General features: G+C 63.0%; 428 protein-coding genes, 5 tRNA genes and 1 pseudogene (2 of these 434 running past the window's edge). 231 read left to right on the top strand and 203 right to left on the bottom strand.

Going from position 1 to position 452,140, the window contains the following annotated elements:
* Together glyS and FHR70_RS09480 are read left to right on the top strand one after the other, a co-directional pair.
* A protein-coding gene (glyS, locus tag FHR70_RS09485; protein ID WP_183449450.1) for a glycine--tRNA ligase subunit beta crosses the window boundary here: on the top strand, window positions 1–1,471 show its 3' portion. 785 nt of this gene lie to the left of the window's left edge; the window shows 1,471 of its 2,256 coding nt (coding positions 786–2,256); its start codon lies beyond the left edge, outside the window; its stop codon occupies window positions 1,469–1,471.
* A 149-nt stretch (window positions 1,472–1,620) separates the two neighbouring features.
* A complete protein-coding gene (locus FHR70_RS09480; RefSeq protein WP_183449448.1) occupies window positions 1,621–2,256 on the top strand; it encodes a L,D-transpeptidase in 636 nt (211 codons plus the stop codon).
* A 65-nt stretch (window positions 2,257–2,321) separates the two neighbouring features.
* On the opposite strand, the gene FHR70_RS24495 is transcribed toward FHR70_RS09480, so the two are convergent.
* Window positions 2,322–3,425 (bottom strand): calcium-binding protein, encoded by a 1,104-nt coding sequence (locus tag FHR70_RS24495; protein ID WP_183449446.1) that lies wholly within the window; start codon window positions 3,423–3,425, stop codon window positions 2,322–2,324.
* A 358-nt stretch (window positions 3,426–3,783) separates the two neighbouring features.
* On the opposite strand from FHR70_RS24495, the gene ppdK reads away from it, so the two are divergent.
* The 3 genes from ppdK to FHR70_RS09460 are packed head-to-tail and all read left to right on the top strand — an operon-like array spanning window position 3,784 to window position 7,113.
* Window positions 3,784–6,462: a pyruvate, phosphate dikinase gene (gene ppdK / locus FHR70_RS09470; RefSeq protein ID WP_183449444.1), complete on the top strand. Its 2,679-nt coding sequence runs from the start codon at window positions 3,784–3,786 to the stop codon at window positions 6,460–6,462.
* Window positions 6,459–6,737 carry a hypothetical protein gene (locus tag FHR70_RS09465; protein WP_183449442.1) on the top strand — a complete coding sequence of 93 codons (279 nt, stop codon included), beginning with the start codon at window positions 6,459–6,461 and terminating at the stop codon, window positions 6,735–6,737. Before ppdK ends, FHR70_RS09465 begins: the two co-directional genes overlap by 4 nt.
* Before the next feature lie 19 nt (window positions 6,738–6,756).
* Complete coding sequence (locus FHR70_RS09460; RefSeq protein WP_183449440.1) at window positions 6,757–7,113, top strand: GFA family protein; 357 nt, start codon at window positions 6,757–6,759, stop codon at window positions 7,111–7,113.
* Window positions 7,114–7,173: 60 nt separating this feature from the next.
* On the opposite strand, the gene FHR70_RS09455 is transcribed toward FHR70_RS09460, so the two are convergent.
* Window positions 7,174–7,575 (bottom strand): hypothetical protein, encoded by a 402-nt coding sequence (locus FHR70_RS09455; protein WP_183449439.1) that lies wholly within the window; start codon window positions 7,573–7,575, stop codon window positions 7,174–7,176.
* 125 nt (window positions 7,576–7,700) lie between these two features.
* On the opposite strand from FHR70_RS09455, the gene FHR70_RS09450 reads away from it, so the two are divergent.
* The 5 genes from FHR70_RS09450 to acuI all read left to right on the top strand — a co-directional run bounded on the left by FHR70_RS09450 (window position 7,701) and on the right by acuI (window position 13,958).
* The gene (locus tag FHR70_RS09450; protein ID WP_246408051.1) at window positions 7,701–8,549 is read left to right on the top strand and encodes a helix-turn-helix domain-containing protein; all 849 of its coding nucleotides are present in this window, start codon (window positions 7,701–7,703) and stop codon (window positions 8,547–8,549) included.
* Between the two features lie 80 nt (window positions 8,550–8,629).
* Window positions 8,630–9,883: a cell wall hydrolase gene (locus tag FHR70_RS09445; RefSeq protein ID WP_183449437.1), complete on the top strand. Its 1,254-nt coding sequence runs from the start codon at window positions 8,630–8,632 to the stop codon at window positions 9,881–9,883.
* A 220-nt stretch (window positions 9,884–10,103) separates the two neighbouring features.
* Entirely contained in the window at window positions 10,104–11,516 is a 1,413-nt protein-coding gene (locus FHR70_RS09440) for a M10 family metallopeptidase (RefSeq protein ID WP_183449436.1), read from the top strand.
* Between the two features lie 129 nt (window positions 11,517–11,645).
* Window positions 11,646–12,887 (top strand): MFS transporter, encoded by a 1,242-nt coding sequence (locus tag FHR70_RS09435; RefSeq protein ID WP_183449435.1) that lies wholly within the window; start codon window positions 11,646–11,648, stop codon window positions 12,885–12,887.
* Between the two features lie 84 nt (window positions 12,888–12,971).
* Window positions 12,972–13,958 carry an acrylyl-CoA reductase (NADPH) gene (acuI, locus tag FHR70_RS09430; protein WP_183449434.1) on the top strand — a complete coding sequence of 329 codons (987 nt, stop codon included), beginning with the start codon at window positions 12,972–12,974 and terminating at the stop codon, window positions 13,956–13,958.
* Here acuI and FHR70_RS09425 read toward each other — a convergent pair.
* On the bottom strand, window positions 13,955–14,902 hold the full coding sequence (locus FHR70_RS09425; RefSeq protein ID WP_183449433.1) for a LysR family transcriptional regulator: 948 nt from the start codon (window positions 14,900–14,902) through the stop codon (window positions 13,955–13,957). The two genes, acuI and FHR70_RS09425, sit on opposite strands and share 4 nt — an antisense overlap.
* Window positions 14,903–15,073: 171 nt before the next feature.
* Between FHR70_RS09425 and wrbA the strand changes: the two genes are divergently transcribed.
* On the top strand, window positions 15,074–15,676 hold the full coding sequence (gene wrbA, locus FHR70_RS09420) for an NAD(P)H:quinone oxidoreductase (RefSeq protein WP_183449432.1): 603 nt from the start codon (window positions 15,074–15,076) through the stop codon (window positions 15,674–15,676).
* A gap of 25 nt (window positions 15,677–15,701) precedes the next feature.
* On the opposite strand, the gene FHR70_RS09415 is transcribed toward wrbA, so the two are convergent.
* Complete coding sequence (locus FHR70_RS09415) at window positions 15,702–16,691, bottom strand: L-threonylcarbamoyladenylate synthase (RefSeq protein WP_425487854.1); 990 nt, start codon at window positions 16,689–16,691, stop codon at window positions 15,702–15,704.
* 106 nt (window positions 16,692–16,797) lie between these two features.
* Here FHR70_RS09415 and FHR70_RS09410 point away from each other — a divergent pair, with 106 nt between their 5' ends.
* The 4 genes from FHR70_RS09410 (at window position 16,798) to FHR70_RS09395 (ending at window position 21,385) form a co-directional block, all read left to right on the top strand.
* Window positions 16,798–18,576, top strand: coding sequence for an acyl-CoA dehydrogenase family protein (locus FHR70_RS09410; RefSeq protein ID WP_183449430.1), 1,779 nt, complete (start codon window positions 16,798–16,800; stop codon window positions 18,574–18,576).
* Between the two features lie 4 nt (window positions 18,577–18,580).
* Window positions 18,581–19,432, top strand: a complete 852-nt coding sequence (locus tag FHR70_RS09405; RefSeq protein ID WP_183449428.1) for an SDR family oxidoreductase — start codon at window positions 18,581–18,583, stop codon at window positions 19,430–19,432.
* An 84-nt stretch (window positions 19,433–19,516) separates the two neighbouring features.
* Entirely contained in the window at window positions 19,517–20,512 is a 996-nt protein-coding gene (locus tag FHR70_RS09400) for a magnesium transporter CorA family protein (protein ID WP_183449425.1), read from the top strand.
* Window positions 20,513–20,635: 123 nt separating this feature from the next.
* Window positions 20,636–21,385 (top strand): SOS response-associated peptidase, encoded by a 750-nt coding sequence (locus FHR70_RS09395; protein ID WP_183449423.1) that lies wholly within the window; start codon window positions 20,636–20,638, stop codon window positions 21,383–21,385.
* Between the two features lie 122 nt (window positions 21,386–21,507).
* Here the strand turns inward: FHR70_RS09395 and FHR70_RS09390 are convergent, their stop codons facing one another.
* Entirely contained in the window at window positions 21,508–22,758 is a 1,251-nt protein-coding gene (locus tag FHR70_RS09390) for a class I SAM-dependent RNA methyltransferase (RefSeq protein ID WP_343058768.1), read from the bottom strand.
* Entirely contained in the window at window positions 22,751–23,479 is a 729-nt protein-coding gene (locus FHR70_RS09385; protein WP_183449419.1) for a TlyA family RNA methyltransferase, read from the bottom strand. Before FHR70_RS09385 ends, FHR70_RS09390 begins: the two co-directional genes overlap by 8 nt.
* A gap of 107 nt (window positions 23,480–23,586) precedes the next feature.
* On the opposite strand from FHR70_RS09385, the gene FHR70_RS09380 reads away from it, so the two are divergent.
* Window positions 23,587–24,306, top strand: coding sequence for a superoxide dismutase (locus tag FHR70_RS09380; RefSeq protein ID WP_183449417.1), 720 nt, complete (start codon window positions 23,587–23,589; stop codon window positions 24,304–24,306).
* Between the two features lie 141 nt (window positions 24,307–24,447).
* Here FHR70_RS09380 and dxs read toward each other — a convergent pair whose 3' ends face one another.
* Entirely contained in the window at window positions 24,448–26,355 is a 1,908-nt protein-coding gene (gene dxs, locus FHR70_RS09375) for a 1-deoxy-D-xylulose-5-phosphate synthase (protein WP_183449415.1), read from the bottom strand.
* Between the two features lie 360 nt (window positions 26,356–26,715).
* Here dxs and FHR70_RS09370 point away from each other — a divergent pair, with 360 nt between their 5' ends.
* Both FHR70_RS09370 and FHR70_RS09365 read left to right on the top strand, forming a co-directional pair.
* Window positions 26,716–27,930: an O-antigen ligase family protein gene (locus tag FHR70_RS09370; protein ID WP_183449413.1), complete on the top strand. Its 1,215-nt coding sequence runs from the start codon at window positions 26,716–26,718 to the stop codon at window positions 27,928–27,930.
* A 9-nt stretch (window positions 27,931–27,939) separates the two neighbouring features.
* The gene (locus FHR70_RS09365) at window positions 27,940–29,142 is read left to right on the top strand and encodes a glycosyltransferase family 61 protein (protein WP_183449411.1); all 1,203 of its coding nucleotides are present in this window, start codon (window positions 27,940–27,942) and stop codon (window positions 29,140–29,142) included.
* A gap of 12 nt (window positions 29,143–29,154) precedes the next feature.
* On the opposite strand, the gene FHR70_RS09360 is transcribed toward FHR70_RS09365, so the two are convergent.
* From FHR70_RS09360 to ygfZ, 9 genes are all read right to left on the bottom strand, one after another.
* Window positions 29,155–29,406 carry an exodeoxyribonuclease VII small subunit gene (locus FHR70_RS09360; protein WP_246407988.1) on the bottom strand — a complete coding sequence of 84 codons (252 nt, stop codon included), beginning with the start codon at window positions 29,404–29,406 and terminating at the stop codon, window positions 29,155–29,157.
* A gap of 33 nt (window positions 29,407–29,439) precedes the next feature.
* The gene (locus FHR70_RS09355) at window positions 29,440–32,145 is read right to left on the bottom strand and encodes a DUF2339 domain-containing protein (protein WP_183449407.1); all 2,706 of its coding nucleotides are present in this window, start codon (window positions 32,143–32,145) and stop codon (window positions 29,440–29,442) included.
* A gap of 49 nt (window positions 32,146–32,194) precedes the next feature.
* Window positions 32,195–32,704: a tyrosine phosphatase family protein gene (locus FHR70_RS09350; protein WP_183449405.1), complete on the bottom strand. Its 510-nt coding sequence runs from the start codon at window positions 32,702–32,704 to the stop codon at window positions 32,195–32,197.
* A 109-nt stretch (window positions 32,705–32,813) separates the two neighbouring features.
* On the bottom strand, window positions 32,814–33,407 hold the full coding sequence (locus FHR70_RS09345) for a YfbR-like 5'-deoxynucleotidase (protein ID WP_183449403.1): 594 nt from the start codon (window positions 33,405–33,407) through the stop codon (window positions 32,814–32,816).
* Window positions 33,407–34,015, bottom strand: coding sequence for a DNA-3-methyladenine glycosylase I (locus FHR70_RS09340; protein ID WP_183449401.1), 609 nt, complete (start codon window positions 34,013–34,015; stop codon window positions 33,407–33,409). The genes FHR70_RS09345 and FHR70_RS09340 overlap by 1 nt, the downstream gene beginning before the upstream one ends.
* Before the next feature lie 57 nt (window positions 34,016–34,072).
* Window positions 34,073–34,543, bottom strand: coding sequence for an aminoglycoside 6'-N-acetyltransferase (gene aac(6'), locus FHR70_RS09335; RefSeq protein ID WP_425487853.1), 471 nt, complete (start codon window positions 34,541–34,543; stop codon window positions 34,073–34,075).
* The gene (locus FHR70_RS09330; protein ID WP_183449398.1) at window positions 34,527–35,183 is read right to left on the bottom strand and encodes an FMN-binding negative transcriptional regulator; all 657 of its coding nucleotides are present in this window, start codon (window positions 35,181–35,183) and stop codon (window positions 34,527–34,529) included. The genes aac(6') and FHR70_RS09330 overlap by 17 nt, the downstream gene beginning before the upstream one ends.
* Before the next feature lie 103 nt (window positions 35,184–35,286).
* Window positions 35,287–37,227, bottom strand: coding sequence for a hybrid sensor histidine kinase/response regulator (locus tag FHR70_RS09325; protein WP_183449396.1), 1,941 nt, complete (start codon window positions 37,225–37,227; stop codon window positions 35,287–35,289).
* A gap of 113 nt (window positions 37,228–37,340) precedes the next feature.
* Window positions 37,341–38,219 (bottom strand): CAF17-like 4Fe-4S cluster assembly/insertion protein YgfZ, encoded by an 879-nt coding sequence (gene ygfZ, locus FHR70_RS09320; protein ID WP_246407986.1) that lies wholly within the window; start codon window positions 38,217–38,219, stop codon window positions 37,341–37,343.
* 76 nt (window positions 38,220–38,295) lie between these two features.
* Between ygfZ and FHR70_RS09315 the strand changes: the two genes are divergently transcribed.
* Complete coding sequence (locus FHR70_RS09315) at window positions 38,296–39,630, top strand: dihydroorotase (protein ID WP_183449392.1); 1,335 nt, start codon at window positions 38,296–38,298, stop codon at window positions 39,628–39,630.
* A gap of 393 nt (window positions 39,631–40,023) precedes the next feature.
* Here FHR70_RS09315 and FHR70_RS09310 read toward each other — a convergent pair whose 3' ends face one another.
* The 5 genes from FHR70_RS09310 to FHR70_RS09290 form a co-directional block, all read right to left on the bottom strand.
* Window positions 40,024–40,350, bottom strand: a complete 327-nt coding sequence (locus tag FHR70_RS09310) for a GIY-YIG nuclease family protein (RefSeq protein ID WP_183449390.1) — start codon at window positions 40,348–40,350, stop codon at window positions 40,024–40,026.
* A 93-nt stretch (window positions 40,351–40,443) separates the two neighbouring features.
* Complete coding sequence (locus FHR70_RS09305; RefSeq protein WP_183449388.1) at window positions 40,444–40,707, bottom strand: hypothetical protein; 264 nt, start codon at window positions 40,705–40,707, stop codon at window positions 40,444–40,446.
* Window positions 40,708–40,880: 173 nt separating this feature from the next.
* The gene (locus tag FHR70_RS09300; RefSeq protein ID WP_343058766.1) at window positions 40,881–41,471 is read right to left on the bottom strand and encodes a TIGR02301 family protein; all 591 of its coding nucleotides are present in this window, start codon (window positions 41,469–41,471) and stop codon (window positions 40,881–40,883) included.
* On the bottom strand, window positions 41,468–41,917 hold the full coding sequence (locus tag FHR70_RS09295) for an NUDIX hydrolase (protein ID WP_183449386.1): 450 nt from the start codon (window positions 41,915–41,917) through the stop codon (window positions 41,468–41,470). The genes FHR70_RS09300 and FHR70_RS09295 overlap by 4 nt, the downstream gene beginning before the upstream one ends.
* Window positions 41,914–43,032: a citrate synthase family protein gene (locus tag FHR70_RS09290; RefSeq protein ID WP_183449384.1), complete on the bottom strand. Its 1,119-nt coding sequence runs from the start codon at window positions 43,030–43,032 to the stop codon at window positions 41,914–41,916. Before FHR70_RS09290 ends, FHR70_RS09295 begins: the two co-directional genes overlap by 4 nt.
* A gap of 75 nt (window positions 43,033–43,107) precedes the next feature.
* On the opposite strand from FHR70_RS09290, the gene FHR70_RS09285 reads away from it, so the two are divergent.
* Complete coding sequence (locus tag FHR70_RS09285; protein WP_183449382.1) at window positions 43,108–44,178, top strand: citrate synthase/methylcitrate synthase; 1,071 nt, start codon at window positions 43,108–43,110, stop codon at window positions 44,176–44,178.
* 21 nt (window positions 44,179–44,199) lie between these two features.
* Here the strand turns inward: FHR70_RS09285 and FHR70_RS09280 are convergent, their stop codons facing one another.
* From FHR70_RS09280 to FHR70_RS09265, 4 genes are all read right to left on the bottom strand, one after another.
* Complete coding sequence (locus FHR70_RS09280; RefSeq protein ID WP_210277554.1) at window positions 44,200–44,670, bottom strand: cupin domain-containing protein; 471 nt, start codon at window positions 44,668–44,670, stop codon at window positions 44,200–44,202.
* A 137-nt stretch (window positions 44,671–44,807) separates the two neighbouring features.
* Window positions 44,808–45,293: a hypothetical protein gene (locus FHR70_RS09275; RefSeq protein WP_183449379.1), complete on the bottom strand. Its 486-nt coding sequence runs from the start codon at window positions 45,291–45,293 to the stop codon at window positions 44,808–44,810.
* A gap of 122 nt (window positions 45,294–45,415) precedes the next feature.
* Window positions 45,416–45,829 carry a response regulator gene (locus tag FHR70_RS09270; protein ID WP_183449377.1) on the bottom strand — a complete coding sequence of 138 codons (414 nt, stop codon included), beginning with the start codon at window positions 45,827–45,829 and terminating at the stop codon, window positions 45,416–45,418.
* Window positions 45,830–45,991: 162 nt separating this feature from the next.
* The gene (locus FHR70_RS09265) at window positions 45,992–46,210 is read right to left on the bottom strand and encodes a hypothetical protein (RefSeq protein WP_183449375.1); all 219 of its coding nucleotides are present in this window, start codon (window positions 46,208–46,210) and stop codon (window positions 45,992–45,994) included.
* Window positions 46,211–46,771: 561 nt separating this feature from the next.
* Between FHR70_RS09265 and FHR70_RS09260 the strand changes: the two genes are divergently transcribed.
* Window positions 46,772–47,074 (top strand): hypothetical protein, encoded by a 303-nt coding sequence (locus FHR70_RS09260; RefSeq protein ID WP_183449374.1) that lies wholly within the window; start codon window positions 46,772–46,774, stop codon window positions 47,072–47,074.
* A 115-nt stretch (window positions 47,075–47,189) separates the two neighbouring features.
* Here the strand turns inward: FHR70_RS09260 and FHR70_RS09255 are convergent, their stop codons facing one another.
* The 3 genes from FHR70_RS09255 to pdxH all read right to left on the bottom strand — a co-directional run bounded on the left by FHR70_RS09255 (window position 47,190) and on the right by pdxH (window position 49,183).
* Entirely contained in the window at window positions 47,190–47,618 is a 429-nt protein-coding gene (locus FHR70_RS09255; protein ID WP_183449372.1) for a hypothetical protein, read from the bottom strand.
* A gap of 123 nt (window positions 47,619–47,741) precedes the next feature.
* Window positions 47,742–48,464, bottom strand: a complete 723-nt coding sequence (locus FHR70_RS09250) for an SDR family NAD(P)-dependent oxidoreductase (RefSeq protein WP_183450198.1) — start codon at window positions 48,462–48,464, stop codon at window positions 47,742–47,744.
* Window positions 48,465–48,574: 110 nt separating this feature from the next.
* Window positions 48,575–49,183 (bottom strand): pyridoxamine 5'-phosphate oxidase, encoded by a 609-nt coding sequence (gene pdxH, locus FHR70_RS09245; protein WP_183449370.1) that lies wholly within the window; start codon window positions 49,181–49,183, stop codon window positions 48,575–48,577.
* Between the two features lie 96 nt (window positions 49,184–49,279).
* Here pdxH and FHR70_RS09240 point away from each other — a divergent pair, with 96 nt between their 5' ends.
* The 9 genes from FHR70_RS09240 (at window position 49,280) to ribB (ending at window position 57,171) form a co-directional block, all read left to right on the top strand.
* A complete protein-coding gene (locus FHR70_RS09240) occupies window positions 49,280–49,708 on the top strand; it encodes an RT0821/Lpp0805 family surface protein (RefSeq protein WP_343058765.1) in 429 nt (142 codons plus the stop codon).
* Between the two features lie 102 nt (window positions 49,709–49,810).
* Complete coding sequence (locus FHR70_RS09235; RefSeq protein ID WP_183449368.1) at window positions 49,811–50,758, top strand: DnaJ C-terminal domain-containing protein; 948 nt, start codon at window positions 49,811–49,813, stop codon at window positions 50,756–50,758.
* Window positions 50,759–50,940: 182 nt separating this feature from the next.
* Window positions 50,941–51,765: an enoyl-ACP reductase FabI gene (gene fabI / locus FHR70_RS09230; RefSeq protein WP_183449366.1), complete on the top strand. Its 825-nt coding sequence runs from the start codon at window positions 50,941–50,943 to the stop codon at window positions 51,763–51,765.
* Between the two features lie 27 nt (window positions 51,766–51,792).
* Complete coding sequence (locus FHR70_RS09225) at window positions 51,793–52,386, top strand: histidine phosphatase family protein (protein WP_183449364.1); 594 nt, start codon at window positions 51,793–51,795, stop codon at window positions 52,384–52,386.
* 185 nt (window positions 52,387–52,571) lie between these two features.
* Window positions 52,572–52,841, top strand: a complete 270-nt coding sequence (locus tag FHR70_RS23955; protein ID WP_246407982.1) for a hypothetical protein — start codon at window positions 52,572–52,574, stop codon at window positions 52,839–52,841.
* A 329-nt stretch (window positions 52,842–53,170) separates the two neighbouring features.
* A complete protein-coding gene (locus tag FHR70_RS09215; RefSeq protein ID WP_183449360.1) occupies window positions 53,171–53,563 on the top strand; it encodes a hypothetical protein in 393 nt (130 codons plus the stop codon).
* A 54-nt stretch (window positions 53,564–53,617) separates the two neighbouring features.
* Window positions 53,618–54,022, top strand: a complete 405-nt coding sequence (locus FHR70_RS09210; protein WP_183449357.1) for a VOC family protein — start codon at window positions 53,618–53,620, stop codon at window positions 54,020–54,022.
* A 648-nt stretch (window positions 54,023–54,670) separates the two neighbouring features.
* Complete coding sequence (gene aroC / locus FHR70_RS09205) at window positions 54,671–55,786, top strand: chorismate synthase (RefSeq protein WP_183449356.1); 1,116 nt, start codon at window positions 54,671–54,673, stop codon at window positions 55,784–55,786.
* 95 nt (window positions 55,787–55,881) lie between these two features.
* On the top strand, window positions 55,882–57,171 hold the full coding sequence (gene ribB / locus FHR70_RS09200) for a 3,4-dihydroxy-2-butanone-4-phosphate synthase (protein WP_183449351.1): 1,290 nt from the start codon (window positions 55,882–55,884) through the stop codon (window positions 57,169–57,171).
* 159 nt (window positions 57,172–57,330) lie between these two features.
* Here ribB and FHR70_RS09195 read toward each other — a convergent pair whose 3' ends face one another.
* A complete protein-coding gene (locus tag FHR70_RS09195; protein ID WP_183449350.1) occupies window positions 57,331–58,272 on the bottom strand; it encodes a histone deacetylase family protein in 942 nt (313 codons plus the stop codon).
* 193 nt (window positions 58,273–58,465) lie between these two features.
* Between FHR70_RS09195 and FHR70_RS09190 the strand changes: the two genes are divergently transcribed.
* Window positions 58,466–59,053, top strand: a complete 588-nt coding sequence (locus tag FHR70_RS09190) for a L,D-transpeptidase (protein ID WP_183449349.1) — start codon at window positions 58,466–58,468, stop codon at window positions 59,051–59,053.
* 64 nt (window positions 59,054–59,117) lie between these two features.
* Here FHR70_RS09190 and FHR70_RS09185 read toward each other — a convergent pair whose 3' ends face one another.
* From FHR70_RS09185 to FHR70_RS09170, 4 genes are all read right to left on the bottom strand, one after another.
* Window positions 59,118–59,309: a hypothetical protein gene (locus FHR70_RS09185; protein WP_183449347.1), complete on the bottom strand. Its 192-nt coding sequence runs from the start codon at window positions 59,307–59,309 to the stop codon at window positions 59,118–59,120.
* Window positions 59,310–59,442: 133 nt separating this feature from the next.
* Window positions 59,443–59,907, bottom strand: coding sequence for a DoxX family protein (locus tag FHR70_RS09180; RefSeq protein WP_183449345.1), 465 nt, complete (start codon window positions 59,905–59,907; stop codon window positions 59,443–59,445).
* 57 nt (window positions 59,908–59,964) lie between these two features.
* Window positions 59,965–60,810 carry a patatin-like phospholipase family protein gene (locus tag FHR70_RS09175; protein ID WP_183449343.1) on the bottom strand — a complete coding sequence of 282 codons (846 nt, stop codon included), beginning with the start codon at window positions 60,808–60,810 and terminating at the stop codon, window positions 59,965–59,967.
* Window positions 60,811–60,817: 7 nt separating this feature from the next.
* On the bottom strand, window positions 60,818–61,306 hold the full coding sequence (locus FHR70_RS09170) for a MarR family winged helix-turn-helix transcriptional regulator (protein WP_246407980.1): 489 nt from the start codon (window positions 61,304–61,306) through the stop codon (window positions 60,818–60,820).
* An 83-nt stretch (window positions 61,307–61,389) separates the two neighbouring features.
* On the opposite strand from FHR70_RS09170, the gene FHR70_RS09165 reads away from it, so the two are divergent.
* Window positions 61,390–61,569, top strand: a complete 180-nt coding sequence (locus tag FHR70_RS09165) for a hypothetical protein (RefSeq protein ID WP_183449341.1) — start codon at window positions 61,390–61,392, stop codon at window positions 61,567–61,569.
* Window positions 61,569–62,348 (top strand): DUF1499 domain-containing protein, encoded by a 780-nt coding sequence (locus FHR70_RS09160; protein ID WP_183449339.1) that lies wholly within the window; start codon window positions 61,569–61,571, stop codon window positions 62,346–62,348. The genes FHR70_RS09165 and FHR70_RS09160 overlap by 1 nt, the downstream gene beginning before the upstream one ends.
* A gap of 9 nt (window positions 62,349–62,357) precedes the next feature.
* On the opposite strand, the gene FHR70_RS09155 is transcribed toward FHR70_RS09160, so the two are convergent.
* Entirely contained in the window at window positions 62,358–63,269 is a 912-nt protein-coding gene (locus tag FHR70_RS09155) for an MBL fold metallo-hydrolase (protein ID WP_183449337.1), read from the bottom strand.
* A 234-nt stretch (window positions 63,270–63,503) separates the two neighbouring features.
* Here FHR70_RS09155 and FHR70_RS09150 point away from each other — a divergent pair, with 234 nt between their 5' ends.
* On the top strand, window positions 63,504–64,112 hold the full coding sequence (locus tag FHR70_RS09150; RefSeq protein WP_183449334.1) for a biotin transporter BioY: 609 nt from the start codon (window positions 63,504–63,506) through the stop codon (window positions 64,110–64,112).
* A gap of 87 nt (window positions 64,113–64,199) precedes the next feature.
* Here the strand turns inward: FHR70_RS09150 and FHR70_RS09145 are convergent, their stop codons facing one another.
* Complete coding sequence (locus FHR70_RS09145) at window positions 64,200–64,490, bottom strand: hypothetical protein (protein WP_183449332.1); 291 nt, start codon at window positions 64,488–64,490, stop codon at window positions 64,200–64,202.
* Window positions 64,491–64,639: 149 nt separating this feature from the next.
* Here FHR70_RS09145 and FHR70_RS09140 point away from each other — a divergent pair, with 149 nt between their 5' ends.
* Window positions 64,640–65,335, top strand: a complete 696-nt coding sequence (locus FHR70_RS09140) for a hypothetical protein (protein WP_183449330.1) — start codon at window positions 64,640–64,642, stop codon at window positions 65,333–65,335.
* Window positions 65,336–65,369: 34 nt separating this feature from the next.
* Here the strand turns inward: FHR70_RS09140 and FHR70_RS09135 are convergent, their stop codons facing one another.
* Window positions 65,370–65,768, bottom strand: a complete 399-nt coding sequence (locus FHR70_RS09135; protein ID WP_183449328.1) for a DoxX family protein — start codon at window positions 65,766–65,768, stop codon at window positions 65,370–65,372.
* 608 nt (window positions 65,769–66,376) lie between these two features.
* Between FHR70_RS09135 and FHR70_RS09130 the strand changes: the two genes are divergently transcribed.
* The 3 genes from FHR70_RS09130 (at window position 66,377) to FHR70_RS09120 (ending at window position 68,178) form a co-directional block, all read left to right on the top strand.
* Entirely contained in the window at window positions 66,377–66,700 is a 324-nt protein-coding gene (locus tag FHR70_RS09130; protein WP_183449327.1) for a hypothetical protein, read from the top strand.
* A gap of 668 nt (window positions 66,701–67,368) precedes the next feature.
* Window positions 67,369–67,599, top strand: coding sequence for a hypothetical protein (locus FHR70_RS09125; protein ID WP_183449325.1), 231 nt, complete (start codon window positions 67,369–67,371; stop codon window positions 67,597–67,599).
* Window positions 67,600–67,734: 135 nt separating this feature from the next.
* The gene (locus FHR70_RS09120; protein WP_246407978.1) at window positions 67,735–68,178 is read left to right on the top strand and encodes a lipid-binding SYLF domain-containing protein; all 444 of its coding nucleotides are present in this window, start codon (window positions 67,735–67,737) and stop codon (window positions 68,176–68,178) included.
* Window positions 68,179–68,274: 96 nt separating this feature from the next.
* Here the strand turns inward: FHR70_RS09120 and FHR70_RS09115 are convergent, their stop codons facing one another.
* Window positions 68,275–68,943 (bottom strand): transglutaminase-like cysteine peptidase, encoded by a 669-nt coding sequence (locus FHR70_RS09115; RefSeq protein ID WP_183449323.1) that lies wholly within the window; start codon window positions 68,941–68,943, stop codon window positions 68,275–68,277.
* 429 nt (window positions 68,944–69,372) lie between these two features.
* On the opposite strand from FHR70_RS09115, the gene FHR70_RS09110 reads away from it, so the two are divergent.
* Both FHR70_RS09110 and FHR70_RS09105 read left to right on the top strand, forming a co-directional pair.
* On the top strand, window positions 69,373–70,068 hold the full coding sequence (locus FHR70_RS09110) for a hypothetical protein (RefSeq protein WP_183449321.1): 696 nt from the start codon (window positions 69,373–69,375) through the stop codon (window positions 70,066–70,068).
* Between the two features lie 125 nt (window positions 70,069–70,193).
* The gene (locus FHR70_RS09105; protein ID WP_183449319.1) at window positions 70,194–73,058 is read left to right on the top strand and encodes an SH3 domain-containing protein; all 2,865 of its coding nucleotides are present in this window, start codon (window positions 70,194–70,196) and stop codon (window positions 73,056–73,058) included.
* A 168-nt stretch (window positions 73,059–73,226) separates the two neighbouring features.
* On the opposite strand, the gene FHR70_RS09100 is transcribed toward FHR70_RS09105, so the two are convergent.
* The 4 genes from FHR70_RS09100 to ppk2 all read right to left on the bottom strand — a co-directional run bounded on the left by FHR70_RS09100 (window position 73,227) and on the right by ppk2 (window position 76,852).
* Window positions 73,227–73,535: a hypothetical protein gene (locus FHR70_RS09100; protein WP_183449317.1), complete on the bottom strand. Its 309-nt coding sequence runs from the start codon at window positions 73,533–73,535 to the stop codon at window positions 73,227–73,229.
* Window positions 73,536–73,561: 26 nt separating this feature from the next.
* Window positions 73,562–74,203: a CYTH domain-containing protein gene (locus FHR70_RS09095; protein ID WP_210277552.1), complete on the bottom strand. Its 642-nt coding sequence runs from the start codon at window positions 74,201–74,203 to the stop codon at window positions 73,562–73,564.
* A gap of 12 nt (window positions 74,204–74,215) precedes the next feature.
* Window positions 74,216–75,925, bottom strand: a complete 1,710-nt coding sequence (locus tag FHR70_RS09090; RefSeq protein ID WP_246407973.1) for a SulP family inorganic anion transporter — start codon at window positions 75,923–75,925, stop codon at window positions 74,216–74,218.
* A 156-nt stretch (window positions 75,926–76,081) separates the two neighbouring features.
* Window positions 76,082–76,852: a polyphosphate kinase 2 gene (ppk2, locus tag FHR70_RS09085; protein ID WP_246407971.1), complete on the bottom strand. Its 771-nt coding sequence runs from the start codon at window positions 76,850–76,852 to the stop codon at window positions 76,082–76,084.
* 611 nt (window positions 76,853–77,463) lie between these two features.
* Here ppk2 and FHR70_RS09080 point away from each other — a divergent pair.
* A complete protein-coding gene (locus FHR70_RS09080; protein ID WP_183449315.1) occupies window positions 77,464–78,570 on the top strand; it encodes an AraC family transcriptional regulator in 1,107 nt (368 codons plus the stop codon).
* A 185-nt stretch (window positions 78,571–78,755) separates the two neighbouring features.
* On the opposite strand, the gene FHR70_RS09075 is transcribed toward FHR70_RS09080, so the two are convergent.
* The 5 genes from FHR70_RS09075 to FHR70_RS09055 form a co-directional block, all read right to left on the bottom strand.
* Window positions 78,756–80,192, bottom strand: coding sequence for a porin (locus FHR70_RS09075; protein WP_183449313.1), 1,437 nt, complete (start codon window positions 80,190–80,192; stop codon window positions 78,756–78,758).
* 154 nt (window positions 80,193–80,346) lie between these two features.
* Complete coding sequence (locus FHR70_RS09070; protein WP_210277550.1) at window positions 80,347–81,918, bottom strand: aspartate:alanine exchanger family transporter; 1,572 nt, start codon at window positions 81,916–81,918, stop codon at window positions 80,347–80,349.
* A 6-nt stretch (window positions 81,919–81,924) separates the two neighbouring features.
* Window positions 81,925–82,746 carry a pyruvate formate-lyase-activating protein gene (pflA, locus tag FHR70_RS09065; RefSeq protein ID WP_183449311.1) on the bottom strand — a complete coding sequence of 274 codons (822 nt, stop codon included), beginning with the start codon at window positions 82,744–82,746 and terminating at the stop codon, window positions 81,925–81,927.
* 11 nt (window positions 82,747–82,757) lie between these two features.
* On the bottom strand, window positions 82,758–85,100 hold the full coding sequence (gene pflB / locus FHR70_RS09060; RefSeq protein ID WP_425487852.1) for a formate C-acetyltransferase: 2,343 nt from the start codon (window positions 85,098–85,100) through the stop codon (window positions 82,758–82,760).
* A gap of 74 nt (window positions 85,101–85,174) precedes the next feature.
* Window positions 85,175–86,821, bottom strand: a complete 1,647-nt coding sequence (locus FHR70_RS09055; protein ID WP_183449309.1) for an L-serine ammonia-lyase — start codon at window positions 86,819–86,821, stop codon at window positions 85,175–85,177.
* 587 nt (window positions 86,822–87,408) lie between these two features.
* On the opposite strand from FHR70_RS09055, the gene FHR70_RS09050 reads away from it, so the two are divergent.
* The 14 genes from FHR70_RS09050 (at window position 87,409) to FHR70_RS08985 (ending at window position 101,326) form a co-directional block, all read left to right on the top strand.
* Complete coding sequence (locus FHR70_RS09050) at window positions 87,409–88,221, top strand: DUF2092 domain-containing protein (protein ID WP_183449307.1); 813 nt, start codon at window positions 87,409–87,411, stop codon at window positions 88,219–88,221.
* On the top strand, window positions 88,218–88,520 hold the full coding sequence (locus FHR70_RS09045; RefSeq protein WP_183449305.1) for a hypothetical protein: 303 nt from the start codon (window positions 88,218–88,220) through the stop codon (window positions 88,518–88,520). The genes FHR70_RS09050 and FHR70_RS09045 overlap by 4 nt, the downstream gene beginning before the upstream one ends.
* A 258-nt stretch (window positions 88,521–88,778) precedes the next feature.
* On the top strand, window positions 88,779–90,716 hold the full coding sequence (locus tag FHR70_RS09040) for a mechanosensitive ion channel family protein (RefSeq protein ID WP_246407969.1): 1,938 nt from the start codon (window positions 88,779–88,781) through the stop codon (window positions 90,714–90,716).
* A 126-nt stretch (window positions 90,717–90,842) separates the two neighbouring features.
* A complete protein-coding gene (locus tag FHR70_RS09035) occupies window positions 90,843–91,256 on the top strand; it encodes a helix-turn-helix domain-containing protein (RefSeq protein ID WP_246407968.1) in 414 nt (137 codons plus the stop codon).
* 316 nt (window positions 91,257–91,572) lie between these two features.
* On the top strand, window positions 91,573–92,553 hold the full coding sequence (locus FHR70_RS09030; RefSeq protein WP_183449299.1) for a phosphate acetyltransferase: 981 nt from the start codon (window positions 91,573–91,575) through the stop codon (window positions 92,551–92,553).
* Between the two features lie 3 nt (window positions 92,554–92,556).
* Window positions 92,557–93,765 carry an acetate/propionate family kinase gene (locus tag FHR70_RS09025; protein ID WP_183449297.1) on the top strand — a complete coding sequence of 403 codons (1,209 nt, stop codon included), beginning with the start codon at window positions 92,557–92,559 and terminating at the stop codon, window positions 93,763–93,765.
* Window positions 93,766–93,782: 17 nt separating this feature from the next.
* Entirely contained in the window at window positions 93,783–94,295 is a 513-nt protein-coding gene (locus FHR70_RS09020) for a hypothetical protein (RefSeq protein WP_183449295.1), read from the top strand.
* A gap of 36 nt (window positions 94,296–94,331) precedes the next feature.
* Window positions 94,332–96,770 carry a DUF3141 domain-containing protein gene (locus FHR70_RS09015; RefSeq protein WP_183449293.1) on the top strand — a complete coding sequence of 813 codons (2,439 nt, stop codon included), beginning with the start codon at window positions 94,332–94,334 and terminating at the stop codon, window positions 96,768–96,770.
* On the top strand, window positions 96,767–97,573 hold the full coding sequence (gene fabI / locus FHR70_RS09010; RefSeq protein WP_183449291.1) for an enoyl-ACP reductase FabI: 807 nt from the start codon (window positions 96,767–96,769) through the stop codon (window positions 97,571–97,573). Before FHR70_RS09015 ends, fabI (FHR70_RS09010) begins: the two co-directional genes overlap by 4 nt.
* Window positions 97,574–97,897: 324 nt before the next feature.
* Window positions 97,898–99,007: an AI-2E family transporter gene (locus FHR70_RS09005; RefSeq protein ID WP_183449289.1), complete on the top strand. Its 1,110-nt coding sequence runs from the start codon at window positions 97,898–97,900 to the stop codon at window positions 99,005–99,007.
* A gap of 24 nt (window positions 99,008–99,031) precedes the next feature.
* Entirely contained in the window at window positions 99,032–99,190 is a 159-nt protein-coding gene (locus FHR70_RS09000) for a hypothetical protein (protein ID WP_183449280.1), read from the top strand.
* Window positions 99,187–99,669, top strand: a complete 483-nt coding sequence (locus FHR70_RS08995; RefSeq protein WP_183449278.1) for a hypothetical protein — start codon at window positions 99,187–99,189, stop codon at window positions 99,667–99,669. The genes FHR70_RS09000 and FHR70_RS08995 overlap by 4 nt, the downstream gene beginning before the upstream one ends.
* Window positions 99,662–100,897, top strand: a complete 1,236-nt coding sequence (locus FHR70_RS08990) for an HlyD family secretion protein (RefSeq protein ID WP_183449275.1) — start codon at window positions 99,662–99,664, stop codon at window positions 100,895–100,897. The genes FHR70_RS08995 and FHR70_RS08990 overlap by 8 nt, the downstream gene beginning before the upstream one ends.
* An 87-nt stretch (window positions 100,898–100,984) precedes the next feature.
* Window positions 100,985–101,326: a phasin family protein gene (locus tag FHR70_RS08985; protein WP_183449273.1), complete on the top strand. Its 342-nt coding sequence runs from the start codon at window positions 100,985–100,987 to the stop codon at window positions 101,324–101,326.
* A gap of 88 nt (window positions 101,327–101,414) precedes the next feature.
* Here the strand turns inward: FHR70_RS08985 and FHR70_RS08980 are convergent, their stop codons facing one another.
* Window positions 101,415–102,692 carry an MFS transporter gene (locus tag FHR70_RS08980; protein ID WP_210277549.1) on the bottom strand — a complete coding sequence of 426 codons (1,278 nt, stop codon included), beginning with the start codon at window positions 102,690–102,692 and terminating at the stop codon, window positions 101,415–101,417.
* A gap of 497 nt (window positions 102,693–103,189) precedes the next feature.
* Between FHR70_RS08980 and FHR70_RS08975 the strand changes: the two genes are divergently transcribed.
* Entirely contained in the window at window positions 103,190–104,413 is a 1,224-nt protein-coding gene (locus FHR70_RS08975; protein WP_183449271.1) for an alpha/beta hydrolase, read from the top strand.
* Window positions 104,414–104,515: 102 nt separating this feature from the next.
* Here the strand turns inward: FHR70_RS08975 and FHR70_RS08970 are convergent, their stop codons facing one another.
* The 4 genes from FHR70_RS08970 to FHR70_RS08955 form a co-directional block, all read right to left on the bottom strand.
* The gene (locus FHR70_RS08970; RefSeq protein WP_183449269.1) at window positions 104,516–105,037 is read right to left on the bottom strand and encodes a GNAT family N-acetyltransferase; all 522 of its coding nucleotides are present in this window, start codon (window positions 105,035–105,037) and stop codon (window positions 104,516–104,518) included.
* An 84-nt stretch (window positions 105,038–105,121) separates the two neighbouring features.
* Window positions 105,122–105,571: a hypothetical protein gene (locus tag FHR70_RS08965; RefSeq protein WP_183449267.1), complete on the bottom strand. Its 450-nt coding sequence runs from the start codon at window positions 105,569–105,571 to the stop codon at window positions 105,122–105,124.
* A gap of 68 nt (window positions 105,572–105,639) precedes the next feature.
* Window positions 105,640–105,927, bottom strand: a complete 288-nt coding sequence (locus tag FHR70_RS08960) for a hypothetical protein (protein ID WP_183449265.1) — start codon at window positions 105,925–105,927, stop codon at window positions 105,640–105,642.
* Between the two features lie 368 nt (window positions 105,928–106,295).
* Window positions 106,296–106,745, bottom strand: coding sequence for a hypothetical protein (locus FHR70_RS08955; RefSeq protein ID WP_246407966.1), 450 nt, complete (start codon window positions 106,743–106,745; stop codon window positions 106,296–106,298).
* A 570-nt stretch (window positions 106,746–107,315) separates the two neighbouring features.
* Between FHR70_RS08955 and aqpZ the strand changes: the two genes are divergently transcribed.
* The 7 genes from aqpZ (at window position 107,316) to FHR70_RS08920 (ending at window position 113,338) form a co-directional block, all read left to right on the top strand.
* On the top strand, window positions 107,316–108,068 hold the full coding sequence (gene aqpZ, locus FHR70_RS08950) for an aquaporin Z (RefSeq protein ID WP_183449263.1): 753 nt from the start codon (window positions 107,316–107,318) through the stop codon (window positions 108,066–108,068).
* Between the two features lie 110 nt (window positions 108,069–108,178).
* Window positions 108,179–108,505, top strand: coding sequence for an ATPase inhibitor subunit zeta (locus FHR70_RS08945; protein ID WP_183449261.1), 327 nt, complete (start codon window positions 108,179–108,181; stop codon window positions 108,503–108,505).
* Between the two features lie 517 nt (window positions 108,506–109,022).
* Window positions 109,023–109,484, top strand: a complete 462-nt coding sequence (locus tag FHR70_RS08940; protein ID WP_183449253.1) for a hypothetical protein — start codon at window positions 109,023–109,025, stop codon at window positions 109,482–109,484.
* 29 nt (window positions 109,485–109,513) lie between these two features.
* A complete protein-coding gene (locus FHR70_RS08935) occupies window positions 109,514–110,158 on the top strand; it encodes a L,D-transpeptidase (RefSeq protein ID WP_246407964.1) in 645 nt (214 codons plus the stop codon).
* 45 nt (window positions 110,159–110,203) lie between these two features.
* Window positions 110,204–111,232, top strand: coding sequence for an amino acid ABC transporter substrate-binding protein (locus tag FHR70_RS08930; RefSeq protein WP_183449251.1), 1,029 nt, complete (start codon window positions 110,204–110,206; stop codon window positions 111,230–111,232).
* 507 nt (window positions 111,233–111,739) lie between these two features.
* Window positions 111,740–112,048 carry a hypothetical protein gene (locus FHR70_RS24595; protein WP_425487851.1) on the top strand — a complete coding sequence of 103 codons (309 nt, stop codon included), beginning with the start codon at window positions 111,740–111,742 and terminating at the stop codon, window positions 112,046–112,048.
* Window positions 112,049–112,315: 267 nt separating this feature from the next.
* Window positions 112,316–113,338 (top strand): AraC family transcriptional regulator, encoded by a 1,023-nt coding sequence (locus FHR70_RS08920; protein ID WP_246407962.1) that lies wholly within the window; start codon window positions 112,316–112,318, stop codon window positions 113,336–113,338.
* 932 nt (window positions 113,339–114,270) lie between these two features.
* On the opposite strand, the gene FHR70_RS08915 is transcribed toward FHR70_RS08920, so the two are convergent.
* Both FHR70_RS08915 and FHR70_RS08910 read right to left on the bottom strand, forming a co-directional pair.
* Window positions 114,271–114,801: a Spy/CpxP family protein refolding chaperone gene (locus FHR70_RS08915; protein WP_183449245.1), complete on the bottom strand. Its 531-nt coding sequence runs from the start codon at window positions 114,799–114,801 to the stop codon at window positions 114,271–114,273.
* 910 nt (window positions 114,802–115,711) lie between these two features.
* Window positions 115,712–115,788, bottom strand: a tRNA-Pro gene (locus FHR70_RS08910).
* A gap of 148 nt (window positions 115,789–115,936) precedes the next feature.
* Between FHR70_RS08910 and FHR70_RS08905 the strand changes: the two genes are divergently transcribed.
* The 5 genes from FHR70_RS08905 (at window position 115,937) to FHR70_RS08885 (ending at window position 120,858) form a co-directional block, all read left to right on the top strand.
* Window positions 115,937–116,011 (top strand) — tRNA-Gln (locus FHR70_RS08905).
* A gap of 476 nt (window positions 116,012–116,487) precedes the next feature.
* Window positions 116,488–117,492 (top strand): taurine ABC transporter substrate-binding protein, encoded by a 1,005-nt coding sequence (gene tauA, locus FHR70_RS08900; RefSeq protein ID WP_183449243.1) that lies wholly within the window; start codon window positions 116,488–116,490, stop codon window positions 117,490–117,492.
* 68 nt (window positions 117,493–117,560) lie between these two features.
* Window positions 117,561–118,349 carry a taurine ABC transporter ATP-binding subunit gene (gene tauB, locus FHR70_RS08895; RefSeq protein ID WP_183450176.1) on the top strand — a complete coding sequence of 263 codons (789 nt, stop codon included), beginning with the start codon at window positions 117,561–117,563 and terminating at the stop codon, window positions 118,347–118,349.
* Between the two features lies 1 nt (window position 118,350).
* The gene (locus FHR70_RS08890; RefSeq protein WP_183449242.1) at window positions 118,351–119,232 is read left to right on the top strand and encodes an ABC transporter permease subunit; all 882 of its coding nucleotides are present in this window, start codon (window positions 118,351–118,353) and stop codon (window positions 119,230–119,232) included.
* 189 nt (window positions 119,233–119,421) lie between these two features.
* The gene (locus tag FHR70_RS08885; RefSeq protein ID WP_183449240.1) at window positions 119,422–120,858 is read left to right on the top strand and encodes a pyridoxal phosphate-dependent decarboxylase family protein; all 1,437 of its coding nucleotides are present in this window, start codon (window positions 119,422–119,424) and stop codon (window positions 120,856–120,858) included.
* A gap of 137 nt (window positions 120,859–120,995) precedes the next feature.
* Here the strand turns inward: FHR70_RS08885 and FHR70_RS08880 are convergent, their stop codons facing one another.
* From FHR70_RS08880 to FHR70_RS08850, 7 genes are all read right to left on the bottom strand, one after another.
* The gene (locus FHR70_RS08880) at window positions 120,996–121,640 is read right to left on the bottom strand and encodes a ThuA domain-containing protein (RefSeq protein ID WP_183449238.1); all 645 of its coding nucleotides are present in this window, start codon (window positions 121,638–121,640) and stop codon (window positions 120,996–120,998) included.
* A 31-nt stretch (window positions 121,641–121,671) separates the two neighbouring features.
* On the bottom strand, window positions 121,672–122,847 hold the full coding sequence (locus FHR70_RS08875; RefSeq protein ID WP_183449236.1) for a Gfo/Idh/MocA family protein: 1,176 nt from the start codon (window positions 122,845–122,847) through the stop codon (window positions 121,672–121,674).
* Between the two features lie 5 nt (window positions 122,848–122,852).
* Window positions 122,853–123,620 carry a sugar phosphate isomerase/epimerase family protein gene (locus FHR70_RS08870; protein WP_183449234.1) on the bottom strand — a complete coding sequence of 256 codons (768 nt, stop codon included), beginning with the start codon at window positions 123,618–123,620 and terminating at the stop codon, window positions 122,853–122,855.
* Between the two features lie 65 nt (window positions 123,621–123,685).
* Window positions 123,686–124,765 carry an ABC transporter ATP-binding protein gene (locus FHR70_RS08865; protein WP_183449232.1) on the bottom strand — a complete coding sequence of 360 codons (1,080 nt, stop codon included), beginning with the start codon at window positions 124,763–124,765 and terminating at the stop codon, window positions 123,686–123,688.
* A gap of 3 nt (window positions 124,766–124,768) precedes the next feature.
* Complete coding sequence (locus tag FHR70_RS08860; RefSeq protein WP_183449230.1) at window positions 124,769–125,656, bottom strand: carbohydrate ABC transporter permease; 888 nt, start codon at window positions 125,654–125,656, stop codon at window positions 124,769–124,771.
* The gene (locus FHR70_RS08855) at window positions 125,653–126,558 is read right to left on the bottom strand and encodes a carbohydrate ABC transporter permease (RefSeq protein WP_246408043.1); all 906 of its coding nucleotides are present in this window, start codon (window positions 126,556–126,558) and stop codon (window positions 125,653–125,655) included. Before FHR70_RS08855 ends, FHR70_RS08860 begins: the two co-directional genes overlap by 4 nt.
* A gap of 109 nt (window positions 126,559–126,667) precedes the next feature.
* Window positions 126,668–127,903 (bottom strand): ABC transporter substrate-binding protein, encoded by a 1,236-nt coding sequence (locus tag FHR70_RS08850; protein WP_183449226.1) that lies wholly within the window; start codon window positions 127,901–127,903, stop codon window positions 126,668–126,670.
* 182 nt (window positions 127,904–128,085) lie between these two features.
* Between FHR70_RS08850 and FHR70_RS08845 the strand changes: the two genes are divergently transcribed.
* From FHR70_RS08845 to FHR70_RS08835, 3 genes are all read left to right on the top strand, one after another.
* Window positions 128,086–129,132, top strand: coding sequence for a substrate-binding domain-containing protein (locus FHR70_RS08845; protein ID WP_183449224.1), 1,047 nt, complete (start codon window positions 128,086–128,088; stop codon window positions 129,130–129,132).
* A 44-nt stretch (window positions 129,133–129,176) separates the two neighbouring features.
* Window positions 129,177–130,184, top strand: coding sequence for a Gfo/Idh/MocA family protein (locus tag FHR70_RS08840; RefSeq protein ID WP_183449222.1), 1,008 nt, complete (start codon window positions 129,177–129,179; stop codon window positions 130,182–130,184).
* A 218-nt stretch (window positions 130,185–130,402) separates the two neighbouring features.
* On the top strand, window positions 130,403–131,842 hold the full coding sequence (locus FHR70_RS08835; protein ID WP_183450174.1) for a phosphomannomutase: 1,440 nt from the start codon (window positions 130,403–130,405) through the stop codon (window positions 131,840–131,842).
* An 11-nt stretch (window positions 131,843–131,853) separates the two neighbouring features.
* On the opposite strand, the gene FHR70_RS08830 is transcribed toward FHR70_RS08835, so the two are convergent.
* Window positions 131,854–132,747 carry a glycosyltransferase family 2 protein gene (locus tag FHR70_RS08830; protein WP_183449220.1) on the bottom strand — a complete coding sequence of 298 codons (894 nt, stop codon included), beginning with the start codon at window positions 132,745–132,747 and terminating at the stop codon, window positions 131,854–131,856.
* Between the two features lie 325 nt (window positions 132,748–133,072).
* Here FHR70_RS08830 and FHR70_RS08825 point away from each other — a divergent pair, with 325 nt between their 5' ends.
* From FHR70_RS08825 to FHR70_RS08810, 4 genes are all read left to right on the top strand, one after another.
* Window positions 133,073–134,380 carry a nucleotide sugar dehydrogenase gene (locus FHR70_RS08825; RefSeq protein WP_183449218.1) on the top strand — a complete coding sequence of 436 codons (1,308 nt, stop codon included), beginning with the start codon at window positions 133,073–133,075 and terminating at the stop codon, window positions 134,378–134,380.
* A 129-nt stretch (window positions 134,381–134,509) separates the two neighbouring features.
* Window positions 134,510–135,313: an ABC transporter permease gene (locus FHR70_RS08820; protein ID WP_183449216.1), complete on the top strand. Its 804-nt coding sequence runs from the start codon at window positions 134,510–134,512 to the stop codon at window positions 135,311–135,313.
* A 9-nt stretch (window positions 135,314–135,322) separates the two neighbouring features.
* Window positions 135,323–136,084 (top strand): ATP-binding cassette domain-containing protein, encoded by a 762-nt coding sequence (locus tag FHR70_RS08815; protein WP_183449215.1) that lies wholly within the window; start codon window positions 135,323–135,325, stop codon window positions 136,082–136,084.
* Window positions 136,085–136,215: 131 nt separating this feature from the next.
* Window positions 136,216–138,231: a glycosyltransferase gene (locus FHR70_RS08810; RefSeq protein ID WP_183449213.1), complete on the top strand. Its 2,016-nt coding sequence runs from the start codon at window positions 136,216–136,218 to the stop codon at window positions 138,229–138,231.
* A 43-nt stretch (window positions 138,232–138,274) separates the two neighbouring features.
* On the opposite strand, the gene FHR70_RS08805 is transcribed toward FHR70_RS08810, so the two are convergent.
* Complete coding sequence (locus tag FHR70_RS08805; RefSeq protein ID WP_183449211.1) at window positions 138,275–139,342, bottom strand: ATP-grasp fold amidoligase family protein; 1,068 nt, start codon at window positions 139,340–139,342, stop codon at window positions 138,275–138,277.
* Between the two features lie 773 nt (window positions 139,343–140,115).
* Here FHR70_RS08805 and rfbB point away from each other — a divergent pair.
* From rfbB to FHR70_RS08780, 5 genes are all read left to right on the top strand, one after another.
* On the top strand, window positions 140,116–141,177 hold the full coding sequence (gene rfbB, locus FHR70_RS08800; protein ID WP_183450172.1) for a dTDP-glucose 4,6-dehydratase: 1,062 nt from the start codon (window positions 140,116–140,118) through the stop codon (window positions 141,175–141,177).
* A gap of 86 nt (window positions 141,178–141,263) precedes the next feature.
* Complete coding sequence (rfbC, locus tag FHR70_RS08795; protein WP_183449209.1) at window positions 141,264–141,821, top strand: dTDP-4-dehydrorhamnose 3,5-epimerase; 558 nt, start codon at window positions 141,264–141,266, stop codon at window positions 141,819–141,821.
* A 58-nt stretch (window positions 141,822–141,879) separates the two neighbouring features.
* Window positions 141,880–142,749: a glucose-1-phosphate thymidylyltransferase RfbA gene (rfbA, locus tag FHR70_RS08790; RefSeq protein WP_183449207.1), complete on the top strand. Its 870-nt coding sequence runs from the start codon at window positions 141,880–141,882 to the stop codon at window positions 142,747–142,749.
* A 123-nt stretch (window positions 142,750–142,872) separates the two neighbouring features.
* The gene (locus FHR70_RS08785; protein ID WP_183449205.1) at window positions 142,873–146,643 is read left to right on the top strand and encodes a methyltransferase domain-containing protein; all 3,771 of its coding nucleotides are present in this window, start codon (window positions 142,873–142,875) and stop codon (window positions 146,641–146,643) included.
* Window positions 146,644–146,651: 8 nt separating this feature from the next.
* Complete coding sequence (locus FHR70_RS08780) at window positions 146,652–147,401, top strand: glycosyltransferase family 2 protein (RefSeq protein ID WP_183449203.1); 750 nt, start codon at window positions 146,652–146,654, stop codon at window positions 147,399–147,401.
* Window positions 147,402–147,744: 343 nt separating this feature from the next.
* Here the strand turns inward: FHR70_RS08780 and FHR70_RS08775 are convergent, their stop codons facing one another.
* A complete protein-coding gene (locus tag FHR70_RS08775) occupies window positions 147,745–149,010 on the bottom strand; it encodes a class I SAM-dependent methyltransferase (protein ID WP_183449201.1) in 1,266 nt (421 codons plus the stop codon).
* A gap of 147 nt (window positions 149,011–149,157) precedes the next feature.
* Here FHR70_RS08775 and FHR70_RS08770 point away from each other — a divergent pair, with 147 nt between their 5' ends.
* A complete protein-coding gene (locus tag FHR70_RS08770) occupies window positions 149,158–150,303 on the top strand; it encodes an acyltransferase family protein (protein WP_183449199.1) in 1,146 nt (381 codons plus the stop codon).
* A gap of 452 nt (window positions 150,304–150,755) precedes the next feature.
* Here FHR70_RS08770 and FHR70_RS23710 read toward each other — a convergent pair whose 3' ends face one another.
* Entirely contained in the window at window positions 150,756–151,625 is an 870-nt protein-coding gene (locus FHR70_RS23710; RefSeq protein WP_210277546.1) for a methyltransferase domain-containing protein, read from the bottom strand.
* 800 nt (window positions 151,626–152,425) lie between these two features.
* Between FHR70_RS23710 and FHR70_RS08760 the strand changes: the two genes are divergently transcribed.
* Complete coding sequence (locus FHR70_RS08760) at window positions 152,426–153,877, top strand: glucosyltransferase domain-containing protein (protein ID WP_183449197.1); 1,452 nt, start codon at window positions 152,426–152,428, stop codon at window positions 153,875–153,877.
* Between the two features lie 43 nt (window positions 153,878–153,920).
* Here FHR70_RS08760 and FHR70_RS24590 read toward each other — a convergent pair whose 3' ends face one another.
* From FHR70_RS24590 to FHR70_RS08730, 6 genes are all read right to left on the bottom strand, one after another.
* Entirely contained in the window at window positions 153,921–154,337 is a 417-nt protein-coding gene (locus FHR70_RS24590) for a GtrA family protein (RefSeq protein WP_183449195.1), read from the bottom strand.
* A gap of 190 nt (window positions 154,338–154,527) precedes the next feature.
* Window positions 154,528–155,502 (bottom strand): NAD-dependent epimerase/dehydratase family protein, encoded by a 975-nt coding sequence (locus FHR70_RS08750; RefSeq protein ID WP_183449193.1) that lies wholly within the window; start codon window positions 155,500–155,502, stop codon window positions 154,528–154,530.
* Window positions 155,499–156,521: a glycosyltransferase family 2 protein gene (locus tag FHR70_RS08745; protein WP_183449191.1), complete on the bottom strand. Its 1,023-nt coding sequence runs from the start codon at window positions 156,519–156,521 to the stop codon at window positions 155,499–155,501. Before FHR70_RS08745 ends, FHR70_RS08750 begins: the two co-directional genes overlap by 4 nt.
* A 260-nt stretch (window positions 156,522–156,781) precedes the next feature.
* Window positions 156,782–158,857, bottom strand: coding sequence for a glycosyltransferase (locus FHR70_RS08740; RefSeq protein WP_183449189.1), 2,076 nt, complete (start codon window positions 158,855–158,857; stop codon window positions 156,782–156,784).
* Window positions 158,858–158,936: 79 nt separating this feature from the next.
* Window positions 158,937–160,229 (bottom strand): glycosyltransferase family 4 protein, encoded by a 1,293-nt coding sequence (locus FHR70_RS08735; RefSeq protein ID WP_183449187.1) that lies wholly within the window; start codon window positions 160,227–160,229, stop codon window positions 158,937–158,939.
* Between the two features lie 310 nt (window positions 160,230–160,539).
* Window positions 160,540–162,723: a glycosyltransferase family 2 protein gene (locus FHR70_RS08730; RefSeq protein ID WP_183449185.1), complete on the bottom strand. Its 2,184-nt coding sequence runs from the start codon at window positions 162,721–162,723 to the stop codon at window positions 160,540–160,542.
* Between the two features lie 346 nt (window positions 162,724–163,069).
* Here FHR70_RS08730 and FHR70_RS08725 point away from each other — a divergent pair, with 346 nt between their 5' ends.
* Window positions 163,070–165,076, top strand: a complete 2,007-nt coding sequence (locus tag FHR70_RS08725) for an acyltransferase family protein (RefSeq protein WP_183449183.1) — start codon at window positions 163,070–163,072, stop codon at window positions 165,074–165,076.
* Between the two features lie 248 nt (window positions 165,077–165,324).
* On the top strand, window positions 165,325–166,272 hold the full coding sequence (locus FHR70_RS08720; RefSeq protein ID WP_183449181.1) for an NAD(P)/FAD-dependent oxidoreductase: 948 nt from the start codon (window positions 165,325–165,327) through the stop codon (window positions 166,270–166,272).
* Window positions 166,273–166,281: 9 nt separating this feature from the next.
* On the opposite strand, the gene FHR70_RS08715 is transcribed toward FHR70_RS08720, so the two are convergent.
* A complete protein-coding gene (locus FHR70_RS08715; RefSeq protein ID WP_183449179.1) occupies window positions 166,282–167,301 on the bottom strand; it encodes an alpha/beta hydrolase in 1,020 nt (339 codons plus the stop codon).
* A gap of 176 nt (window positions 167,302–167,477) precedes the next feature.
* Here FHR70_RS08715 and FHR70_RS08710 point away from each other — a divergent pair, with 176 nt between their 5' ends.
* Window positions 167,478–168,809, top strand: coding sequence for a solute carrier family 23 protein (locus FHR70_RS08710; RefSeq protein WP_183449177.1), 1,332 nt, complete (start codon window positions 167,478–167,480; stop codon window positions 168,807–168,809).
* Between the two features lie 128 nt (window positions 168,810–168,937).
* A complete protein-coding gene (locus FHR70_RS08705) occupies window positions 168,938–169,798 on the top strand; it encodes an SDR family oxidoreductase (protein ID WP_183449175.1) in 861 nt (286 codons plus the stop codon).
* A gap of 56 nt (window positions 169,799–169,854) precedes the next feature.
* Here FHR70_RS08705 and FHR70_RS08700 read toward each other — a convergent pair whose 3' ends face one another.
* The gene (locus tag FHR70_RS08700) at window positions 169,855–170,058 is read right to left on the bottom strand and encodes a hypothetical protein (protein WP_183449173.1); all 204 of its coding nucleotides are present in this window, start codon (window positions 170,056–170,058) and stop codon (window positions 169,855–169,857) included.
* A gap of 197 nt (window positions 170,059–170,255) precedes the next feature.
* Between FHR70_RS08700 and FHR70_RS08695 the strand changes: the two genes are divergently transcribed.
* Window positions 170,256–170,429 carry a DUF1328 domain-containing protein gene (locus FHR70_RS08695; protein WP_009494036.1) on the top strand — a complete coding sequence of 58 codons (174 nt, stop codon included), beginning with the start codon at window positions 170,256–170,258 and terminating at the stop codon, window positions 170,427–170,429.
* Between the two features lie 84 nt (window positions 170,430–170,513).
* On the opposite strand, the gene FHR70_RS08690 is transcribed toward FHR70_RS08695, so the two are convergent.
* Both FHR70_RS08690 and FHR70_RS08685 read right to left on the bottom strand, forming a co-directional pair.
* A complete protein-coding gene (locus tag FHR70_RS08690; protein ID WP_183449171.1) occupies window positions 170,514–171,059 on the bottom strand; it encodes a sigma-70 family RNA polymerase sigma factor in 546 nt (181 codons plus the stop codon).
* Entirely contained in the window at window positions 171,056–171,277 is a 222-nt protein-coding gene (locus FHR70_RS08685; RefSeq protein WP_183449169.1) for a NepR family anti-sigma factor, read from the bottom strand. The genes FHR70_RS08690 and FHR70_RS08685 overlap by 4 nt, the downstream gene beginning before the upstream one ends.
* Window positions 171,278–171,459: 182 nt before the next feature.
* Here FHR70_RS08685 and FHR70_RS08680 point away from each other — a divergent pair, with 182 nt between their 5' ends.
* The 5 genes from FHR70_RS08680 (at window position 171,460) to FHR70_RS08660 (ending at window position 175,332) form a co-directional block, all read left to right on the top strand.
* Window positions 171,460–172,266 carry a response regulator gene (locus FHR70_RS08680; protein ID WP_036347878.1) on the top strand — a complete coding sequence of 269 codons (807 nt, stop codon included), beginning with the start codon at window positions 171,460–171,462 and terminating at the stop codon, window positions 172,264–172,266.
* Window positions 172,267–172,569: 303 nt separating this feature from the next.
* The gene (locus FHR70_RS08675; RefSeq protein ID WP_183449167.1) at window positions 172,570–173,100 is read left to right on the top strand and encodes a hypothetical protein; all 531 of its coding nucleotides are present in this window, start codon (window positions 172,570–172,572) and stop codon (window positions 173,098–173,100) included.
* Between the two features lie 361 nt (window positions 173,101–173,461).
* A complete protein-coding gene (locus tag FHR70_RS08670; RefSeq protein WP_183449165.1) occupies window positions 173,462–174,208 on the top strand; it encodes a PRC-barrel domain-containing protein in 747 nt (248 codons plus the stop codon).
* 307 nt (window positions 174,209–174,515) lie between these two features.
* Window positions 174,516–174,752, top strand: coding sequence for a hypothetical protein (locus FHR70_RS08665; RefSeq protein WP_183449163.1), 237 nt, complete (start codon window positions 174,516–174,518; stop codon window positions 174,750–174,752).
* A gap of 28 nt (window positions 174,753–174,780) precedes the next feature.
* Window positions 174,781–175,332 carry a hypothetical protein gene (locus FHR70_RS08660; protein WP_183449161.1) on the top strand — a complete coding sequence of 184 codons (552 nt, stop codon included), beginning with the start codon at window positions 174,781–174,783 and terminating at the stop codon, window positions 175,330–175,332.
* A gap of 79 nt (window positions 175,333–175,411) precedes the next feature.
* Here the strand turns inward: FHR70_RS08660 and FHR70_RS08655 are convergent, their stop codons facing one another.
* Window positions 175,412–175,603: a con-10 family general stress protein gene (locus FHR70_RS08655; RefSeq protein ID WP_009494027.1), complete on the bottom strand. Its 192-nt coding sequence runs from the start codon at window positions 175,601–175,603 to the stop codon at window positions 175,412–175,414.
* Between the two features lie 423 nt (window positions 175,604–176,026).
* On the opposite strand from FHR70_RS08655, the gene FHR70_RS08650 reads away from it, so the two are divergent.
* Window positions 176,027–176,452, top strand: a complete 426-nt coding sequence (locus tag FHR70_RS08650) for an HIT family protein (protein WP_183449159.1) — start codon at window positions 176,027–176,029, stop codon at window positions 176,450–176,452.
* A 45-nt stretch (window positions 176,453–176,497) separates the two neighbouring features.
* On the opposite strand, the gene glpK is transcribed toward FHR70_RS08650, so the two are convergent.
* The 3 genes from glpK to FHR70_RS08635 all read right to left on the bottom strand — a co-directional run bounded on the left by glpK (window position 176,498) and on the right by FHR70_RS08635 (window position 180,837).
* Window positions 176,498–177,994 (bottom strand): glycerol kinase GlpK, encoded by a 1,497-nt coding sequence (gene glpK, locus FHR70_RS08645; protein WP_183449157.1) that lies wholly within the window; start codon window positions 177,992–177,994, stop codon window positions 176,498–176,500.
* A gap of 30 nt (window positions 177,995–178,024) precedes the next feature.
* Window positions 178,025–179,545, bottom strand: coding sequence for a glycerol-3-phosphate dehydrogenase (locus tag FHR70_RS08640; RefSeq protein WP_183449155.1), 1,521 nt, complete (start codon window positions 179,543–179,545; stop codon window positions 178,025–178,027).
* A gap of 89 nt (window positions 179,546–179,634) precedes the next feature.
* Entirely contained in the window at window positions 179,635–180,837 is a 1,203-nt protein-coding gene (locus FHR70_RS08635; RefSeq protein ID WP_183449153.1) for an MFS transporter, read from the bottom strand.
* A 269-nt stretch (window positions 180,838–181,106) separates the two neighbouring features.
* Between FHR70_RS08635 and FHR70_RS08630 the strand changes: the two genes are divergently transcribed.
* Together FHR70_RS08630 and FHR70_RS08625 are read left to right on the top strand one after the other, a co-directional pair.
* A complete protein-coding gene (locus FHR70_RS08630; protein ID WP_183449151.1) occupies window positions 181,107–182,624 on the top strand; it encodes a DEAD/DEAH box helicase in 1,518 nt (505 codons plus the stop codon).
* A 115-nt stretch (window positions 182,625–182,739) separates the two neighbouring features.
* Window positions 182,740–183,984 carry a DUF763 domain-containing protein gene (locus FHR70_RS08625; RefSeq protein WP_183449149.1) on the top strand — a complete coding sequence of 415 codons (1,245 nt, stop codon included), beginning with the start codon at window positions 182,740–182,742 and terminating at the stop codon, window positions 183,982–183,984.
* On the opposite strand, the gene FHR70_RS08620 is transcribed toward FHR70_RS08625, so the two are convergent.
* The 9 genes from FHR70_RS08620 to FHR70_RS08580 all read right to left on the bottom strand — a co-directional run bounded on the left by FHR70_RS08620 (window position 183,985) and on the right by FHR70_RS08580 (window position 196,588).
* Window positions 183,985–184,932 carry an acetamidase/formamidase family protein gene (locus FHR70_RS08620; protein ID WP_183449147.1) on the bottom strand — a complete coding sequence of 316 codons (948 nt, stop codon included), beginning with the start codon at window positions 184,930–184,932 and terminating at the stop codon, window positions 183,985–183,987.
* Between the two features lie 73 nt (window positions 184,933–185,005).
* Complete coding sequence (locus FHR70_RS08615) at window positions 185,006–186,169, bottom strand: ABC transporter permease (protein WP_183449145.1); 1,164 nt, start codon at window positions 186,167–186,169, stop codon at window positions 185,006–185,008.
* Window positions 186,166–187,185 (bottom strand): ABC transporter permease, encoded by a 1,020-nt coding sequence (locus FHR70_RS08610; RefSeq protein ID WP_183449143.1) that lies wholly within the window; start codon window positions 187,183–187,185, stop codon window positions 186,166–186,168. Before FHR70_RS08610 ends, FHR70_RS08615 begins: the two co-directional genes overlap by 4 nt.
* The gene (locus tag FHR70_RS08605) at window positions 187,182–189,095 is read right to left on the bottom strand and encodes an ABC transporter substrate-binding protein (protein WP_183449141.1); all 1,914 of its coding nucleotides are present in this window, start codon (window positions 189,093–189,095) and stop codon (window positions 187,182–187,184) included. The genes FHR70_RS08610 and FHR70_RS08605 overlap by 4 nt, the downstream gene beginning before the upstream one ends.
* Window positions 189,092–190,957, bottom strand: coding sequence for an ABC transporter ATP-binding protein (locus tag FHR70_RS08600; RefSeq protein ID WP_183449139.1), 1,866 nt, complete (start codon window positions 190,955–190,957; stop codon window positions 189,092–189,094). Before FHR70_RS08600 ends, FHR70_RS08605 begins: the two co-directional genes overlap by 4 nt.
* A 30-nt stretch (window positions 190,958–190,987) precedes the next feature.
* Entirely contained in the window at window positions 190,988–192,928 is a 1,941-nt protein-coding gene (locus tag FHR70_RS08595) for a glycosyltransferase (protein WP_183449137.1), read from the bottom strand.
* Complete coding sequence (locus tag FHR70_RS08590) at window positions 192,925–194,055, bottom strand: glycosyltransferase family 4 protein (RefSeq protein WP_343058762.1); 1,131 nt, start codon at window positions 194,053–194,055, stop codon at window positions 192,925–192,927. Before FHR70_RS08590 ends, FHR70_RS08595 begins: the two co-directional genes overlap by 4 nt.
* Window positions 194,052–195,323, bottom strand: coding sequence for a glycosyltransferase family 4 protein (locus FHR70_RS08585; RefSeq protein ID WP_183449135.1), 1,272 nt, complete (start codon window positions 195,321–195,323; stop codon window positions 194,052–194,054). The genes FHR70_RS08590 and FHR70_RS08585 overlap by 4 nt, the downstream gene beginning before the upstream one ends.
* An 8-nt stretch (window positions 195,324–195,331) precedes the next feature.
* Window positions 195,332–196,588, bottom strand: a complete 1,257-nt coding sequence (locus FHR70_RS08580; protein ID WP_183450166.1) for a glycosyltransferase family protein — start codon at window positions 196,586–196,588, stop codon at window positions 195,332–195,334.
* 176 nt (window positions 196,589–196,764) lie between these two features.
* On the opposite strand from FHR70_RS08580, the gene FHR70_RS08575 reads away from it, so the two are divergent.
* The 3 genes from FHR70_RS08575 (at window position 196,765) to FHR70_RS08565 (ending at window position 201,185) form a co-directional block, all read left to right on the top strand.
* Window positions 196,765–199,485: an ABC transporter transmembrane domain-containing protein gene (locus tag FHR70_RS08575; RefSeq protein WP_183449133.1), complete on the top strand. Its 2,721-nt coding sequence runs from the start codon at window positions 196,765–196,767 to the stop codon at window positions 199,483–199,485.
* Window positions 199,482–199,928, top strand: a complete 447-nt coding sequence (locus FHR70_RS08570) for a Crp/Fnr family transcriptional regulator (protein WP_183449131.1) — start codon at window positions 199,482–199,484, stop codon at window positions 199,926–199,928. Before FHR70_RS08575 ends, FHR70_RS08570 begins: the two co-directional genes overlap by 4 nt.
* Before the next feature lie 174 nt (window positions 199,929–200,102).
* Window positions 200,103–201,185 carry a transglycosylase SLT domain-containing protein gene (locus FHR70_RS08565; protein ID WP_183449129.1) on the top strand — a complete coding sequence of 361 codons (1,083 nt, stop codon included), beginning with the start codon at window positions 200,103–200,105 and terminating at the stop codon, window positions 201,183–201,185.
* Between the two features lie 27 nt (window positions 201,186–201,212).
* On the opposite strand, the gene FHR70_RS08560 is transcribed toward FHR70_RS08565, so the two are convergent.
* From FHR70_RS08560 to FHR70_RS08550, 3 genes are all read right to left on the bottom strand, one after another.
* Complete coding sequence (locus tag FHR70_RS08560) at window positions 201,213–201,878, bottom strand: DUF924 family protein (RefSeq protein WP_183449127.1); 666 nt, start codon at window positions 201,876–201,878, stop codon at window positions 201,213–201,215.
* 169 nt (window positions 201,879–202,047) lie between these two features.
* Window positions 202,048–202,284 (bottom strand): Lrp/AsnC ligand binding domain-containing protein, encoded by a 237-nt coding sequence (locus tag FHR70_RS08555; RefSeq protein ID WP_047189580.1) that lies wholly within the window; start codon window positions 202,282–202,284, stop codon window positions 202,048–202,050.
* Window positions 202,285–202,369: 85 nt separating this feature from the next.
* The gene (locus FHR70_RS08550; protein ID WP_183449125.1) at window positions 202,370–203,674 is read right to left on the bottom strand and encodes a UDP-glucose dehydrogenase family protein; all 1,305 of its coding nucleotides are present in this window, start codon (window positions 203,672–203,674) and stop codon (window positions 202,370–202,372) included.
* Window positions 203,675–203,843: 169 nt separating this feature from the next.
* Between FHR70_RS08550 and FHR70_RS08545 the strand changes: the two genes are divergently transcribed.
* Window positions 203,844–204,857: an asparaginase gene (locus FHR70_RS08545; protein ID WP_183449123.1), complete on the top strand. Its 1,014-nt coding sequence runs from the start codon at window positions 203,844–203,846 to the stop codon at window positions 204,855–204,857.
* A gap of 5 nt (window positions 204,858–204,862) precedes the next feature.
* On the opposite strand, the gene FHR70_RS08540 is transcribed toward FHR70_RS08545, so the two are convergent.
* From FHR70_RS08540 to FHR70_RS08530, 3 genes are all read right to left on the bottom strand, one after another.
* Window positions 204,863–205,654, bottom strand: coding sequence for a bestrophin-like domain (locus FHR70_RS08540; RefSeq protein ID WP_183449121.1), 792 nt, complete (start codon window positions 205,652–205,654; stop codon window positions 204,863–204,865).
* Window positions 205,655–205,815: 161 nt separating this feature from the next.
* On the bottom strand, window positions 205,816–206,799 hold the full coding sequence (gene meaB, locus FHR70_RS08535; RefSeq protein ID WP_183449119.1) for a methylmalonyl Co-A mutase-associated GTPase MeaB: 984 nt from the start codon (window positions 206,797–206,799) through the stop codon (window positions 205,816–205,818).
* Between the two features lie 31 nt (window positions 206,800–206,830).
* On the bottom strand, window positions 206,831–207,505 hold the full coding sequence (locus tag FHR70_RS08530) for a DUF3750 domain-containing protein (RefSeq protein WP_343058761.1): 675 nt from the start codon (window positions 207,503–207,505) through the stop codon (window positions 206,831–206,833).
* A 263-nt stretch (window positions 207,506–207,768) separates the two neighbouring features.
* On the opposite strand from FHR70_RS08530, the gene FHR70_RS08525 reads away from it, so the two are divergent.
* The gene (locus tag FHR70_RS08525; protein WP_183449115.1) at window positions 207,769–208,740 is read left to right on the top strand and encodes an alpha/beta hydrolase; all 972 of its coding nucleotides are present in this window, start codon (window positions 207,769–207,771) and stop codon (window positions 208,738–208,740) included.
* A 126-nt stretch (window positions 208,741–208,866) separates the two neighbouring features.
* Here the strand turns inward: FHR70_RS08525 and FHR70_RS08520 are convergent, their stop codons facing one another.
* From FHR70_RS08520 to FHR70_RS08490, 7 genes are all read right to left on the bottom strand, one after another.
* Window positions 208,867–210,051 (bottom strand): family 16 glycosylhydrolase, encoded by a 1,185-nt coding sequence (locus tag FHR70_RS08520; protein WP_183449113.1) that lies wholly within the window; start codon window positions 210,049–210,051, stop codon window positions 208,867–208,869.
* Window positions 210,052–210,164: 113 nt separating this feature from the next.
* A complete protein-coding gene (locus tag FHR70_RS08515) occupies window positions 210,165–210,941 on the bottom strand; it encodes a glucose 1-dehydrogenase (RefSeq protein WP_183449111.1) in 777 nt (258 codons plus the stop codon).
* A gap of 79 nt (window positions 210,942–211,020) precedes the next feature.
* A complete protein-coding gene (gene scpA / locus FHR70_RS08510; protein WP_183449109.1) occupies window positions 211,021–213,183 on the bottom strand; it encodes a methylmalonyl-CoA mutase in 2,163 nt (720 codons plus the stop codon).
* A gap of 206 nt (window positions 213,184–213,389) precedes the next feature.
* The gene (locus tag FHR70_RS08505) at window positions 213,390–213,758 is read right to left on the bottom strand and encodes a hypothetical protein (RefSeq protein WP_183449107.1); all 369 of its coding nucleotides are present in this window, start codon (window positions 213,756–213,758) and stop codon (window positions 213,390–213,392) included.
* Between the two features lie 87 nt (window positions 213,759–213,845).
* Window positions 213,846–214,286, bottom strand: coding sequence for a hypothetical protein (locus tag FHR70_RS08500; protein WP_183449105.1), 441 nt, complete (start codon window positions 214,284–214,286; stop codon window positions 213,846–213,848).
* A gap of 38 nt (window positions 214,287–214,324) precedes the next feature.
* Window positions 214,325–216,295, bottom strand: coding sequence for a methylmalonyl-CoA mutase family protein (locus FHR70_RS08495; protein WP_183449103.1), 1,971 nt, complete (start codon window positions 216,293–216,295; stop codon window positions 214,325–214,327).
* Window positions 216,296–216,500: 205 nt separating this feature from the next.
* Window positions 216,501–216,881, bottom strand: a complete 381-nt coding sequence (locus FHR70_RS08490; protein ID WP_183449101.1) for a DUF2267 domain-containing protein — start codon at window positions 216,879–216,881, stop codon at window positions 216,501–216,503.
* 123 nt (window positions 216,882–217,004) lie between these two features.
* Between FHR70_RS08490 and FHR70_RS08485 the strand changes: the two genes are divergently transcribed.
* From FHR70_RS08485 to FHR70_RS08475, 3 genes are all read left to right on the top strand, one after another.
* On the top strand, window positions 217,005–218,543 hold the full coding sequence (locus tag FHR70_RS08485) for a helicase HerA-like domain-containing protein (protein WP_183449099.1): 1,539 nt from the start codon (window positions 217,005–217,007) through the stop codon (window positions 218,541–218,543).
* A gap of 20 nt (window positions 218,544–218,563) precedes the next feature.
* Window positions 218,564–219,019 (top strand): GNAT family N-acetyltransferase, encoded by a 456-nt coding sequence (locus FHR70_RS08480; protein ID WP_183449097.1) that lies wholly within the window; start codon window positions 218,564–218,566, stop codon window positions 219,017–219,019.
* A gap of 81 nt (window positions 219,020–219,100) precedes the next feature.
* A complete protein-coding gene (locus FHR70_RS08475) occupies window positions 219,101–220,483 on the top strand; it encodes a M20/M25/M40 family metallo-hydrolase (protein ID WP_183449095.1) in 1,383 nt (460 codons plus the stop codon).
* A gap of 103 nt (window positions 220,484–220,586) precedes the next feature.
* On the opposite strand, the gene FHR70_RS08470 is transcribed toward FHR70_RS08475, so the two are convergent.
* Window positions 220,587–221,264 carry a haloacid dehalogenase type II gene (locus tag FHR70_RS08470; RefSeq protein ID WP_183449093.1) on the bottom strand — a complete coding sequence of 226 codons (678 nt, stop codon included), beginning with the start codon at window positions 221,262–221,264 and terminating at the stop codon, window positions 220,587–220,589.
* A gap of 157 nt (window positions 221,265–221,421) precedes the next feature.
* Between FHR70_RS08470 and FHR70_RS08465 the strand changes: the two genes are divergently transcribed.
* The 3 genes from FHR70_RS08465 to FHR70_RS08455 all read left to right on the top strand — a co-directional run bounded on the left by FHR70_RS08465 (window position 221,422) and on the right by FHR70_RS08455 (window position 224,333).
* Window positions 221,422–222,306 (top strand): branched-chain amino acid aminotransferase, encoded by an 885-nt coding sequence (locus tag FHR70_RS08465; protein WP_183449091.1) that lies wholly within the window; start codon window positions 221,422–221,424, stop codon window positions 222,304–222,306.
* 95 nt (window positions 222,307–222,401) lie between these two features.
* Window positions 222,402–223,121 (top strand): DUF1194 domain-containing protein, encoded by a 720-nt coding sequence (locus FHR70_RS08460; RefSeq protein ID WP_183449089.1) that lies wholly within the window; start codon window positions 222,402–222,404, stop codon window positions 223,119–223,121.
* A gap of 54 nt (window positions 223,122–223,175) precedes the next feature.
* A complete protein-coding gene (locus tag FHR70_RS08455; RefSeq protein WP_183449087.1) occupies window positions 223,176–224,333 on the top strand; it encodes an adenylate/guanylate cyclase domain-containing protein in 1,158 nt (385 codons plus the stop codon).
* 22 nt (window positions 224,334–224,355) lie between these two features.
* Here the strand turns inward: FHR70_RS08455 and FHR70_RS08450 are convergent, their stop codons facing one another.
* From FHR70_RS08450 to FHR70_RS08430, 5 genes are all read right to left on the bottom strand, one after another.
* On the bottom strand, window positions 224,356–225,060 hold the full coding sequence (locus tag FHR70_RS08450; RefSeq protein ID WP_183449085.1) for an RNA polymerase sigma factor: 705 nt from the start codon (window positions 225,058–225,060) through the stop codon (window positions 224,356–224,358).
* Between the two features lie 70 nt (window positions 225,061–225,130).
* Window positions 225,131–225,643 (bottom strand): plastocyanin/azurin family copper-binding protein, encoded by a 513-nt coding sequence (locus FHR70_RS08445; RefSeq protein ID WP_183449083.1) that lies wholly within the window; start codon window positions 225,641–225,643, stop codon window positions 225,131–225,133.
* An 11-nt stretch (window positions 225,644–225,654) separates the two neighbouring features.
* The gene (locus FHR70_RS08440) at window positions 225,655–226,074 is read right to left on the bottom strand and encodes a DUF5602 domain-containing protein (protein ID WP_183449081.1); all 420 of its coding nucleotides are present in this window, start codon (window positions 226,072–226,074) and stop codon (window positions 225,655–225,657) included.
* Window positions 226,075–226,172: 98 nt separating this feature from the next.
* A complete protein-coding gene (murJ, locus tag FHR70_RS08435; RefSeq protein WP_183449078.1) occupies window positions 226,173–227,699 on the bottom strand; it encodes a murein biosynthesis integral membrane protein MurJ in 1,527 nt (508 codons plus the stop codon).
* Between the two features lie 3 nt (window positions 227,700–227,702).
* Window positions 227,703–228,689: a glycosyltransferase gene (locus tag FHR70_RS08430; RefSeq protein WP_183449076.1), complete on the bottom strand. Its 987-nt coding sequence runs from the start codon at window positions 228,687–228,689 to the stop codon at window positions 227,703–227,705.
* 96 nt (window positions 228,690–228,785) lie between these two features.
* On the opposite strand from FHR70_RS08430, the gene FHR70_RS08425 reads away from it, so the two are divergent.
* On the top strand, window positions 228,786–229,628 hold the full coding sequence (locus FHR70_RS08425; protein ID WP_183449074.1) for a ChbG/HpnK family deacetylase: 843 nt from the start codon (window positions 228,786–228,788) through the stop codon (window positions 229,626–229,628).
* 198 nt (window positions 229,629–229,826) lie between these two features.
* Here FHR70_RS08425 and FHR70_RS08420 read toward each other — a convergent pair whose 3' ends face one another.
* On the bottom strand, window positions 229,827–230,426 hold the full coding sequence (locus tag FHR70_RS08420; protein ID WP_183449073.1) for a superoxide dismutase: 600 nt from the start codon (window positions 230,424–230,426) through the stop codon (window positions 229,827–229,829).
* Between the two features lie 255 nt (window positions 230,427–230,681).
* Here FHR70_RS08420 and FHR70_RS08415 point away from each other — a divergent pair, with 255 nt between their 5' ends.
* Window positions 230,682–231,650 (top strand): hypothetical protein, encoded by a 969-nt coding sequence (locus FHR70_RS08415; protein WP_183449071.1) that lies wholly within the window; start codon window positions 230,682–230,684, stop codon window positions 231,648–231,650.
* Window positions 231,651–231,653: 3 nt separating this feature from the next.
* Here FHR70_RS08415 and FHR70_RS08410 read toward each other — a convergent pair whose 3' ends face one another.
* The 4 genes from FHR70_RS08410 to FHR70_RS08395 form a co-directional block, all read right to left on the bottom strand.
* Window positions 231,654–232,202 carry a hydrolase gene (locus tag FHR70_RS08410; RefSeq protein ID WP_246407956.1) on the bottom strand — a complete coding sequence of 183 codons (549 nt, stop codon included), beginning with the start codon at window positions 232,200–232,202 and terminating at the stop codon, window positions 231,654–231,656.
* Between the two features lie 10 nt (window positions 232,203–232,212).
* Window positions 232,213–234,594, bottom strand: coding sequence for a PAS domain-containing protein (locus FHR70_RS08405; protein WP_183449067.1), 2,382 nt, complete (start codon window positions 234,592–234,594; stop codon window positions 232,213–232,215).
* A gap of 127 nt (window positions 234,595–234,721) precedes the next feature.
* The gene (locus FHR70_RS08400) at window positions 234,722–237,112 is read right to left on the bottom strand and encodes a PAS domain-containing protein (protein ID WP_183449065.1); all 2,391 of its coding nucleotides are present in this window, start codon (window positions 237,110–237,112) and stop codon (window positions 234,722–234,724) included.
* Window positions 237,113–237,198: 86 nt separating this feature from the next.
* Window positions 237,199–239,310 carry a S9 family peptidase gene (locus FHR70_RS08395; protein ID WP_183449063.1) on the bottom strand — a complete coding sequence of 704 codons (2,112 nt, stop codon included), beginning with the start codon at window positions 239,308–239,310 and terminating at the stop codon, window positions 237,199–237,201.
* 423 nt (window positions 239,311–239,733) lie between these two features.
* Here FHR70_RS08395 and FHR70_RS08390 point away from each other — a divergent pair, with 423 nt between their 5' ends.
* Window positions 239,734–240,168 carry a Ros/MucR family transcriptional regulator gene (locus FHR70_RS08390; RefSeq protein WP_183449060.1) on the top strand — a complete coding sequence of 145 codons (435 nt, stop codon included), beginning with the start codon at window positions 239,734–239,736 and terminating at the stop codon, window positions 240,166–240,168.
* A gap of 47 nt (window positions 240,169–240,215) precedes the next feature.
* On the opposite strand, the gene ftrA is transcribed toward FHR70_RS08390, so the two are convergent.
* Window positions 240,216–241,211: a transcriptional regulator FtrA gene (gene ftrA / locus FHR70_RS08385; RefSeq protein ID WP_425487858.1), complete on the bottom strand. Its 996-nt coding sequence runs from the start codon at window positions 241,209–241,211 to the stop codon at window positions 240,216–240,218.
* Window positions 241,212–241,278: 67 nt separating this feature from the next.
* Between ftrA and FHR70_RS08380 the strand changes: the two genes are divergently transcribed.
* Together FHR70_RS08380 and FHR70_RS08375 are read left to right on the top strand one after the other, a co-directional pair.
* The gene (locus tag FHR70_RS08380) at window positions 241,279–241,713 is read left to right on the top strand and encodes a rhodanese-like domain-containing protein (RefSeq protein ID WP_183449056.1); all 435 of its coding nucleotides are present in this window, start codon (window positions 241,279–241,281) and stop codon (window positions 241,711–241,713) included.
* A 186-nt stretch (window positions 241,714–241,899) separates the two neighbouring features.
* A complete protein-coding gene (locus tag FHR70_RS08375) occupies window positions 241,900–242,868 on the top strand; it encodes a DUF6456 domain-containing protein (RefSeq protein WP_246407954.1) in 969 nt (322 codons plus the stop codon).
* Here FHR70_RS08375 and FHR70_RS08370 read toward each other — a convergent pair.
* Window positions 242,865–243,320, bottom strand: a complete 456-nt coding sequence (locus FHR70_RS08370) for a SufE family protein (RefSeq protein WP_246407952.1) — start codon at window positions 243,318–243,320, stop codon at window positions 242,865–242,867. The genes FHR70_RS08375 and FHR70_RS08370 overlap by 4 nt on opposite strands.
* A gap of 41 nt (window positions 243,321–243,361) precedes the next feature.
* The gene (locus FHR70_RS08365) at window positions 243,362–243,685 is read right to left on the bottom strand and encodes a hypothetical protein (RefSeq protein WP_183449054.1); all 324 of its coding nucleotides are present in this window, start codon (window positions 243,683–243,685) and stop codon (window positions 243,362–243,364) included.
* A gap of 366 nt (window positions 243,686–244,051) precedes the next feature.
* Between FHR70_RS08365 and FHR70_RS08360 the strand changes: the two genes are divergently transcribed.
* The gene (locus FHR70_RS08360; protein ID WP_183449052.1) at window positions 244,052–244,888 is read left to right on the top strand and encodes a peptidoglycan-binding domain-containing protein; all 837 of its coding nucleotides are present in this window, start codon (window positions 244,052–244,054) and stop codon (window positions 244,886–244,888) included.
* Window positions 244,888–245,229 (top strand): DUF1491 family protein, encoded by a 342-nt coding sequence (locus FHR70_RS08355; RefSeq protein WP_183449050.1) that lies wholly within the window; start codon window positions 244,888–244,890, stop codon window positions 245,227–245,229. The genes FHR70_RS08360 and FHR70_RS08355 overlap by 1 nt, the downstream gene beginning before the upstream one ends.
* 20 nt (window positions 245,230–245,249) lie before the next feature.
* On the opposite strand, the gene FHR70_RS08350 is transcribed toward FHR70_RS08355, so the two are convergent.
* Window positions 245,250–245,834 (bottom strand): carboxymuconolactone decarboxylase family protein, encoded by a 585-nt coding sequence (locus FHR70_RS08350; RefSeq protein WP_183449048.1) that lies wholly within the window; start codon window positions 245,832–245,834, stop codon window positions 245,250–245,252.
* A 108-nt stretch (window positions 245,835–245,942) separates the two neighbouring features.
* Window positions 245,943–246,962: a DUF2336 domain-containing protein gene (locus FHR70_RS08345; RefSeq protein WP_183449046.1), complete on the bottom strand. Its 1,020-nt coding sequence runs from the start codon at window positions 246,960–246,962 to the stop codon at window positions 245,943–245,945.
* Window positions 246,963–247,213: 251 nt separating this feature from the next.
* On the opposite strand from FHR70_RS08345, the gene FHR70_RS08340 reads away from it, so the two are divergent.
* Window positions 247,214–247,417 carry a hypothetical protein gene (locus tag FHR70_RS08340; RefSeq protein WP_183449044.1) on the top strand — a complete coding sequence of 68 codons (204 nt, stop codon included), beginning with the start codon at window positions 247,214–247,216 and terminating at the stop codon, window positions 247,415–247,417.
* A 41-nt stretch (window positions 247,418–247,458) separates the two neighbouring features.
* Here the strand turns inward: FHR70_RS08340 and FHR70_RS08335 are convergent, their stop codons facing one another.
* From FHR70_RS08335 to FHR70_RS08320, 4 genes are read right to left on the bottom strand one after another with little or no spacing between them, the layout of a single operon-like run.
* Complete coding sequence (locus FHR70_RS08335; RefSeq protein ID WP_183449042.1) at window positions 247,459–247,956, bottom strand: GNAT family N-acetyltransferase; 498 nt, start codon at window positions 247,954–247,956, stop codon at window positions 247,459–247,461.
* Between the two features lie 5 nt (window positions 247,957–247,961).
* Window positions 247,962–248,525, bottom strand: coding sequence for a DUF1254 domain-containing protein (locus FHR70_RS08330; RefSeq protein WP_183449040.1), 564 nt, complete (start codon window positions 248,523–248,525; stop codon window positions 247,962–247,964).
* On the bottom strand, window positions 248,522–249,172 hold the full coding sequence (locus FHR70_RS08325) for a DUF1214 domain-containing protein (protein ID WP_183449038.1): 651 nt from the start codon (window positions 249,170–249,172) through the stop codon (window positions 248,522–248,524). Before FHR70_RS08325 ends, FHR70_RS08330 begins: the two co-directional genes overlap by 4 nt.
* Before the next feature lie 20 nt (window positions 249,173–249,192).
* The gene (locus tag FHR70_RS08320; RefSeq protein WP_183449036.1) at window positions 249,193–251,403 is read right to left on the bottom strand and encodes a PBP1A family penicillin-binding protein; all 2,211 of its coding nucleotides are present in this window, start codon (window positions 251,401–251,403) and stop codon (window positions 249,193–249,195) included.
* Between the two features lie 217 nt (window positions 251,404–251,620).
* Here FHR70_RS08320 and FHR70_RS08315 point away from each other — a divergent pair, with 217 nt between their 5' ends.
* Window positions 251,621–252,115, top strand: coding sequence for a YcgN family cysteine cluster protein (locus FHR70_RS08315; protein WP_183449034.1), 495 nt, complete (start codon window positions 251,621–251,623; stop codon window positions 252,113–252,115).
* 436 nt (window positions 252,116–252,551) lie between these two features.
* On the opposite strand, the pseudogene FHR70_RS08310 reads toward FHR70_RS08315, so the two are convergent.
* A pseudogene (locus FHR70_RS08310) lies at window positions 252,552–254,531 on the bottom strand (PAS domain S-box protein); the annotation flags it as partial.
* A gap of 59 nt (window positions 254,532–254,590) precedes the next feature.
* Entirely contained in the window at window positions 254,591–255,346 is a 756-nt protein-coding gene (locus tag FHR70_RS08305; protein WP_183449030.1) for a Crp/Fnr family transcriptional regulator, read from the bottom strand.
* Window positions 255,347–255,480: 134 nt separating this feature from the next.
* On the opposite strand from FHR70_RS08305, the gene FHR70_RS08300 reads away from it, so the two are divergent.
* Window positions 255,481–255,864, top strand: a complete 384-nt coding sequence (locus tag FHR70_RS08300) for a response regulator (protein WP_183449028.1) — start codon at window positions 255,481–255,483, stop codon at window positions 255,862–255,864.
* Window positions 255,865–255,930: 66 nt separating this feature from the next.
* Here the strand turns inward: FHR70_RS08300 and FHR70_RS08295 are convergent, their stop codons facing one another.
* The 5 genes from FHR70_RS08295 to FHR70_RS08275 all read right to left on the bottom strand — a co-directional run bounded on the left by FHR70_RS08295 (window position 255,931) and on the right by FHR70_RS08275 (window position 261,228).
* On the bottom strand, window positions 255,931–257,019 hold the full coding sequence (locus FHR70_RS08295) for an AI-2E family transporter (RefSeq protein WP_183449026.1): 1,089 nt from the start codon (window positions 257,017–257,019) through the stop codon (window positions 255,931–255,933).
* A 394-nt stretch (window positions 257,020–257,413) separates the two neighbouring features.
* Window positions 257,414–257,995, bottom strand: coding sequence for a DUF2939 domain-containing protein (locus FHR70_RS08290; RefSeq protein WP_183449024.1), 582 nt, complete (start codon window positions 257,993–257,995; stop codon window positions 257,414–257,416).
* Between the two features lie 138 nt (window positions 257,996–258,133).
* Window positions 258,134–259,222 (bottom strand): TRAP transporter substrate-binding protein, encoded by a 1,089-nt coding sequence (locus FHR70_RS08285; protein ID WP_183449022.1) that lies wholly within the window; start codon window positions 259,220–259,222, stop codon window positions 258,134–258,136.
* Window positions 259,223–259,426: 204 nt separating this feature from the next.
* Complete coding sequence (locus FHR70_RS08280; protein ID WP_183449020.1) at window positions 259,427–260,935, bottom strand: sensor histidine kinase; 1,509 nt, start codon at window positions 260,933–260,935, stop codon at window positions 259,427–259,429.
* 98 nt (window positions 260,936–261,033) lie between these two features.
* Window positions 261,034–261,228, bottom strand: coding sequence for a hypothetical protein (locus FHR70_RS08275; RefSeq protein ID WP_183449018.1), 195 nt, complete (start codon window positions 261,226–261,228; stop codon window positions 261,034–261,036).
* Window positions 261,229–261,386: 158 nt separating this feature from the next.
* Between FHR70_RS08275 and FHR70_RS08270 the strand changes: the two genes are divergently transcribed.
* The gene (locus tag FHR70_RS08270; protein WP_183449016.1) at window positions 261,387–262,418 is read left to right on the top strand and encodes an endonuclease/exonuclease/phosphatase family protein; all 1,032 of its coding nucleotides are present in this window, start codon (window positions 261,387–261,389) and stop codon (window positions 262,416–262,418) included.
* A 5-nt stretch (window positions 262,419–262,423) separates the two neighbouring features.
* Here the strand turns inward: FHR70_RS08270 and FHR70_RS24315 are convergent, their stop codons facing one another.
* A complete protein-coding gene (locus tag FHR70_RS24315; protein ID WP_281381303.1) occupies window positions 262,424–264,844 on the bottom strand; it encodes a calcium-binding protein in 2,421 nt (806 codons plus the stop codon).
* A gap of 556 nt (window positions 264,845–265,400) precedes the next feature.
* Between FHR70_RS24315 and FHR70_RS08260 the strand changes: the two genes are divergently transcribed.
* From FHR70_RS08260 to FHR70_RS08250, 3 genes are all read left to right on the top strand, one after another.
* Entirely contained in the window at window positions 265,401–266,042 is a 642-nt protein-coding gene (locus FHR70_RS08260; RefSeq protein ID WP_183449014.1) for a hypothetical protein, read from the top strand.
* Window positions 265,957–267,303, top strand: coding sequence for a DNA-packaging protein (locus tag FHR70_RS08255; protein WP_484502672.1), 1,347 nt, complete (start codon window positions 265,957–265,959; stop codon window positions 267,301–267,303). The genes FHR70_RS08260 and FHR70_RS08255 overlap by 86 nt, the downstream gene beginning before the upstream one ends.
* Before the next feature lie 753 nt (window positions 267,304–268,056).
* The gene (locus FHR70_RS08250; protein WP_183449012.1) at window positions 268,057–269,274 is read left to right on the top strand and encodes a phage portal protein; all 1,218 of its coding nucleotides are present in this window, start codon (window positions 268,057–268,059) and stop codon (window positions 269,272–269,274) included.
* On the opposite strand, the gene FHR70_RS08245 is transcribed toward FHR70_RS08250, so the two are convergent.
* A complete protein-coding gene (locus FHR70_RS08245; protein WP_183449010.1) occupies window positions 269,159–270,862 on the bottom strand; it encodes a recombinase family protein in 1,704 nt (567 codons plus the stop codon). The genes FHR70_RS08250 and FHR70_RS08245 overlap by 116 nt on opposite strands.
* A gap of 670 nt (window positions 270,863–271,532) precedes the next feature.
* On the opposite strand from FHR70_RS08245, the gene FHR70_RS08240 reads away from it, so the two are divergent.
* From FHR70_RS08240 to FHR70_RS08215, 7 genes are all read left to right on the top strand, one after another.
* Window positions 271,533–271,838: a hypothetical protein gene (locus FHR70_RS08240; RefSeq protein WP_183449008.1), complete on the top strand. Its 306-nt coding sequence runs from the start codon at window positions 271,533–271,535 to the stop codon at window positions 271,836–271,838.
* 250 nt (window positions 271,839–272,088) lie between these two features.
* A complete protein-coding gene (locus tag FHR70_RS23945; protein ID WP_246407950.1) occupies window positions 272,089–272,901 on the top strand; it encodes a hypothetical protein in 813 nt (270 codons plus the stop codon).
* Window positions 272,816–274,006, top strand: a complete 1,191-nt coding sequence (locus FHR70_RS08235; protein ID WP_246408037.1) for a phage major capsid protein — start codon at window positions 272,816–272,818, stop codon at window positions 274,004–274,006. Before FHR70_RS23945 ends, FHR70_RS08235 begins: the two co-directional genes overlap by 86 nt.
* A 2-nt stretch (window positions 274,007–274,008) precedes the next feature.
* Window positions 274,009–274,542, top strand: a complete 534-nt coding sequence (locus tag FHR70_RS08230; protein ID WP_183449004.1) for an HK97 family phage prohead protease — start codon at window positions 274,009–274,011, stop codon at window positions 274,540–274,542.
* Window positions 274,539–274,901 carry a hypothetical protein gene (locus tag FHR70_RS08225; protein WP_183449002.1) on the top strand — a complete coding sequence of 121 codons (363 nt, stop codon included), beginning with the start codon at window positions 274,539–274,541 and terminating at the stop codon, window positions 274,899–274,901. The genes FHR70_RS08230 and FHR70_RS08225 overlap by 4 nt, the downstream gene beginning before the upstream one ends.
* Window positions 274,902–274,905: 4 nt before the next feature.
* Window positions 274,906–276,141 (top strand): phage portal protein, encoded by a 1,236-nt coding sequence (locus tag FHR70_RS08220; protein ID WP_183449000.1) that lies wholly within the window; start codon window positions 274,906–274,908, stop codon window positions 276,139–276,141.
* A 479-nt stretch (window positions 276,142–276,620) separates the two neighbouring features.
* On the top strand, window positions 276,621–276,941 hold the full coding sequence (locus tag FHR70_RS08215; protein ID WP_183448998.1) for a hypothetical protein: 321 nt from the start codon (window positions 276,621–276,623) through the stop codon (window positions 276,939–276,941).
* Here the strand turns inward: FHR70_RS08215 and FHR70_RS08210 are convergent.
* The 5 genes from FHR70_RS08210 to FHR70_RS08190 all read right to left on the bottom strand — a co-directional run bounded on the left by FHR70_RS08210 (window position 276,938) and on the right by FHR70_RS08190 (window position 279,790).
* The gene (locus FHR70_RS08210; RefSeq protein WP_183448997.1) at window positions 276,938–277,453 is read right to left on the bottom strand and encodes a thermonuclease family protein; all 516 of its coding nucleotides are present in this window, start codon (window positions 277,451–277,453) and stop codon (window positions 276,938–276,940) included. The genes FHR70_RS08215 and FHR70_RS08210 overlap by 4 nt on opposite strands.
* A 78-nt stretch (window positions 277,454–277,531) precedes the next feature.
* A complete protein-coding gene (locus FHR70_RS08205; protein ID WP_183448995.1) occupies window positions 277,532–277,969 on the bottom strand; it encodes a hypothetical protein in 438 nt (145 codons plus the stop codon).
* Between the two features lie 313 nt (window positions 277,970–278,282).
* On the bottom strand, window positions 278,283–278,525 hold the full coding sequence (locus FHR70_RS08200) for a hypothetical protein (protein WP_183448993.1): 243 nt from the start codon (window positions 278,523–278,525) through the stop codon (window positions 278,283–278,285).
* 90 nt (window positions 278,526–278,615) lie between these two features.
* On the bottom strand, window positions 278,616–278,801 hold the full coding sequence (locus FHR70_RS08195) for a hypothetical protein (protein ID WP_183448991.1): 186 nt from the start codon (window positions 278,799–278,801) through the stop codon (window positions 278,616–278,618).
* A gap of 134 nt (window positions 278,802–278,935) precedes the next feature.
* Window positions 278,936–279,790: a hypothetical protein gene (locus tag FHR70_RS08190; RefSeq protein WP_183448989.1), complete on the bottom strand. Its 855-nt coding sequence runs from the start codon at window positions 279,788–279,790 to the stop codon at window positions 278,936–278,938.
* A 329-nt stretch (window positions 279,791–280,119) separates the two neighbouring features.
* Here FHR70_RS08190 and FHR70_RS08185 point away from each other — a divergent pair, with 329 nt between their 5' ends.
* From FHR70_RS08185 to FHR70_RS08155, 8 genes are all read left to right on the top strand, one after another.
* Window positions 280,120–280,350 (top strand): hypothetical protein, encoded by a 231-nt coding sequence (locus tag FHR70_RS08185; RefSeq protein WP_183448987.1) that lies wholly within the window; start codon window positions 280,120–280,122, stop codon window positions 280,348–280,350.
* A gap of 132 nt (window positions 280,351–280,482) precedes the next feature.
* Window positions 280,483–280,617 (top strand): hypothetical protein, encoded by a 135-nt coding sequence (locus FHR70_RS24310; protein WP_281381302.1) that lies wholly within the window; start codon window positions 280,483–280,485, stop codon window positions 280,615–280,617.
* 465 nt (window positions 280,618–281,082) lie between these two features.
* Window positions 281,083–281,373, top strand: a complete 291-nt coding sequence (locus FHR70_RS08180) for a GIY-YIG nuclease family protein (RefSeq protein WP_183448985.1) — start codon at window positions 281,083–281,085, stop codon at window positions 281,371–281,373.
* A gap of 155 nt (window positions 281,374–281,528) precedes the next feature.
* Window positions 281,529–281,729, top strand: coding sequence for a hypothetical protein (locus tag FHR70_RS08175; protein WP_183448983.1), 201 nt, complete (start codon window positions 281,529–281,531; stop codon window positions 281,727–281,729).
* Window positions 281,726–281,875 (top strand): hypothetical protein, encoded by a 150-nt coding sequence (locus FHR70_RS08170; protein WP_183448981.1) that lies wholly within the window; start codon window positions 281,726–281,728, stop codon window positions 281,873–281,875. The genes FHR70_RS08175 and FHR70_RS08170 overlap by 4 nt, the downstream gene beginning before the upstream one ends.
* A complete protein-coding gene (locus tag FHR70_RS08165) occupies window positions 281,872–282,408 on the top strand; it encodes an HK97 family phage prohead protease (protein WP_183448979.1) in 537 nt (178 codons plus the stop codon). Before FHR70_RS08170 ends, FHR70_RS08165 begins: the two co-directional genes overlap by 4 nt.
* A gap of 108 nt (window positions 282,409–282,516) precedes the next feature.
* Window positions 282,517–282,720, top strand: coding sequence for a hypothetical protein (locus FHR70_RS08160; RefSeq protein ID WP_183448977.1), 204 nt, complete (start codon window positions 282,517–282,519; stop codon window positions 282,718–282,720).
* 143 nt (window positions 282,721–282,863) lie between these two features.
* On the top strand, window positions 282,864–284,102 hold the full coding sequence (locus FHR70_RS08155; protein ID WP_183448975.1) for a phage major capsid protein: 1,239 nt from the start codon (window positions 282,864–282,866) through the stop codon (window positions 284,100–284,102).
* Between the two features lie 117 nt (window positions 284,103–284,219).
* Here FHR70_RS08155 and FHR70_RS08150 read toward each other — a convergent pair whose 3' ends face one another.
* Complete coding sequence (locus FHR70_RS08150) at window positions 284,220–285,008, bottom strand: S1 family peptidase (RefSeq protein ID WP_183448973.1); 789 nt, start codon at window positions 285,006–285,008, stop codon at window positions 284,220–284,222.
* 84 nt (window positions 285,009–285,092) lie between these two features.
* Window positions 285,093–285,839 carry a S1 family peptidase gene (locus FHR70_RS08145; RefSeq protein WP_183448971.1) on the bottom strand — a complete coding sequence of 249 codons (747 nt, stop codon included), beginning with the start codon at window positions 285,837–285,839 and terminating at the stop codon, window positions 285,093–285,095.
* Between the two features lie 25 nt (window positions 285,840–285,864).
* On the opposite strand from FHR70_RS08145, the gene FHR70_RS08140 reads away from it, so the two are divergent.
* The 6 genes from FHR70_RS08140 to FHR70_RS08115 all read left to right on the top strand — a co-directional run bounded on the left by FHR70_RS08140 (window position 285,865) and on the right by FHR70_RS08115 (window position 288,484).
* Window positions 285,865–286,431 carry a head-tail connector protein gene (locus FHR70_RS08140; protein ID WP_183448969.1) on the top strand — a complete coding sequence of 189 codons (567 nt, stop codon included), beginning with the start codon at window positions 285,865–285,867 and terminating at the stop codon, window positions 286,429–286,431.
* A 15-nt stretch (window positions 286,432–286,446) separates the two neighbouring features.
* Window positions 286,447–286,782 (top strand): phage head closure protein, encoded by a 336-nt coding sequence (locus tag FHR70_RS08135; RefSeq protein ID WP_183448967.1) that lies wholly within the window; start codon window positions 286,447–286,449, stop codon window positions 286,780–286,782.
* Window positions 286,779–287,189, top strand: a complete 411-nt coding sequence (locus FHR70_RS08130; RefSeq protein WP_183448965.1) for a DUF3168 domain-containing protein — start codon at window positions 286,779–286,781, stop codon at window positions 287,187–287,189. The genes FHR70_RS08135 and FHR70_RS08130 overlap by 4 nt, the downstream gene beginning before the upstream one ends.
* Window positions 287,190–287,284: 95 nt before the next feature.
* A complete protein-coding gene (locus FHR70_RS08125) occupies window positions 287,285–287,695 on the top strand; it encodes a phage major tail protein, TP901-1 family (RefSeq protein ID WP_183448963.1) in 411 nt (136 codons plus the stop codon).
* Between the two features lie 244 nt (window positions 287,696–287,939).
* Entirely contained in the window at window positions 287,940–288,323 is a 384-nt protein-coding gene (locus FHR70_RS08120; RefSeq protein ID WP_183448961.1) for a gene transfer agent family protein, read from the top strand.
* Window positions 288,323–288,484, top strand: a complete 162-nt coding sequence (locus tag FHR70_RS08115) for a phage tail assembly chaperone (protein WP_183448959.1) — start codon at window positions 288,323–288,325, stop codon at window positions 288,482–288,484. Before FHR70_RS08120 ends, FHR70_RS08115 begins: the two co-directional genes overlap by 1 nt.
* A gap of 43 nt (window positions 288,485–288,527) precedes the next feature.
* Here FHR70_RS08115 and FHR70_RS08110 read toward each other — a convergent pair whose 3' ends face one another.
* Complete coding sequence (locus FHR70_RS08110; protein WP_183450272.1) at window positions 288,528–289,046, bottom strand: hypothetical protein; 519 nt, start codon at window positions 289,044–289,046, stop codon at window positions 288,528–288,530.
* Window positions 289,047–289,176: 130 nt separating this feature from the next.
* Here FHR70_RS08110 and FHR70_RS08105 point away from each other — a divergent pair, with 130 nt between their 5' ends.
* Window positions 289,177–289,650: a phage tail tape measure protein gene (locus tag FHR70_RS08105; RefSeq protein ID WP_425487850.1), complete on the top strand. Its 474-nt coding sequence runs from the start codon at window positions 289,177–289,179 to the stop codon at window positions 289,648–289,650.
* 155 nt (window positions 289,651–289,805) lie between these two features.
* Here the strand turns inward: FHR70_RS08105 and FHR70_RS08100 are convergent, their stop codons facing one another.
* Window positions 289,806–290,051, bottom strand: a complete 246-nt coding sequence (locus FHR70_RS08100; protein ID WP_183448955.1) for an HP1242/YdcH family protein — start codon at window positions 290,049–290,051, stop codon at window positions 289,806–289,808.
* Between the two features lie 81 nt (window positions 290,052–290,132).
* On the opposite strand from FHR70_RS08100, the gene FHR70_RS08095 reads away from it, so the two are divergent.
* From FHR70_RS08095 to FHR70_RS24300, 20 genes are all read left to right on the top strand, one after another.
* Window positions 290,133–290,771: a DUF2460 domain-containing protein gene (locus FHR70_RS08095; protein ID WP_183448954.1), complete on the top strand. Its 639-nt coding sequence runs from the start codon at window positions 290,133–290,135 to the stop codon at window positions 290,769–290,771.
* A 403-nt stretch (window positions 290,772–291,174) separates the two neighbouring features.
* Window positions 291,175–292,065 carry a DUF2163 domain-containing protein gene (locus FHR70_RS08090; RefSeq protein WP_183448952.1) on the top strand — a complete coding sequence of 297 codons (891 nt, stop codon included), beginning with the start codon at window positions 291,175–291,177 and terminating at the stop codon, window positions 292,063–292,065.
* Between the two features lie 185 nt (window positions 292,066–292,250).
* A complete protein-coding gene (locus FHR70_RS08085; protein ID WP_183448950.1) occupies window positions 292,251–292,679 on the top strand; it encodes an NlpC/P60 family protein in 429 nt (142 codons plus the stop codon).
* Window positions 292,679–296,536: a baseplate multidomain protein megatron gene (locus tag FHR70_RS08080; protein WP_183448948.1), complete on the top strand. Its 3,858-nt coding sequence runs from the start codon at window positions 292,679–292,681 to the stop codon at window positions 296,534–296,536. The genes FHR70_RS08085 and FHR70_RS08080 overlap by 1 nt, the downstream gene beginning before the upstream one ends.
* Window positions 296,537–296,570: 34 nt before the next feature.
* Complete coding sequence (locus FHR70_RS08075; protein ID WP_183448946.1) at window positions 296,571–298,109, top strand: DUF2793 domain-containing protein; 1,539 nt, start codon at window positions 296,571–296,573, stop codon at window positions 298,107–298,109.
* Between the two features lie 8 nt (window positions 298,110–298,117).
* On the top strand, window positions 298,118–298,660 hold the full coding sequence (locus FHR70_RS08070) for a glycoside hydrolase family 108 protein (protein ID WP_183448944.1): 543 nt from the start codon (window positions 298,118–298,120) through the stop codon (window positions 298,658–298,660).
* A gap of 1 nt (window position 298,661) precedes the next feature.
* Window positions 298,662–298,871 (top strand): hypothetical protein, encoded by a 210-nt coding sequence (locus tag FHR70_RS08065; protein ID WP_183448943.1) that lies wholly within the window; start codon window positions 298,662–298,664, stop codon window positions 298,869–298,871.
* Window positions 298,872–299,078: 207 nt separating this feature from the next.
* A complete protein-coding gene (locus FHR70_RS08060; protein WP_183448941.1) occupies window positions 299,079–299,279 on the top strand; it encodes a PepSY domain-containing protein in 201 nt (66 codons plus the stop codon).
* Between the two features lie 127 nt (window positions 299,280–299,406).
* Window positions 299,407–300,099 carry a response regulator gene (locus FHR70_RS08055; RefSeq protein ID WP_183448939.1) on the top strand — a complete coding sequence of 231 codons (693 nt, stop codon included), beginning with the start codon at window positions 299,407–299,409 and terminating at the stop codon, window positions 300,097–300,099.
* A complete protein-coding gene (locus tag FHR70_RS08050) occupies window positions 300,096–301,493 on the top strand; it encodes a sensor histidine kinase (RefSeq protein WP_343058758.1) in 1,398 nt (465 codons plus the stop codon). The genes FHR70_RS08055 and FHR70_RS08050 overlap by 4 nt, the downstream gene beginning before the upstream one ends.
* A 65-nt stretch (window positions 301,494–301,558) precedes the next feature.
* Window positions 301,559–302,665 carry a c-type cytochrome biogenesis protein CcmI gene (gene ccmI, locus FHR70_RS08045; protein WP_183448937.1) on the top strand — a complete coding sequence of 369 codons (1,107 nt, stop codon included), beginning with the start codon at window positions 301,559–301,561 and terminating at the stop codon, window positions 302,663–302,665.
* A complete protein-coding gene (gene ccmE / locus FHR70_RS08040) occupies window positions 302,662–303,120 on the top strand; it encodes a cytochrome c maturation protein CcmE (protein ID WP_183448935.1) in 459 nt (152 codons plus the stop codon). The genes ccmI and ccmE overlap by 4 nt, the downstream gene beginning before the upstream one ends.
* Before the next feature lie 15 nt (window positions 303,121–303,135).
* Entirely contained in the window at window positions 303,136–305,118 is a 1,983-nt protein-coding gene (locus FHR70_RS08035) for a heme lyase CcmF/NrfE family subunit (protein ID WP_183448933.1), read from the top strand.
* Window positions 305,119–305,121: 3 nt separating this feature from the next.
* Window positions 305,122–305,583 (top strand): cytochrome c-type biogenesis protein, encoded by a 462-nt coding sequence (locus FHR70_RS08030; RefSeq protein ID WP_183448931.1) that lies wholly within the window; start codon window positions 305,122–305,124, stop codon window positions 305,581–305,583.
* Window positions 305,584–306,352: 769 nt separating this feature from the next.
* A complete protein-coding gene (locus FHR70_RS08025; RefSeq protein WP_183448929.1) occupies window positions 306,353–307,567 on the top strand; it encodes a S1C family serine protease in 1,215 nt (404 codons plus the stop codon).
* Window positions 307,568–307,707: 140 nt separating this feature from the next.
* On the top strand, window positions 307,708–308,406 hold the full coding sequence (locus FHR70_RS08020) for a winged helix-turn-helix domain-containing protein (protein ID WP_183448927.1): 699 nt from the start codon (window positions 307,708–307,710) through the stop codon (window positions 308,404–308,406).
* Between the two features lie 22 nt (window positions 308,407–308,428).
* On the top strand, window positions 308,429–309,850 hold the full coding sequence (locus FHR70_RS08015) for a sensor histidine kinase (RefSeq protein WP_246407947.1): 1,422 nt from the start codon (window positions 308,429–308,431) through the stop codon (window positions 309,848–309,850).
* Window positions 309,851–309,946: 96 nt separating this feature from the next.
* A complete protein-coding gene (locus FHR70_RS08010) occupies window positions 309,947–312,898 on the top strand; it encodes a bifunctional [glutamine synthetase] adenylyltransferase/[glutamine synthetase]-adenylyl-L-tyrosine phosphorylase (protein ID WP_183448923.1) in 2,952 nt (983 codons plus the stop codon).
* 969 nt (window positions 312,899–313,867) lie between these two features.
* Window positions 313,868–315,844, top strand: coding sequence for a calcium-binding protein (locus FHR70_RS24305; RefSeq protein WP_343058756.1), 1,977 nt, complete (start codon window positions 313,868–313,870; stop codon window positions 315,842–315,844).
* 844 nt (window positions 315,845–316,688) lie between these two features.
* Complete coding sequence (locus FHR70_RS24300) at window positions 316,689–318,311, top strand: calcium-binding protein (protein WP_281381300.1); 1,623 nt, start codon at window positions 316,689–316,691, stop codon at window positions 318,309–318,311.
* Window positions 318,312–318,434: 123 nt separating this feature from the next.
* Here the strand turns inward: FHR70_RS24300 and FHR70_RS07960 are convergent, their stop codons facing one another.
* Together FHR70_RS07960 and pepN are read right to left on the bottom strand one after the other, a co-directional pair.
* Window positions 318,435–320,762, bottom strand: a complete 2,328-nt coding sequence (locus FHR70_RS07960; protein WP_183448921.1) for an ATP-binding protein — start codon at window positions 320,760–320,762, stop codon at window positions 318,435–318,437.
* Between the two features lie 191 nt (window positions 320,763–320,953).
* Entirely contained in the window at window positions 320,954–323,605 is a 2,652-nt protein-coding gene (gene pepN, locus FHR70_RS07955) for an aminopeptidase N (protein ID WP_183448919.1), read from the bottom strand.
* Between the two features lie 194 nt (window positions 323,606–323,799).
* Between pepN and FHR70_RS07950 the strand changes: the two genes are divergently transcribed.
* The 7 genes from FHR70_RS07950 (at window position 323,800) to ybaK (ending at window position 330,808) form a co-directional block, all read left to right on the top strand.
* Window positions 323,800–324,240 (top strand): VOC family protein, encoded by a 441-nt coding sequence (locus FHR70_RS07950; protein ID WP_183448917.1) that lies wholly within the window; start codon window positions 323,800–323,802, stop codon window positions 324,238–324,240.
* Between the two features lie 109 nt (window positions 324,241–324,349).
* The gene (gene xdhA / locus FHR70_RS07945) at window positions 324,350–325,831 is read left to right on the top strand and encodes a xanthine dehydrogenase small subunit (protein WP_183448915.1); all 1,482 of its coding nucleotides are present in this window, start codon (window positions 324,350–324,352) and stop codon (window positions 325,829–325,831) included.
* 4 nt (window positions 325,832–325,835) lie between these two features.
* Window positions 325,836–328,166, top strand: a complete 2,331-nt coding sequence (gene xdhB / locus FHR70_RS07940) for a xanthine dehydrogenase molybdopterin binding subunit (RefSeq protein ID WP_183448913.1) — start codon at window positions 325,836–325,838, stop codon at window positions 328,164–328,166.
* On the top strand, window positions 328,163–329,128 hold the full coding sequence (gene xdhC, locus FHR70_RS07935) for a xanthine dehydrogenase accessory protein XdhC (RefSeq protein WP_183448911.1): 966 nt from the start codon (window positions 328,163–328,165) through the stop codon (window positions 329,126–329,128). The genes xdhB and xdhC overlap by 4 nt, the downstream gene beginning before the upstream one ends.
* A 5-nt stretch (window positions 329,129–329,133) precedes the next feature.
* Complete coding sequence (locus tag FHR70_RS07930) at window positions 329,134–329,619, top strand: nucleoside deaminase (protein ID WP_183448909.1); 486 nt, start codon at window positions 329,134–329,136, stop codon at window positions 329,617–329,619.
* A 55-nt stretch (window positions 329,620–329,674) separates the two neighbouring features.
* Window positions 329,675–330,307 carry an urease accessory protein UreE gene (locus FHR70_RS07925; RefSeq protein WP_183448907.1) on the top strand — a complete coding sequence of 211 codons (633 nt, stop codon included), beginning with the start codon at window positions 329,675–329,677 and terminating at the stop codon, window positions 330,305–330,307.
* Between the two features lie 30 nt (window positions 330,308–330,337).
* Window positions 330,338–330,808 carry a Cys-tRNA(Pro) deacylase gene (gene ybaK / locus FHR70_RS07920; RefSeq protein WP_183448905.1) on the top strand — a complete coding sequence of 157 codons (471 nt, stop codon included), beginning with the start codon at window positions 330,338–330,340 and terminating at the stop codon, window positions 330,806–330,808.
* 51 nt (window positions 330,809–330,859) lie between these two features.
* Here the strand turns inward: ybaK and FHR70_RS07915 are convergent, their stop codons facing one another.
* Entirely contained in the window at window positions 330,860–331,162 is a 303-nt protein-coding gene (locus FHR70_RS07915) for a hypothetical protein (RefSeq protein WP_343058755.1), read from the bottom strand.
* Window positions 331,163–331,411: 249 nt separating this feature from the next.
* Here FHR70_RS07915 and dusA point away from each other — a divergent pair, with 249 nt between their 5' ends.
* Entirely contained in the window at window positions 331,412–332,416 is a 1,005-nt protein-coding gene (gene dusA / locus FHR70_RS07910) for a tRNA dihydrouridine(20/20a) synthase DusA (RefSeq protein WP_183448903.1), read from the top strand.
* Between the two features lie 74 nt (window positions 332,417–332,490).
* Here dusA and FHR70_RS07905 read toward each other — a convergent pair whose 3' ends face one another.
* From FHR70_RS07905 to cobS, 3 genes are read right to left on the bottom strand one after another with little or no spacing between them, the layout of a single operon-like run.
* Window positions 332,491–333,195 (bottom strand): retropepsin-like aspartic protease family protein, encoded by a 705-nt coding sequence (locus FHR70_RS07905; protein ID WP_183448901.1) that lies wholly within the window; start codon window positions 333,193–333,195, stop codon window positions 332,491–332,493.
* Window positions 333,195–333,410, bottom strand: coding sequence for a DUF1289 domain-containing protein (locus tag FHR70_RS07900; RefSeq protein WP_183448899.1), 216 nt, complete (start codon window positions 333,408–333,410; stop codon window positions 333,195–333,197). The genes FHR70_RS07905 and FHR70_RS07900 overlap by 1 nt, the downstream gene beginning before the upstream one ends.
* 15 nt (window positions 333,411–333,425) lie before the next feature.
* On the bottom strand, window positions 333,426–334,262 hold the full coding sequence (gene cobS, locus FHR70_RS07895; protein WP_246407943.1) for an adenosylcobinamide-GDP ribazoletransferase: 837 nt from the start codon (window positions 334,260–334,262) through the stop codon (window positions 333,426–333,428).
* A 78-nt stretch (window positions 334,263–334,340) separates the two neighbouring features.
* Between cobS and cobT the strand changes: the two genes are divergently transcribed.
* Both cobT and FHR70_RS23925 read left to right on the top strand, forming a co-directional pair.
* Complete coding sequence (gene cobT, locus FHR70_RS07890; protein WP_183448897.1) at window positions 334,341–335,366, top strand: nicotinate-nucleotide--dimethylbenzimidazole phosphoribosyltransferase; 1,026 nt, start codon at window positions 334,341–334,343, stop codon at window positions 335,364–335,366.
* A complete protein-coding gene (locus tag FHR70_RS23925; protein ID WP_183448895.1) occupies window positions 335,363–335,872 on the top strand; it encodes a thermonuclease family protein in 510 nt (169 codons plus the stop codon). Before cobT ends, FHR70_RS23925 begins: the two co-directional genes overlap by 4 nt.
* Window positions 335,873–335,874: 2 nt before the next feature.
* Here the strand turns inward: FHR70_RS23925 and FHR70_RS07880 are convergent, their stop codons facing one another.
* Window positions 335,875–336,456 (bottom strand): LysE family translocator, encoded by a 582-nt coding sequence (locus FHR70_RS07880; RefSeq protein ID WP_183448893.1) that lies wholly within the window; start codon window positions 336,454–336,456, stop codon window positions 335,875–335,877.
* A gap of 86 nt (window positions 336,457–336,542) precedes the next feature.
* On the opposite strand from FHR70_RS07880, the gene FHR70_RS07875 reads away from it, so the two are divergent.
* The 4 genes from FHR70_RS07875 (at window position 336,543) to FHR70_RS07860 (ending at window position 340,903) form a co-directional block, all read left to right on the top strand.
* Window positions 336,543–337,196 carry a uracil-DNA glycosylase family protein gene (locus FHR70_RS07875; protein ID WP_425487857.1) on the top strand — a complete coding sequence of 218 codons (654 nt, stop codon included), beginning with the start codon at window positions 336,543–336,545 and terminating at the stop codon, window positions 337,194–337,196.
* Window positions 337,197–337,988, top strand: a complete 792-nt coding sequence (locus FHR70_RS07870; RefSeq protein ID WP_183448890.1) for an enoyl-CoA hydratase-related protein — start codon at window positions 337,197–337,199, stop codon at window positions 337,986–337,988.
* Window positions 337,989–338,001: 13 nt separating this feature from the next.
* Window positions 338,002–338,208, top strand: a complete 207-nt coding sequence (locus FHR70_RS07865) for a hypothetical protein (RefSeq protein ID WP_183448888.1) — start codon at window positions 338,002–338,004, stop codon at window positions 338,206–338,208.
* A 283-nt stretch (window positions 338,209–338,491) separates the two neighbouring features.
* Entirely contained in the window at window positions 338,492–340,903 is a 2,412-nt protein-coding gene (locus tag FHR70_RS07860) for a caspase family protein (protein WP_183448886.1), read from the top strand.
* Between the two features lie 64 nt (window positions 340,904–340,967).
* Here FHR70_RS07860 and FHR70_RS07855 read toward each other — a convergent pair whose 3' ends face one another.
* The 3 genes from FHR70_RS07855 to moaA all read right to left on the bottom strand — a co-directional run bounded on the left by FHR70_RS07855 (window position 340,968) and on the right by moaA (window position 343,836).
* The gene (locus tag FHR70_RS07855; RefSeq protein ID WP_183448884.1) at window positions 340,968–341,834 is read right to left on the bottom strand and encodes an NAD(P)-dependent oxidoreductase; all 867 of its coding nucleotides are present in this window, start codon (window positions 341,832–341,834) and stop codon (window positions 340,968–340,970) included.
* Window positions 341,835–341,894: 60 nt separating this feature from the next.
* A complete protein-coding gene (locus FHR70_RS07850; protein WP_183448882.1) occupies window positions 341,895–342,695 on the bottom strand; it encodes a transporter substrate-binding domain-containing protein in 801 nt (266 codons plus the stop codon).
* 103 nt (window positions 342,696–342,798) lie between these two features.
* Entirely contained in the window at window positions 342,799–343,836 is a 1,038-nt protein-coding gene (gene moaA, locus FHR70_RS07845; protein ID WP_183450146.1) for a GTP 3',8-cyclase MoaA, read from the bottom strand.
* Window positions 343,837–343,925: 89 nt separating this feature from the next.
* On the opposite strand from moaA, the gene FHR70_RS07840 reads away from it, so the two are divergent.
* A complete protein-coding gene (locus tag FHR70_RS07840; RefSeq protein WP_183448880.1) occupies window positions 343,926–344,294 on the top strand; it encodes a gamma-butyrobetaine hydroxylase family protein in 369 nt (122 codons plus the stop codon).
* 135 nt (window positions 344,295–344,429) lie between these two features.
* Here the strand turns inward: FHR70_RS07840 and FHR70_RS07835 are convergent, their stop codons facing one another.
* Complete coding sequence (locus FHR70_RS07835) at window positions 344,430–345,014, bottom strand: L,D-transpeptidase (RefSeq protein WP_183448878.1); 585 nt, start codon at window positions 345,012–345,014, stop codon at window positions 344,430–344,432.
* Between the two features lie 244 nt (window positions 345,015–345,258).
* On the opposite strand from FHR70_RS07835, the gene FHR70_RS07830 reads away from it, so the two are divergent.
* Window positions 345,259–345,333: transfer RNA gene (locus FHR70_RS07830), tRNA-Val, on the top strand.
* 67 nt (window positions 345,334–345,400) lie between these two features.
* Here the strand turns inward: FHR70_RS07830 and FHR70_RS07825 are convergent.
* Window positions 345,401–346,102, bottom strand: coding sequence for an HAD family hydrolase (locus FHR70_RS07825; protein ID WP_183448876.1), 702 nt, complete (start codon window positions 346,100–346,102; stop codon window positions 345,401–345,403).
* A 90-nt stretch (window positions 346,103–346,192) separates the two neighbouring features.
* Between FHR70_RS07825 and FHR70_RS07820 the strand changes: the two genes are divergently transcribed.
* The 5 genes from FHR70_RS07820 (at window position 346,193) to FHR70_RS07800 (ending at window position 350,695) form a co-directional block, all read left to right on the top strand.
* The gene (locus FHR70_RS07820; protein ID WP_183448874.1) at window positions 346,193–346,648 is read left to right on the top strand and encodes a hypothetical protein; all 456 of its coding nucleotides are present in this window, start codon (window positions 346,193–346,195) and stop codon (window positions 346,646–346,648) included.
* A gap of 124 nt (window positions 346,649–346,772) precedes the next feature.
* Entirely contained in the window at window positions 346,773–347,468 is a 696-nt protein-coding gene (gene rpiA / locus FHR70_RS07815; RefSeq protein ID WP_183448872.1) for a ribose-5-phosphate isomerase RpiA, read from the top strand.
* Window positions 347,469–347,497: 29 nt separating this feature from the next.
* Complete coding sequence (locus FHR70_RS07810; RefSeq protein ID WP_183448870.1) at window positions 347,498–347,998, top strand: DUF2059 domain-containing protein; 501 nt, start codon at window positions 347,498–347,500, stop codon at window positions 347,996–347,998.
* A gap of 209 nt (window positions 347,999–348,207) precedes the next feature.
* Window positions 348,208–349,014, top strand: coding sequence for a GAF domain-containing protein (locus tag FHR70_RS07805; protein WP_183448868.1), 807 nt, complete (start codon window positions 348,208–348,210; stop codon window positions 349,012–349,014).
* A gap of 199 nt (window positions 349,015–349,213) precedes the next feature.
* Window positions 349,214–350,695 (top strand): methyl-accepting chemotaxis protein, encoded by a 1,482-nt coding sequence (locus FHR70_RS07800; RefSeq protein WP_183448866.1) that lies wholly within the window; start codon window positions 349,214–349,216, stop codon window positions 350,693–350,695.
* A 103-nt stretch (window positions 350,696–350,798) separates the two neighbouring features.
* Here FHR70_RS07800 and FHR70_RS07795 read toward each other — a convergent pair whose 3' ends face one another.
* The 3 genes from FHR70_RS07795 to FHR70_RS07785 form a co-directional block, all read right to left on the bottom strand.
* A complete protein-coding gene (locus FHR70_RS07795) occupies window positions 350,799–352,298 on the bottom strand; it encodes a tripartite tricarboxylate transporter permease (RefSeq protein WP_183448864.1) in 1,500 nt (499 codons plus the stop codon).
* An 11-nt stretch (window positions 352,299–352,309) separates the two neighbouring features.
* The gene (locus FHR70_RS07790) at window positions 352,310–352,783 is read right to left on the bottom strand and encodes a tripartite tricarboxylate transporter TctB family protein (protein WP_183448862.1); all 474 of its coding nucleotides are present in this window, start codon (window positions 352,781–352,783) and stop codon (window positions 352,310–352,312) included.
* Window positions 352,784–352,849: 66 nt separating this feature from the next.
* Window positions 352,850–353,821, bottom strand: coding sequence for a Bug family tripartite tricarboxylate transporter substrate binding protein (locus FHR70_RS07785; RefSeq protein ID WP_183448860.1), 972 nt, complete (start codon window positions 353,819–353,821; stop codon window positions 352,850–352,852).
* Window positions 353,822–354,050: 229 nt separating this feature from the next.
* Here FHR70_RS07785 and gor point away from each other — a divergent pair, with 229 nt between their 5' ends.
* The 3 genes from gor (at window position 354,051) to FHR70_RS07770 (ending at window position 357,369) form a co-directional block, all read left to right on the top strand.
* Window positions 354,051–355,436 (top strand): glutathione-disulfide reductase, encoded by a 1,386-nt coding sequence (gene gor / locus FHR70_RS07780; RefSeq protein WP_183448858.1) that lies wholly within the window; start codon window positions 354,051–354,053, stop codon window positions 355,434–355,436.
* Window positions 355,437–355,459: 23 nt separating this feature from the next.
* Window positions 355,460–355,687, top strand: coding sequence for a hypothetical protein (locus FHR70_RS07775; RefSeq protein WP_183448856.1), 228 nt, complete (start codon window positions 355,460–355,462; stop codon window positions 355,685–355,687).
* Window positions 355,688–355,983: 296 nt separating this feature from the next.
* Window positions 355,984–357,369, top strand: a complete 1,386-nt coding sequence (locus FHR70_RS07770) for a class II 3-deoxy-7-phosphoheptulonate synthase (RefSeq protein WP_183448854.1) — start codon at window positions 355,984–355,986, stop codon at window positions 357,367–357,369.
* A gap of 82 nt (window positions 357,370–357,451) precedes the next feature.
* On the opposite strand, the gene FHR70_RS07765 is transcribed toward FHR70_RS07770, so the two are convergent.
* Window positions 357,452–357,721 carry a hypothetical protein gene (locus FHR70_RS07765; protein WP_183448852.1) on the bottom strand — a complete coding sequence of 90 codons (270 nt, stop codon included), beginning with the start codon at window positions 357,719–357,721 and terminating at the stop codon, window positions 357,452–357,454.
* Between FHR70_RS07765 and FHR70_RS07760 the strand changes: the two genes are divergently transcribed.
* The 3 genes from FHR70_RS07760 (at window position 357,720) to gltX (ending at window position 361,827) form a co-directional block, all read left to right on the top strand.
* Window positions 357,720–358,376: a calcium-binding protein gene (locus FHR70_RS07760; RefSeq protein ID WP_183448850.1), complete on the top strand. Its 657-nt coding sequence runs from the start codon at window positions 357,720–357,722 to the stop codon at window positions 358,374–358,376. The two genes, FHR70_RS07765 and FHR70_RS07760, sit on opposite strands and share 2 nt — an antisense overlap.
* A gap of 167 nt (window positions 358,377–358,543) precedes the next feature.
* The gene (locus FHR70_RS07755) at window positions 358,544–360,277 is read left to right on the top strand and encodes an NAD+ synthase (RefSeq protein ID WP_183448848.1); all 1,734 of its coding nucleotides are present in this window, start codon (window positions 358,544–358,546) and stop codon (window positions 360,275–360,277) included.
* A gap of 209 nt (window positions 360,278–360,486) precedes the next feature.
* Entirely contained in the window at window positions 360,487–361,827 is a 1,341-nt protein-coding gene (gltX, locus tag FHR70_RS07750; protein ID WP_183448846.1) for a glutamate--tRNA ligase, read from the top strand.
* Between the two features lie 121 nt (window positions 361,828–361,948).
* On the opposite strand, the gene FHR70_RS07745 is transcribed toward gltX, so the two are convergent.
* The 3 genes from FHR70_RS07745 to FHR70_RS07735 form a co-directional block, all read right to left on the bottom strand.
* Entirely contained in the window at window positions 361,949–362,710 is a 762-nt protein-coding gene (locus FHR70_RS07745) for an ABC transporter permease (RefSeq protein ID WP_183448844.1), read from the bottom strand.
* Entirely contained in the window at window positions 362,707–363,654 is a 948-nt protein-coding gene (locus FHR70_RS07740) for an ABC transporter ATP-binding protein (protein WP_183448842.1), read from the bottom strand. The genes FHR70_RS07745 and FHR70_RS07740 overlap by 4 nt, the downstream gene beginning before the upstream one ends.
* 184 nt (window positions 363,655–363,838) lie before the next feature.
* Window positions 363,839–364,960: a DUF2865 domain-containing protein gene (locus tag FHR70_RS07735; RefSeq protein ID WP_183448840.1), complete on the bottom strand. Its 1,122-nt coding sequence runs from the start codon at window positions 364,958–364,960 to the stop codon at window positions 363,839–363,841.
* A gap of 152 nt (window positions 364,961–365,112) precedes the next feature.
* Here FHR70_RS07735 and FHR70_RS07730 point away from each other — a divergent pair, with 152 nt between their 5' ends.
* Together FHR70_RS07730 and FHR70_RS07725 are read left to right on the top strand one after the other, a co-directional pair.
* Window positions 365,113–365,496, top strand: a complete 384-nt coding sequence (locus tag FHR70_RS07730) for a VOC family protein (protein ID WP_183448838.1) — start codon at window positions 365,113–365,115, stop codon at window positions 365,494–365,496.
* Between the two features lie 62 nt (window positions 365,497–365,558).
* Window positions 365,559–366,065 (top strand): CreA family protein, encoded by a 507-nt coding sequence (locus FHR70_RS07725; RefSeq protein WP_183448836.1) that lies wholly within the window; start codon window positions 365,559–365,561, stop codon window positions 366,063–366,065.
* Window positions 366,066–366,071: 6 nt separating this feature from the next.
* Here FHR70_RS07725 and FHR70_RS07720 read toward each other — a convergent pair whose 3' ends face one another.
* On the bottom strand, window positions 366,072–366,683 hold the full coding sequence (locus FHR70_RS07720) for a LysE/ArgO family amino acid transporter (protein ID WP_183448834.1): 612 nt from the start codon (window positions 366,681–366,683) through the stop codon (window positions 366,072–366,074).
* Window positions 366,684–366,777: 94 nt separating this feature from the next.
* On the opposite strand from FHR70_RS07720, the gene FHR70_RS07715 reads away from it, so the two are divergent.
* Window positions 366,778–367,674, top strand: a complete 897-nt coding sequence (locus FHR70_RS07715; protein WP_183448832.1) for a LysR family transcriptional regulator ArgP — start codon at window positions 366,778–366,780, stop codon at window positions 367,672–367,674.
* A gap of 6 nt (window positions 367,675–367,680) precedes the next feature.
* On the opposite strand, the gene FHR70_RS07710 is transcribed toward FHR70_RS07715, so the two are convergent.
* Window positions 367,681–368,175 carry a hypothetical protein gene (locus tag FHR70_RS07710; protein ID WP_183448830.1) on the bottom strand — a complete coding sequence of 165 codons (495 nt, stop codon included), beginning with the start codon at window positions 368,173–368,175 and terminating at the stop codon, window positions 367,681–367,683.
* Window positions 368,176–368,296: 121 nt separating this feature from the next.
* On the opposite strand from FHR70_RS07710, the gene cysS reads away from it, so the two are divergent.
* The 4 genes from cysS to FHR70_RS07690 all read left to right on the top strand — a co-directional run bounded on the left by cysS (window position 368,297) and on the right by FHR70_RS07690 (window position 372,529).
* Window positions 368,297–369,766 carry a cysteine--tRNA ligase gene (gene cysS / locus FHR70_RS07705; protein WP_183448828.1) on the top strand — a complete coding sequence of 490 codons (1,470 nt, stop codon included), beginning with the start codon at window positions 368,297–368,299 and terminating at the stop codon, window positions 369,764–369,766.
* A gap of 175 nt (window positions 369,767–369,941) precedes the next feature.
* On the top strand, window positions 369,942–370,451 hold the full coding sequence (locus tag FHR70_RS07700) for a GNAT family N-acetyltransferase (RefSeq protein ID WP_183448826.1): 510 nt from the start codon (window positions 369,942–369,944) through the stop codon (window positions 370,449–370,451).
* Window positions 370,448–372,043 (top strand): citramalate synthase, encoded by a 1,596-nt coding sequence (gene cimA, locus FHR70_RS07695; protein ID WP_183448824.1) that lies wholly within the window; start codon window positions 370,448–370,450, stop codon window positions 372,041–372,043. Before FHR70_RS07700 ends, cimA begins: the two co-directional genes overlap by 4 nt.
* A 36-nt stretch (window positions 372,044–372,079) precedes the next feature.
* Window positions 372,080–372,529 carry a DMT family transporter gene (locus FHR70_RS07690; protein ID WP_183448822.1) on the top strand — a complete coding sequence of 150 codons (450 nt, stop codon included), beginning with the start codon at window positions 372,080–372,082 and terminating at the stop codon, window positions 372,527–372,529.
* A gap of 110 nt (window positions 372,530–372,639) precedes the next feature.
* Here the strand turns inward: FHR70_RS07690 and FHR70_RS07685 are convergent, their stop codons facing one another.
* Entirely contained in the window at window positions 372,640–373,248 is a 609-nt protein-coding gene (locus tag FHR70_RS07685) for an LOG family protein (protein ID WP_183448820.1), read from the bottom strand.
* Between the two features lie 128 nt (window positions 373,249–373,376).
* On the opposite strand from FHR70_RS07685, the gene FHR70_RS07680 reads away from it, so the two are divergent.
* The 7 genes from FHR70_RS07680 to FHR70_RS07650 all read left to right on the top strand — a co-directional run bounded on the left by FHR70_RS07680 (window position 373,377) and on the right by FHR70_RS07650 (window position 379,729).
* Window positions 373,377–374,681 (top strand): LysM peptidoglycan-binding domain-containing protein, encoded by a 1,305-nt coding sequence (locus tag FHR70_RS07680; protein ID WP_183448818.1) that lies wholly within the window; start codon window positions 373,377–373,379, stop codon window positions 374,679–374,681.
* Between the two features lie 117 nt (window positions 374,682–374,798).
* The gene (locus FHR70_RS07675) at window positions 374,799–376,715 is read left to right on the top strand and encodes an ABCB family ABC transporter ATP-binding protein/permease (protein WP_183448816.1); all 1,917 of its coding nucleotides are present in this window, start codon (window positions 374,799–374,801) and stop codon (window positions 376,713–376,715) included.
* Window positions 376,716–376,769: 54 nt separating this feature from the next.
* Window positions 376,770–377,471: a phosphatidylserine decarboxylase gene (locus tag FHR70_RS07670; RefSeq protein WP_183448814.1), complete on the top strand. Its 702-nt coding sequence runs from the start codon at window positions 376,770–376,772 to the stop codon at window positions 377,469–377,471.
* 109 nt (window positions 377,472–377,580) lie between these two features.
* Window positions 377,581–378,429 carry a CDP-diacylglycerol--serine O-phosphatidyltransferase gene (pssA, locus tag FHR70_RS07665; protein ID WP_183448812.1) on the top strand — a complete coding sequence of 283 codons (849 nt, stop codon included), beginning with the start codon at window positions 377,581–377,583 and terminating at the stop codon, window positions 378,427–378,429.
* A gap of 185 nt (window positions 378,430–378,614) precedes the next feature.
* The gene (locus tag FHR70_RS07660; protein WP_343058754.1) at window positions 378,615–379,265 is read left to right on the top strand and encodes a Maf-like protein; all 651 of its coding nucleotides are present in this window, start codon (window positions 378,615–378,617) and stop codon (window positions 379,263–379,265) included.
* An 82-nt stretch (window positions 379,266–379,347) separates the two neighbouring features.
* On the top strand, window positions 379,348–379,551 hold the full coding sequence (yacG, locus tag FHR70_RS07655; protein WP_183448808.1) for a DNA gyrase inhibitor YacG: 204 nt from the start codon (window positions 379,348–379,350) through the stop codon (window positions 379,549–379,551).
* 102 nt (window positions 379,552–379,653) lie between these two features.
* A tRNA-Phe gene (locus FHR70_RS07650) sits at window positions 379,654–379,729 on the top strand.
* Between the two features lie 104 nt (window positions 379,730–379,833).
* Here FHR70_RS07650 and FHR70_RS07645 read toward each other — a convergent pair.
* Window positions 379,834–379,989 (bottom strand): hypothetical protein, encoded by a 156-nt coding sequence (locus tag FHR70_RS07645; protein WP_183448806.1) that lies wholly within the window; start codon window positions 379,987–379,989, stop codon window positions 379,834–379,836.
* A gap of 276 nt (window positions 379,990–380,265) precedes the next feature.
* Here FHR70_RS07645 and FHR70_RS07640 point away from each other — a divergent pair, with 276 nt between their 5' ends.
* Window positions 380,266–380,685 (top strand): hypothetical protein, encoded by a 420-nt coding sequence (locus tag FHR70_RS07640; protein WP_183448804.1) that lies wholly within the window; start codon window positions 380,266–380,268, stop codon window positions 380,683–380,685.
* A 1-nt stretch (window position 380,686) separates the two neighbouring features.
* On the opposite strand, the gene FHR70_RS07635 is transcribed toward FHR70_RS07640, so the two are convergent.
* From FHR70_RS07635 to hutI, 9 genes are all read right to left on the bottom strand, one after another.
* Complete coding sequence (locus FHR70_RS07635; protein WP_210277542.1) at window positions 380,687–381,856, bottom strand: hypothetical protein; 1,170 nt, start codon at window positions 381,854–381,856, stop codon at window positions 380,687–380,689.
* Window positions 381,857–381,936: 80 nt separating this feature from the next.
* Entirely contained in the window at window positions 381,937–382,728 is a 792-nt protein-coding gene (locus FHR70_RS07630; RefSeq protein WP_183448802.1) for an ABC transporter ATP-binding protein, read from the bottom strand.
* Window positions 382,725–383,501, bottom strand: coding sequence for an ABC transporter permease (locus tag FHR70_RS07625; protein WP_183448800.1), 777 nt, complete (start codon window positions 383,499–383,501; stop codon window positions 382,725–382,727). The genes FHR70_RS07630 and FHR70_RS07625 overlap by 4 nt, the downstream gene beginning before the upstream one ends.
* A 100-nt stretch (window positions 383,502–383,601) precedes the next feature.
* Window positions 383,602–384,543, bottom strand: coding sequence for an ABC transporter substrate-binding protein (locus FHR70_RS07620; protein ID WP_183448798.1), 942 nt, complete (start codon window positions 384,541–384,543; stop codon window positions 383,602–383,604).
* Window positions 384,544–384,725: 182 nt separating this feature from the next.
* Window positions 384,726–385,307, bottom strand: a complete 582-nt coding sequence (locus FHR70_RS07615) for a HutD/Ves family protein (protein WP_246407941.1) — start codon at window positions 385,305–385,307, stop codon at window positions 384,726–384,728.
* On the bottom strand, window positions 385,307–386,971 hold the full coding sequence (gene hutU / locus FHR70_RS07610; protein WP_183448796.1) for a urocanate hydratase: 1,665 nt from the start codon (window positions 386,969–386,971) through the stop codon (window positions 385,307–385,309). Before hutU ends, FHR70_RS07615 begins: the two co-directional genes overlap by 1 nt.
* 10 nt (window positions 386,972–386,981) lie before the next feature.
* Window positions 386,982–387,815: an N-formylglutamate deformylase gene (gene hutG / locus FHR70_RS07605; protein ID WP_183448794.1), complete on the bottom strand. Its 834-nt coding sequence runs from the start codon at window positions 387,813–387,815 to the stop codon at window positions 386,982–386,984.
* Window positions 387,812–389,347 carry a histidine ammonia-lyase gene (gene hutH / locus FHR70_RS07600; RefSeq protein WP_183450140.1) on the bottom strand — a complete coding sequence of 512 codons (1,536 nt, stop codon included), beginning with the start codon at window positions 389,345–389,347 and terminating at the stop codon, window positions 387,812–387,814. Before hutH ends, hutG begins: the two co-directional genes overlap by 4 nt.
* 11 nt (window positions 389,348–389,358) lie before the next feature.
* The gene (gene hutI / locus FHR70_RS07595; RefSeq protein WP_183448792.1) at window positions 389,359–390,561 is read right to left on the bottom strand and encodes an imidazolonepropionase; all 1,203 of its coding nucleotides are present in this window, start codon (window positions 390,559–390,561) and stop codon (window positions 389,359–389,361) included.
* A gap of 152 nt (window positions 390,562–390,713) precedes the next feature.
* Here hutI and FHR70_RS07590 point away from each other — a divergent pair, with 152 nt between their 5' ends.
* Together FHR70_RS07590 and hutC are read left to right on the top strand one after the other, a co-directional pair.
* Window positions 390,714–392,072 carry a formimidoylglutamate deiminase gene (locus FHR70_RS07590; RefSeq protein WP_183448790.1) on the top strand — a complete coding sequence of 453 codons (1,359 nt, stop codon included), beginning with the start codon at window positions 390,714–390,716 and terminating at the stop codon, window positions 392,070–392,072.
* 17 nt (window positions 392,073–392,089) lie between these two features.
* Entirely contained in the window at window positions 392,090–392,794 is a 705-nt protein-coding gene (gene hutC / locus FHR70_RS07585) for a histidine utilization transcriptional repressor HutC (protein ID WP_183448788.1), read from the top strand.
* Between the two features lie 625 nt (window positions 392,795–393,419).
* On the opposite strand, the gene FHR70_RS07580 is transcribed toward hutC, so the two are convergent.
* The 4 genes from FHR70_RS07580 to FHR70_RS07565 all read right to left on the bottom strand — a co-directional run bounded on the left by FHR70_RS07580 (window position 393,420) and on the right by FHR70_RS07565 (window position 400,052).
* Entirely contained in the window at window positions 393,420–394,580 is a 1,161-nt protein-coding gene (locus FHR70_RS07580) for a cystathionine gamma-synthase (protein WP_183448786.1), read from the bottom strand.
* Window positions 394,580–395,953, bottom strand: coding sequence for a pyridoxal-phosphate dependent enzyme (locus tag FHR70_RS07575; protein ID WP_183448784.1), 1,374 nt, complete (start codon window positions 395,951–395,953; stop codon window positions 394,580–394,582). The genes FHR70_RS07580 and FHR70_RS07575 overlap by 1 nt, the downstream gene beginning before the upstream one ends.
* A 184-nt stretch (window positions 395,954–396,137) precedes the next feature.
* Window positions 396,138–399,284 (bottom strand): right-handed parallel beta-helix repeat-containing protein, encoded by a 3,147-nt coding sequence (locus tag FHR70_RS07570; protein ID WP_183448781.1) that lies wholly within the window; start codon window positions 399,282–399,284, stop codon window positions 396,138–396,140.
* 456 nt (window positions 399,285–399,740) lie between these two features.
* Complete coding sequence (locus FHR70_RS07565) at window positions 399,741–400,052, bottom strand: hypothetical protein (RefSeq protein ID WP_183448780.1); 312 nt, start codon at window positions 400,050–400,052, stop codon at window positions 399,741–399,743.
* A gap of 121 nt (window positions 400,053–400,173) precedes the next feature.
* On the opposite strand from FHR70_RS07565, the gene galE reads away from it, so the two are divergent.
* The 5 genes from galE to tyrS all read left to right on the top strand — a co-directional run bounded on the left by galE (window position 400,174) and on the right by tyrS (window position 405,584).
* Window positions 400,174–401,166, top strand: coding sequence for a UDP-glucose 4-epimerase GalE (gene galE, locus FHR70_RS07560; protein ID WP_183448778.1), 993 nt, complete (start codon window positions 400,174–400,176; stop codon window positions 401,164–401,166).
* Window positions 401,167–401,273: 107 nt separating this feature from the next.
* On the top strand, window positions 401,274–401,810 hold the full coding sequence (locus FHR70_RS07555; RefSeq protein WP_183448777.1) for a DoxX family protein: 537 nt from the start codon (window positions 401,274–401,276) through the stop codon (window positions 401,808–401,810).
* A 134-nt stretch (window positions 401,811–401,944) separates the two neighbouring features.
* Complete coding sequence (locus FHR70_RS07550) at window positions 401,945–403,030, top strand: LolA family protein (protein ID WP_183448765.1); 1,086 nt, start codon at window positions 401,945–401,947, stop codon at window positions 403,028–403,030.
* A gap of 120 nt (window positions 403,031–403,150) precedes the next feature.
* Entirely contained in the window at window positions 403,151–404,125 is a 975-nt protein-coding gene (locus tag FHR70_RS07545; RefSeq protein WP_183448763.1) for a phosphoribosylaminoimidazolesuccinocarboxamide synthase, read from the top strand.
* A gap of 205 nt (window positions 404,126–404,330) precedes the next feature.
* The gene (tyrS, locus tag FHR70_RS07540) at window positions 404,331–405,584 is read left to right on the top strand and encodes a tyrosine--tRNA ligase (protein WP_183448761.1); all 1,254 of its coding nucleotides are present in this window, start codon (window positions 404,331–404,333) and stop codon (window positions 405,582–405,584) included.
* A 3-nt stretch (window positions 405,585–405,587) separates the two neighbouring features.
* Here tyrS and FHR70_RS07535 read toward each other — a convergent pair whose 3' ends face one another.
* From FHR70_RS07535 to FHR70_RS07515, 5 genes are all read right to left on the bottom strand, one after another.
* Window positions 405,588–406,451 (bottom strand): alpha/beta fold hydrolase, encoded by an 864-nt coding sequence (locus FHR70_RS07535; protein ID WP_183448759.1) that lies wholly within the window; start codon window positions 406,449–406,451, stop codon window positions 405,588–405,590.
* A 259-nt stretch (window positions 406,452–406,710) separates the two neighbouring features.
* Window positions 406,711–407,403, bottom strand: coding sequence for an EAL domain-containing protein (locus FHR70_RS07530; protein WP_484502671.1), 693 nt, complete (start codon window positions 407,401–407,403; stop codon window positions 406,711–406,713).
* Between the two features lie 172 nt (window positions 407,404–407,575).
* Window positions 407,576–407,959: a DUF1622 domain-containing protein gene (locus FHR70_RS07525; RefSeq protein WP_246407939.1), complete on the bottom strand. Its 384-nt coding sequence runs from the start codon at window positions 407,957–407,959 to the stop codon at window positions 407,576–407,578.
* Between the two features lie 74 nt (window positions 407,960–408,033).
* A complete protein-coding gene (locus FHR70_RS07520) occupies window positions 408,034–408,237 on the bottom strand; it encodes a YgaP family membrane protein (protein ID WP_183448755.1) in 204 nt (67 codons plus the stop codon).
* A gap of 117 nt (window positions 408,238–408,354) precedes the next feature.
* A complete protein-coding gene (locus tag FHR70_RS07515; protein ID WP_183448753.1) occupies window positions 408,355–409,086 on the bottom strand; it encodes a L,D-transpeptidase in 732 nt (243 codons plus the stop codon).
* A 255-nt stretch (window positions 409,087–409,341) separates the two neighbouring features.
* Here FHR70_RS07515 and FHR70_RS07510 point away from each other — a divergent pair, with 255 nt between their 5' ends.
* A complete protein-coding gene (locus FHR70_RS07510; RefSeq protein ID WP_183448751.1) occupies window positions 409,342–409,920 on the top strand; it encodes a tyrosine phosphatase family protein in 579 nt (192 codons plus the stop codon).
* A gap of 21 nt (window positions 409,921–409,941) precedes the next feature.
* Here the strand turns inward: FHR70_RS07510 and cueR are convergent, their stop codons facing one another.
* Both cueR and FHR70_RS07500 read right to left on the bottom strand, forming a co-directional pair.
* Entirely contained in the window at window positions 409,942–410,397 is a 456-nt protein-coding gene (gene cueR / locus FHR70_RS07505) for a Cu(I)-responsive transcriptional regulator (protein ID WP_183448749.1), read from the bottom strand.
* Window positions 410,394–412,922, bottom strand: coding sequence for a heavy metal translocating P-type ATPase (locus FHR70_RS07500; protein WP_183448747.1), 2,529 nt, complete (start codon window positions 412,920–412,922; stop codon window positions 410,394–410,396). The genes cueR and FHR70_RS07500 overlap by 4 nt, the downstream gene beginning before the upstream one ends.
* A 264-nt stretch (window positions 412,923–413,186) precedes the next feature.
* On the opposite strand from FHR70_RS07500, the gene FHR70_RS07495 reads away from it, so the two are divergent.
* The 3 genes from FHR70_RS07495 (at window position 413,187) to FHR70_RS07485 (ending at window position 415,632) form a co-directional block, all read left to right on the top strand.
* Window positions 413,187–413,996 (top strand): endonuclease/exonuclease/phosphatase family protein, encoded by an 810-nt coding sequence (locus FHR70_RS07495; RefSeq protein WP_183448745.1) that lies wholly within the window; start codon window positions 413,187–413,189, stop codon window positions 413,994–413,996.
* Window positions 413,997–414,137: 141 nt separating this feature from the next.
* Window positions 414,138–414,752, top strand: a complete 615-nt coding sequence (gene gstA / locus FHR70_RS07490) for a glutathione transferase GstA (RefSeq protein ID WP_183448743.1) — start codon at window positions 414,138–414,140, stop codon at window positions 414,750–414,752.
* Between the two features lie 76 nt (window positions 414,753–414,828).
* Window positions 414,829–415,632, top strand: coding sequence for a glycosyltransferase family 2 protein (locus FHR70_RS07485; protein WP_183448741.1), 804 nt, complete (start codon window positions 414,829–414,831; stop codon window positions 415,630–415,632).
* 6 nt (window positions 415,633–415,638) lie between these two features.
* Here the strand turns inward: FHR70_RS07485 and FHR70_RS07480 are convergent, their stop codons facing one another.
* The 9 genes from FHR70_RS07480 to FHR70_RS07440 all read right to left on the bottom strand — a co-directional run bounded on the left by FHR70_RS07480 (window position 415,639) and on the right by FHR70_RS07440 (window position 420,107).
* Window positions 415,639–415,992, bottom strand: a complete 354-nt coding sequence (locus FHR70_RS07480; protein ID WP_183448739.1) for a Rid family hydrolase — start codon at window positions 415,990–415,992, stop codon at window positions 415,639–415,641.
* Between the two features lie 1,111 nt (window positions 415,993–417,103).
* A complete protein-coding gene (locus FHR70_RS07475) occupies window positions 417,104–417,328 on the bottom strand; it encodes a hypothetical protein (protein WP_183448738.1) in 225 nt (74 codons plus the stop codon).
* A gap of 33 nt (window positions 417,329–417,361) precedes the next feature.
* A complete protein-coding gene (locus FHR70_RS07470) occupies window positions 417,362–417,703 on the bottom strand; it encodes a hypothetical protein (protein ID WP_183448736.1) in 342 nt (113 codons plus the stop codon).
* Window positions 417,700–417,879: a hypothetical protein gene (locus FHR70_RS07465; RefSeq protein WP_183448733.1), complete on the bottom strand. Its 180-nt coding sequence runs from the start codon at window positions 417,877–417,879 to the stop codon at window positions 417,700–417,702. The genes FHR70_RS07470 and FHR70_RS07465 overlap by 4 nt, the downstream gene beginning before the upstream one ends.
* Window positions 417,876–418,148 carry a hypothetical protein gene (locus FHR70_RS07460; RefSeq protein WP_183448731.1) on the bottom strand — a complete coding sequence of 91 codons (273 nt, stop codon included), beginning with the start codon at window positions 418,146–418,148 and terminating at the stop codon, window positions 417,876–417,878. Before FHR70_RS07460 ends, FHR70_RS07465 begins: the two co-directional genes overlap by 4 nt.
* A gap of 329 nt (window positions 418,149–418,477) precedes the next feature.
* Window positions 418,478–418,568 (bottom strand) — tRNA-Ser (locus FHR70_RS07455).
* A gap of 112 nt (window positions 418,569–418,680) precedes the next feature.
* Window positions 418,681–418,944: a hypothetical protein gene (locus FHR70_RS07450; protein WP_343058753.1), complete on the bottom strand. Its 264-nt coding sequence runs from the start codon at window positions 418,942–418,944 to the stop codon at window positions 418,681–418,683.
* A gap of 157 nt (window positions 418,945–419,101) precedes the next feature.
* Window positions 419,102–419,332, bottom strand: a complete 231-nt coding sequence (locus FHR70_RS07445) for a hypothetical protein (RefSeq protein WP_183448727.1) — start codon at window positions 419,330–419,332, stop codon at window positions 419,102–419,104.
* Window positions 419,333–419,603: 271 nt separating this feature from the next.
* Window positions 419,604–420,107 (bottom strand): YidB family protein, encoded by a 504-nt coding sequence (locus FHR70_RS07440; RefSeq protein ID WP_183448725.1) that lies wholly within the window; start codon window positions 420,105–420,107, stop codon window positions 419,604–419,606.
* A gap of 385 nt (window positions 420,108–420,492) precedes the next feature.
* Between FHR70_RS07440 and FHR70_RS07435 the strand changes: the two genes are divergently transcribed.
* From FHR70_RS07435 to FHR70_RS07425, 3 genes are all read left to right on the top strand, one after another.
* The gene (locus FHR70_RS07435; protein ID WP_183448723.1) at window positions 420,493–421,728 is read left to right on the top strand and encodes a calcium-binding protein; all 1,236 of its coding nucleotides are present in this window, start codon (window positions 420,493–420,495) and stop codon (window positions 421,726–421,728) included.
* A gap of 201 nt (window positions 421,729–421,929) precedes the next feature.
* Window positions 421,930–423,069, top strand: a complete 1,140-nt coding sequence (gene solA / locus FHR70_RS07430) for an N-methyl-L-tryptophan oxidase (RefSeq protein ID WP_183448722.1) — start codon at window positions 421,930–421,932, stop codon at window positions 423,067–423,069.
* A gap of 33 nt (window positions 423,070–423,102) precedes the next feature.
* Window positions 423,103–424,221, top strand: coding sequence for a branched-chain amino acid ABC transporter substrate-binding protein (locus tag FHR70_RS07425; protein WP_183448719.1), 1,119 nt, complete (start codon window positions 423,103–423,105; stop codon window positions 424,219–424,221).
* A 53-nt stretch (window positions 424,222–424,274) separates the two neighbouring features.
* Here FHR70_RS07425 and FHR70_RS07420 read toward each other — a convergent pair whose 3' ends face one another.
* From FHR70_RS07420 to FHR70_RS07410, 3 genes are all read right to left on the bottom strand, one after another.
* A complete protein-coding gene (locus FHR70_RS07420; RefSeq protein ID WP_183448717.1) occupies window positions 424,275–424,706 on the bottom strand; it encodes a hypothetical protein in 432 nt (143 codons plus the stop codon).
* Window positions 424,707–424,867: 161 nt separating this feature from the next.
* Window positions 424,868–425,152 carry a hypothetical protein gene (locus tag FHR70_RS07415; RefSeq protein WP_183448715.1) on the bottom strand — a complete coding sequence of 95 codons (285 nt, stop codon included), beginning with the start codon at window positions 425,150–425,152 and terminating at the stop codon, window positions 424,868–424,870.
* A gap of 154 nt (window positions 425,153–425,306) precedes the next feature.
* Window positions 425,307–425,819 (bottom strand): Crp/Fnr family transcriptional regulator, encoded by a 513-nt coding sequence (locus FHR70_RS07410; protein ID WP_246407937.1) that lies wholly within the window; start codon window positions 425,817–425,819, stop codon window positions 425,307–425,309.
* Window positions 425,820–426,436: 617 nt separating this feature from the next.
* On the opposite strand from FHR70_RS07410, the gene FHR70_RS07405 reads away from it, so the two are divergent.
* The 3 genes from FHR70_RS07405 to FHR70_RS07395 all read left to right on the top strand — a co-directional run bounded on the left by FHR70_RS07405 (window position 426,437) and on the right by FHR70_RS07395 (window position 428,982).
* Window positions 426,437–427,855 (top strand): amidase, encoded by a 1,419-nt coding sequence (locus FHR70_RS07405; RefSeq protein WP_183448711.1) that lies wholly within the window; start codon window positions 426,437–426,439, stop codon window positions 427,853–427,855.
* Window positions 427,856–428,036: 181 nt separating this feature from the next.
* Entirely contained in the window at window positions 428,037–428,780 is a 744-nt protein-coding gene (gene trhO, locus FHR70_RS07400) for an oxygen-dependent tRNA uridine(34) hydroxylase TrhO (protein WP_183448709.1), read from the top strand.
* Window positions 428,773–428,982, top strand: a complete 210-nt coding sequence (locus FHR70_RS07395; RefSeq protein ID WP_183448707.1) for a SlyX family protein — start codon at window positions 428,773–428,775, stop codon at window positions 428,980–428,982. The genes trhO and FHR70_RS07395 overlap by 8 nt, the downstream gene beginning before the upstream one ends.
* Before the next feature lie 24 nt (window positions 428,983–429,006).
* Here the strand turns inward: FHR70_RS07395 and FHR70_RS07390 are convergent, their stop codons facing one another.
* Entirely contained in the window at window positions 429,007–429,219 is a 213-nt protein-coding gene (locus FHR70_RS07390) for an alkylphosphonate utilization protein (protein ID WP_183448705.1), read from the bottom strand.
* 233 nt (window positions 429,220–429,452) lie between these two features.
* Here FHR70_RS07390 and groES point away from each other — a divergent pair, with 233 nt between their 5' ends.
* The 3 genes from groES to FHR70_RS07375 all read left to right on the top strand — a co-directional run bounded on the left by groES (window position 429,453) and on the right by FHR70_RS07375 (window position 433,150).
* On the top strand, window positions 429,453–429,767 hold the full coding sequence (groES, locus tag FHR70_RS07385; RefSeq protein WP_183448703.1) for a co-chaperone GroES: 315 nt from the start codon (window positions 429,453–429,455) through the stop codon (window positions 429,765–429,767).
* 56 nt (window positions 429,768–429,823) lie between these two features.
* Window positions 429,824–431,449 (top strand): chaperonin GroEL, encoded by a 1,626-nt coding sequence (groL, locus tag FHR70_RS07380; RefSeq protein WP_183448701.1) that lies wholly within the window; start codon window positions 429,824–429,826, stop codon window positions 431,447–431,449.
* A 624-nt stretch (window positions 431,450–432,073) separates the two neighbouring features.
* The gene (locus FHR70_RS07375; RefSeq protein WP_183448699.1) at window positions 432,074–433,150 is read left to right on the top strand and encodes a S66 family peptidase; all 1,077 of its coding nucleotides are present in this window, start codon (window positions 432,074–432,076) and stop codon (window positions 433,148–433,150) included.
* A gap of 3 nt (window positions 433,151–433,153) precedes the next feature.
* On the opposite strand, the gene FHR70_RS07370 is transcribed toward FHR70_RS07375, so the two are convergent.
* Window positions 433,154–433,915 (bottom strand): hypothetical protein, encoded by a 762-nt coding sequence (locus FHR70_RS07370; RefSeq protein WP_183448697.1) that lies wholly within the window; start codon window positions 433,913–433,915, stop codon window positions 433,154–433,156.
* Window positions 433,916–434,452: 537 nt separating this feature from the next.
* Here FHR70_RS07370 and FHR70_RS07365 point away from each other — a divergent pair.
* Complete coding sequence (locus tag FHR70_RS07365) at window positions 434,453–435,541, top strand: TRAP transporter substrate-binding protein (protein WP_183448695.1); 1,089 nt, start codon at window positions 434,453–434,455, stop codon at window positions 435,539–435,541.
* A 168-nt stretch (window positions 435,542–435,709) separates the two neighbouring features.
* The gene (locus FHR70_RS07360) at window positions 435,710–436,708 is read left to right on the top strand and encodes an LLM class flavin-dependent oxidoreductase (protein WP_183448693.1); all 999 of its coding nucleotides are present in this window, start codon (window positions 435,710–435,712) and stop codon (window positions 436,706–436,708) included.
* A gap of 148 nt (window positions 436,709–436,856) precedes the next feature.
* On the opposite strand, the gene FHR70_RS07355 is transcribed toward FHR70_RS07360, so the two are convergent.
* The 4 genes from FHR70_RS07355 to FHR70_RS07340 form a co-directional block, all read right to left on the bottom strand.
* Entirely contained in the window at window positions 436,857–437,699 is an 843-nt protein-coding gene (locus FHR70_RS07355; protein WP_183448691.1) for an ABC transporter permease, read from the bottom strand.
* Window positions 437,696–438,643 (bottom strand): ABC transporter permease, encoded by a 948-nt coding sequence (locus tag FHR70_RS07350; protein ID WP_183448689.1) that lies wholly within the window; start codon window positions 438,641–438,643, stop codon window positions 437,696–437,698. Before FHR70_RS07350 ends, FHR70_RS07355 begins: the two co-directional genes overlap by 4 nt.
* Before the next feature lie 150 nt (window positions 438,644–438,793).
* Entirely contained in the window at window positions 438,794–439,204 is a 411-nt protein-coding gene (locus FHR70_RS07345; RefSeq protein ID WP_183448687.1) for an endonuclease domain-containing protein, read from the bottom strand.
* Between the two features lie 21 nt (window positions 439,205–439,225).
* Window positions 439,226–440,707: an ABC transporter substrate-binding protein gene (locus FHR70_RS07340; protein WP_183448684.1), complete on the bottom strand. Its 1,482-nt coding sequence runs from the start codon at window positions 440,705–440,707 to the stop codon at window positions 439,226–439,228.
* 197 nt (window positions 440,708–440,904) lie between these two features.
* Here FHR70_RS07340 and FHR70_RS07335 point away from each other — a divergent pair, with 197 nt between their 5' ends.
* Window positions 440,905–441,192 carry a DUF2218 domain-containing protein gene (locus tag FHR70_RS07335; RefSeq protein WP_183448682.1) on the top strand — a complete coding sequence of 96 codons (288 nt, stop codon included), beginning with the start codon at window positions 440,905–440,907 and terminating at the stop codon, window positions 441,190–441,192.
* Between the two features lie 65 nt (window positions 441,193–441,257).
* On the opposite strand, the gene FHR70_RS07330 is transcribed toward FHR70_RS07335, so the two are convergent.
* From FHR70_RS07330 to FHR70_RS07320, 3 genes are all read right to left on the bottom strand, one after another.
* Window positions 441,258–442,007 carry an SDR family oxidoreductase gene (locus FHR70_RS07330; RefSeq protein WP_183448680.1) on the bottom strand — a complete coding sequence of 250 codons (750 nt, stop codon included), beginning with the start codon at window positions 442,005–442,007 and terminating at the stop codon, window positions 441,258–441,260.
* 161 nt (window positions 442,008–442,168) lie between these two features.
* Window positions 442,169–443,641 (bottom strand): aldehyde dehydrogenase family protein, encoded by a 1,473-nt coding sequence (locus FHR70_RS07325; RefSeq protein ID WP_425487849.1) that lies wholly within the window; start codon window positions 443,639–443,641, stop codon window positions 442,169–442,171.
* 13 nt (window positions 443,642–443,654) lie between these two features.
* Window positions 443,655–445,268 (bottom strand): ABC transporter ATP-binding protein, encoded by a 1,614-nt coding sequence (locus FHR70_RS07320; RefSeq protein WP_183448678.1) that lies wholly within the window; start codon window positions 445,266–445,268, stop codon window positions 443,655–443,657.
* A gap of 137 nt (window positions 445,269–445,405) precedes the next feature.
* Here FHR70_RS07320 and FHR70_RS07315 point away from each other — a divergent pair, with 137 nt between their 5' ends.
* Window positions 445,406–446,833, top strand: coding sequence for an aldehyde dehydrogenase family protein (locus FHR70_RS07315; RefSeq protein ID WP_183448676.1), 1,428 nt, complete (start codon window positions 445,406–445,408; stop codon window positions 446,831–446,833).
* Here FHR70_RS07315 and FHR70_RS07310 read toward each other — a convergent pair.
* Window positions 446,817–448,880, bottom strand: coding sequence for a sensor histidine kinase (locus tag FHR70_RS07310; RefSeq protein ID WP_183448674.1), 2,064 nt, complete (start codon window positions 448,878–448,880; stop codon window positions 446,817–446,819). The genes FHR70_RS07315 and FHR70_RS07310 overlap by 17 nt on opposite strands.
* Before the next feature lie 112 nt (window positions 448,881–448,992).
* Here FHR70_RS07310 and FHR70_RS07305 point away from each other — a divergent pair, with 112 nt between their 5' ends.
* From FHR70_RS07305 to FHR70_RS07295, 3 genes are all read left to right on the top strand, one after another.
* Window positions 448,993–450,801 (top strand): ABC-F family ATP-binding cassette domain-containing protein, encoded by a 1,809-nt coding sequence (locus tag FHR70_RS07305; protein ID WP_183448671.1) that lies wholly within the window; start codon window positions 448,993–448,995, stop codon window positions 450,799–450,801.
* Between the two features lie 219 nt (window positions 450,802–451,020).
* Entirely contained in the window at window positions 451,021–451,290 is a 270-nt protein-coding gene (locus tag FHR70_RS07300) for a GIY-YIG nuclease family protein (protein ID WP_343058787.1), read from the top strand.
* 148 nt (window positions 451,291–451,438) lie between these two features.
* Window positions 451,439–452,140, top strand: partial view of a DUF6454 family protein gene (locus tag FHR70_RS07295; RefSeq protein WP_183448669.1) — the 5' portion only. It continues 264 nt past the right edge of the window; 702 of the gene's 966 nt are visible here — the first part of the coding sequence; its start codon is at window positions 451,439–451,441; its stop codon lies beyond the right edge, outside the window.

Raw genomic sequence — 452,140 nt, 5'->3', positions numbered from 1 at the left:
GCTCATGGGTTCGTTCGATGAGGCGTTCCTCGACATTCCCCCGGAGGTGATCCGCACCACCATCCGGGCAAACCAGAAATGCTTCGTGCTGCGCGATTCCGCGACCGGCAAGCTCGCCAACAAGTTTCTTCTCACCTCCAACCTCATCGCATCCGATGGCGGCAAGACGATTGTCGGCGGCAACGAGCGCGTGGTGCGCGCGCGTCTCTCCGACGCCAACTTCTTCTGGAAGACGGACCAGCAGGTGAAGCTGGAAGACCGGCTGGAGAAACTGAAATCAATCGTGTTCCACGAGAAGCTCGGCACGCAATACGAGCGGGTGGAGCGTATCGCGGCGCTCAGCAAAGAACTGGCTCCCATCGTCGGCGCCGATCCTGAACTAGCGGAGCGCGCTGCGCGCCTCGCCAAGGCCGATCTCGTGACCGAGATGGTGGGCGAATTCCCCGAGCTGCAGGGCCTCATGGGCCGCTACTACGCGACCCTGCAGGGTGAGCACGCGTCCGTGGCCGCCGCCATCGAGGAGCACTACAAGCCGCTCGGCCCCTCCGACCGCGTGCCGACCGATCCAGTCTCGGTCGCCGTGGCGCTTGCCGACAAGATCGACACACTCGTCGGCTTCTGGGCCATCGACGAGAAGCCGACGGGATCGAAGGATCCTTACGCGCTAAGACGTGCGGCGTTAGGTGTGATCAGGCTGGCGCTGGAGAACAATCTCAAGCTGCCGCTGATCTCGCTGCTCGCAAAGCCCTTCGCCCGCGATGCGAAGGACGTTCTCTTCGAGGAGTTCATGCAGGCCAAGAAGCTCGTCGAAGCCATCGATGACAGTGCCATCGCCGGCCTCGTCAATCATCCGACGCTTCCGGATCTCGAATCCATTTTCCGACAGCGTCAGCTGGGGAATTCTGAAAGCCTCGCACGCATCATGTATGTGCGTGCGCTCGACCTCCTCTCCTTCTTCGCCGACCGCCTGAAGGTCTATCTCCGCGATCAAGGCGCGCGTCACGATCTGATCGACGCCGTGTTCTCGCTGGAAGGGCAGGACGACCTGCTCATGATCGTCCGCCGCGTGGAGGCGCTTGGCCGCTTCCTAGACACGGAGGACGGCAAGAACCTGCTCGCCGGCTATCGCCGCGCGGCCAACATTCTGCGCATCGAGGAGAAGAAGGACGGGCGGGCCTATAACGAGGCGCCCGATCTTCAGATCGTCAACGACCAGGGGCAGATCGAGGAGAAGGCGCTGGCCGTGGTTCTCGACGGCGCCAAGCGCGAGGCCGCTGCTGCCGTCGAGGCTGAGGATTTCGAGGGGGCCATGCGCGCCCTGTCCCGCCTGCGGCAGCCTGTGGATGCGTTCTTCGACAAGGTGACGGTGAATGCGGAAGACCCGGCGCTTCGGGCGAACCGCCTGCGGCTCCTCAACAGCATCCGCGAGGCGACCCGCACGGTGGCGGATTTCTCCCGGATCGAGGGGTAACCAAGGCCCAGCCAACAGCGAGGGTTGCACCACGCGCATGGGGCAGCCCTCACAGGTTAATTCAGGTTAAGGTGTTGCCTGAGGGGCACAGCCAAGGCGGCCCTCAGGCCCTAGGTAGGCGGCAACCGATTCAATTCAGAAGACCGACCATGATTCGACGCCTCCTGATCGCCGCTCTCCTGAGCGCGCCCTTGGCTGCCTGCCAAACCGCCCAGCAGCCCGTTGCCACGGTGGACGACGACAACTGGTATGTGGGCTCGATTCCGGATCAGCCGCACAACATCCCGCTGGTCGACCGCCGCAAGATGGACCCGAAATACGCCCGCCAGACGGTGGAGTACAAGGGTCCCGAAAAGCCCGGCTCCATCGTGGTCGATATCGACGAGCGCATGCTCTACCTCGTCCAGCCCGAAGGCAAGGCGATCCGCTACGGCGTCGGCGTCGGCAAGCAGGGCTTCTCCTGGAAGGGCATCGCCTCGGTCGGCCGCAAGGGCGTGTGGCCGAACTGGTCGCCCACCAAGACCATGGTCGGCATCAAGCCGGACCTGCCGCGATACGTCGAGGCCGGCCTCGACAATCCGCTCGGCGCCCGCGCCCTCTATCTGCATCAGAATGGCGCCGATACCCTGTTCCGCATCCACGGCACCAACGAGCCCTGGTCCATCGGCGAGCAGGTCTCGTCGGGCTGCGTGCGCATGCTCAACGAGGACGTGGCCGACCTCTACGAGCGCGTCCCCGTGGGCACCACGGTCTATGTGAAGCGCAACGGGCGGTATCGGGTCTGAGCCCGAGTTGATGAGAGATTACGAAAGGCCGGGCATGTCCCGGCCTTTTTCCATGTGTGAGACCGTCAGACAATGAAGAAGTCGGAAGCCTTGACATTCAGCCCCTTCTCGAGCTGAGCGAACTTGATCTGAGCCGCCTTGCCGGTGCCGTCCGCATCGTAATAGAGCGAGCCCGTGGTCTTGGTGTAGATGATGCGGTCCTCTTTGTCCTGGGCACGAGAGCCTGTGATGAACGCATCTCCGTTGAGCTTGGCGGGCTTGGTCAGGGAGCCGACCTTGCCGAGGCCTTTGAAGATGCTGTTCTCGAGCCAGATGCTGTCGTCGACGACCCTGAAATCCAGGATCTGATCGACATTGCCTGTTTTGCTGAGCTTGGTCGAGAAGAGGAATACGTCCCGGCCCAGGCCGCCGGTGAGGGCGTCGTTTCCCGCCCCTCCGTCCAGCCGATTCGCGCTCTCGTTTCCGAAGATCTGGTTGGAAAAGGAATTGCCGGTCAGACCGACACGGCCGGAACTGGGAAAGGCCCGCAGGATTTCGACCGAAGTTCCTTCCGCAAGCCGGTAGGTCACTGTCGAAACGACGGTGTCGAGACCCTCTCCGCCGTTTTCCCTGACCGCATCGCCTTGGTTGTCCACGTAGTAGAGATCATCTCCCCCCATGCCTTCGAGCCAGTCGACGCCCCGCCCGCCATCGAGAATGTCGCTCCATTGACTGCCCGGCAGCTTGTCATTGCCGTCAGCGCCCTTGAGGACCAGCGTTGCTCTGTTGGAATCGAGCCGGTCGGCGAAGCGCATCAAGGCAGCGGGAGTCAGGTCTAAGATGGAGGGGATCGGCACCCCACCATAAGTCGTCGTATACGAACCAAGATCGATGGAAAGGGTGGCCAGCTGGGCCTTGGTTCCTCCCATTGGCGTCACGGACAGGGTTGCCGATGTGATCGTTCCGCCCACGGCTGCATCGCCATGTGAAAAAGAATAATCCTTTCCACTCGTCTCTATGCTGTAGGATCTCGTCTCGTCGACAACGCCATTGCTGATGATGCGGTAATTGGAATTGCCGCTGGTTGGGGTGTAACCGGCTGAACTCCATCGCGTCCCGAGCAAACCGGGAAAGAACAGCGAGAGATCGACACCTGCAGGATTGGTCACGGTAAGGGTGAATACGGCCACGGTGGCCTCCCCATAGAGACAAAGTTTTCACACCTGATCAAGGCCGAGTGTGCTCCAAGCTTGCGGAGTTCACGAGGCCTGCAGGGAGCTATTTGGAAATCCTCATCCGGATATTTGTGGTTACATGCGGCCGACCGGATTGTTCAGGGCCGATCCTGCAATGGTGCCGGTAAGCCCTGCCGGCTCTCATCTTATGATATGGTCGGACAGCCGCAGCGCCGGTAATGCCAAAGGCGGCACTTCGTCCACCCTTGATTGACGAGGGAACCTTGGCTGTTCAGCTTGCGTTTGGGCTCCACATGTTTCAAGCCAACACCTGCGCTATAGCAGGGTGTTTCTTAAGCCAAGGGATCGAGTGATGACGCAGTGGGTCTACACTTTCGGGGATGGCAAGGCTGAGGGTCAGGCGGGGATGAAGAACCTGCTGGGCGGCAAGGGCGCCAATCTGGCCGAAATGTCCAATCTGGGCCTGCCGGTGCCGCCGGGCTTCACCATCACGACGGAAGTCTGCACCTATTACTACGACCATGACCGCTCCTATCCGCAGGAGTTGAAAGATCAGGTCGAGAAGGCTCTGGACTATGTCGGCCGGCTCACCGGCCGCACCTTCGGCGATGCCGAGAACCCGCTTCTGGTCTCTGTCCGTTCCGGCGCCCGGGCCTCCATGCCGGGCATGATGGACACGGTGCTGAACCTCGGCCTCAACGACGTGACCGTCGAGGCGCTGGCCAAGGGCGCCGGCGACGAGCGCTTCGCCTACGACTCGTATCGTCGCTTCATCACCATGTATTCCAACGTGGTGCTGGGCCTGGAGCACCACCATTTCGAGGAGATCCTCGACGAGTACAAGGACCGCAAGGGCTACTCGCTCGACACCGACATGACCGCCCAGGACTGGAAGGCCATTCTCCCGCGCTACAAGGCGCTGGTCGAGAAGGAGCTGGGAAAGCCCTTCCCGCAGGAGCCGCAGGAGCAGCTCTGGGGCGCCATCGGGGCCGTGTTCGGCTCCTGGATGAACAACCGCGCCATCAAGTACCGCGAGTTGCACGCCATCCCGGCAAGCTGGGGCACGGCGGTGAACGTGCAGGCTATGGTGTTCGGCAACATGGGCGAGACCTCGGCCACCGGCGTGGCCTTCACCCGCAATCCCTCCACGGGCGAGAGCGAGCTCTATGGCGAGTTCCTCATCAACGCCCAGGGCGAGGACGTGGTGGCGGGCATCCGCACGCCGCAGGATATCACCGAAAAGGCGCGCATTGCCTCGGGCTCCGACAAGCCCTCCATGGAGCGGGCGATGCCGGATGCCTACAAGGAGCTGTGCCGCATCTACGGCATCCTCGAGAAGCACTACCGTGACATGCAGGACATGGAATTCACGGTGGAGACCGGCAAGCTCTGGATGCTCCAGACCCGTAACGGCAAGCGCACGGCGAAAGCGGCACTGCGCATCGCCGTGGAGCTGGCGAGCGAGGGCCTCATCACGCAGGAAGAGGCGGTCACCCGCGTGGAGCCGGCAGCCCTCGACCAGCTGCTGCATCCTACCATTGATCCCAAGGCCGAGCGCAAGATCCTGGCCACCGGTCTGCCGGCCTCGCCGGGCGCGGCCTCGGGCGAGATCGTGTTCAACTCGGATGACGCGGAAGCGGCCAAGAAGGCCGGCCACAAGGTCATCCTCGTGCGTGTCGAGACCTCGCCGGAGGACATCCACGGCATGCATGCGGCGGAAGGCATTCTCACCACCCGCGGCGGCATGACCTCGCACGCGGCGGTGGTCGCCCGCGGCATGGGCAAGCCCTGCGTGTCGGGTGCCGGCTCGATCCGCGTGGATTACGCCGCACAGACGCTGACGGTCGCCGGCCAGACCCTGAAGAAGGGCGATGTGCTGACCATCGACGGCTCCAACGGCCAGGTGCTGCTGGGCCAGGTGAAGATGCTGGAGCCGGAGCTGTCGGGCGAGTTCGCGACCCTCATGGGCTGGGCCGACAAGGTGCGCCGCATGAAGGTGCGGGCCAATGCGGAGACACCCCTCGACGCCAAGACCGCGCGCTCGTTTGGCGCGGAGGGCATCGGCCTGTGCCGCACGGAGCACATGTTCTTCGAGGGCGACCGCATCGTGGCGGTGCGCGAGATGATCCTCTCCGACGACGAGGCGGGACGCCGCGCGGCGCTCTCCAAGCTGCTGCCGATGCAGCGCAAGGACTTTGCCGAGCTGTTTTCGATCATGAGCGGCTTGCCTGTCACGATCCGCCTGCTCGATCCGCCGCTGCACGAGTTCCTGCCGCATTCGGAAGAGGAGATGCAGGAGGTGGCGAAGGCCATGAATGCATCCGTCGACAAGCTCAGGCACCGCGCCCGCGAGCTGCATGAGTTCAACCCGATGCTCGGCTTCCGCGGATGCCGCCTGGCGGTGGCCTACCCCGAGATCGCCGAGATGCAGGCTCGCGCCATCTTCGAGGCGGCGGTGGAGGCAGGCCGCACGACCGGTCAGCCCGTCGTGCCCGAGATCATGGTCCCGCTCGTGATGACGAAGCCGGAGCTCGATCTGGTGAAGGACCGCATCGTCGCCATGGCGGAAGCCGTGAAGGCGGAAAGTGGCGTCGCCATCGAGTATCAGGTGGGCACCATGATCGAGCTGCCCCGCGCGGCCCTGCGCGCCGGCGAGATTGCGGAATCGGCGGAGTTCTTCTCCTTCGGCACCAACGATCTGACGCAGACCACGCTCGGCATCTCGCGCGACGACGCTGCCTCGTTCCTCGGGCCCTACACCCAGAAGGGCCTGCTGCCCGCCGACCCGTTCGTGACCATCGACCAGGAAGGCGTGGGCGAACTGGTAAAGCTCGCCGTGGAGCGCGGCAAGCAGACGAGACAGACCATCAAGCTTGGAATCTGCGGTGAGCATGGTGGCGATCCGGCGTCGATCCACTTCTGCGAGACGACGGGGCTCGATTACGTATCCTGCTCGCCCTACCGCGTGCCGATCGCGCGTCTGGCCGCCGCGCAGGCGGCGCTCGGGGCCAAAGCCGCGAGCCAGGCGTGAAACCAATGGCTCTGTCGCGCGGGCGCTTGCTTTACATCGTCGCGGTGCTGGTCTCCGGCATCGTGATCGGCCTCATCACGGCACGGCAGCCGCATCTGCAGGAACTGGCCGTGCCGCCGGCCGCCTGGCCGTTCGCCGTGTCGCTGGCGCTCGACCTGATCATCGGCCAGATGGCCGCGCAGGGCAGGGCGGAGCCGCTCACCATGGGCGACCGCTTCGTGGCCGTGCTCGGTGCGGGCCTGATCGTCACCGCAATGGTCGCTATGGCACAATAAAGAAATACGGGGGGGAAGAATGGCGCTTCACAAGGGCTCATGCCATTGCGGCAAGGTCGCGTACGAGGTCGAGACGGATCTTGCGCAGGTGATCGAGTGCAACTGCTCCATCTGCCGGCGCAAGGGCTATCTGTTGACCTTCGTGCCGCGCAGCGCACTGAACGTGATCCGTGGCGAGGAGGATCTCGCCACCTACACCTTCAACACCCACACGATCCAGCACCGCTTCTGCTCCACCTGCGGTACGTCGACCTTCGGCGAAGGCAAGCAGCCGACCGGCGAGGCGACGGCCGCGATCAACGTGCGCTGCCTGGAGAATGTGGAACTGTCGGACATCAAGCCGATCCCGTTCAACGGGCGGGATGCGAGGGGTTAGCTCACGCTGTCATCCCGGATCGCCTGCGGCGTCCGGAATGACAGGTCAGGCGATTAGTCGTTAAGCCACCGCTTCCTGCGAGCGCCGCAGTCCGACATACTGGAATTCCGCATACATCAGCACCACCAGCGCCTGGCCGACCACAAAGGCATAGCCCGCGCTTGTCGGCGCAACCCACCCGCTTGCGAGGAGCAGGATGCTGTCGGCGACCCAGAGCGCGTTGCCCAGCACCACCGCCCAGGCGATGGGCTTGCTGATCGTCTCACGTATGCCGAGCCAGCCGATGAAGCCCGCATAGGGCAGGAGAGCCAAGCCTGCGATGCGCAGCAGCATCTCCGGCAGGCCGAGCACGCCGCTCAACGGTCCGGCGCCGATCAGCATCAGCAGGCCGAAGGCGGCGCTGGTGGTGGCATCGGCCACGAGAGCCTGGCGAAGAAGCGGGGAGGAGTGGATGTTCATCATGGCTGTCTCCTGTGGTTCGTCGGCTGAACGTCTCAACCGTGATTGCAGGATTGCGGAAGCCGGGAACGCGGTCGATTACCTCGGAGGTCATGGAAGATCCGCCAGTGCCGGGTTATGGTCCGCTCATGACAACCGCGAGCACCCAATCCGTGAACAGCATCCTCCCTGTTGGCGATTATCTTCGTGAATGGCGCCAGCGCCGGCGCATGAGCCAGATGGATCTCGCGCTCGAAGCCGAGATCTCCACGCGGCATCTGAGCTTCCTCGAGACGGGGCGCTCGCAGCCGAGCCGCGAGATGGTGCTGCTGCTGGCGGAGAAACTCGACATGCCCTTGCGGGAGCGCAATATCATGCTGGTCTCGGCAGGCTTCGCACCCGTTTACTCTCAGCGTTCGCTCGATGATCCGGCGCTGGCGAGCATGCGTCAGGCTGTCGATCTCGTCCTGAGAGGGCACGATCCTTATCCGGCGCTCGCCGTCGACCGGCACTGGTCGCTCATTTCGGCCAACGATGCGCTTGTCTCGCTCATCGGCGATGTGGATCCGGTCCTCATGAGGCCACTGGTGAACGTGCTGCGCCTGAGCGTCCATCCGGCGGGGCTCGCGCGCCGCATCGTGAACTTCACCGAGTGGCGCAATCATCTGGTCCATCGTCTGCACCGGCAGGTGGACGCGACCGGCGATGCAACGCTCGCCGCCCTGATCGAGGAACTGCGCGCCTATCCTACGCCCGATGCGGCGGCACGTGCGCCCAGGGCGGCGCATGACTATGCCGGCATTGTCGTGCCCCTGCAGCTCGCCACGGAGGAGGGCGTGCTGACCCTCTTCAGCACCACCACGATCTTCGGCACGCCGGTGGACGTGACCCTGTCGGAACTCGCCATCGAAGCTTTTTTCCCGGCCGATCCGGAAACCACGAATGCCTTGCGGCGCCTAGCCGAGAGGCGGCAGCCTGCCGCAGGTGCCGCGCAGTAGGACTCTTGCTCCCTTAACCACCCATCAACCTTAACCCGCGATAACTTTAACCACCGGAGCTCTCCTGCTGGATGCTCCGGATGTTCAAGAGTTTTTGCAGGGTGTTGCGCGTGCGTCTTCCGTATCGTCGATCTCGGGTGAAATGGATCTGCGCCACCACGGCTCCCTGGGCGCTGGCGACCGGTCTGCTGATCTCGTTCACGGCATCGGCCAGCAACGACCTCCATTCCGGCGTGAGCTTTGCCCCGCGCAGCACGACCGCCCGCCTCGTCGATACCGCCCTCGTGCCGCCGACCGGCGCCTCCATCGCCGGGGGCAGGCTCGGGGTCGAGCGCGATATCCTCCGCACTCTACCGCGCTACGATCTGCCGGACGACATGGCCGATTCCGAGCCCCTCAAGGCGGAGCGCAAGGCCGATGCAGGTCCCGATGCAGTCATCGACCGCTCCCTGAAGAGCAACCCGTTGATTCCTCCGCACGCGACGCTCTCCAGGCGGGCCAAGCAGCTGCGCCCGGTTCTCAATCAGGTCGGCAGCGCCCGTCTGCTCTACAGCCGGGACGAGAATCTCCTGCCGCCCACCGTCCTCATGGAAGGGCAGCTCGAAGAGTTCGACATGGAACAGGCGTTCGAGCCCTGGCAGGCGCCGGAATACACCACGACCCGGCAGGCCACCTCGGTGCAGTCGCCGGCTGCCGCAGCGGCAGGCTCGACCGGCGCCTCGGCAAGCCCGACCACCCCGATGGTGAAGCGCGCCGTCACCTTGTCGTCGGCAACGCCGGCGCCGGTGGATTCGACACCGATCGAGATCGCCGCCGCCCCCGTGTCCCTTCAATCGCCGCGTCTCGACCGGGGCGAAATGACCATCCTGCCGAAGAGCGATGACCCCGACCGCCCGCGCTATGCCGACCTGATCGATCCCGACAACACGAGCAAGGAGCAGCGCTGCCTGGCCGAGGCCGTGTATTTCGAGGCCCGCAGCGAGCCCGTCGAAGGACAAGCCGCCGTCGCTCAGGTGGTGCTGAATCGGGTGAAGAGCGGGCTTTATCCCTCATCCATCTGCGGTGTGGTCTACCAGAACCGCCACCGCCATCTTGCCTGCCAGTTCACCTTCGCCTGCGAAGGCAAATCCCTGCGCATCCGCGATTCCGAATCCTGGGAGCGCGCCAAGCAGGTTGCGAGCGCCGTGCTCGAAGGCAAGACCTACCTGGCCGATGTGGGCGGCGCCACCCATTACCATGCGGACTACGTCCGTCCCTCCTGGTCGCGCCGCCTGAAGAAGATGGACGTGATCGGCCGGCACATCTTCTACAAGCTCAAGCCCGGTCAGACCTGATAAAATTCCTCGTCCGTGCGTTTCGGCACTGGGAGAAACGTCAGAGAGAGGTAAAAGCTTGAGGAGCAAGCATCGGACCCAAAAGGGGACTTGCACTTTTGGGACCCATCTGATGCCTCTGCTTTAAGCTGCGCATCGTGCGGAAGAAACGGATCCGGTTCTCGCTGGCTCGACCCGCTGGGTCCGCACGATGCGCTCGCGGTCTCAAGACGGAGGAACGATGGCGACGATCCGAAATGCTGTGCCGGGCGCCGGTTATGGGAATGTGTTTGTTGATTCCCTGATCTGGGGCGGAAAAGCTTGGGACACGACCTCCGAGCCGATCAAGGTCTATTTCGGCCAGAGCGGCGACTTCAATGCAGCCAGCGCTCGACATGGCGCAAGCGAGATCCTGACAAGTGGGTTTCAGGCAGAAAACTGGACCCTCGCGGAAAAGGACGTCTTCGATTACGCCGCCGCTGTTTTCGGGAGCGTCTGCGGCCTCAGGTTCGAACTCGTCGATTCAGTGGGCAAGGCGGATATCGTCTGGTGGAAGACCGCCCTTGGCTTTGACGCCCTTGGAGTCCACGAACTTCCGAATAGCAACCAGGTGTGGGGATACTTCGATCCTTCCACCCCGTCTTGGAGCAACATGCATTTCGGGGGCGACGGCCTCAACACCGTGCTGCATGAGCTCGGGCATGGCTTAGGGTTGGCGCACCCCCACGATGGCGGAGCTGACGATGGAACGACTTTTCCGGGGGTTACCCATGCGTCCTCAACCGGAAGCTACGGCCTGAACCAGGGCATCTGGACGGTCATGTCCTACAACACCGGCTGGGATAAGGCCGGCTATGACGTGAGCCATGGCAATCAGGCAGGGCTCGGGGCTTTCGACATCGCGGCCCTTCAGGCCCTCTACGGAAAGAACATGGCGACCGGTGCAGGCAGGAACGTCTACACCCTGCCGACATGGAACCTGTTCTCCGATGAGCAGGGGTGGTTCTGCATCTGGGATGCGGGCGGGACGGACACGATCACGGCCGCGAATGCATTGGCTGGCGTGCAGATCGATCTGCGGGCCGCCACCTTGAGGGCAGGGGATCGCAACGCAGGTGGGTTCATCTCTCGCGAGTCCGGTGTTGCCGGCGGCTATACGATCGCGAACGGCGTGGTGATCGAGAACGCCATGGGTGGACGCTTCAATGACAAGCTCTACGGCAATGCCGCAGCCAACACGCTGAAGGGCAATGGCGGCAAGGACAGCCTGCAGGGAAATTATGGAAACGACATCCTCATGGGCGGGACTGGAAGCGACAGCTTAAGCGGCGGTTCCGGAAGCGATGCGTTCGTATTCAATACCAAACCCAGCAAGACCAACAATCTGGATCGGATTTCCGACTTCAAGGTCCGGTACGACGCCATCCATCTGGAGAATTCCATCTTCAAGAAGATCGGCAAGCCCGGGGTGCTGAGCAGCAAGTATTTTGAAGTCGGCAGCAAGGCCGGTGACGGGAACGACTACCTTGTCTACAACAGGTCCAAGGGCATTCTTTACTACGACGCCGACGGCTCCGGCAAAGGTAAAGCTGTCGAGATCGCCAGCCTGTCGAAGAACCTAAAGATGACGGCTGCCGACATCATCGTCATCTGAAGCCGGGCTGATGGCTAGGGGCCTATATCCATCACAAAGCATCATACCAAAGGCGACAAACTTTCAATTCTGCTGATGGGGGACTTGAGGTAGGGTGCCGTCCCTGTTTCGCGACTTAAGGCCATGGCCATGCCTGCATCGACCGTCCGCTCCCGCGTTTCCCCGGAAATCATTGTCGTCTGTGGCTGCCTCATCGCCCTGATCACCTTCGGGCCTCGGGCCTCATCGGGGCTGTTCCAGCTGCCGATGATCACGGAATACGGCTGGGGCCGGGATACCTTCGGCTTCGCCATCGCGATTCAGAACCTTCTCTGGGGCGTCGGGCAGCCCTTCGCCGGCGCTGTGGCGGACCGGTTCGGGGCGCTTCGCGTGCTCTGCGTCGGCGCTTTGCTTTATGCGCTCGGCCTCGTCGTGATGGCTTATGCGACCACCCCCGGCGTCCTGCATCTCGGCGCCGGCGTGCTCATCGGCTTCGGCCTCTCGGGCTGCTCGTTCAACCTCGTGCTTGGCGCATTCGGCAAGATCCTGCCGGAGAAGTGGCGCCCCATGGCCTTCGGGGCGGGGACCGCAGCGGGCTCCTTCGGCCAATTCCTGTTCCCACCTATCGGCAACGTGCTGATCGACTCCTTCGGCTGGCATCAGGCACTTCTGGTTTTCGCCGCCAGCGTCCTCCTTGTGATGCCACTGGCGCTGGCCCTCGCGACCCGGCCGACGGGCGACTCCGCGCAGGCCGGGGCGGCGGCTGTCCCGAACCAGTCGATCAAGCAGGCGCTGACCGAGGCCTTCCAGCACCGCTCCTATGTGCTGCTGGTGCTCGGCTTCTTCACCTGCGGTTTCCAGCTTGCCTTCATCACCGTGCACCTTCCGGCCTACCTGAAGGATGCCGGCCTCTCGGCGGCCGTCGGCGGCTGGACGCTGGCCGTGATCGGTCTCGCCAATGCCGTTGGTTCCCTGGGCTCGGGCTGGCTCTCCACCCGCATGTCGAAGCGCTGGCTGCTGGCCTGGATCTATCTCGGCCGCTCGGTGGCCATCGCGGCCTTCATCCTGGTTCCGGCCTCGCCCGTGACGTCGATCCTGTTCGGCATCTCCATCGGGCTGCTCTGGCTCTCCACCGTGCCGCCCACGTCCTCACTCGTGATGCTGATGTTCGGCACCCGCTACATGGCCATGCTCTACGGCTTCGCGTTCTTCTCGCACCAGGTCGGCGGCTTCCTCGGCGTGTGGCTCGGTGGTCTGCTCTACGAGATCAACGGCAATTACAGCATGGTCTGGTGGCTCTCCGTCCTGCTCGGCCTCGCCTCGGCCCTGATCAACCTGCCGATCAAGGAGCAGCCGGTCGACCGTGCGCCGGCGTTGCAGCCTGCGGAGTAGAGTCGCCTCCCTGCGAAGGGATGAGTCTACAACGCTTGCCCTGATCCTCCGCCGCGCCACAAATGGGCCAGGGGAGGAATCGGCATGAGCGCATTCAAAGCCATCGTCATCGACAAGTCTGACGCCGGTCAGAACGTCGGGATTCGGGAGTTCGACGAGGCGGATCTCATGGGCGGCGACGTCACAATCCGCGTGTCGCATTCGACGCTGAACTACAAGGACGGGCTGGCGCTGACCGGTAAGGCCCCGGTGGTGCGGCGCTTCCCGATGATCCCCGGCGTTGATTTCGCCGGCATTGTGGAAGCCTCCTCGAACCCTGAGTTCAAGCCCGGCGACGCGGTCGTCCTCAACGGCTGGGGACTGGGCGAGACGCATCTCGGCGCCTACGCGGAAAAGGCGCGCGTCAAGGGCGACTGGCTCATCCCGCTGCCTCAAGGTCTCACGGCACAGCAGGCCATGGCCGTCGGTACGGCCGGCTATACGGCGATGCTCTGCCTGATGGCGCTCGAACGTCATGGGCTGCGCCCGGATCGCGGCCCCGCCATCGTCACGGGCGCCGTCGGCGGCGTGGGGTCTGTCGCGGTGGCGCTGCTCGCCCAGGCCGGTTGGCACGTGATCGCCTCGACCGGACGGCCCGAGGAGGCGGACTATCTCAAGGGCTTGGGAGCGGCGGAAATCCTCGACCGCGCCGAACTCGCCAGCCCTGGACGGCCGCTCGGCAAGGAACGCTGGGCGGCTGGTGTCGATACGGTCGGCTCCACGACGCTCGCCAATGTCCTGTCCATGACGAAGTATGGCGGCGCCATCGCGGCCTGCGGGCTTGCCGGCGGCATGGACCTGCCCACCACCGTCGCGCCCTTCATCCTGCGCAACGTGGCCCTGCTCGGCGTCGATTCGGTGATGGCCCCCAAGACGCTGCGGCTGGAGGCCTGGAACCGGATCGCCCGCGAGCTCGACCACGACAAACTCGCCGCCATGACCTCGACCATCCCGCTCGATGGGGTGCTGGAGGCGGGCCGGGAGATTGTCGCCGGGCGTATCAAGGGGCGGGTGGTGGTGGAGATCGGCTAGCCGGTTTCGCTGAGAACAGCGGTTCGCGCTCCGCCACCCTCGATCCGCTTCTTTAGCTTGGCGATCTCGGTGGCCATGAAATCCATGAAGGCGCGCACCCGGGCGGATTGGCGCAGGTCCGGGTGGGTGAGAAGCCACAGGCCTGCGGCGAAATCCGCGTTGATGTCGGAGAGCCGCACGAGATTGGGGCTCGCATCGGCGATGAAGCAGGGCAGGGGGCCGATGCCGGTCCCCGTCTCCACGGCCTCGGAAAGGCCGAGCACCGTGTTGACCTTGTAGACGATGTTGTCCGGCGCCACGTGTTCGCGCACGAAGCGGGCCACCTTCAGGGTCGCCAGGTTGTCCCCCAGCGCGACCCAATGCCGGTCGAAAAGGTCGGCCAGGGTGACATCCTCCGGTCCCCGGATATCGGGAAAGTCCACCTTCCGGCCATAGATCGCCCAGGCGATGGTGGCGACGCGCCGTCCGACCAGCGTCTCGGGCGGGTCGTCCGTGGCGCGGATCGCCACATCCGCATCCCGCTTCGACAGGTTGAGCGCCTGATTGGCGAGAACCACGTCGAGCCGCATCTCCGGGCAGGCTGTAATGAAGCGGGCGAAGATCGGCGTCAGCAGATGAACGAGCAGCGTGTCGTTGGTGGTCACGCGCAGCTCACCGGCGGGCGCCACGGCTTGGCCGGCGAGCTTGCGGGTGAACGCCGTGACGTTCTCCTCCATCTGCTCGGCGAGAGCCGTCATCTCCTCGCCGGCCGTGGTGAGCACGTAGCCGGTGCGGTGCCGTTCGAAGAGCTTGACCCCGAGGTTTTCTTCCATCTGGCCGAGCCGCCGGAAGACCGTGGAGTGGTTGACACCCAGTTTCTCGGCCGCGCCGGCCAATCCATTGGCTTCGGCGATGATCTTCACGAGCCGGAAATCGTCCCATTCGAGATGCTGCTGCTTGGTCATCGTTTGCATTCGCGCAAGAGAGGCCCTGCATATCTAACACTGGTTTTGCAGCGGAGAAAGCTTATCCTCTTGGATGTCCAACACCCGCAGGGCGGTGCAACTCAGTCCTCTCGTGAAGAGCGGCCGGGAGAAGGCCGGTCTGCGTCTTAAATCCAACTCATCGAGGTTCACATGACCAAGGTTCTGGTTCTGTATTATTCGTCCTGGGGTCACATCGAGCAGATGGCCTATGCCGCCGCCGAGGGCGCTCGCGAGGCTGGCGCCGAGGTCGTGGTGAAGCGCGTGCCCGAACTCGTCCCGGCCGAGATCGCCCAGGCGGCTCACTACAAGACCGACCAGAAGGCTCCCATCGCCACGGTCGAGGAACTGCCGGAATATGACGCCATCATCTTCGGCACGCCGACCCGCTACGGCACCATGACGGCCCAGATGAAGAACTTCCTCGACCAGACCGGCGGCCTCTGGGCGCAGGGCAAGCTCATCGGCAAGGTCGGCTCGGTCTTCACCTCCACGGCCACCCAGCACGGTGGCCAGGAAGCCACCATCCTCACCACGATTCCGGTGCTCCTGCACCATGGTATGGTAGTCGTCGGCCTGCCTTACTCGTTCCAGGGCCAGATGGGCGTCGACCAGATCCGTGGCGGTTCGCCCTACGGCGCATCGACGGTGGCCGGCGGCGACGGCTCGCGCCAGCCGACCGAGATCGACCTCGACGGCGCCCGCTTCCAGGGCCGTCACGTGGCGCAGATCGCCGCGAAGCTCGCGGCGAAGTAAGAAAGCTGAGTTGAGCGGAGCGGGTTTACCGCTCTGCTGCAGCGCGCCTCAGGCGGTCGTTGATGGCCTCGCCCAAGCCGCTCTCCAGGATGGGGCTCACGGCAATGGTCGCGGCTCCCGAGGCGTCGAGCTGCCTCAGATAGGAAAACAGATGAGCGGCGGCCTCCACGAGGTCGCCGTTTTTGCTGAGATTCAGGGTGACGCACGCTGCATCCGCGCCCTTTGGAATCTCCTGACCGAACAGCAGAACCGCTTCATCGGCCTCGACGCTCGTCGCGTTCAGGCGCACCCGTGCGCGGGGTGCGTAATGAGAGGCGAGCATGCCCGGCGCGAGCGGGTTCTTGCCGCCCTCCGATCCGGCCTCAAGTCTCATCCCGATCAGTGCCTCGATGGACTCCCGCGGCACGCCACCGGGGCGCAGCAACCGGGGCGTGCCGCCAAGGCAGGCAATGATCGTCGACTCCACACCCACCTGCGATGACCCGCCGTCGAGCACCGCATCGATGCGGCCGTCGAGATCACCCAGGACATGGTCGGCATCGGTCGGGCTCACCCGCCCCGAGCGGTTGGCGGAAGGCGCAGCGACGGGGCGGCCCGTCTTTTGCAGCAGCGCATGGGCGAGGGGATGGGCCGGCACGCGCAGGCCGACGCTGTCGAGGCCGGCACGGGCGAGGTCGGAGATGGTGCAGGTGGGCGCCACCGGGACGACCAGGGTCAGCGGGCCGGGCCAGAAAGCCTCCGCGAGACGCCGGGCCATCTCGTCGAACACGCCCTGCCTTTGAGCGGATTCGAAGCTGTCCAGGTGCGAGATCAGCGGGTTGAAGCTCGGGCGCTCCTTGGCGGCGTAGATGCCAGCGACGGCTTGCGCATCCGTGGCATCGGCCCCAAGGCCGTAGACGGTTTCGGTCGGGAAGGCCACGAGGCCGCCACGGCGCAGGATGTCTGCCGCGCGGGCAAGACCGGCCTCGTCGGACGTCAGACGCTCCGTTTGGCGCATTGACCCAAGATCGTTCACGTCTAAACTATCCCTTGCCCGTTGGGAAAATCCCTTGCCGGGCGGGTTTAACGGCGCGAGAACACGCGTCAATATGAAAAGCCCCCACCTGTGAGAGGAACCGTCCATGACCTACCGCGCGCCTGTCCCCGACATCCTGTTTACCATGCGGCATGTAGCGGGCCTCGACCGTGCCGTGGCGGATGGCGTCTATGGTGACCTCACCCCGGACTTGGCTGAGACCATCCTGGAGGAGGCGGGGCGCTTCGCCAACGACGTCATCGCGCCCCTCAACCGAGAGGGCGACAAGCACGGCGTGACGCTCAAGGATGGCACCGTCACCACCGCTCCCGGATGGAAGGAGGCCTACAAGGGCTGGACCGAAGCCGGATGGAACGCGTTGCCCGGCCCGGTGGAATATGGCGGCCAGGGCCTGCCGACCCTGCTGAATTCCGCCTGCGTCGAGATGTGGAATGCCGCCTCCATGGCTTTCGGCATCGGCCCCGTACTGACCATGGGAGCCATCGAGGCGCTGGTTCAGCATGGCTCGGACGATCTCAGGAGCCGCTATCTCGAAAAGCTCGTCTCCGGCGAATGGACCGCCACCATGAACCTCACGGAGCCTCACGCAGGCTCCGATCTCGCGGCCCTGCGCTCCCGCGCGGAACCGGCAGGTGACGGCACCTACAGGGTCACGGGCCAGAAGATCTTCATCACCTATGGCGAGCACGATCTCACCGACAACATCATTCATCTGGTGCTCGCGCGCTTGCCGGATGCGCCGGCCGGCACGCGCGGCATCTCGCTGTTCCTCGTGCCGAAGTTCCTCCCCGACGGCACGCGCAACGACGTGCGTTGTCATTCCATCGAGCACAAGCTCGGCATCCATGCCTCGCCCACCTGCACCATGATCTTCGGCGACAATGGCGGCGCCGTCGGCTGGCTCGTCGGCGAGGAGAATCGCGGCCTCAACTGCATGTTCACGATGATGAACAACGCCCGCCTTGCGGTGGGCCTGCAGGGTGTGGCCATTGCCGAGCGCGCCTACCAGCAGGCACTTGGCTATGCCAACGAGCGCAGGCAGGGCCGCGCCATCGGGGCGGCAGAAGGCATGAGCCCGATTGCCGTTCACCCGGACGTGCAGCGCAACCTGCTCACCATGAAGGCGCTCACCGCTGCCGCGCGGGCGATTTGCTACATGACGGCCGAGGCCATCGACCGCGCACATCTTGAGGAGGATCCTGCGCGACGGAAGAAGGCGAACGAGCGCGCCTCGCTGCTGACCCCGGTGGCGAAAGCTTTCTCGACCGATATCGGCGTCGAGGTGGCCTCCATCGGCGTGCAGGTCCACGGCGGCATGGGCTTCATCGAAGAGACCGGCGCGGCGCAGCACTTCCGCGATGCGCGCATTGCGCCGATCTACGAGGGCACCAACGGAATCCAGGCCATCGACCTCGTCACCCGCAAGCTGCTGCTCTCCGGCGGCGAGACCGTGCGGGCGCAGATTGCCGCCATGCGGGCGACCGTCGCGCGTCTGCTGAAGGAGAACACGCCTGCCTTCGGTGCCACCGCGCCGCGCCTGCGCGATGCCATCGAGAGCCTCGACCGGGCGACGAGCCATCTGCTGCAATCCCTGTCCTCCAATGCGCAGGGCGAAGCGCTCGCCGGAGCGACGCCGTATCTTCGGCTCTTCGCTCTTGCGCAGGGCGGTGCTGCGCTTGCCGAGATGGCGCTTGCGGCGAACGCGCAGGCTGCGGGCGGCGACACGGATCCAGCCCATGCCGGCCGCATTGTGCTCTGCCGCTTCTTTGCCGAGAACATCGCAGTCGGCGCGAAAGGACTTGAGGAAACGGTGATGAGCGGTGCAGGCTTCCTGCAGGACGCAACCCTGGCACTCGCGAGCTGATCCCATGAGCCTCAACGGAAAAACCCTCTTCATCACCGGCGCCTCGCGCGGCATTGGCCTTGCCATCGGCCTGCGCGCGGCGAAGGACGGCGCGAACGTGGTTATCGCGGCCAAGACCGCCGAACCGCACCCCAAGCTTCCCGGCACGATCTACTCGGCGGCAGAAGAGATCGAGAAGGCGGGCGGCAGGGCGCTGCCGCTCGTGGTCGACGTGCGCGACGAGGAGGCGGTGAAGGGCGCGATCGCAAAGACGGTCGAGACCTTCGGAGGCCTCGACATCGTGGTCAACAATGCGAGCGCCATCAGCCTCACGCCGACGCCGCAGACCGACATGAAGCGCTTCGATCTGATGCACCAGATCAACACGCGCGGCACCTACATGGTGTCGAAATACGCCATTCCGCATCTGGAGAAGGCAGAGAACCCGCACATCCTCATGCTCTCGCCGCCGCTGGACATGAGCGAGAAGTGGTTCGCTCCGCATCTCGCCTACAGCATGGCGAAATACGGCATGAGCATCTGCGTGCTAGGGCTTGCAGGCGAGTTGCGTGGTAGGGGAATTGCCGTCAACGCGCTTTGGCCGCGCACCACCATCGCCACGGCGGCGGTCAAGAACCTGCTGGGCGGCGATGCGCTCGTACAGGCCAGCCGCACGCCGGAGATCCTGGCCGATGCGGCTTATGCAATCTTCCAGAAGCCCTCGAAAAGCTTCTCGGGCCACTTCCTCATCGACGATGTCTTCCTGCACGGAGAGGGTGTCACGGATTTCGAGAAGTACCGGGTCGATCCGACGCAGCCGCTTGCGCCTGACTTCTTTGTGCCTGATGACACGCCGCCTCTGTCATCCTTGCGTTAAGTCCACTAACCATTGTTGTTCTAACGCCACTTAACTTCCTCTCCCCAAGGGGAAGGGCGTTGTCGTGAAGGGGCAAGCGGGCGCATGATTTTGATCCACAGGCCAGCGCAGGCGACAGGACCGGCCGGTCAATCCCTCGACCGTTACGTCCTGCCGCCCGGTACGCCCATTCCCGACGATGCCCTGTGGATCGACCTCGTCGAGCCGACTCGCGAGGAGGACAAGCTCGTCGAGGTGCATCTCAACATCGAGATCCCGACCCGCGAGGAAATGGCCGATATAGAGCCGTCCGAGATCCTCTATCACGAGAACAACGCGCGCTACATGACGGCGCGGGTCCTCTGCAGCTCCGAGACGGATACGCCGAAGCTCATCGACGTCTCGTTCATCCTCACAGAGCGGGCGCTCGTGACCGTTCGCTACGGCGAGCCGCGCTCCTTCAGCATGTTCATGTCCCGCGCGGGCAAGCCCGGCGGGTGCCGGCATCAGCCGGAAGCCGTGCTCGACGGTCTGATCGAGACCATCATCGATCGGGCGGCCGAGATCCTCGGCACGGTCGGCTCGCGCATCGACCGCCTGTCGCAGGCGATCTTCGAGAACGAGCGGCGGGGCGCCAAGCGTGCCGCATCCTATCGGGCGGCGCTCAAATCCATCGGACGCAAGGGCGATATCATCTCCAACGTGCGCGAGAGCATGGTGTCGGTGGAGCGCATGCTGCTCTTCCTGTCCGCCAGCATGCCGAGGCCGCAGAAGACCGCCGGCTATCAGGCCGAATGGCGCACGGCGTTACGCGACGTGCAATCCATCGAGGAGCATGCGACGTTTCTGTCCAACAAGATCCAGTTCCTGCTCGATGCGACGCTCGGCCTCGTCACCATCGAGCAGAACGACATCATCAAGATCTTCTCGGTCATGTCGGTGATCTTCCTGCCGCCGACCCTCGTTTCATCGCTCTACGGCATGAACTTCAAGCTCATGCCGGAGCTCGAATGGGAGTTCGGCTATCTCTGGGCGATCACCCTGATGATCCTCGCTGCCGCGTTGCCTTATCTCTTCTTCCGCTGGAAGCGGTGGCTCTAACGTCGTCAGAACAGATATTCTGCGTGATAGCCGGACTTGTCCCGGCCATCCACGTCTTTACCCTGCTAAAACGTGGATGCCCGGAACGAGGCCGGGCATGACGGTGGTGCTGGAGAAAACATTATGTGCGGGCGCTACACCATCAGCTTAGACCCGGGAGTTTATCGAGAGTTCTACGGCTATGCGGAGCAGCCGAACTTTCCTCCGCGCTACAACGTGGCTCCCACCCAGCCCGTGCCCATCGTGCTGGAGGATCGGGGCGAGCGGCATTTCATGCTGGTGCGCTGGGGCTTTCTGCCGTCCTGGGTGAAGGACCCGAAGGATTTTCCGTTGGTCATCAACGCTCGTGGTGAGACCCTGCAGACGAAGCCGACCTTCAGGAACGCCTTGAAGCGCCGCCGCTGCATCTTCCTCGCGGACGGCTTCTACGAATGGCGGCGGGAGGGCAAGGAGAAGACGCCGTTCCTGATCCGCCCGCGCAACCGCAAGCCCATGCCGATGGCCGGGTTGTGGGAGACCTACAGCAGCCCTGACGGCGGCGAGATCGACACTGCCGCCATTGTCACCACGGACGCCAACGGCACGCTGTCCGCCGTGCACGACCGCATGCCGGTGATCCTGTCGCTCGATGACATCGGAGCCTGGCTCGATGTGCGCGACGAGCGCGCCGACGTGATGCGTCTCGTGCGGCCCTGCCCGGACGATTGGCTCGACCTGGTGCCGGTCTCAAGCCGCGTGAACAAGGTCGAGAACGACGATTCCAGCCTGCTGGAGCCATTGTCCAAGCCGGAGCCTGCGCCTGTGGTGGAAAGGAAGCCCAAGGCGAGAAAGCCGCTCTCCAGCGACGAGGATGAGCAGGGGAGCTTGTTTTAAGGTCCTTCAGCAAACCTCTGTCGTCATGGCCGGACTTGTTCCGGCCATCCACGTCCTCTACCGCTGCACAAACGTGGATCCCCGGGACGAGCCCGGGGATGACGTGGAGGGTATGATGAGGCTTACCGCCGCTTCTTTGCCACATCCCGGCGCAGGATGCCGACGACTTCCAGATGCGGCGAGTGCTTGAACTGGTCGACGGGGATCACGCGCTCCAGGCGGTAGCCGGCGCTCATCAAGATCGCTGCATCGCGGGCGAAGGTGGCGGGATCGCAGGAGACGCTCACCACGAGCGGCACTTTCGACACGGCGATCTGCTTCACCTGCGCCTCCGCGCCCGCACGAGGCGGATCGAGCACCACTGCGTCGAAAGCGTTCAGCTCCGGCGTGAGCAGCGGACGGCGGAAGAGATCGCGTGCTTCCGCCGTGATGCGGCGCAGGCCCGGAGTGGCGCGGAACGCCTTGTCCAGGGCCATTGTCGATCCCTTGTCGAACTCAGCCGCATGAACCTCCGCCTTCTCCGCAAGGCGCAGGGAGAACGGTCCCGATCCGGCAAAGAGGTCGGCCACACGCTTGGCCTTCGCGCAGGTCTCCGTCACCAATCCGGCGAGCACCTCCTCACCAAGACGCGTCGCCTGCAGGAACGAGCCCGCAGGCGGCACCACGGAGGCGCGGCCCATGAGGATCGCGGGCGGGCGGCGCTCCACGATCACGTCGCCGTGGATCGACAGGCGCGAGAGATCGAGGGAACTTGCAAGGTCGATGAGCTTCAGGCGTTCCGCATCCTTCATCGGGCCGTGCCCGCGCACGTCCACGTCGAAGCCGGTCTGCGTCTGCGTGATCTGGATATCGAGCGGCTTGCGCGGCCCTTTCAGGTGCTCGCCGATGGCGCGGGCGATCCCCGGCGCCTGATCCTTCAGGCCGGGCTCCGCGATGGGGCAGAACGCGATCTCGACGATCTGGTGGCTGCGCGGAGCCATGTAGCCCACATGCATGGCGCGGTCGGGAAAGCGCACGTGGAGCGTCACGCGGCGGCGTCCTTCGCCATGCGCATCGATGAGTGGATCGACGGGCGCCTCGATCCGCGCCTGGCGCAAGGTATGCGCGAGGATGTCCTGCTTCCAGCTCTGATAGAAGCCGTGCTGCATGTGCTGCGTGGCGCAGCCGCCGCAGGCGTCGAAATAGGGGCAGAACGGCGTCTCGCGCTCGGGTGAGGGGACATCGACGCTGACAAGCCGCGCATGCGATCCGTCGCACTCGACCGTCACGGTCTCGCCCGGCAGCACCTTCGGCACGAAGACGGAGCCTGAGGCGCTCTCGGCAATACCGTCGGCTTTCGCGCCGAGGCGCCTGATGATGACCTGTTCAGCCACGATGGGCTCCCAACAAAAACTCGCGGTTTCCATCGCCGCCCTCGATGGGCGATGGCATGATCCCCATGACCTCGAAGCCGAGCGACGTCACGAAGTCTCTCATATCCTCGCACACGGCGCGATGCACGGCTCCATCGCGCACGATGCCCTTCTTCACGTGATCGCGCCCGGCCTCGAATTGCGGCTTCACGAGAATGGCGAGTTCCGCCTGCGGTTTCAGCAGCGCGACAGCCGCCGGCAGAACCAGCTTGAGCGAAATGAAGCTCACATCCGAGACGAGAAGATCCGCCTGCCGCGGGATGAGATCCGCATTGAGCGAGCGGGCATCCGTGCCTTCGAGATTGGTCACGCGCGCATTGCCGACGATGGTGGGGTGCAGCTGGCTGTGGCCCACGTCCACCGCATAGACATGGGCCGCGCCCCGCTTGAGCAGCACCTCGGTGAAGCCGCCCGTGGAGGCACCGATATCGAGGCAGATCTTGTCCTTCGGGTCGATCTGGAACACGTCGAGAGCAGCTGCGAGCTTCACGCCCCCGCGGGACACGTAAGGGTGCGGCTGCTCGGCTGTGATCACGGCCTCCTCGGGCACCGTGTCGGACGCTTTGCGGATCACGGCGCCGTTCACGGTGACGAGACCGGCGGCAATTGCCTCCTGGGCCCGGGCGCGGCTTACGAAGAAGCCGCGCTCGACGAGGACCACGTCAGCGCGTTTGCGGGTCATAACGAAAATGTGCGCTTTGTCACGGCGCAACCCTCTCTATCTGCTTAGGCGTGTCCCTGGGGAAACAGCTCAGCTTGACCCCTAAATCGAATGATCTCGGAGGAAACATGCCAGTCATCAATCGCCGCAACCTCATCGTCGGAGCGGCTGCTCTGGGCGTCAGCTCTGTCGCGTCCCGCGCCTGGGCGCAAGCCCCTTCCGGCCCCTTCAAGCTCGATCCCTTGCCCTATGCACCGTCCAAGAACGAGCCGCATATCGACGCCCAGACCATGGAACTCCACCATGGCAAGCACCACGCGGCCTATGTCAACAACCTGAACGCAACCCTGAGCCAGAACGCCGAGGCGGCCAAGATGCCGCTGCACGAGATGCTGGCGAAGATCGGCGAGCTGCCCGAAACGATCCGCACGGCGGTGCGCAACAACGGCGGCGGCCACGCCAACCACACCATGTTCTGGCAGATCATGGGCGGCTCGGGCGGCGAGCCCTCGGGCGAGCTCAAGAGCGCAATCGATCGCGACCTCGGCGGCTTGGCGAAGTTCCAGGAGGACTTCAACGCCGCCGGCACGCGGCAGTTCGGGTCCGGCTGGGTCTTCGTGACCGTCGCTCGCGATGGCAAGCTCTCGATTGTGACCAAGCCCAATCAGGACACGCCGCTCATGGACGGGCAGCGGGTGCTGATGGGCAACGACGTGTGGGAGCACGCCTACTACCTCAAATACCAGAACCGCCGGCCGGACTACCTGAAGGCATGGTGGAACGTGCTCGACTGGAACCGGATCGGCGAACGCTACGCCGCCGCGAAGGCCGGGACGCTGACGATTTAGCCTCGCGTAGACACGCGACCTTTCATTCCCTCGTCGACGTCATGCCCGGCCTAGTGCCGGGTATCCGCGTCTTCTCTTCCCCGGAGGCAAAGACGTGGATGGCCGGGACGAGCCCGGCCATGACGATAGAAGACGATTCCCTTAAGCTCTGACCTTCCGGGTCTCTTCCTGCCCAAGCGCTTCGAACACCTTAGTCACGATGCCGGTGGCATCGAGCCCGGCCTTGGCATACATGCGCTCCGGCTTGTCCTGGTCGAGATAGACATCGGGCAGCACCATGGAGCGCACCTTGAGCGTTCCTCGGTCGAGAGCGCCCTTGTCTGCGAGAAGCTGCAGCACATAGGAGCCGAAGCCGCCGACCGAGCCTTCCTCGATGGTGATCAGCACCTCGTGGTCACGGGCAAGGCGCAGGATCAGCTCCTCGTCGAGGGGCTTGGCGAAGCGGGCATCGGCCACACTGGTGGACAGCCCACGCGCTTCAAGCTCTTCTGCTGCCTTCAGGGCTTCGCCGAGCCGGGTGCCAAGCGACAGGATGGCGATGCGGCTGCCTTCCTTCACCACACGGCCCTTGCCGATGGGAAGCGGCACGCCCTGCTCGGGCATGTCGACGCCCACACCTTCGCCGCGCGGATAGCGGAACGCGATGGGGCCGGAATCATGGGTTGCGGCGGTCGCCACCATGTGGACGAGCTCCGCCTCGTCGGCGGCCGCCATCACCACCATGTTCGGCAGGCACCCGAGATAGGCGACGTCGAACGAGCCCGCATGGGTGGGGCCGTCCGCGCCCACGAGGCCGGCCCGGTCGAGGGCGAAGCGCACGGGCAGGTTCTGGATCGCCACGTCGTGCACCACCTGGTCGTAGGCCCGCTGCAGGAAGGTGGAGTAGATGGCGCAGAACGGCTTGTAGCCCTCCGTAGCCATGCCGGCGGCAAAGGTCACCGCATGCTGCTCGGCGATGCCCACATCGAAGGTCCGGGTGGGGAATTCCTTGTTGAAGAGATCGACGCCCGTGCCGGACGGCATGGCGGCCGTGACGGCGACGATCTTGTCGTCCCGCCGCGCTTCCTTGATCAGGCTCTCGCCGAAGACCTTGGTGTAGGCAGGGGCATTGGCCTTCGCCTTGGTCTGGGCGCCCGTGACCACGTCGAAGGTGACGACGCCATGATATTTGTCGGCTGCTTCCTCCGCCGGAGCGTAGCCCTTGCCCTTCTTCGTCACCACATGGACGAGGATCGGGCCGGTCTCGGAATCGCGGACGTTCTTCAGGATCGGCAGCAGGTGGTCGAGGTTGTGCCCGTCGATGGGGCCCACATAGTAGAAGCCCAGCTCCTCGAACATGGTGCCGCCGGTCCAGAATCCGCGGGCGAATTCCTCGGCTCTGGCAGCCTTCTCATAGATGAACTTCGGCAGCTTCTTGGCCAATTGCTTGGCGGTCTCACGCAGGCCCCGATAGGCGCCGCCGGAGACGAGACGGGCGAGATAGGACGACATGGCGCCGGTGGGCGGGGCAATCGACATGTCGTTGTCATTGAGGATGACGATGAGGCGCGAGTGCATGGCGCCGGCATTGTTCATCGCCTCATAGGCCATGCCGGCCGACATGGCGCCGTCGCCGATCACGGCGATCACGTTGTTCTTTCCGCCCTCCAGATCCCGCGCCACGGCCATGCCGAGGCCCGCCGAGATCGAGGTCGAGGAATGGGCGGCCCCGAACGGATCGTACTCGCTCTCCTGGCGCTTGGTGAAGCCCGACAGCCCGTCCGCCTGACGCAGGGTCCGGATCCGGTCGCGGCGGCCGGTGAGGATCTTGTGAGGGTAGGCCTGGTGCCCCACGTCCCAGATCAGCCGGTCGCGGGGAGTGTCGAACACGTAGTGCAGCGCCACCGTGAGCTCGACCACACCCAGGCCCGCTCCGAGGTGCCCGCCCGTGACGGAGACCGCGCTGATCGTCTCCGTCCGTAGCTCGTCTGCCACCTGGCGGAGCTGGCTCTCGGGCAACTGACGCAGATCGTCAGGCGTCTTGAGGGTGTCGAGAAGAGGTGTGGACAACGTTTTACTCGCCAAGCTTCGACCGGAGGCCAGACAAAGGAGATAGGGGCTTAACCGAGGAGGGTCAAATCAGAAACCTTATCCCTTTGGCTCAGTCGGAGCAGGCGGTCTCTGCCCAGATGGAGGCAACCTGTCGCACCAGCTTCGTATGAAGCCGCAGCATGGGCTTCGAGCACTGCCTTTCCAATGTTCTGGGCTCCTCGCAATTTATACGCCCTTGAAGATCAGGGTTGGTTGAAAACATGGAACTGAAGTGTTAGACGGCGAGCATTCTCGAAATATTGTTCCAAGCCTTTCAGGGGTTAAAGTCTCCCGGTTCTGATGACGCTCGATAGTTCCCGATTGACCGCCCCTGCCGCCATGATTCGTAGGCATTTTGCCGATCATGGGCGGGTTCATGTGCTGAGCGCAGCGGCATTCGTTCTCTTTGTCGTCGCCATCTTTTTCGCCCGGGGAGGCAAGGCTCCGGGTCTGTCCGTCTCGCCGATTTTCGCCGGGGCGCTTCTGGCCTTCGCCAGCGGGACGGCCGTGGAGACGCTTCGGAATAACCTATGGTTCTGGCTCTCGCTCGGCTTCCTCCTAGCATGGCTGGCAGTCGGCGCCCTGTTGGGAGATATGCCGCGGCCGGCCTCCGACTTTTCCAAAATCGGATTGCTGGCCACGTTCTTTCTTTTCGCCGCGCAGACGTCCCGAGTTTTGACCACCCGGCAAATCCTCTGGATCATTGCCGGCATCGGAGCGGCCAGTGCCCTGCTGTCGATCATCATTCATGTTCTGACGGCTGACGATCTCATGGACCGCATGATTCCCCTCGGGCGGGGCGGCAATCCCATTCCCGGCGCCGGCGCGCTCGCCGGCGCCCTGATCGCCACGGTGGCTCTGTGCAGGGACGAAACGGGCAGGAACCGGAAGACGATGGCGATCCTCATGGTGCTGGCAGTGCCGTTGGTGGCCGGTCTCGTCCTGACCCAGAGCCGGGGACCGCTCGTTGCCCTCTGCCTGGCCTTGCCGCTTGCCTTCCTGCTCGAGCGGCGCGGCATGCTCATCGTGCTCATTGCCTGCCTGGCGAGCTGGCTTGTGGTGACAGGCCTCATCATCTTCGAACCGACCGTCAAGGCCATCATCTGCGGCGACAATACTGACTGGTGCCGCCCCTCAAACCGCAATCATGTATGGGAACTCGTTCGCGATCAGATCGCGCTTCATCCGGTTCTGGGCAGCGGGCCGGAATTCCGGTTTCCCTATGAGTGGTTGAGCCACGCCCATAACGGTCTTTTCGGAATCACCTTGTATTTCGGTTTCGGCGGCCTTGCGGCGGCCGGTCTCATGGCTGCAGGCTATGCCCGATGCCTGACCCGCGTAACGGACGACACCCTGCGCTTCTTCGGCCTTGCGTCGCTCATCTTCTCCTTCGGCTATATGGGGGCCGACCTGCCGAACCCGTTCGCGTTCTTCAACACGCATTACCTTTTTCTGTGGTTTCCTGTCCTGCTCGTTCTGGCGCGTGATAGGTCTTCGTCAAACGTCATGGCGACGTCTGCGGCTCCTGTGCCGAGCGTCGCCCAACGCATGTAACGGATCGCGATGGCTCGTCATCATTCCGCCCTTCACCGAGCCTTCGATCTCAAGCCCATCGCGTTTCGTTTGATGAAGAGCCTCACAGGCTCCAGTCCGGCGCTGCGGAAGGCCGTGTCGTTCTTTCCCGATTTCGGATGGCCGAAGGATGGAAAGGTGCGGCTTGTCGAGGACAGCGTTCATCCCTTTCGTCTGATGCAGAGCCGGTACGATCGGCAGCGCGACTTCGTCAGCCAGCACAATGTCGACGTGATGAAGCCGAGCTGCCGGTTCACGGACCAGAATTCAGCTCACAGAGTGGTGGCACTGCTGTCGGGCATCCTGGTTCCCGGCCACACCCTGACCCCTGTGGATGCCGCCACGGGACGACAGCTTTCCTTTGACACGAATGCGGACAGCAACTGGCACTTCGCATATCCGGCGCCCGCAGCCTTCCACACGCACCGTGTGGGCGGGATCGTTGCCGCAATCCCCCCATACTCCCATTACGGCCATCTGCTCACCGATGTCCTGATGCCCCTGTGCCATGCGCTCGACCAGGGTGTGGTGCCCTTAGGCGAAACCCTCACTGTTGCCACGGCACGCTCACCCAATTCGCTGGTCTCAAGTTTCATCGATGGCCTGCGCCGCAAGGGCCTTTCAGTCGATCATCGGGAACTCGCGCCCTGGGAGCGGATCCAGGCGGATGCCTACCTCTACGCGCGGACCCATTGCTGCAATGTCGAGAGGCTCTTCGCGACGCCCGAGGCGATCGGTTTCGCCCGCTCCGTGTTCCAGGCGGCGTATCAGGATCGACGACTTCCCGAGCCTGCGTCACGGATCTACCTGACCAGGGGCGACGCGCGTCTGCGCCGTGTGGACGGGGAGGCTGCCCTCATGGAGGGGCTGCGCAAGCGCGGTTTCCAGATCGTCCAGGCATCCTGGTCGAACCACCACGAGCAGATGCAGTGGTTCGGCGAAGCCCAGATCGTCATGGGCGTGCATGGAGCAGGCCTTGCCAATATCCTCTGGGCGCAGCGCCAGCCTCTGCTCATCGAGCTGATGTCGCAGAACGGGCGCAAGAGCACGGGCCTGCATTGGGCCGCCGAAGCCGGCGCCGATTACGAACCGGTGACCGGCGGGGCCGAGGGACAGAAACAGGCCTTCGCCATCGATCCCGATGCCGTGCTCCGGGAGGTCGACACGGCCATCGAGCGCAGCCGCGCCGTCTGAGATCTTGTCGCCTTAGTTATCAACGTCCAGCGGGGCCGTGCCTGAGGCGGCGCCGTCAGGGCCGATGGTGATCTTCTCGATGCGGGCCTCGGCCTTCTTCAGCAATTGCTCGCAATGCTTCTTCAGGGCCTCGCCACGCTCGTAGATCGCGATCGAGTCTTCGAGAGGCACGTCGCCGCGCTCGAGGCGCCGCACGATCTCCTCGAGTTCCGCGAGAGCCTTCTCGAAGGGGAGGGTCTTGATGGAGGCGGTGTCGGTTGTCATGCGGCTGTCCATAAATTGTCCAGTCTAGCAATGTCACGATGGGATTGCGGCATTGCTGGGTCGATGGGCGAGGAGTCTCTGATAGACGAGACCGATGCCGATGAGAACAAGCCCGAGGCCAATAAATGACAGGGCGCGCATGACGCCCTCCAGATTGGCGAGATCCACGATGAACACCTTCAGCACCGCCAGCACCAGATAAGCCGCCGAAGCCAGCCGTGCAAAGCGGTTGTTGCGGGCAAGGCCTAAGCCCAGGAGCAGGATGCCCGTGACCAGCAGGGCCACCGAGTAGCTCCAATGCTCACCCTGGGTGAAGCCGCGCCATAAGCCAATCTTGGGCAGGAGGAACACTCGCCGGATCTCCAGCCCGACATAGGCGGAGAACAGGAGCAGGCTCAGGATCGCCGAGGACAGGCTGTAGAAGCGGGGGCGGGTGCCACGTTCGACCAAGGCCAGACCAGCAGCCAGAATGGATGGGAGCAGATAGGCCAGGATCAAAGCGTTAAGGATGAGTCCACCCAGGATCCAATCGTCCGTTCTCAGCGGGTTCTCGATGAGAAGAAGGCCTCCGGCGCAGAGCGCCAGAGAGGCGATCTTGAAGATCAGGGAGCCCCAGCGGTAGACCGGATCCCCGCGCCTGATGTCCAGGCGCGTCAGGAGAATCGCGAAGACGAGGCTCTCGGTTGCAACCAGTCCGACCTCGAGGAGATCGGTCGTGAGCGCCAGCGGATCTCCCGCCCGGAGGGCGTGGCGGATCTCGAAGAAGACCAGGAAGGTGGCAAAGACAATTCCCAGGCTCTCGGTCAGTTGCACGATCCTGTCGCGGCCGGATCGCTCCAACAAACGGCTCGCTGCCAGGAAGGCCACGGCCGGGACGCCGTAGCCCCAAAGCAGCCAGTTGAACAGGATCGGTCCGGGATCGCCGTCCACGATGGTCGGGTTGGCGATCAGTCGCCCCAGAACGATCAACCCGATTGCGCCGACGGCATAGCGCAGGGCCGTCAGAGCGGTTCGCTCGGAAACCCAGGCCGTGCCTAAGGCCGTCAGTGCGAAGGCGACCGTCAGCATCCCCTTGTCGAGGGCGAAGGTCAGGCCGAGGGCAAGCGCTGCCAGGGCTGCCGAGGCAGCGGCCCCGAGGCCAAGCCGGATCGGAGTGCTATCCGCGCCGTCCTGGCGGCTGAGCCAGCGGGTGGCGGCGATGAAGGCGAGGGCCAGTCCCCCGGCGATGAGAGCGAAGGACAGGCTCCGCTCCAGGGATGCCACCCGCCAATAGGCTGCCACGAGAGTCAGGAGTGGGCCGATGGTGGCGGCTCCCGCGTACCAAGCGGCGGTGGACAGGCGCAGGTCCGGCGAGCGCACCAGCCGGAGGAGGGCGGCGGCGGCGATGGCCGCGGGAGCGAGAAGTGCGAGGCCGAGATAGATTTCGAGCGCGTGCGGCCGCACCGCGAAGACATCGCCGCTCTGGTAGAGAAGATTTTCAGGCGCGCCGCCGAGATCGGCCCGGATGGGCCAAACCAGAAGGGCGCCGACGATGATCAGGGCCGCCCAGGCGGCAGCCGGGGCCGCCGGGGCGAAGCGGATGCCTGTTGCCAGCAGGAGGAACGCGATGGCGGCAACGAAGATCGCGCGCCCGTCGCCGGCCGCGACCGTGCCCGACACTGCGACAGCGGCAATCGTGAGGGCCAGAAGCACGACGCTGGCCGCCCGATCAATGGCGCTCTCGGCGTCGGCGATATGGCGATAGGGAAGGGCCGCCAGGAAGAGGGCAGCCAAGCCGGTCTGGATCACCAGATGCGCCATGGCCGGCAGGGCGTCCTGTGCGTCCAGGATGAAGATCAGGAGCGTCCAGATCAGCACGCCGGTTGCGGCCGCGAGCGCCAGCCAGCGCCACAGGCGCAGACGCGCGACTCCATAGGCGGGCAGCACCACGAAGGCGAGATAGATCACGAGCGCCCAGGGCTGCGGCTCGTCGGACGAGACGAGAAGCGGGCTGCCCATGGCGCCGAGCAGGCCGAGGGCGGCCAGGATGGGCCCGTGCAGGGTCGATGCGACCATGGTGAGAACCGCGATCAGGCCGAGGATCACGAAGGCGGCCGCCGGGCCGATCAGGCCGTAGAGCGCGTAGGCCGCATAGGCGGCCGCAAAGGCCCCGCAGGTTCCGGCCGCTGTCAGGATGCTGGGCACGTTCGCGCTGGGAACGCCCGGCAGGGCGATGCCGCTCTCCCGGCGCCGCAGCCATTCACCGGCTCCGATGAGGGCCAGGGCGAAGAGGCCGCCGAGGGCGATGCGGGTGGCGGGGCTCAGCAGGTTCTGTTCGATGGAATAGCGGACGAGAAAGATGCCCCCGAGGGCGAGCGCCACGCCGCCGACCCACACGGCCCAGCGGGAGCCGAGCGTCTCCTCGAGGCCGCGATCCGGAGGTGCCGGCTGCTGCGGCGTGACCGGGATGGTCGGGACGGAGCCCGCCGGTCGGGTCGTCTCGGCCTCAGGCTCCAGGGAGGCATCCGGTGCGGGAGCCTGTTCGGCAGGAGCCTCCGGGGTGGGGGCTGGAACCTGCCGGTCTGCCGTGGAGGCGGGTGGTTCCGCCTGCGGCCGGAGCAGTTGCAGTTCACTCTCCAGGGCCGCAATCCGTCCCTGCAGGAGCGTCAGCCTGCTGCGGGCCGAGAGTCCGAGAACCAGGCCCGCGATGGCGCAGACCGGAATACTGAGGGCCAGCAGGACGAGGAAAGGGATTTCCAAGGGGCGATCTCGGCTTCTGTGTCGGGCTGACCGTCCGACCCGGAATCGGCTAGCTGCCGCCAAGCTGTAACATGAAGGGCGTGCCCTCCATAGCCTCGGCCCCGCGCCCGATGCTCCGGATCGCATCCACCATCCTGCCGCGCCGGCCGAGAATGTCGTCGGCGAGCGCAACGAACCGCGCGTTCGGGGTTGCGCTGGGGGAGGCTTCGCGCAGGGCCGCCGCGATGGATGCCTCGTCCCGCTCCGGTGCCAGGGCGCAGGCCGCGATATAGGCCGCGGCCGTCGAGCGGCTGATCCCGGCCCAGCAATGGAGCACGAGGGGGCTTTCCCGTCCCCAGGCCCGGACGAAGGCGAGCAGTTTCTCCATGTGCTCGGCGCCCGCGAGCACATGGCCTTCGAGCGGCTCCACGATGTCGCTGACGCCGATGAAGAGATGATGCTCGGCCACGACGCGTGGCACCTCGGCGGTGACTCCCATGAGGCTCACCACGTGGCTGGCGCGGGTTTCCGCCACGGTGTCGTGCAGGCGGGAGAGGGGGCAGACGTGGAGGGTCGGCATGGATCTGGTTCCGGACGGGCGGGAAGCCTTACACGATTCGGTTTGCTATTGCCGTTGATACTAACCCTGGCCTCCTCACGATGAGGGCAGAGAGTTCGAGGGGCGAGGATCACTTCGCCAGCGCCGCCGTGACCTTCTCATGATAGCGCTCTTCGGCGGCCGCCACCGGCCAGGGCTCAAGAAGCGTCAGAACCGTGCGGGGCAGGGGCTCGGGCCGGCCGAAGATCTTGATCGCCTCCTCGCGGCCGAATCCTGCGAGATGCGTCGCCTCCAGGAAGGCGGCCTGTCGATCAGCCTGCTTGATGAAGCGCTTGAGAACGGCAGCCGGCTGGGCGGGCAGTCCGAAATGAAGATGGATCGCCCCGAGCAGGCCCGCCTCGATGGTCTTGTACGCGTCGCCGATCACTGCCTTGAAGGGCGAGATGATGTCCCCGATCACGTATTCCGGCGCATCGTGCAGCAGCACCGCAAGCCGCCACTCGCGTGACATGTCCGGATCGATGTGGCTCGCAATGGCCTCGACGAGCAGCGAATGCTGCGCGACGGAGAAAATGTGCCCGCCCACCGTCTGCCCGTTCCATCGTGCGACGCGGGCGAGCCCGTGGGCGATGTCGTCGAGCTCCACATCGAGCGGTGACGGATCGAGCAGGTTGAGGCGGCGGCCGGAGAGCATCCGCTGCCAGACGCGCGGTTCCTTGGCCATCAGAGATCCTTGGCCAGCGCCGCACATTCCGCATGGCGGTAGCAGCCGGTGAGGTGATCGTTCGTCATGCCCACCGCCTGCATGAACGCATAAACGATGGTGGGACCGACGAAGTTGAAGCCTTCCTTCTTCAGCGCCTTCGAGATCTTGCGCGAGACCTCGGTTTCGGTGGGCACGTCCTTGCGGGTTTTGAGCTTCGGCTGAACCGGCCGTCCGTCGACGAAATCCCAGAGAAATTTCGAAAAGCCGCCGCGCTCCTGGATGTCGAGCCACGCGCGGGCGCCGGCAACGGTTGCCTCGATCTTGGCGCGGTTGCGCACGATGCCCGTATCGAGCATCAGCGCCTCCACCTGCGCCTGATCGAACCGGGCGATCACGGCCGGGTCGAAGCCCGCAAAGGCGCGGCGGAAATTCTCGCGCTTGCGCAGGATCGTGATCCAGGACAGGCCTGCCTGGAATCCATCGAGAATGAGCTTCTCGAAGAGCGCCCGGTCTTCGAACTCAGGCACGCCCCATTCGGTGTCGTGGTACTCGACATAGAAGGGATCAGTGCCGGGCCACCAGCAGCGGGTCTTGTTGTCGGGATGCAGGATCAGTCCGTCGCTCATGCAGCCTGTGTAGCGGGAGTGCAGGGAAACGGGAAGATCCACACCTGACCAAACCTGTCAGGATGACGACAGCGGCTTCCGGAAATACACCACCCGCTCCGTCTCCTCGAAGCCCAGGGCCTTGTGCATGCTCTGTGACGCGGTGTTGTCGATGAGAACGTCGGAGGCGAATTCGCTGCAGCCGAGGTGTCTCGCCCAGCGCTCGACCGCCCGGCAAAGCAGCCGGGCGAGGCCCTTGCCGCGATGCTCCGGCTGCACGTAGATGCCTTCGAGAAAGGCCACCGGAGAGGTGGCGCAGCCATTCACGTAGTCGTGGCGCAAAGCCGCTTCCGCAAAGCCCGCCGGCGTGCCGTCCGGGAGGCGGACGAGAAGCGCGATGGCTTCCTTCTGCTCCCAGAGCATGGCCTGTGCCTCGGAGCGATGCTCTTCCTTTGGCCCCTCGGGCCAGAGTGCATGCCGCAGGGCCACCCATTCCTCGAGCGTCTGCAGGATGCAGGGCTCGACGCGCGGTTCAAGATTGTCGGCCACCTGGCAAGGCTCCCCGCGCATCGACCAGATCCGCCATGTGCCGCGAGGCATCGTCCTGCGCGAGCCGCAGGCCCTCGGCCACACCCAGACGGTCGGCTTCCGACCGGTTCTGGCTCACCTTCCACTTGCCCTCGATCCGGGTGATCTCGATCTCGATGCCGACGATTCCCTTGAGCTGCGCCGCCACGAAGGGAGCTGGCGCGTCGCCCACATTCCAGGGCTCGGGCCGGGCAGCTTCCTGCACGTCCGTCATGGCCGTGATCTGCCGGAGAAGCCAATCCGGATCGTCGATGACGCGCATGCGGCCATGGGCCTGCACGATGGCGTAGTTCCAGGTCGGCACGACCTTGCCGTGCTCGCGCTTGGCCGCATACCAGGACGGGGTGATGTAGGTCTCCGGTCCCTGGAAGACGACGAGGGCCTCCAGGTCGGGCTTGAAATCCTGCCATTGGCCGTTCGCCCGCGACAGATGGGCCTTGAGGGTTCCGAGCGGCGAGGCGGAGGCGTCGAGCACGAAGGGAATGGGATTGGCCACGAGCCCCGCGCCGCCCAGGGTCACCAGAAGCCCAAGCGGATGGGCCCTGATCAGGGCATGCTGAACCTCAAGATTGTCCTCGCGAAAGTGGGGTGGCTGATACATGGCATTCCCGGGTCGATTCTGCCGGGATGCTAGCGGGAAGCCTTAAGGCGCACCAATCAAAATTGCCGATGCCGTCCATCACGTAGGGCGATGGCCATCACGCTCAGGAGCGGAGCGCCCGCAGCTTGTCGGCAAGCTCCGTCCAGCGATAGGGCTTGCTGATGAAGGAGACACCCACGCCGAGGCCCTCGGTCGGCAGGGCCGACATGGGATAGCCCGAGGCCAGCAGGATCTTGAGGTGAGGGCGCATCTCGTGCGCCTTGCGGGAGAGTTCGACGCCGTTCATGCCGTTGGGCATGATCACGTCGCTGAACATCACGTCGATCGCGGCATCGCTTCCCAGAACCGCAATCGCTTCCCTGGCATCGGTGGCGGTCAGCACGTCGTAACCGAGACTGTCGAAGATGTCGCTCGCCACTTCCAGCACGGCGGGCTCGTCCTCGACGATCAGCACGGTGCCGGCGCTGTCCTGGATCGGACGCTCCGTCCCATCCTCGTCTTCCACGGCCTCTTCTCCGTTATCCTGGGCTGGCAGCAGCATGGTGATTGTGGTGCCCTGTCCCGGGGTGCTGTCGACCTTGATGTGACCGCCCGACTGCGTCACGAAGCCATAGACTTGGCTTAAGCCTAAGCCCGTTCCCTTGCCGATCTCCTTGGTGGTGAAGAAGGGCTCGAAGACGCGGTCGAGAATCTCGGGCGCCATGCCTGAGCCCGTATCTGCCACCGTCACAGAGACATAGGGGCCGGGCTTCAGCTCAGCGATGGTCTGCCCGTTCTCGCCCAAGGTCACGTTGCCGGTCGTGATCCTCAGCGATCCGCCCTCCGGCATGGCATCGCGGGCATTGACGATGAGGTTGAGGAGGGCCGCCTCGAATTGCGGCCCGTCCACCGAGATCGACCGAACCCGTGGGGCGAGCGCCAGCTGCAGCTTGACCAGTTCACCGCAGGCCCGGCGCAGGATGGCCTCGAAGCCCCCGATCAGGGTGTTCGGATTGTGCAGGGCCGGCTGAAGCGGCTGACGGCGGGAAAAGGCCAGCAATTGCTGCGTCAGCTTCGCGCCCCGTTCGGCGGCGCGCTGGGCGCTCTCGATCAGCCGCATGTCGCGGGCATCGCGGGTGTTGCGGGTGAGAAGATCCAGGCTGTTGACGATGATCGTCAGCAGGTTGTTGAAGTCATGCGCGACGCCGCCCGTGAGCTGCCCCACGGCCTCCATCTTCTGCGCCTGGAAGAGGGCGGCCTGCGCCTGGGCCAGGGCTTCCTGGGCCTGCCGGCGCTCGGTGATGTCGCGGGTGATCTTGGCAAAGCCGATGATCTCGCCGAGGTCGTTGCGAATGGAATCGATGACCACGCTCGCCCAGAAGCGCGTGCCATCCTTGCGCAGGCGCCAGCCCTCGGCCTCGAACTTGCCCTCGCGGGCCGCCGTCTCCAGCGCGCGCCGGGGAAGCTCCGTGGCCTTGTCCTCAGGGGTGTAGAACTCTGAGAAATGTTTGCCGACGATCTCGTCCTGGGAATAGCCCTTGATGCGCTCGGCGCCTGCATTCCAGTTGGTTACATGGCCCTGCCGGTCGAGCATGTAGATCGCATAATCGGTAACGCCATGAACCAGCAGGCGGAAGCGCTCCTCGCTCTCCTTCAGGGCTTCCTGCGCCCGTTTCCGCTCGGTCAGGTCGCGGGTAATCTTGGCAAAGCCGATCAGGTCGCCGCGGGAGTCGCGGATCGGGTCGATGACCACATGAGCCCAGAAGCGCGTGCCATCCTTGCGCAGGCGCCAGCCCTCGGCCTCGAACTTGCCCTCGCGGGCCGCCGTCTCCAGTGCCCGCCGGGGCAGCTCCGTGGCCTTGTCCTCGTCCGTGTAAAATCGCGAAAAATGTTCGCCGAGAATTTCGTCCTGCGTATATCCCTTGAAGCGCTGCGCGCCTGCATTCCAGCTGGAGACGATGCCCGTGGGGTCGAGCATGTAGATCGCATAGTCGGTGACCGCATCGACGAGAAGCTGAAAGCGCCCTTCGTGTGGCGCCGGCCCGACACTTTGCAATACATTCATCAAGTTTCCCCAGCACACCCAGGCCGGCTCTTGGGTCAGGCCGTTCCCAGGTCGATTAGTCGTAACGTTTCCGTGAGGATTTCGTTCCGCCGCAAGCTTGGCTTTTTGCCGGTTCAGGACGCAGGGCCTTGCTCGCCGGGGAACGCAAACCTGATCCAGAAGGGCTTTTCAAGCTGCACCGGAATGCCGCCGGCCCGGATCGTCTCCCCGGCTTTGAGGGCATCTTCCGTGCGGTCGAGGCGGATCATCACGAGCCCACGCCCCTCGGCGCCTGTGCCGGTCTTGCCGAGCGCCTTGTCGCCCGCCGTCACCTCGACGCCCGTCTCGGCCGCAAAACCGCCCTCGTAAACGGCCGGCACGATGCGGGTGCGGGCCGTGCCGCGATGCTGCATGCGGGAGACCACCTCCTGGCCGACGTAGCAGCCCTTATCGAAGTCGACCCCCTGGAGCTGATCCATCAGGGCCTCGTGCGGGAAGGCGTCCCCGAACAGGAAATCGCGCCCGCCCTCCGGCACGCCGAGCGCAATGCGGTGCGCGTGATAGGTCTCGGCCGGGTCGTTGGCGAATTCCGCCACGTCCTGCGCCGCGACGATGCCGCGCCAGCCCAAAGCAGGCACCCGCGGATCCTCAACGACGAGCCCCGCCTCGTCATCGGGCCGTGGCGCATCCCAGCCGGCGATGACGGAGAGCGAATCGGACAGGTCCTCGACCGCCACCTTCGCCCGCAGCTTGTAAAAGCCGAGGCGCTTGGCGAGGTCGGGTGCGTAGACCTTGAGCACGTCGAGATAATAGGCGCCGCCGATCTCCTCCGGCGCCTGGAAAACCAGGAAGTCGAACAGGATCTTGCCCTGCGGCGTCAGCAGGGCGCCGAAGCGCGCGGCCTCGGGCGAGACCCGGTCCAGGTCGCAGGTGATGAGGTTGTCGAGAAAAGTCTTGGCGTCCTCGCCCGAAACCCTTACCACGCCCCGGTCGGCCAGATGGACTGACGGCATGTGCCCCGCTCCAGTTGTTCCTGATCGAGCTTTGACATATGCCCCTTCCGCAGCGGCCTCAAGGGATGAGATTGCCATGCCCCAGACCTTCGACCTGATCCTCAAAGGCGGCATCGTGGTGAACCACGACGGACGCGTGGAACGCGACATCGGCGTGCGCGGCGGAAAGATCGCGGCCATCGGCGACCTGTCGCAAGCCTCCGCCGCGCGGGAGATCGAGTGCCGGGGCCTGCACATCCTGCCGGGCGTGATCGACACCCAGGTGCATTTCCGCGAGCCGGGCCTCGACCACAAGGAAGATCTCGAATCGGGCTCCTGCGCGGCCGTGATGGGCGGCGTCACGGCGGTGTTCGAGATGCCCAACACCGATCCGCAGACCACGACGCGGGACGCTCTCGCGGACAAGGTGCGGCGCGGCCATCACCGCATGCATTGCGACTTCGCCTTCTGGGTCGGCGGCACGCACGAGAACGCGGCCGATGTGCCGGAGTTGGAGCGCCTGCCGGGCGCCGCCGGCATCAAGGTGTTCATGGGCTCGTCCACCGGCTCGCTCCTCGTCGAGGATGACGCGGGCATCGCCAATATCCTGCGCCGCACGCGTCGCCGCGCCGCCTTCCATTCCGAGGACGAGGCGATGCTGCGAGAACGCAAGAATCTGCGCGTCGAGGGGGACCCGCGCTCGCATCCCGTGTGGCGCTCGGCCGAAGTGGCTCTCGCCTGCACGCAGCGCCTCGTGCGCATTTCGCGCGAGACCGGCGCGCGCATCCACGTGCTCCACATCACCACGGCGGAAGAGATGGCGCTCCTCAAGGAGCACAAGGATCTCGTGTCGGTGGAGGTCACGCCGCATCACCTGACGCTGGTGGGGCCGGAGGATTACGAGCGCCTCGGCACCTATATCCAGATGAATCCGCCCGTGCGCGACGAACTCCACCGCGCCGCGCTGTGGCAGGGACTGGACGAGGGCGTCGCCGACATCCTCGGCTCCGACCATGCGCCGCATACGCGCGAGGAGAAGGACAAGACCTATCCCAACACGCCCTCCGGCATGACCGGCGTGCAGACGCTGGTGCCGATCATGCTCGACCACGTGAATGCGAGCCGCCTCACGCTCGAGCGCTTCGTCGACATGACGAGCGCCGGCCCCAAGCGCCTGTTCGGCATCGCCGGCAAGGGTCGCATCGCCGTCGGGTACGATGCGGATTTCACTGTGGTCGATTTGAAGCGCACCGAGACGATCACCAACGACTGGATTGCATCCAAATCGCAGTGGACGCCCTACGACGGCAAGAAGGTCACGGGCTGGCCCGTAGGCACCGTGGTGCGCGGCTATGTGGTGATGTGGGACGGCGCGCTTGAGACGCCTTCGCAGGGCGAGGTGGTGCGGTTCGAGGAGACGTTGGCGAGATGAGAGCTGTAGAGTTTCGAGGGCGTCGTTATAGCCTCTGGGTTTGCAGCGATGTCATTGAAGATGGCGTGTACCTGAAGTTCAGGATATAATTGAAGAACCGCACGTAGCTGTAACCGACGTTTTCTATTCAGATCAAAGTCACGATATGGTCTTCAGCGCCTATCGAAGAAATCTTCCGATTGAGCTTGTGGAGTGGCTGATTCAAGAGGCGAAAGAAGATCTTCCATCGAGAGGCTGGAAAGATCGAGGCGCCACCACAGCCTCATCCTGAGGAGGATTGCGGCGCAATCCGTCTCGAAGGACGAGGCGTCTCAAGAGACCACTGGACCATCCTTCGAGACGCCTGCTCCGCATGCTCCTCAGGATGAGGTTGAGTTTGTAATGTTTGGATGTCTAAGTCTGGTCCGCTTCACCTGTCGCCTTGAGATCTGAGCGACGGCTTTTCGACAGGCTATGAAGAGCGTCGAAATCGCCTCTGATCAACGCTTCTTTCTTGGCTCTCGACCATCCTTTGACCCGTCTCTCGTAGGCAATCGCATCGGTGATGCTGCCGAACTGGATTGAGTAGACGAGAGCAACGGGCCGTCGCTTCGCCGTATAGCCGCCAAAGATGCCTTGGTTGTGCTGACTGACGCGCGTTTCCAGATCCTCCGACCGGCTCGTGCCGGTGTAGTAGCTGCCGTCGGCACAGCGCAGGATATAGAACCAGCAGCCATTCATTGCAGCACCTAGGCGATATACAATGTAGCCTCATCCTGAGGAGCAGACGTAGTCTGCGTCTCGAAGGGTGAGGTTAGGGGAGTAGCAGATCCCTCAATGCTTCAGCGACATCGCCATCGAGAACGCGCCCGTGCGGATCTTGTCCGGCAGGGTGGCGGCATATTCCGCAACGGCCTCCTCGCCATAGGTGGCGACCAGCTCGGTGAAGGCTGCGAAGAGGGCAGCCTGGGCCATGCAGTCGCCGTCGAGCCCGTCGAGCTCGGCCTCGGCGAAGGCCTCGGTCACATAGCTCAGGGCCGCCTGCTTGAGGGCGCTGAGGTCGTGCGATTCGTCGAGAAGGACGTCGTTATCGTTCATGATCCAGGCCCCTTGAGGGGCAGCGCGCGAGTTCGGTTGAATCATTTCTAGACGTCGCGCCGACCCGCCGCCAGCATCACCTTGCAAGGAGGTTAACGCGAGGGGCAATCGGCCGAAAAATGTGGATAAGAGGCGCTAATGCAACACCTCCGGTCGGACAGCATGCCTCCCGGTCACCCGCCGTAGCGTCCGGTGATGTTGCGGGCGAGCAGCTCGCCCTCGGCCAGGAAGCGCACCGAGGCTTCCTGCGCGGAAGGGGTGCAGGCCCGATAGGTGAGGGCATAGGCCTGATAGCCCTTGTTGTAGGCGCCCGCGAGCCGCTCCTTGCGGCCCGGCGTGGTGCCTTCCGCCTCGAGCAGAATCTGCATGCGCCGGCTCCATTCGGAGGCGTCGGGTGCGCTGCAGAGGGGGCGCAGCATGGCCAGCGACCCCATGATCTCGGCGAGCCGCAGCAATTCCTTCTCGTAGGGCGCGGGCGGCGGCTCGACCGCAGGCGCGGGCTCCGCCTGCTGCTGCGGCGGCTGCTGTTGCTGTTGCGGTTGGGCGGCCGGACGCTGCGGCTGCGGTCGCCGTGGCTGCGGCGCAGGCTGCGGCCGGAACTGCTGCTGAGGGAGCGGCTGCGGCAGGGGGCGATAGCCCGGCTGCTGCGGCTGCTGGCCTGCCGGAGGTCCGAACAGGCGCTCGAAGAAGCCCTGAGCCGAAGCCGGAGCGGGCAAAGCCAGCAGTATCGCGGGAACGGCGAGGATCAGGCCCAGGCGTTTCACGCCCCGCGATCCTCGCGTGCGATCCGGAACACCTGCTCCAGAATCCCGGCCAGTCCTGCCGTCAGCGGCAGATCGACGATGTCCCGTTCCGTGACCCAACGGATTTCCTTTGCTTCCGGACCTGTCTGGGGTTCGCCCGAAGCCCAGCGGGCCGCATGGGCGGCGATGACGACATGATGCCTTATATGGCCTTTCTCGTCCCTTTCAATGAATTCCACCGGGGCGATCAGGCCGATAAGCTTGGCCTCAACCCCCACTTCCTCGCGAAGTTCCCGCAAGGCCGCCTCGGCGAGCGTCTCGCCCACCTCCACCATGCCTCCGGGCAAGGAGAACAACCCCTCGCTCGGCGGCTTGCCCCTGGCGGCGAGCAGGATGCGCCTGTCGCGGATCACCGCCACCGAGGCGGCGAGAACGGGGCGGGCGGGGTAGAAGCGGTCGCTGGTCATGAAGGCCTGTCCTCGGCCGCGACATAGCGGGCCCGCGGGCGGATGAGGGTCGCCTGGCCGCGCTGCTCGATGGCGTGAGCGAGCCACCCGGCCGTGCGCCCGATGGCAAAGAGCGTAAAGGCAGCGCCCAGAGGCAGTCCATAGGCTCGCTCCACCATGACAAGCGCCACGTCCAGGCTGGGCGACCCGCCTGAGGAATCCGCGATGACCCGCAGGGTCGTGGCATCGGAGGCGAGCAGCGGCACGTTTTCCAAAAGGACCCGGCCCCGGGGATCGCCCTCGGGATAGAGGCGATGGCGGAAGCCGGGCGAGGGTGCCGTGCCGGGGGCATCCAGAAAGGCGCGGACCCGCTCGGTCATGCCCCCGTGATAGGGGCCGCTCAGGGCCGCGAGACCCGCGATGACCGCATGGCGCAGGGATGCGCCGGTGGAAGCGGTCACCCGCACGGCGAAGGCCGAGGAGCTGAGTTCGTGATCGGCGCAGAGAACCAGCGCGCGCCGGATCGCCTCGGCAGCCTGCGGCGGGGCTTTCCAGGCCAAGGCCAGGTGCCGGTGGATCGGCTCAACGCCAGGATCGGCACCGCTTGCGGCAGCCGCCGTCAGACGCAGGATCGCGGCCACCTCCGCCGCACGGGTCTCCTTGGGAGAGGGTTCGGACAGAAGGCGGATCGCCTGCCCCACGAAGGCATGCGGCCCGAAGGCAGGGCCGGGCAGGGAAAGCGGCATGCGGGAGGGGCGGGTGAACGTCTCCCGGTCGAGGGCTCCGATCAGGAGATGTGCCACGTCCTCGAGGGTGGCGGTCTGCGAGAGGGCGACGGCATCCTGTCCGCGATAGAAGAGGCGCCCGTCCCTGATCTGGGTGATGCTCGTCTCCAGCACCGGCAGGCCCCAGTCGAGGGCGGTTGCGGCCGCGACGGTTGGCCGGCGAAAGCGGGCCTTGCGCTCCACCAGGGCCTCCACGTCGTCCAGGGCGTAGAGGCGCTGGCGCGGATCGTGCGGCGAGGCGTAGGAGCGGATCAGGCCGCGGCTCACATAGGCGTAGAGGCTCGCCCGGCTGACGCCGAGGCGGGACGAGGCCTCTGCGGCGGAAGTCAGATCAAGTGATGGCGCATCCATATGTTGATATGTTGATTCAAGATTGACCCTTCCGCAAGATCGGCGCGAAGCTCTCCTCAACACAGGAGAACATTCATGACCATCGGACTGGACGACGTGGTGGCGGCCGAGACGGCGTTGAGCCATGTGGACGGCGAAGCGGGCCGCCTGATCATCGCCGGGCACGACCTGGAGGAGCTCGCCGGTCGGGTGAGCTTCGAGGACGTGACGGCGATGCTCTGGGAGGGCCTTGTCCCGCACGCCGCTTCCGACCCGAAGGCTCTCCTGAGCGAAGCCCGGCAGAGGGCTTACAGGTATCTCGCTCCGCTCAGCCCCCGGCTTGCCGGCCTCACGCCGGTGGAGGGCATGCGGCTGCTGCTGGCGAGCCTGCCCGATGCGGACGAGGATCACCCCTCTCTCGCCGTCGGGGCGGCGGGCATTGCGGCCGCCATGGCCGTGCGGGGCGCGCAAGGCCTCGCGCCGGTCGCGCCCGATTCCCTACTGGGTCACGCCGAGGACACCTTACGCATGATGCGCGATGCGCCGGTCTCAGGCGACGAGGCGAAGGGCCTCGACACCTACCTCGTGACGGTGATCGACCACGGACTCAACGCCTCCACCTTCACGGCCCGCGTGGTCGCCTCGACCCAGGCCGGCATCCTGTCCTCAGTCGTGGCGGGGCTCTGTGCTCTCAAGGGGCCGCTCCATGGCGGGGCGCCGGGACCCGTGCTCGACATGCTGGATGACATCGGCACGGTCGACAATGCGGAGGCCTGGCTCGACGATGCCATCGCCCGGGGCGAACGCCTCATGGGCTTCGGCCACCGCATCTATAAGGTGCGCGACCCACGGGCGGATGTGCTGAAGACCGCAGTCGGACGCCTGAAAGGCAAGAGCAACCGCATCGCCTTCGCCGAGGCCGTCGAGGCCACGGCCCTGAAGGTTCTGGAGCGCCGCAAGCCGGGGCGCCGCCTCGACACCAATGTGGAGTTCTACACCGCCGTCCTGCTCGATGCGCTGGGCGTTCCCCGCGATGGCTTCACGCCGCTCTTTGCCGCCGGCCGCGCGGCGGGCTGGGTGGCCCACGCTATCGAGCAGACCCGCACGGGCCGCATCATCCGGCCGCAATCGCGCTATGTGGGGGCCTGGCCCGCGCAGGCGGCGTAATGCCTTCGTCCTGTCCCTGTCTCACGCGGGAGGCGGTCCGACGAACTCAAGACCGTAGCGGCCTGCAATCTCCACGATCTGAGGCATATCCCGCGACGGGTGGAGACCGAGCCGCTCGACCTCGATGAAGAAGCCGTCGCCATCGCCAGGGGTCAAGGTGATCAGCAGTTGCCCCTCGCTGGAGCCGATATTCTTGAAGGTGTGCGGAGCGCCTTTGGGGATCAGGACGGTGTCGCCGTCCGTCAGGTCCTGAGCCTCTCCCGCGCACCAGAAGCGGAATTGACCGGCGAGAACGCGGAACAGCTCCTGCTCCCTGTGATGCACATGCATCGGCGGACCGGCCCCGGCCGGGACCTTTTCGATCCAATGGGAAAAGGCGCCGTTCACCTCATCGGAGCGAACCAGGAAGGTGCGGGGCAGATCGAAGGCCTGATTGCCGGTGCCTTCGCCAGCCCGCCGGACGAGTGCCCTGTCTCGCGAATCCTGATCCATCATCCCGCCTTTTGATTCTCATGGCGTCTGAAACCGACTACGCGACGCTAACACGCGGGCTTGGCGATTTGAGAGGGCAATTCCGGGCGATGGCAGGCCGGTGGGCTCGGAGATGGCAGTACTGACGCGGGAGGAGGTTATGCTCGGCTCACTGCATTCGCGACGATCCTGTCACCCGCAGCTCTACGTTGTTCCTTGGTGAGCCCTGCTAGTTTTCCTGTAAATTCAAGGCGCGCATGCAGGGCGGCGGCTGGAGGAATCAGATTCAGATTCACCCAGTTTGTAAGCAGGAGGTCCAGGTTGATATATTTAAAAGTCACAAACTCTGGATGACTTGTCGGCATGCTACGCGTTGTCGAAAAGTGATTGATCTCTTTGATGATAACTTTGCGCGTTTCATCATCGAGATCGGCGAACAACAGGTTTGGATATACATCTGCCACAAGCATTGTTGCACAGTGTTCCGGACTCAAGCCTTCTTTTCGCCACTCAGTAAAAAGCGTTTCGAGCTTCGGAATTGCCGCTGCGACTTTCAAGGCAAAACCCCGTTCGGCTGTGAGTTGATCGATCGCAGAGTTGGCTTTCTTCAGAAAATTTTTGTTTCGAAACCGATCGAATATCACTTCGTCACCTACCCCTTTGGGTTTCAGGGCAATACGCCCGCGCCCGGCCTATAGCAAAGGATTGCCACTGGAAAGAGACGATCCCTCCGAGGTTTCAGGAGAGGCAGTGTCGCGGGAGGAGGTCATGCTGCCTTTGTGATCGGGAAGGCGAGTACCTGCGCGGGTTCGGGACTCTTCAGAGCCTGCAGCACCTCAAGAACCCTCATAGGCGCCAGTGGTGGGATGAAAACCGCGTTGGCAGACGGCTTCTCTGCCGGATCGAGATCCGAGAGCAGAAGCACAGGCCGGTTGGGGTGATGCTCGTGGTACTCGTCAGCGAGGATCCATCCGCAAACCAGGCCTGGAAGGCTGACCTTGCTCACGAGCCAATCGATCTCTTCGCCGAGGTGGCAGAGGATCAGCAAAGCCCGATCTCCTGCCGGGACAGCGATGACATCAAAGCCACCGGCACAAAGCAGTTGAGTCAGTAGTTCGCGGGTGAGCGCATCATCTTCGACAACAAGGACACTGACCTTGGACCGGGAAGCGGAGACCATTCTGGTTTCCTCCAGATGATGCCCGATTCTCCGCCTGATTGGATTAACGGCGGCTTAATCGAGGGGGGCCTTTTCGAGGGATCGTCCCGAAGGGTTGTTGTGTCTCGGGAGCAGGTCATGGGGAAGGTAATCCATGACCGCGTGAAGAACCTCTTGCTGCACTCAGGAGGCCGTCAGTCGCCGTTCGATCTCCCGTGCGACGTCATCGAGAAGAGGAGACAGGGGCTGCTGAAGCAGCTCGCCATACATCGTTCGGAGATTGGCCCCGATGCTGCCTTGAGTGGTCGCCTGGATTTCGGACCAGAGCCCGTCATTCCTCCACGCGAGAGGGACCACGACAAGCTCACCGTCCTGCCAATCCTCGATAGCTGAGTCCTGCATGCACTTCCTCCGACCTGCCCTTTGGAGAGCTTGGCAAGCAAACTGGACAGGTCGGCGCTCGTTCCAGCCCCGCAATCAAAAATAGTAACTTATGTTAACAATGCTGCTGAAACTCTCGTTCGCCGATGGTGATAACGGGGAGTAAGTCATGGGAGGACATAGCGGGGCGAGGTGAAGAGAGAGCTTTAATTCTTACGCTTAAATACTAACGGCGATCCCGTATATTAATTCCCAATTCGCTCGGTGCCCACGGGTACTTTCCTTATTATGAGGTTTTTCCTTGGGGAAGTACTTGGTCAGACTAGATATCGTCGACAGGTCCCGTCCTCCTCTCACACCATGGCGGTTAGGTTCATTCCGTAAACGTGCCTTTCGGTGCGAAGGTCGTCAGACCTAAGTCTGAACCAATCAGTCCATGAATCATGGGAGTGCCGACCATCCCTCTTTTGGCGTATGCATCGGGAAACTTGTCTTATGCGTTTCCTGAACGAAGCAACCTGACGCCGTTGGGAAAAACCTGACGTCCCGGCTCCCGCGTCAGTCACAGGAAAGGTACCAAATATGAAAGGCCTTGTTCTCGTTCTGGCACTTGCAGCCACTCCCGCATTCGCACAGGCCGAGCGCGTTACGTTGCGTAGCCTTCACGTCCTTTGCTCGACAGCGGACACGGCAAACCGCCTGAACGAGCTGCGCGGCAACAACGGCGCTTGGATCGCACAGGTCAAATCGGAAACCGCCCAGAAACGCTGCATCATCCTGCCATCAGCCACGAACGTATGGGTCGAGAGCCGCTCCGGGGCGCTGGCATGTGCCAAAGGCGATGACATGCCTAACTGCGGATGGACCGTGCTTAATGCGACCTGACAGCTCGGCAAATGGAGAAGGCGTCTCCATCAGACGCCCCTCTGTCCAGGAGGGCGGTGCGGCCTGCCGTTGTGATGCAGTCATCATCCGGTCCGTGCAGTCGGCGTGACGCTTCCTACTGCGCCAGCTCCTCCGGCCGCTGAGCCAGGCAAGGATCGAGGACGATGAAATCCGGGTTCGGGCGGCTGTAGCCGCCGGCCACCGTCACCAGATCGCCGACCTTCATGTCGTTGGTCTGGTAGGTGACGCAGAGCACCTTCGGGTCGGGCTCCGTGCCGCACAGGCCGAGATAGGCCAGCGTGCCGTCGAAATGCACGAGGGCGAGGGGACCCGTGACGCTGAAATCCACACGAGTCGCGCCTGTCTCCCGGTCCTTGGTCAGCGCCCGCACCTCGTGGCAGCGCGCCTGATAGGAGGGCTGCATGTCCGGATCGGCGAAGGGGTTTTTCTCATCGCCGTCCTGGCCTGAGGCCGTCGCCGAACCGAGCATCAGCAGCGCGGTCAGGGCGCTTCGCGTTCGGTGCCGGGACAGCCGCAGGGGCATGGATCACCTCTAGAGCATCGTGCGGAAAAGTGTATCCGGTTTTCCGCCCGAACGATGCTCTCTTCTAAGGAGAAAGCATCGGATTGATCCCAAAAGTGCAAGTCCACTTTTGGGTCCGATGCTTCAGACGTGCTGGCCGCCGTTGATGTGGAGCTCCGCGCCGTTCACGTAGGAGCTCGCGTCCGTGCAGAGGAAGTAGATGGCTTTCGCCACCTCGTCCGGCGTGCCGAGCCGCCGCATGGGGATCTGCTCGACGATCTTCTCCGTGCCGGGGGAGAGGATCGAGGTATCGATCTCGCCCGGCGAGATGGCGTTCACGCGCACGCCCAGCGGGCCGAAATCGCCCGCCATCTCGCGGGTCAGCGACGCGAGCGCTGCCTTGGAGGTGGCATAGGCCGCGCCCGCGAAGGGATGGACGCGCGAGCCCGCGATCGAGGTCACGTTCACCACCGAGCCCTTGGCCTTGGTGAGCTCGTCCTGCAGGCCGCGGGCCAGCATGATCGAGGCGAAGAAGTTGACCTGGAACACCCGCAGCCAATCCTCGTAGCGGGTGTCGAGGGTGCCGAGCCGCGAGCCGCCTTCCCCTTTCGGCGAGATGCCCGCATTGTTGACGAGCGCGTGCAGGCAGCCGCCCTCGGCGGCGAGACGCTCCTTCACCTCGGCGATGGCGCGGCGGGTATCTTCAGCATCGGCGAGGTCGACCTGCAGGTGATCCTCCGGCCCCATCTCCCACGGGCAGTTCTCAGGGAAGCCGTGCCGCGAGCAGGTGATCACCCGCCAGCCGGCCGCGGAGAAGCGCTTCACCGTGGCATGCCCGATGCCGCGGCTGGCGCCGGTGAGCAGCATGATGCGGCGGGAATTGCTGGGCGAAGAGGACATCGGGCGATCTCTCGTAAGCGGAGCAGACCTCTATCTCAGTTCAGGATCGCGGTCCATGGGATCAGGGATAAAGGGGATCAGGGATAAAGCCGCACCTTCCGCCAGCCGTCGCCCTCGCGGCTGAACACCACCCGGTCGTGCAGGCGGAACGGCTTGTCCTGCCAGAACTCGATGGAAACCGGCGCGATGCGAAAGCCCGTCCAGTGCGGCGGGCGCGGAATTTCGCCCACGGCGTATCTGGCGGTGTTGAGGGCCACGGCCTTTTCCAGGGCGAAGCGGCTCTCGAGCGGGCGCGATTGCTGGCTCGCCCAGGCACCGATGCGGCTGTCGCGGGGGCGGCTCTGGAAATAGGCGTCGGCCTCGGCATCGCTCACCAGCGTCACGGGGCCGCGGGCGCGCACCTGCCGGCGCAGGCTCTTCCAGTGCAGTACGAGGGCGGCCTTCTGCTGGCCGAGCAGTTCGCGCCCCTTGTTGGATTCCGTGTTGGTGTAGAACACGAAGCCGTTCTCATCGAAGCCCTTGAGCAGCACCATGCGCACGTTCGGCAGCCCGGTCTCGTCCACGGTGGCGAGCGCCATCGCGTTGGGATCGTTCGGCTCGGAGGCTTCCGCCTCCTTCATCCAGGCCTGGAAGAGGGCGAAGGGCTCTTCGGACTCCGTGAAGTCACCAGTTGTTAACGCGTTCACTGTCTTATCTCGTTCTGTGACTTTTGGTTCTGGGGGACCCAACGCGTGACGTGGATCAATCCGCGCCGTTATAGATCAGATGCTGGGATCAGCGAAGTGCTGAAAGTGCTCGCGGCTGGGCTGCTCGCCCTGTCGACGAGCGCCTGCGGCATGTCCCTTGGATTGTCGGCCCTGGACGAGGACGGGCCGAAGGCGACAGGCTCCATCGCTCCTAAGAGCGACATTACCCTCTCGGCCGATCTGGACGAGGAGGATTGGCGCCGGGCCAAGGCGGCGCTCGCCGTCGCCCTCGATCCGCAGGGCCCCGGCACCCAGGTGTCCTGGGATAACCCGGCGACGAGCCGCAAGGGCACCTTCACCCCGGTGGGTGCGCCGTTCGTGAAGAACGACGAGATCTGCCGCACCTTCTCGGCCCACCTGAGCGGCCCATCCACGAGCGCCCTGCAGGGCACGGCCTGCCGGCCTTCCGGCGGCGAATGGACCCTCAAGGAGGTCAAGCCGCTGAAGGCCACGGCCAAAGTCTAGCCCCTGTCGGCTCGGGCGTTGCAAACGGGCAACACTTCGCCCATATGACCGTCAAACCCGTTGAGCCTCCAAGCTCTCATTCAGACGGTTCAGGATTCCACCATGCGCAACCCCTACGACGTTCTCGGCGTGTCCCGCTCTGCGAGCGAAGCGGACATCAAGAAGGCGTTCCGCAAGCTCGCCAAGACTTACCATCCGGACAGCAACAAGGACGACCCCAAGGCGAAGGACAAGTTCGCGGAGGCGAATTCGGCCTACGAAATCCTCGGCGATGCGACCAAACGCGCCCAGTTCGACCGGGGAGAGATCGACGCCGAGGGCAAGCCGCGCTTCCAGGGCTTCGAGGGTTTCGGCGGCGGCGGCCGGGGCGGGGCCGGAGCCGAGGGTTTCTCCGGGTTCGGCGGCGGCAATCCCTTCGGCGGACGGCGCAGCCGGAGCGGCTTCGGGGCCGATCCGGGCGAGGACTTCTTTTCCCAGATCTTCGAGAACGCCTTCCGGCAGGGCGGCGAGGCCCCCCGCCAGGCCCGCGGCCGTCCCCGGCAGCAGAAGGGCGAGGATGTCGAGGCCACGCTCACGGTCACCCTGGAGGAGATCGCCGCCGAGGCGAAGAAGCGGGTCAGGCTCCCCACGGGCCGGGACGTGGATGTGGTCATTCCCAAGGGGGTTGCCGACGGCCAGGTGATCCGCCTGCGCGGCTTAGGGCAGGGTGCTCCCGGGATCGATCCGGGCGATGCGTTGCTCACCATCGCGTTTGCGCCCCATGAGCGCTTCACGGTCGAGGGTTCCGATCTGCGTCTGCGGCTGCCGGTCGAGATCGAGGAGGCCATCCTCGGCGGTGCGGTGCGGGTGCCCACTCTGACTGGCTCGGTGGAGATGAAGATCCCGCCCCTGACCAATTCCGGCCGCACCTTCCGCCTGCGCGGCAAGGGCCTGCCCACCAAGACGGGCCACGGCGACCTCTTCGTCACCACTGAGATCAGGCTGCCCGAGGTCGTGGACGAGGACCTGATGGACTATGCCCGCAGGCGCCTTTCGGCCAAGGCGAAGTAGCGGCAGAATCCGCGCTGGTTCTGCGTGGCGTGTGTTCACCTCTCCCCGCCGGGGAGAGGTGTTGGTTGCGGCAGCGTCGCTGTATTCCTTTCAAGTCGTACCAAGAGGGCTTCCCCGTGGTCGCCGGGTCGGTTAAAGAGGCCGTTCGTATTTGAACTATCCAGCGACGATCTAGGTGAAACATGGCGGAGACAAAGGCCACCGGCATTCTGGCCGGCAAGCGTGGCTTGGTGATGGGCGTGGCGAACAATCGTTCCATCGCCTGGGGCATTGCCCAGGCCGCCCGCCAGCACGGCGCTGAACTCGCCTTCACCTATCAGGGCGACGCCCTGAAGAAGCGTGTCGAGCCTCTGGCGAAGGAACTCGACGCCCATGTGGTCGGCCATTGCGACGTGACGGACGGCGCCACCATCGACGCGGTGTTCGACGAGGTGAAGCGTCTCTGGGGCTCCATCGACTTCGTCATCCACTGCATCGCCTTCTCGGACAAGGACGAGCTGACGGGCCGCTATGTGGAAACCTCCGAGGGCAACTTCACCAAGTCGCTGCTGATCTCCTGCTATTCCTTCACGGCTATCGCCCAGCGGGCCGAGAAGCTGATGAACGAGGGCGGCTCGCTGCTCACGCTCACCTATTACGGCGCCGAGAAGTGGATGCCGCACTACAACGTCATGGGCGTGGCGAAAGCCGCCCTCGAGGCGTCGGTGCGCTATCTCGCGGCCGATCTCGGCCCCAAGAACATCCGCGTCAACGCCATCTCGGCCGGCCCGATCAAGACGCTCGCCGCCTCGGGCATCGGCGACTTCCGCTATATTCTCAAGTGGAACGAGTACAACTCGCCTCTGCGGCGCACGGTCACCATCGAGGAGGTCGGCGAGACGGCCGCCTATCTCGTGTCCGACATGTCCCGCGGCATGACCGGCGAGATCCTGCATGTGGATGCGGGCTACCACGTGGTCGGCATGAAGAACCCGGAAGCGCCGGATCTCTCTCTCGACAAAGACTAAGCCTCGTAACGCGTAACCGGACCTGCCGTGACCCCGCCTCGACCGACGATCTACTTCATTCGCCATGGCGAGACGGACTGGAACCTGGAGGGTCGTCTCCAGGGGCAGAAGGACATTCCGCTCAACGATGTCGGACGCGTCCAGGCCGAGGAGGCGGGCCGCAAGCTCCGTGACCTCGCGCCTCACGTGGAGGACCTCGCCTATATCGCGAGCCCCATGACCCGCACCCGCGAGACCATGGAAATCCTGCGCCGGACCCTGGGGCTGCATCCTGAGTCCTACAAGCTCGACGAGCGCCTCGTGGAGCTGACCTTCGGCTCCTGGGAGGGCATGACCTGGAAGGAAGTGCGCAAGGCCGAGCCGTCCCTGGCGGCCCTGCGCGAGCAGGACAAGTGGCACTACGCCCCGCCCGGCGGTGGCGAGAGTTATGCCATGCTGGTCAACCGCATCCGCCCCTTCCTCGACGGCCTCACCCGCGACACGGTGGTGGTTGCCCACGGCGGCGTCGCCCGCGCGTTCCTCGCCATAGCCTGCGGGGTCAATCACCGGCAGGCCGCAAGCCTGGACATCTGGCAAGGCCGGGTGCTGATGATCGAGGGGCGCAGCTACCGCTGGGTGTGACCGACAACCATCCACGCGTTCCCGCGTTGATGGATATGCAATACATCTGCGACGCTCCGGGATCGATGACTTGGTTTCGTATCGAAACCGAGGGGGAGGCCGCGCTTGAATCCGATGCCATGCAGCATGCCGTTGAAAAGCACTTCAGGCATGCCTGGGAAGCCGCCGCACGGAGCCACCGGTCGATGTCGAGTTCCTATGTCGAGCAGGATATCGGTCTGAAGGACCACATCCGGCGCGTCATGCCGCTGTTCCTGACCCTGCGCGATGCCGAGGGGCAGGCGCTCGTCACGGCCATGCTGCCGCCGGGCGGGCGCCCTGAGCCGGCGTTCAGGATCATCATCGTCGGTCCGGAGAACCGCGATCCCTATCCCGACCATGAAGAGGCCATCGAGGCCCTGGGCGACTATTTCGGCCTCACCCTCGATCGCACCCATTGCTATCCCTACCGGTGAGCCCCCGGCCGTCATCACCTCCCTTGCGCCAGTCATGACGGATGGTGTCATCCCCGGCGGCCGTTAGGCCGGGAAGGGGATCCATGGTCGGGAGCGTGCGAGTGGCTTCCCGCCCCCTCCGCTGACGCTCCGGCCGGGAATGACACTCTCCCACGTCGTTACTTGCCCCGTGCCGATGATCCCGACGCCGAGAAGCACGGTGCTTCTTGATCGGAATGACCGGTAGGAGCCCGAGTGTGACATGGCGCACATGCCGTCGCTCCCTGTGATTGAGCCTCTCTCAAGAATATGATCTTATATGTTACTTAATTTCGATACAGAGGGTCGTCATGTCTCGCCTCATCGTCTTCGCGGCAGGCCTTGCCTTGCTCGCGGGTTCCGCATCCGCCGAAACCGTCGAGCGCACCGTCAAGGCCAACACGGTTTCGGCCATTGGCGGGTTTCTCGGCTACGAGGTGGATACCTGCTATCCGTCGAACATTCCCGACGTGAAGGTGCGTCAGCAGCCGGCCAACGGCACCATCCAGATCCGACCCTACGAGCAGGCGCTCGGCAAGGACTCGCGCTGCCCAGGCACGAAGGTTCGCGGCCTCGCCTATGTCTACACGCCCAAAAAGGGCTTCAAAGGGACCGACGAGGTCGTTCTCGATGTTCCCTGGAGCTGGAATGAGTCCGCTCCCCTGACGCTCATGACCTATACGTATCGGATCCGGGTGGAGTAAGTCGGGTCGTCAGCGCCAGGAGAACAGCCTCCTCCAACCGCGCAGGAGGTTGCCGTGAACCAAGTGATTGCGCATATCGCCCTTGTGGTCCGGGACTACGATGAAGCGATCGACTTCTATGTGAACAAGCTCGGATTCGAATTGGTCGAGGACAGCTACCAACCCGAGCAGGACAAGCGCTGGGTCATCGTCAGGCCGCGAGGCAGCCGCGGCACATCGCTGCTGCTGGCCCGCGCGTCCAATGCTCATCAGGAAGCCTTCATCGGCGACCAAGCCGGCGGCCGCGTCTTCCTGTTCCTGCGGACCGACGATTTCTGGCGCGACCATGCCGCGATGGTCGACGCCGGCATCGCATTCGTCCGAGAACCCAAGCAGACGGATTACGGCATCGTTGCCGTGTTCAAGGATCTCTACGGCAATCTATGGGACCTCGTTCAGTTCACGGACGGACGTCCTTAATTGCTCTCCAGATCGTCCTCAGGCCTGGTCGGGATCCGCGTCCCTGCTGTCCACCGCTCCAGCCTCATCCTGAGGAGCAGCGAAGCTGCGTCTCGAAGGATCGTCCACCGCCCTCTGGAGCCTCCTTCGAGACGGTCGCCCAGGCGACCTCCTGAGGATGAGGGCTGCGGGTGTGAGGCTACGTCTTGTTCTCACTTTGTTCTTGACGATCCTCCTAACCTCGGCTATAAGGTTGCTTAGATCTGCTCCTATCGAGGGGCGCGCTCGCGAGGCGTCGCAGTGTGGGAGCGGACACGGTCCTGTGGTGCGGCTTCGCAAGCTGCATCGACAGGAGGCCCAGGCTGCGTGCCGGTGGTCGGAATCGGTTCAAGGCCCCCGTTGAGCAGACGGGTAACGCCTTGAGCGGTCACCGGGCTGGCACCGCCTGAACGCCTAAAAAAGCCGTGCGCGACGAGGCATTCCGGCTCTTCACTTCTCACCACACAATCGAGCCGGGCTGCCCTACGCGCCACCCTCGATCACCGCACAGGCTCGCAGCACAACGCTGCGGGCCCGAAGGCGCTGGTTCTTTGATATCGATCCATCTCATGGCCAGCGTGACACCGCGGCGCTTTGGTTTTAAGACGCGGTGAACCCTGAAGAAGCGCCATGTCCCACAACACCTTCGGTCACCTGTTCCGCGTCACCACCTTCGGCGAAAGCCACGGGCCGGCCCTTGGCTGCGTGGTCGATGGCTGCCCGCCCATGATCCCGCTCGAGGCCGCCGAGATCCAGGCGGAACTCGACCGGCGCCGGCCGGGGCAATCGCGTTTCACCACGCAGCGCCAGGAGCCGGATCAGGTCAAGATCCTCTCAGGCGTCTTCACGGACGAGCGCACGGGGCGGCAGGTGACCACCGGCACGCCCATCGCGCTGCTGATCGAGAACGTGGACCAGCGCTCCAAGGATTATTCGGAGATCAAGAACTCCTACCGTCCGGGTCACGCCGATTTCACCTATGACGTGAAGTACGGCATCCGCGACTATCGCGGCGGCGGCCGCTCCTCTGCCCGCGAGACGGCGGCCCGCGTGGCCGCAGGTGCCGTGGCCCGCAAGGTGCTCGGCGGAATCACCATCCGCGGTGCCCTCGTGCAGATGGGACCGCATGCCATCGACCGCGGCAACTGGGACTGGGACGAGGTGTCCCGCAACCCGTTCTTCTGCCCCGACGCGAAGGCCGCTTCTTTCTACGAGGAGTATCTCGACGGCTTGCGTAAGGCCGGCTCCTCCATCGGGGCCGTCCTCGAGATCGTGGCCGAGGGCGTGCCGCCGGGCCTCGGCGCTCCCATCTACGGCAAGCTCGATTCCGACCTCGCCTCCGCGCTCATGTCGATCAATGCAGTCAAGGGCGTGGAGATCGGCGACGGCTTTGCCGCAGCAAGCCTGCGCGGCGAGGAGAATGCCGACGAGATGCGTCCCGGCAATAGCGGCGTGCCAACCTTCCTGTCGAACCATGCCGGCGGCGTGCTGGGCGGCATCTCGACCGGCCAGCCGGTTGTCTGCCGCTTCGCCGTAAAGCCGACCTCCTCAATTCTCACGCCCCGCGCCAGCGTCACCCGCTCCGGCGCGGAGGCCGAGGTGATGACCAAGGGCCGCCACGACCCCTGCGTGGGCATCCGGGCCGTGCCCGTGGGCGAGGCCATGGTCGCCTGCGTGCTCGCCGATCACGTCCTCCGGCACCGGGGGCAGGTGGGGCAGAGCGCGGCTTGGCCATTCCAGGGCTGAGCGCTTTTTCCAAGGTCGTTCAGCCTGCAGTTTTGCATGGGCAGGTATGCGGATTTTAGTTTTACTAAAATCTCGCCTTCAGCTAAGCCTCCGGCATGAAACTGGCTGAATGGCTGTCCCGCAATGGCGTCTCGCGTGTGGAATTCGCGCGCCGGATCGGCGTGACTCCCGGCGCCATCACCCAGATGTGCAACTCCGAACAGGCCTGGCTGTCCCGGGACACGGCGGAACTGATCGCCCGTGAGACCCGTGGCGCCGTCACGCCCAACGACTTCCTGCCCCCATCTGCCAAGGAGGCCCTGATGCCCCATTCCGTCACCGACGCCATCGAGGCGTTCGCCCGCGGCGAGATCGTCATCGTGACCGACGATGACGACCGCGAGAACGAGGGCGACCTCATCGTCGCCGCCTCCCTCTGTACCCCGGAGAAGATGGCCTTCATCATCCGCAACACCTGCGGGATCGTCTGCGCGCCGCTCACCGCCGCGGAAGCGCGCCGCCTGCGCCTCGACCCGATGGTGGCCTCGAACGACGCGCCGCTCGGCACGGCGTTCACGGTCACGGTCGACGTGAAGCATGGGCTCACCACCGGCATCTCGGCCGAGCAGCGCTCGAACACGGTGCGGGCGCTCGCCAACAACAACATGGGAGCGGCCGATTTCGTGCGCCCTGGCCACGTCTTCCCGCTCATTGCCAAAGATGGCGGCGTGCTCATGCGCTCAGGCCATACCGAAGCCGCCGTCGATCTGTGCAAGCTCGCCAATCTGCCGCCGGTGGGCGTGATCTGCGAGCTCGCCAACGATGACGGCACGGTGATGAAGGGCCGGCAGATCGATGCCTTCGCCGAGACCCACAACCTCAAGCGCATCTCGGTCGCGGATCTGATCGCCTATCGTCAGGCGCGGGAGAAGCTCGTCGAGCGCATCGCCACCTTCCCGGTGGAGACGCAATGGGGCTCGTTCACGGGCTATGCCTATTCGACACCCTTCGACACCGTGCAGCACATCGCCCTCGTGCATGGCCGCATCGGCGACGGCACCAACATCCCCGTGCGCCTGCACCGGGCCAATGCCCTCACTGACGTGTTCGAAGGCGGCAAGGCGGTGAATGCCTCCCTGCAGCGCTTCGTCAAGGAGGGCAGGGGCGTTCTCGTCTATCTGCGCGACGGCACGGCGGGCGTGCCGACCACGTCCTTCACGGAGATCGAAGAGACGGAATCGGAGGCCATGCGTTCAAGCCAGTGGCGCGAGATCGGCCTCGGCGCGCAGATCCTGAAGGACCTCGGCGTGGCCTCCATCCGCAATCTCGCCACCTCGAGCCGCTCCTATGTAGGCCTCTCCGGCTTCGGCATCGAGCTCCTGGGGCAGGAGCCGATCGAGGGGTGAACGGCCTTCAGCGTTTTCTAACAAACCCAACCTCATCCTGAGGAGTAGCCGTAGGCTGCGTCTCGAAGGAGCCTCCAGAGTGCACTGAAACCTCCTTCGAGAGGGATTGCTCACGCAATCCTCCTCAGGATGAGGGCAGTGATTGAGTATCTGTAGTGGTCAGGTCCCCGTCTCGCGTCCCATGAGCGCATCGAGGTGGAAGGCCGTCGACTTCGCCAAGCCTTCCAAGTCGTAGCCGCCTTCGAGCACCGACACGATGCGCTGGCCGCAATGGCGGTCGGCGAGATCCATGAGCTTCTGCGTCGCCCAGGCGAAATCGGACTCGGTGAGGTTCAGGCTGGCGAGCGGATCGCGCCAATGGGCGTCGAAGCCCGCCGAGATAATGATGAGGTCGGGCGCGAAGTCGTGGATGCGCGGCGCGATGACGGTGTCCACGGCCTCGCGGAAGGCCTCGCTTCCGTCGCCCGCGCTGAGAGGCGCATTGACGATGGTGCCATAATCGCCCGTCTCCGAGAGTGCTCCGGTGCCGGGATAGAGCGGCGCTTCATGGGTCGAGCAATAGAGCACGGTCTTATCCGACCAGAAGATGTCCTGCGTGCCGTTGCCGTGGTGCACGTCCCAGTCGAAGATCGCCACGCGCTCGGCGCCATGCTTCTTCTGCGCATGGCGGGCGGCGATCGCCGCGTTGTTGAAGAAGCAGAAACCCATGGCCCTGACGCGCTCGGCATGGTGGCCCGGCGGGCGCATGGCCACGAAGGCGTTCCTCACCTTGCCGGTCATCACCTCGTCGACGGCGAGCACGGCACCGCCGGCACCCCGCAAAGCCGCCTCGTAGGTGCCGGGCGACATCACGGTGTCCTCATCAATCCGGACTAGCCCTTCCCGAGGGCTGATGTCGCGAAGACGGAGGATGTAATCTTCCGGGTGGGCAAGGGCGAGACTCTCCATTTCGGCCATCGGCGCCTGTTCGCGGATGAGCGACGTGAACCGCTCCTTCTCAAGGGCGCGCTCGATGGCACGGATGCGGTCCGGGCGTTCGGGATGGCCGAAGGGCGTCTGATGGTCAAGGCAGGCCGCGTGGGTGATGTAGAGCGTGGACATGGATCTTCTGACGTAGGGATCACTGCCAATGTCGCAGCGTCACATGGGGCTGTCTATGTTGTTGCGATGCAACACCTTCCGGAGCGGAGCCGTGCCATGGTGTGTTTCGATTCGACTTGTCGACCTTCCGGTCTATAAGCCAGCCCGAAACCCCACTCATCTCAGTTCCGCTGAGTCTTCAGAGCTTCGCACGATGCGCCTTTTTAGTCTGCCCCTCCTTTTGGCAATGATGACGGCTCTGGCCGGCTGCAACTTCAAGGGCGTTCCCGATCCGCAGGTTTCGTCCCGGGATGCCGAATGGATGGCGCAGATCCCGAAGGCGGAAGAGGATCCGCGCTTCGGCCGCTACCTCATCGACGATCCGACGGGCGAGGCGCCCGGGACCATCGTGGTCGATACGAAGGAGCGCCAGCTCTATCTCGTTCAGCCCAACAGGAAGGCGATCCGCTACGGCGTCGCAGTGGGTGACGAAGCCTATGGCTGGACCGGCACCTCCACCATTGCCCGCAAGGCCGAGTGGCCGGACTGGAATCCGCCGGCCGAGATGAAGGCGCGCTGGCCGCATGTCCAATATACCAAGGGCGGACCGGGCAACCCGCTCGGCGCGCGGGCCCTCTACCTCTATGAGGGCAACAAGGACACCCTCTACCGCATCCACGGCACCAACGAGCCGGAAAAGATCGGCTTCGCCGTGTCGTCGGGCTGCATCCGGATGCGCAACATCGACGTGATCGACCTTTACAACCGTGTGCCGGTGAACACGAAGGTCATCGTGCGCTGAGACTTCACGGCAGCCAGCAATCAACATGAAAAGAGCGCCCCTGGGGCGCTCTTTGTGTTTCGGGCTACTGGCCCAGCATGGCTTCCTTGCGCAGGAAGACGGGAAGCTCGGAGACCTTCGGCCGGTTCTGCTGCAGCTTGGCGGCCTGAACGGCGGCCGCGAGAGCCGGCAGGGCGACGTCCTTGAAGGCCGGAATGGACTGGGCGGCATTCTGCTGGCCTGAACGGATGTCTCGGCTTGAAGCGTGCTGGGTCATGGATCCTCTCTGGTCATTTCTGGCTGTCTCGACAACCTGTCTTTATGATCTGCAGGGCTGTGACCGCTTTGGGGCAGACCCGTGATCATGTGCTGGCTTGGCTGCAGATGGACCATTCAAGGTGAATCAGGCCTTAACAGTGCAACATTCCTGCAGATGGGGCGGAAAGTCCCTGTCCCTCGGCCAAGCGAATGGAGCTTGGTCGCAGGGCCAGGATCGAGACCAGGATCAGGGCGCCGATCATTCCGACATGCTCGCCAGCCGTGTGGAAAGCCGTGATGGCACGCTCCCCTTCAAGCCGCCAGAAGGCATGGACGATCGGAATGGTCAGGGCGGTGAACACGCCGAGGGCTCCGGCACCGAGCCATGTCCAGCGCTTCGTGATGATAAGCGCGGATCCGGTCAGCTGAACGAAAACGGTGAGGGCGTTGAAGAACCAGGCAGGCTCGAGCCCGAACTGGCGCATCTCCGCCATGCCACCGGTAAAATCCAGCAATTTGGCAAGCCCGCTTCCCCAGAAGGGAAAGGTGAGCAGAACGCGGGCAGCGAACTCGGTGATGCTGCTCGATAGGATGGCGTTGATCCAGCGTGGTGTCATGAAAACTCCTTTGGGCTGACGTTTGGTCAGGTGAGGAGCTTCTAAGGTCAAGCTTGCCTACAGGCTGTGCGCAGCCACACCTTTGGCAAAGCTCTCGCCGTCCCTCAGACCCATCTCATAAGCTTTGCGGATCCCGGCCGGGTTGGTGATGTCGAACTGGCCGATGGGGACCGGTTGCGAGGGCTGGATGTAGGTGCGGCCCTTCACTGTGGGGTAGGCCCGATAGAGCCGGGAGAGAATCACGAGGGTCCTGCCGCCCTGCTCCTCGACGGGGAGCAGGGGCTCTGTCGGCACGTTGTCGACGAGACCGCCGTCGAGAGCTGCCATGCCGCCGATGCGGCCGACCGGCATGAAGGGCGGCACGCTGGCACTCGCCATCAGGGCAGCCGAAAGCTCCGCCGGGGACGCAAGGTCCTGCACCCGCACGAATTCCGGACGAAAGCCCAAGGCGCGGCCACCTTTCGGGTGGACCGGAGAGCGCCATTTCTTCTCGATCTGGTACGTGGCGATGCCGAGCGGGACGGCGATCGACAGAGGCAGGCGACGGGGCTTGCGGGCGAGGCCGATCAGGATGTTAGGGCCTTGCTTGAGGCGCCCCAGGGAGTTCTCATCGATGATTGCCTCGATCAGGCTGCGATACATGAGCGAGACCGGCCAGGGCGAGCCCTCGCTGCGCCAGGCGCGCCATTCGAAGTTGCGGCGTCCGAGGCTGCAGCCTTCGGCCACCATCTCATTGACCTTCCGGCCCAGGCCCAGGAGGCTGTAGCATGCCGACCAGGCGCCGGCGCTCACGCCCACAACCATCTCGGGCTTCAATCCAAGCAGCGGCGCTGCGGCCTCCCAGAAGCCCCCTTGCCAGTAGCAGCGGTTGCCGCCGCCCGCGAATGCCACGGCATCGAACATCGGTATCCTACCGCTGTTTGGCGGACGAAGCGTCCTCGTCTGCCCGCGCCCGGTCGCGCCAGGCCAGAACGATCCGCTCGAACTCCACGAGATCCTGGGCCGGAAGCGTTCCGAGGGTCCGCATCACATAGGCCCGCTGAGCCGCAATTCCCTGATCGGCAAGGTCGCGCCCCTTGGGAGTGAGGTAGAGGGCGTTGGAACGCCGGTCGCCCGGGATCGCGCGCCGCTCCACGAGGCCGGCCTCGACCATACGGTCGAGCAGGCCCGAGACATTGCCCTTGGTCACATAGAGGCGCTCCGCTAGCTCCTGCTGGCTCAAACCTTCGCGCTCGGTGAGGGTGGACAGCAGGTCGAACTGCGGAATCGATAGCCCAAGCGCCTTCAGTTCCGCCGCCACGGCATTCGTTGCCCTCCGGTTCAGGCGGATGATCCGGAACCAGATGCGCAGGGGATCGGCAGCGTCGAACTCGGCCGCGGCGGAGGAGGGAGACGTCAAGGGTTCGGACTCCAAGTACAGACGGGATAGTTTACAGTGAAACCATTGCGGCCGTCATCTCCTTTGGGAATGAGGAAGGCGGAATGCGCATCTTTTCAGACGATCTTTGGAACCCAAGGCCAAGCTTCGCTTTTCTCTCTACCTACCTGGTCACCGGTCAACGGCTGAAAGCTTTGGAAAAACAGGTGCCGTCCCGTCCCGGCGAGCCGCTTCTCGAACAAGAGCAGTGGCGCGCGCTCAAAGAGATTTGTAAGACCACCTGATGCGCCGCCTCATCATCGAAGAACCTTACTCGCGGCCGGCGAAGTGGTCGCCCACGCTGGCCTGGTTCGCGCTCGCCGTAACCATCCTGGCAGTGCTGCTGATCCGCTTCGGCCGGATCGATTATCAATCCGGTTTCGTCGTCCTCGGCGCAGGCATCGCGATAGCTCTCGTGGCCGTCCTCTTCGCGCTCGCGGGGTTTGTCCGCATCTGGCAGGAGGGGCGACGGGGACTGGGAAGCGCGATCAAGGGTTTGGTCGTGGCACTGCTCGTTCTCGCCTATCCCGGCTTCATGGCGCTCAAGGCCATCACCCTGCCGCCGATCACCGATGTGACCACCGATACGGACGACCCGCCGGGCTTCTCCCGCTCCCGGGCTGCGCTCGAAGCCCGCGATGGGCGCGTTCCTCCGGATGTGCCGCCGGAGACGCGGGAGATGCAGCGTGCTTCCTATGTTCAGATCGCGCCGCTCACCCTCGACATCGGCCCGGACGAGGCTTTCACCCTCATACGCAAGGCGGCGGAGAACCTGGGATGGCGCGTGATCGAGGCGGTGCCGCCGGGAGGGCGTGCAGGCCTCGGACGCCTGGAGGCGGTCGACCGATCGCTGATTCTGAAAGTTCCCTACGACATCACGGTTCGGGTGCGCCCCCGCGTCGACGGCACGCGCATCGACATCCGCTCGGCCTCGCGTATCGGCAATCACGATCTGGGGGCCAACGCGGATCACATTCGCGATTTTCTCGAAGAGGCCTCGAATCTCGCAATCGCTGTGCGCTGATCGCGCCGCTCACGCCGGGTGATACTCACTGTCGAGCGCAGGAAGGCCATCGACGGCGGCCTGCCCCTTCGCGACCAGATCCTCCAGGTGGGCGAAGACCGACAGGCCGGCTGCGCCGACCAGGACCGGGTTTAGGCCCTGATAGATGGCCGCGACGATCTCGGGGATCGTCCGGTCGCCGGCTCTCAGCCGGTTGAGGATCGAGGCCTCGCGCTGGCGACGGTGATGGATCAGGGCACGCACGAAGCGCTGCGGCTCCTGCACAGGCCCGCCATGGCCCGGCCAGTAGACAGTTTCCTCACGGCCCCTGAGCTTGTCGAGAGAGGCCATGAACGCGCTCATCGAACCATCGGGCGGAGCCACCACCGTGGTGGACCAGGCCATCACGTGATCGCCGGAGAACAAAGCCTTCTCCTCGGGCAATGCGAAGGCGAGGTGGTTGGCCATATGGCCCGGTGTGGCGAGAGCCTGAAGTGTCCAGCCGGGGCCCTCGACGGCGTCGCCTTCGTGCAGTTCCTGATCGGGCTCGTAATCCTTGTCGGAACTTGCTTCGAGCGTGTTGACCTCGCCGGAGAAGAGGGGGCGGGCGCTGCGATGGGGAGCGCAGCCGACAATGGTGGCCCCCGTGGCGGCCTTGATGGCCGCTGCTGCCGGCGAATGGTCCTTATGGGTATGGGTGACGAGGATGTGGGTGACCGTCTCGCCCCGCACGGCGTGGAGCAGCGCATCGACATGATCCGGCAGGTCGGGTCCTGGATCGATGATGGCAATATTGCCGGTGCCGACGATGTAGGTGCAGGTGCCCGTGAAGGTGATGGGTCCCGCATTGCCCGCGACGATTCGGCGGACGAGCGGGCTCACGCGCACGCATTCCTCCGCTTGCGCCGGAGGGCGGGTGTCGAAGGTGAGATCGTCTGCCATCAGAAAATCCTTGCCGCTACAGTTCTGGCGATCCGCCGCTTCCTAGCACATCGTCGCATCCGAAGGGCCGCGTCAGCGGGAAGCGGACCCCTCTTGAAGAGTTCCGCTTTGAACTAAAGGGTGTTCACAGCCCGGGCCAATGCGCAATTCGGCCGCTTGAGGCAGGGGCCGGACCCCCCTATAAGGCTTCGTGAGCCGCCGCGCGCATGGCGGAATGATCTGGAGATTGCCCGTATGACGACCAGCGCCCCTTCGCTGTCTTCTCCCTCGACCCTCGTCGGCCTCCTCTGGCCGTCCCGGGACGATGCCCGCTTCGCTGCGCTTCGCGCCATCGTGTTGATGGTCGTCGGCACGGCGCTTCTCACCGTCTCGGCCAAGGTCCAGGTGCCGCTGCCCTTCGTCCCGATGACCTTGCAGACCCTGGTCGTGCTGATGATCGGCGCGTCCTATGGCTGGCGCCTGGGCGGCGCGACCGTCGCTCTCTACCTCGCCGAAGGCGCCATGGGCATGCCCGTCTTCGCCGGTCCGACCGCCGGCATCGGCTACCTGATGGGCCCCACCGGCGGCTTCCTGTTCGGCTTCGTGGCCGCGGCTCTCGTGATGGGCTTCATGGCCGAGCGCGGCTGGGACCGTTCGCTCCTGCGCGTCATCGTGATGATGAGCATCGGCCATGCGGTGATCTTCGCCTTTGGCCTCGCTCAGCTGTCCCTGGTGATGCCGTTCGCGAAGGCCTGGACGGTCGGCGCCGCTCCGTTCGTTGCCGCCACCCTCGTCAAGACCGCCCTGGCCGTGGCGCTCATGCAGGCCGCCTGGTCCGTGACCCGTCGCGGCGGCAAGGCCTGATCCGGCCGCATCACAAGAATCTTCCGAAGCCGCCTCCGGGCGGCTTCTTCTTTTTCCGGAATGGAAGAGCGGGATTGCTCGCGACCGTCAGCCGACCGAGTGTACCAGCTTGAGCTTCGGCTTGGCCTTGACGGTGCCATGGAGGAAGGTGACGTCCACCCATTCCTCGTCGCCGTTGCCTTCCTCGATGCGATAGCCCATCTGTTTGGCAATCGCCTGAACCTGGCTGAGGTTGGAGCGGGCGATCCACCGTGAGAATTCAGGAAAACCCTGGTCCATCAGAACGGCAATCATGCCGATCTCGACGCCCTGGTCGAAATCCTCGCTCCGGCCGGGAAAGCGCAGCCGCAAGCCATCGTCGAGGTGGATATGTCTCATGACGGGAAGCCCCCAAATCACCCTTTTCGGGCACCTTTTGCTTGAACTTACCAGGGACTTCGGGCGACCGAAAGGTGGCATGGCCGCACAGGGAACCGCTTCTCAGACCGCTCATTAGCCTCCCACAGGCACAAGACTGGAGAGCTTCCATGGCCGAGCGCAGGATTTCCGCCTTCTTCGACACCTATGAGGAGGCCGCACGGGCGGTGCAGCGGCTCGAGGCAGCCCATATGCCGGATTTCGAGATCAGCCTCGTGTCCAACAACTTCAACGATGCATATACACATCACGCATCTCAGTCATTCGAGCCTGATGGATCCTCGCATCTCTTCGCCGGCGCCACGGCGGCGGCTGGAACGGTTGCGGGAGTCGGGGCGGGCCTTCTGGCCGGGCTTGGCACGGTTGCCATTCCGGGTTTCGGGCCGGTTGTTGCTGCCGGGTGGATTGTTTCGACCCTGGTCGGCGCTGGCACCGGCGCTGCAGTGGGCGGTCTTGCAGGAGCGCTGGCCGATGCCGGCCTCTCCAATGAGGAGGCGCAAGCCTATGCGGATGGCGTGCGCCGTGGCGGGGCGCTCGTGACGGTGAAGGTCGATGAGACTCGGATGGACAAGGTCGTAAGGATTCTCGACGACGAGGGCGAGGTTGAGGCGGGTGAGGACATGAAGCCCCGGGACGAGGCGCCGGCGCCGCCGATCGGTGCCGCAGCTTCGACGACGACCGGCCTCATGACGGATCTTATGCCGATCCCACTCGACGACAGCAGTGACGACGAGAGCGATCACACGCTCCATGTCGAGCTCGAGGACGAGCGCCTGCGTCGCCCCACTGGTACGAAGACCGAGTAGGTGAGAGGCCGCAGCCTCTCACCGCATGGCGGTATCAAGCCTTGCGCACAGCGCGATCGAGGCTCCATGCACCGCCGCCGGCGGCAGCGAGGAACAGGAACACGAAGCAGTAGAGAATCGCAGCATCGCCGCCGTTCAGGACAGGGTAGGGGCTGCGCGGCGCATGGGCGATCCAGTAGGCGAAGGCCATCAATCCGGAAAGGACGAAAGCCACCGGCCGCACGAAGAGGCCAGGGATCAGAAGAGCTCCACCGACCAGCTCAAGCACGCCAGCGATCCAGGGCAGGCTGAAGGCCGCCGGGGCAGGACCAGGAGAAACAGGAAAGCCAAGAAGCTTCTGCGTGCCATGCGCCATGAAGATGAGCGCCGCGACGATGCGCAGTATGCTGAGAAGGCGCGGTGCCCATACGGTTTCGAGATGAGCTGTGTTCATCGGTCAGTCTCCGGATTGTAAGGGAAGGCGATCGGAGCAGCCGATCAGCCGAGGAGGGAGCTCCCCGATACAAGCTGAGGCGATATGTTCCCAGCCTCTAAAGCGCAGTGTGCAGTAACGAATTGCTTACCACATTCCGAAGACGGTTTGATCCGGCCGGGTTTTGCGGCGTTTCTCCTACGCCAACAGAACAGGAGGCCTTCATGACCATCCTCGATCCCAAGACCGGGCAGCTCGTCACAATCGATCTTACGTCCAAACCGCGCCGGGGCTGAGATCCATCGGAAAGCATTCCGATTGCGCGGGATCTTTTCCAATCAACAATTGCTGCTCCTCTCCCAAATTTTTGATCTTTCCATCTCCTGAATTCTTGCGCGGCTCGCCTAATTACTTTCTGAAGGAGCCGTTCGTGCCCTGACGCACATCGTGGATGCGACATTGATGGCTGATAGGTAGCAGGGTCGGAACCCTTGGTTCACAAAGGCATTGGCTAAAGGAATGGATTCAACCGAGCGCCGGAGCCGCGGATTGTCGGGCTTGTAAGCTTAAGCCGCCGCAGCTTTGGCGTTCAGATTTTTGAAGTGATCGAAAGAGTTGAGGAGCGGGACATGGCTCTGACAGGACGTTTTAACATGCGCAAGACTTGGACTGGGCGCATTGTATTGCAGGTCGAGGAGGAGGCCCCAGGGTTCTGGAGCCGGATGACGGGCAAGGCGAAGCTGCACCGTCGCTGGCGGGATGCCAATGTGCTAGACCTCGCGGCGCCCGAATTGCGAAGCCTCGTCGATCTTCGCTTCCGTCCGCGCTACATGCCCCAGACCAACGAAGTTCCGCAGGATTGGCCGAGGGCGCCGCGTCAACTCGAGGCCATTCCGGCCCAGACCCTGCACTACGAGACCTATCAGGAAGACGGGCGCTTCTCGACGCACTGAAGAAGCATGGAAGGCACGCCATGAGCCCGAAGGCTCCGCTCGACCCTCGGGCTCATGGCGTGCCTGATCAATCAGGCGCGAGTGAAGTGTCGATCGATTGAGAAGAATCGTCGGAGTGGCAGGATTTGAACCTGCGCCCGCCCACGTTCCGAACGTAGTGCGCTACCAAACCCTCTTCCCCTTCGGATCGCCGGAACCTTTTGCACCGCATGGGTTTCCGGTGATGCTCGTCATGGCTCGTGACTCCTGATCAGCGTTCGTTCGCAGCCAATGTTTGGTCAGTGCCCCTAAAAAAGCGAGGGGCCGGAATCGCTCCGAGTCCCTCGACCAGTCGCCATGGGCGCTCGTCTGCAGCTTACAGCTCGTTTCTGATTGGGTCGCTGATCCACCCCAGGCTGACCCTTGAGACGACCATTCCGGTTTTGCGCAGCTGATAGCTACCAACCGCCTGGTGGGTCTCTTGGTCGTATCATCTAACGACTCCGCCAAGCAGTGCAGAGGTCTGTTCTAAAGCCAAATGGTGGCTGGCCTCCAATTCCGCGTTTGCGAACTGACAGCGAAGATTGCGTGGTCGCGGTCCCAAACTGGCAAGTCCCTGTCCCAAGCCATCAAGCGCACTGCCGGTGCGAGCCGTAGGATGGTGGTTACCAAGCAGACGGGAGTCTGAAATGCCTAGTACGATTCACCCTCATGATTTGTGTCGAGGACACGTTCAGCTTGACCGGAATATCGTCGAGACCGATCTGCTCATATCGAGGCAGATCGCCCACATCGAACGGATGGCCGAGCTGGGCGACGATACGACAAGGGCCAAGGCCGTGCTCTTGGGACTGGGGATGGTCCTCGAATACTGGTACGCTCACCGAGAGTTTCTCGTCGATATCTACGAGCAGGAGTGATGGCGCTTTGGGTTTGCCTGGGACTCTGAAGCGCGAAAGAACCTGCTTGATCGCCCGAGACAAGCCTTGGGCGTTTCGGGACAATCTACAGCTTTCCTGGTTTTCACCTGTGCCCGTCAGAAGAGGGAGAGTTCCATGCTCACGTTTCGACGTGCTTTTCATTGTGGAGTGACTGCACTTGCCGTGACGTTTGCGCCTATGCTGGCGGCGCCGGGCTGGGCCGCGACTGGCACAGTTCACGTCGAGATCGTCAAAGCCGGATTCATCGTCGGCGTCGGTGGCGGTAGTGGCACGCTGGTCTTTCAGGGGCGCCGCTACCCACTCAGTGTTGGCGGCTTGAGCGTCGGCGCGACGATTGGCGCGTCGAAGGCCGACCTGGTCGGACGTGCCTACAACCTGCGACGGCCCTCCGACATCGCCGGCACGTATACGGCCGTTGGCGGGGGCGTTGCCGTAGGCGGCGGCGCTTCGGGCATTCGCCTGCAGAACGCGAGGGGCGTTGTTCTGGAATTGCGCGGGCGCAACGTCGGGTTGGAGTTGAACGCGAACGTAAGCGGAGTGGAGATCGGCCTGCGCTGAGGCCGAGCGACACTTCGGATATTTCCGTCCCGAGCGTCGGGAGGCCGGCAAGGAGCCCTGCTGCGAAGTGGATGATTGGCAGGGGCGTTGCTTGTGTCAGCGACCCGCCGTGGCGACGGGGGCTGCGAAGGCTTCGCCAAGCGAGACCCAGGTCGATCCAGTGTCGCCTTCACGCTGCAAGTAGATATAGCCGGTCTTGCGCCACGGCAGGATGGCATTGCGCTTGTTGTCGAGAATGAAGTCACCACGGTCGGTTCGCACCATCATGACCGCATGGGGTGCGCCATCCTCATCAATCACCGCCGTCATGCGCAATGCACGCCGGGGAAAGCCGGCTGAGACGAGGCGCTGGCGCTTGACGAGCTGATAGTCCTCACAATCCCCGTAGCCGTCCTCGGCGAAGTCCCAGCGATCCGGTCCGCCCCAATGCTCCTCGTCGGTCATCGGCCTGATCATGGCATTCACCTGGTGATTGACGCGTGCCAGCGTTCGCCAAGCCTGCGGCGTGAGCGCAATCGTTGACGGTTCGGACGGATCGACCGCGCACTCCTCAGGCCGATGCCGGCAGAAATAGGTCCAGCCTGGAACCGGCGTCACCGCATCGCTTCTTGGCGTGACAGCACTGGACCGGGAGGGCATGACGGCGGCTGTTTGGGCTTCAGATCTGCCGCTGACCAATATCAGTGTCAGGGCAAGCGTGGTTAAACCCAGCCCGTTTTTGTAGACAGGCCGCGCGCTCAGACGCCTGAGGAAAGGCTGCTGCATGAATCCCCGCCGCTGTGCTGTTAAGGTTTATCCGCACACCTGACACAGAGAGTCGGGCGATCTCAAGGCAGGTATTCAGCTTTGGCCGAACACGAATGGCGAACTCCGTGGACGTATGTTCGTTCGTCGCGATCTACCGCAGGTCGATCCGGATTTTGGCACCTCTTGGATAGTTTCGAATGGATGTCCGAGCGGCGGTAGATGCGTAGCGCTTGTCTTCCAAGGTTCATCCGGCTGCTGTGGAGCGCGACGGAGATCTGCTCCAGGAAGTGCAACACGAAGTCTTGTGCCGCTTCCTGCAATGTCTTGGCTCCAAATGCCAAGCGCCTGTCCCAAACAATCAAGCAGGTTCTGCCAAAGAGAGCATTCTGTGCTCTGCTCGCAACGGCTGTCCGTGCTGTGCGCCGGACGGCGAAAGGGAGGATACCGATGAACAGGACTCTCTTGGCTCTGTGCGCTCTTGCAGTGAGCGCTCTTTTGATCCCGGATATAGCCGAGGCGCAGCGCCGCGGTGGTGGCGGCTTTGGCGGCGGCGCCCGCATGGGCGGCGGGTTCGGTGGCGGTGGAGGAGCCTTCCGTGGCGGCGGCAGTTTCCGTAGCGGCAGTTTTGGTGGTGGTCCCAGAATGTACATTCCTGGGGGCGGCGGTGGCTTCCGCGGCGGGGCGATAGCTGCCCGACCCGGCGCCCCCGGCCGAGTGGCCGGCATCGGTCCCGGCCCGGGAGGTTTGCGTCAGGCGGCGATCAACAACCCTGGCCGCTTCGACAACCGTTCCGGCAATCGTGGTGATTGGCGCGGTCGCTATCCGAATTATGGCGGACGCTATCCCTACTACGGCGGGCGGTATCCCTATTACGGGCGCTACCCGTACTACGGGAACTACTATGGCGGCTGGGGCTGGGGGCTGGCCACGGGAGCGGTCATCGGAGCGGCGGCCACCTACCCGTACTACAACTATCCCTACTACAATTATCCCTACTCCACGTACCAGACGCCTGTGGCATCGGCTGAGGGTGGATACTGCGCGACCCCGGCTCGAACCTGCGCCTTGACCAATTCGGCGCCGATAGGGACCGGTTGCTCCTGCCGCGTTCCCGGAGGCCGGGCTCGCGGCACCGTGCAGTGATCCCCCGGTGACGGACTGCGTCGGACCGGGGCCCGTCCGACGCGTCCAGTCCAGAAAGTTCGAACCGTAGAGACTTCCCGGTGCCGGGAATGTCCCAATGTTGAATGTTGCGGGAGTCATTTCTGATGCGCCAGGTCATCGCGTTCGCACTCGTTCCCATCATCGCCGCATGGCCGGCGCTCTCGGCTCCGGGCGTGACCACCTCCAGTGTCAACTTCAGATCCGGGCCAGGCACGAATTTCGCATCCATCCGGACGCTTCCGGAAGGCACCGCGGTCGACATGGGCGAGTGCGAGGCCTCCGGCAGCTGGTGCGCCGTCACGGTGAAGGGACAGCGCGGCTTTGTCAGCGGGCGTTATCTGCAGGAGACGAAGGATCCGGAGGGATGGCCACGGGCCTACGAGGTCGGCCAAGGCCGCATGGTGCTGTTCCAGCCGCAGTTTACCGAATGGACCGACTTCAAGACCATCGAGGCGCTGGTGGCGGCTCAATATCTGAGGACGCCTGACGGCAACCCGGTCTTCGGCATGATCGGGCTCAAAGGCAAGACCTCGTACGACGAGGATGCGGGCGAGGTCGTCATCACTGAAATCACTGTCACTGATCTGAACTTCTCCGGTCTCGGCCGCGACGACCTGAAGGCGCTTGCAGTGGAGACTGGCAAGCTCCTCCCGACCGGCCCGATCACCGTGGCCGAAGCGCGCGTGACGGCGAGCCTTGCCGAGCAGAAGCGCATGACCGATGTGAGCGGGCTCAAGGCGGATCCGCCGCGGATCCTCGTCTCGACCACACCGGCGATCCTGCTCCAGACCAATGGCGAGGCCGCGTTTGCGCCCGTCAAGGGCAAGACAGGTCTGTCCTTCGTGGTCAACACGAACTGGGATCTCTTTCGCATTGATGAGGGCGGCACCCTCTATCTGCGCGACGACACGCACTGGCTCACGGCACCCGCCATCAATGGATCGTGGAAGGCTGTCACCGAGGTGCCGGCGCTGCTGCGCGACCTGCCGGACGACAGCAACTGGGCCGATGCCCGCGGCGCCATTCCTGCGGAACCGTACCCAGACGGCAAGGCGCCCGCGGTGATCACCACCGATGTCCCCGCCGAGATGCTCCTGTTCACCGGGCAGCCCGCACTCCAGGACGTGCCGAAGACCTCGCTCCAATGGGCCTCCAACACCGAGTCGGACGTGTTCTTCGACAAGGCCGGCAGGCAATGGTACGTGCTCCTGTCGGGGCGGTGGTTCCGCGCAGCCTCACTGGAGGGGCCATGGACGTTCGCCACGCCTGATCTGCCCGCCGACTTCCAGAACCTTCCCGAGGACGCTCCGTATTACGCCGTGCGCGCGTCCGTGCCCGGCACGTCGGAGGCCGCCGAGGCGCGGCTCAAGGCCAGCATACCGACGACCGCACGGGTCGAGGCGGGTTCGATCAAGCCGTCGGTGGCTTATGCGGGCGATGCCCAGTTCGCTCCTATCGAGACGACCGATCTCTCCTACGCCACCAACACGACCGACACAGTGATCAAGGTCGGTGAGCAGTACTTCCTGCTCCAGGACGGCGTCTGGTTCGTGGCTGACAGCCCGAACGGCCCCTGGCAACTCGCCCGCGCTGTGCCGGACGCCATATACACGATCCCACCGTCCTCGCCGGTTTACAACGTCACCTATGTCCGCGTGTACGACACTGAGCCAAGTGCGGTCTGGTACGGCTACACCATGGGCTATCTTTCCGGCTACCTGGCCTGGGGCACCTACGTCTACGGCACCGGCTGGTATTACCCGCCGTACTGGTACAGCTGGCCGGGCTATGGCTATCCGATCTACTACCCGCGCCCGGTCACTTGGGGCCTCGCGGCCTACTACAATCCGATCCGGGGCATGTACGGCCGCTACGGCTATGGATACGGCCCCTACAGGGGCATTGCGGGAGTGCGGGCCTGGAGCCCGGTCACCGGCACGTATGGGCGTGCAGGGGCTGCCTGGGGGCCGCGGGGATCGGCCGGTTTCGTTGGTGCCTACAATCCACGAACGGACGCAGGCGGTTTCGTCGCCGGCGGCCGCAACGTCTACGGCGCGTGGAAGTCGGCCGGGGTCCGGCGTGGATCCGAGTGGGCTCGGGCGACGGCGCGGGATACTGCCATTGGAGGCTCGTCGCTGCGCTGGAACACGTCGAATGGACAGGGCTTCGTCCGCGAGGGCCGGCGCGGTGACATCTATGCGGGCCGGGACGGCAACGTCTACCGCAACTCTGGTGATGGATGGCAACGCTGGGATGGCGGCTGGCAGGATGTGCAGCGGCCGGAGCGCGGAGATCTGCTCCAGCGCGGCGAAGGACGGGAAGGCCTCTCGCCGGAGGGGCGGGAGCGGCTGCAGGAGCGGGGTGCAGGGGAGCGCCTGGGGCAGCTCGCGGGAGCAGGCGCGGCCGGTGCAGCGGGCGCGGCTCTTGGCCAGCGTCTGACTGCCGACGGCGAGCAGACACGCCGTGACCGCGTCGAAGGCGGTCCCAGCCGCGAGCGTGCGCAGGAGCGGGCGGCGCAACGCCCGGCCGGCGAGCGTCAGGCGCAGCAGCGCCCCCCAGCCCAGCAGCGACCATCAGCATCGTCCCGCTCGCCAGGGCAGGAGCGGACAGCAGCCCAAGAACGGCCAGCTGCGCAGCAACGCCCTGCTCAACAACGTTCAACGACAGGGGAGCGCCAGGCGGCGCAGCAGCGCCCTGCGGCAAAACCCCGTCCTGTCGCGCAGAAACCCGCGCAGCGTCCGGCGGTCAGCCAGCAGCTGCCCTCGAACCTGATGCGGGACGCCCAGGCGCGAAACCTTGGGAATCAGCGCCAGATCGCCAGCCGGCAGGCCTTCCAGTCACCGTCGGCGCAGTTCTCCCGGTCGCCAGCATCCTTTGCGCCCCAACGCAGCTTCGCGCCGCGAGGCGGATTCGGCGGCGGCGGCGGCGGTGGCTTCCGAGGCGGAGGCCGTGGCGGCGGTCGTCGCTGAGTGATCATGAGCAAGCAGGCGATCCGCGTAGTGCAGACGCTCTAATGCGCGTTGCCACCCCGGCATAGGGTCTCATAGATGAGTTCGCCGCTCGGGAGCAGGATAGTCTTGTGAAGAACCCAGAGCGTCAGTGAACACAGGGCAGAAGCCCAGGGCTCATACCCGCCGCTATTCCGCACCCGCCAGGGCGGAGGCTGGCTGCCGCTTGACCTTCCCACTCCTCGATTTCGACGCAGCCGCGTGCTCATGCCCGGCCTTCGCAGAAACCTTTTGAATACGCCTTTCCCCTTGGCCGGTCGAAAGGTGTTCCTGCTGGTCCGCGAGCCGGTGCAGCCGCGGCAACGCCTTTTCCAGTTCCTTCAGGAGAGGTTTGATGGAAGCATCGTTCGGATCGCTCTTGGCCACCAGCTTGCGCAACGTGTTCGCCAACTTATCGCCGCGGCGAAGGGCCTTGGCCGTCAGTTCCTGAAGCTTCATCTCGTTCTTTGAGTCTGTCTTCCGCTTCATGGGGTACTGTCCTCCTTTTGGGCGTCCTGCCACTGTCCCGGAGCAGGAGCTCCGCCCGCCTCATCCTGTTCGGTCGATCTCGTCATGGTCCGAGCAATATCCTCCGACGTCCGCATTGAAGCGGCGGCGCACCCGGCCTGCTCATTCCAGGCAGGACCTTGCTCCGGCGGCTGTCTGCTCAAGCGGCTCCCTTGCGGCGCATCGGCGAGGCGCGAGTTGCGGTAACGCTCATCCGACGTCACTTCCGCGCCGACCCACTCAGGTAGCATCACCGCTTCGTCAGGATGACGGAGCTCAACCTCGGCGAGGACGAGGCCCGCATTCTCGCCGGCGAACTCATCCACCTGCCAGACATTGCCGGCGTGCAAAACTTCGTGGCGCACCTTCTCGATCAGCGGGCGGCCGCAGAGCTTGAGCATTTCCTCCGCTTCGTCCAGGGGGATCTCGTAATTGAATTCGGGCCGGACTCCGCCGGTGCCACCTCCCTTGATGGTGAGGAAGCCACGAGCCGCGCCGCACCGAACCCGAACAGTGACCTCACCCTTGCAGAGGTATCCCTGGAGGTAGCGCTGGCCAGGTTCCGGCTTGCGCCATTCATCGCTCGTGACCAGGAATTTGCGCTCGATCTCGACAGGCATGGTCAAGCCTCTTCATGTCTTTTCCTGGTAGCGCGATACGGCCGTTTCGAGCGTGGGGAAGAACCGCGTCTCGCCAAACCGATCGAACAGCCCAAACCGCCGCAGCTTGTCCTTCACGGGGTCCTTCAGCTCGGCAAACCGGAGCTCAATGCCTTGCGCCAGCAAGGCCTCATCGAGCTCGGCCAAGGCATCGGCGGCTGTCACGTCGACGCTCGTGACGGGAGCCGCCGCGACCACCACGCACCGCACCGGGGTCGGCGATTCCGCTACGGCGGCGAGAACGCGCTCACGGAAAAGTTCCACGTTGGCGAAGAACAGGGGAGCATCCCAGCGAAAAAGGACAAGGCCGGGAAGGCGACGGGCCTCCGGATAGCGCGTGACGTCGTGATAGCCCTCGACGCCGGCCGGTCGTCCCAGGACGGCGGAATAGGGACGCCATCCGTCCCACAGAAACTCGATCACTGCGATGACGATTGCAATGCCGATTCCCGGGATTGCGCCGAATGTCGCCACGCCGGCGAAGCAGGCGACCGACAGCCAGAACTCCCAACGCTGGATGCGGTAAATCCGCCTGAGGTCGGCAATCTCGAACAATCCAATGGCCGATGCGATGACGACGGCAGCCAGGGCGGAGGTCGGCAGGTTGCGGAGGAGCTCGGGCGCTAGAAGCAGGAGCAGGGCAATGGCGAGTGCGCCGACGATGCCGGTCAGTTGCGTGCGGGCTCCGGCCGCTTCGGCCACGGGCGTGCGCGAGCTGCTGCTGCTGATCGGAAAGCCTTGAAAGAAACCGGTGGCGAGGTTGGCGGCTCCGAGCCCCACCATCTCCTGGTTCGGGTCGACCGCTGTGCGCGTCCGTGCGGCATAGGCGCGGGAGAGCACGCTGGTATCGGCGAACGACACCATGGCTACGGCACAACCCCCGATCAATACGGAAGCGATATCGCCGACCCCGATCCAAGGGATCGCAAAACCGGGCAGACCCTGGGGCAGCGATCCGAGGATCGAGACGTCGCGGCGCTCAGCGAGGTCGAGCATGCCGACAATGACGGTGGCGCCGACGACAGCGACCAGGATGCCCGGCACGCGCCGGCTGCCCCGCAGCAGCAGAATGGTCACTAGCGTTCCCAAACCAATCGCAAGAGCCACCCAGTTCGTCCTGCCAGTGAGGATCGCCCCGCCGATGGTCCACAGGTCCCGCAACGGTCCCGTGCTCTCGACGGAAAAACCGAACAGCTTGGGGAGCTGGCTGATCAGGACGGTAAGGGCGATGCCGTTCATGTAGCCGTATCGGATCGGCTTGGACAGGAGCTCGGTGACGAAGCCCAGACGCCCCAACCCGGCCAGGATAAGGACCGTTCCCGACACGAGCGCCATCATGCCGCCCAAGGTGACGGCCCGCCCTGGGTCGCCGGCGGACAGCGGGAGCACGACGCCGAGAATGACGGCGGCAAGGGCCGAGTCCGGGCCGAGGACAAGGATGCGGCTTGGCCCGAATACAGCATAAACCAATAGCGGGATGATCGTGGCGTAGAGACCGCAGATGCCCGGCAGGCCGGATGCCACGGCATAGGCGATCCCGACCGGGACGAGCATGGTCGCGAGCACCAGGCCGGCCACGACATCATGGCCCAGCCATGCCGGCTCGTAGTGGAGAAGGGTGCGCAGGCCCGGCATCCAGCGCAACCATCCGGACTCATGGCTCATCCCATGGGCAACTGACATCCCGTCCTGTTGGCTTTGGCTCCCGACCTCATGTCCATCTGTCAGGTTGCTCCTGTCTGCAAACGGCACTGTCGCAGCTTCCACCCGGCTGGGGGGAAGCGGATCGACTGGGTGCGTGCCGGCCATGACCGAGCTCCGGGCTATGACCCCATGTTCTCAGTACCGTGCTGGCACGACGTGCCCCGCATGCAGGCCTTCCTTGACCCTCTTGGGCTTGGGTTCCGCCTTCGGCACCTTCGGCAGCTCGATCTTGACCTTCTTGTATGGGATCTGGCTGAGCATGTGCGCGATCAGGTTCAGCCGTGCCCGGCGCTTGTCGTCGGACGGGACGATATGCCAGGGACATGCCGGCGTGTCGGTGGCCCGCAGCATGTCCTGGTAGGCTATCGTGTAATCCCACCAGCGCCGCACCGACTCGGTATCCATCGGGCTGAGCTTCCAATGCTTGATGGGATCCTCGATCCGGTCGGCGAAGCGACGGCGCTGCTCGTCCTGGCTGACGTCGAGAAAGTACTTGAGCAGGATGATGCCGTTGTCGACGATCTCATTTTCGAACGGCGGCACGAGGCGCATGAAGCGCTCGTACTCGTCTTCGGTGCAGAAGCCCATCACGCGCTCGACCCCGGCCCGGTTGTACCAGGAGCGGTCGAACAGCACGATCTCGCCGGCGGCTGGGAACTGGGCGATGTAGCGCTGGATGTAGAGCTGGCTCTTCTCGCGCTCGGTCGGGGCCGGCAGGGCGACATGCCGGAACACCCGGGGACTGACACGTTGCGTGATCCGGCTGATCACGCCACCTTTGCCGGCGGTGTCACGCCCCTCGAAGACCACGATGATCCTGGCGCCTGTCGCCTTGGCCCAGGTTTGCAGGCGGACGAGTTCGACCTGGAGCTTCCTCAGCTCGCTCTCAAACTCCTTCCGTTTCATCGTCTCTCGACTATCGAAGTCAACCGTCGCGCCGGCATCGGCTCTCTGTTTGTTTAGAAGCTCTTCACGCATCATGGCACGCACCGCGACCCTGGTATGATATACTGGTGGGCCTGCAGGATCGGGAACGAAGGGCGCATGATCCCGAGTTCGCTGCGGGGACCGATTGCCGATCAGAATACAGAAATGCCCTACCGTCGCTTGACCGGACGTGACGATGGCTTGGCATTTTGGGACAGCTCTCGCTTTCGGCCTTGGGACCGTGCATGCGGTGGGCATCCGGTGATCCGGGTCCTGAATGCCCCCCACTTGTCACCAGGATGGCACCAGGCAGGCTGAGCGGCTCCACATGCAGGTTCGCTCCTCCGATCGTGAGGGGTAGAAGGAAGAAGAGAAGCAGGGACGCCAGAATGACGCTGATCGGACCGGCCGGCTTGATGCCTCGAGACAGGTCTTTGACCCTGCAGGACCGTGGCAGAGACAAACGTAGGCAAAATTCAGGATTTCGCCCCAATCGTTGATTAACATAGGTTAGATTGATCCTGGTCAAGGCGTCGGCGCTCGCGGATTGTCAGAGTCTGAGCCAGGTTCCAGAACTCTGTGAGAAGGCGATGACCAACGACATCGGGCCTGTATCCACGATTCAGAGCTATGTTTCCGGGCGGAAGATTCTGGTCTCGCCAACCGTTCTGGCAGAGTCAGGGCGCACGCTTCCGGCGGGCTACATTCACCTCGGGGTCGCCAAGGAAATCGCCCCGATCCTGCGCGATTTCGGCATCGATCCCGATCCGGTCATCCGCGAGGCAGGCCTCGATCCGCGCCTGTTCGACGATGCCGCCAACGTGATCCCGCACGCGGCCTTGGGTCGGCTGCTTACCTTGTGCCTGGCCCGCACCCACTGCCCGCATTTCGGGTTGCTGGTCGGTCGGCGTGCCACCATCCTGTCGCTCGGGCTGGTGGGGCGCCTGATGCAGCACTCGGAAACGGTAGGTGATGCCATGCGGGCGCTTGTCTCGAACCTGAGCATCCAGAACCGGGGCTCCGTGCCATCGCTGACCATCAGCGGTGATATCGCCCTGTTCACCTTCTCGGTCTACCAGCCCGAGGTCGAGAGCGCGGATCAGATCTCGGACGGATCCCTCGCAGTGGCGGTCAACGCCCTGCGCGCCCTGTGCGGGGCGGACTGGAGCCCGAGCGAGGTGCTGCTGCCCCGGGCCGCCCCTGTAGATCAGGAGCCCTACCGCCGTCACTTCCGTACGCCCGTGCGGTTCAACCAGGAGAGTGCCACCATCGTCTTCCCGGTCGGTGACCTGGAGATCCGGATCGCCGGGGCCGATCCGGTAATGCGGGCCATGCTGGAGGAGCGGATTCAGCAGATCAAGGGCAGCCAGGGCTCCGAGTTCTCAGATGACATCCGGCGGCTGCTGCGCACGCGGCTCACGAGCACCCACTGTTCGGCCGAGGACATCGCCGAGTTGCTGACCATGCACCGCCGCACCCTGAGCCGCCGCCTGCAGGGCAGCGGCATGGGCTACCGGGCGATCACGAACGAGATCCGCTTCGAGATTGCCCGTCAGTTACTGCAGGATACCGAGGTGCCGCTGGGCCAGATCGCGGCAGCCCTCGGTTATTCCGAGGCGAGCGCCTTCACCCGCGCCTTCCGGCGCTGGTCGGGCCGGACGCCCACCGCCTGGCGCGATGAAACCCACCAAGGATGACGCGCCACTGACTTTCGATCTGAGACTTTCAAGTTGCCGATACCGTCTGGATATGTTCGTCGGAGTGATGTCTGCGACAAGACAACGTTTGAGATAACAGCCAGTTTGCTGGGGCATCCGGGATCTGGCGCTTGGGGCCGCGGGACGGGTGGGAGGCGGAGCTAAAGGTCGGGAGAGTTATCAGCTTAAAAGTCGCGCTGGATGCGAAGGCGGCCTTCCCAAGTATCTTCCGATCCGGTTGCAGTGAAGGCGCCCGTCGGCGTACCGGCGGCATCCGTAACCGGAATGGCGGCGCGCCCGCGTGGATCGACCCTGATATAGAGCGCCTCAACGCCGATGAGGAAACCTTCCACCGGTGTCCATATCGCGTTGGCGCCGACACGGTACTCGTTGAAGTCAACGAGCCCGGTGTTTGCTCCTGCTATGCCAGCCGCAGTTGTCGCAGGCGTCGTCGGGATTGCATATTGGGCAATGCCTGGAGCATCGAAGCGCATCCAAGATCCGAAGATGTTCGTCTGGATGGTTGGCGTCCAGTTATGGTTGATGCCGCCGGCGATACCATAAGCCTTGTTGGTGTCGAACTCACCCGTGATGGGGTTTACGAAGGCGTCTGCGAAGGGCATTTGCAGCGGGCCGGCGCCGATGAATGCATTGCTGATCGAGCCCGCCTGACCGGCATTGATGTAGCCGACCGCGCCGTCCGTATAGGTCGCCGAGATCCAGCCCGTATCACCAGTTCCGAGGAACGGTAGATTGGCATAGGCATGCGCGGCAATCGCGAAGCCGTAATCCGTGTCGGCATATGCCGGATAAGGTAAGCCTGTGACCGGGTTGATCACAGGGACGACCACGCCGCCTTCGCTGGTAAGGCCAAATGCGACATCGCGGATCTGATGCAGGGCGCCAGACAACTGAGCCCCGCCCCAGGTGCCCGTGTAGCGGATATTGGCCACGACATCCGGCATACGCTCACCGCCGTAGGCATACGCCAGCGGAGCAAGCACAGGAGGGGGGGCGCCAACACCGAACAGGGGGAAGTCCAGCTCGTTGTTGACCCGCCGCCCTTCCTCAAGCGACAGGGTGGCGGAAAAGCCGTTGCCGAACGAGAAGGTATAGGCCAGCAGGTTCACTTCGGCGTTCGATGGGTCGTCAAAACGCAGGTCGCCGAAGTTTGGAACCGGCAGATTCGGATCGGTGAAGAATGAAACCGCTCGACCTGCGGTCAGGCCGCCGAACTGGATGTAGGCCTGAGCGATGTTGGGGCTGGTCGACGCGTCGCCATAGGCCCCGGTGTTTCGAGTCATCTCCATGCGGATGTAGGTGCGCAGGAGGCCATAAGCGGTAGCTGTCCGGCTATCGAGGTTCACCCGGCCCCGGGCACGAAAACCGATTGCGTTGTCAGCCCGGTTATCCGGCTCAAGATAGAGATACTCGGCGCGAACCCGGCCGCCGACGCGCAGGCATGTTTCCGTACCAGGAATGTAGAAGAAGCCGGTGCCATAGGTGGAGCAGATCCGGACGTAATCGACAGAAGCAGCTGATTTGGCCGGCAGATCGGCGGCCTGTGCTCCGCCGGTCATGATCGCCGCGCATCCGAGCAACACAGTTCTGACTGACGCCATGGGACGAACTCCAAGACAAAGCCTAGTCATATTGATCGATGATTGTGCAAACGGGTGAAAAACCGTCAATCAAGCTCTAAGAAACAAAGGACTGACAGCGCGCGAATGTTGTTCAGTGTTGCGAAATGGCACCAAACCAGCAGGCTGTGAGCCTTCAGCTCAAGAGAACCTGAACCGCAATGATCTTGACCACGGTCATGCTCGGGAAACAGATCGCATAACCAATGTCCGTCCGCTCGGTGGGGGCTAAGCGATTGGCCGCAACGACAATGGCGGGATTGCCCGTCGAGCCGGCGCAGACGCCGAGCAGATCGTCGAACGGAATACGCAGCAGATATCCGACAACCAGTACGATCAGCACGAGAGTGAGCAGCACGGCTGCGCCTCCAAGGAGGATCTGAATCCCATTGGCGGCGACAGTCTGGACGAAGGGGCTGCCTGCCCCGATGGCCACCGCACCGATGAACACCGACAGGCCGAGGTTGCGCAGGACCAGATTGGCGACCACGGGTATTCTCCAGCCGAGCGGACCGGTGCGTCCGAGCCAGCCCAGGATGAGCGCCATGACGAGCGGTCCGCCGGCAACGCCCAGGCTGAAGGTGCCGCCTCCCGGCAGAGGCACAGGGATCATGCCGAGGAGAAGCCCCAGCGCGATCCCAACCCCGATCGAAACGAAGGACAGCTCGGCGTTGCCCTTGATGCTGTCGCCGAAATGGCGCTGCACTTCGATCTTCCGGTCTGAGGGCACCGCAGCCACGAGCAGATCACCGAACTCGAGCGTCATGTCGGGGGACGCGACGATGTCGACGTCACCGCGACGGATGTGCGAGATGACGACGGGAAAGTCCGGAAGGGGGATCTCACCCACGCTTCTGCCGACAAAGGCCGCTTTTGAAACATAAACGCGCACGACGTCGTAATGGGAACGGTCGCGGCTGATACGCCCCGGTTCCTCGTGCCCCATGGCTGCCTTCGCCTGCTCAATGCCTGTCGGGCTGCCGACCAGGAGCAATCCGTCGCCCTCGTGCAATCTTGCACCGGCGACGGGCGGCGCATTCACGTGATGCTGGCGTACCGCGATGATCTTGACGTCGGATGGCAGGATCGATGAAATCTCCTCCACCGTATGGTCCTCGCCTGGAGTCTCAAGAGTGAGCTCCGCGATTCGAACGTTCTGCGACGGGGCCTTGAATGTAGGTTTGACCCAAGCCGCCATGATGGTCATCACAACAATTGGCCCGATGACGCCGAAGGGATAGGAGACGGAATATCCGATCGCAGGATCCTGGTTGCCCGCCGCCGCCAGGGCCGCCTGCAAGGTCGGCGTGCTCGTGCCGGATCCGGCGAACAATCCGGCCGCGGTCGCCATCGAGATGCCGAGCGGCTCGGCAAGGGTCATCGCGACGAGGAGCGAGGCGATGACGGCCGCGGCCGCGAGGGCGATATACTTGAGTCCGGGTCCTTTCAGGCTTGCAAAGAATTGCGGGCCGTATTGTATGCCGACGCCGTAGACAAACATCACAAGGCCAAGCGTGCCAACCAATCCGGGAGGGGCTGCCTTCGGGGCAATGGCGCCGATGATCAGGCCGGTGAACAATACGGCGCCCGCGCCGAACGAGACTCCGGCAATCGAGATCTGACCGATTGCATAACCAGCCGCGATGGCAAGAAACAGCGCCAGCAGGGGAGAGGCTTCAAGCAGCGTACGGACGATATCGAGCACCATCTTCCCTCATCTTGCGCGACAGCCGGCCTCTCGGAATTGACCAATCACCCGCGCCACCAAATCAGGGGAGGGTGACGGTGTGTCGGACAGTTCGTAGTTGAGGCCCATCGCCTTCCATTTGAAGGCGCCCATCTGATGAAAGGGGAGGACCTCAACCCACTCCACGTTCTTCATCGGGGCGACGAAGCGGGCGATGCCCTCGACATTGGCAGGATCGTCGGTCAGGCCCGGAACCAGCACGAACCGGACCCAGACCGGTTTGCCGAGAGCAGCCAGACGTTCAGCGAATTGAATGGTCGGGCGGATCTCCTGCCCCACAGCCCGGCGGTAGGTCTCCGGATCCCAGGACTTGATGTCGAGCAGCACGAGATCGACCTGCCGCAGGTACTCGTCATCGGCCCGCGCCCCGAGAAACCCAGATGTGTCCAAGGCCGTGTGGAGGCCCATTTCCTTGGCGGCCGCGAAAAGCCGCTTGGTGAAGTGCAGTTGGACCAGCGGCTCTCCGCCGGAGATCGTCAGTCCCCCATCCATGGCGCGCAACGGTGCGGCATAAGCCTCGAGCGCGGTTCTGGCACGTTCGAACGGGACCTGAGTGCCGTCCTTGAGATGCCAGGTATCGGGGTTGTGGCAGTACAGGCAGCGTAACAGACAGCCGCTCATGAACACCACGACCCGGATCCCAGGTCCGTCGAGGGTGGACCCGGTCTCGTAGGAATGGATCCATCCGACATCGCCCCGGGGATCATTGAAGGAGGCTGTTTCCGGGGCGTCCGGAGAGCGCGCCTGTTGCAGATCGTATCGGCTGTGGGCCCAGGGCTCGTCGGCCATGATGTCAGGTCTCACTCACCGTGGAACGTCCGGCTGATCACGTCCATCTGCTGTTCGCGGGTCAGGCGCACGAAATTGACCGCATAGCCCGAGACGCGGATCGTCAGCTGCGGGTACTTGTCCGGATGCTCCATCGCGTCGAGCAAGGTGTCGCGGTTGAGGACATTGAGGTTCATGTGGAACCCACCCTGGCCGCAGTACGTATCCATGACTTTCACTGCCTGTTTGATCTTCTCACCCTGATCAAGCCGATTGAGGCTCGGTGTGATCGACACGGTATAGCTGATCCCGTCCTGCGCATCCGCATACGGCAGCTTGGCGACCGACAAGCATGAGGCGAGCCATCCATGACTGTCGCGGCCGTGCATCGGATTGGCCCCAGGCGCGAAAGGCTCGCCGGCCTTGCGTCCGTCCGGTGTATCCCCGGTGTTCCTGCCATAGACGACATTGCTGGTGATAGTCAGGACTGACTGCGTGTGAACTGCGTTGCGATAGGTCGGATGCTTGCGGATCTTTTTCATGAAGGTGGAGACCAGATCGGCCGCAATGCTGTCGACGCGATCGTCATTGTTGCCGTATTGCGGGTAGTCGCCTGTGATCTCGTACGAGACGATCAGACCGTCGTCACGCCGGATGGACCTGACCTTCGCATGTTTGATCGCCGAGAGGCTATCGGCCACGACAGACAGACCGGCAATGCCGAACGCCATCGTGCGCAGGATCTGCTGGTCATGGAGCGCCATCTCCAGACGCTCGTAGTAGTACTTGTCGTGCATGTAGTGGATGCAGTTCATGGCATGCACGTAGGTTCGTGCCAACCACTCCATCATGGCGTCGAATTTCGTCATGACGTCGTCATAGTCGAGGACGTCACCCAGTACGGGTGATGCCGCCGGGCCGACCTGCTCGCCACTGATCTCGTCCCGGCCGCCATTGATGGCATAGAGCAGGCACTTGCCGAGGTTCACCCGTGCGCCGAAGAATTGCATCTGGTTGCCGATGCGCATAGCCGAGACACAGCAAGCGATGCCGTAATCGTCGCCCCAATACGGACGCATGAGATCGTCGTTCTCGTACTGGATCGATGACGTCTCGGCCGAAACCTTGATGCAATAGCGCTTGAAGCCATCTGGCAACTGCCGTGACCAGAGAACCGTCATGTTGGGTTCCGGTGCCGGACCTAGATTTGTCAGGGTGTGCAGCATGCGGAAGCTTGTCCGCGTTACCAGGGGACGGCCGTTGAGGTCCATGCCGCCGACGCACTCGGTGGCCCAATAGGGATCGCCCGAGAACAGGGCATCGTAGTCAGGCGTGCGAAGGAAGCGGACGATGCGCAGCTTCTGGACGAGCTGGTCGATAAGCTCCTGGGCGCCTGCTTCATCGAGGGCGCCGCTCTTCAGGTCGCGTTCGATGTAGATGTCGAGGAAGGTCGAGATGCGGCCGATGGACATGGCCGCGCCGTTGGCTTCCTTAATGGCGCCGAGGTAGCCGAAGTAGGTCCACTGGACGGCTTCGCGCGCGTCAGCCGCCGGACGCTTGATATCGAAACCATAGTTCTTGGCCATCCCAGCCAAGTCGACCAGAGCCCGCATCTGCTCGGCCAGTTCCTCCCGCTCTCGGATGACGTCGTCGGTCGGCCACTTGGCGTCGAGGAGCGCCCGCTCGGCGCGTTTGGCCGCCAGGAGTTTGTCGGTGCCGTACAAGGCCACCCGACGGTAATCGCCGATGATCCGGCCGCGGCCGTAGGAGTCGGGCAGTCCGGTGATGATGTGGCTGCGCCGGCATGCCATGATCTCGGGCGTATAGGCGTCGAAGACCCCGTCATTGTGGGTCTTGCGGTACTTCGTAAAGGTCTCGTGCACGATAGGGTCCGGCTCGAACCCTGCCGCCTTCAGTCCGGCCTCGACCATGCGCAAGCCGCCATATGGCATGATGGCGCGCCGGAAGGGCGCATCGGTCTGCAACCCGACGATGACCTCGTTGTCACGATCGATGTAGCCGGGGGCGTGCGAGGTCATGGAGGAGGGCGTCTTGGCATCGACATCGAGGACGCCCTTACGGATTTCCTCCTGGAAGTACGGTTGCAGCTTCGCCCAGACGGCCTTCGTCCGTTCGGTGGGACTGGACAGAAACGCCTCGTCTCCTTCGTAAGACGTAACGTTGCGCTGGATGAAGTCGCGCACATCGACGGTGGTCTGCCAGCGTCCGGGCGCGAAGCCTGCCCATTCGTTCACCGAAGCCATGGCTTCGGGCGTGTGGGATGCTTCAGCCCGACGGTCTTTCATCTCCTGCTTTCCAGCCTGTTGCTTGGGCTTCTCCGCAGACCTCTCAGCAGCGATGGCGTTATCCGGCATGCCAACCTCCTCCCACGACGCTTATGGGATTTCCATCCGACGTATTTCCGGTTGCTCCCGCGCGGCAGGGAAGCTCAGCAGAGCACCAGGTTCTGGGCGAGGCCCGCCTCGCTTGTTTCCTTGTATTTCGGGTTCATGTCCTTCGCAGTGTCGGACAGGGTCTTGATTGTCGTGTCGAGATCAACCCGGTGCCGGCTCGCGATTTCGTTGGTGGCGATCATGGCGGCTGCCCAGGCTTTCACCGCCCCGAACGCGCAGCGCTCAATGCAGGGAACCTGCACGTAGCCCGCGACGGGGTCGCAGGTCATGCCGAGATGGTGCTCGAGGGCGGATTCAGCCGCATTCTCGATCACCTGCGGCGGCTGGTTCAGCACCTGAGTGATCAGCGCGGCGGCCATCGCGGACGCGACACCGATCTCGGCTTGGCATCCGCCTTCGGCGGCTGCGAGGGTCGCGTTGTGCTTACATAGATAGCCAACGGCCAATCCAGCCAGCAGGCCCTCCCGAATCTTGTCCATCGGCACAGCCCGGGGGCTTTGGGTCAGGGCGTAGACGACGGCCGGCATCACACCTGCCGACCCGCCGGTAGGCGCGGTGATCACCAGATGACCGCGGGCATTCTCCTCGGACGCCGCCAAGGCAAAGGCCGACACCAGTCCGATGGCCCGGTCGCTCATGTAGGTGTCGTCGTTGGCCCGCTCATAGACCGTGGCCGCCTTGGAATGCAGCTTGATCGGCCCAGGCAAGACGTCATCCTTGTAGGACAGGCCGGTCTTCACCGTAGCGATCATCGCGTTGGCGATCTTGTCCAGGAAGGCGTTGATCTGCTCCTCGTTTTTGCCGGAGACGGCGATCTCGTTCGCCATGACGACGTCGGCCACCGAGAGATTGTTGTTCTCCGCGTGCTGGCGCAGCTCCTTCATCGTCGCATAGGGATATTTCGGCTGTCCTTTCTTGGGCGGCTCATAGCCCTTCCACTCGATGAAGCCGCCGCCGACGGAATAGTACTCCTGCTCATAGAGGACCTTGTCGCCGGCCATAAGGCGAGCCGTCATGGTGTTCGGGTGCGGGAAGTCGCCCTTCGGCGCGTCATAGACGATGTCAGCGAGGGATAGGTTGAACGTCTTGCTACCGAGCTGCACCGGATAGGTCTGCTGCGGCTTGGCAATCATCTCGTCGAGGAACCGCGGATCCACGGTGGCCGGCTCCTTGCCCACCAAGCCCGCCAAGGCGGCACGCTCGGTGCCATGACCCTTGCCGGTCGCGCTCAGGCTGCCGAAGAGATGGACCTTGAGGCCGGTGGCTTGCGCCAGTTGATCGGCCGGCAGTTTCGCACAACGCTGGTAGAAATCGTATGTGATGCGCATGGGCCCGATGGTGTGCGAGCTGGATGGGCCCGGACCGACCTTGTAGAACTCGTCGGCCACGGTCATGACCGGTCCCTTCGACGTCTTGACGACGTCGAGGTCGGGGGACAGGGCCGAACTCATCCTGAGGCCGGCATCGCCTCCTACGGCTTCCTTCTTGGCTTGCTGTGCGGCGGCCTCCGTCGCGGCCTGCTGCGCCCGGGTTTCCGGAGCCCATGTCGTTCCGGTCATCACGGCCGCGGCACCGATGGCGGCGTTGCGCATGAGGAACGTCCGGCGGTTGACACCCGGCGGAAGGTTGATCGGTTCGGGCAATGCCGGAAACAGCTCGTCGTCCTTGCTGGAGCAGGTCATGCGCGCGTCCTCCGGCTCGGGATCCGGAGTCGCGACATGGCTTCGGCGGCTCCGCCCTTGTTGTGATGTGAGGCAGAATATCTTTTGCCTCTAACATCATCTTAGGTTGGTCCGGGACATGTGCTTGATCGAAAGAGACAATCCCTTGACAGTTTGAGCCGCTCCCCCCTGCGATGTGGGGCAGACAGGCAATGGCCAGATGCGAGGTGATGCAGGGAGGAGGCTCGTGAATGCTCTCTGGTCAATATGACGTCCCAAGACCGGATCGTGTTTGGAATGATTGCCTTAGGAGCTGCGCTGATGATTGCCGCCGCTTCTGATCGGCAGAAAGGTGCTCTACGCGGATCAAAGCCGGCCCCGGGATATTGTCCATGCCCATGCAATCGCCTCGGTGCGATGAGCCTGTTGGGCGGGGCGCACCGGAATCACAGGTAAAGTAAAGGCCCAAACTGTCAGGAGATTGTCCGCACCGGTCAAGCACGAAGCCCTGAGATGGCCTATGGTGATTTCCGAGGACTGTTGATCCCGCGGGGCGGGCGCGGGTGGTCCCGCTGCTCCATTCCCGGGAAGGCCAGGAGGATCGCACCATGAACCGAGGGATCTGTTCGCGTCCGGTCACCGCACTTACGAAACCCACGCTGGGCCTGCTTGCCGCCCTGGCGATTATGCTCATTCCAACGCCGGCCGCGTGGGCGGAGGACAGCAAGGCCAAAAGCATTCTGAAGGCCATGTCGGACTATGTCAGCCGCCAGGAGAACCTGTCGCTCAAGTATGATGCCGATGTCGAGGTGGTGACTCCGGCCGTCGAGAAGATCCAGTTCAGCGCCTCCGGCGACATCACCATGACCCGCCCGAATAAATTCCGCGTCAGCCGGACCGGTGGATACGCTGAGGTCGAGTTGGTTTCGGATGGATCTAACCTGACGGTCTACGATCGTGGCGGCAACAGGTTTGCCCAGGTTCCCGCAGTGGGAACGTTTGATGAGGTTGTCGACAGGCTCCGGACCGAGGCGACGCTCGAACTGCCGGGGGCCGATCTTCTGCTGTCTAAGCCCTACGAAGAGCTGATCGACGGAGTGCTGGAGGCCAAGCACATTGGTCGCGGCGTCGTCGAAGGTGTTGAGTGCGAGCATCTCGCCTTTCGCAACCTCGACACCGATTGGCAGATTTGGGTCGAGGTTGGCGAGCGACCGGTGCCACGCAAGTACGTCATTACCAGCAAGGCGGTTGGGGCCGCACCGCAGTACACCCTGCGTCTCAGGGACTGGAAGACCGACGTCAGTCCGGCTTCGGACGCCTTCACCTTCAATCCGCCGACCGGAGCAAGCGGCGTCGCAATCACTCTTCTCAAGGACATCGATGACATCCCGGCCGGCATTATCCCCGGAGGTGGCAAATGATCACTCTCAAGCACATGCGTCTTGCTGGGCTCGCGCTTGCGGCTGGCGGTGCGGCCCTGTTCTGGAGCGGCTACGGTCCTATTTCATCCGGCTCGTTCATCAGCCACGCTGAAGCCAGGGTTGGACGCCCTGCGACCCCGATGAGCTATGCCGGTGTGGCCCGCCGAACCACCCGGCGGGCAGTGGCCTATGGAACGGCGGCCGGAGCCGCAGCCACAGCGGGCGCCTACTACTATGCCGCTCCCGGCTGCCAGCAGGTCGTGAATTCCTACGGTCAGATTGTTTACCGCTGCCCATAAGCAGCCTGAGCGGAGTGGATCATGAGTGCGAGGCGTCTCCAGACCTTCACCCGTGCCCTGTATGGGCTGGCGATTTTAATCCTCGTTCAAGTTGGTGCTGGTCCTGCCTGCGCTCAGACCACTTCGACGCCAGCGGCCCCGCCGCCCCAGGTCCAAGATCTCCTTAAACTTCTGGACGATCCGGCCACCCGAGCATGGATTGACCAACAGAAGCAGGTGACGGCGCCAGAGGAGGCACTGCCACAGCAGCCTCAGGACATGAACTCCGAGATCCTGGCGATGCGAGTCGAGGCGCTGCGGACGCATCTCGCCTCCCTGGTTGCGGCGGTGCCCCGTCTCCCCCAGGAGGTCAGGCATGCCGGCGATCTGCTGTCGCAGGAGCTCCAGAGCCGATCCCTCCTCGAAGTTGTTCTCCTCGTGCTCGGCTTCCTCGGCTTCGGAGCCGGGGTCGAGTGGATCTTCCGGAAGGCCACGGCATCCGCACGGGGACAGGTCGTCTCCCGCACGGTCAAGACGGCGAACGAGCGTGTTCGGATGACCGGCATGCGTTTGGCGTTCGGTCTGGCCCATGTGGCGATCTTCGGGATCGGGAGCATCGGCGCATTTCTCATCTTCGACTGGCCGCCCCTGCTCAGGCGGATTGTCCTCGCCTATCTGCTTGCGGCGTTGCTGCTGCGGTTCGCCCTTCTTTGCAGTCGGATCCTGCTCTCTCCCCGGTCGGTGGGGCATCACGATCCTGAAGCCATCCGGATCATTCCGATGACCAATGAGGCGGCTTCGTTCTGGCACCGCCGCCTGGTTCTGTTCGTCGGCTGGTTCGCGTTCGGCTGGGCGACCGTCGAACTCGTGCGTACCCTCGGGTTCTCGCCCGATGGACGCAGGATCGTTGCCTATGCTCTTGGGCTTGGACTTCTGGCCATCGCAGTCGAGGCCGTGTGGCGATGGCCTGCTTCAACCGCAGTTGGGCTGGAGGCATCGGATCGTCCACCTCGCCACCACGTCCTCGGGACGTGGCTGCTGTCGCTTTACCTGGTGCTGCTGTGGGCCTTGTGGGTGGCGGGCCTGACGGGACTGTTCTGGCTCCTGGTCGTGGCTGCCGTGTTGCCTCAGGCGGTGAGGATCACCAAGGCCTCCGCCCGCCACCTGCTGCGGCCTCTGGAGGCTGCAGACGGCGCCCACGGTCACGAACTTGGGGCCGTTTATCTGGATCGGGGAATCCGGGCTCTCCTGATCGTCGGAGCCGCTCTGTTCCTTGCCTGGGTTTGGGGGATCGACTGGGGCGAGATGACGAGCCGCGACACGGTCGTCACGCGGCTGGTGAGGGGCGTTCTCAGCAGCGTCGTGATCTTGCTGGTAGCTGATCTTCTCTGGCAGGTGGTGAAGACACAGATCGACCGCAGGTTGACGCGCCTGCAGGCCGAAGCGGCTCCTGGCAGTGAGGAGGCGTTGCGCCAGGCACGGATCCGAACGCTGCTGCCGATGTTCCGGATGGCTGCCTTCATCATTCTGGCCACGGTAGCCGTGCTGATGGCGCTCTCGTCGCTCGGGGTTGAGATCGGGCCACTGATTGCAGGCGCGGGCATCTTCGGTGTTGCCATCGGGTTCGGATCGCAGACGCTCGTCAAGGATGTTATCAGCGGGATCTTTTATCTGCTCGACGACGCCTTCCGGGTCGGCGAGTACATCCAGAGCGGCAGCTACAAGGGCACCGTGGAGAAGCTCGGCTTCCGCTCGGTGAAGCTGAGGCACCATCGCGGTCCCGTCTTCACGATCCCATACGGGCAGCTTGGGGCCGTGGAGAACATGAGCCGCGACTGGGTTATCGACAAGATGACCATCAACGTCACCTACGACACCGACCTCGACAAGGCGAAGAAGATCATCAAGCAGGTCGGCAAGGAGCTGGCGGCAGATCCGGAGTTGGCGCCCAACATCATAGAGCCGCTCAAGATGCAGGGCGTCGAGCAGTTCGGCGACTTCGCCATTCAGCTGCGCATGAAGATGATGACGCGGCCCGGCGAGCAGTTCGTGATCCGGCGCAAGGCCTACGGCATGCTCAAGACAGCTTTTGACGAGAACGGGATCAGGTTCGCGTTTCCGACCGTGCAGGTGGCTGGCCGTGATGAGGTCGAGCCCGCTGCCGCCCGACAGGTTCTTACCCTCGTCAAGGGTAAGCCGCCCGAGGAAGGGAGCTAGCCGGAAACATCCGCACAGGGTCTCACTCGTCAAGAGGAAGATACGAGCAATCAAGCGGGCCATCGGGGCCTATGATCGGAGGTCCGGCAGCGCCAAGGCTGCCAGAAAGGGGGAAGAGCCATGGAGATGCCATCCACCCACATTGCCGATGGGCCGCATTCGACCCATGGCGCCAGCTCCCTCACCGACGATCTGCGCCGTGTGCTGCGGATCGAGCTGCTCAGGGATACCTGTTCCGCCGCCACGGTCGCTCGTCTGTTTTCGATGCACCGCCGCACCTTGAATCGGCACCTGCGCACGGAAGGACATGCGTTCCGGCAGGTGGCCAATGAAGTTCGCTTCGAGATCGCATGCCAGTTGCTGCAGAACACTGACATGGGCCTCAGCCAAATTGCGGCGGTCATGCGATACTCGGAGCTGAGTGCCTTCACGCGCGCCTTTCGGCGCTGGTCCGGTCAGACCCCGTCCGCTTGGCGCGCAAGACATCCCCGTGTTCAGAAAGTGCGCGGCCCCCGCAAACTCCACAGAATGCCCCCCTGACCTGAACATCCGGAGCGGGAGCCCTGGCAGGACTTGTCTCCATAGTCACGACACGAGGAGATTTTCCTGCCAGAGGCAGGCAAGTCTTACCCGGCGCGCGCCATGCAGCGCATCGCACATTCCGCGAAGTGCAGTTCCCAAACGGCAGTCCAAAACTGTCAATTCAATGGCCCAACAGGTCAAGCAGCACCGCTGGAAGGGACCATACTCGCTTCTGCAAACAAGCCGGGCCATCGCGGATCGGGCGCAAGCCTGTTCCGGCAGGTCGCGTTGCTCACCCGGCGGCAGCCCAACGCGTGCGCAAGGGGAGACAATCATGACGGCTGCGGTTCCAGCCCCAACTGCATCTCAGCAGGGCCAGCGGCGGCACGATAAATACGACCGGCTCGTGGCGGCCGCCCAATCTCTGTCAAAACTGGAGGTCGCTGTGGTGCATCCGTGCGATGCGGCCTCCCTCAGCGCGGTGTTCGAGGCGGCTGAGCTCGGCCTGATCAAGCCCATCCTCGTCGGTCCACAGGCCCGGATCAGGGCTGCGGCGGCGGCGCTCGGCAAGGATGTCTCCACCATGCGCATCGTCGATGCGCCGCACAGCCATGCGGCGGCCGACAAGGCGGTCGAGCTCGTCAAGGCCGGCGAAGCCGAGGCGCTGATGAAGGGCAGCCTGCACACGGACGAGCTCATGGGCGCCGTGGTCCGCCGCGAGGGCGGCCTGCGCACGGCGCGGCGGATCAGCCACTGCTTCGTCATGGACGTTCCCGGCCATGACACCGCTCTCATCATCACCGACGCGGCGGTGAACATCGCGCCGACGCTGGAGGACAAGGTCCACATCGTCCAGAATGCCATCGATCTCGCACGGGCGCTGCGGGTCGATCCGGTGCGCGTTGCAATTCTGTCGGCGATGGAAACCGTCAATCCGAAGGTGCCCTCGACCATTGAGGCCGCGGCCTTGTGCAAGATGGCTGACCGCGGGCAGATCACGGGTGGGATCCTGGATGGCCCGCTGGCACTGGACAATGCCATCGACCTTGGCGCCGCGACGATCAAGAAGATCCAGTCGCCTGTGGCCGGGCAGGCGAATGTGCTCGTGGTCCCGGATCTGGAGGCCGGCAACATGCTGGCCAAGAGCCTGACGTTTCTGGCTGACGCGGATGCCGCGGGCATCGTGCTCGGCGCCCGTGTGCCGGTCATCCTCACCAGCCGGGCTGACTCGACGATCACGCGGCTGGCTTCCTGCGCCGTCGCCTCGCTCGTCGCCGATGCGCAGCGCAGACAGCTCGCCATCCCGGAGGTCTGAGCCATGATCCCCGTCCTCATCGTTCTCAATGCAGGATCGTCCAGCCTCAAATTCCAGGTCTACGACACACCCGACAGCGCGGAGCCGCGGCTGGTCTGGAAAGGTCTCTATGAAGGTCTGGGCGGCGCCGCTCATTTCGTTGTCAGGCACGCCGGAGGCGCGGACCTCGATGAGAGGTTGTGGACTTCCGGAGAGGAGTTCGGACACGAGGAGGCGCTGATCCACCTGATCTCCTGGTTGCGTGAGCATCAGGAGGGACGCAAGCTTGCCGCTATCGGACACCGGGTCGTTCACGGTGGCCAGTCATTCTCCGGTCCGGTACTCGTCGATGATTCCGTCGTCCAGGCGCTTGAGGCGCTGGTGCCGCTCGCGCCGCTGCATCAGCCGCACAACCTGGAGCCTATCCGGATCGTCCGTCGCCGTCTGCCCGGGATGCCGCAGGTCGCATGCTTCGACACCGCTTTCCATCAGACGCAGTCCGACATCGCGACCCTGTTCGCGCTGCCACGTGAGATGCGCGACCGCGGCGTGCGGCGCTACGGCTTCCACGGTTTGTCCTACGACTACATTTCGTCGGTTCTGAAGGACTACGGGCCGCGCCTCGCTAAGGGCAGGGTGATCGTCGCGCATCTCGGCAACGGCGCAAGCCTGTGTGCGCTCAACAATGGGGCGAGCGTCGCCACGACCATGGGTTTCTCCGCGCTTGATGGCCTGCCGATGGGAACCCGCTGCGGCGCCGTCGATGCGGGAGTTATCTTCTTCATGCTGCGGGAGATGAGGCTCAGCCCGGAGGAGGCCGAGAGCGTGTTGTACAAGAAGTCCGGCCTCCTGGGGGTATCCGGCATCTCGAACGACATGCGGGTTCTGCGGTCGAAGGCGGCGACTGATGTCAATGCACGGCGTGCCATCGATCTCTTTGTCTACCGCATCACGCGTGAGATCGGCTCGCTCGTGGCGGCGCTGGGTGGCCTCGACGGGCTCGTGTTCACGGCTGGGATCGGCGAGAACGATGCGGCAACACGCGCCGAGGTCATCAAGGGGCTCGGCTGGGCGGGGCTCACTCTCGATGAGGCTGCCAACCATAACGCCGGTCCGCGGATTTCCTTGGGATCCGGACCCACAGCGTGGGTCATTCCCACGAATGAGGAACTCGTGATTGCCCGGCAGACCCGCGGCGTGCTCGGCGACATGCGGTCCAAACTTGCATCCTGAACAGGGAGGTTGATGCTATGGAAACCCTTAAGACCAAGCCGGACGTGTCCAAGGCCCAGCAGGAGCTCGGTGACGAGACGTTCATGTCGGCCGATGATCTGCGGACCTACATGACCGAGATGCAGATGGCGAAGGCATCCAAGTCACTGGAGGGCATGGACCGCGCCGAGAAGGCTCGACACGAACTCATCAAGCGCATGGCCGAACCCATCGATCTGACTCCTGAGCGCCTGAAGGAGATCCTGCAGCCGCTGCGGGCAAAGCTGCGGCTGGCTGCGGAGCGGGGAGAGACCGAGCTGATGGTGATGCGGTTCCCCAACGCGCTGTGCACGGATCATGGCCGCGCGATCAACAACTCGGATCCGACTTGGCCCGACACTCTCACCGGCCGCCCCCGCCAAGCCTACGAGCTGTGGCGCGACCAGCTCAGGTCTGCGGGTTTCAGGCTGAGCGCTTTGATCATTGAGTGGCCGGGTGGTCTGCCGGGCGATGTCGGCTTCTTCCTCAAGTGGGGCGATACCAAGCAGTGAGCGTCTCTGGACGCAGCCACCGACAGGACAAGAGCGATGCAAAAAGTCGAATCCAGGACCGAAGAACGCGACAAAGGCGGGCAAGCCCGGCTGACGGAGCTTTCCCGTGCACAGGCGAAGGTCACTGAGGTCTATCAAGAGCGGTGCAGCAAGGCGATGCAGCGTTACTTTGACGCGGTGAAGGTAGCGGGTGAGCCGTTGAGGGATGGGGCGATCCGCTCGGCGTCGCCCCTCGACCTCTGGCGCGACGTCAGCGCCTACTGGCTCGATTATACGCAGCGCTCCATCCTGTTCTGGGACACGCTGCGCCAGCGCGGCAACAACTGGGTCGAGCACGAGAAGGCCGGCAAGCCGCCGCTGCTGGACTTCGACTGGGAGATGGTCACGGATGCCCGCACGCTCGAGCGGCCAGTGAACTACGCTCTCGTGCGTATCATTCCGCTCGTCGGCATCAAAACGGATCCCGAGCTCCGGCCCTTCGTCATCATCGACCCGCGGGCCGGCCATGGGCCCGGCATTGGTGGATTCAAGCAAGACTCGCAGGTGGGCGTCGCGCTCAAGGCAGGGCATCCGGTCTACTGTGTAATCTTCTTTCCCGATCCGGAGCCTGGGCAGACCCTCGCAGATGTCTCGCGCGCCGAGGCCGAGTTCCTGCGCATCGTTGGCGAGCGCCACCCGAAGACCCGCAAGCCAGTCCTCTTCGGCAATTGCCAGGGTGGCTGGGCCTCTATGCTGGTCGGAGCGATGGAGCCTGACTTGGTGGGCCCCATCGTCATCAACGGGGCTCCAATGTCCTATTGGGCTGGCAATGACGGCGAGAACCCGATGCGCTATGCCGGTGGCATGCTGGGCGGCACTTGGCCAGCGCTCCTGGCGAGCGATCTTGGCGCCGGCACGTTCGATGGGGCCTATCTCGTCGAGAACTTCGAGTATCTCAACCCGGCCAACACGTACTTCGACAAGTACTACACACTCTTCTCGAAGATCGACACCGAGCCGGAGCGCTTCCTGGAGTTTGAGCGCTGGTGGGGCGGCTTCTTCCTGATGAACCGAGAGGAGATCAAATGGATCGTCGAGAACCTGTTCGTCGGCAACAACCTCGCCGATGGCGATGCTGAATGGTCCGAAGGACGTGCCTTCGATCTGCGGGCGATCAAATCGCCGATCATCTTGTTCGCGTCGCTCGGTGACAACATCACCCCGCCGCAGCAGGCGTTCAACTGGGTGGCCGACCTTTATCCGACCACGGAGGCGCTCAAGACGAACGGGCAGGTGATCGTCGGTCTGATGCACGAAAGCGTTGGCCATCTCGGGATCTTCGTGTCTGGCCAGGTCGCCAAGCGCGAATATACACAGATCACCGATCTGATCGGGTACATCGAGCACCTGCCGCCTGGCCTCTATGGCATGCAGGTCGAGGAGCAGAAGGCGGACGGGAGTGTGCGGTATGACGTGCTGCTGACCGAGCGCCGGGTGGAAGACCTACAGGTTCTGCAGAAATACAGCCGCAAGGACGAAATGCCGTTCGCGGCGGTCGAGAAGACGTCCGAGGCGCTTGCCTCTGCCTACGAGACCTTCGTGCATCCGTTCGTGGCCCCGCTGGTCACCCCGGCCGCGGCGGGGCTCATCCGGGCGTTCAATCCCCAGCGGGCGCAGCGCTGGGCCGTGTCGGACCTCAACCCGTTCCTGTGGCCGCTCAAAGGCATGGCGGACATGGCCAAGGCCAATCGGGCGCCGCGGGACAATGACGGCCCGGCAACCACGATGGAGTGCTGGGCGGCTGCCGTGACCTCCGCCTCGTGGGACCTCTACCGCGACCTGCGCGACGCGGCCGTGGAGAACACCTTCTTCCGCACCTATGGCCCTGCCGGCATCGGCATGGCCGCAGGGGAGGAGAAGGCCGTCGCGGAAGAGCCCATCGATGTGCGCAATGCTCTGCTGGTCAAGGAGGCGCTGGCGCACATTGAGGATGGCGACACAACGGAAGCTATGGTTCGCGCCGTGCTGCTCTTGATGAAGGCCGGCACCGGTCGGCGCCGGCTCTCGACCATGAAACGAGCCCGCGAGCTCATCAGCCGGGACCTTGGCCTGCTCGACATGACGATGGAGGCTGCGCGCGAGATCATCCGCGAACAATCGTTCATTGTCGACTTCGAACCGGTGAAGGCTCTCACCGCGTTGCCGAAGCTCCTGCGGACCTCCGCTGACCGACACCGGCTGCTCAACATGCTCGACAACTTGGAGAGCCGGATCGAGGCCAATGAGAAACAGGTCACCCTGATAGGCGAGGTCCGACGTCTCCTGTCCGAAGAGGAGATGGGAGACGAGAAAGGCGGGAGTGCGAAAGCCGAGCTGATCACCGTGACACTGGCGGAGCATCATGCGGAGGGCCGTCCCGTGGCGGCCGCCAAGACCGCCAAGCATGGCTCCACCCGTCGCTCCAGTGACACCCGACGTACGAGGGCCAGCTCATGAACGACCAGCCGACAGACCTGATCAAAACTGCCATTCAGTCGAAGATCCTTCACGGCAAGCGGGCTCTCGTCGTCGGCATCGCCAACGAGCATTCGATTGCCTATGGCTGCGCCCGGATCTTCCGCCAGCTTGGGGCCGATCTCGCGGTGACCTACCTCAACGAGAAGGCGAAGCCCTATATCGAGCCGCTCGCCAAGGAGCTCGGCGCCTCCGTCTTCGCGCCGTGTGACGTGGCTCAGAGCGGCCAGCTTGAGTCTGTCTTCGAACAGATTCGTGAGACGTGGGGCAGCCTTGACATCGCGCTCCATTCCATCGCGTTCGCGCCGAGGGAGGATCTGCAGGGGCGGCTCGTCGACAGTTCCAGTGAAGGGTTCAAGGTGGCGATGGATATCTCCTGCCACTCTTTCGTCCGCATGGCGCGGCTCGCAGAGCCTCTGATGCCCGAAGGCGGGACTCTCATGGCGATGAGCTACCATGGTGCCAACAAGGTCGTGCCGAATTACAACCTGATGGGGCCTGTGAAAGCGGCATTGGAGAGCGTTGTGCGCTATCTCGCCTACGAGTTGGGCGACAAGCACATCCGGGTGCACGCCGTCTCGCCCGGCCCGCTGAAGACGCGGGCGGCCTCGGGCCTGAAGGACTTCGATGTCCTTCTCACCGAGGCCATCGAGCGGGCACCCATCGGCGAGCTGGTCGACATCGACGACGTGGGCCTCACCGCTGCATATCTGACGACGCCGTTCGCCCGGCGGCTCACCGGGACGACAACCTACGTCGACGGCGGGCTCAGCATCATGGCGTGAGGCTAGTCTCAACCGTGGGCCGATGAAACAAGGGGAGGTCGCAATGACTTCCAATCTCTTGTCCTTGAGCGGGGTAGCCCCCCTTGTGGCGGCTCTTCTTTGGGCGGGGGGCGTCTTGGCCCAGGTGCCTGATCAGGCACCTGACCGGGCAAAGCATCGCCAGTCCACGCCGCAGTCTGTTGAGCGGAAGGAAAATGAGCAGACGAACGTTGATGCAGTCCAGGCAGCTGCAGATCGAAAGTTCCGTGAGATGGACCGCCGCCTGAACCGCACCCTCCGCAGCGTCTGTGTCGGCTGCTGAGGCTGTTACACCTGGAGGAAGCAGTGCGTTCAGTGGATCCTCACGATGCGATGAACAGACGGGAATGGGCTGATTCTTCCGAGGCGTCCTACGTCGAGAAGGCTCTGGGCCTCGTGCTGCTCCTGGTTCTGGCCGTCGGATGCATCCTGGTGCTCTGGCCGTTCCTGACGGCTATCCTCCTTGCGGTCATCCTCTGCGTGTCGACATGGCGGCTGTTCCGGAGGATGGAGCATCTGATAGGCGGGCGACAGACGCCGGCGGCCCTGCTCATGACCGTGATGATCGCCGGCCTGCTCGTGCTTCCCCTGTTGGCCTTGGGCGCGAATCTGGCGGACGATGTCACCCGGCTCGCTGCGGCCGTCCGTGCCACCATCGACCAGGGGTTGCCGCCGCCCGGTTGGCTCGGGCGCCTGCCTCTGGTTGGGCAGGAGGCAGAACGGGTCTGGATTCAGGTGACGCAGCAGGGCGCCGCACTTGGGCCGACGCTCGCGCCCTACGTGCGGCCTCTGCGCGAGTGGGCGCTGCACCAGGGAGCCTCTCTTGTCTCGGGCACACTCCAGGTTGTCTTCGGCATCGTCCTGGCGTTCTTCCTTTATCGCGACGGCGCCTATGTCGAGACGCGCCTCGACTGGGCCATGTCTCGGCTGGGCGGCTGGCGGGCGCAGCATGTGCTGCGAACCGCAGGGATGACCATCGTCAGCGTGGTCAACGGCGTCCTCGGCACGGCTTTCATCCAGGGCACCCTGCTGGGCGTCAGCTTCTGGCTGGCCGGGGTTCCGGGCGCCATCGTGCTCGGGGCCGTGGGCGTGGTCCTTACCCTCCTGCCGATGGGTCTCGTGCTGCTCTGGCTGCCCGCCGCCCTGTGGCTGATGTCCTCAGGCCACACCGGATGGGCCGTGTTCGTGATGATCTGGAACGGCCTCTTCGTCGGGACACTCGACAACCTCCTGCGTCCGTACCTGATCAGCCGCGGCGTCAGGATGCCGATGGTGCTGATCTTTCTTGGCGTACTCGGCGGTCTGCTGGCGTTCGGCATTGTCGGGGTCTTCCTCGGTCCGGTCCTGCTCGCCGTCGCCCACACCCTGTTCCAGGACTGGGGACGCGCCAGTGACACCGCGCCCGGACCAGCCTGATCAACCGCAAAGGAGAGGGAGCTCATGGATGATCTCACTTCGAAAATGGATGGCATCACAGTCGATGAGTGGACCGCCGCGACTGAAGCCAATCTCGCACTTGCGTCTGAGTTGACCTGGGCCCGTGCGGTGAAGGTTGTCCTGGTGAGTGCCTCAAATGCCGCAGTAGGAGCAATAGCATGACCGCGTCACTCAATCCGGCCGCACCTCACCACCTGCCGATCTTCATCCCCGCGCCCGGCGGAACCGATGTCCTGATGGTGGTCGTGGCCGTGTTTCTGGTGCTCGCCGTGCTGGCGATCGGCCTGCTCTTCCTGCGCCTGCACACCCTGCCGGAACGGATCGCTCACAAGGGCAATAAGCTGCAGTTCGAGATTGTCGCCATTCTCGGCCTGCTGGCGCTGTTCACCCACGTGCACCTGTTCTGGGTGGCCGGACTGCTGCTCGCCCTGATCGATATTCCCGACTTCGGCAACCCGCTGCGTCGCATCGCCGGGTCGTTGGAAAAGATTGCCGGCATCCCGCCAGGCGAAGGCGCGGGCGAGGCTCCCGATGAACGTGGCGCCGCCGGGCAGCACACCGAAGAATTGGCTGATGGCACTGTCGAAGTGCCGAAAACCATCACTTTGCCCCGCATGCCAAAGGAGCGGACCCATGCTTGAGCTGCTTCTCTGCTCTCTGCTGACGATCCTGCCGGACTATCTCTACCGCCGCTATGGGCAGGGCAAGCGGATCGGCAAGGAGATCACCCTCTATTCGGTCTGGTTCGAATTGCGCTGGGGCATCGTGTCCTGCCTGATGCTCACTATCGGGCTGATCACGGTGGTCTTCTACAACCATCCATCAACCACGAACGCCACGGCGTACTTCCGCACCATTCCGGTCCTGCCCGAAACCAATGGGCGTGTTGCCGAGGTGTATGTCGATGGCGTGAGCGGGGAGGTCAAACAAGGTGCGCCGCTCTTCCGGCTCGACAGCTCCAAGCAGGAAGCCGCCGCGGAGACAGCCCGGCGCAAGATCGCCGAATCTGACGCCGCCATGGTGGTCGCGCGGACCGACATCCAGGCGGCCGAAGGTAGGCTTCAGGAGGCGAGAAGCGCTTATCAGCAGGCGGTGGACGAACTGGAAACCAAGCAGGAGATCTACCGTCGCAATCCGGGTGCCGTGGCCACGCGGGACATCGAGAAGCTGCAGGTCGCCGTGCAAGGGCGTCAGGGCACCATCGACGCCGCTACCGCCGCCAGACAGCAGGCCGAGGCACAGCTCTCCACGCTGCTCCCTGCCCAAAAGGCCAGTGCCGAGGCCGAGCTGGCTCAAGCCGAGGTGGACCTGTCGAAGACGGTCATCCGGGCGGGCGTCGATGGGCGGGTCGAGCAGTTCACGCTACGGGTGGGTGACATCGTCAACCCCCTGATGCGCCCAGCCGGGGTCCTAATCCCGGAGGGCGCCGGGCGGGGCCGCCTGCAGGCTGGCTTCGGGCAGGTCGAGTCCCAGGCGCTGACGGTCGGGATGGTGGCCGAGGCGACCTGCGCGTCGCGGCCCTGGACGATCATCCCGATGGTGGTCACCGGAGTGCAGGACTATATCGCCGCCGGCCAGGTTCGTAGCGGTGAGCAGTTGCTCGATGCGCAGCAGCTGACGCGGCCGGGAACCGTACTGGCTTTCCTCGAGCCGCTCTACGAGGGAGGGTTCGACGGCGTCACCCCTGGCAGCAGCTGCATCGTCAATGCCTACACGAGCCATCATGAGGAGATTATCGCGCCCGAGACGGGTACGATTCGAGGATTGGTTCTTCACGCCGTGGATGCCGTCGGACTTGTGCATGCCATGATCCTGCGCATCCAAGCGCTGCTGTACCCCATCCAGACCCTCGTGTTCGGTGGGCACTGACATCAGGATGAGCGGCGGGCTTCCCCCGCCTGTGCCAGACGAGAGCGCCTCTTCCAATCGGAGGAGGTTTGTCGAGGAGGACGAGCTATGACCACCATGTCGAAAAGTTCAGGAACATCGGACACACTGCGAAGCGGTGCCCTATTTGCTGTGTCAGGCGACAGCGGCCGCGCCATCGCGAACGCTGCAGAAACCTGGTTCGCCGCGGCCGCCGAATGCCAGCGCGACATGATGAGCTTCGTGTCCATGCGCCTGGAGAAGGACGCGGAGACCTCCCGTGAGATGATGGGCTGCAGGAGCGTCGCGGACGTGACGGCCATTCAGTCCCGCTGGATGGAGGAAACCCTCCGCGACTACAACTCAGAGATGACCAAGCTGATGACCATCTGCAGCAGGTCCGTGAGCGGCGGAGCAGGCCCGAAGGGTTGATAGTTCCCTTGCGCCGTTTGCCTGCCTGACGGCTCCCATCCACGCCGGGCGTAGGCGCCTGGCGTCAGGGCTCTTCACTCTCTGCTTGTCAGGCGAGGGGCAACGCCGGCTGGACTTCACCCCGGGAGTCCGGCTGATTGCGGGCCCGGTCGGCCTCTGGGTCGATTATGAGAAATCCCGCCAGCGCCCCCAGGATGGCTAGCCCTCCCGCGATCAGGAGAGCCGTGCGGATCCCTTCCGCCGGGTGGGCGCCGATGTCGACCACCACTCCCGTGACCACCGGAGCAAGGGGGCCGGCCAGCGTCGTGATCGCGTTGGTGACGCCGAGGGCCGCCCCGCGCTGCTCAGCCGGAGTGACCTCTGCGATCAGGACAGGCCCAAGCACGAACATCACATTGCAGAGGGAGAAGGCGATCATGGTGCATGCGATGATCGGCACGGATCCCTCGGATCGCGCTAACAGAATGACGATCAGACCCGCGGTGAGGGTACTGGCGCACGCCACCGATCCGCACGCCAGCCGGCTCGTAATGCCGCGCCGCTTCAGGCCGTCGGACAGAATCGAGACGCCAGGCAGGAGCACGATCTGACCGAGTGAGACCAGCATCATGATCCAGCCGGTCTGGACCGGCGTATAGCCGAAGGCCTGGGTCAGGAAGACTGGCAACCAGACGACCGCCAGGGTCAGCAGCCAGTAGGCACAGAAGCCGACCACCTGGACGCCGATGGCCGTCCGGTATCGGAACAGCTGGCGGTAAGACAGACGCGCCGCAGGGTCACCAGCATTCACATTGTTGGGCACGAGAGGGCCCTCGCGGGCCATCAGCAGCCATACGATGCACCAGATCAAGCCGAACAATCCGAGAAGCCCGAAGGCGGCGTGCCAGGACCACGCCGCGACGATGGCGACGATCACGGGAGCTGCGATCCCGTTCCCCGCGAGCGCGCCGATGGCGATGAGGCTGGTCGGGACGGCGCGGCGCTCGCTCGGGAACCACTTGTAGGCGGCATGCAGCGCGACCGGATAGGCCGGGCCCTCACCGAAGCCGAGGGCAACCCGGTTGGCGACCAGGGCGGCGACCGAAATCGACAGCATCATCGGCAATTGGCACAGGGACCAGATCACCGCCAGGGCGGCCAGCACCCACTTTGTGGCAACACGGTTGACAAGGAAACCACCGATCACACCACCCACTGAGAAGAGGGTGAAGAAGCTCGTCGCGATCAAGCCAAATTCGGTGTGGCTCAGACCCAGATCTTGCATGATCGGAACGGCGGCAAGGCCGAGCACCGCCCGGTCGGCGAAGTTGATCAGCATGAACAGGAACAGCAGGGCCACCATGATCCAGGCGTGTGTTCGATCCACTGTTTCATCCGCGAGCGTGGTTCGCGGGTGCACGTCCTCCATGGCATTGCCCCTTCCTCAACGAAAGACGAAACCGTCGCGCGGCAGCGCAAAGGTTTTGTGACAATGATCTCCGGGCCCTTCTGGCCACCAAGCGCTGCCATCCCGTCAGGCCGTGATCACGGCGGGGATATTCCGAGACTGGGCCCTTTCAATGTCTTAAACTGTCAAGCGAGCGTCCCCGACGGTCAAGCATGACCATCTTGGCAAACTAGAGTGACCCCAAAGGCAGGGGAAGCCAAGGTGCTTTGCAATCCTGGTTGCGATCAACTCGCGGCGAGATCCGATCCGGACATGGCGTGTGGTTGGCCAGTGCCATCCCCTGAGTTGCCTGAGGGTACTTGAGGAGGCACGGATGCAGAGCTACGAGGGAGTGGTGCTGCGGCTGCATATAAAGCGCGAGGGCCTGATGCTGGCCGCCGGGGCCTATTCCATCCGCATCCAACTCCGGTGAGCCGATGCTCGCACTTCGCAGCCTGCTGGTCCTTGCCCTCTTCCTGCCACTTGGCGCCTGTGCCAGCGTCAAAGGTGTACTGGTGCCTGTGAGCGCATCGGTTCCAGGGGCGAGCAAGGTCGACATGCTGGTCGCCACCACCCGCAAGCGGACAGATCCGGCGGAGCTGTTCTCGGGTGACCGCGGACCGGCGGCGACGTTCGCCAACATCACGGTCTCGATCCCGCCCGAGAGCGCCCGGCAAGTCGGCGAGGTGCAGTGGCCGCGGCAGGTGCCCGGCAACCCGGCCGCGGACTTCGTCACGCTCAAGGCCGATGTGATCAGCCAGGATCAAGCACTCGCCTGGTTCCACCGGAACCTCCGGACCGTGCCCAGGCGGCAGGTGCTGGTGTTCATTCACGGCTTCAACAACCGCTTCGAGGACGCAGTCTTCCGCTTCGCCCAGATCGTGCACGATTCCGGTGCCCCGGTCGTACCAATCCTGTTCACCTGGCCTTCGCGCGGCAGCGTGCTGGCCTATGGCTACGACCGTGAGAGTACGGCCTATTCCCGCAATGCCTTGGAGAACCTGCTGAAGGCGATCTCTCGTGATCCATCGGTCAGCGAGATCTCGATCCTGGCGCATTCCATGGGTAATTCGCTGGCGCTCGAGACCTTGCGCCAGATGGCGATCCGGGACGGACGGGTTACGCCAAAAATCCGCAATGTCCTGCTGGCGGCGCCGGACGTGGATGTGGATCTCGCGCGGGAGGCGATCATCGATATGGGGCCGAGAGCCAACCGGCCTGCCTTCACCCTGTTCGTGTCTCAGGATGACAGGGCGCTGGCGGTCTCCCGGCGGGTGTGGGGCAGCGAGGCGCGACTAGGCGCGATCAACCCCGATCAGGAGCCGTATCGGACCCAGCTCGAACAGGCGAACGTCACCGTGCTGGACCTCACGAAGCTCAAGGCGGGCGATGCCCTCAATCACGGCAAGTTCGCGGAAAGCCCCGAGGTCGTCCAACTCATCGGCAAGCGGCTCGCCGAGGGCCAGACGGTGTCGGATTCCCGTGTCGGGCTTGGCGACCGGATCATCCAGGTGACCGCAGGTGCGGCCACTGCGGTGGGCACAGCGGCGGGTCTGGCCGTATCGGCTCCCGTGGCGGTCATCGATCCACAAACCCGGCAAAACCTTGGGGCTCATGTCGAGGAGCTAGGGCAGTCCGCGTCCGATGTCGTGGCGCCATAGAGCATTTTTCGGCGACGTGGATCCGGTTCGCCGTCAAGAAATGCGGCAAATCCAGAAGGAGAGATGATTCCACGCAAGTGGAACCAGCTCTCGTCATCAGGCTCATGAGAGCTGAAGCACGATATGGGTCGCATCCGGCTCCCGCCGCGTCGTAATCCCGAGCCCACTGGTCCCGAACACCTTCAGCATCGCCGTGTTGTTCGGCAGAACATCGGCAGTCAAAGCGCTGAGACCGGCATTGCGAGCCAAGCTCACAAGATGCCGCAGCAGGACCGCGCCGATGCCCTTGCCTTGGTGCCCATCGTCCACCGCGAAGGCGACCTCAGCCTGTCCGGGCGGGCCCACAATGTAGCGTGCCCCGCCGACGATCACCGGCTGTCCGTCCTCCTCCAGCACGGCGACCAGAGCAACGTGGCTCACGAAATCAACATTGACATAGAAGTCGACCTCTTGATCGGTGAAGCCATGCTTGAAGGTGAAGAAGCGCCGGTAGAGGGATTGGTCGCTCGTCCGGCCGATGGCAGCGAGCAGACCCGCCCGGTCCGCCGTCCTGATGGCGCGAATTTTAACCGTACGTCCGTCGCGCAGGATCTCGCTGGCCAGGTAGTTTCCCGCTTGCACCATCGTGCTCAACTCCCTCAGGCCACGTTGGAGACGGCGCTGTTCACTATTCCGCGGGTTATCCTAGTGGCTCCTGCGCGAAGGATCTCAGTAGTGCCGGCGATAGGCCACCCGCGGCCCGAGGTAGCGTGGGCCATAGTAGCCCCGGTACGCGCCATAATAGCGAGGTCCGTAGTAACGTGGGCCATAGTAGACGCGCCGGGGATAATAGCGCGGACCGTAATAGACCGGTCGCGGATAGTAGTAGCGCGGAGCGTAGTAGCCGGGCCAGGGACCATAGCTATAGGCCGGATACCCATATCCATACCCGTAGGCTGGATACCCGTATCCGTATCCATACCCATAGGCGGGGGCAGTGGCCGCTGCAGTGATCAGGCCTCCCAGGATTGCGCCGCCGACCAGCCCCGCTGCGACGGCACCACCACCGCCCCAGCCATTGTGGTGATAGTACCTGCCGCGCCAGTACTGAGCATCCGCCGTTCCGGCACTGCCGGTCACGATCAGGGCGGCAGCGGCGAGAGTTGCTAGTTTCCTCATGTCAGCCTCCACAGGCTTGGTATCCGCCCCCTTCTGTCGTTTCATATCGTGCATCAAGACCATCGCGGCTAGCGTCTCAGCTTCGATTGTTGCATAGGGCCTCTGTCGCCTTCGCTTCCACCGGAAACAGTGTTGAGGCACAGCCGGATTTGGTTGTCGTCGTTGTCACGCATGGTCAGGCAGACCTCGGCTTCCTCCAGGCAATCACTTGGATTGCCGTAGCGCGCGCACAACTCCTCGCTCTGGGCCCGGATGGTGTTAATGAGCCCGTAGACGAAGTTGCCAGCTCCGTCGCGCGTTCCCGAAGGCTTCCGTGCCGGCGCCTCGCCGGGCGTAGACCGCTTGGAAGAGGCCACTACCGATCTCCTGCGTGTGATCGCGAGCTGGGTTGTCGGCCAGAGCCGAACGAGTCAGAGGGAACGGGCCCAGGAGGCTGACCATCATCATCATCGATACGGCCCAACCTGTTCGCGCCGTTTCCGTGCCGATCCCCATTGCTGTCCTCCCTGGTTGCCCAACGACGCCTGTGAGTCCAGCTTTGTCCTGCCCGAACCGGGTCAGACACCGAGAGGGTTACCATCACGGACAGCATGGCTGCCCGCCAGCCGCACCGGATCAGGCTATGCCAACGGAATTCCGATGCTTGACGGCTTGGGACAAGATCTTGACACTTTTGGACAGACCTCCGGAACCAGGGCAGGGCACCCGGCAGCAGCCGTTATCGTTATTGCGAGCACCGCCTGTATTCGGTGCCGGTCGTGTCCTGCTCGTTGAAATAGCGCTTGAGCGAGCCATCCGTCTCTAGTGCCATGAGAACCCGCACCTCGTTGCCCGCCACAGCGTTGGCGCAGTCGAGAACGAGACGTTGCCGATCGCCATTCGGCCGGACCGATTTGATGCGGCACGAGGCCTGGGGTGTCCTCAGGCGGTTGCCCGAGACGATGAAGGCAGGCGCGAAGATGTCGACCGGCTTCTTAAACGACGCTCCTTTTCCGCCGGATGAGTAAACCTCTGCGCATTCCGCGGTTCCGGACAGCCAGGCACCCTGGTATCCGGCAAGGCTGCTCTGCGCCATCGCGCCCGACGCGGCCGCCGAGAGGCCCAAACCGAGCCCCGCAGCGATCGTAAATCCCGCAACTCCCATCTTGATCTCCTCCAACATTGAAAACGACATCGATCCCTGGTCGGCGCAGGTGGCCAACCGCCTCTCCGTCGGGACACCGGCAAACAGGCCCATATGGACAAGACCCCCTTAGCCATAGGGGCGCGGTCGCCCATGAAATCACCCTAGTCCAGCCTCGGCGAGGTGCTTGATCGATCCGGACAATTGCTTGACAGTTTGGGCCGGTGATCCGGCCGGACACTGTGAAGCGTTCGGACAGCCTGACAGCCGGCAGGCATGCTTCCTTGCCGGCGATGCGCGCCGGGTGGCTGCGGGTCGAGCGGGCTAGGGCCACCGATGCGATCTGATTGCCAAGGCAATCAGCTTGTGGGCCGATGATCAGGCGTGAACGCCTTGGCGGCCAAAACTGTCAAGCGATTGTCCCTCTCGGTCAAGCGCCATGTCGTGGCTGGCCTACAGTGGGGCTGCGGGGAGTTGATGCTGCCGCACGCTGAGGCGAGGGGATCCATGTCGAAACGATCCCCGCGTTGCACTTAGGCTCCCGACGGGCCTGCCTTCTTCAGCACCGCTGCCGACATCACTCCTGAACAGCCAGCCGTTCGGCGCCCCAAGGAGTTTGCCATGGACCTGCACAACACCCAGAATATTCATCGGTGCGTTGCCGAGGGCATTGGCACCTTCTGGCTCACGTTTGCCGGCTGCGGCAGCGCCGTCATCGCCGCGGCGTTTCCCGACGTGGGCATCGGCCTGCTCGGCGTTTCGCTCGCCTTTGGCTTGAGCGTGCTGACCATGGCCTACGCCATCGGCCACATCTCCGGCTGCCATCTCAACCCGGCAGTGACCGTCGGCCTCGCGGCGGGCGGGCGCTTTCCCAAGCAGGATATCCTGCCCTACGTGGTCTCGCAGGTCCTCGGCGCGATCATTGCTGCGGCGGCCCTCTATGCCATCGCCACTGGCTCGCCCGCGTTCGATCTCGCCAAGGGCTTCGCGGCCAACGGCTACGGGGCGCACTCGCCCGGACAGTACAGCATGATGTCGGGCTTCATCGCCGAGGTGGTTCTGACCATGATGTTCCTGTTCATCATCATGGGCGCCACCCACGGCAAGGCGCCGTTCGGCTTCGCGCCAATCGCCATTGGGTTGGGGCTCACGCTGATCCACCTCGTCGGCATCCCGATCACCAACACGTCTGTCAACCCGGCCCGCAGCACCGGCCCGGCCTTGTTCGCCGGCGGCTGGGCGCTGGCGCAGCTCTGGATGTTCTGGGTCGCGCCGTTGGTCGGCGGGGCTTTGGGCGGTATCCTCTACCGCTGGCTCAGCGAGGAGCCCTCTGCGCAGGTCACAGGGGTCACTCCGCCAGCACCAGCCGAGTAGCGGACAACGCCTGGCATGAGGCATGGCCTTTTCCCTAGGCATCGACGGCGTGTTTGAATGCTGATGCGCTCGGACGGGGCAACCCAGGATGGCCAATTGGAGAACTTCGCATGACCAGCTCCAAGGATGTGGAAAGGACGATGCTCCGCAACAAGCTCCTCGGCCGGTGGGCTGCCGGGAAGCTGGGACTCACGGGCCGCGATGCGGAGGCCTATTCGGACGCCCTCGCCAGGGGCGCGGTCGATCCCGAGCGCAGCGACGTGTTCAGCAAAATCCGTAAGGACTTCGATGCCGCAGGCGTGCCCGAATCCGACGAGCGCATCCTCCACGTCATGACTGAGCTCATGCTCAAGGCTGGCAACCTGATGCCGACAGCGCGGGGGGATGCCCTTGATGGTGCGGCGGTGGCGCTCGCGCGCAATCTCATGTCGCGGTGAGGCCTACCATGACTTGTCCGTGGTCGTTTCGGTGACCACTACGCGCCGGCTAACTCGTCTGGCGTCGATCTGCTGCTGAATTCCCAGGGTGCTTGTCCTTGGGCCTACCCGCACGGAGGAGCCCGTTCGTGTAAAGCGCAGGTCACCTTGACGTCCGGTCTTTGACCGCGGAACGGGCCAGCCGCTGTCCCAAACGGCCTAGGAAACGTCTTGAACTGTCAAGCATAACGGAGTGAGCCCACATAGGGTCCTTGCACACAGGCGGAACAAGCACTGGGCGTGACAAGGGATACGCAGCCTTTCGAAAGCGTACTTTCAGCGGTGCATGCTGAGCAGGTGCACGGGCGGTGAAGGCGCTTGTCGACCAAGACCGTCGCTGTTGCTGAACCAAGGAATCAGACCACGATTACAGGAGCGAGACGTGCCGCGTGTGTCACTGATCACTGATATGGATGCAAGAGCGACTAAGAGCCGGAAACGGACCCTAGCCCTCTCCGGAGCCGCGCAGCCTCATCGGATGTTCCTTACCCGTCCTGCCATTGCAGGGATCGCGTCGCTCTTCGTAGCAGGCTGTACCCTCACGTCGGACGAGGCTCCTTCCTCTGCCACTGTCGAGGCTCCCGCCTCTTTCACGCGCGAGCGCCTGATCGGGCGGTGGGGCATTGCATCGTTCCATGTCGACAAGGACCGCCCGAGGACGGAACGCGAGGCAAGGGCGCAGTGTGGTCAGCCCTACACCATCGCGAAAGGCCCGACCGATGGCGTGATGATGCATGTCGCCGACGATCCGAAGCTCTATGAACTGCGTCTCAAGGGCGATAGCGCCGGTCGGACTTATGTCGGCTTCGAAGCGCCGCCGGGCGATCCGCAGGATCGCGAGATCCTCTCGTCAACCAATGATTTGATGACCATGCGCTTCGTCGATCCGGATGCAAACCGGCGTTACGGCACCTTCGTTTACGTGCGCTGTCGTGCCTGACAGTTGAAGGCTAATCCCCGGAGGAGAAGATGCGGACATGCGATGACCGGATGGCCTCGGCGAGTGCGACACTTGCACTGGTAATCGGACTTGCTCTGGCGATTTGTCTCCCCGATGCAGCGGATGCGCAGGCCGCACTGAAGCCTGTCATCCAAGAGACGCTTCAGATCGGTGATGAACCGGGGCGCATTTCGACGGAGGAGGTTGTCATCACCGATGGCCCTTATGCCCGGCAGGTGGTGTTCTTCCGCTCCAATGAGGCGCCTGGAACCCTGATCATTCATACCTCGGAGCGGTTTGCCTATCTGATCCAGGGCAACAACCGTGCCCTGCGCTACGGAATCGGAGTCGGGCGCGAAGGGTTTCAGTGGTCCGGCCTCGTGCGCGTCAGCCGCAAGGCCGAATGGCCGGACTGGCGCCCGCCACCGGAGATGATCGCGCGCCAGCCCTATCTTCCACGCTTCATGGCTGGTGGACCCGGGAATCCGATGGGGGCCCGCGCCCTCTACCTCGGCTCAACAATCTTCCGCATCCACGGCACCAACCAACCGGAGACGATTGGCCATGCCATCTCCTCCGGCTGCTTCCGATTGGCCAACGGCGACGTCATCGACTTGTACGAGCGGGTACCGGTCGGCACGAAGGTTGTGGTCCGCCAAGGCGCCAGCCTGTGACGGCCCAGAAGAGCGAAGTGCATCATGCGACGGAGACAAAGGATCATGTTGAAAGCGGCCAAACTCTGCGCCCTAGCCTGCGCTAGTCTCACACTGGCCTGTGCTTTCGCGGCCCCTGGTGCCGCCGGAACGCTTGAATCCGTGAAGCAACGTGGCGTCCTGCAATGTGGTGTCAGTGAAGGGCTGTTCGGGTTCTCGGAACGGGACGCGAAGGGCGGCTGGTCCGGATTCGATGTTGATTTTTGCCGTTCTGTGGCGGGAGCCATCTTCGACGACGGGTCGAAGGTTGCCTTCGTGCCGCTGTCCGCCAGCGAGCGGTTCGAGGCGCTGCGCGCAGGGCGAGTCGATCTGCTGTCGCGGACCTCGACCTGGACCCTGGAGCGGGAGGCCGGCCTCGGCCTTGCCTTTGCGGGTATCACCTATCATGACGGCCAGGGCTTCATGGTCATGCGAGATCTCAACGTTTCCTCAGCGCTGGAGCTCGACCGCGCCACGGTGTGCGTCGAGAGCGGCACGACGAGCCAGCTCAACCTTGCCGACTTTTTCCGAGCCAACTCCATGACCTACGAGGAGCGTAAGTTTCCAAGTGCCGCAGAGTCTCTCGCGGCCTTCCAGGCCGGTCAATGCAAGGTCCTGACGCGAGATCAGTCGGCGCTCTATGCCGAGCGCCTCAAGCTGCCCCAGCCGGCCGCTGCCGCGATCCTTCCGGACGTGATTTCGAAGGAGCCGCTCGGGCCTGTGACGCGCGCTGACGACTTCGCCTGGTTCACGCTGGTAAAGTGGGTGAACTTTGCTCTCGTGAATGCGGAGGAACTCGGGATCTCATCCCGGAATGTGGCCGAGGCGACAGCCTCTCACAAGCCGGATGTGCGCCGCTTTGCGGGCCAGGAGCGAGGCCTCGGCAGGATGCTGGGATTGGAAGATGCTTGGGCGCTGCGCGCCGTCCGGGCGGCAGGCAACTACGCTGAGATCTACGAGCGTAACCTCGGCGTCGAGTCGCGGCTCGGCATCCCGCGCGGCCTGAATCAACTCTGGAACATGGGAGGAGTGCTCTATGCGCCTCCCATCCGGTGACGGAGATCGTGCTACCATCATCGACTGTGGCTCAATCGGTCGGTCACCTGGTACACATAAAAGGGTGGTGGGGTTGACCATCGACTGACCAGGGTTCTCTTCACGGCGTGTCCCAAACTGCACAGCGCCTGTCCTGAAGTGTCAAGCACGGCTTGCAGGCCGATAGGATGCTGGTCCCAGACCGACCATGGATGACATCATCCATAAATCCTTGTTCCGCCTGCGACGGGACCGCTCCTTGGTGCTCGTGGGCATTCATGGGAGAAGCGCATGCACAACAGGTGCTCAAGCCGATTCCTCCTCAGAATAACCGGATCCGCTTGCATAATGGCCTTGCTGGCCGTCGCCGGGACATCGGCAAAGGCAACTCCCCTGTCGTTGAGCACCTCACAGATAGAGGTCCCATTCACGCTACTCGGAATCGTTCAGGAACGAGATCTGGACTATGCACGGGCAGCCGCACGCGGCCCGCGGGGCGGGGCCGTCGCGCGCGGGCCGCGCGGAACAGTGGCCCGTGGTCCTCAGGGTGGAGTAGCCGCGCGCGGAGCTTACTGCGGAGCCGTGGCCCGTGGCCCGGCGGGCAATGTCGCGGCTCGTCCGGGGTACCGGCCACCCGTGCCGGCGGGCGGCTGGTATCGGCCGCCGTCCTACTGGTGGCGCCCCGGGGCCGCAGTGGCGGCCGGCGCGGCACTTGGCTTCGTCACGGCTGCGGCCGCGACCACCTACGCCACTTCGCCGGCGCCTGCCGCTGGCTATTGCTGGTACTACACCAATGCGCAACGCACCCAGGGCTTCTGGGACGTCTGTCCCCGGTGAGAGTGCTGTGCATGCTGCCAGCGGCCTTTCATTATACAATCATGGATACGGCAGGAATCGTCTGTTGGACCCTCGCGGCAAGGGAGCACGCGATCCTTTCCCGGTCCAATCACGTCCACAGTGTTCGGCGAAACCGGTTGTGAGGCGTGCGACATGTGTTCGGAACTCAACGAGGGCATGACGATGAGAGGTGACAGCAAGCGAGAATCTCTGGTTCCTGGCCATGACCCGAGGTACTCGATACTGGTTCCAGCCACCGCTTTCGGGATGTCCCGGCGAACCATTCCTCCGGGTTATATCCACCTCGGGGTCAGCAAGGAGATTGCTCCGACCCTGCGCGACTTCGGCATCGCGCCCGATCCGCTGATCCGCGAGGCCGGACTTGATCCAAAACTGTTCAACGATGGTACGAGCGTCGTCGCGCTCATCACTCTGGCTCGACTTTACGCTCTATGCGTCGCCCGAACGCACTGTTCGCATTTCGGGCTGCTGGTTGGTCAGCGCGCTACGATCCTGTCCATGGATCTGATCGGGAGATTGATGCAGCACTCGACGACCATAGGCGAGGCCTTGGAAGGGCTCGTGTCCAACCTGAGTGTCCAGGATCGGGCCGTGGTTGTCTCGTTGACGGTCAACGATGGCATGGTCCTGCTCACGCATGCGGTCTATCGGTCCCAAATGGAGAGTGCGGAGCAGATCACCGACGCATCTCTGGCCATCGCGGTCAATGTGCTGCGCACCCTGTGCGGCGGCGATTGGAGGCCGACCGAGGTGCTTGTGCCCCGCATGGCCCCTGCTGAGACCGAACCCTATCGGCGTCATTTTCGAGCTCCTGTTCGATTCAATCAGGAGGTCGCCACCCTCGTGTTCCCGGCCGAGGACTTGAAGCGCAAGGTGGCGGGAGCCGACCCTCTGCTGCACGCTATGCTGGAGGAGCGCCTCCGGCAGATGAGGGCCAACGCGGGATCCGAGTTCTCGGATGACATCCGCCGCCTGCTGCGCACGCGACTGACGAGCACCCGCTGCTCGGCGGAGGACATTGCCGACCTGCTGGCGATGCACCGTCGTACCCTGAGCCGGCGCCTCAAGGATGGCGGTTCGGGCTATCGAACCATCATCAACGAGATCCGCTTCGAGATCGCCCGGCAACTGCTGCATGAGACCGATGTGTCGCTTGCGCAGATCGCGGCAGCGCTGGGCTATTCCGAGGCCAGTGCCTTCACCCGCGCCTTCCGGCGCTGGTCAGGCCAGACGCCAACAGCCTGGCGGAGTGACGGCCATCCCAGATGACAGACCAACGGGCACAAACAGTCCCGGGACTGCCTGCACCAGTTCAGATCGATCAATGCAGAGCGAATTAACGGGCGTCAGTAAGGCAAGCCTCGCATCGGCATTGCGGCTCCCCCAAAGGTGTCGTTGCGAAAGCCCGGTGATTGGGTAGCCTGGGACGAGACGTAATTCGGCGGCTGCGAGTTCGGACCAGAGCTTGAGACACAACCCGTCAATAAGGCGCTTGCCGCAAGCGCGGCGATGATCGTTCGCATGAGATCCCTATGCTCCGCGACCAGTGGCCAGGGTCTCGTCGACGTTTCATCCCCTTCGTATCGAAACATTCTCTTCTCCATCCTCTGAAAGCTGTCTGGTTCGGCACGAACGATCATCGAATAGGGATGGGCATTCGGTGTGAAAGCCGGAGCGGATAGCCTTTAGGATTTGGAGCATTCCTTATCCGAGGGAGGTTAGCTTGACTGTTCGAGACAGGCGCTGAACCTTTTGGGACACCACCCGGCTGTGGCAGAACGACTGGGTTGTCGGTCCGCCTGTGGTGACGGTTGACGAAGCTCATCATTACGCGCCCCGTGCCGCGTTGCGCAGGCTCCAGACAGGGCAAATGCATGACCCGGTCAGCGCCGGCCAACACGATTAACCGGACCGCCGCGGTTCATCGGAGTGCCAGGGCGGATGCCAACGCCCGGAGCACCGACGCCAGGGGGCATCGCGGCACGTCGGGCCGTGGGCGCAGCCGGTCGCGCGACACAGCCCTTCGGCACGCCAGCTGTCTTGCAGTAGACAACTGCATTCGTGGCTTCCGGAATTATGGACAGAGCGATGAACGCGGCCAGTGCCAAAACGGCACGGTACGTGAATCTCACGGCCAGCATGACCAACCTCCATCCTTGTGGACTCGGCGCTTGCCATCAGGCGCGCTGTCCTGGATCGGCTTAATTGGGTAACAACCAAAGCTCGATGTCCTCCTCGTCATCCATATCCATACGTCGGTTCTCCATTGCGGTCCGGAATCCGCCAATCGCATGCACGGTGACGAGGCGCAGCCGTGTCTTCTGGTCGGGAGTGAGGCTTTGGTAAAGCGGTTGCCAAGCATCGGCGAGCTTCCTCAGGCCCGCCGCACGGTCCGTCAGGACATCGGCGCGTTGCCGGTAGAGCTGCACCGGATCGACGTCGCGCGACTGGCCCAGGCGCTCCCCCAGCGCCGCTAATCGGCGATAACGTGTTTCAGCCCTGGCACGGATCGCTTCCTCCACGGCGGGCCAGAGCTTCTCCTGATCCGGGGTGAGCTGCAGTGCAGCCTTGATCACCCCAACCCGAATGTCGGTCAGCATCTTGAAATCTGCCTGGCTTGGCCGTCCACTCTCAGGTGAGTTAGTGGCGCCAGAGGTGGCTTGCTGTCCATGGGCTACGGGCGCGCCAACGATGAACAGGGCTGACATCACGCCGATCATTCCCTTTCGCATTTCGGTCTCCTGCTGATTCCCACACCCACCAGCTTAAAGACTGGAGCACTGCCTGCTTGACGGCTTGGGACACTTCCTTGGCAATTCGGGACGCTAAGCGTTCGCCTCGGCGCCCTTTGCCACCTGTTTCTGATCAATCCGAAACATGCTCTTTGCTGTCGTTTGACCGGACACGCATTTGCGTCGGGGTGACCCCGGTCCATCGCTTGAAGGAATTCGTGAAGGCGCTGGTCTCCTGATAGCCGAGCAGCCAAGGCAATCCGCGAGACAGGGAGGTCAGGATCCTTGAGGTAGTGTTGCGCCAGATCGAGCCAGACACCTTCCAGAATGGCCGCGAAGGTCAACCTCTCGTCCGCCAGGCGCCGAGCCAGCGTCCGCCGACTCATGCCGAGAGAGTGTGCGACCTCGTCTGAGCCGGCGCCGAAGCCAATGGGACAATCAAGGAACTCTTCGACGAGACAATCAAGGAACTCTTCGACGACAGATGACTTGGCGCAGCGAGGATAGGTGACGCTCATGCGGATACCCCGCGGTCCGGCTGACTGCCTATCTCTGGCGCTAGCCCCGCGTCCTCAAGAAGGTATGTGGTCGAGTGGCGGGGCAAGCCCATGGCGCGACGTGGTCCGCCATACATGCACCACACTGCAGCGATCCGGGGCATGCAGCAGGACGTCGACCCCAGGGAGCTCGACGGGTACCCCGGCGACCACGGACGTGATCGAGCGCCGCTAAGGCCACGACTCACCCACCCAGGAGGGTGCGCGCAACGCCATGGGCGGGCAGGGCAGGAAGAAAAGGGTGGGGTGGCCGATCCCTCGAAATCGGAAGGAGTACCTGGTCGAATGTTTGGATGGGGAATATCTAGACAGATTCTGTGGGGATTAAAACCCTTGTATTTTAAGGGTTTAAATGGTCGGAGTGGCAGGATTTGAACCTGCGACCCCCACGTCCCGAACGTGGTGCGCTACCAGACTGCGCTACACTCCGACACCGAGAAATTCCCGGGAGGCCGGTCTTATAGCGGCGAGGGGGGAGCGCCGCAAGGGGAGATTTGAGCCTTTCTGGCAGTGTTCAGCCATTTACAAAACGGTGTTGCCAGCCGCGTTTGGGCCGATTATGTACACGCCACATCTGTTGGGGCGTCGCCAAGCGGTAAGGCAGCGGTTTTTGGTACCGCCATTCCCAGGTTCGAATCCTGGCGCCCCAGCCATCCCAGCCCCCTGCATTATGCGCTGCACTTTTGGGAAATCCGGCGAAACAGGTCGGGTCCTATACCTTTCATGGTGCAAGCTTCTATAAGTCCAGGCTGGAACTTTATTTTCGTGCACTGCCCCAGATTGCCGTTTTTGTCTGACCGATGGAGGTCTTGAGGGCAGATCCATAGGCCGAGCGGCACTAAACCATGAATGATTGTTCTGAGCGACCTGGATGGGCTGAATGACGATCGGGTGACAACCTCCGCCATGGGCCCATGCATGTGCTCAAGGTCTAGTCAGTAGCTTAGAATAGCGGCATTCGTGGAATATAGACGAGTGTAGTAATCTCGGCGGAAAGGGCTGGAAGATATGTTGTAACTAAATTGTTGCAGGCGCACTTTACTGATTCTAGCTTGTGCTTCGACCAGAATCGGCTGTGATCCAAGCAGCCGCCTCGGTAATCCAGAGCTGCCATAATGAGATTGGGAACATGAAACAACCAATGATCTTCAAGGCCTTAAGCTTGAGCGTTTTAACGGCATTCAGTCTGCTGGCCGGCGGTGCCGTTGCTGCCGATAAGGAAGTCACCTTTGCTCATCAGGACATGGTGACCCCGTTGCGAGTGCTCATGGATGAAGGGACCATTGAGAAGGAAACTGGCTACAAGATCAATTGGCGCAAGTTCGGCGGTGGTGGTGATGTGGTCCGAGCAATGGCCTCTGGCGATGTGCAGATCGGCGAAGCTGGTTCAAGCCCCATTGCAACGGCCGCCTCCCAAGGCATGGACATCCAGCTCTTCTGGATCCTAGACGACATCGCCAATGCCGAGCAGCTTGTGGCGCGTAATGGCACCAACATCAATTCCGTTGCGGACCTAAAGGGTAAGACCGTCGCGACGCCTTTTGTGTCGACGGCTCATTACCAGCTCATCTTCGCATTAACGGATGCAGGAGTTAACCCAAAGGATGTGAAGATCCTCAATATGCGGCCGCCGGAAGTTGCCGCCGCATGGGAGCGGGGAGACATAGACGCCACATTCATCTGGGATCCCGTTCTCGGTAAAGCCAAGCAGAATGGAAAGGTGATCGTATCGGCAGGCGAACTTTCCCAAAAGGGCAGGGCGACCTTCGATGGCATCATGGTTGATCGCAAATGGGCAGAAGCCAACAAACCTTTCCTGATCAAGCTCGTAAGGTTGATCGCCCAGAAGGATGCGGAATATAAGGCCAAGGCAGAAGTTTGGAGCGCTGATTCCCCACAGGCAAAGGCCATCGCGAAGCTCACCGGAGCGGCGCCTGCGGATGTTCCAGGCTCCCTGGCAGCCTATCGTTTTCTGTCCCTGGACGAGCAGGCATCCCCAGCTTGGCTGGGTGGGGGGGCCGTCAAAGCCCTGGCTGATACTGCCCAGTTCCTGAAGGAGCAGGGTCGTATCCAGGCACTTGCCCCTGATTATGCCAAATTTGTCACGGATGAGTACGTTAAAGCCGCGAAGTAGAAGTTTGAGAACGAAAAGTGGAAGGTCGCGCCTCATGAGGCGCGACCTCTTTGCGTAAGGAGGGTGGCATACTCGAGATCAGCAACCTCAGTGTCCATTACGGAGAAGGGCCGTCGAGGACCGTCGCTCTGTCGCACCTTGATCTAACAATCGAATCTGGCGAGTTTGCCGTTGCGCTCGGCGCATCGGGCTGCGGCAAGACTACGCTGCTGTCCGTGATTGCAGGATTCGTGAGGCCAACGGCAGGCAGGGTTCTTCTGGATGGCGCCGAAATCCGGACGCCAGGTGCGGATCGCGGTGTCGTGTTCCAGCAGCACGCACTCATGCCCTGGCTAGACGTGGGTGACAACGTAGCCTTCGGCCTTAGGATGCGTGGCATGTCCAAGCCCGAACGGCGGCGCATTGCTGCCGAGATGCTCAATCTTGTTGGATTGTCCGATTTCGTCAATCACAAGATCTATCACCTGTCAGGGGGCATGCAGCAGCGCGTTGGACTTGCGCGTGCCTTGGCAAACAATCCACGCGTGCTGCTGATGGATGAGCCTTTCGGCGCCTTGGACGCGTTCACACGCGAACAGGCCCAGGAATTGGTCGTCGATCTTTGGCACCGTACCGGGAAGACGGCTTTCTTCATCACGCATGACGTGGAGGAGGCGGTCTTTATGGCCACGAAGCTTGTGATTATGAGTCCGCGTCCTGGCCGGATTGTCGAAACCATCGATCTTGATTTTTCCCGACGCTACATCGAAACCCGCGATGCGCGCGCCGTGAAGTCGTCACCTGAATTCATTGCCGTTCGTGAGCGCGTGTTGAACACCATCCATCGCCGCGACCATTTCGCTAAGACTGAGGCCTGACATGGATACCTTGTCTGTTTCTGAATCCATCGACAAGACCTCTTCAGGGTCCAGCATCGTCGACCTTCCCCCAAAGCAGGACGCCAAGGAAAGGTCGACGCGTCAGTTCCGGCTGCTGGCTAAATCCAAGCATGCCATCAGCATCGTCACTGTGTTTCTTCTGCTGGCGCTTTGGGCTGCCACGACCCATCAGGGTTGGATCAAGCCACTCTTCCTGCCCGCACCAGAGTCCATCGGTGCTGCCCTAGGACAGGCCATCAATGGTGAACTCGATGGCGAGCCACTCTGGGTTCACCTTATCACCAGCCTGCTTCGCATTATGGGAGCATTTACCCTGGCTGTCGTTGTAGGCGTGCCTCTCGGGCTAGCCATGGGCATGAACCGAGTGGCCAGGGGCATCTTCGATCCGTTGATCGAGTTCTACCGTCCCCTGCCACCCCTGGCTTATTTGCCCCTGATGATCATCTGGTTCGGCATCGGAGAAACCTCGAAGGTTCTGCTCATCTTCCTTGCATGTTTCGCACCTGTTGTGCTCGCTGCGCGCTCTGGTGTCTTGTCTGCCTCTCAGGAACAGATCAATGCGGCGCGCTCCATGGGCGCTAACCGGGTGCAGGTTTTGCTTTATGTCGTTCTGCCTGCCGCTCTGCCCGAGACCTTGGTCGGGCTGCGCATCGGGATGGGCGTTGGATGGACGACTTTGGTGGCCGCGGAGATGATTGCAGCGAACGCAGGCATTGGCCAGATGGTTCTCAACGCATCGAATTTTCTGCGCACGGATGTCGTGATGATGGGTATTTTGCTCATCGGTATCTTCGCTGGCATGTTCGAGTTCGGTATCCGCCAGCTCGAGCGCGTGCTGGTGCCCTGGAAGGGCAAGGTTTGACCCTAGAGTAAGACCAAGTTGATAACGTCTGCTCCGTGGCGCGGTTGGTTCGGTTGCACCGCCACACTTGAATGTTTCTCCGAGGTAAGCTCCAAACGAGGAAGGCGTAATTGACGCCACCATCACCAAGGCTTTCCGAATTCTTCAGATGGCGGCATAACTTCAGATTCTGCCGTAGGAGTAAAATACATGCGCGACAAGACCACACTCGATCCTGTGGACTGGGATGATTTGCGCGCAAACGGGCATAGAATGCTCGACGATATCCTGAACTACATTCAGAACATCAGGGAGCGTCCGGTCTGGCAGCCGATTCCTGGCGAGGTCCGTGACCACTTCAAGAGCCCGGTTCCCGTCGCCGAGAACGATTTGGCTGTGGTTTATGATGAGTTTCTCAAGAACATCCTCCCATTCTCCACGGGCAATGTACATCCTGGCTTCATGGGCTGGGTACACGGCGGAGGGAACCCGGCAGGAATGCTGGGTGAAATGCTCGCTGCGGGCCTGAATGCAAACCTGGGAGGTCGGGATCACACGCCGATCGAGGTCGAGAGGCAGATCACACAATGGGTACGAGACATCTTCGGGTTCCCTGAAGAGGCTACCGGCCTGTTCGTCACCGGCACGTCTACGGCTAACCTGATTGGAGTGTTGGTCGCCAGAACCGCTACACTTGGCACTGAGGTCCGCCGCTCCGGCCTCGCTGCGTCTCGAAGGCAGCTCGTGGCTTATGCATCTGCTGCGGCACATGGGTGCGTCGCGCGGGCGTTAGAGATTTCCGGGATCGGCAGCGACGCGTTGCGACTGATAGAGACCGACGAACTGCATCGCTTGGATACTGGCGCGCTGGAGCGTGCGATCATATCCGACCGCCACGAGGGTCTGCTTCCTTTCCTGATTGTCGGAACGGCTGGTTCGGTCGATGTCGGTGCGATCGATGACCTTGCTGCCATTGCAGAGATTGCTCAGCGTGAGAAGCTCTGGTTCCATGTCGATGGCGCTTTCGGAGCTCTCGGCATTCTCGCGCCAGAAATTCAGCCCCGATTGAAAGGGATCGAGAGTGCCGACTCAATCGCCTTCGATTTTCATAAATGGGGCCAAGTTCCTTACGATGCAGGGTTTATCCTTGTGCGTGACGGCTCTCTCCATCATGACACTTTCGCATCTCGCCCGGGCTATTTGACCCGCGATACCCGAGGGCTCGCCGGTGGATCGCCTTGGCCTTGCGACTTTGGCCTAGATCTCTCGCGTGGCTTTCGCGCTTTGAAAACTTGGTTCACGCTCAAGGTCCACGGCACCGAGAAGATCGGTGCCGTCATTGCGAAGACATGCACTCTAGCACGGGATCTCGAGAGCAAAGTTGTCGCTGAACCCGAACTTGAATTACTTGCGCCAGCACAATTGAACATTGTTTGCTTCCGGTACCGGAGCGAGGATCCAGATCGCATCAACTCTGAAATCGTGGCCTCCCTCCATGAATCAGGGATTGTCGCACCGTCCGTAACTGTGCTTTCCGGACGAGTCGCCATTCGCGCAGCACTCGTCAATCATCGCACCGAAGCTTGCGACGTCGATGCCCTGGTGCAATCAGTACTTGAGCTTGGTAGGAGTTTGGCGAGAAGCTAATCCGCTCCACATGTATAGCCTGATGAATCTCTCGAGGTTTGCATGTGTTTGTAGGAAAAGGTGCATCATGTCATGGTCGATGAGCAAAATTATACTTTCGCGTTCCATTCCGCGAAGGAGGTGAACGACCGTATCACTCAGATGCGCGCCGCCCAGACCATGCCGCGCTTCAGGATCATGCGCATCTCCGGCACCTCGAATTCCTTCGCCACGTGACCAAGGGAACTGTAGAACACGCGCCCCTGGCCGTGCCGGCGCTTCCAGACGACTGGCATCACCACGCCTTCGATCCAGAGTGCATGATCGCCGGAAAAGGTGGTGGTCGCGAGGACCTCGTTCGAAGGATCCACATGCATGTAGTACTGCTCGGACCGGTAGTCGAAGTCGCGGATGCCCTCCATGACCGGGTCGTCAGTCCGGGTGATGTTGACCCGGTAGTCGATGATGTTGCCCGGATGGGCCACCCATTGGCCACCGCACATGAACTGGTACTCGACGGTATCCCGGAATGCATCGCCCATTCCACCATGGAAGCCAGCGAGACCAACGCCCTCGCGGACAGCCTGCGAGAGATTGGCGACCTCTTCCTTCTCGATCTTCGACATGGTGAAGATCGGCACGACAAGGCTCATCGTGGAGAACCGAGGACTGGCGAAGGCGCGGGTTGAGTTCTCCAGGTGCACCCTGAAGCCCTCGTGCTGCAGCATTCCGGCGACGATTCCCGCGCATTGCTCTGGCTCGTGGCCATGCCAGCCGCCCCATACGATGAGTGCTTCCCGCATCTCTCGTTCTTTCTCCCAAGAATTCGAAAGCTCAGGCGGCGGATGCCGTCTGAGGAGGGCCCTTCCAGAGAATGGAGGCGTCCGCGTCTTCCAGGGTGGCGGGGCGTTCGAGACTGGTGGTGATCGCCCGAGGCTGGCCGGTGGCCGCGCCCTCGAGGATGCTGTGCATGACCTCGAGAACATGCAGGCCAAGACGTCCGCTGGAGCGATGCGGAGTACCGTTCAGAACGGCGCTCGCGAGATCGGCCAAGCCGAGCGCCCGGTAATTGGCCTTGTTCGGCACGTCGGGTGCCCAGTTAGGCGAGCGCCAGTTGGGAACGCCAAGCGGCATTTCGCCCGAGTCGACCGCGCGCCAGTCTCCGCCGCGCTCGGTGACCTCCACATGGCCGCCGAAGAAGTTCGGATCCGGCACGCGCAGGGATCCTTCCGAGCCGTAGATCTCGATAGCCGGATGGCTGTGCTTCCACACGTCCCAACTCATGCAGAAGGTCACTTGCGCGCCTGAGGCGAATTCGAGCAGCGCCGTCACATGGGTGGGCGTCTCGACCGTGATGCGGTGGCCCTTGCGGGGCGACTCCGCCGTCACGATCCGCTCAGGGTAGCCGATGCTCGACATGGCGAAGACGCGCTGCACCGGGCCGATCAGGTTGACGAGGGTGCTCAGATAATAGGGCGCCATGTCGAGAATCGGGCCGCCGCCCGGCTTGAAGAAGAATTCCGGATCCGGGTGCCAGTGCTCCATACCGTGGGACATGAGGAATGCCGTCCCCGACAGGATGCGGCCGATGGCGCCATCGTCGACAAGCTTGCGGGCAAGCCGCCCGCCGGCGCCAAGGAAGGTGTCCGGGGCGCAGCCGAGATGCAGGCCGCGGGCCTCCGCCTCGTCAACGAGTTTGCGGCCCTGCTCGAAATCGACCGCCAGCGGCTTTTCGGAGAACACGTGCTTGCCTGCGCTCAGCGCTGCCAGCGAGACGCCGAAATGAGCGGCCGGCACAGTGAGGTTGACCACCAGATCGATGTCGTCGCGGGCTAGGAGCTCATCGACAGCCATGGCTTCGATGCCGTGGCGGCTTGCCTGGGCCTGAGCGACTTCCGGTCGCATATCCGCGCAGGCGCGCAGGGTAAGACCGCGATAGGCGGGAATGTTCTGGAGATAGATGCCCGAGATGTTGCCGCATCCGATGATGCCGACATTCAGCGAATTCATGATCATCAATCCTCGATGGAGCGCAGGAAGTCGAAGCTGGCGCGGGCGGTCTTGGCCGGGTCGGCCGGCTTGTCGTGCTCGACCACCATCCACTCGGCTCCGGCCTCGCGGCATACGCGCCAGAGATCGCGCCAGTTCAGCACGCCGGAGCCCACATCGGCCCATCCGTCCTGGTCCTCGTTCTGGCCGGCTGGCGCGATGTCCTTCACATGCGCGGCGGTGATCCTGTTGCGATAGCGGTTGATCCACTCCTTGGGATCAGCGTCGCCGCGCACGAGCCAGGCCACGTCGACCTGCCAGGTGAGGGGGCTCGAGCCAGCCGCCTCGAAGATCAGCTCAAGCGCCGTCTTCGCACCGTCCTTCGGCTTCAGCTCCCAATGATGGTTGTGGTAGCCGAGGCGGATGCCTTGAGCCTGGAACCGCTCCGCCATCTGCCCCAGCTCCTTGCCGAGCTCACGCCAGCCGTCAGCGGCCATGTCGCGCTCCTCCGGCGGAACGGCCGGCATGTAGAGGTGCGTGAGGCCAAGGGTGCGGCAGGCGTCAACAATGGCATCTGGCTTCTCGCGCAGAGCCGCCATGCTGACATGGCTGGAGGAGGCCTTCAGGCCGCGTGCATCGAGCTTCGTGCGGACCTCGGCAGCCTTGTCGAGGTGCGATCCGACCGTCTCCACATGGCGATAGCCGGCATCGGCCACCGTATCCAGGATCAGGTCCAGAGCTTCCAGGGATCGCAAGGTGTAGAGTTGAATGGACAGTCTGTCTGTGACGCTCATGAGGTCCTCAGGTTTCAATGGAGGCGCGACAGGTCTGCGCGTGACCTGCCGCGATGCTGGTGTTGTCAAAGGCGCTCGCCGGAATCCGCAGCGAACAGCGAGACTTGGCTTGGATCGACGTGGAGCGTCAGGCTTTCACCCGGCGTCGGGCGGCGTGAGCCGGAGGTGCGAACCTGGGCCGAGCCGAGGGCATCGCTGCACCAGATCACCGTATCGGCGCCCATAGGCTCCACGATATCGACGGTAAATCCAGGCCAGATCCCGGTGCTTGAAATCTCAAGGTGCTCCGGGCGAACGCCGAGCACCACGTCCTGACCGGACGAGGGAGCCGTGACGAACGGATAGCCTGAGAGCGACAGGCGGCGATTGCCGGATAAGAAGCTCAGACCCTCGCCGGTGTTCTCGATGCGGCCCTTGACGAAATTCATCTGCGGCGAGCCGACGAAGCCGGCAACGAACAGATTGGCCGGACGGTGATAAATCTCGTCGGGCGTGCCGATCTGTTGAATCTTCTGCTCCTTCATGACCACGATGCGATCGGCCAGAGTCATGGCTTCGATCTGGTCGTGCGTGACGTAGACCATCGTGGTCTTGCCAAGGCGCGCGTGCAGCCGCTTGATCTCGACGCGCAATTCGTTGCGCAGCTTCGCGTCCAGGTTGGAGAGAGGCTCGTCGAACAGGAACACGGCGGCATCGCGCACGAGCGCACGGCCGATGGCGACACGCTGGCGCTGACCGCCGGAAAGCTGGTCCGGGCGGCGGTCGAGGAGAGGGGTGATCTGCAGGAGTTCGGCCGCCTTGGCGACGCGCTTCTCGATCTCAGGTCTAGGTGTCTTCGCCATTTTCAGGCCGAAGGACATGTTCTCGCGCACGTTCATGCGCGGGTAGAGGGCATAGGATTGGAACACCATGGCGATGCCGCGGTCTTTCGGCTCCTCCCAGGTGACGTTCTTCCCATTGATCCAGATCTGCCCTTCCGCCACGTCCAACAGTCCCGCAATGGCGTTGAGCAGGGTGGATTTGCCGCAGCCCGAGGGGCCGAGCAGGACGATGAACTCGCCTTCCTGGATGTCGAGGGAGAGGCCATCGAAGACCTGGACGGCTTCAAAGGCGACGGTCACATCACGAACGGAAACGGTCGACATTTCTTACCCCTTCACAGCGCCGGCGGCGATGCCGCGGACGAACCAGCGGCCGGAGACGAAGTAGACGACGAGCGGAACGAGCGCGGCGAGCATGGTCGCCGCCATATCCACGTTGTAGGCGCGCTCGCCTTGCGTTGAGTTGACGATGTTGTTGAGTTGCACGGTCATGGGCAGGTTCTCGCGGCCCGCGAAAGTCAGGCCGAAGATGAAGTCGTTCCAGATGCCGGTAACCTGCAGGATTGTTGCGACCACCAGGATGGGGGTCGACATGGGCAGAATGACCCGGAAGAAGATCGACCAGAACCCGCCGCCGTCGATGCGCGCCGCCTTGAACAGCTCGATCGGCAGCCCCGCATAGTAGTTGCGGAACAGGAGCGTCATGGTCGGCAGGCCGAAGATCACATGCACGAGCACGATGCAGGTGAGCGAGTTGTAGATTCCAGTCAGCGAGAAGATGCGCACCAGCGGATAGAGGAAGACCTGATAGGGGATGAAGGCGCCGAGCAGCAGCACGCCGAACATGACGTTGGCTCCTTTGACCCGCCAGAATGACAGGGCATAGCCGTTGATGGCGCCGGCAATGATCGAGAGGATCACCGACGGGATCAGGATGCGTACCGAGTTCCAGAACCCGACGCTGATGCCATTGCATTCAAGGCCGGTGCAGGCGGAGGACCATGCCTTGGTCCAGGCCTCGAATGTCATAGCGGCGGGTAGGGCCAGAATGTTGCCGAGCCGGATCTCCTCCATGGGTTTGAGCGATGTCACAACCATGATCCAGAGCGGCAGCAGGAAGAACAGGGCTGCGGTCGCCAGGAAGGCATAGACACCGATGCGGCCGATGGTGAGGTGGCGGGGGCGGCGGCCTTGCGGCATGACGGCGGCGCTCATGCATGCCTCCCTTGCGGACGGACGTAGCGGACATAGACCCAGGGTGCCAGGATCGAAATGACGGTAATCAGCATGATCGTCGCGGCGGCTGTGCCGAGAGCGATGTTGTTGCGCTCGAACAGATGGTCCATGACGAACTTCGCCGGCACTTCAGTGGCGATGCCAGGGCCACCCAAGGTCATCGCGACGACGAGGTCATAGAGCTTCACGACGCCGGTCGTAAGCAGCACGACAGCCGTGACCACCATGGGGCGGAGGAGGGGCAGAACGACGGAGGTGTAGACGCGCCAAGTGGGTATCCCATCGACCTTGGCGGCCTTCCAGAGATCCTTGTCGACGCCGCGAAGGCCCGCGAGCAGGATTGCCATGGTCAGGCCGGCCCCATGCCAGAGACCTGCGATGACGATCGTGTAGATCGCCATCCGCTGATTCACGAGCCAATCGAAGGTGAAGCTTTCAAAACCCATGTCCCGGACGAGCTTCTGCAGGCCGAGGCCCGGATTGAGAAACCATTGCCAAGCCACGCCCGTGACCACGAAGGACATGGAATAGGGATAAAGAAAGATGGTGCGGAAGAGGCCCTCGCCACGGATGTTCTGATCGATGAAGACGGCGAGCAGGAAGCCGATGATGAGGCAGCCCGAGATGAACAGGGCGCCAAAGATGACGATGTTGGAGGCTGAGGTCAGGAAGCGGTCATTGGCGAAGAGGCGGCTGTACTGCGCAAAGCCAACCCAATCGAGCTTCGGCAGAAGGGTCGAACTCGTGAACGAGAGCCGCACAGTCCAGAGCATGCAGCCGATATAGACGATAAGAACAATAAGGGCGGTCGGCAGGAGGGCGATGGCCGCTGGCAGGCGCGTTTTCACGCGACGTTGGGCTTTGGTGCCACCTGAAGGCATGCTGGGGGCGCGGATCGAAATGGTATCCATGCGGAAGATCCCGTCGAGAGAGGTCAAGCTTCAACGATGAACGGCTCGCCCCAGCCCCTTAGGGGCGAGCCGTATGGTCTTAGCCCGCGTCGCGCATGGCGCTGGTGATCTTCTCGATAAAGGCATCCGCCGGCATGTTGGGGTTGTTCCAATACTGGGTCACAGCATCCTGCATGGCGCCCGAGAAGTTCGGCGGGCTCAGGATCTCCATGCTCTCCACCTGATTGGCCGGATCCTTCAGGATGGCGTGGGACTTCTGGGCGCAGACATCCATGGAGGACACGTCGACATCCATGCGGACCGGGATCGAGCCCTTCTTCTTGTTGAATTCGAGCTGGCTCGTCGGATCGAGGAGAACCTCGACAAGCTTGTCCTGAGTGGCGAGCGCAGTCTTGTCCTTCGTCGCAGGGAGCACGAAGACGTCGCCGCCGATCACGAGCTTTGGCTCCTGGCCGACGACCGTGCAGCCATACTCCTTGCCGGCGGTCTGACCCGCGGCGATGAACTCACCCTTGGCCCAGTCGCCGTTGAAGTGCATGGCCGCCTTGTTGGTGATCACGAGAGCCGTCGCATCGTTCCAGTTCCGTCCCGGGCTGCCCGGGTCGACGAGGCCGCGCATCTTGCCGAAGAGTTCCACCGTTTCCTTGAACTTGGGGCTCTTCACAACGTCCGGCTTGCGGGTGCCGTAGAGCTGGCGGAACATATCGGCTCCGCCATGGCCGACGACCACGGCCCGGAACAGGTTATGCTCCCAGTTGGGCTGCCCGCCGAGGGCAATCGGGATAATGCCCTTGGCTTTCAGCTTCTCTCCGCTTTCGATCAATTCAGGGAAGGTCTTCGGGGCCTCAAGGCCAGCATCGGCAAAAACCTTCGTATTGTAGAACATCCAGTTCTGGCCATGAATATTGACCGGCACAGCGAAAAACTTGCCGTCACGAACCGTCGCGTCGACGATCGGCTTCGGCATGATATCCCGCCACTTGCCCGCTTTAGCCTGTGCTTCGACATCGCGCACCAGATCGTTGCTGACGAGCTCGTCAAACTGTTTGCCGGTGTTGAACTGCATCATGGTCGGGGGATTGCCGCCCACCATGCGGTTGATGCCGGCCGTACGGGCATTGGCGCCGCCGGCAATGGCATTGTCGACCCAGGTGCCACCCGCCTTGGTGAACTGATCGGCGAACACCTTCACGGAAGCGGACTCACCGGCGGATGTCCACCAATGGAGGACCTCTGCCTTCTGGGCGAGCGCTCCGGAACTCCAGATCAAGGCAACAGAAAGGGTATACGCGGAAACGCGTGTCTTCATGTTCATGGCTTCCTCCCAGAAGCGTTTTATCGATTTTTGTAATCGATTACATCTTGTGTTATAGGTTGTAGGCGCTTTTAAGATTAGTCAAGACACAAGTTGAGGCAAGTTATCGTCCCTGATAGATGGTAACATATATTGCCTGAAGCCGGGGGGTAACCTGCATGAGTCGGAAAAGATGGCGGGCCGTGAAGGAGATACGCATTGCCGACGTTGCTCGACTTGCAGGGGTGTCCACGGCAACCGTCAGCCGGGTCCTGTCCGATCCGGAAAAGGTGCGGAAAAAAACTCACGATCTCGTGATGGAGGCGGTGCGGCGCAGCGGCTACATTCCCAACAGCACTGCACAGAAGCTGCGCATGCGCCGCACCATGAACGTGCTGGTGATCGCCCCAAGGTTGACCAACCCGGTCTTTGCCGAGATCCTCCGCGGGGTCGACGACGAGCTGACGCAATCGGGCTATGGCATCATCATCGGCAATCTCGACAACCGGCGGGAGCGCGAGGCCCGCTATGTCGATCTGGCCCTGTCCCGCCAAGTGGACGGGGTTCTCCTGCTGACCGGGTACATCCCGGAGAATGATACGCGCAACATGCGGGAATCGGGCCTTCCCATCGTTGCCCTGTGCGCTGCCATTCATGAGGACGGCATCCCCAATGTTGTCGTTCAGGATCGTGAGGCCACCCGGCAGGCTGTGGAATATCTTGCTCGCCTGGGGCACCGCAGGTTCGGCTATATCTCAGGGACCCTCAGTTCCATCATCGAGGTGGAGCGCTTCGCCGGATTTCAGGAGGGGATCGCCGCGGCCGGTTTCACCCAGGGCGATTTCGTACGTTGGGAAGGGCCTTTCGTTTTCTCGACCGGTGTAGCGGCGGCTGAGGCCTTCCTACAGATGAAGGATCGCCCCACAGCCATCTTTGCAGCCTGCGACGAAAGTGCGATCGGGTTCATCAAGCGTGTTCGCGCAGAACGCGTCCGTGTTCCGCAGGATGTCTCCGTCATCGGCTTCGACGGAATCGAGTTTGCCGATTACACGGAGCCCACCCTCACCACATTCCGGCAGCCGCTGCATGAGCTAGGACGCGTCGGGGCCGATGTTCTTCTGAGGCTGATCCACCGCGAGATGAGGCCTGAGGACTGGAATATTCGGCTGCCTCTGACCCTCCTGGAGCGCGAGACGACCGGGCCTGTTCTGCACAAAGATTACAAGTCTCTGCGCCGGTCGGCGCTCTAGAAATCCCGATGCAAACATGAATCATCAAACCTGAGGAGAGAACCATGCAGCCGGTCCGTTGGGGCATCTTGAGCACGGCCAGGATCGGCCGGACGAAAGTCGTTCCCGGCATGATGAAGAGCCCTCTCTGCCAGGTGGTCGCCGTTGCCTCAAGAAGCGAAAACACTGCCCGTGAGATGGCTTCGGAACTCGGAATCGGGAAAGCATACGGCTCATACGAGGCGCTGCTTGCCGATCCTGACATCGAAGCCATCTACAATCCGCTGCCCAACCACCTGCATGTTCCGATGACGTTAGCCGCCGCCGCTGCCGGCAAGCACGTGCTGTGCGAGAAACCGATTGCCATTACGGCTGACGAAGCGGAGGCGTTGAAACAGGTTCCATCACAGGTACTGGTCGCTGAGGCCTTCATGGTCCGCCACCATCCGCAATGGCAGCGTGCCCGTGAGATCATTCGAGCCGGAGACATCGGAGAGCTGCGCTCCATCCAGGTTATCTTCTCTTACTTCAACGTGGAACCGGACAACATCCGCAACAAAGCGGATATCGGCGGGGGAGGGCTTCTAGACATCGGCTGCTATGCGGTTGTGGCCGGGCGGTATTTCTTCGACGCCGAGCCAATCCGAACGATTGCGCTCGTCGATCGTGATCCGACCTACCGGGTGGATCGCACCACGAGCGCTCTCCTGGACTTTGGCAAGGGCCGACAGCTGACATTCACGGTCTCGACGCAATCGGTGCCGTTCCAGCGGATTCAAATGCTTGGCACCAAAGGGCGGATCGAAATCGAAGTTCCTTTCAATGCCCCTCCGGACAGGCCGACCCGGATCTCTGTCGATGACGGAAGCGCTCATGGCGGGCTGTCTGAGAAAGCCGTCGAGTTTCCGGTCGTAGACCAGTACGAGCAGCAGGGTGCTGCTTTCAGCCGTGCAATCCGAGGGGAGGCGTCTCTGGAGTACGGTTTGGAGGATGCGCTCATGAACATGCGGATCCTGGATGCCATCCGGCAATCAGCGGAATCTGCCGCATGGGAGTCGATTGCTGCGCGTTAGAGGGGATGGGCCTGAACGCCGCTCGGTGCTGCCTTTTGTGGTAATCCGAATTGGAGGCCACCCCAAGAGGAGGACGGGTGCGCGCCGAGTGGATGCGTTGACTTCAGCCTAGGCAAGCCGAAACTCAATCAAATCCTGTCCTCCCGCGAAAGCCGGCCTCGAAACGGCTGGACACGCAAGAGAACGCAAAGGCATTTGGCATGGACTTCATTCCGACAGTGGCCTCTTCTTCCCTGAAGTTTGGGACGAGCGGCCTGCGAGGGCTTGTTGTGGAACTGAACGGCGTGCCCGCCTTCGCTTACACCCGGGCTTTCGCCGAGATGCTGAAGGAGGATGGCTCGGCAGCCGCCTCCGGAAACCGGGTCCTGGTCGGACGGGACCTGCGGGAAAGCAGCCCCGGCATCGCCAGGCTCTGCTGCGCTGCCCTGAAGGACGCCGGACTCACGCCGCTCGATTGCGGGGCTCTTCCAACACCGGCGCTTGCCTACCACGGCATGCGCTTCGGCATCCCGGCGATCATGGTGACCGGAAGCCACATCCCGGAGGATCGCAACGGACTGAAGTTCTACCGGGCAGAGGGCGAGATCGACAAAAAGGATGAAGCCGCCATTCTGGACTGGCATCGCAGTCTGAACATCATCTCGGTGCCGGAGAGCGCCCGCACATTCCAGGCGAAGACATCCGAAATCGACCTGATCGCAGCCTATCAGGAGCGCTACCGCGACTTTTTCGGAGCAGGCGCTCTCTCAGGGCTGACGGTGGGCGTGTATCAGCATTCCTCCGTCGCCCGGGACGTCATCGTCCAGATGCTCGGGAGCCTCGGTGCCCAGGCCGTGCCGCTCGGACGGGCTACGAACTTCATCCCGGTCGACACCGAGGCTCTGCGGGAGGAGGATGAGGTCCTGGCCCGGCAATGGGCCGGGGAGCAGCGGCTCGATGCCATCGTGTCCACCGATGGGGATGCGGACCGGCCTCTGATCTCCGATGCCACCGGCTCCTTTTTGCGGGGCGATCTGGTGGGCGCCATCACAGCCAAGTATCTGGGATCGGACGTGATCGTCACCCCGGTGACCTCCAACTCCGCATTGGAGGCCTCCGGTGCCTTCAGGCAGGTGATTCGCACCAGGGTCGGCTCACCCTACGTCATCGCTGGCATGACCGAGGCGACGAGCGCCGGGGCCAGGGCGGTCGTGGGGTTCGAGGCCAATGGCGGCGTGCTCCTCGGCTCCGATATCATCCGGGAGGGGCGCCGGCTTGCAGCCCTTCCCACCCGGGACGCGATGCTGCCGATCCTGTGCGTGCTTGGCGCGGCCAAGGCGGAACGTGGATCTGTGGCCGAGATGGGAGCCGCTTTCTCCTTCAAGGCCGCGGCAAGCAACCGCCTCAAGAACGTTCCGAGTGAGAGGAGCGCTGGGTTTCTAAAGCGGCTTGAGCAGGACGAGGCTTTTCGCGAGGATCTGATGAAGCCGCTGGGCGGCGTTGCGGCAATCGACGGGCAGGACGGCGTGCGCCTGTCTGCCAAAAACGGGGAGGTCGTCCATTTCCGCGCCTCAGGCAACGCCCCGGAACTCCGGGTTTATGTCGAGGCGCGGACGCACGAGCGTGCCGACACTCTGCTGGAATGGGGGCTGGCTCAGGCGGGGCGACAAGTGAGCTGAGGCTTAAGGTCTTATGGATCCAAAGGGCCGAGCCGACTTGCCAAGCCGTCGCGAATTCCGCGGGTCATCAAACGCAACCTTTGGGCCTTTCTGTCGGCAAAGGTCGTGTAGGTTCCCAAAAAGCCCAAGCATCGGCTGAGGAAATAAAGCCGCCAAGCGAGTGGTGTATAAGGCTGGCGCGCGAGCCAGAGGGCGTTCCTGACCCAGTAGTAGTTCCGTACTGGAACATGGACCGCCACTCGGCGTGGGCCAAGCCTGACGGTTCCACTGCCGAGACGGTGGTCGACCACGGCTGTAGGGGACAGAAAGCTCCGGTATCCAGCAGCACGCGCCCGGAAGCACCATTCTACATCGACAAGGTCGATAAATAGATCCTCCCTGAATCCGCCCACCTTCTCCAAAACCGTCAATGGGATCAGAGAGGCAGAGGCGATGATGAAGTCGCTGGCTACGGGATGCTTTTCTCCCTCTAGGGAGATCCGGTACAGCCGGAGACCATTGGTCTGATAAGCCCTGGTCTGCTGCTGGCTGTTGAGCTCGTAATAGGCCGGCCCAATGGCAGCCACTCCGCCTTGCTCGGCTTCCAGGGCCTTAAGGTTCTCGGCTAAGTCACTGACTGTCTTAGGTGCGAGAATTGTGTCCTGGTCAAGCAGCAGAATGTGGCCGAAGCCACGCTCCTTTGCTAAAGCAAGACCCCGGTTTTGTGCTGCGGCTATTCCTGAATTGTGTTGAATATCAATGAACTGCGCAGATGACGCTAACGTCAGGCGCCGCACGTCCTCTGCATTCGCTGAGCCATTGTCGACCACGACAAGCCCCTGAACCTGGGGGGCGACGGATTCCAGAACCCGGGCCAGCAGGTCGATGTCTGGATTGTACGTGACCGCAACGGCTAAGACATGCATCCATGATCTCCGGAGTCTGATCCGCTTTAGTAAAGAGATCCCCGAGGCGCGGCAAGGATGGCTAACCCCTGGGCGCCCTCACAGATAGGGTGGCAGCTTTCAACCGGGGGTTTAGGAAAGACTGTCCTGGGTTTTGGGTTAGGGTTGCTGGGGAAAGTCCAAAGAGGTATAGCGGCGCCGAAGGACTCCGGTCAGGCTTGGGGGCTGGCTGCGCTTTCCCTAGCGGCAGGCGCGGCACTATGGCGCTTTCCGGAGGTATGCGGTCTGGATCAATGCCCTTATAGAAGGACCGCTCCACCCTACGAGCTTGAAGCCGGGATTTTCGATGCACAAAGACACGTTGCTGAAAAAACTGAACGATAAGACCGCTGTGATTGGCATCGTCGGGTTGGGCTATGTCGGGTTGCCGCTGTCCCTCCGGTACTCCGAGGTCGGTTATAAGGTCGTCGGCTTCGATATCGACCAGGAGAAGGTCGACGCCCTCATGCGGGGTGAAACTTACATCGAACATATCGGCTCCGAGGGCATTGCGAAGGCCATCACGAGCGGGTTCGAGCCGACAGCCGATCTCGCCCGCGCCCGTGACGTGGACGCCTTGATCCTGTGTGTTCCGACCCCCCTGAACAAATACCGCGAGCCAGATCTCAGCTTCGTTCTGAACACGGTGGATGCCCTCGTGCCGCACATGCGAGGCGGCCAAGTCATGTCCCTGGAGAGCACAACCTATCCTGGCACGACCGAAGAGGAGTTGCGCCCAAGGCTTGAGAAGGCCGGCTTCACGATTGGCGAGGATGCTTTCCTTGTCTTCTCGCCGGAACGTGAAGACCCCGGCAATGCGAAGTTCACCACTCATACGATTCCGAAGGTCTGTGGCGGCAGCACGCCATCATGCCTTGAGGTCGGTCTTGCCCTTTATGGTCAGGTGATCAACACCGTCGTGCCTGTCAGCTCGACCCAAGCCGCGGAGTTGACGAAGCTCCTCGAGAACATCCACCGCGCCGTCAATATCGGTCTCGTCAACGAGATGAAGATCATCGCCGACCGTATGGGCATCGATATCCACGAAGTGATCCGTGCAGCGGCAACCAAGCCGTTCGGCTTCGTGCCCTACTATCCGGGTCCCGGCCTCGGTGGACACTGTATTCCCATCGACCCGTTCTACCTGACCTGGAAGGCGCGTGAGTATGGCCTCCATACGCGCTTTATCGAGCTGGCGGGTGAGATCAACAGCACGATGCCCGAATGGGTCATTGAGAAGGTGACTGACGCTCTAAACGAGCGTGAGAAGCCGATTCGAGGCAGCAAGATCCTTGTGCTCGGCATCGCTTATAAGAAGAACGTCGACGACATGCGAGAGTCTCCGTCCGTCGAGTTGATGACTCTGCTTCAGGCAAAGGGAGCGGAAATCGCCTACAGCGATCCGCATGTCCCGAGCTTTCCGAAAATGCGCCGCTACTCGTTCGATCTTGAGAGTGTGGAACTGACGCCAGAGACGCTGGCCGGCTATGATTTGGTGCTTCTGGCGACAGATCATGACAGGTTCGATTACGACGCCATCGAGCAGCACGCGAAGCTTATCGTCGATACGCGTGGGCGGTATCTCGGAGCACGTAAAAACGTGGTGAAGGCTTAACTACGAATGTGACTTCATCTCAGAGGCTGGATGGTCTCTCCTCATCTGCAAGGGAGCCGCTTGCATGAGGGGCACTTGATGTCCTGAACTGACATTGCAAGCACCACTCATTGGATCAAGGAAGAGAAGTTGAGAACCGACGGTTCGAAATTGTTAGAGGTGCTTGGTGAGGTTCGCGATGGCTGGCGCTGGCGTGAACTGTGGATGACGCTGGGATGGCGCGATGTGCGAACCCGCCATCGCCGCTCAAATATTGGGCCCTTCTGGAATACGTTGAGCCTAGCCTTTGTCGCCACTTGCATCGGCACCCTGTACGGCGGGATCATGTCGCGGCCAGCACATGAGTATATCCCGCATCTGGTTACAGGCTATATGATATGGATTTTCCTCCAGTCGCTTGTGCTCGAGGGCAAGGATGCCTTTGTGGGCAATGCGTCCGCAATCCGAGAAATTGCTGTTCCAAAGACAGTCTATATCTACAAGCTTCTCTGGAAGAACCTTACCATTCTTGGGTTTAACTCCCTTGTCTACATTGGGGTTCTTGCCATCTTCGGACTTTCACCATTCCCGAATATTTTTCTGATTTTGCCGGGCTTGGTGATCGTGTTGTTGAATGGGATCTGGGCCGCCCTTCTGATGGGTCTTATCAATGTGCGCTACAGGGATTTAGGGCAGTTGGTGCCGAACGCCATGCGGTTGGCATTCTTCATAACACCGATTCTGTGGTTTCCCGAGGATGCCACGGGAATCCGCAGGATCTTCGTCGACTTCAATCCCTTCTATTACTTCATTGAGCTTTTGCGTGCTCCCCTTCTAGGGAGGGCGCCGAGTGCTTTGATCTGGGCCGTTACCTTGGGAATTACAGTTGTTGGTTGGAGTATTGCCGTGCCGGTCTATGCCCATTGGCGCCGGCGGATCGCGTTCTGGGTCTGAGGTCAGACAATGGCTCTGATAAAGCTCGAAAATATAACGCTGGAATTTCCGGTTCAAGCCTCAGTGTCTGAGAGAAGACGGTCATCGTCTTCTGAGAAACCTATTGGTGGACAACTGTCTGCCGGGCCATCCGGCAACATGGTGGTGCGAGCCCTTGATCAGCTGTCACTAACCCTTGGGCCGGGTGATCGCCTAGCTCTCTTAGGGCACAATGGAGCAGGCAAGAGCACATTGTTGCGTGTCATGGCGAAACTCTATGCTCCTACACATGGGCGCGTGACTGTTCAGGGAAGGGTTGCGCCGTTGCTGAATCTCAGCTTCGGCATGGACATGGATTCGACCGGCTACGACAACATCTTTATCCGCGGCCTCTTTCTAGGCATGAGCAAAGCCGAGTTGAAGAAGAAGGCAGACGCTATCGCTGAGTTTAGCGAGCTTGGAGATTTTCTCGATCTGCCTATGCGTACTTATTCGTCCGGCATGCGAGCACGCCTCGCTTTCGCAATATCCACTCACGTTGAGACGGATATTCTGCTGTTGGACGAGGTCGTTGCAACAGGTGACGCCCGTTTCTTCAAGAAGGCCAACGAAAAACTGGAAAGCTTTGCAAGGGATTCCAAACTCCTCGTCTTGGCTTCCCATTCCAACAAGGTGTTGCGGGACCTCTGCAACAAGGCCCTTTTGCTGGAGCATGGCCGAGCGAAGGCATTCGGGCCTATCGACGAGGTCATTGACACCTATGCGGCTTCCACCGGAACCGACGGCAAGTAGCGGGAGAAACGTTCTTCCTGAGAGAGGCGAGGCGAATATGAAAGCGAAGCAGGCATTCCGCCACTTACAGACGCATCGGTCTCGTTCCCTTCGGAACCTAGTCAGCAGATCCTGAGCGGGGACATGAACCTATGACTCGGGATGCTCCGCTTCGCCATACCTCACAGGCCAGTCCAAATATCGATGCCGATGCTGTTTCTCTGAAGGAGCAAATTCAAGAGCAACAGGAGGAAATTGCGAAGCTGCAGGTCACAGTTCGGGCGTTACAAACCGAGATCAACAATCTCCAAGGCTCTTTGTCCTGGGTCCTGACTCGCCCCCTGCGCGCCTCGGCACGGAGCTTTCCAGACCTCGCTGCGGGCATACAGCGGACCATTGATCGAGCAAAAGACTTCCTGATGACAGCTCTGCCGAAGAGGACGACCCAGGCGCTGTTTGACAACCGATGGCCGATCAGGCCCGATCTCGATGAGCAGATTGCCGCCTATCTCTCTCATGCGTCTTTGAAGAGAAAGATCGTCTTATACACGGCCATCTTTGGTGAGTATGACAACCTGCTTCTCCCGGATTTGATCGATCCGGAGGTCGATTACGTATGCTTCACGGACCGCCCGCGAAACGATTACGGCATCTGGCAGATGCGATCAGTGCCCTATTATCATCCTGATCCGACGAGGATTGCACGCTGGGTCAAGACGCACCCACACGAGCTGTTCCAAGACCATGAAGTCGCTGTTTGGTTGGACGCCAACATCATCCTGAAGGGTGATATCCATCGCTATATTCAAATGGTCGAACAGCAGGAGGCCAATCTCGGTCTAATCTCGCACCCGCACCGATCCTGCTTCTATGATGAGGCTGAGGCTTGCATGCGTCTGAGGAAAGATGCTGCGAAGCTGATTGACAAACAGGTCGACGCGTACCGGAGGGCCGGTCTACCGCTGAAGCAGCCACTGTTCGAGACTGGCTTCATGGTTGTTCCTCTCAAGAGGCAGGAGACTGCGGACGCTCTTCATCTCTGGTGGCAGCAGATCGAGCGGTTCAGCCGTCGGGACCAACTTGGCTTGGCTTGGGTCACTTACCAAATCCCCAATCTTCACATTGCTCCGCTACTCCCAAAAGGGGTTTCGGTTCGGGATCATGAAGATTTTCTATATTTCCGTCACAGCTTCGCACGGGCCTTGACGATACCTGATGAGCTGTTGAAGCACGGCAGCTTCACCAATCCGTCTGCAGGACCAAGCTTCGCAGAGGTTAAGGACGAGAGGCTTGCCCTGTTGTCGGATGTCCCAATCGACATCGTGATCTGTGTTCACAATGCGCTGGAAGATGTTCGTCTCTGTCTAGAGGCGGCATGGACAAGTTTGATGCCCAGCCACAGGATTATTCTTGTCAATGATCGCTCTAACGAGGAGACAACCTTCTATCTGCGTGAATTTGCAGAGAGCCGAGAGCAAGTTTCTATCCTCGAGAACGATGAGAACCTAGGATACACGCGCTCAGCCAACCGAGGCCTAGCCGCTGGAACCGCAGACTTCCGCATCCTTCTGAATAGCGACACGATTGTGAGCCCGACTTGGGCGCTCAAACTTCTTGACCTAGCCAGGCGGAGCGAGCGAGTAGGGGTCGTGGGGCCGCTCTCGAACGCTGCCGGTGCCCAATCGATCCCTGATACTAAGAGCACCGGAAAGAATACTGCCGTCAACGCTTTGCCGGACGGTGCAACACCGCTGGATCTCGACTCTGCCTGTGAGACCTGGAGTGCCGCCGATCTTATGCCTCGCGTGCCCTTGGTTCATGGCTTCTGCTTCGGGGTGAAAAAAGCTGTCATCGATAGCATCGGTTTTTTCGATGAGGAGAACTTCAAGCTCTTTTATGGCGAAGAGAACGATTACTGTTTCCGGGCTGCAGCCGCAGGATTCGAGTTGGCCATTGCGACTAACACCTTCGTCTATCATCGTAAGTCCAGAAGTATCGACGAGGAAAAGCGCGCAGTTCACATGGCTGAAGCCTGGAAACGCCTGCGGGAACTCTATGGTGCCGATGTGATCCTTGCTGCCTACCGTCAGGTTGAGGAGCATCCTCTGCTGAAGCGGATGCGCACCGAGGCTAGGCGCTACTTCCAATCAGCAAAAGCTAACCGATGACAATCCGCTGATACAGCCATCGGGGTCCAATCGACTAAATAGCCTAGGTATTGCCCAGCGATTTTAGAAGCTCCTTGTAGGCGCGGAACTCTTTCCCGGCCATAAGGTCATCATACAACCGGCCTGCAGCATGGGCCCATTCGCGGCCAAGAAAACTGTCGGACTCTTTGTAGAAGCCGCCGTAGGCACCAGGATTGAATGTAAACTCACCGAAGATCATCCCTCTGGATGAGGTCAGGAAGTCGATCCGTGCTCCAGGCCAAGGGATTTCAAGGCTCACCTGTTCAGCGACTTTGATGTCCGCTGGTGTAAACGCTGGAAGAACATCCGTATCAGGTCGTGGGTAGAACTTGCTGGCATTGACGGCCTTACCGTCACGGTCGAATATGACCCTCTGGACGCCTTCATCTCGCCAGCGTGCCACTTGAAGAACGTAGGCCACTCGTCCGTAGAACGTGAAAAACTTCAGATCAAATGATCCCGCGGGGTTACCACTGTCCGGCACGATCATCTCTTCGACGATCCAGGCATCTTGGCGAACACGCTTGATGTCCAGGTGTTCTTTTAGATGGAGCCTGACATCATCAATGCTGCTGTAGGATTTATTATTGAACAGGTCGGAAAAGCCACTTCCTGTTCTTCTAAACCCATGAACAGCGCGCCCGCCATCCTCTCGGAGCGGCTTGACGACTGCGGCTTCTGGTATCTCGATCAGATTATGAGGAGCGCCCTCCTGGTACATGCGGGGCAACTGAAGTCCGATCGCTTGGCTAAACTGCCGTCCGATATCCTTCTGTGGCAAATACCGGACGGGACTCAAGCGAGCCGCTTGAGAAATGGCCCATGCTGCCATGCGTTGCGTCCGGTAAGAATAGCCGAACGTGGGCCGCATAACATTTGCCAAGCTCTCGCTCATCCGAGGATTCACGTCGAGTTCCGCCAAGATTGCCTTTGCATGCTCTGCACGTTGCAGGTCTGTGCGGCTTGTGGTGTGACCAGCCAACTGCCCAGAAAGGGTGCTCATCGTTGCTTGTAAGGAATTGTATTCCTGTACAATCGCACTTAGGCCTTCAACACTGTTGTCGAAGTCTCTATCGGCAAACTTCGTCATGTATGCTCGCCAGCGGCTTTGCAGAGCTTTGCTGTACTGGCGCCCGGTTGGCGTGCCGGGGCTCTTCTCCAGAGGAGTATGAGCTTTCCCGACTCGTATCGCTTTGGCCATAAACTTGGCCAGATACGCTCTCCAGTGGCCCTTTGAACCTTTGCTGTACTCGCTCCCACTCGGCACTGTGCGTTTCTCCTCAAGAACGGATATGAGCTTTTCCGCGCGGTCTGGCTCTCGCTGCAAATAAGGGCAGTATCGCGAGAGGCGGTCTTGGGGAAGTAGCTCTCCTGCAAATTCCTGCCAATCGCATCTCTGGCAGGGGCTAGCGCTAGGGGCAGGCATAAGTCAGGTGATGATGAATCCAACGGATATTATAACGACTTAGACATCCTTAGAGTCTATGTGTGGTGTCAAAATACCACGCTTCGGGCTCTGAATCCCTCAATTACTGGAAGCGCCAGCTCCAGAATTGCTTTCCTGAGAATGCGGATTGATGCCTCTACATATTCTTGGCTGTGGAGGGCGCCTACTGTAGGAGTGTCCACAATCTATGTTCTCTGACACGTAAAATCCCGCGCTTAATATGATAGTAAATTCTACTTAAAATTGAAGAATATCTCTCAATGTGACTTATTGACTACTCAGGCCCGGCTAACGGCTCGAAGCCGTGGACGATATTACCATTATGGGCTAGTACCCTGCCCGAGATGTGGGAACCAAGGCGCCGCAACCGGGCGGTGATGCTTGGTCCCGGTTGGGACCGAAAAAGAGTAGGGGTCATGGCGAAGAAATTTTTGGTCACCGGTGGCGCCGGCTTCATCGGATCAGCGGTTGTACGCAAGCTGATTTCGAGCTCGCCACATCAGGTTCTCGTCATTGACAAGCTTACCTATGCCGGCAATCTCGATTCTCTTATCTCTGTAGCAGGAAGCGATCGCTACCGTTTCGTAAAGGCGGATATCACAGATGCTCAGCAGATGCAGACGGTGATCGGTGAGTACCAGCCGGACGTAATGATGCATCTCGCTGCCGAAAGCCATGTTGATCGTTCGATCGATGGTCCAGGAGAGTTTGTCCAGACGAACGTGGTCGGTACCTTCACGTTGTTACAGGCGGCTCTGGCTTACTGGCAAAAGCTGGATACACCGCGCCGGGAGAGCTTTCGTTTCCACCATATCTCGACCGACGAGGTCTTCGGCTCCTTAGGGGAGGAAGGCTTCTTCCACGAGGAATACCCTTACCAGCCCAACTCGCCTTACTCGGCCTCCAAGGCCGCCTCGGACCATTTCGTGCGTGCTTGGCATCATACCTACGGCCTGCCGACGCTGATCACCAACTGCTCGAATAACTACGGTCCTTATCATTTCCCCGAGAAGCTCATTCCGCTCATGATCTTGAACGCGCTCGAGGGAAAGCCCCTGCCAGTTTACGGCAAGGGCGAAAATGTACGCGATTGGCTCTATGTAGATGACCATGCCGACGCGCTGATCCTCGTGGCCGAAAAGGGCAGGGTTGGCGAGAACTACAATATCGGCGGCTGCAACGAGCGCACGAACATCGATGTGGTTCGCTCTATCTGTCGGCTCGTTGACGAGATGGCGCCGAGCAATGCGATCGGGCCGCGGGAAAAGCTGATCTCCTACGTAGCCGACCGCCCCGGTCATGACCTGCGCTATGCTATCGATGCAAGCAAGATCGAGCGAGAACTCGGGTGGCGTCCTGCCGAGACCTTTGAGACTGGCTTGCGGAAGACAGTATCCTGGTACCTCGACAACCGGGAATGGTGGGAGCGCGTCCGCTCAGGTGTCTATCAGGGCGAGCGGCTCGGGATTGCCATTTAGGGTCGACATGACACCGTATCTCGGCTGAGTGCCGATAATGTTAGGGTAATATGAGCAGTGCCTTACGAGCAGGGTGAGGATCTAGTGTGCTGACTGTCGAGCCGACAGCTATAAGTGAAGTTAAAGTTGTCACTCCAAAGCGTTTTGGTGACAATCGCGGGTTCTTTGTCGAGACCTATCACAAACAGCGCTTCGTCGAAGCGGGGATTGATATGGAATTCGTGCAGGACAACCATTCACTCTCTGCACTCGCCGGAACAGTCAGAGGCCTGCATTTCCAGAGCGACCCATTTGCCCAGGCGAAGCTCATCCGGGTTGTCCGTGGACGGGTTCTTGATGTCGCGGTCGACCTTCGCAGGTCATCGCCGACATTCGGGAGGCATGTTGCCGTGGAGCTGTCCGCCGAGAATGGACGGCAGCTTCTCGTGCCGGTCGGATTCGCTCACGGATTCTGCACGCTCGAGCCTGACACGGAGATTGTCTACAAGGTTTCTGCCTATTTCTCCGCTGCGCATGATCACGGGTTGCGCTGGAACGACCCATCGCTGGGTATAGATTGGCCTGTTGCACCGGCCGATGCGATCTTGTCAGACAAAGACAGGAAGCAGCCCATGCTCGCCGAATTGCCAATCTACTTTGCATAATACAACGATTGGACATAGGGCTCTTCGTCTGGCCCCTCGGATCCAAGGAGATGAAACGATGAAGGGCATCATTCTTGCCGGTGGTAGCGGAACACGTCTGCATCCAATGACGTATGTGACGTCTAAGCAGTTGCTTCCCATCTACGATAAGCCGATGATCTACTATCCGCTGACCACGCTCATGTTAGCCGGTATCCGCGATATTCTCATCATCTCGACTCCAGACGATCTACCGCGCTTCCGGCAGCTTTTGGGCACAGGCGAGCAGTGGGGGCTTCGATTGTCGTACGCGGAGCAGCCCAAGCCAGAGGGCCTAGCCCAAGCTTACATTATCGGAGCAGATTTTGTCGCAGGCGGCCCTTCTGTCTTGATCCTTGGCGACAACGTCTACTATGGACATGGGTTAACGGAGCTCCTCAGGTCTGCAGCAAGCCGGACCGCTGGTGCTTCGGTCTTTGCATACCATGTCACCGATCCCGAGCGTTACGGCGTCGTCGAGTTCGACAGCAACGGCCGAGCGGTCTCTATCGAGGAAAAGCCCAAGGAACCCCGCTCGAACTGGGCGGTGACGGGTTTATATTTTTACGATCATCATGTTGTTGATATCGCTGCGAATCTGAAACCGTCTGTTCGTGGCGAGCTTGAGATTACCGATGTCAATCGCGCTTACCTGGAAAGGGGGCAGCTCCAGGTTGAATTGATGGGGCGCGGTTTCGCTTGGCTGGATACTGGAACCCCTGACAGCCTCGTTGAGGCCTCGGAGTTTGTGCGTGCACTTGAGAAACGGCAAGGTTTCCGTATCGCTTGCCCGGAAGAAATCGCTTATACCTCAGGGTGGATTGAGCGGGATCAACTGGTGGCGCTTGGGACAAAGCTCTCGAAGAGCACGTACGGTCAATACTTGCTCCGAGTCGCTGCCGGAATGTAGAAGTCGATCAATTGACTCTCACAAGTATGCCGAGTGTAGGGCTAATGAGACCTGAGCTTAGGACAATTTGGTTTCGCACTCAGATCTACCCCGAACTGCTAGCGTGCAGATCGGTATTTACAGATGGGGCGCCAGAAAATGTATAGCCGAAATGTGGAGAAATCGGTCTATCTAGACTCTAGCTCGCGTCAGGCGGCCGATAAGTTAGCTGGCGAGATCCTCAAGGTTTGCGGATGGGGAAATGCGCTCGATGTTGGTTGCGGAATGGGCGACCTTGTTGCAGCACTGTCTGCCCAAGGCATCGCGGCTTCCGGCGTTGATGTAGCAGAAGTTGCTGTCACTGTTGCCGATCGCAAGTGCCCCGGCCGGATACGTCAGGAATCCATGCTCTCATTGAGCAATCCTGATTGTTCAATAGACATCGTGACTGCAATTCATAGCCTCGAGTCCATCGCTCCGGAGAACTTAACGGCCGCTCTTCGCGAGCTGTTCCGTGTAGCGAAGCGATCTGTCTACATTCGCGTCACGACGGAAATAGATTCTGCCCAATCGCCACAGACGATCAGTCGGGATAGAGCTTGGTGGGAAAAGCAGCTTCTCCAAGTCGGCTTCCGCAAGCATCCTCGCTACTACGTTGCTGTCCCGTACGAGAGCCTGGAGAATGAGCCGGACGATATCACTATCGTGATGGAAAAGCCGCCTGCAGCCGTTCTCGAGCGCTATCCGTTGAGTGCGCTGGCTGCCGAGCGAGATCTCCATATGGATATGGCTCGGGAGCAAGGTCGCCGCTCTGACGCACATATGATCCGCTACTTCGAAGCTGCACGATACATTCGGCCGGGTGATCGTGTCGTGGATGCAGCCTGTGGTCTTGGATACGGAACACACATCTTAGCTCATAATTCACTTGCGTCCGAGGTTGCCGGTATCGATGCCAGTGATTACGCGGTGGAGTATGCGTCCCTTGCGTATGGGGCACCACATCGCGGTATCACCTTTCGTAAGGGATATTTGCCAGAGGCTCTGAACGAACTTCCAGAGGGCTCAGTAGATTTCATTGCCAGCTTTGAAACTCTCGAGCATTTGGAACATGCAGACCCATTTTTGCAGGCATGTGCCCGTGTTTTAGCTCCAGGCGGGCGGCTGATGGTCAGCGTCCCACATGATTGGAGTGATGAAACTGGCGTCGACCCTAACCCTCACCATTTCAGGCTCTATGATTGGGATGCTCTGATTCGCGAGGTTGGAGCGGAGTTTCTGCTTGAGCGAGCCTTCGTTCAAAGTGCAAGTAGAAAGAAGATTGATAAAGCGTGGAGCGTGGCGCCTCGGGAATGGCGATCGCTCGCAGTTGAGGATGCGCCGAGGCAAACCAGCGAATGGTGCCTGCTGCTCGCGATGCGTGACCCACTGGCCAAAGCAGACCAGCACTACCAGGAGCGAATGTTCCCCCCAGCTTCGGTGGCGGCCAAGCCTGCATTGCTGGACTTTCCAAGCCAATATAAGAATCCATGGCTCGTAAGAAGCATGATTTCCATTGGGCCACGCATGACTGACCCAATCGAGCTGGAGAAAATTGCGGATCGCGTCCTGAAATCGGCTGTGGGAGGTTTCGACGAAGCTGCAGCACTATGTGTGATCGCTTACCGGATGCTGGAAAATGGACGTCCAAAAGCCGAGTTCTCACATCTCATCGAGCGCTTTACACCATACACCTTGCTGGAGCATCCAGAGACGAGTTCCCCCATTGCAATCCGCTGGGCAATCTCGCTTCTGTATGTGCAAGGTATGCTCGAGATGGGAGCAGGCGACCACCAGGCTGCTAAGTTGAGCCTTTCGCGTTGCGCTGCTCTGCCATTTTGGATCTATTCGCCTTTGCTTGGAACCAAGACGGTTGACGCAGCCTTCCGACTAGGCGTCCTTTATCAGGCTGGGGGGGATCGGGAGAGCGCCAAGCGATGGTGGCGATCTGCCCTCGATATGGCTCAAAGAGCTGCCCAAACTGACTGGAGTCTGCAATTCGGCAGCCTGGATGCTCCTCCTGATTTTGTGTTCAGAGAGATGACGCAGTTGTTTGATCTGGCAACGCGATGTGCGAGTGCCCTGTCGGCATTTGATCAGATCTCGGAAAACCCGGCTGCCGTGGAGCGCGTGCTTTATAACAGGGCGAAGCAAGCATACGACCTGCAGGAGACCGCATCGACCGAGCGGATGCGCCTCGAGTCAAACGCAGCCACGGAGAGGCAGCATTACCTAGATGTCATTGATCGCCTGAAGGCCGAAGCAGAGCAAGTGAATGCCCATGCTGAGGGCTTGCATAATGAAATTGCGCGTTTGAAGACCGATCTGCAGGGTGCACGGGCTGTCGGGAGAAAAGTCTCCGAACTCGAGGCAAGCCTTGCTAGAGAACGTCGCCAGACCGCTCCCTACAGGGGACAAGTGCCAACATATCGTTGGCTGCTGGGGCATCTTCGTCGAAAGATCCTGCGAAGAGGTACTCCGATTCTTCCGCCTATTCCGGAAGCCAAAAAGCAATCTCGTAAGGCTCGACTGGATACCGCGCCGAGCAGGCATGAGACGAGCAAAGATAATCCAAAGCGTGAACCGGTACTCACTCCGAGCCAGAAGCAGGCTGCTGAGCAAACAGTTCTGGACGTCGTCAGATTTGAGCCGGATATCGCGGGTGCTGGCTGCTTTAATGATATCGATCAGTTACTTGTTAATCGAAGCATCCCACGGGGTTCACATGTCGCCGCGTGGAAGAAACTCTTTGAGACCCTTGAACGGCCGTATGATTATCTGATTTTCGTCCCATGGTTGACCCGTGGGGGAGCGGACCTCGCTGCGGTGAACGCGGTTCGAGCAGCAATTCAGGTAAAAGGAGCCGACAACACTCTGCTTGTTGTTACTGATCATGATCGTATTGAGGCGCGTGACTGGCTACCGGAAGCGACCAACGTTCGGGTCTTGTCGGATCTTGTGCCTGATCTGTCGCCAACTGATCGTACGCGCCTTGTCCAAATGCTGATCACGGCACTGAAGCCACGGGCCATACTGAATGTTAACAGTCTCGCCTGTTGGGACGTAATAAGGAAAGCGGGATCTCCGTTATCAACGATGACGGACATCTATGCCTCGCTCTTTTGCCGGGACTATACCGCTGACGGCCGTGCCGCGGGCTATGCCGATACACATTTCAGGACCTGCCTCCCATTCACGAAAAAGATCTATTTCGACAACGAGACATTCGCACGGGAGTTAATCGAGGATTACGGTGTTCCGCCCTCACTTCAGGATCGGATCGAGGTTTTACGGCAACCTGCATTGAGTTCTGCGCAGCCACGTGGGTTCGCCCTCAAGGAAGGTAGCGAGAGCCTCCCCGTTTTCTGGGCTGGTCGGTTCGCAAGACAGAAGAATGTCGATCTCCTGATAGAAATTATCTCAGCTGCTCCGGAATTTCACTTCGATATCTACGGAGATGGAGACGAGAAATATAAGAAAAATCTCAATTCAGCTGGAATAATTGCTGGAAACTCATCAATGAAGGGATCCTTTCCATCATTCGAGGCGATCCCTACGCAAGAGTATGGAGCATTTCTCTACACCTCACTCTGGGATGGCATTCCGACAGTCTTGATCAATGCCGCTTCGCTGGGTGTGCCTATCGTTGCGTCACACGTTGGTGGGATCGCTGAACTTGTTGACGATGACACTGGGTGGCTCATTAAAGATTACAAGGATCCCAGCGCTTACATCAGAGCACTTGTAGAAATCCGGTCGAATCCGCAGGAGGCAAGGCGCCGGGTCCAATGCATGCTTGAGCGCGTCAAGCGCCTCCACTCATGGGATGCCTATGCAACCAAGCTTTCCGAAACATCGTCTTTTCTGGCTCCATGAGAACCGTGATGGATTCATTTGATATCACCGCAATCGTGAACGGGCATCGCGAGGGCCTGCTCGCTCAGCCGACGCTCCTGAGCCTACGGCAGGCGATTGAGCACAGCGAGCGCAACGGAATTCAAGTGGAGACGGTCATCGTCCTCGACAGACCTGATAGGGTTACAGAGGAACTGGTGCAGAGCTTCTGTCATAGGACCAAGAATACACGCGTGGTTACGGTCGATCACGGTGATCTTGGCTTGTCACGTAATAGTGGAGTCGCCGCCGCTCAAGGGAAGTGGATTGCGTTCCTCGACGCAGACGATCTATGGGGCAGTACTTGGCTGTCTGCCGCTTTCAAGGCCGGGGAGGGGGATCCGCGACCAATTATATGGCATCCTGAACTGAGTGTCTTGTTTGGGAGCAATCCTCATCTTTACCTGCATATCGATATGGAAGACCCTGAGTTTGAGCCTGCAGCCCTCGCAGTGACAAATTACTGGACTGCGCTGTGCTTTGCTCCGCGCTCTCTTTTGAAGCGGATTCCATATCGGTATACTCGAATGAGCAGCCAGATCGGATTCGAAGACTGGAGTTGGAACATGGAAACCATCGCCCAGGGATGGTTGCACAAGATAGTACCTGGAAGTGGTCATGCAGTCCGTAGGAAAGAGACCTCTCTTTTACAGCAGACTAAGTCTGCAAGCTGTCTTCCACATGCCTCTAATATGTTTCGGCAACTTCTCGAGAAGCGTGCCAAGAATCGTACGGCGTAATTATTGGGTGGTTAGAAAATTCGCCTGCCTTGCGCGTTATTGAAAGTGCATCTGCGGTTGCTTGGTGGAGAGCTTTCATGCTCGGTAGGCTCGTAAGATCTAACTCGGGTAATTCACCGTAAGGGCATTGCAGTAGAGTTCCCAAACAGTACATTCTTCTGTAATCTTCCAAGCAGGTCGAACCTAGTACAATCTGCTGTCCACCTATATCGTCCGGGTGGCCAGAAGCTTCGTTCTGACTGCCTCTCATCGCAAGGCATAAGCTCTCGTTCAGCATCATAATGATGCAGTTCCATTCCCGGTGGCGGCCGTCGGGATCTCCTCCGATCTATTATCTGTGCTTTTATGCAGCCTCGAACGTGAGGAACGTGATGCGGCTGTCACGACCAACATTCCATGGCTCCTGATCGTAGCGCTCATAAGCATGCTTTTGCACGGCAACAAAGCGAAAGCCGAGATCCTGCATCATCAAGATATAATCCTCGGGGTTGCGGTTGAATACTGGAGGGTTGCCTTCGCGCCGCCAGCGTGTGTCCATCACCTCGGCAATGATGAAGCGTTGCCGGCCTTTGACGGCCTGCTCTAACAAAGGGGGTAAGGCGTCGTCGGACACATGAAGCAAAACCGTATAGATCATCGCAGTCGGGGCTGGCGGGTACTCAAACCCATCGTCAAAGATGCGAAAACTGTGCTGGGGTAAGGAGGCCCGGGCCTGACGGAGAGCATTGGGATTAACATCGACACCAACATATTGCTCAGGAGTAAAGCAGGAGGCCACGCGACCGACACCGCAGCCAACTTCCAAGACTGGATACTGTCCAGCGATTGCTTGGTGCAGAGCCTCACCAACGTCAAAACCCTCGGGAAAGTCGAACCCAAGCTCAGGTTTGATATGGGCTGTGCCCTGACTGATCCAGAAAGCCTCTTCAGGTGTGCGCCACAAGCGATTGTTGCGACGGTCCTCGATACCCTTCAGCGTGTGTGACAGTTGCGGCAGTCCGGTGGTGCGGCCTTCCGCCTTTGGTTTGCGCGAGGCCTGCCAGTGCTTGATGACGGCTGGCTCATCAGCCTTTGCGTCGAAGATTTGAAGGTATGATCGCGGTAGCCAGTAGGTACGCAACTCCTGTTGGGCGCTGATGTCGCACCAAGCCGACTGCAGATGCGTCTGATCCCATGTGGCGGGGTCGGCCTCGCACCTGACGAGCCACTGGTCCAGCAGGGCTTTCGCCGCCTCGGTCTTTCCAAAGTACAGAGTGCCCGATCCAAACTGCCACCCGTCCCATTTATGGACGGCAAAATCGCTATCGATGGTGTTGAACAGCGTCGGTGGAGCCTCAACTGTCGCATCGGCATCGATCCAGACAATCGGAACTTCTGAGGCTTCCCATTGTTCGCGAAGGAAGCGGGATTTCCAGGCGCAAGTGTGTTCCCAAGGCCCAGCGCTCTCGATCGAAACGAGGTTATGCGGGACTGCAAAGCGCTCTAAGGTTTCCCGCAGACGCGCGGAGTGCGCAGCATATTCGTTGTCCGCCGTGAAGAAGCTGACCACTTTGTAGGGTCGAGCCGGTAGCTTGGGCTTGAGCCAGTTCATCAGGCGCGCGGGAGCCATCATTACCTCTTTGGTCGTCGGTTTTGCCTAAGCGATCCCCATCAATCGAGCAAGGGTCAACAATATTCCCATCTAGCCGATCCCATATGCTCTAGACATGATCCTTGTCCGCGCATAAGGGAAATTTTTGGTATAGGGCAAAATGCTATGGCCGAAGCGGGGCATATTCGTTCTCTCACGTCTCTCAGGTTCTTTGCCGCTTCTGCGATTGTACTAGGTCATGGGGCATCGCCATCTTTCTCGCCCGTCCGCTCCTTGATTGTAGATGTGCGCCCCGCAGTGTCGTTCTTCTTTGTCCTGTCGGGGTTTATTCTATCGTACACCTATGATGGCCGGATGAAAGAGCTGGGCTATCGCAACTTCTTCGTTGCTCGATGTGCGAGGTTGTGGCCGATCCATGCTGTTACCGCTAGCCTCGCTATTGTATTCCTCGTCTGGCCGACAACATCGCAAGGAGGGACAGCCGCACTAGCACGGCTCATGGGGAATCTGCTCCTCATCCAATCCTTCACGCCTTGGCGGGATTGGTATTTCTCGTTCAATGCGGTCTCGTGGAGCATATCGACGGAGATGGCCTTCTATGCCGCCTTTCCCCTCCTGATTGGCGTCATCCAGCGGAGATGGGCAGTCGTTGCAGCCGGAGCGGCGGCCTGGCTGGCTGCAGTACTCGCATTCGCGGTGATGTGGGATTTGCCGACACAGGAGGTCGCTCCTGGCCTATCTGCTTGGTCACTCCTGTATATCTCGCCGGTTACAAGGATCATTGAGTTCATCGCGGGAATGCTGGCCTTCGTCGCGTTCAAGAGCCTACGAGTAGCAGTCCCGCGTGTTGCCTATGGATCCGCGACGATGCTTGAGATTTGTGCTGTTCTTGCGTGTCTGGGAGCGATGCTGGTGTGTACCGGAATTGGGCGGTACGGGACGGCCTTACCGCCGCAGACCCGTATCTGGGTCCTGACTTGTGGGCCATTCATCGTCTTTGCTGGCGCTCTGGTGGTATTTGCTCGACAGGAAGGAGGATTATCTCACCTGCTACAGACAACTCCACTTGTATATCTTGGGGAGATCAGCTTCGCTCTCTACATGCTGCACCAGATCGTAGTGCGGTATATTGCGGGCAACTTCTGGCAACAGGCATCGGTACATCCGTGGGCATTTTATGCCACATATTGGATCCTTAGCCTTGTCGGCGCGGCTTTGTTGTTCGAACTGGTGGAGAAGCCTGGACGCTCGTTGATCCGACGTAAGTTCTCTGCCCCTCGTGGGACCGCAGTTCCTGTCTCAGCCGCCTGAGGCTGCAGCCTTTTGCGGAAATGCTATCGTCTAGCGTCTGATCTGGTTCAGCGCAGCGTCGGCAGAGGCTCGCTTGGCCGTGTGCTTATCCAGTGCTGCTTTGGAACGGAAGGCCTCAGCATCACTTAGGTCGTGCAAGCACGTTGGAAGACCCTCCGGCGTTGAGATACCTGCATCCAATACTCTGGCTGCGACTCTCCACGCCTCAACCTCTGCTGCAAGACGGGTGATCTTATTGTACTTCGTCTCGCCAGAGGAAGCATGAAGGTCGACGATATTCGAGGTCATCCTGGCAATCCTTCACATACTCCCTCCTTTGTAACGTATCTATTCTGTTGATCTAGGTTCAACTCTGTCTGTTTCACCCACTACGAGCCCTCATGAAAATCGATATGGGGGTTACCTCTGATGCAGGGAGACCGCACCCAACCGAAAGTACAGGCTACGCGATCCTAAAAGGCTGCTCGAACATAATTCCGGAAGTCACAATGACCATCCGTGACAGCTTCGGTGCGGTCAATAAGGAAGCTTTTTGCGCCTAAGATCTTGAGGACCATTCGTAGTTGCTGTGGACTGAATACCTGCGTGTGCCCCTCCATAGGGACTCCTCGCGAGTCGGTAACAAGCAGCAACTCACCGCCCGGTTCCAATAAAGCGCAGCAATCGCGAAGGAACTCAATCCAATCTGCCGTATGATCGAGGACGTTGCTGCAAACGACGTATTTAAAACGCTCCTGAAGCTGTGGAACGGGCGTCCCCGTATAGGTCGCCGACCCTCTCTTGCCGATTGTTGAATATGGTAGATGCTCAGCGTAAAGGTCCATGAGGGTGTCCTGAGCCGTCACGTCGACGTTATCGATAAGCTCAAAGAAACCGATAGGGCCAGACCCGGCTTCCAGAACTTTCCCTTGGAACCCGTCGAAACTCATCTCGGACGTTTGGGCAAAACCCATCTGCTTGAGAAACCAGACAGCATCACCGTGCCGCATGGTCTGAAGCTCCGTCAGTGGGAGGTCTCGATAGGGCCAGTGTTCACGCCAGAACACCAGTTCATAGCTCTGGCTCGCGTCCCAACCGTCTGGGTTCGCGGTTACGGGTTGTGCGGAAGCAGGCACCGACACAGAGGCCGAAGTAGCCTCTATTCTCTCGATGACGGAAGCGATCTTACTCTCGAATTCATCCCTCAGTTTATTAACCGCCACAATTTTGCGGTCAACCTCTTGCTTGAGCAATCTCATATCAGCGGCGTGACTTTTTGCTTGGGCCTGTAGCGCAGATGACAGTTTTGCATTCTGCTCGCTGATCATGTCGAGCCGCCGCATGAGTGCAGAAGTTCCCGGAATATTCCGCGCGAGAGTTCCGAGTGCTGATCTTTCCACGGTTCTGCGTTCCTTGAACTGGTTGGGGTGACGTTACGAGAGGGTAGGGGACTACCATCAGTGTGTCCATCCCAAGAGCAGTGCTGCATTTGCAGATATGCTCTTGGCTTGCTGTAAGGCGGTGTGCTCCTGTCCCTACCACGAGGTATAGACGGCCGAGATGTTCGGGCTGCCATGAAGTTTGCTTAGATATATGCCTCTGCTGAATTCGCGGATTTGCAAATGTGGTGTGAGAAAGTGGTCATCCAGAAACAGCCCACAACAAGACAGATGAGGCGACTTTCGCTCTGATGCGGCTGACGCGGTGCAATAAATACTGAGTTTAGAACAGCTTTGTCTCAGGCGCAACAGATCGGCTCTGCAAGAAGCAGGTTATCCGTGATGCTACCGATAAAGTCAGATCTGTTGCCTCACTAATGAGGAACTGCAGAGAGTCGAGGTACGATAGTCCCATGCCTGAGCTGAAACCGATAGATCTTGCTTAGACCGGGGTGGAAGAGTGACTCGACGCGAAAGCAGTTCGCATTCTCGGGACCTAGAAGGCGGAACTTAAACCGACCTTCGACAGAAGCGTTCCAGAAGCTGCCCAAGACCGGGCGTATCGCTGGCTATGTCCTTGAAGCGGCTGCAAATGGAATAGACAGCGCGTTGACCTGTCGAAGAAGGGCGGATAGATCAAAGCAAACAAAGGATTTCTACTAATGATTGGCTGGTTAAGGACTCTGTCTCCAAGCACTATAATCATGAGTCACTACAAAGCGCTTTTGGTTGTATTTGGGTGCCTGCTGCTGGCGAAGGGGCAAGCCTTTATCCATCCGCTCTACTCTGTAGATGCATGGAACGAGGCGACTCTTTGGGACGAAGGTGCCACCCATTACGGGCACTTCCTATCGCAGTACCGATTTGGCCTTGCAGCATTGTTGGCACTATTCCGTCAGTTTGAATATAGCGGCGTCCAAGTCGCCTTCAGTTCCGTTCTCTTGGCGTGCGGCTTATCCGCAGTTGCAAGTCTGTTTGCATATCTTACCATCGACCCGACTGGCCGTCGCATACCTTACCTAATCTTCGCTGTAATTTTTTGCCTGCATCCTTTTACGACAGAGATCTTCACTTTTGTCGATGTGACGCTGTTCGTCTGTCTGGCGCTCGCGATAGGGCTCCTCGGAACTCTGCTCGTTGTGAGAGCACATAATGTAAATGTTTGGATGGTCGGAGTTGCTCTGATAGTAGCGGCTCTGTCCATCTATCAAGTTACTCTCCACTATATTCTTATCACCCTTTTGCTTTCGATTGTGGCGAGCCTTGTGCGAGGCGAGTCTATTGCACCCGTGGTCCGGGCCTTAGTGATAACTCTTTTCAGTACGGCGCTTTGCTTCGCGATTGCTAAAGGGATAAATGCTGTCCTGCACATCCCAACAGAAGTCCGCGGAAGCCTCATAAGTTTGGCAAAGCTGCCCTCAAGAATCTCTGTGGTCTGGGACGCCTTAACTCTGGCGTTCTGGCCGCCACAACGACTTATCCCGCCGGTGGCTACGTGGGTCTCTATCGGGGCTCTGAGCCTTGCGGTGCTGACGATTCTGTACGCTATCGCCCGGAATCGGGGCATCGCAATGGCTGCCCTTAGCTCTGCCGCTATCATAGGAGCAGTACTCTGGATCGCTGGTTTATCCATCATAGGAAGTGTCGTTTGGCTCGTGCCTAGAGTTCTGAGCGCCGTTGCCGTTCTCCTAGGCGGCCTTTTAGCGCTCGGCTGGATGGCCGGGTCTGTCGCTGTTCGCCGTATCCTTACCGTCTGCTCGATTGTTCTCGCCTTTGCTTACATCGCCTCTGATAATCGCATTCTATTTGACCAGTGGCGTGTTAATCAGTGGGACAGTCGCCAAGCCTTACGTATCTTCGGACGATTTGAAGAGTTGCCCGAGTTTTCTAAGCTTCAGACAATCATTCTGTTAGGTGGAAGGTACGGACATACGGCGCCGCTCCCTTCGGCATACAAAGATCTGAACCTTTCTTCGCTCGCCCCTGGCCTTGCATACTCAGCTACTTTCCAGCAGGCGATCGGCTACGATCTGCGTCACCCAACCGCTTCTGAGACTGCTGCGGGAAATAACTATTGCAAATCTGCTCCAAAATGGCCGGCACCGCAATCTGTGACAATTATCGGTGCCGTTGGCATTGTTTGTTTGGGTGGTTAGCCTCGTCTTCTAATTAGATGAATCTGATCATCTTTGGAAGAATTCACTTTTTGGTGAATACCCAGACTGAGAGAACTAAAAAATTCACAACCGGTATGGCTCCAGCAACTACCGCTGCGCCAGCCCAGTACGGGAGGCCCTGTTTCTCTACGGCCCACTTCATAACAGCAGCTGAGACGAGAAGACCACTAACGGACACGATAGTAAATTTGGTGACTTGGGCCCTTGTGTCCTGCTTTGCGCGGAATGTGAACCGGCTTTGAAGAAGATAAGAGATAGGCACGCAAGTAAGGTATGCGCCGCTTGAGGAAAGAACGGGATCGAGTCGGAAGCCCGCAACTGCCACGTTTGTAAGAAAAAAATGTAGAAGCGTGCAAATGCCGCCAGCTATTGCAAAGCGAAACAATCTTAAAAGTACATTACTGTCGGAAGCGCATTTGCCAATTGGTAGTTGTTTCATTGATGTATATCTGAACTCCTCACGTCAGTTTATTGCGGAGTTTCGCATTGTCACGATAACGGCAGAAAACGCATTCGGAAGCGCATTTCGTCGCAAATTAGTGTATTTCAACCGATCTTCGCTTCTATAACATGCTCGGTTCAAACGCTGCTCCAAGACCCGATGCCAGAACTTCGTTCGTGTGCCTGTCTTAGCCATTTCTGACGAAAGCTCCTCTTAGTTGGAGAGCTGTTTGCCGAATTCCTGTATCCAAATCGCTTGGGCTCCAGTCATCAGGCAATGCACTCTTGGAAAAGCTGATATGGCTTGCATTGGATGGTTGAGAGTCAAATTGGCAATATAACTTTCGTCCGACCGCCTGCTCGGTTTTTCGCAACATTTCAAACATTGTGCTTGGCCTTCCGCTGGCAAGCAAGAAGGTCTCCGACTTACGTGGTCGCGCCATAAGTCGATTTCCCACGAAGGATCCTATATCTGAGGCCAGGACGTAGTCCCGGATTGTATGGGGCTCGCCGAAGATTTGGGAGACGCGATGGCGGATTGCATTCTGCACCAAGGCGCTGACCAAGCCAATGCGCAGCCCAGTTCCGGAATAGCCATATACGGAACTCGGTCGGTAGATGAGTTTTGAGACGTGCTGGGTTGCTGCTGCGAGGTGCCTCTCTTGTTCAAGCTTCAATGCTCCGTAGGGCCGTTTGGGTTCAGGCATACTGTCTCTATGGACTTGGCGCTGCCCTTCGAACAATCCGCCGGCTGAACTGAATAAATGGAAGGCATGCGATGCCATTGGGATCTTCTGGCAAAGATGTTCGGCTATTTCCAGGACATCGCAGAATGCATCGAACTCCTGCTCAACATCGGCTTGTGACGATCCGAAGCCAGCCCGACCTGCAACCCAAACTATATCGAGCTGTCCTATTCCATGTACCTTGTCATCGATGGGAAGGTCCGCAGGGCGGATGATGAACTGTTCTATGATTGACTTATCTACAAGGCGCTGACTCGGATCGACCCAAGAGAATGCGAGTTCCTGCGATGCCCACTCTGACAGGCGCAATAGCGAGGCAGCTATGGCCCGCCCGACAAGTCCCATGCCAAATAGAGCAATTACATGGAGTGATGTTCGTCGCCCGCATTCCGTAATAGGACGCTGAAAAATGATCATGGTTCTTCTGGCGCGTAGTATTTTACCAAGACTTCGTCCATCTTCCGGTCAACGATAAAGAAGATAGGCCTTCCATGAGCGTTGGTGACGAGGAAAGAAAGGTACTCGAGGGCTACCCCTATCAGAAAGGTGATGATGCCCCCAAAGAACACCACGGCAAGAATTAGCGATGTCCAGCCGCCGACGAGGATGGTCTCTGGAAAGAAAATCTTCCTCAATAGTAAGATGAGGCCGAACACCAAACTTGCTCCGAGAATGAGCAATCCAGAGGCGCCTCCGATACGACTTACTTTTGCCCCGCTCGACATCAGCATGCGCCTTGCGTGGGAGAGCAGCTTTGAGAGTTTGTACCCGCTCTTCCCTTCCTGAATGAAGCGGTGATCCTTCAGGCGCATCGGCACTATGCCAACCCGTTGGGTAAACCAAGAGAGCGCTACATCGAAGTACGTGTCGTGGCTACATACACTGCCTGCGGCCCGTCCCACAGATCCTCGGATCAGGCGGAAGCTGTTGAAGGATCGAATGTTTGGTATTCCGCTGAGCTTTTCAATGAGGCGCTTGTACAATGAGGAACCGAGATCCCGGGTATAGTTCTCGTGAACCTTGCTTTCGGCTTTCGCGTAGACCACGTCATAGCTCGAGCCTGCGACTTCACGGAAAAGCTCATCGATATAAGCAGGGGGATGCTGAAGATCCTCATCAAGGGTTACGATCCAATCGCCGGACGTGTGCAGAATTCCTGCAATGGTTGCAGGATGCTGGCCAAAATTGCGCGCTAAATGAATTGCCGTGACCCAGGAGTGCTGCTGCGAGAGTTGGTCAATAATTTCAGGTGAAGTGTCGACTGCTGCGTCATCAACGAAAATAACTTCTACAAGACTCATGGGTGCTTTTTCATTCACCCAGCGGTCTCTCAAAGCTTGAATTTCTTCGAATAATGCGTGTAAGTACTTACTCCCGGAATAAACCGGAACCACAACCGATACTGTTATTTGCTTGTCAACTAAATCGCTGGTCATAGTTCTGGATCCGGCTGTTCTTTTATACTTTGCTTTATATCGTGCTTCGTTTTTAGGCGCCAAAGACTGGTTTGGCTGCTAATATTTGGTAGAACTCGGCCTCCATCGGGCCAAGTATGTATCGGCACACATTTTCCGATATAGACCGTCATAGCTCGACTTTTCTCAACAACCAGATTGAAAATCAACCCATGATCCGTCCGAGTTGTTATTCATACTCGGAGCAACCATTTTGTAAGCTCATCGATGATGTTGGAGAGTTATCCGCGCCTTCTCTTAATCCATCTGAGGGCTTTCAACGCGCGCCAAGGAAGCACCCGTTCGGCCAGCAAAATCTTGAAAGCCAACACCCTTTCCCTGATGCGATAACGCTGCGTCAAGAAGGTTGAGACCGGCTGCATCGTCAAGGCCTCGACGGCCCTGAGCTTGGGAAACGCCCTGACCCTGTTTTTGCCCTCGAAGGCGAGGGCGGTGTCGGCCGCGATGGTCTCCAGGGAGGCGAGGTACTGCTCCATCGAGTAGTCGTGGTGGCGGGCAAAGGCCGCCCGCGACAGCTTGGCCCGCTTCTCCGGCGTCAGACTCTCCAGCAGAGCCACCACGGCTTCCGCCGAGAACTCGTCAAGCAGGAACCCGTCCTCGCCATGGCGGATCACCTCCGCCGGGCCCGGCGCATAGCTGGTGGCCATCACCGGCACGCCGAACGAGAACGCCTCCAGGATGACGTTGCCGAACGACTCCTTCTTCGACGGCAGCAGCACCACCGAGGCCTCGCTGTAGAGCGCCGGCTTGTCCGTGACGTTGTAGATGATCTCCACCCCGTCGCTCACCCCCGCCTCGTCGAGCAGGGCGAGAAAGGCCGGCAGATCCGGCGAGTTGGGCCCGTCGGTGGTGAAGATGCGCAGCCGCCCTAAGCCCCGCTCCTGCATCAGCCGGGCCACCGGCACCAGGCGCTCGGCGCCCTTGGCATGAAAGTCGATGCGCCCGACATAGGTGACGAAGCGGTTCGTGGCCGGGCTGTAGCCGTTGGTGGCCCGGGTGGCCACCGGCCGGCGGATCTGGGTGAGGTCGTGGATGCCCATCTGGCGGTGGAAGCTCATGTCCATGTCCGACAGGCACAGGATGCGCGAGACCTTGTAGGTGTCGACGAAGTCGAGATGGGCCAGGACGTCGGAATCCTGCAGGATGAAGGCGAGCTGGCCCGAGGCCATGTGGAGGAGGGGCAGGCGGGTGAGCTGCTCGCGCACGGCGGGCGAGAAGGCGCGGATGACGGAGTTGGGGGTGATGACCACCGTGTCTGTGGCATGGCAGGTGGCGAGAAAGGCGAGGGTCTCGGCCTCGTCAGGCTCGGCATAGAGGGTGTTGGCCAGGGGCGGGGCGGCGGGGTCGCGCCGGGCTGAGAGGCAGATGTGCTGGATGGGGCGGCCCTGGGCTGACGCGATGGTGTTGCGCACGCGGCCCGGGATGCCGCCGATCTTGGCCACATCCTGAACCAAGTGAACAATCGTCCGTAACTTGAAGGGCATGATGTCATTCAGCGCTTTACGAAGCGTCAGTCTCTGAGCTTCCGTCAGCGAAGGATCGTCCCGTACAACCTTAAGCAGATTGCGGTGCAGGTTTTTGAGGTAGGTGTCGTCAACCCCGTGCCGCTCCTTGAGAGCCTGGTAATTTTCAACCCTTGCTGCAATCTCTGGCAGGAGGATGTTCTTGGAGAGAGTGGATTTGCGTGAGGCTGCAATCAGGTAAAACGGACTGACATCGATGAGCTGGACACGGTCAAAGCCTCCGAGGAGAATGCGCATATTCAGGCGCACATCCTCGCTGCGGCCCTTGACACTATCTTGGGTGTGCAGTCTCAGCGCGTCACGGTTGTAGATTTTTCCTCCGATGCCGGAGAGGATGCGGGTGATCGTGTGGCTGGTGATCGCCCGGTTCGGATCGATCACTCTCGGGAATTCTCGCCTTCTGCCATTCATAAAGGGGGTGACGATGATATCGAACCCTGGCGTTAAGCGACTGGCCAATGCGGTCAGCGCTTCTGGTTGAACGAGATCGTCTCCGTCGACGAAAGTGACATAAGGCGCTTGAGCGTGATCAGCGATGTACTGCCGCCCAACCGAGGGTGACCCGAAATTCGTTTCAGCGAGATGGGATTGGAAGTGGGCTCTCTTCGAAACAGGGTGCTGCGTGATGAGGGTATTGGTGCCATCGGTGCTGGCATCATCAAACAGAATGATCTCGAAGCGCCGATCATCCAGGAGAGCAAGCCCATCAAGGAGCTTTTGAATATTGCCCCGCTCATTGTGTGTGGTGACGCCGATCGTCAGAATAGGCTTCATAGGCTGGACTCGGATTGCATTTTGGAGGGCGTCATTCCGCTCTCTCGTTAGAGGCAAGGACTTCGGCGGCATGCATCGCCTATCCCTGCGGATTGCGGCTCAGCTTACTCTTGATGAGGCGGAGAGGTTCCGTGATGCGCCAGGAGTACGACTCTTTCAAAGACTTCATGCCCTTTTCAAGCAGTCTGATCTGCCTGCGGGCATCCTTGATCTGAGCTCTCAAGTTCTCTGTGGCGCGAACATGTGGAAACGCCCTGACCCTGTTTTTGCCCTCGAAGGCGAGGGCGGTGTCGGCCGCGATGGTCTCCAGGGAGGCGAGGTACTGCTCCATCGAGTAGTCGTGGTGGCGGGCAAAGGCCGCCCGCGACAGCTTGGCCCGCTTCTCCGGCGTCAGACTCTCCAGCAGAGCCACCACGGCTTCCGCCGAGAACTCGTCAAGCAGGAACCCGTCCTCGCCATGGCGGATCACCTCCGCCGGGCCCGGCGCATAGCTGGTGGCCATCACCGGCACGCCGAACGAGAACGCCTCCAGGATGACGTTGCCGAACGACTCCTTCTTCGACGGCAGCAGCACCACCGAGGCCTCGCTGTAGAGCGCCGGCTTGTCCGTGACGTTGTAGATGATCTCCACCCCGTCGCTCACCCCCGCCTCGTCGAGCAGGGCGAGAAAGGCCGGCAGATCCGGCGAGTTGGGCCCGTCGGTGGTGAAGATGCGCAGCCGCCCTAAGCCCCGCTCCTGCATCAGCCGGGCCACCGGCACCAGGCGCTCGGCGCCCTTGGCATGAAAGTCGATGCGCCCGACATAGGTGACGAAGCGGTTCGTGGCCGGGCTGTAGCCGTTTGTGGCCCGGGTGGCCACCGGCAGGCGGATCTTGGTGAGGTCGTGGATGCCCATCTGGCGGTGGAAGCTCATGTCCATGTCCGACAGGCACAGGATGCGCGAGACCTTGTAGGTGTCGACGAAGTCGAGATGGGCCAGGACGTCGGAATCCTGCAGGATGAAGGCGAGCTGGCCCGAGGCCATGTGGAGGAGGGGCAGGCGGGTGAGCTGCTCGCGCACGGCGGGCGAGAAGGCGCGGATGACGGAGTTGGGGGTGATGACCACCGTGTCTGTGGCATGGCAGGTGGCGAGAAAGGCGAGGGTCTCGGCCTCGTCAGGCTCGGCATAGAGGGTGTTGGCCAGGGGCGGGGCGGCGGGGTCGCGCCGGGCTGAGAGGCAGATGTGCTGGATGGGGCGGCCCTGGGCTGACGCGATGGTGTTGCGCACGCGGCCCGGGATGCCGCCGATCTTGGCCACATCCTGAACCAAGTGAACAATCGTCCGTAACTTGAAGGGCACAGGCGGGAGTGAATCCGTTGCAACACCTGTCATCGTACTTTCTCACTCCAAGCTATCTCACGAGGGCGGTTTTCCCTCGCATGAGGGTCTGTCGCATACCTTTAAGCTGAACGGCAGGCCGTGCCCTTAGCGTAGTTTGTTGAATTCATCAATCAAAAATATTTACCTCGTTAAGCCATACTCTTGAGGTTTGCTGTGGTGCCATGAGGGCGCTGACTGCGCATTTTATCGCAAGTATGCATATTAAGCGTTGAATACTGTTGTGTACTTATCTCTCTGGAAAAAGCAGCCAACTGTCGTCGCAGAGGTATTCCCCGTGAGGCTGTCGATGACGCAGCGTCGTCTATGAAGCCTGTGGCCTCGCCGAACGTTGACTTAGAAAGCCATCGCCCGAAGATTTCCTCTTGCGCGTTGCGACACCCTGCAGGTGATAGATCTTGCTGTGAGGAGTATAGATGATCCTCTGCCCGAGCAGGCGTCGGATGCCATCACAAAGAACCCAATCCGAACGGTAATGGGCGCCATTCCCGCTATCGAGACCTCCCAGGGCTTCGAGCGTCTCAGGCCGGAACAGGCCGCAGAAGAGGGGAGCGTAGCTGAGTTCGACTAACCCGTCCTCCACATCGAAGTCCAGATTGAGGATGTTGTTGTGGTGCGCCGAGAGATTGATGTCGCACTCAAAGCGGATCGATGCTCCCGGCATCTGGTATCTTGAGGCTTTGCTGTTTGCGGGCAGGACCTGACGCGGAACGGCCATGCCGGCATCATTGTGTTTGAACAAGACATAACGCAGCTCATCGAGCCAGTCGGGCGTGACGAGGGTGTCGTTGTTGAGGATCAGAACCTTCTCGTGCTTACTCAGAACCTCGTTGAGCCCGCGATTGACGGCGAAGCTGAATCCAGAGTTGGCTTCCTCCCTGATAACGCGCACGTTGTCGAACGAGAGCGGCAGCTTCAGCAGATCCGTGTAGGTTTCCTCAGACGAGCCATTGTCCACGATCAGGATCTCGTAAGGGGGGGGCGTGTGCTCCGCAATGGAGCGCAGGCACATCTCAAGCTCATCGCGAGATTCATAGTTCGGGATCACAATCTGAATGGATTCGGTAGGAAGCACCGACAGTCTTTCCCTGCGGACCTTCCGCGCCCGCCTGCCCAGAGAGGTCGCCAGGTGCTCGGCACCGTCGGCAGTTGCAAACGGCTGTGACCAGTCTGACCGTTCTGCCATTTTCGATCTGAAGTCTACGAGGTAGCGCTCCTCGTCAGTGCAGTCCGAAACTCCTCCTGTGGCTCTGCCTTGAAAGGAGTGGCCCAGAATGCATGGTACAGCGATTGGCCTCGTAACCTCGGCCATCCTGAGAAAGAGGTCCCAATCCACATGACGGGTCAGGGAGGGGTCAAATCGCCCAACCTCTGCCAATAGTTCACGTTCGTGCATGAACGCCACCAACGAGATGTAATTGGTGTTCTCGAGGAAGCTTCGATTGAAGGGCGCAAAACGGATCGCCTTGAATCCAGCCCCCAACCGGGATTCGGGATCGAACCTATCCCAAACCGCATAGGCGCTATAAGCAGCGCGAGCCCCATGGGAGCGCAATTGATTGAACAGGATAAGAAGATGGTCAGGGTCCCACTGATCATCGTCGTCGAGATAGGCAAGAACTCGACCGGATGAATGCTCTATCCCCGCATTTCGAGCGGCGCTGATCCCCGCTCGCTGATCGAGGCGAACATACTTGATCCGCTTGTCATCAAACTGCCGGACGATGGCTTCCGTTGCGGGCTCTTCGCTTGCATCATCAACAATAACCAGTTCCCATTCCTGGTAGGACTGCATGATGACTGAGACGATCGCATCGCCAATCACGTCAGGGCGATTGCGGGTCGGCATGATGATTGAGATTAATGTGTCTGGCGACTTTGCAGAATATTCTGCGGCGAGCCTCCTCTTCGCACTGTCCATGCAGGCAATGATGCGAAGATCGTTCTCCCAGAGGTCTGATCCGAGCAGATCGGGTGTGACCACGGCAAGATGGAAATACTGATCGAATGTATCGAAGCGCCTGTGAAGGATATTCTTGATCTGGTACGGCGCGAGGTATCGCGTCACGGGCACTCGGCAAAGAATAGGAGATGCGGTAACGCGATAGGCATGCTCCTGGGGAATGCGCGCACGTGCCGGAAACTTAACATTTTCATACCATGGGCTAGGAAAGCGACCGCTCTTCATGCCTGCAGCGAGATAATCGCGATAGGCTTCCTCATGATCTGCTGGCGCATCGGGATAGCGGGTGAGATACCAAGCTGCATCGAAAAGCTGCTTTGCAGTAGCCTCCCGAGGAGGTTCCGGCGGCTTCTGCGCCTTGGGCGGCTTGCTGACCGCAGGTTTGCTCACCTGGATGGGGGGAGAGGAGGGCGCCAGTCCTCTAGCGATGTTATGGTGAATTCCATTGGGCACGAAGGCCCTCATCCACTGCCTGACAGGCTGAGGAATGAAGAAGAATGCCGATCGCAAAATGGTCCGCATCATGTCCTTCGAGTGCTCTTTTGATTTAGCGGGCGTAGTCCCGAACCCTTAGAAATGCAACCTCATGTGATAAAATAGCTCACATGGGGGTCGGGGGGCTGAGCCTGCTGTTGGCCCTCTATTATGTGATGCCTTGAGGCTGTTGGCGCTTCCACAGAGCCATCTCCCATCTTCCGCTGCATCAGGGCCGGAGACCAGGAAGCAATTAATCTTGACCTGTTAATACTTGCAAAGAATAAGACGCGCAAAGGTCTTTGATTCTAGGAAGTATGGTTCGGCACTTGCCGGATTTTGAAATCGAATTGCATCAAAGTCTGTACAGAAGACAGTAAAGTTATAAAATTACACTATGCTTAAGCCTCAGCATGAGCTTGTTCCAGAGATTCAAGGCTTGCGTGCAGTCGCGGTTCTCGCTGTACTATTCTATCATATCTGGCCGTGGATCTTGCCAGGCGGGTATGTCGGGGTCGATGTCTTCTTCGTCATTTCCGGCTACCTGATTACCGGCTCCCTGCTGAAGGAGGCGGAAGGGTCAGGCCGGATCAATATCGGCGCATTCTATGCTCGCAGGATCCGTCGCCTCTTGCCGGCTGCAACCGTTGTCTCTCTTGCGGTAGCTTTGGCAATCCCGCTGTTTCCAAAGGGGCAGTGGGCTGATCTCGCAAACAGCATCGTCGCGAGCGCCCTGTACGTCCAGAACTGGTTCCTGGCAGCCGAAGCGGTCAATTACCTGGCCGACGACGCTAAAGGACCAATGAACCATTTCTGGTCCCTCTCGGTCGAGGAGCAGTACTATATCCTCTGGCCTTTGATCCTCATGCCGGTTCTTCACTTCGCGCGATGGAGCGCTTTGAGTCCCCGCGCATCCTTCGGCTGGTTCGTGGGACTGATTGGACTTGGATCGCTGGCTTACTCGGTTTGGTTGACACCTGTCACTCCGGGCGTGGCTTACTTCGTCACCACCACGCGCGCGTGGGAACTGGCGCTCGGGGGGGCTTTGGCCGTCATCCCGGTTCGCCACTTCATCGCCTCTTCCATGCGCGCGGTCTTGGGAGGAGTCGGCCTCTTGGCGATCGTGCTGGCGTGTGTTGTCTACAGCGATCAGACGAGCTTTCCCGGTTATGCGGCGACGCTGCCCACCTTGGGCGCCGCCGCCGTGATCCTGGCCAGCGGCGCGCACGTGCCTCTGTCAGCTGGGCGGATCCTGAATACGCGAGCGTTTCAGTATCTGGGTGATATTTCATACTCGCTCTATCTCTGGCATTGGCCAGTGATCGTCATCTATGAGACTGTCGTCGGGCGAGCAGTCGGCCTGCGCTCCGGGGTGGCTGTCTTTGCTGCATCTTTGGCGCTAGCTCACCTCAGCAAGGTGTTCGTCGAAGATCCATTCCGAAGCGCACGCTTGAGTCTGGGGCGCACCTTCCTGGTCGGTGCGGCCAGCATTGCGATCACGGTTATTGCAGGGGCTTCGTATCTGGTGCGGGATGCTCTCGAGCCGACGCCGATCGCTTCGAGCGACAAGCCGCGTGGGGCATTGGCGATGAAGGACGCCGGCTATGATTGGAGGAAAGAGGATCCTCTGAGGATTGTGCCCCGACCTGAGAAGGTCAATGCAGATGTGCCATTTGCCTATAGGGACAGGTGTCAGCAGACCGTTGAAGGAACTGAAGTTTTGGTCTGCCACTATGGGAATCCGGATAGTGGCACCAAGGTCGTCATGATCGGCAATTCCCATGCAACGCATTGGTTTCCTGCCTTCGAGGACATCGTGCGCACCCAACCGATCTATTTTCGTGGGATCGCGAAGTCCGCGTGCATATTCTCGTTAGAGCCAGTCTACGATACAGGTCTCAAGCGTCCTTATACCGAATGCGCTGAATGGTCGAAGAACGTCATCGAGTGGCTCTCGCGGGAGCGTCCGGACGTTGTTCTCATCTCTCATTCTTCGGGATCTAACAAGGTCACGCAAGAAAAGCTGATCGCTACATGGAGGCCGTTGCTTGAAATGGGTCTGGATGTCCGTCACGTCCGGAACATACCATGGCTACCCTCTCATCCGGGCAAATGCCTCGAAGGCAGCAAGAATTGGATGACGGATTGCCTACCCTCACGCAAGAAGGTGTTGCGTGAAGATAATCTTTTTATGGTGGCAAAAACACTGAATGTTAAAATTTTGGATTTCTCTGAATACTTCTGTGACAATACCCATTGTCCTGTGATGATCGGGGGAGTTCTTGTTTACAGGGACAGTCACCACATGACCGCGACCTATTCGAGAACCCTGAGCGGGCCACTGCAAGAAAAGCTTGCGCTTACAGCGCCTTCCAGGGCGACTGAAGTGCGACAGAACCAGTGAATCTGGGTCAGACGGGGCGAGTGAGCGCCGTGAGAGCAAGCCAACCAAATGCCAACAGCGGAGTTAAACGGCTGACAGCAAATGCCGCGATGTTACTCCCCAGTACTTTAATAGCATGGCGATCCGGCGTACCCCTTTCTGGAGGCGGCACAAGGGATGTTGCCATTCCAGAGCATCTTCCAGTGTTTCTGATCTTTTCCCGCTCTCGCGTGTTGTGACTCCTGCATTCATGGAAGGATGGGAGAGGGATGGCGGCTAACGGGGATATTCTGGACTGCCTGATCGTCGGCGGGGGGCCGGCAGGGCTGACGACGGCTTTGTATCTGGCCCGCTTCAAGCGCCAGTTTGCCGTGGTGGACAGCGGGACGCCTCGGGCGGCCTGGATCCCGACGAGCCATAACATCCCCATGTTCGCGGAAGGGATTGCGGGCAAGGACATCCTGGCGCGGGCCCGCACCAATCTGGAGCAGTATGGGGCGAGGATTCAGGCTGGCCGGGTCACGGGCCTGCGCAAGCAGCCCGACCGCTTCATCGCCGTGGTGGAGGGCAATGACGGTTCAACGGGCCAAGTCGCGGCCCGGAGGGTCGTCATCGCCACGGGAGCCGTGGATATCGAGCCCGATCTGCCGGACGTTCCCAATGCCGTCCAGCGCGGCCTCGTCCGCTACTGCCCGATCTGCGACGGCTATGAGTCCCGCGACCGGAAGATCGCCGTCATTGCCTATGGGGCCCATGGCATCGGAGAGGCGGTCTTCATCGCCCGCACCTATTCCAGGGATGTGACGTTGCTGACCTTGGGGCAGCATCTGGAGCTCGACCCGGAGCAGCAGGGGAGGCTCGACGAGCACGGGATCAAGGTGGTCGAGGCCCCGGTGGAGTCGCTAGCCATGGAGAATGACCGGATCTCCGCCGTGAACGTGGCCGGCAAGGAGTATCGCTTCGACGTGCTCTATTCGGCGCTCGGCCTCAAATACCGCTCGGATCTGGCCATCTCCCTCGGGGCCGAGCACGACCCCTCGGGCAGCCTGATCGTTGACAGCCACTGCCAGACAAGCGTCAAAGGCCTTTATGCCGCCGGCGACATCGTCCGGGGCATTGACCAGATCGTGGTGGGCATGAGCCATGCGGCCGTAGCGGCCACCCATATCCACAACCATTGCGAGCTGCCGACCGAGGACGAGCCCGGCGGCGCGTAAGCGCCGACCTTAAGCGAGGGCCTTCGCCAGGAGCGGCAGGCTGATGTCCATCCGGTAATCGACGGAGGAGTGGTCGTCGTGAAATTCCTCGTACGTGTGAGGAATGCCCGCGGCCTTGAGCTTCCGGCGCATGATCCGAGAGCCGTAGACCATGTTGTATTGGTCGATGTCGCCGCAATCGATGTAGAAGGCCTTGAGCCCGCGAAGGTTTGCCTGGTGCTCCGCGTCATCCACCATCCTCAGCGGATCCCAGCGCAGCCAGTTCGCCCAGCGCTCCTCGATGATCTCGCAGGTCTCGAGATCCACCGGCAGGCGGACCCCGTAAAACTGGCTCGGATCGGGATCGAAGCTTGCCGCCTGGGCGAGCAGCATCAGGGTGTGCCAGTCCTTGTCCTTCGCCTTGGGGCCCGCCTCAAACTTGCGCAGGAAGGCCTCGATGGACGTGCCGTGATCGACCAGATGGCGCAATGCTCCGGCGAACTCCCCTAGATGATAGAGGTACTCGAAACCCACATCGCCCGAATGGGAGGCGGCGGCCGACCACACGGAGCCGCCGTGGCGCAACGCATGCACCATGGCGCCATAGCCGCCCGAGCTCTTGCCGAACACGCCCCGGCGTCCGTCTCCGCCGCAACCGAAGCGCTCTTCGACGAAGGGCAGCATCTCGCGGATCAGGAAGGTTTCCCAGAGACCCATGGCGGCGCTGTCCACATATTGGTTGCCGCCGAGCCGGGTGAAGCAGTCGGGGAAGGCCACCACGACCGGCGGCATGGCGCCGGTGCCGATCAGCCGGTCCAGGCGCTCGGGCACGTTCTCGCCGTAGTTCTTCCAGTTGGTGTGGGCGGGCCCGCCGGCCGTGTAGCCGACGAGGTCGACGAGGAGGGGAAGGCCGCGGCCGTCATGGCCGGCCGGCACATAGACGTCGATCCGGCGCCGAGAGGGATCGTCGAGCAGGTTGTCCTTCAAGCAATCGCTCTCGATCCAGAGGCTGTGCACCACACCTGCCGAAACATCATGGTTCTTGCGCATCGCTGTCCCTCGCCAGATCAACCGCCCGAGATGTGACTGTCAAAACGGCACTTGTCCAGAATTTGGGTCTTCGCGCCGGTTAATAAGTCCTTATCCCACCTAGCCATTCCACAGGACCCGAGTCTACGGTGCGGCCCCAGGTATCCAACAATGGTGTCGTACTTGGGGGTGTAGTCATGAGCGATGGTTTCCTGCCGCGATGGAGCTTGAAGACCGAAGGGGTCGTCATGCCGGACGAGCGGCTGCCGACCGGCCAGATGGTGGTCGTCGGCCTGCAGCACGTGGTGGCCATGTTCGGCGCGACCGTGCTGGCGCCGATCCTGATGGGCTTCGATCCGAACGTCTCGATCCTGTTCTCCGGCATCGCAACCCTGATCTTCTTCCTGGTGGTCGGCGGCCGGGTGCCGAGCTATCTGGGTTCCAGCTTCGCCTTCATCGGCCCCGTTCTCGTTGCCACTGGGGCGAGCGTGGGCAGCCCCAACCCCAACATTCCCCTGGCGCTCGGCGGCATCATCGCGGCCGGTGCGCTCTACTTCCTCATCGGCCTTGTGGTGCAGATGGCGGGGCACCGCTGGATCGAGCGCCTGATGCCGCCGGTGGTGACCGGTGCCATCGTGGCCGCCATCGGTCTGGTGCTCGCGCCGATTGCGATCAACAGCGCCTCGGGCATCACCCCCGACAACCAGAACGGCACCGACTTCGCGCGCTGGATCGCCCTCGCCACCGTCGTGGCGGTTGGCCTCGTGGCCGTCTATGCTCCGGGAATGTGGCGCCGCCTGCCAGTGCTGATCGGTGGCGCTGCTGGCTACCTGATCTACTTCATCTGTGCGAATGTGCTGGGCCTTGGCCAGCCCATCGACTTCGCGAAGATCGGTGCGGCGGCCTGGTTCGGGCTTCCTACCTTCCAGAGCCCGGTTTTCGACATGCGGGCGATCAGCCTGATCGCGCCGGTGGCCGTGATCCTGGTGGCCGAGAACCTCGGGCACATCAAGGCCATCGGGGCCATGACGGGCCGCAACCTCGATCCCTACCTCGGTCGCGCCTTCATGGGCGACGGCATTGCCACCATGCTGTCGGGGGCTTCCGGCGGCACGGGCATGACCACCTATGCCGAAAACATGGGCGTGATGGCCGTGACCCGCATCTATTCGACGCTGGTCTTCCTCATCGCCGCGGCCTTCGCGCTGCTGCTCGGCCTGTCCCCGAAGTTCGGCGCCTTCATCGGCACGATCCCCGGGCCTGTGCTCGGCGGCCTCTCCATCGTGGTCTTCGGCCTTATCGCCGCGACCGCCGGTCGGATCTGGGTGGAAAACCGGGTCGATTTCTCGAATCCGCGCAATCTCATCACGGTGGCGGTGGCGCTGGTTCTGGGCGCCGGCAACTTCAAGCTGAACGTGGCCGGCTTCACCCTGGACGGCATCGGGACGGCGACCTTCGGGGCCATCATCCTCTACCATCTTCTGCGAATGGCGCCCAGCACGGTGGATCGCACCGAGACCGCGCACTAAGCCTGTAGCCTTCAGGAACACGCTTTTGAAGCCCGCGTTGAGCCTCAACGCGGGCTTTCTCGTATGGCTCGGCCTGTTCCTCATGGCCGGCAGGAAGCTCGCATCCTTTCCGCACAAGGGATGTCAGCATGAGCTCCGACCAGAACCAGACCTTGCCGCCTCAGGTGCAGGATCAGCAGCCCGGCTACGAAACCGAGATGAACCCGCGGCCCGACTACGAACCGCGCTATCCGGGCAGCAACCGGCTGCAGGGCAAGGTTGCCCTCATCACCGGCGGCGACAGCGGCATCGGCCGCGCGACAGCCGTTCTGTTTGCCCGTGAGGGTGCCGATCTTGCGATCCTTTACCTGAACGAGAGCGAGGACGCTCAAGAGACGAAGCGCCTTGTGGAGAGGGAAGGGCGCTCCTGCCTGACCCTTGCGGGCGATGTGGGCGACCCAGGCTTCTGCCGCTCGGCAGTCGATCAGGTGATCCAGCGCTTCGGCAAGCTCGACGTGCTGGTCAACAATGCGGCGGAGCAGCACCCGAAGAAGGAGATCGAGGAGATTACGCCCGAGCAGATCGACCGCACCTTCCGTACCAACATCTTCGGCTATTTCTACATGGTTCAGGCCGCCATGCCCCATCTCAAGAAGGGCGCCGCCATCATCAACACCACGTCGGTCACCGCCTATCGCGGCAGCGGCGATCTGCTCGACTACAGCGCCACCAAGGGCGCGATCGTGGCCTTCACCCGGTCATTGGCGCAGAAGCTCGCTGGCGAGGGCATCCGCGTGAACGGCGTGGCGCCGGGACCGATCTGGACGCCGCTGATCCCCTCGACCTTCCCGGCCGAGAAGGTGAAGCAGTTCGGCGCCAACACGCCCATGAAACGCCCTGGGCAGCCGAACGAGGTGGCGCCGTCCTACCTGTTCCTGGCGTCGGAGGATTCCTCCTACATCACCGGTTCGGTCCTGCATCCGAACGGCGGCGATCCCACGGAGGCCTGAAACAAGAAGGGCGGCTCAAAAGAGCCGCCCGATTCATTCTGGTGCCGCGGGAGATGTCAGCGTCTGCGACGCACGCGCACCGGAACCGGATTGTGCGAGGGAGTCATCAGCACGAAAAGCAGCATGACGGCCGAGAGGGAGCCGCCGATCAGAAAGAGGATTTCCGCGATCTCGACCTGAGAGGCCGCGCCGGTAATCGCTGCAAAGACGGTAGCAACCGCAAAGATGAAAAGCGCACGAAGGGCAACCGAACGATTCATTGGCCATCTCTCCCAAGTGTTCTTGAAAACGTGTGGCGGGATGTCGAGTTCCATATGAACAAAAGCCTGGAGGATTACTTTTGAACGACTGATGAACAGGTTCAATGAATAACGAAAGGTGGAACCTTACAGTCGCGCTTGGCGTTGTTTGAACATCGTCGGCTTTCAGTCGATTGTAAAGTTAGCGAGGTAACACCATGCTCGGTTGGGCAGTCACTTTTCTCATCATCGCTCTCGTTGCAGCTCTGTTCGGCTTCGGGGGTATCGCCGGCACCGCCGTTGAAATCGCGAAGCTGATTTTCTTCGTTGCGATCGTGCTGTTCGCAATCTCCGCCGTCATAGGCCTGCTGCGCGGACGCAGCCCTATGTGATGCCGCTGCGGCATACCTGACATCGAACGCCGCCCGTCAGAAGGCGGCGTTTGTCTTTTGGGGGGAGGCTGGTGGTCTGTTGCGTCAACCCTGAAGGGCTGCCCGGGTCATGCTGTCGGGGCCCAGATCGTCGATGTCGTCAACATTCAGCAGCGAGGCGAGGCGGATGCGCGCCCGGTTGACCCGACTCTTGATGGTGCCGACGGCACAGCCGCAGATATTGGCGGCTTCCTCATAGGAAAAGCCCGATGCTCCTACCAGGAGAAGGGCCTCACGCTGATCGGATGGGAGCTGGGAGAGAGCGCTGCGAAAATCCTCGAAATCCAGATGGGCTCCCTGCTCGGGCTGAACCTTCAGCCGCCCGGCATAAGAGCCGTCAGGATCCTCGATCTCGCGGCGCCGCTTCCTGTACTCGGAGTGGAAGAGGTTGCGCAGGATGGTGAAGAGCCATGCATTCAGGTTCGTGCCGGGTTCGAACCGATGCAGATTGGAAAGTGCTCGCAGGAGCGTGTCCTGGACAAGGTCATCTGCCCTGTCGACCTGGCCTGAGAGTGAGATCGCGAAGGCGCGGAGGCTGGGGACCGCCGCGAGAAGAGCCTCCCGTAATTCGGGCTCAGGCTCTGATGTCATTGAGACCCGTCCTTTTGCCCGTTCTTGTCCAGCTGCTCGAGCAGGTCCCTGAAGCGATCCGGAACTGGCTGCTGCATGAGCTCGTCATACATGGCGCGGAGCTGGTCGCCGATGCGTTTCTGGCTGCCGCTGTCGAGCTTAGGATCGGTTGCAAGCTTTTCGCCGGAGCCGTTATCGAGACTGACCCGGGCGAGCTTGTTCCCCTTATCAACCGTCATATTCTTCCCCTCGCCACCCCATGTTTATCCGGGGTAGCCAACCTTGGCAGTATCCATATATTCGTTTTCGAGCAATAACGCTCATTGCTGCGCCCGGTTCCATTCGACGGAACTTTTGCAGCTTTGCCGCGTTGAACGAACCATCGGTACAACGAGTCAAAAGCACAGTTAAGGGGAAGCGAATGTCGACAGCCCAGCTTGTCGTCCAGCACTTACCATACCTTCGTCGTTATGCGCGCGCGCTCACAGGCAGCCAGATGGCTGGGGACGCTTATGTCGCTGCGACCCTCGAGACGCTTGTGAGTGAGCCTGAGACCATCGGCCCCTCCGGAAACGTGAAGGTCGAGCTCTTTCAGGTTTTCACCCGGATCTGGAATTCCCTGTCGGTCAACGGCCGAAGCGAGCAGATCCAGCGGGATCTGCCGGCCGAGGTTCGGCTCGGGCAGATTACACCTCTTCCCCGTCAGGCGTTCCTTCTCTCCTGCCTCGAAGGCTTCGGAGAAGAGGAGGTCGGCCAGATTCTCGATGTCGACACGCGGACCGTGCGCGACCTCGTGGACGAAGCCGGCCGCGAGCTTGCGGCCGATATGGCAACCGACATCCTCATCATCGAGGACGAGCCGCTGATTGCCATGGACCTCGAGGCCCTCGTCGAAGGCCTGGGCCACAACGTCACCGGCGTCGCCCGCACGCGGACGGAAGCCGTCAAGCTGGCCGCGGCCAAGCAGCCCGGCCTGATCCTGGCGGATATCCAGCTGGCGGACGGAAGCTCCGGCCTCGATGCGGTGAACGACCTCCTCAAGTCCTTCGAGGTGCCGGTTATCTTCATCACGGCTTATCCGGAGCGCTTCCTCACAGGCGAGCGCCCTGAGCCGGCCTTCCTGATCGCCAAGCCGTTCCAGCCGGCAAACGTATCCGCCGTCATCAGCCAAGCCCTGTTCTTCCAGCAGAGCGCACGTCGGCGCGAAGCGCGAGCTGCAACAGCTTAAATCCAAACGGATACCAGCCTGAATAGTAATAGCCCGGCTTAATGGCCGGGCTATTCTTTTGTGCGGATGTATTGAGCGCAAAAAAAGACGGGCTCGAAAGCCCGTCTAAGGTGCCGGCCAATGCACAAGGGGAATGCGGGGAGGACCAGGAGGCCGGTGCTTAAAGAACGTCCTATCGAAAACAAAAGTTCCAGGCTTTTTCTCCCTCTTTTTATTCTCTTCTCCTACGTAAGAATGCAGGAACATCAAAGAAACGGTCGCGTTAAATTTCCAAATGCTGAGGTTGAAGAGCAGGAGAGAGGGATGTTCCGTATCCCTGTGGCACTGGTGGGACTGGCTGGAATTTTCTTCGTCGCGGGCAGCTTCGTACCCGCTTCCTTCAACATGTCTCACCAGGCGCAATCCGAGGTCCTGTCCAATGCTGCGCTTCCCCTGCGCATGAGCGCCACGACTAAGGGGGATCGCATGATGGCTCCTGTCCCGAGCGAGAATCCGGCAACCGTGTCGATCGTTGAGCTCGTTGGCGTTGCCCAGGCGACGGTGATCCTTCGCGATCGCGACGGGAAGGTGCTCTACAAGTCCGATCCTCACTCCGGGACCACGATCTACGCCCGAGACACGGATCTGCCTGTGGTCACTCTCAAGGAAGACATTCAGGCTCCTGCGGCCCAGCACCCCGTCACTCAACGGGAGGGCAGTGACGTTCCCCGTGAGCAGAAGCAGAAGGCGCCCAAGCCGGTCGGTTGTCTCGGCGATGTCAGTCCCTTGGTCAAGTCCAGTGCCGACAGGATGCCGAGCCTCTGTCTGGTATCTCTCCTCCGGTCGCTTTCCTGATGGCTGTGAAACCAGACAAGCCTGCTGATAGGTCATGTGCTTCTGCTGCCTCAGAGGACCATCGGTCCCTGAGGGCTGAATGATTCTCCATTGGCGCATGGCCAAGGCTCGGGAACCAATTCCCGTGACAGAAGTTCCCGTTGTTGGACCTGAGATTTCTGCTCTCTTGTAAGAAGCGGTAGAGCTATTCTGCTGTCTCGATAAATATTAATAAGTATTCATACTTTATCGGAATGTCGATTGAGCTGTTCACATTGTCTTGAATAGGTCAATGTTCGGAACGGTTGCTCATGCCGGGCGTTTAGCCCCCGCGCACTTCGGCGCATAACGCGATTTAATGTACTCTCAGGAGAAATAAGCAATGCTGAAGAAGCATATGGCAGCTTGCCTTGTAGTGACGGCTTTCGCGGCTGCGCCCGCCCTTGCACAGACCTCGACCACCAGCCCCTCGGCTCCGACTGACCGTCCAGCAGCGTCCGGAACCGGCACCACCTCGTCCGGTTCGCCGGCCATGCAGCCCGGCGCGTCCGGCTCTTCGTCGACGATGAGCCAGTCCTCGTCGACCATGAGTCAGAGCGGCGGCATGCAGGGTCAGTTCATGACCAAGATGGAAACTAACCAGATGATGGCCTCCGATCTGATTGGCACCCGGGTCGTCGGCGCCAACAACGAGTCGATCGGCGACATCAATGACGTCATCATGGACCGCAATGGTCAGATCATGGCGGCTGTGGTCGGTGTCGGCGGCTTCCTGGGCATTGGCGAGAAGGATGTGGCGGTTCCGTTCAATGCTCTTGAGTTCATGAATGCCCAGCAGGCCCAGGCCATGAACAACAATGCTAGCAGCGGCAACAGTAATGTCGCGACGACGGGCTCGACGACCACGACGGGCAACACCGCTACGACTGGCTCGGGTACGGCTGGAGCGTCCAACACGACGGCCAGCAACACCTCGAGCAACCAGAATCAGCCTGAACGCGTGGTCCTGCGCATGACGAAGGACCAGCTTCAGGCCGCTCCTGCGTTCGATGAGGATGGCGACAACGCCAATCGCTCGACCACCGGCTCCGCCGGTCAGTCCGGCACCTCGACTGCTCCCAAGCAGTAATCCTTCGCCGGATTGGAAGGTTGTGCGGTGTCTGGGGAGCCCAGGCACCGCATTTTTTATATCTGTGGCGGGTGGAGCGGCCAAAATAAAAGGCGCAGCCATGAAGCTGCGCCTTAAAGGTGCCAGTCCAAGGGGGCATTCGGGCCGGTTATCGGTACAACGGTGGCCATCCACTCCGGTTCCAGGGCACTTTCAAATATTTCTCCACCTGTCTGCTGCTGTCTTGCGACCGTCTGGACTTGTTGACGCACAAGGAACCGCGGTTCGGGGCATACGTTGCCGTTTCAAGCGCGATGCGGAGGAAACGATGACTGCAGCAAATGAGCTGGATGCCATTCTGTGTCAGGAGGAACTGCCGGACGAGTTTTCCCGGCTGACCTCAAGCTCCCCATCCAGGGACAAGCCGTCGGTGGCCTCCATGCTCAGCGGCATGATTCCCGTCTGTTACCAGGATGAGGTGACCTGCCCCCTGATGTTGAGGCGTCATCTCGTCGTTCCGGCATGGCCGCATGTGCTGCCGGCCGGGCTGGGTTCAGTGGTCTGAGTGAAGAGAGGTTGAGGATTTTTGTTGCATGATTGAAGGATCGTCGTTCCCGTCGGCAGTCAATCCCGTGGCGGTCCTGCTCCACCCGAGTGCCGTCCCGGTCATTGATGTTTTCCGCTCCCTGAACCGGCTTGAAGACCAGTATGATCTGGCTTTGCTCGATGGGCCTGAGCAAGGGCTGGCAGCCTATACCCGGCCTGATACGGCCAAAGGGATCGTGTCAGACGCGCTGCTTCTCGCATTTGCCCTGACCCGACAGCGCGGGCGTCCGTTCGTCCATAAGCCGGTCGGGTCCAGGCATGGAAGCTTGGACGAGTATTCTCTTCTGACGCTGATCGGTGCCTCGCGCCATGCGTCCTCGGAGGTGGCCCTCGAGGCAGCCCGTCATCTCGAGATCGTTTCGCTCGACTTCATGTCGGCCTTGGCAGGGGAGCTGGTGCGGCAGATCGATCTCGGCACCGTGGCGTTCGATGTTCCGAGCCTGTCCGATTTCCGAGCCGTCATGGGCGTTGGAGCCTCCGAGGAGGTTCACGTGGAAGCCGTTCTGACGCGTGCCGAATTCAACTTCAGGCACCAGTAGATCTTCATTTTGATATGTCGAGATAAAGTAAAAGGGGCCGCTGAGCGGCCCCTTTTGATATTATAAACAGGTAAAAGCGCTATTCCTGATTGCCGCGGGTATTCCCCGAGGCCTGACCGCCCTTGCGGCCGGCTTCCGAGGCGAGTTCACGGTCCTGCGAGAAGGAACGCTTCTCGGCGGGAACGCTCTTGCCGCCCTTGCTGGCGATTTCACGCTGCCGGTCGGAATCCATCGACGCGAAGCCACGCTTCGAGGTCGAACCACCTGCCATTTATGCCTCCTAATCGAGTGGTGATCGTGCTTCATCAACCGCTCGCGGAATCGATGGTTCCGGTTCAGGTGGGCCAACCTTTGCAAAAAATTTTGCGAAATTATTCAGACCCCACGAATTGGCACACTTGCGGCAAATGTTTGGCTGAAGGAAACAAGGCAACATCTTGTCGATAGGATTAAGAGCCAAGAAGGTACTTGCCTCGATACAGGTGGGGAATGCCATCTATACTTGCCAATAGATGTCTTATCGAGGGTAAGTCATAGAAGATGGATTCTGAGGCTAAAACCATGGCCTGAAATTGAGGTGTCTTGGTGTCAGGACGGTGCGGGAAGGGAGTGGCGATCCAGTCGCTTGCGCCGGTATAAGGGATTGGCGATGCTCCGAGCGCTCCTGCAGACATGGTGGAGGATAGAGGACGGGATGACCTACGACGACAACAACGTATTCGCAAAAATCCTTCGCGGTGAGCTGCCGTGCCACAAGGTCTACGAGACCGACCGGATCCTGGCGTTCATGGATGTCATGCCCCGGGGTGATGGTCACGTGCTGGTCATACCCAAGGCGAAAGCCCGCAACCTCCTCGACGTCGCGCCGGACGATCTCGCGGAACTCGCGAAGGCCGTGCAAGTCGTGGGTAAGGCGGCCAAGGCGGCGCTCTCGGCCGATGGCCTGACGGTCCAGCAGTTCAATGAGAGCGCAGGCGGGCAGGTGGTCTTCCACATCCATTTTCACGTCATCCCCCGCTTCGAGGGCGTGGCGCTGAAGCCCCATACGGGCCAGATGGAAAAGCCGGACGTTCTGACGGGAATGGCCGAGAAGATCCGTGCGGCCGTGGCTCGAACCTGATGATATGAGCGGCAGGGTTGACCTGCCGCCTTCCTTTTCGAAACCTCAGTCCGCCCAGTCGAGGGAACGCGACACGGCCTTGTTCCAAAGGGCGTTCAAGCACTCGCGGCGGGAAGCCTCCATGGCGGGCATCCAGCGTTTGTCCACGGCCCAGTTGCGCACCAGCTCGTCGGTCCCGCTCCAGAAGCCCGTCGCCAGACCGGCCGCGTAGGCGGCGCCGAGAGCCGTGGTCTCGATCACCTTCGGGCGCACCACCGGCACATCGAGAATGTCCGCCTGGAACTGCATCAGCAGCTCGTTGACCACCATGCCGCCATCGGTGCGCAGCTCCCTCGCGGTAATGCCCGTGTCCTTGGTCATGGCGTCCAGCACCTCGCGGGTCTGGAAGGCCGTGGCCTCGAGCGCCGCACGGGCGATATGCGCCTTGGTGGCGTAGCGCGTCAGGCCGCCGATGAGCCCGCGGGCATGGGAGTTCCAGTGCGGCGCATAGAGCCCGGAGAAGGCCGGCACGATGGTCACGCCGCCATTGTCCTCGACGCTTCGGGCGAGGGTCTCGATATCGGGGCTCTTCTCGATCATGCCGAGATTGTCGCGAAGCCACTGCACTAGGGCGCCGGCAATCGCGATCGAACCTTCCAGGGCATAGACGGTCTTCCCCTGGCCGAAACGGTAGCCAACCGTGGTGAGGAGACCGCATTTCGACGGGTAGGGGGTCTCGCCGGTGTTCATGAGCATGAAGCAGCCGGTGCCGTAGGTGTTCTTGGCCTCGCCGGGCTGGAAGCAGGCCTGTCCCACGAGGGCCGCCTGCTGGTCGCCGAGAATGCCGGCGATCGGGACGCCGGCCAGATTGTCGGTTGCCTCACCATAGACCTCGCTCGATGAGCGGATCTGCGGCAGGCAGGCGCGCGGGATGTGGAAGAGGCTCAGGATCTCCTCGTCCCAGTCCAGGCTGGCCAGGTTCATGAGCTGGGTGCGGCTGGCATTGGTCACATCGGTGATGTGGCAGCCGCCGTCAACGCCGCCGGTCAGGTTCCAGACCAGCCAAGTGTCGATATTGCCGAACAGCACGTCGCCGGCCTGCGCCTTCTCACTGGCGCCCGGCACGTTGTCGAGGAGCCAGCGCAGCTTGAGGCCCGAGAAGTAGCTTGCCAGCGGCAGGCCGGTCTTGTCGCGCAGGCGATCGTAACCGCCATCACGGGCGAACTCCTCGACGATCGGGTCGACGCGGGTATCCTGCCACACAAGGGCGTTGTGGAGCGGCTTGCCGGTGCGCTTGTCCCAGATCAGCGTGGTCTCGCGCTGGTTGGTGATGCCGATGGCGGCGAGATCGCGGGGCGATAGCCCTTTCTTTGTCAGGGCCTCCTGGATTACGGCTTGCGTGTTGTGCCAGATCTCGAGTGGATCGTGCTCCACATCGCCGGGCCTGGGGTAGATCTGCTCGTGCTCTTTCTGCCCCACCGAGACGATGCTCCCGGCCTTGTCGAACACGATGAAACGCGAGCTGGTCGTGCCCTGATCGATGGCACCGACGTATTGAGCCATGTCCTTCCCCAAACCTTATTGTCCCAAAGCTTATTGAGCCGCGACAGATGCCGCCTTTGTCTTAGCCAAATAGGCATCGATCCTGGCGGGAGCGTCAACCGGCACATGCAGCCCAAGCTTGGAACGGCGCCAGAGGATATCCTCTGGCGTGCGCGCCCATTCGCGGCGTACCAGATAATCGACCTCGGCCGCCGTGAGCCCGGCGCCGAAATCATCGCCGAGATCGGCCATGGACTTGGCCGAGCCCAGAAGCTCCTCGATCCGCGTTCCGTAGGCGCGAGCAAGGCGATGGGCGAGATGCTCGGGCAGGAAGGGCCAGCGCTGTCGCACATCGGCGAAGAAGCGGTCGAAATCCGCATCCGGCATGTCGCCGCCCGGCATCTTGGCCTTCTCGGTCCAGGACGGCTTCATGTTGGGGAAGTAGGATTTCAGCTCATCGAGGGCATGCTCCGAGAGCTTGCGGAAGGTGGTGATCTTGCCACCGAAGATCGACAGTACCGGTGCCTGACCCTGCGGCGCGTCCATGTCGAACACGTAGTCGCGGGTGACCGCCGAGGCGTTGCTCGATCCGTCGTCGAAGAGCGGACGCACGCCGGAATAGGTCCACACCACTTCGGCCGGGGTGACCTCGCGCTTGAAGAAGTGGTTCACCACGTTGCAGAGATACTGGATCTCGTCCTGGGTGATCTCCACCTTCTTGTCCGGCACGGACTCGACCGGGATATCGGTGGTGCCGATCAGGGTGAACTTCTCCTGGTACGGAATGGCGAATACGATCCGCTTGTCCGTGTTCTGGAGAATGAACGCTTCCTTGGTGTCGAAGAGCTTTGGCACCACGATGTGGCTGCCCTTTACGAGGCGTACGTTCTTGGTGGTGTTGAGGCCTAGCTTGGCGTTTAGCACGTCGGCCACGAAGGGCCCGCCGGCATTCACGATCACCTTGGCGCGCAGCTCTTCCGTGGCGCCCGTCTCAACGTTCTGGAGCGTGGCGACCCAGGTCTGGCCGTCGCGGCGGGCGGAGGTGAGCTTGGTGCGCACCCGGATGTCAGCGCCCTTCTCGAAGGCGTCGAGGGCATTGAGGGCTACCATGCGGCTGTCCTCGACCCAGCAGTCGGAATAGACGAAGGCGGTGTCGAAGCCGGGCTTCAGGGCCTTCCCGGCAGGATGCCGGGTGAGCTTGATGCCTTCCGTGCCGGGCAGCTTCTTGCGCGGGGCCAGGTGGTCGTACATGAACAGGCCCAGGCGCACGAACCAGGCGGGGCGGATTCCCTTCTCATGCGGCAGGATAAAGCGCAGGGGCCAGATGATGTGGGGCGCGGATTCCAGCAGCCGCTCGCGCTCGAACAAGGCTTCGCGGACCAGCCGGAACTCGTAATACTCAAGATAGCGCAGGCCGCCGTGGATCAGCTTGGTGGAGGCAGACGAGGTGTAGCCGGCGAGGTCGCCCTGCTCGCAGAGCACCACCGAGAGGCCCCGGCCCACGGCATCGCGCGCGATGCCGGCGCCATTGATGCCGCCGCCTACAATCAGAAGATCAGTCACTGTCGTCACGGAATGCGTCTTTCCTTCAATCCGGGCTGTCCCGGTGCCCTGCACATGGTTTCTTTAGCCGTCTAAGGCAAGACAATTCTTGAACTTGTTCAAGGCTCCTTCGCCAGGGCGAGGTTTAGCATGAAAGCGATGAGCGAGCACACGGCCATGCCGAGGCACAGGACGATCACGGCATCGTAGCTGCCCCACCAGGCCCAGAGAGCGCCGAAGGCAAAGGGCGCAACCGCCATGGTGATCCGCACCGGCATGGCGATCATGCCCTGGATGGCCCCGTAATCCTCGCGCCCGAACAGCTCGGGCGGGAGCAGGGCCCGCACGATGGTGAGCATTCCGTTGGAGGCGCCGTAAAGCCCCGCGAACACGAAGATCAGCCAGGATCCGGCCGAAATGAAGGGCAGGAGCAGGAAGCCGAGGGCGCTCATGGCCATGGTGAGCACTCCGATGCCTCTCAGGCTCATGGCCCGCTCACCGAACCCGGTAAGGAACCGCGCCGCCACCTGGGCCGGCCCGATCACCGTGTAGGCCGCCACAGCGGCCTCGATGGAGAAACCGCGCTCGAGGAGAATGGGGATCAGGTGAACGGGAATTCCAATCGAGATGATCCCCTGGAGGACGCTGGTGATCACGAAGAGCCAGAAGGCTGGCTTCGCGAGAACCCGGCGCGGGTTCGATGTGGAGGGGGCGACGGAGCGGCTTTCTCCGGTGTGCTTCGGCCTTGCAGGGGCGGCCGGGATGCCGGTGGCATGCAGCACGGCGCAGATCCCGATGTTCAGGGCCGCCATGGCCAGGAGCGTGTCGCGCCAGCCGTAACGGTCGATGAGCACGTGCAGGAGCGGGATGAACACCGTGCTGGCGAAGCCCGCCACGAGGGTGATGATGGTAATGCCCCGGCGGGCCAGCAGGCCGAGGTTCAAGGCCAGGACCGCAAAACCCGCTTCGTAGAAGAGGGCGCTCGTGGCGGCTCCCAAGCCGAGCCAGATCAGCACGAAAACCGGATAGCTGTCGGTATACGCCCACACGACGAGGAGGAGGGCGGCCAACACCGAGCCGCCTGTCATTACGGCCCGCCCATAGCCCTGGTCGATCAGCCGGCCGACTGGCATGGCGAAGAAGGCGGAGGAGATGAGGGCGAGCGAGTAGGCGGCGGTCAGGGCCGTCTTCGACCATCCGAGGTCCCGCTCCATGGGGTCGATGAGGAGCGCGAAGGCATAGAACAGCGTCCCGTAGGAGATCAGATGGGTGATCGAAAGGGTTGAGACGATGCGCCAGGGCATGGAGCCTGAGGGGGACATCTCTGCTTTATGTCAGGCCTTGCGGTTGACGGACAGGCTTTAATCCCCCATATGCACAGCAGGCGACGGCGACCGGCATACCGGGCCGCTTGAGCGGGACTGCGTGACGGATATTCGCATGAGCGAAGACCCCGGTCCCCTTCTTCAATCGCTCCATCATAAGGCGGCCCCATCACGCGGGCTGTTTCCCAAAAGAGCCCTGAAGCGCCTTTGCTTTTTCCAAGCCGAACCTGCTTTGCGGCTCACCGCATCCGTTCGAAAGATACACTTTGACACTCTTCACCGATTTCGGATTGGCCCAGCCGATCCTGAAGGCCCTGTCGGCCGAGGGCTATGAGAAGCCCACCCCGATCCAGGCCCAGACCATTCCCTACGCCATGGAAGGCCGCGACGTGTGCGGCATCGCCCAGACCGGCACCGGCAAGACGGCCGCCTTCGCGCTGCCGATCCTGCATCGCCTGTCCGAGACCCCGAAGCCGCGCAAGCATAAGAGCGCCCGCGTGCTCGTGCTCAGCCCGACCCGAGAACTGGCGAGCCAGATCGCCGACAGCTTCAAGGCCTATGGCCGCAACCTGCGTCTCACCACCGAGGTGGTGTTCGGCGGCGTCACCATCTCCCGCCAGGAGAAGGCGCTGATGAACGGCGTCGACGTGCTCGTCGCCACCCCTGGCCGCCTGATCGACCTCGTGGACCGCCGGGCCCTGTCCCTGCGCGACATCGAGATTCTCGTCCTCGACGAGGCCGACCAGATGCTCGACCTCGGCTTCATCCATGCCTTGAAGCGCATCGTGACCCTGCTGCCGAAGGAGCGTCAGAGCCTGTTCTTCTCGGCCACCATGCCGAAGACGATCTCGACGCTCGCCGAGTCCTTCCTGCGCAACCCGGCCCATGTGGCGGTAACCCCGGTGGCGACCACTGCCGAGCGCGTGGAGCAGAGCGTGATCTTCGTGCAGACCGGCCGCAAGCAGGTGCTGCTCGAGACGCTCCTGCGCGACCCAAGCATCGACCGCGTGCTCGTCTTCACCCGCACCAAGCACGGTGCGGACAAGGTGGTGCGCGGCCTCGACAAGGCCGGCATCGTGGGCGCCGCCATCCACGGCAACAAGTCCCAGCCGCAGCGCGAGCGTGCGCTGGCCGGCTTCCGCGATGGCACCTGCCGCGTGTTGGTAGCGACCGACATCGCGGCTCGCGGCATCGACGTCGAGGGCGTGTCCCACGTCATCAACTACGACCTGCCGAACGTGCCGGAATCTTATGTCCACCGCATCGGCCGCACGGCCCGCGCGGGTGCCACGGGTCTCGCCATCTCTTTCTGCAACGACGAGGAGAAGGCATACCTGAAGGACATCGAGAAGCTGACCCGCCTGAAGGTACCGGTCATGCCGCTTCCCGAGGGCCTGCCTGCCGCTCCCGCCGCGTCGGAATCGTCCGACCCGCGCCGCGAGCAGTCCGGGCGCAACGGGCAGCAGCAGCGGGGCCGTCCGGCTCCTCATGCCCGCGGGCATCAGGGCCATGGCCAGGCGCGCAGCGCCGATCCGAATGCCGACCGGGGGCCGAAGCGCCGTCGCGGGCGCGGAGGAAAGCCTGCAGGAAACGGTCAGCCGCAGGGCGGCCAGCCTGCTGGCAACCAGCAGCGCCCCGCTCAGGCGCAGCGTCCGGCGCAAGGTCAGCGGCCTGCACAGGGTCAGCGTCCCGCACAAGCAAAGCCCGCCGGGCAGCGCTCAGAAGGGCGCCGCGGTGATGGCGCACAAGTGGCTTGGCTCGAAAAGAGCCCCCGCCGCCGCTAAGACAGTTCAAGGCGCCTTCGGGCGCCTTTTTCTTCTCATGAGGGCTCAGGCTCACCTCTCCCCATGGGGAGAGGTGAGCCTGCCGCCGTATTCGATTTTCAGGAGACCCCGCACGATGGCCAAGCGCGCCGGTAGCGCCGATCTGCCGCTCCATTCCGGCCATGTGCCGAAATGGCTGGCGGATCGCATGACGCGCCTCGGCGGCGTGGTGTCTGAGGCCATCGTGCACCATTACGGGCGCGACGAGCTGCTGCGCCGGCTCGCGCATCCGTTCTGGTTTCAATCCTTCGGCGCCGTGATGGGCATGGACTGGCACTCTTCCGGCATCACCACCAGCGTCATCGGCGCCTTGAAGCGCGGGCTCACGCCGCTCTCGAAGGAACTCGGCATTCATGTCTGCGGCGGGCGCGGAAAGCACTCGCGCCAAACGCCGCATGAACTCGTCGCCATCGGCGAGCGCGTCGGCTTCGACGGCGCGGCGCTCGCGAATGCGAGTCGGTTGGTTGCGAAGGTCGACAGCGCTGCGATCCAGGACGGGTTCGATCTGTATCTCCACGGCTTCATCGTCACGGATGACGGCAAGTGGGCGGTGGTTCAGCAGGGGATGAACGATACGTCCCGGCTGGCGCGCCGTTACCACTGGCTGTCCGAGGATCTGAAGAGCTTCGTCGACGAGCCGCATACGGCTATCGACGGCAAAGGGCAGGGCACCATCGTCAATCTCACCGATCGCCGGGCAGAGGCTTCGCGCAAGGCGCAGATCGACATTCTAGACACGTTGGGGCCTGACACCATCGCCCGCAAATTCCTGACGCTCGAAGAGCGTGAAGTTGCTCCGGCTGCGAGCCCGCAGCCCCTGCTGCCGCATCTGGTCATGCCCGAGCATCACGATGTTCGGGCAAAGGACGTTGTGCTGCGGCGGCTCCACGGAACACTCGCGGCAGCGGCGGATCGTGGGCCGACAGATTTTCCCGATCTGCTGATGACGCCCGGCGTCGGTCCGCGCACCGTCGAGGCGCTCGCCATGGTGGCCGAGGTCGTGCACGGCACGCCGTGCCGCTTCAGCGATCCCGCGCGCTTCTCCTTCGCCCATGGCGGCAAGGACAGGCACCCGTATCCCGTGCCGGTGCGGGTCTATGACGAGACGATCCGCGTGCTGAAATCCGCCGTGCAGAAGGCGAAGCTCGGTCAGCAGGAGGAATTGTTCGCCCTCAAGCGGCTCGACGATCAGGCCCGTCAACTCGAACGCCATGCCACGGGTCGGGATGTTGAAGAACACATCCGGCAGGAGCGAGCAAAGTCGCATGGTTACGGCGGCCGCTCGATCTTCGGCGAGGAGCCGCCGCCGCAAGATGCCTGATCAGCGCTGGGCTTTCTGCAGCAGGCTCTTGTCGAGCATCACGTGGACGCCCTTGTTGCCATTGACCACCTGAGTGATCCGCAGATCCGCCGCGAGGCTGCACAGGGCGTAGGCCTCCGCCTTGGTGATGCCGGTACGCGCGACGATCAGGTCGATCATGGAGCGGAGCGCGATGACCACGCAATCGTCCAGGTCTGGGTCGAACGCCATGGTCATGACATGCGTCGGCGTCTCGGCCATGGGCCAGATGAGGCTCATGTCGTCGCGCAGGTGCAGTTCGAAGGTGCCGATCAGCCCGGTCTCGATGGCCGTCACGCAGACCTCGCCGTCACCCTGGACACCATGGCCGTCGCCGACGGAGAACAGGGCGCCGTCCACATGGATCGGCAGGTAGAGGGTCGTGCCGGCCACCAGCTCCTTGTTGTCGAGATTGCCGCCGTTGCGGCGCGGCGGCAGGGTGCTGAGTGCTCCCCAGGAGGCAGGCGGCGCCACGGCCATCACGCCGAAGAAGGGTTTCAAGGGCAGCTCCAGGCCCCAGGGCAGCTTGCCCGTCATCCGCTCGCGATCGAGCGGGATCGTCATGGCGTGGATCTCGTCGAAATCGTCCGGCAGGGCACCCTTCTGCGGAGCCGAATAGGTAAAGCCCCAGTCGTAGTGCAGTTCAATGTCCTTGATGCGCACTTCCAGAACCTGACCGGCCTTGGCGCCGCTCACGGCAACCGGACCCGTGCAGATATGGCCCGGCAGCTTCGGCTTGTGGGTCGCGTGAACATCGGTCAACGCCTGCGGGATGACAAAAGGCGCGGGAGGCATCGCCTCCGGGCCGCCGGAGACGGTCGACATCGTGACCGTGTCGCCTGAATTCACCGTAAGAAGCGGAGGAATGCCCGCGTCGAAATAACCCCAGTGAACGCTCTTGGGCGATGCATCAATCCGGTACTCGGCCACGAAACACCTCTGCTGTCTTTCTCACGGCAGGATGTGTCGCATTCCCTTGAGCCGAGGACAACCGGTTATGCGCCTAATGATAAGGATCCGCCGCGTCGCGCAAGCCATCGCCCATGAAGTTGAAGGCGAGAACCACGAGGACCACCGGCACCATCGGGAAGAGAAGCCAGGGGTGCAACTGCACGGCCGCGAGGTTCTGCGCCTCGTTGAGCAGCACGCCCCAGCTCGTCACCGGCGGCCGCAATCCCAAGCCTAAGAAGGATAGGGCGGTCTCGCCGAGAATCATGGACGGGATCGAGAGCGTCGCCGAGGCGATGAGGTGGCTCATGAAGTTCGGGATAAGGTGACGCGCGATCACGCGCTGCTTGGACGCTCCCATCAGCTCCGCGGCCTTCACGAAGTCCTCCTCGCGCAGGGACAGCAGCTTTGAGCGCACCGCACGGGCAAGGCCCGGCCAGTCGAGCAGGCCGAGAATGATCGTGATGCCGAAGAACACGAGGATAGGGCTCCAGTTCGGCGGCAGGGCAGCCGAGAGGGCAAGCCACAGGGGCAGCTCCGGAAGGGAGCGCAGGATCTCGATCGTGCGCTGGATCACGTGATCGACCCAGCCGCCGAGATAGCCGGCAAGGCCGCCGAAGAAGAGGCCGAGCGTGAATGAGACCGCAATGCCCACGATGCCGATGGTGAGCGAGATGCGCGCGCCATAGATGATGCGCGACAGCAGGTCTCGCCCGAGCCGGTCGGTGCCGAGCAGGAACATCGTTCCGTTCTCAGGCGGGCAGACCAGGTGGACATTCGCCTGCCACATCCCCCAGAATTCGTAATCGTCACCCCGGCAGAAGAAGCGGATCGGCTGCGGCTTCGAGGCGTCGACCGTGTAGACCCGGCGGAAGTTCTCCAGGTCGAAGCTGTAGGTATAGGGATAGACGAAGGGACGCATGAGCTGCCCCTCGTGCATCAGGTGTATCCCTTGCGGTGGCGCATAGAGGAAGTCGCCGTGCCGCTTGGTCTGGTTGTAGGGAGCGATCACCTCGACGAAAGGCACGAGCGCATAGAAGGCGAGCAGCACGAAGGCTGCGGCGAGCGCCACCTTGTGCCGCCGGAACTTCCACCACATCAGCTGCCAGGACGAGGCGCGGTAGAAGCTTTCGCTTTCCGCGCCCACGGGCTCCGTGGCGCCCGGGTCGAAGGGTGCGGGATCGACGTAATGGCGCTTCGACGTGATGGCCGTGTTCATCGTGCGCCTCCCATGCGGATGCGTGGGTCGAGCCACGCCAGCAGCAGGTCGGAGACGAGCATGCCCACGACGGTGAGCACGGCGACGAACATGAGGATGAAGCCCGCCAGGAACTGATCCTGGCTCTTCAGCGCACTGAGCAGGATCGGCCCGACCGTCGGCAGGCTCAGGACCAGCGACACCAGCACCGAACCGGAGACGAGCTGCGGCAGCAGATTGCCGATATCGGCAATGAACGGGTTGAGCGACATGCGGAACGGATATTTCAGCAGGGCTTTGGTGGGGCCGAGGCCCTTCGCCTTCGCGGTCACGTAATATTGCTTGCCCAGCTCGTCGAGCAGGTTCGCGCGCATGCGCCGGATCATGGCGGCGGTCCCGCCGAGCCCGATCACCACCGTGGGAACGACCAGATGAGAGAGAAGGGACTGGATCTTGGGCCAGCTCCAGGGCTCGCCCGCATATTGCGCATCGTAAAGGCCGCCGATGGAGATCCCGAACCAGCGGTTCATGTAATAGAGCAGGATGAGCGCCAGCAGAAAGCTGGGAGTCGCAAGCCCGATATAGCCGATGAAGGTGGCGATATAGTCACCCACCGAGTACTGCCGCGTCGCCGAATAGATCGCAATCGGGATCGCCACGAGATGGATGAAGATCACCACTGCGAGATTCACGAGAAGCGTCAGCCACAGGGCATCGCCCACCACGTCCACGACGGGCTTGTCGTATTCGAACGACCAGCCCCAATCGCCCTGCAGAAGGCCGGAAAAGCCGTTCGGGCCCGGCATGACGCCGAGCCAGACCAGGTATTGCTCCCAGGCCGGCTTGTCGAGGCCGTATTGCCGGATCAGGAACTCGGCCTTGGCGATGGAGGCGGATTCGCCCTGTGCCCGCAGCTCTGCGATCTGGTTGGTCAGGAAGTCGCCCGGCGGCAGCTTGATGATGAAGAACACCAGGGCCGAAATGATCAGCAGGGTCACCGCCATGGTGACGGTGCGACGCAACAGGAAGCGGATCATCGACGGGCCTCTTTGCCGGCGGCTTTGTTCCAGTAGACCTCATCGAGCCGGTAGATCCCGAGCATCGCGGTCGGCTCCCAGCTGTAGAGGGCCTTGGCGGGAAGACCCTGGAGGCCGTTTCGCACGACGATGGGCTGCAGGGCGCCCGCGATGGTGCCGATGATCCACTGGTTCTCGACGTGGTTCTTCAGCATCTCGTGCCAGGCTGCTCTCTGGACCACCCGGTCTCCGGTGTTCATCCAGGTCTCATAGGATTTGAGCAGGCGTTCCGCTTCCGGAATGTCGACCGGCTCGCCGTTCTTGCCCTTGGTCTCGATGTACTGTCCCCATTTCGGCCACGCATAGTTGTCCTGCCGCATGGGAGCGAGCTCGGTTGGGGGCATGAGGGCCGTGGGAATCGCGTTGTCGAGGCCGGGGGCTGCCACCATCACGGTGAGGCCCGCATAGGAGCGGTTGCGCAGCACCGTCCGGTCCTGCGGCTTCACGAAGAGCCGCACGCCGATCTCGCGCCAGAACTCGCCGATGAGGGTGAGCCCGTCCACCACGAGGCTGCTCTCGCCATCGGTTTCGACGATGATCTCCAGTTCGCGCCCGTCCGGCAGCAGACGGATGCCCGCGCCATTGCGCTTGGTCAGGCCGATCTCGTCGAGAAGGCGCGAGGCCTGATTGGGATCGTAAGTCGCGTGCTGCGTCCGCAGCTCCGGCATGAAGAGGGGACTTTCTGCCACGATGGTGTTGTTGCCCTCGACGCCGAGCCCGAAGAGCAGCGCGTTGTTGAGGGTCTTGCGGTCGATCCCGAGCGACAGGGCACGCCGGAAGCGGATGTCTCGATTGAGCTGGCGCCAGACCGGATCCACCGTGTTGAGATTGGGATAGAGCGCAAGCTCCGTGCCGCGGGCATAGGGCCAGAGGAGGGTCGTGTAGCCCTTCGCCTTCTCGCCTTGCTTCAGAACGGGGATGTCGCCCATGGACAGGCCGCGGAACAGCAGATCCTCCTCGCCCGCATTGGCTTTCGCGGCAAAGAGCCCGCTGGCCGATACATCCATCAGGATCCTATCGACGTAAGGAAGTTGCCGGCCCTCGGCATCGACGCGGTGGTAATAGGGATTGCGCTCGAAGATAAAGCGGTTCGCCGGCGCCGCATTCATGACGCGCCACGGCATGAGGGTCGGCAGCGCGGGATTCGTCTGCTCCTTCATGTCGTCCATGCGGTTGTGGAGTGCGGCCCAGGACTTCAGCTTCTGCTGCTTGGCCTTGTCCTCGAGAGCGGCCTTGTCGGCATATTTGGCGTGGAACTGCTTGAGATAGGCGGAAGCCCGATAGATGCCGGGATCGAGCGGGCCTGCCAGCTGCGGAAGGAAACGTGGATTCGGCTTATCCCAGCTGTAGCGCACGGTGCGCTCGTCCAGGACCTCGAAGCGAGGGGGCTTCCCGTCCACCAGCATGAACTCGGGCGGGCCGGCGGGCGAGAGATCCAGGTTGTGCGCCACGTCCTCCCAGTAGTAGCGGAAGTCCTCCGCCGTGAAGGGCGAACCGTCGGACCAGCGATGGCCCTCGCGCAGGGTAAAGGTGAAGACCCGGTCGCCGTCGTTCTCAAGCTTTTCCAGGAGGTCGGGCTGGAGGTCCAGGTTCCGGTCGTAGCCGACGAGGCGCGTATAGGTGAAGGTCGAGATATAGCGGATGTCGCGCGGGCGGGGCACGAGGGTGATCATGTCGCCGCCATACTGCCCGGACGAGCCGACCACGATGGGGGTCTTGGGGAGCCGCTCGGCCATCGGCGGCAGCTTCTTGTCCTGCGGCAGGTCGGCGAAGAAGGGCGGCTCCTGGTAGTTCTGGGCCCAAGCGGGCAGCGCCAGCCATCCGAGCGTCAGGCCTAAGGCGAGCGTGGTCTTGCGGATGTTGAGCATCATGCAGCCTCCCGGGCTGACAGGCGCCCCATGCGGACCTTATGGCCGGGCTCGATTTCCTTCATCACCCCGAATTCGCCAGGCTGGATGCGGAAGGGCTCCGGCCATTCGGAGGGCTGCGAGAAGCGGCCCGTCCGCAGCTTGGTGAAATCGAGGGGCCGGTCGATATCCGGATCCGGCACGGCTGCGAGCAGCGCCTGAGTATAGGGGTGAACCGGATTGCGGAACAGCGAGGATTTCGGAGCTTCCTCGACGATGTAGCCCCGGCACATGACCGCGATCGTGTCGGCGATGTAATCCACGACCGCGAGGTTGTGCGACACGAAGAGGTAGGAGAGGCCGAGTGCGGCCTGCAGGTCCTTGAGCAGGTTCAGCACCTGTGCCTGAACGGAGACGTCGAGGGCGGAGACCGGCTCGTCGCAGAGCAGAACGCGCGGCTCAAGGGCCAGCGCCCGGGCGATTCCGAGGCGCTGGCGCTGGCCGCCGGAGAAGGAATGCGGGTAGCGCCGAAGCGCCCGCTGGTCGAGCCCCACCATCTCGAGCAGATGCTTCACGCGCTCATAGCGCTCGTCCGACGTTCCAATGTCATGAATCCGCAACGGTTCGGTCAGAAGCTCGTAGACCGTCATGCGCGGATTGAGGGACGAGAACGGGTCCTGGAAGATGAACTGCACCGAACGCCGGTAGGTGGTCAGCGCCTCGCCTTCGAGCTTGTGCACGTCCTTGGGGCCGGTGCCGTCATCGAACAGAACCTTCCCGGCATCGGGCGTGATCGCCCGCATGATCATCTTGGACACCGTGGTCTTGCCGCAGCCGGATTCGCCGACGAGACCCAGGGTCTTGCCTGCCGGAAGGGCCAGGTCCACCTCGCTCACAGCGCGGATCTCCCGCGTCTTGCCGGAGAACCAGCCGGACCGGAGCGTGAAGGATTTCGTGAGGCGCTCCACCTTCAGGATCGGGCCAGCCTGCTGAACGAGCTTCGGCGCATCGGCACTGGCGAGTCTCGCGCTTTTCACCTCGCGGATCGGCGTCAGACGCTCGTGCTCCGCCATGGCGAAGCGCGGCACCGCACGCATGAGCGCCTGGAGATAGGGATGCTGAGCATTGCGGAAGATGTTTTCCCGCGAGCCGGCCTCCATGATCCGCCCGCGGTACATGACCACCACCTCGTCGGCCACGTTGGCCACCACGCCGAGATCGTGGGTGATGAGGAGCACCGACATGCCTGTCTCGACCTGCAGCTCCTTGATGAGGTCGAGGATCTGCGCCTGTGTCGTGACGTCGAGCGCCGTCGTCGGCTCGTCGGCGATCAGCAGGGCCGGGCGCGTGATGAGCGCCATAGCGATCATGGCGCGCTGGCGAAGGCCGCCGGAGAGTTCGAACGGGTAGGTTCTGAGCGCCCGCTTCGGATCGGGGAAGCCCACCCGGTTCAGCACGTCCATGGTGCGCTGGTTCGCCGTCGCCTGATCGACGTCGGCGTGGATCATCAGCGCCTCGGAGATCTGGTCGCCGATAGTGTGGAGCGGCGACAGGGATGTCATCGGCTCCTGGAAGATCATGGCAATGCGCCCGCCACGCAGGGCGTGCATGGCGTCGCTTTCAGCCGGCAGCGCCGCGATATCGATGCTTCCGCCGTTCGACGGGTCGTTGAAGAGAAGGGATCCGTTCGTGATCCTGGCCTTCTTCGACAGGATCTGGAGGATGGCCTGCGCGGTGACCGATTTGCCGGACCCGGACTCGCCGACAAGCGCCACCGTCTTGCCTTTCGGAATGTCGAAGGTCAGGCCGTCGACTGCCCGGAAATTTCCGGCATCGGTGCTGAAGTCGACCGTCAGCTGGCGAACCGACAGGATAGGCGCTTCCATATGCTCCTCCAGACTTACGAGCATAACGCATCAAATCCCATTAGATCGCAAATGTGACCCTGTTTCCATTCCGAAACACGCATCAGGCCGCAGGAAGTAGATGTCGCGCGCTGCAAGGTACGCGATAAGCCTTTCGGATAACGTCCAGATGACCTCGTCGTGGACGCGATGATGAGTCAGGAACCCTATGGGTTCATTTCGGTCGGCCTCGCCGGCCACCCGTCGGTCAATGGCCGCCACAAGGCCGGCAATCATCTGTTCAGGCTTGACCGCACTGCGGCTGCCACGCCAGTCGATGGGATCCACATGGGTGTTGATCTGGAGCAGGGCTTCCGCAGGAGAGGCGACATTCCGGTCCGTGAATGTGGACAGGCCTGTAAAGCCAAGGCGTGGAAGGTGCGGGATCAATTCAGGAGAGATCCGGTTCCAGGGCGGCACGAACACAGGCAGCAGCTTCGCTCCGAGATGGGCACGCGCGACTTGAAGTGCGCGCCGTGCTTCCGCCACCATGGTCTCCGCAGGGCGATGCGCGCCAAATTCCGCCTTCTTGGTCTCTGGAGGAGCATGATTGTCGTGGCTCCAGCCATGCACGAGAGCAAAGGCCGAGCATTCATCCGCAAGCCGTGGCGCCAGGGAACCTTGAAGGCTGCTTGGAATGACAGCTAGGCCAATCCCGGCATTGTAGCGCCAGGCCAGTGAGAGAAGTCGGTCGAGGGCAGGGCTGTCGGCCACCGCATCGTCATCCCGCCACCAGAAGCGAAGGGCGCAGCCCTGATCTTTGGCCCGCTTCAACGCGGTGTTCAGAGGCGCCCAATCTATGGCTGAGTGAAGGGCGGGTCTGGACAGGATCAGGTTTTCTGCGATGGCAACGCTTTGCCGTGCCCCGTCGATAATGATGGGTGGAGGAGTTGATAAGCGCCGCGAAAGCCCCTGGCGGATCGCCTTCGCCAAGAGCGTTCCCGACAGCTCGTCTTCGGAGACGATCTCGGCGAGACCCAAGCCTTTGAGGCGCTCGGCCCGCAGGCGCTGCTCGGTCTCGTGGCCGGCCTCGAAGGGAACGAGAACCGACCGCACGCCACAGCGCAGAAGGTCCACCACTGTGTTATAACCGGCTTGGCTGATGGAGATCTGAGCGCTAGCGAGCAACGTCCGGAAATCGGGCCTCGCCCGCTCGACAACGGCATGGGCTGGGGCGTTGTCCTGGAGTGTCTGAAAGTCCTCTTCTGATACACCTCGCCCGACGAGGATGCGCCAGGGGCGCTCGGGTACCAGATGGGCTGCTTCCAGCACGGCCCGGTAGAGCGGCAGGCTCGCGGCGCTCGATCCGCCCGAGACCACAATGCCATGCCGGTGGCCCTCGGGAACGGGACCCTCGTTCTCGTCCACATATCCGGTATAGCGGATATGTGGCCTGATCCTCTTATCCACCGGCCATGAAGCCTCCAGGGGAACGAGGCTTGGGTCGCCGTGGACGAGGATGGCGTCGTAGCGGTGACGGATGCGCTCATGCGCCTGCTCGATGCGCTCGGCCTTCGTCGGCGCCACCAGAATGTCGCGGATCGAGCACAACACGAGCGGGCGTGGCTTCAAGGCCCGTGCAGACTCGATCAGCGCCAGGAACTCATCCGCCAGCACCCGGCGCCCGAACGGAAAGAGCTCGGTGATGAGGATGTCGGGGCGGGTGCGGTGGAGCGTGTCGAGCAGGAGCGCGCGGCGCTGATCGAGATAGGACTGGTCGACCGGTTGGAGGTTCTCGTCGAGCAGCGTTTTGAAATCGGTCCCGACGGTGCGCAACGGGGGCAGCTGAACCAGCTCCGCTCCGCCGAGATCGGCCAGACGGGCAGGGGTTCCGCCCGAGACGAGGGTGGTCTCATGCTCCTTTGCCGCGAATGCACGCGCCAGGGCGGCAGCCCTGGTCAGATGGCCCGCGCCCAGCAAATGTGTGACGGCGATGAGAACGCGCAATGTCATGCTCCCACTCTAGCCGTGAGCGGTTCGAGCGCATTGCGCAAGCGCAAAGCGGCATGATCGAGATCGCGCTCCTCCCGTATGAAGCGCAGGGCATGGATGCCTAAGCTCCGGAGCCGGTTGCGATCCTGCAGGAGAGCGCTCAAGGCATCGGCAAAGGCCGCGATGTCGCCGGGTGTTGTCAGCACGCCGGTTTCCCCATGCTTCACCACGCTGGCGACGCCGCCATAGGCACCGGCCAGCACCGGGCAGCCCATGGCCTGAGCTTCCAGCAGCACCATGCCATAGGCCTCGTTGACGGCAGGCCATACGAAGAGATCGGCCCTTTCATACAGCGCTCTCAGATCGGCCCTGTTCTCGATCTGGCCGTGGTAGCGCACGCGGTCGGCAAGCGATGCGAAAAGCTGCACAATCTCCTCCCGCGCGTCGCCGTCGCCCACGATGTCGAGCGACCAGGGCAGATGCCGCAGGCGTTCGAGGGCAGCGGCAAGAATGCCATAGGAGGCGAGCTTGTCGCCCTTGCGCATCATGGCGACGGTGAGCAGGCGCGGTTCGCTGGCGGGCAAGGGAGGAGTGCTCGGTGCGGGCCAGTCCTGGGTGTCAAGGAACGGCGGAAGATCGACCAGCACTTGGCGCTGTGGCCGTGCCGCTTCCAAGGCCTGCCGGTCATGGGCTGTCATGACGAAGATCGCATCAGCGCAGTCGAGAGCGGTCTCCGCTCCCTCATGTCCCAGGGACCAGGGACCATGCGCACGCTTTGCGGCCCGCGATCCTTCCGCAACGACATAGGGAATGGTCAGGGCCTGGGCGACCTGCGGACCGATCCAGTCTGGGGCCTTGTAGTAGACGTGGTAGGTGAACCAAAGGCAGGGACGGCTTTTCTCCGGCAAGGCGCGGTAGTGCGCGATGAGGTGTGAGGCCTCTTCACGCGACTGCTGCCTGATGATGGCCTGACGCTGCGGGTCGCCAGCTTTGTCGAGGGTGCGCAGCTCGCTGGCGAGCGTCGGTGCATAACCCGCCCGGTCGAGAGCCTTCACCAGCAGGCGCGCCATGGTGCGGTCCCCCGATGGAAGCGGATGGTTCGGGCTCTTCAGTGGGGCGTAGAACGCCACAGGCCGTGCGTCGGTCACACCCGCTCCGGCTCTCTCTGCGGGTTGTCGGTCACGGCACGCAGGCGCGCCTCCAGAACATCGATCCCGCCTTCCATGGAAAAGTCGCGGCGCAGGCGCGCGAAGGCTGCGGAGCCGAGAAGCCTGCGCCGTTCAGGGGCGCGGGCGAGCAGGTTGACGGCGTTGGACAAGGCCTCCCAATCTCCCGGCGGAACCAGTTCGCCCTCTGAGCCGCTGCGGATGAATTCCGGAATCCCGGCGAAATCCGTCGCCACGATAGCGAGCCCCTGGCTTGCCGCTTCCATGATCACGTTCGGCAGGCCGTCACGGTCGCCCGACTTCGCCTCCTTGGACGGCAGCACGAACAGATCCGCCTCCCGGAGGAGGGCGATGATGTCGGGCTGCGCCTTGGAACCGAGAAACGCCACCTTGCTGGCGATGCCGGCCCGTTCCGCCTGTTTCTTGAGGCTGCCCAGCAGTTCGCCGCCGCCCACATGGGCGAAGCGCCAGTGCAGATCCGGCGGCAGCGCGGCAAGGGCTTGGATCAGATCGCCATAGCCCTTCTTGGCCACAGCCCGTCCGACGGATACGATGCGCAAAGGATCGAGCGGGTCCGAGCCGTCGCGGGCGGGGCGGCTCTCGGGCGGTGACGGAAAGCGCGAGAGATCGAGCCCGTGATAGACGAGCGACACCCGTTCCGGCCGCGACAGCGACTGAAGGTTCGCGGCTCCCTGGGCCGTGCAGGTCACGCCCCAGTGCGCCTCGTCCATCTTTTCCCGCTTCTCCCAATCCGGCGTGGTCCAGATGTCCTTGGCATGGGCCGAGAAGGTCCAGGTCCGTCCGGTCAGGAGCGCCGCATAGCGGACGACGGAAGCCGGCGTGTGCAGATAATGCACATGCAGGTGCCGCACATCCGCGGGCAATTCCCGGGCCATCGCAAAGGCCTGGCCGAGGCGGCGCACCCGGTTGGCTGTGAGGTCGCGTTTCAGGTCGCGCCAGAACGCCTTGATCGTCGTCCCGAAGCCTTTCTGGCCCATGCTCCAGAAGGCGCCGCGCAGCACGCGCAACGGCTCCTCGTAAAGGTATTCCGGCAGATAGCTGACCTTCGCCCTGATGGCCTTGTGCATCGGATGGACGACCCGTTCCGTCGGGTGGCGCAGAGACCAGATCTCAAGATCGAGACCGCGCTGCTCGAGGGCCTGGATCTCCTGGGCGATGAAGGTCTCAGAAAGACGTGGATAACCTTTCACCACGATGGCGATGCGTCGGGCTGTGATTGAGGGAAGCATTCTTCACGCTACTCGGCCGCTTGATGATAGGCAGGGGCAAACCGGTTCCGGGATTCGGCCAGCACTTTGAGCCGTTCGCACACTTGGTCAAGCCCGTCGAGCAGACCCGGGATCACCACCTCCGACGGGCGGGGCTGGGAGGAGAGGGCGCGCAGGGCGGCGGCCATGCGCTCGGGCGTGCGCGGCTCGTTGTAGTCGCTCAGCATGCATACGAGGCCGAGACGCTCGGCCTCCACCGCCCGGATATACTGCTCCAGCCGGGGCCGCGTGCGCGGGACGATAAGGGTGCGCTTGTCGAAGGACAGGGCTTCGCAGAAGGTGTTGTAGCCGCCCATGGCCACCACCGCGTCGGCTTTCTTCATGAGCCATTCTATCTTGTTGTCGAAGGACATCACATCGAGCTTCGGCTGCCGGGCGATGCGGTCGACGAAGGAGCGGCGCTTGTCTCGGTCGATGAACGGGCCGAAGAGAATCAGGGCCGGCTGTTCAAGGTTTGCATCGGCCTCATAGGCCGAGATCACCCAGTCGATCAGGTCGTCCCCGTCGCCGCCGCCGCCGGTGGTCACCAGGATGAAGGGCTGCTTGGTGATCTTGGGGTATTTGGTCAGGGATGGGGTCGGCGGCACATCCCGGCGCAGGTAGCCGGTATAGGTGATCCGGCTTTCCACCTCCGGGGGCAGGTCGAGCGCCTTGAGCGGCTGATAGACGTCCTTGAGGCCGTAGACCCAGATCTCGTTGTAGTAGCGGATCAGAGCCGTTTTTGCGCCCTTGCGCTCCCATTCCGGGACAAGGAGGGCCGGCTCGTCCATGACGTCGCGGATGCCGAGCACGAGACGGCAGCCGGTCGCCTGCAGATAGTCGAGGGCCGGCACGACCTCGCCACGGAACCCCGTGGGCTCCTTGTCGACGATGAACACGTCCGGCTGGAAGGCCTTGGCTGCCTGGAGAATGAGCGCCTGGCGCAGGCCCACCGCCTCGTCCAGGGTCACGTTGAGATTGAGGCTGCGGTAATCACCGTCCGGCAGCTTGGTCACCCCCGGAATGCGGATGTAGTCGACCCCGCTCTCGAACTCGAAGTTGCCGATCACGGGCGATCCCGAGATGATAATCACCGAGGTGCCCGGCTGCGCCTCCACGATGGCATTGGCAAGCGCCCGCGACCGGCGCAGATGGCCGAGCCCGAACGTGTCGTGGCTGTAGATGAGAACTCTTGCTCCCGGGCGGGACTTGACCAGGGGCAGGCCTGTCTCTGTTCTCGGCTCCATGACCGCATTTGCCATGCAGGCTTCCCTTGGTGGGCAAGAAATGGAAATTGGTGTATCGTTTATTGACGTTAGGCCAGCTATCTCTACCCTTGCAATAGCCCCCCTCGTCAAACTATGGCGATGCCACAGAACGGAAAGAGGGATCACAGGCACATGAAGATGGCATCACCCGGCTGATGGAAAAGAGCCTTTTCCGCTATATCTGGACACATTCCAAGCGCGATCAGATGATCATCTGCGCCGTCGTGCTGGCGTCCCTGCCGTTTTATTTCATGTCGCTCGATCTGCCTCGCCAGATCGTGAACAAGGCTATCCAGGGTGAGGCCTTCCGCGACGGGAACCCGACCGCGCCTCTCCTCCATCTGGCCTTCGACTGGCCGAGTTGGCTGGGTGGCGGCACATGGGAGATCTTCGAGGGGTTTCAGGTCAGCCGCGTCGGCCTGCTCATGGGCCTGTCCTTCGTGTTCCTGTTCTTCGTGATCGTGAACGGGGCCTTCAAGTACTGGATCAACGTCTCCAAGGGCGTTCTGGGCGAGCGTATGCTCCGGCGCATGCGCTTCGACCTGTTCGCCATGGTGCTGCGCTTCACGCCGGACGCGGTCAGAACCGTCAAGTCCTCCGAGACCGCCACCATCATCAAGGACGAGGTCGAGCCGATCGGCGGCTTCATCGGCGATGCCTTCATCACCCCCGTGTTCCTGGGCACACAGGCCATCACGGCCCTCGTGTTCATTATGGTGCAGAACGTCTGGCTCGGCATGATCGCGCTCGCGGTCATCGCGGTGCAGTTCACGATCATCCCGCGGCTGCGGCGCGAATTGCTGCGTCTCGGCAAGCAGCGCCAGCTCGCGTCCCGTCAGCTGGCCGGGCGCATCGCCGAGGTCCTCGACGGGATCGAGGTGGTGCATGTTCACAATGCCTATGGCTGGGAAAGGGCCGAGATCGGGCACCGCCTCTTCAATCTCTTCACCATCCGCTTGAAGATCTATAATCGGAAGTTCTTCGTCAAAACCCTCAATAACTTCCTGGCCCAGCTGACGCCGTTCTTCTTCTATTCCATCGGCGGCTATTTCGCCCTGCGCGGCACCCTCGATATCGGCCAGCTCGTCGCCGTCATCGCGGCTTACAGAGAATTGCCGCCGCCCCTGAAGGAACTGATCGATTGGGACCAGCAGCGTCTCGACGTCCAGGTGAAATACGATCAGGTCACCCAGCACTTCGCCGAGGACAGGCTTGGCCCGCTGCTCGAAACGCGTGAGCCTGAGGAGGCGGATAAGCCCCTGGTCGGTCCACTTGTGGGCGAAGACATCCGGGTCGCGGGACCGCATGGAGACCTGATCATCGAAGGAGGGCGCTTCGCGGTCGAATTGCCAACAAGCATCGCGCTGATCTCGAATGGCGGTGCGGCCGCCAGCCTCCTGGCGCGCATCCTGGCCCGCCGAAGCCTGGAGTTCAGCGGCCGGATCCGCATCGGCGAGCGCGACCTGACCCAGCTCCCCATTCCCGTCACCGGACGCAGGATCGCCTACGCGGGCGTGGATCCGATCCTGTTTCCCGGCAGCATTCGCGACAATCTCGTCTACGGCCTGCGCTCCAAGCCCCTGGGCCGGCTGAAGGAAGACAGGCAGGAGATGGACCGCCGGATCGCGGAGGCGCTCAGAACCGGCAATCCGATCGAAAGCATCTCCGATCAGTGGGTGGATTACGAGCGTCTCGGTGTGAGGGACGAGAACGAACTGGATCGCATCCTCCTCGATCTCCTCGACAGGGTCGGCATGGGCGATACGATCTACCTGTTCGGCCTTGCCGGCCGGATCGATCCCGAGCGCCATACGAGCCTTGCGGAGCGCCTCGTCGAAGCGCGCCACCGCCTCCGGGACACATTCCAGTCCAACGGCATGGCCGATCTGGTCGAGCCCTTCGATCCGGCGCGCTACAACAGTCAGGCGACGATCGCGGAAAACCTTCTCTTCGGCGTGCCGATCTCCGACGAGTTCAGGGGGCGCAACCTTGCCGACAACGCTCTCTTCCGCAGCGCCATCGACAGGGCGGACATGACGGACGACCTCGTCCAGATGGGCCTGCAGATTGCCGAGACCATGACCGAGATCTTCGAAGGCCTGCCGCCAGGGCATTCCCTATTCGAGCAGTTCTCCTTCATCGGTGCGGACGAGTTGACCGAGTTCGAGGCCATCCTGCGCCGGCGCGGTCGGGGGGAGGGCACCCTGAAGCGTGAGGACCGCACACGGCTCCTGTCGCTGCCCCTGGCCTATATCGAAGCCCGGCATCGCCTGGGCCTTCTCGACGAGGCCATGACGGGCCGGATCGTCGAGGCACGGGGGCTCATCCGCGAGGTTCTCGAAAAAGCCGGGTCGGCTGGGGTCGAATTCTACGATCCGGAATGGATCTGCGCGGCCGCTCCCTTGCGGGACAACCTCCTGTTCGGGCGTGTCAGCTATCAGGTGGCCAACGCCCGCGCCCGCGTCGCGGAGGCTGTGGCGGCGGTCGTTCGCGAACTCGATCTTCAGGAAGAAGTCGAAAGGATCGGCCTGGATTATCAGGTCGGCACGGCGGGACGACTCCTGTCGCCGCAGGAGCGAGCGAGCGTCAACCTTGTCCGCTGCTTGGTGAAGCGTCCCGACATTCTCGTGATCGACGGCGCGCTCGCGCCGTTCGACGAAGCGCGCAGCCAGCAGCTCATACAGCTGCTTCTCGACCTTTTCGACCAACAAAGCCTGTTCATGGTGCTCCCGAATGATCGACAGGCTGACGCCTTCGATGTTCAGATGCGCTTCCGCGACGGACAGATCATCACCAACGAGACGGCCGCTTCGGCTCCAAGGCCCTCCAGGCCTGAGCCGAAGGCCCCCCAGAGGATAGCAGGAGAGGTGGCATGACCCTTGAGACGGAAGTTCAGTCCTTGCGGCAGGTCCCGATGTTCCGGGACGTGGACCCCGCTCGTCTGAAACTTCTCGCCTTCACCAGCGAGCGGGTGCAGTTCGCCGACGGGCAGCGGTTCTTCTCCCAGGGAGACCCGTCCGACGCCGCCTATGTCATTCTCGACGGACGGGCCAGCGTGCTGCTCAACACCCCTGGCGGGGACATTCAGGTGGCGGAACTGGGGAGCAACGCCCTGGTGGGCGAGATGGGCATCCTGTCCGATACCCCACGCTCGGCCACGATCATGGCGGCCGAGCCGACCACGGCGCTTCGAATCGACAAGAGGGTGTTCCTGGAGCTCTTGGCCCAGTTTCCCCAGATGTCCTTGGCTATCATGCGGGAACTGGCCAAGCGCCTCGAGCGGACCAATGCACAGCTTGTCGCACAATCCTCATCCTGAATTTTTTGGAAGAAACCTGAAGATTTCCCGGGGAAAAGCCGGACAAGGTTAGCGAAAGCCTACTTTTTATGGCCAAGCTGACCGATTCTCGACACATCTACCCGTCAACTCTTGTCCCACAACGACACAAGGGAAGGCCTGATCATCCGATCGGGTCATGCGGGATAAGTGATGATGAGTAACGCGAGAACGCTGCTATGCGCAGTTCCGCAGCCTGTTGCGGACGTGCGCAAAACCGGAAGTCGCCGCTCAATCCATCTTGCCCTGGTCGCAGGCCTCATCATGGGCTTCCAGGGCCTCACGGCAGGACCGGCCGCCGTCGCCACCATCCCCACCGCCCTTCTGGCGCGGCCTGCCGCAGCCCCGCAGGTGCAGGCCGATATCACCGGCTCGGTGGTGACGGCGTCGGCGTCTTTCACCCCCAAGCTTGCCAAGGATCCGGGTCTCTTCAACGCGATCCTCGATGGCGCCTTCTCCATCGTGAAGCCGCGGCCCGAGAGGCCGGCATCCCCCACGATCTCTGAGACCGAAATGGGGGATCCCGATGAGCTGATCCCGTTCAACGGCCGTAAAGTGCCGCGCTGGCTGGTGCATTCCATCCTGAAGGCAGCCCATGCAACGGGCGCCGATCCGGTCTACATGATGACCTTGGCGGATGTGGAATCGAGCCTCTCGCCGGAAGCAAAGGCCCGCACCTCCTCGGCCCAGGGCCTGTTCCAGTTCATCGACAGCACCTGGATCGAGACCGTCTACCAGCACGCTGCCGATTACGGCTTCAAGGCAGCCGCGGATGCCATCCGCTATGTGAACGGCGAACTCGCCGTCGAGGCTAAGGACCGCGACTGGATCATGAGCCTGCGCACGGATCCCTATTTCTCGGCGCTCATGGCCGGCGAGCTTATCAAGGACGTGGAGCGCGCTCTGCAGGCGCAGGGTGAGCGGGAGCTGGCTGAGGCCGAGCTCTACCTTGCCCATTTCCTCGGGGCTTCCAGCGCAGTCCGGTTCCTCGAAGTGCTGGATCAGGACCCGAACATGAAGGCCTCCGCGCTCTTCCCGAAGGCGGCTCGCGCCAATGCCGGGCTCTTCATGGAAGGCAAGGGCCGCAAGCGCCGCGCTGTGAGCGTCGCCGAACTCTACAACAAGATCGACTCGAAGATCGTCCGCCGCCTGGACGGGTATGAGGGCATCGGCCCGTATCTCGCCGAGATCACCCGTCAGGCCGAGCGGACCGCCGAGGCAACGGCCGTCATCCAGTAAAGAGGGCGGCCACACGCGTGGGGTCTCTTACCCGACTGCGCTGATCGCCGATGAGGCCGAGGCCGGCAGCGTGCGCATATGCACGAAGTCGCCTTTCGCCAGATAGGTCAACTCCTCCGGCGTGGAGCTGCGGCCCAGAACCGGGTTGCGATGCGGGAACCGGCCGAAGCGGGTAATGACCTCGAGATTGGCCAGGGCCTGGCTCAGCGAGAACTGCCAGACGGGCTTGAGGTGCTCGGGAGCCTCCTCGATCGCCCGCTCCGAGATCGCCGCGATGCGCCTCATCCGCTCCAGATGATCCGGCCCCTCCGTGTGGGCGAGGGGGAGCAGGTGGAAGAACCGCTCATAGGGGCTCCGCAGGGCATCGTAATGCCCGTTCCGCAGGCCGTCCTCGGCGATCTTCAACGCATCCTGGTCCGACGAATAGGCCTCGGCCGCTCCGGCGAAGATGCCGCGAGGGAACTGGTCCAGAACGATGATGAGCGACAGGCGCCCAAGTGGCGTTTCCTGCCAGTGGTTCAATTGCCCGGATCGTGCCGCCTGCACCACAGGCGCGAAACGTATCAGCTCCGCATTGGCACCCCCGCGCATCCACCAGGCGAGCATCTGCCAATGGGCGGCGATGTCGGCAGTCGAGAGATCGACCGGGAACCAGAACCGGTAGACCTGTTGCCAGTCCATGCGAGGTGACATCGGCCTCTCCTTGAAGAATGCCCGATGTTATCCCGGCTAGCGGTCACGTGCTGTGCTTGGAAACACCTGAAACCTGGCCAAACATTCGGCCATTCTCGTCACCATGGGACGCGGCCGCGAATGAGATGGTTTATCGTTCCCGACCGGACCCTGACGTCAGGCCAAATCTTCAGAACGCCTTGAAGGTGATGATGGTGTGGGTGTCGGCGATTTCGGGAATGCTCTGGACGTTCTCGGCGATGAAGTGGCCGATATCGACGCCGTCATCCACATGGAACTTGGCGAGAATGTCGTAGTTGCCGGCGGTCGAATAGATCTCGGACGCGATCTCCCGGTCCGCCAAGGCGTTCGCGACGGCGTAAGTCTTGCCGAGCTTGCACTTGATCTCGACGAAGAAGGTCTGCATGGGCCGCTCCCGGTAGCGCTGTCTCTAAGATGCCTCTCTCATGGCATCGGCGGGACCGGCGCGCAAGCCGATCCCCGATCCCGGCTCAGGGGCGTCCGATGCTCACATAGGTGAAGCCGTGGCGGCGCATCTCGTCGGGGCGGTAGACGTTGCGCAGATCGACCACCACCGGGGAGGCGAGAGCCGCCTTCAGGCGGCGCAGGTCGAGCGCCCGGAACATGTCCCACTCGGTGACGAGCACCAGGGCATCGGCATCGCGGGCGCAGTCATAGGCATCCCGGGCATAGGTCACGTCCGTCAGCATGGAGCTGGCCGCCTGCATGCCTTCCGGATCGTACGCCTTCACCCGGGCGCCCGCATCCTGCAGGGCCGTGATCACGTCGAGGGAGGGGGCGTCGCGCATGTCGTCGGTGTTCGGCTTGAAGGTCAGGCCCAGCACCGCCACGGTCTTGCCCCGCACGGAGCCGCCGCAGGCCGCGATCACCTTGCGGCCCATGGCGCGCTTGCGCTGGCTGTTGACCGCCGCCACCGTCTCGACGAGACGGATCGGCGCCTCGTGGTCCTGGGCCGTCTTGATCAGGGCGAGAGTGTCCTTCGGGAAGCACGAGCCGCCATAGCCAGGGCCCGCATGCAGGAACTTGGCGCCGATGCGGTTGTCGAGCCCGATGCCGCGGGCCACGTCCTGTACGTTGGCGCCTACATGCTCGCACAGATCCGCGATCTCGTTGATGAAGGTGATCTTGGTGGCGAGGAACGCGTTGGCGGCGTATTTCGTCAGCTCCGCCGTGCGCCGGGACATGGCGAGCACGGGCGACTGGTTGAGATAGAGCGGCCGGTAGATGTCGTTCATGACGCTCAGGGCGCGCTCGTCATCGGTGCCGATGACGATGCGGTCCGGGCGCTTGAAATCGGCGATCGCCGCGCCTTCGCGCAGGAATTCCGGGTTGGACACCACGGCGAAATCCGCCTCCGGCCGGGTCTCGCGGATGATGCGCTCAACATCGTCGCCGGTGCCGACCGGCACGGTGGATTTGGTCACCACCACCGTGTAGCCATCGATTGCCGCGGCGATGTCGCGGGCGGCCTGATAGACATAAGACAGATCCGCATGGCCGTCGCCGCGCCGGGACGGGGTGCCGACAGCGATGAACACGGCCTCGGCGGCCCTGACCGCCTGGGACAGGTCGGTGGTGAAGGTGAGGCGGCCCTCGCGCACGTTCTTGGCGACGAGCTCGGCCAGGCCCGGTTCGAAGATCGGTATCTCGCCCCGGTTGAGGGCCTCGATCTTGGCCGGATCCTTGTCCACGCAGCAGACCTCGTGACCGAAATCCGCAAAACAGGCGCCGGAGACCAGGCCCACATAGCCTGCTCCGATCATCGCGACATGCATCAGGGGCTCCCCGCTTGTTGGAACCTCCGGTTTAGGGTGGCCAGGGCTCAGCCGCAAGCCGTCGTCTGCTGCGATTTCGAGGCAGTTTTTCGCTCTTTTGCAACAACGTCCCCTTTGACTTCTGCCATGAGTGCCTCCACAACACCGCCGCTTTTCAAACGGGGCATTGATGGACAATCCATTTCTTGTCGAGGTCACCCGCGGCCATCTGGTCGAGTCGCGCCACAGGGGCAGCATCTCGGTGGTGGACGCAGAAGGGGCCACGGTTTTTTCGATCGGCGATGTGGACCGGCGCGTTTTTCCGCGCTCGGCCATCAAGGCGCTTCAGGCCATGCCGCTGGTCGAGAGCGGAATCGCAGATAAATACGGCTTGGTTGACGAGGAAATCGCTCTGGCCTGCGCGTCCCATTCGGGCGAGCCGGAGCATGTGAGGGTGGCCGCATCCATGCTTGCCAAGGCGGGCCAGGACGCCGGTTGCCTCGAATGCGGCACCCACTGGCCCATGGGCGAGGCCGCGAACCGCGCCCTGGCGGCCTCTGGGGGAAGCCCCAGCGCCCTGCACAACAATTGCTCGGGCAAGCATGCGGGCTTCATCTGCCTCGCCTGCGGCCAGGGGGACAACCCCACGGGCTATGTGCTGGCGGATCACCCGGTCCAGCGCAAAGTGCGCGAGACCCTGGAGGACATCACGGGCGCCTGCCACTCGATCGAGAAGAGCGGCATCGACGGCTGCTCGATCCCCACCTATGCGATCCGGCTTCCGTCGCTCGCCTTCGGCTTTGCCCGCTTCGGCACCGGTATCGGCCTGCCGGGCGAAGGCAAGGCGGCGGCCGCCCGCATCCGCAAGGCCGTGGCCCGGCATCCCTTCATGGTGGCCGGCACCGGCCGCTTCGACACCAGGCTGATGGAGCTGTTGGGCGAGCGCGCCTTCGTGAAGGTCGGCGCGGAAGGCGTCTATTGCGCCTCGTTCCCGGAACTCGGCTACGGGATCGCCCTGAAGGCCGATGACGGCAATGCCCGTGCGGCAGAGGCCATGATGGCCGGCCTCGTTCTTCGGTTCCTCGAGTTGGGCCATGACGAGCGCAAGGCCGTCGAAGCCCTGGCGCAGCCTGTGCTCAGGAACTGGAATGGCATCGAACTCGGCCAGATCCGGGTTTCGTCGGAGATCACGGGCGCGGCTTGATCGCTTCAGGGCCGCGGCTGCATCTGCTGGCGGGCGTGGATCAGGTCGTCCGGCTGCAGACCATGCGCGCCATGGAACGGCCGGTCGAGCACGCCGACCATATAGACGACCAACCCGACGAAGATCATCAGCACGCCGCCGAGAATGAAGTGAGTCGTCCGCTTCAGGTCGAACAGCCACAGGATAAAGACGTTCAGGCAGGCGCCGACGATGACGACCGACCAGATCACCTTTGGAATGCTGGTTCCGGCTGCCTGGATGCGCAGGCGGCGCTGTTCGATGAAATCCTCGAAGATCCGCAGGGCCGCCTGATGGACCATGTCCTCGCCCGAAGCCCGATTGGGATTGAAGCTGAGGAGCTGGCGGCTCAATTGATCGACCAGCAGCGTTCCGCGCGTTGAGGCCTGGTTGCTGCGCTGGGACACCCACCCTGGTCCCGTCTCCTCGTCCGCATATTGGCGCAGGGTATCCGACATGGCAGTGCGGAGCGGCTCCGGATAACCGCTGAAGGTGCGGTAAAGCGCAATGATGCTGGAGGCTTCTCGCGCCACCGCGTCCTGCGCCTTGCCGTAATTATCGAACACCGCGATGGAGAGCAGCGCGAGGAGAACGCCGTAGTAGAGTGTGAAGGAGTTCAGGAGCAGGCCGACAATCGTGTTCGGATCCCGCTCGCCCCGAAGCAGACGTCCGACGGCAGGCTGCAGCAGCGCCGAGCCGATCAGGGTCGGCACCAGGAAGAAGAGGCAGACGATCACGGCGCCCAGAAAAATGGGCAGCTGATGCAGCCTGTCGATCACGACGCGGTTCGCTCTCTTCGTGGCTGACGATCTTGTCCGGTTCATAGAAGCGGATTTCCAGCCCGAGATCAGGTGCGATTCCGGATAGGGCAACCCTGGACCATGGCCAAAGCATCGGACGCGGAAAGTGGATCTGCACCTTTGGGGTCAATCCGATGCTTCTAAATCCCCAAGAGCCTCACGATCTCACTGGCTCCGGCATCCGGCGACAGGGTGCCGTCGGCAATGGCGCGCTCGATCTCCGGCACGCGCTGGCGCAGGGCCGGATCGTGGTAAAGGCGCTCGTAGAGGCGCTCATGGACGAGCGCCCACATCCATTTGGTGTCCTGCGCTCGCCTTTTCGACGCCAGTTCGCCGGTCGCCTCCAGGCGCTTGCGATGGTCGAGCACCTTGGTCCAGAGCTCGTCGAGGCCTTGGCCGGTCAGTCCCGACACCGTCAGCACGGGAGGCGTCCAGGTCGGCGAGGCGGGGGCCAGGATGTGCAGAGCGGCCTTGTACTCGGCGGCGGCGGCCTTCGCCTTGACGCCCGCATCGTCCGCCTTGTTGACGGCGATCAGGTCGGCCAGCTCCAGGATGCCCTTCTTGATGCCCTGCAACTCGTCGCCGGCGCCCGGCAGCATGAGCACGAGGAAGAAGTCGGTGAGGTCGGCCACCGCCGTCTCCGACTGCCCGACGCCCACGGTCTCAACGAGGATCACATCGAACCCGGCAGCCTCGCAGAGCAGCATCGTCTCCCGGGTCTTGGCCGCGACGCCGCCCAACGTCCCGGAGGAGGGCGAGGGGCGGATGAAGGCGTTCGGGTCCGTCGCGAGCCGCGCCATCCGGGTCTTGTCGCCGAGGATCGCCCCGCCCGTGCGCGTGGAGGAGGGATCGACGGCAAGCACCGCCACCTTGTGCCCCTTCTCGGTCAGCATGGAACCGAGCGTATCGATGGTGGTCGACTTGCCGACGCCCGGAACGCCCGTGATGCCGATGCGCACGGCTTGGCCAGTCCGGGGCATCAACTCCTGGAGCAGAGAGCGGGCGGCCTCCCGGTGATCGGGACGGCGCGATTCCATCAGCGTAATGGCGCGCGCGAGCGCCGCGCGGTCGCCGTTGGCGACCATCTCCGCCGTCACTGCTGTCTTCTGAGAGCCCCCGGTCATGGGGAAGCTTTAGCGCATCCGGCGTCGAGTTTCACCACGTGATCGGGTCCATGCCGAAACGTCCCCAGGCGGGAACCTTGATCGCGGGGCGCCGCAGGTCGAGGCCGGCCACGAGGCCCATGAAGTCGATCTCCACACCCTCGATCCACCCGACCGCGATGCCGGCATAGCCGCCAAGCGAGAGCTGGACCCCGGTGCGGCTCGGTGTCAGGCCCACGATGTCGCGCCAGGGCTGCCAGTCCTTGCCGAGTGCCGTCGGCGGCAGCGGTGCGGCGAGTTCGGGGACGGAGCGCATCACATGGGCCACGAAGGTGTTGGAGTTCGGTCCGGGCCAGGCGTTGTAGGCGCCGAAGGTCTGATACGGGTAGCTGGCCACGGCCTGCCGAACCTGCGGAATCACCCGCTCGGCCTCGGGGCCTTCGATCACCACCACGGGATGGGGCGCGTTGCCGAACCAGCGCCCGTCCGGAGCCCAGCCGTTGGTGCGCACCGGGCTGCCCCAGCCGACCTTATCGTAGCGGGTATAGGTGCGAGCGCCGGCCTCCTTCACCACCACCCAGGTATGGTGGGCGAAGATGCCGCGCCAGCGCCCGACCCGCGCGGCATAGACCGCCACGATGGCTTGGGGTGCTTCCGCAGCTGCGGGGAGGAGCTTCGCGCTCGACCAGTCGGCGGCGCGCCAGCTCGGCGCGACATCGTCGCGCATGGCCCACCAGGCGGCGTGAGCCCCTAGGGGAATAAGAAAAAGGGCAACGATGACAAGGAAGATACGGGCAATGACGGCGAGCATGGAGCCAAGGTACGGTCGAGGCCTGCTTGCATCAAGGCAAGAGACCCTGGCTCACGTTCACCAATGCTTTACCGCGATCCGGCACGAGTGGGAGTGCCGCAGGGGTTTCGCCTTGCGCATGCCATGATCGAGGGCAAAACAGCATGACCTTCCTTGTCTCCTGTCGAATCCCGGTCCTCATGCGTTTCTCACTCACCCGCCTCGCCATCGTGTGCCTTGCCGGCGTTGCCCTGTCCGGCTGCGTCGGGGACGACTCGGCTCTCGTCAGCCCTGCGGCTTTCAAGATCGGCCTTGAGAAGGATCCCAAGCTGCTGGTCGCGACCACGCGTCTGCCGGTGGGCGATCCGCCCAAGAAGCCCTGGTTCAGCAGCGAACGCTCGGCCGACATGATCTTCGCGGAGGCGCGCCTGACGCCTCCATCGGACTCGCTTCTCGGCAGCGGCAGCTGGAACATCGCCAAAGTGGAGAACGTGGATCACAGCAACGCCGCGCAGGCCTTCGCGCAGGCTGCCTTCGGCCGCGACCTGCTGCTCTACATCCATGGCTACAAGGAAAGCTTCGAGACCGCCGCGACCTCGACGGTCGATCTCTCCGAGGGCATCAAGTTCGCGGGTGTGACCGGCCTGTTCACCTGGCCCTCCGCCGCCTCGACCTTCAGCTACGTGGCCGACCGCGAGAGCGCCATGTGGTCCCGCGACTCGCTGGAGGACCTGCTGACCGCCATCGCCAAGACCCCGAGCGGTGGGCGCATCCACATCGTGGCTCACAGCATGGGCACGCTGCTGACGCTGGAAACCCTGCGCATGCTGCGCGCATCCGGCGGCGAGAGCGCCATGGAGCGCATCGGCGCGGTGGTGCTGGCGGCCCCGGATATCGATATCGACCTGTTCGCCCGCGGCCTGGAACGCCTGGGGGCTGACGCGAAGAAGATCACCGTCATCAGCTCCACCAACGACCGGGCGCTCGCCGTCTCGAGCCGCCTCGCCGGCGGCATCGTGCGGGCAGGGGCGGCCGACCGCGAGCGGCTGGAGGCTCTGGGCGTGCGCGTGGCCGACGCCTCCGAATTCGGAGGCGGCATCATCAACCACGACCTGTTCCTGTCGAACAAGGAAGTGCAGCAGGTGGTGAAGCGGGCGATCGAGCGGTCCTAGAGCATCGAACGCAAAAGTGGACACCGGTTTTGCGTAAAAAGATGCGTCAAACCAAAAACTCAAAGCATCGGACGTGAGTTCGAATTTGCGTCCGATGCTTTAGAGAGACCGCCCGATCAAGCCTTGTCACATGATGAAGAAGTCGTCGTAACCGAGCTGAGCCTTCCTCACGCCATCGAAGGTGATGGAGCCCCCGTCGGCCAGTTTCAGAACCGCATCTCCGGCGGCACTATCCTTGATCTGCTTGTAGAGACCGGAAAAGTTCTTCTGGCCGGCAATGGCCTTTGTGATGCGCACCACGTCTCCGCCAAGGGTATCAAAGTCGAGGATCACGTCGTAGCCGCTCGGCCCGGTCCGGTAGAGGAACGTATCCGCGCCGCTGCCGCCGATCAGGGTATCGTTCCCTTTCAGCCCTTCGAGCGTGTCGTTGCCGTCATAGGCGTAGATCGTGTCATCGACGATGCCGGCATGGATGTCGCCCTTGAGGATGTCGGCACCTGACCCGCCTGAAATCGTCGGAGTGACCACCACCTCGGGCGTCTCATTGAGCGCCCAGGCGCGGATGTAGTCAATCTGGAATTCGGCCGGAAACTGCGTCGTCGCGTCCGGCGCACCTGGCCAGTTGCCGCCAACCGCAAGGCCCGCAAGCAGATACATCGGCTCGTCCATGCCGGCGGGCGTCGCCATGGAGTAAACCTCCATGCCATCGAGGTAGTAGGTGATCGAATCCGCCGTCCAGAGCGTGCCGTAGCTGTGAAACCCGAGGGAGAGGTCGATCCCTGTCGAAACGCCCTGCGTGTCGAAGGCGTGGCTCCCTGTCGCGTCCGTCCAATGCGAGCCGACATAGTAGGTCGAGGGATCGTGGCCGAGCATTTCCAGCACGTCGATCTCCGGCGGCCAGTTGCCGCTCTGCGGCAGCAGCCAGAAGGCCGGCCACAGGCCTTGCCCGGATGGAACCTGCGCCGAGATTTCGAAATAGCCGTAGGTCTGCGAGAAGGTGCCGTAGGTGTTGATGAGCCCCGACACGTAAGGCAGGCCGTCCGTCAGGCTCTTGTCGGGGGAGGGCTGGGCCGTAATCGTCAGAATGCCGTCGCCGGCCTCGAGGGGATCGGCCGAAATGCTGAACGGGTCGAGATGCGGGTTCCGCTGGATGACAGCCGTCGAGCGGTCGGCAAAGTACTGCATCTCGCCATTGCTCGCGAGGCTGCGCCCGCCCCACCAGTATTTCGTGCCCCAGATCGAAGTGTCGAGATAAGTGCCGGTGAATTCGTCAGAAAAGGTGAGCGTGTAGCCGTCGAGATCAAGTGCCATAGGTGCCCCACAAATTCATGAATGAAATCGTGGGAATGCTTTCATGTGGAGAGGGCAGCGATCAATAAGTAGAAACGCGTATTTCACGCGGATGATCAAAGCATGCTTAAAGATTATTGAACAGTATAGCCTCCGTCGATAACGAGTTCGGCGCCCGTCATGAACTTGGACTCGTCAGACGCGAGATAGAGCACGCCATAGGCGATGTCGTCAGGCTCGCCCATATGCCCGACGGGATGGAGGCTGTCCGCGGCCTTGCGCCCTTCCAGGATGTCGCCATGCTGCGCCAGATAATGCTCGACCATCGGGGTCCAGATATAGCCGGGATGGATGGAATTGACCCGGATGTTCAGCCCGTTCTTGGCGCAGTAGAGCGCAACGGATTTCGTGTAGAGGCGCACGCCTCCCTTGGAGGTGCAGTAGGCGCCGAGGTCGGGGACGCCGACCATGCCGGCGATCGACGACAGATTGATGATCGATCCGCCTGCCGGCTGCTTCCCCTTCATGGCCCGGATGGCATGCTTTGTACCGAGGAAGACCCCTTCGACGTTGATGCTCATGAGCCAGCGCCAATGTTCGAGCGTCTCCTCCTCGGGCGGGCAGGCATCGGCGACCCCGGCATTGTTGACCAGCACGTCGAGGCGGCCGAAGCGGGACAGGGTCTCCCGGACGACCGTTTCCCAGTCTGCTTCCTGTGCCACATCATGACGAAGGTAGAACGCCTCTCCGCCTGCATCCCGGATGCGCTGAGCCACGGCTTCGCCTTCCCGATCCTTGATGTCGGTCAGAACGACCCTGGCGCCTTCCTGAGCCAGAAGATCCGCCGTGGCCTCGCCGATGCCGAGCGCGGCTCCGGTGATGATGGCGACCTTATCCTGCACCCGGCCCATGGTGAACCTCCCTTGAGGCCCCCACGAAGGCTTGCTGTTCAGCCACTGCTTCTCGATGGCAGGACTTGGGCGGCGGTATCTACTCCGCCGCCTGCTTTGGGCCGTAGCCGAGCCTGCGATTGAGATCGTCGATCAGGTTCACGGCGGCGTCCGCAATCACCGTGCCGGGCGGGAAGATCGCCGAGGCGCCGGCCTGATACAGCGCATCGAAATCCTGCGGCGGGATCACGCCGCCAACCACGATCATGATATCGTCGCGGCCGAACTTCGCGAGCTCTCCCTTCAGCTCAGGCACCAGGGTCAGGTGGCCCGCCGCGAGCGACGACACGCCGATGATGTGCACGTCGTTCTCGATGGCCTGACGGGCTGCTTCCGCAGGGGTTGCGAAGAGCGGGCCGATATCCACGTCGAAGCCGAGATCGGCGAAGGCCGAGGCGATCACCTTCTGGCCGCGGTCGTGCCCGTCCTGGCCCATCTTGGCGACCAGAATGCGCGGCCGACGCCCGTCGTCGTGCTCGAACTGCTCGACCAGATTGCGGATCTTCTCCACGGCTGGCGACGCCATGCCGACCTCCCGTTTGTACACACCCGAAATCGCCTTGATCTCGGCCCGGTGGCGGCCCCAGACCTTCTCCAGCGCATCGGAAATCTCGCCCACCGTGGCCTTGGCACGGGCGGCCTTCACGGCGAGATCGAGCAGGTTGCCGTTGCCCGCAGCACCCTGCGACAGGGCGGCGAGTGCCGCATCCACATCGGCCTGGTTGCGGTCGGCTTTCAGGCGCTTGAGCTTCTCGATCTGGCTTGCGCGCACGGCGGCGTTGTCGACCTTCAGGATGTCGATGGAGGCCTCGTCCGTCGACTTGAAGCTGTTCACGCCGATGATCTTCTGGTGGCCGGAATCGATGCGTGCCTGGGTGCGGGCGGCGGCCTCCTCGATCTTCAGCTTCGGGATGCCGGCCTCGATGGCTTTCGCCATGCCGCCTAGGCTCTCTACTTCCTCGATATGCGCCCAGGCCTTCTGCGCGAGCTCGTAGGTGAGGCGCTCGACATAATACGAGCCACCCCACGGATCGATGATGCGGGTGGTGCCGCTTTCCTGCTGCAGGAAGAGCTGCGTGTTGCGGGCGATGCGGGCCGAGAAGTCGGTGGGCAGGGCCAGCGCCTCGTCCAGCGCGTTGGTGTGCAGCGATTGCGTGTGGCCTTGCGTGGCGGCCATGGCCTCGATGCAGGTGCGCGTCACGTTGTTGAACACGTCCTGCGCAGTGAGCGACCAGCCGGATGTCTGCGAATGGGTGCGAAGCGGCAGAGACTTCTCGCTCTGCGGATTGAAGCCCTTCACGAGCTTGGCCCAGAGAAGGCGCGCGGCGCGCATCTTGGCCACTTCCATGAAGAAGTTCATGCCCACCGCCCAGAAGAACGACAGGCGCGGGGCGAACTGGTCGATGGTGAGGCCCGCCGCAATGCCCGCGCGGATGTACTCGACGCCGTCGGCAAGCGTATAGGCGAGCTCCAGGTCCTGCGTCGCGCCCGCTTCCTGCATGTGGTAGCCGGAGATCGAAATCGAGTTGAATTTCGGCATGTTCGCGGACGTATAAGCGAAGATGTCGGAGATGATGCGCATCGACCCTTTCGGCGGGTAGATATAGGTGTTGCGCACCATGAACTCTTTGAGGATGTCGTTCTGGATCGTGCCCGACAGCTTGGAGGCGGGAACGCCCTGTTCCTCGGCCGCCACGATATAGAGCGCCAGGATCGGCAGCACGGCGCCGTTCATGGTCATCGACACGCTCATCTGGTCGAGCGGGATGTCGGCGAACAGGGTGCGCATGTCGTAGATGGAGTCGATGGCGACCCCCGCCATGCCCACATCGCCCGACACGCGCGGATGGTCGGAATCGTAGCCGCGATGGGTGGCGAGGTCGAAGGCCACCGACAAACCCTTCTGGCCGGCTGCCAGGTTGCGGCGGTAGAAGGCGTTGGAATCCTCGGCCGTGGAGAAGCCGGCGTATTGGCGCACGGTCCAGGGCTGGTTCACGTACATGGTCGGGTAGGGGCCGCGCAGGAACGGTGCGACGCCCGGATAGGTGTCGAGGAAGTCGAGCCCGGCGCGATCCTCCGGCCCGTAGGATCCCTTCACCGCAATGCCCTCCGGCGTCAGCCAGGGCTCGGCCTTCTGCACTGCGGAGAATGCCAAAGGAGCGTCCGTGAAAGCGACGCTCGTGAAATCCGGGATGCTGGTCATGGGATGAAGCGGATGCCCTTGCCGGTGGAAACGGATCGAATGAGGTTCATTCTAGGGCATCCGTCCATGTGATGCTATCGGCGCATGGTTGGAGAGCTCAATGTCATCCCCGGCGACCGTAGGCCGGGAAGGGGACCCATAGCGCTGAGCGTGCGGGTGGATTCCCTTCCCCTCCGCTGCGCTCCGGCCGGGAATGACAAGGCGCGTTACCCCCGCTTCTCTGCATTCCAGTAGCCGGAGCAGATCCGTCCGCCTGAGGTTGTCCAGGAGCCGCGGCCCGTGTTGCCGGAGAGGCGGCCCGAGACGTTGGCGCGGTCCTGGCCCCGCGAGATGCTGGCCGAGACTGAGCCGTTCTGCTGCACGCGGCCGTTTACGTTGAAATTCTCCGGTCCGCCATAGCGGGCCTGGCCGTTCTGGACGACGACCGCATAGCGGTAGGCCCGGTCGCAGGCCCCCTTCTCGGTGACGACCTCCACGCTCCAGTTACCGTCGAACCGGTTCGTCTGGGCTTGGGCCTGTGGAGCGATCACGAGGGCTGCTAAGGCGGCTGCTCCAAGCCAGGAAAGGACACGCATCGAACACTCCTGAACAACCATGGATTGGCTGAACCAACGTGGGTGTTTCAGACAGGGTTCCTCTCGAGACTCGTGCAGTCGCATGCGCTAAAAAGCCTCCGCACCGGGCGATGCGGAGGCTTGAGAAAAGTGCGGTCGGTCAGCTCTGCGCCACGCTGGAGCGCTCTGGGCATTCCAGCGGCCGGAGCAACCATAAGAGTCGACCTTCCAGACGCCGGAGCCTGACTGGCCCGCCAAGCTGCCCGAGGCCTGGGCCTTGGCGGAGCTGCGGCGGATGTCGAGGCTGACAGAACCGTTGGTGGCGATCTGCCCGCTGATCTGGGCCGGGGTCTCGCCGGGATCGCCGTGGTAACGGACATTCCCCTGTTCGACCGTGATCGCATAGGTGTTGGTGCCGCAGATGCCGGAATCGGTCACCATCTGCACCTGCCAGGTTCCGTCGTGCTTGCTTTTGGGGGCTGCCAGGGCCGCGCCGGTGCACATCATGCCGAGGCTGAGGGCCGCAGCCGTCATCTTCGTGAAAGTCATAACCGTGATCCTCCCGGTTGGTGGCCGGGAAGAAAACCTCAACCCTCAGCGCAGGCCCTATCGAGGGCCTCGCCGAGTACCTTGAGGGTGTCGCACCCGGTGAATATGAAGGTTGTGATACCGGCCTCGGTCAGCTCTTCTTGATCTTCCCCGGGGCGGCCAGCCAGGAAGATAAGTTTTGATCCTGCCTTGTGCAAGGTCCTTGCGGTCGCAGGGGCATGCAATTTGTAAATCTCGTCAGTAGAGCATATGCAGCTAATCTTGGCTTTACTCTCCGTGAACGCCTTCTCGATGCTCTGTTGATCCGTTAGTCCCTCGTTTATGATGGCTTCTATTCCACCTGCTTCGAAGAAATTCTTGGCGAAGGTTGCCCGGGCGGTAAAATCCGCGACGGATCCGAGATTGGCGAGGAAGACCTGCGGCCTTGCCCCCGTTATGGCCCGATAAGCGTCGGAGATGTCGCGCAGGCGTTCGAAGGGTTCAGCAGTGCGGATGGAGGGCAGGGGGGCAACCGCCACGGCGCTTGAGCTCGCGGCCGTTGCGGCCAGCTGCGGGAGCGTTGCTCCAGCGGCGGCCATCTGCACGAGGGAGGGGAATGAGGTTTCTCCCGAGGGCGCAGCAGCCTGCTCGGCCGCTCCCTCATGATCTGTCATGGCGGGCATAGGCATCAGAACTGTTACATCCGCCTCGCCGATGTTTGGGAACTCGCTCGTGCCGGTGATCGGTTCCTTGCGGGTCGCGACGGCTTTTTCCCGCTGAGCCCGCACGGCAGCAAGCCGGCCCTGGAGCGTCTCGCCCTTCAGGCTCTCAAGGATGCCGCCCTCGCGCTCGATCTCCTGGAACAGCTCCCAAGCCTTTTCGCACAAAGCGTCGGTGAGCGCCTCGAACCCGCCGGCGCCGGCTGCAGGATCGGCCACGCGGGCGAGGTTGGATTCATCGAGAAGCACCAGCTGCGTGTTGCGCGCCACCCGGCGAGCGAAAGCATCGGGCAGGCCGAGCGCGGCCGTGAACGGCAGCACCGTGATCGCATCCGCTCCGCCGATGCCGGCCGAGAACGCCGCCACCGTGGTGCGCAGCATGTTCACCCACGGGTCGCGCCGTGTGCTCATGCGCCAGGCGGTCTCCGCATGGAGGCGAATGGGCCTCGGCTCCAGGCCGCAAGCCTGCTCGACCCGCGCCCAGAGACGGCGCAGGGCCCTGAGCTTCGCCACGGTGAGGAACTCGTCCGCATCGGCCACAAGCAGGAAGGAGAGCGCCCGCCGGGCGGCATCGAGGGTATGGCCTTGGGCTTCCAAGCCGCGCAGATAGCTCAGGCCTGTGTCCAGCACGGCGGCGAGCTCCTGCGCCTCGCTGGCGCCGGCCTCGTGATAGACCCGCCCATCGGCCAGGAAGGCCCGGCCGGCGAAGCCTTGTGTTGTCAGGTGCGCCAGCGTATCGCCCATGCGCTGCGCCATCGCATCCCAGGAGGCCGACATCCGGCCCATGGCCGTCATGGCACTGAGCGGGTCGAGACCGAGGTCGAGAGAGAGGTCGGAGAGCTTGTGGCCGCGCCGCTCGGCGAGCGCGAGCACCAGTGCGGCCATCTGGCGACCATGCCCGCCCGCATCGACGCGCAGGTGGATGAGGTCGAGCATCACCCCGGTGAGGGTCCGGTCGAGATCGTCGATGGTGTCGATGCTCACGCCGAACCCATGGCCTGCGGGAGCCTTGCGGGTGACGAGGGTCAGCGCATCGGCGCCGCCTTCGAGGTCGATGAGGGCCAGCTCGTTGGCCTTTGCCGGATCGGGATGATCGACCCGCTGCGACACGCGCCAGCGACCGGCCTGCTCGCGCGTCACCGGCGCGGAACCCTCAGCTTTCGGATAAAGCGGCTGAATGGCGATGCCGTCGTGGGTGCGGGCGACGAGCTTCTTCTGGAAATCCGCGCCCTTCAGTACGCCTTCGACCAGCTTGAGCCATTGCTCGCGGGTCGCTTGCGGAAAGTCGGCGGCGAGAGAGAGATCGTCCATAGGGGCCTCGTCCGGAACAGGGCTGCGCGAATGGCGCGGACAATACCGGCAGGCGGCGGCGGTGGGAATGACCTAAAGGGTGGGTAGAGCAGTCATCCCGGACATCGCGCAGCGGAGATCCGGGATCGCTGACAGAATATGACACTCGATCCTGCCCGCGATCCCGGGTTCTGCGGCGCAGCCCCGGGATGACGAGCTTGAGGGCTCAAACGAACTGCGACAGACCCGGAATCGAGCCCACGATTGGGCCCATCACGTCCTCGCCGGCCTTCTCGCGGCCATAGGCGAAGAGCTCCTTGCCGAGCGGCTGCATCTGACCCATGGATACGCCGATGCCCATGAGCTGGCCGCCGAGCGCCATTACGCCGCCGCCCATGGAGCCCATCATGCCCATGAGGCCGCCGCTGCCGCCGGTCTTGCCTTCTTCGATGGCATCCTGCGCGCCGGGCAGGGCGGCGATGAGCTGGTTAACCTCCGCCTGCGGCCCTTCCTTCTGGAGGTAGCCGAGAATAATGCCGATCGCCTTGCGGGCGGTCGCTGCGTCGAGACCGGTCTTCTGCGTCACGCGGGCGATGAGCTCTTCCATTTGATTCTCCTGAGATTGGAATGAGGCAGATAGTTCACATCTGAACTGTTTAATCAAGAAATCCGAGAGTGGAAACTCGCGGCAAGGCTTCTAAGATCCAATAGGAGACGCTGGAGGGATTCGATGCTGCAGGACGGGAAGATCTTCATCGGAAAAAGCACGAAGCCTGAATATCTCGATCTCAGGCTCGCCAACCGGCATGGCCTCGTGACCGGAGCCACGGGCACGGGCAAGACCGTCTCCCTTCAGGTGCTCGCGGAAGGGTTTTCCAATGCGGGCGTTCCGGTCTTTGCCGCCGACATCAAAGGCGATCTCTCCGGCATGGCCGCTCCCGGTAACGGCAAGGAGCCTCTGGTCAAGCGCGCCAAGGACATTGGTGTCGACTACGTGCCCGACAAGTTCCCGGTGGTGTTCTGGGACCTGTTCGGCGAGCAGGGGCACCGGGTGCGGGCGACGGTCTCCGAGATGGGCCCGCTGCTGCTCTCGCGCCTGCTCGATCTCAACGACACGCAGGAGGGCGTGCTCAACATTGCGTTCCGCATCGCCGACGAGCAGGGGCTGCTGCTTCTTGATCTCAAGGATCTGCGCGCCCTGCTGCAGCTCATCTCCGACAATGCCAGCGAGCTCACCACCACCTACGGCAATGTGTCGAAGGCAACCATCGGCACCATTCAGCGACAGCTCCTCGTGCTGGAGAACCAGCAGGGCGACGAGTTTCTTGGCGAGCCGGCGCTGGACATCAAGGACCTGATGCGCGTGGACCGCGACGGGCGCGGCATCGTCAACATCCTGGCGGCGGACAAGCTCATGAGCAATCCGCGCCTCTACGCCACCTTCCTGCTGTGGCTCATGTCGGAGCTGTTCGAGGAACTGCCGGAGGTAGGCGACCTCGACCAGCCCAAAATGGTGTTCTTCTTCGACGAGGCGCATCTGCTCTTCAACGATGCCCCGAAGGCTCTCGTGGAAACTGTCGAGCGCGTGGTGCGTCTCATCCGCTCCAAGGGCATCGGCGTCTATTTCATCACCCAGAACCCGATCGACATTCCCGAGAGCGTGCTGGCGCAGCTCGGCAATCGCGTTCAGCATGCGCTTCGTGCCTATACTCCCCGCGAGCAGAAGGCCGTGCGGGCGGCGGCCCAGTCCTTCAGGGAGAATCCGGCCTTCGACACGGAGAAGGCCATTACCGAACTCGGAGTCGGCGAGGCGCTCGTCTCCACCCTCGAGGGCAAGGGCGCACCGTCCATGGTGGAGCGCACGCTGATTGCGCCGCCCATGGCGCAGGTCGGGCCCATCGAGCTGACCGAGCGCCAGCAGATCATCGCGTCGAGCCCCATGAAGGGAAAATACGACCAGCCGGTCGATCCGGAATCCGCCTACGAGATGCTCGCCAAACGCGCCGAGCAGGCGGCGGCCGAGGCCAAGGCGGCGGAAGGGGGAGGCGGCATCCTCGACATGATCGGTGGCCTCTTCGGAACGACAAATCAGCGCAAGGGCTCGATGACAGTAACGCAGCGCGTCACCCGTGAGGTGACCCGAACCATCGTCAACCAGACGGTCGGCAACCTCGCGGCCGAGATCGGCAAGTCCATCGGCGGACGCCAGGGCAGCTCCATTGGCCGCGCGATCGTTCGGGGAACCCTAGGCGGGTTGCTGAGGCGGTAAACGCGTGCTTTCTATCGACGATGTTCGATATTCGCCTCGCATGCTCTGAAGATTTGGCCGCCGTCGAGGCGCTCGTCGCCGTTGCCTACGTTCAGTACATCCCTCTCATCGGTCAGAAGCCCGGACCGATGAGCGACGACTATTCCGCTCTCATCGAGAAGCGGTGCGTCTATGTGCTGTCCGATGAGAATACGCCTGCTGGAATGCTTGTTCTTCTTCCAGAGGACGAAGCCATGCTTCTCGACAATGTGGCCGTGCATCCGGATAGCCAGGGACGCGGCTATGGGCGTGCGCTGATCGCCTTTGCGGAGAGGCTCTCCATCGAACGCGGGTTCAAGGCCATTCGGCTCTACACGAACGAGGTCATGACTGAGAATATCCGGCTCTATGAGCGCCTGGGTTTCGCAGAGACCCATCGCGCGGAGGAGAAGGGCTTCCGGCGGGTTTATATGACGAAGCCCTTGGCTCCATCCTGAGCCGCAATCTCGTACTTGCGATCACCCGGGTGATGAGAGTACCTCTTGGGGTGACCTCGTCCACAAGGCAGATGTTTCCCCATGTCCCAGCTCGACCAAGTTCTGCAGCGTATCGATTCCGATCTCGATTCCTCCCTGGAGCGGTTGTTTCAGTGGCTCAAGGTTCCCTCCATCTCCACGGATCCCGCCTACAAGGACCATTGCCGCACGGCAGGCCAGTGGCTCGTGGATGAGCTGAAGAGCATCGGGGTCGAGGCGTCCTTGCGCGAGACTGGCGGGCACCCAGCCGTGGTGGGGCATGCCAAGAGCGATGCTAAGCTGCATGTGCTCTTCTACGGCCACTACGATGTGCAGCCCGTCGATCCGCTGGAGCTGTGGGAGACGCCGCCTTTCGAGCCGCGCATGATCACGCTGCCTGACGGCCGCAAGGCGATCAGCGCCCGCGGTTCCTCCGACGACAAGGGCCAGGTGATGACCTTCGTCGAGGCCTGCCGCGCCTGGAAGTCCGAGACGGGCTCGCTGCCGATCAACATCACCTTCCTGGTCGAGGGCGCGGAGGAGGACGGCTCCAAGTTTCTCCCTGAATTCATCGAGGCCAACAAGGCCGAGCTCAAGGCCGACGTGGCCCTCGTCTGCGACACGGGGATGTGGGATCAGAATACGCCCGGCATCACCTCGTCCCTGCGGGGCATGGTCTATGAGGAGATTATCGTCCGCTGCGCCGATCGCGACCTGCATTCCGGCGCTTTCGGGGGCGCGGCGCGCAACCCGATCCATGTGCTCTCGAAGATCATCGCGGCGTTTCACGATGACAACGGCCGCATCACCATTCCGGGCTTCTACGACGGTGTGCACGAAACACCCACGCAGGTGCTGGAGCAGTGGAAGGGCCTGAATCTCACGGAGGAGGAGTTCCTCGGGCAGGTCGGCCTGAAGAACTCGGCCGGCGAGAAGGGACGCATGCTGATCGAGCAGATCCAGTCGCGGCCCACCTGCGATGTGAACGGTATCATCGGCGGCTATACGGGTGAGGGCACCAAGACGGTGATTGCCGCGGAGGCGCGCTGCAAAGTCTCTTTCCGCCTCGTGGGCGATCAGGATCCTGTGGCTATCTCCAAGAACTTCGAGGCTTTCGTGCGCGAGCGCATCCCGGCCGATTGCTCGGTGGAGTTCATCCATCACAAGGGCTCGCGGGCGCTGGCGCTGCCGCACGACTTCCCGGCCATCACGGCGGCAAAGTCCGCGCTGCACGACGAGTGGCAGAAGGATCCCATCGTCATCGGCATGGGCGGTTCGATCCCGGTGGGCGGCGACTTCAAGCGCACGCTGGGTATGGACACGCTCTTCGTCGGCTTCGGCCTCGACGACGACCGCATCCATTCGCCGAACGAGAAATACGACCTCAAGAGCTTCCACAAGGGTACCCGCTCCTGGGCGCGCATCCTCGCCGCGATGGCGAAGTAAGACCTTTCCAGTCTCAGCGTCATGCCCGCACCCGTTGCGGGCATCCACGTTTTAGGACAGCAAAGACGTGGATGGCCGGGACAAGCCCGGCCATGACGATTGTTTAAATTAGCCCGTCGAGCGATGCGATCACCGCGCCGGGCGCAAGCTCGATGTACTCGTCCGGCAAGCCGAGCCGGTTCACCCACACAGTCGTGAAACCGAAAGCGGCTGCTCCTGCAATGTCCCAGCGGTTGGACGACACGAACACCACCTCGTCTGCGGGGATGGACAGAGCCTGCAGCACGAGATCGTAGGTCCGCGGGCTCGTCTTGAAGACCTGTACGGCATCGACGGACAGAACCACATCCAGATCACCGGCAAGACCGGCCGAATCCACGGCTGCGTTCAGCATGCCAGGATCGCCGTTGGACAGGATGCCCGTGCGAAGGCCTCGTGTGCGCAAGGCCTGTAGCGTCGGCCGAACCTCCGGATAGGCGTCGAGACGGCGATAGGCTTCCAGCAGAAGCGGCCGGATCGAGCGGTCGACGTCCGGAAAGCAGGCGAACGCGTAGTCCAGCGCCTGCTCGGTCAACGTCCAGAACGGCTCGTAGCGGCCCGCCAACGACAACACCCAGGAATATTCGAGCTGCTTGGTGCGCCACACGTCCGAGAAGCGCGCCGCGTCAGGACCGACCTGGGCCATGTGGCGGCCGACGGCCGAATGCACGTCGAACAATGTTCCATAGGCGTCGAAGATCACGGCCTTCGCATGGACGGGGATGAGACTGGGACTGGTCATGGGGTGAGAGTTTCACCGGGTGCGAGCGATAGCAAGCCACCCAATGATCAGCCCTCCTCATGAAACCCATCACAAGTCTTTATGTCCCACGCGAGGCCCGGCGATTGACGGTTGCGGGCGCAGGCGTTTCGATAGGGCAGAACTTCTGACCCAAAGGATGAGACACGTGGCTTGGTATTCGCAGACCTGGAACTGGTTCAATGGCACCTGGCAGGAGGGCAATCCGCCCCTGATCGGGCCGCGCTCCCACGTGTCCTGGCTCGGCTCCTCCGTCTTCGACGGGGCTCGCGTGTTCGAGGGCGTGGCGCCCGATCTCGACCGGCATTGCGAGCGCGTGAACCGCTCGGCCCTCACCATCGGTCTCAAGCCGACCATGGAGGCGAAGGCGATCATGGATCTCGTCAGCGAAGGCGTGAAGAAGTTCGCGCCCGGCACGGCGCTTTACGTGAAGCCCATGTACTGGGGCGAGGCCGAGGGCCTGGCCACCATCGCGCCGGATCCGGAATCGACCCAGTTCTGCCTGTCGCTGTTCGAGGCGCCGATGCCGGTGCCGGGCGGCACATCGCTGACGAAGTCGAGCTTCCGCCGTCCGACGCTCGAATCCATGCCCACAGATGCGAAGGCCGGCGCGCTCTACCCCAACAATGCCCGCGTCATCCGCGAGGCGAAGGAGAAGGGCTTCGACAACGCCCTTGTCCTCGATGCGCTCGGCAACGTGGCCGAGACCGCCACCTCCAACGTGTTCATGGCCAAAGACGGCGTGGTCTTCACACCGTATGCGAACGGCACGTTCCTCAATGGCATCACCCGCCAGCGCGTGATCCAGCTCCTGCGCGACGACGGCGTGCAGGTGGTCGAGAGCACCCTGCGCTACGAGGATTTCGCCGGCGCCGACGAGATCTTCATCTCGGGCAACTATTCCAAGGTGATGCCGGTGCTGCGCATCGACAGCCGCGATCTCCAGCCCGGGCCGTTCTATCGCCGCGCCCGCGAGCTCTACTGGGCCTTCTCCCATGACAAGGGGATCCTCAAGGCGGCTTAAACGCCTTCAACGAAGTTGTGAACGATGCGCAAGGCGGTGGTGATCGCCTTGTGCCCTAAATGGCTCCAGCATTGTGCCCCAAGCTGGAGCCCTCGATGCGGTTTGTTTTGAAAAGCCTCTTGGCCTTGAGCCTCCTGACGGCAACGGCTCATGCTGAATCGGTCGATCTGGAGCTGGTCTTCGCCGCCGATGGCTCAGGCTCCATCGACAATGACGAGTTGCGCCTCCAGCGGCAGGGCTGGGCCGATGCGCTCACGAGCCCAGACGTGCTCAACGGCATCAAGGATGGGCCTATAGGGGCCATTGCGGTGGCATTCATGGAATGGGGCGGCCCAAGTTCTCAGGTGCTGATCGTCGACTGGCACGTGATCCGCGATGAGGCCAGCGCCAGGGTGTTCGCCGACAAGCTCCTGAGCGCGCCACGGGGAGCGACCGGCTACAACTCCATCTCCAACGCCATCGACTTCTCCATGCGCCTTGTCGAGGGCAATACCCATGAGGGCACGCGCAAGGTCATCGATGTCTCCGGCGACGGTCCGAACATGAACGGTCGGTCACTGGAGCAGGTGAGGGCGGAGGCTCTGGCCAAGGGCTACACCATCAACGCCCTCGCCATCCGCCGGCCCGGCAGCGGCCGGCCGGGCGGTCCCGGCGGCATGTCGCTGGAGGATTATTACGCGAAAGATGTCATCGGCGGCCCCGGCTCCTTCGTGGAGATCGCCGACGAGACGCAGCCCTTCGCCCTGGCCGCCCGTCGCAAGCTGCTGACGGAGATCGCCGGCACGGTCGGGCCCACGCGCCACGCGAAGCGCTGACCTTGAGACCGGCTGCATGAGGACATTCCTGACCGGAATGCTAGAGTGAGCGCCATGACGAATCTCGAAGACTGGATCATCGACCAGGGTCTCCACGGGTCCGACATGTCCTCCCTGCTCTCGGGCTTTGCCGAGCGCCTGGACGCGGAGGGCATTCCCCTGGTCCGGGCCTATATCGCCCTTCCGACCGTCAACCCGACGATCCGGGTCTACACCCATGTGTGGACCCGCTCCGCCGGCACCGTCGTGGAAGGGGTCTCGCACGAGCGCAACTCGGAAGCCTTCGAGGTGAGCCCCTTCGCCTACATGATGCGCACCGAGCAGGAGAACTGCCATTGGCATGTCCACGGGCCGGATGGGGACAGGTTCAGCATATTCGAGGACATCAGGCGTCTCGGCGGGACCGACTACCTGGCGCGTCTCATCAGCTTCGGCAACACGAGCGCCCCGGACCTGCGAGGCTTCGGAGCCTCCTTCTCATCGAGCCGCCCCGAGGGCCTGCGACCGGAAGAGGTGGCCCGGATCGACAGATTGCTGCCGCTCTTAGGCCTTGCGGCCTACCGCATGACCCTGTTCGACCTCACGGTCGCCATGCTGGACACCTATGTCGGCCTCTCGGCCGGCCGCCGGGTGCTCAGGGGCGAGATCCGGCGCGGATCCGGCACGACGCTCACGGCAGCGCTGCTATTCGCCGATCTTCGCGGCTTCACGGCTCTCGCCGACAGGTCCGGCATGGACCTGATCGGCCGCCTCGACCAGCACCTGGAGGCCATGGCGAAGCCTGTGGAGGAGCAATGCGGCGAGGTTCTCAAGTTCATGGGCGACGGTGTGCTGGCCGCTTTCCCGATCTCCGAGCATCGATCATTCGAGGAGGCCTGCGCGGCGGCGATTCGGGCCGCGCAAATGGCTCTCGAGCGCAACGAGGCCGTCAACCGACAATACGAGACGCCGCTCAGCCTCGATATCGCGCTCCATTGCGGCGATGTGTTCTACGGCAATATCGGAGCCGCCGGACGCCTCGACTTTACGGTGATCGGTCCTGCCGTCAACGAGGCGAGCCGCATGGAAGCCCTGTGCAGCGCCCTCGATTGTTCGGTTATCCTGTCCGACCGAGTTGCCTCTGTGAGTCCGGTGCCGGTGCGCTCCCTCGGCAGCCATCGCCTGCGGGGCATCGCGGCGGAGCGGGAGCTGTTCACCTTCACGGCCGGCTAGCAGAACGAGGCCGGTCCCTTTCTCACTCCGTCACCGGTGTGCCAAGGCGCGCCAGGACGGCCTGCGTGATCCGTGCACAGCGCATTCCGGCAAACGGAAACGTATCGGCGAGCGCGGTTGAGAGGGTCTTGTCGAGGTTCTGTCGCAGGAGGCGTCGGGCCCGGTGAAGCCGAGTCTTCACCGTTTCGAGGCGCAGGCCGAGCTGAGATGCGGTTGCCTCGGTGCTCATCTCCTCGATGTCGCGCAGGACGAAGACGATGCGGAACGGATCGGGCAACTGGTCCACGGCTCGCTCAATGAAACGGCGGACCTCCGCACGCGCGGCGGCCGCTTCGGGATCGCCCTCCTGTCGGGTCGACGGCAGGTAGATCACGCGAGACGCGCCTTGCTCGCTGATCGTATCGAGCTGCTTCAGATCCACGGAAGTGCGGCGGGTGCGAAGTCGTCCGAGAGCCTCATTGAGGGCGATCCGTGTGAGCCATGTCCCGAGGCGTGCCTCGCCGCGAAAGCCGTCAAGGTGGGTGAACGCGCGCAGATAGGTTTCCTGAACCACATCCTCGGCTTCGGTATCGTCACCGAGCACGCTCCGTGCGACGCGGTAGAGCCGACGGTTGTTCTGCTCCATGATGTGGCGAAGCGCGGCGGGGTCTCGATGCTGTGCGCGCTCGACCAGAGCCATGTCGTCCAGGCTGTTCAGGGGCGGTGTTGCGGCGGTCTTCGGTTGCATGGCGTCCCTCCCGCATATGGCCATTAGATGGAACGGTTGCGCAAAGGTTCCCGGATTGTTTTCGGATCGCTCAGATCCTGCGCACGAAGCCTCGATTCATGATGTCCTCGACTGAGGGAAAGGCAAGCCGCGCCGCCTCCGGGATGCCCGATGAGCCGGCCTCGTCCGCCGGCGGCCTTCCCGGATGCCCCACGATGATCCGTCCCACCATCCCGGCATGCTCGTGTGGGATGCAGAAGAAATCGTAGATGCCCTCCACATCGAGTGTGACCGAAAAGCTCTCGTTCGGCAGCAGGTAGTCCGAGTTCCAGGGCTCGGCCCCTTCAGGGATGCGCAGGGGGTGCTCGAGGTTCTGCGGATGGTAGGCCGTGGCGGTGTGGGAATTGCCTGGATCCAGATTGACCCAGCGGATGGTCTGACCGGGTTGGACGCGCAGGCCGACCGGATCGAACCATACATGCGAGCCGTCGCTGTTGCCCTGCATCCGGATCTCGACGGGTTCTCCGGCGAGCGGGACGCGGGGCAGGGCGAGACCGGCGAGGAGCCCCCCGCCGATCCGCAGGACATGTCTGCGCGTGATCATTGCCAAGGACATCACTTCGCGGCCACTCGCGATTCATCGGCCTTGGGAACGTGCCACAGCACCATATGCGCATGGGGCTTCTCGACACCCGGATGACCGGCATTGAAGTAGACATCCACGTGATCGACCTTGCCGCCGGGAGCAGCGAGATCGTCGAAGCGCTTGTCCTTGTTGGAAAGGTCCTCAATCGGCAGCATGTAGACCGTGCTGACGAGGCGACCGTCGCGGTCATAGGCCAGGAATGGGCCGGCCGGCAGGGTCTTGGGATCTACGTAGAGCTGACCGAGGCCCGGCAGGAAGTCGGGCAGTTTGACCAGTTCGCTGACCTTCTTGTAGGCGCCTGATGGCGGGGCCTTCTCGACCTGATCGGCCGCCATGGCTGGAAGGGCGAAGGCGACGATCAGGGCGAGCGTGGCGGCAGCAGTTCTCATGACATCCTCCATTGGAGCGAAGACCCTGTTTTGGTCTGCGCATCTCCATTGGATGGAAGCCGATCCGGAAGGTTCCCGGAAATCGACAGGCTGGACTGTCAGCGCCGCGACAGCCTGACCCCGAGTACTTTCAGGCCTGCCAGCAACGTGCCGCCATAGAGGAGAGCGCCGGCCATTCCAAGGATCGCGAGCAGGATCTCGCTGTTCCAGGCCGGGAGCCGGGTGGTCCATTCGGACAGCGGAATCGGCGCGAACCAGGCAAAGGCTCCGAGCAGCAGGCTAGCGACAGCGACGGCGGCTGCGGTGCGGCCCAGGGTGCCGCCCGGAGCCATCCAGTCCCGCCGCAGGGCGAGAAGGACGAGGAGCCCGAGATTGACCCAGATGCCGATGGCGGTGGCGAGCGCCAGGCCGACCACGCCGTAAGGCCCGGTCAGCACGATCTTCAACGCCACGTTGACCGCCACGGCGGTGAGCGAGGCGATGAGCGGCGTCACCGTGTCGGAGCGGGAATAGAAGCTCGCCACAGCCGAGCGGATGAGCACGGCCGGGGGCAGGCCGAGGGCATAGGCGGCGAGCACCGCGCCGGAGCGCTCGGCAGCGGCTGCATCGAAGGCGCCGCGCTGGAACAGGGCCGACATGATGAGGTCGGGCAGCGTCACGAAGGCCACCACGAAGGGGGCGGCGAGCGCCAGGGTCAGCCCGACGGCCCGGTTCTGGGCGCCATGGGCCCCAGTGACGTCGCCCGCGGCGATGCGGCGGCTCATCTCGGGCAACAGCACCGTGCCGGCCGCGATCCCGATCACGCCGAGCGGCAGCTGGTAGATGCGGTCGGCATAGTAGAGCGAAGCCACGGCGCCGGTGGGCAGGAAGGACGCGATGATCGTGTCGGCGAACATGGCAAGCTGCACGCCCGCCGAGCCGATGACGGCGGGTCCCAGCACCTTGAAGAAGTGCTTCATGGCCGGATCGAACCGCGGCGCTGAAATCGTCGGCGCGACGCCGAGGCGCCGGGCCGAGGCCCAGACGAGCAGCAATTCGAGCACGCCCGCCACCGTGACGCCCCAGGCGGCCGCATAGCCGGCATTCGGGAACAGGAATGCGATGGCGAGCGCCGCCACGATGGACACGTTGAGCAGCACGGGCGCGGCGGCTGCGGCCGCGAAGCGCTCATGGGCATTCAGGATCGCGGAGAGGATCGTCACCAGGGTGACGAAGAGGAGATACGGGAAAGTGATGCGGGTGAGCGTCACCGCCAGATCGAACTTCGCCGGATCGTCCGAGAAGCCGGGGGCGAGCAGGGTGACCACCACGGGCATGCCGATAAGGGCTATGACCAGCAGCACGATCTGCACGATCAGCATCAGGGTGCTGATGCGGCTCGCAAACGAGCGGGCAGGGGCGGCGCCTTCCCGTTCGAGCACGCCCGCATAGGTGGGCAGGAAGGCGCTGTTGAACGCGCCCTCGCTGAAGATCGCCCGGAAATGGTTCGGGATGCGGGACGCGACCACGAAGGCATCGGCAATGGGTCCCACGCCCATGACGGCCGCCAGCACCACGTCGCGGATGAAGCCGGTGAGGCGCGAGACGAGCGTCCAGCCGCCGACGGAGAGAATTTTTCTGAACATCGGTCAGGCCCGGCGCATGCGATAATTTTCGGGAACGATGTCGCTCGAGACCTCCGCCGCGCCACCAATCCGCTCGGCCACCACATAAAGCGGCCGCCGTTTCACCTCGGCAAAGATGCGCCCGACATATTCGCCCACGATGCCGAGCGACATGAGCTGGATGCCGGAGAAGAACATGACGGAGACAATCAGGCTCGGGAAGCCGGGCAGGTCGGTTCCGAACAGGAGCGTGCGGATTGTGAAGAAGACCGCTGTGGCAATGGCCAGGAACGAGATCAGGAAACCGATATAGGTCCAGATCCGCAGCGGCACCGTGGAGAAGGAAGCAATCCCGTCGAAGGCGAAGCGGAAGAGCTTTCGAAAGCTCCATTGGGTGGTGCCGAAGCGGCGCTCCTCCACCACGAAGGGTACGCCCGTGGCCTTGAAGCCGATCCAGGCATAGAGGCCCTTGGAGAAGCGGGCCTTCTCCCCGAGGGTTCTGAGAACCTCGACCCCCTTCCGGTCGATGAGCCGGAAATCGCCGGCTCCCTCGGGCAGGGGGATCTCGCCGAAGCGGGAGAAGAGCTTGTAGAACAGCTGGGCGAAGCCGCGCTTGGTTCGGGTCTCGTCCGAACGGTCCGTGCGCTGACCGTAGACCATGAGGAAGCCCTCCCGCCAGCGTTCCACGAAGGTTTCGATCATTTCCGGCGGGTGCTGGAGGTCGGCATCCATGATCACCACCGCGTCGCCGCGAGCGTGATCGAGCCCGGCCGCGATGGCGATCTCCTTGCCGAAGTTGCGGCTGAAGGAGACGGCTCCGATCCGGGGCTCGGTCTGGCTGACAGTCTTGATGATCTCCAGGGTGTCGTCCCGGCTGCCATCATCCACGAAAACCACCTCCCAGGCGGGGGTGATGCGGGTGAGGACAGGCAGCAGGCGTTCGCAGAGAGGCGCGATGTTGGCGCTCTCGTTGTGAACCGGGATAATGACGCTGAGCTTGGGCGACGCCACTGGAAGAACCCTTGATTGTCGGGCCGCATCAAGAGCCGAGTTTGCGCCTTTGCTCAAGAGCATTAGGGTGCGGCAGAACCGATTTTTGGGACATTCATGAGCCTCTCCCGCAACGTCATCCTCTGCGCCGACGATTTCGGCCTCGCCGACGGGGTGAGCCGAGTCATCGTGGAACTGGCCCAGATGGGCCGCCTCTCCGCCACGGGAGCCATGACCAACATGCCCGGATGGCGGCGGGCGGCAGGGGATCTGAAGCCCCTGAAGGGCCGGATTGCCGTGGGGCTTCACTTCAACCTCACCGCGGGATCGCCCCTCGGCCCTATGCCGCAACTCGCCCCGTCAGGCACCTTTCCTGTCTTGAACGATCTCCTTATCAAAGCCCTGCGACGCCAGCTTGCTGCGGATGAGATCGCGCAAGAGATCGAGCGTCAGCTCGACGCATTCATCGAGGTCCACGGTGAGCCTCCGGCCTTCGTGGACGGCCATCAGCACGTGCATGTTCTTCCGGTGATCAGGCCGACCCTGATCCGGGTCCTGATGGAGAGGGGCTATGCCGGACGCGTCTGGCTGCGCGATCCGTCGGACCGGATGGCCGCGATCCTGAGGCGCCCCATCGGGCGCAGCAAGGCGTTGATCGTGAAATCCTTGAGCCGAGGCTTTGCGCAGAGCGCCCAGGCCGCTGGATTCCAGACGAACAAGGGCTTTTCGGGCTTTGCCCCGCTCGACCTGTCCGTACCGGCTGCCCGCGTGTTCGAGGAGGCGTTTTCGAAGCTCGGGCCTCACCCTCTTGTCATGTGCCACCCGGGCTATGCGGATGACGAGTTGCGGGCGCTCGATCCTGCAGTGGAAAGCCGGGTTGAGGAATTACGTTACCTGAAGTCAGCCGCATTCGACGACCTGCTGGCAGCCCGTCACATCCATCTCGTCGGTCATCTTTAAGCGCTGGCTGTCATCCTGGGGCTGCGCAGCAGAACCCGGAATCCATAACCACGACCTGAGCTCAGTTCGACACTGTCGGTGATTTTGGATCCCGGCCTTCGCGGGCATGACAGTGGAGGGGACGTTGCTTGACTGGTGCGTCTGAAAAATAAAAAAACGGGCCTCCGAAGAGGCCCGTTTGACGTACCGGTATATCGCTTACTTCGAGGCTTGCTCGAACATCTCCTCGACATGCTCCCAGTTCACGAGATTGTCGAGGAAGGCCTTGACGTAGTCGGGACGGCGGTTGCGGTAGTCGATGTAGTAGGAATGCTCCCACACGTCGCAGCCCAGGATCGGCTGGGCGCCGTGGACCAGCGGGTTCTCGCCGTTCGGGGTCTTCATGACGGTGATCTTGCCGTCCTTGAGCGCGAGCCAGGCCCAGCCCGAGCCGAACTGGCTGACGCCGGCCTGGATGAAGTCTTCCTTCATCTTGTCGACCGAGCCGAGATCCTCGACGATCTTCTTCTCGAGCTTGCCCGGCAGGGCGCCGCCGCCATTGGGCTTCATCCACATCCAGAAATGGATGTGGTTGTAATGCTGTCCCGCATTGTTGAAGAGGGCCTGGTTCTTGCCGTAGGAGCCCTTCACGACCTCCTCGACGCTCTTGCCCTCGAATTCGGTGCCTTTCAGCAGGTTGTTGCCGGTGTTGACGTAAGCCGCATGGTGCTTGTCGTGGTGAAACTCCAGGGTTTCCTTCGACATATAGGGCTGCAGGGCGTCATAGGCGTAAGGCAGTTCGGGCAGAGTGAACGACATCGGCGTCTCCTTTGAATTGAGCGACCCGGAGCATCGGACCCAAAAGTAGTGGCAACTTTGGGGTCGATCCGATGCCCGTCTTGTGCGACCGCGCATCGCCCGATGCGCTTGAGCGTTAGTTAAAGCGCGAGGCGCCCAAGAGCAACGGCCAAGCTCCGGACTTTTTTCTGCTCAAGCTTCCATCACGGTTGTCTTTTGCCTATAGAGGCATAGCTTTGCCTTGAAAGACTACGGTTTGCGTATGATGGAGACAGCATGATCATCGCTCTTCTGGCCCTCGCTTTTGCGATGATCCTTGGTGGATTGCTGGCTGCTTTCTTCGGATGGGATATCGTTCTGGTCGAGCGCGGCTGGACGATGGTGATCGCAGGCAGCGTCATGGCCGCGAGCGGTGCGCTTCTGCTCGGCATAGCGGCTGCCGTGTCCAAGCTGGCGAAGATCGAGAGCCACTTCTCCGGGCTGCAGGCCGGATCCGGCAGCGACGCGTTCGGTGTAGGCCAGCGCGCCACCGGAGCCCTCGCCGGTGCAGGGCTTGCTGGCGGTCTCGTGGCCGCAGAGGCGGCCGGTGCCTACGAGGAGCCGGCAGACGAGGTCGTGAAGGACGAGAACCAGCCGACCCTGCCGCTTTTCGAGGAGCAGGAGAGACGCGCGCAGGATGAACCCCGGGATGAGCCTAAGGTGGCGGTCGCCGAGTGGCCTGAGGACAGGGATGCAGCCCCCGTCATTCCATTCCCGCCGCGAACCATCCCGATTGTCCCCCCTGCCCACGATGAGCAGGAGCAGGAACTCAAGGTGCCGGACTTTCTCCTGGCGGACCGGCAGCGCAAGGATGAGGATGATCATCTCGTCGCCGAGCCGGGTTTGGATCTCGATGTGTTTGATCAGGGCGACCGTGAGCCCGAGCGCCAGGATCGTGACCGGAGCGATGAGCCTGTAGAGCCGGTTTCAAACGTTGAGCCCGAGGCGGAGCCGCAGCGTGGCGACGAGCCTGCTGCTGCGGAACTCGATCAGGAAGACCGATCCGAGGATGAGACATCGTCCGGTGAAGAGGGCACGGCTACGGTCATCGGCACCTACAATTCCGGCGACAACAAATACGTGATGTTCTCGGATGGCTCCATCGAAGCCCAGACCCCGAGCGGCACCTTCCGGTTCCAGTCCCTGGACGAGCTGAAGGAGTTCATCGCGGCCGGCGGCGAGGGCAGCTCCTCGGCTACTCTTTGAGCTTTACTTGAAGAGCGGAGCCAGGGCGCGGAAGTCGTCCGTTGCGGCCTGCTCCATCCATTCGAAAGCAACCATCTCCGTGGTCACCCAATGGCAGCCCGCATGCAGCAGGCGTGCGCAGGCGGCGCTGACGCTGTGAGGCGAGCGGCTCGACACCGCATCGGCCACCACGAAGACTTCCAGGCCTGAGGCCTTGAATTCCAGGGCGGTCTGCAGCACGCAGATATGGGCCTCGGCTCCGCAGATTACGAGCTGATCCCGGCCGCTGCCGCGCAGGGTTGCGATCCGCTCCGCAATCGTAGGCTCGCGTGCAGCCGAGAAGGTTGTCTTCGACAGGGTGACCGCCTCCTCAGGAAGCGCCTCCGCCACCGAGGCCAGGGTGGCGCCAAGCCCTTTGGGATACTGCTCCGTCACCGTCACGGGAAGCTTAAGCCGCCTGGCTGATTCCAGCAGGATCGCCAGATTGCGGACAAGGCCCTCGCCTTCGTGGATGGCTGGCATCAGGCGGGCCTGAACATCGATCACCATGAGGTGAGAGCGGCTTGCGTTCATCAGCATGGCGTCATTGATCCGGGTTGAAGATCGGGGGTGCCCCGGGGATCGGCAAGGTCATGGTGAAGTGAAGCCCTTCTTCGGGGAAGGTCATGGCGACATCGGCCTGGAGCTGGGTGGCGAGCACCCGCTGCAAGAGGCGCGAGCCGAAGCCCTGGCGGGTGGGCGTGCTCACCTTCGGACCGCCATGCTCCGTCCAGGCAAAGTGCAGCACCGGCCGCTCCTCGCCCGGCTCCACGCGCCAGCGCACCTCCACCTGGCCGCCGAAGGTGGAGAGCGCCCCGTGCTTGGCCGCGTTGGTGGTGAGCTCGTGAATGGCCATGCCGATGGGCACCGCGGCCTCCGAGGGCAGCTCCACGTGCGGGCCTTCGACGACGATGCGGTTGCGCGCCTCGTCCTCGTAGGGGCCGAGTTCGGTCTGGACGAGGTCCTCGAGCGCCGCCTTCTGCCACAGGTCTTCGGTGAGCAGGTTGTGGGTGCGGGCGAGCGACACGATGCGGCCGACGAAGCCCTGGTAGAACTCGTCGATGGAGGAGGCCGTGCGGGCGGTGGAGCCCACGATGGCCTGGACGGTGGCGAGCGTGTTCTTGACCCGGTGATGCAGCTCGCGGATCAGAAGCTGCTGACGATGCTCCGCCTGTTTGTGCTTGGTGACATCGATATTGACGCCGATGATCCGAGCCGGAGTTCCGTCCTGTCCGTAGAAGATCATCAGGCTGCCTTCGATGTGACGGAAGGAGCCATCCGGGAGCGGGATACGGTATGTGAAGGCCAGCTCCCGATCGCTCCTTGCAATCGCGTCGCGGAAGTTCTTCTCGAACGCATCCACGTCGGCCGGGTGAATGCGGGAGCTCCAGCCCTCGTAAGTGCCCTCAAAACTTCCGGGCTCGATCCCGAAGAGCTTTTCCTGCTCCGACATCCAGGTGATGGCGCCGCTGGCCACATCCCAGTCGAAGACACCGATCCGGGCGGCGCGTTGCGCCAGGGCGAGCCGCTCCTCGCTCTTGCGCAAGGCCGCTTCGGTTTCCTTCAGATTGTGGATGTTGATGCTCGTTCCGATCTTGCCCTTGAACTCGCCATTGGCATCGTAAAGCGAGCCGACCCGCACGATGTGCCAGTGATAAGTGCCGTCGACTGCGCGATAGCGCATCTCGGCTTCCATCACATCGTCGGTCGCGTTTTTGGCATCCGCCATGATGCTGGCGAGATCCTCGGGGTGGACGATCGACAGCCAGCCGTGGCCCAGGGTCTGTTCTCGCGAAAGCCCTGAGAATTCAAACCAGCTTTGCTCATTCACGTAATAGACGAGTTCGAGCTCCGGTGTGGCGATCCATGCAAATCCAGGGAGCGCCTCGGTGAAGGTCCGGAACCGGAACTCGGTATCATGCAGGTCGTGTTCGGCGCGCAGCTTCTCGACCGTCGTCCAGGTGCGCTCAGCTATATCCTCGACCAGGGCAACGTCGTCCTCCGACCAGGAGCGGGGCGTGGATGAGATCACATAAAGGATGGCCGTGATGTGCCCGTCCTTCAGCAGCGGGACGGTGAGAACAGCCCGGGCATTGATGGTGCTGTAGAAGTTCTGGAGCGCAGGGCTTTTGGTTCGCGGATCGGCGGCAATATCTTCGATGGTCAGGGTCTGCCCCACCTTCGAATCGTCGATCATGCCATGGAGGAATTCCTGCAGGCGGTAGGCCCGGCCCTCGTTGCTGATCGCACCCCTCGACCATTCCCGCTCGACGAGCACAATGCCGCGGCCATCGTCCACCTCGCCATAGCCGACGCAATCCACCCTCAGGAGCTGGCCAATGCTCTGTGCGGTCGCGTCCATGGCGGCAGAAGGATCCTTGAAACCTCGAAGCTGCTCATTCAGCTTCAAGAAGTAATCCTGGCGGCGCCTGGAATCCTTGAGTTCTTCCTTGGCTCTCTCGCGTTCCGTGATGTCCTGCGCCACGCCGACCAGGCGGACCGGCCTGCCACCCTCGAAGATCGGGGTGCCCCTGACGAGCAGGCGGCCGATATAGCCATCAGGGCGCACAACCCGATGCTCCACATTGAAATCTGACCGGGTTGCCAGCGCATAGGTGACCGCCTGGTTGATGCGCTCCACATCGCCCGGGTGCTGCAGCTTCTTCAGCCTATCGAACGTCAAAGCCTCATCGGCCGTCAGTCCGAGATGGGCTTTGCAGATCGGATCAGCCTTCATGTCGTTCGTCACAAGATCCCGCTCCCAGGATCCCAGACGACCGATTTCGAGCGCCAAACGCAGCATGGCGCTGTTCCCGCGCAATTCAGTCCCGCTGTCGTCTCGGCCCTTTTCCTGCGTGCTCGGCTGCGGCTCGCCTTGCGGCGCAGCGGCTCGTGGAAAGGGGGGAACGTCGACCCTGTTGATCATGAACAATGCTCTTAAGCTGCGTCTGCTGCTTTTAAGCATTTCCGGCGGCTACGTCACCTCATCCCCTAAAGTCATGCTGAGAGGGCAGCAATAGAGGACGGGCAGGGAAGAAATATTGAACAGACGGTTAATTCCCTGGGCGATCCGGGTTGAAGATGGGCGGAGTGCCCGGAATGGTCATGGTCATGGTGAAGTGAAGCCCTTCTTCGGGGAAGGTCATGGCGACATCGGCCTGGAGCTGGGTGGCGAGCACCCGCTGCAAGAGGCGCGAGCCGAAGCCCTGGCGGGTGGGCGTGCTCACCTTCGGACCGCCATGCTCCGTCCAGGCAAAGTGCAGCACCGGCCGCTCCTCGCCCGGCTCCACGCGCCAGCGCACCTCCACCTGGCCGCCGAAGGTGGAGAGCGCCCCGTGCTTGGCCGCGTTGGTGGTGAGCTCGTGAATGGCCATGCCGATGGGCACCGCGGCCTCCGAGGGCAGCTCCACGTGCGGGCCTTCGACGACGATGCGGTTGCGCGCCTCGTCCTCGTAGGGGCCGAGTTCGGTCTGGACGAGGTCCTCGAGCGCCGCCTTCTGCCACAGGTCCTCGGTGAGCAGGTTGTGGGTGCGGGCGAGCGACACGATGCGGCCGACGAAGCCCTGGTAGAACTCGTCGATGGAGGAGGCCGTGCGGGCGGTGGAGCCCACGATGGCCTGGACGGTGGCGAGCGTGTTCTTGACCCGGTGATGCAGCTCCCGGATCAGAAGCTGCTGGCGTTCCTCAGCCTGCTTGCTCTCGGTGATGTCCTGGATGATGCCGCTGGTGACCAGGGTTCCATCCTCTTTTTTGGCTGTCTGTGCCTGAGTGGCGATCCAGATCTCGGCGTTGTCGTTGAAGCGCCTTATCCGGTACTGCACGTTGTAGGGTTGGCCCGCTTCCGCAGCCCTCTTCTTGGTGTTGAGCATATTGGGCAGATCGGCCGGGTGAATTCTCTCCCGGATCTCTTCTGGCCTCATGCTGGACCCCAGCGCGGCGCCGAGAATTTCCGCTGCGTGATCGGAAGGGCTCACCATGTTCGAGACCGAGTCCCAGCTCCAATCGCCCATCTTGGCCGCCTGAAGAGCGATACGAAGCTGCTCCTCGCTTTTTCTGAGCGCCTCTTCCGTCACTTTCAGATCATGGATGTCGACGCTGGTTCCAACCCAGCCCTTGAATTCCCCGGTGGGAGAATGGATGGGAGCGCCCTGGATCAAGTGCCATCGATAGACGCCCTCATGCGACCTGTAGCGCGCCTCGGTCGTGTAGGACGTATGCTTGGTGACGACCGGCACCAGCTCCTCATTCATTCTGGCCATGTCGTCGGGGTGGATCGCCCTCGTCCAGCTGTGGCCGAGGGCTTCCTCGGGAGGAAGGCCGGAATAAGTAACCCACCGCTCGTTCGTATAGAGCAGCTCCGTCTGCGGGTTGAGGATCCAGACCAGGGCTGGGAGCGACTCGGCGATGAGACGGAAGCGGGCATCGGTTTCACGCAAGTCCCTCTCGGCCCGAGCCTTCTCAACGGCCGTCCATGTCCGCTCGGCGACATCCTCGACGAGGGACAGCTCGTCCCCGAACCAGGCGCGGCGTTGGGACGTGTGCATGTAGAGCACGGCCGTCAGCTTCTGGTTCTTGAGCAGGGGCACCGCCAGGGCCGCACGGGCATTGATGGTGCTGTAGGCCGCCTGGACCTCGGGGTTAACTGCGCGCGGGTCGGTTCTGATGTCTTCGACGAAGATGGGCCTGCCCTGCTTGAGTTCCGCCATCATGGTGGGAAGGAAATCATAGAGACGGTAGGCTCGTCCCTCGTTGCCGATGGCACCCTCCGACCATTCGCGCTCCACCAGGATGACGCCTCGCTCTTCGTCGACTTCTCCGTACCCGGCACAATCCACCTTGAGGAAGCGCCCCAGGCTCTTGGCCGTGGCTTCCATGATGGCGTCGGGATCCTCGAGGCTGCGCAACTGGTCGTTCAGGTTCAGGAGGAATTCCTGACGGCGCTGGGCCGAATTCATCTCCTCTTTGGCCTTTTCGCGGGCCGTCACATCCTGGACGACTCCCATGAGACGAACGGGTTCGTCGCCCTCGAAGACCGCGCCTCCCCGGACGAGAATGCGCCCGATGCGGCCATCAGGCCGGATCACCCGGTGCTCGACATTGAAATCGGTTTTTGTCTTGAGCGCGAAGACGATGGCTTGGTTGACCCGGTCCATATCGCCGGGATGAATGAGCTTTTCGAACTCCTCGGCTTTCAAGGGGGCATCCGGCGGAAGACCCAGGGTCGCCTTGAAGGTCTCGGACCCTGTAATCTCTCCGGTCCTTAAGTCACGCTCCCAGGATCCGAGCCGGCCGATGTCGAGCGCCATTCGCAATTTGCCGTTGCTCAGGCGCAGGGCATCCTCCATGTCACGCAGGCGGCGTTCCAGATCGGCAAGGCGCTGCCTGTCGCCAGCCTTGTGGGAAGCGACATCAGCGGACGTCCCTGACGGACCCCTTTCGGTCATCGACGCATACTCTCGAAATCTCAGTTGGTCCTGGCTGCTTCAAGCTAGGCGGCAGGATATGCTACAACGAGACATAGGGCTCTGCGTCAGCTCTGAAACCCCCTGATGCACGTCAGCGCGAATGTATAAGCGAGCGCGACCTCCTCGAGACGGTCGAAGCGGCCAGCAGCGCCGGCATGGCCAGCCTCCATGTTGAGCTTGAACAGGATCGGCCCACCGCCCGTCATGGTGGCCCGGAGCCTCGCCACCCATTTCGCCGGCTCCCAATAGGTGACTCGTGGGTCGGTAAGGCCTGCCAGCGCCAGGATGGCCGGATAGGCCTGGCGCTTCACGTTGTCATAGGGCGAATAGGACAGGATGGTGCGGAAGGCGGCTTCGTCCGCAGCCGGGTTGCCCCATTCGGGCCATTCCGGCGGGGTGAGGGGGAGCTCGCTGTCGAGCATGGTGTTGAGCACGTCGACGAAGGGCACCTCGGCGATGATGCCGGCGAAGAGGTCCGGCGCCAGGTTTGCCACCGCGCCCATGAGCATGCCGCCGGCGCTGCCGCCATGGGCGACGATCCGGCCGCGGGAGGTGTAGCCGGCCTGGACCAGGGCCTCGCCGCAGGCGATGAAATCCGTGAAGGTATTGGTCTTCTTCTCGCGCTTTCCGTCCATGTACCAGCGCCAGCCTTTCTCCGTTCCGCCGCGGATATGCCCGATGGCGTAGACGAAGCCCCGATCGACGAGGGACAGGATCCCGGTTCGGAAGGCCGCCGGCATGGACATGCCGTAGGAGCCATAGCCATAGAGCAGGCAGGGTGCTGATCCGTCGAGAGCGACCTCGCGTCGGTGGACGAGGGAGACCGGCACCTGCTCGCCGTCGGGAGCGGTGGCGAACAGGCGGCGGGTGACGTAGTCGGCCGGGTTGTGCCCGCTCGGCACCTCCTGCCGCTTGCGCAAGGTCCGCTCGCCGGTGCGCAGGTTGTAGTCGATCACCTCGCTCGGGGTGGTCATCGACGAGTAGTGATAGCGGATCACATCCGTGTCGAACTCGTAGCCAGCCGAGAAGCCCAGGGAGTAAGCCTCCTCGTCGAAGGCGACGCTCTCCTCAGCCCCCGTCGCAAACTCCCGCAGGATGATACGCGGGTTCGCGTTCTCGCGCTCGAGGCGCACGAGATAACGGGCGAGCGCCACGTGGGAGAGGATCATCGTGCCCGGGCGATAAGGCACCAGATCGCGCCAGTGATCGCGCCCCGGCGTCGCGATGGGGGCGGTGACGAGCTTGAAGTCCTCAGACCCATCCGCATTAGTCAGGATGATGAGGTCGTCGCCGTGGTGCTCTACGTCGTATTTGAGCTGCGGGGTGCGCGGCTCGACGACCCGCGGCGCGGCCGATGGATCGGTCCGGTCGAGGAGCCAGATTTCCGAGGTTTCGTGGTCGCTCGCCTCGATGAGCACGAAGGCGTCAGACTGGGTGGTGCCGAGCTTGACGAAGAAGCCGGGGTCCTTCTCCTCGTAGACGACCTGATCCTGATCGGGGCCGGTGCCGAGGCGATGGAGCTTGACCCGGACCGGACGGTGGTTCTCGTCGAGTTCCACGTAATAGAAGCTCGCCGAATCGTTGAGCCACACCGCGCCGCCGGAGGTCTGGACCACCTCGTCGGGCAGATCGGTGCCGGTCTCCAGGTCGCGAACGCGGATCGTGAAGTACTCCGAACCCTTGATGTCTGCTCCCCACGCAAGAAGCCTGTGATCGGGCGAGTGATCCGCGCCGCCGAGATCGAAGAAGGGTTGGCCCTCGGCCTCCCGGTCCCCGTCCAGCATGATCGTCTCTGGCCCCCCGTCGCGCGGCTGGCGGCAGACCAGTGGGTGCTGTCCGCCTTCTCGATAGCGGGTGAAATACGCGTAGGGACCGTCCGGCTCGGGAACGGATGAATCATCTTCCTTGATGCGGCCGCGCATCTCGGCCACGAGGCTGGCCTGGAAGTCCTCCGTACCCGCGAAGGCCGCTGCCGCGTAGGCATTCTCCTGCTCCAGGCAGGCGCGGATCTCCGGATCGAGAACGGCCGGATCCTTGAGGACCTCCTTCCAGTTCGGCGCCTTCAGCCAGGCGTAGTCGTCGCGGACCTCGGCTCCATGCATGTCGAAGACGTGCGGTCTTGCCGGAATCGACGGTGCAGCAGGCAAAGGATGGACGGGGAGGCGCTCGGTTTTCATGGAATCTTCCGGTGAGGGAGGTCTGGCGGGGATTATGCACAGACAACTCCGATTTCCCACCGGGGGTCCCAAGCGGGTAGGAGAGGCCACTGAATGTTCTATTCAAGTGCCTTTTTAGTTACTTCTTCGGTCCCAAAGGATGAAATTCATGTGATCGGCGACCTAACCTATGGGCACAGGCATTAACTTTTGTGCATGAGTTTATTGCACAGTGAAAGATGATACGAAGTTTTCCAAAGTTTTCCTTTTGAACATCTTGCATTGAGGCTGAATTTGCCATACTTGGACGAACAAGCACGATTTCTGTGCAAGTACGGTGCGGTTCTAGGAAGAAGCAAGCATTGCTTCAGACGAGAATGCTCAAAGATAGGTTGAAATGCTTTTTTGAGCCGTTCTAAAGAGCCGGAAAGGAAGAAAATCAAAATGAGCGACAACATCGCTGCTTCGAACTACATTGAGCTGGCTGCCGACATCGTTTCCGCCTATGTCAGCAATAATTCTGTTCCTTCATCCGATCTTCCGACTCTGATCAATGAGGTCCATACGGCTCTTCTTCGTGTCGGGGGCGGCACGGTGGAGGTTCCGGTCGAGGCACCCAAGCCCGCGATTCCGGTTAAGAAGTCCGTAACCCCGGATTACATCGTCTGCCTTGAAGACGGAAAGAAGTTCAAGTCGCTGAAGCGCCACCTGCGCACGCAGTACAACATGACCCCTGAGCAGTATCGCGAGAAGTGGGGCCTGCCCGTCGACTATCCGATGGTGGCTCCCAACTACGCCAAGGCTCGCTCCGAGCTCGCCAAGGAAATGGGCCTCGGCCAGCAGCGCCGGAAGCGCCGTTCTTCGCGCAGCTCCAGCTGAACCAAGCATTCATCCGTTGAGATCAGCCGCCCTCAGGGCGGCTTTTTTCATTCCGACGCTCCGGCATCTTGCGCGAAGCGGCCTCGATAGGCTGCGGGACTTGTGCCGAGCCGCGTCCGGAAATGATGGCGCAGCGTCGCCGCGGAGCCGAAGCCGGTTGCGCCGGCAATGTCCTCGACCGAGTTGCGGGTCGTCTCCAGCAATTCGCGGGCGCGGATCAGGCGCTCGCCGAGCAGCCATTCGCCGGGTGGCAGGCCCGTGGCGGCCTTGAAGCGCCGGAGAAAGGTTCGGGTGCTCATGCCGGCCTCAGCGGCCAGCATCTCGATCGATTGTTCTTCGCTGAGCCGTTGCCGCATCCGGTCGAAGAGAGGGGCGAATCTCGCACCCTCCCGTGCCGGTGGAACGGGACGTTCGATGAACTGCGCCTGCCCGCCCTCGCGATGCGGTGGCACCACAAGGCGGCGGGCGAGCCGGTTGGCGATCTCGGGGCCGAAATCATTGCGCACCACATGCAGGCAGAGATCGATCCCCGCAGCGCTGCCGGCGGATGTCAGCAGCCGGCCCTCATCCACATAGAGGACATCCGGCTCGACCTTGATCTCGGTATAAGCCTTCGAGAGTTGCTCCACGTAGTGCCAGTGGGTCGTCGCGCGGCGTCCCGAGAGAAGACCCGTGGCGGCAAGCACGAAAACACCGGAGCAGATCGACATCAGCCGCGCGCCACGCTCATGCGCCCGCCTCAGCGCTTCGACGACCGTCGGCGGGACCGGCTCGGCGGAGGCTCCGCGCCAACCCGGGATCACGATGGTGTCTGCCTGCTCCAAGAGTTCGAGGCCGCCATCGGCCATGATTTGGAAGCCGCCGATGGCCCGCAGAGGGCCGGGTTCGATGGCGCAGACGGCGAAGCGGTACCAGTCCGGCCCCATCTCCGGACGCGGCAGGCCGAAGATCTCGACGGCGATGCCGAATTCGAAGGTGCTCAGGCGGTCATAGGCGAGGGCGACGACGAGGCGGTTTGGCATGATGTTTACGTCTGTTGGCAGGAGCGCCACTTTCCACCATGCCGCCTGTGCGGAACTCTGGCCACGGCTTTTCCACAAGGAGGATTTCATGCCAGCCAGTTCCGTCGCGGCTATTCCGGCAGCCGCTCCTTCCATCGCCCGGGCACAGTTCGCCGCTCGACTCTCGCTGGAGACCGACTGCGCCGATGTGCACGACGCATTCGCGAGCGGCCAGGCCGACTTCGTGCTTCTCGACGTGCGCGGCCCCAGGGCTTATGCCCGCAGCCATGTGCCGGGCGCCCTCAATCTTCCGCACCGGGAGATCACGGCGGAACGCATGTCCGCCTGGCCCGAGTCGACGCTGTTCGTGGTCTATTGCGCCGGCCCGCATTGCAACGGCGCCGACAGGGGTGCGTTGCGCCTCGCAGAGCTCGGACGTCCGGTGAAGCTGATGCTCGGCGGCATGACGGGCTGGGCCGACGAGGGCTTTGCCTTCGCCGAAGGGGCTGAACCTGGATCGCTGGACGTCAGGCCGGCGGCGTAGACATCAAGCAATCCCCTGCTCGAAAGGCAAGGGATCATTGCGGCCTTTGTGCGGGCGGCCTCAGCGCTGTCCCAGTTATCCTCAGTCTTATCAACAGTTTTGAATCGCGTTGACAACTAGGAATATGGCCCCACTATCGAGCAAGGAAGGGACATCCCTTCCTTAGTTTATTTATGGGAACAAAACATGAACATTGAAGACGGCGATGCGGTTCATCAAAGTATTGCCGCAGCAGACTTTTCAGCAGTGAAGAAGGACGTCTCGAAGAGGCGTAAAGGGCATGCAATGACCAATGCCGTTCCGGCCGCAGGGCAAATGGCAGGCGATTCCCTGACCCGGGAGGCGAAGCGCATGCTTGGGGTGCTGGGCCAGCCGGAAACCTGGGCCCTCATCGACCCGACGGACCCGTCGAGCGTGCTTATCCACAGGCGCCGGGGCGGCGTCTCGGTTGGGGCAGGGCGCTTTGCGGCGGCAACGGCGGACGCCCTTGCACGCGCGGATCTCGCCTGTTGGCAGCAGGCGGAATCGGGCCGCCGGACTCTGCGGCTGACCTCAGCCGGCGAAGCCCATTGGCGCCGCATCTCCGCGCCTGAGGCGGACCTCGCCTTCCTGCATCAGCATCGCGAAACAGAGGTCACGACTGTCGAGACCACCACGGGCGCGGGGCGCATGCGCGTCGACACGGAGGAAAGCCCCCTCGACTGGCTGCGCCGCCGCCGGGACCGTAACGGCGCACCGATGATCGACGAAACGGCCTATCAGGCGGGAGAGCGGCTGCGCACCGACATCATGCTGGCAGGCCTCCTGCCGGGCGTGACGGCGCGGTGGGACGCCATGCCGAAGACCGGCGGCCCTGCCTCTCCGGGCGAGGCCACTGACCGGATGGTGGCGGCACGGCAGAGGCTCCGCCACGCCTTCGATGCCATCGGGGGCGACTTCAGCGACCTGCTTCTCGACCTCTGCGGCTTCCTCAAGGGACTGGAGCAGATCGAGCGCGAGCGACAATGGCCCGCGCGTTCGGCCAAGATCGTCGTGCGCCTCGCGCTGGCGCGCCTCGCGGAGCATTACGGCATCGAGTCGACGGCACGCGGGCCGGCCGCCTCGCGCGGCATCCGTGCATGGCAGGCGGTGGTGATCGAAGGCGGGCGGATCTAGGACGCAGCCAGCGCCATCTGCGCATCGCGGCGGATGCGTTCGACCATGGATCTGACGCCGTTCGAACGTTGCGGCGTCAGATGCTCGGACAGGCCGAGTTCCTTGAACAGGCCAAGCGCGTCCGTAGTGAGTGCATCGGACGCGGTCTTGCCGCTGTAGAGGGAGATGAGGAGCGCCACGAGGCCGCGCACGATGTGGGCATCGCTGTCGCCGAGCAGATGCAGGACCGGCTTGCCTCCGGAGGACTTTACGTCTGTCTGAAGCCAGACCTGGCTGGCGCAGCCCTGAACCTTGTTGAGGTCGCTATGCGCCTCGTCCGGCAGCGGCTCCATCAGCCGGCCGAGCTCGATGAGGTAGCGATAGCGCTCCTCCCACTCGTCGAGCAGCTCGAAGTTCGAAACGATTTCGTCGATGGTCGGCAGCATGGAAAACCTGTGATGTCTGCCGGTCATATAGCCATCCTGCCGCCATTTGGCGACGGGTGTGCCGGATTTTACGTGCGTGGTTTCGACGAGGCCGATGCGCGGTCCTCGGGCCGCAGGGTATCGGCGGGCTTCGAAGTATCCGTCAGGGGGAAACCCGACGACGCCATGATCTTGTCGACCACGGCCTGCTTGGCGCTGTCGGGCAGCGCCTTCCAGACGGTCTCCAGGTGGCCCGGGCCCTCTGCTGTGGGCGGTGGAGAAGCGGCAGCGGGCTCGCTGGCCTTCGGCATGAAGAACGCCTCGATGGCAGCGGTGCCTTCGCCTTTCTGGCGGACCGGCGAGTAATAGAAAATCGCGCCGACGATCAGGATGAAACGGAGAATGGACAACATGGGTGGTGACGCTATGGCCTGACGCGAACAATGATGCAGCATCATAACGGACCCGGCGTGGCCCGCGTAGGCGTGTCATGGGAAACCTGCAAACAGGATGAATGAAACCTTGCCGCTTTTCTTCTGCGCCAAGTCGTTGCGACTTCAATAGAAAACCTGGGCAATCCTCGCTGCCCCATAGTCTGCGGAAGGCGGAAGCGGTGCTGCTAGGGTTCCCATCGGTCAAACGGACGCGGCAATTAGGTTTCGTTTAAGCGCCCTCTGTCAGGCTCCGTTGCCAGAAGGACAGCAGGCGGATTCCCGCGGGCTTGTCCTTTCGGCTGCGTGGTCCAAAACGACCTCATCCTTCGAGAACGGAACGATCCCTTGCGTGAAGCTTTTGTCGATCAGCCCGATGACGATCTGGACCTTCCCGCCGTGGTGCGGCGCAAGGCGCCCGCACGACCGCCGCAGCGGCGTACCGCGAAGCCTCAGCGAAGGCCGGGCATGGCCGAGCAGGCTGCCGCTTTCGTGTTCGGCCATCCGCGGCAGATTCTCGCCGCCCTGTTCCTGACCGGGTGCGGAGGGGCGATTGCCTGGAATGCCCTGGCGCTGCAGAGCAGCCGCCATCCCGCGCCGCTCTTCAACACACGGGAAGTCGTGCTTGCGCCTGAGCCATCTCAGGAAATCGAGACCGAACGCCCCTTGCCCCCAGTGCGTCCCGGGGCTGAACCCGCCGAGCAACCGGTGACAGGACCAAACCCGCATGCGTTCGTTCCGCACGCAGCAGCACCGGAAGCAGGTGCCGCTGGCACGACGAAGCCCGTGGCGCGCAACCCGATCAGCGAGATGATCCGCAATGGCGGCCAGCCTCTGCCAGCCGCAGCACCTCCCGCGCGGGCGCAACAGCCTGCGCCCGCAGCGGCACCGCCTCCGGCACGCACTGCCGCGCGCGATCCGATCGCCGACATGATCCGCATGGGTGGGCCTGTGCCGGTGCCGCCGGGCAATGTGGGCCGGCCTGATCCCGGCGACACGGTTCTTGCAGGACAGCGCGCGCTTGCGCGGCTCGGCTACAGCGTGAAGGTGGACGGCCTGATGGGCTCCGGAACGCGGCAGGCCATCGAGCGCTTCGAGCAGGACAAGCGCCTGCCGGTGACGGGCGAGTTCAACGCGCGCACCTTGCGCGAATTGTCCAGCGCTTCCGGCATCGCGGTCCAGTAGTGGCGCGCCTCCGCTCGGATTTCTGGGTCTCCGCCTATCTCCGCCGCTGCGCGGTCGAAGGTCTAGACGCGGCCCTGCGCAAGCGCGGGTCGGCCGAGGCCGGGGCGATTTTCGTCAAGGTCGATCATCTCGACGGCACCGCAAGCCTGTACGGTCCTGCGCCGCAGCTCTTCCTCGACGACAGCGGCGAGCGGCTCTTCGCTCCCATCCTGCAGGGCGTGATGCCCCTCGACGTGGAAGAGCGGATGACCCGTGAGCTGCGCTTCGATCCCGACCTCTGGCTCGTCGAGGTCGACGACCGTCAGGGCCGCCATTTCCTCGATCTGGCGCCGGGTGACTAGTTTCGAAGACCGATGTGAATTTAGAGGGCTTTGCCGACAGTCATCTTCGACCGGAACTCCTCGTCCTCGTCGACGAAGGCCGCCTCGGTTCCGGCACCCGTGGCGTCGAAGAACCGGCTGACGAAGCAGCGGAAGGCAGCGCAGAGAGCGATGTCGCAGATCTGCTGGTCCGAGAAGCCGGCTGCCCGCAGCCGTTCGATGTCCGCTTCCGAGATATGCGATGCGTCCTTTGCGACCTTCTCCGCATAGGAGAGCATTTCGACATCCTTCTCCGGCAGGCCGGCCGATCGGAAGTCCTCCTGAACCGCAAGAACGGCTTCCTTCGATCCGAGATCTGCAATGAGCTGCCTGCTGTAAACCTGGGAGCAGTAGGTTGACGGGATGTGCTTTGCGGCAATGAGCGTGATCAGACGCCATTCACGCAGGCCAAGGGAAAATCCGGCCCGGATCTTGTCCGAAAAGTCCGTGTAGACCGGCAGCAGGTCTGGGCGGGTGGTGAAGCACTTTGCTGCGTCCATCACGAAGCCGAGCTGCTCTCTCTGCCGCTCGTAGATTTCCGCGACCCGGCCCGTTGCCTGGTCTTCCTCGATTGTCTCCAGGAACATCCGACCCTCCGGTTCATCCGACGAACGAGACATCCTATCAGAAACTCGAACCGGGGAGCATCCTCCCCCAGACGGAGGCAGTGACCTAGCAGCCGATGGAGCGGCGGGCTATTCCCCGTGCTCTTGCGACAGCGCCTTCACGCCCAGGATCGCCTCGACGAGCGCAAGAGCCACTGGGCCGGGAACGTCCCGCACTTCGCGCACCAAGTCCCTGATGACGGAGAGCGGATAGGACAGGGCAGGGTGCAAGGAGAGGAACACGCTCGTGGCATTGCGCCAGTCCAGCCCGAGCGCCTTCAAGGCGAGCGCGAGCAGGCGATGGCGACCGAGTTCGAGCACCCGCCACTCCGTCGAAGCTGGAAAGCCAAGGAGCATGGAGAGAAGAGCCTCCAGCCGTTCCGCATCCCCCCTGCGGCTGATCGCCAGGAGTTCTGCGACATCCTCCTCTGTCATGGCACATGACAGCGATATGCGCCGCCGGGCCAGCATGGCGGCGACACGTTCGCGGATCGCAGCGCGTCGCGTGGCATCGGCCGCGAGGTAAAGCGGTGCCTCGTCGGCAATGGAGAGATCGTCGCGCTCAAGGAGGATGCGGGCGAGAGGAGGCCGGCAGCGTGCGCGCTGCACCAACAGTTTGAACGATGCCGTGCCGGGCACGACGGCGGGATTGGCCGCAAGAGCCTCCGCGACAGCCTCCTCGCCGAGAAGCAGCAACCTTCGGATCGTTGCATCATCGAGGTCGGGTCGGGCTGCAAGCCGCAGACGCCCGGAAGCGGTTGCGAGCTGCCGGCGGTTCGCCGCTGCAGGCAGATGCGCGGCGTGCTGGAGTACGATGGCCCGTGCCTCGGGCGAGTGCTGAGCGAGATAGTCGAGAATCGATGCCGGCACATCGGCGCAGGGCGCGAGGATGCGGGCGAGGGCCAGGAGAGTGGTGGAGTCCGCGCGCGGCAGGGAACCCAGCATGAGCGTCTCAAACGTTTCGATGCTATCCCGGTCTCGCGCGGGCGCGGCTGCAAACATCTCTGCGTTCACTTTCAGGAGAGCGGCGCGCATGTCCGGCGTTGCATTCTCGGAGGATCCGAAACCCGACAGGCCCGACCACAAATCCGGGTTCGAAGAGGACGCCATATGCAACTCGCTTCAACGCAATGATGCGGAGGCTATGGGGCGTATGTTAGCGCATCTTTAACGGGCATCCGCTGCGCGGAATATGAGCGATCCCGGCCGGAACATAAGCGCAGCCGTGACTGTTGTTTTCATGTCAGGCCGGGCCTTTTTCGTCATGGCAGAGACCGGCGGAAACCATCTGTTAACCATGAGGCTCTTTTTGTGAGTCAGTCGTCGAGGCAGCCAGTGGCACCATAGCAGAGGAGGGCACAATGCAAGACGTCTGGACGAGATCGCCAGGAGTGGTGATCGCATTCCCGGATATTACGGAACGACCTCAGCGTCCGCATCTGTCCGCCAACGAACCCAGGGGCGAGATCCTGCTCTTCACCGGCGTTCGCTACGAGAGACCGGCTCCCAATCCTGGCCCCTCCCGTCCTGTTGCATCCAGCGGCCGCGGCCGCCGCCGTTCCTGATCGATTTTTTTCATTGCTGAAATGGCGCCGTTAGGCGTCGTTCAAAGGCTGGCGACGTCGCGCACCATCAGCGCTGCATCCGGTCCATAGCTCGCGAGCTTTGGCCCTAAGTCCGGAACTGCGATCACGCGAAAGCCTGCCTTCTCCCAGAAGACTTGCGACTTGTTGACGGCGACCAGCGACAGGTTGTCGAACCCTGCCTCGCGCGCATGGGACACCAGCCGGTCCGTGATCTGCGCAGCATAGCCCTTTCCACGCGCCGTGGGCAGCAGGGCAACGTCGTGGACGTAATAGGTTGTGGCTGGGGATGGAATCGCGCCTAGAAGCCTGTTCAGAGGCGGCGGCTCCGCGAAGCGCCAGGGATGGGTAAGCGCATAGCCGATGGCGCGTCCATCGTCGATCAGCATGAAGCAGCCCTGCGGATAGAGCTGTTGCCGCTCGGCCAGAACCTCGGGATCTTCCGGGTGGCTGGCATGGATCGCGTCCGCCAGAACCTGAACTTGGCCTAGATCCTCCGAGGTCATGGGCCTCCAGGGCATGCTGCTCAAGCGTCCTGCTCGGCCGTGCAGGAGACCGCTTTCGCCATCTCCTCCGCCTGAGGGCGCAGGCTCGGGGCAGGCGCGACGACGCGCACAATGACGAAGCCCTGCAACTCGGGCGCAACGATCCGCACGTCGCGGGAGGGATCATTCTCGTCCTCGGCGGCCCGGGCCTCGTCGAGCTGGCGCCCGGTCATGGCGACGATCTCGAGTTCGCCGCGCACGGCGGCGCGATCCGTCACGGCAAAGAACACGCCGCCTGTCTCCTTGTGGAACGAGAAGGAGAGAGGAAGTGAGCCCGTGCGGGTCGAGACTCGCATCGGTCCGTTGCGCAGGTCGAAAGCGCAGGTGGCCACCGCCGTCGCGGGATCGGGGTTGGGCAGCCACGTGTTCTCCCCGCCGGGAGCGCTGATGATCTGAGCCTTCTCGGCGGTCAGGGTCGCCTGGACCTTGGAGAACGCATCCTGATCGGCGAGATAGGGGCTCGCCAGGATGGCCGCGATATGGATCCCCACGGCGATCACGAGACCGCAAAGGGTGGCGATGACGAAACGGCCGAACCCCCTCATGCGCCGCACTCCAGCCGCTGGATGACAGGCATGTCGGTTTCCTCGAGATTGGCTCCTGCCGCGCCTGGAGGGTCGTAGAGGCGCAGCGCCACCGTGAAGGGGCCTTCAGCGGGAAGCTGGAGCCAGTTGCCCGGCTGCACGGTTCGGGACAGGACGATGGAGAACCGGTCCTGCGTGTCGCGAAGCACTTCCGCCGACGTGAAGCTCCTGCGTCCGAGCTCCGTGGCCGGCAGGCGGCCAGCCTGGTCATACAGGGTGAGGGTCCAGACGCGGGCAATCGGCGCGACTGGGCCGATGCTGTAGGAGCAGGCCGAGTCGAGGGGCTTGCCTTCACTGTCGGTGCTGGCCCTGAATCCCATCCCTTCGCCCGTGGCGAGGGGAACGTCGCCCCGGCGTGCGATGATGGCGCGCATGTAGGGATCGGCCTCGGGAGCGCCCAAGAGCGGCCAGGCCTGCCACGGGCCAAGCCTGAGGCTGCCGAATGGTGGATTGCCGTTGATGGCCCAGTAGGCCGAGCTCAGGCCGAGCCCCAGCGCCAGAAGCAGCGTGTAGACGACGAGGAGGGCCGTCGGAACCCGGCGGATGGACACGGACAGGGATGGCCTCGATGGCGCGCGCATAGGGCTGGCCGCAGGGGCGTTCGTCAAGAGAGTCTCACTCTGCATGATCAGGGCATGGCGACTTGGCGGCGACCTTCCGCAGCAGCCGAGCTGGGTGCCGCGTCAGGAGCCTTACCGGTCGTAATGGAGCGGTCGACCGATTGGAAGAGGCTGCCGATGCCGCCGAGCACCTCATAGGACTTGCGGGAAAGGGTGCCTGCCAGGAAGGTCTGCGCCGGGGTCGGCGCCTGATCCGCCGCCGGACCCTTGGCCGAGGCCACGCGTGAGGCATTGGCCGGGCTCGCACCGGGGATCGGACGGATCTCCAGGTTCTGGTGGGCAACGGTCATCACGTCATGCCAAGTCATCGCGGGAAGAGTGCCGCCGGTCATGTTGTTCATGGGGCTCGAATCGTCATTGCCGTACCAGACGCTGGCGACGAGGTTGCCGGTGTAGCCGACGAACCATGCATCCTTGTAGCCGTTGGTCGTTCCCGTTTTGCCGGCGACCGGGATGCCTTCGAGCGCGGCACGCTTGCCCGTGCCTTCCTCGACCACCTTGTTGAGCATGAAGTTCATGTCCTGCACGACGCGGGTGTCGAGTACCTGCTTGGGCGGGGTGTCCCGGTCATGGCGGTAAATGACCTCGCCCGAGGAGTTGCGAACCTCCCAGGCGGCATAGGGATCGGCGCGCTTGCCGCCATTGGCGAAGACCGCATAGGAGGCCGCCATGTCGATGGGCGTCACCTCGGCGGCGCCGATGGGGAGCGAGCTCGAATCCGTGAGCGGGTGGGTGAGGCCCATGCGCTTGGCCGTATCGACGATGACGGCGCGGCCGGCCTTGGCATTGCCCTTGCCGATCTCCACCGACATGATCACCGGAATCGAGTTGATGGAACGCGCCAGGGCGGACACGAGCGGCATGGAGCCCGAGAAGGAGCGGCCGTAGTTCTGCGGGCACCAGTTGCCGAGGCAGACGGGCCTGTCCACCACGGTCGAGCTCGGCCGCAGCTTCGGATTGGTGGTCAGCGCTGCCGCATAGACGAAAGGCTTGAACGAGGAGCCCGGCTGGCGCAGGCCTCCGGTGGCACGGTTGAACTGGCTCTGGCCGTAATCGCGCCCGCCGACGATGGTTCTCACGGCCCCGTCCACGTCCATGACGACGAGGGCGCCCTGGCCGGCCTTGTACTGGCGCCCGTGCTGGCGGAGCAGGTTCTCGAGGGTCTGCTCCGAATGGCGCTGGAGGGCCGTGTCGAGGGGCGTCTTTACGACCAGGACACGCTCGTTGCCGAACTTCTTCTGCGAAGCGAGAAGTTTCACCTGCTCAAAGGCCCAGTCGAGATAGAAATCGGGTGTCGTCTCGCGCTCGCGGCTGATCGGGGTGGCGGGATTGCGTCGGGCGATCTGGATCTGGCCCTCGGTGAGGAAGCCGGCCTCGACCATGTTGCGCAGCACCTCGTTGGCGCGAGCGCGGGCAGCCGGCAGGTTGATGTGCGGCGCGTACTTCGTCGGCGCCTTGAACAGACCGGCCAGCATGGCGGATTCCGCCAGGGTCAGGTCTTTGGCCGGCTTGCCGAAGTAATAGTCCGCCGCCGCCACGGCGCCATGGGCGCCGCCGCCCATATAGGCGCGGTCGAGATAGAGCTTGAGGATCTCGTCCTTGGTCAGGTGGAACTCGAGCCAGAGCGCCAGGAAGGCTTCCTTGATCTTGCGTTCGAGCGAACGTTCGTTCGTCAGGAAGAGGTTCTTCGCCAGCTGCTGGGTGATGGAGGAGCCGCCCTGGACCACGCCGCCGCCCTGGGCATTGACCAGGAGAGCGCGGAAGGTGCCGATGGGGTCGATACCCCAGTGGTCGTAGAAGCGCCGATCCTCGGTCGCCAGCGCCGCCTTGATCAGGTGATCCGGAAAATCCTCAAGCTTGTAGGAATCGTCGAGGTGCAGGCCGCGGCGTCCGACCTCCTGGCCGTAGCGGTCGAGGAAGGTAACGGCGAGGTCCTGGGTCTTGAGCCAGTCGTCCTCGGTCTCCCGGAAGGCCGGAAGGGCGAGCGCCAGCATGACCACGGCGCCGGCGGCGCCGAGGGTGGTCGCCTCGCTCGTCAGATCGAGGAGAACACGGGGAGCGCCGCGGAACCGCAGGCCCTTCATCTTTTCCGAATACCATTCCCAGGCGCTTCCGAGGCCAGCGCGGCCCTGGAACAGGGCCGAGTTGAGCCAGGCGTCGAAAGCGAGCGCGGCACGCTTGATCCGTGTCGTGAAAGGGATGGGGGGCTGCTGACTCACGGCGGTCCTTCGGGCAGGTCAGGCGGTCTGACCTGAGGGATATTATGATCGTTCGGTGTCCTAGCGGCAACGCTGAAGCGCGGCGAGGCTGATATATATAACTCCGAACCTTGTTTGTAGGTTCACGGAGATTTACCTCTTTGGGGCTAAAAGGCTGCGACACGTGCGGTTTAGCACCGTCCTTCAAACCGCCTCAAAGAGACGTCAAAGCGCCCACATGCCAAATGCCGCACCCCTGATCCGCCCCGAGCCGGAGGAGCAACCCTTCTGGCGGGCAAAGCCCCTCGAAGCCATGAGCCCCGAGGAGTGGGAGAGCCTGTGCGACGGCTGCGGCCGCTGCTGTCTCGTCAAACTGGAGGACGAGGACACGGCCGAGGTGATGTACACCAATGTGGGCTGCACCCTTCTCGACGATCAGTCCTGCCGCTGCCGCGACTATCCGAACCGCCAGGCCAAGGTGGCCGATTGCGTGCGCCTGACCCCGCAGGCGGTCCGAAGCCTTTCCTGGCTGCCCCAGACCTGCGCCTATCGTCTGCTGGCGGAGGGGCAGGATCTCTATTGGTGGCACCCGCTCGTCTCCGGCGATCCGAAGACGGTCCATGCGGCCGGTATCTCCGTGCGCGACCGGGTCGCCGGACCCGAGGAGAACTTCACCATCGCCGAACTCCTGGAGCGCATCACCGATTGGCCGATGGAGCATCCCGGGGATTGAGTCAGGGAGCGTCCGAGCGTGTAGTCCGGGGCCGCCCCTCCAGGATGATGTCCGGGGTGGCGGGCAGGCTGATGGTGCAGCGGACACCATCAGGCCCGAACGTCAACATGGCCTCCCCATCGAGGTCGTAGGCCAAAGTCCGCTCGATCAGCTCCGTGCCGAAGCCGCGCCGCCGGGGCTCCTGACCCGAGAGAGGCGCGCCCCTTTCGACCCAGCGGATGACCAGACGGTCGCCATCCTCGATGCCCTCGAACGCCCACGCGACCCGGATGCGACCCTGCTTGGTCGACAGAGCGCCGTATTTGACGGCGTTGGTCGTGAGTTCGTGAAAGGTGAGGGCCAGAGTCTCGGCCGCCTTCGGCTGGAGGCGCAGCTGAGGACCGGCAATGCTCTCAACTTGCTCGTCTTCCCGAGCCCCGACGACCAGCAGGGCTTCGGCGACCAGCAGTTCCAGATCGAGGCCCGCGCCAGGGCTGCGGGTTACGGCCGATTGCACCCGCGCGAAGGCATCGATGCGCCCGTCCAGATGCATGGCGAAATCTTCCACGCTCTCGCTCGTTGCTGCCGTACGGCGGGAAATGGAGCGGATGACCGAAAGCGTGTTCCGCACCCGGTGCTGCAGTTCGGCGAGCAGCAGGTGCTGATGCTCCTCCGCCTGTCTGCGCGCCGTGATGTCGGCGGCAATTCCGCCGAGCCGCTGAACAAGCCCGTTCTCATCGAAAAAGGGAAAATCCGTGTCCTCGATCCAGCGCACCTCGCCGCTGGACGGGCGGACAACACGGAAGGAATGAGTGACCCGCTCGCCGGCGCAGACCCGCTTCAGAGCCTTGAGGGCGTGCTTCCGGTCCTCGTGGTGGATCAGCTTCGCCCATTTCTCGATGCTGTTGCCATCGAGCATGGCCTCCCGGCTGATCCCGTAGTGGGTCTCGAAGGCAGGGCTGACATAGTCGAAGGCCAGCGTCTCGGCGTTTCTGATCCAGAGCACGTCCGACGCGTTCTCTCCGAATTGCCGGAAACGCTCCTCGCTCTCGCGCAGGGCTACTTCGATCCGCTTGCGTTTGGTGATGTTGGTGAAGAGCACCGCCACCCTGCGGCTTCCCGGGCCACCGAGGCGAAAGATGTTCAGGTCGAAGATGCGCCCGAGCGTCAGCTCCCCCTCCTCGATGCGTACCGGCTCGCCCGTTTCCGCCACCTGGCCGTACACCTCCGCCCAGCGCGGGTTGGGCTCGCCCAGGATGTCCGTGGCCGTGCGACCGACCGGATAGGGCATCCCGGTATGTTCCATGAAGGCGGGGTTCACCTCCAGGAAGAGGAAGTCGCTCCATCGCCCTTCTTCGTCGCGCATGACCTCGACGACGGCATACGCCTCGTCCATGGATTCGAAGAGCGCACGGTAGCGCTCTTCGCTCTTCCGAAGAGCCTCTTGGGTTTCTCGGCGTGCCGTGACATCCTTGGCCGCGCCGAGCCACTCGGCAATCTCGCCGTTCTGGTCGAGGATCGGCACTGCCCGCGACGAAACCCACGCGATGGCTCCATCGCTGCGCCGCACGCGGTGCTCCAGTTCGAAGAGCTGTTTGTTGTGAATGGCTTCGTTGATCGCTGCCTGCACCATGGGGTGATCGTCTGGCCGGATATACTGCTCCATCCAGCTCCCGCTTGGCTGGTCCATGTTGCGCAGAAATCCGCGCCCGTCGAGTTCGTGCATCTGGGTCCAGTCCGGGCTCATTCGATAGACCACATCCGAGCTGGCGTTCACGAAAGCGCGGAAACGCTCTTCGCTCTTGAGCAGAGCCGTTGTGCGCTCCTCGACCCGATGCTCAAGTTCCGCCTGTCCTATCCGGGCCTCATTGAGCGCTTCCGTCGTCTGAAAGCCGGCGGAGGCAAAGCCGCTCAGGCTTTTGAGCAGCCTCACATCCTCCTGGTCGAATTTGAGAGCCTGACTGTGCGCATTGATCCACAGTGTTCCGACGGGTTTGCCGCCGGCATGGAACGGAACGAGAAGGGTCTCGTGGATCAGAGGATCGATCTCGGCGGCCGGGAAAAAGCGTTCAGGGTGCTCGAACAGCAGCATGGCGTTGCGGTCGATCACCACGCCGCAGGGACTGGCATCGAAGGGAATGGTGCCGCCCTTGAAGTGTCCCCATCGGCCTGACAGCGCAACCCAGCGGAACTGCTTGGCGTCGCCATCCTCCTGGAGGCTGATGCCGGCCGAGTCGCCGATCTCGAGCTCGACGAGCGTGTCCGTGAGCTTCTGGAGCAGGTTGTCGGGACGCTCGGCGAGTTCCTGTGCGAGGGCAGCGAGAGCCTCTGCCTCTTTCCGATAGTCGGGTGTCCGCGAGGGGCGGTTCGCCAGCTCGTCTGTGATCAAGACATCGTCGAGCTCTTTTGCCGGGTTATCGCGAGAGGCGCTGGTCATATCCGCATCCGAAACTCCTGCGCGACAACGCACAGGCACAGGGAGTGATCATGCGCCGATCAGGGTTCGTTGGCATCGTACGCTTGCCCGGCATGATCGAGATGGAGGTAGTTGGCATTGAACAGGGCGACGTCCTGCAGCGCTTCGAGATCAGGGATCGTGACCGTCTTGCCCTTCCAGACGATCAGGCCTCGTTCGCGCATCTCCTGGATCGTGCGGTTGACGTGAACCGTAGACATCCCGGTGGCGTCCGCCAGTTGCTCCTGCGTCACCGGCAGCTCGAAGCTTGGACAGCTCGCTTGGCTGTTCGTCATGCCGACGCTTCGCAGGCGCAGGAAGAGTTCGCAGAACAGATGGGCCACGCGCTCGATGGCCTCCCGCTGGCCTAAATTCGTGACCCATTCCCGTGCAATCGCCTCCTCGACCAGCGAGTTCCACCAGAAGGCACGACTCAGGCGCGCCGAACCGTGTGTGATCTCGAGGATGGTATCTGTCGGGATCTCGGCGACGGAGAGCGGCGTGATCGCTCCAACCGAATGATCCATCCGCGTGAGGATGAACATGTGGACGTCGCACAGGTCGCCCGGAATCAGGAGGGCTGTGATCTGCCGCCGGCCATCCTCGAGCACCTTGTAGCGGCAGGCCCAGCCGTCCAGGATCAGGTTGATGTGCCGAGGCTTGTCGCCTTCACGGAAAATGTCCTCACGGGAGCCGAGCCGACGCACCTTGAGGGAAGCGGCCTGCTCCAGGATCCGCTTGTCGTCCGATGACAGCCGGGTGAACTGTTCCAGCTTGCGGATCAGGTGGAAGGCCATCAGTGCTGCCTCTCTCAGGCCGGTCTTATACCCACGCTTGGAACGACCTTCGTTAACCTGTGTTATCCCTTGTTCAATCGGTCGCGCGTATTCCTTGTTCCGCTCGCCGTTGCAAAGCGGTGCGGAGGACCATCATGGCAGGCTCATCAGCAGGATCGCTTTCCCGATGCCGCGTGCTGGTGGTGGAGGACGAATTCTATATCGCCGACGATATGGCCGCAGCGCTCGAGAAACTGGGAGCCGAAGTGGTGGGGCCTGTGCCGACGCAGGAGAAGGCCCTGGCACTGATCGCCTCGGCGGAGCCGATTCACGCGGCCATTCTCGACTTCTACCTGAAGGGTGAGACCGTCTATCCAGTGGCCGACGCCTTGGCGGAACGTGGTATCCCGTTCGTGTTCGCGACTGGCTATGACCGCGCTACGGTTCTGCCCGAATACCAAGCCGTGCAGCGCTGGGAGAAGCCGTTCAATCCCCATGATCTCGCTCAAGCTCTGCCTGTCTTGATGCGAAACCAGTAACGAGCTCATTTCCTGCTAAAGCATCGGACCCAGAAGCGGATTCTGTTTTTGGGTCCGCAAGATGCTCTAGGACACAGTGCTCTGTGGGCTGTCTTCCTTGCCCCGATCCTCGCCGGGAACTTCCGTCTGCTCGCCGAGCGTCTCTCGGACGTAGAGCTTCTTCACAAGCACGTAGGTGACGATGGCGAGGGGGAAGCCGAAGATCAGGCCGAGCGTGCCGAACAGGATGCTGCCGACCAGGATGGCAAACAGCGCCATGGCGGGCGGGACACTGATCATGCTGCGCGCCACGAGAGGCTGGATGACGTTGCCCTCGATCTGCTGAATCACCAGGACGGCCCCCATCGTCCAAAGCGCGGCTTCCCCGCTCACGCTGAAGGCTATCAGAATTGCCGGCAGGGCTCCCAGGATCGGGCCCAAGAATGGGATGAAATCCATAATGCCGGCGATAAGACCGAGGCCAATGGGTGAGGGTAGGCCGATAAGCCAATAGGCCGACGTCGAGAGGATGGCCACACAGGCCATCGCGATCAGCTGCGAGGTCAGCCACAGCCGCAGGACCTGACCGGACGCGTCGAGGGAGGACTCGACCCGTTCATGCTGCTTCTTGGGGAAAAGCTTGACGAGGCCGCGGGTGTAGAGCTTCGGATCCGCCGCGATATAGACGCCCGCGATCACCACCAGAAGGAAATTGGCGAGCCCGTCCAGAATGGTTCCGCCGATCCCGGCCAATCGCGCAGCCAATCCACCGTTCGAAGCATTGGATATCATCTCCGAAATGTCGTCGCTGACGGGTCCGATGCCGAGATTTTTGGAGAAGTTGTCGACAGCGGATGGCAGGCGCTCGACGACGTTCGAGAACTGCGCCCGGACCTGCGTTCCAAATATTGCGCCGAGGCCAATGAAAGCCACAAGAATGAGCAGACCGGCCACCATCAGGCCCCACCGGTCGGGCACCTTCAGATAGCGAACCAGACCGTCGGCGGCGGCATGGAGGATGATGGCCACGAGAACAGCGCCGAAGGCCAGGAGAAGAACGTCCGACAGCTTCCAAAGCAGAAGGGCGAGCACAAGCAGGCCGAGCCCGATAAGGAACTTGCGGATGAATTCCGCGTCTCTCATGACCCCGAGTCGGGAACGGTCCTGGTCATCCATCGTTTACGCCCTCTCCACTTGCGCATTGACAATGGAAACGGCGAAGCTCGGTTCCGCAGGGTGATCTGGCGGTATTTCCAAACAATCTTGATCCGGGAATCCATAGCTGGAGCGTATATTCAGAAATAGCCCCCACGAATGGTGGAACGTTCCGAGATGAACTCTGTTGTTCTGCCATGGAGGGAAGTCAAATGACATCGAATGTCATCTGCTTTATTCTCGGAACGGTGTTTCCGCTTGCGACAGTAGGCTGGTTATTCGTCCATTAAATGGAGAGCAGCCGCTTTTCCTGTCTGAACGATGGGTGTCCCCATATTCCAATCGATGTGCATGCAAAACCCGCCTGAAAGGTTCAGGCGGGTTTTGCATGCTGCGGCGGGATTGGCTTACGCTTTTACTTCGAAGCCGCGGATGCGCGCTTGGTCAACTCCTCCCGAAGCGCGGAGGGGAGGTCGATCCCTGTGAGGCGCCAGGTTGTCCCGCTCAGGCGAAGGGTGACCTTGAATTGCTGGTCTTTCGGCTCGTCCGGCGTGAGCGGGATGGTGATGGCCCTGAAGCCCTGCGCTTCAGACAGGATGAAGATCCGCCATACGTTCTGGAGGGAGCCGGGATTGAGGCTGATTGCGGGCCCGCCCGCGCCCTCCCGCTGGATCTGCTGCAGCTGCCCGTCTTCGAGCAGATCGATCACGGCCTGCGGCGTGACGAGCTCCTCCAGGACCGGGTTGAGAGTGGTTGCTCCGGCTTGCGCCACAAGCTGCCGGTCGCGTTCGCTAATGTCCTGGGTCTTCAGGTACTCTCCGAGGATCTGGCGGGCGAGAGAGGCGCGCAGGGCATTGAAGTTGACCCGTTCGGTAATGCGCGCAACGTCTTTGGCCTGGACGGCCTTGGAGAGATCGTAGAGCGCGACGAAGGGCGAGACCACGAAGATGGCCCAGGCCAGAAGAAGCATGAAGCTGATGCGAAAGGTCCAGCGCATCGTCTCTCGACGGTCAGAGAATAGAAGATCGTCAGTCTAGGGCTGACGACCGGTGAGCCGCTTCACGTAGGAAGGCTTCCGGCAATAAAAAAGGGCGACCCTGCGATCGCCCTTTCTTGAGATCGGCTCAACTGGCGATCAGCCGCGGGCGCGGGCCCGGATCATGAAGGTGTCGAAGGCGTATTCGGCCACTTGGAACCAGAGGTATTCCTCGTTGCGGAAGCCGCGGACGCTTTCATACACCTTCTTGAAGTCGGCATTCTTGGCCGAGACCTCGTCATAGACCTCGTTGGCGGCCTTGTAGGCGGCTTCGAGGATCTCCTGCGAGAACGGACGAAGCTGGGTGCCGGCGCCGAGCAGGCGACGCAGGGCCGCCGGGTTGCGGGCGTCGTACTTGGCCAGCATGTCGTTGTTGGCGTAGCTCGAAGCCGTGGTCAGGATGGCCTGATATGCCTTGGGCAATTCTTTCCATTTTGCCTGATTGACGAACAGGTGGATCGACGGGCCGCCTTCCCAGAAGCCGGGATAGTAGTAGTACGGCGCGACTTTCGAGAAGCCGAGCTTCTCGTCGTCATAGGGTCCGACCCACTCGGCGGCGTCGATGGTGCCGCGCTCGAGCGACGGATAGATGTCGCCGCCGGGGATCTGCTGCGGCACCACACCGAGCTTCGCCATCACCTGACCGGCGAGGCCGGCGATGCGCATCTTCAGGCCTTGGAGGTCCTGAACGGTCTTGATCTCCTTGCGGAACCAGCCGCCCATCTGCACGCCGGTATTGCCCGCGGGCATGCCGTACATGTTGTGCTTGGCGTAGAACTCGTTCAGCAGGTCGTTGCCGCCGCCGTGGTAGAGCCAGGCGTTCTGCTGGCGGGCGTTGAGGCCGAAGGGCAGGGCGGTGCCGATGGCGAAAGTCGGGTCCTTGCCGAAGTAGTAGTAGGAGCAGGTGTGGCCGAGCTCCACAGTGCCGCCGCCGACCGCGTCGGCGATCTGGGGCGTGCCGACGATTTCACCGGCCGCGAAGGGCTGGATCTGGAACTTGCCGTCCGTCGCCTCGGAGACGAACTTCGCGATCACTTCGGCCGCGCCGTAGATGGTGTCGAGGGACTTCGGGAAGCCCGACTGCAGGCGCCACTTCACTTCCGGCATCGACTGGGCGATCGCCGGAGCGGCCACCGCGGTCGAGGCGGCGCCGACCGTCGCGGCCTGCAAAAACTGACGACGTTTCATAACATTCTTCCTCTCTGGATCGTGACTTAGGTCACTTGCGCCCTATTGACACTAAATCCGGTTCCCTCCGCAAGAACCGTCGAGCCTGTATCGACTAATGATCTATGCGCCTCTTGAAAACGTGTCCGGTCTGCCTGGCACATCGTGCGGAAGCGGAGCTCCGCGTCGGCGAAGGGCCCCCATCCGCTTTTCACTTCCGACGCGCTAGGAAAGAGGCACGTCGATCGTGCAGACCACCCCTTCGGGCTGGTAGGTCAGGCGAACCTCGCCGTTGAGCTCACGCGCCAGACCATCCTGGATCAGGCGCGAGCCGAACCCCTTGCGCGACGGCGGGGCGACGAGAGGTCCGCCATGCTCTTCCCAGCGCATGACGAGGCGCGGCCCGGATGCACTCTCCTGCGCCGACCACGACACCAGGACCTGGCCCTCCGGGACCCCCAGGGCCCCGTATTTGGCCGCGTTGGTGCACAGCTCGTGCATGGCCATCGAAAGGCTCAGGGCCATGGCGGGCGTCACGCGAAGATCCGGCCCCTCGAACCGGAGCCGCCCCCGATCCTCCGACAGATCCCGGTAGGGCGCGAAGGCCTGGGTGACGATCTCGACGAGGCCGGCACCCTCCCAGTTCTCGCGGGTGAGGATGTCGTGGCCCCGGGCGAGCGCATGGAGACGGGCCTCGAAGGTGGCGTAGAGGGCGGGCAGATCCCCCGCCGCGGTGGCTCCCCGCACCCGGAAGCTCTGGGAGGCCAGGGACTGGATGGTCGCCAGCGTGTTCTTGACCCGGTGGTTCAGCTCGTTGAGCAGGAGCCGCAGGTGCTCTTCCGACCGCTTGTGCTCGGTGATGTCGATCTGGATGCCGTCCCAGACGATTGCGCCGTTCTCCAGCCGCCGCGGCGTCGTGATGATGCGGTGCCAGCGCGTCTCGCCGGTCGTTGCATGCCGCATCTCGAACTCTTCCTCGCATTCCGTGAGATCGCAAAGGGTCTCCAGCCGCCGCGCGAGCATGCGGTCCCGGTGCTGCGGCAGCACGAGGCTGTAGAGCAGATCCGGGTTGGCCTGAGCGACCTCCGCCGGAACTCCCGTGAGCCGCTCGCAGGTCTTCGAGACGTAGAGCACCTTGCGCGCGTGGTAATCGGGGGAATGGCTCGTCTGATAGAACATGCAGGCAGGCGCGTTGTTGGCCAGCGCGCTCAGGCGCGCCTCGCTGGCGCGCAGCTCCTCCTCGGCCCGGCGCCGCTCCGTCCAGTCGCGGAAGCTGACGCCGATCCCGCCGTTATAGGGGAAGACGTGGAACTCGAGGTGGCGCCCGGGCCGTCCGACCGCTTCGCCCTCGAAGGACAAGGGATGGCCTGAGAGAAAGACCTCCTCGTAGCGGCCGCGCAGGTCGGTGCCCTCGGATTCCGGAAACACGTCCCAGATGACCCTGTGGAGCATCGCCTGCCGTGGGAGGCCGAAATAGGCTTCCGCCGCCCGGTTGATGTAGCTGAAGCGCCAATGCGCATCGAGGGAGTAGAAGGCGTCCCCGATGCCCTCCAGGATCACGGCAAGCTGGGCATTGACCTTCGCCTCGACCGTCCGGGCGAGCGCCTGCTGCAGGGCATCGCTCAACGCTCCCCGCGGGCTGGCGGAGATCGAGGCCACAAGATCGCTTGTGAGCTGCTCCAAGTCGAAGGATGCAGCCAGGGCCGGGTTGGGCGCATTCATGATATGAAACATAATCACGGTTTCACATCGTGGGCAATCTACCCCCTATGGTGAAGGGACGGGTTTCCGGGCGCGTGGTGCGAATCCGCACGCGCGCCCGTTCAGGTCCATCAGGACTCGGTCTGAACGGAATTCTTGTCGAAGGAGGGGGCCTTCGGGATGCTGAAGGCCTCGGCGGCGCAGACCAGGGTGAACAGGGCGATGACGCCGACGATTTCGGCGAAGCTGACAAGCGTGGAAGACAGATCGCCCACATAGGCGAACGCGCCCGAGACGAGCGCGACAACGGCAGCCCAAAACATCATGGGCTTTCTCCCCGGCTAAGCTTATTGCGGCTACATAACGCTGCGTTAGCCCCAAAGTTCCTAATGCCAAGCTAAAAGATTTCTTGGCGGTCGGTTTTCGGCAAGTGGCGTTGTCCTATCATGACGATGGCCCATGACGGTTTTTTGAAGGCTTGCCCATGCGCCCCCTGATCGACCGGATCGTGCCGGCGCTCCAGGCGCCGGACGGCACCGTGCTGGAGGAGGCCCGACGGGCCTCCGCGCAGAAGCATCGGGTCGCCCACAGGAGCTTTCTCGAACGTATTCCCGCCCTGCACACGGTGGAGCAACGCCCGCCCGCTGACCCGCTGCCGTGGCGCGGCTCCCTGACGGTGGCGGCGTTCAACGCGCAGCGCCTGAAAGACAGGCGCGCGGTCCGGCATCTCATGCGCCAGGCCGGGGCGCAGGTCACCCTGCTCAGCGAGGTCGATCTCGGCATGGCGCGGTCCGGCAACATGCACACGATCCAGGACCTGATCACCGGGCAGGGGGAGGGCTATCTCTACGGCGTCGAGTTCGTGGAACTCGATCTCGGCAGCGCCGACGAGGTCGAGCAATGCGCCGGTCAAAGCAACGCCCAGGGCCTGCACGGCAATGCCATCGTGACGGGCCTCGCCCTGGAGCGCCCGTGCCTGATCCCGCTCGAGGAAAACGGCCTGTGGTTCCCCGGCATCGATGGCCATCAGAGGCGCATCGGCGGCCGGATGGCGCTCGCTGCCCGGGTAGCGCGGGCCCCCCGGCCGCTCTGGATCGTGAGCACGCATCTGGAGAGCAAGACCGACCCTGCCGACCGCCAGGCGCAGATCAGGGCGCTGCTGCGCGCCCTCGACGCAATCGCTCCCGGAGAGGCCTGTGTGATCGGCGGCGACTTCAACACCAAGGCCCTGCCGCGCGGCGAGGACGAACGCCAGCTCCTGCTGGAGGCGCCCGAGCACGATGAACCGCTCTTCGCCGACCTGCGCGATGCCGGCTTCACATGGCGGCACGCTAACCTCGCGCTGCCGACGCAGACGCCCGGCCCCACGAACAAGCACGAGCCGCCCTTCGGCAAATTCGACTGGCTCGTGGTGCGCGGGCTTGACGCGTCGAACCCACGGATCATTCCGGCGGTGGACGAGAAGGGCAGGGCCGTGTCGGACCACGAGATGATCGCGGTCGACATCGCCCTGTGAGAGCGTCAGATGACGAAGAAGTCCTTGTGGGTCATCTTCAGCTTCTTGGAGAGCGTGGCGATCTCCACCTGCTTGTACTTCGTGCCCGAGCCGTCGGCATCGTAGAAGAGCACGCCCTTCTTATTGTCGTAGATGATGTAGTCGTTCTTGTCCTTGGCCTTGGAGCCGATGGTGAAAAAGTCCTTCTTGAGCTGCGTGGGCTTCTTCTCCGAGCCGGCTTTACCGAGTTTCGCAAAGACCTTGTTGTCGAGCCAGATCGTGTCGTCCTTCACGCTGAAATCAACGATCTTGTCCCGATTGGTCTTCGTGTTTGCCTTGGTGTCGAAGGCGAAAATGTCCTGGCCCAGCCCGCCCGTGAGCGTGTCCTTGCCCAAGCCGCCATAAAGACGATCCTGTCCCGACCCCCCCTTGAGCACGTCGGCGCGAGATGTTCCTCGGATGATTTCGACGGGAATGTCGTTGAGCGTGATCGTGAAGGCTGCATCGGTGGTGATGCCGCCCTCGTCGACGATGCGCACCGCGATGCGGTGCGAGGTGCCGGTCTCGTAATCGAGCAGGCTGCCATCGGCCACGACGAGCTGGTTGCCGGAAAGGGCAAAGCGTCCGCCGGCATTGTCCGTCAGCTCGACGCGCAGCCCGTCTCGCGGATTCGGGTCGATGACCGAGAGCGTGGCGACGACGCTGCCCGTGCTGGTGTTCTCCGTGACGGCCTGCACGCTGAGCGAGGCTTGCGCCTGCTCCAGAATGTGGGCGCCACCCTCATCGGTCGCTTTGCGGATGCCCTGCTTGTAGAGCTGCTGGCGTTCGGCCGCCGAGAAGGTGCCGTCATTGACAGTAATCGCGCCATTCTTGGTCTGGCTGCCGACGAGCAAAGCCCTGGACTTGTCTGCGAAGATGAGGGAGCCGGCAGCGCGCAGGATGAACGTCTCAAAGCCGGACAGGAGCTTGGTGGAGAGATCGTAATCGCCCCCCTTCAGGTGCAGGGCATCCGTGCCGTCGCCGCCTTGAAACTCCCCTATGGCCGCCATGAGGCTCTCGTCGACGACGATGGTGTCGTTGCCGTCGGATCCGAACACGATGTCGATGCCTGTGAGCACGTCCGGCGCCGTAAGATCGAGGGTTCCGGCCTCGATCATCTGGAGCGTATCAATGCCGCCGCCGGCTTCGAGGCTGTCGCCCTCGGTCAAGCCGCCGTTGCGCACCTGGAAGGTATCGCCGCCCTCGGTGCCGGTGCCGTGCTCCTGGCCCGCGCCGAACGCCGTGACGGACATGTAATGCCGCTGATAGACGCCTGAGACGGAGCCGTCCTGGCCGGTCGAGGTCCAGGCAACGAGCCATCCGCCCTCGCTCAACCCCGTCACGCTCGGGGCGAACTGAGCGCCCGTCTCGTAAACGTTGACCTGCTGCTCGCCTCCGACCGGATTGCCGTCCTCGTCATAGCGCTGCTGATAGACGCCGTTGCCGGAGCCGTCCTGGTCCTTCGATTGCCAGGTGACAATCCAGCCGCCATCCGCCAGGGCCGTCACGCTCGGCTGGGTCTGGTCGCCGGCCTTCTCGGAGTTGACGGGCTGCTCGCCCTTCTCGTCGGGAATGCCGTCCTTGTCATAGTGCCGCTGATAAATGTCCCATCCTGCGCCATCCGGATCGAGAGAGCTCCAGGTGACGATCCATCCGCCATCCGCCAGGACGGTCACGCTCGGCGTCATTTGCCGGCTGGCGGGCTCGGTGTTGACCCTTTGCTCGTCGGTCTTAGGCGTGCCATCGGCATTGTAGCGCCGCTGGTAGATATTTTCCCTGCTGCCGTCCCGATCGACGGAGGTCCAGGTGACGAGCCACTCGCCGTCCGGCAGCGCCGTCACGCTCGACTCGAACTGGGTGTCCGTCGTGTTAAAGTTGACCCGCTGCTCTCCTCTGACGGGATCGCCGTTTGCATCGTAGCACTGCTGGTAGACACCCTCCCAAGAGCCGTCCTGCTCGACCGAGGTCCAGGTGACCACCCAGCCGCCGGTGGTCAGAGCCGTCACGCTCGGTTGGTATTGGACGTCGAATGGCTCGGTGTTGACCTTCTGCTCGTCCTTGGGGATGCCGTTCTCGTCATAATAGCGCTGGTAGACGCCGTACAAAGAACCGTCCTGACCGTAGGAACTCCAGGTGACGACCCAGCCACCACCGACCAGCCCCGTCACGCTCGATTCATATTGGGTGCTCGCCGGTTCCTCATTGACCTGCTGGTCGCTTGCCCAGACGGCGGTGCCGTCCTTGTCGTAGCGTTGCTGGTAGACGTTTCCGTAAGCGTCGTCCTGATCGGAAGTCCAGGTGATGAGCCAACCGCCATCGGCCAGTCCCGTTACGCTTTGCTGAGTATGCTCATGCCTCGTCTCGATATTGACGCGCTGCTCGTGTCCGAATCGAATGATCGTGCCCATCTCCACCCCATCCCCGTTGCTGATATTGCTAGGTTTATAAGCCAGTCACAGTGATGTCGCTACGTTAAAACGTGACATAATTGTCCGTATTGGCCGGCAATTTGCCTGCTCTGGGCAGGGCTCAGCGCTGACCTTGCCAAGGATCTGCTGCGGTGCGGTGAAGGATCTCATCTGATTCGAGCTATGGCCTTGGCGAGAGAGGTAATGGTTTCGTTTCAATTATACGTATTATTTCAGTCGTTCTGGAAAGCGATCTCATCACTAACCCATCAGATCAGATACTTTATTTTGACTAAGCTAATTATTCATACACTTGTGGGAAATATACTTCAGCTTTGCCGCTCTTGTTTCCGCTTTATCGTGCAAATGTTCCGACTTTGATCATGGCGTGATGAAACACTATCCTGAGCGCAGGTTCATAGGAGAACTTTCCGCGAACTTTTTGGCGAGCAGAGCCTCGGCAATGAAATATTTGCGGCAAGGTGACAGGACAGGGTTCAGATCGGGCTTGACAGCGTGACGCTGATAGAGTACAAAACATGAACACTGACGAAGTGTGAATGAAGCGCCCCCGCCCCATTCACCGCATCAGGCAACCTCCGCCGCTCAAGCGCCCCCGCTTGGGCGGTTTTTTGTTGGCTGTTCCCATGCGCCAGAGAATCGAAGTCACGACGAGCAGAGGCAGCGGGCCTGGGAGATCTATGCCCGCGAGCCGGACAAGCATCTGCCTGACATCCAGACCTTTCTCGGAGTCAGCGCCGGCACCTTCGTGCGGATGCGCGAGCGCTGGGGCTGGCCGTCGCGCCGGGCCGCTCTCGATGCGAATGCCCTGAGCAAGGCCGCGAAGGACGAAGGCGGCGTGGCGGGTTTGGCAAAGGCCGCCGTCGCGTCCGTGAACGACGCCGCCCGCGCCCTGGCCCAGGCCACGCGGGTGCAGATCGATACGCTCATGGACGAGCAGCGCAGGGGGCAGGCCAAGGATCACGACAAGACGGCCCGCAGGCTCGCGTCCTATGCCAAGACGCTCGCAGCTGCCCGGGCTCTTCTTGAACAGGAAAGCTCCAAGCTCGATGATACCGAGCCCCATGACAACCGACCCCGGCGCAGCCTGCATGAACTCCGCGAGGAGCTTGCTCGCCACCTTGACCGGGTTATCGCGGACGAGGAGTCTCGCGGACGCGACGGCCTGCTGGTCTGAAAGCGATTTCGAGACCGTTCTGAGACACTGGCCGGTCCGCTGCCGGCCCGAGCAGCGCATGCCGGGCCTGGCGCGGGTGCACGATCCCTGGATCATCTGGCTCATCCTCGGCGGACGCGGCGCGGGCAAGACCCGCACCGGCGCCGAATGGGTGCGCGGCATCGCGCTCGGCGATCCCGATTTCGGCGAGGGCGCCTCGCGACGCATCGCCCTCGTGGGTGAGACGTTTTCGGACGCGCGCAACGTGATGGTGGAGGGACCGGCCGGCATCCTGGCCGTTCATGCCCGGCACGAGCGGCCGACCTGGTCGCCTTCGCTGCGCAAGCTCGAATGGCCCAACGGCGCGGTCGCGCAGGTATTCTCGGCCGAAGATCCGGACTCGCTGCGCGGCCCGCAATTCGAGGCCGCCTGGGCGGACGAGCTCGCCAAGTGGCGGCACGTGGAGGAGACCTGGGACATGCTGCAATTCGGCCTGCGCCTCGGCGCCCATCCGCGCCAGATGGTGACGACCACGCCGCGCCCGATTCCGATTCTGAAGCGCTTCCTCGCCGACCCTTCAGTGGCGGTGTCGCGGGTGCGCACGTGCGAGAATGCTGAGAACCTTGCGCCCGCCTTTCTCGACACGGTGGTGCGCCGCTATGCCGGCACGCGGCTCGGGCGGCAGGAACTCGACGGCGACATCATCGAGGATCGTCCCGATGCGCTGTGGACGCGCGACGTGATCGAGTTGAATCGCATCGACGCGGCGCCCTCGCTCATGCGCATCGTCGTGGCGGTCGATCCGCCGGCCTCGTCTGGCAAGCGCGCGGATGCCTGCGGGATCGTCGCGGCCGGTGTGGACGAGGGCGGCACGGCCTATGTGCTGGAGGACGCGACGGCGTCAGGCCTGAAGCCGCCCGAATGGGCCGCGAAGGCGGTGGCGTTGTATCGAAGGCTGCAGGCCGACGCGCTCGTGGTCGAGACCAACCAGGGCGGCGAGATGGTGGACAACGTCATCCGCGAGGTCGACCCATCCGTTCCCGTGGTGAGCGTGCGCGCCACGCGGGGCAAGTATCTTCGCGCGGAACCCATTTCCGTTCTGTACGCTCAGAACCGCGTGCGCCATGTGGGCGCGCTGCCGGAGCTAGAGGATGAGCTGTGCGATTTCGGCCCCGGCGGTCTCACGTCCGGCCGCTCGCCCGACCGCATGGATGCCCTGGTCTGGGCGCTCACCGAGCTGATGCTGCGCGAGCGCCGTGAGCCGCGGGTGCGGGTGTTGTGAAAAAAGAACGCCCCAGCCGAAGCGTGGTGTTCACGCACATCTCCAGCCGGGGCGCCGTGGCTCCCGTAGGGGCAACAGTATGAAGCCACTCGCCATAAGCTAGGCGGTTGAAAAAAATCCTCAAGGATTCTGATGGGGTGAGCCTTTTGCGCCGGCATGTTCTCGGAAGGATATGGCGCCCTGCGCTGCCCGGGAGATCATGGCTGCAGGGGCTGGGGCGGATGGCAGTCCATCCGTGCCGATCCGCCCCGCCATCTGCCTCGTGCCATCCCCATAGGAGAGAAGGACGACAGAGCCCTGGCATCGGACCCAAATGTGGAGGACACTTTTGGGTCCGATGCGTCATCTTTTGCTGGGCGCATCGGGAGATGCGCCAGGAATTCGATGGTCGCGCCAGCCGGTCCGAGGAAAGCGGCCCGGCTGGCGCGTGAATGTCGCCGGATGGCCCCGCAACATCTCAAGATTACCCTGGGGTATGTGACGCGCCAATGACGAACGCGCCGGAGCTGCATCGTTTGCAGGCACCGGCTGCGGAAGTTGTCGGCAGTCTGAATCAACGGGAGGCATTTCGTTTTCGCTGTCATCACAACAACTCCCGTCATGGCAGCACTTATTGCGGCCATCCCCGTTTTGAAACGGTTGAAGACGTGGATCCCCGGCATAAGGCCGGGGATGACGAACAGGGTGGGGCTCACTCGCCGGGTAAGTTCAACACTCTTCATCCCTCGTGCCCGAAGAAGGCAGAACTGATTCATGCTGAACCGATTGACCCGCTGGCTTCAGGCGCCGCCCGAGGCCAAGGCCTCGCGTGCTCAAGGAGCCATCGCGCTCTATGTCGCCGGACGTGCCGTGTGGACGCCGCGCGATTACGGGGCGCTCGCCCGCGAGGGCTTCCAGAAGAACGCCATCGTGCACCGAGCGGTGCGGCTGGTGAGCGAGGCGGCGGCGTCCCTGCCGCTCGTGCTCATGGGCGATGGCCGGGAGCTTCCGTCCCACCCGCTGCTGTCGCTGCTCGCCAGGCCCAATGCGCGGGAGGGCGGGCAGCGTTTTCTCGAGAGCCTCTACGGGCATCTCATGGTGTCCGGCAACGCCTATGTCGAGGCGGTGAGCCTCGACGGCGCGCCGCACGAGCTGCATTGCTTGAGGCCCGACCGCATGCGCGTGGTGCCCGATGCGGATGGCTGGCCCGCCGCCTACGAATATGCGGTCGGCACGCAGGCCGTGCGCTTCCCGATCCGCGACGAGGGGCTGGCACCGATCCTGCATCTCACGCTGTTCCATCCGGCGGACGATCACTACGGATTGTCGCCCATGGAAGCGGCCGCGACCGCGCTCGACATCCACAACGCGGCGGGCTCCTGGAACAAGGCGCTCCTCGACAACGCGGCGCGTCCCTCCGGCGCGCTGGTGGTCGGCGGCGCGACGCTCACCGACGCGCAGTTCGACAGGCTGAAAGGAGAGCTCGAAACCAATTACCAGGGTGCCGGCAATGCGGGCCGCCCGCTGCTGCTCGAAGGCGGCCTCGACTGGAAGCCGCTCTCGCTCTCGCCGAAGGACATGGACTTCGTGGAAGCGAAGGCCGCCGCCGCACGCGAGATCGCGCTCGCCTTCGGCGTGCCGCCGCTGCTGCTCGGCCTGCCCGGCGACAGCACCCATGCCAACTACGCGGAGGCCAACCGCGCCTTTTACCGCCAGACGGTGATCCCGCTGGTGAAGCGCACGTCTGAGGCGCTCGCCCACTGGCTCGCGCCCGCCTATCGCGATGCGCTGCAGCTCGAGCCCGACCTTGATGCCATCGAGGCGCTGGCGGACGAGCGCGAAAGCCTGTGGCGGCGCGTGTCGGCGGCGGCGTTTCTCAGCGATGACGAGAACTCTGACTCTCCGCTATCAGGAAACGCGGATCGACCGCCACCCCAGCCTCGGCAGCAATTTGCGTGGCGGGTCGCGGCCTCGGAGCCGCTTTGGTGCTGAAGATCGACCCAGCATTCCAAACGATGTCTATCTGGTAGGGCATCCGCTTGCGCGTGGGCCGCACGTTCACGGAGGCAATCAGGTTCCGCAGGGCGGTCCGGTCGATAAACGAGCCCTCAGGGTCGCTCACGGGGTCGCTCAGGTCCTCATGAAGCCTGTCGAGCATCTCCCTGATCTTCTCAACCGCTTGAGGCAGCAAGGGGGCATTCTCAATTTGATCAGCTGCCAGATTCTGGCTCTCCAGCAGCCCCACACGCTCCGCCTCAAGGGCTTGGAGGCGGGTCAGGATGATCTCATCAGGCATGCTGCCGCCTCGCTCCAGAGCGTTGACGAGGCGGAGCATACGTCCTTCGATCTCCGTCATGCGCTTCCTGTCGGCGGTGGCCTGACGCTTGGCGCGGCGCGTATGCTCTGCGTGATCCTTGATGTACTCGGCTGCCAGCGACTTTATCCACCAAGGGTTCTCGAACTTTTCCCGCAGCACCTCAACGGACAGCTTCTCGATGCGCACAAGGTCATACGACTTCGAATGGCTGCACCCCTCGCCAAGGTGGGCCGAGCGGCACTTGATGCGGGCGGTGTGCCGAAACTTACACCGCTCGGAGACCACCATCGGGCCGCCGCAAGCCTCGCACTCGACGAGCCCCGCCAGGAAGCTGCCGTTCCGGCTGGCGGCGCGGGAGTGCCTGCCGATGCCGTTCGCCCTGGCCGATCGCTCCCGGAGCACGGCATGAGCAGCGTTCCACAGTTCATCGGAAACGATTCGATAGTGCGGGGTGTCCACGATGATCCGTTCATCGACGGGCGCTGCGCGCACGACGCGCTTGCCGGTCTCAGGGTTCAGGACGCGCTGATTGCGGCTCCAGGTGACTTGGCCGACGTAGATCCGGTTTCGCAGCATGCCTCCTGCCTGTGCGTCCGTGCTGGCGCTCTTGACGATGCCGCCGTGCCTCCACGGCCCGCCGCGAGGGCTCGGAATGCCCTCGCGGTTCAGGCCAGCGCAGATCTCGCGCGGCGTCCGGCCCTGTGCGTATTCGGTGAAGATGCGCCGGACGATCTCGGCCTCGCCCGGGTCGATCTCCGGCTGTCCTGGGCGGCCCGGAATGGCACGATAGCCGTATGGGGGAGTGCCGGGGAGCTTGCCTTCCTTCACGCGGGCGATCTGGCCGCGCCGGACTTTCGCGGCGAGGTCAGTAAGGAAGAGTTGACCGACGAGGCCTCGGAGACCGATGTGGACTGGAGTGGCCGTGCCCTCGTTGAGGGTTCGAATCTCGACCTTGAAGAACGTCAGGCGCTTGTAGAGGCCAGCGAGATCCTCCTGATCGCGGGACAGACGGTCGAGGCTCTCGACCAGCAGCACGTCGAAGGCGCCGGACTTGGCAGCCTGCATGAGGTCGATCAGGCCGTCTCGGTCGAAGAACGATGCACCGGACTTGGCTCTATCCGAATAGGTTGCCACGACGGTGAGTCCCTCGCGCTCGGCAAAGGCTCGGGCGAGGGCGATCTGATCGTCTACAGAGCGGTCGTGCTGCCGCTCGCTGCTGTACCTGGCATAAATAGCGGCTCGGGTTCTGGTCGTTGCTTTCATCGCGACTCGCCTGCAATCGCGCCCCCGCAGCGATGATAAGCGCTCCTGCGGGTCAGGAAAGGCGGAAGTTATCCACAAGTAGCGCAGAATCCGGAATCGGCGTCGTCTGAGCAATTTCCGGCTTAAGTGCCTCATAGTGCGACAAAAATGACCACCGATGGTGTCGAACGCGCAGGGTACCCTCGATCTCAGCCCTCGCGCGCGGACACACCAACCTGAACCCGCTCACTCATAGGGCGCAGTCCTCACAGGGAGAGGCTGAACAAAAAAGGAAAGAGAAACACAGACCGGCAAGCAACCCGCGAGGTTATCGGGTCCAGCGAGAACCGGCAGTGCCATCCGCCGAGTCGGCGCTGGCGTCTCAAGGCCGACGGGCCAAGGGCTTTCGGGGGCACAGATGTAGAGTGGAGTGCAACATGCGTACCCGTTACCGCAGGCGTAAGCCAACAGACTCTATCGGACGAATCCCGGCCTGGAAGGCCAAGGCGATCAGATCCGAACCTGCAAGCCAAAGGCACCACGTGAAGCGGCTCGGCACCTTCGGCCCAGCCGGTGGATCTCAGTGCCTCGCAAGCGATCCCGATGCTATCGCTGAAGCGTTCGCTTCACTTCAGACAGCGACGGCGAAGGCACAAGGATTCCGCAAGAGTTGAATTACGAGGAGATGAGCATGAGCAAACCTGCAAATTTGCAGTGCCATGGACTGACAGTGCGAGAGGCAGCGAAGATCATGAACGTGTCGGAGCGCAGTGTGTACTCTGCCATGAAGATCCATCGCTTGGCTAAGGCTCAAGGCAGACAGGACATCATCCATGCAGTTGAGCAAGGCCGCATGTCGATCAATGGTGCGCTTAAACAACTGACCGCGACAAACCCGAAGCAAGACAGGCTCGCAGCCATATGCCGCGCTTGGAAACAGGCTAGCGAGCAGGAGCGCCTAGACTTCCTCTGCATGATCGAATGCGGCGAGATCTAACCCTCCTTCTGAAAGTCATTTTTGAGTCAGCGGCCGAGGGTCATCGACCCGAGGGGTGGGAAACTCGCAGGCCGGCGAGTCAGTTTTTTATCCTGCGACGTTCTGTCCAGAAACGGTCCTGAAATGGCGCAGGATGAAGGGGATTGATCGCCCCAGATCACCCCGCGAACCCCTTGCAACCCCGGTCGTTTCTTTGTGGTGCTTAAATACCGCGCTATACTCCTAAGCAAGTCGCCGGGAGTGTTGCGTAATGGCCCAAATGACCGAAATCCTTGAGGAATTGTCGCGGCTGACCGGCCGCCATCCCGAGGCCATGAACCACGTCATGCGGACCCTGCGCACAAGCGGCCATGTCGAGACGGGCCGGCGCGGTGTCACAAGCAACGTGTCAGCCAAATCGGCTACCTCGCTATTGATTGCCTGCTTGAGCGGTGTGCAGCCTGCCGACACACCGCGGGCGGTCGAGGTCTTCACCGGGCTTCGTCCGCTGCGTAAGGGCGGCTTCGGTCAGGGCATTGCGGCGCTGGAGCTCATCGCCAAGGCCGACACATTCGGACAGGCACTTCAGGAACTGCTGTGGCTGGGACCGCACCTGAAGCGCGAGGCGATGACGCTGCTGGCTCTAATCTTCGACAAGGTGCCTGCTGATCAACTGCTCGACCTGCGGTTCTTCGAGATCGAGTTGCTGCTTCAACGTCAGCCGGCGCCGTACGCGAAGCTGTCACTGGAAGCCGTCAACGAGAACGGCGTCTACACGCATTGTTTCAGCCAGGAATGGATCTGCGACAGCAGCAAGCTCATGAGCGGCTTCTATGCTCCTGAGATGAAGGCGCAGACCGACCTGAAAACCCAAACCTCAATCTCGCATCGCTCAATTTTCCGCATCGGCGACTTGCTCGCGGCGGACAGCACCGAGGAGCAATCCCATGACGAAGTTGCACGAACTGAAGGAAAAGCGGTCGAAGAAGATCGCAGACATGCAGCAGCTGCTGCACACGGCCGAGAGCGAAAGCCGGGATCTCAACACCACCGAGGCGTCAACATTCGACTCCCTCAAAGGTGAGGTTGCTGCTCTCGATACGCAGATCCAGCGCGCCGAGACGGTAGCCGAACTGGAGCGCCGGGCAGATGCCGATCCGGTCACCGAGCAGCCGTTCCATGCGCTCGAACAGCGTGTCAGTGTCTTGGCGGTGCTCCGGCATCTTGTCGAGCCCAGCAAGTACCCTCTCGCGGGCGCTGAGGCCGAATACTCGAACGAGATGGCCCGACGTAGCGGACGCAAGCCCGAAGGCGCCTTCGTGCCGTTCGCAGCCATTGAGCAGCGTGCTCCGGTGCTGACCACAACGGTGCCCGAGATCGTGCCGACCGTGCACCGCGCCGATCTCTACATTGACGCCTTTAGGCGGGCCCTGATCTCACAGCGTCTCGGTGTTCGGGTGCTGACAGGTCTGTCCGGCAACATCACCATTCCGCGCCGCGGAACGGGAACGTCCGTGGGCTGGGTGGCAGAGCATAGCCCGCTTCCGGACACTTCGATGGACTTCGACGCTGTCAGCATGACGCCGCGCCATTGCGGCGCGATTGTCGAACTGTCGCGTCAGGTCATTATGCAAAGCTCGCCCGACATCGAAAACCTCGTGCGCGAGGATTTGGCTCGCAGCATGGCCGAAGAGGTCGACCGGGTGCTGATCGACGGCGGCGCGGTGGCAACGGAGCCATTGGGCATCCTGCGCACCTCTGGAACGCTCTCCGCATCGCTGGCAGGCCCGACATGGGCGCAGGTGCTGGCCATGATCGGCATTGCCGAAGACGCCAACACGCCCGGCCCGCTGCAGTGGCTATTCTCGCCCAAGGCGAGCCGCAAGATGCGCGGGACGCTGCAGAACGCCAACGGTGAAACGTACCTGATGCAGAACAATCAGGTGGGTGAGGTCTCGGCCCTGTCCACGGCGTTTGTGCCGGATGCAGGCACCAACCTCGGAACGGCCATCCTGGGCGATTTCTCGCAGACCATGCTCGGCATCTGGGGCGCTCTCGATCTGAGCACCAACCCTTATGCGGAAGCGGTCTACCGGCGCGGCGGCGTTCTGGTGCGGGCGATCTCCACGCTCGACATCGGCCATCGCGATCCGAGCGGCTACGTGATTGCCGACGACATTCCGGTGTGACCATGAACGACAACCGCGAGCGCCGTAGCGCACCCGTTGAGATCCGCGCAAAGGGGCGCAGGCTGGAGGGCTATGCGGCTATCTTCAAGGTGCCGGCGAAGATCGGCACGTTCACCGAGATGATCGCGCCGGGAGCCTTCAGGAACTCGCTCGGCGGCGACATCGTGGCCTTGCAGGATCATGACCCAGGCAAGGTCTTGGGACGCACCCGCAGCGGCACGTTGCGCCTTTCCGAGGATAACCGAGGCCTGCACTTCGATCTCGACCTGCCCGAGACGCAGGCGGGCCGTGACGTGCTGGCCCTGGCGGAGCGCAACGATCTCGGCGGCATGAGCTTCGGATTCGAGACCGTCGATGAGCATTGGACGAACGACATGCGCGAGTTGCGCGCGGTGCGCCTGCACGAGATTTCCGTCGTGTCGAGTTGGCCGGCCTATCAGGGCACGGTCATCGGCCTTCGGGCGCGCTCGCTGCAGTCGTTCTTCCGGCTGCAACTCGCACGGCGCCACCTTGAGACTCTAGGAGACAGACCATGAAGGCGATGAAGCACAACGGCCTCGTGCAGGTCGAGGTCAAGAAACCGTTTCGGAGCTACCACGAGGGGCAGATCGTCCGCCTGTCGCCTGCCGATGCGTTCTTGTATGAAGGCAGCGGGCATGTGACCGAGGCGAAGTTGCCGAAGGGCGTGGCGGCCGAGACCATTGCGCAGCCGGATGACGGCTTCGTGTCGGACAAGATCCTGCCCAATCCCGTACCGGCTATCCCCGATGGCTGGGAGGGTGAGCACATCCTGCAGCGGCGCAAGCTGGCCGAGCAGATTGCAGGCGGCACCGTGAAGCCGGAGGAGGTCGACTCGATCATCCGGCGCGAGCTTGAACGGCGCCTGACGGAATAAGGCTATGGGCTTCCTCGCTCGCCTCTTCGGGATGGAACGGCGTGAGGCCGGGTTTGTGCCTGATCCCTACCTCGCACCCTTCCTGCCGCTGCTGCCGCCGGGATCGTTCAATGCGCGCGCCGTTACTCCGGAGCACGCAGTGAGCGTCTTAGCGGTGGCAGCGCGCTGCACCTCGCTGATCAGCGAGGGCTTGGCGAGCTTGCCCTGCACGATTTACCGCAGGCTTTCCGATGGCGGCCGGGAGGCAATCGAGACCCATCCCCTGCACCGGCTACTCAACGATGCGGCCAACGATGCCATGTCGGCCTTCGAGTTGCGTGAGCTGCTGCTGAGAGATTTGACTACTTTCGGCAACGCATACGCAAGAATTGTCCACGATGGCCGCGGTGCCGTGGCAGAACTGCACTATCTCGTCTATGGCGGCGTTGGGGTCGAGCGCCTGAGCACGGGCAGGCTGCGCTATCGCTACTCAGATCCCCTGACAGGGCGCAACAGCGTCTTCCTGCCGGAAGAGATCGTGCATCTGCGGTGCTTCAGCAAGGACGGTTTGATTGGCATCTCGCCGCTCATGCGCTCGGCCGGTGCCGTGTCGCTGGCCATGGCGCAGGCGGATCTTGCCGAGACGCAGGCCAATCGCGGCTTCGTGCCTGATATGAGTTTCGAGACGGAAGGAACTTGGCCCGTTACCGAGCAGGGGGAAACAGCTTTCCGGCGTCTGAAGGAGGATTTGACGGCGCGCCTGCGCGGCATGGGACGGGATGGCAGGCCGCTGCTTCTGGAGGGAGGCCTGAAGGCGAAACCGCTCGCAGCCCCAGGCCGTGAGCAGCAGTTCTTCGAGGCGCGGGTGCTGTCCCTCGAGGATGTGGCGCGCATCTATGGGGTGCCGCTCTCTGTCGTGGGCCTTGGCAAAAACGCGAGTTACGGCAGCCTCACGGAGGAGTCCCGCGCGCTGCGGCAGAACTGTTTTGCACCTTGGTCGCGTCGTGTGGAGGCGCAGTTGCAGCTGGCGCTGCTGAGCGCAGAGGGCCGGCGCGAATACACCATCGAACATGATCTCTCAGGCCTTGAGCGCGGCGACATGCTCGCGCGTCTGCAGGCCTACGAGATCGGCATCCGCTCCGAGATCTGGAACCCGAACGAGGTGCGGATCTGGGAGGGCATGGGCCGCCGCGAAGGTGGCGACACGTTTAGGAATCCTGCGGTTTCACACGCAAGCCCGCAGGATAGCGCGCTGGAATGAAATGCGGGCCAGACGGCGGGTCCAATAAAGGTAGGTGGGATCGGGTCCAGCGCATGTGTCTTCCCCGCACAATGCCACCAGCGCCGTCATTCCACCTCCGCAAATTTGCGGAGCTTTCCAGAGGAGATCGTCTATCTCCTGGAGCATCGTCAGGACTGAGGCGGAAAGGTCACAGGTCAAAAAAAGAGGCAGCTATGCTGCCTGTCTGTGCTTGCCGTGTTTTTAAGCAAGGAGTAATTTATTGCAGTGCGATATGGCGATGGCGTCGCCTTATTGCTGCCCTTCTTGGGCGTTTCCTCCCTAAACTTCGGGCCGCTTTTTGCGGCCCTTTTTCTTGACAGGGAGACTATTCACGCGAGGCCGGCGAGGCAATGGGGGCTGCGTAGTTCAAAGGTAGTACGCAGGTGCCCTGTGCCGATCTCGATCCTGGCGTTCGGCGGCTGTTCCAGGCAAGCAACCGTTTATGTTAGACGTCCAGCATGAGCATCTACTGGATGAGGACAGCCGACGTGTACCCAGACGCCCGCTGGAGCGAGGATTCCTTCGTGGCTCTCGATCCCGATGTGCGCTTTCCTCGCTTCCATATGGTTGAAGGGGATGAGCCGATTGGTGGTGTGGATCTGATCAAGGGCGGCCTTCAGGACGGCTTGTGGCAATGGTCCATGACCGTGAGCCTTCCTGGCCCCCGCTACGGCGCCCCTACCAACGGGGTTGAAGCTGACAAGATAGAGGCCGGCCGTGAGGTCATTGCCTGCTATCGGCACTATCTATCGACCCGGCCAGAGCAGTATCCGCGCTAGGGAAGCCTTGCCCAGGTCCCGCACCAAACCTTCAGCCGGCGCTCCTTGTCCTCACGGCCATCCTTCCAGGGGAGAGCAAGGCGTTCGCGAACCAGGATTTGGCCGACATCGCCCTCGCGCACTGACAGCGTTGCCAGCGTGCGCCGGTAGCGGTCCTGTCCTTCGCGGATGATCTCGACCGGCCCGGAGCGCAGGAGTTGGGCCAGTCTCTCCTTGGTCCGCAAGGCCAGTTTCAACTCCGCCTCGCATCTCGAGCGGAAGCTCTCAGGGGCGTCAATGTTCAGGATCCGGATGCGCTCGCCTTGAGCATCGATCGTATCGCCGTCGATGATGACGATGCGGCGGCCGTCGACGGTGTCGGCCCGTGCGGCATAGACCAGCGAGCAGGCCAGGAACATGCCCAGGGCCAGCAATGCCGACGTAATGGCTATCCAAAGATAGTCTGCTCGCAGCCGCCTTGTTTCCCGGATCTGGTCCCGGAAGCGCAGTTGCTCAGGGCTAGGGCGGTTCATGAAGGAGACCAATATCGTGAAGCTGGGCGCCGCGGGTTAACTTCGTCCGCTCTTACACGAATGATACAGGAAGTGAACTCAGGTCCCCACAAATGCCAAATGGGAGGTTTCCTGCATCAGCTCGCTAAAGGCTGAGCTTACACCGACATTCGAGACATTCCCAATGCCGCCGTAATGGTACTCGTATGTAAACCCGTAAAGACTTGAGTCTGCCCATGTAATAATTGCGCCGTTCCAAGGTTTCCCAATATATTCCTTTGGCCTTTCTAAATAGACGGATCTTCCAACCGCAGGATTTCCCTCAAACCAAGCGAAAATGCAGCCAGAAACATCAAACCTGTTTGGAAACTCAAAATTTGCCACGGCGTGTGTGCCGGGCTTGCAAAGATCAGCTACATGGAAACTATGTGTTATGCTTCCATCAGCAAACCGGAAGATTATCTTCGTGTTATGTCGAGCGGTGGGATAAGCATTTCCAAGGCTCTGATGATTATTTAGTGCAACTATGATCTTCATCGCACCCTCCAACTTGGATGCGATACCCTATCGATTATTGCTTGCGGGTTCTAGGCAACCTACGGCAACTAATCCTAAATTGCCAAGCTCGTTCTAACGTTCGATTAAAATTTCATTGTTGGTGAGATGGACCGCCATGCACCCACCTCGGTCTCGATCCGCCATTCCTCAGACCAGGTGCTGACGGGTTGGCCGGTGAGTTCGGAGATGGCGGTGGTGTCGCGAGAGTAAGGCATGCGCTCTCGATAGCTAAAGAGCGTGAACAAAGAGTAGTCACTGTGTCGCCTGACGCTGGGGCAACTCAACATATAAATTAAAGGGTGATCAGAATTTCGAGCCGCCCCCAAGGTTCACCATTAATCTGACCGAGGCCAATCCAGAGAGCGCACCTGATGTTATGCTTTTCGACGAGCGCTTCTAAGATTGGTCTCATGGTGCTTGGGAAGTCGATATTCGCATGGCTGACGGTGTAGTCTGGTTCAATTTCGATCTGAACGTTAAGATCCTTAATCTGCGTTTCTTGACGGAGTAACGTGATCAGATCGCTAAGCTTCATGGCTACCTTCCCGGGCCTGAGGTCACTCATTCTGACCTATGTTAAACAGACCACAGTGGATGCCGCTGTCAGTAGTGTCGCGGGAGTAGGTCATTGGGTGCGGCGCTCGCCCCATATCAGTTCGGCCGCACCTGCAGCGGCGAAGAGAGCGGTCGCCGGGATGAAGAACTGCTCGGCATTGTCGTGGACATTGTCGAGCATCTTGATGGCCCAGAAGCCGCCGAAGGCCATTACAACCGTGGCAGCGCTAAAAAGGACTTTGCCAAGACTTTCCATGGGTAAATTCTCCTGAGCCAGACGGTTACCGCATGTCGCGATCGGAGTCGACAAGCCTGATTTGACCCAGGCGCGGAGTAGGTCATGGGGAGGTTATAGCGGGGAGGGGTGAAGAGATTTGAGCGCAAAGCTGACTATTTTTGCTTCCGCTTAAATAGCAGCGGCGATTTCGTGTCGTCGCTTCCTACAAGCCTTGATTCCACGGGAACCCTTCGCATGACTAGCTTTTTGTCAGGGAAGAAGTCATTCAGTATTAGGATCATGGTCTGATGCTGGAACGACGTAATTCTCCCAGAGACTTCAATCGTCCATGCGATAAGCTTTTCTATATCAATCCCATCGTTGCGAGTACGTAATATGCCGAAAGTGCCAATATCTTCCCCAAGTGGGGCCAAGGAATTGCCAGAGGCCTCATGCAGAAACATTGAGAAAGTGTGATTTTCGTCGAAGGTTTCCAGATTTTTTACGTCGGCTGCTCCATGGTAGTGGTGAGTTACGTTGTCCCTCAGTTCTTTTACAGTAGCGAAAACAGGGTCATCCTTAATCTTTAGAAATGTGTCGGCCCTGACTAAAAAGCGGTTGAGCTTTGCACTAGGGTTTCGACGCAATTTCGTCGCATGGCCATCTATGAAGTGAATGTACTCGTAGATCTTGGCGCTGAGCATTCTAAATAGGATCAGAGAGTTAACGCCTATGAAGGTTTTGAGTACTTCGGAGTCAGATGGATGATGGCCGTGAAAGAGTGCGAGTCGTTGGAGTACAGCCACATCGTTTGCCGCGACCGATGACCCAACAATGAGCGAGAAGATGCGCCTATCAACCGACTGAAGTTCGCTCTTTGTAAACCTGAGCTCCCCAAATTCGAATACCTGTACGCCGCTCATCGGAATGCAGCTTCCCTTAGTGCCGGACCTGACTTTATTAGTCCTACCTGTCACAATATAGCGGGTTGCTGCGCTATAGAACACCTCTTTCCCGATGAAGCCCATGAGGGCTGCAGGAGGGCACCCCTACTCCTCTGTAAGAGAAGAGGGAGGGGTGGGGAGGTTATACTCCTGATCTACGTCAGTAGGCCTAGCGTGCTATCATCTCCGAGCAGAGCCATCTCTCAGTCGTAAAAGAGCGAAGCGCGGACGCGGAACCTTGGGCAAGGCCATGGGCGGGCGCGAGCCCAATGCGCTGATCGGGTGAGCATCCTTCCGGGGGGCAGAAAAACGGTGAGGTGTATTCCCCAACTACTGAACAAGATGAGGAGTAGACTCCCCGTGGATTTATTTGTTGAATCAATTCATGTTTATTGCGTTTACAGGAGTAAATCATGGCCGATACGTTCAAAAACGATGCTCCGAGCGCAGAGAAGTGGATGGGCCTGCTCACCTCAGTCCGCGTTGCGGCGTCCGCGCTGGATCTGACGCAAGAGCAATGCGCAGAGATCCCAGCTGAACTCGATGAAGAGATGGCGGACAATCTGCTGACGAATGCGCAGTATCTCGACGGCCTGACTGTGGTGATGTTGGCTGCGGCATCCCATGTGACGAGTCTGGAATAGGCGGCGCAGTATCTTCCCCCAGGAATGGTCGTGGCCGTGTCGTCTAGGAGCCGGGGAGAGCACGGATGAACTGCCTCCCCGGCTTCAAAGTCGGAAGAGTTATTCCGACTCTCACGTACGGGAGTAGTTGGGGTGCAGCGCGATCTCTATGTTGTGTCCGGTCTGCCGCGCGAGCCTTTCGATCTCATCCCGATGTTCTTCAGGATCATCGCCGTTTACAAACACTGCAATTTGGACCGGCTGGAGGGGGCTTCGCTCGCCGTATAAGGCAAACGAACCCCATTCAGTCTTGTGCACGACACCTTGGTCGCTTAGCGGCTGTAGGGCTCTGCGAACATCATCAAGTACACTCATGGGAGTATTCCCGTTCTCTAAAAACGCCCCCACGAATCGCATATAGGCGCTGTCTCTTCTCAGCGTTCGCTTTCCGTTCTGGTTATCCACAACTTCACGCAGCGAAGCGTTCAGTGAACGGGCCAAGGCGGATCAGGCGCTTATCCTGATAACGAACCTTCAGGGAAGCGCGAAGCGGTGGGGTATGGGCGTGTGGCGGAGGGGAGGCGGACGTGAGACGAGGGTGTCATTCCCGGCCGGAGATGGTGCAGCCATCGTAGGGGAAGGGAATCCATAGCGCCGCGCGTGATTATGGATCCCCTTCCCGGCCTGCGGCCGCCGGGGATGACACCCGATCATACACGCGTGCTATGAAGTAACACCTCTTGAGGTGTCTCCATGGGCAAGCAATACGCCGTCTACATTCTGGCCAGCAACAAGAATGGCACGCTCTACATCGGTGTTACGAGCAGTCTCTTGCAACGGATGGTTCAACACAAATCCCTCGCCGTTCCAGGGTTCACCCAGCGCTGTAGCATCACGAACCTCGTGTACGTCGAAGTCTTTGGAGACGTGAATGAAGCGATAGCTCGCGAGAAACAGCTCAAGGGCTGGAACAGAGCGTGGAGGATCAAGCTCATCGAGCAGTCCAATCCCGATTGGAATGATCTTGATCCGACCGCCTGCTGACAACGCTGTCATCCCCGGCGCACGAAGTGCGGGAAGGGGATCCACTCACACGCTCAGCCTATGGATTCCCTTCCCCTCCGCTGCGCTTCGGCTGGGAATGACACAGGAGCAACTCTGCCACTTCACTCCAACGGAGCTTTTCACGAGAACATATCATGAACATGTTTGATCAGATCACCGAGGCCGTCATCCGGCGCGGGGATCTCGCCCATCTGGCCCTGTTCGTGTGGGCCAGCGGGGCCTCCGCCTTGCTTGCCATGACCCTGCGCGACCTGTTCGCGGCCAACCGCCGGTTCGATGCGTTCGTGCGCGAGCTGTCCCTGTTCAACCGTCGCCATTCCGGAGATCCCACGTGACCCGCCTTTCAACCCGCACGCCGCGCAAGCCGAAGGCCACGCGGGAAAGCCAGAACCGCGCCACGACCGTCTTCCGCGACTTCGTGCGCCAGCTTGAAAAGCTCGATATCAAGCCGCCGAACCAGGCGCGCGGAGCCGCGCGATGATGGCCGCCATTCCCACCGTGCGGGAACGCAAGTTCCTGCCCGAGCCCGTAAGCGGCGTCGATGCGGAGGGCGTGTTCGAGGGCTATGCGAGCCTGTTCGGCGAGGCCGATCTCGGCAAGGACGTGGTGATGCCGGGCGCCTTCCGCGACTCCTTAAAGAAACGCGGCGCCGCGCAGGTGCGCCTGCTGTGGCAGCACGATCCGGCGCAGCCGATCGGGCGCTGGCTTTCCATTGCCGAGGACCTGCGGGGCCTGCGCGTGCGGGGCCGGCTCAATCTCGCGGTCGAACGGGCACGGGACATCCATGCGCTGATGCGGGACGGCGCGGTGGACGGTCTGTCCATCGGCTTTCGCGTCGAGCGCGCCAGGGCCGAGCGGCCCACCGGCTTGCGCCGCCTGGAGCGGCTCGACCTGTGGGAGATCTCGGTGGTGACCTTTCCGATGCTGCCCGGCGCGCGGGTCGAGACCGTGAAGCAGGCAGCCCCGAAGCTCGCTACCCATATTCGCAGCACCGTCTCCAGACTGTTTTCCTGAACCTAGTCCGTGGGAGCGCGTTAGCTGAAAGCCCGCATCGGCGCGGAGGCTGCGGGCCCTTTCCTCACGCGAGAGGTGTCTGTTCTTCGCTCGTCTTGGGAGGTTCTCATGAAGAAGCTTGCTTTGGTTGCGCTCCTCGGCCTTGCGGCGGCCGCCTGCACGACCACGGAAGAGCGGGTGGGCGGTGCGGCCGTCGGCGCCGGCGTCGGTGCGGTGGCAGGACCGCCCGGTGCGATCGTCGGAGGCGCCGTTGGTGCTGTGACCGGTCCGACCGTCGCAAAAACAACCCGCCGCGCAGCCCGCCGCATGTAAGCATTCCCCTCACCGGGGAACCAACGGGCCCGCCACTCGGCGGGCCTTTTTCTTTGGGGCATCGGGCTGAAAAGTGGATCCCACTTTTCGGGTTCACTCGATGCTCATTTCCTCATCTGTTCTTTTCAAACCTATGGATTGTGATGATTCCCGTTGTTGAAACCAAAGCCGTGTCCGACGATGTCGCCTCGGCCTTCGATGATTTCGCCCGCGCCTTCGAGGCGTTCAAGGACGCCAACGACACGCGCCTGTCCGAGATCGAGACCAGGCTCACGAGCGACGTGGTGACGGACGAGAAGCTCGCCCGCATCGACACTGCCCTCGACGATGCCAAGCGCCGCCTCGACCGCCTGAGCCTCGACCGCTCCCGCCCGCCTCTGGGAGGCAGCACCGATACCGCTCGAGACCCGGCCCAGGCCGAGCACAAGACGGCATTCCATGCTTATGTCCGCACCGGCGAGGCCACGGGCCTCAAGCGGCTGGAGGAGAAGGCGCTCTCCGCCGGTTCCGGCCCCGACGGCGGCTATCTCGTGCCCGATACGGTCGAGCGCGAGGTACTGCGCCGTCTTGCCAATGTGTCGCCGATCCGCGCGATCTCGTCGGTGCGGGTGATCTCGGGCGGTCAGTACAAGCGCGCCTTCTCGACCACAGGTCCGGCCACCGGCTGGGTCGGCGGGACGGCCGCGCGGCCGCAGACGGCGAGCCCCACGCTCTCCGAGATGAGCTTTCCGGCCATGGAGCTCTATGCCATGCCGGCCGCCACCCAGACCCTGCTCGACGACGCGGTGGTCGATATCGAGAGCTGGATTGCCGAAGAGGTCGAGTCCGCCTTCGCCGAGCAGGAGAGCGCGGCCTTCGTCAACGGCGACGGCGTCAACAAGCCGAAAGGCTTTCTCACCACCGATCAGGTCGAGGAGGAGATCTGGGAATGGGGTCGCCTCGGCACGGTGAACACGGGTGGGGCGACCTTCCCGGCGTCAAACCCGTCCGACGTGCTGGTGGACCTGATCTACACGCTGAAATCGGGCTACCGCCAGAACGCCTCCTTCGTGATGAATCGCAAGACGCAGAGCGCGATCCGCCGCTTCAAGGACGACAACGGCCAGTATCTCTGGGCGCCGCCCGCGAGCATCGGCCAGGCCGCGACGCTGATGGGCTTCCCGGTCGTCGAGGCCGAGGACATGCCGGACATTGCGCTGAATTCCTGCGCCATCGCGTTCGGCGACTTCAAGCGCGGTTACCTCATCGTGGACCGCGCGGGCATGCGCGTGCTGCGCGATCCGTACTCCGCCAAACCCTACGTGCTGTTCTACACCACCAAGCGCGTGGGCGGCGGCGTGCAGGATTATGCGGCGATCAAGCTGCTGAAGTTTGCAGCTTAATCCTGCGGCGTCTTCACAGCCAGGCACGTCACGGCCGGGCTTGTCCCGGCCATTCATGTCCCGGAAACACTCACCTCCTCAGGATGAGGGCACAGGAACACAAGGCGAGGAATGCGTTTAATTCCCCGCCCATGCGCCGTTGAGGCTCTGCATGTTGTTCACGATCCAGCGCAGGTGCTCCACCACGGGTGTCACGGCCGTGAGGCCGCCGCAGGCGGTCGGCCTGGGGGACCGCAGGGCGCCGCTCGACCAGCTCGTGATGCCGTAGAGCTGGTAGCCGCTCGATGTCGCGGCGAGGATCGGGCCGCCGGAATCTCCGCGGCAGGCGCCTGCTCCCGTGGTCTCGGCGAGCCGGTTTCGGTCGGCGACGATGAGCACGCGGTTCGCGACCTCGATGGGGCCGAGCGACACGAGATTGGTCTGACGCAGCGTCCGCGCCGTGCCCCTGGCCCGCTCTGACAGGACCCCGAAGCCCGCGATGGTCACACCGTCGCCCACATCGATGCGGCCCGCCTCGGTCGGGTCGAGGGGCAGGAAGTCGGGGCCAAGAGGGCGGTCGAGTTTGACGATGGCGAGATCGATGCCGGGCTGCGTGCGCGGCGTGGTGCCACGCACGAAGGTCGGGTGGATGGCGAGCGCGGCGACGTTGAATCGCTGCGGCCTGAAGGCACGATTGAGAGCGGTGACGCGGTAGGCGGCGCGGTCGATCACGCAATGGGCCGCCGTCAGCACGAGATCGGCCCCGACGATCACGCCCGAGCAGAGCTCGCCCAGGGAGTTTTCGATGGACACCACCGAGCGGCGCAAGCCGTTCGGATCCCGCGACGCGGCGCCCTGCAGGATGGCCCAGGCCGGGCTCGCGACAAAGGTGAAGGCCGCAAGGGCGAGAAGGTACAGAGCGCGCATCTTAAGGATCATGCCATGAGGGGAGGAGCGTGTGAAACGGCAAGAATTGGGCAACAAGGATAGTTCCGGGCCTTTGCGAAAACTCTAAGGATTGTTGCCGCTCCACAACGCCGCACGGTTCCAGCCCTTGAGAACCCTGTCGATCCAATCCCGTTGCGGGCCCACGAGGATGCCTTGCGTGAGGCCTCCGCAGCTTCGGCCTTTCGCCGGGGACGACCAACTTGTGATGGCCGAGACGGTCGCTCCGGAGGCCATCGGCCCCCCGGAATCGCCCTGGCACGCGCTCGCCGAACCGGACCCCTCGGCCCAGAGCAGAATCCTGCTTGGGCCATAGGGCTCGACGGCGGTGAGAGCCGCGGTGCGGAAGGTGCCGGTGCTCTTGGCGTCGCCCTCTCGCGCAAGGCCATAGCCGCCGACGGTCACGAAGGTGTTCTCAGGCACCTTTACGGCGCTGAGGGTCGCCCGCTCGAAGCGCGCGGGCAGGGTCTCGGGCGTGCGGACGAGGGCGAGGTCGATGGAGCGCTGGCGCGTCTCGATGGCCTTCGCGTTGTAGCCGGGATGCACGGCCTTCGCGGCGGGCACGATCAGCACGGGCTCGCCCGTCTCGTCGCGGAAATGCACCCGGTGCTCGGCGGCGCCCGTGACGCAATGGGCGGCGGTGAGCACCACGTCGGGGGCCAGCACCACGGCGCTGCAGACGCCGCCGTTCGAACTCAACACCATTACGCTCTGGCGCGACAGCGGCCCCACATCGGGCTCTCCGCCGACGATGGCATGGGCGCCCGTCGCAGACAGCGCCAGCGCAAGACAGAGCGTGATCAGACGTTTCATGACAGCACAAGGATCCTGGTTTCCGATGATTCCCATATTCGTCAGCGGCCCCGCCGTCGAGCCCATCACGCTCGCCGAGATGAAGGCCTATCTGCGCGTCGATGAAGACGATGCCGCACAGGATGACCTGATTTCAGGCCTCATCAAGGCAGCCAGGCTCATGGTCGAGGCAGCGTCCCGGCGAATCCTGATCGAGCAGCGGTGGCGCGTGGTATTCGACCGGTGGCCAGGGGACGGCGTGGTCCTGCTGCCGCTTGCCCCGCTGATTGCCGTGGATGCGATCAGGATCACGGATGCAACGGGCACCGTCACCGAACTGCCGGACGAGGCGTTCGAGGCCGATGGCTTAAGCGACCCGCCGCGCATCAGCGTCTCGGGAGCGCCGGAGCCGGGCAGACCCCGCAACGGCATCTCGGTCGAGCTGCGCGCCGGCTTCGGCACAACGGCGGAGGCGGTGCCCGCGACCCTGAAGCTCGCCATCCGCATCCTCGTGGCGCATTGGTTCGAGAACCGCGGCGATGTGGCGGGCGAGCAGATCCTGCCGCCCGAGGCACTGGCGCTCGTGGCGCCGTTCCAGAGGGCGCGGCTATAATCCTTGAGACATTTCATGACAAACAAATCCATTCCCATCGGCGCGCGCTCGCGCCGGTTCGTGCTCGAGCTGCCGCTGGAGCGGCCCGACGGCTTCGGCGGCGTCTTCCGTTCCTATGCGGCGGGCCCGCAGGTGTGGGGCGCCATCGAGATGCTGTCCGGAACGGAACGCGTACGCGCCGACCGACCCGAGCAGAGCCTCACCCACCGCATCACCCTGCGCTATCGCGACGGCGTGACGGGCGCCATGCGGCTGACCTCAGGCCTGCGCCGCTTCGCCATCCGCGCGGCCTCCGATCCGGACGGGTCGAAGCGCGATCTCGTCTGCCTCGTCGAGGAGGTGAGGGCATGACGAGCCCGGTGCTTTCCTTGCGCCGCGCGATCATCGACGCGGCCTCAGGCGACGCGGAGCTGCGCACGCTCATGGGCGGTACGCTTCGCCTCTACGACGAGCCGCCGCGCGGGGCGGAGCCGGTCTATGCGCTCTTCGGCGACGTGAAGGCCGAGGACTGGTCCACCGATCTCGATCGCGGCCACGCGCAGAGCGTCGATCTGGTGATCTGGTCGGAGAAGGGTGGCGCGCGCACGGCGCTCATGGTCGCCGACCGCTTCTTCGCGATCCTCGACGATGCGCCGCTCACCCTCGACGGCCACCGCCTCGTCAACCTGCGCGTCACGGAGCTCGCCTCCGCCCGCGACAAGGATTCGGGCCTCGCCCGCGTCACCTTGAGTCTGCGCGCGGTGACGGAGGTGGCGTGACGCAAATGTCGATACTGTCCTTCCGGGGCGGATCGTAGAGCCGAGCCCGGAATGACAGCGGAAACCTTTTCTCTCAATCAACATAAGGACATCCCATGCCTGCTCAGAAGGGAAAGGATCTGCTCATCAAGATCGGCGACGGCAGCAACGCCTTCGTGACCGTGGCGGGCCTGCGCACGCGCCAGATCGCCTTCAATGCCGAGACCGTCGACGTGACGCACGCGGAATCCGCCGGGCGCTGGCGCGAGCTTCTGGCCGGTGTCGGCATGCGCCGCGCCTCGATCTCCGGCTCCGGCGTGTTCAAGGACGAAGCGTCCGACGCGCGCATGCGCCAGGTTTTTTTCGACGGCGACATCCTCACATACCAGATCGTCATTCCGGATTTTGGCCGCATCGAGGGCCCGTTCCAGATCACGAGCCTGGAATATCGCGGCGACCATGCCGGCGAAGTGACGTTCGAGATGGCGTTCGAGTCTGCGGGCGCGCTCGCCTTCATGGCGATCTGACCCGTGTCATCCCCGGGCTTATCCCGGGGATCCATGTTTTGATTGCTTTCATCTCCACCCTCATCCTGAGGAGCAGACGCAGTCTGCGTCTCGAAGGAGGTTCCGGTGCCCTCTGGATCCTCCTTCGAGACGGATTGCTCGCGCAATCCTCCTCAGGATGAGGGCAGTGTTTCCCAAGACCCGGATGGCCGGAGCAAGTCCGGCCATGACGGAGAAGGAATCTTCAACGAGAAAGAACAAACGCATGCCCAACAGACGACGGGGCGAGGTGGCGCTGCACCTTGGCGACACACGCTATACGCTCTGCCTCACGCTCGGCGCGCTCGCGGAGCTGGAGGATGCCTTCGGCGTACAGGATCTCATGGCGCTCACGGAGCGCTTCGGCGCCGGACGCCTCTCAAGCCGCGATCTGCTCACGCTGCTCGGCGTGGCGCTGCGCGGCGGCGGTCATGGATTGAGCGACGCGGAGGTGGCGAGCCTTCCGCTGCATGAAGGCATCGAGCCTGTGGCCTCAGCGCTGGCCGATCTTCTTGTCATGACCTTCGGCGGAGGCGAGCCATCGCCAAACCCTCTGTCATCCCAGGGGGTGGGCGCGAGCCATGCGCCTTCCCCTGGGATGACGCGCTGATGCTGGGTTTGGGTATCCTGCGGTGGAGTCCAGAAACCTTCTGGCGCTCGACGCCGCGAGAATTGCTGGCGGCCTGGAACGGATTGAGCGGAGGGCGAATGATCGAGCCTGCGCTGAGCGGCGATCTCAGACGGTTGATGGAGGTATTTCCGGACAGATGAAAAGCCGATCAGGGCTGCCATGTCTCAAGGATCCAAAGCATCGCTAATGATAGACGACGCCCTTCTGCTTATAGCACTCGACCTCAAGATCTTCCTGCAATTCGTCCCGCTGGCGTGAAACAGGACGCCCGGCTACGGCTGATCGTGCTTCTGCCTTGCAATGATCGAGAATGGGTTTCCATTTTTCATCGGGCATCGTGAAGTCGCCAACATACGTGACGCCTTTTAGTTTCAAGCACATGTTGTAAAGCTCGAACTGCCTATATCCCACGCTCGTCTTCGCGCTCGCCGATGCTGTCGCCTTTTTGGCTTCATAGAGGCATTCGTCGTAAAATCGGCTCGTTTGAGCAGCGCTGAGGCCGGGTGTTTTGTAAGTCGATCTGGTCGGCGGAGCACTCACGCAGGCGGTCTGCGCGCACAACGCGAGCGCAGCAAGGATCAGCTTATTCTTCGACAAGAAAGATGGAAACAAGGCTTTTATGTCAGATAATCCTCTAACGCAGAAACTCGACGAGATCCGGAATGAAAAGAAGCAGGCCGCACGGCAGCTCGACACACTCATAGGCCTCTCTGATCGTTTCGGTGAATCCCTGTCCAATGCTTTCGCTAAGAACATCTCGGAAGGCAAGAAATTTGATAACGTTCTAAAAGACGTACGCAAGACATTCACAGAATTTGCGCTGAAGTCGGCCATGGCTCCACTACAGATGGCGCTCAGCCGTGGCATGCAAACGCTGATGGCAGGTTTGTTCGGCAATGCGCTGCCCATGGGGCCTGATCTGTCGGGCGCAGGACAAAGCCTGAGCGGTGGGCTGTCGTCTCTTCTCGGCTCTCTGTTCGGCGCCGGCGGGCCGGCCCTCGCCAAGGGCGGCGTGCTCTCGCGCGGCATGCTGATGCCCTTCGCCAAGGGTGGGGTGGTCGGGGCGCCGACTTACTTCCCGCTCGGGCGCGGGCTCGGCCTCATGGGCGAACAGGGGGCGGAGGCCGTGATGCCGCTGGCGCGCGGGCCGGACGGGCGGCTCGGTGTGCGGGGCGGCGGGGGCGGGCGGCCGGTCTCGGTGACCGTCAACGTCACGACCCCGGATGCGGAGAGTTTCCGCCGCTCCGAGGCGCAGGTGTCCGCCGCGCTGGCTCGCGCTGTCGCGCGGGGTCAGCGCGGGATGTGAGCGCATGCTTTCCGCAAGCACAGCCTCATCCCGAGGAGGATTGCTTGAGCAATCCGTCTCGAAGGAGGCTCCAGTGCGCGCTGGACAGTCCTTCGAGACGCAGACTTCGTCTGCTCCTCAGGATGAGGCTGTGGGGTGTCGCTGAAAAGCTTCGATCACGCGTCCGTACCGTCGAGCATGGCCATGATCTCGTCCTTGATCTGCAGGCGGCGGCGCTTGAGTTCTTCCTCCGCTTCCTCGGTGGTCGGCTCCACCCGGGTCTCGATGCGGTGGATGGTGCGGTTCAGCTCGTCGTATTCGTCATAGAGCCGCGCGAAGCGGCCGTTGCTCGTCTTCAGCTGGTGGATCCGGTCGACCTTGTCCGGGAAATCCTGCGCGAGGTCGTTGGGAGCATTGCTCATCGCGGGCCGCCTCCGTGTTGAATGGCTTGCGCCTCGTCAACGCCACCCCGGTTCTTTCGTTTCAACCTTCAGGATGTGCCCATGGCCTCAGACTTCCATGAGGTCCGCTTTCCGCTCGACGTCAGCCTCGGCAGCCGGGGCGGGCCCGTGCGGCGGACCGATATCGTCACGCTCGCGTCCGGTCGCGAACACCGCAACAGCCGCTGGGCCGGCTCGCGCCGCCGCTACGATGCGGGCTTGGGCGTTAGGACCGTCGACGCCCTGCACGCGGTGATCGCCTTCTTCGAGGAGCGGCGAGGCCGGCTTTTCGGCTTCCGCTTCCGCGACCGCACCGACTGGCGCTCGGGCCCGCCCTCCAAAGAGCCGACGCCGCTCGACCAGCGCATCGGCACCGGCAACGGGACGGAGCGGAATTTCCAGCTGGTGAAAGCCTACGGATCCGCCTTTGCGCCCTACAGCCGCACGATTGCCAAGCCGGTCGGCGGCACGGTGCGGGTTGCGCTCAATGGCATCGAGCAGGCGGTGGGGTCGGGGTTCAACTGCGATCCGGCGACAGGGCTTGTCACGTTTGCCGCCGCGCCGCCCGCAGGCGCCGTCATCACGGCAGGCTTCGCCTTCGACGTGCCGGTGCGCTTCGACACGGACGAGCTCGACATCGACCTCTCCACCTTCGATGCCGGCGGCATCCCGCAGATCCCGCTGATCGAGATCGTCCCTTAGGTGCAAGCGCATCAGTGTCATCCCCGGCGAGCCGGAGGCGAGGGAAGGGGATCCACTCGTACGCTCAGTGCTATGGATTCCCTTCCCCTCCGCTGCGCTCCGGCCGGGAATGACACCTTCTTCCGACATTCCCTCCAGTCCTGCCATCCTCTCACGTCATCCCCGGACTTGTTCCGGGATCCACGCCTTTGCTGTCCACCTCTTCATCCTCATCCTGAGGAGCAGACGCAGTCTGCGTCTCGAAGGATCGTCCAGTGCTCTCTGGATCCTCCTTCGAGACGGTCGCTTAAGCGACTTCCTCAGGATGAGGGCGGAGGAGAACAAGACGTGGCCCGGCAGAACAACACCGGCCATGACGTGGCGGGCGGGACGACGGGCATCACAACACCATTCGAGTCCCATCATGCGCTCCATTCCCCCAAACCTCTCTGCCCACATGGCCGAGGGTACGACAACGCTCTGCCATTGCTGGCGGCTCATCCGCCGCGACGGCACCGCATTCGGTTTCACCGACCATGACCGCGACATCATCTTCAACGGCACCACCTATGCGGCCCGCTCCGGGCTGGAAGCGGCGGAAGCGACCGCCGAACTCGGCTTCGCGGTCGGCGGTGGCGAGGTGGCGGGCGCGCTCGTCTCCGCGGGGCTCACCGAGGACGACATCGCGTCCGGCCTCTATGACGATGCGAGCGTGGAAACCTGGCTCGTCAACTGGAACAACGTGAGCGAGCGCGTGCTGCTCGATATCGGTTCCATCGGCGAGATCCGCCGCGCCGACGGCAGCTTCGTCGCGGAGGTGAGGGGGCTCATGCACCGCTTCGACGAGGAGCGCGGGCGGCTGTTTCGCGCCACCTGCTCGGCGGATCTTAGCGATGCGCAATGCGGCGTCAATCTTTCCGCATCCGCCTATTCCGATACGGGCACGGTCACGCGCACGGACGGTGCGTTGAGCATCGCGGCGTCCGGGATAGGCTTCTCCGACGGATGGTGTAATGCCGGAAAGCTCACATGGGTCACCGGCGACAACGCGGGCATCTCCGTCGAGATCAAGGTGCATCGCGCGGTCAGCGGCACGGACGAGTTCGACCTGTGGCAGCGGGCGCCGCAACCCATCAAGGTTGGCGACACGTTCCGCGTGACGGCAGGCTGCGACAAGACCCATGGCATGTGCCGCAGGAAGTTCGATAACGTGGCGAACTTCCGCGGCTTTCCGCACATGCCCGGCAACGACTTCATCATCCGCATGCCGCAGCAGGGCGAACCGGGCCTGGATGGCGGCAGCTTCTTTCGGTGACACCCTCCCCTTGAGGGGGAGGGTCGCGAGCATCGCGAGCGGGGTGGGGTGGCAGCGCGACCTTGCCCGAGCAGAATCGGATCAGACCTACAGCCAATCAAACCACATGCGCCTTTCACCCCACCCCGGCTCTTCGAGCCGACCCTCCCCCTCAAGGGGAGGGTGCTGCCGCACGGCTGACAAACATGCCCTCATCAAACCTCATCATTGCCGAAGCCCGCTCCTGGATCGGCACACCCTATCGCCATCAGGCCTCGCTCAAAGGCGTCGGCTGCGACTGCCTCGGGCTGCTTCGCGGCGTGTGGCGCGGCGTCATGGGGGCTGAGCCCGAGCTACCGCCGCCTTACTCGCCCGACTGGGCCGAGGCCGGGGCGGATACGCTCGTGGCGGCTGCACGAAAGCATCTCGTCGAGATCGAGCGCACGCAGTTTGCCCCCGGCGACGTGCTGCTCTTTCGCTGGCGCGACAACCTGCCGGCGAAGCACTGCGCCATCGCCACATCCGCCGACACCATGATCCACGCCCATGATGGTGCCGCTGTAGCCGAGGTGGCGTTTCGTCCCTGGTGGCGGCGCCATCTCTCCCATGCCTTTCGTATTCCGGATGCACCCTGATGGCCACCATCGTTCTTCAAACCGTCGGCTCGGTCGTGGGCGGCATGATCGGCGGGCCGATCGGCGCCATAGCTGGGCGGGCGCTCGGAGGGCTCGCGGGCGCGGTCGTCGACAATGCACTCTTCGGGGGCGACAACACCAAATATGTCGAAGGCCCGCGCCTGAAGGATATCGACGGGCTCACCTCGACGGAGGGCGCGCCGATCCCGCGGGTCTATGGCCGCGCCCGCATCGGCGGCCAGCTCATCTGGGCGACGCGCCTGGAAGAGATGGTCAATACCGAGACCGACCGGGGCGCCCAGGGCGGCAAGGGCATGAGCGGTCCGAAGACCGTCACAACCACCTATTCCTACTTCGCCAATCTCGCGGTGGGCCTGTGCGAGGGGCGCATCGCGTTCATCCGCCGAGTCTGGGCGGACGGGCGCGAGCTCGATCTGAGCATGCTCACCATGCGGGTGCACAAGGGCAGCGAGACGCAAAGTGCCGATCCGCTGATCGTCGCGAAAGAGGGCGCGGATCACGCGCCGGCCTATCGCGGGCTGGCTTATGTGGTGTTCGAGCGCCTGCCGCTTGCCGATTTCGGCAACCGCGTGCCGCAATTCTCCTTCGAGATCGTGCGCCCCGTCGACGGGCTCAACCGCATGGTCCGGGCCGTGTGCCTCATCCCCGGCGCAAGCGAATTCGGCTACGACACAAAAGCGGTGATGCAGGTGCTCGATCTCGGCAAGACACGGCCGGAGAACCGCCATCAGCTGCAGCGTTCAAGCGATGTTGCGGCATCTCTCGATGCCCTGGAGGCCCTGTGCCCGAATCTCAAGCGCGTCTCCCTCGTGGTGAGCTGGTTCGGCGACGATCTGCGCGCCGGCTCCTGCCTCATCGAGCCGCGCGTGGACGTGACGACGAAAACGACGGACGGCGCCGCCTGGTCCGTGGCCGGCCTGGCGCGCGACGACGCGAAGGCGGTTTCGCTCGTGAAGGGCACGCCGGCCTATGGCGGCACACCCTCGGATGAATCCGTGATCCGGCTGATCAGAAACCTGAAGGATCGTGGCCTTGAGGTGGTGCTCTATCCTTTTGTGATGATGGACGTGCCTGCCGGCAACAGCCTGCCCGACCCGTACGGCGGCACCGGACAGCTCGCCTATCCCTGGCGCGGGCGTATCACCTGCCATCCCGCACCGGGGGAATCCGGTTCGCCCGATGGAACCAGCGCCGCCGCCAGCCAGGTGAACCTCTGGTTCACGCGGACTGAAGGCTTCAACCGCATGGTCCTGCATTACGCGGCGCTGGCCGAGCAGGCGGGCGGCGTCCATGGTTTCATCTTAGGGAGCGAGCTCGTCGGCCTCACCCGCGTGCGCTCCGCATCGGGCGTCTATCCGGCGGTGTCGCGGCTGCGGGATCTTGCGCAGGATGTGCGTGCGATCCTGCGCGCCTCGACCGAGATCGTCTATGCGGCCGACCGGACCGAATACGGCGCCCATGTGCTGAACAATGGGGGCGAGGTGCGCTTTCCCCTCGATCCGCTCTTTGCGAGCCCCGCCATTGATGCGGTCGGGATCGATTATTACCCACCGATCTCGGACTGGCGCGACGGCCCGGCACATGCGGATCTCGCGGCAGGGCGCAGCATCTACGACGTGGATTACCTGCGCACGCGCCTGGGCAGCGGCGAGGCGTTCGACTGGTACTATGCCAGCGCCGCGCAACGTACTTCCCAAACGCGTACGCCCATCACGGACGGCGCCCATGGCAAGCCATGGGTGTTCCGCCAGAAGGATCTCGTGTCCTGGTGGTCGAACCGGCACGTGGAGCGCGTCGGCGGCGTCGAGGTTGGCGCCACATCCTGGCAGCCGCAATCGAAGCCGATCTGGCTCACCGAGATCGGCGTGCCGGCCGTCGACAAGGGGCCGAACGGGCCCAACGTCTTCCCCGATCCGAAGTCGTCGGAATCGGCCTATCCGCCATTCTCCCGCGGCGTGCGCGACGATCTCGTGCAGGCGCGCGCCCTGGAGGCCATTCTCTCGCGCTTCGATCCGGAGCAGCGCGGTTTTTCGCCCGAGCACAATCCTGCATCGTCCTCTTATAGTGGGCGCATGGTCGATCCGGAGAACGTGTTCGTCTGGGCCTGGGATGCGCGGCCCTTTCCGGCCTTTCCCGACTTTGACGTGGTGTGGTCCGATGGCGCCAACTGGGACACCGGCCACTGGATCACCGGACGTCTGGAGGGCGCGACGCTCGACCGCCTGATCGCGCGGATGCTGCGCGATTTCGGCCTTTCCGATCCTGGTGCGATTCCCGTCGACGGTTTCGTGGACGGTTACGTGATCGACAGGCCGATGTCCCTGCGCGGCGCTCTCGAGCCTCTGCTGCGCCTCTTTGGCGTCGATGCGGTGGCGCGGGGCGGTGCGATCGCCTGGCAGGGGCGTGGCGGTCGCGCTGTGCTGCACCTGACGAAGGACGATATCGTACTGAATGCGGAGCAGCCTTCCCTTCGCCTTACCCGCGCGCAGGAGACCGAGCTGCCGCAGCAAGTGGAGGTGGGGTTTTCCGAGAGCGACACGGATTACCGCCGCGCAACTGTCGCCTCGCGGCGCCTGTCCGGTTCGAGCCGGCGCGAGGCGCGGGCGGACAACGCCGTCGTGACCCGCCGCGCCGAGGCGCAGCGCTTGGCCGATACCTGGCTGCAGGATCTGTGGGCGGGCCGGGAAGGCGCCGAGTTCGAACTCTCGCCGCGCCGCATCGACCTGGAGCCCGGCGACGTGATTGCGGTGCCGACGGATGCGGGAGACAAGCTCCATCGCATCACGCGCATCGCCGACGGACCGACGCGCAAGGTCACGACACGCGCGGTGGAGCCGGCGGTGTTCGAGCGGCCGGGCTTGGCGATCCCCCGGCCGGCGAAGCGCCCGCCGCCGGTGCCGGGCAAGCCGGTCGCTCTCGTGCTCGACCTGCCGGCGGCACTCGGTGATCCCACGCCATTGCAGTACATCGCGGTGGCAGCGGATCCATGGCCCGGCACCATGATGGTCTGGCGCTCCGGCAACGGCGCGAGCTTCACGCCCCATCGCGTTCTCGATCTGCCGGCCGTGATCGGCCGCACGAAGAATGCATTCGCCCCAGGGCCGCTGTGGCGTTGGGATCGACAGGCGACCCTCGATATCGAGATTTCCACCGGCGCCTTGAGCTCCATCGACGATGAGGCGGCACTCGCCGGTCGCAACCTGTTCGCCCTGCGCGGCGCGGATGGCCGCTGGGAGATGTTTTCCGCCGCACGCGCCGAGCTGATTGGGGAGCGCATCTTCCGCCTCTCGCGCTTCCTGCGTGCCCTTGCGGGCAGTGAGCCGGAGGCTCATCGCACCGTCGTGGCAGGCGCCCTGATCGTGAAGCTCGACGAAGCGGTCGCTCCCCTCACCACCAGCATGCAGGATCTCGGCCAGAGCTGGCGGTACAGGATCGGGCCGTCGGGGCGCGACCATGCGGATGCATCGGTCACGGAGATCGCCGCAACCGTGGGGCGCGAGGCGCTGAAGCCCTTGAGTCCCGTGCATGTGACGGCCCAGCGCGAGCAAGGCGGCATCCGCCTCAGCTGGATTCGCCGCACGCGCCGCAACGGCGATGGATGGGAAGCCATGGACGTGCCGCTCTCCGAGGATGCGGAGGCCTACGAGATCGATATCCTCAAGGACGGGCAGGTGGCAAGAAGGCTCACGAGTGCGCAGCCCTCCATCCTCTACACGCAAGCGCTGGAAATTGCCGATTTCGGCACCGCTCAATCCACGCTGGCTCTCGGCATCGCGCAGATGAGCGCTGTCGCGGGCCGTGGCTTCGAGCGCCGCGTCACAGTTTCCGTGCGCTGAACGGCGCACCAATTTTCCGAAAGCACGTCATCCCATGTCATCGACGCCCCATCTCGCCCTGCCGCTCATTGCAGCCGCGCAGGCGCAAAAGCATGTCACCCACAACGAGGCGATCGCCTCCCTCGATGCCCTCGTCCAGCTCGCCGTGAAGGAGCGCAACCGCACCGCGCCACCGGCGGCGCCTGAGGAGGGCGACCGCTTCCTCATCGGGGCGAATGCCACGGGCGCCTTCGCCGGCCACGAGGGTCAGGTGGCCCTGTTCGATCTCGGCCTCTGGCGCTTCTTCGCGCCGCGGTCCGGGTGGCGCGCCTATGTGGAGAACGAGGATCTGGTTCTTGTCTTCAACGGAAGCGAATGGAAGGCCTTCGGCTCCGCTCCCGACGAGATCAATAACCTGGAGCGGCTTGGCCTCGGCACAGCAGCCGATGACCTGAACAGGTTATCTGCAAAACTCAACGCGGCGCTTTTTGCTGCGTTGACAGCAGAGGAGGGTGGATCCGGCGATCTGCGCTTCGTGCTCAACAAGAGCACGGAGGCGAACGTTCTCTCGCAGCTCTACCAGCGCGGCTTCAGCGGGCGCGCGGAAACGGGACTCATCGGCAGCGATGATTTCTCGATCCGCGTCTCCGATGATGGGAGCCTGTGGCGCGATGCGCTCGTGATCGACCGGCGAACCGGCCTCGTGTCGTTTCCCTCAGGGCTCGTAAATGCGCCGCGCGCCAACCTGCTGATCAATGCCGCCTTCAGCGTGAACCAGCGCCGGTTCGCGGGTGGGCCTCTGGGCGAAGGCGTCTACGGATTCGACCGCTGGAAGGGGGGGCCGGGCGGCTGCACGGTCGCGCGCACCAGTGAGGGCACCATCACGCTTTCGGGCGCCATCGAGCAGGTGATCGATGCCGCGCAGGCGGCGGCCGAGTTCGGCGCGGGCAATCTTGCGAGCGCAACGCTGACCCTCTCGGTGGAGGATCCCTCCGGGCCGCTGCCGGTTCTCATCGGCTCCAAGGCTGCCACGATCCCGGCAGGCTCCGGCCGTCAGGCCGCGAGCGTGACCCTCGATGGCGGAGAAACCGCCAACATCGTGCTGCGCCTGCAGCCGGGGGCGGCCTGTTCCTTCAAGCACGTGAAGCTGGAACTGGGCGCTCAGGCGACGCCCTGGCGCGCGCCGCCCCTCGACATCGAGGAGTATCGCTGCCGCGGCTTTTTCCAGCGGCTTGCCACGACCGGCGGAGCGCCCGGCATTCTCGGGTATGTGGCGCAGCGCGTCGGCGTGAACATGATCGATGCAGTGTGCACCCTGCCGGCGCCCATGCGGGCCGATCCCACGCTCCTCACCAGCGGGTTCGCGTGGATCAACGCATCGCCCACGGGCAATCAGGCGGGCTTCTACAGCAACAGCAGCGCGGCCTGGGCGGCCCTGAGCGGCGCGCTGACGGTGACGACCGCAACGCCTGCGAGCGCCTCGTGCGTTATCCTAAGGCTCCGAGCCGGCAGCTCCTTCTCAGCGGCGGCCGGCGGCGTCGGCAATCTCCACCTCGGATCCGATGCCTTCATCGCGCTCGAGGCGGAACTGTGAGAGCATCCATGACGGAGTCGCGCTTCGAGAAAGTCATCGACATCGTGCTGCAGCACGAGGGCGGCTTCGTGCATCATCCCAGGGATCCGGGCGGCGCGACCAAGTTCGGCATCACCCGCGAGACCCTCTCCCGAGTGCGGGGACGTCCCGTGTCGGTCGAGGATGTGCGGGAGCTGACCCGCGCCGAGGCCGAGGCGATCTATCGGTGGCTCTATTGGGATGTCGTTCACGCCGATGAACTGCCTCCGGGTCTGGACCTCGCCGTCTTCGATCTCGCGGTGAACTCGGGTCCCGCCCGGGCCGTGCGCATGCTTCAGACGATCCTCGGAGTCTCGGCGGATGGGATCGTGGGACCTCAGACCCTGAAAGCGGCCTGGCAGGCCGATCCAACCGAAACGATCCGCCGTCTCACCAGGGCCCGCCTCGGCTTTCTCGGCCGCCTTGCCACCTGGCCGGTTTTCGGGCGCGGCTGGCGCCGGCGGGTCCTTGCCGTGGAGCAGGGGGCTCTGCGGCTTGCTTCATCTTCACCACCAGAAACCACGAGTGTTTGATATGTTCGATACCAAGACCATTCTGGCCAGCCGCACAATCTGGTCCAACCTGATCGGGCTTGCGGCCCTTGTTCTCGGGCTGTTCGGCTTCGACGGCTCGGCGCTCACGACGGGTGCCGTCGAGGAGGCGCTGGTCCAGATCATCGCCGCCGGCAGCTTTATCGCCTCGACCGTGTTCCGGATCCTGGCCACGAAGCAGATCCTGAACTAGAGGATTTAGGGCCGGCAGAGCGGGTTTATGCCTTGGAAACCCGCCCTAACTACATTCAGAATTCATTCAGTGCGGCAAAGGCATGGTCACCTCATGCGTCTGGTTTGTCTGGTCATAGCGTTGTGGGGAATGATGGGGGCGGCCTCTGCGCAGAGCGCGTCGGCAGCCCTCGGGAACTGCCTTCCCCCCCGCGAGATGCAGGAAGCCGTGGCCTCCAAGGGCGTCGTCACACCGGCCTCCGCCGTGATGACGGCCCGTCGCCAGGTGCCGGGCGCTGACGTGGTTCGGGCGAGCCTCTGCCGCAACAGCGATGCTCTTGTCTATGTGATCATGGCCTTGCAAAAGGACGGTCGCATCGTGCAAGTGATGATCGACGGCTCCTCCGGGCGCGTGAGATCGGTGAAATAGCGCATCGTGCGGAAAAGTGGAGACCGGTTTTCCGCGCCGAACGATGTGCCACTTAAGGGATCAAGCATCGGATTGATCCCTTAAGTGCAATCCACTTTTGGGTCCGATGCTATAGGAAGCCAGAACCGTGCGCCTACTCGTTGTCGAGGACGACAGAACCCTCAATAAGCAGATCGTGACTGCCCTTGAACAGGCAGGCTACGCGGTGGACACCGCCATGGATGGCGAGGAGGGGCAGTTCCTTGGGGAAACCGAGCCCTACGACGCCATCATCCTCGATCTCGGCCTGCCGAAGGTGGACGGCGTTTCCGTGCTGACCGCCTGGCGCCGGGAGGGTCGCAAGGTCCCGGTGATCATCTTGACCGCCCGCGACCGCTGGAGCGACAAGGTCCAGGGCTTCGATGCCGGCGCCGACGATTACGTAACGAAACCTTTCCACATGGAGGAGTTGCTTGCCCGCGTGCGCGCCCTGTTGCGCCGCTCGGCCGGGCATGCCACGAGCGAGATCTCCTGCGGCCCGGTGAAGCTCGACACCCGCTCCGGCCGCGTGACGGTCGACGGCAACCCGGTGAAGCTGACCTCGCACGAGTACCGGCTCCTGTCCTACCTCATGCACCACATGGGGCGCATCGTCTCGCGGGGCGAGCTGACCGAGCATCTCTACGACCAGGACTTCGACCGGGATTCCAACACCATCGAGGTCTTCATCGGCAGGCTTCGCAAGAAGCTCGGCGTCGACATCATCCAGACCGTCCGGGGGCTGGGCTATCTCCTCGACGCGAGCCAGGCCCAGACGCCTCAGGCCCAGACCAAGACGTGACCGGCCTGTCGCCGCTCGTGAAACGCTTCGCCGGCCGGCCCATTGCGGTCCGTCTGGCGGTCTCCTCGGTGTTCTGGAGCTTCGTGATCCTGCTGATCGCGGGGTTGATCCTCTCGACCCTGTACCGGGACAACACGGAGCGGGCCTTCGACCAGCGGCTCCTGGTCTATGCCAACACGCTAGCCTCGAACCTCGTCGGTCCCGGCGACCCCAACCGGGATCTCGGCCCCATCGGCGATCCCCGGTTCGAGCTGCCGCTATCGGGCTGGTACTGGCAGGTGGCGCGCCCCAATGCGGCCCCGGCCGAGATCCGCTCCTCGAAATCGCTCTTCGGCGGGCAGCTGCCGAGTCTTGCCGCCGGCGACGACCGGTTCGGCCAGATCCGCCGCGGCTACGGACGTGCGCCGGACGATCGCAATCTTCGCGTCATCGAACGCGACATCGATCTCGGGGAGGACGGACGTTACATCATCCGCGTGGCCGGGCCCGCCGACGAGATCGAGGTGGCGGTGCGGGACTTCATCTTCGCGCTCACCGTCACCTTTGCTCTTCTCGGGCTGGCGCTCGGCTTTACCACGCTGCTGCAGATCCGCTTCGGCCTCCGGCCCCTGTCGAATCTCCGTAGCGCGCTCGGGGCCATCCGTCAGGGGGAGGCGGAGCGCATCGCGGGCGAGTATCCGCGCGACATCTCTCCGCTCGCCAGCGAGCTGAACCTGCTCCTCGACACCAACCGCGAGATCTTGGAGCGCGCCCGCACGCAGGTGGGCAATCTCGCCCACGCGCTCAAGACGCCGCTCAGCGTGATCATGAACGAGGCCGAGAACGCCCCCGAGGACGTGGCCGCCAAGGTCCGCGAGCAGGCGACCCTCATGCGCGATCAGGTCAATTACTATCTCGACCGTGCCCGCGCGGCAGCCCTGGCCGGCACGCTTGGGACCCTGACGGAAGCCGAGCCGGTGATCGCAGGCCTCGCGCGCACCTTCGCCAAGATCTACCGCGACAAGGACCTGGAGGTGGAACTCGCGATCCCACCGGACCTGCGCTTCCGCGGCGAGAAGCAGGACCTTGAGGAGATGGCCGGAAACCTCATCGACAATGCGTCCAAATGGGCCGCACACAAGGTTGTCGTGATGGCTGAGATCGTCCGCGACGACGACCGGCCGCGCTTCCGCCTGCTCATCGACGATGATGGGCCGGGGCTGCCCGAGGCTGCCCGAACCGAGATGCTCAAGCGCGGCCGCCGACTCGACGAGACGAAGCCGGGATCGGGCCTCGGTCTCTCCATCGTCAGCGATCTGGCGGCTCTCTATCGGGGTTCGCTCAAGCTCGATGCCTCGCCCATGGGAGGCTTGCGCGCGATCCTGGAACTCCCGGGGGACAGGAGTTCCCCTTAAGGAGATTTGCGCGTGACACCGTGCCACCGTCGTGCTTGAGGAGGACACGGGGTAAATAGGACTTTATGGTGATCTGGATCATTCTTCTGGCAATGACGGCGGCAGCCGTGATGGCGGTGCTGTGGCCGCTGTCGCGCCATTATGCCGTTGGGCGACAGGCCGATCCGGACAAGCAGTTCTATCGTGAGCAGATCGCCGAGATCGAGCGGGACCTGGCCCGCGGCGTGCTTCTCCCCAACGAGGCGGAAGCCGCCAAGGCCGAGGCTGGACGCCGGCTGTTGCGGGCCACGGGCCTGCAGGCCGATGAGGCCTTTGCGGCCGTGGGCGAGCCGGCCCTGCGCCGCCGCCGTGCCGCATCGACCCTGGCCCTGTCGATCATCCCGCTTCTGGCGCTCGCCACTTACGAAATCTACGGCTCGCCCCAGCTGCTCAGCGAGCCGCCGGGCGCGCGGATGCAGCCGCAGCAGGCGGGCAACATCAACCTGCTCGGCGCCGTGGCCGAGATCGAGTCCCACCTTGCCAAGAACCCGCAGGACGGACGCGGCTGGGAGGTCATCGCTCCGGTCTATCTCCGCATGGGCCGCATCGAGGATGCGGTGAAGGCCTATGAGTCGGCGATCCGCTATCAGGCGCCCGATGCCGCCCGCTTTGCCAATTATGGTGAGGTCCTGGTGCTGGCGAAAGACGGGCTGATCTCGGCGGAAGCCCAGGCCGCATTCGAGCAGGCGGCGAAGCTCGACCCGAATGCGCCCAAGGCCCAGTTCTACCTTGCCCGCGCGGCCGTGCAGGACGGACAGACCGACAAGGCCAAGACGATTCTTCAGAACTTGCTCGCCGCCTCGCCGGCGGATGCGCCGTGGGTGGATCCGGTGAGGCAGGAACTGGCGGCGCTCGGCGCACCGCAGCCTGAAGCAGCCCCGGCCGGCACGCCGCAGGTTGGCCCGGAGGCCATCGCCGGCATGGTGGCGGGGCTTGCGAGCCGTCTCGAAGCTCAAGGCGGCACGGCCGAGGAATGGGCGCGGCTGATGCGCTCCTATGCCGTGCTGGGGCAGCGCGACAAGGCCGCTGCTGCAGCCAAGCGCGCCCGGGAGGCCCTGGCGCAGGATACCGAGGCCTTGAAGACCATCGACACGATGGCCCAGGAACTGAAACTGACCGACGCTCAGCCATGACGAGAAAACAACGCCGCCTCACCCTCATCGGAGTTGCCGGATGCGTCCTCGCGGTCGCACTCGGGCTTGTGCTCTATGCCATGAACGACACGATCGTGTTCTTCAACTCGCCGGCCGACATTCAGGCGAAGAGCGTTCAGCCCGGCACGCGCATCCGTCTCGGCGGCCTCGTGAAGGAAGGCTCCGTGCAGCGCGGCGCCGACCAGCAGATCACCTTCGAGGTCATGGACGCCGAGGCCGCGATCAAGGTGAACTACAAGGGATTGCTGCCCGACCTGTTCCGTGAAGGGCAGGGTGTCGTGGCCGAGGGCATTCTGGAAAGCCCGAGTGTTTTCCGCGCCGACTCGGTTCTCGCCAAGCACGACGAGAATTACATGCCGCGCGAGGTGGCCGATACGCTCAAAAAACAGGGTCACTGGCAGGGCGAGGCCGATGCCGCGCCCAAAACGCAGTAGCAAGGGAGAACCCTCGTGTTGGTCGAGGCCGGACATTTTGCACTCGCGCTAGCCCTGGGCCTGTCGCTGATCCAGTTCCTGGTGCCGCTTTGGGGTGCGCGCGCCAACGATCCCGTGCTGATGGCGGTGGCACCGACGAGCGCGCTGGCGGTCTTCGCCTGCATCGCCTTCTCGTTTCTCGCGCTGACCTCCGCCTATCTGAGCTCCGACTTCTCGGTGCTCAACGTCGTGCAGAACTCGCACTCGGCAAAGCCGCTGATCTACAAGATCTCCGGCGTGTGGGGGAACCACGAAGGTTCCATGCTGCTCTGGGTGCTGATCCTGGCTCTCTTCGGCGCGGTCGTGGCGATCTCGCGCAACAGCATTCCCATGCGCCTGCAGGCGAACACGCTCGCCGTGCAGGCCGCCGTCACCATCGCGTTCCTGCTTTTTATTCTCACCACGTCCAACCCCTTCACCCGCGTCGTCCCGGCAGCGCTGGAGGGGCAGGACCTGAACCCGCTGCTGCAGGATCCCGGGCTGGCGATCCATCCGCCGCTTCTCTACATCGGCTATGTGGGCTTCTCGATCTCCTTCGCCTTCGCCTGCGCGGCCCTCATCGACGGGCGCATCGATGCGGTCTGGGCCAGGATCGTGCGGCCCTGGACGCTCGGCGCCTGGGCGTTCCTGACGCTCGGCATCGCCATGGGCTCCTATTGGGCCTATTACGAACTCGGCTGGGGCGGCTGGTGGTTCTGGGATCCGGTGGAGAACGCCTCGCTCATGCCGTGGCTCGCCGGCACGGCACTCATGCATTCCACCGTGGTGATGGAAAAGCGCGATGCGCTCAAAGTCTGGACGATCCTGCTCGCCATCCTGACCTTCTCGCTGTCGCTACTCGGCACCTTCCTGGTGCGCTCCGGCGTGCTGACCTCCGTCCATTCCTTCGCGGTGGACCCCGAGCGCGGCACATTCATTCTCGGCATCCTGATCCTGTTCATCGGCGGCTCGCTCGCGCTCTTCGCCTGGCGCGCCCCGATGCTCAAGCAGGGCGGCCTGTTCGCGCCCGTCTCCCGCGAGGGCGCGCTCGTGGTCAACAACCTGTTCCTCGCTACCGCCTGCGCCACCGTGTTTATCGGCACGCTCTATCCGCTGGCCCTGGAGGTGCTCACCGGCGAAAAGATCTCCGTCGGCGCCCCGTTCTTCAACTTCACCTTCCTGCCGCTGATCGTGCCGCTCCTGCTGCTGCTGCCGCTCGGGCAGACGCTCGCCTGGAAGCGCGGCAACTTCCTCGGCACGGCCCAGCGCCTTTATGCGGTGTTCGGCATCTCGATCCTAGCCACCATCGTGATGTTCGCCTTCACCTATGGCGGCCCGGTGGCGGCACCTCTGGGCATCGGGCTTGGGCTGTATCTGGTGCTCGGCTCGCTCAACGAGATCGTGACGCGCTCCTGGTCGAAGGGCACGCCTCCGGCGGTTGCCTGGCGCAAGGCGCGCGGCCTGCCGCGCTCGGCCTGGGGCACGGCCATTGCGCACGCAGGCGTCGGCCTCACCGTCATCGGCATCGCGGCCACGGCTTGGGGCATCGAGGCCATCGGCAGCCTGAAAGTCGGCGAGCGTCTGAAGGGTGGCGATTACGAGGTGCGGCTCGAACGGGTCATCCCGCGCGTCGAGGCCAATTACCGGGAGGACGCGGCCGTCCTGACGGTGTTCGGTTCCGGTCGCGAGCTTGGGACGCTCGAGACCATGAAGCGGCTCTACGTGACCCGCGGCATGCCGACCACCGAGGCCGGAATCCTGACCGTCGGTCTTGGCCAGGTCTACGCCAGCATCGGCGATGCGCAGCCCGACGGATCTGTCGGCATCAGGCTCTACCACAAGCCACTCGTCCTGCTGATCTGGATCGGCTCCCTGGTGATGGCGATCGGCGGCGGCATCTCGCTCACCGACCGGCGCCTGCGCATCGGCGCCCCGGCTCCCGCCAAGGCGATCCCGCCCAATGCGGTTCCAGCGGAGTAGGCCATGCGCTTCGTTCTCGCCCTCATGGCGGCCCTTCTCTTCAGCGGCTCCGCCTTCGCCGTCCAGCCGGGTGAGATGCTGAAGGATCCGGCCCTCGAGAAGCGCGCCCGTACGATCTCGGCGGGCCTGCGCTGCCTCGTCTGCCAGAACCAGTCGATCGATGATTCCGATGCCCAGCTCGCCAAGGACCTGCGCCTCCTGGTGCGCGAGCGCCTCGTGGCCGGCGACACGAATGACCAGGTGGAAAGCTTTCTCGTCCAGCGCTACGGCGAGTTCGTTTTGCTGAAACCCACCTTCGGCACGCATACGCTGCTGCTGTGGCTCACGCCGGCCCTTGTTCTGGTTCTGGGTGGGATCGGCGCGTACGCGGCCATGCGCAGGCGTCCGCAGCCGGCTACCGCGGCCCTCGACGAGGAGGAGCGGACGGCGCTGGAAAATCTGCTCAAGCGCGATCAGAACGCTTGAACCATCAGGCGGCCTAGTCGCATTCAAATCATATCGGGACGTGAAACCTTCCTCGTCTGTAAGAGTATATTCCGCTCACGCTAGGTCCGAATACCTCGATTCGAAAAAGGCGTCGCTTTTTCCGGTGAACACGCCAATTTGTCGCTGTGCCAAACCGTCAAGCCGGTGATATCGGGCCGTCATTCTCCTGATATTTCCTGCGAAAGGGACGGTCGTGAAAGCAGCGGCCTTTGGATTGAGTTTTATCTTTCTCGTTCTCCCTTTCGCTGCACGATCTGATGAAAATCTCGTCGCCAAGCGTGAGGCCTGCCGTCAGGAGGCGAGGCTTGCGATTGCCCCGAAGGGAAAGATCGGCGTCGATGGTTTCCGGCGGATCGTGGAGCGGCGTGCTGCCCGTGTGAGCCAATGCATGGAACGTGCCTTTGTCGCCCGGCAGGATGCGCCGGTTCCGCCAAAGAGGGCGCTCGGCAATGCACTGGACAGGGATCAGGCGCCCGCCACCGGCTCGGTCCGGAGCGGATCGGCCAAGACTACTGAGAGTGCCGGCCGACGAAAGCTGAAAACGGCCTCGACTGGAAGCCTTAAAAGGAAGAGCCCTGCCCACAAGCCGATCAGGCGCTTGTCCCGCAGGAGCAAGTGAAAGGTGACCCTGTCCGCCTGACGCGAAACCTTACCAACATTTCATCTGCGGGTGAGAGTACCGTAAGGCGCCAAGCCCCATCTTGCTCCCATGACGAACCCAGGAAGGTTCTACGAGGAGATGCAAGAGATGTCGGACAAGGTTTCCACTTCCGCCCGCAAGCGCACCGCAAAATGGCTCGGCGCAGCGGCCGTGGCTGCGTTGATTGCAGGCGGCGCCGTCGAGAGCGGTCTCGTTGCCCCCAATGTCGCCCATGCCGAGTTGCGCTCCATGGCGCAGCCGATCCAGAATGTTCCGTCGTTTGCCGACGTGATCGACCAGGTCAAGCCTGCCGTCGTCGCCGTCAAGGTCAAGGTGCAGAACGTCGCCGACCGCAACGACGATGATGACGACGGTCAGCAGTTCTCCATGCCGGATCTGCCTCCCGGTCACCCGATGGAGCGCTTCTTCCGTCAGTTCCGGGATCAGATGCCCGGTCGCGGCGAGCGCGGTCCGCGCAGCGAGCGTCCCCGTCAGTTCGGCCAGTCCCTGGGCTCCGGCTTCTTCATCTCGGCTGACGGCTATGTGGTGACGAACAACCACGTGGTCGACAATGCCTCCGAGGTCACGGTCACCATGGACAGTGGCAAGGAACTGAGCGCCAAGGTGATCGGCACCGATCCGAAGACCGATCTCGCCCTGCTCAAGGTCGATGGCGGCAGCGACTTCCCCTATGTCCGCCTAGCCTCCCAGAAGGCCCGCATCGGCGATTGGGTGGTGGCCATCGGCAACCCGTTCGGCCTCGGCGGCACGGTGACGGCCGGTATCGTTTCGGCTCAGCACCGCGACATCGGCGCCGGTCCCTACGACGACTTCATCCAGATCGACGCCTCGGTGAACAAGGGCAATTCCGGCGGCCCGACCTTCAACCTCTCCGGTGAGGTCGTGGGCGTGAACACGGCGATCTTCTCGCCGTCGGGCGGCAATGTGGGTATTGCGTTTGCCATCCCGGCGAGCACGGTTGAGACCGTTGTGGCCTCGCTCAAGGACAAGGGCTCGGTGACCCGCGGCTTCATCGGCGTGCAGATGCAGCCGGTGACCAAGGAGATCGCGGAGGCCATCGGCCTTAAGGAGCCCAAGGGCGCCCTCGTGGCCGATGCCATCAAGGACGGTCCTGCCGCCAAGGCCGGCGTCCAGACCGGCGATACCATCATCGCGGTCGACGGGCAGCCGATCAACGAGGCCAAGGATCTGTCGCGCAAGATCGCGAACGTGGCCCCCGGAAAGTCCGTGTCGCTCACTCTCTGGCGTCAGGGCAAGGAGCGGAATGTGACCCTCGAGGTCGGGAGCCAGCCGAAGGCCTAATCCCTTCCGATAACAGCAATGACATCAGGCTTTCCTGTTGATTGCCCCCGACACCTGGTGTCTTCTGCCCGCGGCGGGCCGGTCTACCCCCTCCAGGACCGGCCCGCCGTCGGGCTTTTTATTGTGTAGCGTGCAGGCTGATGCGGATTCTGATCATCGAGGACGACCGGGAGGCTGCCTCCTACCTCGTCAAGGCGTTCCGGGAAGCGGGCCATGTGGCGGACCATGCCGCCGATGGCCTCGACGGCTACGCCATGGCGGAAGCGGGCGACTACGACGTGCTCGTGGTCGACCGCATGCTGCCCAAGCTCGATGGCCTCTCCCTGATCCGGTCTCTCCGCGAGCAGAAGGTCGAGACGCCGGTTCTCATCCTCTCGGCGTTGGGCCAGGTGGACGACCGGGTGAAGGGTCTGCGTGCCGGCGGCGACGATTACCTGCCGAAACCTTACGCCTTCTCCGAGCTTCTCGCCCGTGTCGAGGTTCTCTCGCGTCGGCGTGCCTCCGCCCCTCATGCGGAGCCCACAATCTATCGCATTGCCGATCTCGAACTCGACCGCCTGTCACATCGCGTGACGCGGTCAGGTCAGGAAATCGTTCTGCAGCCGCGCGAGTTCCGGCTGCTCGAATACCTGATGAAGAACGCCAATCAGGTGGTCACCCGCACCATGCTTCTGGAGCACGTCTGGGATTATCATTTCGATCCTCAGACCAATGTGATCGACGTTCATGTCTCTCGACTGCGCGCCAAGATCGACAAGGGCTTCGACAAGCCGCTCATCCACACCATCCGCGGCGCGGGCTACACGGTGCGTGTCGGTGCCGAGGGGGACGAGGAATGAACGTGCCGTCATGAAAGCCTTCATGAGCGCCCTCGGAAAGCTTTTCCGCACGACCGCCTTCAAGTTGTCCTTCGCGTATCTGCTTATCTTCACGATCTTTGCCTTCGTCGGGCTCGGCTATGTAGCCTGGAACGCCCAGAGGCTTCTCACGGAGCAGTTCGTCTCCACCATCGAAAACGAGATCGACAGCCTGTCCAATCTCTACAGGTTCGGAGGGTTGCGCCGCCTCGTCACAAGCGTCGAGCGGAGATCGCGGGCGCCAGGCGCCTTGATCTATCTCGTCACGACGGAAGCGGGCGAGCGCGTCGCTGGCAATGTGGGCGCGCTGCCGCCCGACGTGCTCGGACGGACCGGCCAGTTCGAAACGCTCTACAATCGCACCGACGAGACGGAGACCCGGCCCGATGTGGCCATCGTGCGCGTCTATCTGCTGCCCGGCGGGTTCAGGCTCCTTGTCGGTCGCGACATCGAGGAGCGTCGTCGGCTGCAGGAGATCATCCATCGCGCATTCGGCTATTCGCTGCTCTTCATCGGCGTGCTCGGCTGCCTCGGGGGTTGGTTCATCACCCGCCGGGTGCTCAAGCGCGTGGACGACATGACGGATATCACGCGCCATATCATGGCGGGGGATCTCGGCGGGCGGCTGAAGGTGGCCGGAACCGGCGACGAGCTCGACCGCCTCGCGCAGAACCTTAATGCCATGCTCGATCGCATCGGCGAGCTGATGCGCGGCATGCAGGAAGTCTCCGACAACATCGCGCATGATCTCAAGACGCCGCTGACGCGCCTGCGCAACAAGGCCGACGAGGCCCTGCGCACGGCCAAGACGCCCGACGAGCTGAAGATGGCGTTGGAGGCCACCATCGACGAGAGCGACAACCTCATCCGCATCTTCAACGCGCTGCTGATGATTGCGCGGCTCGAGGCCGGCAGCGCCCGCGAGGGGTTGGCCGATTTCGATGCGGCCGAGGCTGTGCGCGGCGTGGCTGAACTCTATGACGCGCTGGCTGAAGAGGCGGGCGTAGACCTGGCGGTATCGGTCGAAGACGACCTTCCAGTTCACGGCAGCCGTGAGCTTCTCGGGCAGGCAATGTCGAACCTCCTCGATAATGCTCTCAAATATGGCGCCTCGTCCGACACCCCCAGCAAGACGATCAGCGTGTCGGCCCATCGCCGCGACGGCGAGGTGTGGATCGCGGTGGCCGACCGGGGACCTGGGATTCCGGAGGCCGAGCGGGGCAGGGTGCTGGAGCGGTTCGTTCGCCTGGAGACAGCCCGCTCCCGCCCCGGCTTCGGCTTGGGGCTCAGCCTCGCCGCTGCCGTGGCAAGGCTCCATGGCGGGGCGCTCCGGCTTGAGGACAATGACCCCGGCTTGAGAGTCGTGCTGGCCCTGCCTCTGAAGGCGGTCGATCTTCCGCAGCCAGCCCTCCAGACCGCCGCTTAAGCCTGAAGGATAAGAGCCTCGCGGCAGTTTTCGGTTGCCTCTGGATCGCCGGCGTGAACACTCGGGCCATCTTCCCGAACCCGAAGAGACCCGCCCGTGCCGGATGCGAATGACTCCCTCCTCAATCGCCTGACCAAGGCGCCGCTTGTGGCCGACCCGAAGCGGGCCAAGGCGCAACTGCGGGACTTCATCGACCGTGTGCGCGACGAGCCAGAGTCGGCTGCCCTGCTGGAGCATCTCGACGAGGGCCTCTTCCGCGATCTTCTCCTGGGCCTTGCTGATCATTCCCCTTTTCTCTGGCAGTTGATCGTCAATGACCCCGCCCGCGTGGCGAGGCTGGCCTTCTCCTCTCCGGAGGAGGCGCATCGCGCCATCATCGAAGGCCAATCCAACCTGTTCCGTGAGCTGCGCTCAGGTGCGATCACGCGCGATGATGCTGTGCGGGCCTTCCGGCAGAACCGCAATGCCCATGCGCTCCTCGTCGCCATGGCCGATATCGGCGGCCTCTGGGGCACGGAGCAGGTGACGCAGGCGCTCTCCGATTTCGCCGACGCATCCGTTGCCGGCGGCGTCAATCTCGTTCTGACAGAGATGGCGGATCTCGGGCGCGTCAGTCTCGTGAACCCGGATCAACCGGGTGAGGGCTCCGGCTTCACCGTGCTGGCGCTGGGCAAGCACGGGGCAGGGGAGCTCAACTATTCGAGCGACATCGACCTCGTGATCTTCTTCGATCCCGACACGACGATTCTGCGGGATCCTTCCGAGGCGGCGACGATCTACACCCGCATCGCCCAGCAGCTCGCCAAGCTCCTGCAGGAGCGTACCGCCGACGGCTATGTCCATCGCGTCGATTATCGCCTCCGCCCCGATCCGGGATCGACACCGACCGCTGTCTCGCTCGCCTCGGCCTATGTGTATTACGAGACCGTCGGGCAGAACTGGGAGCGCGCGGCGCTCATCAAGGCCAGGCCCGTGGCCGGCGACCTCGCCGTCGGCCAGAACTTCCTCGACGAGCTGCGGCCTTTCATCTGGCGCAAATATTTCGACTTTGCCTCCATCGCCGACGTGCATGCCATGAAGCGGCAGATCCATGCGGTGCGCGGGCATGACCAGATCGCTGTAGCGGGTCATGACATCAAGCTCGGACGCGGCGGCATCCGCGAGATCGAGTTCTTCGTGCAGACGCAGCAGCTCGTGTTCGGTGGCCGCCGCCCCGCCCTGCGCGGGCGCCGCACCCTCGACATGCTGAAGGCTCTTCATGATGAGGGCTGGATCACGGCCCATGCGCGCGACGAGCTCTCGGACGCCTACCGGTTTCTTCGCACCATCGAGCACCGGCTGCAGATGGTGGCGGACGAGCAGACGCAGCGTCTGCCGGCGGACGAGGAGCAGCTCAAGCGCTTCGCAAAGTTCTGCGGCTATCCCAATCTGAAAGCGTTCTCGAAGGCGCTCACCGATCAGGCCAAGATCGTGCAGGGTCATTATGCCCTGCTCTTCGAGGAGGGGCCGGAGCTCGCCTCCGATGCAGGCAGCCTCGTCTTCACTGGGTCTGACAACGATCCCGATACCCTCGCGACCCTCCAGCGCATGGGCTTCCACGAACCGGAGCGCACGGCCGAGACGGTGCGCGGCTGGCATTTCGGCAGGCGCCCTGCGATTCAGAGCGCCCGCGCCCGCGAGGTGCTGACCGAACTGACGCCGGCGCTGCTGTCCGCGCTCGGCGGCACGGCCGATCCCGATGGAGCGCTCGCCGCTCTCGATCGCGCCTTCGGGCGCATGCCGGCCGCCGTCGAGCTCCTCACCATCCTGCAATCGCACGACCGCCTGCGGCTTCTCTTCGCCGATCTTCTCGGCACTGCGCCACGCCTTGCCGATACGGTCGCGCAATCGCCGCATGTGCTCGACGCACTCATCGACCCCGCCTTCGGAACGCCCACCACCGACGACGAGACCATCGAGACCCAGGTGAGGCAGCTCATCGGCCCGCCACGCGACTTCGAGGATTTTCTCGACCGCGTGCGCGATGCGGCGCGACTGATGCGTTTCATCACCGGCGCGCGACTGCTCTCCGGCGTCATCTCACCGACCCAGACGGGAGAGGCTTATGCGGCCATCGCGCGCGCCGTGATCCGTGCATCCTTCGACGAGGTACGTCGAGCCTTTGAGGTCGAGCACGGCATCGTGCTGGGATCACGCATCGCGATCCTCGGTCTCGGGCGTCTCGGCAGTCGCGAGCTGACGGCGGGCTCCGACCTCGATCTCGTGGTGATCTACGACTTTGATGAGAATGCCCGCGAGAGCACAGGCCCGCGTTCGCTCGACGTGGTGGTCTATTACACGCGTCTCACCCAGCGTCTCGTCTCGGCACTGACGGTGCCGACGCGGCGCGGTCTGCTCTACGAGGTCGATCTGCGCCTGCGCCCGCAGGGCGGCAAGGGGCCGGTCGCGTCGCAGTTCAAAGGCTTCCTTGCCTACCAGGAAGCCGAAGCCGATCTGTGGGAACACATGGCGCTGACCCGTGCCCGTGTGCTCGCCGGCGACGATGACTTCGGCGCAGACGTGACCGAGTCTGTAAAAGACATCCTCACGGCGAAGCGTGATCCGAAGAAGGTGTTCAAGGAGGTGCGCGCGATGCGCGAGCTGATCGCGCAGGAGAAGGGCGACGGCGACCCCTGGGACCTGAAGCTCGCCCGTGGCGGCCTCACCGATCTCGACTTCATCGCACAGGGTCTGGTGTTGGCTTCCGCGAACGAGCATCCATTGCTCGTCGGCCTTTCCGTCGAAGGCACATTCGCGAAGGCGCAGGCTGCAGGCTTGCTCGATGACGATGACGCAAGGACGCTTATCGAAGCGCATAAAATGCTCAACGACGTCTTCCAATGGCAGCGGCTCACCATCGAAGGCAAGTTCGACGCCGGCGCTGTGCCGCCCGTGATCCTCAAGCGCCTCGCGACAGTGGCGGGGCTGCCGAGCGCGAAGGTGTTGGTGGAGCAGATGCAGGAGATATATCGCAAGGTCAGCGCGATCTTTGTTGCATCGGTCGGGTGACACCCGATCTTCCGCACTTACATCGCCTGCCGCTTCGGAAGCGATCATCAAGAGTTGCGATTCGCATGGGAATGTAAAACTTTTCGTATATTTATGAGACATTTAAGCGATCAAGAATCTGCGTTCCCCTCCGTTTTGAGAGTTATCGCTTCCCTAAAAATTTGCTCGGAATGCGCTGAACTTAAGCAATCTGCAAACGTGCAGTGTTGACGTTGGGGGCAGTTCGATATGGCTGATAGGCAATTCACGGCGCTTGAAGAGGAATATCTCGCTCACACGGCGCGCTATGGCGGGTCGGTTGGATATGGTGGTGCTGTCAACGGTGGCACGAGTGGCGGCGGTGTCACAAGGGTCAACGCCAATGGCAGTGTGAGCACCGGCAATGTTAGCAACCTTGTTGGCGTGAAAGAAAATTCTGATGGCAGCACGACCAGAACTTATCAGAATCCAGATGGAAGTTTAACAAGTGAAACACATCCAAATCAGTGGGGTCTAACAACAACGATTAAAACATCAACTCAAAACGGAATTACTACGATATCAGTGCATCGTGGGAGTCAAACTACTATTACTGAGACCCGTGATGTCTTGAGCAATAGGCTTCTGAGTGAAACAGTCGTAAGTAATAATATAACTGATGATGGGGTAAATCACCCATCAATTCACCGAATTGTTTATGGACCTGAGTTTAATTACGTTTACTGGCGCACTGCGAGAGGTAATGAGACTTGGTATAATGTGCGTCCAGACGGTACTACGTTTGATCGCCGCGAATATACTGCAGCGGAGCGTGAGGCAGATTTTTGGAGGGAGTACTGGTTTGAGCCTGTCAAGGGACCAAGGCATATTCCGGATGGTGACGGCAGCGATAAGCCGGTCCTTCTAGAGTTCTTGCTCGGCGACGAAACATATTTCGTTTCTGCAACCCTGGGAACGAACGATGCCGATGTTCTGGCCGCAGATGGTTTTGTGAGTGGGGGCGGTGGCACTGATATCCTTGTGGGCAGGGAGCGTGACGATATCCTGCAGGGCGGCGAGGGCGATGACATTCTGAATGGCGGTGCAGGTAACGACCTGCTGATCGGCGACGCCGGTTTCGACTGGGCATCCTATAGCAGGGCAACTTCCGGCGTAGTGGCGGATCTCGCCAACAGCGGCGTCAACACCGCCGAGGCTGCCGGCGATAAATATCGCGACATTGAGGCGCTGCAGGGCTCGGAGTCCGGCGACTCGCTCGCCGGCAACGAGGTCGGCAATGCACTCTCCGGTCTCGGTGGCAACGACATTCTGGTCGGCCGCGACGGCAACGACCACCTTGATGGCGGCGAGGGTGACGACATCCTGCGTGGCGGGGCTGGAGCGGATGTGCTCGACGGCGGCGCGGGCTTCGACTGGGCGTCCTATCTGGAGGCGAGCGCCGGCGTGGTGGTCGACCTGACCGCTCCTGCGGCCAATGCCGGCGAGGCGCAGGGGGACATTCACCGCAACATCGAGGCGCTGCAGGGCTCGAACCACGCCGACACTTTCTTCGGCGACGGTATCGGCAATGCGCTGTTCGGCCTCGGTGGGGCCGACTGGCTGATCGGCCGCGGCGGCAACGATCATCTCGATGGCGGCGAAGGCAACGATACGCTGAACGGCGGCGCAGGGGCCGATATCCTTGAGGGCGGGGCGGGCGTCGACTGGGCCGTGTATACGGATGCCCCCGCCGGGGTGCGGGTGGACCTGCTTAACCGGGCGCTCAACACCGGCGAGGCCGCCGGCGACACGCTCATCAGCATCGAGGCGTTGCAGGGCTCGAACCATGCCGACCAGCTCGCCGGCTCGGACGGCGACAACTGGCTCTCTGGCCAGGGCGGCAACGACGTGCTGCAGGGCCGCGGCGGCAACGACACACTGGAGGGCGGCGCCGGCGATGACATCCTGCAAGGCGGCCTGGGGGCCGACCGGCTGATCGGCGGCGGCGGCTTCGACTGGGCCTCGTATGCGGAGGCCACCGCCGGCGTGACGGCGAACCTGTCGAACCGCCTGGCCAACACCGGCGAGGCGGCGGGCGATGTCTACGAGGGCATCCGCGGCCTGCAGGGCTCGAACCATGCCGACACGCTGACCGCCGACACCACCACGCAGGGCAACGCGCTCTCGGGATTGGGCGGCAACGACGTGCTGGTCGGGCGCAAGGGCAACGACCATCTCGACGGCGGTACAGGTGATGACATCCTGCAGGGCAACGAGGGCGCCGACGTGCTGAACGGCGGCGCCGACTTTGACTGGGCGTCGTATATCTATGCGACCTCCGGGGTGGTGGCGAGCCTGCTGAACAGCGCGGCCAACACCGGCGAGGCGGCCGGCGACACCTACATCGGCATCGAGGCGCTGCAGGGCTCGGCCTACAACGACGTGCTCACGGCGGCCGATTATCTCGCCGGCAATGCGCTTGTGGGACTGGGCGGCAACGACGTGCTCAACGGCCGCATCGGCAACGACTATCTCGAGGGCGGGGAGGGCCACGACACGCTCTGGGGCCAGGACGGGGCCGACGTGCTCACCGGGGGCAGCGGCAGCGACACGCTTTCGGGCGGGGCGGGGTCCGACCAGCTCACCGGCGGGGTGGGTTCGGACCTGTTCCGCTTCGACACGGCGTTGGGCACCGGCGGCATTGACCGGATTACCGACTTCACGGTCGGGCAGGATCTGATCGGGCTGTCGCGCAGCGTGTTCGCCGGGCTCGATCTCGGCGGCTACAGCTCGCTGTCGGGCGCTTCGGCTGGCCCTGCATTTACAATTGGTCGTGGGGCAACAAGCTACGAGCATCGTCTGATCTACAACAGCGCGACGGGCGCGCTGTTCTACGATGCCGACGGCATCGGCGGCGCGGCCCAGGTGCAGTTCGCCACACTCGCTCCCAACCTGCTCCTCAACCAGAACTCATTCGTGATGATCTGATGGAGTGAGCCTAACCGGCTTCCCATCGGGTATCGCGCATTACGCGCAACAAAGACAACGACCGGCGCCTCATCGCGCCGGTCTTGCAACATGCGCAAAGCACGAAGCTCACCTCGATCGGGTGAATATGTGTTTTAAGTCACATTATATCGTTATATGTATCTCTAAAAGGAATGAAGTGGTTGTTCTGCGAGGACAGATCCTCAGGAGAGACCATCCATGAGCGGCGCAGGAAAGCGGCATCCTGAGCCCAGAGAAATGCCGCAATCGGTCCAAGCCGGATCGTGCTTGGAAATTGAAGGGGTTGAGGATGTTTAGACCGTTTACACTCGAAGAAGAAATGAACAATTACTTCAATGGTTCGGGTGGTGATGTTGGATACGGGGGAACGCCTCAGCCCATAGGCAGTTCCGGAACAACGACAACCACGATACGGCAAGGGCGCCCCGTCACAACAACAACCCACGCGGACGGCTCAACCTCATCGTCGACGTACTACTTGTCGGGTGACGGTGGGCAAATGACCTATATCACGACTACGGTCTCTGCTGATGGAATGGAGATTGAAACGACAACCCGTATCAGAACTCCAACCCATTGGGACAACAATGGTAACATGATCGGTTGGAGGGATAACATCGTAAGGGAAAGACGGGATCCTATCGACCGTCTCATCTCTCGTGAGGACACTCAAGTCGAGGTGATTCCGCCTGTTGACGGTCAAGGATTACCTGCGGGTGGCAATTCGGAAATCCCCAATTACCTGAGCGATCCTCACTCACACTACAACCAACTTAACTTTCTCCTCGGTAACGATAATGTAAACGATGTGCTGATCGGCAGTATGGCGAACAACTTAATGTTCGGCGGCTCCGGCGACGACATCCTGATCGGGGGGCTCGGCGCGGATCGCCTGATCGGCGGGGCTGACTTCGACTGGGCTTCATATAGCGGTGCGGCCTCCAGCGTTCACGCGGATCTCGTCAACAACGCTGGGAACATCGGCGAAGCCGCCGGAGATACGTATGATGGCATCGAGGCGCTGCAGGGCTCGAACCACAACGACGTTCTCGCCGGCAACGAGATCGGCAATGCGCTCTCGGGTCTTGGCGGCAACGACATTCTGAACGGCCGTGGCGGCAACGATCATCTCGATGGCGGCGAGGGTGACGATATCCTCAACGGCGGCGTTGGAGCTGATACCCTGGTCGGCGGTGCCGGCTTCGACTGGGCGTCGTACTCGGAAGCCACTGCGGGCGTGCGGGCTGATCTCGCCAACAGCGCGGTCAACACTGGCGAGGCGGCGGGCGACAGCTACAGCAGCGTCGAGGCCCTACAAGGCTCGAACTTCGGCGACCAGCTCGCCGGCAATGAGATCGGCAATGCGCTCTCGGGGCTTGACGGCGGCGACGTGCTGCAGGGCCGGGGCGGCAACGACCATCTCGACGGCGGGGCCGGCGACGACATCCTCAACGGCGGTGCCGGCGGCGATGTGCTGATCGGTGGGCTGGGCTTCGACTGGGCCTCCTACATCGACGCTGCGGCGGGTGTGACGGCGGATCTGGCGAGCCATTCCGGCAACACGGGTGAGGCGGCGGGCGACAGCTACGTCGGCATCGAGGCGCTGCAAGGCTCGAACCACGGCGACGCGCTCGGCGGCAATGAGATCGGCAATGCCCTGTTCGGCCTGGGCGGCAACGACAATCTGCAGGGCCGGGGCGGCAACGACCATCTCGACGGCGGGGCCGGCGACGACATCCTCAACGGCGGTGCCGGCGCCGACATTCTCGATGGCGGGGCCGACTTCGACTGGGCGTCGTATGCGACCGCGACATCCGGCGTCACGGTGAGCCTGGCGGACAACTGGCTCAATGCCGGCGAGGCGTATGGCGACACGTTCATCAGCATCGAGGCGCTGCAGGGCTCGAATTATGCCGACACGTTGAGCGCAGCCAATTATCTGGCCGGCAACGCGCTTGTGGGCCTGGGCGGCAACGACGTGCTGACCGGCCGGATCGGCAACGACTATCTCGATGGCGGCGAGGACAATGACTCGCTCTTCGGTCATGGCGGCGCCGACGTGCTCACCGGCGGCAATGGCAATGACCTTCTCTGGGGTGGTGTCGGGGCCGATCAGCTCACCGGCGGGGCCGGCGCGGACCAGTTCCGCTTCGACACCGCGCTCGGCAACGGCAACATCGACCGGATCACCGACTTCACGGTCGGTCAGGACCTGATCGGGCTGTCGCGCAACGTGTTCACCAGCTTCGCCTCGAGCGGCGCGCTCTCTTCGGCAGCGTTCACGACAGGCGCCTCGGCGACGAGCTATGAGCACCGTCTGATCTACAACAGCAGCACGGGGGCTGTGTCCTACGATGCCGACGGGATCGGTGGAGCCGCCCAGGTGCAGTTCGCCACCCTCGTCGGCAACCCGACCCTGACCGCCTCATCCTTCTTCCTGATCTGAGGCTGAGCGCTCGGGCGGCTGCGCATCCGCGGAGCTGCCTTCGAGATTGCGAAAAGAGAAAAGCCGACGCCTCACAGCGCCGGCTTTTTGATGAGATGAATCGTCTCTGAAGATGCAGCGCGTTTACGCCGCCGCATCTGCCAGGGCGATGTCCGCGTTCGTGGCTTCGGTGAGCGGCAGGTGGACCAGCACGATGGTGCCGACGCCTTCCTGGCTTCTGATGCGTAGCGATCCGCCGTGGAGCTCGGCGAGCGAGCGGGCAATGGCAAGACCCAGGCCCGAGCCCTTGTAGCTCTTCGAGAACTCGGTCTCGACCTGCTCGAAAGGCTGGCCGAGCTTGTGCAGGGCGTGATCGGGAATGCCGATGCCGTTGTCTTCCACGTAGATGTTGACGGCGTTGCCGGCTTGACGCGTGCGCACCGTGATGCAGCCACCGTCGCTGGTGAACTTCGTGGCATTCTGGAGCAGGTTGACGAGGATCTGGTGCAGGGCGCGCTCGTCTGCCGGAACGATGATGTCCTCAGGGCTCACATCGACCGTGACGGAGAGGTCCTTGGCCTTTGTCTGCTCGCCTACGAGCTTGAGGGCGCGCTGGATCGAGGCATGGACTTCGATCGGCTGCTTCGTGAGCGTGGTGCGGCCTGCCTCGATGCGCGACATGTCGAGGATGTCGTTGATCACCGACAGGAGATACTGACCGCTCGAGCGGATGTCGGAGCAGTATTCCTCGTATTTCTCGGAGCCGAGCGAGCCGAAGATGCCGCTCTGCATCACCTCCGCGAAGCCGATGATGGCGTTGAGCGGCGTACGCAGCTCATGGCTCATGTTGGCCAGGAATTCGGATTTGGCGCGGTTGGCGCTTTCGGCCTGGGCCTTCTGGTCGAGATAGCGTTCGGCGAGGTCGGCGAGCTGATGCGTCTGCGCTTCAAGCTTCTGGCGCGACTGCTTGAGATCGAGAACGGTGGCGATGAGCTCCTTCTCGGACTCGACGAGGCGGTGCTCGTGACGCTTGAGTGCCGTGATGTCCGTGCCGACCGACACGTAGCCGCCATCCTTGGTGCGGCGCTCGTTGATCTGCAGCCAGCGACCGTCCTGAAGGCGAGCCTCGAAGGTGCGTGCGCCCACGTCCTGCTGCTCGCGGCGCAGGAACTGGTGCTGCACCTCTGGCGGGCGGCCCAGCGCCATCACGTCCGCATAGGACTTGCCCTGCAGCTGCGCATCGGCCGGCAGCTCGTGCAGCTTCTGGAATTTCGAGTTGCACAGCACGAGGTTGTTGTTGGCGTCCCACAGCACGAAGGCTTCGGAGATTGCTTCGATGGCGTCGTGCAGGCGGGCATCGGCCTTGGCGGTCTTCTCTTCGAGGCCGCGCTGCTCGGTCACGTCGACCGCGATGCCCACGAGATGGCTCGCCGCGTCATCCGGATCGCTCATCAGCTCGGCGCGGGCGCGCAGCCATACCCAGTCACCCGTGAGGCTACGGATGCGGAACTCGTAATCGAGAAGCGAGGTGCTGGCGGAGGCGAGCTGTTCGGCAATCGTGAAGAGATCCTGATCCTCGGGGTGGATCATGGCGTTCACTTCGCCGAAGGAGAGGAACTCGTCCTGGCGCTCGTAGCCGAGAAGCTCGTACATGGAGTCGGACCAGTAGATGCGGCCGCGGCCGATGTCCCAGTCCCACAGGCCGCAGCGTCCGCGGTTGAGAGCGGAATCGATCCGGTCGCGCACCTTCTCGCAAACCTCGTCGGCGGCGCGCGCGCGGTTCGCCTGCATCACATAAGCTACACCGATGCCGAGCAGCACCAGGATCGTGGCGCCGAGAAGCGAGACGTGGCCGATGGTGCGCGTCCACCAGCCCGACAGGATGTGCGGCATGGGCTGCACGAGCGCGATCTGTCCCGAAGAGGCGTGCAGCGCACGAACGGTTGCCATGCCCTCAACGCCGCCGGGAAGACGGACCGTCATGACGCCGGCGCGGTCGGCAAACAGCATCAGCGGCTGCGCTTCGCCCAGGATGTCGGTGAGCTTGACGGGAGCATCCTTCATCGGCGGATGAACGGCCAGAATGACGCCTGCCTGATCGACCAGCATGAGCGTGCGGTTCTGCGTCAGGGCGCTCGGCGGCATGTCCTTGGCGAGGTGCTCCAGCTGCGCCGCAGCTTGAGCATTGTTGGCCGGAGCCGGAATGGCGCCGAGCTTTGCCGCCGACAGAGAGGCAATGATGTCGATGTCGCTGATGGCGTCGAAAAGCGTGTCCTTGCGGCCATCGCGGATTTGCACCCAAGCGCTGCCGGCAAGCGTGATGAGAAACAGGATCAGAACCGCCGGGACCGCCAGGCGGAGCAGGGGCTCATATCGCTCAAGCCGTCGATAGGTGAGGTTCGCGTCTGATCGCGTTACCCCTAGAATCGTACCCGCGCGTGCGGGTACGCATGCGGTCACCGCCCCCGCCATGCGATGCTTCCTCCGGAACCATTTGCGTCCTGTTTCGGAGGACGTGCCGCATCTCTCCGAATCACTAACAATAGAATCTTGAGCGGGTGATTTGTCTAGTTAGTAGAACCCGAAGGTTAATAAAAAATTTCCTATGCCGCTTTCCCCTGGGGAAATCCAGGACAAGTCAATAACCCCCTCAACCATATAGGTTATTCCGACTGGCTCTCCTCGAGGGAACGGCTCACGATGTCTCCTACATCGCGGGAAAGATTGGGCTTTTGCGCGATGGAGCGAAGGGCTTCTTCCGCGTGTTTCCGCCGGGTGTTTTCCATCATCCGCCAGGTGCTGAAAGCGGTGAGCAGGCGAGCGGCGAGTTGCGGATTCAGCTCATCCGCGCGCAGCACGATTGAGGCCAGGAACTGGTAGCCCGCCCCGTCCGCCCGGTTGAACTGAACCTGGTTCAGCATGGCAAAGCTGCCGATCAGCGAGCGCACCCGATTGGGATTGCTGATGGAGAAGGCAGGATGCTCCATCAGGCGCTTCACCCGCTCGAGAGTTCCGTCCTCCGGGATGGCAGCCTGCAGGGTGAACCATTTGTCGATCACGAGCGGTTCGTTGCGATAGCGCTCGCCGAACTGGGCGATGGCGTCCTCGCGTGCTTGGCCCGGAAGGGTCGTCAGGACGCTGAGCGACGCGAGCCGGTCCGTCATGTTGGTCGCAGACTCAAGCTGCGCCGAGGCAAGCGCTTCGCCGGCGCGTGAATCGGCCGCGGCCAGAAGATCGAGGCAGGCGTTGCGCAGAGATCGGCGTCCGGCGCTGACCGCATCGGGGCTGTAAGGGCCTGAATCCGTGAAGGCGTCATAAATGCGTTGCAGGCGCCGGCTGCAGGCCGTGCCGAGGCGCTGGCGCAGTTCGGTTCTGGCGCGGTGGATCGCGTCCGGATTGACGTCCTGACTGATCTCCTGTGCGATGTCCGCTTCGCTCGGAAGGGTCATGACGAGCGCCGCAAAAGCCGGGTCATCCTCGGCATCCTGATCGATGAAGGAGCAGAGGGCCGCTGCATAGGCTTCGATCTCCTCGCCCTTTGCCGACCCGTCGACCGAGAGGGAGGCCAGCAGTCGCATGGCAACGGTCTGCGCCGACTGCCACCGGTTGAAGGCGTCGGTGTCGTGCCTCAACAGAACCAGCAGTTCCTCGTTGGGCAGATCGAGCGATACCTTCACCGGGGCCGAGAAGCCCCGGAAGAGGGATGGGACCGGTAGAGACGTCACGCCCGTGAAGGTGATGCTGTCGGCGGCCTTGTCGAACAGGAACACGCCCCGTTCATCCACCCGGTCGCAGGTTGCGCTCATGGGGGATCCGTCATGCGAGACGAGGCCGAGCGTGACCGGAATGGCCATGGGATCCTTCTTCGCCTGCCCGGGTGTCGGGGAGGTGCTTTGTTTGAAGTCGAGGCGATAGGTCTGCGCAGCCTCGTCGTAATGGCTCTTCACCGCCACGCGGGGTGTTCCGGACTGCTCGTACCAGCGGGCGAAATGCGAGAGGTCGCGGCCCGTGACCTCCGCAAAGGCGGTCAGGAAGTCCTCGACCGTCGCGGCCGTGCCGTCGCACCGCTCGAAGTAGAGATCCATGCCACGCCGGAAATCCTCCTCGCCGATGATCGTCTTGAGCATGCGGACGATCTCCGCGCCTTTCTCATAGACGGTGGCGGTATAGAAGTTGTTGATCTCGCGGTATTGGTTCGGACGCACCGGATGGGCCAGCGGGCTCGAATCCTCCAGGAACTGCCGGGCCCGCAGGGTCTTTACCTCGGCGATGCGGTGCACGGGACGCGAGCGCTCGTCGGAGGAGAATTCCTGATCGCGGAAGACCGTCAGGCCCTCCTTCAGGCAGAGCTGGAACCAGTCGCGGCAGGTGACGCGGTTGCCGGACCAGTTGTGGAAATACTCGTGCGCGATGATCGCCTCAATATGAGTGTAATCCATATCGGTGGCGGTTTCAGGTGAGGCCAGCACGTATTTGTCGTTGAAGATGTTGAGGCCCTTGTTCTCCATTGCGCCCATGTTGAAGTCGGACACGGCGACGATGTTGAAGACGTCGAGGTCGTATTCCCTGCCGAAGACACGCTCGTCCCAGCGCATGGAGCGTTCGAGCGCGTCCAGGGCATAATCGGCGCGGTCCTCCTTGCCCGGCTCCACATAGATCGCAAGCTCGACCTCGCGCCCCCTCATGGTCGTGAAGGTCTTGGCGACCCGCCCGAGGCTGCCTCCCACCAGGGCGAACAGGTAGGACGGCTTGGGATGCGGATCGTGCCAGACGGCATAGTGGCGGCTGGAATCGTCTAAGGAGCCGCTCTCGACGAGGTTGCCGTTGCCGAGAAGCACCGGGGCCTCGTCGCGGTCCGCCTCGATGCGCGTGGTATAGACGGAGAGAACATCGGGACGGTCGAGGAAATAGGTGATGCGCCGGAAGCCTTCCGCCTCGCATTGGGTGCAGTAATTGCCGCTCGAGCGATAGAGGCCCATGAGCTTGGTGTTGGCCGTCGGGTTGACCTCGGTCTCGATGGTCAGGGTGAAGGCCTGCTGGGGCGCCTGGGCGATCGTGAGCGAGTGCGGCGAGGCCTCGAACTCTTCGTCGGACAGGACCCGCCCATCCAGAGACACGGATTTCAGATTCAGCTCGTCGCCTTCCAGGATCAGAGGTGCGCCCGAACGGCCAGAGGGGTTGGGGCTCATGGTGAGCGTTGCGGTGACGCGCGTCTCCGTCGGGTGGAGCTTTACGTCGAGTTCAACAGTGTCGATCAGGAAGTCACTGGGCCGATAATCCTCAAGGCGAACAATGGGGGCTGTCTCGGTGCGCATCGGGTACCCGTATGAAACGAAGTTGCGTTGGATCTAGGGCCTTAGAGGAGTGACCGCCAGTCTGCTTGGCGCAGCAAGGCTCAAGAGTCACCTGATCTTGGCCAAATCCAAGGCTTTTTCTGCGCAACAAAATGGTACCCCTTGATCTCCGGACGAAATACGCCATCACGTGAATTCCGCTCACGGAGACGATCATGGAATACCTGCACACGATGGTTCGCGTGTCGAACCTCGAACAATCCCTCGATTTCTTCTGCAACAAGTTCGGCCTGGTCGAGGTCCGCCGGATCGAGAACGAAAAAGGGCGCTTTACTCTCGTGTTCCTGGCGGCGCCCGGCGACGTGGAGAAGGCGGCAGACACGAAGGCGCCGCTCCTGGAGCTCACCTACAACTGGGACGAGCATGACTATGCCGGCGGCCGGAACTTCGGCCATCTCGCCTACCGGGTCGACGACATTTACGAGACCTGCCAGAGGCTGATGGATGCGGGCGTCACCATCAACCGCCCGCCCCGGGACGGCTACATGGCCTTCGTGAAGACCCCCGACAACATCTCCATCGAGCTGCTCCAGCGCGGCGAGCCGAAGCCCGTGCAGGAGCCCTGGGCCTCCATGGCGAATACCGGCACCTGGTAGTCCGAGCCCCTCGGCTGCCCCTTCGGCTGCCCCTTGGCGAAAAGGTCTTGCTCCGCCATTCTACCCGGCCCACCATAAGACAGCCGGGTCGAACCGGCGGAGGAACATCGTGGTACGAGAGACAATCCGCTTCTGGCGGCAGGGACGAGCAGTCGAGGTTTCAGGCTTTCACCCACGCACCACGCTTCTGGATTATTTAAGGCTTCAGGAGCGTCGCGTGGGCACCAAGGAAGGGTGTGCGGAGGGCGATTGCGGCGCCTGCACCGTGGCCCTGGGCCGAGTGAGGGGTGGACGGGTCCATTACGAGCCGGTCAATGCCTGCATCCTGCTGCTCGGCCAGGTCGATGGTGCGGAACTCGTCACGGTCGAGGATCTCGCGGCAGGCGGCGAATTGCACCCGGTGCAATCCGCCATGGTGGACGCGCACGGCTCCCAATGCGGCTTCTGCACGCCCGGCATCGTGATGAGCCTCTTCACCCTTTATCATGCAAGCGAGCGGCCCCTCAGCCGCGAGGCCGTCAACGATGCGCTCGCCGGCAATCTCTGCCGCTGCACGGGCTACAGGCCCATCGTCGACGCGGCCCTGCAAGCGTGCGGCGAACAGCCCAGAGATGCTTTCAGCACGAATGCCGAACACAATGTGCAGGGCCTGACGGCGCTCGCCGATGGGCAGGATGTCTTCATTGGGGATGAGACACGCTTCTTTGCGGCACCCGCCAGTGAGGATTCTCTGGCGGATCTCTATGCACGGCACCCGGATGCAACGCTTGTCGCCGGCTGCACCGACGTGGGTCTTTGGATCACGAAGGGTATGGCCGAGATCGAGAAGGTGATCTGGCTCGGGCGCGCGGCGGGACTCGACGTCATCGAAGAGGCTTCCGACACCCTGGGTATCGGCGCGACCGTGACGCATGCGGAGGCTCACCCGTCGCTCGCGCGCATCGATCCCGACCTCGGCGAGCTGATGCGCCGCTTCGGATCCTGGCAGGTGCGGGCCTCCGGAACGGTGGGCGGCAACATCGCCAACGGCTCTCCCATCGGCGATCTCGCGCCCGCGCTCATCGCCCTGAGCTCCGCGCTGGAACTGCGCCACGGCGATGCCACGCGCACCATACCGCTTGAAAACTTCTTCATCGCCTATCGCAGGCAGGATCGAGTGCCCGGCGAGTTCGTGCGCCGCATCGTGGTGCCGAAGCTCAAGGGTCACGAGGTTTTTCGGGCCTACAAGATTTCCAAGCGCTTCGATGAGGACATCTCGGCTGCCATGGGGGCGTTCAAGTTCACGCTCGACGGCAGGCGCATCGCCGAGGCTCGCGTTGCTTTCGGCGGCATGGGGGCGACGCCCAAGCGGGCGCTTGAGACGGAGCAGGCACTTGCAGGGCTCTCCCTCGACGATCCGTCGAGCTGGGGCGAGGCTATGGCGGCGATCGCGCGCGATTACCAACCGCTCGACGACCACAGATCCTCGGCCGCCTATCGGGCGACGGTGGCGCGCAATCTCGTGTTCAAGGCCTTGAGCGAGACCGCATCGGGCGAGACCCGTGCGACGCGCATCATCGGTCAGCGCGACGCGCTCCAGGCGGCGGAGTAGGGCCATGAACGCACCCACCAAGCCCATGATGGACGCGGAAGCGTTCCGCCATGTCCGCAAACCCCTGCCGCACGATTCCGGTATCAAGCACGTCCAAGGGGTCGCGCAATATATCGACGATATCCGTGAGCCTGAGGGCACGCTGCATGTGGCCATCGGCCAGTCGCCGAAAGCACGCGGACGCCTGATCTCGCTCGATGTTGCCGCCGTGCGCGCCGTGCCCGGAGTCGTGGCGGTGCTCACGGCTGCGGACATCCCCGGCAAGAACGACGTGTCGCCGGCCTTCGGCGACGATCCGCTCTTCGTCGACACCGAGATCAGCTTCTTGGGACAGGCGCTCTTCGCCGTCATTGCCACGAGCCGCGACACCGCGCGTCGCGCCGTCAAGAAGGCCGTGATGGAGATCGAGGCCGAGACGCCGAGCATCACGGTCGAGGACGCCCTGGAACGCGGCGAGACCGTGCTGCCGGATTACGCCTATGGGCGTGGCGATCCGAACGCCGTCATTGCCCAGGCGCCGATGAGGCTGGAAGGCCAGTTCCGCGTCGGCGGGCAGGAGCATTTCTACCTCGAAGGCCAGGTGGCCATGGCGATCCCGGCCGAGGATGGCGATGTCCATGTCTATTCCTCGACCCAGCATCCCACCGAAGTGCAGCATGTGGTCGCCCGCGTGCTCGACATTCCCGATGCCTATGTGACCTGCGAGACGCGGCGCATGGGCGGCGGCTTCGGCGGAAAGGAAAGCCAGGCGACGCAATGGGCCGTGACCGCAGCATTGGCGGCGCGCATCACCGGGCGCCCATGCAAGCTGCGCCTCGACCGCGATGACGACTTCATCCTCACCGGCAAGCGTCACGACTTCCGCTGCGACTGGAATGTGGGCTTCGACCAGGAGGGCCGCATCCAGGGCTATGCGGTCGATCTGCTCGCCCGCTGCGGCTATTCGGCGGATCTCTCGGCCGGCGTGGTGGACCGGGCCATGTTCCATGCGGACAATGCCTATTGGATGCCCGCCGTTCACATCGCCTCGAAGCGGCTGAAAACCAACACGGTCTCCAACACGGCCTTTCGCGGCTTCGGCGGCCCGCAGGGCATGCTCGCCGTCGAGCACGTGATGGATCAGATCGCCTGGGCGACGGGGCGCGATCCGCTCGACGTGCGCTATGCCAATTTCTATCGGCCGGGTGAAAACGTCACGCCCTACGGCATGGAGGTGGAGGAGACCGACACCCTCGTCAACCTCGTGCGCACATTGGAAGAGACGTCGCACTATCGTGCGCGCCGCGAGGAGATCGTGGCCTTCAACGCGTCCTCGCCGATCATGAAGAGGGGCATCGCGCTGACGCCCGTGAAGTTCGGCATCAGCTTCACGCTTACGCATATGAACCAGGCGGGCGCCCTGGTGCACGTGTATCAGGACGGCTCCGTGCATCTGAACCATGGCGGCACCGAGATGGGGCAGGGGCTTTACATCAAGGTGGCCCAGGTGGTGGCGGAGGAATTCGGCATCGCCATGGAGCGCGTGCGCATCACCGCGACCACGACCGCGAAGGTGCCCAACACCTCGCCGACGGCGGCGTCCTCCGGTTCCGATCTCAACGGCATGGCGGCGAAGATCGCGGCGGGCGCAATCAAGCAGCGCATGATCGCTCACGCGTCCGAAGCCTACGGGGTGCCGGAGGAGCAGATCGAGTTCCGCGAAGACCGGGTGTTTATCGGCAACGAGAGCCTGTCCTTCGATGAACTCGCCAAGAAATGCATCGCGGCCCGCGTCCAACTCTCCGAGGCAGGGCATTACAAGACGCCGAAGATCACCTGGGACCGCGCCAAGGGAACGGGCAGGCCATTCTTCTATTTCGCCTATGGGGCGGCCTGTTCCGAAGTGGTCGTCGACACGCTCACCGGCGAGAACCGTCTGCTGCGCACTGACATCCTGCACGATGTCGGCCGCTCCCTGAACCCGGCCATCGACATCGGCCAGATCGAGGGCGGCTTCGTGCAGGGCATGGGCTGGCTCACCACGGAGGAACTGGTGTTCAGCAAGGAGGGGCATCTGCTCACGCACGCGCCCTCCACCTACAAGATCCCGGTCGCGTCCGACGTGCCTGCCGCCTTCAACGTGGCTCTCTTTCCCAACGCCAACCGGGAGGAGACGATCTACCGCTCCAAGGCCGTGGGCGAGCCGCCGATCATGCTGGCCAACAGCGTCTTCTGCGCGCTGGCCGATGCGATCCATGCGCTCGACCCGGAGAAGCCCGTGCCGCTCAACGCGCCCGCGACGCCCGAGGCAATCCTGCGCGCCTGCGAGGCCTTGCGGGGGAGGCCGATGGGGTGAGGGTCTGGCGCCAGCTTGCCGATTTCGTGCAGCGGCACGGAGCCGCAGCCCTCATCTCCGTGCATGACGTGAAAGGCTCCGCTCCCCGCGAGATCGGCGCTCGCATGGTCGTGCGGCCCGACGGTGCGTTTCACGGCACCATCGGGGGCGGGCAGCTCGAATTCCGCATGCTGGACATTGCCCGCGAGATGCTGGGCGCCGGCCGCGGTCCGGCCCGAATCGTCGATCAGGCGCTCGGGCCCGATCTCGGCCAGTGCTGCGGCGGGCGGGTGAAGATCCTGATCGAGACCTTCGACAGCCGGGATATGGTGGATCTCACGCCGCTCGTGAAAGCCGAGGCCGAGGGCCGTCTGTTCGAGCTTGAATGCCGGATGGAGGATGGCCGCGTGAGGCGCGACTTCGCCTCCGCGGTCGGCGACGATCGCTGGACCGGCTGGCGCGAGACCCACGGCGAGGTACGCACCCCCGTTCTCCTGTTCGGCGCCGGCCATGTGGGCCGTGCGTTGGTGTTGTCGCTCGCGCCGCTGCCGTTTGCCGTGCGCTGGCTCGACGATCGGGACGATGCCTTTCCGGCCCATCTGCCGCCGAATGCCAAGGCTGTCCGCATGTGGGACCCGGAGGCGGAGATCGCCGAGGCGAAGTCGGATTCCCTCATCCTGGTCATGACCCACGACCATCCCCTCGACATGGCGATCACCGCCGCGGCCCTGAAGCGGGACTTTCCCTATGTGGGTCTCATCGGCAGCGCCACGAAGCGGGCGCGCTTCGAGAAGCGGTTTCGGGAGCTCGGAATCCCTGAGGCGACGATCCGCTCCCTCGTCTGCCCCATCGGGCTGCCGGGCATCGGGGACAAGGACCCGGCGATCATCGCCGCCTCCGTGACCGCGCAGCTGCTGCAGGTGCGGGAGCACGGGCGGCTCAGTCAAAATTTCTCGCCTCCCGCGGCCTCGAACGATACATAAGCCTCATGAGCACCAATCGACTCGACGATCAGCGCCATCTGGCACGCGCCATCGAACTGTCCCGCGAGCATATGGAGGAGGGGGCCGGCGGCCCCTTCGGTGCCGTGATCGTGCGCGACGGCCGGGTTCTGGCCGAGGGCTGGAACCAGGTCACCTCGGCCAAGGATCCGACGGCCCATGCCGAGGTCACGGCGATCCGGCGCGCCTGCGAGGCCGTGGGAGACCACTCCCTGGAAGGCGCCACCCTTTATACGAGCTGCGAGCCGTGCCCCATGTGCCTGGCTTCGGCCTATTGGGCCCGCGTAGGCCGCATCGTCTATGCCAATACCCGGCAGGATGCGGCCGAGATAGGCTTCGACGACAGTATGATCTATGACGAGATCCCCAAGCCCGTCTCCGAGCGCCTCATCCCCATGGACCACCAGCCGAGCCTGGAAGCCAAGGCCGTGTTCGACGCCTGGGCGGACAAGCCGGACAAGATCGCCTATTAATATCCCGTCGCGCTTCCTATCTGAGCTTCACCCGATCACAGACCGAGACGAACCCATGCCCCGCGTCACCACCATTGTCCGCAAGCCCGCCGTCAAGGCCGACCGCGTCGTCGCTACGATCACCCTCGACCATGAGGCCCGTACTCGCCGCCAGGGAACGCTGAGGGCCGAGGGCGGAACCGACATCGTGCTCGATCTCGACATGGAAACCACCATCAACGACGGCGATGCCCTGAGGCTCGAAGACGGCCAGCTCATCCAGGTGAAGGCTGCGCCTGAGCCCCTGCTGGAGGTGAAGGCCGAGAACCCGTTGCGTCTAACGCGTCTCGCCTGGCATCTGGGCAGCAATCACGGCCTCGTCGAAGTCACGGGGGATGCCCTTTACATCGAGAACAGCCCGGCGCTGGCGGAACTGGCACGCGGCCAGGGCTGCACCGTGACTCCGGTGGAGCGCCCCTTCCGGCCGGAGCGCAGCACCCATGTGTGCGATCACGACCATGGGCATCACCACCATCATGGCCATGCTCACAGCCATAATGAGGGCCACGCCCATGCTCACACCCATGACCACGGGCATTCTCACGGTCACGATCATGCGCACGAGCACAAGCACGATCATGACCATCATCACGAGCATGGCCCCGGCTGCGGTTGCGGCCACCATCACGGGCACAAGCACGATCACTGATCGGCCCTGAATCTTTCATTCTTCACGACCATGTCCAAGACCACCCGCGCGACGCTGGCCCTGCAGCAGGCCGGCGTGTCCTTCACGGTGCATTCATACGATTACGACCCGAATGCCGACCGCATCGGCCTGCAGGCGGCCCAGGCCATGGGAGCCGATCCGTCGATCGTGCTCAAAACTCTGATGGTGCTGGTGGACAACAAGCCGGCCTGCGTGATCCTGCCCTCCGATCAGGAGGTGAACCTGAAGAAGCTCGCGGCCATCTTGGGCGGCAAGGCGGCCCAGATGATGAAGCCGGCGGATGCGGAGCGCATCACCGGCTATCACGTGGGCGGCATCAGCCCCTTCGGTCAGAAGAAGCGTGTGCCGACCGTGCTGGAGCAGTCGGCCTCTGAGCACGCAGAGGTCTTTATCAACGGAGGCCGGCGCGGCCTGCAGGTGAAGCTCGATCCTCGCGCGGCGGCCGAGGTGCTAGGCGCGAAGGTCGCGGGGGTGATCTAGCCAATCACAAATGATGCAGCGGAGAGGCTGTGCCTCTCCGCAGGAAACAGCTTACTTGCGCTGCGTCGTGGTGCCGGTGGAGTCCGTCGGCAGCTTCTTCTGCTGGCCGGGAGCATAGCTCGAAGCACCCTGGCCGGTCACGGAGCCGGTGGTGTCGTTCTGCATCTTCTGGCCAGGAGCGTAGCTCGAGGCGCCGGGGCTGGTCGTCGAACCCGTCGTGCTGTTCTGCATTTTCTGGCCGGGGGCATATTGCGACGCGCTGTTCGTGTTGGTGTTCGAAGACTGCGCATAGCTCGCCATCGGAAGCGCAGCGAAGAGGGCGGCGGCACAAGCAATTCCAAGTGTCTTCTTCACGTCTATGCTCCTATTGAGAGTGCATATCTTGGATGTGAAGAACGGATATTGAGATCTGTTGTTCCGGATTGAAAAATTATTAGTTTTTCCTATGATGAATGTATATTCATCTTTGTGAATACATTGTGAAGCTGACCAGGGGCTGTCCCTCTGGCATCAGCCAAACCCTATTTGCCTTGTGATGGCCATATCCATATGAAAAGGCCTGCTTCCGAACCGCCGACCTCCCGATCAACCGTTCTGCCGAAGATGACCCAAAAGTTCTTTACCGTGGCCCCCATGATGGATTGGACCGACCGGCATTGCCGGGCGTTCCATCGCGTCCTGTCGCGCCGGGCGCGGCTTTATACGGAGATGGTCACCACGGGGGCGGTCATTCACGGGCCGCGGGAGCGGCTGCTCGGCTTCAGCGACGTGGAGCATCCCGTGGCGGTGCAGCTGGGCGGGTCGGATCCGAAGGATCTGGCGGAAGCCGCCCGGATCTGCGTCGATTTCGGTTATGACGAGATCAATCTTAACGTGGGCTGCCCCTCCGACCGGGTGCAGAACGGCCGCTTCGGCGCCTGCCTGATGCAGGAGCCCGTGCTGGTGGGCGAGTGCGTGGCGGCCATGAAGGCCGCTGTCTCGTTGCCGGTGACGGTGAAGTGCCGGATCGGCGTGGACGATCAGGACACCGAGGAGGCTCTGAACCGTCTCACCGATTGCGTGGTGGCGGCCGGGTGCGACGAGCTGACGGTCCATGCCCGCAAGGCTTGGCTGCAAGGGTTGTCCCCGAAGGAAAACCGGGACATTCCACCCCTCGACTACCCGAGGGTCTATCGCCTGAAGCATGCGCGCCCGGATCTGCCGATCGCCATCAACGGCGGCATCAAGACAATGGCCGAGGTGCACGAGCACCTGAAGCATGTGGACGGCGTGATGCTCGGCCGCGTGGCCTATCACGAGCCCGAGATCCTGCTGGCCGTGGACCCTGAGCTTTACGGCGAAGCGGCCCCTGTCGCGGATGGCTTCGAGGCTGTTGCGGCTTACGAACCCTATGTTGCGGAGCAGCTTGCAAGGGGCGAGCGCCTGCACAACATCACACGTCACATGCTCGGCCTCTTCACCGGCCGCCCCGGCGCGCGCGCCTATCGCCGTCATCTGGCAACGGAGGCGGTGAAGCCGGGCGCAAACCTGCAGACGTTGCGTGATGCGGTGGCGCATGTGTCGCGGGAGACGGCGGCACTTGAGGCGCGGCTGGCAGCGGCGGAGTAGGCAGCACAGTGTCATCCCCGGCGGCCCGCAGGGCCGGGAATGACACTGAGGAGCACTGTTCGGTTAAAGGCGCGTCAGCCCGCGCTCTCTTTCGCCCGCAGGATCAGCCTGTTCCCCCGCACTTCATAAGAGCCCAGCCGTTCGAGAAAGCTCATCCCGAGCAGATTGGCGTGGAGCACGCCCGTGCGGGCGATGAGGGCGCGGACGTTGCGCTCCGTGATCGTCCCGACGGTCAGGCTCTCGATGACCACCGGGGCAGCCAGCGCTGCGCCGTTGGCGGTGGAGACTGGAATGGAGTAGTTCAGCGTCTCCGGCTTGAAGCCGAGCGCGACGGCATTCTCCGCCCGCAGCACCACGGTGCTGGCGCCCGTGTCGAAGATGAAGCGGGTCTCGCGGCCGTTCACCTCGCCCTGCACCAGGAAGCTTCCGTCCATGCGCCTTGCCGCCACCACCTCGCCCTCGGCCGTGGTCACGGTGCGGCCGACCGCGATGTCGCCGATGGCGCGGTCGATCACGGTCTGCAGTTCCTCGCGGGAGGCATAGGTCACGAGGAGCGCGATGAGAATGCCGCCGCTCACGGCAATGGACTGCACCCCATAGGTCCAGTGCCGCGCGAAGCCTTCCACGATGGAAGCCGCCATGAGAAGGGAGAGGCCGCTCAAGGCCAGCAGGCCCGCAGCCTCCATGGCGGAGAACTCGCCGATGGAATCTTCGGCGAAGAGCCCCACCAGGAGGGCGCCGATCAGAACAAGCAGGCCTGCCCCGCGAATGCCCGGCATCACTTCGCCTTGTCCGGTTCTGGCGTAAAGGGAGACTCAAGAGCGAAGGCTTGGCGCATGCGCTCCGGCAACGCGGCCATGATCTGCTGACGCTCCTCCTCGGTGATGCGGTACCAGCGGGTGATCTCCTCCCGCGTGCGGCCGCAGCCTTCGCAGAGGCCGGTTTCGGCATCGAGGGTGCAGACACGGATGCAGGGGCTGGAAACGCGGGTCATCTGCTTCTCATGTTGTTATGACCCGAGAACGGTCAAGAGGCCGATCAGCGCGGCGATCTCCGCCACCTGCTGCGCGGCACCCGCGATGTCGCCTGTCTGTCCGCCCAAGTGGCGGTCCGCAAAACGGGTGAGGGCAAGGCCCGAGAGGCCGGACAGCACCAGCATCAGGACAATGCCGGCAGCCGGCAGGCCGGCAATCATCCCCAGCATGACCGCAAGGATGGCGGCAATCCCGGCTGCCCGCCAGAAGGTCTTGCGGGCTGGCTGACCGACAGCCTGGGACATGCCGTCCCGACGGGCCGGGGCCAAGAACACCAGAGGCATCAGGCCCGCCGTTCGGGAGATTGAGGCGGTGATGAGGATCGCCGCCACCATGGCCCCATTGTCGATCCGCGTGGCGAGGGCCGCCAGAGCGCCGATCCGGAGCGCGAGCGCGAGGAACAGGGCCGAGGCGCCGAAGGAGCCGATCCGGCTGTCGCGCATGATCTCCAGGCGCTTCTCGCGGGTGGTGCCTCCGATGCTGTCGGCGGTGTCGGCAAGGCCGTCCTCGTGCAGGGCGCCGGTGGTCAGCACCATGGCAGCGACCGACAGGGTCGCGGCAAGCCAGGGGCCGAGATCGAGAATGAGGGCAAGGCCCAGCACGGCGGCCGGCATAAGGCCGAGCACGAGCCCCGCCACGGGAATCATGCGCAGAAGGCGCGGAAAGCTCGGCAGCGCATGGGCGTCCTGCTCCCACGGCAGGGCTGGCACCGGAAGCCGGGAATAGAAGCGAACGCAATGGGCTAGGTCGATAGCCGCCGCTTGCCCTGGGCTCATGGGCGCCGCCTCACCCGGTTCAATTTGCTCCGACATGCTTCACCCCGCGTGCATGGGCCGTTATAGGTCACGCCTCTTCGCGTTCTGCAATGCCCTTGCGGGCTGGAGCCCTCCATGTCTGATGCCGTGTCCTCACCTTTCGACGATATCCGCCGCCTGATCACGACCATGCCGGGTCCGGACGAGGCCGCCGTCGAGGCCGTGCGGATGCGCGACCGGCAGCTCACGAAGCCCGCCGGCAGCCTCGGCCGCCTGGAATGGATCGCCGAGTGGCTTGCCGCCTGGCAGGCCAAGCCCACGCCGAGTGTTGACCGACCCCTCGTCTGCGTGTTCGCGGCCAGCCACGGCGTGACCGCCAAGGGCGTGTCGGCGTTCCCCTCGGATGTTAATCGCCAGATGCTGGAGAACTTCGCGGCCGGTGGGGCGGCCATCAACCAGATCTGCGCCGCCTATGGCCTGGGCTTCAAGGTCTTCGATCTCGCCATCGACATGCCCACCGGCGACATCACCGAGGCCGACGCCATGGACGAGAAATCCTGCGTCGCCACCATGGCGTTCGGCATGGAGGCGATTGCCGGCGGCACGGATCTTCTGGCCATCGGCGAGATGGGCATCGGCAACACCACGGTCGCGGCGACGATCTACACGGCGCTTTACGGCGGCCCGGCTGAGCATTGGGTCGGGCGCGGCACCGGCGTGGATGACGAGGGCCTCCGGCGCAAGGTCGCGGCCGTCGAAGCGGCTATCGCCCACCATGGCGACAACCTGAAGGACCCGCTCGAGGTGCTGCGCCGCGTCGGCGGGCGCGAGATCGCCGCCATGGCGGGTGCCATTCTCGCCGCGCGTCTGCAGCGGATCCCGGTGGTGCTCGACGGCTATGTGGCGACGGCGGCCGCAGCCATTCTCCATGCCATCCATCCCTCGACCATCGATCACTGCATCGCCGGCCATCTCAGCGCCGAAGGGGCGCATCAGGATGTGCTCGGCCGCCTCGGCAAGATTCCCCTTCTGGCACTGGGCATGCGGCTCGGCGAAGGCTCCGGCGCGGCTTTGGCCGCCGGTCTCGTCAAGGCGGCGGCTGCGATCCATCGCGACATGGCCACCTTCGGGCAGGCGGGAGTGTCCGAGCGCCTGTCGTGAGACGCTTCCGTCGTCGCTCCGGACCGAGCGGCATCACCTCCCTGATCGCCGCGCTGGCGCTCGCCGGCGGGGCTGCTGTCGTGCTGAAACCCAATGATCGTAAGCTCGAAGGCCGGGCCCAGGTCACGGACGGCGACACGATCCGCATCGGCGATACGCGAATCCGCCTGAAAGGCATCGACGCGCCCGAGATGGAGCAGCGATGCTCGAAGGCCGGCCGCTCTTATGCCTGTGGCGAGACGGCTCGAAGGGCTCTCATCGATCTCGTTTCCGGCGAAAATATCCGCTGCCGCGCGGCCGGCCGCGACCGCTACCAGCGCATCCTCGCCCGCTGCACCGTGAACGGCAACGACATCGGCACGCAGATGGTGGAGAGCGGCTGGGCGGTCTCCTACGGGCGCGACTACGACGCCGAGGAGGCCCGCGCCCAGCAGCGCGGCGTAGGGCTCTGGGAGGGTGAGTTCGAGCGGCCGCAGGATTGGCGCAGGACCGAACGAGGCGGCTGACCTTAGCCGAGGGCTGCGGCGCCGAGCGAGGCCGAGAAGGTGAGCAGGACCAAGGCCGCGCCGCGCTGGATGACCTTCAGGCGGATGAAGAAGCCCGGCCGCGACAGGGTCGATCCGAAGCCGATCCAGGCGAGCGCAATGGGCACGATCACGGCCGCGAAGATGCTGATCGTTTGGAGGAAGACGGTGGGGGTCTGAAACGCCGCTTCGGGAAAGATCACGGCCGCGAACAGAGGCGCCTTCGGATTGATGAGCGTTGCGGTGAAGACGCGTCGGCGGCCGAAGCCCGATCCGCTCAGCGCCTCGTCCGCCTTGGACCACAGGCCCCAGGCGACCGCCACCAGATAGGCCGCGCAGGCGAGGCGAAGGGCCGGCGTCAGCCAGGGCAGGGCGGCCGAGGCCGGCTCCAGGAACAGGCCCCAGCCCGCAATGGCCAGCACGTAACCCAGCAGCTCTGCGGGGACGAGCGGCAGCGACCGCCGGAAGCCCGCCTGCGCGCCGGAGCTCGCCAGCAGCGTGTTGGTCGGCCCCGGCGTCGCCAGGATGGCGGCCACGGCCGGCACGAAGGTGAGGACGTCGATCATGGAACGCTTCTAAGCGTCGCCAGACAGACCCGCCTTGATCCGCCTCAATCCGCCGCGTCGCGAAAGACCTCATCCATTCCCACATGATGGGGATGAATCCCCAACCGAATTTCGACGATCTCGCCGCGCAGCTGCGGGCCTGCCGCATCTGCCGCGATGCGCCCCGTTACGGCAAGGCCCTGCCGCACGAGCCGCGCCCGATCGTCCAGGGCAGCGCCACCGCGCGCCTGTGCATCGCCAGCCAGGCGCCGGGCACGCGGGCGCATGCCAGCGGCGTCCCGTTCGACGACCGCTCGGGAACGCGCCTGCGCGACTGGCTCGGCATGGATAAAGCGACGTTCTACGATGCTTCGAAAGTCGCCATCGTGCCGATGGGCTCCTGCTTTCCGGGGCAGGACGCGAAGGGCGGCGATCTCGGGCCGCGCCGGGAATGCGCCGAGGCCTGGCGCCGGCCGCTGTTCGAGGCATTGCCGCAGCTCGATCTCGTCCTGCTGATCGGCCAGTATGCGCAGGCCTGGCATCTGGGCGACACCTTCAAGGACGGGCTCACCGAAACGGTGCGGCGCTGGCGCGACATCCTTAGGCATCCACAGAAGCCCCGCATCCTGCCCCTGCCGCATCCCTCCTGGCGCAACAACGGCTGGCTTAAGACTAATTCCTGGTTCGAGGCCGAGCTTTTGCCGGTTCTCCGCTCGGAGATCCGTACTATGTTCGAGCTCAATGACAAGGAGCCCGGATAGATGAGCCCGACGACCCTGCGCTGCACCGTCGATGGACCGGTCGCGACGATCACGCTGGCACGGCCCGACAAGATGAACGCGTTCAACGCCACCATGCATGCCGAGCTGCGCGACGCTCTCGATCAGTGCGAGAGCGACGACAAGGTGCGCGTGGTGGTGCTGACCGGGGAGGGGCGGGCGTTCTCGTCGGGCCAGGACCTGACGGTCGATCTCAAGCGCGACGAGCAGGGGCGCCTCGATCTCGGGCCGGCCCTGGAGCGGGACTACAACCCGCTGATCCTGAGGCTGTCCAATTACCCGAAGCCCGTCATCTCGGCCCTTAACGGCCCGGCCGTCGGGGCGTCCATGAACATTGCGCTCGCCTGCGACATCGTCGTGGCGGCCCGCTCCGCCTATCTGCAGGAAGCCTTCGCCAAGATCGGCCTGATTCCCGATGCCGGCGGCACCTGGATCCTGCCGCGCCTCATCGGTCCGAAGATGGCGCTCGCCCTGATGCTCAGCGCCGAATCCGTCCCGGCCGAGGAGGCGCAGCGCATGGGTCTCGTCTACAAGGTCTTCGAGGACGCCTCGTTCGCGGTCGATGTGGCGGCCTTCGCGGCCAAGCTCGCGTCCGGTCCTGGGCTCGCCTACCGCCTCACCAAGCAGGCGGTGGCGCAGAGTCTGACCAACGACCTTGAGGCGCAGCTCAAGCTGGAGGCGAAGCTGCAGAGCGAAGCAGGATCGAGCGACGATTTCATGGAGGGTGTTGCGGCCTTCCGCGAAAAGCGTGCGCCCCGGTTCCAGGGACGCTGAGGAGAACACGCTTATGCGCCCCACCTATTGGATCATCGGCCTTGCCACTTTAAGCATCGTGATCGGCCTGTTCATGTCCCGCGACCCTGAGCGCGCCGAGCGGCTCTCGCAGATGTACCGGGATGCGGCCTTCACCGGCGAGGCCCGGCAGATGGCCATCATGGGGCTTGCGGTCGCCATCGGCGCCTTCGTGGTCTATCTCACGATGACGCGGCGCTGAATTTGCTCATCTCATATCCGGTGAATCTTCCCTCCAGCCTCATCCTGAGGAGCAGACGCAGTCTGCGTCTCGAAGGATCGTCCAGAGATTGCTGGAGCCTCCTTCGAGACGGGCCTGCGGCCCTCCTCAGGATGAGGTCGGGTTTGTTGGTCCGCTGCTGAAGAATCCGAGCGAAGGCCTAGAGCTGGCCTGATTGTCCCCATTTGTTCACGGTGCATTCAACCGCCTTGGCCTTATTCTCCGGCAGGATCCCGCAGAAGCGGGTCGAAGAGGGGCCTCAACCGTGTTTTCCCTGAAACGTACCGTCGTTTTTGCCGCCCTTGTGTTGGTGGCCGCCATCGGTCAGGCCTCCGTCGCTCTGGCTCAGGATCGCCTCGCCCTCGTGGTCGGGCAGGGCGTCTATGAGGGGCGCACGCTCGCCACCGCGGCGAATGATGCGGGCCTCATCGCCCAGACGCTGACCAGTGCCGGGTTCGAGGTTGTGCAGGGCCGCGATCTCAATGCCAACGACCTGCGCAGCCTCGTCCGCGATTTCCTCGACAAGGTCGAGGATCTGGAGCCCGGCTCCACGGTGATGGTCTATCTGGCAGGCCACGGGGTCCAGCTCGAGGGCGACAACTATCTGCTCCCGGTCGATGCCCGCATCCAGCGCGACGCGGACATCGCCATCGAGGGGTTTCGCCTCTCCGATCTCGTTCGCTCCCTCGAGCAGAGCCCGGCCCGGGTGCGGGTGGTCGTCGCCGACATGGCGCGGGACTACCCGCTCGGCTCCACGGGCGAGCCCATCGCCAAGGGGCTGGCCCTGATCGAGCCGCCCTCAGGCTTCCTGATGGCCTTCTCGTCCGCCCCCAACATCGTCGCCACGGACGGGTCGGGCCCCTATGGACCCTATGCCACGGCGCTGGCCGAAATGATCCGCCAGCCGGGTTTGGCTTTGGACGAGGTTTTCGCCCGCACGCGCCTGCGGGTGCACGAGACCACGAACGGCCTGCAGATCCCCTGGCATTCGGCCAATCTGGGCAATGCCTCCTTTGCATTCTTCGAGCCGGCGGAATCCTCGGCCACGCCCCTCGTTCGTGAGGTGCGCCGCATCGAGGAGGTGCCGGCCGAGGAGGCCTATGCCATTGCGGTCGAGCACGACACGATCCAGTATTATCAGGCCTTCCTGCGCCGCTACCCCGATCATCAGCTCTCCCGTCGCGTGACGGCGCTCCTCGCCGCCCGCCGCGAGGCTGCCGTGTGGCGTCGGACCGTCACGCGCAACACGCGCGAGGCCTACTGGACCTATCTTCGTGCTTATCCGAACGGCCCGCACGCGCCGGATTGCCGGCGCAGGCTCGCGCGCCTCTCCGCGCCCTATGCACCGCCGGCCGTGTTCGAAGAGGTGGTCTACGAGGATCTTCCTCCGCCCCTTCCGGAAGTGGAGCGGATCGAGGTCGTCGAGGTGGTGACCATCATCCGCGAAGTGCCGCCCCCGCGCCTGCCAGCCTATTTCCTGCCGCGTTGGGAGGATGACGAGGACTTCATCACCATCATCCGTGAACCGCCGCCGCCGCCGATCATGGCCGGCATCCTGCCGATCCCCTATGCGATTCCCGTACCGTATCGGGCCCGCCCGCCGCGGTATTTCTATCAGCCGATCGCTCCGAGAACTCCAAGAGGTCCTGTCGCCATTCCGGTGCGGGCTCCCTACGTGTTCGATCGCGCCGATGAGCCCCTGCCGCGGCCGCGCCGCAACCTGCGCCGCGAGGAGCCCCGCGTGCCGAGGCAGCCCGGTCTTGCCGCTCCCATCGAGCCGATCCCGGTTTCGGTTGAGCCTCGGAAACCCCGCGAGGGCAGGGATGTCCGTCCCGGTGAGGCTCCGCGTGTGCGCCCCGGCCGCATTCCCTCGCGTCCAATCCCGCTGATCGGCGACGGGCAGGAACGTCCGCGCCCCGACCGGGACCGCAGCCCGCGCTCCGTCGAACAGGATCGCAATCAGCGCGACATCCGGCCCGAGGCGCCTGTCCGCGATGCCGTGCGCCCGCGGAACCCGAGGCTCGATGGGGAGGAGATTCTTCCGCGCGGGCCAAGGCCGGACCGCCCGCGGATCGAGATCGAGCGCGAGCGTCCCGATCGGGACAGGGCTGCCCGTGAGCCCGAGCGTCGGGATCCGCGCAACCGACCGGACAGGAGGCCCGATCCGGAGCGGATCGAGCGGGCGCCGGTGGTCGGGCTGCCTCAGATCGAGGAGCGCCGCCAGCGTCGTGACGACGATGAGGCGCCCCGTCGGCGCGTCGACCGGCCCGAATCCATCGAGAGGTTCGACCGGGAGGAGAAGCCTGCTCGCCCGGCACGGCCCGCTCTGCGCGAAGAGCGGCGTCCGGATCGTCCATCCCGTGGCGTTGAACCTCGGGAGATCGAACGACCCGAGAGGCGCGCCCGCCCTCTCTTCGAGGAACGTCCCGCGCCACGCCGGGTCGAGCGGCCTGAGGCGCCCGCGTTCCAGCCGAGGCCGATGCCCCGCATGGAGGCTCCCGCGCGGATGGAGCGGGCCGTCCGCGAGCCGCCAAGAGGCGTCGACCAGCCTCGCCCCGGACGTGAGATGGAAAGGCCCTCGCGCGACCGGCCTTCCTTCGACGCGCCAAGACGGCAGGGTGGCGAGGGTCGCGCCCAACGCTGCCTGCCCGGACGCCCCTGTCCGCAGGAGCGCTGACCCAAGACAGCAAAACGCCGGAGCTTTTGGCTCCGGCGTTTTGTTTGGGAGATGAGTCTGCGGCCTACTTGTCGAGCCGGGCGATCAGGCTCGACGTGTCCCAGCGGTTGCCGCCCATCTTCTGGACCTCCGCATAGAACTGATCGACGATGGCCGTGACCGGCAGGCTGGCGCCGTTCTTGCGCGCCTCGCCCAGCACGATGGACAGGTCCTTGCGCATCCAGTCGACCGCGAAGCCGAAGTCGAACTTGCCCTGATTCATGGTCTTGCCGCGGTTCTCCATCTGCCAGGAGCCGGCGGCGCCCTTCGAGATCACCTCAAGCACCGCCTCGATATCGAGGCCGGCCCTCTTGCCGAAGTGGATGCCCTCGGCCAGTCCCTGCACGAGGCCGGCGATGCAGATCTGGTTGATCATCTTGGTCAGCTGGCCGGAGCCGGTGGGGCCCAGCAGCCGGCACGCGCGAGCAAAGCTCATGATCACCGGCTCAGCCTTGGCATAAACATCCTCATCGCCGCCACACATCACGGTGAGAACGCCGTTCTCCGCGCCCGCCTGGCCGCCCGAGACCGGAGCGTCGATGAAGGCGAAGCCCTTCTCCTGGGCGGCGGCGTAGAGCTCGCGTGCCACCTCGGCCGAGGCGGTGGTGTGGTCGACGAAGATGGTGCCCTTGCCCATGCCCTGGAAGGCGCCGTCGGGTCCGAGCGTCACCTGGCGCAGGTCGTCGTCGTTGCCGACGCAGGCGAAGACGATCTCCTGGCCCTCGGCCGCCTCACGCGGGGTCCTGGCGGCGCGGCCGCCGTTCTCCGACACCCACTTGTCCGCCTTCGCGCCCGAGCGGTTGTAGACCGTCACCTCGTGACCCTTGTCCTTGAGATGGCGTGCCATGGGGTAGCCCATTACGCCAAGTCCGAGGAATGCAACCTTCGCCATCGTTCGCTCCCTGAATCCTGTTTCGGTTCTAGGAAGGGAAGAGCCCAGGGTCAAACGGCACTACTTGATATCGAAGGAAAAATATTTGGCCCGGATCTGGTCGTAGGTGCCGTTGGCCTGCACCTCGGCGATGGCGCGGTTGAACTGCTCGCGCAGAGCCGTGTCCTCCTTGCGCAGGCCGACCCCGTAGGATTGATGCCGATAGGCCGGCTCCTTCGGCGTGTCGCCGAGGATCTGGCAGCAGCTGCCCTCGCGGCTTGCCAGGAACCGGGTCAGCAGACGCTTGTCGCCGAAGACCGCATCGAGGCGCCCGACCAGGAGGTCGAGATTGGCCTCGTCGGGCTTCGCATAGACCTCGATCTGCGAGTCCCTGTAGAACTCCCTGAGATAGGTTTCGTGGTCGCTGCGGTCCGTCGTGCCGATCGTCTTGCCGGCGAGTGCCGCCGGCGACACCTCGCCGGGAGCGGTCTCCTTAGAGCCGATGAAGATCGCCGGGACGCGGTAATAGGGATCGGAGAAGGCGATCCGCTTTCTGCGCCGCTCCGTAATCTCCACCGACGACATGATGGCATCGTAGTCCCGGTCCAGGAGGCCGCGGACGAGGCCGTCCCACTCGCGCTGGACGAGCTCGCACTGGACCTTCATGGCCTCGCACAGGCTCTTGAGGAGATCGACCTCGAAGCCCTGCAATTCGTTGCTGGGATCGATGAAGTTGAAGGGCGGGTAGGCACCCTCGATGGCGACGCGGATCACCGGCTGGGTTGCGGGAGCCTGCGCCTGCGACAGGCATGGGCCCATACCCAGCCCGAGCAGCAGCCCGGCAGCAATCGCCAGTCTTCGTCCAAACCTCGATATGGTCACGCGGCAGCCCAGCCCAAATGGTCGAGCTCGATATCACTTGAAAATACTGAACAGTCAAATGACAGGCTGTCTCAGTACTTGTCGGCAGCAGTAGAAACGCAGTTTAACCGCCCGTGACGCTCATGTGGCGGCTGAGCGCCGGGCGGGCATGGCGACGGTCGATGATGAAGTCGTGCCCCTTGGGCTTACGGGCAATCGCATCGACGATGGCGCGGTCGAGCAGGTCGTTGCTCTCGGAGGCGCGCACCGGCGCCCGGAGGTCGGCGGCATCCTCCTGGCCGAGGCACATGAAGAGCTGGCCGGTGCAGGTCACCCGCACCCGGTTGCAGCTTTCGCAGAAATTGTGGGTCATCGGCGTGATGAAGCCGAGCCGCCCGCCGGTCTCCTTCACGCGCACATAGCGGGCAGGCCCGCCCGTGCGGTCGTCGAGGTCCTCCAACGTGTAGCGGGCGGCAAGGCGGGCTCGGACCATGGACAGGGGCAGGAACTGGTCGATGCGCTGGCCGTCGATCTCGCCCAGCGGCATCACCTCGATCAGCGTCAGGTCCATCCCGCGGCCATGCGCCCATTCGAGCAGGGTTTCCAGCTCGTCCTCGTTCACGCCCTTCAGCGCAACGGCGTTGATCTTGACCTGCAGCCCTGCCGCTTGAGCGGCATCGAGCCCATGCATCACCTTGGCGAGATCCCCCCAGCGGGTGATGGCGCGGAACTTGTCCGGGTCGAGGGTGTCGAGGGAAACGTTGATACGCCTGACGCCGCAGGCCACGAGATCCTTCGCGTGGCGGGCAAGCTGCGAGCCGTTGGTGGTGACCGTCAGCTCGTCGAGAGCGCCTGAATCCAGGTGGCGGGAGAGGGAGCCGAAGAGGGTCATGATGTCCCGGCGCACCAGGGGCTCGCCGCCGGTGATCCGCAGCTTGCGCACGCCCCGGGCCACGAAGGCGGAGCAGATGCGGTCGAGCTCCTCCAGGGTCAGCAGGTCGCGCTTGGGCAGGAATGCCATGTCCTCGGACATGCAATAAACGCAGCGAAAGTCGCAACGGTCCGTCACCGAGACGCGCAGATACGTGATGGCCCGGCCGAACGGGTCCATCAGGGAATGACTGATCTCGGAAGTCTCAAGCTGAGCCGGGATGGCTCTCATGGTGGAAACGCTCTCGCTCACTGGAATCTTGCTTCAACCCGCATCATCAAGCACGTAGCGTCAATTGCAACCGGGAAAAGGGTGAGATCATGGCATCTGAGCGCTGGCCGACAGAACTTCGCCTGTCCAAGGACAAGCGCAGCCTGCATGTCGCCTTCGAGGACGGCGCGGCTTTCGACCTGCAGGCCGAGTACCTGCGGGTGTCGAGCCCTTCGGCCGAGGTGCAGGGGCACAGTCCCGCCGAGCGAAAGACGGTGCCGGGCAAGCGCGAGGTGACGATCATCGGCGTGGAGCCTGTGGGCAACTATGCCGTGAAGCTGGTCTTCGACGACCTGCACGATACCGGGATCTACGGCTGGGACTATCTCTATCGGCTTGGGGCAGAGCAGGGAGAGAAGTGGCAGGCTTATCTCGACGAGCTTGCTGCCAAGGGCTTGTCGCGGGATCGGGGGCGGTAGGAGTCTTGAGACTTCTCGTTCCCTCCTCGTCATCCCCGGGCTTGTTCCGGGGATCTACGTCTTCAGGTCTCTCAAACGTGGATGGCCGGGACAAGCCCGGCCATGACGCGTCCAATTCCTGTACTTAAGAAAGATTTACCGAAGAACCACGACCCGGGCGCCGACCTTGGCGCGGTTGTAGAGGTCGGTCACGTCCTCGTTGGTCATGCGGATGCAGCCCGAGGAGACGGCCTCGCCGATGGTCTCCGGCTCGTTCGAGCCGTGGATGCGGTAGATGGTGCTGCCGATATAGAGGGCGCGGGCGCCGAGCGGATTGTCCGGGCCGCCCTTCATGTAGCGGGGCAGGTCGGGGCGACGCTTGAGCATGGCTGCCGGAGGGCGCCAGTCCGGCCATTCGCGCTTCATGGTGACGGAATGGGTGCCCGACCAGGTGAAACCCGGACGGCCGACGCCGACGCCGTACTGGACGGCTTGGCCGTTGCCCAGCACGTACCACAGGCGGCGCTCGCTGGTGGAGACCACGATGGTGCCCGGCGCATAGCGGCCGTCGAAGGTCACGATCTGCCGCGGCACGGCGGAAGCCTGCGCCCGGTATGTCTCCTCAGCACTGTAGAGCGGCTGGCGGGTGAGCGGATCGATAGCCGTAAATGCCGCAGCCGGCGTCGCGAGCGCGACGAAGGCGCAAGCAAACCCACTGAGAGCAGCGCGAGTGCGTCCCATAATTGCCTCGGTTTGAACATGTTGATGGCGGGTATGTGATTGCACAACGCAACAGCCCCGCTTCGGATCCATGGATTATCAGGGTTCTGCTATAAAATCCTAGCGTGATTTGTCACAATCTCGCCATGTCGTAACCGAGTGGTTAAAGTCAGGCTGCCACAATTCGTGGTGCAAAATACTTGCCGGCTTGGCAGCTTCTTTGGCTTGACGCAGGGGGTTCTGCGCCTTTAGAAGGCCCTTGTCAGGGCGCGTAGCTCAGCGGGAGAGCATTCGCTTCACACGCGAAGGGTCACAGGTTCAATCCCTGTCGCGCCCACCATTCCTTCCTGACAGACAAGCTTCACAAGTTCGTGTGCACTGCGTGCACACGCGCCGGCATGCGCGTATCAGGCCGCGAGCGGCCTCATCAGGCGCTGGATGGCAGGAAACAGCTCGTCGAAATGCTTGATCACGAGGTCCGGCTCCAGTCGTTGGACCGGTACGTCCGTATAGCCGAAGGGCACGGCAATCACCGGAATGCCGGCATTCTTCGCCGTCACGATGTCGGTGCGCGAATCCCCGATCATCACGGCGCGGCTCGGGTGGCCGCCCGCCCGCTCGATGGTGAGCGTCAGGTGGCGCGGGTCGGGCTTGAAGTAGCGGAAGGTGTCGCGGCCGCAATTGGCCGCGAAGCGATGGCCGACCCCGAGCTCCTGCAGGAGCTTCACCGAATGCTCCTCGACCTTGTTGGTGCAGACAGCCAGGATGAACCCTGCATCCTCGAGCCGGTCGAGCGCCTCGGCCACCCCAGGATAGAGCCGTGTCCGGACGCAGATGTTCTCCCCGTAATGAACCATGAACTGCCGGAACAGCTCGTCGAGATAATCCGGCGTCAGCTCCTTGCCGGCCGCCTCGAATCCGCGCTGGATCAGCGCACGGGCGCCCGCGCCGATCATGTCGCGGGCCTTCCGGACGGGCAGGGACGCCAATCCCTCGCGCTCGAGGATCACGTTCAGGGTTCCGACGAGGTCGCCGGCCGTGTCTGCCAGGGTTCCATCGAGGTCGAAGACGGCGATGGGCGAGACATTGTGCGGGGTATCAATGGCCATGAAGGTCGGCTACCTGCTGCGGGCAAGGGAATCAAGCATGGGGATGATAAGGTCCTAAGGTTGATTCGTTCTTACCGAATGGAGTGTTGAATGCGGCCCTTTGGTACCGCGGCGTTGATTTTTGCAGCCATGGCGCTGGGGGGCTTCTCCGGCCACGCCCTGGCTGCATCGTATGATTTCGTTCCCGCCCCTCAGACCGACCTGAACCGTATTTATAGGATCGATCGGATCACCGGCGAGGTCAGCTCCTGCCAGTATGGTCTCCAGGAAGGCACAATTGGGGTGACCTTGTGCTTCAGCGCGGGCGAGGGTGCCGGCCCCCAGGCTCCGGGCGAGTACGGACTGGTCGCCTCCCGCCACGAGCGGGAAGGGGGCGTGTTCCGGGTCAATTACCGGACCGGCCAGATGAGCATCTGCTACGTGTTCGACGAGCGGGTGGTGTGCACTCCGCAGACCACGCCGTCGCCGGCGACCTCCTCGGCGGCCGCCCCGGTGTCGACCCCCAGTGTCAGCCCAGGCACGGGAGCCTCGCCGCAGCGTCCCTGAGGCCCTGCGGGGGTCTCAGGCACAAGCCATCCATGAAACGTTCTTTCTTCCAGGCGCTCCGGCATGCTAGAGGCGGGTCATACGGCCATCCGGCCGGACGCCTCCCTGATTTCAGAGGTTATCCGTGAGCGACACTCTCAAGCGCGCAGCAGCCGAACGGGCCGCCCAGCTCGTCACCGACGGAATGAGGCTTGGGCTTGGTACCGGCTCGACCGCGGCGCATTTCGTCGCGGCCGTCGGCGAGCGCGTCCGGGGCGGGCTGAAGGTCGTGGGCGTGCCCACCTCCGAGGCGACCCGCGAGCAGGCCCAGCGCGAGGGCATTCCCCTGACGAGCCTCGATGAAACGCCGGACCTCGACCTGACGGTCGATGGGGCCGACGAGCTCGACAACGACCTGCGCCTCGTCAAGGGCGGCGGCGGCGCGCTGCTGCGGGAGAAGATCGTGGCTTCTGCCAGCCAGCGCATGATCGTCATCGCCGACGGGTCGAAGCTCGTCACGAAGCTCGGACGCTTCCCGCTCCCCATCGAGGTGGTGCCCTTCGGCCTCACGGCCACGGAGCGCGCCATCGTCCGACTGCTGGATTCCCTGTCCATGACCGGCGAGCTGCGCCTCCGGCGTGCCGCCGACGGCGCGCCCTACGTGACGGATGGCGGCCATTTCATTCTCGATGCGCATCTCGAGCGCATCGACAAGCCGAACGTGCTTGCCTCGACGCTGAACAACATTCCCGGCGTCGTCGAGCACGGTCTTTTCCTGGGCCTGGCCACCGGCGCGATCCTCGCCACCGCTGACGGGCTCGTCGAACTCGGTCAGCTCTGACCAGAACCATGACGAATGGAGCCATCCTGATGATCCGTACCGCCTCCCGACTGGCTGCGACCTCCGTCGCGCTGTTCATGCTCGCCAGCCCGGCCTTCGCCCAGGCGCAGCCGAGCGCCAGCCACATGGCTCTCGCGCGCGAAGTCGCCATCAGCTCCGGCATGACCCGCTCTTTTGATGCCATGGTCGAGCCGTTCCTCGAGCAGCTGCAGCAGATGAACGTGACCCGCCCGGAGATCAAGCAGGACCTCGATCAGGTCGTCGCCCAGATCCGTCCCGAGCTCGATAAGGAAAAGCTGAAGATGGTCGACAATGCGGCCCGGGCTTTCGCCAGCCGCATGACCGAGGCCGAGCTGAAGACGATCTCCGACTTCTACAAGTCTCCGGCTGGCAAGAAGTACGTGGAGACCCAGCCGGGCATCCTCGACGACGTGGTTCGGGATCTCGCGACCTGGACGCAGCAGACCGCTCAGTTCGTCATGAGCCGCGCCCGCGAGGAAATGGGCAAGCGCGGTCACCAGCTGCAGTAATGCGAGAGCGCCGTCCGCTTCACCACGGAAAGGCTCGGGCAACCGAGCCTTTGTATTGTCGAGGCTCAACCTCAGGATTGTTCTAGATAGATTGAGGCGTGAGACGAAGCTTCATCAGGCGCCAGTCGGCGGCGACCCTGCCTGACAGTAACGAAGCCTTCGCCGATCATGCCGTCATCCTGCCCCAGGGCAGGACCAGGGGACGTTTCATGGCAAGTCTTTTCCCCCCGAATGAAGTGGAGCGTCTCGCTGCCCTCCGGAAGCTCGGCATCGTCGATGCCCCGGCCTCTCCCTCCTTGGACCGTATCTGCCGCGTGGCTCAGCAGCTGTTCAACGTTCCGATTGCTGCCGTGACCTTCCTCGACGACACGCATCAATGGCTCAAGGCCACCATCGGGATTCCCGACCTCAAGGTCACGGCGCGCGAGCACTCCTTCTGCCAGTATACGATCATGCATGACGAGGTTTTTGTCGTGCCTGATGCAAGAGCCGATCAGACCTTCGCGGCCAATCCTTACGTGACAGGCGAGCCTGGTATTCGGTTCTATGCCGGCGCACCTCTGACGACAGGGCCTGGAATACGGCTCGGATCCTTGTGTTTGATCGATACCGAACCGCGGGAGTTCCACCCGGATCAGGCGGCTGTTCTCGCCGGCCTTGGAAGGCTGGTCGTCGACGAGTTGTGGCTCCATCATCTTGAACAGGCAGGCCTGGCCAAGGTGAGCTCGGAATCTGCGCCCGCAGGCGAGAGGCCTCTCGCGTTCGACCTTGCAGCTCCCCTCACGAGCGAGCAGATTCGCGCCGGGCGCGCCTTGCTCAACTGGTCCGTGCGTGAACTCGCCGACGCCTCGGGCATCTCAGCAACAACGATCAAGCGCATTGAGGCTCAGGGCAGTGATAGCGTGCGGAAGGCGAGTATCGAGGCCATCAGACGAACCATGGAAACCCATGGAATTGAGTTCACAATCTCGCCTGGCGCAAAGGTCGGGTTGAGCATCGAGCTGAAATGCAAGTAGTCATTTGCATCTTTGCCAATGAAAACGGGACCGTTTCTCTGTGTCACCGCTACTCCCTTTAACAGACCGTTAGGAGTTGATGGCCAAATTGGCGCCAGTTCAGGTTCGGGCCTCGTTCCGATCTGATCGACAGCGTCTTCCGCATCTCCCCGAAGAGCGGCGCCAAGACGCGCCGGATGGGCAAGGGTTGGGGCTGTCAATGTTTATGTTTCGGTCGAGTGGCGAGATGTCGGACAAGCTAGAGGCCTTGGATCGGTCTCAAGCGATCATCGAGTTCAGGCTCGATGGTACCATTCTGACCGCCAATGAGAATTTTCTCAGCACGATGGGCTACACTCTTGATGAGCTTCAAGGCCGGCACCACAGCCTGTTCGTAGATCCGACCGAACAGGGCAGCGCAGAGTACCGGGAGTTCTGGGCTGCTCTGAACCGGGGCGAAGCACGGACGGCCGAGTACCGGCGCTTCGGCAAGGGTGGACGGGAGATCTGGATCCAGGCTTCGTACAATCCCGTGCTCGACCGCAGCGGAAGACCCTACAAGGTGGTGAAGTTCGCCACGGACACGACCGAGCAGAAACTTCAGGCGGCCGATTACGAGGGACAGATCAAGGCCATCAACCGCTCCCAGGCCGTCATTGCCTTCAAGCTCGATGGCACCATTCTGACCGCGAACGAGAACTTCCTCGCCGCGCTGGGCTATCAACTCGACGAGATCGAGGGCAGGCATCACAGCCTTTTCGTCGAGCCCGAGCATCGCAACAGTCACGAGTATCGGGAGTTCTGGGTTTCCCTCGCGCGCGGCGAGTACCAGTCGGGCGAGTACAGGCGCATCGCAAAGGGCGGACGGGAAGTCTGGATCCAGGCCTCCTACAACCCAATTCTCGATATGACTGGGCGTGCCTACAAGGTCATCAAGTTCGCCACGGACATTACGGCGCAGGTGCATGAACGTATCCGCCGCGCCGAGGTCCAGACAGCGATTGCCGCTGAGCTGATCGAGATTACGAGGGCGATCTCCGGTGTTACGGATCGGGCCGAAGGAGCAGCGAGCGCGTCGAGCGAGACATCGGCAAACGTGCGGGCGGTCGCAGCCGGCGCCGAGGAGCTCGCAGCCTCCGTCAACGAGATCGGGCAACAGGTGAATCACGCCCTTGCCATCTCCAACGAAGCGGTTGAGCAGGGCAGGCAGACGAATGCGATTGTATCGGGCCTTTCGGCGTCCGCACAAAAGATCGGCGAGATTGTCACTCTCATCGACAGCATCGCGTCCAAGACCAATCTCCTCGCGCTGAACGCCACCATCGAGGCGGCGCGGGCAGGCGAGGCAGGCCGTGGCTTCGCGGTGGTTGCCTCCGAGGTCAAGAGTTTGGCCACTCAGACCGCAAGGGCAACGGAGGAGATCGGCGCACAGATCGCACAGACACAGACGTCAACGCAGCAGGTCGTAACGGCCATCGAGGCGATCACCTCGACGGTTCAGAGGATCAACGAGATCTCGGTCGCGATCTCCGCGGCCGTGGAGGAGCAGTCGGCTGTGACGCAGGAGATGTCGTCCAACATGCAGGGAGCCTCGCGCAGCGTCTCGTCGATCAGCAACAGCATGAACGAGATCGCGCGCTCGGCCGAATTGGTGAGCACGGCCACCTTGAAAGTCCGCGAGGCGTCCTCGTCGATCGGCTGATGATCGCTTGCGATGTGTCGGGCATCGCTTGTCACCACCCCGACACGACAGAGGCGCCTCGAACCGAGGCGCCTCTGTCGTTCTTGCCTGCTGGCAGGAAGGTTTAATCCTCGACCGCCTTGAAACGCCCGAGCCCCTTGAGCACGAAGGGGGCAATGAGGGCGAGCAGCGCTATGATGAGCAGCGTGGCCGAGATCGGGCTCTGCAGCAGCACCATGGGATCGCCCAGGCTGATCGAGAGGGCGCGGCGCAGCTGGCTTTCGGCGATGGGGCCGAGGATCAGGCCGACCACCACCGGGGCAATCGGGAAATCGAAGCGCCGCATCAGGAAGCCGAGCACGCCGAAGACCGTCAGCATGATGAGCTCGACCGGCGACGGATTGGCCGCAATGGTGCCCATGGTGGCGAAGACCAGGATGCCCGCATAGAGCCAGGGCTGCGGGATCTTCAGGAGGCGCACCCAAAGGCCGACCAGCGGCAGGTTCAGCACCAGCAGCATGGCATTGGCGATGAACAGGCTGGCGATCAGGCCCCAGACCAGCTTCGGCTGGTCGGCGAAGAGCAGGGGGCCCGGGTTGAGGCCATATTGCTGGAAGCCTGCCAGCATCATGGCGGCCGTAGCCGAGGTGGGAAGGCCCAGCGTCAGCAGGGGCACGAGCGTGCCGGCCGCAGCCGCGTTGTTGGCAGCCTCCGGACCGGCGACGCCTTCGATGGCGCCCTTACCGAATTCCTCAGGATGCTTCGTCAGACGCTTTTCGGTCGAGTAGGACAGGAAGGTCGGGATCTCGGCGCCACCGGCGGGAAGCGCACCAATGGGGAAGCCGAAGGCGGTTCCACGGAGCCAAGGCTTCCAGGAGCGCTTCCAGTCCTCCCTGGTCATCCACAGCGAGCCGCGAACAGCCTCGAGCTTCTCCTCGTGAACGTGGCGGCGGGAGGCGACATAGAGCGCCTCGCCGACGGCGAAGAGGCCGACGGCCAGGGTCGTGACCTCGACATTGTCATAGAGTTCCGGAATGCCGAAGCTCAGGCGGGACTGGCCGGAGAGGATGTCGATCCCGACCAGGCCCAGCAGCAGGCCGAGGGCCAGGCTGGTCAGGCCGCGCACCGGCGAATCGCCGAAGGTGGCCGAGACGGTCACGAAGGCCACGCACATGAGGGCAAAGTAGTCCTCAGGGCCGAAGCTCACCGCGATATCCACGAGGTAGGGCGCGAGGAACGTCAGGCCGAGGGTGGCGAAAGTGCCGGCCACGAAGGAGCCGATGGCCGAGGTGGCGAGCGCGGGACCGCCACGACCGGCCTTGGCCATCTTGTTGCCTTCGAGCGCGGTCGCCATGGAGGCGCTCTCGCCCGGCGTGTTGATCAGGATCGCGGTGGTCGAGCCGCCATACATGCCACCGTAATAGATGCCCGCGAACATGATGATCGATCCGCCAGGATCGAGCTTGAAGGTGATGGGCAGAAGAAGCGCCACGGTGAGCGCCGGGCCGATGCCGGGCAGAACGCCGACAGCGGTGCCGAGAAGGACGCCGATGAGGGCGAACAGCAGGTTCATCGGCTGGATGGCGACCGTGAGGCCATCGGCGAGGGATGCAAAAGCTTCCATGGGGTTAAGCCTCAGAACAGGCGTTCGAGCGGCCCTGCAGGCAGGGACAGGGTCAGGAGCTTGGCGAAAAGCAGATAGATGAAGACGGCGATCACCGCGCCGATCAGGAGATCGGTCAGGAAAGCGCGACGCCCGAAGGCGGCCGACGTGGTCGCGAACAGAATGGCCGTGCCGATCATGAAGCCGCCGCCGATAGCGATCAGGATGATGAGGCAGGCGAGCCCGCCGAGGATGAGGATGATCGGCTTCCAATCGAGATGGTCGCGCGCGGGGAGATCGCCGCGCAGGGCGCCGATTGCGTTGCCGATGGCCAGGAGCGCAAGAGCTCCCGAGACAATGATCGGCATGACTTTCGGGCCGAGATCGTAGGGTGACAGAATCTGGAGTTTGGTCATGTCCCACCAGACCACGCCGGCGAGGACAAAAAGGATGAGGGCGATGACGAGGCCTGCCACGTCGATGCGCCGTTGGGGGGATGTGGTCATGGAATGTCCCAAAAAAGAAGCGCCGCGTCGTGAACGCGGCGCTTCCAACGGCCTTTATCTTGAAATTTAAGACTTCACCAGCCCCACCGCCGTGAGCACTTCTTTCGTGCGCGCCTGCTCGTCCGCCAGGATCTTGGTGAAGGCGTCGCCGGAGATGTAGGCGTTCTCCCAGCCCTTGGCCTTCAGGATTTCCTGCCATTCCTTCGACTGGGCCAGCTTGTCCATGGCCTCCGTCAGAGCCTTCTTCTGGTCGGCGGAGATGCCGGGAGGGGCCACGACCGCGCGCCAGTTGGCAATCTCGAGGTCGACGCCCTGTTCCTTGATCGAGGGCACGTCCACGTTGGGGGTCTTGGTGGCCGAGGTCAGGCCGATGAGGCGCAGCTTGCCCGCCTTCACCTGGCTCTCGAATTCGCCGTAGCCCGAAATACCCGCCGTCACTTTGCCGCCGAGGATGGCCGCCAGGGCCTCGCCGCCGCCGGAGAAGGGGATGTAGTTGATCTTGGTCGGATCGGCGCCCGCCGCCTTGGCGAAGAGAGCTGCCGCGATGTGGTCGACGCCGCCTGCCGAGCCGCCGGCCCAGGTCACTTTGGCCGGATCGGCCTTGATGGCCGCGGCGAGATCCTTCGCGTTCTTGATCGGCGAGTCGGCCGGCACCACGATCGCTTCGTATTCCGTCGTCAGGCGGGCGATGGGGGTGGTCTGATCGAGGGTGACGGGCGACTTGTTGGTCAGCAGCGCGCCCACCATGACGTAGCCCATGACCATGAGCTGGTTGCCGTCGCCCTTGGAGTTGTTCACGAGCTGGGCGATGCCGATGGAGCCGCCGGCGCCCGGCACGTTGGTCACCTGCACGCTCTTGGCGATGCCGGACTGGGTCAGGGCCTGCTGCATGGAGCGGGCCGTCTGGTCCCAGCCGCCGCCCGGCGCCGCGGGAGCCATGATCTTGAGCTCCATCTGGGCTGCCGCCGATGTCACGAACCCGGCCATTGCTGCGGCAGCGATTGCGCTGCGCCAGAGCCCTTTGCGAAACTGGGTCATACTGTTCCTCCGTTGACGCTTCCGTCAGGTGAGAGCGTCCTGCGGCAGAACCTAAAGAGGGATCAGGGGAGCGGCAAGCGCTTGCTTCTTTATCGCTGTTGAACCTTAGCGTAAGAGCACCATCACAAGGTGGGCAGCCATGTGCCCGGAGCAGGGCTGTTGGGCGGTGCTACCCGACAGCCATTCCTATATGAATCGTTGAACCCGGAATTTGAGCGGAGACCGCGCCATGACCTCATTCGATGTTGACCTCTTCGTCATCGGAGGCGGGTCGGGCGGCGTGCGCGCGGCCCGGATCGCCGCCGGCTACGGCGCGAAGGTCATGCTGGCGGAGGAGTACCGGGTCGGCGGTACCTGCGTGATCCGCGGCTGTGTGCCCAAGAAGCTGATGGTCTATGCCAGCCGCTTCGCCGACGAGTTCCACGATGCGCAAGGATTCGGCTGGAGCGTCGGCGAGACGCGCTTCGATTGGGCGACACTGATCCGCAACAAGGACCGGGAGATCGACCGGCTGGAGGGCATATACCGGACGAACCTGGAGAAGGCCGGCGTCGAGATCGTCGACAGCCGCGCCGTGATCGCGGATGCCCATACGGTTCATGTGCTCAAGACCGGCGCCCGGATCCGCGCCCGCACTATCCTCGTGGCGGTCGGCGCCCATCCGACCCTGGAGCCGGTCATCCCCGGCGGCGAACTCGGCATCACGTCCAACGAGGTATTCCATCTGGAGCAGCAGCCGAAGCGCATTCTCGTGGTCGGCGGCGGCTATATCGCGGTTGAGTTCGCGGGCGTCTTTGCCGGCCTCGGCAGCGAGGTCACGCTCCTGCACCGGGGCGACATGCTCCTGCGCGGCTTCGACGATGATGTTCGCATCGCCCTGGGAGAGGCCTATGCGCAACGCGGCATCAACCTGGCCCTGGGCCGGACCCTCACGAGCTTGGAGAAGACGCCCGGCGGCATTGCCGCAACCCTGTCCGACGGCTCGATTCTCACCGTCGATCAGGTTCTCGTCGCCACCGGGCGGCGCCCCAACACCAAGGGGCTCGGGCTGGAGAATGCGGGAATCGCCGTCGACGAGGTTGGGGCCATTCCGGTGGATGGCTATTCCCAGACCCTCATCCCGTCGATCTATGCGGTGGGCGACGTCACCAACCGGGCGAATCTCACCCCCATCGCCATCCGCGAGGGCCATGCCTTTGCCGATACGGTGTTCGGCAACAAGCCCACCATCGTCGACCACGACCTGATCCCGACCGCCGTCTTCTCGACCCCGGAGATCGGCGTGATCGGCTGCGGCGAGGCGGCGGCCCGGGCGATCTATGGCGAGATCGACGTCTACAAGACCGCCTTCCGGCCCATGAAGGCCACCCTTTCGGGCGGCAAGGACCGGGTCTTCATGAAGCTGATCGTCGACAAAGCCACCGACAAGGTCGTGGGCGTCCACATCATGGGGCATGATGCAGGCGAGATGATCCAGCTCGCCGGCATCGCCGTCACCATGGGGGCCACAAAGGCCGATTTCGACCGAACCGTGGCGGTTCACCCAACGGCAGCCGAGGAGCTTGTCACCATGCGTACGCCCGTGGTGGTGAAGAAGCCGCAGGCGGTGGGATAATAAGACGGCGAGGGGGGGGCTGAGTGAGCGTGATCCATAATGAGCAGACGAAGCTGACGGCAACGGCACTCAACAATGTGGCGGTCGCATTCGTGATTGCCGGGTTCGTGGGTCCGATGGTGGCCGTCGGCTATGGATCCGAGGCCATGCCGAGGGATGCAATCGCCATTCTCGTCAGCATCATTTGGCTTTTCGTTGGGTTTATCCTACATTCGATAGCGAAGTTGATCTTGAGAGACCTGAAGCCATGACCCTCCTGGAAGCCTATGTCTACTTCGGCATCCCGGTCATTGCCGTGGCGATGGGCTTTGGGGCCCTCTGGATGTCCCGGCGCGAGAGCCGTCAGCGCCCCGCGCGCTGATGCACGCCTTTTCTCCACCTCACAGGATTTCAGGCTGAATTCAGGTGTCCGCGGCATGCGGTCCCTTCATGCGCGGCGTCTCTCTAACGCACTCGCCTTTTTGTTTATGTCGTGTATAGGTGCCGTTTCATGCCGCTTGTTGCGGTGCACGATGAGCATTGAAGAAAGGACACGGGGGTAAGTGTCATGACCGAGCGGTGGACGCCCGACAGCTGGAGAAACAAGCCGATCCAGCAGGTTCCGGCCTATCCGGACCCAGAGGCGCTTGAGGGCGTCGAGCAGCAGCTCGCCGGCTTCCCTCCGCTGGTCTTTGCCGGCGAGGCCCGCAAGCTGAAGAAGACGCTGGCCAAGGTCGCCAAGGGCGAGGCCTTCCTGCTCCAGGGCGGCGATTGCGCCGAAAGCTTCGCCGAGCATTCGGCGGACAACATCCGCGACTTCTTCCGTCTGTTCCTGCAGATGGCCGTGGTGCTCACCTATGCGGGCGGCTCGCCCGTGGTGAAGGTCGGCCGTGTGGCCGGCCAGTTCGCCAAGCCGCGTTCGGCCCCGACCGAGACCATCGATGGCGTCGAGCTGCCGAGCTACCGGGGCGACATCATCAGCGACATCGCCTTCACGCCGGAGGCCCGCACGCCCGATCCGCGCCGCCAGCTCATGGCCTATCGCCAGTCGGCCGCGACGCTCAACCTGATCCGTGCCTTCGCGACCGGCGGCTATGCCAATCTCGAGAATGCCCATCGCTGGATGCTCGGCTTCGTGAAGGATTCGCCGCAATCCTCGCGCTACAGCGAGCTCGCCGAGCGCATCACCGAGAGCATCAACTTCATGCGGGCTATCGGGATCGACCCCGAGACTCACCCGGAGATGCGCTCGACCGACTTCTACACCAGCCACGAGGCGCTGCTGCTCGGCTACGAGGAGTCCATGACCCGGGTCGATTCCACGACCGGCGACTGGTACGCCACCTCCGGGCACATGCTCTGGATCGGTGACCGCACCCGCCAGCCGGATCACGCCCATATCGAATACATGCGTGGCATCAGGAACCCGATCGGCCTCAAATGCGGCCCGTCGCTTTCGCCGGACGGGCTGCTCCGGCTCATCGATGCCCTCAATCCCGAGGACGAGGCGGGACGCCTCACCCTGATCTGCCGCTTCGGCGCCGGCAAGGTGGGCGATCATCTGCCGGGCCTGATCCGCGCAGTCGAGCGGGAAGGGCGCACCGTGGTGTGGTCCTGCGATCCGATGCACGGCAACACCATCAAGGCGGCGTCGGGCTACAAGACCCGGCCGTTCGAGCAGGTCATGAGCGAGGTGCAGGACTTCTTTGCCATCCATCAGGCGGAAGGGACGCACGCGGGCGGCATCCACCTGGAGATGACCGGCAAGAACGTCACTGAATGCACCGGCGGCGCCCGTGCGCTCACCGACGCGGACCTGCGCGACCGCTACCACACCTATTGCGACCCGCGCCTCAACGCCGAGCAGGCGCTTGAGATCGCGTTCCTGACCTCGGAGCTGATCAAGCGCGAGCGCCAGTCAAGGGAACAGCCGGCCGCCCTGGCGGCGGAATAAACGACTGGACGATCTAAGAAAAAGGGGCGCTTTCGGCGCCCCTTTTTCTTTTACGCATACGCTACTCTACAAGTATTTGAGCTTAGCTCAGCCAGCCCATGAAGAAGAGAATAAGGATGATCGGCAGAGGAATGCCGATGAGCCAAAGCAGGCCGCCTTTCAACATGTCAGTCTCCCAGTGTTTCGTGTGGAAATAACGAACTGGACTGTTGCGGGTTCCAGAACTTGGCTCTTGAAGCGTGAGACTATTAAATGCGTTCGTAGGAGTATATGCCTGCGGCATTTCCAGACTGGACAGCCAGCGGCCTATATGATGTATCGTTTTATAAAGAAAAACATAGGATGCGATCATGGCCGTGAGAACGAGCGGGGAATACCACATTTACTATAATGGACGGCACGAGATGTTTGTTGCGGATTTCACCAGCGACTCGGCCGGTGATCAAATCGTAGCGAACAACGGCGGTAACTCTCTTTATGGGAATGGCGGCAAGGATACGCTAATCGGCCTTGGGAGGGATGATGATCTGTACGGTGGCAGCGGGAATGACAAGCTTCTCGGCGGCAATGGAAACGACTTCCTGAAAGGAGGCGCCGGGAAGGACGTCCTCAACGGTGGCAAGGGTGCCGATTACTTTGTGTTTGATGCTCGTCCCATAGCTTCGACTCTGGATAAGATTGAAGATTTCAGCCGCAAACAGGGCGACAAGATAGCCTTGTCCTCAAAGTATTTTAAGCTTCCTAAAGCCAGTTTTGTGCTGGATTCTTTCGGTGAACCCGAAGAGCAGAGCGACAAATGGTTTGTATTCGATCAGATTAGAACAATTACCGACAAGTCCTTCCAGATTGGGACTGTTGCCCTGGATGCGGATGACCGGATCATTTATGACAACGCCACAGGCAAACTCTATTATGACAAAGATGGAACGGGAGTCGTCGCTCCTGCACAGATTGCGCAGATGAAAGCCGGTACTGCGCTGTCTCACATGGATTTCATTATCTATTGAAGCAAGAGCGACTTATCTTGCCCTTGTACTCTGAGATGGCGCAGCACATGTGAGGTAGCGGTGCTAACCGCAGTTGGCAGCGATCCCGTGCCATCCCTGTCCTGACATGTTAGGAAGCCGTTATCATCGTTGCTGCCTGCGTTCGCACGCCCTACAACAGCAATGCCATGGCTCAGAACATTCTCAAGATCGCGCTCGCGCAGCTCAATCCCATCGTCGGTGATGTGGCCGGCAACGAGCAGAAGGCTCGCGAGGCCCGCACCGAGGCGGCCCGGATGGGGGCCGACATCGTGATGTTCGCCGAGCAGTTCCTCGCGGGCTATCCCGCCGAGGACCTCGTGCTGAAGCCCGCCTTTCAGGATAGCTGCCGGGCGGCGCTCGAACGCCTCGCCCGCGAGACGGCCGATGGCGGGCCCGGCATGCTCATCGGCCTGCCGTGGCGGGAGGACGACGCGCTCTACAACGCCTATGCACTCCTCGACGGCGGCACGGTCTCCGTGCGCTTCAAGGTCGACCTGCCCAATTACGGCGTTTTCGACGAGAAGCGCAATTTCGAGGCCGGACCCCTGCCGGGACCGGTCAACTTCCGCGGCATCCGCCTTGGCCTTCCGATCTGCGAGGACATCTGGAGCGGGGACGTGGTCGAGTGCCTCGCTGAGACCGGGGCCGAGATGCTGCTGGTGCCCAACGGCTCGCCCTATTGGCGCGGCAAGACCGAGGAGCGGTTCAATATCGCGGCCGCCCGGGTGACGGAGAGCGGCCTGCCGCTCGTCTATCTCAACCAGGTCGGCGGCCAGGACGAACTGGTCTTCGACGGGGCCTCCTTCGTGCTCAATGCGGATTGCTCGCTTGCGTGCCAGCTGCCGGCCTACGAGGAGACCATCGCGCTCACCACCTGGGAGAAGGGTGAGGAGGGCTGGGTCTGCCGGGACGCCCCTGTCGTCACCGTGGAGGAGGGCGAGGAGGCCGACTACGCTGCCTGTGTCCTGGGCCTGCGCGATTACGTGGAGAAGAACCGCTTCCCGGGCGTGGTGCTGGGTCTGTCCGGTGGCATCGATTCCGCCATCTGCGCCGCCATGGCCGTGGATGCGCTGGGGGCGGATCGCGTGCATTGCGTGATGCTGCCTTACCGCTACACCTCCGGCGAATCCCTGAAGGACGCGGAAGACTGCGCCGAGGCGCTCGGCGTGCGCTACGATATTCTGCCCATCGCTGAGCCCGTGGAGGGTTTCGAGGCTGCCTTGCAGCCTCTGTTCGCAGGGCGGGAACGGGACATCACCGAGGAGAACCTCCAGAGCCGCGCCCGCGGCACGATCCTGATGGCGATCTCGAACAAGTTCGGCGCCATGGTGCTGACCACCGGCAACAAGTCGGAAATGTCGGTCGGCTACGCCACGATCTACGGCGACATGAACGGCGGCTTCAATCCGATCAAGGACCTCTACAAGATGGAGGTCTACCGCCTGTCGGCCCTGCGCAACCGTTGGAAGCCGAAGGGAGCGCTCGGTCCGAACGGCGTCGTGATTCCTGAGAACATCCTCACCAAGGCGCCCACCGCCGAATTGCGCGAGAACCAGAAGGACCAGGATTCGCTGCCACCTTACGAGGATCTCGACGAGATCCTGCGTGGCTTCGTGGAGCAGGAACTGCGGGTCTCGGAGATCGTGGCGAAGGGCTATGACCTGGAGGTCGTCAAGAAGGTGGAGCGCCTGCTCTACATCGCCGAGTACAAGCGCCGGCAGGCGGCGCCGGGCGTGAAGGTGACGCGCCGGAACTTCGGCCGCGACCGCCGCTACCCCGTCGTCAACCGCTACCGCGACCAGGGCTTGGCGGCGCACCAGAAGGATGAAGCGCTGGAGCGCGCCATCGGCAAGCCGCGGGTCGGATCGATGGACGTGTAGCGCTTTCACCATCCCCGCGTCATCCCGGGCCTTGTTCCGGTGATGATGCGGTGGGTGTCTTCCCCGGCGGCCGCAGGCCGGGAAAGGGATCCACTCACACACTCAGTACCATGGATTCCCTTCCCCTCCGCTGCGCTCCGGCCGGGAATGACACCGAAACACGCATCACCCCTTGCGCCGCCCGGCGCCCTTCGCCATAGGGTTGGCGCATGTCCAAGCCCATCGTCCGCTTCGCCCCGTCTCCGACCGGGCACATCCATATCGGCAACACCCGCGTGGCTCTGCTCAACGCGCTCTATGCGCGGCGGGAGGGCGGTACCTTCATCCTGCGCTTCGACGATACCGACTTGGCGCGGTCGAAGCAGGAATATGCGGATTCGATTGAGACCGATCTGCACTGGCTCGGCATCCCGCCCGACGTGATCGTGCGTCAGTCGGAGCGGTTCCCGCTCTACGACGCGGCGGCCGAGCGGCTGAAGGCGGCTGGCCGCCTCTATCCTTGCTACGAGACGCAGGAGGAGCTGGAATTCCGCCGCAAGCGCCAGCTCGCCCGCGGCCTGCCGCCCATCTACGACCGGGCGGCCCTGAAGCTCACCGACGAAGACCGCGCCAAGCTCGAACAGGAGGGCCGCAAGCCCCACTGGCGCTTCCGCCTGGAGCCGACGAACGTCGCCTGGGACGACCTCGTGCGCGGCCCTTGCCACGTGGATTGCAGCTCGCTGTCGGATCCGGTGCTGGTGCGCGAGGACGGCACCTATCTCTATACTCTGCCGTCGGTGGTGGACGATATCGACCTGAAGATCACCCACGTGATCCGGGGCGAGGATCACGTGACCAACACGGCTGTGCAGATCCAGATCTTCGAGGCCTTGGGTGCTGCTGCTCCCACCTTCGCGCATCACAGCCTGCTGATCACGGCCAGCGGCGAAGGCCTGTCGAAGCGCCTCGGGCATCTATCAGTGAAAGGCCTGCGCGATGCCGGTCTCGAGCCGCAGGCGGTTGCATCGCTCGCTGTGTTGGTCGGCTCGGCCGAGGCCGTGCGGCCCGTGGCCGATCTCAACGAGCTCGCCAAGCTCATCGACTTCTCGCATATCTCCCGCGCGCCGGCGAAGTTCGACGAGAGCGAGCTGGAGCACCTGAACGCCCGCCTCATCCACGAGATACCTTACGAGACGGCGCGCGAGCGGCTTGCGCAGCTCGATGCGGATGAGGGAGAGATTTTCTGGAACGCGGTGCGCGGCAACCTGACCAAGGTTCGGGACGCGGCGGAGTGGGCCACTGTCGTCCGCGGTCCCGTGACGCCGGTCATCGACGACAAGGCTTTCGTCGAGGCTGCCACCGGCGTTCTGCCGGAAGGTCCTTGGGACGCCACCACCTGGAAGACCTGGACGGAAGCGGTGAAGGCGAAGACCGGCATGAAGGGCAAGGCCCTGTTCATGCCGCTTCGCCTTGCATTGACCGGTCTCGATCATGGTCCTGAGCTGGCGGCGCTGCTGCCGCTGATCGGGCCTGAGCGGGCGAAGGCGCGACTGGCGGGGAAAGCGGCCTAAAGCCAGCTCTCGTTTCTCGTCATGCCCGCACTTGTTGCGGGCATCCACGTCTTAACCCGCTCAAAACGTGGATGGCCGGGACGAGCCCGGCCATGACGAAGAGGGGAGTGAAAGCGGCCGCTTACGCCTTGATCCTGTAGCCCGTTCTGAAGATCCACCCGATAGCCGCGAGGCAGATCAGCATGAAGACCAGGGTCATGCCGAGGCTGATGCCGACGCCCACATCGGCAACGCCGTAGAAGCTCCAGCGGAAGCCGCTCACCAGATAGACCACCGGGTTGAACAGGGCGACGGTCTGCCAGAAGGGCGGCAGCATGTTGATGGAGTAGAAGCTGCCGCCGAGGAAGGCGAGCGGCGTCACGATCATCAGGGGCACGATCTGCAGCTTCTGGAAGCTGTCAGCCCAGATGCCGATGATGAAGCCGAACAGGCTGAACGTGACGGAGGTCAGCACCAGGAAAGCAATCATCCAGACGGGATGTTCGATGGAGAAATCCACGAAAAGCCGCGCCGTGATCAGGATGATGGTGCCGATGATGATCGACTTGGTGGCGGCCGCGCCCACATAACCGATCACAGTCTCGACCGCGGAGATGGGCGCGGAGAGGACCTCGTAGATGGTGCCGGTGAATTTCGGCATGTAGATGCCGAAGGAGGCGTTCGAGATGCTCTCGGTCAGGATCGACAGCATGATCAGGCCCGGCACGATGAAGGCGCCGTAGCTGACGCCGTCGATATTGGCCATGCGCGAGCCGATGGCCGAGCCGAAGACGATGAAATAGAGCGAGGTCGAGAGCACGGGCGAGGCGATGCTCTGCATGATCGTGCGCCAGGTGCGCGCCATCTCGAAGAGATAGATGGCCTTGATTCCATAGACGTTCATGCGCGCCCCCGCACCAGGCTGACGAAGATTTCCTCGAGCGACGACTCGGAGGTCTGCAGGTCCTTGAAGTCGATGCCATGCTCGCTCAGTCGGCGCAGCAGGCCCGCGATGCCCGTCTCCTGGCTCTGCGTGTCGAAGGTATAGACGAGTTCGGTGCCATCAGTTGAGAGCTGGAGGTTGTCCGATTGCAGCTCGGGCGGCAGGCCCGCAAGCGGGTTCTGCAGGTGCAGGGTGAGCTGCTTCTTGCCCAGTTTCTGCATCAGAACATGCTTGTCCTCGACCAGGATGATCTCGCCCTTGCTGATCACCCCGATCCGGTCGGCCATCTCCTCGGCCTCTTCGATGTAGTGGGTGGTCAGGATGATGGTGACGCCGTTCTCCCTCAGACGGCGGACCATTTCCCACATGTCCCGCCGCAGCTCCACGTCGACGCCGGCGGTGGGCTCGTCGAGGAACAGGATCGTAGGCTCGTGCGACAGGGCCTTGGCGATCATCACCCGGCGCTTCATGCCGCCGGACAGTGTCATGATCTTGCTGTCGCGCTTCTCCCAGAGGGAGAGGTCCTTCAGGATCTTCTCGAGATAGGCCGGGTTGGGCGGCTTGCCGAAGAGCCCCCGGCTGAACGTCACCGTCGCCCACACGCTCTCGAAGGCGTCCGTGGTGAGCTCTTGCGGCACGAGCCCGATCTTGGTGCGGGCGGGCCGGAAATCGCGGATGATGTCGTGACCGTCCGCCACGACGGTTCCGGTGCTCGGATTGACGATGCCGCAGATGATGCTGATCAGCGTCGTCTTGCCGGCGCCGTTGGGGCCGAGGAGCGCGAAGATCTCGCCCTTCCGGATCTCCAGGTCGACCTTCTTCAGGGCCTGGAAACCGGACGCATAGGTCTTCGTCAGACCCGAGACCGTGATGATCGGGTTCGATGCGCCCGAGGGCCGGGGCATGTGCAGAGAATCGAGTGGCTTCATGCCGGGGTGATAGCATGACGGGAAGCGGGGCGGAATGGACGTGCTTCTGTCACCCTCCATCGCCATCCCCGGGCTTGATCCGGGGATCCACGTCTTTGGGTCCGTAAAATGTGGATGGCCGGGACGAGCCCGGCCATGACGCGTGAGATGCGAAAAACGATCAATTCTGAACGTTCGGAACCGGGATCACGTCGGGGGCGATCACGCGAACGGTCTTCTTCTGGCCGTTGCCGGAGGCGACTTCGCGCTTCGCGCCTTCGCCCTGGCGGACGACGGTGCTGTTCTCGATCGATTGCGGGCCGATGCCGGCCGATTCCTTGCTCGCGGTCGGTGCGGCGGCGGCGATCTCGGCGGCCTCCTTGGCCTCTTCCTCGGCCTTCTTGTCGGCGGCCTTGCGGGCGGCCTGCGCCTTGGGGCGCGACAGTTCCTCGGCCTGCTCGGCGGTGACGATCAGGTCGCCCTTGCGCTGCGTGAGCATGCTCTCGGCCTTGCGCAACACCACCGCCCAGCTCTCGTCGGGCTTCTTGCAGGCGCAGCTCTCGTCGAAGGTCTTGCGGAACTTGAAGGCGTTGGCCAGGGACGTATAGGGCTGGTTCGAGGAGAGTGAGGCGGCCCGGTTGAGGCCGTTGTCGCCACCGGGATAGGCGAAAGCCGTCGTCTCGGTGCCGGGGCAGAGGGCCTGGCACATCTCGTTGGCGCTCTGGCCGCCGCCGGGCGGCGTGGTGAGCGGGAAGAAGGAGCCGTCGCAGGTCTTCACGCAGATCAGGCGTCCGCCACCGAGGGAAGGCGGTCCGTCATCGGCGATGATCGGCTGGCCCTCGGGCATGACCTGCTGCTGCTGCGGCTGGCGCGGAGCGCCGAAGAGCGATTCGAAGAAGCCGCGGGGCTCCGTGGAGCAGGTCTGCTGGACCGCAGCCTGGAGCTGCCGGCGCCGGGCTTCGATCTCTCCCTGGTCGACCCCCTGGGCGGCCAGACGAGCATAGCCGGCCTCAAGCTGACGGATCTGGGTGGCAATGGAGCCGCACTCGGCCGGGGCGGGACCGGCCAGGAAGCCGAGAGGGCCGCGCTCGCAGCCGATATTGCGGTAATAGACGACGAGCCGGTTGATCTCCGCCCGCTGGGCGCGCATCTGCCCGGTCGGCGCGCTGCCGCCGCTGCGCTCCAGGGAGGCCAGTTCCGCCTGGTAGCGCTGACACTGAGCGGACTGGGCGAGCGCCGCCTGTCCGGCAGCCAGGAAGGCCGTCACGGCGATGAGGGAGCGGAGAAAAGATGTCTTTGTCATGAAGCTGATCGCAGAACCGGTCCGTTGGGCATCCTATGCCGGGTGGCTCGTCATGTGACGCCCGAATTTGACCCTATTGTGATTAACGCCTTGCCCGACCCAGGGAAAGCTGTCTAGCTTTCCCGAATGGTGACTCCGCGATGAGATCCAGCATGTACTCCCATACGACCATCGGGGCAAATGACCTTGCCCGGTCGCGTGCCTTTTACGACGCCGTTCTTGCGCCGCTCGGGCACGAGGTGCGGTATGCGGACGACATGCTCGTCGGGTGGGGCGCGCCCGGCGGGCCGCCGCAGTTCCTGGTGGCTCGGCCCTTCGACGGAAAGACACCGAGCGTCGGCAACGGGGCCATGATCGCCTTGCTGGCGCCCAGGCGCAGCGTCGTCGATGCCTGTCATGCCGCCGCTCTGGCGCAGGGTGGGGCCGACGAGGGTGCGCCGGGCCTGCGCCCGCACTATCACGAAAATTATTACGGCGCTTACTTCCGCGATCTCGACGGCAACAAGATCTGCGTCGTCTCCCATCAGCCGGAATAGCCTCTCGTCAAAAGCCAGGAGCGTCCCCACATGACAGCGTAACGGTGGGAGACGAACCGACGATGCTTGCCCGAATCGCCTTTGCCTTGACCCTTACTCTGGCCGCCGCCACCGGCGCTGCGGCTCAGGAGCCCGACCTGATCTTCAAGAAGTCGACGGTCTGGCGGGCGCTCACTCCGGACGACAAGCTCGCCGTCTACGGCATCGACGATCCCGTGGTCGAGGGTGTGGCCTGCCACTACACGACCCCGGAACGCGGCGGCATCGCCGGCACGTTCGGCGTCGCTGAGGAGGTGTCCGACATCTCGCTCGCCTGCCGTCAGGTCGGGCCGGTGAAGTTCAAGCAGAAGTTCGGCCAGGGCGACGTGGTGTTCAGCGAGCGCCGTTCGCTCATCTTCAAGAAGATGCAGATCGTGCGTGGTTGCGACGTGAAGCGCAACACCTTGGTCTACATGGTCTACTCGGACCGCCCCATCGAAGGTTCGCCCAAGAACTCCACCTCGACCGTGCCCCTGATGCCCTGGGGCACCGAGGTCCCGCCGAAATGCGGGGAGTGGATGAACTCTTAAAAGCGTTCAGCCTGCGCTCTCGTTGAGCAGAAGTCGCGCGGCTGTCGCCCACATGATCAGGCCAATGGCCACATCGAGAAGGCGCCAAGTGGCCGGCCGGGCGAAAAGCGGCTTCAGCAAACGGGCTCCGAACCCGAGGGAGAAGAAGAACACGAAGGAGGCCAGCGTGGCGCCGACGGCGAACAGGCTTTTTCCCTCGTCGAACTGGGTCGAGATCGAGCCGATCAGCACCACCGTGTCGAGATAGACATGCGGGTTGAGCCAGGTGAGGGCAAGGCAGGTGAGCACCACCCGGCTTAAGGTTTCCGGCGCCGCCTCGGACGGCCTTAAGGAGGCCGACCCGAAGGCGGCCATGAAGCTGCGCGCTCCGTATGCGATGAGGAATGCGGCGCCCCCGTAGCGCAGAACCGTCTCGGCCCAGGGCACCTGCGCGCTGAGTTGCGCGAAGCCGGAAACGCCGGCCAGGATGAGGAGGGCATCCGAAAGCGCACAGGTCAGGCACACGGCCAGCACGTGCTCTCCGCGCAGGCCAATGCGCAGCACGAAGGCATTCTGGGCCCCGATGGGGAGGATGAGGCTGAGGCCGAGCAGAAACCCGGCAAGCAAGGGAGCGGTCATGTCGATGGTCCAAAGAGGAGTCGACGCTTCCTAAACGCCGGCCTAGAATTAGGACAGTTAAAGTCTCTGTCCCTGATTTAGAAAAGCTAATCTCATGCTGGATTATGCTCAGCTGTCCGCTCTCGCCGCCGTGGTGCGCACCGGGAGCTTCGAGCAGGCGGCCCAGCAGCTGAACGTGACGCCGTCTGCCGTTTCCCAGAGGGTAAAGCTGCTGGAGGAGCGGATCGGCGCGGTTCTCGTGGTGCGAGGCCAGCCGTGCTTGGCGACCGAGGCGGGCGAGCGCCTGTGCCAGCACGTGGAGCAGGTCGCCCTGCTTGAAAGCTCTTTACGTCAAGGTTTGCCGGGACTTCGGCCGGAGAGCCGCCCGGTAACCCTGCGCATCGCCGTCAATGCGGACAGCCTCGCCACCTGGTTCATCCCGGCGATGGCCCAGACGGAAGGGTTCCTGTTCGATCTTGTGGTGGATGATCAGGATCACAGCGCCGAATGGCTGCGGCGCGGCGAGGTTGTGGCTGCCGTGACCTCACATGGAAAACCGATCCAGGGCTGCAACTGCCATCCCCTCGGCACCCTGCGCTATCTCGCGACCGCCAGTCCGGAATTCGTGAAGCGCTGGCTGCCGGACGGATTGGACGAGCGATCGGCCGCCCGCGCGCCGTGTCTCGTCTTCAACCGGAAGGATCAGCTCCAGGCGCTCTGGCTTCGAAGGGCCCTCGGAGCCGATATCTCGCCGCCGGTCCACTGGCTGCCGTCGTCGCAGGCTTTCGTGGATGCGGCGCTCGCCGGTCTGGGGTGGGGGATGAACTTGGAAACGACGGTTGAGGAGCATATCCGCGCGGGACGCCTTGTGGCGTTGGAACCCTCTGAACCGCTGGAAGTGCCTTTGTTCTGGCAGCAGAGCCGGATCGTCGGCCCTCTGCTGGCGGATCTGACCCGAGCCGTTCTCAACACCGCTCGGGCCATGCTGTCGCCGATGCCATCTCTCGCCTGATCGACCTCAGTTGGTGCAGGTCACCGATATCGGCGGCTCTTTGGGGCCGAAGGAGGCCTTCTGGATCGTTCCGGTCACCTCTTCCGCGGAGATCTGCCGGAAGGACACGGCCTTGGTGTAGCCGTGAGCCTCACACCAGGCGTTTGCCACAACTTGGCCACAAGCCTGGTTTGATATGAGGCACTCCGCGACGCCATAACCATCGGCGGCCGGGATCATGAAGGTCGCTTCGGTTGAAGAGGCCTGGGTACCATTGGGAAGCAGCGTCAGGGACGCGGCTGCGAAAAACACGACAGTACCCATTCCGAGCATGGCAAATGCGCGGCGCATCGAAGACCTCTTTGTTTGAACTCGTGCCATTATGTCACGAGTGTGCGTGAACAAAGCTCTAACGCGCTTGGCCGGAAGGCGTTTCATGCGGCCGTGCAAATTCAATATGATTACCAAATCGGAAATCTTGACGTTCTGAGCCTGAATCGGCATTGATGGCTTCATGAACACGGCAACGATCCTCATTTCCGGGATTATTTGCGGCTAGCGCACTTCGCTGGCTGGAGCCGTCTCGTTCTCATTCCAAGATCGAAACCCCCTCCGGCCCGCGGCCTGACAGGGGTATGGTTTCATGGCGGCCAAGCTTCGCCTCTACAACACGCTGACCCGATCGAAGGACGACTTCGTCCCGATCGACCCCGAGAACGTGCGCCTCTACGTCTGCGGACCCACCGTTTACGACTACGCCCACATCGGCAACGCCCGCCCGATCATCGTCTTCGATCTTCTCTTCCGCCTCTTGAGACATGTGTACGGCAGGGAAGCCGTGACGTATGTGCGCAATATCACCGATGTGGACGACAAGATTAACGCCCGCGCGGCCCGGGATTACCCAGGTGTGCCGCATAACGAGGCGATCCGGGTCGTGACGGGCAAGACCGAGGAGCAGTTCCACGCCGATATCCGGGCGCTCGGCGTGCTCATGCCCGAGGACGTGAACGAGGCGGGCCAGCCCCCGCGCTTCGTCGAACCGCGAGCGACCGAGCACATCGACGAAATGCGCATGATCATCGAGCGGCTGATCGCGCGGGGAGCGGCCTATGTGGCCGAGGAGCATGTGCTGTTCTCGGTCGCGGCCATGCAGAACCTGTCCGGCGTGCCGCAATACGGCGCCTTCTCCAAGCGCTCCCTCGACGAGCTGCTCTCCGGCGCCCGCGTGGATGTGGCGCCCTACAAGCGCGATGCCATGGACTTCGTGCTGTGGAAGCCCTCCGGTCCCCAGGACCCCGCCTGGCCATCGCCTGCCGGCATCCAGACGCCGGGCCGTCCCGGCTGGCACATCGAGTGCTCGGCCATGGCGTGGCGGCACCTGATCCAGGCCTTCGAGACCCGGCTCACCTGCGCCGACCCGACCGCCCGCGAGATCTTCGACATCCACGGCGGCGGCATCGACCTCGTGTTCCCCCACCACGAGAACGAGATCGCTCAGAGCTGCTGCGCCTTCGAGACGCCGCGCATGGCCAATGTGTGGATGCACAACGGCTTCCTGCAGGTGGAAGGCGAGAAGATGTCGAAGTCGCTCGGCAACTTCTTCACCATCAATGAGCTGCTGCAGGATTGGCCGGGGGAAGTCTTACGCTTCAACATGCTGCGCACCCATTATCGCCAGCCGATCGACTGGACGACGAAGGGGCTTGAGGAAAGCGGGAAGACCCTCGACCGCTGGTATGAGCTGGCGGGCAGGGGCGAGGCTGCTTTCCTTTCGGACCACATCGTCGAAGCATTGGCTGACGATCTGAACACGCCGAAGATGCTGGCCGAGCTTCATGCCCTCGACGGGCAGGGAGCTCACGAGGAACTTGGCGCGAACCTGCGTGCGCTCGGCTTCCTGCTCGAAGGGGCGGATGCCTGGAAGGCGCGCAAGCAAGCTGCGCTCAGCGTCGATCCTGCACAGGTCGAGGCGCTGATCGCTGCCCGCAAGGAGGCCCGTGCCTCGAAGAACTGGGCCGAGTCCGACCGCATCCGCGATGAGCTTGCGGCTTTGAATGTGGTGGTGAAGGACAACAAGGACGGCACCACAACCTGGGAGGTGGCGCGATGAGCCGTCTCCAACGCAATCAGCGTTCTGTTTTCCTCTGTCTTCATCCTGAGGAGGCGCGCAGCGCCGTCTCGAAGGAGCTTCCAGTGCGCTCTGGAGCCTCCTTCGAGACGCCTGCTCCGCAGGCTCCTCAGGATGAGGGGAGTGGAAGCTATCGCCGTAAAGAAGAGGTCGACTGATGGGACAGGCTTTGCCGAAACCGGGGCTTCGTCCCTTCCTGCCGGCGGATCTCCCGGTCCTCGTCGACATCTACGAGGAGAGCATCGCGGAACTGACCGGTGAGGATTACAGCGAGAGCCAGCAGGAAGCCTGGATCGCTCGCGCCGAGGACGATGCCTTCGCCGAAAAGCTCGCGAAGAGCCTCACGCTGATCGCCACCGTCGAGGGGTCTCCCGTCGGCTTCATCGCTCTCAAGGACAACGAGCTGATCGAGCTGCTCTACGTGCATCCCGCCGTGGCCGGGCAGGGCATCGGCACGATGCTCTACGATGCGATCGAGAAGCTTGCCGGCGCGCGGGGAGCCGTGCGTCTGGTTGCCGAGGTCAGCGACAACGCGCTGCCCTTCTTCCAGAAGCACCGGTTCCAGCCGCAGCGCCGCAACACCATGCCGCTGGGCGATGAATGGCTCGGCACCACCACGATGGAAAAGCGACTGACGCCAACCGAGGACAGGAAGTTGTCATCATGAGCCGAGACCGCGTCACTCTCTTCGACACCACCCTGCGCGACGGGGCGCAAACGACCGGGGTCGATTTTTCCTTCGAGGACAAGAAGGCGATCGCAGCGCTCCTCGACCGGCTCGGCATCGACTACGTGGAAGGCGGCTATCCTGGGGCGAACCCGCTGGATACCGCCTTTTTTGCTGAGAAACGCACGAAGAACGCCAAGTTCACGGCCTTCGGCATGACGAAGCGGGCGGGCCGTTCCGTGTCGAACGATCCCGGCGTCGCGGCTTTGCTCGAGGCTGAGGCCGATGCGATCTGTTTCGTGGCCAAGGCCTGGGATTACCATGTGCATGTGGCGCTGGAGACCTCACTGGAGGAGAACCTCGCCGGCATCCATGAAAGCGTCGAGGCCGCCCGCGCCAAGGGCCGCGAGGTGCTCGTCGATTGCGAGCATTTCTTCGACGGCTACAAGGCCAACCCCGAATATGCGCTTTCCTGCGTGAAGACCGCCTATGAGGCCGGTGCGCGCTGGGTCGTGCTCTGCGACACCAATGGCGGCACGCTGCCTCACGAAGTGACGGAGATCGTCTCGGCGGTGACGAAGGTGGTGCCGGGCGCGCATCTCGGGATTCACGCCCATGACGATTGCGGCTGCGCGGTCGCCAATTCCCTCGCGGCCGTGGAGGCGGGAGCGCGCCAGATCCAGGGCACGCTCAACGGCCTCGGCGAGCGCTGCGGCAACGCCAATCTCATTACGTTGATCGGCGCCCTGAAGCTGAAGGACGGTTATGCCTCCCGCTTCGATCTCGGCGTCACCGACGAGACACTGGGCCAGCTCACCCACGTGTCGCGGCAAGTGGACGAGATCCTCAACCGCCAGCCCAACCGCCACGCGCCTTTCGTTGGTTCCAGCGCCTTTGCCACGAAGGCCGGCATCCATGCCTCAGCCGTGCTGAAGGATCCGCACACCTACGAGCATGTGGAGCCGGAGGTCGTCGGCAATGCCCGAAAAGTTCTCGTGTCGGATCAGGGCGGCCAGTCGAACATCCTGGCGGAACTCAAGCGCTGCGGCTTCGATCTGGAGAAGGGCGATCCGCGCATCGCCCGCGTGCTCGACGAGGTGAAGCGCAAGGAGGCGCAGGGCTTCGCCTTCGAGGGCGCCGACGCGTCCTTCTATGTGCTCGTCAAGCGCATGCTCGGCGAGGTTCCGGCCTTCTTCGACGTGGAGCGCTTCTCCGTGAATGTGGAGCGCCGCTTCAACGCCGTCGGCGAACTCGTCACCGCGTCAGAGGCCATCGTGAAGGTCCGCGTCGGCGACGAGGTGCTGATCTCGGCGGCTGAAGGCAACGGCCCGGTGAACGCGCTCGATGTCGCCCTGCGCAAGGATCTCGGCAAGTACCAGCATCTGATCAAGGACCTGGAGCTCGTCGACTATAAGGTGCGCATCTATCAAGGCGGTTCGGACGCGGTGACGCGCGTGCTCATCGAATTCGCGGACGGCACAGGCGAGCGCTGGACCACCATCGGCGTCTCGCCCAACATCATCGATGCGTCGTTCCAGGCGCTGACGGATTCGATGATCTACAAGCTGTTGAAGGGCGGGGCGGCGCTGTAGTACGGCGTTGCCTCCACCCTTTTCTCAGGCGATCCCATGAACATCTCGATCCTGCTGCCGCTCCTGGGCATCCTCCTAGGCGGCATGTTTCTCGCGGCTCAGGCCCCGATCAACGCGGCACTGGCGAGGAGTCTCGGCGATCCGATCCTGGCGGCCTGCATCTCCTTCGGGGTCGGCTTCGTCATCCTGGCCGTGCTCAGCGCCGTTCGCGGCGCATGGCCGTCCGGCGGCGGCATCGCCGCTGCACCCTGGTGGTCCTGGCTTGGCGGCTTTCTGGGCGCCTTCTATGTCGCCATCGTCATCTGGGGCGTGCCGCAGCTCGGCGTCGTCAGCACCGTGGCAGCCCTCATTTTCGGACAGGTGGCCGCCGCCCTGATCCTGGATGCGGTCGGAGCCTTCGGGCTTCCCGTCCAAGCAATCACTTGGCAGCGGCTTCTGGCAGCGGGCATGATCCTGGGTGGACTTGTGCTGTCGCGGTCGGGATAGAAGCCGGTCCTAAAGCATCGGACGTGAATTCGAACTCACATTCGTTGCTTTGAGTTTTTGGTGACGCATCTTTTCACGCAAAACCGGTATCCATTTTTGCGTTCGATGCTCTAGAACTGGCTCTCGATGGCTTCCTCATTGCCCACGATCCCCACCCGGCGGGCGGCATTCTCGAGCATCGGGATCACTTCCTCAACGCGCTCGGCTACAAGATAGTTGAGCTCCAGCCCGGGGCGGATGAAGCCCTGGTCGCGCATGTGGGCGATGAGAGTGAGCAGGGGCTTCCAGAAGCTCTTGGTGCTGAGCATGAGGATCGGCTTGGTGTGGCGGCCGAGCTGCGACCAGGTCATCTGCTCGACAAGCTCCTCCAGGGTTCCGATGCCGCCGGGCATGGCCACGAAGGCGTCGGCCTTCTCGAACATCAGCCGCTTGCGGGTGTGCATGTCCGGCACGACGACGGTCTCCTGCACATCGTCAAGGAGCTTCTCGCGGGACTTCAGGAAGTCGGGGATGATCCCTGTGACATAACCGCCGTGATCGAGGACCGACTGGGCCACGGTGCCCATCAGGCCCACATTGCCGCCGCCATAGACGAGATTGATTCCCTGTTCGGCCATGGAACGGCCCAAAGCCGCCGCATTCTCAGCGAAAACGGGGTCGTCTCCGAAACCGGAGCCGCAATAGACGCAAATGGATTTGATCAATTTCACAGATGACATGGGCATTTCGGGGAGGCGGGGAGCCCCCCTGGCTGAGTCGTAGAGCATTATTTGTCCTTTATGGCCGTAGCCTTTTGAAAGATAAACGGATTAAATGGCGGAAAGTGCCGCGTTTGAGAAAAAGCATCATGGCGCATCCGAAAGAGTTAAAGGGCACGATCGCGCTTCTCGGCGCTGCCGCCGCAGCCGTCGTCGCGGTGCTTCTCGGCGTGCTTTACTGGTCCTGGTCAGGAAAGCCTGAACCCTCGCAGAGTGCCGCGCCCGCTCAGACGGCCCAGCCTTCCGCGCCGCCGGCACAGCCGGCGCCAAGCCAGCAGCAGGCAGCCGCCAAGCCCGGCGAGGCGCCCCCGGCCCAGGCTAAGGAAGCCGGGGTGGTTCCGTCCTTCGACCTCGTGCGCGTCGAGCCTGACGGAGAGAGCGTGATTGCCGGCCGCGCGGCCCCCGGCGCCACCATCGAGCTTCTGCGCGGCGACCAGGTCCATGCCCGCGCAGCCGCCGACGCGTCAGGGCTCTTCGCCATCGTGCCGCCGCCCCTGCCGCCCGGGTCCCATCAGGTGGTGCTGCAATCCATCGCGCCGGATGGAACGCGTCAGCGCTCCGCCCAGGCCGTGACGGTCGTCATCACGGACGGCAAGACCCGGCCGCTGGTGACCCTCACGTCTCCGGACACGCCCACGGTGGTGCTGTCGAACCCCGAGCCGCCAGCGGCCAAGGTCGCCGAGGCGCCGGATCCTGACGCCAAGCCCACCGAGCCCGCCACTCCTCCTGCGCCCCAGCAGGCGGGTGCTGCTCCGGCCGTCTCCCCGCCGGCGCCGGCCGCCCCGGCTGCGCCCGCAGCCCGGCCTGAGATCAAGATCGTGACGGTCGAGACGGAGGAGGGGAAGCTCTATGTGTCCGGTCAGTCCTCGCCGGGAGCCACGATTCGGCTCTACCTCAACGAGAGCTTCATCGCTCCCGGTGGAGCCGGTGGCGACGGCAAGGTTTCCTTCTCCATCGCCAGTGGCGTGAAACCCGGCGATTATCGAATCCGTCTGGACGATGTGGATCCGGTCTCCGGCCAGGTCCGGTCCCGGGCGGAGGTCGGCTTCAACGTGCCGGTCCAGGTTGCTTCGGCCCAGCCCCAGGCTCCAGCAACGGCTCAGCCGCGCGTGTCCGGCACCCCGGCGACCCAGTCTCAGACCTCTCGCGACATCGCCTCGGCCTTGCCTGAGGCACAGGTGGCCGGTGCCGGCACGGTGGTGATCCCCAACATCAACACCGCCATCGTGTCCCGTGGCGACAACCTCTGGCGCATCAGCCAGCGGGTTTACGGCAAGGGCCTACGCTATACGGTGATTTTCGGTGCGAACCAGGAACAGATCCGCAACCCGGATCTGATCTATCCGGGCCAGGTCTTCGTCCTGCCGGGCGAGCAGGAGCCGAAAAGCAACTAGTTCGATCAGGAGCTTGGCTCCTCCTGGCCCGGCCGCACAGGACATTCGCCGAAGCAGGGTGAATTCACCCGGATGATCGCCTATATCGAGGTCCAAGTTTCGATTGGATCCTCACCTATGCCTCCCTCCACCGCCGTCCCGACGACTGGCGCAGCCCGGCCTCAGCCGAGCGGCTTGACCTCCACCTGGAAGAAGCTCTGGCCCTATATCTGGCCCCACGGTCGGCCTGATCTCCAGCGGCGGGTCTTCCTGGCCTTTGGCCTGCTTCTGGTCGCCAAGGGCGTCACGATGGTCACGCCGTTTGCCTTCAAATGGGCCACGGACGCGCTCGTGGCCGTCACGAGCAGCGGCAATTCGGCGACGGAGGCGGCCGCCACGACCGGCTCGTGGATCTGGAAGGCTCCGATCCTGCTGACCGCGATCTACGGCCTCACCCGCATCCTCATGGCGGTGCTGACGCAGGTCCGCGACGGCATCTTCGCCAAGGTGGCCATGCATGCGGTGCGGCAGCTCGCCCTGCAGACCTTCGAGCATATGCACCGCCTTTCCCTGCGCTTCCACCTGGAGCGCAAGACCGGCGGCCTGACCCGCGTGCTCGAGCGCGGCCGCGAAGGCATCGAGGAACTGTCGCGCCTCGTGGTGCTCACGCTGCTTCCCACAATCCTCGAATTCGTCCTTGTGCTGGGCCTCCTCGCCTGGGAGTTCAACTGGGTCTATTCGGCCGTCGTCTTCGTGATGGTGGTGATCTATCTCGCCTATACCTACAAGGCGACCCAGTGGCGGATCTCGATCCGCAAGCAGATGAACGACTCGGATACGGATGCCAACACCAAGGCGGTGGACTCGCTTCTGAACTACGAGACGGTGAAGTATTTCGGCGCCGAGCAGCGGGAGACTGCCCGCTACGACCGCTCCATGGAGCGCTACGAGAAGGCCTCGACTCAGACCTACACGTCGCTCGCCGTGCTCAATGCCGGACAGGCGGTGATCTTCTCCATCGGCATGGCCATCGTGATGGTGCTGGCCGCGCGGGACATCATGGCGGGCAACGCCTCCATCGGCAGCTTCGTGCTGGTCAATGCCATGCTGGTGCAGCTCTACATCCCGCTCAACTTCATGGGCATGCTGTATCGCGAGATCAAGCAGGCGCTGATCGACATCGACGACATGTTCCAGATCATCGACCGCAATCCCGAGATCCAGGACAAGCCGGGCGCCATGCCGCTCCAGGTCAACCAGGCGGTGGTGCGCTTCGAGGACGTGCATTTCGCCTACATCCCCGAGCGGCCCATCCTCAAGGGCGTGAGCTTCGAGGTGCCGGCCGGGCATACGGTGGCCATCGTCGGCCCGTCGGGAGCCGGAAAGTCCACTATCTCCCGCCTGCTGTTCCGGTTCTACGAGCCCAACAGCGGCCGCATTCTCATCGACGGGCAGAACATCGCCGAGGTGCAGCAGGCTTCCTTGCGCAAGGTGATCGGCATGGTCCCGCAGGACACGGTGCTGTTCAACGACACCATCGGTTACAACGTCCAGTACGGCCGCTGGGACGCGACGCCCGAGGAGGTGAGGGAGGCCGCTCGCCTCGCCCAGATCGACCGATTCATCGGCCTTCTGCCGGAGGGGTACGACACGCCCGTGGGCGAGCGCGGCCTTAAACTCTCAGGGGGTGAGAAGCAGCGCGTGGCTATCGCCCGCACCATCCTGAAAGCGCCCCCGATCCTGGTGCTCGATGAGGCGACCTCGGCGCTGGACACCTTCACCGAGAAGGAGATCCAGGATGCCCTCGACCGCGTCAGCCGCGGGCGCACCACCCTGGTGATCGCCCACCGGTTGTCCACAGTCATCGGCGCCGACGAGATCATCGTCCTCGACCACGGGCAGGTGGTTGAGCGCGGCGACCACGCGACCCTTCTGGCCCATGGCGGGGTCTATGCCGCCATGTGGAACCGCCAGCGCGAGGCCGATGAGGCTCGCGAGGCCCTCAAGCGGGCCGAGGAGGAGGAGGAACGCAGCCCCGAGAGCGTGGCAGGTTGACGGGAAGCTTTATGCCTGCCATCCCCACGCAAACCTTCTTAGGGCTGTGAAAGAATGACCGATATCCTGGAATCGATGCGCCGCATCTTCGTGCCGATCCACAAGGAGGGCTATCCCTTCATCCTGATCGCGCTCTTTGCGACGATCGTGCTGGCCTGGCTCTGGTCGCCGCTGGGCTGGATCGGCGCCATCCTGACCGTGTGGGTCTGCTACTTCTTCCGCGATCCGCCGCGGGTGACGCCCGTTCGCGAGGGCCTCGTGGTCTCCCCGGCCGATGGCCGCGTGAACCTCATCACCACTGCCGTACCCCCGGCGGAACTCGACCTGCCGCCCGAGCCCATGACCCGGATCTCGGTGTTCATGAACGTGTTCGACTGCCACGTGAACCGCTCGCCGGTCACGGGCCGGATCACGCAGATCCTCTATACGCCGGGCCTGTTCCTCAATGCCGAGCTCGACAAGGCGAGCGAGGACAACGAGCGCAACGCCCTCGTCATCGAGACGGCCAACACCAAGATTGGCGTGGTCCAGATCGCCGGCCTCGTGGCCCGCCGCATCGTGTCCTTTGTGAAGGTGGGCAATCACCTGAGCACCGGCGAGCGCTTCGGCCTGATCCGCTTCGGCTCCCGCCTCGACATCTTCGTGCCGCTCAACGCCCAGGTTCTGGTCGGCCTCGGCCAGACGGCCGTTGCGGGCGAGACGGTGCTGGCCGATCTGACCGCCAACGAGCCGGCGCGCGAGTATCGGGTCGGGTAGGCGGCTTTCGGAAAACTGGCCCTCGAATGAATCGGAGCTGTTCCCATGACGGGGGAAACACCTCCGATCTTGGTTGCCGGTTAAGCTGGCACCCCCTAGATGTCATGGCATGAGCGACCTTTTTCCTCCCTTCGCCCCCGATCCCAACGAGCCGCGCAAGCGGCTCTTCAAGCCGGTTCCGGTTCGGGTCATCATCCCGAACATCATCACCCTGATCGCCCTGTGCCTGGGGCTCACCGCGATCAGGCTGGCCTTCGAGGGCCGCTACGAGCCGGCGGTCGTGGCCATCGTGGTGGCGGCCTTGCTGGACGGGATCGACGGCCGGGTGGCGCGCATGCTCAAGGGCACGTCCCGGTTCGGCGCGGAGCTCGACTCCCTGGCGGACTTCGTCAATTTCGGCGTGACGCCGGCCCTCATCCTCTACAGCTTCCTGCTGAACGAATTGAAGGCGATCGGGTGGATCGCCGTGCTGGTCTTCGCCATCGCGATGGTGCTGCGTCTCGCCCGCTTCAACGTGATGCTGGACGATCCTCACCGGCCCGAGTGGAAGAAGAACTTCTTCACCGGCATGCCGGCGCCGGCGGGCGCGCTCACCTCGATGCTGCCCCTCTATCTCTCGTTCCTGGGCGTCCCGATGGGGCCTGCCGCCGCTCCCATCGCCCTGGTCTACCTGCTGGGTCTGGCCTTCCTGATGGTGTCCACCATCCCGGTCTATTCGGGCAAGACCATCGGATTGAGGGTGCCGCGCCATTGGGTTCTGCCGATCTTCGTCCTGTCGGCGGCCGTCTTCGGACTTCTGGCGAACTTCCCCTGGGAGATGCTCACGGCCATCACCGTGCTGTTCCTCGGCTCGATCCCCTTGAGCGTCATGCGTTACCGTCAGCTCGACCGCGCCCATGCCGCACAGTCGGTGCAGCCGCAGCCGGCAGAGTCCGAACAGGGGCCGCCTGCCGCTTGATTCAAGTCCTGCCGGTGCCATGTTGTCACCGGGCTTAAGCGTTAGGGCATCGTGCGGAAAAGTGGATCCGGTTTTCCGCACCAACGATGCTCTCATGTATAGAGGTAGCATCGGATCGATCCCAAAAGGGCAAATCCACCTTTGGGTCCGATGCTTTAGTGAATTCCCGGAGCGTGGAGAGAAAAGTGGCGTCGTCTTCAGAGGTGTCGAATCCCGCAGCGCGCTCGAAGCTCGTTCTCGCGTCCGCCTCGCCCCGCAGGCTCGCCCTTCTGCAGCAGGCCGGCATCGAGCCCGACGCGCTTCTGCCGGCCGACGTGGACGAGACGCCCCTGAAGAACGAGAGCGCCAAGGAACTGGCCAAGCGCCTGGCCCGCTCGAAGGCCGAGGTGGCCCGGAAGGTGGCCCGCACCCGCGAGGACCTGAAGAACTCCTACATCCTCTCGGCCGATACGGTCGTGGTGGTCGGCAAGCGGGTTCTGCCCAAGGCCGAGGTGGTCGATGAGGCGGCAGGCTGCCTGCGCCTGCTCTCGGGCCGCCAGCACCGGGTCTACACCTCAGTCTGCCTGATCACCCCCAAGGACACGGTTCGCGAGCGTTTCGTGGAGACGCGGGTGCGCTTCAAGCGCCTGTCGCGGGACGAGTTCGAGCGCTACCTCGCCTCGGGCGAGTGGCGCGGCAAGGCCGGCGGCTATGCCATCCAGGGGCTCGCCGGCACCTTCGTGGTCAAGCTCGTCGGCTCCTATACCAATGTGGTCGGGCTGCCTCTCTACGAGTCCGTCGCCCTGCTCGACGGGGAGGGCTATCCCGTCCGCTTCTCCTGGCTCGACGCCGCCTGAGGTTGCTTCCGAGCACAGATCGATCTTGCATCGGGCTGAGACAGCAACCACGTTGCGGCTTTCAAAGGAAAGGAGGCGAGGGATGAACGCCGCCAACGAGAACAAACCCCTGGCCTCGACCGGCAAATGCCCGATCTGCGGCAAGCCCAGCGAACCGCAATACCGGCCGTTCTGCTCCCGGCGCTGCGCCGATGTGGATTTGAACCGCTGGCTGACCGGCAGCTATGCCATTCCGGTGGTCGAGAGCGAGCCCGACGACCCGGACGAGGACCGCCGGGAGACGTGATCCGATCCGGGTCGAATTTTTCTCCTCCGACCCGCTGGACAGCGGGTCTTTGTCTGACTATACACCCCTCCACGACGCGCACGGCCTCGCCGCGCATCGGATGCCCAGGTAGCTCAGTTGGTAGAGCATGCGACTGAAAATCGCAGTGTCGGTGGTTCGATTCCGCCCCTGGGCACCACTTACCCCTCCATGATATCCCAAAGGTTTGAAGGTCGTCGGCGCTAACGATCTATGCTGATGCAGTAGGCATTTTTGCCATGCGTGTCTTGGGATCCTGCAGGATCAGGGACGCGGCTTCACGCGGGCCAGCACGGTCGTCTGCTCTGGGGCGAAAGCCTTGATGGCTTCGCCGAAGAGGGCGCCGATCAGAAGGCCGCTGATGATAATGAGCGGCAATGGCTGCCAGTCGATCTTTCGCCCCTTTAAAAATCTACTCATCCCACAATCCTCCCTCCACGCAGGTGAGCGCCAGCCATATAGACCGTGCGTTCGCGGTGCATGGTCGCGAGAAACCCTCACACCTGCGGCCATAGCGATTCCCGCCATGACCCATCCGGTTGCGCGGATGCTCTTGCTCGTGCGCCAAGCTACCACACGGCCGAAACGAAAAGATTGGTTTTTCCTTTACTCCAAAAGAGGTACACAAATGTTGCGCGATGCCCCAAGGAGGGCGCATTTCTAGTCCTATTGGATGATGCCGAGCTGGATGCCCCGATGACGGACCTGACATCACTGAAGGAAATCATCCGTCAGACATGGCGGGATGACGAAATGGCCTCGGCCGCCTCCTACGGCATTGATGCCTATGCGAAGCGCTGGCCGTTCGTTTACATGGTCAATGACTGGGACGTATGGAGCGAGCAGGGGAAGAGCCTGAGGCCTGAGGTCGTCACGTGGCTGGAGCAGCATGGCGGCGCGTGCGACTTCTACCACCTGCTCGACGCCTGGGGGCTTGTTGGCTTCAAGAATGCGAAGGCGGCCAGCCATTTCAAGCTCCGCTGGTCCGGTGTGCTGAAGGCGGTGCCCTCGTCAGGCGAGGCTTGGACCCCGCACCCGCACAACAGCTCCTTTGCTCCGGCTCCCTACGAGGAACCAGCCCTGCGGGCTCGCAGCGCTCAACGCGCCGTGCGCTGAGCTACTTCTTCGCGCAGATCGCCCGGGCGATCATGCCCTTGGGGCTTTCGGTCGTGGAGAAGCAGTATACGCCCGCCTCGTCCATGCCGAATTGGTCGCCGCGGTTGCAGGTGCCGTTGACCGGATACTCATCCTCATCGCAGCGGGCCGTGCAGCGAGCCTGAGAGGCGCATTCCTGCACGAAAACCCTGAGGATCGTTCCTGCCAAGCCTGGCTTGCCTTCCGGGCCTGTCCTGCCCTCAGGCCCGGGCGGTCCAGCGGGGCCTGTCAGACCGGCAGGGCCGATCGGGCCCAGGGGGCCAGGAGGGCCGATAGGTCCGATCTCACCGGCAATGCCCTGGGGGCCGGGAGGGCCTGCAGGCCCGGCCATGCCGAGGGCTCCAACAGGTCCCGGAGGTCCTGCGGGTCCCGCTGGCCCGGCCGGACCCGGCTCCCCTCTCGGTCCCGGGACGCCTTGAGGCCCATGGGGACCCTGATGTCCCGCCAGACCTTGCGGACCCTGTGGGCCCGGAGGTCCGGGCGGTCCTTCGGGGCCTGCCGGGCCAACGGGGCCAGGTTGTCCTTCTGCGATCGTGCGTGTCTCCGGGCTGCCGGGAGGTCCAGGAGGGCCGGCAGGACCCTGCGGACCCATGGGGCCGACTGGTCCCGGAGGACCATCACGACCGGGTTCGCCCTGGGGGCCGGGCGGGCCAACCGGCCCGATCTCACCGGCGACACCCTGCGGGCCGGGAGGTCCTCCGGGCCCGGCGGGTCCTTGCGGACCTGGGGCTCCGTCTCGTCCAGGTTCGCCTTGAGGCCCCGTCGGGCCGGCCGGTCCAGGCTGGGCGGGAGGAATGGCTGCAGCCGCAGCCGCAGGGCCTCTCTGGCCGCAGAAGCCGATCACCACCTGACGCTGCTCGTCCTCAGCTTGGAGATTCACGATGCAGGTGGCGGGATGATAGGCGAGACGGAAGGTGAAGCGTCCGTTGGCATCCGTTCTCGTCTGATGCTTCTCGTCGAGCGTGATCGGTGCCTGTCGCGGTTTGCTCAATCGTCCGACAACACGCAACTCCCCACCCGTGATCATGGCCTGGTCGATCATGATATCGGCCATGGCGGGCGACAGGCTCGCGATGAAGATGGATCCGGCTAACAGGCGCTTGAGCATCATGCCTTCCCCGCTCAGAGACACGAAGCGTCTCTTGAACGGGGGCACCGGGTCAATTCATCCGGAAGGGATATCTCGGAAGCGCGTCGCGCCCGCAAACAATATCAGTGGACGCCTTCCGCCTGCATGGCCTCGACGCGGATCTCTTCCGTCAGCTGTGCCTTCAGTGCAGAGAATTCCGGCGTGGTCTTCATCCGGTAGTGGCGCGGATGGGGCAGGTCGACTGGGATATCGGCTTTGATGCGACCGGGGCGGGCCGACATGACGATGACCCGGGAGGCGAGGAAGATCGCTTCCTCGATGTCGTGGGTGACGAAGAGCACCGTCTTGCGCTCCCGCTCCCAGATGCCGAGCAGCAGTTCCTGCATCAGGCCACGGGTCTGGTTGTCGAGGGCGCCGAAGGGCTCGTCGAGCAGCAGGATCTCCGGATCGTTGGCGAGCGCACGGGCGATGGCGGTGCGCTGCTGCATGCCGCCGGAGAGCTGCTTGGGATAATGGTTCTCGAAGCCGCGCAGGCCCACTTTTTCGGTATAGGAGGCGACGATCTCCTGGCGCTGCGCTTTCGGCACGCCCTTCTCGCGCAGGCCATAGGCGATGTTCTCGGCAATCGTCAGCCACGGGAACAGGGTGTAGGACTGGAACACCATGCCCCGATCGGCACCGGGACCCTTGATCTCGCGCCCGTTGAGCAGCACGCGCCCGTTGCTCGGCCGGTCGAGACCCGCAACGATGCGCAGGAGCGTCGACTTTCCGCAGCCGGACGGGCCCAGAATGGTGATGAAGTCGTTCTGCCCCACCTGCAGGTTCGTGGGCTCGAGCGCCCGCACGGGCGCGCCGCCGCGCACGCCGGGGAACACGCGCGAGACGTTGTCGATCTGGAGGATCGTGTTGCTCATGCGAGCCTCCACGGGAAGAGGGTTCGGTTGACGGCCTTGAACAGGAAGTCGGAGATCAACCCGATGATGCCGATGATGATGATGCCGAAGATCATCTGCCCTGTGGCGAGAAGCGCCTGGCTGTCGATGATCATGTGCCCGATGCCCGACGAGGAGCCGATGAGCTCGGCCACGATCACATAGGTCCAGGCCCAGCCGAGCACGAGACGCAGGATCTCGGCGATCTCCGGCGCATTCGCCGGGATGAGCACGCGCTTCACCACGCCCTGGTCGCTGGAGCCCAGGGTGTACGCAGCCTCCACGAGATCGCGCCGCGTGTTGCCTACAGCCACCGCCACCATGAGGATGATCTGAAACACCGAGCCGATGAAGATGACGAGCAGCTTCTGCATCTCGCCGATGCCGGCCCAGAGAATGAGAAGCGGCACGAAGGCCGAGGCAGGCAGGTAGCGGGCGAAGGACACGAAGGGTTCGAGGAACGCCTCGAAGGATTTGTAGGCGCCCATCATGATGCCGAGCGGCACCGCGATGGCTGCGGCGAGCACGAAACCGCCGACCACGCGCCAGACCGTGATGCCGATGTCGCCCAGGAACCCGAAGCGCGTGAGCAGCAGCCAGCCGTCCTGCAGCATGGTGATCGGATCGGCGAGGAACGTGCGCGACACGAAGCCGCCCAGGGTCGCGAAGGCCCAGGCCGCCACGAAGAGGACGAAGAAGGAGATGCCGAGCGTGACGCGCGCGCCCTGGCTGACGGGTTCGAGAGGACGAGGCATAGGGGATCCGCTCTGCGGTCCGCAGCACATGCTCGGACCGCCAGGATGACACAATGATCAGGCGGCCCGCATGGAATCGGACCGCCTTCGCAAGAATGCGTTACTGGATGAAGCTGGTGTCGGCCAGCGCTTCCATATCCGGCTTCTGCTTGATGATGCCGGTCTCGAGCAGCAGGTCGGCGGCTTCGGCCGAGAAGGTCTTGAACTCGCCCGCGAAGAACTTCTTGTTCGCCTCGCGGTCCTGCCAGCGCAGGAACTGAGCCGACTTGCCGAAAGCCTCGCCCGTCTGCTTCACGTCCGCGCCCATGATCTCGTAGGCCTTGGCCTGATCCTTGGCGATCATGTCGAGGGCCTCGAAATAGCTGTCGGCGAGGGCCTTGGCGGCCTTCGGGTTGTCGGTGAGGAATTTCGGCGTGCAGCCAAAGGTGTCCATCACGGCCGGATAGTCGAGGGTTGTTGCAATGATCTTGCCGGATTGCGGCGCAGCGCGCACGGACGAGAGGTAAGGCTCGTAGGTCATGGCCGCATCGTTCTGCCCGGCGATGAAGGCTTGGGCAGCAGGGCCCGGCTCCATGTTGACCACGGTCACGTCCTTCACCGAGAGGCCGTTCTTCTTCAGCATCCAGGAGAGCACGAAGTAGGGCGACGTGCCGGGCGCGGAGGCCGCCACCTGCTTGCCCTTGATGTCCTTGATCGAGCCCACGTCATTGCGCACGACCATGCCGTCGGCGCCGAAGCTCTTGTCGAGCTGGAAGATCTGCTTGGTGGGCACGCCGTTGGCGTTCCAGACAATCCAGGTCTCCACCGTGGTGGCGGCGCATTGGATGTCGCCGGACTGGATGGCGAGGTGGCGGCTGGCCTGCGGCACCTTCTTGATCGTCACGTCGAGGCCGTTCTTCTTGAAGATGCCTGCTTCCTTCGCGAGCGTCAGGGGCGCAAAGCCCGTCCAGCCCGAGATGCCGACAGCCACCTTCGTCTCCTGCGCCGAGGCGGACCCTGCCGCCAGCGCCAACACGGCCAAACCACCCAATAAAGCCTTCATTGCAGCCTCCGTTCTTTCAGTTCCCTGACTCGTTCTGCCGACCGTTCCCCTGGAAGGTTTCATCTCTCGGGCGGCGTTCTTCTATGAGTGCGCGAATGGCACCATGCCGGAGCGGCAATGTCAAATGTATAGACATTTCATCTTGCTCCTGTTTTGGGCACCATAAGCCGAAAATTGATCTGCTATGCCGGCGCTTCGGGCGCGATCTCGACGAGGATCGCCCGGCCTGTGCCGGAGAGCAGGACGAGATCCTGTGTTGCCTCCAGCATCAGCGTGTCGAGCACCTGAAGCGAATGGATCGTCGAATCGAGGGTCACGTCGAACGAGCCGTCCAGGGCGACGAGGAACGCCACGTCGGTTCCCTCGGCCAGCAGCGCCACGCCGGATTCCACGAACCGCGTCCGGTGGTGGAACTGCCCACGCCGGGTCATGACGTTGAGGTCGCGGATCGGTCCTCCGAGGAGCCGGCCGGTCGTGATGTCGTCGCCGGAGAAGGAGAGCTTGGGGGAAGCCTTGTCGAGCCGATAGGCGATGCCCTCCACATCGAGTTCGATGCCGTTGCCTTCGACCACGATCAGCGTGCGGTCGATCCCCGGAAAGAGCGAGAACGGCCCGTCGGAGGCGACATCCGCCATGCTGATGCGCCATCCGAACGTGTCGAATCCGGAGCCTTCGGGAAAGGCGGCGACCTCCGCGGTCGTGCCGCCACCATTCTTCCAGGGAACGCGAACGAGATCCTCGTTGCGGATGACGCTCGCCATCATCAGCGCAGGCTCGGCAGGTTGAGGCCGTGCTCGCGGGCACAATCGATGGCGATGTCGTAGCCCGCATCCGCATGGCGCATCACGCCGGTCGCCGGATCGTTCCAGAGCACGCGCTCGACGCGCTTGGCCGCTTCCGTCGTGCCGTCGCAGACGATCACCATGCCGGAATGCTGCGAGAAGCCCATACCCACGCCGCCGCCATGGTGCAGCGACACCCAGGTGGCGCCCGACGCGCAGTTGAGCAGCGCATTCAGCAGCGGCCAGTCGGAGACGGCGTCCGAGCCGTCCTTCATGGCCTCCGTCTCGCGGTTCGGGCTAGCGACCGACCCGGAATCGAGGTGGTCGCGGCCGATCACGATCGGCGCCTTCAATTCGCCCTTGGCCACCATCTCGTTGAAGGCGAGACCAAGGCGGTGACGGTCGCCGAGGCCAACCCAGCAGATACGCGCGGGCAGGCCCTGGAATTTGATGCGTTCCTTGGCCATGTCGAGCCAGTTGTGCAGGTGCTTGTTGTCGGGCAGCAGCTCCTTCACCTTGGCGTCGGTCTTGTAGATGTCCTCCGGGTCGCCCGAGAGCGCGCACCAGCGGAACGGCCCGATGCCGCGGCAGAAGAGGGGGCGGATATAGGCCGGTACGAAGCCCGGGAAGTCGAAGGCGTTGTCGACGCCTTCTTCTTTCGCCATCTGGCGGATGTTGTTGCCGTAATCGAGGGTCGGCACGCCGGCCTTGTAGAAATCCAGCATGGCGCGAACGTGTTCGGCCATGGATTGCTTGGCGGCATGCTCGACGGCCTTGGGATCGGTCTCGCGCTTGGCTTCCCACTCGGCGAGCGTCCAGCCCTTCGGCAGGTAGCCGTTGATCGGATCATGCGCCGAGGTCTGGTCCGTCACAGCGTCAGGACGGATGCCGCGCCGGTAGATCTCAGGGAAGATCTCTGCGGCGTTGCCGAGAAGTCCAACGGACACGGGCTTCCTGTCGCGGCAGGACTGCTCGATGATGGCAAGCGCTTCGTCGAGCGTGTCGGCGCGCTGGTCCACATAGCCCGTGCGCAGGCGCATCTCGATGCGGCTCGGCTGGCACTCGACTGCCAAACACGAGGCTCCCGCCATCGTCGCGGCGAGCGGTTGCGCGCCGCCCATGCCGCCAAGGCCACCGGTGAGGATCCAGCGGCCGGAGAGATCACCGTTATAGTGCTGGCGGCCCACCTCCACGAAGGTCTCGTAGGTGCCCTGCACGATGCCCTGGGTGCCAATATAGATCCAGGAGCCGGCCGTCATCTGGCCGTACATCATGAGCCCCTTGCGGTCGAGCTCGTGGAACTTGTCCCAAGTGGCCCAATGCGGCACGAGATTGGAATTGGCGATCAGCACGCGCGGCGCATCGGCGTGGGTGCGGAACACGCCGACGGGCTTGCCCGACTGCACGAGCAGCGTCTCGTCCTCATTGAGGTTCTTCAGGGCCGCTACGATGCGGTCGAAGCTGTCCCAGTCGCGCGCGGCGCGGCCGATACCGCCATAGACCACGAGCTCACCGGGCTTCTCGGCGACCATCGGATCGAGGTTGTTCATCAGCATGCGCAGGGGCGCCTCGGTCAGCCAGCTCTTGGCCGACAGGTCGGTACCATGGGGGGCGCGGATCACGCGGGCGTTGTCGATGCGGGTCATGGGATGATCCTCAAGCGTTCGAATGGGCGAAGGTGAGACAGGTCTGGAGAATGAGAGTGAGCGTGGCCCGCATAGGCGCGGCATAGGCCTCGTCGTAAGCGGTCGGCCATCTGCCCTCGGAGACGGGCCCAAGCGGTTCGCGCATGTAGCCGCGGCAGGCGAGTTCCATCTGGACGGCATGGACACCGGCCTCAGGGCGCCCAAGGCTGCGCGTGATGTAGCCGCCCTTGAATCGGCCGTTGACCACACGGCTGAAGCCGCTGCCGACGCAGATCTTCTCGATGGCATCGCTTAGAGATTGAGCGCAGGTCGTGCCGCCATTGGTGCCGATGTTGAAGTGGGGCAGGGTGCCGTCGAACAGGCGCGGAATGACCGAACGGATCGAGTGGCAATCGTAGACCACCACGTCGGCGTGCCGGGAGCGCAGGCGCTCGATCTCGGTGCGGAGGGCTGCATGATAGGGATCGAAAAACTGGGCGCGGCGCTCGGCGACCTCCTCGGTCGTCGGCTCCTTGCCCTGCTCGTAGAGCGGCTCCCCGTCGAAGGTTGTCGTCGGGCAGAGCTCCGTCGTCGCCTGTCCCGGATAGAGCGACACGCCGGATGGATCGCGGTTCACGTCGATCACCGTGCGGGAGATCGTGGTGCGGATCACGGTGGCGCCGAGGCCGGCGGCGAAGTCGTAGAGCCGTTCGATCCACCAGTCGGCATCCTTGCGGGCGAGCCAGGGTGAGACGAGGTCGCGTTCATACTCGGCCGGGATGTCCGTGCCGGTGTGTGGCAGGCTCACCACGAGGGGCGCGTCGCCACGGGTGACGGTCAGCCAATCGGGAATGGCACTGCTCATCGCGCCGCCTCATCCGTGACCAGCGGCAGCACATCGCCGCCAATGGCATCCGCGAGCGCTCCCGAGGCGACGAGAGCCGTGGCCACTTCCATTTCGGGCGCCATATGGCGGTCATCGTCGAGATGCGGAATCTGCGCACGCAGCAGGGCACGGGCACGCTCAAGGGACGCGCTCGACGTCATCGGAGCGTGGAAGTCGCAGCCCTGGACGGCGGCGAGGTACTCGATGCCGATGACATTGGCTGTGTTCATCGCCATCGGCAGGAGCCTGCGTGCGCCATGGGTGGCCATGGACACGTGGTCTTCCTGGTTGGCCGAGGTGGGAATGGAATCGACGCTTGCTGGGTAGGCACGCTGCTTGTTTTCGGAGACCAGCGCCGCCGCCGTCACCTGCGGAATCATGAAACCGGAATTCAGACCGGGCTTCGGCGTAAGGAAGGCAGGCAGACCCGAGAGCGCCGGGTCGACCAGCATAGCGATGCGCCGCTCGGCCAGCGAGCCGATCTCGCACAGCGCCATGGCGATCATGTCGGCAGCAAAGGCCACCGGCTCCGCATGGAAGTTGCCGCCGGAAATGACCTCGCCCGTGTCGGAGAACACGAGCGGGTTGTCGGAGACGCCGTTCGCCTCGGTGCCCAGCGTCTCTCCTGCCTGACGCAGCAGGTCAAGCACCGCACCCATCACCTGCGGCTGGCAGCGCAGGCAATAGGGGTCCTGCACGCGGTCGTCATTGGTGAGATGGGATGCGCGAATGGCGCTGCCCTGCATCAAGGCGCGTAACGCAGCTGCCACCTCGATCTGGCCGCGATGGCGACGCAGCTTCTGGATCCGCGCGTCGAACGGCCCGTCCGATCCTTTGGCCGCATCGGTCGCCAGCGCTCCGGTGACGAGCGCTGCCTGGAACACGCGCTCGGCCTCGAACAAGCCTGCGAGGGCAAGCGCAGTCGAGACCTGCGTGCCGTTGAGAAGCGCCAGGCCCTCCTTGGGCCCGAGCACAAGTGGTGTGAGACCGGCGCGGGCAAGAGCCGCTTCCGCCTTCACGCGCACGCCATCGACGAAGAACTCGCCGACGCCCATGAGGGCTGCGGTCATATGGGCCAGCGGGGCGAGATCGCCTGAGGCGCCGACCGAGCCCTGGCCGGGAATGACCGGAATGAGCCCCGCCTGCAGGCAGGCGGTCAGATGCTCGATGGTGGACCACCGCACGCCCGATGCCCCTTGAGCGAGGCTCGCGAGCTTAAGGGCCATCACCAGACGAACGACAGAAACAGGAAGCGGCTCGCCGACGCCGGCGGCATGCGAGAGCACGATATTGCGCTGGAGCGTCGCGAGGTCGGCGGTGCCGATGCGCACACTCGCGAGCTTTCCGAAACCGGTATTGATGCCGTAGACCGGCTCACCCTTGGCCACGATGGCTTCGATGGTCTTCGCGCCGGCCTCGATGGCGGCACGGCAATCCTGATGGAGGGTGACGTCTGCGCCGAGATAGACGCGGCGCCAGTCGGCGAGAGACACGGAGCCGGGGTGAAGCATTCCATTATGTGTCACTGTCCCCTCCAGACACGGGCGTGAAGCGGGTTGAAGCCGATGCGGTAGACGAGCTCCGCCGGCCGTTCGATATTCCAGATCGCGAGATCGCAGCTCTTGCCGGGCTCAAGCGTGCCGATCTCATTGAGCTTGCCGAGTGCGCGGGCCGCTTCGCGGGTGACGCCGGCGATGCATTCCTCGACATTCATGCGGAACAGCGTCGCGCCCATGTTCATGGTGAGCAGCAGAGAGGTCAGCGGCGAGGTGCCGGGGTTGCAGTCGGTCGCCAGCGCCATGCGGGTGCCGGCCTTGCGGAAGGCGGCAATCGGCGGAACTTTCGTCTCTCGCAGCATGTAGAAGGCGCCCGGCAGCAACACCGCCACCGTGCCGGCCTTCGCCATAGCGGCAGCGCCCTCCTCATCGGTGTATTCGAGGTGATCGGCCGAGACTGCGCCGTGATCGGCCGCGAGCTTTGCGCCATGCAGGTTGGAAAGCTGGTCGGCGTGAAGCTTGGTCTTGAGGCCAAGTGCCTTGGCGGCATCGAACACCCGCGCGGTCTGCGCGGGCGAGAACGCGATGCCCTCGCAGAAGGCATCGACCGCATCGGCCAACCCTTCACGCGCCAAGGCCGGCAGCATCTCGCGGCAGACCTTCTCTATAAAGGCATCCTTGTCGCCGTTCGCTTCGGGCGGCAGGGCATGGGCACCGAGGAAGGTGGTGGTGACGGAGACGGGGCGCTCTTCGCCTAAGCGGCGCGCGGCACGCAAGGAGCGAGCCTCGGTTTCCAGGTCGAGCCCGTAACCCGATTTGATTTCGACAGTGGTGCAGCCCTCGGCCATCAGATGGTCGAGGCGGGGCAGGGCGCTCGCCACAAGCTCGTTCTCGCTCGCCGCGCGGGTGGCTTTGACGGTGGAGACGATGCCGCCGCCGGCACGGGCGATCTCCTCATAGCTCGCGCCGTTGAGACGCAGCTCGAACTCATGCGCCCGGTCGCCGCCATAGACGAGGTGGGTGTGGCAATCGACGAGCCCTGGAGTGATCCAGCGGCCCTCGCAGTCGATTCGCTCTTCTGCATCCCAGCCTGCGGGCATGTCCTGCGTCGGGCCGACAAAGGCGATGCGGCCATCCTTGGCGGCAACGGCTCCGTCCTCGACGATTCCAAGACCGTCGCCCTTGAGCGTGGCAAGGCGAGCGTTGAGCCAGACCCGGTCGAAGCGCATGTTCCTGCTCCGGTGCTTTAGCGATAATGTCTATACATAATCGCGAATGATCGATATTGTCTAGACGTATTCGATCGGTTTTGATGGTCTCGGGTCGGCGTGGCTTTTTGGCGGCTGCCAGTGGCCAAGCCGCCCCGGCAAAGGTGATAGCGATGCGCAGGTTCCTTCTCGATCATGCTCTCCTCCCGGGCGGCTGGGCCCGAAATGTGGGTCTCGCCATCGAGGGTGGGATGATCGCTGCCGTCGAGCCTGACGCCTCAGCCGAGGGGCGGGAGCGCATCGCCGGGATCGCTCTGCCTGGATTGCCCAACCTGCACAGCCATACCTTCCAGCGTGGCATGGCGGGGCTCGCCGAGACGCGCGGGCCGCAAGGGGACAGCTTCTGGACATGGCGGCAGGTGATGTACCGCTTCCTCGGCTCGCTGACGCCGGACGATGTGGAGGCCATCGCGGCCTTCACCATGATGGAGATGCTGGAGGGCGGCTTTACGGCGTTGGCCGAGTTCCACTACCTCCACCACGATGCCGAAGGCCGCCCCTACGGCGATATCGCGGAGCTCTCCGGGCGCATCGCAGCGGCCGCGCAGGACACCGGCATGGGCCTGACGCTGCTGCCGGTGTTCTATGCACAGGGCGGTTTCGGCGGTGCTGCGCCCTCGGAGGGGCAGCGCCGGTTCATCAACGATGTCGGGAGCTATGCCCGCCTCGTCGAAGGCGCCCGCAAGGCCGCGGCGAAAGTCGATGATGCCGTCGTCGGCATCGCGCCTCACAGCCTGCGCGCGGTCACGCCGGAGAGCCTCAGAGATGTCGTCGCCATGGCGGGCAGGGGGCCGATCCACATCCACATCGCCGAGCAGGTGAAGGAGGTGGAGGATTGCCTCGCCTGGTCGGGGCAGCGCCCGGTGGCGTGGCTGCTCGATCACGCTTCTGTCGATCAGCGCTGGTGCCTGATCCACGCGACGCATCTCGACGCGCAGGAGGTGAAAGGCATCGCCGCAAGCGGTGCCGTGGCGGGCCTGTGCCCGATCACCGAGGCCAATCTCGGGGACGGTATTTTCGAGGGCGTCAGTTATCTCTCAGCCGGTGGACATTTCGGTGTCGGGTCGGATTCCAACATCGAGATTTCGGCAGCCGGCGAGCTCAAGCAGTTCGAGTACAGCCAGCGCCTGAAGCACCGCGCCCGCAATGTCCTGGCGGAGCGCGAAGGCCAGTCGACGGGGCGCAGCCTCTACGAGAAGGCTCTGACAGGCGGAGCTCAGGCGCTCGGTCGACGGATCGGTGCAATCGCTGAAGGCAACCGCGCCGATCTTGTCGTGCTCGATGGCGATCACCCGGACCTCGCTGCCGTCTCTGGCGACCGTTGGATCGACTCCTACCTTTTCGTGGCCGGTAAGTCCGCCATCGATACAGTGTTTGTTGCAGGCAGAGCCGTGGTCATGAGCGGCCGGCATGTGAACCGCGAGGCGATCCGCGCCCGTTACGCCCGCGCCATGGCGCGCATCCTGGCCTGAGAGACGACGGCGACGGCATGAAACATCTGCACCAGCGCATCCGCGACGACATTGAGGCCAAGATCATGTCCGGCGAATGGGCGCCGGGCTACCGCATTCCTTTCGAGCATGAGCTGATGGCCGAATACGGCTGCTCGCGTATGACCGTGAACAAGGTGCTCTCGACGCTCGCCGCCAATGGCCTCATCACACGCCGGCGCCGCGCAGGAACCGTTGTGGCAGAGCCGAGCAGCCAGCAGGCCGTGCTGCAGATCCAGGACTTCGCCCTTGAGGCGGCCCGCGCCGGGGTCGAGTACCGCTTCAAGATCCTGCACCGCTCCATCGAGCCCATCGATGCCGCTGCGGCGCAACGCACCGGCCTGCCGGCAGGCACCAGGATGCTCTGTCTTTCCACATTGCATGTGATGGATGACGTGCCTCAGGCCTTAGAGCAGCGCCTGATCAACCTCGCCACCGTGCCCGAGGCCGACAAGGAGACCTTCAAGGACGATCCCCCGGGCACATGGCTGCTGCGGCGCGTGCCCTGGACGGATGCGGAGCACATCGTTCGCGCGGTGAATGCGGATGGTGCGATGGCCAAGCGGCTTGGTGTTCAGACGGGAACCGCGTGTCTCGTGCTGGAGCGCCGCACGTGGCAGGCGGGCGCCTTCGTCACCGAAGCGCGGATCACCTACCCGGGCGACCGGCATCAATTGGTTGGCCGCTTTTCACCGGTTGCGTGAGAGGTGGTGTCATCTCCGGACGTGTTCCGTGGATCCCCATCTTATTACCTCAGCCCTCATCCTGAGGAGCAGCCGTGAGGCTGCGTCTCGAAGGATCGTCCAGCGTCCTCTGGAGCCTCCTTCGAGACGGTCGCTTAAGCGACCTCCTCAGGATGAGGGCTGCGGGTGTGAGGTCAGGCGGTCGAGCAATGTTCTCACTTTGTTCTTGACTTCTGTCCTAAGCTGGGCTATATCATGGTTCATCCTCGTCCACAGAGGGGCGCGCTCGCGAGGCGTCGCAGATGCGGGACGAGGCGCGGTCCCGCCGCAGGTCTCGCACGCCTGTGATCGCGGGTGGCCGATCCTGGCGCAGATCCAGGTCCGCTGAAACAAACCGCGCGTGACGAGCAGATCCGGCTCTTCACTTCTCACCACACCCATCGAGCCGGGCTGCCCAGCACGCCTCCCTCGACTGACCTGACGGCTCGCAGCCCACCCGCTGCGGGCCTGAAGGTGCTGGTTCTTTGAAAAGAGAAATGCGTCCTGCCCCCGGATATGAGCCGAGACGATCGTGAAGCTCGGCGCTTCATGCAATCGCGATCACCGGCACAAGGCCGGTGACGACGGAAGGTAGAAGGGCAGGCTTCTACGCCAACGCGGAACGCAGATCCTGGATCAGGTCATCCGCATCCTCGATGCCGACCGACAGGCGCACGAGGCCGTCATCGATGCCGAGTTCGGCGCGAACCTCCGGCGGCACGGAGGCGTGAGTCATGATGGCTGGATGCTCAATCAGGCTTTCCACGCCTCCCAGGCTCTCGGCGAGCGTGAAGAGTTGGCAGCGCTCCAGGAAGCGCGTCGCGCCGTCGAGCCCACCTTTGATGCGGGCGGTGATGATGCCGCCGAAGCCGCGCATCTGGCGCTTGGCGAGGTCATGCTGCGGATGCGAGGCGAGGCCCGGATATATCACGCCGTCCACACCCGGATGGGCTTCGAGGAACCCGGCGATCTTAAGCGCCGAGGTGCAGTGCCGCTCCATGCGCAGCGACAGGGTCTTCAGGCCGCGCAGGGCGAGGAAGCTGTCGAAAGGGCCCGAGACCGAACCGACGGCATTCTGCAGGAACGCGATCTTCTCCCGGATTTCCTGGTTCTGGCCGACGATCACAACGCCGCCGACCATGTCGGAATGGCCGTTGAGATATTTCGTGGTGGAATGCACCACAATGTCGAAGCCGAATTCCAGCGGCCGCTGCACATAGGGGCTGGCGAAGGTGTTGTCCGCGACAAGCCATGTGCCATGCCCGCGCGTCGCCGCCGCAATGGCTTCGAGGTCGGCAAGCTTGAGGAGCGGGTTCGTCGGCGTCTCGACCCAGACGAGCTTGGTGTTGGGGCGCAAAGCCGCCTTCACCGCATCGGGATTGCCGAGATCCACATAGGTGATGTCGAGGCCGGCCGACTGCCGGCGCACGCGCTCGAAGAGGCGGCGCGTACCGCCGTAGAGATCGTCGGATGCGACGATGTGCGAGCCGTGCTCCAGCATGTCGAGGATGGTGGCGCTCGCTGCAAGGCCGGAGGAGAACGCAAAGGCCGCCGAGCCGCCCTCAAGATCCGCAATGCAGCGCTCGAAGGCCATGCGGGTCGGGTTCTGCGAGCGGGCATATTCGAAGCCCTTGTGAACACCCGGGCTCTCCTGCGCGAAGGTCGAGGTGGCGTAGATCGGCATCATCACCGCGCCGGTGGTGGGATCCGGCGACTGGCCTGCATGGATGCAGCGGGTGGCGAAATCGAGTTGGTTGCGGGCGGTCATTATGGATGGATCCGGAAGAAGTTGATGAGGTCGATGCGGGTGGCGAGGCCCACGAAGGTGTCGCCGTCCATGATCACCGGCACGAGGCCGGCGGCGAAAAGGGGCAGAAGTTCCTTGACCGGAGCGTCGGCGGACATGGTCTGAAGGCGTGTCACCATGACGTCGCGCACCGGTTTGTCGAAGACGCTCTGAGGTGCGCCCTCGTTGGCAACGAGCGCGTCGAGAATATCACTCTCGTCGATCAGCCCAACCACGTGCCCGTCCTCGATCACCGGCAATTGCGAGATGTCGGAGGAGCGCATGCGGGCAAAGGCCGAGCGCAGGGTCTCGCCCGGCGAGACGAAGATGGTCGCGCCTTCGCCGAAGGGGTTGATGACCACATCGCGCGCGGTTCCCGTGACCTTGCGGTCGAGCCAGCCTTCCTGGGCGATGAAGGCATCGTTGAACACCTTCGACAGGTACTTGGCGCCCGTGTCGCAGACGAGGGTGACGACCCGTTTCGGTTCAGTCTGCTCGCGGCAATAGCGCAGGGCTGCGGCCAGCAGCGTCCCTGACGAGGAGCCCGCCAGGATGCCTTCCCTGCGCAGGAGTTCGCGGGCGGCCGAGAAGCTTTCCTTGTCGGTGATGGAATAGGCTTTCCTGACCAGGGAGAGGTCGCAGTTCGGCGGCACGAAATCCTCGCCGATGCCCTCCACGGCCCATGAGCCGGCTTCCGTCATCTGACCTGTCTCCACCAACGGCGCGAGGATCGAGCCTGCGGGGTCGGCCAGCACCATGGCGGTCTTCGGCGATGCTTTCTTGAGATAGCGCCCAATGCCCGTGAGGGTGCCGCCGGAGCCGACGCCGACCACGACCGCATCCACGTCGCCGTCCATTCCGTCCAGGATCTCCGGGCCCGTGCTCGCCTCGTGGGCGGCCGGGTTGGCCGGATTCTCGAACTGGTTGATATAGACCGCGCCCGGCGTCTTGGCGGCAATCGCCTGAGCGAGATCCTGGTAATAGTCCGGGTGGCCTTTGCCCACGTCGGACCGGGTGATGACCACCTCGGCACCGAGGGCCTTGGCGTGGAGCACCTTTTCCCGGGACATTTTGTCCGGCACCACGAGGAGCGTGCGGTAACCCTTGCTGGCCCCGACCAGCGCGAGCCCAACGCCCGTATTGCCTGCGGTGGCCTCGATGATGGTGCCGCCGGGCTTCAGGCGCCCGTCGGCTTCGGCCGCCTCAATCATGGCGCGGGCCGGCCGGTCTTTGATGGAGCCGCTGGGGTTGGCGCTTTCCAGCTTCAGGAAGAGCTTGCAGGGGCCGGTGTCGAGACTTGTGACCTCCACAAGAGGGGTCCGGCCAATCAGGTCCAAGGCTCCATGGGCAGCCATATTAGCATCTTTCAAATGTGGAATTTGTTATTTGTTTCTTTGGCGTGTGAAACTGCCCCGTACTTATAGATCCCAATGTACATTGTCACCTGCTCTTCCGATCACTCAACTGCGATCCGGCAGATTGGTGCCGGAAGCAGAAAAAGCCCCGGCTTTTGGCCGGGGCTCTTCGGAGAAGATGCGGTCAGATGACGAAGAAGTCTTTGTAGGTGAGCTTGAGATTTTTGCTCAGCTGAGCAAATTCCACGGCCTCCTTCGATCCCGAGCCATCAGCGTCGTAGGAGAGAACGCCTGTCTTCTTGTTGTAGATCAGGTAATCGTCGCGCTCCCGGGCCTTGGTGCCGATCACGAAGAACTCCTTGTCCAACTGCGTCGGGTTCGCCGCCGTCCCGCTGCCGAGCTTCTTGAACACGGCGTTGTCGAGCATGAAGCTGTCGTACCGGACATTGAAGTCGACGACGGTGTCGAAGTTCACCTTGCGATCCGTCGAGGCGGTTCCAAGCTTTGAGTTGAACACGAAGGCATCGCTACCGGCGCCGCCATAGAGCCGGTCGTTGCCGGCGCCGCCGTTGACCACATCATCGCCGGTGCCGCCATAGAGCCGGTCGTTGCCGACGTCGCCATAGACCCGGTCATTGCCCGAGCCGCCATCCACGGTGTCATGTCCGGAGCCGCCATAGACCCGGTCGTTGCCGAGGCTGCCATAGACCCGGTCGTTGCCCAGTCCGCCATTGGCATAATCGTTGCCCGAGCCGCCATGGACATAATCATTGCCGCTCCCGCCGTAGACCTTGTCGTCGCCGCTCCCGCCGTAGATCTTGTCGTTGCCGATGTCTCCGTACAGCTTGTCATTGCCGGCGCGGCCATTGATTGTGTCATTGCCGCCTTTGCCATTGATGATGTCGTCGATGTTGTCCCGGCCGTTGAGCGTCTCGGATCGGATTGAACCATTCCGGGTGACGACCTGATTGCCTGTGTTGACCGGCGGGGGAGGAGGGGCGACCACGTTCGCGACCCATGTGTCGCCAACAAGCATGCCATCCTTGAACTGCAGAGTCTCGATGTTCAGCAGGGTGTCCGTGCCTTCAGAGGAGCCGCTGACACTTCGATTCGCAAGAGTCCCGGTGATCTTGTAGCTCGCACGGTCGCCGGCATAGATTGCCACGTCGGCACTGCCCAGGCTGCCGTTCAGGGTATCGTTGCCGGCTCCTCCATCGAGAGTGTTGTTGCCTGCGCCGCCATCCAACAAGTCGTTGCCGTCGCCGCCCCTCAAGGTGTCATTGCCGCCATAGCCATACAGCTTGTTGTTCGCGCTATTGCCAACGATGAGATTGTTAAGCTGATTTCCTGCGCCTTCGGTTGCTACACCAGCGAGCCAAAGATTCTCCACATTGGCTGCCAAGGGGTTGGAGGCGATGATGGAGACGGAGCTGATGATAGTGTCGATTCCTTCTCCAGCCGCTTCCAGCACGATATCCTGAGCGCGATCGACATAGTAAGTATCGTTACCCAACCCACCCTTCATCGTGTCGGCACCGCCGCGCCCGTCAAGGATGTTGTTTCCGGCATTTCCGTTCAGAATATTGGCGACAGCATCTCCATAAGCAGCAATGTCGGCCGTTCCGGTCAGCGTCAGCTCCTCGGCCTCATCCGCAATCGTGTAAGTGACGCTGCTGAAAATACGGTCATAACCACCGCCGACGTCCTCGTTGATGAAATCTCCGACGTTGTCGACAATATAAAGGTCGTTGCCAGTGCCGCCGACCATGGAATCGGCGCCAGTGCCACCATCCAGGGAGTCGTTGCCGGTTCCGCCTTTGAGGGTGTCGTTTCCGCCGCCGCCAAGAAGAGCGTCAGCGCCATCTCGACCTTCAAGAGTATTTCCAGCGCTATTGCCGGTGAGGACGTTATCGAGCTCGTTGCCGTAGCCGTTGATCGCCGCGATCCCGGTCAGGGTCAGGTTCTCGACGTTGGCTCCGAGGGTGTACTTGGCCGAAGCGAACACATGATCGATGCCTTCGTCAGGCTTTTCGGTGACCACATCGTCTGTTTTGTTGACATAGTATGTGTCGTCACCTTTGAGGCCAGCCATCGTATCGATACCAGCAGATCCGGTGAGCGTGTCTGCGTTATCCGTTGCCGTACCACTGGTCACGTTGCCGGTGATTTCAGTTCCCGTCGGCCCAGCTGCGATGTTTGCAGGTTCCTCGCGGATCGCGTAGCGCGCATCCTCCGGGTTGATGACGTTGTTCAGGATCTTGGTGCCAGTCGAGTAGTAGTTCTTGAGAGGGTTGGTGGATGGATCATTGTCCGGGTTTCCATCCGGGTAATCGCTCCGCAGGTCAATCTGAACTTCATCATACTTTTTGATCGCTTCCTGAGAGTTGTTCGAAATGAAGCTGTCCGTAAGAGCTGTGTTGACGGAGCCCTCAATGCGCACGCCATAGCGCATGTTTTCGTAAACATTGGCTCCGCTGATGGTCACAGCGTCTGACAGTTTAACCAGAATTCCTTCACGGGTGTTGCCATAGTATTCCCCCCCGATGATCTGAACGTTCGTGACATGGGCGATCTCCGCCTCATTGCCGCGCTGGATGTCGCCGCGTTGAATGACGATGCCTGCGCCACCGGTCGAACCCCAGCCATTGTCATAGGCAGTGTTGTTCTCGAGGATGATATTGCTCGAGGCATTCTGGATGTTGAAACCATGGCGCCCGTTGTTGTAGGACTCGTTGCCCGAGTAGACGCCGCCAACGACTCCGTCCGCCACGAAGCCGTCTTTCCCGTTGTTATGCGCAACGGAATTTGTAACCGTGAAATTATAGGTGATCTCGTGCGGATTGATCCCATAGCCCGTGCAGTTCTTCACCTCGATGTTGTCGAGCGTGATATTGCTCTGTTTGCGGCCAGAGCCGTCCTCTTTGATGCCGCAGATGAAGCCGGCTTGCTCTCCTAGGTTGTTTTCACGGTTGCCGTCGATGACAAGATTGGTAATCGTGACATTCTCGACACTGACGGTATCGGTCCGGACGATACCGTTTATCTTGGCATCGTAGTTGTTTTCGAGTTTGATGATCGTCTGGTGATCGCCCGATCCGGAAAGCTTCACCCCGGACAGGAGTTCGATAGCGCCATTCGACGCATTGGTTCTGTCTCCCGTCACGACCCAGGTTCCCGCGCCGAGTTGGACCTCCACCTGGCCCCCTTGCGGGTTTTTCAGATACTCGGCATTCGCTTTCGCAATGGCGTCTTTGATCTTGGCGACGTTCTCTGCTGCGGCTAGTTCTTCATTCGGATTGGTCGAGGGGCCTTCGACGGTAATGAATGCCATTATTTCGTATCCTTCGCTTGAATGGGTCGAGGAGCGTGCTGGCATGCGCCATCGTCACCGGAACGCCGTCCAGCACATGCAATGACTGCCAATTGTCGTGTTTCGCCGATCGGTGCGGCGTCGTTCAGAGCCGCTTCGGTGTCAGTCTGAGGAAGTACCGCTGCCGTTCGAGCAGACGATCCATTCCGATCAACAAGGCGGAGCCGGTCCTGCCTTTGGTGTAGTCATGAGCATAAGGCTGTTTCCTCTGCAGTAACTGCGGGATTGCTCAAGATTAAATAGGCATTTTCTCAATTTCGAAATGGAGCAATTTCGTATTGTCGATGCAATTTCGAGTTAATGCGCCTGCTGAGGCGACGAGGGCTAATGCTGTTGAAGTACCTGATCTACCCCAAATGGATCTGCTCCTTCCCAGAAGAGGTCTGGAACATATAGCCCAGTTTAGGAAGGCCTGCTTCACTTGAGCATGTCGAACAACTGCCCTGAGCACTGGGCGACAAGGATAAGGAGGAGAACGCCGATGAACCAAAGCCAAGAGCCACGTCGCTGAGGCTGAGCCTGCGGCTGCGGAGATGGCTGGGCATGGGTGTTCATGACCGGCACAGGGGGAGAGGGCAGGCGTTCGATCAGTTCGGCCGATGCTGCCGGGATGCTGCCGGACATTCCGATGAACCGAAAGCTCACCGGGATTCCGCCCACGAACCCGACCTCGGCCGGCTGAATCACGGCTTCGTGACGAACCCACCAATATTCCTTACGATCGTCCATTCTGCATCCGTCCATGTCTGACAGACTAGTCTAACGCCAATCAACGCCGGCTTGATCTGGAAATCCAGCCGCAATAGAGCCACCATGGCAAAATGTTGAGCGGGTGCTTCCAGGAGATCTCATGAACGTTCTTGTGACCGGCGGGGCCGGATATATCGGCGGCCATATGGTTCTGGCTCTGCTCGATGCGGGGCACAGACCTATCGTGTTCGACAATCTGTCGACCGGCTTCCGGTGGTCGGTGCCGGAGGGCGTGCCGCTCGTTGTAGGCGATATCGGCGATTTCGAACTGGTTCTGCGCACCCTTCAGGCCCACCAGATCGACGCCATTGCGCATTTTGCCGCCAAATTGGTCGTGCCCGAATCCGTGACCGATCCGCTCGGCTATTACCTCAACAACACAGTGAAGAGCCGCTCCCTCATGGCCGCGGCTGTTGCGGCCGGAGTCAAGAAGTTCGTCTTCTCCTCGACAGCGGCCGTCTACGGCAATGCGTCCGACAGGCCCCTTGGAGAGGATGCACCCTTGGCGCCTCTCTCTCCCTATGGCAGCTCCAAGCAACTGACCGAAGTGATGCTCCGCGACGTCGCGGCAGCCCACGACATGCGCTACGTGATCCTGCGCTACTTCAATGTGGCCGGTTCGGATCCCGCCATGCGCCACGGCCAGTCGACGGCGAATGCCACCCACCTCATCAAGGTGGCGATCCAGACGGCTCTGGGCATGCGCTCCCACATGGAGGTCTTCGGCACCGATTATCCGACGCCGGATGGGACCTGCATCCGTGACTACATCCACGTGACGGATCTGATCGAAGCCCACATGCTCGCCCTGAGCCACCTCGACCGTGGAGGCGAGAGCCTCGTGGTGAATTGCGGCTACGGGCACGGCTACTCCGTCTCCGAGGTGATCGAGACGGTGCGCAAGGTCTCCGGAAAACCCGTGGAGGCGCGTTTTGCGCCCCGCAGGGCCGGTGATCCGGTGACCATCGTGGCGAACTCAGACCGCATCCGCTCCCGCCTGGGTTGGCAGCCGCGCCACGATGACCTCGCCAGCATCGTGGATCACTCCCTGCGCTGGGAAAGCATGCTTCGGGAAAGAAATCTCAAGCTGTAGAGACCTGAGAGTTCCCGTCCGGCGCTAAGAACAGGTTAAGAACCTTTCCGTCAAATGCTCTCCCAGCGCTGGCCGATTCCCGGCCGGCGGACGCGGAGGGCAGGGGCATGGACAGGGGTGCAGGAATCAACGGAGTTCTGCTGCTGAACCGGCTTCTGCTGGCTGGCTGCTTCCTGCCCGCGGCGTTTGGGCGGGCCATGAACATCTCCGGCTTTGCCGCGACATTAACCATGAAGGGCATGCCCTATGGGGATGTGGTGGCAACCGTCGTCGTCACGGCGGAGGTCTTCGCGCCTCTTGCGTTGGTCCTGGGCCTGGCACCGCGCCTGAGCGCTTCCGTCCTGATTGCTGCCCTCGTGGTGACGACCGGAACCCTGCACCGTTTCTGGGATTACGGTGGGCTGACCCGACAGGCCGAGCAGGCCGTGTTCCTGTCACATCTCGGGGTTCTCGCGGGGCTTCTCTTCTACACCCTCACAGGACCCGGCGCCTGGAGCTGGCAGGCCCTGTGGAAGGGCATCGGCAGCCCGGCGAAACCAGCCAAGGCCAAGAAGCGCCAGCCCTCACGCCCACGCACCCCGAAGCCGCGGCCGGCGCCCGTGCGTCAGGCCATGGATGACGATGAACTGGCGGATGCCGCATGACGTGCCTTGGACACGAATCGCTTGCCCCGTCAGGGTTCCTGCCTTCATTCAGCCTCTTATCCCGGCCATAAATCCTTGATGGGCCGTGCTTTTGCGCACGGCCCCTGGTGCTTTTTCAGATTAGCAGTGGCGTCATGCTCCATTCGTCCTCGCGTTGCATTCTCGTTCTTGCCTTTGCCCTGGCGTGCGTGGCTCCAGTCGCCGCTCAGCAGCCCTCCGATCCCGTGACACGTTTCCTGGACGGCATCTTCAAGAAGCCGGCGCCCCCAGCGGGCGCCCCTCAGGCTGCGCCGCAGGCCGAGCCCGCAGCACCGGCGCCTGCAAAGCCGAGCCCGCAGGCTCAATCCCGTCCGCAGCCCAGGGTGGCCGCTCCAAAGCCGGCGGCCCCGGCACCGCAAAAGGCAGCCCAGCCGAAGCCGAAGCCTGCTCCCCAGACAGCCTCAAAACCTGAGCCGAAGCCCCAGGCTTCTGCCATCGTCTCTGAAAAGCCGAGCACGCAATCGCCTGCGCCCGAGTTCCAGAAGCCTGCCCCGACGCCGCCTGCCCAGACGGCAGAGCCGCCCAAGCCCGTTGAAGCACCGACCCCGGTGAAGGTTGCCGAGCCGCCGAAGCCGGCGCGCTCGACCCCGGTCCAGGCTGCCCCGGCCGTCACGGCCGTCGCCGCACCCGCATCGTCCCCCACGCCGACCTCGCCGCCCGGGCCGAAGTCACCGGAGGAGGCCCTCGACCGGGTCAACGCCTATTTCAACAGCCTCGATCAGCTGTCGGCCTATTTCGTGCAGAAGAACCCCAACGGTCAGCAGGCGGAGGGCAATCTCTCCATGCGGCGTCCGGGCCAGTTCCACTTCGCCTATGCGCCGCCGAGCACCCTCGAGGTGGTCTCGGACGGGCGCAACGTGGCGATCCGCGACAAGAAGCTCGGCACCAACGATGTGTACCCGGTTGGCCAGACGCCCCTGAAGTTCCTGGTGCAGGACAACATCGACCTGTCGCGGGACACCAAGGTCCGCGACGTGCAGGTGGGGCGCGACGGCATCGTGACGGTGCGCTTCGACGACAGCGCCACCCTCGGCGGCACGTCCAAGATCACCCTGCGCTTCGACACCCGGGCCAATGCGCTCAAGGCGTGGACCATCGTCGACGCCCAGGGCTACGAGACCACGGTAACCCTGTCGGGCCTCAATGCGACCTATCGCCGGGATGCCCGGGCCGGGCAGTAAGCCCGTTCTGGTGGACAGGGCAGGTTTTTGGCCCCTGGGGTCTAGCATGGGCGCAATTTCCGGCTAGAACTCCGCCTGCCGCCACTGCAGGGCGGCGAGGAAAATCCTTGGCAGGTCAACATGGTCGATAAAGCAGCCCTTGGAGCCTATGCCGGCTACGTCCTTGAGGACGCCACCATTCCGGAGCTGCCGAACCACTACCGCGGCAAGGTGCGCGACAATTACGACTTGGCCGATGGGCGCCGCATTATCATCGCGTCCGACCGCCTGAGCGCCTTCGACCGCAACCTCGCGGCCATTCCGCTCAAAGGCCAGGTGCTGACCCAGACGGCGAAGTTCTGGTTCGAGCAGACGGCGGACATCTGCCCCAACCACGTGATCGAATACCCGGACCCGAACGTGCTGGTGGGCCGCAGGCTCACCATCCTGCCGGTCGAGATCGTGGTGCGCGACTATCTCGCCGGCACCACGGGCACGTCGATCCTCTCCCTCTACAAGACGGGCGAGCGCGAGATGTACGGCATCCGCCTGCCGGATGGCATGCGCGACAACGAGAAGCTGCCTCAGACCATCATCACGCCGACAAGCAAGGCCTTCCATGGCGGTCATGACGAGCCTCTGACGCCGGCCGAAATCGTCGGACAGGGACTGCTGAGCGAGGAGCAGTGGCAGACGGTCTCCGACTACGCCCTCGCGCTCTTCGCGAAGGGCAGGGCAATGGCCCGCGAACGCGGCCTCATCCTCGTCGATACGAAGTACGAGTTCGGCATCGACGAGAACGGCACCATCATGATCGCCGACGAGATCCACACGCCGGACTCGAGCCGCTACTGGTTCCTGGAGAGCTACCGGCAGCGCTTCGAGGCGGGGGAGCGGCCCGAGAGCTTCGACAAGGATTTCGTCCGCACCTGGGTCGTGGCGCGCTGCGACCCTTACAAGGACGAGATCCCCGAGATCCCGCAGGACGTGGTGCTGGAAACCTCGCGGGTCTATATCGATGCCTTCGAGCGGATTACAGGACAAGCCTTCACGCTGCCTGATCCGAGTGTGCCGGTGCTGGAGCGGGTGCGTCGGAATCTGAAAGCGTATTTCTGAAATCGGTTGACGCTCTGGTTTCCTGACCGTAGTTTGCGCCCATGATCACCGGCCGCACCACTTTCACGAACTATTTTACGCCGTCCCCATAGGGCGGCTCCGTTCGGTTGCGACCAGACGTTCGATGCCGCCGCTCTCCGGCGGCATCTTCATTTGGTGATCAGGTCTCCGGGCAGCGGCTCCCGCTAAACCCCAGGAGACAGACATGAGCACCCCGAAATCCGAATTCCTGAAGACGCTGACCGAGCGCGGCTTCATCCATCAATGCACCGATCTCGCTGCTCTCGACGAGCGGCTCTCGGCAGGGGCAGTCGCGGCCTACATTGGCTTCGACGCCACGGCGGACAGCCTCCACGTGGGCAGCCTCGTGCAGATCATGACCCTGCGCTGGCTGCAGAAGTGCGGCCACAAGCCGGTGGTGCTCATCGGCGGCGGCACCTCACAGATCGGCGATCCGAGCTTTCGCGATGCCAGCCGACCGCTGCTCAAGGCTGAGCAGATCGCCAGGAATGCAACAGGCCTCAAGCAGGTCTTCTCCCGCTACCTCACCTTCGGCGACGGGCCGACAGACGCGGTGATGGTGGACAATGCCGACTGGCTCGACCCGCTGCGCTACCTGCCGTTCCTGCGCGACTTCGGCACCCATTTCACCATTAATCGGATGCTGAGTTTTGAGAGCGTGCGCCAGCGGCTCGAGCGCGAGCAGCCGCTCACATTGCTCGAGTTCAACTACATGGTCCTGCAGGCCTTCGACTTCCTCGAGCTGTCACGCCACCATGCGTGCGTGCTGCAGATGGGCGGCTCGGACCAGTGGGGCAATATCGTCAACGGAATCGAGCTCGCCCGCCGCATCGACCAACGCCAGCTCTTCGGCCTGACGACACCGCTTATCACCACCTCGGCCGGATCGAAGATGGGCAAGACGGCAAACGGCGCCGTGTGGCTCAATGCGGCGAAGCTCAGCCCCTACGAGTTCTGGCAGTTCTGGCGCAACGTCGAGGACGACGATGTCGCCCGCTTCCTACGTCTCTTCACCGAGTTGCCGCTCGACGAGGTGCATCGTCTCGGGCAGCTGAAGGGAGCCAAGATCAACGAGGCCAAGCACATCCTCGCGATGGAAGCGACGAAGCTCGCTCATGGAGAGGAGGCTGCGCGAGTGGCTGCGGACACCGCACGCCGAACCTTCGAGGAGGGGGAGAATGCCGCCGGGCTTCCGCGTATCGGCCTGCCAAAGTATGAGCTCGACGCTGGAGTGACCGTCGCGCAGCTTCTCATCCGTGCGGGCCTGTCAACCTCCAAGAGCGAGGCCCGCCGTCTCGTGCTCAACAATGGCGCCAGGCTCAACGGGACTCTCGTGCAGGATGCGGATTCGCATGTGACCGCAGCCGATCTCACCGGGGGAGCCTTGAAGCTGACCGTCGGCAAGAAGCGGCATGTTCTGGTGCACGTGGGAGAGTGAGGCTCAGGGAGGAACGGTGGTCTGCAGCAGGTCACCGTTCCGGCTCTCCTGATGCGAGGCGAGAAACGTCTTTATGGCCTTCGCCACAGCGCGTGGCCGTTCGACCGGGAGCATGTGCGTCTCGCGTTCGAACAGCTTCAACTGCGAGCAGGGGATCATGCGCGCAGTCTCCGCCATGGCCTCGACATCGAAGAACGGGTCCCTCGTGCCTCCGACGATGAGCGTGGGAGCCCGGATGGTGGTGAGCCATGCGGGATCCCGACGGAGATCTTCGCCCGCGACCGCATGGAGCCCGCGGACGATGATCGCTGGATCGTTCATCGTCTCATGCAGACGCGTGCGCTCCTGACGGAGCCGCAATCGCAGCAGCCAGTTCAGCCAAGGGCGGCGGAAGACGAGACCGAACTCGTCGAGAAATCCTTCGAAGTCTCCCCGCCACGCGCATTCGATCTGCCTGTCGATGCTGCGGCGCCCCTCGGATGAGAAACGATGGGCGCTCACCATCAGGATCATCTCCCTGACCAAATCTGGATGCTCCGCCGCGAGTTTCGCAGCAACGAAGCCGCCGAAGGAGATGCCCATGATCGTGGCAGGGCCGATCTCCTCCCGCAGGACCTGCGAGATGTCCACCACGATGGTGCCAATGCCATAGTTGGCAGGAGGATAAGGCTCGTATCCCAGAATGTAGATTGCTCTGTCGCGGGGCAGCAGGCGCGAAATGCGCTTGGCATCGCGCAAGGCGCGGGCCGGTGTGGGACGCCTGACGAAGGCCTGTCCGCCGTTGAGCACGAGAATGGGGTTTTGCCCTGAACCAACCTTCACATAGGGGATCCGGTTCAGGAAGAGGCCTGATTGGAACGCGTTCATGATGATCTGCGATGTCGAAAGCAGCCGCGCCGGACCTTCAGGAGGCGCACGAGGTCAGCTGCTGATGTCGAAAAATACCTGCCCGGATGAGGTCGCCGTGCTTTCAAGCGACAGGCTGCATCAGCCATGCGACTGAGGCGGCATGATAGGGCAGAAATGGAGCCGGCGGACACTGGAAGAGTGGCGGCGGCTGGCGGCCGGGACAGCGTTCCTAATGGCTGTTTGCCGCTGCGTCAACAGCCGAGGTTATAGGCGCGCGTCAGGCCCTGAGCGCAACCGCCGGCAGGGTCTCAATGGCGGGGTGGGCGAACAGGAAACCCTGGAACAGATCGATGCCGGCATTCTTCAAGGCCGCAAGCTCCGCCTCCGTCTCGATTCCTTCGGCGATGATCGTGATGTCGAGGGCGCGCGCCATCACCAGAATGCCTGAGACGATGGCCTGACGGGCTGCGGAATCGGCAATGCCGCGAATGAGCTCCATGTCGATCTTGATAAGATCGGTCTGGAAGTTGGCGAGGAGATTCAGCCCAGCATGGCCCGCCCCGAAATCGTCGATGGCCGTGATGAAGCCGAGACGCCTGTATTCCGCGATGATCCTGGCGACGTGCTTTGTGTCCGCCATGCGCTCGTTCTCGGTGAACTCGAACATGATGCGTTTCATGTCGAAGCCGACGCGGCGTGCTGTTTCGAGGGATGTCCTGATGCAGGCGGCGGGCTCATAAACGGCGTTCGGCATGAAGTTGATGGAGAGCTTCGTGTCCCCCGTTGCCGGAAAGAGGCGGCCTGCCAGTTCGATGGCCTTCACCCGGCAGGCCTGGTCGAACTTGTACTGCCGCTCCTCGTCCACCTGGCTCAGGATGGCCCCTGCTGACTCGCCCTTGGTGCCGCGCACGAGCGCCTCGTAGCCCCAGACGACCCCTCGCGTGAGATCGATGATCGGATGGAAGGCCATCGTGAAGTCGAACGGAAGCGGTTCGCCATTCCGGCATCCCTGACATCCTGACGTCGTCTCTCTCACAGGCGCTTCCATGCTGTTATGCCGAATTGGCAGGTCAATATGGGCATCATGTCTTGCAATTGCCCTAACGGTACCAAAAGAGGTCCGCGAGGCCTCTACTCCGGCGTTAGGCCGTGCGGCGTGAGGAGCGTTCGCCTTCTTCCTTGTTTCGATCCCACGGCCAGCGTCCCTCGATTTCGACTTCGAGGGAGAAGCTCAGGAAGGTCCGGATCAGGACAATGCCGCCAAGGACGAGGAGGCTCTGGAGCGTCGGATCGACGGCAACCGTGTTGATGATGTCGGCCGCCACGAGAAACTCGAGTCCGAGCAGGATGGCGCGCCCCAGGTTGGAGCGATAGAGGGTGAAAGCCTCCGATCCGGAGCGGCCCTGCAGCACCTGCCAGATCACGGCAATGCTGGCGCCGAAAAGCCCGAGGACGATGATGGCGATTCCGCCGATCTCGATGACGCGCGTCATCAGCTTCAGCGCCGAGGGAAACCATTCGTCCATGGGGGCTCCTGTGCCTCTGTGTTCCTACAGAGTCATAGGACAGCGGGCTGAAGCCTCCAGAGGGTGAGGGAAGCTCAGGTGAAGCCGGCCTTGCTCGGCAAGCCCATGCGCTTGAACATCATCACCACCGGGCACATGCCGGTGAATGACGCCTGCACGAGATGAGCGCCGAGGATGCCCGTGAGCCAGAGCCAGTTGATGTTCACGTAAACGGCGAGCAGCACACTGACGATGATGAGCCCGCCGACGGTCAGAAGGATCGCGCGTTCGACTGTCATGACCATGCCTCCAGCAGAGACGCAAACGATCCTACACGCCGCGTACGACAGGTCACGTAAGAAAAAGGGCTAGCCAGCGGCCAGCCCTTTGCTGTGTTTCGGTTGGTGCAGGTGCCCTCAGAATGCCGACGAGACTCGCAGCTCGTCTTCGACGTCGAAGAGGCGCTGTCCCTGCAGCACCACGACCGGCGAGCCGACCGGAACGCGGCTGTGGAGGTCGATGATGTCCTGGTTGAAGAGGCGAATGCAACCGCTTGAGACGGACTGGCCGATGGACCAGGGTTCGGTCGTGCCGTGGATGCGATACATGGTATCGCGTCCGCCGTCATAAAGATAAAGGGCGCGTGCACCGAGCGGGTTGTTGAGGCCCCCCGGCATGCCGCCGGCCCACGGACGGTTGCGCTCCGGCTCTCGCTTGATCATGGCCGCGGTCGGCGTCCAGCTCGGCCACGCGGCCTTGCGGCCGACGCGGGCGCGGCCGCTCCAGGCGAGGCCTTCCTTGCCGACGCCGATGCCGTAGCGGATCGCGCGGCCGCCCTCGCGCACGAGGTAGAGATAGCGGGATTGCGTATCGACCACGATGGTGCCGGGCTCCTCGCGACCATAATAGGCGACCTCACGGCGCAGGAAGCGGGGATCGACCTCGGAGATGTCGGTTGCCGGGAGAGGATGGGGCTCGTCGGGGCGGGGCCCGTACATCGCCGCATAGGCCGGATCGATGCGGCGCACGGCCTGTTGCGCGGGAGGCTGGGTGGACACGCAAGCCGCCAGGGCAACGGGAAGAAGCAGGAAAAGCGCGCGAACGGCTCTTTGCAACAGGGATCGGCTCGGGGCCAGTGCAGCAAACATCAGTGGGGAACCTGCAGTTTCTGATTATTGGCTTCATCCGCCGGTCCTTACGGGCGGCGGCATTCCTCAAAAGACATAGTCCCAGGAGTGTCGAGAAGGTGAATCTTCGGTGGCCGGAATGTGGCAGAAGGCGCCTGTGGTTTGCAAGACACAGTCTTTTGAACGGGACGATCCAATTCAGGAGCCATGAGTTAACCTCCCGAAAAGATCCGATAAGGTGTTAGTCCCGGTTCCAGCCTTCGAGCGAGTGCTTTGATGCAATCCCATTCCATAAAGATGCTCACGATCTGCGGCATCTCGGAGCTTCCCGATCAGCGGGAGCGATCTGTCACCCATGTGCTGTCGATTCTCGACCCGGATCACCCGGATCCCGAGGCCTTCGGATCCTACGATCCCCATCACAGGACGATCCTCCGCTTCCATGACATCATCAACCCGATAGAGGGCATGATCCTGCCGAAGCCCGAGCATGTGGAAGCGGTGCTGCGATTCGGTGACGAGGTGGCTCAGAACCGGGGTGAGCGGGCCGAGGGACATCTCCTGGTTCACTGCCACATGGGCGTGTCCCGCTCGACAGCCGCGATGCTGACGCTCATGGCTCAGACGAATCCAGAGGAGAGCGAGGAGAGACTCTTCGAGAGACTGACCGAGATTCGTCCTCAGGCATGGCCGAACTCGCTCATGATTGCATTTGCCGACGGGCTTCTGTCCCGCAACGGGCGGCTCATGGATGCTTTGCGCCGGCATTACGGACGCCAGATCCGCCGCATGCCCCGTTACGAGCAGCTCATGCGCGGTCTCGGCCGCAGCCGCGAGGTGGAAATGGCGGCCTGACAGCCGCCATCTGCATAAGGCTCATCGAGCCGAGGCCTTGCCCAGCACGCCGAATTTCGCATCCGGCTTGATGTGAGCCTGCCCCGCCTCGTCATTCGCCAGCTCCTCCAGGATCGGGCAATGCGGACGCGTGTCGCCATGGCAGTTCCTGGCGAGATGCTTTAAGGTCGAGGCCATCTCCTGCAACTCGCGGATCTTGCGCTCGAGCACGCTCACATGCTCCAGCGCGATGTCTTTCACGTCTTTGCTCGCGCGCTCGCGATCCTGCCAGAGCGACACGAGATCGGCGATCTGCTCGACGGAGAAGCCGAGATCGCGGGCCCGGCGGATGAAGCGCAATGTGTGCACGTCATGGTCGGAATAGACCCGGTATCCGGCTTCCGTCCGCACGGTTTTCGGGATCAGCCCGATGGATTCGTAGTAGCGGATCATCTTGGCGGAGACGCCGGATGCTTGAGCGGCCTGTCCGATATTCATGCGACACCTTCAGCATTGCGAGCGGCAGGAGCGGTGCCCTGCACGGAGGGAACGGGAGCCTTGAAGCCGCGCAGCCTCAGGGCGTTGCCGAGAACGAAGACGCTGGAAAGCGCCATGGCACCTGCCGCGAAGATCGGCGAGAGCAGGATGCCGTTGAACGGGAACAGGACACCCGCGGCGACCGGGATCAGCAACACGTTGTAGGCGAAGGCCCAAAACAGGTTCTGGTCGATGTTGCGGATCGTCGCCTTGGACAGGGCGATGGCGTTCACCACGCCGCGCACGTCGCCCGACATGAGCACCACATCGGCGCTCTCGATGGCGATATCCGTGCCCGTGCCGATGGCAATGCCGATATCGGCCTCGGCGAGCGCCGGCGCGTCGTTGATGCCATCCCCCACGAAGGCGATCTTGCCATGGGATGCGCGCAGCCGCTTCACCACATTGACCTTGCCCTCGGGCAGGACCTCCGCCGCCACCTCGTCGATCCCGATCCGCCGGGCAATGGCCTCAGCCGTCCTGCGGTTGTCGCCGGTGATCATCGCGACCTTGAGCCCGAGGGCATGTAGGGCCGCAATGGCCTCGGGCGTCGAGGGCTTGATCGGGTCGGCCACGGCGATGATGGCGGCAAGGCGGCCGTCGATGGCCGCATAGAGCGGGCTCTTGCCCTCGGCTCCAAGCCGGACGGCCGTGTCGGCGAACTCCGCGATGGGGAGGCCGAGCTTCGTCATGAAGCGGTCCGCGCCGACATCGACCTTCCGGCCTTCCACAATGGCCGAGACGCCGAAGCCGGGCACGGCCTCGAAGCTGTCGGTCGAGGGCAGGCTGAGACCGCGCTTCTCGGCGGCCGTCACGATGGCCTGGGCAATCGGGTGTTCCGACCGTCCCTCCACGGCGGCGACGAGCCTCAGCGCCTCGGCTTCAGAGACACCGGGTGCGGTCACGAAGTCGGTCAGGTCCGGGCGCCCCTGGGTGAGGGTGCCGGTCTTGTCGAGGGCAACCACGCCAACCTCCTTGAGGCTCTGCAGCGCTTCACCCTGGCGAAAGAGCACGCCGAGTTCCGCCGCCCGGCCGGTGCCGACCATGATCGAGGTCGGCGTGGCCAGACCCATGGCGCAGGGGCAGGCGATGATCAGCACGGCCACTGCATTGACCAGTGCGAAGGTAAGCGCCGGTTCCGGGCCGAAGACGAGCCAGACCAGGAAGGTGAGGGCAGCCGCGGCCATCACGGCGGGCACGAACCAGGCCGTCACCCGGTCGACCAGCGCCTGGATCGGCAGCTTGGATCCTTGCGCCTGCTCGACCATGCGGATGATCTGGGCCAGCACCGTCTCGGAGCCGATGCGGGTGGCCCGGAACGTGAAGCTGCCGGTCTTGTTGATGGTGCCGCCCACGACCTCCGCGCCTTGAACCTTCTGCACCGGCAGCGGCTCGCCGGTGATCATGGATTCGTCCACGAAGGAGGAGCCTTCCACCACTTCGCCGTCGACCGGGATCTTTTCGCCCGGGCGAACCTGGACGATGTCACCGGCGAGCACCTGATCGAGCGCGATCTCCAGGGCTTGGCCCTCGCGCACCACACGGGCGGTCTTGGCCTGCAGGCCCATGAGGTGCTTGATCGCCTCGGAGGTGCGCCCCTTCGCCTTGGCCTCGAGATAACGCCCGAGCAGGATCAGGGTCACGATCACGGCGGCCGCCTCGTAATAGACGTTGGCCATTCCGGCGGGCAGGAGGCTGGTCAGGAAGGTGGCCACCACCGAATAGGCATAGGCAGCGCTGGTGCCGAGCACCACGAGGGAGTTCATGTCCGGCGACCAGCGCAGGAGAGCCGGCACGCCCTTGCGGAAGAAGCGCAGGCCGGGCCCGAACAGCACGAGGGTGGTGAGCGCGAATTGCAGGTACCAGCTGGTGCGATGCCCGAGGGTCTCCATCACCCAGTCATGAATGGCCGGGATGAAGTGGGAGCCCATTTCGAGCACGAAGACCGGCAGGGTGAGGAGGGCCGCAACGGTGAGGGAGCGCCGGAGGCCGGAAATCTCCGCCTCTCGGGCCGCGCGCTCGCGATCGCTCTGGTCGTTGTCCTGCCGTAGCGCCTCGGCCCCGTAGCCGGTCTGCTCGACGGCGCCGATCAGGCGGCTCAGCATGTCGGCTCCGCCGAGGTAGCGGATGGAGGCGCGCTCGGTGGCAAGATTGACGCTGGCCTCCAGCACGCCCGGAACGCGCTTGAGCGCCTTCTCGACCCGGCCGACGCAGGACGCGCAGGTCATGCCGTCGATCTTCAACTCGACCGTGCTGTCGGAGGGCTCGTAGCCTGCAATCCGGATCGCCTCGGCCACAGCGGCGGGATTTGCTCCGGCCGACCCGAATTCCACATGGGCCCGCTCCGTCGCCAGATTGACGTTGGCGGCCTTGACGCCCTCGACCGACCGGATGGCTTTCTCGACCCGGTTCACGCAGGAGGCGCAGGTCATGCCCTGGATGGGAATGTCGATGGCGCCGGTGGTGGCAGGCTTGCTCGCGGCCATGAGAAATCTCCTGATCCTGATATGGGGAGCAGGTTTAGTCCTTCCAATGATGGGAAGGTCAAGCGCTCGTCAAAACCAAGCTGCCAAGGCCTGCCGGTCCTTGGAACCGGGCTCGAAGCAGAGTCATTGATCCGACACGTTTGCCACATACGCCGCGCCCTTGGGCGTCCTGGCAATTGGACCTCTTGGCAAGTGGACCTCTTGGCTTGTGCCGAGCGGGGCAGTGCCTTTACTTGTAACGAACGATTGAGCCGGTACGAACCTTTGAAGCACAGCGATAACTCGGGGCAAACCCTTCGAATCCTCACCTACAATGTCCATCGCTGGCTCGGCACGGACAGGCAGATTTCTCCGACCCGCATCGCTGAGGTCATCGGATCCTGCGAGCCGGACATCGTTGCCTTGCAGGAGGTCCGCGTGGGTCGGGTACGCGCAGGGGAGATCGATCAGGCTGCGGTGGTGGCGTCGACCCTGGGCATGGACCTGCATTTCCAGCCCACGATCCGCATCCTGGGAGAGCAGTACGGCATCGCAGTTCTGACGCGCCATTCCTCGCGGGTCGTGAAGTCCGGACGGCTTCCGACCCAGTCGACCAGGCCCTCCTTCGAGAAGCGCAGCGCGCTCTGGGTGGCCGTGGAGGTCGACGGACTGACGATCCAGGTGGTCAATGCGCATCTCTCCCTCCGGTCCGGGGAGAGGCGAACCCAGGCCGCGGCTCTCGTCGGGTCGGACTGGATCGGCCATCCCGACTGCGCGGAGCCGGCGGTCCTGCTGGGTGACTTCAATGCGCCGCCCTATTCACGGTCCTACCGGATGATCGCGAACCGCCTGCGGGATGCCCAACTGTCGAACTCCTTCGGCGAGCCGCAGCCGACCTTTCACACCCGCGCGCCGGTGCTGCGCCTCGATCACGTCTTCGTCACCAAGTCGATCGAGGTGGTCGATGCCGGACCTGTGCGTACGCCCCTGACCCGGGTCGCATCGGACCATTTCCCCCTGCTGGCGCAGCTCCGCGTCCGCAAACATTCCAAGGCTGGGGCTGGCAGACATGCTCATGAAGAAGAGCTTCTCTGACGGTTCGCAATGCCCTGTGTGAAATAGTATAGCAATTAGTTGTAGGTGCCTTGAAAGCGCCACTGTGTAACGTATGAATTAAGTATCGTGTAACGTTATAATTTAAAATTCCCGCTGGGGCGCGCGGGAAGAAGGGTCACGATGAAGCTGTATTATACCCCCGGAGCCTGCTCTCTCGCCCCGCGGATCATCGCCTGCGAGGCCGGCCTGAAGATCGAGTATGATAAGGTCGACCTGAAGACCCAAACGACAGCTTCTGGACGGGATTATATCAGGATCAATCCGAAGGGTTACGTGCCTGCGCTTGCCCTCCATACCGGCGACATTCTGGCGGAGGTGCCCGTGATTCTTGAATATCTGGCGGATCAGGCGCCCGGTGCCCGCCTCCTGCCGAAGCTGGGATCCCTGGAGCGGTACCGGGTCAAGGAATGGCTCGACTTCACCGGCGCGGAGCTCCACAAAGGCTTCGATCCGCTCTGGACCGCCCCGATGCCGCCGAAAGCGCGGCAATTGGCCGTAAGCCACCTTCAGCGGCGCTTCGCCTATCTCGATCAGTGCCTGCGGGAGCGCTCCTACTTGGCGGGCGAACATTTCACCATTGCCGACGCCTATTGCTTCACCGTGCTCAACTGGAGCCGCTTTCACCGGGTCGACCTCTCGCCTCATCCGGCCGTCACCGCTTATATGACACGGGTCTCCTCCCGCCCGATGGTGAAGTGCGCCCTGGAGGCTGAGGGTTTGATAGCACAGGCCTGAACAATCGGGACGGTCCCCTATCGCTTGTAGATTCAAGGCCCTTGCAACAAATCGGCAGGGCGGCTAGGCACCCGCCATGCTTCCAGTTTCCGTCTTCATCATTGCCAAGAATGAAGCCGACCGGATCGGCGCGACCATCCGCGCCATCCGCGGTCTGACGGATGATTTGGTTGTGGTTGATTCCGGATCAACCGATGGAACCCAGGCCGTCGCTGAGGAACTCGGCGCCCGCGTCATCTACAATCCGTGGCCCGGCTATGGGCTCCAGAAGCGTTTCGCCGAGGAGCAGTGCCGCCATGAGTGGCTCCTGAACCTCGATGCGGACGAGGTGGTCTCTCCAGAGCTTCTGGCCGAAATCCGCGCCCTGTTCGCCCATGGGGAGCCTCCCCGCCAAGCCTATGGAATTCGCATTGTTGAGACCTTTCCGGGGGAGGCGGCGCCGCATCCTCTGGCGTACCGGGTCGCGCCAATCCGCCTCTACCGCCGGGACGCAGGCCGTTATTCCACCTCGCTCGTTCATGATCGCGTCGATCTGAGCCCAGGCACCAGGACCGGCAAGCTGAAGGGCCTCGTACACCACCGGTCCGTGCGGTCGCTTGGGGATCAGCTGGCCAAGCTCAACAGCTATACTGACCAGCAGGCCGTGGATTTTGAGGTGAGGGGGGTCTCTATCCCGACATGGCGGGTCTATTTCGAGTTCCCGGCCGCTTTCCTGAAAGCCTATTTCGGCCGATTGCATTTTCTGCGCGGCACCTACGGCTTCCTGATCGCCATGAACTACGCCACCTGGCGCCACCTGCGCCTGGCCAAGCATTACGAACGCAAGCGCATGAACGCGCTGGCCAAAGCCAATTCACAGGCTGAGCGGGCTCAAGGCTGAGCGGCGTCACAGGGCGGCGGTGACCTGGATTTCGAGCTTGTAATCTGGATCCGCCAGCCTGGATTCGACGCAGACCCGGGCCGGCGCCTGTCCAGGAACAACCCAGGCATCCCACACGGAATTCATCTCATCGTAGGATGCGATATCGGCAAGCCAGATGGTCGCCTGCAGCAGCCTCGACTTGTCGCTGCCGATCTCGGCCAGCGACTGCTCGATCTGCCCGAGGATGTCCCGGGTCTGCTCCGCAACGGAGCCATGAAGCGTCGTCTCGGGAACATAGCCGGAGAAATAGGCCGTCTCGCCGAGGATCACGAGGTCGCTGTATCGCGCGGCTATGCCGATGCGCCGAATGTCCGTCACGCTCAACCTCTCACGATGGATCATGCTGACAAGGTTGGTAGCACAGGCGACGACCTTGTCGCAAAAGCCGAGGCGTCTCGAAGCAGCATGCAGGGACGAAGCAAGTTTTTTTGCAGTCCGGGCGAAGGCCCGATCTTCCTGTTCTCACTCCGAGGCACTGTGCCACGCACTCTCATGTGTGTTCGGTGCCTGCATGACTTATGCTCAGGGCTTCTGCTCCAAAACAGAGAGGCGCGAGGCGCTCCGTTTCGTCAGATGCTGGCGAGCAGGAGGCTTGCCCCGATCAAAGAACCGACGGAGGTGACGAAGAGAATTGAGGCTCGCCCGAGGGATAGGCCGGCCGGGGAGCCATCCATCTGTTCCGGGCGCATGCCCTGTGGGTCTTGAAGAGGTGTCATAAAGCTAACCTGCGTTGTGAGTGCCGATGCATGACAGCCAAACGGAGGCAACTGGCGGGCTATTCCTTCACGAACTGTATCTGAGTGTTTCCAAAGCGCGGCTTCGAGCGCCGCGTCATAGGGAGCGGAGGCTCCGAATGCTCAGATTGTCCGAAGCCCGAAAGTCTTCGAGCAGCCAATGTCTGCCACATTGTCCAAGGTTCAGAACGCCACTGTCTGGATAGGGCAGGAGGATTTTTGTCGTCTCCGTTCGTTCTGGAAAGCTTTCCCAAAACGTTGGGCTGGGCATCGCTTCAGCAAACCTCCAACGTCCATCATGCACGTCCCACGTCAGAGTGCCGGAGATCAAACAAAGCTGAGCCTGGGACAGGAAAATGGCGGAGACGGAGGGATTCGAACCCCCTCCGTACACTTTCTAGGGTAATTTGGAGGGTAACTCAGGGCCAAAATACATAATGAATTCAATGAACCCTTACCCTGTGTTACCCCTCGATATCCTTCAATTATCCCTGGAATTACCCCACGGGATGGCTCAAAGTGATCGCTGCTTTGGCCCGAGATAGCGCTAGGGGAGCCGGCAACGGCTCGATTGGACTGCGCCCTTTCCCAAGGCAGGGAAGGCCCCGCTCGTAACGCTTCGGGCGTGAGAGAGGGGACAACCAATGTTTGGGCATCTGCTCCCGGGCGGGCCTTCCACCTACTTGAGCTGAATCTCAGCTCCCCCAGGTTTGGCGAGCAAAGACATAGGAAGCGCAGAGCGCACCGACGAAAGCCGCCCAACACCCGTAGGAATTCCAGCGGCCGATGCGCTGTATCTCGCCCATCATGGTGTCGATGTTGTCCGGCACTTCGATCCGTGACGAGTAAAGAAAAAGGCCCGCTGCGGCGAGTGCTGACACCGCGCCCAACGAGCTCATGAACAGATCAAGCTCTTTCAATTATGCCCCCAGCCTTAGTTTGGCGGGACTGTATCACATCGAGCGCCCGATCTCAGCCGCTACTCGGACGATGGCGCGGCGCACGGCGGCAGCTTGGCCCAAGCCTCCCCGCTCGCAGTCGAACCAGCCGAGCGAGTCAGGCAATGGCCGCGCGCTGGGGCTGTAGCAGTCAATTAGAAGATTCAGCTTCACCGCCAGCCGCAGCGCGTCGCCGTCGTCATTCAGCGGATTAAACCAGCCAGCCCACGGCCCCACGCACCACAAGCCCAGCTCAGGAGTGTACTTGCGGTCAATCGGGTCGCATTGGTCTTCTCGTCCGACCTCACGTCCTGCCGCCTTCGCCGCCAGCTCCAGCAGTTCGCGGTCGGCGCTCATGCCGCCACCCCATCCGGCGCGGTCTCCCCAGCCTTACGCTCGGCCTCGTAGCGCGCCTTGAAGTGCCGGTACAGCTCTTCGACCGTGAACGAAGAAAGCTGTTCTCCCCAGCCGTAGCCCTGGACATAATCGGAGCCGATCGTCTCGAAAAATTCCTCATGGCTCTTGTACTTCATTGCCCCTCCTTTTTGAGCCGCTCCAAGTAAGCAGCCACATCCGCGTCGAATTGTTCAAGGCTTCTTTCTGGAGGCCATGTCACGGTAATGCGAACATCGTTGCTTGCAGTGAACTGCTCAAGCTCCCCATGGGGGTCTGCTACGCGCATCTCTTCCATTGCTGCATAGAGCATTGGACAGAACACGCCATCGCCAATCGTATCGTGCTCGAACGTGAAAGTGATTTTGCGGCTAGGATACGGGACGGACTCCATGTTGGGGTCAATCATTTAAACTCTCCTTCGTGGTGGTTGTTGACGAAGAGAATTGTACCGCTGCCAAGCTGGGCGTGTGATAGATTGTTACTATCGAGAACCCATAGCCGATTGCGTGAGACTGTCTCGCTCGTACTGAGGGTAGGGCTTGGTTGAGCCATGCGCCGAGTAAGCTAGGGCGCACGCGGCAATGATGCCCTGCTGGTCAGATTTCCCAACCGGCATAAGGACTTAGGAACCGGGTTATCCCCGAAGTTACCGCAATCCCATCCCCGGGATTAACAGGGCAATTACCCCAGATATTATCCCTGGAATGAATTCAAGTAATGATTTCAATGGGTTAGTGGCGGAGACGGAGGGATTCGAACCCTCGATACCCTTTTGGGGTATGCTCATTTAGCAAACGAGTGCCTTCAGCCGCTCGGCCACGTCTCCAGGCGAACAAGGCAGGATTTGGGATCCCGCTTCGCAGGTGGCGCAATAGACGCGAACAGGGTGCTTTCGTCAAGGTCCAAATTCGCCGGTCGGCGTGTGAGGGCGAAACCCCTCAGGAGGCTGAGACAGCGTCCGCCTTTGCATAAAGATCCTTGATCTCTTCGAAGCCCCGGATGGGAGGTCCGGAATGCCTGACGATGACGGCACTCAATTGTCTGAACTTGTCGTCAGCCCATTCCTCGACGACCAGGGTCACTGCTTCGCGAAGAGGCAATGTCGCAACCTTGCTGGCCATGGTCTGGCCGGCAGGACCCTGAAGAGGGCGCTTGAGGGCAAGAAGGTCAACCATCTCGTCGAGATCGTAGGCCGCGATCACAATCCTCTCCAATGAACAATCGAGACAATCTTGGCTATTGGGCATTCAATTGTGGCAACTGAATGCCGAAGCTTGCAGCAGGCTGGTTTTTGCCGGGAGGCATGAACGCAAAGGTTCATTTATCCCCAGGGTTGATGCCGTAACGGAAGGTTTCGGGTCAGTTCAGGCTCGCCCTTCGTGCGCCGTTGTTCGAGGAGGGGGGCTCCTCAGCTTCATCCGGAATGATGAGCACTGAAACGGCATGGCCGCTGGACGCGAGAATATCGGCGGCATCGAACGCTGAGCGCTCCGCGTCCTGGCGGGTTGCAAACGCCGTCTGCTTTCGGTCCGCGTAAGTGACCAGCCATTCGCCTTGGAACTTGAAGACGACAAACCGATCCGTATGCATCAGCCCCTCCCTGGCCTCGCCCCCTGACGAAGTTGGAGAAGCCTACCTGATCGCTGCCCTTGGAAAAGAAAACGATGGGGGTAGCCGCCGGGACAAAAGGGTAGAGTTTCATAAGCTCTGGCGGCACAGGTCAATCGGGCCGATCCGTCTGCCGATGGCGTGATGCTTCGACGGTGGGGCAGGCGAGCCTGCAATGGACTGAAGCCACGCGCACCCGGATCGGGACCGGGAGCGCATGGCTTGAACACAGCAGAACCTGTGTGCGGATCGGCTAGAATTCCTGCTGGCTCGGAACGCGCCCGTTGGGGGTGTACTGATCCACCGCCTGGGGAAGTTCCCTCGACAGACGGGCCAAAAGCTCTTCACGGGAAAGCCCAGTCTGTTGCGAGAGGGTCGCGAGCACGTCGGGACCGATGGCGCGCTCCAGCTGGTCCGGGGCAACCTCCTTGTTGGGGCCGGTGCTCACCCAGGAATCGGCGACGTCGCCCTGGCCGTTCTGACGGAAGTTTTCGATCAGTTCGCCCAGGCCGCCGCTCACCAGCCCGCCAGGGCTCGCATTGCCGCCCAAGCCGCCCAGAAGGCCACCGAGGCCTCCACCACCAAGAAGCCCACCGAGGCCGCCCATTCCGCCCGGCTGCTGGCTGGCTCCCCCCGGCAGACCGGTTCGGTTGCCCGAGGCGCCACCGAACATCTCGGCGAGTTTGTCCCGGTTCTGGAAACCGGCAACGGCCAGAAGCCCCAGAAGTGCTGTCATGGATGGAAAGCCGCGGCTCATATCGCTCCTCCTCGTTGGATGGACAGGGAATCGCGTCCGCATCGAAAGAGTTCCCGGAACAATGCACAGGAGGGACCGCAAGGAACTCCTATATCGTGGCAAAAAGCCTCTTTTCCGGCGCTACCTCGTGGGAGCGTCCCTGGCGGGAGACATCGCAACGAGGTGGATCACCCGTAAAAGTGCTCCTGCTCACCTCTGCTCGAGCTTATCTTGCACCTGGCCCGTCGGAGGCCTGCTCGCGGTGCATTCATGAGCCGAAATGACAGCCTTCAATCCGACGGAGCGCTGAGTGTTCGGCCCATGCCAATGCCTGACACCGATGAGAACTGCCCAGGCCTCATGCGGAACGATATTGCCCGACGATCGCCGATGGAAGGAATCAGCCATGGAAGAGGAACTGCGATACATTTTCTACGGTGGTGTTGAGGGTGCGTTTCAGAGGACGGACCTTTCGGATCTGTCGCTTCTCTCGGCTCAATTCGGTGCGGCCGCCTTCGGCTATACCGAAGGTCAGCTTCTGCAGGGTTCCCTCAGTTTTTCGGGAGCGGCCCTCCAACTGATCAAGGACAACTTGCCGCCGGATCCGCTCACGGCCATCGAAATTCCCATCGGCACTGAGGGACTCGATCTGTTCTTCCCGCAGCCCGTGGTTGGAAATTACACAGAGAATGATCTCGTCGGCATCGATGATCCAATCCGCGATACCATCGACCTTAAGTTCACTGGCTCGCCGGATGATCCGCTTGCAGGGCTGAGCATGCGTCTCAGAGATCCGGGATTGGGAATTGGGGGATTCGTCAGAGAATCCGGTGCTACATTCTCCAGCAATGCCGGTGCTCAGGCGCAGGTCGACGGCTTATGGCTTCCCGAAAGCATCGTTCCGGATTTCAAGTCAGGAGGGTCCGGGAAGGATCACTTGCAAGGCAACGCAGATTACAACTTCCTGGCCGGTCTCTCGGGCAACGACACGCTCACGATCAAGAGTGGCAGAGGCTGGGCCTGGGGCGGCAACGGTAACGATGTGATCAAAGGCTCTGAGGACGGCAGCGCCGGCGTCTTCGGCGGTGATTTCCTCTATGGCGGTGCCGGATCCGATAAGATCTACGGCGCACGGGGCGGCGACGTCATCGAGGGCGGAGGCAACGCGGATGATCTTCGCGGTGAGGAAGGGAACGACGTCATCGGCGGAGGTGTCGGCAACGACACGGTGAGAGGCGGCAGCGGCGACGACTTCCTGGGAGGCCAAAGCGGATCCGATCGCATCTACGGCAACAGCGGTGCCGACAACATCGACGGCGATTCCGGCAACGACAGGATCGATGGCTGCAGCGGGAACGACATCATCCGCGGCAGGCAGGGAAACGACCATCTTCGCGGCGGGCCCGGCAGCGACACCTTCATCTTCGATATGGACAACGAGGGACACGATACGATTTACGGCTTCCAGCGTGGCATCGACACGATCCAAATCGGAGCAGAGGGTCTGAGCAGTTTCGACCAGCTGATCGCAACGGCTGTCGTTGAGGATGGAGACGTCACCGTCACCTATGGCGCCAACACGCTCACCTTCGCCAATACGGCGCTGTCGTCACTGAGGGCGTCCGACTTCGATATCCTATGACGTTGCCTTGAGAGGGCTCGAACTCTTCTGCGCTTGGCACCAGCGCCCCGGTTCCGCCGGGCGCTCTTCTTGGATTGTTCAGCCGGGCATGCCGGGTAAGGAAGCGAATACGGGTTGGCAGGTTTGCAGAAGGCTTTAGGTTACCTGGCGGTATTCGCTTGGTGGTGCCGGCGATCTTTTGACGGCGATAAAGGGTATTCGATGACGACGTTCGATGTGGCGGTCATTGGGCTAGGGGCCATGGGCAGCGCGGCCCTGTTCAACCTGGCTCGCCAGGGGCATCGGGTTGTCGGCATCGAGCAGTTCGAGCCGGGCCACGACAAGGGATCGTCGCATGGCGAGAGCAGAATCATCCGCCTGTCCTATTTCGAGCATCCCTCTTACGTACCCCTCGTGCGCCGGGCTCTGGAGAAGTGGCGCGAGCTGGAGGATCTCTCCGGTGAGACGATTCTGACCGTGACGGGCGTTCTCGAAGCAGGCTATCCTGGGTCTCCCATCGTGAGCGGCTCCCTCGATGCTTCGAGGCAGCACGGTCTGACCCACGACGTGCTGAGTGCGGCCGACATCACCCGGCGGTTTCCCGGCTTCAAGGTCCCGCCCCACTGGACGGGTCTGTTCCAGCCGGAAGGCGGATTCCTGCGGCCGGAACTGGCGATCCGGACCTTCATGCAGCAGGCGAAGCGCCATGGCGCTGAGACGCGCATGAACACGCGCGTTCTAGGCATTGAGCCGCTCAGCGCGGGGATCCGGGTGCGGACCGACACGGAGGTGATCGAAGCCGGATCGGTGATCGTCGCGACCGGCGCATGGATCGGCGATTTTGCGCCAGAGCTGAAGCCGCATCTCAAGATCACCCGCCAGGTGCTCGGCTGGTTTTCGCCGCTCGAGCCGTCGCTCTTCACGCCGGATCGCTGCCCGGTCTTCCTGCTCGAATCCGAGGACGATGCCTGCTACGGCTTTCCGGATTTCGCCGGCACCGGCGTCAAGACAGCCTCCCATAGGGAGGGAGTGGTGCTGCCCGCTGCGGGCGACTTGGCGCAGGATGGCGGCCCCGCCGATGAGGCGCAGATCCGGCGGATGCTCGAGCTGGCGATGCCGGATGCGAACGGTCCCCTCCGGCAGATGCGCGCCTGCATGTACACCCGTACGCCGGACGAAGACTTCGTGATCGATCTTTCGCCGGTTGATCCACGGATCGTTCTGGCATCGCCATGCTCAGGCCATGGCTTCAAATTCGCCAGCGTGGTCGGCGAGGTGCTGGCCGATCTCGCCCTCGGGAAGGCGTCGGCGAGCGACATCTCCCGTTTTCAGATCCGCCGGTTCGGGGCACAATCCGCCTAAAGCATAGAAACAGTCGCACATGGAGGCACGACCATGAAGAGAGGAAACGCCTATCAGCTGTCTGCCCTGGCCTTGCTCGTCAGCGCCGGGGTCGCGAATGCCGCGGAGATCACCATCGCGGTGGCGGGGCCGATGACGGGAGCGGTGGCCAGTATCGGCGAGCAGCTCAAGAACGGCGCCGAGCTTGCCGCGCAGGCCATCAACAAGAATGGCGGCGTCAACGGCGACACGATCAAGATCGTCGTCCACGACGACGCCTGCGACCCCAAGCAGGCAGTCGCCATCGCCAACCGCATCGTCTCCGACGGGGTCAAGTTCGTCGACGGCCATGCCTGCTCCGGCTCCTCGATCCCGGCCTCCGAGGTTTATGCCGAGGCCGATGTGCTGATGATGAGCCCGGCCTCCAGCAATCCGGCCATGACCGACAAGGCCGCGGCAGAGGGCTGGACCACCATCATGCGCCTATATGGGCGCGACGATGCGCAGGGCCTCTTCATCGGACCGTGGATCAAGCAGAATTACGGAGCGAAGAAGATCGCAATTCTCCACGACAAGAGCGCCTACGGCAAAGGCCTCGCGGACGTGGTGAGGGCGTCATTGAACGGCGCCGGCGTCAAGGAAGTTCTCTATGAAGGCATCAATGCCGGTGAGAAGGACTACACGGCGGTGGTCAACAAGCTCAAGAGCCAGGGCGTCGAGTTTCTGTACTTCGGAGGCTACCACACCGAGGCCGGCCTCATCATGCGCCAGGCGGCAGACCAGAACTACAAGTTCCAGCTCATGATGGGCGACAGCCTCGCGACACCGGAATTCGCGTCCGTGGCGGGACCTGCCGCCGAGGGAACCCTGTTCACCTTCCCGCCCGATGCCCGCCGCAGCGAGGCCGCCAAGGAAGCCCTGGCGCAGTTCAAAGCGATCGGCTTCGAGCCCGAGGGTTTCACCCTGTTCTCCTATGCGACCGTTCAGGCGATTGCTGAGGGAATCAAGAAGGCCGGCAAGACGGATCCGAAAGCCGTGGCCAAGACCCTGCGCGAAACCACCGTCGATACGGTGATCGGTCCCGTGACCTTCGATCAGAAGGGCGACATCAAGGACCCGAAATACGACATCAATGTCTGGAAGGGTGGAACCTACAGCAAGCTGACCCAGTAGAATCTGCCTGTTGATCGGCGAGGGCGGCTCCGAAAAGAGCCGCCCTTTGTCATTCAGTCGTGCGCCACGGCCTCATCCGCCGTGGACGGCATGAGGTGTTCGATGGAAACCCATTCCGTGCAGGCCCGGAGGATCGGCGCAAGGTAGGCCCGGTTGCCCTCGATCTCGACCACGCGGCACGGGTAGGCCCGGCGGTCCCCCGGGGGGCGGTAGATCACGGTTACTCCCGGTCGGATGTCATCATTGGCCAAGGACGCTGGTGCGCTGATCGTCGCAAGGGCTGCGGGCCGCTCGTTGTCCTGGAACACGTTCGCCTGCCGGGCTGCCCGGTGGCGTTCCAGGGCTTCGATGGCCACCCTGGCGCGGTCACGGTAACGATCGCAGACGACTCTCATCAGAGTGCCCCTTTCCCGACCCGGGTACCAGGTCACGCCGCCGATCTTGGCCAATTCTTCTGCAACGACCTCAATCTCTTCCTCTGTCATTGGCTACAATCCCGAGTGAGCATGTGTGATGTGCTCAGGTCTTGTGACGGCACTCGTGTGACCTGTTCATCGAGTGCGTTAGCCCCCAGGAGAATTCTTTTTGTTTCAAGTCCGGTGCTGCTTGTCTGGTGCGCCGAACCGGCTTGAGCTTGTGTGTTTGGTCAGGCTCTCAGCTCCATCATGCGCTTCTGCAGGATGGCGAGTTGCTGGATGTAAGGCTCGCGACGCTCGCGGTGCCGGGTCTTGAGCTTCTCGAGAGCGCGGATCTTGATGTTGGTATCAGGTGACGTGTTGCTGAGCTTCTCGCGCTCCTTCTCGTAGTCGAAATCGAGATCGGCCAGCGTGGCCAGAAGGGATTGCAGCAAGGGTTGGAAGGTCGGCGAGTAGATTCTTGATTGATGAGCCCCGTTACTGAATTCATCTTTGTGAAACTTAGTATCAGCCATCGTCTTCCTCGTATTAACTTTGCGTTAATAGAGCTTGAAGGTACTAAGCCGGAGTTACCCCGTCTGTTGGGAACCCGACACAAGATTTAAAGAAATCGATTTCATTGGAAAGCTTGTGTGTTCTCACACACGTGGCAGGGCAATTCTTACCCTATCAATCGCATCTGAACGCGCCTGGCAGCAGCCTGTCGAAGCTGTCGCATATGGCGCGGTAGCATTCGCACGCCGTGGCTTCCAGGCCATTCCGGTTGGTGATTCTGATCGTGCCTCTGCCCTGAACGATGAGGCCGGCTTTCTGAAGGGCACTGGTGACGCTGCTGACCGTCGAGCGCTGAACACCCAGCATCTCGGCCAGCGCCTCATGGGTGAGGGGGACCTCATCCCGATTGGTGCGGTCACGCGTGGTCAGGATGGAGCGGCAGCATCGGGCTTCCACGCTGTGGACGGCATTACAGGCAACCGTCTGCAGGGTTTGGGCCAGGAATGCCTCGGTGAAGCGGAACATGGTGTGCCGCAGTTTCGGCCGTTCTGCCACGCCCTCATTCAAGCGATCCAGAGGCACGCGCGACGCCGTTCCAGGAACCTGGGTGATATAGCGACCGAACGACTGGCGGGTGATGAGCGCACTGACAAACCCGAGGGTGCCCTCCCGGCCGAATATGGCCATTTCCACGGATCCGCCGCTCTGAAGGACGGTCAGAAGAGAAATGACCGCATCATGGGGGAAGTAGGTGTGCCTGATGGGCTCTCCCGTTTCGAAGAGAACCTTGCCCCGTGGGAGATCAACGACCTCGAGGTATGGCTCAAGCCAATGAAAGTCTTCTGGCTCCAACGCGGCAAGGAGCCGGTTCCTTCGGTGAATGTCAGCCTTAGAACCATCTTTCATGGCAAGGTGTCACCGGGTTTAGCCTGCTTCCTTAACGGGGAAACAAGCATGCCTGCAGGATTATAATAACACAACTGGTGGCTGAGTAACCGTCTGCTTTGCTTATAGACAGGTAATTTAGCCGGTTATTCCGCCCCTCCCGAAAACGTTGCTATGGAAAGGAGGAGTTTCCTTCCTCGGCAAACAAACATCACTGGCCCGCCTTTGTGCCGTCAGACCGATGGAGATGCCTCCAAAGAGTAGACAGGGATGGTTCGGAGCAGCCATGGAGGGCATGCCGTTGCGCTGGCTTCATGGGGCCATGCGTCGGGATGCGGTAAAACAGGTTTACCGGTCGCGAGGATCGTTTCAGCATGGGTGCCGGTCGAATCCACGAGCGGGGGAATTTCGCATTGAGCATGCAATCGTCGGCACACCTGTCTTCTCGGGACTTATCCGCAGACCTCGCCGACTGGACGGGGCCCCAACTCCTCGAAGGCTATGCCCGCAAGACCCTGTCACCCGTCGATGTGACGAAGGCGGTCATTGCCCACATTGAGGCTCGCGAGCCGCCGCTTCGGGCTCTCTACGCCTTTGACCCCGAAGCGGCGCTCAATGCCGCAAAGGAGTCGGAGCAGCGCTGGATGCGGGGCGAGGCGAGGGCGCTCGACGGTATCCCGGCGACGATCAAGGAGAACATCGCCACCAAGGGAACGCCGGTGCCGCTCGGCACGGCAGCGCGTCCGCTCATCCCGGCGGCGGAGGACGCACCTGCCGCCGCCCGCCTGCGCGAGGACGGCGTCGTCATCCTGGCCAAGACCACCATGCCGGATTACGGCATGCTCTCGTCTGGCCTCTCCAGCTTCCATCCGCTCACGCGCAATCCGTGGGACCTCACCAAGAATCCCGGCGGCAGTTCGGCCGGGGCGGGGGCTGCCGCCGCCGCGGGTTACGGGCCATTCCATATCGGCACCGACATCGGCGGCTCGATCCGGCTCCCGGCGTCCTGGTGCGGGGTGTTCGGTCTCAAACCGAGCTTCGGGCGCATCCCCATCGACCCGACCTATTACGGCCGGGTGGCAGGGCCTATGACGCGAACGGTGCGCGATGCTGCTCTCATGATGACAAGCCTGACGCGCCCGGACGTGCGCGATCCCATGAGCCTGCCGTATCAGGACCTGCCCTGGCTCGATCTGAACCTCGACATCAAGGGCCTGAGGATCGGCGTCATGATGGAAGCCGGGATCGGCCTGCCTCTCGATCCGGAGATCCGCGCAACGGTTGAACGGGCCGCGCAACTCCTGAGTCAGGCCGGTGCCGTCATCGAGGAGGTGCCTGCTTTCATCACCCGCGAGATGCTCGACGGCCTCGACGATTTCTGGCGCCAGCGCGCCTGGGCCGACATGGCACCCTTGAGCGAGGCGGAGCGGGCTAAGATCCTGCCCTATATCCGGCAATGGGCCGAGGGCGGGAAGGACCTGACAGGCGCCGAGGTCTACAGCGGCATGAACCAGATGATGGTGATGCGCCACGCAGCGGTCGCCGCCACGCATCGCTTCGACTTCGTCATCTCTCCGGTCGCTCCGTGCGTGGCCTATCCGGCAGAACTGGCATCCCCGATTCACAATCCGGAAGAGCCCTTCGAGCATATCGGCTACACGGTCGCCTTCAACATGTCCGACCAGCCGGCCTCCTCGGTGAATGCCGGCTTTACCAGGGCGGGCTTGCCCATCGGCCTCCAGATCATCGGCCGCCGCTTCGACGACGTGGGCGTGCTGCGCCTGTCACAGGCCTGGGAGGAGATGTGCCCGGAGAAGCGGCCTTGGCCGAAGGTTTAAACCAGGGCGACCTTTATGGATTCTCTTCCCCTCCGCTGTCCCTCCGGCCGGGAATGGCACTGAAGATATCGCCCCAGTGTCATCCCCGGCGGTCCGCAGGACCGGGAAGGGGATCCAGAGCGACACCGAGAACCAGGATAGGCGGGTTTGCCCTCGGCACACCTCCTGATAAACAGCCACCATGACGTACAAGGTTGCCGCTCTCTATCAGTTCGTTCCGCTGCCGGATTTCCGCGAGATCAAGGAGCCCCTTCATAGGCTCTGCCTCGACCTCGGGATCAAGGGCACGCTGCTGCTCGCCCATGAAGGCATCAACGGAACCGTGGCCGGGACCGAGGAGGGCATCGACGCCCTCATGACCGAACTGCGGGAGGGGCCGCTGTTCCGAGGCCGCCTCGACAATCTGGAGCTGAAGTTCTCCTCGGCCGCCGAGATGCCCTTCAAGCGCATGAAGGTGCGGCTCAAGAAAGAAATCGTGACCCTCGGCGATCCGCAGACCGATCCCTTGCGCCGGGTCGGCACCTATGTGTCTCCCGCCGAGTGGAACAGGCTCCTGGAGGAGCCCGGCGTCGTGCTTCTCGACACGCGCAACGACTTCGAGGTCGAGATGGGCACCTTCGAAGGCGCGGTCGATCCCAGGATCAAGCGCTTCGGCGAGTTCAAGGACTTCGTGAAGAACGAACTCGACCCGGCCAGGCACCGGAAGGTCGCCATGTTCTGCACCGGCGGCATCCGCTGCGAGAAGGCGAGCGCCTACATGCTGAACCAGGGCTTCGAGGAGGTCCTTCACTTGAAGGGCGGCATCCTCAAGTATCTTGAGGACGTGCCGGAGGCCGAAAGCCGGTGGAAGGGCGAGTGCTTCGTCTTCGACGAGCGTGTCGCGCTTGGCCATGGGCTGGTGGAGGCGGGGCCATCCGATGAGTGACTTTGAAACCCGCATCGAAGCGCTTGAGGTCCGCGTCGCCTATCAGGATCAGGTGATCGAGGACCTGAACCAGACCATCATTGCCCAGTGGAAGCAGATCGACAGCTTGAAGCGGCAACTCAACGAGGTGCTCGACCGCGTTCAGGAGGTCGAGGACAGCGCCGGACCTCGCGGGCCCGAGCCGCCGCCGCCGCATTACTGATGCCGGTGCGGCGGGGTGATCCCGTCACACCTTCTTGACGAATTCCGTCTTGAGCACGAGGCCCTTGATCTGGGGCGAGCGGCATTCGATCTCGCCCTCATCATCGGTCAGGTGGATGTTCTTGAACACGGTGCCCCGTTTCAGTGTCGTCGAGGAGCCCTTCACCTTAAGATCCTTGATGACCTGGACCGAGTCGCCCTCATTCAGGATGGTCCCATTGCTGTCCCTGACAACCATTCGGCTCTCCCTGGATGCTCCTGCATCCTGCCGGAACGGGCATAGCCCCCTTAGAGGCCGGTTGTCCAATCCGGCCTCGCGCTGAGCAAGCTGGCACTCGGTTCCCATGGCTGCCAAATTTTTTCAGCCTCCCTCTTGAACGATGAAGATCCTTCAACCAAATCATCGACCGCGGAGGCCCCAATGGCTCCGCTTGAGGCAGTTAACAGACTGATATCATTGGAGGAAGCTTCATGAAGTTCCGTCCTTTGCATGACCGGATCGTGGTCCGTCGCATCGATGCGGAAGAGAAGACCGCAGGCGGGATCATCATCCCCGACACCGCCAAGGAAAAGCCCCAGCAGGGCGAGGTGATCGCCGTTGGTCCCGGCGCCCGTAACGAGCAGGGCCAGCTCGTGCCCCTCGACGTGAAAGCCGGCGACACCGTGCTCTTCGGCAAGTGGTCCGGCACGGAGGTCAAGATCGATGGCGAGGATCTCCTGATCATGAAGGAGAGCGACATCATGGGCGTGCTGGAAGTGACCGCCGCCCAGAAGAAGGCGGCTTAAGGCCAATCCCACAATCGAGAGTCACACATCGTTACGTCTCACAGGAGTGACGAACAATGGCTGCTAAGGAAGTCAAATTCTCCCTCGACGCTCGCGACAAGATGCTGCGCGGCGTCGACATTCTCGCCGACGCGGTGAAGGTCACGCTGGGTCCCAAGGGCCGCAACGTGGTGATCGAGAAGAGCTTCGGCGCGCCGCGCATCACCAAGGACGGCGTCACCGTCGCCAAGGAGATCGAACTCTCCGACAAGTTCGAGAACATGGGCGCCCAAATGGTGCGCGAGGTCGCAAGCAAGCAGAACGACCGTGCCGGTGACGGCACCACGACTGCGACGGTGCTCGCACAAGCCATCGTGAAGGAAGGCGCCAAAGCGGTTGCCGCCGGCATGAACCCCATGGACCTCAAGCGCGGCATCGATCTCGCCGTCGAGGCCGTGGTGGCGGACCTCAAGAAGAACGCCAAGAAGGTCACGTCCAACGACGAGATTGCCCAGGTCGGCACCATCTCGGCCAACGGCGACTCTGACGTCGGCCGCATGCTGGCTGAGGCCATGCAGAAGGTCGGCAACGAGGGCGTGATCACCGTCGAGGAGGCGAAGTCGCTTGAGACCGAGCTTGAGGTCGTGGAGGGCATGCAGTTCGACCGCGGCTACCTCTCGCCGTACTTCATCACCAATGCCGAGAAGATGCGCGTGGAGCTGGAGGAACCCTACATCCTCATCCACGAGAAGAAGCTCTCGGGCCTGCAGGCCATGCTGCCCGTGCTCGAAGCCGTGGTGCAGACCGGCAAACCGCTGCTGATAATCGCCGAGGATGTGGAAGGCGAGGCTCTCGCAACGCTTGTGGTCAACAAGCTGCGTGGCGGCCTGAAGATCGCCGCCGTCAAGGCTCCCGGTTTCGGTGACCGCCGCAAGGCCATGCTGGAGGACATCGCAATCCTCACCAAGGGCCAGGTCGTCTCCGAGGATCTCGGCATCAAGCTCGAGAACGTCACGCTCAACATGCTCGGCCGCGCCAAGAAGGTGGTGATCGAGAAGGAGAACACCACCGTCGTGGATGGTGCCGGCGACAAGCGCGACATCGAGGCCCGCGTCGGCCAGATCAAGGCCCAGATCGAGGAGACCACCTCGGACTACGACCGTGAGAAGCTGCAGGAACGTCTGGCCAAGCTCGCAGGCGGCGTCGCGGTGATCCGCGTCGGCGGCGCGACCGAGGTCGAGGTGAAGGAGAAGAAGGACCGCGTCGACGACGCCATGCACGCCACCAAGGCGGCGGTGGAGGAGGGTATCCTGCCCGGCGGCGGCGTGGCCCTGTTGCGTGCCCTGAAAGCGCTCGACGGCGTGAAGCCCGTCAACGACGACCAGAAGACCGGCGTCGAGATCGTGCGCCGCGCGCTTCAGGCTCCGGCCCGCCAGATCGCCATCAACGCAGGCGAGGACGGCTCCGTCGTCGTCGGCAAGGTGGCCGAGGCCGCCGACTACGCAGCGGGCTGGAACGCCCAGACCGGCCAGTATGGCGACCTCTACACGTTCGGCATCATCGACCCGGCGAAGGTCGTGCGTGTCGCCCTTGAGGATGCGGCCTCCGTCGCTGGTCTCCTCATCACCACCGAGGCGATGATCGCCGAGAAGCCGAAGAAGGACGCCGCTCCCGCGATGCCTCCCGGCGGCATGGACTTTTAAGGCACAAGCCTTCCCCCGATGAACAGGACGGCGTCGCGCAAGCGGCGCCGTTTTCGTGTGCGTTAAATCTTGCCGTTGCAAGTAGCCTCACGTTAGAGAACACCGGATCGAGAACCGATTCAGGGGGCAGGGATGAGAGCTTGGGGCGCCGTTGCAATGATGTGTTTGCTGGTAGGGGCACCAACCCATGCCGATGCGCAGGGGCTACAAGGCGGCACCGGCGCCCGGTCCTATACTGTCGCACGCGGGCGCACCATTCCGCTTGGACAGCACTACGCCTCATCGAACTGCGTATTCACCGGCGTTCCTCAGGTAGCGGTCCTCCAGAATCCGACGCTTGGGACCGTGGGCCAAGCAATGGTGCAAACGACAGTCGAGAACACGCCCTTGGATGCTTCGGGCAAACCCCGACCTGCTTCCCATATGGAGTGCGTTGGCAAGCCCATGACCGTTTTAGAGGTTCGCTATACGGCAGGCTCGACGAAAGGCACTGAGTCCTTCAGCTATCAACTCACATATCCAGGGGGAAATTCGGGCCGCATCGATGCGCGTATTACCATCAGGTGATAGCCCGGCTATCGCTGGCCTTGCGCCATGATGGAGCGAACCGGATAGGGATGGTGCATGACGGATCGCTGGTGGCAGAGACCTCTCGTCAAACCTCAGGCCCTTCGGCCGGGTGATCGTGTCGCCATCGTCTCGACGAGCTGGGGCGGGCCAGCGGTCTTTCCGCATCGTTACGAGGCCGGTAAACGCTATCTGACGGATGCCTTCGGCCTCGTGCCCGTCGAGATGCCTCACGCCTTGCGCGATGCGGATTGGCTCGACAGGAACCCGCAGGCGCGGGCAGAGGATATCCACACGGCCTTCGCGGATCCGTCGATCAAAGGCGTCATCGCCAGCATCGGCGGCGACGATGCGATCCGCCTGATTCCGCACATCGATCTGAGCGTCATTGCGGATAATCCGAAGGTCTTCCTCGGCTACTCGGATCCGACCGTCCTGCATTTCGGCTGCCTCAAGGCGGGTCTCCGTTCGTTCTACGGTCCGACGATCATGGCGGGCTTTGCCGAGAATGGCGGCATGCATGCCTATGCCGAGAACGCCTTGCGCAAGGCGGTTTTCGATGTTGCGCCCATCGGCGAGATCGAGCCGAACCGGGAAGGCTGGACGGTCGAGCACCTGCCCTGGAAAGATCCCGAGAACCAGACCCGCCGCAGAAAGCTGACGCCTTCGACCGGCCCGCGAACCCTGCAGGGATCGGGCACTGTGCAGGGGAACCTCATCGGCGGCTGCGCCGAAGTTCTGGAGATGCTGAAAGGCTCGGACTGGTGGCCACCACTGGATTATTGGGACGGTGCCATCCTGTTCTACGAAACTTCAGAGGAGGTGCCTGCCGCCGCGCAGGTTCTCCGCTGGCTGCGCAACTTCGCGGCTCAGGGCATTCTGCAGCGCCTGTCCGGCATCGTTCTCGGGCGACCTGGGGGCCAGACGGACGAGGCTTACCGACAGGAGCAGGAGAGGGCAGTTCTGCGCGCCCTTGAGGAGGCCGCTCTGACGCATCTGCCCGTGCTGGCCGAACTCGATTTTGGCCACACCGATCCGATTGCGACACTGCCCTATGGTGCGATGGCCGAGATCGATTGCGCTCTGGCCCGGCTCACGATCCTTGAACCCGGCGTAGCGGACATCCAGGGCTAGAGCTTACCGATGTCGGATCAGAGAAGCGTCTTCCGGGTCGGCCAAGGTGGTTTGAATCGAGCCGGTTGCTTCCTCAGGGGCGACCTTGCGCAACTGATTGACGAAAGCCATCAGGCTGTGCCCCTTCTCAGGTTTAGGGGTCAGGAAGGCCAGAGCACTGCTGTCGAACGGCTCCTCCTCGATGTCGCCGTTAGTCATGATTGTCGTCTTGATGCCGGTCTGCATATCGAAGGACACGGACCTGACATTCGTGCGACGCTCCGGGGCGACCGGCTCCGCAATGACGAGGGACTTCGTCACGGCAGACGCGAGGATGGGCCTAGCCGGCGCGCGGACGACCGTAATGGGTTTTTGAGGAGCCTTGGCGGCAACCAGATCAGGTTGCTTCTCCTGAGGCTTTCGATCTGAACCGCGGACGGGTTGCGACACTGCCATGTATTCCGCCGGTCCGGATAGGATCTGCTGAAGCCGCTGCTCCGCGTCCTTGGCCTCCTTCTGCGTTGCTGAGCTGAAAGCTGCCGCGAGAGGGTTGCGGGCTTTCTCTGCCTCGGCTTTTGCCTTTGCGGCCTCTGCCGCCTTCGCAGCCTCGATCCGCCTCCGGGCTTCGGCGGTCTGGGCCCGATTGTTGGTGCTGTAGGAATACTGCTTGCCGTTGATCTCATAGCGGACCAACCGGGCCTCGGCCCCGCTGAACATCATCCCATGTGTGACAATGGAGGCTCCAAGCACAATAAGCGTCTTCTTCATCGGCTTATAAGAGCACATTGGCTCTTCCCCTTGTTCAAGGAGAACTCCATTTGCTCAACGTGGCAAATATGTGGCAAAGACAAGTAATGAGCTGACTCGTAAGGGGTATGCTAGCCGGATACTGACAGCTTCATAAGTAAATGCTACAAGATTAGTATCTTATACTGACAATAATATTGTATCCGTCATCCGATTAAAGTCATATAATTTATATCGTTCTGTTTGCGGACTTGTGAGGATTGGAAACGGGCTGATTCCTATGTTTTTCCTCACATCCCATGCAAGCGTAGCGGGGCCGGTCTGTTCTGGGATCATGCTCTTTTTCCCATCGTGACAAAGTTTCAGACGTGTCGCGTTGACTCTGCGGCGCCACATCCTCATCAAATCAATGATTTGGGCCCCAAAGGTCCGGCGGAACAGGGAGAGGGGCATCCCGGTTGCCAGGGATAAGGCAGTGCGACCTTCGCCTTTAGTCTAACTTTACTGAGCGTCATTGATCCCTTGTACCGGGCCTCCCTTACAGCGCGACATGCCCTCGAACAGGAGTAGGCAATCATGAAACGCCGCAATTTTCTCGCAACCGCCGGTGCAGGCCTTGCTGCCGGTGCCATCGCCAAGCCGGCTATTGCCCAATCCAATCCGGAAATCCGTTGGCGCCTGACCTCGGGCTTCCCGAAGTCGCTCGACACAATTTACGGCGGTGCTGATTTCCTGGCGAAGTACGTGTCCGAGGCCACCGAGGGCAAGTTCCAGATCCAGCCCTTCGCGGCCGGCGAGATCGTCGGCACCTTCCAGGCCGCTGACGCCGTCAGCTCCGGCACGGTCGAGATGGCCCACACGGCAGCTTATTACTATGTCGGTAAGGACCCCACCTTCGCGGCCGCCGCGGCGGTGCCGTTCACGCTCAATGCCCGTCAGCTCAATGCCTGGCAGTATCACGGCGGCGGCATCGGCCTCGTGAATGAGTTCATGGCCAAGCACAACCTCTATGCTCTGCCGGGCGGCAACACCGGCACCCAGATGGGCGGCTGGTTCCGCAAGGAGATCAAGACCGTCCAGGACCTGCAGGGCCTCAAGATGCGCATTGCCGGCATTGCCGGCCAGGTGATGGCGAAGCTCGGCGTGATCCCGCAGCAGGTGGCTGGCGGCGACATCTATCCGTCGCTCGAGCGCGGCACCATCGATGCCGCCGAGTGGATCGGCCCCTACGACGACGAGAAGCTCGGCTTCCAGAAGGTCGCGCCGTACTACTACTACCCCGGCTTCTGGGAAGGCGGTCTGACGCTCCACTTCCTGTTCAACAAGGAAAAGTGGGAATCCCTGCCGAAGCACTACAAGGCCATCGTGGAATCCGCCGCCATGGCGGCGAACCAGGACATGCTGGCCAAGTACGACGCCAAGAACCCGGCCGCTCTCCGCAGCCTGGTCGGCGCCGGCGCGCAGCTGCGCCCGTTCTCCGCTGAAATCCTCGATGCAGCCTACAAGGCGACCAATGAGGTCTATGCGGAGATCTCCGCTCAGAATGCGGACTTCAAGAAGCTGATTGACTCGCTGCGCGCCTTCCGCAACGAGGAATACCTCTGGTTCCAAGTGGCCGAATACGCCTTCGACACCTACATGATCCGCGCCCGCACCCGCGGCTAAAGCTCGGCCACTACGTCATCCGAAACCCGGCGCCCCAAGCGCCGGGCTTTTACGTTTGCAGGGCTGGTGTGCCCCGGGCGGGGGGCTCCCTGGGTTGCATCGGACGCCCGGAATGATGATCTCATGGCAATCCTCGTTCGGCCTTGAACCGTACCAGAAAGATCGTCCATGCCTCCCTTCTCCATCCTCGATCTCGCGCATATTCCCGAAGGCTTCACGCCATCGGATGCCCTGCGCAACTCCCTCGACCTGGCGCAGCATGCCGAGACATGGGATTACACCCGATTCTGGCTCGCCGAGCACCACAACATGGTGGGCATCGCCAGCGCGGCGACGAGCGTGGCGATCGGCCATGTGGCCGGTGGCACGAAGACGATCCGCGTCGGGGCAGGCGGCATCATGCTGCCGAACCATTCGCCACTCGTGATCGCCGAGCAGTTCGGCACCCTGGACGCCCTTTACCCGGGTCGCATCGATCTCGGCGTCGGCCGGGCGCCAGGCACCGATCAGCGGACTTTAAGGGCGCTTCGCCGCGACCCGACGGCTGCCGACACCTTCCCGCAGGATGTGCTGGAACTGCAGGCGCTGCTTGGCCCCGTACAGCCGGATCAGGCGATCCAGGCGGTGCCGGGGGCGGGCTCCAACGTGCCGATCTGGATTCTCGGCTCCAGCCTGTTCGGCGCGCAGCTGGCGGCCATGCTGGGCCTGCCTTACGCCTTTGCGTCGCATTTCGCACCGGGTGCCCTGATGCAGGCGATCCAGGTCTATCGCGAGCGCTTCCAGCCCTCTGCCCAGCTCGACCGGCCCTATGCCATGGTCGGCGTCAACGTGATCGCGGCCGAGACGGACGAAGAGGCACGGCACCTCTTCACCTCGGCGCAGCAATCCTTCACCAACCTGTTCCGCGGCACCCGCGGCAAGCTCCAGCCGCCCATCGACGACATCGAGAGCTACTGGGCGCCGCACGAGAAGGCGCAGGCCATGAACATGCTCTCCTGTTCTTTCGTCGGTTCGGCCAAGACCGTGAGGGAGGGGCTGGAGGGCTTCATCGCCGAGACCGGCGCCGACGAGCTTATCGTTGCATCGGCGATCTACGATCACGCCAAGCGGTTGCGCTCCTACGAGATCCTTGCTGACCTGCAGAAGGACATGAGCAAGGCGGCTTGAAGTGACTGCCAAAAACTCAGTCCTCATCCTGAGGAGCAGCCCGTGAGGCTGCGTCTCGAAGGAGGGTCAAGAGACCACTGGACGCTCCTTCGAGACGGTCGCTCCGCGACCTTCTCAGGATGAGGTGTGTGCTTGTTAAGAAGCCGTCTTATGCAGTGGCGCCGCGGCCTTTCAGCGTCGGATCGAGCGCATCGCGCAAGCCGTCGCCCAGAAGGTTCAAACCCAACACCGACAGCGCGATGGCGATGCCCGGTGCGATGGCAAGGTGCGGAGCCTGTGAAAGGTAAGTCTGTGCGTCGCTCAGCATTCGGCCCCAGCTTGGGTTCGGCGGGCGCACGCCCAGGCCCAGATAGCTCAGGCCTGCCTCCGTGAGGATCGCGAGCGCAAGCTGGATCGTCACCTGCACGATCAGCGCGCCCGCGATGTTGGGCAGCACGTCTTCCCAGGTAATGCGCAGCGGATGCTTGCCGATGGCCCGCGCCGCCGCGATGTAATCAAGCGTCCAGACCTGGAGCGCGACGCCGCGGGTGACGCGGGCGAAGACGGGGATGTTGAACACGGCAATCGCCAGAATGGCCGCTAGAGGCCCTGACCCTAAGAGCGCCCCGATCATGATGGCGGACAGCACGGCCGGGAAGGCGAAGACCACGTCGGAGACGCGCATGGCGATCTCGTCCGCGATGCCTTTCCAGGCTGCCGCCGCGCAGCCGATGGCGGTGCCGATGGCGGCGCCCAGGAGAACCGCAGGCCATGCGATGGCAAGCGAGTTCCAGGCGCCGACCATGAGCAGTGAGGCGACGTCGCGGCCGAAATGATCCGTGCCGAGAAAGCCCACCTCTCCAGGGCTTTTCAGGCGCATGGCCACGCGCACCCGGGTCGGCACCTCCGGGGTCCAGACGAGCGACACGAGAGCCGTGACGATCAGCAGCGCGGTGAGAATGCCCCCGACCACGAGGGCGGAATTCAGCGGAATGCGGGAGCGCTTCGTCATGACCGGCCCCTCAGACGCGGATCGAGGATGGCGTAGCCGATATCGACAAGGAAGTTCACCACGATCACGAGACCGGAAAAGATCAGCACGATGTCCTTGATCACAACGAGGTCGCGTTGGTTGAGCGCCTGATAGGCGAGCCGTCCGAGGCCGGGCAGGTTGAACACGTTCTCCACCAGGATTGCGCCGCCGAAGAAGAACGAGAGCTGTAGCCCCAGGATCGTTGTGACGGGAATGAGCGCATTCGGCACCACGTGGCGGCGAAGCGTCGATCCCTTGTCGACCCCTTTGGCCCGAGCCGTGCGCACGAAATCGGCGCCGATCACTTCGAGGGTGGCGGAGCGTGTTACCCGCGTGAGGACGGCCGCCTGAGGCAGGGCAAGCGCTACAGCCGGCAGCAGCAGCGCCTGCAGGGCAGGGCCGATGCCTGCGCTCCATCCTGGAAAGCCGCCGGCCGGGAACCAACCGAGCCAAGTGGAAAAGAACAGGATGAACAGGAGGCCGATCCAGAAATTCGGCACCGCTACACCAAGTTGGCTGAACACGAGGACGGCACGATCCACGATTCCATCCCGACGCGCAGCCGCCGCGACACCGAGCGGCAAGGCGAGAGCGGTCGAGATCAGGATCGCGAGCAGGCTCAACGGCAGCGTCACGTTCATGCGCTCTGCCACGAGCGTCGAAACAGGCATCTTGTAGGTGATCGACGTGCCGAGATCGCCGTGAAGGATCCCGCCGACCCATTGCAGATATCGGACCAGCGCCGGCTGGTCGAGCCCGAGCTCCTGCCGCAAGGCGGCAAGCGTATCCTCACGAGCCGCCGTACCCAGCATGATGGCGGCCGGATCGCCAGGCAGCACTTCTAGGATCAGGAAGATCGCCAGCGACACGAACAGGAGCGTTACGGTCAGCGAGACGAGCCGGGAGATGACGAGGCGCAGCATGTGTTCAGGCGCGGCCTTTTCCCTCCCCCTTGCGGGGAGGGGTAGGGGTGGGGGTGGTTCGACCGATTGTGAGATCAGACCAGTGAGATATTGTATGTCTCTCGTGTCTCCCGAAGCAGGCCGAGAGCTTCGACTTTTCGACCCCCACCCTCAATTCCTCCCCGCAAGGGGGAGGGAACCCGCGCTTAGCGCGGCCAGGATAGAATTCAAAACATTCTCGATAGTGGTCATCACTTCCCTGTTGCTGAACCGGATAACCCGGAAGCTGTGATTGCTGAGATAGCTCGTTCTGCGTTCATCATGGGCCGCATTGGCTTCGTATCCGTGTTGGTTGCCGTCAACCTCAATAATCAGTTTCGCCGCGAGGCAGCAGAAGTCGACCACATAAGGACCAATCGGAACCTGTCGCCGGAAGTGGCCGCGCTCCAGAGGGAGCCGATGCCGTAAGTGCCACCAGAGCCTTCTTTCAGGTTCAGTGAGGTTTCGGCGCAAGGCCAGTGCGCGATTCCGTTGCCTCAATGAAGGCCTGTTAGAAGGATCTCTGGTCCAGGCGTTCGTCATGGTTCCCGTTGCGCCGTCAGATCACTCCGTCCACGAAACCTCCGTCACGTCGTTCGACGGGATCGGCGAGTTCTCCCACAGGCCCTGCAGCTTCGCGTTCCACACGCCGAGCTTCGGCAGCTGGAACAGGAACAGGGCAGGCACGTCCTCGGCGAGAATCTTTTGCGCTTCGGCGTATTTAGCGAAGCGCGCCTTCTCGTCCGTGGTCTTGGCGGCATCCGCGATCAGCTGCTTGAACTTGTCGTTCTTGTAGTTGAAGTAGTAGCTGTCGCGGGCGAAGATCTCGATGTCGAGCGGTTCCGTGTGGGACACGATAGTGACGTCGTAATCCTTGTTCTTGAAGACTTCCTCGATCCACTTCGCCGGGAACTCAGTCGGGATGATCTTCAGCTCTACCCCCACCTCGGCCATCATGGCCGAGAGCAGCTCCGCCGAGCGGCTGGCATAGGCCATCTGGGGCGACTTGATGGTGATCGGCAGGCCGTTGCCGTAGCCTGCTTCCTTCAGCAGCGCCTTGGCCTTTTCCACGTCATAGGGGATGACGTTGGTCATATCCACGAAGGCCGGATGGTTGGGCGAGAAGAAGCTGCCGATTGGCTGTCCGAAGCCGGAATAGGCGCCCTCGATCAGCGCCTTGCGGTCGACAGCATGCATCAGCGCGCGGCGCACGCGCACATCGTCGAAAGGCTTCTTGGCATTGTTCATGCCCGCGACGGTCTCACCTTCCGTGTTGCCGGCCACGGCTTTGAAGCGGTTGTCCTTCTGGAACTCGGCGAAGAGTTCCGGCGCGCCGAGATTCGGGAACGCATCCACGTCGCCCGCGCGAAGAGCCGCAACCTGCGCCTGCGCATCGCTGATGAAGCGGAAGGTGACGCTCTCCAGCTTCACCTTGTCCTTCTGCCAGTAATCGGGATTCTTCGTCAGCTCCACCCGGTCGCCGCGCGTCCAGGACTTGAACTTGAACGGCCCGGTGCCGACGGGGTTGGCCGCGTTGTTCGCCGCCGTCTCCGGCGCCACGATCACCGCATCGCCCCAGCCGAGATAATAGAGAAAGTTGCCTGAGGTTTCCTTCAGCTTGATCACCACGGTCGCGGGGTCGGGCGTCTCGATGGATGCGATGGGCGCGAAGATCTGCTTCTGGGCGTTGGTCGACTTTGGATCGCGGGCGCGGTCGAAGGCGAACTTCACGTCGGCCGAATCGAAGGTCGAGCCGTCGTGGAACTTCACGCCCTCCTGCAGGCGGAAGGTGTAGGTCAGCCCGTCGGGCGTAACCTCCCAGCTTTTCGCGAGCAGCGGCTGGACCTTGCCGGTTCGGTCGATGCGCACGAGGCCCTCATAGAGGTTGACCCAGGTGACCTCCCGGATGGCGACAGGCGCGGCAATCGTCGGATCGAGGCCCGGGGGCTCGATGGGCACGCCCACCACCAGGGACGTCTTGGCGGCCAAGGCCGGAAGGGCGCTGACGGAAAGGAGTAGGGCGGCGGTCAGGAGGCGCTTCGTCATCAGGCTGGAACTCCATCCGGTATGGTCGGCTGCGACAGGTCGCGGTGGCTTCAGCTTACGCAGGATGGCGCCGGATGGAAGACCGTCATTACGGATTGTTCACTTAACTTCGGTTGCGCCGGGGCCTAAGCAGGTCTGTGACGATCCGGCGTGGCCGGCCTCCCGTGAGGCCTCTGTCGGTATGGAAAGGCTTGGACATGGCTTTTGAGACAGCCCGGGTGCCCACCGAGAACGGCGCCAGATATCTCCAGCAACTCTGCAAGCACTGGAGCCACAAGCTGGATGTTCAGCTGTCGGAGAACGAGGGGATCGTTCGCTTCCCGGCCGCAATCGCCACCATGAAGGCGGGGGCCGATGCCCTGACCGTGACGGTGGAAGCGGAAGACGACGAGACGCTCCAGCGGATGAAGGGCGTTGTTGCCTCGCACCTTGATCGCTTCGCCTTCCGCGAGGCGCCGCTGCCGTTCGAGTGGCGGAAGAGGTGATGAGGCTGCCGCTTGTCATCCCGGGCTCGCCTGCGGCGCCCCGGGATGACAGTGAGTTGCCTGCCTCAGATACACCGCCCGCCATCGACCTCCAGCACCACGCCGGTGATCATGCTGGCCTCATCCGAGGCAAGGTAGAGCGCCGCGTTGGCGATGTCCTGCGGGGTGGAGAAGCGGCCGAGCGGGATGGAATTGACGAAGAGCTCGCGCTTCTGGGGCGTGTCCTCGCCCATGAAGGTGGCAAGCAGCGGCGTCTCGCCGGCCACGGGGGCGAGCGCGCAGACGCGGATCCTGCTGGGGGCGAGCTCCACGGCCATGGACTTGGTCATGGTGTGCACGGCCCCCTTGGTGCTGTTGTACCAGGTGAGGCCGGGGCGCGGGCGCAGGCCTGCCGTCGAGCCCACATTGATGATCGCGCCGCCTCCCTGGTTCTGCATGAGCGGCACGGCCGCCTTGGCGAAGAGATAGATCGACTTCACGTTCACCGCGAAGACCCGGTCGAACTCGTCTTCCTCCACTTCCAGCATCGGCCGGTTGCGATGGCTGATGCCCGCATTGTTGACCACGATGTCGAGCTTGCCGAAGGCGGCAACGGTCTTCTCGACCGCCGCGTTCACATCCGCGGCCTTCGATACATCCGCCGCAAGGCCGACGGCCGAGGCGCCGATCTTCTCAGCCGCGCTCTTGGCTGCCGCTTCGTTGATGTCGATGATGGCAACCTTGGCGCCCTCACGGGCGAATGTTTCCGCGATGCCCAGACCGAAGCCGGACCCGGCGCCTGTAACCAGCGCCACCTTGCCTTCAAGGCGTTTCATGCATTCTTTCCTTCCAAACCTTGGTTTTTCCCATCCTCGCCCTCATCCTGAGGAGCAGCTGCAGGCTGCGTCTCGAAGGAGGATCCAGTGGTCTCTGGATCCTCCTTCGAGACGGTCGCTGACGCGACCTCCTCAGGATGAGGTCAGAGGGTGATCTCTTCCTATCCGTGCGCGATGACGAGTGTTCTGGTCGTCGTGAACTCGATCAGGCCCTCGAATCCCTTCTCGCGGCCGTGGCCCGAGCGGCCGAAACCGCCGAAGGGCAGCTCGATGCCGCCGCCGGCGCCGTAGCAGTTCACGAAGACCTGGCCGGCGCGCATGGCGCGGGCGACGCGGGTGGAGCGCATGCCGTCCCGGCTCCAGACGCCTGCCGCTAGGCCGTATTGCGTGCCGTTGGCGAGCCGGATCGCCTCCGCCTCATCGTCGAAGGGCGTCGCGACGAGGACCGGACCGAAGACCTCTTCCTGGGTCAGGATACTCTCGTGCGGAACAGGGGCCAGGAAGGTCGGCGCCACGTAATAGCCGCCGGGAGGCGCATCGAGCGCCACCACGCCCTCGCCGACGACCGTGAGACCCTCGTTGCGGCCGCGCTCCAGATAGCCGAGGACGCGGCGCTGCTGCGCCTGGTTGATCATGGGGCCGAGATCGGGCTCGTGCTCGGGATGGCCGGCGCGCAAGGTCCGGAAGCGCTCGGACACTGCATCGACCACATCCTGGAAGATGCCGCGCTGGATCAGCAGGCGGCTGCCGGCCGAGCAGGTCTGGCCGCCATTCTGGATGATGGCGTTGACGAGGGTCGGCAGGGCCCGCTCCAGATCCGCATCGTCGAACACCACCTGGGCCGACTTGCCGCCGAGTTCGAGGGTCACGCCGACGTGGTTCTGCGCCGCCGCAACCTGAACGGCCGTGCCGGTCTCGGGGCTGCCCGTGAAGGACAGGAAGTCGATGCCGGGATGACCGGCGAGCGCCGCGCCCGCCGTGCGGCCGAGGCCCGTCACCACGTTGAGAGCCCCGTCCGGAAAGCCGACCTCATGGGCGAGCGCCGTCACGCGCAGGATCGTCAGCGAAGCGTCTTCCGCGGGCTTCACCACCGTGGCGTTGCCGGCGGCGAGCGCCGCGCCCACCGAGCGGCCGAAGATCTGCATCGGGTAGTTCCAGGGCACGATGTGCCCCGTCACTCCATGCGGCACCCGCTCGACGCCGATGAAATGGGTGTTGAGATATGGGATCACATCGCCATGCAGCTTGTCGGTGGCGCTGCCGTAAAATTCGAAATAGCGGGCGAGCGCGATGGCATCGGCGCGCGACTGGCGCAGGGGCTTGCCGTTGTCGCGGCTCTCCAGAGCCGCGAGCTCGTCCGCATGGGCCTCGACGACAGTTGCGAGCTTCATGAGCAGCCGCCCGCGTTCTGTGGCCGTCAACCTGCCCCAGGCACCGTCGAAGGCGGTGCGGGCGGCCTTCACGGCATCATCGATGTCCTGCATTGTGCCGGACGCGATGCGGGCGAACAGCGTGCCGTCGACGGGCGAGAATACGTCGAGTGTCATGCCATCGGAGGCAGGGCGATTCCGTCCGCCAATGAAATTCTGGAACATCATGTTGGGCGCGACCGTGGCGCTGACCTGATCGTTCACGGGTGTTTTCTCCCTAAGTCATTGTATGCATGCCCGGCACGGCGGCCAGGAGCTGGCGGGTATAGGCATCCCGCGGATGCGCAAAGAGTTGCGCGGTTTCGGCCATTTCCACAATCCGACCTTTTTGCATGACTGCCACGCGGTCGCAGATCTGGGCGGCGACCCGTAAGTCGTGGGTGATGAACAGAATGGCAAGGCCGAACTCGGCCTGCAGGCCTTTCAAAAGCTTCAGAATCTCGGCCTGAACCGAAACATCGAGGGCCGACACGGCCTCATCGGCCACCAGCACGTCCGGCCTCATGGCGAGCGCGCGGGCGATGCCGATGCGCTGGCGCTGGCCGCCGGAGAATTCGTGAGGATAGCGCTCGATGGCCTGTACTGGCAGCCCGACCTTCTCCAGCAGGAGGCGCGCATCGTCGAGAGCCTTGGCCGGATCCGTCCCCTGCGTGACCGGCCCCTCGGCGATGATGCGGCCCACCGTGCGGCGCGGATTGAGGGAGGCGAAGGGATCCTGAAACACCATCTGGATCTTGCGCCGGTGGGGCCGCAGGTCGCGCTGGGACAGGGTGCCGAAGGGAAGATCGCCAATGGTGATGGCGCCGCCGTCCGGCTCGATCAGCCGCAGCACGCAGCGCCCGACCGTCGACTTGCCGGAGCCGGATTCGCCGACGAGCCCGAGCGTCTCGCCGCGACGGATGTCGAAGCTCACCGCGTCGGCCGCCTGGACCTCGCGGCTTTTGCGGAAGAAGCCGCGGCCGCCATAGGTTTTGGTGAGGTCGTGAACCTTCAGGGCGATGGGTTCGCCAGCCAGCGGTTTGGGGGCAGGGAGCGTCAGCGAGGGCACCGCTGCCAGGAGGCGCTTGGTATAGGCGTGCTTCGGGCGGGTGAGCACCTCTTCGACAGGTCCCTCCTCGACGAGTTCGCCCTGCTGGAGCACGGCGACCCGGTCGGCGATCTCGGCCACCACGCCGAAATCGTGGGTGATGAACAGCACCGCCGTGCCGTGCTTGCGGCGCAGGTTGTCGATGAGCTTGAGCACCTGGGCCTGGGTGGTCACGTCGAGGGCGGTGGTCGGCTCGTCGGCGATGAGGAGCTTCGGCTCGAGGGCCAGCGCCATGGCGATCATCACCCGCTGGCGCTGACCGCCGGAGAGCTCGTGCGGATAGGCTTTGGCGATCAGCTCCGGGTGCGGCAGGTGCACTTCGCTCAGGAGGTCGAGCACGCGTTCTTCGCGCTCGGCGGGCGTGAGCAGACCATGGGCCCGGAAGGTCTCGGCGATCTGGTCCGCCACCCGCATCACCGGGTTGAGCGAGGTCATCGGCTCCTGAAACACCGTGCCGACCTCGCGGCCCCGGACATCGCACCAGCCGGCCTCGTCGAGACCGAGTAGATCGCGCCCGCCGAGCCTGATCGACCCTGACAAAACCTTTACGCCGCCCGGCAGCAGCCCGATGGTCGCCATGGCGGTCATGGACTTTCCGGAGCCGGATTCGCCCACCACGCAGAGGGTCTCGCCCGGATTGATGGAGAGCGACAGGTCCCGGATTGCATGCCGGCGATCGGCCAGGGCTGGCAACCCGATGGAGAGGTTCTCGATCGACAGCACGGGGGAGGGGCTGCTCACCATGGTTCTCCTGCGGGAGGGGTCAAAGGGTTATCCTTGCGATCTCTCACGCCCCGTCAATCCATCCCGAGCGCTGCCGTGTTGAGAATGATGTTTCCTCCGCCATATCATGGCCTGGAATCCAGAGGAGCCCCCGACCCGTGCACGACGCCGTTCCCCATCTGGCCAGAGACCGGCTGCAGGCCTGCTTCAACGTCCAGCAGCGTGCCTGGACGGAGCAGGGCGCTCTGTCTCCCGAACGGCGTGACGAAGGTCTCGCGACGCTCGCCGAGGCGTTGGTGCGCCATGCCGAAGGCTTCACGAAGGCCATTGCGAAGGATTACGGACATCGCTCGCCGCATGAGACGAAGCTCGCCGATCTCTATCCAGTGATCGCAAGCCTTCGCCATGCGCGCAAAAAATTCCGCCGTTGGATGAAGCCGCGGCGTCGTCCGATCCAGTGGATGTTCCAGCCCGGCTCGGGGCGAATAATCTACCAGCCGCTCGGCGTGGTCGGCATCGTGAGCCCGTGGAACTATCCGGTCCAGCTCGCGCTCTCGCCGCTGGCGGGAGCGCTGGCGGCGGGCAACCGGGTCATGATCAAACCCTCCGAGATCACGCCACGCACCTCCGCGCTCATGGAGGATGTGATCGCGCAGGTCTTCGATCCGGCGGAGGTGGCCGTGGTGCAGGGCGGGCCCGATGTGGCGCGGGCGTTCACGCATCTCCCGTTCGACCACCTGCTCTTCACCGGCTCCACTTCGGTCGGGCGCCAGGTCATGCAGGCGGCAGCCGAGAATCTCGTGCCGGTGACGCTGGAGCTGGGAGGGAAATCGCCCGCGCTGATCGCAGCGGATTATCCAATTGAGAAAGCGGCAGAGCGGATCGCCGTCGGCAAGCTGTTCAATGCCGGCCAGACCTGCATCGCGCCCGATTACGTGCTGGTGCCGCGCGACAAGCAGGAAGCCTTCGTCGCATCCTATCAAAATGCGGTCTCGACGCTGTATCCGACCCTTGCGGCCAATCCTGATTATACCGCAATCATCAGCGAACGGCATCATGCGCGCCTTCATGACCTGATCGCCGATGCGCGGGAGCGTGGCGCACAGGTGCAGGAGATCAATCCGGGCGGCGAGGTGCTCAACGCGGCGCATCGGAAGCTCGCGCCCGTCGTGCTGACCGATGTGCCCGACAACGCGCAGATGATGCAGGAGGAGATCTTCGGCCCCATCCTTCCGGTGGTGGCTTATTTCGATGTGGAGGACGCCTGCCGCTTCATCGGCGCGCGTCCGCATCCCTTGGCGCTCTATCTGTTCAGCCACGACAAGCCTCTCACCGAACGCGTTCTCGCGCAGACACGATCCGGCGGCGTCGCGATCAACGACACGCTGCTGCATTGCGTGCAGGAGGAGCTGCCCTTCGGCGGCGTGGGGCCGAGCGGCACGGGAGCCTATCACGGTGAGGCGGGTTTTCGGACCTTCAGCCATGCCCGTTCGGTGTTCCGTCAGGCGCGCTTCAACGGGGCCGGCATGACGAAGGCGCCCTATGGCAGCCGTATGAACCGCCTGCTGTCTATGCTGCTGCGCTAGTCGCCGGGGTCAGCGGAACGGAAATGTCGTAGGCGACGCCGCTCTCCCCGAAGTTCAGCACCATGTAGCCGCCCAGTTCGCCCTCGATGCTGCGGCGGATGAGGCGCGAGCCGAAGCCCTGGCGCTTGGGCGGCGCGACGGGCGGCCCACCGCTCTCGGTCCAGTGGATGCGAAGCTGCGTCGGACGATCCTCGCCCTCGATCACCGACCATGTCACCTCAAGATGGCCCGCATTGGTCGAGAGCGCGCCGTATTTGGCGGCGTTCGTCACCAGCTCGTGCAGGACGAGACCGAGATTGATGGCGTAGCGCGCCGGCAGCTTCACATCGGGCCCGTTCAGCAAGACCCGCTCGTCACCGGTCTTGCGGTAGGGAGCCAGTTCCTGCTCGGCCACGTCGCGCAGCTCCGCCTCGCGCCAGGATTGCCGCGTCAGGAGGTTGTGAGTTTTCGACAACGCCAGAAGGCGCCCTTCGAAGGCTTCCCTGAACTGCCCCGGCGTCTCCGTCGTGCGCAGGGTCTGGGACGCGATGGACTGCACGGTGGCCAAGGTATTCTTCACCCGGTGGTTCAACTCGTTCAGGAAGAAGCGCTGCTGCTCCTCCGCGTGTTTCTGTTCGGTGATGTCCTGTAAAATGCCGACGAAGTAGACGGGTCTCTTCTGAATGTCGCGGAACACGCGACCTTTGGAGTTGATCCAGCGGATGGTCCCGTTCTTGTTGCGGATCCGATACTCGTCCTCGTAGTCGCCACGGTTCTGAATGGCATTCCGCCACTTCTCGATCACACGCTCCGTGTCGTCGGGATGCAGGAGATCCCGCCAGGTCTTGGGGTTCATCGTCGTCGTGTTTTGGGCAATCCCGATCATGGACGCGGCCTGACTGGACAACCCGCCGACATTCTTGTCAGGGTCGTACCACCAGGTTCCCATATGCCCGGCCTCCAAGGCGAGGCGGGCCCGCTCCTCGCTCACCTGAAGGGCCTGCTGGCGCTCGGCGACATCGTCCATGAGGTCGTTGAAGGCCTTGGCCAGGATGCTGAACTCACCCGACTTTCTCGGCAGCGCGATCCGGGCTCCATAATCGCCTCGCCGCCAGGCCTGGATGCCGTCCGTCACCATCTCGAAGGGTTTGGTGATGAAGGCGCGGCTGAGAAGTGCCGACAGGGACAAGGCCAGGATGAGCGCCGCCGTGATCAGCATGAAACCCCGGCGGGCAGCCTGGTTGATGGACGCGAAGGCGGCTTTTGTCGACAACCCGACATTGACGTAGATATCCCTCGGCGGGGGCTGCTTCGGCACATGAGCGAGAACGCGTCTCGCCCCATCGGGGAGGGTGCTTGGCGCGGTTCTGATTTCTTTCGCTCTCGACTGAGCCAGAAATTCCTGCGGCAGCAGCTTGCCCAGGAAGCGCTCGGGCTGGGGTTCCTGCACGAGCACGATGCCGTTCCGGTCGGCGACGGTCACCGATCCGTTCTCCGGCACGGTGCGCTGCTTCAGCTTCTGGCTGAGCCATCTCAGATCGAGGGCTGCGGCAAGCACGCCGACCACATCGCCTCTGTCGTTCCAGATCGGCAGGGCGAGAGGCAGAACCGGATGCGGTCCCAACCCGCCTTCCGTGAAGGCCGGAGTAAATTCGCCGACGACAAATCCCTTTTGGCCCAAAGCGTTATGGAAATAAGGCCTGTCTGCAAAATAGTGCTGGGTATCGACGGTGCCGGTCGGTCGGCAGCGGATGTGCCCGCTGATGTCCATAGCAACGAAGGACAGGATATAGGGTACCTTCTCCTGAATGGCCTTCAGGTAGGGGCTGCAGACGGGGGTGTCGAAGTTGCGGATGGACTGCGTTTCATCGATGGCAAGCAGAAGGCCCTGGACGCCGTCGAGGATCCTTTCGATTTCCGCACCCACCAGCTGAGCCTGTCGGATGGCGAGGTCATTCACCTCCGCTTCCCGGGCCCGGCGCAGGGAGACTTCAGTGTAAGTCCAAATGACGATGGCCGGCAGAACCGAAATCAACGCCAGAAGGAGCAGACGCTTCGTCAGTGTCATGCAAACGCTCAGCTTAACCTCAGCAGGGGAGCACAAAGACGGGAGAGCGTCCACCCCGTACCATTCCTGAGCGGCCTTGCATCTGCGACGAAGAGGTGTCAGGGGAGCAGGAATGGCGCTTCCTCCTCTTCTGACCCTCCAGGACATTGCTCTCACGTTCGGCGGCACGCCCCTGATCGAGAGCGCGGACCTGTCCGTTGCCCCGGGCGAGCGGGCCTGTCTCGTGGGCCGCAACGGCTCGGGCAAATCCACCCTGTTGAAGATCGCCGCAGGGCTCATGGAGGCCGACCGCGGCAAGCGGTTCGTGCAGCCGGGAGCCACCGTGCGTTACCTCGCCCAGGAGCCGGACCTCTCCGCCTATCCCACCACGCTTGCCTATGTGGAAGCGGGTCTGGGACCTGGCGACGAGCCCTACCGGGCGCGCTACCTGCTGGAGCAGCTGGGGCTGACTGGTGAGGAAAAACCGGCTGACCTCTCCGGCGGCGAGGCCCGCCGGGCGGCACTGGCCCATGTGCTGGCGCCCGAACCGGACATCCTGCTCCTCGACGAGCCCACCAACCACCTGGACCTGCCCGTCATCGAATGGCTCGAGGGCGAGCTGAAGGGTCTGCGCTCGGCGCTCGTGCTCATCAGCCACGACCGCCGCTTCCTGGAGAGCCTCTCCCAGGCGACCGTCTGGCTCGACCGGGGCCGCACCCGCCGCATGGATCGGGGCTTCGCTCATTTCGAGGAGTGGCGCGATCAGGTGCTGGAGCAGGAAGAGGCCGAGCACCACAAGCTCGGACGCAAGCTCGTGGCAGAGGCCGACTGGCTGCGCTACGGCGTGACCGCCCGGCGCAAGCGCAACGTGCGCCGCCTCGGCAACCTTCACGCCATGCGCCAGCAATACCGCGACCGCAACCGCGCCGTCGGCACCGTGACCATGAGCCTCGCCGAGGCCGAGCAGTCCGGCACCCTCGTGGTCGAGGCGGAAGGCATCTCGAAGGCCTATGACCGGCCCATCGTGACGAACCTGTCCTTGCGCGTCCTGCGCGGGGACCGGCTCGGCATCATCGGGCCGAACGGCGCCGGCAAGACCACGCTCATCAACATGCTCACGGGTGTTCTGGAACCCGATACGGGCCGCGTGCGCCTCGGCTCCAACCTGCAGATGGTCACCCTCGACCAGCGCCGGGCGAGCCTCGACCCCGATGCCACGGTCGCGGAGACGCTTACCGGCGGGCGGGGCGACACCGTCACCATCGGCGGTCAGACCAAGCACGTGATCGGCTACATGAAGGACTTCCTGTTCTCGCCCGAGCAGGCCCGCACCCCCGTGGGCGTGCTCTCGGGCGGCGAGCGCAACCGCCTCATGCTGGCCCGCGCCCTGGCGCAGCCCTCGAACCTGCTGGTGCTCGACGAGCCTACCAACGACCTCGATCTCGAGACCCTCGACCTGCTCGAAGAGATGATCCAGGATTATTCCGGCACGGTCATCCTGGTGAGCCACGACCGCGACTTCCTCGACCGCACGGTCAGTTCCGTTCTCGTGTCGGAAGGCGAGGGGCGCTGGCTCGAATATGCGGGTGGCTACACCGACATGGTGGCCCAGCGCGGGCACGGCGTGCAGGCGCGAGTCGTCGAAAAGGAGGTTCGGCCCAGGAGCGCCGACAAGCCAGCCGCGGCTGCTCCGGCGCCGAACAAGCGCAAGCTTTCTTTCAACGAGCAGCACGATCTCAAGACCCTGCCCAAGCGCATGAGCGAGATCGAGGCCAAGATCGCCAAGGTGCAGGAAATCCTCGCCGACGCAGATCTCTATTCCCGCGATCCGGCCCGCTTCCAGAAGGCCATGGATGCGCTCACGCAATTGCAGACGGAACTACACGCAGCCGAAGAGCGCTGGCTGGAACTGGAGATGCTGCGGGAGGAGCTGGAGGGGTAGGCTGTTCCCTATAGCTCAAGGATTGCTACACGATCCGTTCTTCAGGAATAACCCCTCGACGTCATCACCGGCCTTGTGCCGGTGATCCCGATTCTGTGAGGCGCGGTGCTTTTCTGATCGGGATGGCCGGCACAAGGCCGGCCATGACGGAGAGGGGAGCCAGTTGCTCCTTGCAAGAAAGTAAGCCAGCCTCACGTCATGAGACTGTATTAAGTATACATACTCGCGAGCCGGCCCGGCGGCGCTCTATATGTCGGAGTCACCAACAATCTGGCGCGACGCGTATGGGAGCACAAAGCTGGGCGCGGCAGCGATCATGCGCAGCGCTATAAGATCAACCGGCTCGTCTATTACGAGAGCTATCCGAGCATTGCAGATGCTATTCAACGCGAGACTTCAATCAAGCACTGGCCTCGTTCCTGGAAGACTAACCTGATCCTTGAGATGAACCCAATATGGCGCGATCTCTATGAGGAGCTGAACGCCTGATCATTCTTCCAATCGGGATGGCCGGGACAAGCCCGGCCATGACGGGGGAGGGTGATGATGTGAATCTAAAGGCTGACATGGTTGCTGGCTTCACTAAAGTGACATCACCCGCTCGCTAGAAGCGGATCGTCACCGATGGAGGAGCGCGATGAAATGCTTTTCGAGACGTCATCTCACTATTGTTGTGGCTGCCCTTTCCCTTATGGCCTTGCCCGCAGTCTCAAACGCCGCAGAGCCTGATCGCGATGCCCTCGCCGAACGGGTCACGAAGCTGTCGCGCGGCACTCAGTGGAAGCCGGTTTCGGCGGTGCCGATCAACTTCATCACCCACCACCCGCAGGGAATGGTGAAGATCGGCGATACCTTGTTCGTGTCCTCCGTCGAGATCCAGCAGCCGACAAAGCGTTTCCCGCAGCCGGTGGACGGCTATGACCGCGACGCGGGTGCCGGCGTCGGTCACCTGTTCAAGCTCGACATGAAGGGCAATCTCATCGCCGACATCACCCTCGGCGAAGGCACGATCTACCATCCGGGGGGAATCGATTACGACGGCAAGTACATCTGGGTCCCCGTGGCGGAGTATCGGCCGAACAGCCGCTCCATCGTCTACCGCGTCGACCCGGAGACCATGAAGGCGGAAGAGATGCTCCGCTTCGCAGACCACGTCGGCGGCGTGGTGCACAACACCGACGACAAGTCCCTGCACGGGGTGAGCTGGGGTTCGCGGCGCTTCTACCGTTGGTCGCTCGGTGGCGACGGGAAGCCCACCAACGCTAGCGAAACGCCCGAGAATCTCAGGGCGCTCAACACCTCGCACTACCTCGATTACCAGGACTGCAAATACGTCGGC

It is taken from the genome of Microvirga lupini, from assembly GCF_014191055.1.
GTDB classification, from domain to species: Bacteria; Pseudomonadota; Alphaproteobacteria; order Rhizobiales; family Beijerinckiaceae; genus Microvirga; species Microvirga lupini_A.
This window is presented reverse-complemented; position numbering and strand designations above follow the sequence as displayed.

Bases quoted from the DNA above. Each gene is read 5' to 3' on its own strand.
- FHR70_RS08425 (WP_183449074.1), top strand. From the start codon at position 228,786: ATGAGCCTCTCCCGCAACGTCATCCTCTGCGCCGACGATTTCGGCCTC.
- FHR70_RS24300 (WP_281381300.1), top strand. From the start codon at position 316,689: ATGGCGAACAACTTAATGTTCGGCGGCTCCGGCGACGACATCCTGATC.
- FHR70_RS08990 (WP_183449275.1), top strand. From the start codon at position 99,662: ATGCTTGAGCTGCTTCTCTGCTCTCTGCTGACGATCCTGCCGGACTAT.
- FHR70_RS08065 (WP_183448943.1), top strand. From the start codon at position 298,662: ATGTTCGATACCAAGACCATTCTGGCCAGCCGCACAATCTGGTCCAAC.
- FHR70_RS08890 (WP_183449242.1), top strand. From the start codon at position 118,351: ATGGATACCTTGTCTGTTTCTGAATCCATCGACAAGACCTCTTCAGGG.
- FHR70_RS09325 (WP_183449396.1), bottom strand. From the start codon at position 37,227: ATGAATGTATTGCAAAGTGTCGGGCCGGCGCCACACGAAGGGCGCTTT.
- FHR70_RS08130 (WP_183448965.1), top strand. From the start codon at position 286,779: ATGACGAGCCCGGTGCTTTCCTTGCGCCGCGCGATCATCGACGCGGCC.
- FHR70_RS08335 (WP_183449042.1), bottom strand. From the start codon at position 247,956: ATGCCCTGGAGGCCCATGACCTCGGAGGATCTAGGCCAAGTTCAGGTT.
- FHR70_RS08440 (WP_183449081.1), bottom strand. From the start codon at position 226,074: ATGAGAACTGCTGCCGCCACGCTCGCCCTGATCGTCGCCTTCGCCCTT.
- FHR70_RS08165 (WP_183448979.1), top strand. From the start codon at position 281,872: ATGATGGCCGCCATTCCCACCGTGCGGGAACGCAAGTTCCTGCCCGAG.
- FHR70_RS09360 (WP_246407988.1), bottom strand. From the start codon at position 29,406: ATGACAACCGACACCGCCTCCATCAAGACCCTCCCCTTCGAGAAGGCT.
- FHR70_RS08550 (WP_183449125.1), bottom strand. From the start codon at position 203,674: ATGCATGTCGCGATGATCGGAGCAGGCTATGTGGGCCTGGTCTCCGGC.
- FHR70_RS07320 (WP_183448678.1), bottom strand. From the start codon at position 445,268: ATGGTGAGCAGCCCCTCCCCCGTGCTGTCGATCGAGAACCTCTCCATC.
- FHR70_RS08105 (WP_425487850.1), top strand. From the start codon at position 289,177: ATGGCTCCACTACAGATGGCGCTCAGCCGTGGCATGCAAACGCTGATG.
- FHR70_RS09435 (WP_183449435.1), top strand. From the start codon at position 11,646: ATGCCTGCATCGACCGTCCGCTCCCGCGTTTCCCCGGAAATCATTGTC.
- FHR70_RS08470 (WP_183449093.1), bottom strand. From the start codon at position 221,264: ATGACCAGTCCCAGTCTCATCCCCGTCCATGCGAAGGCCGTGATCTTC.
- FHR70_RS09345 (WP_183449403.1), bottom strand. From the start codon at position 33,407: ATGGCCAAGGAACCGCGCGTCTGGCAGCGGATGCTCTCCGGCCGCCGC.
- aroC (WP_183449356.1), top strand. From the start codon at position 54,671: ATGTCCCACAACACCTTCGGTCACCTGTTCCGCGTCACCACCTTCGGC.
- FHR70_RS08315 (WP_183449034.1), top strand. From the start codon at position 251,621: ATGCCAAATGCCGCACCCCTGATCCGCCCCGAGCCGGAGGAGCAACCC.
- FHR70_RS08735 (WP_183449187.1), bottom strand. From the start codon at position 160,229: ATGACAGGTGTTGCAACGGATTCACTCCCGCCTGTGCCCTTCAAGTTA.
- acuI (WP_183449434.1), top strand. From the start codon at position 12,972: ATGAGCGCATTCAAAGCCATCGTCATCGACAAGTCTGACGCCGGTCAG.
- FHR70_RS08970 (WP_183449269.1), bottom strand. From the start codon at position 105,037: ATGGTGCAAGCGGGAAACTACCTGGCCAGCGAGATCCTGCGCGACGGA.
- FHR70_RS09400 (WP_183449425.1), top strand. From the start codon at position 19,517: ATGATTTTGATCCACAGGCCAGCGCAGGCGACAGGACCGGCCGGTCAA.
- FHR70_RS07410 (WP_246407937.1), bottom strand. From the start codon at position 425,819: ATGGCCATATTCGGCCGGGAGGGCACCCTCGGGTTTGTCAGTGCGCTC.
- FHR70_RS07715 (WP_183448832.1), top strand. From the start codon at position 366,778: ATGCTGGATTATGCTCAGCTGTCCGCTCTCGCCGCCGTGGTGCGCACC.
- FHR70_RS08855 (WP_246408043.1), bottom strand. From the start codon at position 126,558: ATGCCTTCAGGTGGCACCAAAGCCCAACGTCGCGTGAAAACGCGCCTG.
- FHR70_RS07625 (WP_183448800.1), bottom strand. From the start codon at position 383,501: ATGCCTCGTCCTCTCGAACCCGTCAGCCAGGGCGCGCGCGTCACGCTC.
- FHR70_RS09405 (WP_183449428.1), top strand. From the start codon at position 18,581: ATGAGCCTCAACGGAAAAACCCTCTTCATCACCGGCGCCTCGCGCGGC.
- FHR70_RS08480 (WP_183449097.1), top strand. From the start codon at position 218,564: ATGTTCGATATTCGCCTCGCATGCTCTGAAGATTTGGCCGCCGTCGAG.
- pssA (WP_183448812.1), top strand. From the start codon at position 377,581: ATGAGCGACCTTTTTCCTCCCTTCGCCCCCGATCCCAACGAGCCGCGC.
- scpA (WP_183449109.1), bottom strand. From the start codon at position 213,183: ATGACCAGCATCCCGGATTTCACGAGCGTCGCTTTCACGGACGCTCCT.
- FHR70_RS08085 (WP_183448950.1), top strand. From the start codon at position 292,251: ATGCCCTCATCAAACCTCATCATTGCCGAAGCCCGCTCCTGGATCGGC.
- FHR70_RS09370 (WP_183449413.1), top strand. From the start codon at position 26,716: ATGATTCGTAGGCATTTTGCCGATCATGGGCGGGTTCATGTGCTGAGC.
- FHR70_RS09385 (WP_183449419.1), bottom strand. From the start codon at position 23,479: ATGACCCGCAAACGCGCTGACGTGGTCCTCGTCGAGCGCGGCTTCTTC.
- FHR70_RS08025 (WP_183448929.1), top strand. From the start codon at position 306,353: ATGTCGGACAAGGTTTCCACTTCCGCCCGCAAGCGCACCGCAAAATGG.
- FHR70_RS07305 (WP_183448671.1), top strand. From the start codon at position 448,993: ATGGCGCTTCCTCCTCTTCTGACCCTCCAGGACATTGCTCTCACGTTC.
- FHR70_RS08760 (WP_183449197.1), top strand. From the start codon at position 152,426: ATGAGTCACTACAAAGCGCTTTTGGTTGTATTTGGGTGCCTGCTGCTG.
- FHR70_RS08280 (WP_183449020.1), bottom strand. From the start codon at position 260,935: ATGTTTCATATCATGAATGCGCCCAACCCGGCCCTGGCTGCATCCTTC.
- FHR70_RS08250 (WP_183449012.1), top strand. From the start codon at position 268,057: ATGCTGAACCGATTGACCCGCTGGCTTCAGGCGCCGCCCGAGGCCAAG.
- FHR70_RS08390 (WP_183449060.1), top strand. From the start codon at position 239,734: ATGAGCGACAACATCGCTGCTTCGAACTACATTGAGCTGGCTGCCGAC.
- FHR70_RS08830 (WP_183449220.1), bottom strand. From the start codon at position 132,747: ATGCATGTCTTAGCCGTTGCGGTCACGTACAATCCAGACATCGACCTG.
- FHR70_RS09295 (WP_183449386.1), bottom strand. From the start codon at position 41,917: ATGACCAGCGACCGCTTCTACCCCGCCCGCCCCGTTCTCGCCGCCTCG.
- FHR70_RS07880 (WP_183448893.1), bottom strand. From the start codon at position 336,456: ATGATCGACGTCCTCACCTTCGTGCCGGCCGTGGCCGCCATCCTGGCG.
- ygfZ (WP_246407986.1), bottom strand. From the start codon at position 38,219: ATGCCGTCAGTCCATCTGGCCGACCGGGGCGTGGTAAGGGTTTCGGGC.
- FHR70_RS09350 (WP_183449405.1), bottom strand. From the start codon at position 32,704: ATGCCGACCCTCCACGTCTGCCCCCTCTCCCGCCTGCACGACACCGTG.
- FHR70_RS08450 (WP_183449085.1), bottom strand. From the start codon at position 225,060: ATGCAACCGAAGACCGCCGCAACACCGCCCCTGAACAGCCTGGACGAC.
- FHR70_RS08350 (WP_183449048.1), bottom strand. From the start codon at position 245,834: ATGTTCCTGGAGACAATCGAGGAAGACCAGGCAACGGGCCGGGTCGCG.
- FHR70_RS08815 (WP_183449215.1), top strand. From the start codon at position 135,323: ATGGCTCTGATAAAGCTCGAAAATATAACGCTGGAATTTCCGGTTCAA.
- ybaK (WP_183448905.1), top strand. From the start codon at position 330,338: ATGTCCAAGACCACCCGCGCGACGCTGGCCCTGCAGCAGGCCGGCGTG.
- FHR70_RS09115 (WP_183449323.1), bottom strand. From the start codon at position 68,943: ATGCAGCAGCCTTTCCTCAGGCGTCTGAGCGCGCGGCCTGTCTACAAA.
- FHR70_RS09035 (WP_246407968.1), top strand. From the start codon at position 90,843: ATGCCATCCACCCACATTGCCGATGGGCCGCATTCGACCCATGGCGCC.
- FHR70_RS09460 (WP_183449440.1), top strand. From the start codon at position 6,757: ATGGCGCTTCACAAGGGCTCATGCCATTGCGGCAAGGTCGCGTACGAG.
- FHR70_RS07745 (WP_183448844.1), bottom strand. From the start codon at position 362,710: ATGAACGTCTATGGAATCAAGGCCATCTATCTCTTCGAGATGGCGCGC.
- FHR70_RS08930 (WP_183449251.1), top strand. From the start codon at position 110,204: ATGTTGAAAGCGGCCAAACTCTGCGCCCTAGCCTGCGCTAGTCTCACA.
- FHR70_RS07760 (WP_183448850.1), top strand. From the start codon at position 357,720: ATGGCCGTGAGAACGAGCGGGGAATACCACATTTACTATAATGGACGG.
- FHR70_RS09050 (WP_183449307.1), top strand. From the start codon at position 87,409: ATGAACCGAGGGATCTGTTCGCGTCCGGTCACCGCACTTACGAAACCC.
- meaB (WP_183449119.1), bottom strand. From the start codon at position 206,799: ATGACCGGGGGCTCTCAGAAGACAGCAGTGACGGCGGAGATGGTCGCC.
- ccmI (WP_183448937.1), top strand. From the start codon at position 301,559: ATGGTGATCTGGATCATTCTTCTGGCAATGACGGCGGCAGCCGTGATG.
- FHR70_RS07445 (WP_183448727.1), bottom strand. From the start codon at position 419,332: ATGCATACGGATCGGTTTGTCGTCTTCAAGTTCCAAGGCGAATGGCTG.
- FHR70_RS08090 (WP_183448952.1), top strand. From the start codon at position 291,175: ATGCGCTCCATTCCCCCAAACCTCTCTGCCCACATGGCCGAGGGTACG.
- FHR70_RS08195 (WP_183448991.1), bottom strand. From the start codon at position 278,801: ATGGAAAGTCTTGGCAAAGTCCTTTTTAGCGCTGCCACGGTTGTAATG.
- FHR70_RS07620 (WP_183448798.1), bottom strand. From the start codon at position 384,543: ATGAAGGCTTTATTGGGTGGTTTGGCCGTGTTGGCGCTGGCGGCAGGG.
- FHR70_RS08215 (WP_183448998.1), top strand. From the start codon at position 276,621: ATGAGCATCTACTGGATGAGGACAGCCGACGTGTACCCAGACGCCCGC.
- FHR70_RS09175 (WP_183449343.1), bottom strand. From the start codon at position 60,810: ATGTTCGATGCCGTGGCATTCGCGGGCGGCGGCAACCGCTGCTACTGG.
- gltX (WP_183448846.1), top strand. From the start codon at position 360,487: ATGTCCAAGCCCATCGTCCGCTTCGCCCCGTCTCCGACCGGGCACATC.
- tyrS (WP_183448761.1), top strand. From the start codon at position 404,331: ATGAGCACCCCGAAATCCGAATTCCTGAAGACGCTGACCGAGCGCGGC.
- FHR70_RS07645 (WP_183448806.1), bottom strand. From the start codon at position 379,989: ATGAGTAGATTTTTAAAGGGGCGAAAGATCGACTGGCAGCCATTGCCG.
- FHR70_RS09080 (WP_183449315.1), top strand. From the start codon at position 77,464: ATGACCAACGACATCGGGCCTGTATCCACGATTCAGAGCTATGTTTCC.
- FHR70_RS07675 (WP_183448816.1), top strand. From the start codon at position 374,799: ATGCCTCCCTCCACCGCCGTCCCGACGACTGGCGCAGCCCGGCCTCAG.
- FHR70_RS23945 (WP_246407950.1), top strand. From the start codon at position 272,089: ATGGCCCAAATGACCGAAATCCTTGAGGAATTGTCGCGGCTGACCGGC.
- FHR70_RS08240 (WP_183449008.1), top strand. From the start codon at position 271,533: ATGAGCAAACCTGCAAATTTGCAGTGCCATGGACTGACAGTGCGAGAG.
- ccmE (WP_183448935.1), top strand. From the start codon at position 302,662: ATGACGAGAAAACAACGCCGCCTCACCCTCATCGGAGTTGCCGGATGC.
- FHR70_RS08150 (WP_183448973.1), bottom strand. From the start codon at position 285,008: ATGCGCGCTCTGTACCTTCTCGCCCTTGCGGCCTTCACCTTTGTCGCG.
- FHR70_RS07925 (WP_183448907.1), top strand. From the start codon at position 329,675: ATGCCCCGCGTCACCACCATTGTCCGCAAGCCCGCCGTCAAGGCCGAC.
- FHR70_RS07615 (WP_246407941.1), bottom strand. From the start codon at position 385,307: ATGATGGCGAGCGTCATCCGCAACGAGGATCTCGTTCGCGTTCCCTGG.
- FHR70_RS07395 (WP_183448707.1), top strand. From the start codon at position 428,773: ATGAGTGACTTTGAAACCCGCATCGAAGCGCTTGAGGTCCGCGTCGCC.
- FHR70_RS08945 (WP_183449261.1), top strand. From the start codon at position 108,179: ATGACCAGCTCCAAGGATGTGGAAAGGACGATGCTCCGCAACAAGCTC.
- FHR70_RS07690 (WP_183448822.1), top strand. From the start codon at position 372,080: ATGAACATCTCGATCCTGCTGCCGCTCCTGGGCATCCTCCTAGGCGGC.
- FHR70_RS07405 (WP_183448711.1), top strand. From the start codon at position 426,437: ATGCAATCGTCGGCACACCTGTCTTCTCGGGACTTATCCGCAGACCTC.
- FHR70_RS08810 (WP_183449213.1), top strand. From the start codon at position 136,216: ATGACTCGGGATGCTCCGCTTCGCCATACCTCACAGGCCAGTCCAAAT.
- gstA (WP_183448743.1), top strand. From the start codon at position 414,138: ATGAAGCTGTATTATACCCCCGGAGCCTGCTCTCTCGCCCCGCGGATC.
- FHR70_RS08725 (WP_183449183.1), top strand. From the start codon at position 163,070: ATGCTTAAGCCTCAGCATGAGCTTGTTCCAGAGATTCAAGGCTTGCGT.
- FHR70_RS08380 (WP_183449056.1), top strand. From the start codon at position 241,279: ATGCCAGCCAGTTCCGTCGCGGCTATTCCGGCAGCCGCTCCTTCCATC.
- FHR70_RS08070 (WP_183448944.1), top strand. From the start codon at position 298,118: ATGACGGAGTCGCGCTTCGAGAAAGTCATCGACATCGTGCTGCAGCAC.
- FHR70_RS08875 (WP_183449236.1), bottom strand. From the start codon at position 122,847: ATGAATTCGCTGAATGTCGGCATCATCGGATGCGGCAACATCTCGGGC.
- FHR70_RS08300 (WP_183449028.1), top strand. From the start codon at position 255,481: ATGGCAGGCTCATCAGCAGGATCGCTTTCCCGATGCCGCGTGCTGGTG.
- FHR70_RS07550 (WP_183448765.1), top strand. From the start codon at position 401,945: ATGCTCCATTCGTCCTCGCGTTGCATTCTCGTTCTTGCCTTTGCCCTG.
- FHR70_RS07575 (WP_183448784.1), bottom strand. From the start codon at position 395,953: ATGGCTGCCCATGGAGCCTTGGACCTGATTGGCCGGACCCCTCTTGTG.
- dusA (WP_183448903.1), top strand. From the start codon at position 331,412: ATGACCCAAAAGTTCTTTACCGTGGCCCCCATGATGGATTGGACCGAC.
- FHR70_RS08680 (WP_036347878.1), top strand. From the start codon at position 171,460: ATGTCGACAGCCCAGCTTGTCGTCCAGCACTTACCATACCTTCGTCGT.
- FHR70_RS08775 (WP_183449201.1), bottom strand. From the start codon at position 149,010: ATGGCTCCCGCGCGCCTGATGAACTGGCTCAAGCCCAAGCTACCGGCT.
- FHR70_RS09030 (WP_183449299.1), top strand. From the start codon at position 91,573: ATGACGGCTGCGGTTCCAGCCCCAACTGCATCTCAGCAGGGCCAGCGG.
- FHR70_RS08400 (WP_183449065.1), bottom strand. From the start codon at position 237,112: ATGACCGAAAGGGGTCCGTCAGGGACGTCCGCTGATGTCGCTTCCCAC.
- FHR70_RS08690 (WP_183449171.1), bottom strand. From the start codon at position 171,059: ATGACATCAGAGCCTGAGCCCGAATTACGGGAGGCTCTTCTCGCGGCG.
- FHR70_RS08395 (WP_183449063.1), bottom strand. From the start codon at position 239,310: ATGAAAACCGAGCGCCTCCCCGTCCATCCTTTGCCTGCTGCACCGTCG.
- FHR70_RS09095 (WP_210277552.1), bottom strand. From the start codon at position 74,203: ATGCCTGTCGAGATCGAGCGCAAATTCCTGGTCACGAGCGATGAATGG.
- FHR70_RS08015 (WP_246407947.1), top strand. From the start codon at position 308,429: ATGAGCGCCCTCGGAAAGCTTTTCCGCACGACCGCCTTCAAGTTGTCC.
- FHR70_RS07900 (WP_183448899.1), bottom strand. From the start codon at position 333,410: ATGACCCGCGTTTCCAGCCCCTGCATCCGTGTCTGCACCCTCGATGCC.
- FHR70_RS09215 (WP_183449360.1), top strand. From the start codon at position 53,171: ATGTCTCGCCTCATCGTCTTCGCGGCAGGCCTTGCCTTGCTCGCGGGT.
- FHR70_RS09045 (WP_183449305.1), top strand. From the start codon at position 88,218: ATGATCACTCTCAAGCACATGCGTCTTGCTGGGCTCGCGCTTGCGGCT.
- FHR70_RS08100 (WP_183448955.1), bottom strand. From the start codon at position 290,051: ATGAGCAATGCTCCCAACGACCTCGCGCAGGATTTCCCGGACAAGGTC.
- FHR70_RS09075 (WP_183449313.1), bottom strand. From the start codon at position 80,192: ATGGCGTCAGTCAGAACTGTGTTGCTCGGATGCGCGGCGATCATGACC.
- FHR70_RS08610 (WP_183449143.1), bottom strand. From the start codon at position 187,185: ATGATCCGCTTCCTGTTGCGTCGCACCGTCACCATGGCGGTGACCCTG.
- FHR70_RS08700 (WP_183449173.1), bottom strand. From the start codon at position 170,058: ATGAATCGTTCGGTTGCCCTTCGTGCGCTTTTCATCTTTGCGGTTGCT.
- FHR70_RS09160 (WP_183449339.1), top strand. From the start codon at position 61,569: ATGCGCCGCCTCATCATCGAAGAACCTTACTCGCGGCCGGCGAAGTGG.
- FHR70_RS08190 (WP_183448989.1), bottom strand. From the start codon at position 279,790: ATGGGCTTCATCGGGAAAGAGGTGTTCTATAGCGCAGCAACCCGCTAT.
- groL (WP_183448701.1), top strand. From the start codon at position 429,824: ATGGCTGCTAAGGAAGTCAAATTCTCCCTCGACGCTCGCGACAAGATG.
- hutG (WP_183448794.1), bottom strand. From the start codon at position 387,815: ATGAGCAGTGCCATTCCCGATTGGCTGACCGTCACCCGTGGCGACGCG.
- FHR70_RS07370 (WP_183448697.1), bottom strand. From the start codon at position 433,915: ATGTGCTCTTATAAGCCGATGAAGAAGACGCTTATTGTGCTTGGAGCC.
- FHR70_RS08020 (WP_183448927.1), top strand. From the start codon at position 307,708: ATGCGGATTCTGATCATCGAGGACGACCGGGAGGCTGCCTCCTACCTC.
- FHR70_RS07950 (WP_183448917.1), top strand. From the start codon at position 323,800: ATGGAATACCTGCACACGATGGTTCGCGTGTCGAACCTCGAACAATCC.
- FHR70_RS08500 (WP_183449105.1), bottom strand. From the start codon at position 214,286: ATGACTTTCACGAAGATGACGGCTGCGGCCCTCAGCCTCGGCATGATG.
- FHR70_RS07500 (WP_183448747.1), bottom strand. From the start codon at position 412,922: ATGGCCGCGAGCAAGCCTGCCACCACCGGCGCCATCGACATTCCCATC.
- FHR70_RS08865 (WP_183449232.1), bottom strand. From the start codon at position 124,765: ATGTCGACCGTTTCCGTTCGTGATGTGACCGTCGCCTTTGAAGCCGTC.
- FHR70_RS07720 (WP_183448834.1), bottom strand. From the start codon at position 366,683: ATGACCGCTCCCTTGCTTGCCGGGTTTCTGCTCGGCCTCAGCCTCATC.
- FHR70_RS07870 (WP_183448890.1), top strand. From the start codon at position 337,197: ATGAGCCCGACGACCCTGCGCTGCACCGTCGATGGACCGGTCGCGACG.
- FHR70_RS08255 (WP_484502672.1), top strand. From the start codon at position 265,957: ATGAACTCCGCGAGGAGCTTGCTCGCCACCTTGACCGGGTTATCGCGG.
- FHR70_RS08235 (WP_246408037.1), top strand. From the start codon at position 272,816: ATGCAGCAGCTGCTGCACACGGCCGAGAGCGAAAGCCGGGATCTCAAC.
- FHR70_RS07470 (WP_183448736.1), bottom strand. From the start codon at position 417,703: ATGAGCGCCGACCGCGAACTGCTGGAGCTGGCGGCGAAGGCGGCAGGA.
- FHR70_RS07590 (WP_183448790.1), top strand. From the start codon at position 390,714: ATGCGCAGGTTCCTTCTCGATCATGCTCTCCTCCCGGGCGGCTGGGCC.
- FHR70_RS08210 (WP_183448997.1), bottom strand. From the start codon at position 277,453: ATGAACCGCCCTAGCCCTGAGCAACTGCGCTTCCGGGACCAGATCCGG.
- FHR70_RS09280 (WP_210277554.1), bottom strand. From the start codon at position 44,670: ATGGATCAGGATTCGCGAGACAGGGCACTCGTCCGGCGGGCTGGCGAA.
- FHR70_RS08880 (WP_183449238.1), bottom strand. From the start codon at position 121,640: ATGCGGGAAGCACTCATCGTATGGGGCGGCTGGCATGGCCACGAGCCA.
- FHR70_RS07340 (WP_183448684.1), bottom strand. From the start codon at position 440,707: ATGACGAAGCGCCTCCTGACCGCCGCCCTACTCCTTTCCGTCAGCGCC.
- FHR70_RS09410 (WP_183449430.1), top strand. From the start codon at position 16,798: ATGACCTACCGCGCGCCTGTCCCCGACATCCTGTTTACCATGCGGCAT.
- FHR70_RS08520 (WP_183449113.1), bottom strand. From the start codon at position 210,051: ATGGCACTTGATCTCGACGGCTACACGCTCACCTTTTCTGACGAATTC.
- FHR70_RS08565 (WP_183449129.1), top strand. From the start codon at position 200,103: ATGAGTAACGCGAGAACGCTGCTATGCGCAGTTCCGCAGCCTGTTGCG.
- FHR70_RS08555 (WP_047189580.1), bottom strand. From the start codon at position 202,284: ATGCAGACCTTCTTCGTCGAGATCAAGTGCAAGCTCGGCAAGACTTAC.
- FHR70_RS07460 (WP_183448731.1), bottom strand. From the start codon at position 418,148: ATGATTGACCCCAACATGGAGTCCGTCCCGTATCCTAGCCGCAAAATC.
- FHR70_RS08885 (WP_183449240.1), top strand. From the start codon at position 119,422: ATGCGCGACAAGACCACACTCGATCCTGTGGACTGGGATGATTTGCGC.
- FHR70_RS08030 (WP_183448931.1), top strand. From the start codon at position 305,122: ATGCGCTTCGTTCTCGCCCTCATGGCGGCCCTTCTCTTCAGCGGCTCC.
- yacG (WP_183448808.1), top strand. From the start codon at position 379,348: ATGAACGCCGCCAACGAGAACAAACCCCTGGCCTCGACCGGCAAATGC.
- ppdK (WP_183449444.1), top strand. From the start codon at position 3,784: ATGACGCAGTGGGTCTACACTTTCGGGGATGGCAAGGCTGAGGGTCAG.
- FHR70_RS08655 (WP_009494027.1), bottom strand. From the start codon at position 175,603: ATGGCAGGTGGTTCGACCTCGAAGCGTGGCTTCGCGTCGATGGATTCC.
- pflB (WP_425487852.1), bottom strand. From the start codon at position 85,100: ATGCCGGATAACGCCATCGCTGCTGAGAGGTCTGCGGAGAAGCCCAAG.
- FHR70_RS08230 (WP_183449004.1), top strand. From the start codon at position 274,009: ATGAACGACAACCGCGAGCGCCGTAGCGCACCCGTTGAGATCCGCGCA.
- FHR70_RS08920 (WP_246407962.1), top strand. From the start codon at position 112,316: ATGTCCCGGCGAACCATTCCTCCGGGTTATATCCACCTCGGGGTCAGC.
- FHR70_RS08560 (WP_183449127.1), bottom strand. From the start codon at position 201,878: ATGTCACCTCGCATGGACTGGCAACAGGTCTACCGGTTCTGGTTCCCG.
- FHR70_RS07375 (WP_183448699.1), top strand. From the start codon at position 432,074: ATGACGGATCGCTGGTGGCAGAGACCTCTCGTCAAACCTCAGGCCCTT.
- FHR70_RS08175 (WP_183448983.1), top strand. From the start codon at position 281,529: ATGAACATGTTTGATCAGATCACCGAGGCCGTCATCCGGCGCGGGGAT.
- FHR70_RS09445 (WP_183449437.1), top strand. From the start codon at position 8,630: ATGTTCAAGAGTTTTTGCAGGGTGTTGCGCGTGCGTCTTCCGTATCGT.
- FHR70_RS07685 (WP_183448820.1), bottom strand. From the start codon at position 373,248: ATGTCATCTGTGAAATTGATCAAATCCATTTGCGTCTATTGCGGCTCC.
- FHR70_RS07335 (WP_183448682.1), top strand. From the start codon at position 440,905: ATGGCTTTTGAGACAGCCCGGGTGCCCACCGAGAACGGCGCCAGATAT.
- solA (WP_183448722.1), top strand. From the start codon at position 421,930: ATGACGACGTTCGATGTGGCGGTCATTGGGCTAGGGGCCATGGGCAGC.
- FHR70_RS09110 (WP_183449321.1), top strand. From the start codon at position 69,373: ATGAACAGGACTCTCTTGGCTCTGTGCGCTCTTGCAGTGAGCGCTCTT.
- ribB (WP_183449351.1), top strand. From the start codon at position 55,882: ATGAAACTGGCTGAATGGCTGTCCCGCAATGGCGTCTCGCGTGTGGAA.
- FHR70_RS07740 (WP_183448842.1), bottom strand. From the start codon at position 363,654: ATGCCCCGGCCCTCGGGCGCATCGAACCCGATCATCACGGTCTCGGGT.
- xdhB (WP_183448913.1), top strand. From the start codon at position 325,836: ATGAACGCACCCACCAAGCCCATGATGGACGCGGAAGCGTTCCGCCAT.
- FHR70_RS08625 (WP_183449149.1), top strand. From the start codon at position 182,740: ATGGCCAAGCGCGCCGGTAGCGCCGATCTGCCGCTCCATTCCGGCCAT.
- FHR70_RS07570 (WP_183448781.1), bottom strand. From the start codon at position 399,284: ATGGCATTCATTACCGTCGAAGGCCCCTCGACCAATCCGAATGAAGAA.
- FHR70_RS07535 (WP_183448759.1), bottom strand. From the start codon at position 406,451: ATGAACGCGTTCCAATCAGGCCTCTTCCTGAACCGGATCCCCTATGTG.
- FHR70_RS08345 (WP_183449046.1), bottom strand. From the start codon at position 246,962: ATGGCGTCCTCTTCGAACCCGGATTTGTGGTCGGGCCTGTCGGGTTTC.
- FHR70_RS08375 (WP_246407954.1), top strand. From the start codon at position 241,900: ATGAACATTGAAGACGGCGATGCGGTTCATCAAAGTATTGCCGCAGCA.
- FHR70_RS08575 (WP_183449133.1), top strand. From the start codon at position 196,765: ATGGAAAAGAGCCTTTTCCGCTATATCTGGACACATTCCAAGCGCGAT.
- FHR70_RS08185 (WP_183448987.1), top strand. From the start codon at position 280,120: ATGGCCGATACGTTCAAAAACGATGCTCCGAGCGCAGAGAAGTGGATG.
- FHR70_RS07545 (WP_183448763.1), top strand. From the start codon at position 403,151: ATGGTCGATAAAGCAGCCCTTGGAGCCTATGCCGGCTACGTCCTTGAG.
- FHR70_RS09020 (WP_183449295.1), top strand. From the start codon at position 93,783: ATGGAAACCCTTAAGACCAAGCCGGACGTGTCCAAGGCCCAGCAGGAG.
- FHR70_RS08770 (WP_183449199.1), top strand. From the start codon at position 149,158: ATGGCCGAAGCGGGGCATATTCGTTCTCTCACGTCTCTCAGGTTCTTT.
- FHR70_RS07730 (WP_183448838.1), top strand. From the start codon at position 365,113: ATGTACTCCCATACGACCATCGGGGCAAATGACCTTGCCCGGTCGCGT.
- FHR70_RS08870 (WP_183449234.1), bottom strand. From the start codon at position 123,620: ATGAGCGTCACAGACAGACTGTCCATTCAACTCTACACCTTGCGATCC.
- fabI (WP_183449291.1), top strand. From the start codon at position 96,767: ATGAACGACCAGCCGACAGACCTGATCAAAACTGCCATTCAGTCGAAG.
- FHR70_RS07555 (WP_183448777.1), top strand. From the start codon at position 401,274: ATGGACAGGGGTGCAGGAATCAACGGAGTTCTGCTGCTGAACCGGCTT.
- trhO (WP_183448709.1), top strand. From the start codon at position 428,037: ATGACGTACAAGGTTGCCGCTCTCTATCAGTTCGTTCCGCTGCCGGAT.
- FHR70_RS08075 (WP_183448946.1), top strand. From the start codon at position 296,571: ATGTCATCGACGCCCCATCTCGCCCTGCCGCTCATTGCAGCCGCGCAG.
- FHR70_RS09180 (WP_183449345.1), bottom strand. From the start codon at position 59,907: ATGACACCACGCTGGATCAACGCCATCCTATCGAGCAGCATCACCGAG.
- cobT (WP_183448897.1), top strand. From the start codon at position 334,341: ATGTCTGATGCCGTGTCCTCACCTTTCGACGATATCCGCCGCCTGATC.
- FHR70_RS07835 (WP_183448878.1), bottom strand. From the start codon at position 345,014: ATGGGACGCACTCGCGCTGCTCTCAGTGGGTTTGCTTGCGCCTTCGTC.
- FHR70_RS08295 (WP_183449026.1), bottom strand. From the start codon at position 257,019: ATGGATGACCAGGACCGTTCCCGACTCGGGGTCATGAGAGACGCGGAA.
- FHR70_RS09130 (WP_183449327.1), top strand. From the start codon at position 66,377: ATGGCTCTGACAGGACGTTTTAACATGCGCAAGACTTGGACTGGGCGC.
- FHR70_RS07785 (WP_183448860.1), bottom strand. From the start codon at position 353,821: ATGACCCAGTTTCGCAAAGGGCTCTGGCGCAGCGCAATCGCTGCCGCA.
- FHR70_RS07365 (WP_183448695.1), top strand. From the start codon at position 434,453: ATGAAACGCCGCAATTTTCTCGCAACCGCCGGTGCAGGCCTTGCTGCC.
- FHR70_RS08665 (WP_183449163.1), top strand. From the start codon at position 174,516: ATGACTGCAGCAAATGAGCTGGATGCCATTCTGTGTCAGGAGGAACTG.
- FHR70_RS07360 (WP_183448693.1), top strand. From the start codon at position 435,710: ATGCCTCCCTTCTCCATCCTCGATCTCGCGCATATTCCCGAAGGCTTC.
- FHR70_RS09425 (WP_183449433.1), bottom strand. From the start codon at position 14,902: ATGACCAAGCAGCAGCATCTCGAATGGGACGATTTCCGGCTCGTGAAG.
- FHR70_RS08720 (WP_183449181.1), top strand. From the start codon at position 165,325: ATGGCGGCTAACGGGGATATTCTGGACTGCCTGATCGTCGGCGGGGGG.
- FHR70_RS09235 (WP_183449368.1), top strand. From the start codon at position 49,811: ATGCGCAACCCCTACGACGTTCTCGGCGTGTCCCGCTCTGCGAGCGAA.
- cysS (WP_183448828.1), top strand. From the start codon at position 368,297: ATGGCGGCCAAGCTTCGCCTCTACAACACGCTGACCCGATCGAAGGAC.
- FHR70_RS08745 (WP_183449191.1), bottom strand. From the start codon at position 156,521: ATGACCAGCGATTTAGTTGACAAGCAAATAACAGTATCGGTTGTGGTT.
- FHR70_RS09480 (WP_183449448.1), top strand. From the start codon at position 1,621: ATGATTCGACGCCTCCTGATCGCCGCTCTCCTGAGCGCGCCCTTGGCT.
- FHR70_RS07855 (WP_183448884.1), bottom strand. From the start codon at position 341,834: ATGGCGAAGGTTGCATTCCTCGGACTTGGCGTAATGGGCTACCCCATG.
- FHR70_RS09070 (WP_210277550.1), bottom strand. From the start codon at position 81,918: ATGGTGCTCGATATCGTCCGTACGCTGCTTGAAGCCTCTCCCCTGCTG.
- FHR70_RS24315 (WP_281381303.1), bottom strand. From the start codon at position 264,844: ATGGGCACGATCATTCGATTCGGACACGAGCAGCGCGTCAATATCGAG.
- FHR70_RS07330 (WP_183448680.1), bottom strand. From the start codon at position 442,007: ATGAAACGCCTTGAAGGCAAGGTGGCGCTGGTTACAGGCGCCGGGTCC.
- FHR70_RS09285 (WP_183449382.1), top strand. From the start codon at position 43,108: ATGACCATCGGACTGGACGACGTGGTGGCGGCCGAGACGGCGTTGAGC.
- FHR70_RS08490 (WP_183449101.1), bottom strand. From the start codon at position 216,881: ATGGAAGAGCTCATCGCCCGCGTGACGCAGAAGACCGGTCTCGACGCA.
- FHR70_RS08840 (WP_183449222.1), top strand. From the start codon at position 129,177: ATGCAGCCGGTCCGTTGGGGCATCTTGAGCACGGCCAGGATCGGCCGG.
- FHR70_RS08415 (WP_183449071.1), top strand. From the start codon at position 230,682: ATGATCATCGCTCTTCTGGCCCTCGCTTTTGCGATGATCCTTGGTGGA.
- FHR70_RS08580 (WP_183450166.1), bottom strand. From the start codon at position 196,588: ATGGAGCCGAGAACAGAGACAGGCCTGCCCCTGGTCAAGTCCCGCCCG.
- FHR70_RS07930 (WP_183448909.1), top strand. From the start codon at position 329,134: ATGAGCACCAATCGACTCGACGATCAGCGCCATCTGGCACGCGCCATC.
- FHR70_RS08695 (WP_009494036.1), top strand. From the start codon at position 170,256: ATGCTCGGTTGGGCAGTCACTTTTCTCATCATCGCTCTCGTTGCAGCT.
- FHR70_RS08780 (WP_183449203.1), top strand. From the start codon at position 146,652: ATGGATTCATTTGATATCACCGCAATCGTGAACGGGCATCGCGAGGGC.
- FHR70_RS08715 (WP_183449179.1), bottom strand. From the start codon at position 167,301: ATGCGCAAGAACCATGATGTTTCGGCAGGTGTGGTGCACAGCCTCTGG.
- FHR70_RS09140 (WP_183449330.1), top strand. From the start codon at position 64,640: ATGGCCGAGCGCAGGATTTCCGCCTTCTTCGACACCTATGAGGAGGCC.
- pflA (WP_183449311.1), bottom strand. From the start codon at position 82,746: ATGGCCGACGAGCCCTGGGCCCACAGCCGATACGATCTGCAACAGGCG.
- FHR70_RS07755 (WP_183448848.1), top strand. From the start codon at position 358,544: ATGGCTCAGAACATTCTCAAGATCGCGCTCGCGCAGCTCAATCCCATC.
- FHR70_RS08220 (WP_183449000.1), top strand. From the start codon at position 274,906: ATGGGCTTCCTCGCTCGCCTCTTCGGGATGGAACGGCGTGAGGCCGGG.
- FHR70_RS09105 (WP_183449319.1), top strand. From the start codon at position 70,194: ATGCGCCAGGTCATCGCGTTCGCACTCGTTCCCATCATCGCCGCATGG.
- FHR70_RS08155 (WP_183448975.1), top strand. From the start codon at position 282,864: ATGATTCCCGTTGTTGAAACCAAAGCCGTGTCCGACGATGTCGCCTCG.
- FHR70_RS08545 (WP_183449123.1), top strand. From the start codon at position 203,844: ATGGACAATCCATTTCTTGTCGAGGTCACCCGCGGCCATCTGGTCGAG.
- FHR70_RS09310 (WP_183449390.1), bottom strand. From the start codon at position 40,350: ATGAATGGCTGCTGGTTCTATATCCTGCGCTGTGCCGACGGCAGCTAC.
- FHR70_RS07960 (WP_183448921.1), bottom strand. From the start codon at position 320,762: ATGGCGGGGGCGGTGACCGCATGCGTACCCGCACGCGCGGGTACGATT.
- FHR70_RS08660 (WP_183449161.1), top strand. From the start codon at position 174,781: ATGATTGAAGGATCGTCGTTCCCGTCGGCAGTCAATCCCGTGGCGGTC.
- FHR70_RS08670 (WP_183449165.1), top strand. From the start codon at position 173,462: ATGCTGAAGAAGCATATGGCAGCTTGCCTTGTAGTGACGGCTTTCGCG.
- FHR70_RS09270 (WP_183449377.1), bottom strand. From the start codon at position 45,829: ATGGTCTCCGCTTCCCGGTCCAAGGTCAGTGTCCTTGTTGTCGAAGAT.
- FHR70_RS08140 (WP_183448969.1), top strand. From the start codon at position 285,865: ATGATTCCCATATTCGTCAGCGGCCCCGCCGTCGAGCCCATCACGCTC.
- FHR70_RS07425 (WP_183448719.1), top strand. From the start codon at position 423,103: ATGAAGAGAGGAAACGCCTATCAGCTGTCTGCCCTGGCCTTGCTCGTC.
- FHR70_RS07310 (WP_183448674.1), bottom strand. From the start codon at position 448,880: ATGACACTGACGAAGCGTCTGCTCCTTCTGGCGTTGATTTCGGTTCTG.
- FHR70_RS07520 (WP_183448755.1), bottom strand. From the start codon at position 408,237: ATGACAGTCGAACGCGCGATCCTTCTGACCGTCGGCGGGCTCATCATC.
- FHR70_RS08525 (WP_183449115.1), top strand. From the start codon at position 207,769: ATGCGTTTCTCACTCACCCGCCTCGCCATCGTGTGCCTTGCCGGCGTT.
- FHR70_RS07790 (WP_183448862.1), bottom strand. From the start codon at position 352,783: ATGACCACATCCCCCCAACGGCGCATCGACGTGGCAGGCCTCGTCATC.
- FHR70_RS08340 (WP_183449044.1), top strand. From the start codon at position 247,214: ATGCAAGACGTCTGGACGAGATCGCCAGGAGTGGTGATCGCATTCCCG.
- FHR70_RS09135 (WP_183449328.1), bottom strand. From the start codon at position 65,768: ATGAACACAGCTCATCTCGAAACCGTATGGGCACCGCGCCTTCTCAGC.
- FHR70_RS09365 (WP_183449411.1), top strand. From the start codon at position 27,940: ATGGCTCGTCATCATTCCGCCCTTCACCGAGCCTTCGATCTCAAGCCC.
- FHR70_RS08420 (WP_183449073.1), bottom strand. From the start codon at position 230,426: ATGTCGTTCACTCTGCCCGAACTGCCTTACGCCTATGACGCCCTGCAG.
- FHR70_RS07865 (WP_183448888.1), top strand. From the start codon at position 338,002: ATGCGCCCCACCTATTGGATCATCGGCCTTGCCACTTTAAGCATCGTG.
- FHR70_RS07565 (WP_183448780.1), bottom strand. From the start codon at position 400,052: ATGGACGATCGTAAGGAATATTGGTGGGTTCGTCACGAAGCCGTGATT.
- FHR70_RS07510 (WP_183448751.1), top strand. From the start codon at position 409,342: ATGCAATCCCATTCCATAAAGATGCTCACGATCTGCGGCATCTCGGAG.
- FHR70_RS09145 (WP_183449332.1), bottom strand. From the start codon at position 64,490: ATGAGACATATCCACCTCGACGATGGCTTGCGGCTGCGCTTTCCCGGC.
- FHR70_RS07725 (WP_183448836.1), top strand. From the start codon at position 365,559: ATGCTTGCCCGAATCGCCTTTGCCTTGACCCTTACTCTGGCCGCCGCC.
- FHR70_RS07875 (WP_425487857.1), top strand. From the start codon at position 336,543: ATGGGGATGAATCCCCAACCGAATTTCGACGATCTCGCCGCGCAGCTG.
- FHR70_RS08095 (WP_183448954.1), top strand. From the start codon at position 290,133: ATGGCCTCAGACTTCCATGAGGTCCGCTTTCCGCTCGACGTCAGCCTC.
- FHR70_RS23955 (WP_246407982.1), top strand. From the start codon at position 52,572: ATGTCGAGTTCCTATGTCGAGCAGGATATCGGTCTGAAGGACCACATC.
- FHR70_RS09395 (WP_183449423.1), top strand. From the start codon at position 20,636: ATGTGCGGGCGCTACACCATCAGCTTAGACCCGGGAGTTTATCGAGAG.
- FHR70_RS08750 (WP_183449193.1), bottom strand. From the start codon at position 155,502: ATGATCATTTTTCAGCGTCCTATTACGGAATGCGGGCGACGAACATCA.
- FHR70_RS07465 (WP_183448733.1), bottom strand. From the start codon at position 417,879: ATGAAGTACAAGAGCCATGAGGAATTTTTCGAGACGATCGGCTCCGAT.
- FHR70_RS08475 (WP_183449095.1), top strand. From the start codon at position 219,101: ATGTCCCAGCTCGACCAAGTTCTGCAGCGTATCGATTCCGATCTCGAT.
- rfbA (WP_183449207.1), top strand. From the start codon at position 141,880: ATGAAGGGCATCATTCTTGCCGGTGGTAGCGGAACACGTCTGCATCCA.
- rfbB (WP_183450172.1), top strand. From the start codon at position 140,116: ATGGCGAAGAAATTTTTGGTCACCGGTGGCGCCGGCTTCATCGGATCA.
- FHR70_RS08110 (WP_183450272.1), bottom strand. From the start codon at position 289,046: ATGAGTGTGTCGAGCTGCCGTGCGGCCTGCTTCTTTTCATTCCGGATC.
- FHR70_RS08965 (WP_183449267.1), bottom strand. From the start codon at position 105,571: ATGAGGAAACTAGCAACTCTCGCCGCTGCCGCCCTGATCGTGACCGGC.
- FHR70_RS08650 (WP_183449159.1), top strand. From the start codon at position 176,027: ATGACCTACGACGACAACAACGTATTCGCAAAAATCCTTCGCGGTGAG.
- FHR70_RS09125 (WP_183449325.1), top strand. From the start codon at position 67,369: ATGCCTAGTACGATTCACCCTCATGATTTGTGTCGAGGACACGTTCAG.
- hutI (WP_183448792.1), bottom strand. From the start codon at position 390,561: ATGCGCTTCGACCGGGTCTGGCTCAACGCTCGCCTTGCCACGCTCAAG.
- FHR70_RS09250 (WP_183450198.1), bottom strand. From the start codon at position 48,464: ATGCTGCTCACCGGCGCCAGCCGCGGCATCGGGCATGCCACGGTGAAG.
- FHR70_RS08080 (WP_183448948.1), top strand. From the start codon at position 292,679: ATGGCCACCATCGTTCTTCAAACCGTCGGCTCGGTCGTGGGCGGCATG.
- cobS (WP_246407943.1), bottom strand. From the start codon at position 334,262: ATGTCGGAGCAAATTGAACCGGGTGAGGCGGCGCCCATGAGCCCAGGG.
- hutH (WP_183450140.1), bottom strand. From the start codon at position 389,347: ATGCTTCACCCCGGCTCCGTGTCTCTCGCCGACTGGCGCCGCGTCTAT.
- FHR70_RS08975 (WP_183449271.1), top strand. From the start codon at position 103,190: ATGCTCGCACTTCGCAGCCTGCTGGTCCTTGCCCTCTTCCTGCCACTT.
- FHR70_RS08505 (WP_183449107.1), bottom strand. From the start codon at position 213,758: ATGCGTGTCCTTTCCTGGCTTGGAGCAGCCGCCTTAGCAGCCCTCGTG.
- FHR70_RS08530 (WP_343058761.1), bottom strand. From the start codon at position 207,505: ATGCGCGACGATGTCGCGCCGAGCTGGCGCGCCGCCGACTGGTCGAGC.
- FHR70_RS08145 (WP_183448971.1), bottom strand. From the start codon at position 285,839: ATGAAACGTCTGATCACGCTCTGTCTTGCGCTGGCGCTGTCTGCGACG.
- FHR70_RS08405 (WP_183449067.1), bottom strand. From the start codon at position 234,594: ATGATCAACAGGGTCGACGTTCCCCCCTTTCCACGAGCCGCTGCGCCG.
- FHR70_RS07415 (WP_183448715.1), bottom strand. From the start codon at position 425,152: ATGGCTGATACTAAGTTTCACAAAGATGAATTCAGTAACGGGGCTCAT.
- FHR70_RS08805 (WP_183449211.1), bottom strand. From the start codon at position 139,342: ATGACGAAGTTTGCCGATAGAGACTTCGACAACAGTGTTGAAGGCCTA.
- FHR70_RS07825 (WP_183448876.1), bottom strand. From the start codon at position 346,102: ATGGCCATTGATACCCCGCACAATGTCTCGCCCATCGCCGTCTTCGAC.
- FHR70_RS08585 (WP_183449135.1), bottom strand. From the start codon at position 195,323: ATGCTTCCCTCAATCACAGCCCGACGCATCGCCATCGTGGTGAAAGGT.
- cueR (WP_183448749.1), bottom strand. From the start codon at position 410,397: ATGAATATCGGACAGGCCGCTCAAGCATCCGGCGTCTCCGCCAAGATG.
- FHR70_RS08940 (WP_183449253.1), top strand. From the start codon at position 109,023: ATGTTCCTTACCCGTCCTGCCATTGCAGGGATCGCGTCGCTCTTCGTA.
- tauA (WP_183449243.1), top strand. From the start codon at position 116,488: ATGAAACAACCAATGATCTTCAAGGCCTTAAGCTTGAGCGTTTTAACG.
- FHR70_RS07820 (WP_183448874.1), top strand. From the start codon at position 346,193: ATGCGGCCCTTTGGTACCGCGGCGTTGATTTTTGCAGCCATGGCGCTG.
- FHR70_RS08955 (WP_246407966.1), bottom strand. From the start codon at position 106,745: ATGTCGTTTTCAATGTTGGAGGAGATCAAGATGGGAGTTGCGGGATTT.
- FHR70_RS07810 (WP_183448870.1), top strand. From the start codon at position 347,498: ATGATCCGTACCGCCTCCCGACTGGCTGCGACCTCCGTCGCGCTGTTC.
- galE (WP_183448778.1), top strand. From the start codon at position 400,174: ATGAACGTTCTTGTGACCGGCGGGGCCGGATATATCGGCGGCCATATG.
- groES (WP_183448703.1), top strand. From the start codon at position 429,453: ATGAAGTTCCGTCCTTTGCATGACCGGATCGTGGTCCGTCGCATCGAT.
- FHR70_RS08685 (WP_183449169.1), bottom strand. From the start codon at position 171,277: ATGACGGTTGATAAGGGGAACAAGCTCGCCCGGGTCAGTCTCGATAAC.
- FHR70_RS07355 (WP_183448691.1), bottom strand. From the start codon at position 437,699: ATGACGAAGCGCTCCCGCATTCCGCTGAATTCCGCCCTCGTGGTCGGG.
- hutC (WP_183448788.1), top strand. From the start codon at position 392,090: ATGAAACATCTGCACCAGCGCATCCGCGACGACATTGAGGCCAAGATC.
- FHR70_RS07735 (WP_183448840.1), bottom strand. From the start codon at position 364,960: ATGACAAAGACATCTTTTCTCCGCTCCCTCATCGCCGTGACGGCCTTC.
- FHR70_RS09260 (WP_183449374.1), top strand. From the start codon at position 46,772: ATGAAAGGCCTTGTTCTCGTTCTGGCACTTGCAGCCACTCCCGCATTC.
- FHR70_RS09340 (WP_183449401.1), bottom strand. From the start codon at position 34,015: ATGAGCGACGGACTGATCCTGCATCCCGACAACAAGACCCGCTGCTGG.
- FHR70_RS07840 (WP_183448880.1), top strand. From the start codon at position 343,926: ATGGCATCTGAGCGCTGGCCGACAGAACTTCGCCTGTCCAAGGACAAG.
- FHR70_RS07630 (WP_183448802.1), bottom strand. From the start codon at position 382,728: ATGAGCAACACGATCCTCCAGATCGACAACGTCTCGCGCGTGTTCCCC.
- FHR70_RS09120 (WP_246407978.1), top strand. From the start codon at position 67,735: ATGCTCACGTTTCGACGTGCTTTTCATTGTGGAGTGACTGCACTTGCC.
- FHR70_RS08495 (WP_183449103.1), bottom strand. From the start codon at position 216,295: ATGGACGATCTCTCTCTCGCCGCCGACTTTCCGCAAGCGACCCGCGAG.
- FHR70_RS09100 (WP_183449317.1), bottom strand. From the start codon at position 73,535: ATGAAGCTTCAGGAACTGACGGCCAAGGCCCTTCGCCGCGGCGATAAG.
- FHR70_RS08460 (WP_183449089.1), top strand. From the start codon at position 222,402: ATGCGGTTTGTTTTGAAAAGCCTCTTGGCCTTGAGCCTCCTGACGGCA.
- FHR70_RS08180 (WP_183448985.1), top strand. From the start codon at position 281,083: ATGGGCAAGCAATACGCCGTCTACATTCTGGCCAGCAACAAGAATGGC.
- FHR70_RS07530 (WP_484502671.1), bottom strand. From the start codon at position 407,403: ATGGCCTTCCATCCGATCATCGATCTCACGCGAGGGGTCGTCTGGGGC.
- FHR70_RS09290 (WP_183449384.1), bottom strand. From the start codon at position 43,032: ATGGATGCGCCATCACTTGATCTGACTTCCGCCGCAGAGGCCTCGTCC.
- FHR70_RS08515 (WP_183449111.1), bottom strand. From the start codon at position 210,941: ATGGGCCGGGTGCAGGATAAGGTCGCCATCATCACCGGAGCCGCGCTC.
- FHR70_RS09255 (WP_183449372.1), bottom strand. From the start codon at position 47,618: ATGCCCCTGCGGCTGTCCCGGCACCGAACGCGAAGCGCCCTGACCGCG.
- FHR70_RS08635 (WP_183449153.1), bottom strand. From the start codon at position 180,837: ATGTCCCCCTCAGGCTCCATGCCCTGGCGCATCGTCTCAACCCTTTCG.
- FHR70_RS08605 (WP_183449141.1), bottom strand. From the start codon at position 189,095: ATGATGCTCAACATCCGCAAGACCACGCTCGCCTTAGGCCTGACGCTC.
- hutU (WP_183448796.1), bottom strand. From the start codon at position 386,971: ATGACCCGCATCGACAACGCCCGCGTGATCCGCGCCCCCCATGGTACC.
- FHR70_RS07700 (WP_183448826.1), top strand. From the start codon at position 369,942: ATGGGACAGGCTTTGCCGAAACCGGGGCTTCGTCCCTTCCTGCCGGCG.
- FHR70_RS08370 (WP_246407952.1), bottom strand. From the start codon at position 243,320: ATGACCGGCAGACATCACAGGTTTTCCATGCTGCCGACCATCGACGAA.
- FHR70_RS07345 (WP_183448687.1), bottom strand. From the start codon at position 439,204: ATGACGAACGCCTGGACCAGAGATCCTTCTAACAGGCCTTCATTGAGG.
- FHR70_RS08445 (WP_183449083.1), bottom strand. From the start codon at position 225,643: ATGATCACGCGCAGACATGTCCTGCGGATCGGCGGGGGGCTCCTCGCC.
- wrbA (WP_183449432.1), top strand. From the start codon at position 15,074: ATGACCAAGGTTCTGGTTCTGTATTATTCGTCCTGGGGTCACATCGAG.
- FHR70_RS09315 (WP_183449392.1), top strand. From the start codon at position 38,296: ATGCCCCAGACCTTCGACCTGATCCTCAAAGGCGGCATCGTGGTGAAC.
- FHR70_RS09190 (WP_183449349.1), top strand. From the start codon at position 58,466: ATGCGCCTTTTTAGTCTGCCCCTCCTTTTGGCAATGATGACGGCTCTG.
- FHR70_RS07350 (WP_183448689.1), bottom strand. From the start codon at position 438,643: ATGCTGCGCCTCGTCATCTCCCGGCTCGTCTCGCTGACCGTAACGCTC.
- cimA (WP_183448824.1), top strand. From the start codon at position 370,448: ATGAGCCGAGACCGCGTCACTCTCTTCGACACCACCCTGCGCGACGGG.
- FHR70_RS07390 (WP_183448705.1), bottom strand. From the start codon at position 429,219: ATGGTTGTCAGGGACAGCAATGGGACCATCCTGAATGAGGGCGACTCG.
- FHR70_RS09025 (WP_183449297.1), top strand. From the start codon at position 92,557: ATGATCCCCGTCCTCATCGTTCTCAATGCAGGATCGTCCAGCCTCAAA.
- FHR70_RS09380 (WP_183449417.1), top strand. From the start codon at position 23,587: ATGCCAGTCATCAATCGCCGCAACCTCATCGTCGGAGCGGCTGCTCTG.
- FHR70_RS07580 (WP_183448786.1), bottom strand. From the start codon at position 394,580: ATGACCGCCCGCAACCAACTCGATTTCGCCACCCGCTGCATCCATGCA.
- FHR70_RS08785 (WP_183449205.1), top strand. From the start codon at position 142,873: ATGGGGCGCCAGAAAATGTATAGCCGAAATGTGGAGAAATCGGTCTAT.
- FHR70_RS09455 (WP_183449439.1), bottom strand. From the start codon at position 7,575: ATGATGAACATCCACTCCTCCCCGCTTCTTCGCCAGGCTCTCGTGGCC.
- FHR70_RS08225 (WP_183449002.1), top strand. From the start codon at position 274,539: ATGAAGGCGATGAAGCACAACGGCCTCGTGCAGGTCGAGGTCAAGAAA.
- pepN (WP_183448919.1), bottom strand. From the start codon at position 323,605: ATGCGCACCGAGACAGCCCCCATTGTTCGCCTTGAGGATTATCGGCCC.
- FHR70_RS08245 (WP_183449010.1), bottom strand. From the start codon at position 270,862: ATGAAAGCAACGACCAGAACCCGAGCCGCTATTTATGCCAGGTACAGC.
- fabI (WP_183449366.1), top strand. From the start codon at position 50,941: ATGGCGGAGACAAAGGCCACCGGCATTCTGGCCGGCAAGCGTGGCTTG.
- FHR70_RS07800 (WP_183448866.1), top strand. From the start codon at position 349,214: ATGTTTATGTTTCGGTCGAGTGGCGAGATGTCGGACAAGCTAGAGGCC.
- FHR70_RS08570 (WP_183449131.1), top strand. From the start codon at position 199,482: ATGACCCTTGAGACGGAAGTTCAGTCCTTGCGGCAGGTCCCGATGTTC.
- FHR70_RS08290 (WP_183449024.1), bottom strand. From the start codon at position 257,995: ATGCGCTGGACCTTTCGCATCAGCTTCATGCTTCTTCTGGCCTGGGCC.
- FHR70_RS08410 (WP_246407956.1), bottom strand. From the start codon at position 232,202: ATGAACGCAAGCCGCTCTCACCTCATGGTGATCGATGTTCAGGCCCGC.
- FHR70_RS09155 (WP_183449337.1), bottom strand. From the start codon at position 63,269: ATGGCAGACGATCTCACCTTCGACACCCGCCCTCCGGCGCAAGCGGAG.
- FHR70_RS08160 (WP_183448977.1), top strand. From the start codon at position 282,517: ATGAAGAAGCTTGCTTTGGTTGCGCTCCTCGGCCTTGCGGCGGCCGCC.
- FHR70_RS08595 (WP_183449137.1), bottom strand. From the start codon at position 192,928: ATGACATTGCGCGTTCTCATCGCCGTCACACATTTGCTGGGCGCGGGC.
- FHR70_RS08485 (WP_183449099.1), top strand. From the start codon at position 217,005: ATGCTGCAGGACGGGAAGATCTTCATCGGAAAAAGCACGAAGCCTGAA.
- FHR70_RS08705 (WP_183449175.1), top strand. From the start codon at position 168,938: ATGAGCTCCGACCAGAACCAGACCTTGCCGCCTCAGGTGCAGGATCAG.
- FHR70_RS08825 (WP_183449218.1), top strand. From the start codon at position 133,073: ATGCACAAAGACACGTTGCTGAAAAAACTGAACGATAAGACCGCTGTG.
- FHR70_RS08915 (WP_183449245.1), bottom strand. From the start codon at position 114,801: ATGCGAAAGGGAATGATCGGCGTGATGTCAGCCCTGTTCATCGTTGGC.
- FHR70_RS08205 (WP_183448995.1), bottom strand. From the start codon at position 277,969: ATGAAGATCATAGTTGCACTAAATAATCATCAGAGCCTTGGAAATGCT.
- FHR70_RS09305 (WP_183449388.1), bottom strand. From the start codon at position 40,707: ATGAACGATAACGACGTCCTTCTCGACGAATCGCACGACCTCAGCGCC.
- FHR70_RS08455 (WP_183449087.1), top strand. From the start codon at position 223,176: ATGACGAATCTCGAAGACTGGATCATCGACCAGGGTCTCCACGGGTCC.
- FHR70_RS09090 (WP_246407973.1), bottom strand. From the start codon at position 75,925: ATGTCAGTTGCCCATGGGATGAGCCATGAGTCCGGATGGTTGCGCTGG.
- FHR70_RS08305 (WP_183449030.1), bottom strand. From the start codon at position 255,346: ATGGCCTTCCACCTGATCCGCAAGCTGGAACAGTTCACCCGGCTGTCA.
- FHR70_RS08285 (WP_183449022.1), bottom strand. From the start codon at position 259,222: ATGAAACGTCGTCAGTTTTTGCAGGCCGCGACGGTCGGCGCCGCCTCG.
- FHR70_RS08985 (WP_183449273.1), top strand. From the start codon at position 100,985: ATGACCACCATGTCGAAAAGTTCAGGAACATCGGACACACTGCGAAGC.
- FHR70_RS08615 (WP_183449145.1), bottom strand. From the start codon at position 186,169: ATGAACACGGCCATCACGTCGAAGCGCCATTACGTCGATCCCGCACCC.
- FHR70_RS09185 (WP_183449347.1), bottom strand. From the start codon at position 59,309: ATGACCCAGCACGCTTCAAGCCGAGACATCCGTTCAGGCCAGCAGAAT.
- gor (WP_183448858.1), top strand. From the start codon at position 354,051: ATGACCTCATTCGATGTTGACCTCTTCGTCATCGGAGGCGGGTCGGGC.
- FHR70_RS08675 (WP_183449167.1), top strand. From the start codon at position 172,570: ATGTTCCGTATCCCTGTGGCACTGGTGGGACTGGCTGGAATTTTCTTC.
- FHR70_RS08730 (WP_183449185.1), bottom strand. From the start codon at position 162,723: ATGATGCGGACCATTTTGCGATCGGCATTCTTCTTCATTCCTCAGCCT.
- FHR70_RS09040 (WP_246407969.1), top strand. From the start codon at position 88,779: ATGAACTCCGAGATCCTGGCGATGCGAGTCGAGGCGCTGCGGACGCAT.
- FHR70_RS07435 (WP_183448723.1), top strand. From the start codon at position 420,493: ATGGAAGAGGAACTGCGATACATTTTCTACGGTGGTGTTGAGGGTGCG.
- FHR70_RS08860 (WP_183449230.1), bottom strand. From the start codon at position 125,656: ATGAGCGCCGCCGTCATGCCGCAAGGCCGCCGCCCCCGCCACCTCACC.
- FHR70_RS08125 (WP_183448963.1), top strand. From the start codon at position 287,285: ATGCCTGCTCAGAAGGGAAAGGATCTGCTCATCAAGATCGGCGACGGC.
- FHR70_RS08365 (WP_183449054.1), bottom strand. From the start codon at position 243,685: ATGTTGTCCATTCTCCGTTTCATCCTGATCGTCGGCGCGATTTTCTAT.
- FHR70_RS07795 (WP_183448864.1), bottom strand. From the start codon at position 352,298: ATGGAAGCTTTTGCATCCCTCGCCGATGGCCTCACGGTCGCCATCCAG.
- FHR70_RS08465 (WP_183449091.1), top strand. From the start codon at position 221,422: ATGAGACACGTGGCTTGGTATTCGCAGACCTGGAACTGGTTCAATGGC.
- FHR70_RS07770 (WP_183448854.1), top strand. From the start codon at position 355,984: ATGACCGAGCGGTGGACGCCCGACAGCTGGAGAAACAAGCCGATCCAG.
- glpK (WP_183449157.1), bottom strand. From the start codon at position 177,994: ATGGCTCAATACGTCGGTGCCATCGATCAGGGCACGACCAGCTCGCGT.
- FHR70_RS24590 (WP_183449195.1), bottom strand. From the start codon at position 154,337: ATGAAACAACTACCAATTGGCAAATGCGCTTCCGACAGTAATGTACTT.
- FHR70_RS09265 (WP_183449375.1), bottom strand. From the start codon at position 46,210: ATGCAGGACTCAGCTATCGAGGATTGGCAGGACGGTGAGCTTGTCGTG.
- FHR70_RS23710 (WP_210277546.1), bottom strand. From the start codon at position 151,625: ATGCGGCGGCTCGACATGATCAGCGAGCAGAATGCAAAACTGTCATCT.
- FHR70_RS08740 (WP_183449189.1), bottom strand. From the start codon at position 158,857: ATGAAGCCTATTCTGACGATCGGCGTCACCACACACAATGAGCGGGGC.
- FHR70_RS08600 (WP_183449139.1), bottom strand. From the start codon at position 190,957: ATGGAAGCGCCTATCCTGTCGGTTCGCCAGCTGACGGTCGACTTCAGC.
- FHR70_RS07440 (WP_183448725.1), bottom strand. From the start codon at position 420,107: ATGAGCCGCGGCTTTCCATCCATGACAGCACTTCTGGGGCTTCTGGCC.
- FHR70_RS09015 (WP_183449293.1), top strand. From the start codon at position 94,332: ATGCAAAAAGTCGAATCCAGGACCGAAGAACGCGACAAAGGCGGGCAA.
- FHR70_RS07640 (WP_183448804.1), top strand. From the start codon at position 380,266: ATGACGGACCTGACATCACTGAAGGAAATCATCCGTCAGACATGGCGG.
- FHR70_RS09150 (WP_183449334.1), top strand. From the start codon at position 63,504: ATGACGACCAGCGCCCCTTCGCTGTCTTCTCCCTCGACCCTCGTCGGC.
- FHR70_RS07485 (WP_183448741.1), top strand. From the start codon at position 414,829: ATGCTTCCAGTTTCCGTCTTCATCATTGCCAAGAATGAAGCCGACCGG.
- FHR70_RS07525 (WP_246407939.1), bottom strand. From the start codon at position 407,959: ATGGACGAATGGTTTCCCTCGGCGCTGAAGCTGATGACGCGCGTCATC.
- FHR70_RS08115 (WP_183448959.1), top strand. From the start codon at position 288,323: ATGCTGGGTTTGGGTATCCTGCGGTGGAGTCCAGAAACCTTCTGGCGC.
- FHR70_RS09440 (WP_183449436.1), top strand. From the start codon at position 10,104: ATGGCGACGATCCGAAATGCTGTGCCGGGCGCCGGTTATGGGAATGTG.
- FHR70_RS09330 (WP_183449398.1), bottom strand. From the start codon at position 35,183: ATGTATCAGCCACCCCACTTTCGCGAGGACAATCTTGAGGTTCAGCAT.
- aqpZ (WP_183449263.1), top strand. From the start codon at position 107,316: ATGGACCTGCACAACACCCAGAATATTCATCGGTGCGTTGCCGAGGGC.
- FHR70_RS08200 (WP_183448993.1), bottom strand. From the start codon at position 278,525: ATGAAGCTTAGCGATCTGATCACGTTACTCCGTCAAGAAACGCAGATT.
- FHR70_RS09450 (WP_246408051.1), top strand. From the start codon at position 7,701: ATGACAACCGCGAGCACCCAATCCGTGAACAGCATCCTCCCTGTTGGC.
- FHR70_RS08935 (WP_246407964.1), top strand. From the start codon at position 109,514: ATGCGGACATGCGATGACCGGATGGCCTCGGCGAGTGCGACACTTGCA.
- FHR70_RS07680 (WP_183448818.1), top strand. From the start codon at position 373,377: ATGGCGCATCCGAAAGAGTTAAAGGGCACGATCGCGCTTCTCGGCGCT.
- FHR70_RS08275 (WP_183449018.1), bottom strand. From the start codon at position 261,228: ATGATGTTTTGGGCTGCCGTTGTCGCGCTCGTCTCGGGCGCGTTCGCC.
- FHR70_RS08135 (WP_183448967.1), top strand. From the start codon at position 286,447: ATGACAAACAAATCCATTCCCATCGGCGCGCGCTCGCGCCGGTTCGTG.
- ppk2 (WP_246407971.1), bottom strand. From the start codon at position 76,852: ATGAAACGGAAGGAGTTTGAGAGCGAGCTGAGGAAGCTCCAGGTCGAA.
- FHR70_RS09000 (WP_183449280.1), top strand. From the start codon at position 99,032: ATGGATGATCTCACTTCGAAAATGGATGGCATCACAGTCGATGAGTGG.
- FHR70_RS08995 (WP_183449278.1), top strand. From the start codon at position 99,187: ATGACCGCGTCACTCAATCCGGCCGCACCTCACCACCTGCCGATCTTC.
- murJ (WP_183449078.1), bottom strand. From the start codon at position 227,699: ATGTTCAGAAAAATTCTCTCCGTCGGCGGCTGGACGCTCGTCTCGCGC.
- FHR70_RS07515 (WP_183448753.1), bottom strand. From the start codon at position 409,086: ATGTTTGCTGCACTGGCCCCGAGCCGATCCCTGTTGCAAAGAGCCGTT.
- FHR70_RS08270 (WP_183449016.1), top strand. From the start codon at position 261,387: ATGCGCCCCCTGATCGACCGGATCGTGCCGGCGCTCCAGGCGCCGGAC.
- FHR70_RS07905 (WP_183448901.1), bottom strand. From the start codon at position 333,195: ATGCCGGGCATTCGCGGGGCAGGCCTGCTTGTTCTGATCGGCGCCCTC.
- FHR70_RS09055 (WP_183449309.1), bottom strand. From the start codon at position 86,821: ATGACCTGCTCCAGCAAGGACGACGAGCTGTTTCCGGCATTGCCCGAA.
- FHR70_RS07420 (WP_183448717.1), bottom strand. From the start codon at position 424,706: ATGACAGAGGAAGAGATTGAGGTCGTTGCAGAAGAATTGGCCAAGATC.
- FHR70_RS09195 (WP_183449350.1), bottom strand. From the start codon at position 58,272: ATGTCCACGCTCTACATCACCCACGCGGCCTGCCTTGACCATCAGACG.
- FHR70_RS08710 (WP_183449177.1), top strand. From the start codon at position 167,478: ATGAGCGATGGTTTCCTGCCGCGATGGAGCTTGAAGACCGAAGGGGTC.
- FHR70_RS08850 (WP_183449226.1), bottom strand. From the start codon at position 127,903: ATGAACATGAAGACACGCGTTTCCGCGTATACCCTTTCTGTTGCCTTG.
- FHR70_RS09165 (WP_183449341.1), top strand. From the start codon at position 61,390: ATGCGCATCTTTTCAGACGATCTTTGGAACCCAAGGCCAAGCTTCGCT.
- moaA (WP_183450146.1), bottom strand. From the start codon at position 343,836: ATGAGAGCCATCCCGGCTCAGCTTGAGACTTCCGAGATCAGTCATTCC.
- FHR70_RS08120 (WP_183448961.1), top strand. From the start codon at position 287,940: ATGCCCAACAGACGACGGGGCGAGGTGGCGCTGCACCTTGGCGACACA.
- FHR70_RS07765 (WP_183448852.1), bottom strand. From the start codon at position 357,721: ATGATCGCATCCTATGTTTTTCTTTATAAAACGATACATCATATAGGC.
- FHR70_RS08330 (WP_183449040.1), bottom strand. From the start codon at position 248,525: ATGAGGGGGTTCGGCCGTTTCGTCATCGCCACCCTTTGCGGTCTCGTG.
- FHR70_RS07670 (WP_183448814.1), top strand. From the start codon at position 376,770: ATGACCGATATCCTGGAATCGATGCGCCGCATCTTCGTGCCGATCCAC.
- FHR70_RS07805 (WP_183448868.1), top strand. From the start codon at position 348,208: ATGGCAAGTCTTTTCCCCCCGAATGAAGTGGAGCGTCTCGCTGCCCTC.